This window comes from Halorhabdus rudnickae (genome assembly GCF_900880625.1).
GTDB classification, from domain to species: domain Archaea; phylum Halobacteriota; class Halobacteria; order Halobacteriales; family Haloarculaceae; genus Halorhabdus; species Halorhabdus rudnickae.
The window spans coordinates 1-449,467 of the sequence record NZ_CAAHFB010000001.1 but is presented as its reverse complement, the minus strand read 5'-3'; the positions used below and the strand labels follow the sequence as shown (position 1 = coordinate 449,467).

General features: G+C 62.2%; 446 protein-coding genes, 8 tRNA genes, 1 other RNA gene and 13 pseudogenes (1 of these 468 cut by a window edge). 240 read left to right on the top strand and 228 right to left on the bottom strand.

Annotated elements, in window-relative coordinates:
- On the bottom strand, nt 1–2,092 hold the 5' portion of the coding sequence (locus tag BN2694_RS02290; protein WP_135662234.1) for an acetate--CoA ligase family protein. It extends 2 nt beyond the left edge of the window; the window shows 2,092 of its 2,094 coding nt (coding positions 1–2,092); its start codon is at nt 2,090–2,092; only part of the stop codon is in view: it crosses the left edge, with 1 base visible at nt 1.
- 259 nt (nt 2,093–2,351) lie between these two features.
- Between BN2694_RS02290 and BN2694_RS02285 the strand changes: the two genes are divergently transcribed.
- The 3 genes from BN2694_RS02285 (at nt 2,352) to BN2694_RS02275 (ending at nt 4,791) form a co-directional block, all read left to right on the top strand.
- The gene (locus tag BN2694_RS02285) at nt 2,352–2,912 is read left to right on the top strand and encodes a DUF7547 family protein (RefSeq protein WP_135662232.1); all 561 of its coding nucleotides are present in this window, start codon (nt 2,352–2,354) and stop codon (nt 2,910–2,912) included.
- Nucleotides 2,913–3,186: 274 nt separating this feature from the next.
- Complete coding sequence (locus tag BN2694_RS02280; protein ID WP_135662230.1) at nt 3,187–4,368, top strand: redox-regulated ATPase YchF; 1,182 nt, start codon at nt 3,187–3,189, stop codon at nt 4,366–4,368.
- A 9-nt stretch (nt 4,369–4,377) separates the two neighbouring features.
- The gene (locus BN2694_RS02275; protein WP_135662228.1) at nt 4,378–4,791 is read left to right on the top strand and encodes a histone acetyltransferase; all 414 of its coding nucleotides are present in this window, start codon (nt 4,378–4,380) and stop codon (nt 4,789–4,791) included.
- A 9-nt stretch (nt 4,792–4,800) separates the two neighbouring features.
- On the opposite strand, the gene BN2694_RS02270 is transcribed toward BN2694_RS02275, so the two are convergent.
- From BN2694_RS02270 to BN2694_RS02245, 6 genes are all read right to left on the bottom strand, one after another.
- A complete protein-coding gene (locus BN2694_RS02270; RefSeq protein WP_135662226.1) occupies nt 4,801–5,097 on the bottom strand; it encodes a hypothetical protein in 297 nt (98 codons plus the stop codon).
- Entirely contained in the window at nt 5,097–5,372 is a 276-nt protein-coding gene (locus BN2694_RS02265) for a winged helix-turn-helix domain-containing protein (protein ID WP_135662224.1), read from the bottom strand. The genes BN2694_RS02270 and BN2694_RS02265 overlap by 1 nt, the downstream gene beginning before the upstream one ends.
- A gap of 128 nt (nt 5,373–5,500) precedes the next feature.
- A complete protein-coding gene (locus BN2694_RS02260) occupies nt 5,501–6,325 on the bottom strand; it encodes a spondin domain-containing protein (RefSeq protein ID WP_135662222.1) in 825 nt (274 codons plus the stop codon).
- 153 nt (nt 6,326–6,478) lie between these two features.
- Nucleotides 6,479–7,600, bottom strand: a complete 1,122-nt coding sequence (locus BN2694_RS02255; protein ID WP_135662220.1) for a pyridoxal phosphate-dependent aminotransferase — start codon at nt 7,598–7,600, stop codon at nt 6,479–6,481.
- Between the two features lie 88 nt (nt 7,601–7,688).
- Entirely contained in the window at nt 7,689–8,696 is a 1,008-nt protein-coding gene (locus BN2694_RS02250) for a hypothetical protein (RefSeq protein ID WP_135662217.1), read from the bottom strand.
- A gap of 123 nt (nt 8,697–8,819) precedes the next feature.
- Nucleotides 8,820–9,464 carry an ArsR/SmtB family transcription factor gene (locus tag BN2694_RS02245; protein ID WP_135662215.1) on the bottom strand — a complete coding sequence of 215 codons (645 nt, stop codon included), beginning with the start codon at nt 9,462–9,464 and terminating at the stop codon, nt 8,820–8,822.
- A 649-nt stretch (nt 9,465–10,113) separates the two neighbouring features.
- On the opposite strand from BN2694_RS02245, the gene glpR reads away from it, so the two are divergent.
- The 12 genes from glpR (at nt 10,114) to BN2694_RS02185 (ending at nt 20,762) form a co-directional block, all read left to right on the top strand.
- The gene (gene glpR / locus BN2694_RS02240) at nt 10,114–10,881 is read left to right on the top strand and encodes an HTH-type transcriptional regulator GlpR (protein ID WP_135662213.1); all 768 of its coding nucleotides are present in this window, start codon (nt 10,114–10,116) and stop codon (nt 10,879–10,881) included.
- The gene (pfkB, locus tag BN2694_RS02235; RefSeq protein WP_135662211.1) at nt 10,878–11,801 is read left to right on the top strand and encodes a 1-phosphofructokinase; all 924 of its coding nucleotides are present in this window, start codon (nt 10,878–10,880) and stop codon (nt 11,799–11,801) included. Before glpR ends, pfkB (BN2694_RS02235) begins: the two co-directional genes overlap by 4 nt.
- Before the next feature lie 95 nt (nt 11,802–11,896).
- Nucleotides 11,897–13,051, top strand: coding sequence for a PTS fructose transporter subunit IIC (locus BN2694_RS02230; RefSeq protein ID WP_135662209.1), 1,155 nt, complete (start codon nt 11,897–11,899; stop codon nt 13,049–13,051).
- A gap of 25 nt (nt 13,052–13,076) precedes the next feature.
- Nucleotides 13,077–13,541, top strand: a complete 465-nt coding sequence (locus BN2694_RS02225) for a PTS sugar transporter subunit IIA (protein WP_135662207.1) — start codon at nt 13,077–13,079, stop codon at nt 13,539–13,541.
- 29 nt (nt 13,542–13,570) lie between these two features.
- Nucleotides 13,571–13,846, top strand: a complete 276-nt coding sequence (locus BN2694_RS02220) for an HPr family phosphocarrier protein (RefSeq protein WP_135662205.1) — start codon at nt 13,571–13,573, stop codon at nt 13,844–13,846.
- A complete protein-coding gene (gene ptsP / locus BN2694_RS02215; RefSeq protein ID WP_135662203.1) occupies nt 13,839–15,533 on the top strand; it encodes a phosphoenolpyruvate--protein phosphotransferase in 1,695 nt (564 codons plus the stop codon). Before BN2694_RS02220 ends, ptsP begins: the two co-directional genes overlap by 8 nt.
- On the top strand, nt 15,530–16,039 hold the full coding sequence (locus BN2694_RS02210) for a PTS fructose transporter subunit IIB (protein WP_135662201.1): 510 nt from the start codon (nt 15,530–15,532) through the stop codon (nt 16,037–16,039). The genes ptsP and BN2694_RS02210 overlap by 4 nt, the downstream gene beginning before the upstream one ends.
- Before the next feature lie 97 nt (nt 16,040–16,136).
- Complete coding sequence (locus BN2694_RS02205) at nt 16,137–17,261, top strand: citrate/2-methylcitrate synthase (protein ID WP_135662199.1); 1,125 nt, start codon at nt 16,137–16,139, stop codon at nt 17,259–17,261.
- 80 nt (nt 17,262–17,341) lie between these two features.
- Complete coding sequence (locus BN2694_RS02200) at nt 17,342–17,737, top strand: YlbF family regulator (protein ID WP_135662197.1); 396 nt, start codon at nt 17,342–17,344, stop codon at nt 17,735–17,737.
- A gap of 60 nt (nt 17,738–17,797) precedes the next feature.
- Nucleotides 17,798–18,625: an MBL fold metallo-hydrolase gene (locus BN2694_RS02195; RefSeq protein WP_135662195.1), complete on the top strand. Its 828-nt coding sequence runs from the start codon at nt 17,798–17,800 to the stop codon at nt 18,623–18,625.
- A 60-nt stretch (nt 18,626–18,685) separates the two neighbouring features.
- On the top strand, nt 18,686–19,786 hold the full coding sequence (locus tag BN2694_RS02190) for a hypothetical protein (protein WP_135662193.1): 1,101 nt from the start codon (nt 18,686–18,688) through the stop codon (nt 19,784–19,786).
- Between the two features lie 76 nt (nt 19,787–19,862).
- Complete coding sequence (locus BN2694_RS02185) at nt 19,863–20,762, top strand: hypothetical protein (RefSeq protein WP_135662191.1); 900 nt, start codon at nt 19,863–19,865, stop codon at nt 20,760–20,762.
- A gap of 42 nt (nt 20,763–20,804) precedes the next feature.
- Here BN2694_RS02185 and BN2694_RS02180 read toward each other — a convergent pair whose 3' ends face one another.
- The 4 genes from BN2694_RS02180 to BN2694_RS02165 are packed head-to-tail and all read right to left on the bottom strand — an operon-like array spanning nt 20,805 to nt 24,409.
- Nucleotides 20,805–21,311, bottom strand: a complete 507-nt coding sequence (locus tag BN2694_RS02180; RefSeq protein ID WP_135662189.1) for a hypothetical protein — start codon at nt 21,309–21,311, stop codon at nt 20,805–20,807.
- A gap of 25 nt (nt 21,312–21,336) precedes the next feature.
- Nucleotides 21,337–23,022 (bottom strand): b(o/a)3-type cytochrome-c oxidase subunit 1, encoded by a 1,686-nt coding sequence (locus BN2694_RS02175; RefSeq protein WP_135662187.1) that lies wholly within the window; start codon nt 23,020–23,022, stop codon nt 21,337–21,339.
- Nucleotide 23,023: 1 nt separating this feature from the next.
- On the bottom strand, nt 23,024–23,545 hold the full coding sequence (locus BN2694_RS02170) for a cytochrome c oxidase subunit II (RefSeq protein WP_135662185.1): 522 nt from the start codon (nt 23,543–23,545) through the stop codon (nt 23,024–23,026).
- Between the two features lie 12 nt (nt 23,546–23,557).
- Nucleotides 23,558–24,409, bottom strand: coding sequence for a halocyanin domain-containing protein (locus BN2694_RS02165; RefSeq protein ID WP_135662183.1), 852 nt, complete (start codon nt 24,407–24,409; stop codon nt 23,558–23,560).
- A gap of 222 nt (nt 24,410–24,631) precedes the next feature.
- On the opposite strand from BN2694_RS02165, the gene BN2694_RS02160 reads away from it, so the two are divergent.
- The 3 genes from BN2694_RS02160 (at nt 24,632) to BN2694_RS02150 (ending at nt 27,982) form a co-directional block, all read left to right on the top strand.
- A complete protein-coding gene (locus BN2694_RS02160; protein WP_135662181.1) occupies nt 24,632–24,814 on the top strand; it encodes a hypothetical protein in 183 nt (60 codons plus the stop codon).
- 73 nt (nt 24,815–24,887) lie between these two features.
- The gene (locus BN2694_RS02155) at nt 24,888–25,652 is read left to right on the top strand and encodes a sulfite exporter TauE/SafE family protein (RefSeq protein WP_135662179.1); all 765 of its coding nucleotides are present in this window, start codon (nt 24,888–24,890) and stop codon (nt 25,650–25,652) included.
- A gap of 2 nt (nt 25,653–25,654) precedes the next feature.
- Nucleotides 25,655–27,982 carry a heavy metal translocating P-type ATPase gene (locus BN2694_RS02150; protein ID WP_135662177.1) on the top strand — a complete coding sequence of 776 codons (2,328 nt, stop codon included), beginning with the start codon at nt 25,655–25,657 and terminating at the stop codon, nt 27,980–27,982.
- A gap of 33 nt (nt 27,983–28,015) precedes the next feature.
- On the opposite strand, the gene BN2694_RS02145 is transcribed toward BN2694_RS02150, so the two are convergent.
- From BN2694_RS02145 to BN2694_RS02135, 4 genes are all read right to left on the bottom strand, one after another.
- A complete protein-coding gene (locus tag BN2694_RS02145; protein ID WP_135662175.1) occupies nt 28,016–28,450 on the bottom strand; it encodes a universal stress protein in 435 nt (144 codons plus the stop codon).
- A 25-nt stretch (nt 28,451–28,475) separates the two neighbouring features.
- A complete protein-coding gene (locus BN2694_RS17530) occupies nt 28,476–28,727 on the bottom strand; it encodes a hypothetical protein (protein WP_244605333.1) in 252 nt (83 codons plus the stop codon).
- 80 nt (nt 28,728–28,807) lie between these two features.
- Nucleotides 28,808–28,987: a hypothetical protein gene (locus BN2694_RS17525; protein ID WP_244605332.1), complete on the bottom strand. Its 180-nt coding sequence runs from the start codon at nt 28,985–28,987 to the stop codon at nt 28,808–28,810.
- 57 nt (nt 28,988–29,044) lie between these two features.
- Complete coding sequence (locus BN2694_RS02135) at nt 29,045–29,464, bottom strand: universal stress protein (RefSeq protein ID WP_135662173.1); 420 nt, start codon at nt 29,462–29,464, stop codon at nt 29,045–29,047.
- A gap of 105 nt (nt 29,465–29,569) precedes the next feature.
- On the opposite strand from BN2694_RS02135, the gene BN2694_RS02130 reads away from it, so the two are divergent.
- A complete protein-coding gene (locus tag BN2694_RS02130) occupies nt 29,570–30,721 on the top strand; it encodes an inorganic phosphate transporter (RefSeq protein WP_135662171.1) in 1,152 nt (383 codons plus the stop codon).
- Nucleotides 30,722–30,824: 103 nt separating this feature from the next.
- A complete protein-coding gene (locus tag BN2694_RS02125; protein ID WP_135662169.1) occupies nt 30,825–31,646 on the top strand; it encodes an inositol monophosphatase family protein in 822 nt (273 codons plus the stop codon).
- Here BN2694_RS02125 and BN2694_RS02120 read toward each other — a convergent pair.
- Nucleotides 31,643–32,299: a helix-turn-helix domain-containing protein gene (locus tag BN2694_RS02120; protein WP_135665383.1), complete on the bottom strand. Its 657-nt coding sequence runs from the start codon at nt 32,297–32,299 to the stop codon at nt 31,643–31,645. The genes BN2694_RS02125 and BN2694_RS02120 overlap by 4 nt on opposite strands.
- Before the next feature lie 116 nt (nt 32,300–32,415).
- Here BN2694_RS02120 and BN2694_RS02115 point away from each other — a divergent pair, with 116 nt between their 5' ends.
- Both BN2694_RS02115 and BN2694_RS02110 read left to right on the top strand, forming a co-directional pair.
- Entirely contained in the window at nt 32,416–32,829 is a 414-nt protein-coding gene (locus BN2694_RS02115; protein ID WP_135662168.1) for an SRPBCC family protein, read from the top strand.
- A gap of 177 nt (nt 32,830–33,006) precedes the next feature.
- The gene (locus BN2694_RS02110) at nt 33,007–33,234 is read left to right on the top strand and encodes a HalOD1 output domain-containing protein (RefSeq protein WP_135662165.1); all 228 of its coding nucleotides are present in this window, start codon (nt 33,007–33,009) and stop codon (nt 33,232–33,234) included.
- 81 nt (nt 33,235–33,315) lie between these two features.
- On the opposite strand, the gene BN2694_RS02105 is transcribed toward BN2694_RS02110, so the two are convergent.
- Together BN2694_RS02105 and aroA are read right to left on the bottom strand one after the other, a co-directional pair.
- A complete protein-coding gene (locus tag BN2694_RS02105) occupies nt 33,316–33,897 on the bottom strand; it encodes a DUF2391 domain-containing protein (RefSeq protein ID WP_135662163.1) in 582 nt (193 codons plus the stop codon).
- Between the two features lie 53 nt (nt 33,898–33,950).
- Nucleotides 33,951–35,237 (bottom strand): 3-phosphoshikimate 1-carboxyvinyltransferase, encoded by a 1,287-nt coding sequence (gene aroA, locus BN2694_RS02100; RefSeq protein ID WP_135662161.1) that lies wholly within the window; start codon nt 35,235–35,237, stop codon nt 33,951–33,953.
- A gap of 179 nt (nt 35,238–35,416) precedes the next feature.
- On the opposite strand from aroA, the gene BN2694_RS02095 reads away from it, so the two are divergent.
- Nucleotides 35,417–38,131, top strand: coding sequence for an ATP-binding protein (locus tag BN2694_RS02095; protein ID WP_135662159.1), 2,715 nt, complete (start codon nt 35,417–35,419; stop codon nt 38,129–38,131).
- A 251-nt stretch (nt 38,132–38,382) separates the two neighbouring features.
- Here the strand turns inward: BN2694_RS02095 and BN2694_RS17520 are convergent.
- A pseudogene (locus BN2694_RS17520) lies at nt 38,383–38,838 on the bottom strand (ABC transporter permease); the annotation flags it as partial.
- Between the two features lie 380 nt (nt 38,839–39,218).
- On the opposite strand from BN2694_RS17520, the gene BN2694_RS02085 reads away from it, so the two are divergent.
- Nucleotides 39,219–40,232, top strand: coding sequence for an FxLYD domain-containing protein (locus tag BN2694_RS02085; protein WP_135662157.1), 1,014 nt, complete (start codon nt 39,219–39,221; stop codon nt 40,230–40,232).
- 116 nt (nt 40,233–40,348) lie between these two features.
- Here BN2694_RS02085 and BN2694_RS02080 read toward each other — a convergent pair whose 3' ends face one another.
- Nucleotides 40,349–40,801: a hypothetical protein gene (locus BN2694_RS02080; protein WP_135662155.1), complete on the bottom strand. Its 453-nt coding sequence runs from the start codon at nt 40,799–40,801 to the stop codon at nt 40,349–40,351.
- Nucleotides 40,802–40,841: 40 nt separating this feature from the next.
- Between BN2694_RS02080 and BN2694_RS02075 the strand changes: the two genes are divergently transcribed.
- The 3 genes from BN2694_RS02075 (at nt 40,842) to BN2694_RS02065 (ending at nt 42,623) form a co-directional block, all read left to right on the top strand.
- Nucleotides 40,842–42,026, top strand: a complete 1,185-nt coding sequence (locus BN2694_RS02075) for a M24 family metallopeptidase (protein WP_135662153.1) — start codon at nt 40,842–40,844, stop codon at nt 42,024–42,026.
- A gap of 132 nt (nt 42,027–42,158) precedes the next feature.
- Entirely contained in the window at nt 42,159–42,344 is a 186-nt protein-coding gene (locus tag BN2694_RS02070; RefSeq protein WP_135662151.1) for a hypothetical protein, read from the top strand.
- A gap of 69 nt (nt 42,345–42,413) precedes the next feature.
- A complete protein-coding gene (locus BN2694_RS02065; protein WP_135662149.1) occupies nt 42,414–42,623 on the top strand; it encodes a ribbon-helix-helix domain-containing protein in 210 nt (69 codons plus the stop codon).
- Nucleotides 42,624–42,649: 26 nt separating this feature from the next.
- Here the strand turns inward: BN2694_RS02065 and BN2694_RS02060 are convergent, their stop codons facing one another.
- From BN2694_RS02060 to BN2694_RS02045, 4 genes are all read right to left on the bottom strand, one after another.
- On the bottom strand, nt 42,650–43,087 hold the full coding sequence (locus BN2694_RS02060; protein WP_135662147.1) for a hypothetical protein: 438 nt from the start codon (nt 43,085–43,087) through the stop codon (nt 42,650–42,652).
- On the bottom strand, nt 43,084–43,758 hold the full coding sequence (locus tag BN2694_RS02055) for a hypothetical protein (protein WP_135662145.1): 675 nt from the start codon (nt 43,756–43,758) through the stop codon (nt 43,084–43,086). Before BN2694_RS02055 ends, BN2694_RS02060 begins: the two co-directional genes overlap by 4 nt.
- A 69-nt stretch (nt 43,759–43,827) precedes the next feature.
- The gene (locus BN2694_RS02050) at nt 43,828–44,127 is read right to left on the bottom strand and encodes a DUF5779 family protein (RefSeq protein ID WP_135662143.1); all 300 of its coding nucleotides are present in this window, start codon (nt 44,125–44,127) and stop codon (nt 43,828–43,830) included.
- A 155-nt stretch (nt 44,128–44,282) separates the two neighbouring features.
- Nucleotides 44,283–45,086 carry a TrmB family transcriptional regulator gene (locus tag BN2694_RS02045; RefSeq protein ID WP_135662141.1) on the bottom strand — a complete coding sequence of 268 codons (804 nt, stop codon included), beginning with the start codon at nt 45,084–45,086 and terminating at the stop codon, nt 44,283–44,285.
- A 384-nt stretch (nt 45,087–45,470) separates the two neighbouring features.
- Here BN2694_RS02045 and BN2694_RS02040 point away from each other — a divergent pair, with 384 nt between their 5' ends.
- The 3 genes and pseudogenes from BN2694_RS02040 to BN2694_RS18080 all read left to right on the top strand — a co-directional run.
- Complete coding sequence (locus tag BN2694_RS02040; RefSeq protein ID WP_135662139.1) at nt 45,471–46,268, top strand: TrmB family transcriptional regulator; 798 nt, start codon at nt 45,471–45,473, stop codon at nt 46,266–46,268.
- A 207-nt stretch (nt 46,269–46,475) separates the two neighbouring features.
- A pseudogene (locus BN2694_RS18085) lies at nt 46,476–46,715 on the top strand (hypothetical protein).
- A pseudogene (locus tag BN2694_RS18080) lies at nt 46,712–46,801 on the top strand (PIN domain-containing protein); the annotation flags it as partial. The pseudogenes BN2694_RS18085 and BN2694_RS18080, both read left to right, overlap by 4 nt.
- A 207-nt stretch (nt 46,802–47,008) precedes the next feature.
- Here BN2694_RS18080 and BN2694_RS02025 read toward each other — a convergent pair.
- The gene (locus BN2694_RS02025) at nt 47,009–50,425 is read right to left on the bottom strand and encodes a PAS domain S-box protein (protein WP_135662137.1); all 3,417 of its coding nucleotides are present in this window, start codon (nt 50,423–50,425) and stop codon (nt 47,009–47,011) included.
- 710 nt (nt 50,426–51,135) lie between these two features.
- Between BN2694_RS02025 and BN2694_RS02020 the strand changes: the two genes are divergently transcribed.
- The 3 genes from BN2694_RS02020 (at nt 51,136) to BN2694_RS02010 (ending at nt 54,051) form a co-directional block, all read left to right on the top strand.
- The gene (locus BN2694_RS02020) at nt 51,136–51,582 is read left to right on the top strand and encodes a hypothetical protein (RefSeq protein ID WP_135662135.1); all 447 of its coding nucleotides are present in this window, start codon (nt 51,136–51,138) and stop codon (nt 51,580–51,582) included.
- Between the two features lie 988 nt (nt 51,583–52,570).
- The gene (locus BN2694_RS02015) at nt 52,571–53,584 is read left to right on the top strand and encodes a tyrosine-type recombinase/integrase (RefSeq protein WP_135662133.1); all 1,014 of its coding nucleotides are present in this window, start codon (nt 52,571–52,573) and stop codon (nt 53,582–53,584) included.
- Between the two features lie 119 nt (nt 53,585–53,703).
- Complete coding sequence (locus tag BN2694_RS02010) at nt 53,704–54,051, top strand: hypothetical protein (RefSeq protein WP_135662131.1); 348 nt, start codon at nt 53,704–53,706, stop codon at nt 54,049–54,051.
- Nucleotides 54,052–54,053: 2 nt separating this feature from the next.
- Here the strand turns inward: BN2694_RS02010 and BN2694_RS02005 are convergent, their stop codons facing one another.
- The 3 genes from BN2694_RS02005 to BN2694_RS01995 all read right to left on the bottom strand — a co-directional run bounded on the left by BN2694_RS02005 (nt 54,054) and on the right by BN2694_RS01995 (nt 56,427).
- Nucleotides 54,054–54,890, bottom strand: coding sequence for a DUF6036 family nucleotidyltransferase (locus BN2694_RS02005; RefSeq protein ID WP_135662129.1), 837 nt, complete (start codon nt 54,888–54,890; stop codon nt 54,054–54,056).
- On the bottom strand, nt 54,887–55,837 hold the full coding sequence (locus tag BN2694_RS17515; RefSeq protein WP_135662127.1) for a MarR family transcriptional regulator: 951 nt from the start codon (nt 55,835–55,837) through the stop codon (nt 54,887–54,889). The genes BN2694_RS02005 and BN2694_RS17515 overlap by 4 nt, the downstream gene beginning before the upstream one ends.
- Nucleotides 55,838–56,169: 332 nt before the next feature.
- Nucleotides 56,170–56,427 (bottom strand): hypothetical protein, encoded by a 258-nt coding sequence (locus tag BN2694_RS01995; protein WP_135662125.1) that lies wholly within the window; start codon nt 56,425–56,427, stop codon nt 56,170–56,172.
- A gap of 575 nt (nt 56,428–57,002) precedes the next feature.
- Here BN2694_RS01995 and BN2694_RS18210 point away from each other — a divergent pair.
- Nucleotides 57,003–57,077 (top strand): annotated as a pseudogene (locus BN2694_RS18210) (hypothetical protein); the annotation flags it as partial.
- Nucleotides 57,078–57,422: 345 nt separating this feature from the next.
- Here BN2694_RS18210 and BN2694_RS01990 read toward each other — a convergent pair.
- Nucleotides 57,423–57,626 carry a hypothetical protein gene (locus BN2694_RS01990; RefSeq protein ID WP_135662123.1) on the bottom strand — a complete coding sequence of 68 codons (204 nt, stop codon included), beginning with the start codon at nt 57,624–57,626 and terminating at the stop codon, nt 57,423–57,425.
- Between the two features lie 944 nt (nt 57,627–58,570).
- Between BN2694_RS01990 and BN2694_RS16920 the strand changes: the two genes are divergently transcribed.
- The 3 genes from BN2694_RS16920 to BN2694_RS01975 are packed head-to-tail and all read left to right on the top strand — an operon-like array spanning nt 58,571 to nt 61,252.
- Nucleotides 58,571–59,455 (top strand): hypothetical protein, encoded by an 885-nt coding sequence (locus tag BN2694_RS16920; protein ID WP_167879939.1) that lies wholly within the window; start codon nt 58,571–58,573, stop codon nt 59,453–59,455.
- The gene (locus BN2694_RS01980; protein WP_135662121.1) at nt 59,452–60,672 is read left to right on the top strand and encodes a PfkB family carbohydrate kinase; all 1,221 of its coding nucleotides are present in this window, start codon (nt 59,452–59,454) and stop codon (nt 60,670–60,672) included. The genes BN2694_RS16920 and BN2694_RS01980 overlap by 4 nt, the downstream gene beginning before the upstream one ends.
- Nucleotides 60,665–61,252 (top strand): 7-cyano-7-deazaguanine synthase, encoded by a 588-nt coding sequence (locus BN2694_RS01975; protein WP_135662119.1) that lies wholly within the window; start codon nt 60,665–60,667, stop codon nt 61,250–61,252. The genes BN2694_RS01980 and BN2694_RS01975 overlap by 8 nt, the downstream gene beginning before the upstream one ends.
- A 464-nt stretch (nt 61,253–61,716) precedes the next feature.
- On the opposite strand, the gene BN2694_RS01970 is transcribed toward BN2694_RS01975, so the two are convergent.
- Nucleotides 61,717–62,367: a competence protein CoiA family protein gene (locus BN2694_RS01970; protein WP_135662117.1), complete on the bottom strand. Its 651-nt coding sequence runs from the start codon at nt 62,365–62,367 to the stop codon at nt 61,717–61,719.
- A 188-nt stretch (nt 62,368–62,555) separates the two neighbouring features.
- On the opposite strand from BN2694_RS01970, the gene BN2694_RS01965 reads away from it, so the two are divergent.
- Genes BN2694_RS01965 through BN2694_RS01955 form a run of 3 tightly spaced genes read left to right on the top strand, consistent with a single transcriptional unit; the run spans nt 62,556 to nt 63,926 of the window.
- Nucleotides 62,556–63,137 carry an RNA polymerase sigma factor gene (locus BN2694_RS01965; RefSeq protein ID WP_135662115.1) on the top strand — a complete coding sequence of 194 codons (582 nt, stop codon included), beginning with the start codon at nt 62,556–62,558 and terminating at the stop codon, nt 63,135–63,137.
- Between the two features lie 18 nt (nt 63,138–63,155).
- Nucleotides 63,156–63,563: a hypothetical protein gene (locus BN2694_RS01960; protein ID WP_135662113.1), complete on the top strand. Its 408-nt coding sequence runs from the start codon at nt 63,156–63,158 to the stop codon at nt 63,561–63,563.
- Nucleotides 63,564–63,611: 48 nt separating this feature from the next.
- Nucleotides 63,612–63,926, top strand: coding sequence for a hypothetical protein (locus tag BN2694_RS01955; protein WP_135662111.1), 315 nt, complete (start codon nt 63,612–63,614; stop codon nt 63,924–63,926).
- A 373-nt stretch (nt 63,927–64,299) separates the two neighbouring features.
- Here the strand turns inward: BN2694_RS01955 and BN2694_RS01950 are convergent.
- Nucleotides 64,300–64,601, bottom strand: a pseudogene (locus BN2694_RS01950) (hypothetical protein).
- Between the two features lie 149 nt (nt 64,602–64,750).
- Between BN2694_RS01950 and BN2694_RS17985 the strand changes: the two are divergent.
- The 3 genes and pseudogenes from BN2694_RS17985 (at nt 64,751) to BN2694_RS01935 (ending at nt 67,814) form a co-directional block, all read left to right on the top strand.
- Nucleotides 64,751–66,069: pseudogene (locus BN2694_RS17985) on the top strand (restriction endonuclease).
- 117 nt (nt 66,070–66,186) lie between these two features.
- Nucleotides 66,187–67,266, top strand: a complete 1,080-nt coding sequence (locus BN2694_RS17325; RefSeq protein ID WP_210408897.1) for a hypothetical protein — start codon at nt 66,187–66,189, stop codon at nt 67,264–67,266.
- Nucleotides 67,263–67,814 (top strand): hypothetical protein, encoded by a 552-nt coding sequence (locus BN2694_RS01935; protein ID WP_135662109.1) that lies wholly within the window; start codon nt 67,263–67,265, stop codon nt 67,812–67,814. Before BN2694_RS17325 ends, BN2694_RS01935 begins: the two co-directional genes overlap by 4 nt.
- 16 nt (nt 67,815–67,830) lie before the next feature.
- Here the strand turns inward: BN2694_RS01935 and BN2694_RS01930 are convergent, their stop codons facing one another.
- The 5 genes from BN2694_RS01930 to BN2694_RS01910 all read right to left on the bottom strand — a co-directional run bounded on the left by BN2694_RS01930 (nt 67,831) and on the right by BN2694_RS01910 (nt 71,343).
- On the bottom strand, nt 67,831–68,256 hold the full coding sequence (locus BN2694_RS01930; protein ID WP_135662107.1) for a hypothetical protein: 426 nt from the start codon (nt 68,254–68,256) through the stop codon (nt 67,831–67,833).
- 2 nt (nt 68,257–68,258) lie between these two features.
- Nucleotides 68,259–68,777 carry a DUF7342 family protein gene (locus BN2694_RS01925; protein ID WP_135662105.1) on the bottom strand — a complete coding sequence of 173 codons (519 nt, stop codon included), beginning with the start codon at nt 68,775–68,777 and terminating at the stop codon, nt 68,259–68,261.
- A gap of 98 nt (nt 68,778–68,875) precedes the next feature.
- Nucleotides 68,876–69,379, bottom strand: coding sequence for a metal-dependent hydrolase (locus BN2694_RS01920; protein WP_135662103.1), 504 nt, complete (start codon nt 69,377–69,379; stop codon nt 68,876–68,878).
- 6 nt (nt 69,380–69,385) lie between these two features.
- Nucleotides 69,386–70,312, bottom strand: a complete 927-nt coding sequence (locus BN2694_RS01915; protein WP_135662101.1) for an ADP-ribosylglycohydrolase family protein — start codon at nt 70,310–70,312, stop codon at nt 69,386–69,388.
- Between the two features lie 956 nt (nt 70,313–71,268).
- Nucleotides 71,269–71,343 (bottom strand) — tRNA-Arg (locus BN2694_RS01910).
- 107 nt (nt 71,344–71,450) lie between these two features.
- On the opposite strand from BN2694_RS01910, the gene BN2694_RS01905 reads away from it, so the two are divergent.
- Nucleotides 71,451–71,864: a CoA-binding protein gene (locus BN2694_RS01905; protein WP_135662099.1), complete on the top strand. Its 414-nt coding sequence runs from the start codon at nt 71,451–71,453 to the stop codon at nt 71,862–71,864.
- 17 nt (nt 71,865–71,881) lie between these two features.
- On the opposite strand, the gene BN2694_RS01900 is transcribed toward BN2694_RS01905, so the two are convergent.
- Entirely contained in the window at nt 71,882–72,220 is a 339-nt protein-coding gene (locus BN2694_RS01900; protein ID WP_135662097.1) for a DUF5798 family protein, read from the bottom strand.
- Nucleotides 72,221–72,304: 84 nt separating this feature from the next.
- Here BN2694_RS01900 and BN2694_RS01895 point away from each other — a divergent pair, with 84 nt between their 5' ends.
- A complete protein-coding gene (locus BN2694_RS01895) occupies nt 72,305–72,688 on the top strand; it encodes a DUF7548 family protein (RefSeq protein WP_135662095.1) in 384 nt (127 codons plus the stop codon).
- A 75-nt stretch (nt 72,689–72,763) separates the two neighbouring features.
- Nucleotides 72,764–73,077, top strand: an RNA gene (gene ffs / locus BN2694_RS01890) — signal recognition particle sRNA.
- Nucleotides 73,078–73,165: 88 nt separating this feature from the next.
- Here the strand turns inward: ffs and BN2694_RS17500 are convergent.
- A complete protein-coding gene (locus BN2694_RS17500; protein WP_244605327.1) occupies nt 73,166–73,426 on the bottom strand; it encodes a hypothetical protein in 261 nt (86 codons plus the stop codon).
- Between BN2694_RS17500 and BN2694_RS01885 the strand changes: the two genes are divergently transcribed.
- A complete protein-coding gene (locus BN2694_RS01885; RefSeq protein WP_244605413.1) occupies nt 73,340–73,675 on the top strand; it encodes an NUDIX domain-containing protein in 336 nt (111 codons plus the stop codon). The two genes, BN2694_RS17500 and BN2694_RS01885, sit on opposite strands and share 87 nt — an antisense overlap.
- A 24-nt stretch (nt 73,676–73,699) precedes the next feature.
- On the opposite strand, the gene BN2694_RS01880 is transcribed toward BN2694_RS01885, so the two are convergent.
- The 3 genes from BN2694_RS01880 to BN2694_RS01870 all read right to left on the bottom strand — a co-directional run bounded on the left by BN2694_RS01880 (nt 73,700) and on the right by BN2694_RS01870 (nt 75,233).
- Nucleotides 73,700–74,611 carry a mechanosensitive ion channel family protein gene (locus BN2694_RS01880; RefSeq protein WP_135662093.1) on the bottom strand — a complete coding sequence of 304 codons (912 nt, stop codon included), beginning with the start codon at nt 74,609–74,611 and terminating at the stop codon, nt 73,700–73,702.
- On the bottom strand, nt 74,608–74,841 hold the full coding sequence (locus tag BN2694_RS01875) for a YhbY family RNA-binding protein (RefSeq protein WP_135662091.1): 234 nt from the start codon (nt 74,839–74,841) through the stop codon (nt 74,608–74,610). Before BN2694_RS01875 ends, BN2694_RS01880 begins: the two co-directional genes overlap by 4 nt.
- A 104-nt stretch (nt 74,842–74,945) precedes the next feature.
- A complete protein-coding gene (locus BN2694_RS01870) occupies nt 74,946–75,233 on the bottom strand; it encodes a ribonuclease P protein component 4 (protein ID WP_135665379.1) in 288 nt (95 codons plus the stop codon).
- An 88-nt stretch (nt 75,234–75,321) separates the two neighbouring features.
- On the opposite strand from BN2694_RS01870, the gene BN2694_RS01865 reads away from it, so the two are divergent.
- Complete coding sequence (locus BN2694_RS01865) at nt 75,322–76,467, top strand: glycosyltransferase (protein WP_135662089.1); 1,146 nt, start codon at nt 75,322–75,324, stop codon at nt 76,465–76,467.
- 180 nt (nt 76,468–76,647) lie between these two features.
- Here BN2694_RS01865 and gatA read toward each other — a convergent pair whose 3' ends face one another.
- Nucleotides 76,648–77,952: an Asp-tRNA(Asn)/Glu-tRNA(Gln) amidotransferase subunit GatA gene (gene gatA, locus BN2694_RS01860; protein ID WP_135662087.1), complete on the bottom strand. Its 1,305-nt coding sequence runs from the start codon at nt 77,950–77,952 to the stop codon at nt 76,648–76,650.
- Nucleotides 77,949–78,227: an Asp-tRNA(Asn)/Glu-tRNA(Gln) amidotransferase subunit GatC gene (gene gatC, locus BN2694_RS01855; RefSeq protein WP_135662085.1), complete on the bottom strand. Its 279-nt coding sequence runs from the start codon at nt 78,225–78,227 to the stop codon at nt 77,949–77,951. Before gatC ends, gatA begins: the two co-directional genes overlap by 4 nt.
- Before the next feature lie 172 nt (nt 78,228–78,399).
- On the opposite strand from gatC, the gene BN2694_RS01850 reads away from it, so the two are divergent.
- Nucleotides 78,400–79,371 (top strand): transcription initiation factor IIB, encoded by a 972-nt coding sequence (locus tag BN2694_RS01850; protein WP_135662083.1) that lies wholly within the window; start codon nt 78,400–78,402, stop codon nt 79,369–79,371.
- A gap of 75 nt (nt 79,372–79,446) precedes the next feature.
- Nucleotides 79,447–79,917: an NUDIX hydrolase gene (locus tag BN2694_RS01845; protein WP_135662081.1), complete on the top strand. Its 471-nt coding sequence runs from the start codon at nt 79,447–79,449 to the stop codon at nt 79,915–79,917.
- Nucleotides 79,918–79,932: 15 nt separating this feature from the next.
- Here BN2694_RS01845 and BN2694_RS01840 read toward each other — a convergent pair whose 3' ends face one another.
- Nucleotides 79,933–80,985 carry a methionine synthase gene (locus BN2694_RS01840; protein WP_135662079.1) on the bottom strand — a complete coding sequence of 351 codons (1,053 nt, stop codon included), beginning with the start codon at nt 80,983–80,985 and terminating at the stop codon, nt 79,933–79,935.
- Nucleotides 80,982–81,974, bottom strand: a complete 993-nt coding sequence (locus tag BN2694_RS01835; protein WP_135662077.1) for a 5-methyltetrahydropteroyltriglutamate--homocysteine methyltransferase — start codon at nt 81,972–81,974, stop codon at nt 80,982–80,984. Before BN2694_RS01835 ends, BN2694_RS01840 begins: the two co-directional genes overlap by 4 nt.
- A gap of 537 nt (nt 81,975–82,511) precedes the next feature.
- Between BN2694_RS01835 and BN2694_RS01830 the strand changes: the two genes are divergently transcribed.
- Together BN2694_RS01830 and BN2694_RS01825 are read left to right on the top strand one after the other, a co-directional pair.
- Nucleotides 82,512–82,781 carry a hypothetical protein gene (locus BN2694_RS01830; RefSeq protein WP_135662075.1) on the top strand — a complete coding sequence of 90 codons (270 nt, stop codon included), beginning with the start codon at nt 82,512–82,514 and terminating at the stop codon, nt 82,779–82,781.
- A gap of 181 nt (nt 82,782–82,962) precedes the next feature.
- Entirely contained in the window at nt 82,963–83,412 is a 450-nt protein-coding gene (locus BN2694_RS01825; RefSeq protein WP_210408896.1) for a metal-dependent transcriptional regulator, read from the top strand.
- Between the two features lie 80 nt (nt 83,413–83,492).
- On the opposite strand, the gene BN2694_RS01820 is transcribed toward BN2694_RS01825, so the two are convergent.
- The 3 genes from BN2694_RS01820 to BN2694_RS01810 form a co-directional block, all read right to left on the bottom strand.
- Complete coding sequence (locus BN2694_RS01820; RefSeq protein ID WP_135662073.1) at nt 83,493–84,875, bottom strand: phosphoglucomutase/phosphomannomutase family protein; 1,383 nt, start codon at nt 84,873–84,875, stop codon at nt 83,493–83,495.
- Between the two features lie 83 nt (nt 84,876–84,958).
- Nucleotides 84,959–85,726 (bottom strand): SDR family oxidoreductase, encoded by a 768-nt coding sequence (locus BN2694_RS01815; RefSeq protein WP_135662071.1) that lies wholly within the window; start codon nt 85,724–85,726, stop codon nt 84,959–84,961.
- A gap of 121 nt (nt 85,727–85,847) precedes the next feature.
- Nucleotides 85,848–86,804, bottom strand: coding sequence for a cation diffusion facilitator family transporter (locus BN2694_RS01810; protein ID WP_135662069.1), 957 nt, complete (start codon nt 86,802–86,804; stop codon nt 85,848–85,850).
- A 179-nt stretch (nt 86,805–86,983) separates the two neighbouring features.
- On the opposite strand from BN2694_RS01810, the gene hemG reads away from it, so the two are divergent.
- Complete coding sequence (gene hemG / locus BN2694_RS01805) at nt 86,984–88,243, top strand: protoporphyrinogen oxidase (RefSeq protein ID WP_135662067.1); 1,260 nt, start codon at nt 86,984–86,986, stop codon at nt 88,241–88,243.
- 88 nt (nt 88,244–88,331) lie between these two features.
- Here hemG and BN2694_RS01800 read toward each other — a convergent pair whose 3' ends face one another.
- Nucleotides 88,332–88,871, bottom strand: coding sequence for an HIT family protein (locus BN2694_RS01800; RefSeq protein ID WP_135662065.1), 540 nt, complete (start codon nt 88,869–88,871; stop codon nt 88,332–88,334).
- A gap of 239 nt (nt 88,872–89,110) precedes the next feature.
- Between BN2694_RS01800 and BN2694_RS01795 the strand changes: the two genes are divergently transcribed.
- The gene (locus tag BN2694_RS01795; RefSeq protein WP_135662063.1) at nt 89,111–89,311 is read left to right on the top strand and encodes a DUF7835 family putative zinc beta-ribbon protein; all 201 of its coding nucleotides are present in this window, start codon (nt 89,111–89,113) and stop codon (nt 89,309–89,311) included.
- A gap of 236 nt (nt 89,312–89,547) precedes the next feature.
- On the opposite strand, the gene map is transcribed toward BN2694_RS01795, so the two are convergent.
- The 7 genes from map to BN2694_RS01760 form a co-directional block, all read right to left on the bottom strand.
- Nucleotides 89,548–90,444: a type II methionyl aminopeptidase gene (map, locus tag BN2694_RS01790; protein ID WP_135662061.1), complete on the bottom strand. Its 897-nt coding sequence runs from the start codon at nt 90,442–90,444 to the stop codon at nt 89,548–89,550.
- Nucleotides 90,445–90,522: 78 nt separating this feature from the next.
- Nucleotides 90,523–91,050, bottom strand: a complete 528-nt coding sequence (locus BN2694_RS01785; protein WP_135662059.1) for a hypothetical protein — start codon at nt 91,048–91,050, stop codon at nt 90,523–90,525.
- Between the two features lie 13 nt (nt 91,051–91,063).
- On the bottom strand, nt 91,064–94,303 hold the full coding sequence (carB, locus tag BN2694_RS01780) for a carbamoyl-phosphate synthase large subunit (protein WP_135662056.1): 3,240 nt from the start codon (nt 94,301–94,303) through the stop codon (nt 91,064–91,066).
- 238 nt (nt 94,304–94,541) lie between these two features.
- A complete protein-coding gene (locus BN2694_RS01775) occupies nt 94,542–94,796 on the bottom strand; it encodes a hypothetical protein (RefSeq protein WP_135662054.1) in 255 nt (84 codons plus the stop codon).
- 110 nt (nt 94,797–94,906) lie between these two features.
- Nucleotides 94,907–95,437: a DUF5815 family protein gene (locus BN2694_RS01770; RefSeq protein ID WP_135662052.1), complete on the bottom strand. Its 531-nt coding sequence runs from the start codon at nt 95,435–95,437 to the stop codon at nt 94,907–94,909.
- 146 nt (nt 95,438–95,583) lie between these two features.
- Nucleotides 95,584–96,000, bottom strand: coding sequence for a DUF7124 domain-containing protein (locus tag BN2694_RS01765; RefSeq protein ID WP_135662051.1), 417 nt, complete (start codon nt 95,998–96,000; stop codon nt 95,584–95,586).
- Between the two features lie 63 nt (nt 96,001–96,063).
- Nucleotides 96,064–97,308 (bottom strand): NAD(P)/FAD-dependent oxidoreductase, encoded by a 1,245-nt coding sequence (locus BN2694_RS01760; protein ID WP_135662049.1) that lies wholly within the window; start codon nt 97,306–97,308, stop codon nt 96,064–96,066.
- Nucleotides 97,309–97,459: 151 nt separating this feature from the next.
- On the opposite strand from BN2694_RS01760, the gene BN2694_RS01755 reads away from it, so the two are divergent.
- Complete coding sequence (locus BN2694_RS01755; protein WP_135662047.1) at nt 97,460–98,068, top strand: DUF6149 family protein; 609 nt, start codon at nt 97,460–97,462, stop codon at nt 98,066–98,068.
- A gap of 51 nt (nt 98,069–98,119) precedes the next feature.
- Here the strand turns inward: BN2694_RS01755 and BN2694_RS01750 are convergent, their stop codons facing one another.
- The 3 genes from BN2694_RS01750 to BN2694_RS01740 form a co-directional block, all read right to left on the bottom strand.
- Nucleotides 98,120–98,470, bottom strand: coding sequence for a VOC family protein (locus tag BN2694_RS01750; RefSeq protein WP_135662045.1), 351 nt, complete (start codon nt 98,468–98,470; stop codon nt 98,120–98,122).
- A gap of 49 nt (nt 98,471–98,519) precedes the next feature.
- Nucleotides 98,520–99,845, bottom strand: a complete 1,326-nt coding sequence (locus tag BN2694_RS01745) for an NAD(P)/FAD-dependent oxidoreductase (protein ID WP_135662043.1) — start codon at nt 99,843–99,845, stop codon at nt 98,520–98,522.
- A gap of 82 nt (nt 99,846–99,927) precedes the next feature.
- Entirely contained in the window at nt 99,928–102,105 is a 2,178-nt protein-coding gene (locus BN2694_RS01740; protein WP_135662041.1) for a sensor histidine kinase, read from the bottom strand.
- A 104-nt stretch (nt 102,106–102,209) separates the two neighbouring features.
- Between BN2694_RS01740 and BN2694_RS01735 the strand changes: the two genes are divergently transcribed.
- Nucleotides 102,210–103,085 (top strand): homoserine kinase, encoded by an 876-nt coding sequence (locus tag BN2694_RS01735; protein ID WP_135662039.1) that lies wholly within the window; start codon nt 102,210–102,212, stop codon nt 103,083–103,085.
- An 84-nt stretch (nt 103,086–103,169) separates the two neighbouring features.
- Here the strand turns inward: BN2694_RS01735 and BN2694_RS01730 are convergent, their stop codons facing one another.
- Nucleotides 103,170–104,375 (bottom strand): mechanosensitive ion channel family protein, encoded by a 1,206-nt coding sequence (locus BN2694_RS01730; RefSeq protein WP_135662037.1) that lies wholly within the window; start codon nt 104,373–104,375, stop codon nt 103,170–103,172.
- 107 nt (nt 104,376–104,482) lie between these two features.
- On the opposite strand from BN2694_RS01730, the pseudogene BN2694_RS18075 reads away from it, so the two are divergent.
- A pseudogene (locus tag BN2694_RS18075) lies at nt 104,483–104,560 on the top strand (zinc-ribbon domain-containing protein); the annotation flags it as partial.
- 213 nt (nt 104,561–104,773) lie between these two features.
- Nucleotides 104,774–106,192, top strand: a complete 1,419-nt coding sequence (locus BN2694_RS01720) for a hypothetical protein (RefSeq protein WP_167879938.1) — start codon at nt 104,774–104,776, stop codon at nt 106,190–106,192.
- A gap of 122 nt (nt 106,193–106,314) precedes the next feature.
- On the opposite strand, the gene pdxS is transcribed toward BN2694_RS01720, so the two are convergent.
- From pdxS to BN2694_RS01705, 3 genes are all read right to left on the bottom strand, one after another.
- On the bottom strand, nt 106,315–107,220 hold the full coding sequence (gene pdxS / locus BN2694_RS01715) for a pyridoxal 5'-phosphate synthase lyase subunit PdxS (RefSeq protein WP_135662030.1): 906 nt from the start codon (nt 107,218–107,220) through the stop codon (nt 106,315–106,317).
- A 79-nt stretch (nt 107,221–107,299) separates the two neighbouring features.
- Nucleotides 107,300–107,500, bottom strand: coding sequence for a helix-turn-helix transcriptional regulator (locus BN2694_RS01710; RefSeq protein ID WP_135662028.1), 201 nt, complete (start codon nt 107,498–107,500; stop codon nt 107,300–107,302).
- Between the two features lie 12 nt (nt 107,501–107,512).
- Nucleotides 107,513–108,076, bottom strand: coding sequence for a hypothetical protein (locus BN2694_RS01705; RefSeq protein ID WP_135662026.1), 564 nt, complete (start codon nt 108,074–108,076; stop codon nt 107,513–107,515).
- An 87-nt stretch (nt 108,077–108,163) separates the two neighbouring features.
- Between BN2694_RS01705 and BN2694_RS01700 the strand changes: the two genes are divergently transcribed.
- Nucleotides 108,164–109,405, top strand: a complete 1,242-nt coding sequence (locus BN2694_RS01700; protein WP_135665376.1) for a tripartite tricarboxylate transporter permease — start codon at nt 108,164–108,166, stop codon at nt 109,403–109,405.
- A 23-nt stretch (nt 109,406–109,428) separates the two neighbouring features.
- On the opposite strand, the gene corA is transcribed toward BN2694_RS01700, so the two are convergent.
- A complete protein-coding gene (corA, locus tag BN2694_RS01695) occupies nt 109,429–110,406 on the bottom strand; it encodes a magnesium/cobalt transporter CorA (RefSeq protein ID WP_135662024.1) in 978 nt (325 codons plus the stop codon).
- On the bottom strand, nt 110,403–110,561 hold the full coding sequence (locus tag BN2694_RS16915) for a hypothetical protein (RefSeq protein WP_167879936.1): 159 nt from the start codon (nt 110,559–110,561) through the stop codon (nt 110,403–110,405). The genes corA and BN2694_RS16915 overlap by 4 nt, the downstream gene beginning before the upstream one ends.
- A 216-nt stretch (nt 110,562–110,777) precedes the next feature.
- On the opposite strand from BN2694_RS16915, the gene BN2694_RS01690 reads away from it, so the two are divergent.
- Nucleotides 110,778–111,713, top strand: coding sequence for a sugar kinase (locus BN2694_RS01690; protein WP_135662022.1), 936 nt, complete (start codon nt 110,778–110,780; stop codon nt 111,711–111,713).
- 93 nt (nt 111,714–111,806) lie between these two features.
- Entirely contained in the window at nt 111,807–112,820 is a 1,014-nt protein-coding gene (locus BN2694_RS01685) for a glycine cleavage T C-terminal barrel domain-containing protein (RefSeq protein ID WP_135662020.1), read from the top strand.
- Nucleotides 112,821–112,836: 16 nt separating this feature from the next.
- Here the strand turns inward: BN2694_RS01685 and BN2694_RS01680 are convergent, their stop codons facing one another.
- From BN2694_RS01680 to uvrA, 4 genes are all read right to left on the bottom strand, one after another.
- Nucleotides 112,837–113,919, bottom strand: coding sequence for a geranylgeranyl reductase family protein (locus BN2694_RS01680; RefSeq protein WP_135662018.1), 1,083 nt, complete (start codon nt 113,917–113,919; stop codon nt 112,837–112,839).
- A gap of 98 nt (nt 113,920–114,017) precedes the next feature.
- Nucleotides 114,018–117,092, bottom strand: a complete 3,075-nt coding sequence (locus BN2694_RS01675) for a PAS domain-containing protein (RefSeq protein ID WP_135662016.1) — start codon at nt 117,090–117,092, stop codon at nt 114,018–114,020.
- A gap of 310 nt (nt 117,093–117,402) precedes the next feature.
- Nucleotides 117,403–117,795 carry a hypothetical protein gene (locus BN2694_RS01670; protein ID WP_210408895.1) on the bottom strand — a complete coding sequence of 131 codons (393 nt, stop codon included), beginning with the start codon at nt 117,793–117,795 and terminating at the stop codon, nt 117,403–117,405.
- A 43-nt stretch (nt 117,796–117,838) separates the two neighbouring features.
- On the bottom strand, nt 117,839–120,820 hold the full coding sequence (uvrA, locus tag BN2694_RS01665) for an excinuclease ABC subunit UvrA (protein WP_135662014.1): 2,982 nt from the start codon (nt 120,818–120,820) through the stop codon (nt 117,839–117,841).
- A gap of 132 nt (nt 120,821–120,952) precedes the next feature.
- Between uvrA and BN2694_RS01660 the strand changes: the two genes are divergently transcribed.
- Nucleotides 120,953–121,729: a bacteriorhodopsin gene (locus tag BN2694_RS01660; protein WP_135662011.1), complete on the top strand. Its 777-nt coding sequence runs from the start codon at nt 120,953–120,955 to the stop codon at nt 121,727–121,729.
- Between the two features lie 92 nt (nt 121,730–121,821).
- Nucleotides 121,822–122,523, top strand: a pseudogene (locus BN2694_RS01655) (MFS transporter); the annotation flags it as partial.
- Nucleotides 122,524–123,043: 520 nt separating this feature from the next.
- Here BN2694_RS01655 and BN2694_RS01650 read toward each other — a convergent pair.
- The 5 genes from BN2694_RS01650 to BN2694_RS01630 all read right to left on the bottom strand — a co-directional run bounded on the left by BN2694_RS01650 (nt 123,044) and on the right by BN2694_RS01630 (nt 129,451).
- Complete coding sequence (locus tag BN2694_RS01650; protein WP_135662007.1) at nt 123,044–123,439, bottom strand: type II toxin-antitoxin system death-on-curing family toxin; 396 nt, start codon at nt 123,437–123,439, stop codon at nt 123,044–123,046.
- A gap of 349 nt (nt 123,440–123,788) precedes the next feature.
- Nucleotides 123,789–124,553, bottom strand: coding sequence for a lycopene cyclase domain-containing protein (locus tag BN2694_RS01645; protein ID WP_210408894.1), 765 nt, complete (start codon nt 124,551–124,553; stop codon nt 123,789–123,791).
- A 190-nt stretch (nt 124,554–124,743) separates the two neighbouring features.
- Entirely contained in the window at nt 124,744–126,747 is a 2,004-nt protein-coding gene (locus BN2694_RS01640; RefSeq protein ID WP_135662005.1) for a bacterio-opsin activator domain-containing protein, read from the bottom strand.
- A 50-nt stretch (nt 126,748–126,797) separates the two neighbouring features.
- Nucleotides 126,798–128,378: a phytoene desaturase family protein gene (locus BN2694_RS01635; RefSeq protein WP_135662003.1), complete on the bottom strand. Its 1,581-nt coding sequence runs from the start codon at nt 128,376–128,378 to the stop codon at nt 126,798–126,800.
- Nucleotides 128,375–129,451, bottom strand: a complete 1,077-nt coding sequence (locus BN2694_RS01630) for a Brp/Blh family beta-carotene 15,15'-dioxygenase (protein WP_135662001.1) — start codon at nt 129,449–129,451, stop codon at nt 128,375–128,377. Before BN2694_RS01630 ends, BN2694_RS01635 begins: the two co-directional genes overlap by 4 nt.
- A gap of 109 nt (nt 129,452–129,560) precedes the next feature.
- Between BN2694_RS01630 and brz the strand changes: the two genes are divergently transcribed.
- Both brz and BN2694_RS01620 read left to right on the top strand, forming a co-directional pair.
- Complete coding sequence (gene brz / locus BN2694_RS01625; RefSeq protein WP_135661999.1) at nt 129,561–129,743, top strand: transcriptional regulator Brz; 183 nt, start codon at nt 129,561–129,563, stop codon at nt 129,741–129,743.
- A gap of 104 nt (nt 129,744–129,847) precedes the next feature.
- Complete coding sequence (locus tag BN2694_RS01620) at nt 129,848–130,357, top strand: AIM24 family protein (RefSeq protein WP_135661997.1); 510 nt, start codon at nt 129,848–129,850, stop codon at nt 130,355–130,357.
- A 121-nt stretch (nt 130,358–130,478) separates the two neighbouring features.
- Here the strand turns inward: BN2694_RS01620 and BN2694_RS01615 are convergent, their stop codons facing one another.
- The 4 genes from BN2694_RS01615 to BN2694_RS01600 form a co-directional block, all read right to left on the bottom strand.
- Nucleotides 130,479–131,855 carry a DUF402 domain-containing protein gene (locus BN2694_RS01615; protein WP_135665373.1) on the bottom strand — a complete coding sequence of 459 codons (1,377 nt, stop codon included), beginning with the start codon at nt 131,853–131,855 and terminating at the stop codon, nt 130,479–130,481.
- A 23-nt stretch (nt 131,856–131,878) separates the two neighbouring features.
- The gene (locus BN2694_RS01610) at nt 131,879–132,256 is read right to left on the bottom strand and encodes a DUF7532 family protein (RefSeq protein ID WP_135661995.1); all 378 of its coding nucleotides are present in this window, start codon (nt 132,254–132,256) and stop codon (nt 131,879–131,881) included.
- A gap of 46 nt (nt 132,257–132,302) precedes the next feature.
- Nucleotides 132,303–132,461: a preprotein translocase subunit Sec61beta gene (locus tag BN2694_RS01605; protein WP_135661993.1), complete on the bottom strand. Its 159-nt coding sequence runs from the start codon at nt 132,459–132,461 to the stop codon at nt 132,303–132,305.
- 169 nt (nt 132,462–132,630) lie between these two features.
- Nucleotides 132,631–133,194 (bottom strand): DUF7344 domain-containing protein, encoded by a 564-nt coding sequence (locus tag BN2694_RS01600; RefSeq protein WP_244605325.1) that lies wholly within the window; start codon nt 133,192–133,194, stop codon nt 132,631–132,633.
- A gap of 297 nt (nt 133,195–133,491) precedes the next feature.
- On the opposite strand from BN2694_RS01600, the gene BN2694_RS01595 reads away from it, so the two are divergent.
- The 6 genes from BN2694_RS01595 to BN2694_RS01570 all read left to right on the top strand — a co-directional run bounded on the left by BN2694_RS01595 (nt 133,492) and on the right by BN2694_RS01570 (nt 140,650).
- Nucleotides 133,492–135,384, top strand: a complete 1,893-nt coding sequence (locus tag BN2694_RS01595) for a vWA domain-containing protein (RefSeq protein WP_135661991.1) — start codon at nt 133,492–133,494, stop codon at nt 135,382–135,384.
- A 139-nt stretch (nt 135,385–135,523) separates the two neighbouring features.
- Nucleotides 135,524–137,233: a SipW-dependent-type signal peptide-containing protein gene (locus BN2694_RS01590; RefSeq protein ID WP_135661989.1), complete on the top strand. Its 1,710-nt coding sequence runs from the start codon at nt 135,524–135,526 to the stop codon at nt 137,231–137,233.
- A 392-nt stretch (nt 137,234–137,625) separates the two neighbouring features.
- Nucleotides 137,626–138,624 (top strand): hypothetical protein, encoded by a 999-nt coding sequence (locus BN2694_RS01585; RefSeq protein WP_135661987.1) that lies wholly within the window; start codon nt 137,626–137,628, stop codon nt 138,622–138,624.
- Nucleotides 138,621–139,679, top strand: a complete 1,059-nt coding sequence (locus BN2694_RS01580) for a signal peptidase I (RefSeq protein WP_135661985.1) — start codon at nt 138,621–138,623, stop codon at nt 139,677–139,679. The genes BN2694_RS01585 and BN2694_RS01580 overlap by 4 nt, the downstream gene beginning before the upstream one ends.
- Complete coding sequence (locus BN2694_RS01575; protein WP_135661983.1) at nt 139,672–140,121, top strand: hypothetical protein; 450 nt, start codon at nt 139,672–139,674, stop codon at nt 140,119–140,121. The genes BN2694_RS01580 and BN2694_RS01575 overlap by 8 nt, the downstream gene beginning before the upstream one ends.
- 262 nt (nt 140,122–140,383) lie before the next feature.
- Nucleotides 140,384–140,650 (top strand): thioredoxin family protein, encoded by a 267-nt coding sequence (locus BN2694_RS01570; RefSeq protein WP_135661981.1) that lies wholly within the window; start codon nt 140,384–140,386, stop codon nt 140,648–140,650.
- Nucleotides 140,651–140,668: 18 nt separating this feature from the next.
- Here the strand turns inward: BN2694_RS01570 and npdG are convergent, their stop codons facing one another.
- The gene (gene npdG, locus BN2694_RS01565; RefSeq protein WP_135661978.1) at nt 140,669–141,337 is read right to left on the bottom strand and encodes an NADPH-dependent F420 reductase; all 669 of its coding nucleotides are present in this window, start codon (nt 141,335–141,337) and stop codon (nt 140,669–140,671) included.
- Nucleotides 141,338–141,411: 74 nt separating this feature from the next.
- Nucleotides 141,412–142,278 (bottom strand): TIGR01548 family HAD-type hydrolase, encoded by an 867-nt coding sequence (locus tag BN2694_RS01560; protein WP_135661977.1) that lies wholly within the window; start codon nt 142,276–142,278, stop codon nt 141,412–141,414.
- Nucleotides 142,279–142,398: 120 nt separating this feature from the next.
- Here BN2694_RS01560 and BN2694_RS01555 point away from each other — a divergent pair, with 120 nt between their 5' ends.
- The gene (locus BN2694_RS01555; RefSeq protein ID WP_135661975.1) at nt 142,399–142,920 is read left to right on the top strand and encodes an archaemetzincin family Zn-dependent metalloprotease; all 522 of its coding nucleotides are present in this window, start codon (nt 142,399–142,401) and stop codon (nt 142,918–142,920) included.
- Between the two features lie 224 nt (nt 142,921–143,144).
- Here BN2694_RS01555 and BN2694_RS01550 read toward each other — a convergent pair whose 3' ends face one another.
- The 3 genes from BN2694_RS01550 to BN2694_RS01540 all read right to left on the bottom strand — a co-directional run bounded on the left by BN2694_RS01550 (nt 143,145) and on the right by BN2694_RS01540 (nt 146,792).
- Nucleotides 143,145–143,972 carry a molybdopterin synthase gene (locus tag BN2694_RS01550; RefSeq protein WP_135661973.1) on the bottom strand — a complete coding sequence of 276 codons (828 nt, stop codon included), beginning with the start codon at nt 143,970–143,972 and terminating at the stop codon, nt 143,145–143,147.
- Nucleotides 143,973–144,231: 259 nt separating this feature from the next.
- Entirely contained in the window at nt 144,232–145,914 is a 1,683-nt protein-coding gene (locus BN2694_RS01545; protein WP_135661971.1) for an L-lactate permease, read from the bottom strand.
- 107 nt (nt 145,915–146,021) lie between these two features.
- Nucleotides 146,022–146,792 (bottom strand): PHP domain-containing protein, encoded by a 771-nt coding sequence (locus tag BN2694_RS01540; RefSeq protein WP_135661969.1) that lies wholly within the window; start codon nt 146,790–146,792, stop codon nt 146,022–146,024.
- A gap of 299 nt (nt 146,793–147,091) precedes the next feature.
- Between BN2694_RS01540 and BN2694_RS01535 the strand changes: the two genes are divergently transcribed.
- From BN2694_RS01535 to BN2694_RS01485, 11 genes are all read left to right on the top strand, one after another.
- Nucleotides 147,092–147,886 carry a hypothetical protein gene (locus BN2694_RS01535; RefSeq protein ID WP_135661967.1) on the top strand — a complete coding sequence of 265 codons (795 nt, stop codon included), beginning with the start codon at nt 147,092–147,094 and terminating at the stop codon, nt 147,884–147,886.
- 408 nt (nt 147,887–148,294) lie between these two features.
- Complete coding sequence (locus tag BN2694_RS01530) at nt 148,295–148,771, top strand: GNAT family N-acetyltransferase (RefSeq protein WP_135661965.1); 477 nt, start codon at nt 148,295–148,297, stop codon at nt 148,769–148,771.
- A gap of 260 nt (nt 148,772–149,031) precedes the next feature.
- Complete coding sequence (gene gltB / locus BN2694_RS01525) at nt 149,032–153,567, top strand: glutamate synthase large subunit (protein ID WP_135661963.1); 4,536 nt, start codon at nt 149,032–149,034, stop codon at nt 153,565–153,567.
- A complete protein-coding gene (locus tag BN2694_RS01520) occupies nt 153,567–155,048 on the top strand; it encodes a glutamate synthase subunit beta (protein WP_135661961.1) in 1,482 nt (493 codons plus the stop codon). The genes gltB and BN2694_RS01520 overlap by 1 nt, the downstream gene beginning before the upstream one ends.
- A 69-nt stretch (nt 155,049–155,117) precedes the next feature.
- Nucleotides 155,118–156,098, top strand: a complete 981-nt coding sequence (locus BN2694_RS01515; protein WP_135661959.1) for an NAD-dependent epimerase/dehydratase family protein — start codon at nt 155,118–155,120, stop codon at nt 156,096–156,098.
- Between the two features lie 38 nt (nt 156,099–156,136).
- Nucleotides 156,137–156,634 carry a MogA/MoaB family molybdenum cofactor biosynthesis protein gene (locus BN2694_RS01510; protein WP_135661957.1) on the top strand — a complete coding sequence of 166 codons (498 nt, stop codon included), beginning with the start codon at nt 156,137–156,139 and terminating at the stop codon, nt 156,632–156,634.
- 72 nt (nt 156,635–156,706) lie between these two features.
- Entirely contained in the window at nt 156,707–157,192 is a 486-nt protein-coding gene (moaC, locus tag BN2694_RS01505) for a cyclic pyranopterin monophosphate synthase MoaC (protein ID WP_135661955.1), read from the top strand.
- A 60-nt stretch (nt 157,193–157,252) separates the two neighbouring features.
- Entirely contained in the window at nt 157,253–158,461 is a 1,209-nt protein-coding gene (locus BN2694_RS01500; RefSeq protein WP_135661953.1) for a molybdopterin molybdotransferase MoeA, read from the top strand.
- Between the two features lie 184 nt (nt 158,462–158,645).
- A complete protein-coding gene (locus BN2694_RS01495; protein WP_135661951.1) occupies nt 158,646–160,505 on the top strand; it encodes a molybdopterin biosynthesis protein in 1,860 nt (619 codons plus the stop codon).
- Nucleotides 160,492–161,115, top strand: a complete 624-nt coding sequence (locus BN2694_RS01490) for a molybdenum cofactor guanylyltransferase (protein WP_135661949.1) — start codon at nt 160,492–160,494, stop codon at nt 161,113–161,115. Before BN2694_RS01495 ends, BN2694_RS01490 begins: the two co-directional genes overlap by 14 nt.
- A gap of 89 nt (nt 161,116–161,204) precedes the next feature.
- Nucleotides 161,205–161,534, top strand: coding sequence for a hypothetical protein (locus BN2694_RS01485; protein WP_167879935.1), 330 nt, complete (start codon nt 161,205–161,207; stop codon nt 161,532–161,534).
- Between the two features lie 10 nt (nt 161,535–161,544).
- Here the strand turns inward: BN2694_RS01485 and BN2694_RS01480 are convergent, their stop codons facing one another.
- Nucleotides 161,545–162,234, bottom strand: coding sequence for a helix-turn-helix domain-containing protein (locus BN2694_RS01480; protein ID WP_167879934.1), 690 nt, complete (start codon nt 162,232–162,234; stop codon nt 161,545–161,547).
- A gap of 238 nt (nt 162,235–162,472) precedes the next feature.
- On the opposite strand from BN2694_RS01480, the gene BN2694_RS01475 reads away from it, so the two are divergent.
- The 11 genes from BN2694_RS01475 (at nt 162,473) to BN2694_RS01425 (ending at nt 172,992) form a co-directional block, all read left to right on the top strand.
- Nucleotides 162,473–163,048: a hypothetical protein gene (locus BN2694_RS01475; protein WP_135661942.1), complete on the top strand. Its 576-nt coding sequence runs from the start codon at nt 162,473–162,475 to the stop codon at nt 163,046–163,048.
- Nucleotides 163,041–163,670, top strand: a complete 630-nt coding sequence (locus BN2694_RS01470; RefSeq protein WP_135661940.1) for a QcrA and Rieske domain-containing protein — start codon at nt 163,041–163,043, stop codon at nt 163,668–163,670. Before BN2694_RS01475 ends, BN2694_RS01470 begins: the two co-directional genes overlap by 8 nt.
- Complete coding sequence (locus BN2694_RS01465; protein ID WP_135661938.1) at nt 163,670–165,118, top strand: cytochrome b; 1,449 nt, start codon at nt 163,670–163,672, stop codon at nt 165,116–165,118. The genes BN2694_RS01470 and BN2694_RS01465 overlap by 1 nt, the downstream gene beginning before the upstream one ends.
- Nucleotides 165,111–165,296 (top strand): hypothetical protein, encoded by a 186-nt coding sequence (locus BN2694_RS01460; protein ID WP_135661935.1) that lies wholly within the window; start codon nt 165,111–165,113, stop codon nt 165,294–165,296. The genes BN2694_RS01465 and BN2694_RS01460 overlap by 8 nt, the downstream gene beginning before the upstream one ends.
- Nucleotides 165,293–168,148, top strand: a complete 2,856-nt coding sequence (locus tag BN2694_RS01455) for a nitrate reductase subunit alpha (protein ID WP_135661933.1) — start codon at nt 165,293–165,295, stop codon at nt 168,146–168,148. The genes BN2694_RS01460 and BN2694_RS01455 overlap by 4 nt, the downstream gene beginning before the upstream one ends.
- A complete protein-coding gene (gene narH, locus BN2694_RS01450) occupies nt 168,148–169,197 on the top strand; it encodes a nitrate reductase subunit beta (RefSeq protein WP_135661931.1) in 1,050 nt (349 codons plus the stop codon). Before BN2694_RS01455 ends, narH begins: the two co-directional genes overlap by 1 nt.
- A gap of 240 nt (nt 169,198–169,437) precedes the next feature.
- The gene (locus BN2694_RS01445) at nt 169,438–170,286 is read left to right on the top strand and encodes an ethylbenzene dehydrogenase-related protein (protein ID WP_135661928.1); all 849 of its coding nucleotides are present in this window, start codon (nt 169,438–169,440) and stop codon (nt 170,284–170,286) included.
- A complete protein-coding gene (locus BN2694_RS01440) occupies nt 170,286–171,020 on the top strand; it encodes a molecular chaperone TorD family protein (protein ID WP_135661926.1) in 735 nt (244 codons plus the stop codon). The genes BN2694_RS01445 and BN2694_RS01440 overlap by 1 nt, the downstream gene beginning before the upstream one ends.
- Nucleotides 171,020–171,898: a phosphate ABC transporter permease gene (locus BN2694_RS01435; RefSeq protein WP_135661924.1), complete on the top strand. Its 879-nt coding sequence runs from the start codon at nt 171,020–171,022 to the stop codon at nt 171,896–171,898. Before BN2694_RS01440 ends, BN2694_RS01435 begins: the two co-directional genes overlap by 1 nt.
- A complete protein-coding gene (locus BN2694_RS01430) occupies nt 171,891–172,685 on the top strand; it encodes a HEAT repeat domain-containing protein (RefSeq protein ID WP_135661922.1) in 795 nt (264 codons plus the stop codon). The genes BN2694_RS01435 and BN2694_RS01430 overlap by 8 nt, the downstream gene beginning before the upstream one ends.
- A 55-nt stretch (nt 172,686–172,740) precedes the next feature.
- A complete protein-coding gene (locus BN2694_RS01425) occupies nt 172,741–172,992 on the top strand; it encodes a hypothetical protein (RefSeq protein ID WP_135661920.1) in 252 nt (83 codons plus the stop codon).
- Between the two features lie 206 nt (nt 172,993–173,198).
- Here the strand turns inward: BN2694_RS01425 and BN2694_RS01420 are convergent, their stop codons facing one another.
- The 3 genes from BN2694_RS01420 to BN2694_RS01410 form a co-directional block, all read right to left on the bottom strand.
- Nucleotides 173,199–173,432: a DUF2249 domain-containing protein gene (locus tag BN2694_RS01420; protein ID WP_135661917.1), complete on the bottom strand. Its 234-nt coding sequence runs from the start codon at nt 173,430–173,432 to the stop codon at nt 173,199–173,201.
- A gap of 72 nt (nt 173,433–173,504) precedes the next feature.
- Nucleotides 173,505–174,281 (bottom strand): MOSC domain-containing protein, encoded by a 777-nt coding sequence (locus tag BN2694_RS01415; protein WP_135661915.1) that lies wholly within the window; start codon nt 174,279–174,281, stop codon nt 173,505–173,507.
- A 70-nt stretch (nt 174,282–174,351) separates the two neighbouring features.
- Complete coding sequence (locus BN2694_RS01410) at nt 174,352–174,585, bottom strand: DUF2249 domain-containing protein (RefSeq protein ID WP_135661913.1); 234 nt, start codon at nt 174,583–174,585, stop codon at nt 174,352–174,354.
- A gap of 342 nt (nt 174,586–174,927) precedes the next feature.
- Between BN2694_RS01410 and BN2694_RS01405 the strand changes: the two genes are divergently transcribed.
- The 5 genes from BN2694_RS01405 to BN2694_RS01385 all read left to right on the top strand — a co-directional run bounded on the left by BN2694_RS01405 (nt 174,928) and on the right by BN2694_RS01385 (nt 179,710).
- Complete coding sequence (locus BN2694_RS01405; RefSeq protein WP_135661911.1) at nt 174,928–175,347, top strand: universal stress protein; 420 nt, start codon at nt 174,928–174,930, stop codon at nt 175,345–175,347.
- Between the two features lie 183 nt (nt 175,348–175,530).
- Complete coding sequence (locus BN2694_RS01400) at nt 175,531–176,589, top strand: NAD(P)-dependent glycerol-1-phosphate dehydrogenase (RefSeq protein WP_135661909.1); 1,059 nt, start codon at nt 175,531–175,533, stop codon at nt 176,587–176,589.
- 83 nt (nt 176,590–176,672) lie between these two features.
- A complete protein-coding gene (locus tag BN2694_RS01395) occupies nt 176,673–177,731 on the top strand; it encodes a glycosyltransferase family 4 protein (protein WP_135661907.1) in 1,059 nt (352 codons plus the stop codon).
- Between the two features lie 60 nt (nt 177,732–177,791).
- Complete coding sequence (locus BN2694_RS01390; protein ID WP_135661905.1) at nt 177,792–178,754, top strand: hypothetical protein; 963 nt, start codon at nt 177,792–177,794, stop codon at nt 178,752–178,754.
- A gap of 62 nt (nt 178,755–178,816) precedes the next feature.
- Entirely contained in the window at nt 178,817–179,710 is an 894-nt protein-coding gene (locus BN2694_RS01385) for a bifunctional methylenetetrahydrofolate dehydrogenase/methenyltetrahydrofolate cyclohydrolase (RefSeq protein WP_135661903.1), read from the top strand.
- 19 nt (nt 179,711–179,729) lie between these two features.
- On the opposite strand, the gene BN2694_RS01380 is transcribed toward BN2694_RS01385, so the two are convergent.
- On the bottom strand, nt 179,730–180,455 hold the full coding sequence (locus BN2694_RS01380; protein ID WP_135661900.1) for a DUF7117 family protein: 726 nt from the start codon (nt 180,453–180,455) through the stop codon (nt 179,730–179,732).
- Between the two features lie 580 nt (nt 180,456–181,035).
- Here BN2694_RS01380 and BN2694_RS01375 point away from each other — a divergent pair.
- The gene (locus BN2694_RS01375; protein WP_135661898.1) at nt 181,036–181,311 is read left to right on the top strand and encodes a PadR family transcriptional regulator; all 276 of its coding nucleotides are present in this window, start codon (nt 181,036–181,038) and stop codon (nt 181,309–181,311) included.
- A 19-nt stretch (nt 181,312–181,330) separates the two neighbouring features.
- On the opposite strand, the gene BN2694_RS01370 is transcribed toward BN2694_RS01375, so the two are convergent.
- Complete coding sequence (locus tag BN2694_RS01370; RefSeq protein WP_135661896.1) at nt 181,331–181,660, bottom strand: hypothetical protein; 330 nt, start codon at nt 181,658–181,660, stop codon at nt 181,331–181,333.
- Between the two features lie 146 nt (nt 181,661–181,806).
- On the opposite strand from BN2694_RS01370, the gene BN2694_RS01365 reads away from it, so the two are divergent.
- Nucleotides 181,807–182,724: an A/G-specific adenine glycosylase gene (locus BN2694_RS01365; protein WP_135661894.1), complete on the top strand. Its 918-nt coding sequence runs from the start codon at nt 181,807–181,809 to the stop codon at nt 182,722–182,724.
- Nucleotides 182,725–182,793: 69 nt separating this feature from the next.
- Here BN2694_RS01365 and BN2694_RS01360 read toward each other — a convergent pair whose 3' ends face one another.
- Nucleotides 182,794–183,189, bottom strand: a complete 396-nt coding sequence (locus BN2694_RS01360) for an ArsR/SmtB family transcription factor (protein ID WP_167879933.1) — start codon at nt 183,187–183,189, stop codon at nt 182,794–182,796.
- A gap of 208 nt (nt 183,190–183,397) precedes the next feature.
- Between BN2694_RS01360 and BN2694_RS01355 the strand changes: the two genes are divergently transcribed.
- Nucleotides 183,398–184,396 carry a sensor histidine kinase gene (locus BN2694_RS01355; RefSeq protein WP_135661889.1) on the top strand — a complete coding sequence of 333 codons (999 nt, stop codon included), beginning with the start codon at nt 183,398–183,400 and terminating at the stop codon, nt 184,394–184,396.
- 104 nt (nt 184,397–184,500) lie between these two features.
- Nucleotides 184,501–185,157: an AIM24 family protein gene (locus BN2694_RS01350; RefSeq protein ID WP_135661887.1), complete on the top strand. Its 657-nt coding sequence runs from the start codon at nt 184,501–184,503 to the stop codon at nt 185,155–185,157.
- A gap of 25 nt (nt 185,158–185,182) precedes the next feature.
- Here BN2694_RS01350 and BN2694_RS01345 read toward each other — a convergent pair whose 3' ends face one another.
- From BN2694_RS01345 to BN2694_RS01335, 3 genes are all read right to left on the bottom strand, one after another.
- The gene (locus BN2694_RS01345) at nt 185,183–186,757 is read right to left on the bottom strand and encodes a bacterio-opsin activator domain-containing protein (protein ID WP_135661885.1); all 1,575 of its coding nucleotides are present in this window, start codon (nt 186,755–186,757) and stop codon (nt 185,183–185,185) included.
- A gap of 115 nt (nt 186,758–186,872) precedes the next feature.
- Nucleotides 186,873–187,844: a DUF3592 domain-containing protein gene (locus tag BN2694_RS01340; RefSeq protein WP_135661883.1), complete on the bottom strand. Its 972-nt coding sequence runs from the start codon at nt 187,842–187,844 to the stop codon at nt 186,873–186,875.
- A 267-nt stretch (nt 187,845–188,111) separates the two neighbouring features.
- A complete protein-coding gene (locus BN2694_RS01335; protein ID WP_135661881.1) occupies nt 188,112–188,804 on the bottom strand; it encodes a DUF5518 domain-containing protein in 693 nt (230 codons plus the stop codon).
- A 104-nt stretch (nt 188,805–188,908) separates the two neighbouring features.
- On the opposite strand from BN2694_RS01335, the gene BN2694_RS01330 reads away from it, so the two are divergent.
- The gene (locus BN2694_RS01330; RefSeq protein WP_135661878.1) at nt 188,909–189,364 is read left to right on the top strand and encodes an RDD family protein; all 456 of its coding nucleotides are present in this window, start codon (nt 188,909–188,911) and stop codon (nt 189,362–189,364) included.
- A gap of 24 nt (nt 189,365–189,388) precedes the next feature.
- Here the strand turns inward: BN2694_RS01330 and BN2694_RS01325 are convergent, their stop codons facing one another.
- The 4 genes from BN2694_RS01325 to BN2694_RS01310 all read right to left on the bottom strand — a co-directional run bounded on the left by BN2694_RS01325 (nt 189,389) and on the right by BN2694_RS01310 (nt 194,755).
- A complete protein-coding gene (locus BN2694_RS01325; protein WP_135661876.1) occupies nt 189,389–190,738 on the bottom strand; it encodes a hypothetical protein in 1,350 nt (449 codons plus the stop codon).
- 85 nt (nt 190,739–190,823) lie between these two features.
- Nucleotides 190,824–192,503 carry a PAS domain-containing sensor histidine kinase gene (locus BN2694_RS01320; protein ID WP_135661874.1) on the bottom strand — a complete coding sequence of 560 codons (1,680 nt, stop codon included), beginning with the start codon at nt 192,501–192,503 and terminating at the stop codon, nt 190,824–190,826.
- On the bottom strand, nt 192,500–194,158 hold the full coding sequence (locus BN2694_RS01315) for a PAS domain-containing protein (RefSeq protein WP_135661872.1): 1,659 nt from the start codon (nt 194,156–194,158) through the stop codon (nt 192,500–192,502). Before BN2694_RS01315 ends, BN2694_RS01320 begins: the two co-directional genes overlap by 4 nt.
- Before the next feature lie 165 nt (nt 194,159–194,323).
- Nucleotides 194,324–194,755 (bottom strand): winged helix-turn-helix domain-containing protein, encoded by a 432-nt coding sequence (locus BN2694_RS01310; protein ID WP_135661870.1) that lies wholly within the window; start codon nt 194,753–194,755, stop codon nt 194,324–194,326.
- 206 nt (nt 194,756–194,961) lie between these two features.
- Here BN2694_RS01310 and BN2694_RS01305 point away from each other — a divergent pair, with 206 nt between their 5' ends.
- From BN2694_RS01305 to rqcH, 10 genes are all read left to right on the top strand, one after another.
- Nucleotides 194,962–195,537, top strand: coding sequence for a response regulator (locus BN2694_RS01305; protein ID WP_135661868.1), 576 nt, complete (start codon nt 194,962–194,964; stop codon nt 195,535–195,537).
- 37 nt (nt 195,538–195,574) lie between these two features.
- Complete coding sequence (locus BN2694_RS01300) at nt 195,575–196,153, top strand: NADPH-dependent FMN reductase (protein ID WP_135661865.1); 579 nt, start codon at nt 195,575–195,577, stop codon at nt 196,151–196,153.
- Nucleotides 196,154–196,226: 73 nt separating this feature from the next.
- A complete protein-coding gene (locus BN2694_RS01295) occupies nt 196,227–196,811 on the top strand; it encodes a YIP1 family protein (RefSeq protein ID WP_135661863.1) in 585 nt (194 codons plus the stop codon).
- Between the two features lie 73 nt (nt 196,812–196,884).
- A complete protein-coding gene (locus BN2694_RS01290) occupies nt 196,885–199,059 on the top strand; it encodes an OB-fold nucleic acid binding domain-containing protein (RefSeq protein ID WP_135661861.1) in 2,175 nt (724 codons plus the stop codon).
- An 83-nt stretch (nt 199,060–199,142) separates the two neighbouring features.
- Nucleotides 199,143–200,792, top strand: coding sequence for a tRNA uridine(34) 5-carboxymethylaminomethyl modification radical SAM/GNAT enzyme Elp3 (locus BN2694_RS01285; protein ID WP_135661858.1), 1,650 nt, complete (start codon nt 199,143–199,145; stop codon nt 200,790–200,792).
- A gap of 149 nt (nt 200,793–200,941) precedes the next feature.
- Nucleotides 200,942–202,084 (top strand): thiamine ABC transporter substrate-binding protein, encoded by a 1,143-nt coding sequence (locus tag BN2694_RS01280; protein WP_135661856.1) that lies wholly within the window; start codon nt 200,942–200,944, stop codon nt 202,082–202,084.
- Nucleotides 202,048–203,880, top strand: a complete 1,833-nt coding sequence (locus BN2694_RS01275; protein WP_394346571.1) for an ABC transporter permease — start codon at nt 202,048–202,050, stop codon at nt 203,878–203,880. The genes BN2694_RS01280 and BN2694_RS01275 overlap by 37 nt, the downstream gene beginning before the upstream one ends.
- Nucleotides 203,873–204,946: an ABC transporter ATP-binding protein gene (locus BN2694_RS01270; RefSeq protein WP_244605324.1), complete on the top strand. Its 1,074-nt coding sequence runs from the start codon at nt 203,873–203,875 to the stop codon at nt 204,944–204,946. Before BN2694_RS01275 ends, BN2694_RS01270 begins: the two co-directional genes overlap by 8 nt.
- An 84-nt stretch (nt 204,947–205,030) precedes the next feature.
- A complete protein-coding gene (locus BN2694_RS01265; protein ID WP_135661854.1) occupies nt 205,031–206,044 on the top strand; it encodes an AIR synthase family protein in 1,014 nt (337 codons plus the stop codon).
- A gap of 231 nt (nt 206,045–206,275) precedes the next feature.
- Nucleotides 206,276–208,381 carry a ribosome rescue protein RqcH gene (gene rqcH, locus BN2694_RS01260; RefSeq protein ID WP_135661852.1) on the top strand — a complete coding sequence of 702 codons (2,106 nt, stop codon included), beginning with the start codon at nt 206,276–206,278 and terminating at the stop codon, nt 208,379–208,381.
- 532 nt (nt 208,382–208,913) lie between these two features.
- Here the strand turns inward: rqcH and BN2694_RS01255 are convergent.
- Nucleotides 208,914–208,998 (bottom strand) — tRNA-Leu (locus BN2694_RS01255).
- A gap of 381 nt (nt 208,999–209,379) precedes the next feature.
- Here BN2694_RS01255 and BN2694_RS01250 point away from each other — a divergent pair.
- Nucleotides 209,380–209,631: a hypothetical protein gene (locus BN2694_RS01250; RefSeq protein WP_135661850.1), complete on the top strand. Its 252-nt coding sequence runs from the start codon at nt 209,380–209,382 to the stop codon at nt 209,629–209,631.
- 151 nt (nt 209,632–209,782) lie between these two features.
- Nucleotides 209,783–210,919, top strand: a complete 1,137-nt coding sequence (locus tag BN2694_RS01245; protein WP_135661848.1) for an aldo/keto reductase — start codon at nt 209,783–209,785, stop codon at nt 210,917–210,919.
- Nucleotides 210,920–210,970: 51 nt separating this feature from the next.
- On the opposite strand, the gene uppS is transcribed toward BN2694_RS01245, so the two are convergent.
- Nucleotides 210,971–211,900, bottom strand: a complete 930-nt coding sequence (gene uppS / locus BN2694_RS01240) for a polyprenyl diphosphate synthase (protein ID WP_135661847.1) — start codon at nt 211,898–211,900, stop codon at nt 210,971–210,973.
- 100 nt (nt 211,901–212,000) lie between these two features.
- On the opposite strand from uppS, the gene BN2694_RS01235 reads away from it, so the two are divergent.
- The 10 genes from BN2694_RS01235 (at nt 212,001) to BN2694_RS01190 (ending at nt 220,591) form a co-directional block, all read left to right on the top strand.
- Nucleotides 212,001–212,195 carry a cold-shock protein gene (locus BN2694_RS01235; RefSeq protein WP_135661844.1) on the top strand — a complete coding sequence of 65 codons (195 nt, stop codon included), beginning with the start codon at nt 212,001–212,003 and terminating at the stop codon, nt 212,193–212,195.
- 2 nt (nt 212,196–212,197) lie between these two features.
- A complete protein-coding gene (locus tag BN2694_RS01230; RefSeq protein ID WP_135661842.1) occupies nt 212,198–212,392 on the top strand; it encodes a cold-shock protein in 195 nt (64 codons plus the stop codon).
- Nucleotides 212,393–212,574: 182 nt separating this feature from the next.
- A complete protein-coding gene (locus BN2694_RS01225; RefSeq protein ID WP_135661840.1) occupies nt 212,575–212,973 on the top strand; it encodes a DUF5778 family protein in 399 nt (132 codons plus the stop codon).
- A gap of 95 nt (nt 212,974–213,068) precedes the next feature.
- Nucleotides 213,069–213,722, top strand: a complete 654-nt coding sequence (locus tag BN2694_RS01220; protein ID WP_135661838.1) for a precorrin-2 dehydrogenase/sirohydrochlorin ferrochelatase family protein — start codon at nt 213,069–213,071, stop codon at nt 213,720–213,722.
- Nucleotides 213,719–215,035, top strand: coding sequence for a glutamyl-tRNA reductase (gene hemA / locus BN2694_RS01215; protein ID WP_210408893.1), 1,317 nt, complete (start codon nt 213,719–213,721; stop codon nt 215,033–215,035). Before BN2694_RS01220 ends, hemA begins: the two co-directional genes overlap by 4 nt.
- Before the next feature lie 131 nt (nt 215,036–215,166).
- Nucleotides 215,167–215,445: a 4a-hydroxytetrahydrobiopterin dehydratase gene (locus BN2694_RS01210; RefSeq protein WP_135661835.1), complete on the top strand. Its 279-nt coding sequence runs from the start codon at nt 215,167–215,169 to the stop codon at nt 215,443–215,445.
- Nucleotides 215,446–215,516: 71 nt separating this feature from the next.
- Nucleotides 215,517–216,137 carry a hypothetical protein gene (locus BN2694_RS01205; RefSeq protein WP_135661832.1) on the top strand — a complete coding sequence of 207 codons (621 nt, stop codon included), beginning with the start codon at nt 215,517–215,519 and terminating at the stop codon, nt 216,135–216,137.
- Nucleotides 216,134–216,808 (top strand): hypothetical protein, encoded by a 675-nt coding sequence (locus tag BN2694_RS01200; protein WP_210408892.1) that lies wholly within the window; start codon nt 216,134–216,136, stop codon nt 216,806–216,808. The genes BN2694_RS01205 and BN2694_RS01200 overlap by 4 nt, the downstream gene beginning before the upstream one ends.
- Before the next feature lie 31 nt (nt 216,809–216,839).
- Complete coding sequence (locus BN2694_RS01195; RefSeq protein ID WP_135661830.1) at nt 216,840–217,781, top strand: metal-dependent hydrolase; 942 nt, start codon at nt 216,840–216,842, stop codon at nt 217,779–217,781.
- Nucleotides 217,782–217,840: 59 nt separating this feature from the next.
- Nucleotides 217,841–220,591 carry an ATP-dependent helicase gene (locus BN2694_RS01190; protein ID WP_135661828.1) on the top strand — a complete coding sequence of 917 codons (2,751 nt, stop codon included), beginning with the start codon at nt 217,841–217,843 and terminating at the stop codon, nt 220,589–220,591.
- A 3-nt stretch (nt 220,592–220,594) separates the two neighbouring features.
- On the opposite strand, the gene BN2694_RS01185 is transcribed toward BN2694_RS01190, so the two are convergent.
- From BN2694_RS01185 to BN2694_RS01155, 7 genes are all read right to left on the bottom strand, one after another.
- A complete protein-coding gene (locus tag BN2694_RS01185; RefSeq protein ID WP_135661826.1) occupies nt 220,595–221,818 on the bottom strand; it encodes a lactate racemase domain-containing protein in 1,224 nt (407 codons plus the stop codon).
- 86 nt (nt 221,819–221,904) lie between these two features.
- The gene (locus BN2694_RS01180) at nt 221,905–223,350 is read right to left on the bottom strand and encodes a deoxyguanosinetriphosphate triphosphohydrolase family protein (RefSeq protein ID WP_244605411.1); all 1,446 of its coding nucleotides are present in this window, start codon (nt 223,348–223,350) and stop codon (nt 221,905–221,907) included.
- A gap of 46 nt (nt 223,351–223,396) precedes the next feature.
- A complete protein-coding gene (locus BN2694_RS01175) occupies nt 223,397–223,621 on the bottom strand; it encodes a hypothetical protein (RefSeq protein ID WP_135661822.1) in 225 nt (74 codons plus the stop codon).
- A gap of 71 nt (nt 223,622–223,692) precedes the next feature.
- The gene (locus tag BN2694_RS01170) at nt 223,693–224,424 is read right to left on the bottom strand and encodes a sugar phosphate isomerase/epimerase family protein (protein WP_342210793.1); all 732 of its coding nucleotides are present in this window, start codon (nt 224,422–224,424) and stop codon (nt 223,693–223,695) included.
- Nucleotides 224,421–227,186 (bottom strand): AAA domain-containing protein, encoded by a 2,766-nt coding sequence (locus BN2694_RS01165; RefSeq protein WP_135661818.1) that lies wholly within the window; start codon nt 227,184–227,186, stop codon nt 224,421–224,423. The genes BN2694_RS01170 and BN2694_RS01165 overlap by 4 nt, the downstream gene beginning before the upstream one ends.
- A 72-nt stretch (nt 227,187–227,258) precedes the next feature.
- Nucleotides 227,259–227,666 carry a PIN domain-containing protein gene (locus BN2694_RS01160; RefSeq protein WP_135661816.1) on the bottom strand — a complete coding sequence of 136 codons (408 nt, stop codon included), beginning with the start codon at nt 227,664–227,666 and terminating at the stop codon, nt 227,259–227,261.
- Nucleotide 227,667: 1 nt separating this feature from the next.
- Entirely contained in the window at nt 227,668–227,928 is a 261-nt protein-coding gene (locus BN2694_RS01155; protein ID WP_135661814.1) for an AbrB/MazE/SpoVT family DNA-binding domain-containing protein, read from the bottom strand.
- Between the two features lie 144 nt (nt 227,929–228,072).
- Here BN2694_RS01155 and BN2694_RS01150 point away from each other — a divergent pair, with 144 nt between their 5' ends.
- A complete protein-coding gene (locus BN2694_RS01150) occupies nt 228,073–228,345 on the top strand; it encodes a hypothetical protein (protein WP_135661811.1) in 273 nt (90 codons plus the stop codon).
- A 65-nt stretch (nt 228,346–228,410) separates the two neighbouring features.
- Here BN2694_RS01150 and BN2694_RS01145 read toward each other — a convergent pair whose 3' ends face one another.
- The 3 genes from BN2694_RS01145 to tenA are packed head-to-tail and all read right to left on the bottom strand — an operon-like array spanning nt 228,411 to nt 231,342.
- Nucleotides 228,411–229,934 (bottom strand): sodium:solute symporter family transporter, encoded by a 1,524-nt coding sequence (locus BN2694_RS01145; RefSeq protein ID WP_135661809.1) that lies wholly within the window; start codon nt 229,932–229,934, stop codon nt 228,411–228,413.
- Nucleotides 229,928–230,680: a TenA family protein gene (locus BN2694_RS01140; RefSeq protein ID WP_135661807.1), complete on the bottom strand. Its 753-nt coding sequence runs from the start codon at nt 230,678–230,680 to the stop codon at nt 229,928–229,930. Before BN2694_RS01140 ends, BN2694_RS01145 begins: the two co-directional genes overlap by 7 nt.
- Nucleotides 230,677–231,342 (bottom strand): thiaminase II, encoded by a 666-nt coding sequence (gene tenA, locus BN2694_RS01135; RefSeq protein WP_135661805.1) that lies wholly within the window; start codon nt 231,340–231,342, stop codon nt 230,677–230,679. The genes BN2694_RS01140 and tenA overlap by 4 nt, the downstream gene beginning before the upstream one ends.
- 445 nt (nt 231,343–231,787) lie before the next feature.
- Here tenA and BN2694_RS01130 point away from each other — a divergent pair, with 445 nt between their 5' ends.
- From BN2694_RS01130 to BN2694_RS01110, 5 genes and pseudogenes are all read left to right on the top strand, one after another.
- The gene (locus tag BN2694_RS01130) at nt 231,788–233,278 is read left to right on the top strand and encodes an NAD(P)/FAD-dependent oxidoreductase (RefSeq protein ID WP_135661803.1); all 1,491 of its coding nucleotides are present in this window, start codon (nt 231,788–231,790) and stop codon (nt 233,276–233,278) included.
- Entirely contained in the window at nt 233,271–234,611 is a 1,341-nt protein-coding gene (locus BN2694_RS01125; RefSeq protein ID WP_135661801.1) for an NAD(P)/FAD-dependent oxidoreductase, read from the top strand. The genes BN2694_RS01130 and BN2694_RS01125 overlap by 8 nt, the downstream gene beginning before the upstream one ends.
- Nucleotides 234,612–235,007, top strand: coding sequence for a DUF1667 domain-containing protein (locus tag BN2694_RS01120; protein WP_135661799.1), 396 nt, complete (start codon nt 234,612–234,614; stop codon nt 235,005–235,007). It abuts the gene before it with no gap.
- 175 nt (nt 235,008–235,182) lie between these two features.
- The gene (locus BN2694_RS01115; protein ID WP_135661797.1) at nt 235,183–235,335 is read left to right on the top strand and encodes a DUF2080 family transposase-associated protein; all 153 of its coding nucleotides are present in this window, start codon (nt 235,183–235,185) and stop codon (nt 235,333–235,335) included.
- Nucleotides 235,332–236,216, top strand: a pseudogene (locus tag BN2694_RS01110) (RNA-guided endonuclease TnpB family protein); the annotation flags it as partial. The gene BN2694_RS01115 and the pseudogene BN2694_RS01110, both read left to right, overlap by 4 nt.
- A gap of 55 nt (nt 236,217–236,271) precedes the next feature.
- Here BN2694_RS01110 and BN2694_RS01105 read toward each other — a convergent pair.
- Entirely contained in the window at nt 236,272–237,486 is a 1,215-nt protein-coding gene (locus BN2694_RS01105) for an RNA-guided endonuclease InsQ/TnpB family protein (protein ID WP_135661795.1), read from the bottom strand.
- 132 nt (nt 237,487–237,618) lie between these two features.
- Here BN2694_RS01105 and BN2694_RS01100 point away from each other — a divergent pair.
- Together BN2694_RS01100 and BN2694_RS01095 are read left to right on the top strand one after the other, a co-directional pair.
- A pseudogene (locus BN2694_RS01100) lies at nt 237,619–238,071 on the top strand (transposase); the annotation flags it as partial.
- A 145-nt stretch (nt 238,072–238,216) separates the two neighbouring features.
- Nucleotides 238,217–238,762: a hypothetical protein gene (locus BN2694_RS01095; RefSeq protein WP_135661793.1), complete on the top strand. Its 546-nt coding sequence runs from the start codon at nt 238,217–238,219 to the stop codon at nt 238,760–238,762.
- Between the two features lie 17 nt (nt 238,763–238,779).
- On the opposite strand, the gene BN2694_RS01090 is transcribed toward BN2694_RS01095, so the two are convergent.
- Together BN2694_RS01090 and BN2694_RS01085 are read right to left on the bottom strand one after the other, a co-directional pair.
- Nucleotides 238,780–239,727 (bottom strand): zinc-dependent metalloprotease, encoded by a 948-nt coding sequence (locus BN2694_RS01090; RefSeq protein ID WP_135661791.1) that lies wholly within the window; start codon nt 239,725–239,727, stop codon nt 238,780–238,782.
- A 108-nt stretch (nt 239,728–239,835) separates the two neighbouring features.
- Nucleotides 239,836–240,048 carry a hypothetical protein gene (locus BN2694_RS01085; protein WP_135661789.1) on the bottom strand — a complete coding sequence of 71 codons (213 nt, stop codon included), beginning with the start codon at nt 240,046–240,048 and terminating at the stop codon, nt 239,836–239,838.
- An 80-nt stretch (nt 240,049–240,128) separates the two neighbouring features.
- Here BN2694_RS01085 and BN2694_RS01080 point away from each other — a divergent pair, with 80 nt between their 5' ends.
- From BN2694_RS01080 to purF, 4 genes are read left to right on the top strand one after another with little or no spacing between them, the layout of a single operon-like run.
- On the top strand, nt 240,129–241,211 hold the full coding sequence (locus BN2694_RS01080; protein WP_135661787.1) for a M20/M25/M40 family metallo-hydrolase: 1,083 nt from the start codon (nt 240,129–240,131) through the stop codon (nt 241,209–241,211).
- Between the two features lie 39 nt (nt 241,212–241,250).
- Nucleotides 241,251–241,442, top strand: coding sequence for an LSM domain-containing protein (locus BN2694_RS01075; RefSeq protein WP_135661785.1), 192 nt, complete (start codon nt 241,251–241,253; stop codon nt 241,440–241,442).
- On the top strand, nt 241,439–241,612 hold the full coding sequence (locus BN2694_RS01070) for a 50S ribosomal protein L37e (RefSeq protein ID WP_135661783.1): 174 nt from the start codon (nt 241,439–241,441) through the stop codon (nt 241,610–241,612). The genes BN2694_RS01075 and BN2694_RS01070 overlap by 4 nt, the downstream gene beginning before the upstream one ends.
- Nucleotides 241,613–241,616: 4 nt before the next feature.
- On the top strand, nt 241,617–243,044 hold the full coding sequence (gene purF, locus BN2694_RS01065) for an amidophosphoribosyltransferase (RefSeq protein WP_135661781.1): 1,428 nt from the start codon (nt 241,617–241,619) through the stop codon (nt 243,042–243,044).
- Nucleotides 243,045–243,084: 40 nt separating this feature from the next.
- Here purF and BN2694_RS01060 read toward each other — a convergent pair whose 3' ends face one another.
- The 5 genes from BN2694_RS01060 to BN2694_RS01040 form a co-directional block, all read right to left on the bottom strand.
- Nucleotides 243,085–243,648 carry a DUF420 domain-containing protein gene (locus tag BN2694_RS01060; protein WP_135661779.1) on the bottom strand — a complete coding sequence of 188 codons (564 nt, stop codon included), beginning with the start codon at nt 243,646–243,648 and terminating at the stop codon, nt 243,085–243,087.
- A 202-nt stretch (nt 243,649–243,850) separates the two neighbouring features.
- The gene (locus tag BN2694_RS01055) at nt 243,851–244,075 is read right to left on the bottom strand and encodes a hypothetical protein (protein WP_135661777.1); all 225 of its coding nucleotides are present in this window, start codon (nt 244,073–244,075) and stop codon (nt 243,851–243,853) included.
- Nucleotides 244,076–244,168: 93 nt separating this feature from the next.
- Nucleotides 244,169–244,870, bottom strand: a complete 702-nt coding sequence (locus BN2694_RS01050) for an ATP-binding cassette domain-containing protein (protein WP_135661775.1) — start codon at nt 244,868–244,870, stop codon at nt 244,169–244,171.
- A gap of 31 nt (nt 244,871–244,901) precedes the next feature.
- Nucleotides 244,902–245,975: an ABC transporter permease gene (locus BN2694_RS01045; protein ID WP_135661773.1), complete on the bottom strand. Its 1,074-nt coding sequence runs from the start codon at nt 245,973–245,975 to the stop codon at nt 244,902–244,904.
- A 30-nt stretch (nt 245,976–246,005) separates the two neighbouring features.
- Complete coding sequence (locus BN2694_RS01040) at nt 246,006–247,226, bottom strand: hypothetical protein (protein WP_135661771.1); 1,221 nt, start codon at nt 247,224–247,226, stop codon at nt 246,006–246,008.
- A 158-nt stretch (nt 247,227–247,384) separates the two neighbouring features.
- Here BN2694_RS01040 and BN2694_RS01035 point away from each other — a divergent pair, with 158 nt between their 5' ends.
- The 7 genes from BN2694_RS01035 to BN2694_RS01005 all read left to right on the top strand — a co-directional run bounded on the left by BN2694_RS01035 (nt 247,385) and on the right by BN2694_RS01005 (nt 251,093).
- Nucleotides 247,385–247,681: a DUF5785 family protein gene (locus BN2694_RS01035; protein WP_135661769.1), complete on the top strand. Its 297-nt coding sequence runs from the start codon at nt 247,385–247,387 to the stop codon at nt 247,679–247,681.
- Nucleotides 247,682–247,802: 121 nt separating this feature from the next.
- On the top strand, nt 247,803–248,354 hold the full coding sequence (locus BN2694_RS01030) for a CBS domain-containing protein (RefSeq protein WP_135661767.1): 552 nt from the start codon (nt 247,803–247,805) through the stop codon (nt 248,352–248,354).
- A gap of 68 nt (nt 248,355–248,422) precedes the next feature.
- Nucleotides 248,423–248,869 (top strand): GNAT family N-acetyltransferase, encoded by a 447-nt coding sequence (locus BN2694_RS01025; protein ID WP_135661766.1) that lies wholly within the window; start codon nt 248,423–248,425, stop codon nt 248,867–248,869.
- A 25-nt stretch (nt 248,870–248,894) separates the two neighbouring features.
- A tRNA-Thr gene (locus tag BN2694_RS01020) sits at nt 248,895–248,968 on the top strand.
- A gap of 240 nt (nt 248,969–249,208) precedes the next feature.
- A complete protein-coding gene (locus BN2694_RS01015; RefSeq protein ID WP_135661764.1) occupies nt 249,209–249,757 on the top strand; it encodes a hypothetical protein in 549 nt (182 codons plus the stop codon).
- 269 nt (nt 249,758–250,026) lie between these two features.
- On the top strand, nt 250,027–250,644 hold the full coding sequence (locus tag BN2694_RS17495) for a hypothetical protein (protein ID WP_244605323.1): 618 nt from the start codon (nt 250,027–250,029) through the stop codon (nt 250,642–250,644).
- A 20-nt stretch (nt 250,645–250,664) separates the two neighbouring features.
- Nucleotides 250,665–251,093, top strand: a complete 429-nt coding sequence (locus tag BN2694_RS01005) for a hypothetical protein (RefSeq protein WP_135661761.1) — start codon at nt 250,665–250,667, stop codon at nt 251,091–251,093.
- A gap of 178 nt (nt 251,094–251,271) precedes the next feature.
- On the opposite strand, the gene BN2694_RS16910 is transcribed toward BN2694_RS01005, so the two are convergent.
- Nucleotides 251,272–251,442, bottom strand: coding sequence for a hypothetical protein (locus tag BN2694_RS16910; protein WP_167879930.1), 171 nt, complete (start codon nt 251,440–251,442; stop codon nt 251,272–251,274).
- Between the two features lie 178 nt (nt 251,443–251,620).
- On the opposite strand from BN2694_RS16910, the gene BN2694_RS01000 reads away from it, so the two are divergent.
- On the top strand, nt 251,621–253,717 hold the full coding sequence (locus tag BN2694_RS01000; RefSeq protein ID WP_135661759.1) for an AAA family ATPase: 2,097 nt from the start codon (nt 251,621–251,623) through the stop codon (nt 253,715–253,717).
- A 357-nt stretch (nt 253,718–254,074) separates the two neighbouring features.
- Here the strand turns inward: BN2694_RS01000 and BN2694_RS17870 are convergent, their stop codons facing one another.
- Genes BN2694_RS17870 through BN2694_RS00980 form a run of 4 tightly spaced genes read right to left on the bottom strand, consistent with a single transcriptional unit; the run spans nt 254,075 to nt 255,438 of the window.
- On the bottom strand, nt 254,075–254,455 hold the full coding sequence (locus BN2694_RS17870) for a nitrilase-related carbon-nitrogen hydrolase (RefSeq protein WP_280176677.1): 381 nt from the start codon (nt 254,453–254,455) through the stop codon (nt 254,075–254,077).
- Between the two features lie 23 nt (nt 254,456–254,478).
- On the bottom strand, nt 254,479–254,907 hold the full coding sequence (locus tag BN2694_RS00990) for a CoxG family protein (RefSeq protein ID WP_135661755.1): 429 nt from the start codon (nt 254,905–254,907) through the stop codon (nt 254,479–254,481).
- A gap of 37 nt (nt 254,908–254,944) precedes the next feature.
- Nucleotides 254,945–255,169 (bottom strand): DUF7123 family protein, encoded by a 225-nt coding sequence (locus BN2694_RS00985; protein WP_135661753.1) that lies wholly within the window; start codon nt 255,167–255,169, stop codon nt 254,945–254,947.
- Nucleotides 255,170–255,207: 38 nt separating this feature from the next.
- Nucleotides 255,208–255,438 carry a DUF7525 family protein gene (locus BN2694_RS00980; protein ID WP_244605321.1) on the bottom strand — a complete coding sequence of 77 codons (231 nt, stop codon included), beginning with the start codon at nt 255,436–255,438 and terminating at the stop codon, nt 255,208–255,210.
- A gap of 96 nt (nt 255,439–255,534) precedes the next feature.
- On the opposite strand from BN2694_RS00980, the gene BN2694_RS00975 reads away from it, so the two are divergent.
- Nucleotides 255,535–256,191 carry a glycerophosphodiester phosphodiesterase gene (locus BN2694_RS00975; RefSeq protein ID WP_135661751.1) on the top strand — a complete coding sequence of 219 codons (657 nt, stop codon included), beginning with the start codon at nt 255,535–255,537 and terminating at the stop codon, nt 256,189–256,191.
- 11 nt (nt 256,192–256,202) lie between these two features.
- On the opposite strand, the gene BN2694_RS00970 is transcribed toward BN2694_RS00975, so the two are convergent.
- On the bottom strand, nt 256,203–256,961 hold the full coding sequence (locus tag BN2694_RS00970) for a hypothetical protein (RefSeq protein ID WP_135661749.1): 759 nt from the start codon (nt 256,959–256,961) through the stop codon (nt 256,203–256,205).
- Nucleotides 256,951–258,396 (bottom strand): protein kinase domain-containing protein, encoded by a 1,446-nt coding sequence (locus BN2694_RS00965; protein ID WP_135661747.1) that lies wholly within the window; start codon nt 258,394–258,396, stop codon nt 256,951–256,953. The genes BN2694_RS00970 and BN2694_RS00965 overlap by 11 nt, the downstream gene beginning before the upstream one ends.
- Before the next feature lie 187 nt (nt 258,397–258,583).
- Between BN2694_RS00965 and BN2694_RS00960 the strand changes: the two genes are divergently transcribed.
- The 4 genes and pseudogenes from BN2694_RS00960 to BN2694_RS00945 all read left to right on the top strand — a co-directional run.
- Nucleotides 258,584–260,878: a methyl-accepting chemotaxis protein gene (locus BN2694_RS00960; RefSeq protein WP_135661745.1), complete on the top strand. Its 2,295-nt coding sequence runs from the start codon at nt 258,584–258,586 to the stop codon at nt 260,876–260,878.
- A gap of 3 nt (nt 260,879–260,881) precedes the next feature.
- A complete protein-coding gene (locus tag BN2694_RS00955) occupies nt 260,882–261,604 on the top strand; it encodes a bacteriorhodopsin (RefSeq protein ID WP_135661743.1) in 723 nt (240 codons plus the stop codon).
- Nucleotides 261,605–261,643: 39 nt separating this feature from the next.
- Nucleotides 261,644–262,189, top strand: a complete 546-nt coding sequence (locus BN2694_RS00950; protein WP_135661741.1) for a 3-hydroxyacyl-CoA dehydrogenase NAD-binding domain-containing protein — start codon at nt 261,644–261,646, stop codon at nt 262,187–262,189.
- 48 nt (nt 262,190–262,237) lie between these two features.
- Nucleotides 262,238–262,534: pseudogene (locus BN2694_RS00945) on the top strand (3-hydroxyacyl-CoA dehydrogenase family protein); the annotation flags it as partial.
- Nucleotides 262,535–262,553: 19 nt separating this feature from the next.
- Here BN2694_RS00945 and BN2694_RS16905 read toward each other — a convergent pair.
- The 4 genes from BN2694_RS16905 to fer form a co-directional block, all read right to left on the bottom strand.
- The gene (locus BN2694_RS16905; protein WP_167879929.1) at nt 262,554–262,715 is read right to left on the bottom strand and encodes a hypothetical protein; all 162 of its coding nucleotides are present in this window, start codon (nt 262,713–262,715) and stop codon (nt 262,554–262,556) included.
- Nucleotides 262,716–262,783: 68 nt separating this feature from the next.
- A complete protein-coding gene (hisD, locus tag BN2694_RS00940) occupies nt 262,784–264,058 on the bottom strand; it encodes a histidinol dehydrogenase (RefSeq protein ID WP_135661737.1) in 1,275 nt (424 codons plus the stop codon).
- Nucleotides 264,059–264,135: 77 nt separating this feature from the next.
- On the bottom strand, nt 264,136–264,756 hold the full coding sequence (locus BN2694_RS00935; RefSeq protein WP_135661734.1) for an ArsR/SmtB family transcription factor: 621 nt from the start codon (nt 264,754–264,756) through the stop codon (nt 264,136–264,138).
- Between the two features lie 78 nt (nt 264,757–264,834).
- Nucleotides 264,835–265,467 carry a ferredoxin Fer gene (fer, locus tag BN2694_RS00930; RefSeq protein ID WP_135661732.1) on the bottom strand — a complete coding sequence of 211 codons (633 nt, stop codon included), beginning with the start codon at nt 265,465–265,467 and terminating at the stop codon, nt 264,835–264,837.
- 412 nt (nt 265,468–265,879) lie between these two features.
- Between fer and BN2694_RS00925 the strand changes: the two are divergent.
- The 3 genes and pseudogenes from BN2694_RS00925 to BN2694_RS00915 form a co-directional block, all read left to right on the top strand.
- A pseudogene (locus BN2694_RS00925) lies at nt 265,880–266,261 on the top strand (HAD family hydrolase); the annotation flags it as partial.
- Between the two features lie 306 nt (nt 266,262–266,567).
- Nucleotides 266,568–267,554 (top strand): PLP-dependent cysteine synthase family protein, encoded by a 987-nt coding sequence (locus BN2694_RS00920; RefSeq protein WP_135661730.1) that lies wholly within the window; start codon nt 266,568–266,570, stop codon nt 267,552–267,554.
- Entirely contained in the window at nt 267,551–268,726 is a 1,176-nt protein-coding gene (locus BN2694_RS00915; RefSeq protein WP_135661728.1) for a cystathionine gamma-synthase, read from the top strand. Before BN2694_RS00920 ends, BN2694_RS00915 begins: the two co-directional genes overlap by 4 nt.
- Before the next feature lie 21 nt (nt 268,727–268,747).
- On the opposite strand, the gene BN2694_RS00910 is transcribed toward BN2694_RS00915, so the two are convergent.
- Both BN2694_RS00910 and BN2694_RS00905 read right to left on the bottom strand, forming a co-directional pair.
- A complete protein-coding gene (locus BN2694_RS00910) occupies nt 268,748–269,389 on the bottom strand; it encodes a halocyanin domain-containing protein (protein ID WP_135661726.1) in 642 nt (213 codons plus the stop codon).
- Between the two features lie 120 nt (nt 269,390–269,509).
- A complete protein-coding gene (locus tag BN2694_RS00905) occupies nt 269,510–270,574 on the bottom strand; it encodes a polyprenyl synthetase family protein (protein ID WP_135661724.1) in 1,065 nt (354 codons plus the stop codon).
- 95 nt (nt 270,575–270,669) lie between these two features.
- Between BN2694_RS00905 and BN2694_RS00900 the strand changes: the two genes are divergently transcribed.
- The gene (locus tag BN2694_RS00900) at nt 270,670–271,512 is read left to right on the top strand and encodes an NAD(+)/NADH kinase (RefSeq protein ID WP_135661722.1); all 843 of its coding nucleotides are present in this window, start codon (nt 270,670–270,672) and stop codon (nt 271,510–271,512) included.
- 83 nt (nt 271,513–271,595) lie between these two features.
- Nucleotides 271,596–272,033, top strand: coding sequence for a DUF7313 family protein (locus BN2694_RS00895; protein ID WP_135661720.1), 438 nt, complete (start codon nt 271,596–271,598; stop codon nt 272,031–272,033).
- A 531-nt stretch (nt 272,034–272,564) separates the two neighbouring features.
- Here the strand turns inward: BN2694_RS00895 and BN2694_RS00890 are convergent.
- The 8 genes from BN2694_RS00890 to BN2694_RS00855 form a co-directional block, all read right to left on the bottom strand.
- Entirely contained in the window at nt 272,565–272,828 is a 264-nt protein-coding gene (locus BN2694_RS00890) for a DUF7314 family protein (protein WP_135661718.1), read from the bottom strand.
- Complete coding sequence (locus BN2694_RS00885) at nt 272,821–273,183, bottom strand: DUF7315 family membrane protein (protein ID WP_210408891.1); 363 nt, start codon at nt 273,181–273,183, stop codon at nt 272,821–272,823. The genes BN2694_RS00890 and BN2694_RS00885 overlap by 8 nt, the downstream gene beginning before the upstream one ends.
- A 3-nt stretch (nt 273,184–273,186) precedes the next feature.
- Complete coding sequence (locus BN2694_RS00880; protein WP_135661716.1) at nt 273,187–273,954, bottom strand: cytochrome bc complex cytochrome b subunit; 768 nt, start codon at nt 273,952–273,954, stop codon at nt 273,187–273,189.
- 2 nt (nt 273,955–273,956) lie between these two features.
- Nucleotides 273,957–274,760, bottom strand: a complete 804-nt coding sequence (locus BN2694_RS00875) for a cytochrome b (RefSeq protein ID WP_135661713.1) — start codon at nt 274,758–274,760, stop codon at nt 273,957–273,959.
- A 2-nt stretch (nt 274,761–274,762) separates the two neighbouring features.
- On the bottom strand, nt 274,763–275,635 hold the full coding sequence (locus BN2694_RS00870; RefSeq protein ID WP_135661711.1) for a ubiquinol-cytochrome c reductase iron-sulfur subunit: 873 nt from the start codon (nt 275,633–275,635) through the stop codon (nt 274,763–274,765).
- Nucleotides 275,636–275,637: 2 nt separating this feature from the next.
- Complete coding sequence (locus tag BN2694_RS00865) at nt 275,638–276,036, bottom strand: DUF7318 family protein (RefSeq protein ID WP_135661709.1); 399 nt, start codon at nt 276,034–276,036, stop codon at nt 275,638–275,640.
- Nucleotides 276,036–276,671 (bottom strand): halocyanin domain-containing protein, encoded by a 636-nt coding sequence (locus tag BN2694_RS00860; RefSeq protein ID WP_135661707.1) that lies wholly within the window; start codon nt 276,669–276,671, stop codon nt 276,036–276,038. The genes BN2694_RS00865 and BN2694_RS00860 overlap by 1 nt, the downstream gene beginning before the upstream one ends.
- 118 nt (nt 276,672–276,789) lie before the next feature.
- A complete protein-coding gene (locus BN2694_RS00855) occupies nt 276,790–277,659 on the bottom strand; it encodes a DUF7319 domain-containing protein (RefSeq protein ID WP_210408890.1) in 870 nt (289 codons plus the stop codon).
- Between the two features lie 150 nt (nt 277,660–277,809).
- Here BN2694_RS00855 and BN2694_RS00850 point away from each other — a divergent pair, with 150 nt between their 5' ends.
- Complete coding sequence (locus tag BN2694_RS00850) at nt 277,810–278,367, top strand: DUF7321 family protein (RefSeq protein WP_244605320.1); 558 nt, start codon at nt 277,810–277,812, stop codon at nt 278,365–278,367.
- 6 nt (nt 278,368–278,373) lie between these two features.
- On the opposite strand, the gene nth is transcribed toward BN2694_RS00850, so the two are convergent.
- Nucleotides 278,374–279,060, bottom strand: coding sequence for an endonuclease III (gene nth / locus BN2694_RS00845; protein WP_135661705.1), 687 nt, complete (start codon nt 279,058–279,060; stop codon nt 278,374–278,376).
- 105 nt (nt 279,061–279,165) lie between these two features.
- On the opposite strand from nth, the gene BN2694_RS00840 reads away from it, so the two are divergent.
- Nucleotides 279,166–279,693 (top strand): GNAT family N-acetyltransferase, encoded by a 528-nt coding sequence (locus tag BN2694_RS00840; protein WP_135661703.1) that lies wholly within the window; start codon nt 279,166–279,168, stop codon nt 279,691–279,693.
- Between the two features lie 73 nt (nt 279,694–279,766).
- Nucleotides 279,767–280,564 (top strand): RIO1 family regulatory kinase/ATPase domain-containing protein, encoded by a 798-nt coding sequence (locus tag BN2694_RS00835; RefSeq protein WP_135661701.1) that lies wholly within the window; start codon nt 279,767–279,769, stop codon nt 280,562–280,564.
- A gap of 26 nt (nt 280,565–280,590) precedes the next feature.
- On the opposite strand, the gene BN2694_RS00830 is transcribed toward BN2694_RS00835, so the two are convergent.
- The 6 genes from BN2694_RS00830 to BN2694_RS00805 all read right to left on the bottom strand — a co-directional run bounded on the left by BN2694_RS00830 (nt 280,591) and on the right by BN2694_RS00805 (nt 289,636).
- A complete protein-coding gene (locus BN2694_RS00830; RefSeq protein WP_135661699.1) occupies nt 280,591–281,499 on the bottom strand; it encodes a DMT family transporter in 909 nt (302 codons plus the stop codon).
- A 92-nt stretch (nt 281,500–281,591) separates the two neighbouring features.
- Nucleotides 281,592–282,071, bottom strand: a complete 480-nt coding sequence (locus BN2694_RS00825) for an SRPBCC family protein (RefSeq protein WP_135661697.1) — start codon at nt 282,069–282,071, stop codon at nt 281,592–281,594.
- Between the two features lie 365 nt (nt 282,072–282,436).
- Complete coding sequence (locus BN2694_RS00820) at nt 282,437–282,835, bottom strand: hypothetical protein (protein ID WP_167879928.1); 399 nt, start codon at nt 282,833–282,835, stop codon at nt 282,437–282,439.
- Nucleotides 282,836–283,407: 572 nt separating this feature from the next.
- On the bottom strand, nt 283,408–283,833 hold the full coding sequence (locus BN2694_RS00815) for a hypothetical protein (protein ID WP_135661694.1): 426 nt from the start codon (nt 283,831–283,833) through the stop codon (nt 283,408–283,410).
- Nucleotides 283,834–284,060: 227 nt separating this feature from the next.
- A complete protein-coding gene (locus BN2694_RS00810) occupies nt 284,061–288,083 on the bottom strand; it encodes a hypothetical protein (protein ID WP_135661692.1) in 4,023 nt (1,340 codons plus the stop codon).
- A 296-nt stretch (nt 288,084–288,379) separates the two neighbouring features.
- Nucleotides 288,380–289,636, bottom strand: a complete 1,257-nt coding sequence (locus BN2694_RS00805) for a Glu/Leu/Phe/Val family dehydrogenase (RefSeq protein ID WP_135661690.1) — start codon at nt 289,634–289,636, stop codon at nt 288,380–288,382.
- A gap of 255 nt (nt 289,637–289,891) precedes the next feature.
- On the opposite strand from BN2694_RS00805, the gene BN2694_RS00800 reads away from it, so the two are divergent.
- Nucleotides 289,892–290,386, top strand: coding sequence for a hypothetical protein (locus BN2694_RS00800; RefSeq protein ID WP_135661688.1), 495 nt, complete (start codon nt 289,892–289,894; stop codon nt 290,384–290,386).
- A gap of 226 nt (nt 290,387–290,612) precedes the next feature.
- Nucleotides 290,613–290,888, top strand: a complete 276-nt coding sequence (locus BN2694_RS00795) for a DUF7111 family protein (protein WP_135661686.1) — start codon at nt 290,613–290,615, stop codon at nt 290,886–290,888.
- Between the two features lie 29 nt (nt 290,889–290,917).
- Here the strand turns inward: BN2694_RS00795 and BN2694_RS00790 are convergent, their stop codons facing one another.
- Complete coding sequence (locus BN2694_RS00790) at nt 290,918–291,874, bottom strand: alpha/beta fold hydrolase (protein ID WP_135661684.1); 957 nt, start codon at nt 291,872–291,874, stop codon at nt 290,918–290,920.
- A 134-nt stretch (nt 291,875–292,008) separates the two neighbouring features.
- Between BN2694_RS00790 and BN2694_RS00785 the strand changes: the two genes are divergently transcribed.
- Together BN2694_RS00785 and BN2694_RS00780 are read left to right on the top strand one after the other, a co-directional pair.
- Nucleotides 292,009–292,395, top strand: coding sequence for a secondary thiamine-phosphate synthase enzyme YjbQ (locus BN2694_RS00785; protein WP_135661682.1), 387 nt, complete (start codon nt 292,009–292,011; stop codon nt 292,393–292,395).
- A gap of 160 nt (nt 292,396–292,555) precedes the next feature.
- Complete coding sequence (locus tag BN2694_RS00780; protein ID WP_135661680.1) at nt 292,556–292,846, top strand: hypothetical protein; 291 nt, start codon at nt 292,556–292,558, stop codon at nt 292,844–292,846.
- Between the two features lie 454 nt (nt 292,847–293,300).
- Here BN2694_RS00780 and BN2694_RS00775 read toward each other — a convergent pair whose 3' ends face one another.
- Nucleotides 293,301–293,678, bottom strand: coding sequence for a hypothetical protein (locus BN2694_RS00775; RefSeq protein ID WP_135661678.1), 378 nt, complete (start codon nt 293,676–293,678; stop codon nt 293,301–293,303).
- A 283-nt stretch (nt 293,679–293,961) separates the two neighbouring features.
- Between BN2694_RS00775 and BN2694_RS00770 the strand changes: the two genes are divergently transcribed.
- The 6 genes from BN2694_RS00770 to BN2694_RS00745 all read left to right on the top strand — a co-directional run bounded on the left by BN2694_RS00770 (nt 293,962) and on the right by BN2694_RS00745 (nt 297,373).
- Complete coding sequence (locus tag BN2694_RS00770) at nt 293,962–294,363, top strand: hypothetical protein (protein ID WP_135661676.1); 402 nt, start codon at nt 293,962–293,964, stop codon at nt 294,361–294,363.
- A 326-nt stretch (nt 294,364–294,689) separates the two neighbouring features.
- Nucleotides 294,690–294,911, top strand: a complete 222-nt coding sequence (locus tag BN2694_RS00765) for a hypothetical protein (protein WP_135661674.1) — start codon at nt 294,690–294,692, stop codon at nt 294,909–294,911.
- A gap of 57 nt (nt 294,912–294,968) precedes the next feature.
- Entirely contained in the window at nt 294,969–295,211 is a 243-nt protein-coding gene (locus tag BN2694_RS00760) for a transcriptional regulator (RefSeq protein ID WP_135661672.1), read from the top strand.
- Complete coding sequence (locus tag BN2694_RS00755) at nt 295,204–295,662, top strand: ribbon-helix-helix domain-containing protein (RefSeq protein ID WP_135661670.1); 459 nt, start codon at nt 295,204–295,206, stop codon at nt 295,660–295,662. Before BN2694_RS00760 ends, BN2694_RS00755 begins: the two co-directional genes overlap by 8 nt.
- Nucleotides 295,663–295,712: 50 nt before the next feature.
- Nucleotides 295,713–296,168 (top strand): hypothetical protein, encoded by a 456-nt coding sequence (locus BN2694_RS00750; protein WP_135661668.1) that lies wholly within the window; start codon nt 295,713–295,715, stop codon nt 296,166–296,168.
- Between the two features lie 5 nt (nt 296,169–296,173).
- Nucleotides 296,174–297,373: a tyrosine-type recombinase/integrase gene (locus tag BN2694_RS00745; protein ID WP_210408889.1), complete on the top strand. Its 1,200-nt coding sequence runs from the start codon at nt 296,174–296,176 to the stop codon at nt 297,371–297,373.
- 15 nt (nt 297,374–297,388) lie between these two features.
- On the opposite strand, the gene BN2694_RS00740 is transcribed toward BN2694_RS00745, so the two are convergent.
- Nucleotides 297,389–297,898, bottom strand: coding sequence for a hypothetical protein (locus tag BN2694_RS00740; RefSeq protein WP_135661665.1), 510 nt, complete (start codon nt 297,896–297,898; stop codon nt 297,389–297,391).
- A 53-nt stretch (nt 297,899–297,951) separates the two neighbouring features.
- Between BN2694_RS00740 and BN2694_RS00735 the strand changes: the two genes are divergently transcribed.
- From BN2694_RS00735 to BN2694_RS00715, 5 genes are read left to right on the top strand one after another with little or no spacing between them, the layout of a single operon-like run.
- Nucleotides 297,952–298,797, top strand: coding sequence for an NOP5/NOP56 family protein (locus BN2694_RS00735; protein ID WP_135661657.1), 846 nt, complete (start codon nt 297,952–297,954; stop codon nt 298,795–298,797).
- A complete protein-coding gene (locus BN2694_RS00730; protein ID WP_135661655.1) occupies nt 298,794–299,420 on the top strand; it encodes a fibrillarin-like rRNA/tRNA 2'-O-methyltransferase in 627 nt (208 codons plus the stop codon). The genes BN2694_RS00735 and BN2694_RS00730 overlap by 4 nt, the downstream gene beginning before the upstream one ends.
- 49 nt (nt 299,421–299,469) lie before the next feature.
- Nucleotides 299,470–300,555 (top strand): glutamate--cysteine ligase, encoded by a 1,086-nt coding sequence (locus tag BN2694_RS00725; protein WP_135661651.1) that lies wholly within the window; start codon nt 299,470–299,472, stop codon nt 300,553–300,555.
- Between the two features lie 46 nt (nt 300,556–300,601).
- Nucleotides 300,602–301,093 (top strand): winged helix-turn-helix transcriptional regulator, encoded by a 492-nt coding sequence (locus BN2694_RS00720; RefSeq protein ID WP_135661649.1) that lies wholly within the window; start codon nt 300,602–300,604, stop codon nt 301,091–301,093.
- Nucleotides 301,094–301,147: 54 nt separating this feature from the next.
- A complete protein-coding gene (locus BN2694_RS00715; RefSeq protein WP_135661647.1) occupies nt 301,148–301,636 on the top strand; it encodes a phosphopantetheine adenylyltransferase in 489 nt (162 codons plus the stop codon).
- Here BN2694_RS00715 and BN2694_RS00710 read toward each other — a convergent pair whose 3' ends face one another.
- A complete protein-coding gene (locus tag BN2694_RS00710) occupies nt 301,637–301,945 on the bottom strand; it encodes a transcription initiation factor IIB family protein (protein WP_135661644.1) in 309 nt (102 codons plus the stop codon).
- A 344-nt stretch (nt 301,946–302,289) separates the two neighbouring features.
- Between BN2694_RS00710 and BN2694_RS00705 the strand changes: the two genes are divergently transcribed.
- The 6 genes from BN2694_RS00705 (at nt 302,290) to BN2694_RS00680 (ending at nt 309,318) form a co-directional block, all read left to right on the top strand.
- Nucleotides 302,290–302,373 (top strand) — tRNA-Leu (locus BN2694_RS00705).
- Nucleotides 302,374–302,779: 406 nt separating this feature from the next.
- A complete protein-coding gene (locus tag BN2694_RS00700) occupies nt 302,780–304,351 on the top strand; it encodes a glycosyltransferase family 39 protein (protein ID WP_135661641.1) in 1,572 nt (523 codons plus the stop codon).
- The gene (locus BN2694_RS00695) at nt 304,348–305,850 is read left to right on the top strand and encodes a hypothetical protein (protein WP_135661637.1); all 1,503 of its coding nucleotides are present in this window, start codon (nt 304,348–304,350) and stop codon (nt 305,848–305,850) included. The genes BN2694_RS00700 and BN2694_RS00695 overlap by 4 nt, the downstream gene beginning before the upstream one ends.
- A gap of 168 nt (nt 305,851–306,018) precedes the next feature.
- Nucleotides 306,019–307,584: a glycoside hydrolase family 99-like domain-containing protein gene (locus BN2694_RS00690; RefSeq protein ID WP_167879927.1), complete on the top strand. Its 1,566-nt coding sequence runs from the start codon at nt 306,019–306,021 to the stop codon at nt 307,582–307,584.
- 145 nt (nt 307,585–307,729) lie between these two features.
- Nucleotides 307,730–308,536 (top strand): diadenylate cyclase DacZ, encoded by an 807-nt coding sequence (gene dacZ, locus BN2694_RS00685; protein ID WP_135661633.1) that lies wholly within the window; start codon nt 307,730–307,732, stop codon nt 308,534–308,536.
- Nucleotides 308,536–309,318 (top strand): mechanosensitive ion channel domain-containing protein, encoded by a 783-nt coding sequence (locus BN2694_RS00680; protein WP_135661631.1) that lies wholly within the window; start codon nt 308,536–308,538, stop codon nt 309,316–309,318. The genes dacZ and BN2694_RS00680 overlap by 1 nt, the downstream gene beginning before the upstream one ends.
- A gap of 5 nt (nt 309,319–309,323) precedes the next feature.
- Here the strand turns inward: BN2694_RS00680 and BN2694_RS00675 are convergent, their stop codons facing one another.
- The 4 genes from BN2694_RS00675 to BN2694_RS00660 form a co-directional block, all read right to left on the bottom strand.
- Entirely contained in the window at nt 309,324–309,833 is a 510-nt protein-coding gene (locus BN2694_RS00675; protein ID WP_135661629.1) for an acyltransferase, read from the bottom strand.
- A 75-nt stretch (nt 309,834–309,908) separates the two neighbouring features.
- Complete coding sequence (locus BN2694_RS00670) at nt 309,909–312,314, bottom strand: DUF2309 domain-containing protein (RefSeq protein WP_135661627.1); 2,406 nt, start codon at nt 312,312–312,314, stop codon at nt 309,909–309,911.
- Nucleotides 312,304–313,788 carry a proton-conducting transporter transmembrane domain-containing protein gene (locus BN2694_RS00665; protein ID WP_135661625.1) on the bottom strand — a complete coding sequence of 495 codons (1,485 nt, stop codon included), beginning with the start codon at nt 313,786–313,788 and terminating at the stop codon, nt 312,304–312,306. Before BN2694_RS00665 ends, BN2694_RS00670 begins: the two co-directional genes overlap by 11 nt.
- 331 nt (nt 313,789–314,119) lie before the next feature.
- The gene (locus BN2694_RS00660; protein WP_135661623.1) at nt 314,120–314,605 is read right to left on the bottom strand and encodes an Lrp/AsnC family transcriptional regulator; all 486 of its coding nucleotides are present in this window, start codon (nt 314,603–314,605) and stop codon (nt 314,120–314,122) included.
- 193 nt (nt 314,606–314,798) lie between these two features.
- On the opposite strand from BN2694_RS00660, the gene BN2694_RS00655 reads away from it, so the two are divergent.
- Complete coding sequence (locus BN2694_RS00655; RefSeq protein WP_135661621.1) at nt 314,799–315,479, top strand: carbonic anhydrase; 681 nt, start codon at nt 314,799–314,801, stop codon at nt 315,477–315,479.
- 49 nt (nt 315,480–315,528) lie between these two features.
- On the opposite strand, the gene BN2694_RS00650 is transcribed toward BN2694_RS00655, so the two are convergent.
- Both BN2694_RS00650 and BN2694_RS00645 read right to left on the bottom strand, forming a co-directional pair.
- On the bottom strand, nt 315,529–315,795 hold the full coding sequence (locus BN2694_RS00650; RefSeq protein WP_135665351.1) for a chorismate mutase: 267 nt from the start codon (nt 315,793–315,795) through the stop codon (nt 315,529–315,531).
- Between the two features lie 32 nt (nt 315,796–315,827).
- Complete coding sequence (locus BN2694_RS00645) at nt 315,828–316,679, bottom strand: shikimate kinase (RefSeq protein WP_135661619.1); 852 nt, start codon at nt 316,677–316,679, stop codon at nt 315,828–315,830.
- A 90-nt stretch (nt 316,680–316,769) separates the two neighbouring features.
- On the opposite strand from BN2694_RS00645, the gene BN2694_RS00640 reads away from it, so the two are divergent.
- Entirely contained in the window at nt 316,770–317,204 is a 435-nt protein-coding gene (locus tag BN2694_RS00640) for a DUF5796 family protein (protein WP_135661616.1), read from the top strand.
- 42 nt (nt 317,205–317,246) lie between these two features.
- Here the strand turns inward: BN2694_RS00640 and BN2694_RS17865 are convergent, their stop codons facing one another.
- Nucleotides 317,247–317,381 (bottom strand): DUF7128 family protein, encoded by a 135-nt coding sequence (locus tag BN2694_RS17865; RefSeq protein ID WP_280176656.1) that lies wholly within the window; start codon nt 317,379–317,381, stop codon nt 317,247–317,249.
- A gap of 186 nt (nt 317,382–317,567) precedes the next feature.
- Between BN2694_RS17865 and BN2694_RS00635 the strand changes: the two genes are divergently transcribed.
- From BN2694_RS00635 to BN2694_RS00625, 3 genes are all read left to right on the top strand, one after another.
- Nucleotides 317,568–318,635, top strand: coding sequence for an mRNA surveillance protein pelota (locus tag BN2694_RS00635; RefSeq protein WP_135661614.1), 1,068 nt, complete (start codon nt 317,568–317,570; stop codon nt 318,633–318,635).
- 72 nt (nt 318,636–318,707) lie between these two features.
- The gene (locus BN2694_RS00630) at nt 318,708–319,865 is read left to right on the top strand and encodes a sensor histidine kinase (RefSeq protein WP_135661612.1); all 1,158 of its coding nucleotides are present in this window, start codon (nt 318,708–318,710) and stop codon (nt 319,863–319,865) included.
- A gap of 148 nt (nt 319,866–320,013) precedes the next feature.
- Nucleotides 320,014–320,349: a pyridoxamine 5'-phosphate oxidase family protein gene (locus BN2694_RS00625; RefSeq protein ID WP_135661610.1), complete on the top strand. Its 336-nt coding sequence runs from the start codon at nt 320,014–320,016 to the stop codon at nt 320,347–320,349.
- 9 nt (nt 320,350–320,358) lie between these two features.
- Here BN2694_RS00625 and BN2694_RS00620 read toward each other — a convergent pair whose 3' ends face one another.
- Entirely contained in the window at nt 320,359–321,114 is a 756-nt protein-coding gene (locus tag BN2694_RS00620) for an MBL fold metallo-hydrolase (protein ID WP_135661607.1), read from the bottom strand.
- A 106-nt stretch (nt 321,115–321,220) separates the two neighbouring features.
- On the opposite strand from BN2694_RS00620, the gene leuS reads away from it, so the two are divergent.
- Entirely contained in the window at nt 321,221–323,923 is a 2,703-nt protein-coding gene (gene leuS / locus BN2694_RS00615) for a leucine--tRNA ligase (protein WP_135661605.1), read from the top strand.
- A 59-nt stretch (nt 323,924–323,982) separates the two neighbouring features.
- On the opposite strand, the gene BN2694_RS00610 is transcribed toward leuS, so the two are convergent.
- The 3 genes from BN2694_RS00610 to glmU form a co-directional block, all read right to left on the bottom strand.
- On the bottom strand, nt 323,983–324,594 hold the full coding sequence (locus BN2694_RS00610) for a TetR/AcrR family transcriptional regulator (RefSeq protein WP_135661602.1): 612 nt from the start codon (nt 324,592–324,594) through the stop codon (nt 323,983–323,985).
- Between the two features lie 107 nt (nt 324,595–324,701).
- Nucleotides 324,702–325,520, bottom strand: a complete 819-nt coding sequence (locus BN2694_RS00605; RefSeq protein WP_135661600.1) for a hypothetical protein — start codon at nt 325,518–325,520, stop codon at nt 324,702–324,704.
- Between the two features lie 233 nt (nt 325,521–325,753).
- Nucleotides 325,754–326,935 carry a bifunctional sugar-1-phosphate nucleotidylyltransferase/acetyltransferase gene (glmU, locus tag BN2694_RS00600; RefSeq protein ID WP_135661598.1) on the bottom strand — a complete coding sequence of 394 codons (1,182 nt, stop codon included), beginning with the start codon at nt 326,933–326,935 and terminating at the stop codon, nt 325,754–325,756.
- 180 nt (nt 326,936–327,115) lie between these two features.
- Here glmU and BN2694_RS16900 point away from each other — a divergent pair, with 180 nt between their 5' ends.
- Entirely contained in the window at nt 327,116–327,256 is a 141-nt protein-coding gene (locus tag BN2694_RS16900; RefSeq protein WP_167879926.1) for a hypothetical protein, read from the top strand.
- A gap of 178 nt (nt 327,257–327,434) precedes the next feature.
- On the opposite strand, the gene BN2694_RS00595 is transcribed toward BN2694_RS16900, so the two are convergent.
- Nucleotides 327,435–327,509: transfer RNA gene (locus BN2694_RS00595), tRNA-Glu, on the bottom strand.
- A 127-nt stretch (nt 327,510–327,636) separates the two neighbouring features.
- On the opposite strand from BN2694_RS00595, the gene BN2694_RS00590 reads away from it, so the two are divergent.
- Together BN2694_RS00590 and BN2694_RS00585 are read left to right on the top strand one after the other, a co-directional pair.
- Entirely contained in the window at nt 327,637–328,083 is a 447-nt protein-coding gene (locus BN2694_RS00590; protein ID WP_135661596.1) for an NYN domain-containing protein, read from the top strand.
- Nucleotides 328,084–328,152: 69 nt separating this feature from the next.
- Nucleotides 328,153–328,995: a TatD family hydrolase gene (locus BN2694_RS00585; RefSeq protein WP_135661594.1), complete on the top strand. Its 843-nt coding sequence runs from the start codon at nt 328,153–328,155 to the stop codon at nt 328,993–328,995.
- Between the two features lie 27 nt (nt 328,996–329,022).
- Here BN2694_RS00585 and BN2694_RS00580 read toward each other — a convergent pair whose 3' ends face one another.
- Entirely contained in the window at nt 329,023–329,736 is a 714-nt protein-coding gene (locus BN2694_RS00580) for a metal-dependent hydrolase (RefSeq protein WP_135661592.1), read from the bottom strand.
- A 95-nt stretch (nt 329,737–329,831) separates the two neighbouring features.
- Here BN2694_RS00580 and BN2694_RS00575 point away from each other — a divergent pair, with 95 nt between their 5' ends.
- Nucleotides 329,832–330,953 (top strand): S1C family serine protease, encoded by a 1,122-nt coding sequence (locus BN2694_RS00575; protein WP_135661590.1) that lies wholly within the window; start codon nt 329,832–329,834, stop codon nt 330,951–330,953.
- Between the two features lie 7 nt (nt 330,954–330,960).
- Here BN2694_RS00575 and BN2694_RS00570 read toward each other — a convergent pair whose 3' ends face one another.
- Both BN2694_RS00570 and priS read right to left on the bottom strand, forming a co-directional pair.
- Nucleotides 330,961–331,899 carry a DNA replication complex GINS family protein gene (locus BN2694_RS00570; RefSeq protein WP_135661588.1) on the bottom strand — a complete coding sequence of 313 codons (939 nt, stop codon included), beginning with the start codon at nt 331,897–331,899 and terminating at the stop codon, nt 330,961–330,963.
- Nucleotides 331,900–331,908: 9 nt separating this feature from the next.
- Nucleotides 331,909–333,069 carry a DNA primase small subunit PriS gene (gene priS, locus BN2694_RS00565; RefSeq protein WP_135661586.1) on the bottom strand — a complete coding sequence of 387 codons (1,161 nt, stop codon included), beginning with the start codon at nt 333,067–333,069 and terminating at the stop codon, nt 331,909–331,911.
- A gap of 164 nt (nt 333,070–333,233) precedes the next feature.
- Between priS and BN2694_RS00560 the strand changes: the two genes are divergently transcribed.
- Both BN2694_RS00560 and BN2694_RS18070 read left to right on the top strand, forming a co-directional pair.
- Nucleotides 333,234–333,306: transfer RNA gene (locus tag BN2694_RS00560), tRNA-Gln, on the top strand.
- Nucleotides 333,307–333,541: 235 nt separating this feature from the next.
- The gene (locus tag BN2694_RS18070; RefSeq protein WP_394346568.1) at nt 333,542–333,853 is read left to right on the top strand and encodes a DUF429 domain-containing protein; all 312 of its coding nucleotides are present in this window, start codon (nt 333,542–333,544) and stop codon (nt 333,851–333,853) included.
- Here BN2694_RS18070 and BN2694_RS17320 read toward each other — a convergent pair.
- The 3 genes from BN2694_RS17320 to BN2694_RS00545 all read right to left on the bottom strand — a co-directional run bounded on the left by BN2694_RS17320 (nt 333,840) and on the right by BN2694_RS00545 (nt 336,285).
- Nucleotides 333,840–334,211 (bottom strand): hypothetical protein, encoded by a 372-nt coding sequence (locus tag BN2694_RS17320; protein WP_210408888.1) that lies wholly within the window; start codon nt 334,209–334,211, stop codon nt 333,840–333,842. The two genes, BN2694_RS18070 and BN2694_RS17320, sit on opposite strands and share 14 nt — an antisense overlap.
- Before the next feature lie 110 nt (nt 334,212–334,321).
- Nucleotides 334,322–335,302, bottom strand: coding sequence for a Gfo/Idh/MocA family protein (locus BN2694_RS00550; protein ID WP_135661584.1), 981 nt, complete (start codon nt 335,300–335,302; stop codon nt 334,322–334,324).
- Between the two features lie 227 nt (nt 335,303–335,529).
- Nucleotides 335,530–336,285: a GNAT family N-acetyltransferase gene (locus BN2694_RS00545; RefSeq protein ID WP_135661582.1), complete on the bottom strand. Its 756-nt coding sequence runs from the start codon at nt 336,283–336,285 to the stop codon at nt 335,530–335,532.
- A gap of 218 nt (nt 336,286–336,503) precedes the next feature.
- Here BN2694_RS00545 and BN2694_RS00540 point away from each other — a divergent pair, with 218 nt between their 5' ends.
- Nucleotides 336,504–337,196 (top strand): HD domain-containing protein, encoded by a 693-nt coding sequence (locus tag BN2694_RS00540; protein ID WP_135661580.1) that lies wholly within the window; start codon nt 336,504–336,506, stop codon nt 337,194–337,196.
- A 13-nt stretch (nt 337,197–337,209) separates the two neighbouring features.
- Here the strand turns inward: BN2694_RS00540 and BN2694_RS00535 are convergent, their stop codons facing one another.
- Both BN2694_RS00535 and BN2694_RS00530 read right to left on the bottom strand, forming a co-directional pair.
- Nucleotides 337,210–337,908, bottom strand: coding sequence for a LysE family translocator (locus tag BN2694_RS00535; RefSeq protein WP_135661579.1), 699 nt, complete (start codon nt 337,906–337,908; stop codon nt 337,210–337,212).
- A 95-nt stretch (nt 337,909–338,003) separates the two neighbouring features.
- A complete protein-coding gene (locus BN2694_RS00530) occupies nt 338,004–338,738 on the bottom strand; it encodes a proteasome assembly chaperone family protein (RefSeq protein WP_135661578.1) in 735 nt (244 codons plus the stop codon).
- 111 nt (nt 338,739–338,849) lie between these two features.
- Here BN2694_RS00530 and BN2694_RS00525 point away from each other — a divergent pair, with 111 nt between their 5' ends.
- Both BN2694_RS00525 and BN2694_RS00520 read left to right on the top strand, forming a co-directional pair.
- Nucleotides 338,850–339,758 carry an RsmB/NOP family class I SAM-dependent RNA methyltransferase gene (locus BN2694_RS00525; protein WP_135661577.1) on the top strand — a complete coding sequence of 303 codons (909 nt, stop codon included), beginning with the start codon at nt 338,850–338,852 and terminating at the stop codon, nt 339,756–339,758.
- On the top strand, nt 339,755–340,327 hold the full coding sequence (locus BN2694_RS00520) for a DUF7122 family protein (RefSeq protein WP_135661576.1): 573 nt from the start codon (nt 339,755–339,757) through the stop codon (nt 340,325–340,327). The genes BN2694_RS00525 and BN2694_RS00520 overlap by 4 nt, the downstream gene beginning before the upstream one ends.
- Nucleotides 340,328–340,452: 125 nt before the next feature.
- Here BN2694_RS00520 and BN2694_RS00515 read toward each other — a convergent pair whose 3' ends face one another.
- From BN2694_RS00515 to BN2694_RS00505, 3 genes are all read right to left on the bottom strand, one after another.
- Entirely contained in the window at nt 340,453–340,707 is a 255-nt protein-coding gene (locus BN2694_RS00515) for a hypothetical protein (RefSeq protein WP_135661575.1), read from the bottom strand.
- Nucleotides 340,708–340,850: 143 nt separating this feature from the next.
- A complete protein-coding gene (locus BN2694_RS00510) occupies nt 340,851–342,353 on the bottom strand; it encodes a DUF790 family protein (protein ID WP_135661574.1) in 1,503 nt (500 codons plus the stop codon).
- Between the two features lie 68 nt (nt 342,354–342,421).
- On the bottom strand, nt 342,422–343,780 hold the full coding sequence (locus BN2694_RS00505) for a DEAD/DEAH box helicase family protein (RefSeq protein WP_244605319.1): 1,359 nt from the start codon (nt 343,778–343,780) through the stop codon (nt 342,422–342,424).
- A 109-nt stretch (nt 343,781–343,889) separates the two neighbouring features.
- Between BN2694_RS00505 and grpE the strand changes: the two genes are divergently transcribed.
- The 5 genes from grpE to BN2694_RS00480 all read left to right on the top strand — a co-directional run bounded on the left by grpE (nt 343,890) and on the right by BN2694_RS00480 (nt 349,980).
- Nucleotides 343,890–344,594 (top strand): nucleotide exchange factor GrpE, encoded by a 705-nt coding sequence (grpE, locus tag BN2694_RS00500; RefSeq protein ID WP_135661572.1) that lies wholly within the window; start codon nt 343,890–343,892, stop codon nt 344,592–344,594.
- Nucleotides 344,595–344,790: 196 nt separating this feature from the next.
- Entirely contained in the window at nt 344,791–346,725 is a 1,935-nt protein-coding gene (dnaK, locus tag BN2694_RS00495) for a molecular chaperone DnaK (protein WP_135661571.1), read from the top strand.
- A gap of 140 nt (nt 346,726–346,865) precedes the next feature.
- Nucleotides 346,866–347,678: an aldo/keto reductase gene (locus BN2694_RS00490; RefSeq protein WP_135661570.1), complete on the top strand. Its 813-nt coding sequence runs from the start codon at nt 346,866–346,868 to the stop codon at nt 347,676–347,678.
- Between the two features lie 102 nt (nt 347,679–347,780).
- Entirely contained in the window at nt 347,781–348,863 is a 1,083-nt protein-coding gene (locus BN2694_RS00485; protein WP_135661569.1) for an ATP-NAD kinase family protein, read from the top strand.
- A gap of 82 nt (nt 348,864–348,945) precedes the next feature.
- Complete coding sequence (locus BN2694_RS00480) at nt 348,946–349,980, top strand: phosphate uptake regulator PhoU (protein WP_135661568.1); 1,035 nt, start codon at nt 348,946–348,948, stop codon at nt 349,978–349,980.
- Nucleotides 349,981–350,032: 52 nt separating this feature from the next.
- On the opposite strand, the gene folP is transcribed toward BN2694_RS00480, so the two are convergent.
- The 4 genes from folP to purH form a co-directional block, all read right to left on the bottom strand.
- Nucleotides 350,033–352,471: a dihydropteroate synthase gene (folP, locus tag BN2694_RS00475; protein ID WP_135665349.1), complete on the bottom strand. Its 2,439-nt coding sequence runs from the start codon at nt 352,469–352,471 to the stop codon at nt 350,033–350,035.
- Between the two features lie 92 nt (nt 352,472–352,563).
- Nucleotides 352,564–353,376, bottom strand: a complete 813-nt coding sequence (locus BN2694_RS00470) for a hypothetical protein (RefSeq protein WP_135661567.1) — start codon at nt 353,374–353,376, stop codon at nt 352,564–352,566.
- 83 nt (nt 353,377–353,459) lie between these two features.
- Nucleotides 353,460–354,254 carry a DUF7537 family lipoprotein gene (locus BN2694_RS00465; RefSeq protein WP_135661566.1) on the bottom strand — a complete coding sequence of 265 codons (795 nt, stop codon included), beginning with the start codon at nt 354,252–354,254 and terminating at the stop codon, nt 353,460–353,462.
- Nucleotides 354,255–354,383: 129 nt separating this feature from the next.
- Nucleotides 354,384–355,964 carry a bifunctional phosphoribosylaminoimidazolecarboxamide formyltransferase/IMP cyclohydrolase gene (gene purH / locus BN2694_RS00460; protein WP_135661565.1) on the bottom strand — a complete coding sequence of 527 codons (1,581 nt, stop codon included), beginning with the start codon at nt 355,962–355,964 and terminating at the stop codon, nt 354,384–354,386.
- A 114-nt stretch (nt 355,965–356,078) separates the two neighbouring features.
- Between purH and BN2694_RS00455 the strand changes: the two genes are divergently transcribed.
- Both BN2694_RS00455 and BN2694_RS00450 read left to right on the top strand, forming a co-directional pair.
- Complete coding sequence (locus BN2694_RS00455; protein ID WP_135661564.1) at nt 356,079–357,446, top strand: metallophosphoesterase; 1,368 nt, start codon at nt 356,079–356,081, stop codon at nt 357,444–357,446.
- Nucleotides 357,447–358,057: 611 nt separating this feature from the next.
- The gene (locus BN2694_RS00450; protein WP_167879925.1) at nt 358,058–360,286 is read left to right on the top strand and encodes a methyl-accepting chemotaxis protein; all 2,229 of its coding nucleotides are present in this window, start codon (nt 358,058–358,060) and stop codon (nt 360,284–360,286) included.
- Between the two features lie 189 nt (nt 360,287–360,475).
- On the opposite strand, the gene BN2694_RS00445 is transcribed toward BN2694_RS00450, so the two are convergent.
- The 3 genes from BN2694_RS00445 to BN2694_RS00440 all read right to left on the bottom strand — a co-directional run bounded on the left by BN2694_RS00445 (nt 360,476) and on the right by BN2694_RS00440 (nt 361,222).
- The gene (locus tag BN2694_RS00445; protein ID WP_135661562.1) at nt 360,476–360,670 is read right to left on the bottom strand and encodes a cold-shock protein; all 195 of its coding nucleotides are present in this window, start codon (nt 360,668–360,670) and stop codon (nt 360,476–360,478) included.
- An 82-nt stretch (nt 360,671–360,752) separates the two neighbouring features.
- Complete coding sequence (locus tag BN2694_RS16895; protein ID WP_167879924.1) at nt 360,753–360,905, bottom strand: hypothetical protein; 153 nt, start codon at nt 360,903–360,905, stop codon at nt 360,753–360,755.
- A 235-nt stretch (nt 360,906–361,140) separates the two neighbouring features.
- A tRNA-Ser gene (locus BN2694_RS00440) sits at nt 361,141–361,222 on the bottom strand.
- A 92-nt stretch (nt 361,223–361,314) separates the two neighbouring features.
- On the opposite strand from BN2694_RS00440, the gene purB reads away from it, so the two are divergent.
- A complete protein-coding gene (gene purB, locus BN2694_RS00435; protein WP_135661561.1) occupies nt 361,315–362,697 on the top strand; it encodes an adenylosuccinate lyase in 1,383 nt (460 codons plus the stop codon).
- A gap of 56 nt (nt 362,698–362,753) precedes the next feature.
- On the opposite strand, the gene BN2694_RS00430 is transcribed toward purB, so the two are convergent.
- Complete coding sequence (locus BN2694_RS00430; RefSeq protein WP_135661560.1) at nt 362,754–363,194, bottom strand: hypothetical protein; 441 nt, start codon at nt 363,192–363,194, stop codon at nt 362,754–362,756.
- 189 nt (nt 363,195–363,383) lie between these two features.
- On the opposite strand from BN2694_RS00430, the gene BN2694_RS00425 reads away from it, so the two are divergent.
- From BN2694_RS00425 to fba, 3 genes are all read left to right on the top strand, one after another.
- Nucleotides 363,384–364,364 (top strand): isocitrate/isopropylmalate dehydrogenase family protein, encoded by a 981-nt coding sequence (locus tag BN2694_RS00425; RefSeq protein WP_135661559.1) that lies wholly within the window; start codon nt 363,384–363,386, stop codon nt 364,362–364,364.
- A gap of 191 nt (nt 364,365–364,555) precedes the next feature.
- Nucleotides 364,556–365,467 (top strand): 1-phosphofructokinase, encoded by a 912-nt coding sequence (pfkB, locus tag BN2694_RS00420; protein ID WP_135661558.1) that lies wholly within the window; start codon nt 364,556–364,558, stop codon nt 365,465–365,467.
- Between the two features lie 91 nt (nt 365,468–365,558).
- A complete protein-coding gene (gene fba, locus BN2694_RS00415) occupies nt 365,559–366,551 on the top strand; it encodes a class II fructose-bisphosphate aldolase (protein ID WP_135661557.1) in 993 nt (330 codons plus the stop codon).
- Between the two features lie 67 nt (nt 366,552–366,618).
- On the opposite strand, the gene BN2694_RS00410 is transcribed toward fba, so the two are convergent.
- Nucleotides 366,619–367,272, bottom strand: a complete 654-nt coding sequence (locus BN2694_RS00410; RefSeq protein ID WP_135661556.1) for an alpha/beta hydrolase — start codon at nt 367,270–367,272, stop codon at nt 366,619–366,621.
- A gap of 106 nt (nt 367,273–367,378) precedes the next feature.
- Between BN2694_RS00410 and BN2694_RS18205 the strand changes: the two genes are divergently transcribed.
- Nucleotides 367,379–367,528 (top strand): DUF7557 family protein, encoded by a 150-nt coding sequence (locus tag BN2694_RS18205; protein ID WP_449272214.1) that lies wholly within the window; start codon nt 367,379–367,381, stop codon nt 367,526–367,528.
- A 61-nt stretch (nt 367,529–367,589) separates the two neighbouring features.
- On the opposite strand, the gene BN2694_RS00400 is transcribed toward BN2694_RS18205, so the two are convergent.
- Nucleotides 367,590–368,039 (bottom strand): DUF5799 family protein, encoded by a 450-nt coding sequence (locus BN2694_RS00400; RefSeq protein ID WP_135661554.1) that lies wholly within the window; start codon nt 368,037–368,039, stop codon nt 367,590–367,592.
- A 111-nt stretch (nt 368,040–368,150) separates the two neighbouring features.
- Here BN2694_RS00400 and BN2694_RS00395 point away from each other — a divergent pair, with 111 nt between their 5' ends.
- The gene (locus tag BN2694_RS00395) at nt 368,151–369,047 is read left to right on the top strand and encodes an NAD(P)-dependent oxidoreductase (protein WP_135661553.1); all 897 of its coding nucleotides are present in this window, start codon (nt 368,151–368,153) and stop codon (nt 369,045–369,047) included.
- Between the two features lie 18 nt (nt 369,048–369,065).
- Here BN2694_RS00395 and BN2694_RS00390 read toward each other — a convergent pair whose 3' ends face one another.
- Nucleotides 369,066–369,347 (bottom strand): DUF7410 domain-containing protein, encoded by a 282-nt coding sequence (locus tag BN2694_RS00390; protein ID WP_135661552.1) that lies wholly within the window; start codon nt 369,345–369,347, stop codon nt 369,066–369,068.
- Between the two features lie 28 nt (nt 369,348–369,375).
- Nucleotides 369,376–370,803 (bottom strand): hypothetical protein, encoded by a 1,428-nt coding sequence (locus BN2694_RS00385; RefSeq protein ID WP_244605318.1) that lies wholly within the window; start codon nt 370,801–370,803, stop codon nt 369,376–369,378.
- Between the two features lie 134 nt (nt 370,804–370,937).
- Here BN2694_RS00385 and BN2694_RS00380 point away from each other — a divergent pair, with 134 nt between their 5' ends.
- The 3 genes from BN2694_RS00380 to hmgA all read left to right on the top strand — a co-directional run bounded on the left by BN2694_RS00380 (nt 370,938) and on the right by hmgA (nt 373,546).
- Nucleotides 370,938–371,789: a cytochrome c oxidase subunit 3 gene (locus tag BN2694_RS00380; RefSeq protein ID WP_135661551.1), complete on the top strand. Its 852-nt coding sequence runs from the start codon at nt 370,938–370,940 to the stop codon at nt 371,787–371,789.
- Between the two features lie 83 nt (nt 371,790–371,872).
- Nucleotides 371,873–372,115, top strand: coding sequence for a DUF7385 family protein (locus BN2694_RS00375; RefSeq protein ID WP_135661550.1), 243 nt, complete (start codon nt 371,873–371,875; stop codon nt 372,113–372,115).
- 219 nt (nt 372,116–372,334) lie between these two features.
- The gene (gene hmgA, locus BN2694_RS00370; protein ID WP_135661549.1) at nt 372,335–373,546 is read left to right on the top strand and encodes a hydroxymethylglutaryl-CoA reductase (NADPH); all 1,212 of its coding nucleotides are present in this window, start codon (nt 372,335–372,337) and stop codon (nt 373,544–373,546) included.
- Nucleotides 373,547–373,548: 2 nt separating this feature from the next.
- On the opposite strand, the gene BN2694_RS00365 is transcribed toward hmgA, so the two are convergent.
- From BN2694_RS00365 to BN2694_RS00340, 6 genes are all read right to left on the bottom strand, one after another.
- Nucleotides 373,549–373,992, bottom strand: a complete 444-nt coding sequence (locus tag BN2694_RS00365; RefSeq protein ID WP_244605317.1) for a hypothetical protein — start codon at nt 373,990–373,992, stop codon at nt 373,549–373,551.
- A gap of 294 nt (nt 373,993–374,286) precedes the next feature.
- Nucleotides 374,287–374,811, bottom strand: coding sequence for a DUF5817 domain-containing protein (locus BN2694_RS00360; protein WP_135661548.1), 525 nt, complete (start codon nt 374,809–374,811; stop codon nt 374,287–374,289).
- Nucleotides 374,812–374,849: 38 nt separating this feature from the next.
- Entirely contained in the window at nt 374,850–375,284 is a 435-nt protein-coding gene (locus BN2694_RS00355) for a GNAT family N-acetyltransferase (protein WP_135661547.1), read from the bottom strand.
- 190 nt (nt 375,285–375,474) lie between these two features.
- Complete coding sequence (icd, locus tag BN2694_RS00350; protein ID WP_135661546.1) at nt 375,475–376,752, bottom strand: NADP-dependent isocitrate dehydrogenase; 1,278 nt, start codon at nt 376,750–376,752, stop codon at nt 375,475–375,477.
- Nucleotides 376,753–376,848: 96 nt separating this feature from the next.
- Complete coding sequence (locus tag BN2694_RS00345; RefSeq protein ID WP_135661545.1) at nt 376,849–377,544, bottom strand: hypothetical protein; 696 nt, start codon at nt 377,542–377,544, stop codon at nt 376,849–376,851.
- Nucleotides 377,545–377,611: 67 nt separating this feature from the next.
- Nucleotides 377,612–378,097, bottom strand: coding sequence for a DUF309 domain-containing protein (locus BN2694_RS00340; protein WP_135661544.1), 486 nt, complete (start codon nt 378,095–378,097; stop codon nt 377,612–377,614).
- Nucleotides 378,098–378,220: 123 nt separating this feature from the next.
- Here BN2694_RS00340 and BN2694_RS00335 point away from each other — a divergent pair.
- The 6 genes from BN2694_RS00335 (at nt 378,221) to BN2694_RS00310 (ending at nt 384,527) form a co-directional block, all read left to right on the top strand.
- Nucleotides 378,221–378,304 (top strand) — tRNA-Leu (locus tag BN2694_RS00335).
- Nucleotides 378,305–378,653: 349 nt separating this feature from the next.
- Nucleotides 378,654–380,900, top strand: coding sequence for a beta-glucosidase family protein (locus BN2694_RS00330; protein ID WP_135661543.1), 2,247 nt, complete (start codon nt 378,654–378,656; stop codon nt 380,898–380,900).
- A 95-nt stretch (nt 380,901–380,995) separates the two neighbouring features.
- Nucleotides 380,996–381,385, top strand: a complete 390-nt coding sequence (sdhC, locus tag BN2694_RS00325; protein WP_135661542.1) for a succinate dehydrogenase, cytochrome b556 subunit — start codon at nt 380,996–380,998, stop codon at nt 381,383–381,385.
- 3 nt (nt 381,386–381,388) lie between these two features.
- Nucleotides 381,389–381,757: a succinate dehydrogenase hydrophobic membrane anchor subunit gene (locus tag BN2694_RS00320; RefSeq protein ID WP_135661541.1), complete on the top strand. Its 369-nt coding sequence runs from the start codon at nt 381,389–381,391 to the stop codon at nt 381,755–381,757.
- Entirely contained in the window at nt 381,754–382,680 is a 927-nt protein-coding gene (locus BN2694_RS00315; RefSeq protein ID WP_135661540.1) for a succinate dehydrogenase/fumarate reductase iron-sulfur subunit, read from the top strand. Before BN2694_RS00320 ends, BN2694_RS00315 begins: the two co-directional genes overlap by 4 nt.
- Nucleotides 382,681–382,685: 5 nt before the next feature.
- Nucleotides 382,686–384,527, top strand: a complete 1,842-nt coding sequence (locus BN2694_RS00310; protein WP_135661539.1) for an FAD-binding protein — start codon at nt 382,686–382,688, stop codon at nt 384,525–384,527.
- Nucleotides 384,528–384,551: 24 nt separating this feature from the next.
- On the opposite strand, the gene BN2694_RS00305 is transcribed toward BN2694_RS00310, so the two are convergent.
- The gene (locus BN2694_RS00305) at nt 384,552–386,036 is read right to left on the bottom strand and encodes a replication factor C large subunit (RefSeq protein ID WP_135661538.1); all 1,485 of its coding nucleotides are present in this window, start codon (nt 386,034–386,036) and stop codon (nt 384,552–384,554) included.
- 121 nt (nt 386,037–386,157) lie between these two features.
- Here BN2694_RS00305 and BN2694_RS00300 point away from each other — a divergent pair, with 121 nt between their 5' ends.
- Nucleotides 386,158–387,126, top strand: coding sequence for an ABC transporter ATP-binding protein (locus BN2694_RS00300; protein WP_135661537.1), 969 nt, complete (start codon nt 386,158–386,160; stop codon nt 387,124–387,126).
- Nucleotides 387,123–388,367: an ABC transporter permease gene (locus BN2694_RS00295; RefSeq protein ID WP_135661536.1), complete on the top strand. Its 1,245-nt coding sequence runs from the start codon at nt 387,123–387,125 to the stop codon at nt 388,365–388,367. Before BN2694_RS00300 ends, BN2694_RS00295 begins: the two co-directional genes overlap by 4 nt.
- A gap of 4 nt (nt 388,368–388,371) precedes the next feature.
- Here the strand turns inward: BN2694_RS00295 and BN2694_RS00290 are convergent, their stop codons facing one another.
- On the bottom strand, nt 388,372–389,040 hold the full coding sequence (locus BN2694_RS00290) for a metal-dependent hydrolase (RefSeq protein WP_135661535.1): 669 nt from the start codon (nt 389,038–389,040) through the stop codon (nt 388,372–388,374).
- A 105-nt stretch (nt 389,041–389,145) separates the two neighbouring features.
- Between BN2694_RS00290 and BN2694_RS00285 the strand changes: the two genes are divergently transcribed.
- Nucleotides 389,146–389,853, top strand: coding sequence for a helix-turn-helix domain-containing protein (locus BN2694_RS00285; protein ID WP_135661534.1), 708 nt, complete (start codon nt 389,146–389,148; stop codon nt 389,851–389,853).
- Nucleotides 389,854–389,975: 122 nt separating this feature from the next.
- Here BN2694_RS00285 and hmgB read toward each other — a convergent pair whose 3' ends face one another.
- From hmgB to BN2694_RS00260, 5 genes are all read right to left on the bottom strand, one after another.
- Nucleotides 389,976–391,310: a hydroxymethylglutaryl-CoA synthase gene (gene hmgB / locus BN2694_RS00280; RefSeq protein ID WP_135661533.1), complete on the bottom strand. Its 1,335-nt coding sequence runs from the start codon at nt 391,308–391,310 to the stop codon at nt 389,976–389,978.
- Between the two features lie 201 nt (nt 391,311–391,511).
- A complete protein-coding gene (locus tag BN2694_RS00275; protein WP_135661532.1) occupies nt 391,512–392,453 on the bottom strand; it encodes a LamG domain-containing protein in 942 nt (313 codons plus the stop codon).
- Nucleotides 392,413–392,898 carry a type IV pilin N-terminal domain-containing protein gene (locus BN2694_RS00270; protein ID WP_135661531.1) on the bottom strand — a complete coding sequence of 162 codons (486 nt, stop codon included), beginning with the start codon at nt 392,896–392,898 and terminating at the stop codon, nt 392,413–392,415. The genes BN2694_RS00275 and BN2694_RS00270 overlap by 41 nt, the downstream gene beginning before the upstream one ends.
- A 23-nt stretch (nt 392,899–392,921) precedes the next feature.
- A complete protein-coding gene (locus BN2694_RS00265; protein ID WP_135661530.1) occupies nt 392,922–394,970 on the bottom strand; it encodes an Ig-like domain-containing protein in 2,049 nt (682 codons plus the stop codon).
- A 41-nt stretch (nt 394,971–395,011) separates the two neighbouring features.
- The gene (locus BN2694_RS00260) at nt 395,012–395,596 is read right to left on the bottom strand and encodes a DUF2150 family protein (RefSeq protein WP_135661529.1); all 585 of its coding nucleotides are present in this window, start codon (nt 395,594–395,596) and stop codon (nt 395,012–395,014) included.
- Nucleotides 395,597–395,837: 241 nt separating this feature from the next.
- Here BN2694_RS00260 and BN2694_RS00255 point away from each other — a divergent pair, with 241 nt between their 5' ends.
- On the top strand, nt 395,838–396,242 hold the full coding sequence (locus BN2694_RS00255; RefSeq protein ID WP_135661528.1) for a universal stress protein: 405 nt from the start codon (nt 395,838–395,840) through the stop codon (nt 396,240–396,242).
- Here the strand turns inward: BN2694_RS00255 and BN2694_RS00250 are convergent.
- A complete protein-coding gene (locus BN2694_RS00250; protein ID WP_135661527.1) occupies nt 396,239–397,249 on the bottom strand; it encodes a mechanosensitive ion channel family protein in 1,011 nt (336 codons plus the stop codon). The genes BN2694_RS00255 and BN2694_RS00250 overlap by 4 nt on opposite strands.
- 182 nt (nt 397,250–397,431) lie before the next feature.
- Between BN2694_RS00250 and BN2694_RS00245 the strand changes: the two genes are divergently transcribed.
- Nucleotides 397,432–397,887 (top strand): type IV pilin, encoded by a 456-nt coding sequence (locus BN2694_RS00245; RefSeq protein ID WP_135661526.1) that lies wholly within the window; start codon nt 397,432–397,434, stop codon nt 397,885–397,887.
- A 63-nt stretch (nt 397,888–397,950) separates the two neighbouring features.
- Here BN2694_RS00245 and BN2694_RS00240 read toward each other — a convergent pair whose 3' ends face one another.
- The 4 genes from BN2694_RS00240 to BN2694_RS00225 form a co-directional block, all read right to left on the bottom strand.
- The gene (locus tag BN2694_RS00240; RefSeq protein ID WP_135661525.1) at nt 397,951–399,411 is read right to left on the bottom strand and encodes an RtcB family protein; all 1,461 of its coding nucleotides are present in this window, start codon (nt 399,409–399,411) and stop codon (nt 397,951–397,953) included.
- Between the two features lie 66 nt (nt 399,412–399,477).
- Nucleotides 399,478–401,613, bottom strand: coding sequence for a catalase/peroxidase HPI (gene katG / locus BN2694_RS00235; RefSeq protein WP_135661524.1), 2,136 nt, complete (start codon nt 401,611–401,613; stop codon nt 399,478–399,480).
- Between the two features lie 187 nt (nt 401,614–401,800).
- Nucleotides 401,801–402,211 carry an archease gene (locus tag BN2694_RS00230; protein ID WP_135661523.1) on the bottom strand — a complete coding sequence of 137 codons (411 nt, stop codon included), beginning with the start codon at nt 402,209–402,211 and terminating at the stop codon, nt 401,801–401,803.
- The gene (locus tag BN2694_RS00225) at nt 402,208–402,990 is read right to left on the bottom strand and encodes a DUF502 domain-containing protein (RefSeq protein WP_135661522.1); all 783 of its coding nucleotides are present in this window, start codon (nt 402,988–402,990) and stop codon (nt 402,208–402,210) included. Before BN2694_RS00225 ends, BN2694_RS00230 begins: the two co-directional genes overlap by 4 nt.
- Nucleotides 402,991–403,104: 114 nt before the next feature.
- Between BN2694_RS00225 and BN2694_RS00220 the strand changes: the two genes are divergently transcribed.
- Nucleotides 403,105–403,590: a GNAT family N-acetyltransferase gene (locus BN2694_RS00220; protein WP_135661521.1), complete on the top strand. Its 486-nt coding sequence runs from the start codon at nt 403,105–403,107 to the stop codon at nt 403,588–403,590.
- A 63-nt stretch (nt 403,591–403,653) separates the two neighbouring features.
- Here the strand turns inward: BN2694_RS00220 and BN2694_RS00215 are convergent, their stop codons facing one another.
- Entirely contained in the window at nt 403,654–404,085 is a 432-nt protein-coding gene (locus BN2694_RS00215) for a metal-dependent transcriptional regulator (RefSeq protein ID WP_135661520.1), read from the bottom strand.
- A 46-nt stretch (nt 404,086–404,131) separates the two neighbouring features.
- The gene (locus tag BN2694_RS00210) at nt 404,132–404,611 is read right to left on the bottom strand and encodes a ferritin-like domain-containing protein (protein WP_135661519.1); all 480 of its coding nucleotides are present in this window, start codon (nt 404,609–404,611) and stop codon (nt 404,132–404,134) included.
- Between the two features lie 281 nt (nt 404,612–404,892).
- Here BN2694_RS00210 and BN2694_RS00205 point away from each other — a divergent pair, with 281 nt between their 5' ends.
- From BN2694_RS00205 to BN2694_RS00195, 3 genes are all read left to right on the top strand, one after another.
- Nucleotides 404,893–405,720, top strand: a complete 828-nt coding sequence (locus tag BN2694_RS00205; protein WP_135661518.1) for a hypothetical protein — start codon at nt 404,893–404,895, stop codon at nt 405,718–405,720.
- 244 nt (nt 405,721–405,964) lie between these two features.
- Nucleotides 405,965–407,041 (top strand): TrmB family transcriptional regulator, encoded by a 1,077-nt coding sequence (locus BN2694_RS00200; RefSeq protein WP_135661517.1) that lies wholly within the window; start codon nt 405,965–405,967, stop codon nt 407,039–407,041.
- A 65-nt stretch (nt 407,042–407,106) separates the two neighbouring features.
- Nucleotides 407,107–408,588 (top strand): glycoside hydrolase family 32 protein, encoded by a 1,482-nt coding sequence (locus tag BN2694_RS00195; RefSeq protein WP_167879923.1) that lies wholly within the window; start codon nt 407,107–407,109, stop codon nt 408,586–408,588.
- 54 nt (nt 408,589–408,642) lie between these two features.
- On the opposite strand, the gene BN2694_RS00190 is transcribed toward BN2694_RS00195, so the two are convergent.
- The 13 genes and pseudogenes from BN2694_RS00190 to BN2694_RS00130 all read right to left on the bottom strand — a co-directional run bounded on the left by BN2694_RS00190 (nt 408,643) and on the right by BN2694_RS00130 (nt 427,268).
- Nucleotides 408,643–409,833 (bottom strand): ABC transporter ATP-binding protein, encoded by a 1,191-nt coding sequence (locus BN2694_RS00190; protein ID WP_135661515.1) that lies wholly within the window; start codon nt 409,831–409,833, stop codon nt 408,643–408,645.
- Nucleotides 409,834–409,839: 6 nt separating this feature from the next.
- Nucleotides 409,840–410,799: a carbohydrate ABC transporter permease gene (locus tag BN2694_RS00185; protein ID WP_135661514.1), complete on the bottom strand. Its 960-nt coding sequence runs from the start codon at nt 410,797–410,799 to the stop codon at nt 409,840–409,842.
- Nucleotide 410,800: 1 nt separating this feature from the next.
- Nucleotides 410,801–411,793, bottom strand: a complete 993-nt coding sequence (locus tag BN2694_RS00180) for a carbohydrate ABC transporter permease (protein ID WP_135661513.1) — start codon at nt 411,791–411,793, stop codon at nt 410,801–410,803.
- Between the two features lie 270 nt (nt 411,794–412,063).
- A complete protein-coding gene (locus BN2694_RS00175; RefSeq protein ID WP_135665343.1) occupies nt 412,064–413,539 on the bottom strand; it encodes a substrate-binding domain-containing protein in 1,476 nt (491 codons plus the stop codon).
- Nucleotides 413,540–413,805: 266 nt separating this feature from the next.
- Nucleotides 413,806–414,012, bottom strand: a complete 207-nt coding sequence (locus BN2694_RS00170; protein WP_135661512.1) for a hypothetical protein — start codon at nt 414,010–414,012, stop codon at nt 413,806–413,808.
- Nucleotides 414,013–414,026: 14 nt separating this feature from the next.
- Nucleotides 414,027–414,243 (bottom strand): annotated as a pseudogene (locus BN2694_RS00165) (ABC transporter ATP-binding protein); the annotation flags it as partial.
- Between the two features lie 109 nt (nt 414,244–414,352).
- Nucleotides 414,353–416,023 carry a PKD domain-containing protein gene (locus BN2694_RS00160; protein WP_135661511.1) on the bottom strand — a complete coding sequence of 557 codons (1,671 nt, stop codon included), beginning with the start codon at nt 416,021–416,023 and terminating at the stop codon, nt 414,353–414,355.
- Between the two features lie 277 nt (nt 416,024–416,300).
- Complete coding sequence (locus tag BN2694_RS00155; RefSeq protein ID WP_135661510.1) at nt 416,301–418,244, bottom strand: glycosyl hydrolase family 18 protein; 1,944 nt, start codon at nt 418,242–418,244, stop codon at nt 416,301–416,303.
- A gap of 240 nt (nt 418,245–418,484) precedes the next feature.
- On the bottom strand, nt 418,485–420,350 hold the full coding sequence (locus BN2694_RS00150; protein WP_135661509.1) for a PKD domain-containing protein: 1,866 nt from the start codon (nt 420,348–420,350) through the stop codon (nt 418,485–418,487).
- Nucleotides 420,351–420,860: 510 nt separating this feature from the next.
- Nucleotides 420,861–422,075: a Fe-S cluster assembly protein SufD gene (gene sufD, locus BN2694_RS00145; RefSeq protein WP_135661508.1), complete on the bottom strand. Its 1,215-nt coding sequence runs from the start codon at nt 422,073–422,075 to the stop codon at nt 420,861–420,863.
- On the bottom strand, nt 422,072–423,499 hold the full coding sequence (gene sufB / locus BN2694_RS00140; protein WP_135661507.1) for a Fe-S cluster assembly protein SufB: 1,428 nt from the start codon (nt 423,497–423,499) through the stop codon (nt 422,072–422,074). The genes sufD and sufB overlap by 4 nt, the downstream gene beginning before the upstream one ends.
- Before the next feature lie 12 nt (nt 423,500–423,511).
- On the bottom strand, nt 423,512–424,429 hold the full coding sequence (locus BN2694_RS00135; RefSeq protein WP_135661506.1) for an ABC transporter ATP-binding protein: 918 nt from the start codon (nt 424,427–424,429) through the stop codon (nt 423,512–423,514).
- Nucleotides 424,430–424,550: 121 nt separating this feature from the next.
- Nucleotides 424,551–427,268 (bottom strand): DNA-directed DNA polymerase, encoded by a 2,718-nt coding sequence (locus BN2694_RS00130; RefSeq protein ID WP_135661505.1) that lies wholly within the window; start codon nt 427,266–427,268, stop codon nt 424,551–424,553.
- Nucleotides 427,269–427,428: 160 nt separating this feature from the next.
- Between BN2694_RS00130 and BN2694_RS00125 the strand changes: the two genes are divergently transcribed.
- The 3 genes from BN2694_RS00125 (at nt 427,429) to BN2694_RS00115 (ending at nt 428,492) form a co-directional block, all read left to right on the top strand.
- Nucleotides 427,429–427,620 carry a DUF7331 family protein gene (locus tag BN2694_RS00125; RefSeq protein ID WP_135661504.1) on the top strand — a complete coding sequence of 64 codons (192 nt, stop codon included), beginning with the start codon at nt 427,429–427,431 and terminating at the stop codon, nt 427,618–427,620.
- Between the two features lie 43 nt (nt 427,621–427,663).
- Nucleotides 427,664–427,978, top strand: a complete 315-nt coding sequence (locus BN2694_RS00120) for a DUF7322 domain-containing protein (RefSeq protein WP_135661503.1) — start codon at nt 427,664–427,666, stop codon at nt 427,976–427,978.
- Nucleotides 427,979–428,060: 82 nt separating this feature from the next.
- Nucleotides 428,061–428,492, top strand: a complete 432-nt coding sequence (locus tag BN2694_RS00115; protein WP_135661502.1) for a DUF7346 family protein — start codon at nt 428,061–428,063, stop codon at nt 428,490–428,492.
- Nucleotides 428,493–428,597: 105 nt separating this feature from the next.
- Here the strand turns inward: BN2694_RS00115 and rad50 are convergent, their stop codons facing one another.
- The 3 genes from rad50 to BN2694_RS00100 all read right to left on the bottom strand — a co-directional run bounded on the left by rad50 (nt 428,598) and on the right by BN2694_RS00100 (nt 433,104).
- Nucleotides 428,598–431,270 carry a DNA double-strand break repair ATPase Rad50 gene (gene rad50 / locus BN2694_RS00110; RefSeq protein WP_135661501.1) on the bottom strand — a complete coding sequence of 891 codons (2,673 nt, stop codon included), beginning with the start codon at nt 431,268–431,270 and terminating at the stop codon, nt 428,598–428,600.
- Complete coding sequence (gene mre11 / locus BN2694_RS00105) at nt 431,267–432,754, bottom strand: DNA double-strand break repair protein Mre11 (protein ID WP_135661500.1); 1,488 nt, start codon at nt 432,752–432,754, stop codon at nt 431,267–431,269. Before mre11 ends, rad50 begins: the two co-directional genes overlap by 4 nt.
- Before the next feature lie 83 nt (nt 432,755–432,837).
- Nucleotides 432,838–433,104 (bottom strand): MarR family transcriptional regulator, encoded by a 267-nt coding sequence (locus tag BN2694_RS00100; RefSeq protein ID WP_135661499.1) that lies wholly within the window; start codon nt 433,102–433,104, stop codon nt 432,838–432,840.
- A gap of 283 nt (nt 433,105–433,387) precedes the next feature.
- Here BN2694_RS00100 and pan1 point away from each other — a divergent pair, with 283 nt between their 5' ends.
- The 4 genes from pan1 (at nt 433,388) to BN2694_RS00080 (ending at nt 436,861) form a co-directional block, all read left to right on the top strand.
- Complete coding sequence (pan1, locus tag BN2694_RS00095) at nt 433,388–434,599, top strand: proteasome-activating nucleotidase Pan1 (RefSeq protein ID WP_135661498.1); 1,212 nt, start codon at nt 433,388–433,390, stop codon at nt 434,597–434,599.
- 80 nt (nt 434,600–434,679) lie between these two features.
- Nucleotides 434,680–435,753, top strand: a complete 1,074-nt coding sequence (hisC, locus tag BN2694_RS00090) for a histidinol-phosphate transaminase (protein WP_135661497.1) — start codon at nt 434,680–434,682, stop codon at nt 435,751–435,753.
- The gene (locus BN2694_RS00085) at nt 435,750–436,256 is read left to right on the top strand and encodes an adenylate kinase family protein (RefSeq protein WP_135661496.1); all 507 of its coding nucleotides are present in this window, start codon (nt 435,750–435,752) and stop codon (nt 436,254–436,256) included. Before hisC ends, BN2694_RS00085 begins: the two co-directional genes overlap by 4 nt.
- The gene (locus BN2694_RS00080; protein WP_135661495.1) at nt 436,253–436,861 is read left to right on the top strand and encodes a CDP-alcohol phosphatidyltransferase family protein; all 609 of its coding nucleotides are present in this window, start codon (nt 436,253–436,255) and stop codon (nt 436,859–436,861) included. The genes BN2694_RS00085 and BN2694_RS00080 overlap by 4 nt, the downstream gene beginning before the upstream one ends.
- A 33-nt stretch (nt 436,862–436,894) precedes the next feature.
- On the opposite strand, the gene BN2694_RS00075 is transcribed toward BN2694_RS00080, so the two are convergent.
- Together BN2694_RS00075 and BN2694_RS00070 are read right to left on the bottom strand one after the other, a co-directional pair.
- On the bottom strand, nt 436,895–439,111 hold the full coding sequence (locus tag BN2694_RS00075) for an LUD domain-containing protein (RefSeq protein ID WP_135661494.1): 2,217 nt from the start codon (nt 439,109–439,111) through the stop codon (nt 436,895–436,897).
- Complete coding sequence (locus BN2694_RS00070) at nt 439,108–439,623, bottom strand: LUD domain-containing protein (protein ID WP_244605316.1); 516 nt, start codon at nt 439,621–439,623, stop codon at nt 439,108–439,110. Before BN2694_RS00070 ends, BN2694_RS00075 begins: the two co-directional genes overlap by 4 nt.
- A 105-nt stretch (nt 439,624–439,728) precedes the next feature.
- On the opposite strand from BN2694_RS00070, the gene BN2694_RS00065 reads away from it, so the two are divergent.
- Nucleotides 439,729–440,265, top strand: a complete 537-nt coding sequence (locus tag BN2694_RS00065; RefSeq protein WP_135661493.1) for a multiprotein bridging factor aMBF1 — start codon at nt 439,729–439,731, stop codon at nt 440,263–440,265.
- Nucleotides 440,266–440,268: 3 nt separating this feature from the next.
- Here the strand turns inward: BN2694_RS00065 and BN2694_RS00060 are convergent, their stop codons facing one another.
- On the bottom strand, nt 440,269–440,826 hold the full coding sequence (locus BN2694_RS00060) for a response regulator (RefSeq protein ID WP_135661492.1): 558 nt from the start codon (nt 440,824–440,826) through the stop codon (nt 440,269–440,271).
- A gap of 163 nt (nt 440,827–440,989) precedes the next feature.
- On the opposite strand from BN2694_RS00060, the gene tpiA reads away from it, so the two are divergent.
- Nucleotides 440,990–441,637, top strand: coding sequence for a triose-phosphate isomerase (gene tpiA, locus BN2694_RS00055; protein ID WP_135661491.1), 648 nt, complete (start codon nt 440,990–440,992; stop codon nt 441,635–441,637).
- Here tpiA and BN2694_RS00050 read toward each other — a convergent pair.
- Nucleotides 441,630–441,980 carry a hypothetical protein gene (locus tag BN2694_RS00050; protein WP_135661490.1) on the bottom strand — a complete coding sequence of 117 codons (351 nt, stop codon included), beginning with the start codon at nt 441,978–441,980 and terminating at the stop codon, nt 441,630–441,632. The genes tpiA and BN2694_RS00050 overlap by 8 nt on opposite strands.
- 53 nt (nt 441,981–442,033) lie before the next feature.
- Here BN2694_RS00050 and BN2694_RS00045 point away from each other — a divergent pair, with 53 nt between their 5' ends.
- The 3 genes from BN2694_RS00045 (at nt 442,034) to dinB (ending at nt 444,423) form a co-directional block, all read left to right on the top strand.
- Entirely contained in the window at nt 442,034–442,321 is a 288-nt protein-coding gene (locus tag BN2694_RS00045) for a DUF211 domain-containing protein (RefSeq protein ID WP_135661489.1), read from the top strand.
- Nucleotides 442,322–442,324: 3 nt separating this feature from the next.
- Nucleotides 442,325–442,906 carry a VIT1/CCC1 transporter family protein gene (locus BN2694_RS00040; RefSeq protein WP_210408886.1) on the top strand — a complete coding sequence of 194 codons (582 nt, stop codon included), beginning with the start codon at nt 442,325–442,327 and terminating at the stop codon, nt 442,904–442,906.
- Nucleotides 442,907–443,187: 281 nt separating this feature from the next.
- Complete coding sequence (gene dinB / locus BN2694_RS00035) at nt 443,188–444,423, top strand: DNA polymerase IV (RefSeq protein WP_135661488.1); 1,236 nt, start codon at nt 443,188–443,190, stop codon at nt 444,421–444,423.
- A 61-nt stretch (nt 444,424–444,484) separates the two neighbouring features.
- Here the strand turns inward: dinB and BN2694_RS00030 are convergent, their stop codons facing one another.
- Nucleotides 444,485–444,859: a hypothetical protein gene (locus BN2694_RS00030; protein WP_135661487.1), complete on the bottom strand. Its 375-nt coding sequence runs from the start codon at nt 444,857–444,859 to the stop codon at nt 444,485–444,487.
- A 161-nt stretch (nt 444,860–445,020) separates the two neighbouring features.
- Here BN2694_RS00030 and BN2694_RS00025 point away from each other — a divergent pair, with 161 nt between their 5' ends.
- A complete protein-coding gene (locus BN2694_RS00025; protein ID WP_135661486.1) occupies nt 445,021–446,715 on the top strand; it encodes an ATP-binding protein in 1,695 nt (564 codons plus the stop codon).
- An 89-nt stretch (nt 446,716–446,804) separates the two neighbouring features.
- Here the strand turns inward: BN2694_RS00025 and BN2694_RS00020 are convergent, their stop codons facing one another.
- The gene (locus BN2694_RS00020) at nt 446,805–447,260 is read right to left on the bottom strand and encodes a type IV pilin (protein WP_135661485.1); all 456 of its coding nucleotides are present in this window, start codon (nt 447,258–447,260) and stop codon (nt 446,805–446,807) included.
- A gap of 266 nt (nt 447,261–447,526) precedes the next feature.
- Nucleotides 447,527–447,724: a hypothetical protein gene (locus tag BN2694_RS17480; protein ID WP_394346565.1), complete on the bottom strand. Its 198-nt coding sequence runs from the start codon at nt 447,722–447,724 to the stop codon at nt 447,527–447,529.
- Between the two features lie 886 nt (nt 447,725–448,610).
- Here BN2694_RS17480 and BN2694_RS00010 point away from each other — a divergent pair.
- The gene (locus BN2694_RS00010; protein ID WP_135661484.1) at nt 448,611–449,078 is read left to right on the top strand and encodes a type IV pilin; all 468 of its coding nucleotides are present in this window, start codon (nt 448,611–448,613) and stop codon (nt 449,076–449,078) included.
- A 140-nt stretch (nt 449,079–449,218) separates the two neighbouring features.
- Here the strand turns inward: BN2694_RS00010 and BN2694_RS00005 are convergent.
- Nucleotides 449,219–449,467: hypothetical protein (locus tag BN2694_RS00005; protein ID WP_244605315.1), on the bottom strand; the 249-nt coding region annotated here is incomplete at its 5' end.

The following is a 449,467-nucleotide window of genomic DNA, read 5'->3' as shown; positions in this document are numbered from 1 at the left end:
AAAGTTCCTCCTGATCGACGGTCAGGCGGATGTCGACCGCCGAGACGCCATCGGGCGTCGCGACGAGTGGGTTGATGTCCAGTTCCAGTATCGCGGGGAAGTCAGTGACGAGCTGTGAGATGCGCTGTATCGTCTCCACGACAGCGCTCTCGTCGACCGATTCTCGGCCCCGTGCACCGCGCAGCAGTGGTGCCGAATCGATCTCGTCGATCATCGCTTCGGCTTCGGGCTCGCTGACAGGTGCGACCCGGAAGGTCGCGTCTTCGAGCACTTCCACGAAGATTCCGCCCAGCCCGAACATCACCAAGGGCCCGAACTGCGGATCGCGGTTGATCCCGACGATTGTCTCGGTCCCAGCATCGAGATTGGCCATCTCTTGGAGTTGGACACCCAGGATCGTCGCGTCTGGCTGGTAGTTGCGCGCGCGAGAGATGAGGTCGTCGTAGGTGTCGGCGACCTCGTCGTCGGGTACGCCGACTTCGACGCCGCCGATGTCGGACTTGTGTAAGATGTCCGGGCTGACGATCTTCATCACGACGTCGCCGTCGATCTCGCCCGCCGCCTGGACAGCCTCGGTCTTGTCCGTCGCGATGGCACTATCGGGCATTGGGATGCCATAGGCATCGAGCAATTCCATCGCCTCGACGCCGAGCTTGTTGGTGTCCCGCTCTTTCGTCCGTTCGAGGACTTCGCGGGCGCGTTCGCGATCGACATCGAAGTCGGTAGGGTCGGCATACTCATGGTCCTGAATCTCGGCGTACTCCCAGAGCGCGTCGAGGCTATCGACGCCACGCGCGGGATCGAAGTACGACGGGATGCCGGCCTCGCCGAGGATTTCGGCGGGTTCCTCTGCCGTGTCGCCACCCATGAGACTCGCGGCTATCGGGACGCTATACTCCTCGAATTTCTCGACGATGACGTCCGCCAGCTCCTCGAAGTCGATAGACTGTGGCGAGGAAACGACGATGACTGATCCGACGTTCGGATCGTCGAGGACAATATCCAGAGCTTTCTCGTATCGGTCCGCAGGGGCATCCCCGAGGACGTCGACGGGGTTGAAGATGTTGGCTTCCCCCGGCATGGCTTCCTCGAGTTCCTCCAAGGTCTCGTCGGTGAACGAAGCCATCTCGAGGTCCGAGTCGCCGATCGCGTCGGTCGCCATCACGCCGGGGCCGCCGGCGTTGGTGACGATGGCGATATTGTTGCTCTCTGGCAGCGGTTGGTCGCCAAGGATAGTCGAGTAGTCGAACAGTTCCTGGACACTGTTGGCCCGGATGACGCCGGCCTGTTCGAGCCCCGCCTCGTAAGCGCGCTCGCTGCCGGCGATCGCCCCCGTGTGGGAGGCTGCGGCCGAGGCCCCGGCTTCGGTCCGTCCGGACTTCACGGCGACGATCGGCGTGTCCTTGGTGACCTCGCGGGCGGTGTCGATGAACTCCCGGCCGTTCTCGATGTCCTCGAGATACCCGAGGATGACGTCGGTATCCGGATCGTCGCCCCAGTAGTCGATGAACGATCCCTCATCGAGGACGGCTTTGTTACCCAGCGAGACGATGTCGTTGAACCCGACGTTGTGATCGCCCGCCCAGTCGAGGACGGCCGAGATAAACGCCCCGGACTGGCTCATAAAGGAGATGTTGCCCGCGATAGCCGACTTCTCGGTGAATGTGGCATTCATCCCGACCGTCGTCGAGATCACGCCCAGACAGTTCGGCCCAACGAGGTTGAGGTCGTACTCGTCGGCTACCGCCTTCATCTCCCGTTCGCGCTCGACGCCCTCGCTCCCGGACTCGCCGAAACCAGCTGTGATCACGGCGACGTCACGGATGCCGGCTTCGCCGGCCTGGCGGAGCACGTCGTTGACGATCTGTGGCGGGACGACGACGATCGCCAGGTCGATGTCCTCGGTCCCCGTGAGGTCGTCGTAACACTCGAGTCCGAATACCTCCTCAGAACTCGGGTTGACTGGTACGACGTCACCGACGTAGCCGTCGAGAAGATTCTCCATGATTGCACGCCCGACGGCCCCGTCGCTCTCGGTAGCACCGACGACAGCGACCCGTTCGGGCGCGAACAACGTATCTAATTGGCCCATCGTGTCCCTTCGATGTTGGGTATCACGGGGGAAATATTTACCTGAATCGTTTCCGTCTGTGTACGAGTGTCGTGCAGAATCATGGAAGATAGACGGTCGGTACCGTCCGATCTGCTATTCGACCCGTGATACCGAATGACGATACGATAGTTGATATGTCTAATTTATTTCTGTTCAGGAGTGGGCTTGGCCAAGTGGTACGATTGATCCGTATCAGCCATGTTCGTACCTTTATGCGTCTTCCGACGAAGGGGATGACATGAGCAGTCAATCGCCTCGGCCCACGCCGGCAGAAATCGTCGGCGAGCTCACCCGGACCCTTCGTGCACTCCGGCGGGAGTTGCGTGACTCGAACGGTCGGGGAGGACGGGGACTCGATCGCCTCGTCCAGTTCACCAGTGAGGTGACGATCCCGGCAACAATCCTCGTACTCGAGACGAATATCCGCGCCTTGCGTCTCCTCCAGCGGACGCTCAGGCTGGCCCGCGACGCCGAAGACGGGGCCACAACGACGGAGGCGACGACGCTGGGACGTTCGGTCGTCGACCGCATCGATGAGGCCCTGCGTGAGGCCCAGTCGACTGTCGAAAAGACGTCCGCCGACGAGGAAGCCGGGGAGCTCCTCGAGGAGGCAAAGGAACTCAACCGCCAGTTGGCGGCCCGCCTCGAAACCGACGATGCGGGCGAACAGTTTACTACGCAGGACGACAGCGAAACGGCATCGGTCGACATCGACTCCGAACTCGCCTCACTCAAAGATCGGTACAACGACGCGAGCGACGACGAGGACGATACGGGTGACGCCTCTGACAGAGGGTGATCGGTCCTATATAAGCGGCATGGTACGGTTGCCGGGCAACAGACCTTCGAATCGATCGCTCGAGACCCGCGATTGGGTCAGAGAGCGTTTTCCCCTGATACCGAACGACTCAGCGATAAATCAGTGGACGCCCTCATCACCACCGGCAAGACGATGACCGAGACGATCCAGATCATCCAGATGACCGAGTAGGGGGACTGTCACCCTGCCGTCCGACTAGCTGACCCGACAGCCGACCGAAAGTCCGAAAGCGTTCTGTGGGGTACTCGATTGCATGCTCTCGCTGGCGCTCGCTGGGAAGCCCAACGCCGGGAAATCGACCTTCTACACTGCGGCGACGATGGCCGACGTCGACGTGGCGAACTACCCCTTTACGACCATCGACGCCAACCGGGGGGTGACCCACGTCCGAACGGACTGTCCCTGTCTCGACCGCGACCAACGCTGTGACAGCGAGCACTGTCACGACGGCAAGCGCTACGTCCCGATCGAGTTGCTCGACGTCGCCGGCCTCGTCCCCGGCGCCCACGAGGGGCGGGGATTGGGTAATCAGTTCCTCGACCAGCTCACGGACGCAGACGCGATCCTCCACGTGGTCGACGCCGCGGGTGCCACCGACGAAGAGGGCGAGCCAGTCGGCGTCGGCGAACACGATCCCGTCGAGGATCTGGACTTCATCGAGCGGGAGATGGACCTGTGGCTGGCGAGCGTCGTCGAGCGTAACTGGGAAACCGTCGAGCGACAGTCACGCTCGCCGGACTTCGACCTCGACGAGGCACTGACGGAGTTTCTCACCGGTGTCGGCGCGACGGAACTCGACGTGGCCCGGACACTCAGAAACGTCGAGTATCCTGACGATCCGATCGCCTGGACGGACGAGCACCGCGAGGCCCTGGCCCGGGAGATCCGCGAACGGACCAAACCGATCGTCGTCGTCGCGAATAAGGCCGACGCCGCCAGCGCCGAGAACGTCCAGCGGCTCAAAGAGCGCAACGAGGCGACGATCCCGGCGACCGCCGACGGCGAACTCGCGCTCCGCCGGGCCGCAGAGGCCGACGCCATCGCGTACGATCCCGGCGACTCCGACTTCGAGATTCGCGGTGATGTCAGCAACGGCCAGCGGCAGGGACTCGAACAGATCCGGGAAGTCATGGCCGAGCACGGTGGAACGGGCGTCCAGTCGGCGCTGGACGAGGCAGTTTACGACGTGCTCGATCACATCACCGTCTACCCGGTACAGGACGAAACTCACTGGACTGACGGCCAGGGGAACATGCTTCCCGACGCCTTCCTCTTGCCGAGTGGTTCGACGCCCAAGGACCTGGCCTACGCCGTCCACTCAGACATCGGCGACGGCTACCTCCACGCCGTCGACGCCCGGAAGGGGATGCGGATCAGCGACGACACAGAACTCGAAGCGGGCGACGTGATCAAGATCGTTTCGACGGCGAACTGAGGGCGAGCAATGACCGACGAAACCGTTTCCGTCGAGGCCCTTCGACCGAGCCAGTGTTATGTCAATGCTGCAAAAGTCGCAACCGTCGCCGAACGGGTCGAGGGAGAGGTCTTCGAGCCCGATCCCCTGCCAGTGTACGAGTTCGAGGGCGACCAGTACTTGACGGACGGCCACACGCGGGCGTTCGTCGCGTATCTCACCGGGAGCGACCGACTTTCGATCGTCGAAGACGAGGAACTCGCTGACGAGTGCGATCTCTCAGTCTATCGGGCGTGTATCGCGTGGTGTGAACGGGAGGGGATCGAACGCGTCCCGGATCTGGCTGGTCGCGTCGTCGGGCCGGCGACGTTTCAGACGGAGTGGATCGATCGGTGCCAGGCAATCGCTGACGGAGTCGATCGAGACGGGAGTGAGACGCCCTGATCACCGTCGCTACCGCACCGTCACGTACGATAGGATCGCGATCCCGACGAACTGGATCGAGCGCATCACCAGCACAGCTTGCTGGACGTGCGGGTCCCCGGCGTAGAAACTGTGCATCGAGAGGAAGAAGTACAGCGCGATGGCGTTCTCGAGTACCATCGCGACGGCGAACGCAAGCAATCCGGCCACGAGTCCCGTCCGGAACGTCGCGTAGTTGCGGATCCAGACGACGAGCAGCGGGAGCAACAGCAGGAGGTTCAGTGCCGCGAGCGCGCTTGCGGCCGTGATGAGTGGTCCCATCGCCATCAGTCGATCCGCTCCGTTATGTCCTCGAACGTGTCGCGGTGTTGTTCGAACCGGTCGGTCAGGAAATACAGCTTCGCGTAGTCGGCGTCACCGGGTTCGACGACCCCGTGCTCGGCGAGGGCGTCGAGATGGTGGCGCACGGTTTTGTATTCGACGTCGAGTTCGTCGGCGAGTTTGTTTGCGTTCATCGGTCGATCGGAGAGGGCGCGGATGAGCCGGGCGCGGTTCTCGCCGCCCCGCGTCGCGGTGAGCAGGTACCACAGCGCCTTCTCCATTGCACACGCCCTGTCCGGCCGGCTGGCTTATAGTACCCGGCTATCGCGGAGACGCGTGCCGTGTTCCGTCGCTCGCTCGGCGCGATCGTCGCGGCCAGTGTCCTCCAGCGGGTGCGTCCTCGCGAGTCTCACATGTCGTCATCGGTGGTGTCGGCTGGCGTGACGGACACGCTGAGCACGTCCGAGACGGCCGGGTACTCGTGCCCTGCAATCTCGTCGACCGGCGCGACAGTGCCACGCTCGACGAGTCCCGCGCCCGCTCCGCGCTGGCGCTGTGGCTGGTTCTCACCGACGCCCGGCTCCTCGTTGATCTCCGTCCCGGCGTCGTACAGCGTCACCATGTCGGTCACGTCCCCCGACAGTGGCTGCCCATCGTCAAACAACATCGCTCCGTCCGGCCCGCCCAGCGCGTAGAACAGGTCGTTCGATGGGACGAACATCGTCGCCAGCGAGAGGTATGTGGCAGGCTGACCGCTCTCGGCGTGAACCGTGAATTCGTAGCGATTGCCCGGCGTCAGCGGCCCGGGACCGTCGGCCCCCACAGGTGTCGTAACCGTCCCGCTATCGGACACAGTCTCACGCATCGAGAGGTGTTCGGCCAGCGTCCCGGGCTTGCCGTCCTCGGCCAGCGCCTGGAGTCCGTTGTGGCGGGGTGATTCCCCCATCGAAAACATCGGCTCGTCGCTCGTGTGAACGGCGTATGCTCCCGGTGCGAGTGGGACGGGCTGGGTGGCCGCGTCGCCGTCGGCAGTCGTCTCCAGCGTCTCGGGCGTCGAAACGTTCTCGATGGTGACGGTGAACGACCGCATCGTCGGCCCATCGTCCATTTGTGCCGCTGCCGAGCCGAGAACACCCGCGCCAAGGAGTGTGCCACCAGCCCCGGCAACGAAGGTGCGCCGCGTGAGGAGTGGTGAATCTGTGCGTCCGGTCGATGACTGGTCGTCAGCTGTCATTGGTGGGTCCGTGCGTCACCGCACAGACACGGCTGGGTGGTGTGGACAAAAGTAGGTTTTTCAACATTTATACCGAGAGTGGACCCACTCCATGCCGACACTCTTCCAATTTCCGCCCAGGTTCGTCGCGACTCCGTGGATCGACCTGCGTTATCAATCCAGTGCTGCCGTCGTCTCGCGCATGATCTCGATCGCCTCCTTCAACTGCTCCATATCGGTCGCATAGGAGATCCGCGCGTAGCCTTCGCCGCCGTCGCCGAATGCCTCGCCAGGGACGACCACGACGCCGCGGTCAATCACTTCGTCGACCCACCCCTCCGGAACCTTCGGCATTGCGTAAAACGCACCCCGTGGCTTCGGGGTTTCCAGGCTCATGTTGTCGAGTCCATCGAGCAGTACGTCACGACGTTCCTCGAAGGCGTCGACCATCTCCGTCACGCGGTCCTGCGGGCCCGAGAGCGCGGCCTCGGCGGCGAATTGGGCGGGCGCGCTCGCACACGCCTGACTGTACTGGTGGACGCGCAACATTCGTTCGATGCGATCCTCGCTGCCGGTGACCCACCCCAGCCGCCAGCCGGTCATCGAGTAGGTCTTCGAGCAAGCGTTGATCACGACGACGTTGTCGCTCTCGGTGAATTCAGCGGGCGAGCAGTGCTCGCCCTCGAAGACGATGTGTTCGTAGACTTCGTCGGAAATGCAGAGCACGTCGTGCTCGTCGGCGATCCGAGCGAACTCCCGCATGTCCTCCGGTGACTGGACGGCTCCGGTCGGGTTCGCGGGGCTGTTGACGACGAACGCCGCGGTGTCGTCGGTGATCGCTGCCTCGACGGCCGCGGGATCGAGCGTCAGGTCCTCGCGGAGGCCCACCGGCTTGGGCGTCCCGTCGGCGAGGTGGGTCAGCGCCTCGTAGGAGACGAATCCCGGATCCGGGTAGATGACGCTCTCGCCCGCGTCCACGTGGGCCTCTAGCGCGAGGTGGAGTGCTTCACTGCCGCCGGACGTGGCGATGACGCGGTCGGGATCCACGTCGAGATCGTTGTCACGGGCGTGCTTCGCGGCGATGGCCTCGCGCAACTCGAGGGTTCCTTTGTTCGAGGTGTAAGCATCGGCCTCGCCCGCACGAATCGCCTCGACGGCCGCCTCGCGTGCGTGCTCGGGAGCCGGAAAGTCCGGCTGGCCCAGGCCGAGGTTGATCGCGTCCTCGCCGGCCGCCTCGAAAACCTCGCGGATGCCCGAGATCGACACCTGCTCGACGCGCTGTGAGAAGTGAGCCATACACGTTCCGCGGAACGCGGGGGCGATAATCCTTGCTATGGACCGAGGGTGGAATGTATGACGAAGAGACGGCGGTAACCAGATCGGTCTACGGGGACGTTTCGTTCTCGGAATCCGTCTCACTGTGCTCAACACAGGCAATCAGCGTCGAGAGGGTTGTACTGTCGAGTTGTCCATCCGAGCCGACGGTCACCTGCGTCGTGGAGACGTTACAGTCGAAGTTTTCGGGGCTGAGACTGAACGTTACCGTGCCACCGGATTCGAGAACATCCACAGCAATGTCGTAAGCACCGCTTTCGGTAAGTCTCAGCCGACTCTTCCCGCCTGGTTCGATCGTGTAGATACCATCGAGCTGGGACATCGTATCGGATTCAAGGACGGCCCGGACCGTCCAGACCTCGTCGGTCGGGTTCGTAACGACGACTGTGTGGGCTGTGTCCCCACCACCGTCCGCCGATGACGTTCCACCGCCCAGCGTCTTCGAAACGGTGCTGTCGGCCGCGATGTCTTCCGTGAGGACACTCGGACAAGCCATGCGCGTAGACGCGGTCATCGATTCGAACGTTCCGGGAGCCACGAGAGCGATCGATGTGCGAGTAACGTTACAGGTAAACTGTCCCGGTTCGATCGACAGCGACTCGGTCGCCGCTGTGGACAGTGCACTCGCCCTGACCGCGTACGTATCGAGCGTAGTCAGCGATACCGAGACCGTGGCGTCGGGTTCGAGGATGAACTGCTCGTCGAGCGACGCCGTTTGGGTCCCCTGAATGGACAGCGAGAGTGTGTACTCCTCGTCGGTCCGGTTCGTCAGCGCGAGATAATGGGGTTTGCGCAGCCCCTGTTCCGAGAGCGGATCGTTTCCGAGAATTCGCTCTCGGGTTTCACCGCGTTCGACACGGGTCCGCTCGCCTTCGATGGTCGTCGTGTCCGTGGGTGTGGATTCGTCCGTCACCATGTCAGTAGTCGATTCAGCTGCCTCGGCGGTGGTGTCGTCAGTCGCTGTCGACGACTCGCCTGGCTGTGACTGAGAGCTACAGCCTGCCGTTGCCGTTGTGATACCGAGACCAACTGTCGTGAGGAACGCTCGACGTCGCATACGATCCACAATGGAACGGGTATGTATGGGACTATCTCAGGTTCAAAGACGCCTTTGAGTCCACGGATGCACTGATCGATTCGGTATACTGGGGGCAACCAAACAGACAGCGGACCGACTCGATCAGGTCGATCGAGCACGCTCGTGCGCCGGTCGATAGTACCGCCAGTACCACCTGACCAGGAACACCGCAACGAGTACCACACCTGCCCCAAGGAGTGCCCCGCCCGGTCCAGTGATGAACGTCATAATCGATTCCAGGAGGGTCGGTTCTGGCCGGACCCCAATCGGTGCGATACGACGCGAGGAACCGAGCGATCCGGATTGTGCCCATCGCAGATGGACGAAGACACTGGCAATACCGACAGCGCCGAGTCCACCGATACTCCGACCCAACGCGCGTTTCAGGGACGGCGTTGCCGTCTCGACACCAGTATACAGCACAAGGGCGCTGTTGGTCGGCCCGTAAACAGCCATCTCACGGCCCTGGGCCGAATACCATGTATCGACGACTTCGACGAGGGCGGCGTCTTCTAGTCGTTCGAGATGATAACTGACGTTCTGGACCGACGAATCCAGTGCAGTCGCGATCTCGGAGGCAGGCTGTGGCTCGTCGTACAAGATGTTGAGGATCTGTCGTGCCGTCAGTGACGAAATTGCTGACAGGATATCGTCAGCTGACTCCTCCGTGAGACAGAGAAGTTGTGGATCGAGATCACGATCGGCAGGCCGATCAGTGGACGGCTTCAATGGCAGCAGCGATGTCATATAGATGAGTTCTCCTCTCATCCTAAAACACGTCGGGACACTCAAACGATCTTTGTAGTCCCTGGACCGACAACCTTGAGCGGATACACGTCGATTCAGGGAGCCGTCTGTCTTCGCATGCCGAGTTGCCCACAGTTTCGCCCCACAAGGCAGTAGCCTCGATCGACGACTGATGACGGGGTACAGCGAGAGGCCGGCAGGCGTGGTGGTAACAAAGACAGATCTGAGCGACATCGAGGAGATGGGGCTGCGGATTGTCGAATTCCCGTGACGGAGCTAGCGACGAACGCGAGTTACTCCGAGACTGTCTTCCGGTTGTTGTTCAATCGGTTGCCAGATACAATCGAACTCGACGTGTCCTTGACGCGCTGTGAGAAGTGGAACTGTCTGTCAGGCCACCGTCATCATAACACTTGAGATTTGGCATGACAGCGGACAGCTCGCCGAGAACGACAAAGCGTTTCGAAGGTATCCGCTTTGGGCAGGGTGCCTGGTGCATCCATCGCTCAGTTCACTCACATAACAATCATAGGTACGTATGATAGTCTCTATTGTGATTGAAATTTATATAAATTCATCCCACACAATCAAAAACAAAACTATACGCCAGAGAAAAGTAGAATTGACCCAAAGACCATCACGGTTGGTAATGCTCCCAGAAGAACGACGGCGACACATCGTCGAACTGATCGAAGAGGGAGGAGGCCGTTCGGTACGGGAACTCGCCGAAGAACTCGATGTCTCGAAGGCGACGATTCGTCGTGATCTGGACCAGCTGGAATCGCTGGGACACGTCAATCGATCACACGGGGGAGCGGTCCCCGTTCCGTCCGTCGGCGCCGAGGAATCGTATACGAACCGAGAGATCCAGCATTTCGAGGCCAAGCGAGCCATCGGCGATCGCGCAGTCGGAGAGATCCGCGACGAGGAGATCGTCTTTTTCGACGGCGGCACCACCACGCTGCAGGCGGCAAAATGCGCTCCCGAGGACCGGTCGTTCGTCGCCGTCACAAATGCTCCGCCGCTGACTGAGGAGCTACTTTCGTGGGCGGACGATGTGATGCTGACGGGTGGAACGCTTCGGCCCAAAACCCGAACGCTCGTCGGCCCAACAGCCGAGCACTTCATGGAGCAGAAGTACTTCGACCTGGCGTTGTTGGGGACCAACGGCGTTCACGAGTCCGTTGGACTGACCACGCCAAACGAGGTGACGGCGAAGATGAAATCGCTCATGATCGAGCGCTCCCAGCGCGTCGTGATGCTCACCGATGGATCGAAGTTCGGGGAGTGCAGTTTCTCGCAGTTCGCCCGGATCGACGACATCGACACGCTGATCACAGACAAACATCCGCCGGAGGCACTCGAACGGGCCTTCGACGAAGCGGATGTCTCACTCATCACGGTCGATGTCGAATGATACTCACCGTCACGTACAACCCGGCCGTCGATCACACGATCAGCATCGAGACTGAACCGCATCCGGGACGGGTCGAGCGCGCCACAGAACGCCGGTTCGACGCTGGCGGGAAGGGGATCAACGTGTCCCAGTACCTCGCCGCCCTCGACGTCGAAACAGCCGCGACGGGACTCCTCGGAGGGTTCACGGGCGAATACGTCAGGGATCTCCTCGCAGCGGAACCGTTCGACGCCCCGTTCGTCGGTGTCAGGGACGCGACGCGTCTGAACGGAACGGTCCACGCCGCCGACGGCGAGTACAAGTTCAACGAACGTGGACCGTCGGTGGACCCGACTGTCGTCGAAGACGTTCTGGAGGTCGTCACCCGCGAGTTGCCCGACCGAATCGTCGTCGGGGGAAGTCTCCCACCGGCACTCGGTCCCGACGCGATCGATCGGATCGCCCGGGCCGGCGACTGGGAGACGACGGTCGACGTCGGCGGTGAGTTGCTCGGGCGACTCGAATCCCAATACGCGTGCTGTAAACCGAACCGCGAGGAACTTGCGGCAGCGACCGGGCGCACGATCGACTCCGTCCGGGAAGCGATCGACGCCGCCGAGGAACTCCGCCGGACGGGATTCGATCGCGTCGTCGTCTCCCTGGGTGCGGACGGAGCGGCGCTGATCTCGGATGACGAACGGCTATACGCCCCACCAATAGAGACCACTGTTAGAGACACCGTAGGGGCCGGCGACGCCTTGTTGTCGGGCGTATTGGCGGGGTTCGAGTGGGGCACGTCTGCGAAGCAAGCGTTGGCACTGGGTGTCGCTGTCGCGTCCCGTGCCGTCGCCACGGCCGGGTCCAGCGTTCCGGACCTCGAGGATGTCGGTGCGATACAGGACCGCGTCGACGTAGTGGATCGTTCTCACGGGCCACGGTGACGTTTTCGACCCGACATTAATTCCGATCGAATCCGTACAAAACAATCACGTTCGCGTATTTCATTGCAAAGGACATCGACTATTATTGACGTACCATGGCAACTGAAGAGAGCGCCGATTCGGAACTCAGGAAGCGCCTCGTGAGTCTAAAGGAAGACGTGATGACGGGCGTCTCGTACATGATCCCGTTCGTCACGATCGGCGGGATTTTCTTGGCGCTCGGGTTCGCTTGGGCGGCGGGACCGTTCTCCTCGACGACCGTCGAAGACATGTTCCAGGAGAGCGCACAGGGGTCGATCGCGTGGTTCCTCGGGCAGATGGGGAGCGCGGGGCTGACGATCATGGTCCCGATCCTGGGGGCGTACATCGCCTACGCCATTGCGGATCGACCCGGACTTGCGCCGGGCTTTTTGCTCTCGTGGATCGTCCAGCAGACAGCCGTCGTCCAGGAGTCGGCGAACGTGCTGGGCCTACCGACGGGGCAGAACCCGGCCGCCGGGTACCTCGGCGCCCTCGTCGTCGGGGTGCTCGCGGGGTACGTTGCCCGCTGGTTCAAGCAACGCGACGTTCCCAACTTCATCCAGCCGATGATGCCAGTGTTGATCATCCCCGTGGCGACGACGGCGGTGCTGTTGCCGATCGTGCTGTTCGTCATTGGGGTGCCCGTCGCAATTGCCAACGGCGAACTCAACGCGCTCTTAGAGAGCATGCGTGGCGGCGGAGCGGCAGCGCTGCTCCTCGGCGCGATTATGGGTGGGATGATGGCTTTCGACATGGGTGGGCCTGTCAACAAGGTGGCGTACCTCTTCGCCGTTGGGCTCGTCTCCCAACAGATCACCGAACCCATGGCCGCCGTGATGATCGGTGGGATGACCCCGCCGATCGGGATGGCGGTCTCGAACTTCATCGCCCGGCGGAAGTACGCCGACGAGATGTACGAACAGGCAAAGAGCAGTATCGTTCTCGGGTTTTCGTTCATCACCGAGGGGGCGATCCCCTACGCGGCCGCCGACCCGTTCCGGGTCATCCCGAGTCTGATGGCAGGCAGTGCCGTCGCCGGCGCCATGTCGATGCAATTGGGCGTCACGATGCCGGCCCCGCACGGCGGCATCTTCGTCGTGCTGCTGTCGAACCAGCCGCTGATGTTCCTCGCAAGCATCGTGGTTGGATCGCTGGTCACGGCGGCGCTCGTGACACTGGTGAAACCCGAACACGACCCCGAGGCAACAGGCGCACAGGCGGCCGACTGAGCGACCGCAGATACGTTCAAACACAATGGACGAAGCTACTATCGACCACGTTATCACAGAGGACCTAATCGTCCTTGAAGAACCGCCAGCGAACAAGACTGACGCCATCGAGTACTTGCTCGACATCGCCGTCGAGGCAGGCCGGGTCACCGACCGCGAGGCGGCCCTCGAGGCGGCGCTCGAACGCGAACGACAATCGACGACCGGCGTCGGCAAGGGGATCGGTATTCCCCACGCCAAGACCGACGCCGTGACTGAGCCGACCGTCGCATTCACTCGCTCGACGGAGGGAATCGACTTCGATTCGATGGACGACGAGCCCGCGAAGTTGCTGTTTCTGTTGCTGGTCCCCGCTGAGGGTGGCGAGGCACACCTCGGCATCCTAAGCTCGCTCTCGCGGGCGCTCATGCATGATGCGGTCCGCGAGGATCTCCGTACTGCCGACTCCAGGGCAGCTGTCAAAGACATCATTGTCGACACACTAACTTAAGTAAGATACACAATAACATACAACAAACAATGGAACGAACTGTCACAGTCGTCCCGGAGGAAGGGTTGCACGCGCGTCCAGCCGCGGTATTCGTCGAGACCGCCAACGAGTACGAGTGCGATCTCCAGATCGGCCCACCCGACGAAGACCCGGTCGACGCTCGGAGTATGCTCGGCGTGACGAGCATAGGCGCGAAAGGTGGCGACAATCTCGTCCTCTACGCCAACGGCGAGGACGCAGCGGCGGCTCTGGACGCACTGGAAGACGTACTTTCGACTCCGGAGGACGAGTTCGACGATGAGTGAACGCAGGTTCGAGGGCACTGGCGTCACCCCCCTCTCGGGTATCGGAACGGTTCAGTGGTACGACCAGTCAATCGAGTTGCCCGAGCCTCCGGACCCTGCCATGGTCGACGCCGGTGGGGAGCGCGATCGCTTCGAGGACGCCCGCGCGGAGGCCCACGATCAACTCCAGGCCGAGCGCGACCGCGCCGCCGAGACCGTTGGGGAGTCCGAGGCGGAGATACTCGACGCGCACGTCCAGTTCCTCGAGGACCCCCAGATCGTGGGAAGCGTTGAGGACGCGATCGACGACGGGTTGCCGGCTGAACACGCCGTCGAGAAAGGGTTCGGTGACGCGATCGAGACACTCGCCGCGGCAGGCGGGAAAATGGCCGAGCGGACCGACGACCTCCGAGACATCCGTGACCGGTTACTTCGCCTCCTCTCGGACGCCGAGACTGTCGATCTCGCCGCCGTGCCGGAGGACACAGTCGTCCTCGCGGAAATGCTCACGCCCAGCGACACGGCGAAACTCGATCCCGATCGGGTCGCCGGTTTCGCCATGGCGAAGGGCGGACGGACCTCCCACGCGGCGATCTTCGCCCGATCGATCGGCATCCCGGCAATAGTCGGGATCGGCGATCCGCTGTTCGAGATCGACGCCGGGGCCGAAGTCGTCGTCGACGGGACCGAAGGGATCGTTGTCCTCGATCCCGACGAATCGACCCGCGAGCGCGCCAGCGGCGGCCGGGACGTAGAGATCCGGACCGAACCAGTGGCGACCGAGGACGGGACGGGGATCGAAGTCGCCGCCAATCTCGGGACGCTTTCGGAACTGGATGGCGCGACAGCCCAGGGGGCCGACGGGATCGGCCTGTTCCGCTCTGAGTTCCTCTTCCTCGACCGGGAGTCTCCACCTGACGAGGACGAACAGTTCGAAACCTACGTCGAGGCCCTCGATGCGTTCCCCGATGGTCGGGTCGTCGTCAGGACGCTCGATGTCGGCGGCGACAAACCGATACCGTATCTCGAACAACCGGAGGAAGACAATCCGTTCCTTGGCGTCCGGGGGATTCGCCGGTCGTTGTCTTTCGACGATGAGCTCTTTCGGACGCAGCTTCGGGCGTTGTTGCGTGCTGAAGCTGCGGGCGAGGGGACGCTCAGCGTCATGTTCCCGCTGGTCGCGACCGTCGAGGAGATCGAGTCAGCGCTGGCGGTCGTCGAAGAAGTTGGCGATGTCCTCGACGACGAAGGCGTCACCCACGGACGCCCGGAACTGGGCGTGATGATCGAGACGCCCGCAGCGGTGTTGCTGGGGCCGGAGATGGCCGAAAGATTGGATTTCTTCTCGATCGGCACCAACGACCTCACGCAGTACGTCATGGCCGCTTCCCGCGAGAACGACGAAGTGGCCCACCTCCACGATCCACGCCACCCGGCCGTCCTTCGGGCGATCGATCGCAGCGTCGAGGCCGCCCACGCGAGCGACGCCTGGATCGGGATGTGCGGCGAGATGGCTGGCAATCCCGACGTGACGGAGCTGCTTGTCGGGCTCGGGCTCGACGAGCTGAGCATGAGCGCCGTCACGATCCCCGACGTGAAGGCGAACGTCGAGGCGACTGACGACGAGGCGGCACGCCAGGTGGCACAGCGGGCGCTCTCCGCAACCACGAAGGCAGAAGTGATCGAGATACTGAGTGATACACAATGAAACTCGTCGCAGTCACGTCATGTCCGACAGGTATCGCACACAGCCAGATGGCCGCCGAGGGCCTCGAACAGGCCGCCGAGGAACTCGGTCACGAGATCAAAGTCGAAATCCAGGGCGCGATGGGTGCCGAGAACGAACTGACCGACGATGACGTCGCCGACGCCGACGCCGTCATCATCGCGGCCGACACCGCCGTCAGCCGGGACCGTTTCGAGGGCAAACCACTCGTCAAATCGCCCGTCAAAGACGGTATCAACGACGCAGAAGGACTGATCCGGCAAGCCGTCGAGAAAGGGGGCGGCGGGGCGGAAACGGCGTCCGGGACGACCGAGACGGCCGACGAGGAGTCGGCGGTCGAACACGAACCACCAGCGGGCGACGAAGTCGGTGAGACGGATGAGACAACCACGACCGCCGGAGCCGAAGGTAGCGAGGACGAAAAGGAAAACAGCGGCGGGATCGTGGCCAAGCTCAAGTCTCTGTTCAGGGGCGCGGCCGAACCCTGATCGTCTCGGCTCGAAAGCGGGTGAGAACTTCCCCGACCCCGAGAGGTCGCTTCCGAGTCGCCTACAGTTTTACCCCCCGAGCCAATAGCACGTCTCGATGACTGACGACGAGGTTTACGAGGGGCTGGCGGACGTGACGGTGACGGAGACGCGGCTGAGCGATATCGACGGCGAGGCGGGACAACTGTGGATCGCGGGCTATCCCGTCGGGAAACTCGCGGCGAACGCGACCTACCCCGAAACGGTCCACCTCTTGCTGTACGATCGGTTGCCAGACGCCGAAGAACTGGAATCGCTCGAGGATCGACTCTGCTCTTACCGGACGCTGCCGGAGCCATGTAAGGACGCTGTCGTGGCGGCCGCCCAGCGCGGTGCAGGGCCGATGGCTGCCCTGCGAATGGGGGCGGCGACGGCGACGGCTGTCGAGCCCAACGATCCCGAGGCTGACGCCTTGCGATTGATCGCCCGGTTGCCGACGATCACGGCGACATACTGGCGGGTGCTGTCGGGCGAGGAACCGCTCGAACCGCGCCTCGATCTCGGGCACGCTGCGAACTACCTCTACATGCTGACCGGTGAGGAACCGACCGACGCCCAGGTCGAGGGATTGGAGACGTACCTTACCGCGGTTGTCGATCACGGGCTCAACGCCTCGACGTTCACCGCGCGAACGATCGTCTCGACGGAGTCGGAACTCGTCTCGGCGATCACCGGCGCGATCGGCGCGCTGCGGGGCGACCTCCACGGCGGCGCGCCCGATCTGGTGCTGGAGATGCTCGAAGACCTCGAGGCCGCCCCAGACCCGCGTGCCGATCTCGAAGCGCGTCTGGCGGCGGGCGAGCGGCTGATGGGCTTTGGTCACCGGGTCTACGGCGCGCGCGACCCCCGCGCCGCGGTCCTCGAGGACGCCGCGGCCGCGTTTTACGAGGGAGAAGACGATTTCTTCGCGGCGGCAAAAGAGATCGAAGACATCGCAACCGAGCTCCTGGCCGAGCACCGACCTGACCTCGATCTCGAGACGAACGTCGAGTTCTACACTGCCGTGTTGCTCTCCGGTGTTGGGATCCCGCCGGAGCTGTTCACGCCGACGTTCGCCATCTCGCGGGTCGCCGGCTGGAGTGCTCACTGCCTCGAACAGCTCGAGGACAACCGCCTGATCCGCCCGCGAAGCGCGTTCGTCGGTGAACACGATCGGGAGTGGACACCGGTCGAGGAGCGGTAGGTTCCCAAGTGCGACACCCTACAACCGGCCGAACCTGCTCCCTTCCGACCGGTTTTACTCGTCGTCCTCGAGGGACGACTATGAGCGTCGATACTGACAACGGCGAGACAGCGATCGAGACGGTCGATCGACTCGCAAGCGAGTTGGGCGAGGCGATCGCCGACCTGCCGGAACACGAGGCCTTCCGTGAAGCAAAGGCCGCCGTCGAGGCCGATGAGGAAGTCCAGGAACACATCGCGACCTTCGAGCGCAAGCGCGAGGAGTTCCAGCGTGCCAGAGAGCGTGGCGAGGCCAGCGAACTCGATCGCCGAGAACTCGAGGCCGCCCACGAGGAACTGCAGTCCCTGCCAGTAATGGAGGAGTATCTGCAGGCCCAGAGTGCCCTCGAGCGGCGTCTCGGCCGGGTCGATTCGGCGATCTCGGCGGAGCTGGCCGTCGACTTCGGTGAGAAAGCTGGCGGTTGCTGTCAGCACTAGGCTGGGCTGGCCCTTCGCTACCCCGTAACGTTTAGCCCGTTTCGGATCACCACTCTGAGTATGGTCAGCTCCGACTGGGGCCAGTGGCTCCCCGAGGCAGTGGCGAAGGCCTCACCCGACGGCGTCGCGATCTGGTATCTCGGCTGTAACGGCTTCGTCCTCAAGGATTACGCGGGGACGACACTGTTCATCGATCCCTACCTCGGGACGGGCGATCCCCCACGAACGGTCCGGATGCTCCCGGTGCCGTTCGAACCGTCAGACGTGTGCACCGCTGACGCGATCCTCGCGACGCACGAACACGTCGATCACGTCCACGGCCCGAGCCAGGCACCCATCCTCTCCGGGACAGGAGCGAGCTTTCACGCGCCGAGGGCGAGCCTGGCTGTGACCGAGGCGGAAGCGTGGACAGACAACTGGGACGTGAGTGACGAACAGCTCTCGCCCGTCGAAGTCGGTGACACCGTCGAAATCGGTGGGTTCACGGTGCACGTCGAACCAGCGAACGACCCGGACGCCGAGGAGCCTGTCTCGTACGCCATCGAACACGAGGTGGGGACGTTCTTCCACGGCGGGGATGCTCGACCCGGAGCGTTCGAGACGATCGGGGAGCGCTACGACATCGACCTCGGCGTGCTTGCGTTCGGCAGCGTTGGCATGGTCCCCGAGACGATCGGGGAGAAGCCGACGCGGACACGCTGGTACAGCGACGAGAACGAGATTGTCGAAGCCGCAAACGAACTCCGACTGGATGCCCTGTTGCCGAGCCACTGGGACATATGGAAAGGAATGACCGCAGATCCGACGGCGCTGTACGATCACGTCCGGTCGTTCCCCTATCCCAAGCGACTCGATATCGTCGAGATCGGTGACCGCATCGACTTATAGACCAATCGTCACCTCGCGGCAGAAGTAACTTTAATACGATTGGTCGACCGACGTATGTTCATGAGCAACACGCAGACCTACGAGTCGGTGAACGTTTCCTTGGATGGGGTGACCGTAGTCAAGCGGTTCGAAGCAGACGAGTTCCCGGTGCCGGCGATCGCATTCAATATCCAGTCGGCCCGGACGGAGTCGGTGACGATCACGCTAACCGACAGCGTCCCTGAAGAGGTGGCTGTCGAGGACCTGGGCTTTCATCCGGAATACGGCAGCGAGTACTGGACCATCGACGGGCAAACGATTATTTTCGAGCGCGAAATCGACCCTGACTCGGAGTACACGACCGTCTACGGTATCCGCGCGACCGGGACCGATGACGTCGAGAAATTCCTGACGGAGCCGACCATAGAGTCTGTCGATCCGCCACTGGAGGACGACGACGATCTGGTCGAGGACGCCAACAGTGACGTCGTGCGTGACGTCATCGCGGGCGAAAGTGACAGCGTCCCCGGACTCGAAGAGACAGACGACGAAGAGATCGAGACGCTGAATCTCACGGATCCGAACGAACCCGACGAGGACCGTGGCGGATCGAGTGCCAGCAACGACGGTGCCGAACCAACCGTCGATGGGGTCCAGCCCGGTGCCGTCGCCAAGACTCTCGCCGCGGAGATCCGCCAGGACCACGTCGACGACGCGACGCTCTCGGTGCTGGAAGAGGAACTCGACCTCGGTGGCTCGGAGACGGACGAGGGGGCCGTCGACGCCAGGATCCAGCACCTTCAAAACGAGGTCGCCGACCTCTCGGCCTATACAACCGCCATAGAGGAGTTCCTCGACGAGAACGGGCAGGGAGAGGAACTCATCGAGGAGTTCCAGGCACGCCTCGAGGACTTCGAGGGCGAGTTACAGACAGTCGACAGTGAACTCGACGAAGTCCGTGGGGACATGACCTCGGTTCGGAACACCGTTGAGGACAACGAGGAGACAGTTGGGGATGTCGAGGCAGCGCTATCCGATCTGGAAAGCGAGATCGAAGAGGTCAAAGAGCAGGTCGGCGATACCGGCGATCTGGACGAACGTCTAGAGGACATCCGCGGTGATATCGAAGACCTAGAGGAGTGGCGCGAACAACTCTCCTCGGTCATCGGCGGCGCTGAGTAGAGTCCGAAGCTGGCCACCGCGGAGTCCGTCGCTCGAAACCACGTCTGTTTTACCAGCTCCCGCGTACGCTTGCGTAATGACGACCGTGCGGATCGCCGTCCCGCGGAAGGGCAGACCCCTCGAAGCCGTGCTGGAACGGATCGCGGCCAGAACGGGGATGACCGCTCTCGCCGACGATATCATTTCGACCCTGCGCTACGAGAAGGCCATCGCCAAGGGCGAGCAGACCTCCGAGACGGCTGTCTACGACCGACTGGCCGAATACAGCGATGCGTCGGACCCGACTGCCCCGGAATTTTCGCTGTTGCGGGACGATCGGGAGTCGATGCCGCGACGGATCGTCTTCGACAGCGTCATGCTCCCGACCGACACCGTGGATATCCAGTTGATCGGCCGGGAAGAGCCGTTCCGAGCGCTGCGCAAACACGAATTCGCACTTGGGTTCGACAGCGCCGACCTCGTCCTCGAAGAAGTTGTCCAGCTAGAGCCGGAGCCGCTCACGGCGGTCACGGCGCTCAACGAACGGATCGATCCCCGCGACACCGATGTTCGCGTCTCCATGGGTCTCGGTGACACCGTCTATCACACGCTGCTGGCGACGCCAGCTGTCGCTCGGTCCCTAACAGGGGACCTCGATCGTTCCGCAGCCGCGGCCTACGAGGGTGGGCTCTGTCTCTCGCCGCGGTACGAACGACTGGTCGAGGCGGTTCTCGGCACGCGTGCCACCGATGGGATCGAGTTTCGCCATCCCGACCGCGAGCAGTCAGAGGAGGCCGCCATCGCCGAGACGGGTCTTGGAGTGTATCTCACGGTGAGTGGCTCGACCGCCCGCGATCACGGCTTGGTCGTCGGCGAGCGGCTGTTCCCGAGCGAGACCGTCCTGCTGGAGAACGTCGCCGAGTCGCGGCCGGGTGTCGATCGTGTCCGTTCGCTCCTCGAAGACGCCGTCGACGATACCGTGTTGGCCGTACAGTGAGACATTGCTCTCGACTTCGGTCCGGTAACGCAGGAGGGGGAGTTAGTCCTGCTGGACGGCGAATCCGCCGATGCGTACCGTCTGCTCGATCGCCGCCCTGTCCTCGCCCCGCAACGCCACCTCTATGGACCGGGGTGTTTCCCCTGACGGGAGAGTCCACTGGGCGACGACTGAATCCGTCCCGTTTTTCGAGAGGCGATCGCTGGTCACCGTCTGTTCCAGGACTGTCCCTTCGCCGGTCGTCACCGGCCCGAACGTGACCCGTGTCGGACTGTTCCCGTGATTGGCCACGTTGATACTGACAGTGAACAGCCAGCCGTCGTCGGATGCCTGGATCGAACCCGACTCGATCGTTGCGGCCGCTTCACTCCCCTCGACGCCGGACAGCAAGTCCTCGCCGACGCCGAGCGCGTCGGGCGTCGGAGTAGCCGCGTCGTTGGCGCTGCCGAAGTGCTGGCCGAACAGGCCGAAGAACGTTATCCCTTCGATGATGACAGGAATGGCTATCGCGACGACGAGCAACACCTTCGCGAGTGTCGTTCGATTCATCGGTTTGGAGTGTCTGAGACGACGGTCAGACGGGGAAGCCCGGGCTACCGGGGGAGAGCACGCCGTCGCCGAGCATGCCGGCAAGCGGCGGGCCGTAGGCGATCAGGATGAGCACGATTGCGATCGCTGCCCACAGCTTGAGGTTGTCCAGCACCCGCGGTGAACTCTCGGGGCCCGACAACGCCGGCGGGAGGTGGCTGTTGACCTCGAGGGTCCCCCGGCCGCGTTCGGCGAGCCACGTCCCGATCATGACCGTCATAAACATGCTGAGGGCGACAAAGAGGATCGTCCCGCCGAGCACGATCTGGAGTTGCATCTCGCCCATCCCGCCAACCACGTTCGGGAACGTCGCGTCGACGACGTTATATTCGGGTTCGGCCGTCCGCCGAGGAACACCCGCCAGCCCCGCCCGGTGCATGGCGTTTGACATCAGCGTCATGCCGATGAACCAGACGTAGGGCTGGACGGTCGCCAGGGTGCGGTGCTGGAGGCGCTTGCCCGTGATCTGTGGGACGAGCCAGTAGGAGACGGCCATGAACGTCAGTGCCGCCGCAGTGCCGACGGTGAGGTGGAAGTGTCCTGGGACCCACAGCGTGTTGTGGATGAGGTAGTTGATGTTCATCCCGGCGTTGATCATTCCGGAGAACCCGCCGGCGGCGAACATGATCCCAGCCAGCGCACAGCCCGCGAAGGCCGGGTTGTCCCACGGGAGCTTCCACAGCCAGCTGACGTAGCCTTTCCCGCCGCGCTGGCGAGCACCGTGTTCCATGCTCGCCACGACGGTGAACGCTGTCAGTAAGCTCGGAAGGAGCAGGAACATCGTATTCGTCATCGCAATGAACTTGAAGCCTTCGGGGATGCCGGGGTCGACGTACTGGTGGTGGAATCCCACCGGCGTCGAGAGGATGACGAACAGCACGAAGACGATCCGGGCGAGTGTGTCGCTGAGGAGGCGCCCGCCGGCGAGTTTCGGCAGGATCGTGTACCAGACGAAGTAGGCCGGCATCAGCCAGAAGTACACGACGGGGTGGCCGAAGTACCAGAACAGCGTCCGGGTCAGCAATGGATCGACTTCGCTGATCAGCCCCAGCGACCACGGAATCAGGAAAACGAGGACCTCGACGGCGACGCCGACCGTCGAAACGTACCACATGATCATCGTCGTCAGGACCATGAACGTCTGGAGCGGGATCCGCTCGTCCCCGTTGTCCTTACGCCAGCGCCAGTACTGGCGGAACCAATCAAAGCCAGCGATCCAGGAGCCGACGATCAACAGTGTGACACCGATATAGAAGACCGGACTGGCCTGCAAGGGCGGATAGAACGTGAACAGGACGTCGGCGCTGAGCGGGAGTTCCGGGACGAACCCGCCCAGGATTGAAACAGCCGCCAGGACCGTCCCGATGAGCATGACGAGGAACCACGACCACGTCAGTCTGGGGTTGGGCAGCGATCGTTCCAGACTGTTCGTGACGCCCCAGGTGAACAGTCCAGTGATGAAGAAGGTCGTAAACACCAGCGCCAGCAACACGCCATGGCCGGTGAGGACGGTGTAGTAGTCGGTCGAGCTGATCAGCCCGCGGAAAAAGCCCGTCCGGTGGGCGGCCTGTATCAGGCCGAACAGGCCGCCGATCGACAGCGCCGCGAACGCGACGCCGAAGTTCGCGCGCACTACTTTCGCCGCGTCGGGGTAGTCGTCGACGTATGCCATATCAGGATCCCTCCGGGCCGTCGTATTCGGACTGTGGGACGACTTCGAGCGTCCCCTCCATCGTGTGATGGCCGCCGCCGCAGTACTCGTGACAGACGATACCATAAGAGGCAGATTCGTCGAACTCGACGGTCATCTCCGAGACCTGTCCGGGAATGACCATCGTGTTGACGTTCGTACCGGCGATGTTGAACCCGTGCGTGACATCCGCGCTCGTGACGTAGAACGTCACGGTGCTCCCGGCGGGTATCTCGATCGGCTGGCTCGTCCCCGGGGAGAACTGGAACTGCCGGGCGACGACGTAGATGTCGTACTCGTTGGGACCGGTCTGGCGGACACCGGGGTCGTCGAATGCAGTACCTGACTCGCTCGTGGCGACCTCGCTGGCCTCAATCGTGCCGCCGGAGGCGTCGACCATTTTCACACCCGGTCCTAGCGCGCCGTAGGCGATCGTCGCGATGAATCCGACGATCAACACCAGCGCGATCGCGATCCAGACTTTCTCGAAGCGATGTATCTCCATATCTGATCCCTCCTAGCCGATCACCGTCGGGCCCCGCCCGAGGAACTCCACGAAGTACATGAACACCCACAGCAACACGACCAACACGAGGTAGCCGAGGACGAGCGAGAGCGTCCCGAACGGATCGTACTCGTCGTGTTCGATCGCCGTCTCGGGGCCCTCGACTGGCGCTTCTTCGGCCCGGGGTGGCCCCTGTTCGACTTCGTCGACCCGCTGCAGCTGTTCGCGAGTCGCCTCGCTCGGGCCGGTCGGACCGTCGCCACGCCGGTACCGCAGGAATGCCCCGAAAATCAGCGGCGACACCAGCGCCAGGCCGAAGCTCCCGACGAGGAGCCAGGCCTCTCGGGTGAGACTGATGCCACCCGAGCCACCACCGCCAGCGTCGGATCCAGCGCCCATATCTCCGACGACGATCGCCCCTTTCATGCCGACCGCGAGGTGTGGATTGCAGTAGTACTTCGAGATCCCCGTCTCTTCGAAGGTATGCTCGAACGTCGTCCCCGCCTCGACGACGGGGTCTCCCGATCTGTAGGAGTCGTCGTCGGCGACGACGTTGTGGGCGTTCCCTTGACCGGTCCACTCGAAGACGACCGTCGTCCCGGGGTCGACCCGGACGGCGGCCGGCCCGAACGCCCAGTTGCTTCCGTTGCCTTCGACTCCGACTTTGACAGTGACTTCGTCCTGTCCGCGCCGGTCAACGATCCCATCGAAGTTCGAGACGTCCGAGAACCAACCGCCGAAGTCCACGCCGTTCTGTCCGGCGGCCGTGCCGGCACCAGCCACACAGGCTGTGCCGACTGCCGTTCCAGCAGCCCCGCGGAGGAATCCACGCCGTGTTGTCTCGGCCCCGGCATCGCTGCTCATGGGGCTGTCACCTCCCGATACTCGTGATCCGATCGGCACCCGAAAGCGCGCCTGGTTCGTCCGTCGCGCACCGAAACGGGCGCCGTCGGCGGCCCCACCTGCGAGGGGTGGTCGCGCACCATGCGCGATAGCTTTCCCCTCTACCGTATAAAACCAGCCTTCTCTTGTAATCCCATGAAATGAGGGGTTGGGTTTTAAGCACTCGAACCCGAACGCCCGCCCATGGAACTCGACGTTCGTGTCTATCCCCTGATCGCGCTGCTTGCGCTCGTCCCGGTCGCGGCGTTCGTCCAGGGTCGTTCGATGCTGGCGGTATTATCGCTGGTCAGCGTGCTCGTGATCGCCGGATCACTGTCGCTGCTGTTCGGCATCGTCAGACCAAACGGGGGCGAGCCGTCGGCGTGAGTGGCCGGTCAGTGAGCGGGGGCTCACTTCGTTCGAGTATGCGCTCACCCGAGCTATCCTCTCTGCACCAGGCATGGCCGGCGCGCTGACTGATCCGACGCTGGCCGTCCTCTTCGCCGTCGGGTTCTTCGGCGGGGCCCACTGCCTGGGGATGTGTGGCCCACTGGTAATGCTGTACGGCGACCGGATGACTGGCCAGACGGATCGCGGCCCGAGCTTCCACGAACTCCGCCAGCACGGGCTGTTCAATCTCGGACGCGCCGGTAGTTACGCCGCGATCGGTGGCCTGCTCGGGACCGTCGGCGCGCTCGCGTCGGGGGTCGCTGGCGTCGCCCCGCTGGCCACCCAGTTGCGGGCGACGACGGGCGTGCTCGTGGGCGCGGCGATCGTCTTCGTCGGCCTGGAATACGTCCGATCCGGGACGAGCCCAGCCAGCGGTTCGCTCCCGATCGTCGGCCCGGCCTTCGAACGGGTGACGGCCGTCCTCGCGGAACGTGTCGATCGCCTCGCGGACGGTCCCGGAATCGTCGCGCTCGGAGCCGTTCACGGGCTGCTGCCCTGTCCGCTGTTGTACCCTGCGTACCTCTACGCGCTTACGACTGGATCGACACTCAGGGGCGCGCTTGCACTCGGCGCGCTGGGGTTAGGAACTATCCCGGCGCTGTTCGCCTACGGGACCGCGTTCCAGTCACTTTCGACGGGGACGCGAAAGCGCCTCCACCGCGCGCTGGGCGTGGCCTTCGTCGTCCTCGGGACCATCCCGCTCGCCCGCGGACTCACGCTGTTCGGTCTCGCTGTTCCCCATCTCCCGCTACCGATGTCGCCCACTCTCTCGTGAGCATGTCCGAAACCTGCACCCTCTGTGACCTGCCGACGCCCGACCCGCCGGTGACCGGCGAGGCCGTCGACGGAACGTTCTGCTGCCGGGGCTGTCTCGAAGTCGCGCGCACGCTGGAAGACGTCGAGGACGTAGACGCCGAGACAGCCAGCGAAGCCATCGAGACAGGCGACGCGAACGCCGTCGACGGGGAGACAGCTTACCTCTCTGTCGAAGGGATGCACTGTGGGACCTGTGAGGTGTTCGTCGAGTCCCAGGCGGTCGAGATCGAGGGCGTCGCCGCTGGGGAGGCCAGTTACCCTTCGAACACCGTCAAAGTCGTTTACGACGAGGAACGGACCGACGCGGCCTCGATCGCCGAGACGATCTCGGGGCTGGGCTATCGCGCGAGTGAACGCGAGCAGGGTGATCGCGACACGGAAACGATCCAGCAAGGACGGCTACTTGTCGGTGGGTTCTTCGGCATGATGACGATGGTCTGGTACCTCCTCTTCCTCTATCCTGCATATCTCGGGCTGGAGGAGTTCGTTCTGCTCGATCCCGCGGGACCGGCCGGTGCGTACCTGCTGGCAAACGTCTGGATCATGGCGACGATCGTCCTGGGCTATACTGGCTTTCCGATCCTCCGCGGGGCGTACGTCAGCCTGCGGGCCGGCCATCCCAACATGGACCTGCTTGTGGCGCTTGCGGCGACAACCGCCTACGTCTACAGCGCTCTGGCGTTCGTCCTCGGACAGACGGAGCTGTACTTCGACATCACCGTCGTCGTGATCGTGGTCGTGACGCTGGGGAACTACTACGAGAGTCGCATCAAACGCCGGGCCGCCGCCGGTCTTGGCGAACTGACGGCCCAGCAGGTCGAGCGGGCGCGCCGCCGGACAGCCGACGGGACCGAGACGGTCAGCGTCGATTCGCTGGAGGCGGGTGAAGAAGTCGTCGTCGAGAGTGGCGAACGCGTTCCGGTCGACGGTACTGTCCGCGAGGGAAGCGCCGCCGTCGATGAGTCGCTGGTGACCGGCGAGTCCTTACCCGAACGCAAGGAACCCGGCGACGCAGTGATCGGCGGATCGCTGGTGACCGACGGCGGGTTCGTCGTCGCGGTCGCAGAAGACGCCACGAACACTCTCGACCGGTTGGTGGATCACCTCTGGTCGATTCAAAGTTCGCGGCCGGGCGTCCAGCGGCTGGCCGACCGGATCGCCGCGGTGTTCGTCCCGGGGGTGCTCGTACTCGCCATCCTGGCTTTCGTCGTCCACCTGGCGCTCGGTTCCCCCCCGACGGCAGCACTACTGACGGGGCTGGCCGTCCTCATCGTCTCCTGTCCGTGTGCGCTCGGGTTGGCGACGCCACTAGCGGTGGCATCGGGGATCCGTGCCGCCCTCGAACGTGGGATCGTCGTCACGAGTGGCGCAGCTTTCGAACGAGCGGAGGCCGCGGACGTTGTCGCTTTCGACAAGACGGGGACACTCACGACGGGTCGACTGACGCTGCTGGAGACGCCAGACGTGGACCCGCTCCGATCGGCAGCGGCCGTCGAGCAGTTCGCTGACCACCCGATGGCCCAGGCCCTGGTCGAGGCTGCCGAGGGACCACTACCAGAGGTGACGGACGTCGAGACCTATCCTGGCCGCGGGGTGGGCGGCACAGTCGATGGCGACCCCGTGCTGGTTGGCTCACTCGCGCTGTTTGAGGAACAGGGCTGGGCGGTCCCAAATGCAGTGTGGGAACGAGCAGAGACGGCTCGCGAGCGGGGATCGATCCCGGCGGTGATCGGCAGGAACGGGGAAGCCCAGACCGTTGCTGTCGCAGGCGACGAACCGCGCCCCGAGTGGGACGGGACCGTCGAAGCTCTGGCTGCGGATCACAGGGTCGTCGTCATCACGGGCGACAGCGAGCGAGCAGCCGCCCGCTTTCGCGAGCACCCGGACGTCGATCGGGTCTTCGCGGGTGTCCCGCCGGAGGCGAAAGCCGAGACGGTCCGCCGACTGGGGGCGAATGGAACCGTTGGGATGGTGGGCGACGGCAGCAACGACGCGCCGGCCCTGGCCGCGGCGGATCTGGGGATCGCCATGGCCAGCGGCACCGAACTCGCGGCCGATGCCGCCGACGCCGTCGTCACGGACGACGACCTCGGTCGTGTCCCGTCGGTGTTCTCGCTACTCACCGGCACACGGCGCCGCATCAAGCAGAATCTCGCGTGGGCGTTCCTCTACAATGCGATCGCGCTGCCGATCGCAGTCAGTGGACTGTTGAATCCGCTACTGGCCGCAGTCGCGATGGCGACCAGTAGCCTCCTCGTGGTCGGGAACTCCGCCCGATCGCTGTCCTGATCGGTGCGATCGCAGTCAGTCGATCGGTTCGTATTACCGAACGATCGTGACCGGGACCGACGAGCGCCGGAGGACCCGCTCGGCGACACTGCCGAGGATGAACCGCGAGATCCCCTCGCGGCCGTGGCTCCCCATCACGACGAGATCGACCGACTCCTCGTCGGCGCACTCGACGATGCTCGAAGCCGGGCGACCGACGACGAGTTCCTCGCCAACGACCGTGAGACCGGCCTCTTCAGCTGTCTCGCGAGCGTCAGCGAGAATGTCTTGGCCCCTGTTTGTTGCTTCCCCCGGGGCGTCGTCCCAGTAGCCCGGCAACGACGTCCAGTCGAAGTCGTGGCTCGACTCGACGTGATCGAGAGCATACAGCAGATGCACCGATGCGTCCGGGAACTCGTTCGCGACGAAGGACAGCGCCCGCACCGAAAGCGGCGAGCCGTCGACCGGGACGAGTACGGACTCGATCATATTTTCTGTGGGACGGACACATACATCAAGGTTCGCCCTCGACGACCGCAATCCAGACACTCGAAGTCAGTCGGCGACAGCGACGATCACGTTCGCCAGCAGCGGCGCGCTCGCGCCACCGACCGTCCAGACCATCGCATAACGGTTGAACAGCCCCCCGCTGGGTGGGATAGAGGTGACGCAACGCCGGCCGGTCCAGCGCGCGGACGACCCCGTCCGCAGTCCCCTGGACCAGCAACAACCCGAGAAAGAGCACGTCGATCGGTGCGGTAGCCATCGATAGCAACGCGACGATCGCCACTCCAAGACCGCCCAGGATCGTCTGCCAGACCGGAAGATGTCCAGCAAGTAACCCGATCACTCGGACAGCGAGCAGGAGGCCGTGGTCCCCGCCGGTGCGACCAGGCCAAGAACAGGCTCGGCGATGTCGAACGCGTCGGCGACACGGGGCAACACTGGCCCCCGCATCTGGAAGGCAAGGGTGTCCCCGACGACAAACACGAAGATCGCGGCGGTCCAGCGCTGTCTATCGTTCACAGGCCGGGATACGCCCGAGCGGTGAAAATACTCATCACTCGTCGCGATCGCAAGCCATCACCGGACGGTCGTGACGGGCACGGGAGCGTTCCGGAACACTTTCTCGGCGACGTTCCCGACGAGTATGCGATCGACCAGCGAGCCGCCGTGGGTCCCGATGACGACCTGATCGAACTCCTCCGAACGCTTGATGATGGCCTTTGCAGGACTTCCCATTCCAACGTCAGTCTCGATCTCACGATCGTGCTCCGCAGCGATTCCCCTGGCTCGATCCAAGACGGCTTTGGCCTGGTTCTCTTTGGCTGCCTCCAGATCGCCTTCCATGGCGAGACTCATCGCCTTGCCCATCCACGGCGACGGTTCGCCCACCACATGAAAGACCGTGATCTCGTCGCTCGGATAGTGCTCCAGGGCATATTCGAGCGCCCGTTCGGCCATCTCGGAGTCGTCCATTGCGACAAGTACCCGTTCGGTCATGCTGGGATGTACGACACCCAACACGATAAAGACTGACACGTGCGCTGCCCGGGATCCGAAACCAGAGACCACCACTTATACGATTCACCGGGTCAACCGTCCAGTATGCTCGACGTACTCTTGCTTCTTGGCGTCCTCGTTGCGACCTTTGTCGGGTTCAATATCGGCGGTTCCTCGACCGGCGTAGCCTGGGGCCCCGCAGTCGGCGCGCGCCTCATCAACAAGACGGCCGCAGCAGGGTTGATGACGGTCTTCGTCTTCGTCGGCGGCTGGACCCTCGGGCGAAACGTCATCGACACGCTGGGCGGTGATCTCGTCCCGGAATTCTCGCTGACGGCGAGTATCGTCGTCCTCGCGTTCATCGGGTTGGGGATGCTCGTCGCCAACGTCTACGGCGTGCCCGTCTCGACATCGATGACCGCCGTCGGGGCGATCTCCGGGTACGGCTTCGCGACGAACACGCTCGATCGGGCGGCGCTGGGTGGCATCGTCGTCTGGTGGCTCATCGCACCGATCGTCGGCTTCTGGTGTGGAAGTCTTATCGGCCGGTACATCTACCCGTATCTCGATTCGCGGGTGTCAATCCCGCAATCTGAGGGCCCGTTGCTCACGTATCGGTGGTCGACAATCATTCCCGTCCCACAACTCGGCCCTGGAACGACGATCCGAGAACTGTACAGTACGGTTCTCGTGTTGCTCATCGCCTGTTACATGTCATTCAGCGCGGGAGCGAGCAACGTCGCTAACGCCGTCGCGCCGCTGGTCGGCGGTGGGAGCCTGGACTTGGAGGTGGGGATCGCCCTCGGGACAGTCGCAATCGGAATCGGGGCGTTCACGATCGCCCGGCGGACGATGGAGTCGGTCGGCAACGACATCACGGATCTGCCGATGCTGGCCGCGATGGTGGTCATGGTCGTCGCCTCGACGATCACGACCTTCCTCTCGTGGATCGGGATTCCGATGAGTCTCGCCATGGCGACGATCATGACGATCATCGGCCTCGGATGGGGTCGAGCAACGCGGACCTCAACCATTCCGGAACTGGTCACTGGCGAAGCCAAGACCAACGTCTCGGTCGATACACTGGCTGCAGAGACGCCTGCCGACCCACAACCGATCGGCGAGGAGGATCCCGGAGAGATTTCGACGGCCACCCAGTTGTTCGATCCGGGAACAGTCGTCCGGTTCGTGTCTTTCTGGATTATCGGCCCCAGCATGGCCACGCTGCTCTCGTTTTCCTTTTTCATCCTCTTCTGAGAGTGCCACCGTGGGGTGCACCTGACGGGATATCCGTTCATCTCGGACCGACCCCAGCCACCTAAGGCCCTGCAGGCCTCCGATTCGACACTGAGTGATCGACGTGGGCGGAACTGACGATCTGACAGCCGAGGAATCGCTCGCGGTCGCCCGCGAAGCCGCCGAATCCGGGGCCGAAGTCGCCTGCCGGTACTTTCGGGAGGGCATCGCAAACGACTACAAGCGCGATCGGATGGATCCAGTGTCGAAAGCCGATCAGGAGGCACAGGATCGAATCGTCGAAGCCCTGCGCGAGCGCGATCCGGCGGCCGCGATTGTCGGCGAAGAGAACGACGCTCGCAAGACGGTACCCGACTCGGGCACAGCCTGGATCATCGACCCGATCGACGGAACGAACAACTTCGTCCGGGACAACCGTCTGTGGGGCATCAGCCTCGCCCGGACGGTCGACGGTGATCCGGTTGCCGCCGCGACCGCGCTCCCGGCGATCGGCGATACCTACGCCGCTGGCGATGGCAGGGTCGAACGCAACGGCCTCGAATGTGGGGTTAGCGACCGGACGGACCCGTCGTCGCTGATCGCCGCGCCGATCTTCGGCCTCAAACAGCGTGACCGGGACGACTACGACGCGGTGACCGGCTACATCCATCACGAACTCGGTGATCTCCGTCGACTCGGGAGTGGCCAGACTTCGCTGGCGTTGGTTGCCTGCGGTGAACTCGACGCCGCGATCTCGACCGTCCGGATGACCGCCTGGGACACCGTCGCCGGTGCGCACATGGTCCGGGCAGGTGGCGGCCGTGTCACCGATCTCGCGGGCGATCGCTGGCGACACGACAGCGACTCGCTGATCGCCACGAACGGCGAGATCCACGAGGAGGTTCTGTCTGAACTGCGCGATCGTCTCGATGGAGAACGGATCTAGATCCGTCGTCGGGCACTCGCGGTCGGTTCGTCCTCGAAGAACTGCTTGACGATCTTCTCTTCGGCGCGGTGGAGCGTCTCGCTACAGGTCGATTTGGCCATGTCCATTGCGTCGGCAAGTGCGGTGAGCGTACACTCACGCGGGGTATCGTAATACCCTCTCTCGATGGCTGCTTTGACCAGTGTCGTCTGTCGCTCGGACAGGACTTGTTCGGGCTCGACGTGCTGGCGGAGTTGTTCGACGGTAAAGGAGATGCCCAGCGTCTCCAGTTGATCGCCGAGTTCCGAGAGTCGATCTTGGGAAGCCGTCAGTTCCCAGCGCGCCTCTCCGTCGCGGATGTCGAAGGGCAGTTCCAGTGGGATGCCGGAACCGACGATCGGAAAGAGCAAGAGTGGGTCAGTCGTTTCGAACTGGACGAGTGCCTGGTCGTCGTGCCGACCGAGTACCGCCAGATCGGTGACGGTCTCCTCGTCCTCGATCGCGCGAACGACCGCTGGCACGTCCGGGCCGTCAATCTCGACCAGTCCGACGCCGGACTCCTCGCCCTTCGGGAACGCAGAGAGCACGCGGATCCGCGAGTTGGGATGGTCCTGAGAGAGCGCTCCGATCCAGATCCGCCGGGGAATCGATAACGTCAGTGTCGCATGTACCATGTGGGGAACGTGTTCGGGGCCACGGAGGGTAGTTGTTCCGAACATGTTCGAACTCGTCCAGGAGACCGAACAGCTTCGACGACAGATTGAGGCCCCCAGGGGTCACCTCTGGAGACATGGAAGAAGTCACTGTCAGTCGGGACGTGGCGGCACCCCCCGAGGCGGTCCAGGCGGCGTTCGAGGACGTCGGGGCGTTCATGCGCGCCGCGGGATTCGACGAGGTCACGGTCGCGGACGACACCGTGACCGTCGGGCGGAATATCGGGCTGGCCGAACTCGAATTGACCCTCCGGTTCGTCGAGAGCGACGCCGCGTTGACCTACGAGCAGGTCGAGGGGATGTTCAAGACGATGACGACGACCTACCGCGTCGACGATCACCCGGACGGCGCGACTGTCACCGCGAGCACCGAATTTGCCCTCGGTGGGATGATCGGCTCCGCACTGGACGCGACGCTGATCAAGCGCCAGCGCACGAACGAACTCAAAGACCAACTCGCGTACCTTGAGCGGATGGCGACCGATGGGTGAGATTTCCGGCGCTGACAACGTGAGCAGGATGACCGTTGGGGCGAGAGTAACTCACTTACTGACAAGTACCTTCGTAAGTTCCCGGAGTGCAGGAATCGCGGCCCGTGTTTTAGGTCGTATTCCCAATCGCTGCAAGTCATCGAACGCCGTTGACGCCGTTTCGAGTGATGGCCTGCGATGGGCAGGGCGTTCGATCGGGGGACCGAATCGCCGAGCATGACTGTTCTCGAGGGAGTCGCTTCGATCAAAGACGAACCCATCGAGTGCCCCTATGACACCGTCGATTCCGACGCGCTGAACACGCTGATCGAGGCCGGCGGGGCCTCCGTTCAGTTCGAATACGAAGGCTACACAGTAGAGGTCACCGACGAGCGTGTCCGTGCGACCGACACTCGCTCCGTATAGCGATCGTTCTCACGCGCCTGCGCCGTGATTTCGTGGTGGCTTTAGATGACGGTCCAGTCCGCTTCGAATGCGTCGCGGGAGTCACGATCCGGGCAGAATGTCGCCCAGCGCGCCGCCGACCGACATCGGCAAGATTGCGGCGGCGAGTTCGCCGATGGCGACCAGTGGCTCGGACCACGTGAGCCGACCCCACATCGTCATCAACAGGAGTGCCGTCGTCGAGGCGATGACCAATACGCCGGCGAACCGCTGGGGGATGAATCCAAAGAGTGGATCGACCACGCGAACGTCCTGGATCTCGGCGACGTAGAGGATACCGAACACAAGCGCAAACGTGAATCCGACGGTCCCGATCAGGAAGGGCGGATAGGCTGCGAGAAACGCACCGACTTCACTCGTCCCACCCTCGACAAACATCGGGATCCCGAAGAGAACGCTTCCCAGAAGCGCCTCCGACGCGTCGGCGCGGTCGAACCCGGAGATGATGCGTCCGAACGATCCCTGCTGGCTCACTGACAGAGCGGTCTCTCTGACGGACTCGACGCGCTCACGTTCCTCCGGAGAATCGACGGTCGCCTCGAGTTCGTCGAGTTCCTCGACCAGATCGGCGACGTTGGGCTGTGTCGGTGGCGCGTCCGGATCAGATCCGGCGTCGATACTCATGGCCGTCGATACCGTCGCATGGCACATGAACGTATGCCGGTCAGCGGGCAGGATCAGTCCCGCCGGACGTCTGCGCCGATCGACTCGAGAACGTCGAAGAAATTCGGGAACGAGACGTCGACGTGCTCGGCCCCGCCGACGGTCGTCTCGCCATCGGCGACCAGGCCAGCGATCGCCAGCGACATCACGATCCGGTGGTCGCCGCGGCCGTCGACGACCGCACTCGATAGTTCGGTGTCGCCGCCGTGGATCGTCAGGGTGTCCTGTTGTTCGGTGAGATTAGCGCCCATCGCCCCGAGTTCCTCGGCCATCGCGCTGACGCGGTCGGTCTCCTTGTAGCGAACGTGTTCACAATCGACGATGCGAGTATCGCCGTCGGCGACCGCACCGAGGACCGCGATCGTCGGCAAGAGATCGGGCGTGTCCGCGACGCTGACCTCGACGCCCGAAAGGGTCGACTGCCTGACAGTGATCTCGCCCGCATCACGGTCCCAGTCGATGTCCGCACCCATTCGTTCGAGAACATCGACGATCGCCGAATCCCCTTGCGCACTCGGATGGGCGCTGGTGACCGTCAGCTCGTCCGGCGCGGCGAGCGCGCCCGCCGCAAGCAGATAGGACATCGAGGAGAAGTCACCGGGGACGGCGTACTCTCCGCCCGCGGGATCGTAGGTCTGTCCGCCCGGCACTTCGAATCCGTCGGCCGTCGACTCGGCCTCGACGCCGAACGCGTCGAGGACTTCGACCGTGATATCGACGTACGGCGCGGACTTCAATTCGGTCTCCAGGTCGATCGTGACCCCGTCATCGGTCATTGCGCCGGCCATCAACAGAGCGGTGATGTACTGTGAGGAAACGTCGCCCGGAATCGAGACCGATCCACCGTCGATAGGTCCTTTCACGACCAGTGGCGCCTGGCCGTTGCCACGAGTACTCTCGGCCCGACCATCGAGCTGTTCGATCGCGTCCAGCAACGCGCCCTGCGGTCGTGAGCGGAGAGAGTCATCGCCAGTCAGCACCGTAACGCCGTCGGCCAGGGCGGCCGTCGCCGTCACCAAGCGCATCGTCGTTCCGCTGTTCGCGCAGTCGATCACGTCCCCTGGAACATCCGGTCGGCCGTCGAACCCCCTGATCGTAAGGGTGGCCCCGTGGCGATCAACGGTGCCGCCGTAGGCTTCGACGGCAGCCATTGTCGCCTCAGTGTCGGCACTGACCAGCGGATCACGAACAGTCGCGCTGTCAGCGTAGCCGGCGGCGAGGATCGCGCGATGCGTGTAGCTCTTCGACGGCGGGGCCTGGGCTGTCCCCGCGACCGTCGACTGAGAGATGTCTACGTCCATGCGCGAGTGGTCGGGAGGGGGCGACAAGAGGGTACCGGTGGCGCGATCGTATTCCTGGCACGATCGGTTCCTGAAACCACTTCACAGTTTGATCGAATTCGGCGTGAATCCGTCTCCGAATGGGCAGACTGTGTAAGCGACACCATATCTTTTTCTTTGAGAGCGTCTGTATACCAGGCATGCGCGAGTCGATTCGGGTACTACATATCGATGACGACCCGGAATTCGTCGATCTCGTCTCGACGATGCTCGAACGCGAGAGCGATCGACTCGCCGTCGTGACTGCCAACGACGCGAGCGAGGCTATCGACCGACTGGAGGACGACACTGTCGACTGTATCGTCAGCGACTACGAGATGCCCAGTCGAACTGGACTCGAGTTGCTCGAAGACGTACGGGAAACGCACCCGGATCTACCGTTCATTCTCTATACTGGACGCGGATCCGAGGCGGTCGCGAGTGAGGCCATTTCCGCCGGCGTGACCGACTATCTGGAGAAGACGGGCGGATCCGAGCAGTACACCGTCCTTTGCAACCGGATCGAAAACGCGGTCGAACAGCATCGAGCCAGCGAGCGCGCCGAAACTCTGGAGCGGATCAGAGAAGTTGTCCGGGACGTAAATCAAGCGTTGGTCCGCTCGAATAGGCGATCTGAACTCGAAACCCAAGTCTGTGAGATCATCACGAACGAAGGGCCATACGAGTTCGCGTGGATCGGCAAACCCGATTCGGAGGTGGAGTCGATCGAACCACAAGCTTGTGAGGGTGCCGGGGACGATTCCCTCGAATCTATCTCGCTCGATGACAGTCTGACGGCTCGTGGACCGACTGCCAGGGCGTTCGAGGAGGGCGAACTCATCGTCACGCAGTCGATCGCTGACGATGGGGCGTTCGACCCCTGGGGAGAGACAGCCCTGGAACGTGGGTTTCGATCGAGTGCTGCTGTCCCATTATCCTTCGAGGATGAACAATACGGCGTACTGACCGTCTACAGTAGCGAACGGGAACCGTTCGACGACACGGAGAAGGACCTACTGGGCGAACTCGGCGGCGACATCGGGCACGCACTCCATCGGATCGAACAGGAGCGGCGGTATCGGCGACTCTTCGAGGAGTCGGTCAACGCGATCGCCGTCCACGAACTCCGGACGGACGAGGACGGTCAGCCGATCGATTACGTCTTTCTCGACGTAAACGAAGCATTCGAGAACACGACTGGCCTCGAACGCGAGGAGGTTCTGGGCGAACGAGTGACGGACGTGTTGCCGGATCTCGATCCAGTGTTCATCGAACGATACGGACGAGTCGTTTTGGCGGACGAGCCGGTCCAATTCGATCACTACACCGAATCCCTGGATGCCCACTACGCCATTTCGGCCTTCCCGCTCGGCGCGGACCGATTCGTCACGACGTTCAACGACATCACGACGCTAGTCGAACGCGATCGGGAACTGGCCGAGACCAACACGCTCCTCTCGGCGCTGCTCGAGAATCTCCCCTTCGGTGTTCTCGTCGAGAACCCCGATCGGGAGATCATGGCTGCGAACCCGGCATTCTGTGAGATATTCGACTTTTCCGTCGGCTGTGAGGAACTGGTGGGTGAAGACTGTGCGGACGCCGCGGCGGACATCAGCGACGACCTCCAGCACCCACAGCGATTCATCGAGCGTATCGAGGAACTATTGGCCAACAGGGAGCCAACGCTGGACGAACACATCGAAATGGCCGACGGCCGAACCCTTTCCCGAAGTTACGTACCGTTCTCGATGCCTGACGGCGTAGGGGACCTGTGGCTCTATCAAGACGTGACTGCCCACGTCGACCGCGAGAGAGAGTTACAGCGGACGAACGACCGCCTCGAGACAGTCCGCGACCAACTCGAACTCGCCTTAGAGACGACCAACGCCTACACGTTCGACTGGCGACCCGAGGACAACGAGATTCAGCGGTACCCGACCTTCGCGGATGTCTTCGGTATCGACTCGGCGACAGTCGAGCCGGTCTTCGACGCGTACTTCGAGATTGTGCCGTCTGATCACTGCGAGAGAGTTAAACAGACAATCCAAGCCGCGATCGAAGCGAGAACATCTTACGACCTCAGTTATCCAGTCTGTCCCGGAGACGAACGGATCTGGGTTCGCGAGCAGGCTGACGTGTTGACTGAAGACGGTTCGGTCCGGGTCGTCGGGACAGTGACCGACGTGACCGACCTCAAAGAGTACGAGCAGCGACTCGAGCGCCAGAACGAACGCCTCGATGAATTTGCCGAGCTCATCTCACACGACCTCCGAAACCCGCTGAACGTGGCCTTCGGGCGGGCGGAACTGCTTGCGGACGACTGTGAAAGCGACCACACGCAACCGCTACTGGAGGCACTCGAGCGGATGGAAGCCATCGTCGGAAACACACTGACGCTCGCCCGCCAGGGGGATACTGTCGGAGCGGTGAAACCGGTTCCAATCGAGTCAATCGTCGAAGAGTGTATGGAGATGATCGACGCCGAACCCGCAACGGTCGAAGTCACTGATGGGTTCCGGATCCGGGGCGACCCTGATAGGGTCAGACATGTCTTCGAGAATCTGCTTTCGAATGCGGTCGATCACGCCACCTCAGCGGGCGGCGAGGAAAAATCCTCGACGACCGACGAGACGGTCACCGTTCGAATTGACCGACTTGACGATCGCGGGTTTTACGTCGCAGACGACGGGCCGGGCGTTCCGAACGACCAACGCGAGGACATCTTCGAGCCTGGCTACACGACGACGACTGAGGGGACGGGACTTGGACTCACGATCGTCGAGCGGATCGCCGAGGCCCACGGCTGGGACATCGCGGTGACCGAAAGCCGGGATGGCGGTGCCCGATTTGAGTTTACCGGCGTCGATATCGTGTAACGGCCTCGTTGAGCGATGGTGTCCGCAAGTTGTGCGATCATTGGACGCTCGCACTCGAGGCGCGATTGATCATGTAGACAACGACGGCGCCCAGAACAAGTCGAGGACCACCACGATTGCCAGCGACGGGACGAGCGTGTTCCAGATCCACCAAATGTCGTGACGTCGAGCACTGCTATCACGTCGGCGTTGAGCATGATCGCCCGCGTGGCGTCGACGCCATAGGTGATGGGGTTGTAGGTCGCGACGGTCTGGATATAGGAGGGAATCGAACCCACCGGCAGGAAGGCACTCGAGACGAACAAAAGCGGGAGCTGGAGCATGTTCGCGGCGATGATCGTCGACTCCGGGTCACGCGTAATGAGCGCGATAGTGTTCGAGAATGCCAGAAACCACAGCGAGAGCCGGATTGCGATGCCGATGTTTGCTACCGCACCGATCAGGCCTGTCGCCACGTTCGCCCCACGGATGATACCGAGACTCAGGATGATGATAATCTGGACGACGATCCGGATCAACTCAGAGAGCGTCTTCCCCAGGAACACGCGGCCGTCGAGTCGGGGGTCGTCCTCGGCGAGGGCGACAGTCTCGCCGTCGACGTAGTGCTCGGTGAGTCCCCACTTGAATCGGGCGTCGGTGTCGGCGTCGGCCTCGGGGTGATCGCGCTCGCCCCACGGCGCGAACGGAAGCTTCCCCCGGCGACCCATCCATTGCTCACGCTCGAGCAGTGTCGACGGATAGGTGCCCGCGTCGATCGCGCCGAAGTCGATCCCATCGAATCCGTCGCGTTGCCCCGGCGAGGAACCCGATTTGTCCGCTTCGGGGGAGGGGTTCGAGCGGGGAGAGTCGGGTTGCAGTCCGGCGGAATCCGTCGCTTCGGGATCGCCACCGCCGCCGGCGGCGGTGTGATAGGTTCGACTCTCCGCTAAGGCCGTCGGTCATGAGGGTTGGTTTCAATGAGAGGGGACTGGGGGTGAGTCACGGCTCTGCTCGACACATCAGGAGTGATCTTGGAGGGGAGTTGCCACATGAACGATTGACCTCCTGGACCCCTTGATTAATTTACACACGCGAGCAAGCAGAGTGTATGGACCGCCGAACGTATCTGGCACTGACGGGCGCTGTATTCGGACTGGCTGGGTGTGTCGGCGACAATGACGAGAATGATTTGATCACATTAGATGCGGCAGCAACTGCAACAGAGACGGAAACCGAAACAGAGTCCGATCCGGCGAGCTTTGAAATCATCGAGGTCAGCGCGCCCTCGGAAGTCAGGACCGGCCAAGCATATACGATCGAGATCACGGTGCGGAACACTGGCGGTCAGCCCGGCACCTTCGAGGCGACTCTTGAGGGCAGCGCGCGCGGCACTCCCGGCTGGGACGACCTCGGCACAATCACGGTTGAATCCATCCCTGCCGGCGAAACCGAGACGTGGATCAGTGAAAGTTTCAGTTATCAAAACACAGGGATCGTCCAGTTCCGGCTCGGTGGCCGCCAATGGAGTTCTATTGTCACCCAGGCTCAGCCTGACGTCCAGCTGCAGAGCCACGAACTTGTTACTGAGGAGAGTGAATACACGACCGAAATATACGTTGCCGCTGTGGTAGAGAACACTGGCCAAGGCGCAACCGGTGGTGTCGGCTTGACGGTAAACTGGTTCGATGGAAATGGCGATTATATCGACGACAGTGACCAAAGCATTGCTACGATGGCAGCGGGTGAAACGTGGGCCGCTCGCATATACACGATCACTGATCCTGATAGAGTGGCCGATTATGAACTGACTCTCGGTGATGTTGGCAACTCTCCAACCGCGGCGCCAGCTCTGGAGGTCTCAGATACCCGGCTGTTGGTGGGGGATAATAATGCGAAGATCACTGGCACAGTGCGGAACACGGGTTCTGACCGAATTGACTCAATTGATATTATTGGGAAATTTTACGACGCCGACGATACTCTTCTGTTCACAGAGTCAGCGCTGTTTTTCGAAGACCTCGCTGCCGAAGAAAGCTCAAACTTCGAAATTGAGCGTCTCAGTAGCAGACGTCTCACACAGATCGAGGATTACGAGGTCGTGTTGGGCTCAACGACCTTCTGAATCGCCCGATAAAGAAATTTTTTTTTCCTACTTAGGACCAAGGCCAAGCCCGCGAGAAATCCGCCGACAAGGCCAACCCCGGCGGCGTCGGTCATGAGGTAGTTGTTTCGACGACGTCACTCGAGAAGGTCCTCCAGGGCTTCGAGGACGTCACGCTTCCCGTCGCTCCAGGTCGACACTACGCGGCCCTCGTCGGCGATCGGCACCCACTCGGGGAGTGTATCGGTGTGGACATAGACGACGGCACCGTTCCCGTCACGGCCGAATCGCATGGCCGCCTGGAGGGTGTCGTGCTCGCGCATATGCTTGAGGACGTCGTCGACGAAGTCGCCATAGGTGAGATTCTCACCTCGGTCGGGGGCGTCGGGGTCGATCGCCTCACGCTCGACAGTCCGGCCAGCATACGCGCCCCACTTCTTGATATAGCCGTCGCCGTAGTGGTTTGATCCAATGACGCCCCCGAGACGAGTGTCGTCGAACTCGTTGCTCTCGAGGACGTTGCCGTAGTGTTTCGTCTCGTCGACGAGCTCGAGGACGTCCTCGGAGTCGTACTCGTCCTTTGCGGTCATGGTCGGTAATCATTTGTCCGGGGCGATCCGATCTGATGGCATGGAACGCGATTTCGACCCCCTCGATGACCGTCTCTCCGAACTTGATGTTGACGGCTATCTCCTTGACGCCGATGGGAACGATCCGAACCAGCACTACCTCTCCGGGTTCGACGCGCCCGACCCGTTCGTGACGCTGTACGCCGACGGTACGCATCTCCTATTCGTGCGGAGTCTGGAGTTCGGCCGAGCGAAGCGCGAGGCGCGGGCCGACACCGTCCAGCGGTTCGTCGACTACGACTACGATCGACTTCGCGAGGAGTGGGGCCACCGCGAAGCGGCCGGTCGCGTCCAGGCCGCGTTCCTCGCCGAACACGACGTCGAACGCGTCGCCGTCCCACCACGGTTCCCGACAGGGACGACCGACGCGCTTCGCGAGCAGGGTGTCGACGTCACTGTCGATCACGACGACGTAATCGAGTCCGTGCGAGCAACCAAAAACGAGGCGGAGATCGAGCACGTCCGGACCGCCCAACGAGCCAACGAACGCGCGATGGCCGCAGCCGAGGAACTGATTCGCGACGCATCTGTCGACGACGAGGGACGGCTCGTCCACGACGGTGACGTACTGACCAGCGAACGGGTCCGCGAGGAGATCGAAGTGACGCTTCTTCGGAACGGCTGTGCGTTAGACGAGACGATCGTCGCCTGTGGCGCGGACGCTGCGGACCCCCACGATCACGGGAGCGGACCGCTTCTGGCTCACGAGCCGATCATCGTCGACATTTTCCCCCAGGACAAGGCGACGAAGTACCACGCCGACATGACCCGGACCTTCCTGGTCGGAGAGCCGACCGATGCGATCCAGGAATGGTTCGAGGTTACCGACCGGGCACGGCAGGCAGCCATCGACGCGGTCGAGCCAGGCGTTACCGGTGCCGACGTTCACGATGTCGTCTGTGACGTCTACGAGGACGCCGGCCTGCCGACGCTGCGTGAGGACGGCAGTGCCGAGACGGGCTTCATTCACTCGACCGGTCACGGCGTTGGCCTGGCCGTCCACGAACAGCCCAGCCTCGGCCCGCAGGGGGGCGAACTCGAACCCGGCCACGTGGTCACGATCGAACCCGGTCTCTATGACCCCGAGGTCGGCGGCGTCCGGATCGAGGACTTCCTGGTCGTCACCGAGGATGGCCACGAGAACCTAACCGAATATCCAGTCTCGCTCGGCGACCAGAATTCCTAATTTACAATCGTTATATTTATGGTGGCCGCTGCCATCAAGGGTACTACGATGTTCCAGCTTCGTGTACGTGGCCCAGCACACCACTGATTCCCGGTCAGTACTGCCAGCCGATCACCCACAATCCACGTACCGATGAGTTCCAATCCGAACCGACGACCGATCCGAAGCGAGTATCGACCGACAACCACCGACAACCCCGAGATGGCAGACGGCGAGCCACGGGAAGGAACGCCCACCGCCCCGAGTATGTTCACGCCGGCCGATCGATCGAACCTGCCCGAGATGTTCGACGCGGAGGCCGACTACCAGGACCGGTAGACAGCGCAGATCGCTACCCGACCACACGCGGACACAATGCCTTTCTCGCCCGGCGACGATCGAGTACGTATGACCGAATACACGACAGTGTCGATTCCGAAGGATCTTGCCGAGCGAGTCGATGACACGATCGAAGGGACGAGTTTCTCCTCGACGAGTGACCTCGTTCGGTTCCTCTTGCGGAGTATCGTCATCCAGCACCAGCAATCGGAGGAACTCACGGAGGCGGAGTTCGACGAGATCACTACCCAACTACAGGATCTGGGCTATCTCGAGTGACCGGCCCACCGGACAGTCCGGGATGCTCAGGATTCGAGCGCGTCCTCGGGCGGTTCGACGTCTAACAACGCCAGTTCCCGCTGGGTACTATCTCGGTCGAAGACGGCAATCGAGTCGCGGGTCCAAGGCGGGACGGCGACGAACAGCGATACGTGGAAGTCATCGGTCTGGGTCGGTTCGAACCGCCCGTCGGGGTGAGAGACGAACCGCCCCGCCGTCTGGCCGGGCGGCGTCCCCAGATCCACACCGAAGACGGCGCTGACAGAACCACCGGCAGTCGGGAGGTAGAAGTGCGTGAACACCGGCGTCTCCGGCGGGAAATCGAGGTCCGGCAACTCGCCGGCGGGCGTCACCGACAGCGAGACGGTCTCCTTCTCGGGCGCACGGCCGGCTGCCCGTTCGAGCAACACGTCGACGAGCCCTTCTGTCGCGTAGATCGGCTCGTCGGCGCTTCCGGAAGTCACCCGAAGATCAACTCCCGGGCCGCTTTGGCGTACAGCGCTGGCGTCCGCCGCCGTGCCCCGTCGAGTGCGTCATCGAGGGCCGCCACAGCGTCGGTGGTGACTGGTTTCCCGTGGCCGACGAGAATGCGTTCGGGGTCGAATTCGTGTAGGCGACGTGGTGGTCGCAGACGCTTCATGGGATGAACGCCGAGGCGCTCGTCGCCGGCCAAGAAGTACGATGCCGTCCCGACGGCCTCCGGAACGACGAGCGTCCCGTTTTCCTCGTCGTAGAGTGCCGCCTCCTGCCAGAAACGGGACCGCGACAGCGGATAGACGGTGTAGGCGTCCGCGAAGGTCGTCCCGAAGGTCTCGACCGGTGCGTCGATTTCCTCGGCGACTCCGTCCATCCACTCCGGGATGTGGACGGCAACGTCGTGTCGACGGGCGATCGCGCCGGCGTCGCGCTTGTGCCGGTCCAAAAGCACAACGATGCCGGCGACCGCACCCAGATCCGCGAGGTGGTCGTCCAATCCGTCACAGTCAACTGGGTCGACCAACCAGCTCTCCTCGTCGACGACGAGGGCATGACTCGCGCGTCGCATCGACTCTTCGGGATGGGCGATCCAGGTCGTTCCGCCCGCCCAGGGATCGGTGGAATCGAACCGCGCGTCTCCCGTGGATTTCAGTGGCATGAAAATGGATACGGGCTCGGTAGGTAAAAACAATCAGTCCCCGGATAATCACGTTCGGACTGACGTAACTTACTCGAGTCGAGCGGTGTCGATCTCGATCCCGGGTGGCGTGATCACCAGAAAGCCACGGAAGTGCATCAGGTTGCCGTCGCTGTCACGAACGTCCCGGGCGAAGCCGGCAGCCAGCTCGTTGACGTCACCCTTGACGTTCAAGACCAGCACGGCGCCGTCCTCGATGAGTTCGACCCACTCCTCGTCCGGGGTCGTCCCATCCAAGATGCCAAGGACGACCCGACTGTCAGGTGGATCTCCCTCCTCGCCCTCCAGTTGTGATTCGACGGTCTGTAAGTCCAGATCGAATTCACTCATACCCCACGCTGGGTCCGGGGAGAGTAAAAACCCACACGCTGGGACGCCGGGATCGACGCGCTTGCAGGTTCGTTGGACGCCGTCCAACGCTCATCCCGAGAATCTTCGATTCTCCGACGACCCCGAGGCACTCGTCTTGTTTGCTCTGGAGTCGGTCAAGAAGACGGGTCACGGACCGGGATGAGGCCCTGGGCCATGAGCCGCCGAGCGATAACGACGAGTCCGTTCCCGAATCCCTCGCCGAAAATCGCCTGTTCCGCTTTCGAATCAGGGATGATCGAACTCACGAGGATCGTCGAGCGGTCTACAAGCAGCAGCCGACCGATCGCTATATCGTCTCCCGTGGAGTCTTCGCCCTGCAACCATTCCAGGCCCGAGACGAACGTCGTGGCAGTTGGTACAGCCGCTCGAACCTCTTCTTGAAGTGACGGCGTCAGCGTCCCGAGGATCAACTCGATGTCGGTTCCGATCCCATTGAGAGTCTCGATGAAATCCGCTGTCAACAGCGTTTCGTCACCGATGACGAGCACGATTTCGTCTGTGGCTTTTTCGATGAGTTGCTCCGTCCGGTTCTCGATCGCGTCCTGCCCGGCCATCGCCCACACCTCCTGGACGTGGGACTCGTCATCTTCGTCCACAATCTCGACCGTCGCGAGGGCGTCGTGAAGTCGCTCGACGCGGTCTTCGTACTGGTCACGGAGCGTTTCGGTTGCCTCTTCCAGAGAGACCGGGCGAAACCGCTGTGGACTCGAATGCTGAATCTCGACGAGGCCCTGGGCTTCGAGGACCCGAATCGCATCGTACACCCGGGTCCGAGGAACTTCCGTTATCTCGCTGAGTTGCTTGGCAGTCCCCGAATCGAGACGAGTCAACCCGACTAAACAGCGGGCCTCGTATTCTTTCAAACCGAGTTGCTGTAGGATTTCGATCGCTTGCTCCACGTTTGCATCTTTAGACATGTGTCCCAACCTCCTGGGAAGCCCCAGGCATAGACTGACGGTTTTCCCCCGAGACAGATAGATATTGTCACTATCGTTGTGTCTATCTGTCGTATCGATCGTTCCAGTAGTTGGTCCGAAAGCGAGCGATGGGATCGTTCGGAGTGGCATTGCTAGTGTAATGATCTCAGTTACAACATATAGCACAGGAATGCGGTGTACGGACGTCCAGGCGTTCGTGAAGCACTAATGTAACCCGTTTAATCACAAAAGAGATATACGGACTGGGGCCAAATCGATCAATCGGCACGTAGTCCAGTTCTGTGTCCCAACCACTGCGCTGGTACGTGCCGGTCCGGTCACCAGACATGGCCGGATTTGGCCGGCCGGATACCGACCATCACAATGAGCAGCGATCCAAGCGAGGACCCGCAGTCTGCAGCGGTCGAACAACTCACGCAGTTCGGTTTGAGTACCTACGCCGCACGGACGTTCGTCGCACTGACGACTCTCGGTTCAGGGACGGCGAGAGACGTGAGTCGCATCTCGGAGGTGCCACGGACTCGGGTGTACGATGCGATAGACGAACTGCACGATCGAGGTCTCGTCGATATTCAGCACTCCTCACCGAAACAGTTCTGGGCGATTTCCGTCGAAACCGCGAGTCGAACGTTCGAACATGAACTAAACCGCCGCATCGAAGTACTACAGACCGCACTGGCGGAAATCGAGTCTCCCCAGCCCCGATCAGAACAGTTCGGCGTCTGGACAGTCAACGGAGAGGCCGCTATCACAGACCGGGTACTAGATTTTTTCGCCAGTGCGGACGAGGAGATCGTCTACATGACCGTCGAGGACCTCCTCACTACGGAGATCATCGAACAGTTAGGGACGGCAGCCGACCGGGGAGTCTCGATCCAACTCGCGGGGGTTTCTCCGGCCGTCCAGGACCGCATTCAAGACGAGATCCCGGACGCGACGATGTTCGAGTCGCTGTGGGTCTGGTCGGATACGTCGGCTGGACGACTCATGATGGTTGACGGGCAGAAAACGCTCGTGAGTGCCCTCGTCAACGGATCTGAGGCAAGCCCGTCCGACCCGCGTTCGGAGACCGCAATCTGGGGTGAAGGCGACAGGAACAGTTTAGTCGTGGTTCTCAAAGCGATCTTTACCTGGCGACTCGACACAGATGTTCCGAAATAGAGTAACAACCGAGTATTTCCTCCGCGTGAACGCCCAGTTTTCGGATCTATTTGAGGGTGTCAAAGCGTGATCGGTTCGAAACACACGATCGCTGGGGCGCTCGTTCGATAGACGAACGGACCTCATTTCGGGGCGTGAGGTATTCAAAATCGCGCTCGTTGAAACCCACCGAAAGACACAGAATCCTGTGTACGCATAGATTCCTGTATACCAAGTATCACGGTCAACGTTGATGACGATCCCAAAGAGCGAATGCAAAAACACCCGGAAATCAACTGAAGTGAGGTCACTCGACAGGCCATCCAGGAGAAGATCGAAGCGCTCGAAGTGATGGACGAACTCACCAGTGAGAGCGAACTCTCCCAGAGCGACGTGCAGGAACTCGCCGAAAAAATTCATACGAGCGGACGCAAGCGCGTCGAAGAACAGTATAGACGTGAAAAATGACGCTAGTCATTGATGCCAACGTCGTCATCTCTACCCTCTTCGCGGATTTGAAGACTCGAGAGATCATCTTCACCCTCAAACCCGACGCTGGATGGTTACAATCTTGTCCACACAGTATCTGAACCGTTCCGCCTGGGGGGGGGCTGGAGCAAAGACAACAACCCAACCGGGCCAATATTCATACTGGAATTGCCAATTCAGACTGACTGAGTACGGTCTAGGCGCGACGACCTGATTACTGACGAACTACGGTTCGAACGATTTTGGACAACCCCGCGACCGGGAACTGAAATTCACCCTGATGTGACATCCCGCATCGCGCCGACCAATTTGTCAACAGTACCCTCGCTGAGTACGGGTGTAAGCTTCGTTTCCCACTGCCGGATCTCTCCGTCAACTGGAATCTCTTCCGGGTATTTGAGAGTCTCTTGGCGTTCCATGCATTCACGGTACTGTGATTCGATTTCACTGCCGATCTCTTCACCAACAGCATCAACGGGTGTCTTCCCGACGATTTCGGCGTTCGAGAGTCCTGTAAACTCTTCATAGACTTCATTGACGCGCTCGATGTAGAATTCGTGGTCCTCAGTCACATCAATAACGAACAGTGCGTCTTGTGTGTTCTCGAACACGACCTCGGCTAACTCTTGTTGTTGCTCTCGGTCGATACGTTCGGTGATGTCCTCTTGGAACCCAACCCAATTCTTGATTTCTCCGTCATCGTCTCTGATCGGCGCTATCGTGAGGCGGTTCCAAAACATCGTCCCATCTTTCCGGTAGTTTCGAAGCACAGTTGACACCGGCTCCTCATTTTCGATGGCGTCGCGTATCTCGGCAACCTGCTCGGGATTCGTTTCCGGGCCCTGCAAAAATCGACAGTTCTGCCCGAGAACTTCGGATTCCGCGCATCCGGTTAATTCACTAAAGCGCTCGTTCGCGTATACCAGCGGATTGTCGGGCTGATCCGGGTCCGAGAGTGTAATGGCGACTGGTGCCTTCTCCATTGCCTCTGTTTTCCGAGTCAGTTCCGCTTCACGTTCTTTGTGCTCGGTAATGTCAGTGACAATACCAACCATACGCTGAGTATTGTTTCTATCATCGTAGATTTCTCCCCGTGATTCGACCCAGATGTATGTGCCATCCTGGCGCTGGACACGGTACTCGGTTTGAAATGGACTGTCGGTTTCGGCAGCCAGTTCAACCGCGTCAATGGCCTCTTGTCTGTCATCAGGATGGATATACGCCGCGAACGCATCGAAGGTTCCCTCGAACGCACCCGGTTCGATTCCGACCAGCCGTTCCAGAGATTCACTCCAGTGTACCTCGTCAGTTCCGATACTCCAGTCCCAAACACCAGTGTCCGTCCCTTCGAGGGCAAGTTGGTGACGGTGTGTGGTCGCTTCGAGTGCCTGCTCGCGTTCAATCTGCTCAGAGATATCCCGGAAAATGCCGTAGATCACAGATCGATCGGAAAGCGAGACCGTCGAAGCGCTGATCTCGATGGGGATCCGATCCCCGTCAGCGGTGACGATAGCGGTGTGTGAGCCATCAGGAAGTCGCCGCTTGGATCCACCCGATTCGAGATGTTCATCGAAGAATTGCTGATAGAGATCAGTCTGCTCAGCGGGATGGAGTTCGGACTGGTGCATCCCGAGAATCTCGTCACTTGACATCCCGAGCAACTGTTCGGCGGCCGAGTTCACCTCGATGATTTCTTTCGTCTCAGCATCCGCAACGAACACGGGATCGGGGGCCGCCTCGAGCAGGGTTTGATACCGCTCCGTCAGGGCCTGAAGCTCCTGTTCGCGCGCTTTCCGCTCGGTGATGTTTCGCATCGCCCCGACCAATTGCGTGACTTCGCCGTCCTGCATGAGTGGCGTCACTCGCACCTGCCAGATTCTCGATCCACTATCCACTGGCACCAATTGTTCAAATTCAACCGATTTTTGGTTTTGGACACACTTACCGAACTGTGACTGGACGTTGGCTCCCGCCTCAGGCCCCAGCAGTTCTCGAGGATTCAGTCCAATAATATTGGCGCTGTTCCGTTGCGTGAGGTGTTCGAACGCCTCGTTGACGCGATTGAGGCGATACTCCTGATTATCAACGACGTCTGCTAGGAACAGTGCATCTTGTGTGGTCTGAAACACGGTCTCCGCAACTTCTAGTTCCCGTTCGCGCTCCTGGCGTTTGGTAATATCACGACCAATGAAGAGATGCTGATTCGGAATGATATCTGTCGTTCCAGAATACTCAATCGTTCTTTCTTGGCCATCAGCACCGAGAATTGTCGCTGTATCCCTCCTCGTGCCTGATTCTTGAAAGACCTGCCACTCGGTTTCGAAAGGAAATTCGTCAGGGAAAAATTCCCGTAACGACCGGCCGAGTAGCTCCTTGTGCTCGACACCGAACATGGTACTCGCCGCTTCGTTCGCGTCGAGAATTCTGCCGTCGTCATTGATAATTGAAATCGCATCAGTCGCCTCTTCGAAACTTGTTTTGTACTTGTCACGAGATCGGGTGAGTTCTGTCAACTGTTGTTGCACCCCAACGATAGGCTTTCGAGGGATCGTCACCCGCATCGTCGTCCCGTGTTGGGTGACCTCCGGCTCGATGGACCCATCGTGGCTAGTCACGATCCAGTATGCCAACCAGAGTCCCAAACCGGAACCGTGGGCAAGTGGGGTCTCTTCACCCGACGTAAGGACTTCAGCCTCGTTCTCGGGAAGTCCGGGCCCAGTATCGCTGATCTCGATCTCGATGGCGTTCGGGACAGACTCGATAGTGACCGTGACCGTCGGATTGTCGCCGCTGTGTTTGACAGCGTTCTCGATGAGTTCCTCGATAGCCCGATCGAAGTTCTGTAGCACTCTGCCGTGGACTTCGTTGTCGTATTCAACTGCTATCGACGCTGACGGGAATTTCTGGCTGATCGTCGAAACGACATCCTCGATAAGGGATCCAAATTCCGTCGTCCGTCGTTCGGAACTGGTGGTGACAACGTCTTCCAGTTCACGGGCTTTCTCACTCAACTGGATCAAGTCGTCGATGTGGGACAGCACAATTTCACCGACAGAATCGTCATCCAGTTGATCGGCCATGAGTTCCGCGTGGCCCCGAATGACAGAGATGTCGTTTCGAAGATTGTGTCGCAGGACTCGGTGAAGAACCGTGGCAAGGTTGGTTTGATTTGTGAGTTCGCCCTCGATGAGCTCTTTTTCAAGTTCACGTTCAAGCAATCGTGTAAGGTGGTCCGCAAACTGTACTTCAGCCTCGCTAAACGATTCAGAGCGGGGATCTTGGGCAGCAAAACAGACGGTGCCGTAGGGTTCGTTCTCAGTAACGAGTGGAACACCGAGATACGTATGGTTGCCGCTGATTTCGAAGGCTGGATCGTCACCCCATCCTTGGTTCGGTGCATCGTGGAGTGCGACAGGGATGTCGTCGTTGATTGTCTCACGACAGTATGTTTCTTCAATTTCTCGTTCGATGCCAGATTGGAGCTGTCCATCTGCCGTATCGGTCGTGATGAGTATCTCCCAGTGATCGGTTTCTTGATCGATCCGAGTGACATAGGCGTTGTCCACGCCGAGATACTGTTTTCCAAGTTCTAACGCCTCCTGGGCTTTTTCATCAAATGAGATATTTTTCCGAACAATTTCATGAAGTCGTTGTCGCACCGCATGACCGTCCAATGTGGTGTCTCTCATATATCCTTAGTGAAATATCTGCTTGCTTGGAGAAGAACTTTGTTTATGTTTCTCTGATAGGTTTGGGCACTGGCCGACCACTGCGGGCCCCACAGTGGCGATCACAGCACCGTGATTCGGGACGCTAACCTGTGAGACATCGCGGAGGACCGAGGATGAGATAGAGGGAATAGGAATACAAGGGTCGATATCTCGCTCGTTTGGGCACTTGAGGGCGATGATGAATCTTGGGCCAATCAGCGACCGATTGTCTCCATGGCCACCAGTCGGGACCTAGGCGATTCCGGTGTGAACCACTCTCTCATCGAACGAAAGCAAATACAGTTCGTTTACACGACACCCAGAACTATGACTAACTTTCGATCTAACCAAAAAAACCTTCTACGGGCGCTGAGGGCGCTCGTTCAAGGACATACGAAACCGATTTCAGGGCATAAAACTGTCGAAATCGGCCGTCTGATTGTCGAGGAAATGGTATTGATCGTCTCTATTTGAGGAATCTATGAGATACACAGCGTAAATCGGTCAGAGCTTTTCTACAGAACTTGGGGGATGGCGAAAGCGGTGCTGCACGTAGGGGCCCCTTATCGGCAGCGCAAAGTCGCCGATCATGATCGAACGGGTGATCCCGGCTTTTCAGTTCATCAATAATATAACCGATTAGTCAGCGATAATCAACGGATACATGTCCCGGACCGAAAAGTAAGGGTATGAGCGTCAATCGTTCCTCCGCTCTGGTTGGATTCCTGCTGATCGCCGGCATCGGATTGATCGCTCTCCCGATCCTCGTTCCGGCGGACGTACCGGATAATCGAGTCGAATTCTATGTCGAAGCAGACTGGAGTGACCGGGCCGAGCAGCCGACCTTCGCGTACACGAACTTTAGCGAGGGAGAACGTGATATCTTCGACCAGGCGCGTCAGACCACCCCAGGAACGATCAACCGGTCAATATCCAGCGCTCCTGATTCACTGACGCCACCGCCCGACAGTATCGAGATTTTCAATGTACGGTACGAGGGCGAGATCTATCTCTTCCAGGTCAGATATCTCACTTACGACGCGGATTTCATGACGCAACAACTCCCTCGTCTTGGATTCTTGGCCGGTGGGATCGCGTGTCTTGTCGCAGTAGCCTACTGGCGGTTCGAACGCTGATACGACCGACTGTACTGCCACTATATATTCCGTTACTGCGTATGGCGAATCCGTCTATGACGCATTGATTTTCTCCTCTGTGCAACTGCATCCACGGTTTTAGACAGGCCAGGACCGCTTACTTCGTATTGCTTTGTCGTTCCCATCGTCACGGGTTTCGTGTGACAACTGATAACGGCAGGTCACTTTCCTTGGCCAATATGGGTTCATTTCGTTTACCTTGTTCGGCTTTACGACGACAGACCGCTCACCTCTCGGACGCTCGGAGCCTTAGACGGACAGCTAGTCTTCTGCTTCCTCGGGACACCGGGTTCTCGCCGATGCGAAGAACTGTTAGATTGCGCTGCACGGGAGCATGGCGTTCATGTGTTGGCACCCAACTGCCCCGGCTGGCCTTGGCGAGTGGGCAAACGCCGACGACTCGACACTCAGAGTAGGTTGGCAGTACGCTGCCAGCCGCGCTCAACTCGTCAGCGCCTATGAACCTGAATAGAACCATTCGCCGTGCTAGAGACATACGTTGTATACTCACCACCCTTCTGACAGACTATATATAGTTTGGGCCGCGATCGTTTTCCATCGAGGGTGCCCCCCCATTATTCTGCCCCAGTGTTCAAGCATGGGACCAGCGTGGCTGTACACGTCTGCTCGCGTGAGCTACTACCCATTCGCCCATCGAACGAAAACAGCGGCATTGCGTTCGTCGGAGGTTGACATGTCGCTGTCAAGCGATTATGACCGCGAAAAGACGAGCGCTGAGGGAGTTGAACCACGCCCTCTTCGGTCGCTTCGCTCCCTCGCGGTCTACCGCAAATCCCTCAGCCGGCGCTCATCAGTGCTCACTGTCGTTCGCGCAGAATTCACGGGCGCTGAGGGCCTTGGTCACGCGGCGTGACAACCCCTCCTTTTGGCCGGTTCAGCGCAGTGCGGGTCGGTTCGTGATGGGTGGTCACGGGACTCGTGCGGTTCGACCAATGGTAGACAAGACATGAGTCTCGAACCAATCGACCCCAAAACCGCGCTAGAACTGTACCTCGCAGACAAGGCAAACGAACTGGCGGAAGCCTCCCTCAAGGGCCATGAGTATCGTCTTGGTCACTTTGTCCGGTGGTGTGATGAGATTGAGGGTATTGAGAACCTCAATACGCTCACTGGTCGTCAATTGCATCGGTACCGACTCTGGCGACGCGAAGACGGTGACCTGAACAAGGTCAGCGAGAAGACCCAGATGGACACATTGCGTGTGTTCATCCGTTGGCTGGAATCAATCGACGGTGTAGAACAGGACCTGAGCGAGAAAGTATTGTCTCCGTCGATCACGCCCGACGAGAACTCTCGGGATGTGATGCTCGACAGTGACGCCGCCACGAAAGTGCTCGCTCATCTGGAGAAGTACGAGTATGCGAGTATCCAGCATGTTGCAATCGCATTGATGTGGCACACGATGATGCGAGTCGGTGGTGTTCACGCCCTTGATGTTGAGGACTACAACCCAGACGAACAGTATATCAAGGTCCGTCACCGTCCGGAGACGGGCACACCGATCAAGAACCAAGGAAAGGGAGCTCGGATGGTCGCTCTTTCTGAGCAGGTGTGTGAACTGTTGGACGACTGGTTGGATACGAAGCGACCAGCAGTGACTGACGAGCACGGTCGAAAGCCAATGCTGGCCTCGCGAGAAGGCCGAACGAACAAGACGACACTCCGTGCTTATGTTTACCGGTGGACACGCCCCTGTGTCTACAGTACTGAGTGTCCACATGACCGCGAACTGGGGGAATGTACGGCATTGGAACGTGACACCGCTTACAATTGTCCGTCAAGCGTGAGTCCACATGCAATTCGTCGTGGAAGCATCACCCACAGTCTGAATAGCGATATGCCGGACAAAGTCGTTAATGACCGAGCAAACGTCAGCCAACGGGTGATCGAACAGCACTACGATCGCCGAACGGAACGGGAGAAGATGGAACAGCGGAGGGATTACTTGGACGACCTGTAGACCGCATTTCGTAAGTTCTACGGCCAGTTCTGGTAATCCCGCTGGCTACCTTCACACTAAACGTCGAGAATTGAAGCATCACTTGGGGATTTTAGGATCCCGCATCCAACGGATCAGCTATGGGTACAAACGAGGGGTACCGGATTCAAGAAAATACAGCGGATCCGGCACATCCATCGGTCGATTCAGTCATCGATCTTGCAATGGATCGTGCAACTGATCCACGACCAGCTGATCATCCGAACGGGCATTTCGACCAGTACATCAAGGATGCTGTCGAACGATTCGGCGAGGATGATGTTGGGCAGTGCATCCACCTCACGCTTGCTGGTGGACACACTCACCGATTGGCCGGCACTGCCGCCTTCGGTGAGGATGACTACGTCTGGGGGATCAAGATCGGTGTCGCTGCAACTGCCTATCTTCGGGAACTTCATCAAGAGAACGCAGCCAGCATTGACTCGTAAACTCACTCCTCGAACGCATCCCGCTTGCCTGTATCAACGAATCCTGACTCCGTTTGTTCGACATACCCGTACGCTTGGAGTTGTTCTAACTGTTTCCGGACGTGACGCTGATCGAGACCACGCTCTGCTGCGATCGCTTCGACAGATTTCGGTTCGTCTTCACTCAAGACGAGCCTGACTTCCAACGCTGCCATATACTCCGCGTAGTACGTATCAACACTGTCTCTGAGAGGGGTTTGAACCTCGTATTGCTCGTACAACGCATCGAGCGACTCAGCGATATGCGTCGTGAACCGCTTCCCACCGAGTAATTCGACCTGTGTCTCGATTTCGCGCTCGATCGCATCGAAGTCCAAGTTCGTCTGCACTAGCGTATTCATGTCGTCGATATCATCAGGGCGTTTAGCGACTGATTTGAACAAGAACACGTCCTCAAGCGCCGTTAACTGAACAGTGAGTTCATCGCCCGTGAGATACGCCTCGCTTCGACTTTCCATCCCATCGCTGAAGATGAGCTTGTCGGCGACTTGTCGATTGAATAGGTCTATTCGGCACCCATCGTCGTTTTCGACGCACAACCTGGCTCCCAACCGTTGGTACGTCTCATCGAGTTCAGAGACTTCTTCATATCCGCGGTCGTTCAACGCAGCAAGTAGCCGGTCGAATCCAGTGTCGGTTGTGACAACCAAATCGATGTCCTTGGTCGTGTCCTTCAATCCTCGAAACGCCATCGCTCCGCCCCCGATGAGATAGGCTGTTACCTCGGTGCGTAGCGTGGCTCCGAGTTCTACCAATTCGGTCTCGATATACGCGGCGTCGAACTGTGGGCGGGATGTCATACTGAGATGTCGTAGTCTGCGGCCGTCGATTTGAACGCGTCCCATGCTGGAAGTTTTTCGCTCGATTCCGCGCCGTTAGATTCAAGGTACGCACAGAGTTCCTGTGTCATGCTTTGGAGATCGATGTCAGCCACTCGATCGTATCGTTCGGCAGTCTGTGATAGCGTCTCGACGTCGAGATCCTGGGCAGTGATGAGCAACAGACAATACGATCGATACCGGGCGCCGTCATCAATAAGCAGTAACTGACACACCAGATCCGCTGGCGTGAGTTCTGTACGGTCTTCTGACCGGAAGTAGTAGTGCTCGTCTCGGGTCAACAGTGGGATACCGTACTGATCGAGTGCTTTCGGCCCAGTCTCGTGGAACGATGCTAACGAAATACTCGTCTGACAACGCATGAGGTACTCGTCCACGTCCGTCCAGATGAGGCGGACTCCCGAGGTATGTTCTGCTGCCTCCTGTCGATGCAGATGGGATACGAGCGAGAGCGCGAAGGCGACTACCTCTTCGAACTGACTCGTCACGGCGAATCGGGCGTCACGCTTGGTTACCATCCCGACGTTCTGTAACTGGTTGAGTCTGCGGTACACTGTCGCTCGACTCACTCCTGCTCGCTCAGCGAGGGCCGCTGCAGTTCGCTCTTCATCCAGATGAAACAGGAGCTTGATGGTGGATCCAGAGAGGAGAGCTGAGAAGTCAACGTGGGGAAACTCGCGTACTAGATCGGCGAATCGTATGGACGGTTCGGCGTTCGACAATGCGATCTCGTACCGACCATGCTGCTGTTCTCTACGGACTAACCCACGTTCTGCGAGCTTTGAGACGACACGGGACGTGTGCCCAGGATCCCATCCGAGTGCATCAGCTAACGCTCGCTGAATCAGATAATCTTCTACGTCCGCGCTCAGATGGGAAAGCACAGTGAGTTCCGATTTGGAAAGCAATCTGTTTCAGGATACGCAACCTATTTATAAATATCTTGCGTAGTTTGATACTCTTCATCCTCGTTTCTATGTCAACATGAGATATGCCGATCACAGATTCTAAGGCATTAATGCTGGCACACCGTTCGGGGCAGTGTTCAGATAAGCACCGAGTAAGAAGTCTGCTTCTCCCTGCTAATCAGCCGAATCCTAGTGGAATGGAAGGGCGAGGCAGTCTCGTCGAAGCCCAACGAAGTAAGCACTGCAGAGCCTGCAAGGCTCGAAGCGCGCAGCGGGGCCCCGGGACCGAAACTGGCGAGGGCTTTCAGAGTGGTTTCCATCGTTTTGGATCGTTATCTGAACACCGCCCGACCATCTACCTCAACTTGCTTAAGCTGCTGTTGGGTTCTCGTTTGAATATCTGTACTCCCTGAAACCTCTTCAGAGAGTGCCCCCATAATCATCTCACTGACCGCCTCGTTCCCGTAGTCAAGGAGATGAAGCAGACTTTTTGTTGCATTGTCTTCGAGCTGCCGCCCCGGATCTTCTATCTGATCACGAGCTTGAGGACCACGGAAGGAAACGAAAATATTCGCTTTGCTATCACGCATAGAATAATCCTGAAACCCAGCTTGGTAAAATGTTACTCTGCAACCGATATCAAGAAAAACGGACGTTCGTAGACAATTCGAACATCTATTGAGGATTCACCAGCCTATTCCATGGGAGAATACAATATCTGGTGAATAGTTCCTTGATCGGCGCCAACCCGAGGTAACACGACAGGCTACTCCGAAATCCTATGACGGACGACCTCGTCTGACCCGCATTCAGGACACTCGTCTACGTCCGGAGTCAGATTCGCACCGCACTTGCGACATTCTACGACTACTTCCGTTCCGTCACCGGAGAGTAGCCGACCGAAGAGTGTCCGGACACTCATGGGGCTCCGAACTTCCAGCGGCACCAAGTTAATGATACTGGTAGATCTCTCCACCAGCATCGTAGTGTGTTTCAGCGTAGGAAATCTCGCAGAAAACTTACCTTCAAAGACGCTGTAGGAACCAACGGAAGGAACCTGTCACACGCTCCTTCCATTCCGCCTTTCATGAACGTTGATGATCAGATGCTTGGTCACTGTTCAGGTTACGACGAGTGCATCATTCACGCGTGACTTTTAGTTGAACACGAGAAAGACATCAGCGAGATAGGCATCTGGTCCGAGTGTCCGGAATGCGAGGTCGTGGTTGTCCCGGAGTAAACCCCGTTACGAGTATTCGAGTAATTCAAACGCTCTATTTACAATCTCCTCGTCTTCCTCAGACTCACCAAATATGCCAGCGACTTCAGCAAGGACCAACGATCGATTGTGTTCGGGAAGTCTGTCCATCAGATCTAGTGCTCGATGTCGTTTCACAAGATCATAGTCACCCGTGGCGATTTGATACAGGAGTTTGCGATCACGTTCCTGCGGATCGTCGGTGTCAATCGAACCCCAAAGGATTCGAGGATTTTCCGATTTCATAAATTAAGGCGGTGAATTGTGTGGCCGGATGTTGGAATGTGATTGATTTCCTGAAAGGGACTATCGGGATACCGATCCAGGCTACTCGTTCGACTCTAGTTCGGTTGCACTCTGCATGAAATGAATGAGCATATCCATCGCACTGAGGACATCCCCAGGGTCCTGAATTCGTAGCGGTTCATCGTACGGACCGGACAGCTGGAGCAATTCTGCCTCATCAGTGACCACATACTCGATCGTTCCGTTGCCGGCTTCCACGGCGTCGGGTGCTCGACTTCGGCGCATGCAACACGACGGTGCAAAGCCGTATTGATAAAATTTGGGCTTATAAAGGCCTAAAACGCCAATATACGCGATATAGGAGAGGCTGTTCTAGGGATTCGCGAAACGATCATATAAGCGAATTTCGGTTATGAATCTGTGCCTTTGCGTCCTCATCCAAAACGATGGATTCCAAATGTGAGAAACAAATGTATCTGCTTGATATGGACCAGGATCGGAAGTATATGGGGCGAGACGCTCTTGGATGATCTCTCAGTGATTGGCTCGATCCCGAACTGACTCCATTATCTACCCCTCAGATCACCCCATCACCAATAAAGAGTTCACTCTAGGTACCGCGACAAGCGATACTGAGTTCCGTCGAGTAAATCAGCGAACTGGTCAAAGTCTCACTGGCAAAATTTCTCAAATTCGGGGAGCGTAACGGCTTCTTCTCGGAAGAACATCTGGTCTGAATCGGAGTTAGCAATGACTTTGGCAGCATCAAACTCAGCAGTAGAGAAATCATGTCGCGAAGCCCATCTAACGCCATATCCATTGGTGAGATAATCGTAGGTGACGGTATGGAAATCTTTCTGGTATTTTGATGCTGGATGTCGATCGAGGTTCCTGTCTAAACTGCATGACTATCACCGAAACGGATTAGAACATCCGCTTGACGGATATCTTGTTCAGACGGAGAAATGATGTCGTTTGCTCTTGTTCAGTTAACTCCTCGCGATACACTTAATTAATATAAACACAAATATGCCGACACTATGGGCGGAGGAGGCGGCGGATACGATCGTCCGTCTGATAACGACGGATCTGGAGGGAGCTCTGGTGATTCTAGTGAAGACGGGCCGAGTCGCGTTCCGCCCCCCGAGTCAGAGGACGAAACTACCGAAGATCCGCCTGATGAGTCACAGGGGACAAGCGACGAAGCGACTCCAGGAGGCCCACTGCCAGTGGGTGGCGGAGGCGGTGGAGGCGGTGGTGGGGATGGTGGTGGTGCACCAGTAACCGGACCTGGAGAAAGACCTGAAGATACGCCGGGAGATGATGATTCAGACTCTGAAAAAAAGGAGCCCGAAGACTCAGAGGATGATAACGGACAAAATGACGACAGCTCAGATGGACAAGATCCGACAGAGTCCGTTCCCGAAGACGAATCTGTTGATGAGGACTCGGAAAGAGAGGAACAAGAAGGTGATCAGCAAAATCGTGATGGGGAGTCTGAAGAAGACCGGGAACACGAGAAAGATGAGGAAGACGCTGAAGATAATGATGAAGACGATGAGGATGAGGATGAGGATGACGAAGACGAGTGCCTGATTGCAGAAACTGCTCTTCTCCATTCGCCAAATATAGAACCGTTGGGAGATGCAACTGAGGGAGATATCTATTCAGTACGGCTTCAAGACGAAGCAGTCTGCGTTGTAGATTCACAAGACAGGACCATCGGCGCTATAGCTGAACCGTGGGTTGGAACATTGAAAGAGTGTATCGAGCAGGGCCGACAATATCGGGCTCGGATTCTTGAAATCGATGGTGGGAAATGCGAAGTCAGAGTGACCAATAGGTGTCTGCTCTACCGTGATCTCGATCTGATTGCTATCAATGCTGCAGTACGGGACCAACTTCACCCTGGGCTTTCCCTGTCAGTTGAAACGACGACCGAAGAGGGGGTCGTTGTCATGAATGACGGATCTAGAGTTGGTGATGTTCCTAACCCATGGGCTCAGCTTCTCAACGAGTGTATTGAGAAAGGACGTTCATATCAGGCAGAGGTTCGTAGCATTACACCAGAGTCTTGCACAGTCAATATTCAAAGCGTCCCAGGTGACGAATGATTATCGCGGGCGGCACTTACCATGAGGTGTGCCAGTTTCCTCCTGACACTGCATTCTTCGGCTCAGGTCTACGAGCGGCCGCAGCTACTGAAAGTCTCATCTCTTCTCGAAACCAACTCCATACATGTATCAGCTCTGCTGATAAAGAGACCCTTGAAACATTCGCGGCGACGTTTAACTTCGATACCCACATAACTGAGATCCCGGTGACGGTTAGTTTCGACTATCTGCATAATCACTCAAACCCCGTAATTTCCACATCAGGAGCTACCAACTATAACCGCAAACTGTCAGGAATTAGCGGAGACGCAATTCTGCGATTCGGGCTCCTTGAAGGGACAGCAATTGTTTCTGGTGAGCGCGTCGTCTATGATCCCCAATCAGCAAACCCGGTTCCGTTCGGTGAGAATGGTTCAACTGCCGACGAACTCGCACTCGTTTTGAACCGTAACGAAGCTGCGCAGTTGGCTGGTGAAGACCGCTTAGAATCTATTTTGACAGAACTTATGGCAGGCACTACTGACGCAGACGTTGTCGTTCTCAAACGGGGAGCGAAAGGGGCAATCATCAGAACTTCAAATATGACGTCCCGAATCCCAGTTTTTCAGACGGAGTCGGTTTGGGGGATTGGAAGTGGGGACGTCTTCAGTGCTATCTTTGCTGCGGAGTGGGCAGAAAATGGTGAAACTGCTGTAGACGCTGCTCTAACCGCTTCGAAGGCAACAGCATACTACTGTAGACATCGCCGTCTGCCGATTTCCAGAGAACACATCCAATCATTGCCCAACAGTACTTCATCGACATTCATCTCACCGGACGCTACCCCTCCGACAATCTATCTTGCAGGTCCATTCTTCGACATAGGCGAACGATTCGTTGTTGAAGAAGTCAAAAATATCTTAGAGGGGGAGAGTGCTGACGTGATTTCCCCTATACACGATATCGGTCGAGCCGCTGACTACGACAGTCCGGAAGAGGTAGCACAACAAGACTTAGATGCAATTGAGCAATCAGACTTGGTATTTGCATTACTGGATCATCTCGACTCCGGAACCCACTTTGAATTGGGATATGCCCGGAAGGAGGGAACACCAGTTATCGGGTACGCAGATAATCTCGAAACAAGTCGTGAAACCATGATTCTCGGCTCTGGTTGTGAGGTATACGGCGATCTATCTTCAGCCATCTTCAATGCAATCTGGAGGGCGTATGACTGAGTCCGTCCTATTGTTATCCGGTGGTCTTGACTCTGCGACGCTAGCGTACACTCATAGACCAGATCTTACAGTGACTGTTGATTACGGACAGTGCTGTGCGGAGGCAGAGATTCAAGCATCAGCACAAATCGCTGATCAGCTGAATCTTCAACATGAAGTCATCGAAGTGGATTGCAAGCACCTTGGGGCTGGAACAATGGCCAGCCAACAGGAGACAAATCTCGGTGACACTCCAGAGTGGTGGCCCTACCGAAATCAACTCGTGATCACATTGGTCGCAATGGATGTCATTCATCGAGGTGCAAACCAATTGCTGGTAGGAGCAGTTGCTGACGACCACAGCCACGCTGATGGGCAGGCAGAGTTCTTCGAACTGATGGATTCTCTTCTGTCGTTCCAGGAGGGGAATCTCAGAGTTGCAGCCCCGGCAATCGATAAAACAACAGAAGAGTTCGTACGGGAAGCAAGACCGCCTGAATCACTCCTTGGCTGGACCCACTCTTGTACAGCATCGAACGCAGCGTGCGGTGAATGCCGTAGCTGCAAGAAACGACAGCGAGTTCTCACACGTATTTACTAAAGACCTCAAGGCTACTCGCTAATTGATTTAACTAACATCTCATTTTTCACGTTAGTTAGGTTAATTATATGATGAACGGTGGATAGTTGTAAAAAACTCTCGGCGAGATTAACGGCGCAGTATCGGCCACAATTCGGGTGAACGACAGCAAACCGATCCCAGTCAAGCACAGATTATGAGATGGTTTGATGGTGAATAGCTGAGAAACGAAGTCGTCGCTATGTTCCGGGTGGCGTTCTAATGTGATGGCCACAGTTAGGACACTGGCCTTCGTTCATGAACTCTGACGGGCCGGTGCCAGTCGCTTCGTTGTAGCTGAAGCTGTGACCACAGTTGGGACAAGTTTCGGAACGTCGCGTCATGGTGAGAGGGTATTCCGCCAGTCACTTCATATCTAGGCTGACTCTTCTCCGGGCAGTCTCAATTATCCAACCTCCCAGATCCCCCACTACCAATTACTGATTTCACTCTAGATACCACGACAAACGATGTTGGGTTCCATCGAGTAAATCAGCAAGCTGGTCAAAGTCCCATTGGCGAAATGCCTCAAATTCGGGGAGTGAAACAGCTTTTTCCCGGAAGAACATTTGATCTGAATCGGAGTCAGCAATGATTTCGGCAGCATCAAACTCGCTAGTAGAGAAATCGTGTCGCGAGGCCCATCTAACGCTATATCCATTAGCGAGATAATCGTAGGTGACGGTATGGAAATCTTTCTGGGTGTTTCGATGCTGGATTTCGATCACGATCCCCCGCCCAAACTGATCATGATCATCCCCGAGACGGATTAGAACATCAGCTCGACGGATGTCTCGTTCAGATGGGGTATTTGAGACATCTACCTCTCCTTCTAAACAAAAGAAGAGCGACTGTTGATGCGAGAGGTCAAGCTTCGAAAATGCCCGGAAGACTTGTTGTTTCCATTTGAGGTGTTCTTCTGATTCGCCACGACACTTCCGATCATTCGCATAGTGCACAAAATGCTGGAGTCGATCTGTATTTGGGCCACCCCGCACATACATTTCTTCACCACAGTCCGGACAAAGGACATCAGCCGAATCTGATACCCACCCAGGGAAAACCACCTCCCCGTTGAGTTGGCCAACAAAGGGCATTATTAGCTCCTTTGTAAGGAGACAATGTCAATATTTCCACTCAAAATACTATTCTGATACTGTGCGAGCGTCTGTACTGGATAACTGCCCGGTTCGAACGAGTACTGAGAGGAACGGTGGTGTCGCCACGAATGGCTATCTGTCGGCGATATATTTAAGTTGGTTTGCTACAAATATGTGGTAACACGATGCCTCACCAGCCGACAGTCTCCGAAGCAACCGAATTCGGTCTGCCCCGCCAACTCCCAGATCAAGATGCAGTCCTTGTCGGACGAGTCATCAGCAATGGCGAGTTCAGTGGTCTTGCAGCCTACTACATTCACGGCCGAGGAAACATCCTGATCGGACAGTTTGAGAACCAAGAGTTCATCCCGGAGTATACTATCGAGTGTGAGAGTCGGCTTATGTCCGCCTGTATTCGCGAACTAAGCCGGGCCAACATAGAGACAGAATTATCCAGCGTCGGAAACGCACTCCTTCAAGCATGGCACTTTGGCGACCTCACACCGTTGAGCCACAAACAGGCTCACGTTTACGCACTCCGGGAGAAGGGCAGCTTCGGCCGAGACGAAACAGCTGCAATCCTCAATATCTCACCAAGCACCGTCGATACGCATCTCCAACGGGCAAGCGAGAAGTTGGCCGCAGCGGAGAACTTCGTCCAGTTCGTTCGTATGGATTCAGAGGAACTCACCAACCCAGAGTTCCCCAACGAAGGGAGGGCCAGTGACGAGGGCAAGAGTTCGAGCGATATCAGCCCACTCTCGTAAGATGCGAGGAAACGCAGAATGAGTCGCTTTCCGTCTCCAACGCTCGCAGACCGAATTGACGACCGTATCCAAGAACTAGACGATGGATTCGTCCGCCTCGGTGACGACGACACACCATTCACGCTCCGCGGTGGTGGGGAGTCCCTACAGGAAGCCCGGCAGCTTCACACCAAGCGCGAGGAGGCCGAACGCAAGCGCGACGAGGAATCGAATGAACCGATCACGAGAACGGCCTCGGAGTGGCGGGCAAACATGACGGGAATTGATTTTCCGTTCGTCGATACGATTCCGTTAGACGAACAACGGCGTCGTGCGAATCAAGTCGCTGACTTGGCGACTACCGAGAATGTCGTCGAGCGGATCGACCAGGATGTCGCGTTTCAAGATGAGACTGTCCGGGGGAAATACTGGCGCGGAATCGGGTAAATAGAGATTGGAGCTGATTCAGACGACTTCCCCGGGTTCCAAACAGGCGTGGTCCTCGCCCACGAGGTGGGACACGCGTTCTACGACGAATGGACTCCGGACAGCGGTATTGAGGAACATCCTCGACTCTTCCGCACGATGGACGAACAGGAACAGGCGCAAGCACTTTCGGAACGACTCCACGGTCCGATGATCGAGACGGACGGGCCTTTTGTCGATTATCGGGAAGGAAGCGACGAGGAACTCGCTGCGGCCGTATTCGCTTCTCGAATCATCGAGCCGATGGCTGCCCAACGTATCGCGCCGAACGCAGTAAAACGACTGGAAGATGTCTTCGGGGACCTCTCGAACGAGCTATTTTGAGATGATGATAGCTATTGGTGCACGGAGACCGCAGACAATGCGGTCTTGCCTGTGTACCCAGAGGTCTGAGGAGTATCGAATTTCCTCGCCAAGATGGCGATGGAGGTCATTTTCCGAAGCATCGAGGTTGACGTCGGCGAGTACTAGCTACTCGTCTTCGGATGGCCATCGGCGACGCCGAATTACGCGATACAAGAGTCTCTCTCGTAACAGTACATTCCCGCTACGCATCTTTGAGCAACGTGCAAGCAACTGTACCGGACAATTTCCCAGTTCGAACGAACACCAAGAGTAGCGTCGGCGTCATCACAAGTCGGCTATCCGCTATGACGCGTGTTTGACTTCCTCCATCACGTGAACGCGAAGGAAGATATCAAGCGTCAGCAACCTCGTCGATAAAATCCTCGTCCAATTGCTGTTTCAACACCTTGAGGTCCGCGGCCTCTTCAGCACCGACGAGCAATTCGAGCTGTTCGAGCGAGATTTCGTCCGCGTAGTAGGCGGCCGCGATCTCCTGGGTGAGCGCGTTGTCGTGGGTTACTTCCTGAAGATATTCACGGAGCGCGGTCACCAGGATATCGGTTCGTCCTCTCCGTAGACGTCTGCGAGGGCATCGGCCCGATCGACGAGTCGATGATGCACCCGGAACTGGACGCGTTTCTTCTCGCCACCCATTTTGTATACACTGCGAACCAACTCGGTTAAGCCCTTGTCGTCAGGCTCGACGAGAGCCGAACGTATATACCAGATACGGACAAGGGCTGAAAGTGATGAGCAACGCGGCACTCTTGGGTGACCTCTCCGGCTTCGAATTTGAGGACTTAATGGAGGACGTCTTCCGCAACCTCGGTTACGAGAACGTTCGACAGGCTCGACGAACGGCCGATGAAGGGCGGGACATCCTCATGGAGGAAGTCGTCGATGGGAGGCGTCGCGCGATCGTCGTGGAGTGCAAGCACACTGATTCGGTCGGACGGCCAGTGGTACAGAAGCTCCATTCGGCGGTATCGACCTTCGATTTCGACGGCCCGAAGCGCGGCATGGTCGTGACCACGGGGACGTTCACGTCACCGGCACGTGAATACGCCGCGGAGATGCGCGATGCCGGTGATCCATATCCCATCGAGCTTATCGACGGAACGGATTTACGGGAGATCGCCGACGAGATCGGGCTCGACCTGTACAACGGCCGCATCGAGATCATCTGCGACGAAACCCTGCGTCCGTTCGATCCCACCAGTGGCGTCGATGCGCCCGTTCGAGAGGCCTTCCAAGACATCGACAACATTGCCGTCAGAGACGTTCCGACACCTCGGTCACGAGCGGATTTCAACCGATCGTCCTGATCACGGCCGACGTGGACGCCGTCTTCGAAACGTCGGTGGGCGTAATCCACCGCATCGACGAGACCGATCGCTTCGTCGTCCATGCTCGGCGCGGGCGGCCCGAGGTTATGGAAGGATCTGTTCGTAGACTTCTCGAAAAGAACAGACGACAGACGACTGAACTAGACGAGGAAAAGTTCGCTGACGTCTTCGATGCGATGGACGTGCACCGCTTCGGGCAGACCGAAACGGAATACAAGGACTGGGCCGTCGATCAGCTTCAGGATCGTCACACGCCGACCGTCTCCTACATTGGCGACAACAACGTCACCTACAACAAGACGTGCGAGCCGAATCAATCCGATATCTCCGTGCAGTCGATCACACCGGTCTACCTGCCCGAAATTCGCCAGACGACACAGATCAAACAATACCAGTACCCCTACGAGTACTACGCCGCTGGACCGTCACGCGTGACAGTCGAAGACGGCATTCATCAGTGCGTCCACTGTGAGACGACCGGCCAGACTACGGACTACACATACTGTTCCAACTGTGGAAGCATCAACTGTCCGGACCACATCACAACCGAACGTCTCGAACAATCGCCTGTCTGTACGGGTTGTGCGGTCACGGAACGGTTCGCGTTCAAGACGAAGTACTTCTACGACGAAGAGAATCTGGAGACGTTCCGTGACGAGTACGAGGAGATGGCCTGGCACGAGAAAGCACGTGAAAATCCGCCGCTGGTCGCCGGGATGCTACTATCGACCCTTCTTGTACTCACATTCGGCCTCTATAGTATTGGGATCCTCTAGTTGAGCAGGGTGCAGAAGGTCGATAAGAAACGAGAAAGCGGTGGCAGGTGTCCCGAGAGGGAATTAAGCACTGCTAAGCACACAGCAGTTTTATGGCCGGTCTGATTCAGTCGAATTGTGAGTATCGACGTCGTCCCGGATGACTGGAGTCACGTAGACCAGTGGTGGGACTCATATGTCGAAACTCGATCGATCGTTCGACCCACTCCTGAAATCCAAGTGCTTGAAACAGAGAGCCTCACTCCCGCATGGGAAGACCTCGATTCGTGGTGGCTGGAGCAGACGAATTCGACGCCGATCGCACGCTTCGCGACCTCTTCGAACACATTGCACAAGAAATGGCTGAGTGATGCTTGGGAGGATCTTGACCCGTGGTGGGATGACTACGCCGAAACGGGTCAAGAAACGGCAGTCGAACTCGCTGCCCTGCTGAACGAAGCCAACGAGTTGTGGGCAGATTCGGAGGCCCCGTTCGAGACAGATCCACTCGCCGCTGATGTGACCGGGGACCGATACCAACGTGGACCCCTACAACCGAATGTCGAACCGGACTGGTCGCGATGGCTGGCACAATTGCTGCGTCCGTCGCCTGCGTTGATCTCCGAATTGTTCGACGTCACTGTCGATCGGCCACCCGAGACCGTCACACGTGAAGACCGACTCGCCAAAACGGATGACGAGGCCTATCGTCGTCCGGACGTCGTTGTCGTCCACAACGAACGTGGTATCTCGATCGAAGTGAAACTCGGCGACGAGAATTATCGGAAGACCCCCGAGACAGCTCAGCTCGTCGAGCGCAACTATGACGTTCCAGAGTGGACTCACGTCCTTCTCCTCCCCGAATCGAAATCAGAGCGTCTCGAAATGATCGTCGAGCCACCGGTCGAATCGGCTGAGAGCGGTCGATTGCAAGTCACATGGGATGAACCTGGATCGATCGACGTACTCTACTGGCGTGACGTGACGGCGGCGATCCGCACACTCTTCGGTCGCGGTGATGTCGTTGACGATCACTGGGCGGCCAATGCGTATCTCTTCTGTGCAGTCGCCGAACAGCAACTCATGCATTTTCAGCCCCAACCCGTCGTCGATCGACTGGCCGAGCCCACGAACGTCGTCGATGCGATCCAGCCGATTCGGATGGCGAACACCCTGGAGGAACAACTAACATATCTCCGTAAGAGGGTCGATCCATGACGGACGATTTCCTTTCGAAAGGACTCGAAAACGATCGCTATCTGAAGGCACTTCGATTGATCGAGCAGTTCGAAGACGAGATCGAAGCAAGACTACGCGATTTCGATCAGCAGATGGTCGATCAACAGCCGGGTCTATTCGATGCAAGCACCGATCCCGACATCCGGACCAATCGAACCCCGTCGAGCGGCCTAGCACATACCCGGATCAACCACTCTCTGTACGGCCCGCTGGCACCTGATGATGGCAAAACCCGCAAACTGAATGTGCATCTGTACTGGATGCCGCCTGAAGAATACGCTCGGACGGACATTGACGGGGCGTTACGAGCGTTCGGTTACAAGATCAAGAATGCCGATCCCGAGATCGACGACCACGTCGTTGCACAGACGCAAAAAGAGGACTGGTCGATAGAGACCTCCGGAAACCCGTTCGACTCGAACACGGTTTTCTACAGGCACGTCAGTTCAGTTGAGGATATCGAGACGACGATGGAGATACTCGTGGATCACTTCGCCGAATTTGGTGACGAATACGCGTCGAACTAAGCCAGTTCGGTTACCGCTATTCCCACAGCGTTTCGATACGGTCTTCGAGATAATCCAGGACGAGGCGACAAACCTCTCGGTGGTCAGTCGGCCACTGATCGTCTTGGGCGTCGGTTTGTCTGGCTGCTGGCGGCGGATGGAAATGATCCCGTGTATTGTGGACGTTCGGATGGCGATCCCATCGACAGTGCCACGTCTGCTCGTCTCGCTCTTCCTGATAGTGGATGTTGAAATCGTCGTTGCGGTACCAGCGTATCTCGAAGCGAGCCGAGACCTCGTTCGGATAGTAGTCACCAGATAGCTTGACCCGCAAGTGAAGCTTTCCGTCCTCGATAATGTTTGCGGCATCAGTCTGACGACTCCCGGCGAATCGAGACCGCATCTGCTGCAGGACTGCCCGGTCGATCGGCGCGGGACTTGCGCCGTCGTCTACTGGTACCATCGTCAGCTGTGCGACGGCACCGTCGAGTTGGTGACCTCCCGCCGAGCCCGTTCGTGGAGACGACGATCCTCTATAACGGTCGCCCAATCACTGAGGTCCACGTACACGTCGTCGATGTCGTCCGCACCGAATGCGAGGACATCGACGTCAGCAGGAGAGTCAGCGTCGTACTCGGCACGGTACGTTTCGATCTGATCGGTGAGTTCTGACACGCGTGTCTGGAGTTCGTCAATAGAGTGTGTCCGGGCGAGTTCATTCACTCGCCGCCACTCGAAGTAATCGTCGTTGCGTTCGTACCGGGCCGGACGCCCATCGTGGCGGATGACGATCCCGAGGTCGGCGTAGAAGGAGAGATGTGCCCGTGCTGCATCCTCTGAGCAGTCCGCTCGATCGGCGATCTCTGCCGCCGTCATCGGGTCCCGTGCATGAAGGATCGTCCCGTAGACGCGCTGTTTCGTGTCCTCGGCTTCGAACGGGCGATCGAACGGGGGCGGGCCGTCGCGATCCGAGCTGTCTGCCATACGATATCCAACGGACTTAGAATACATATTTCTTTCTTCGGGCTAAATATATCCACTCACCTGCGCATCTGTAATCTGAATTTCACGAGGAGATGTTGTCAGAAAACACCCGATAGAGCGCTCCCTGCTGCCAACGCAACCACTATCGCAACACCACCGAGAATGAGCAACCCGTAATTTGCGAGTGTATTCGACGCACGCGCAACGCCGTAGGTGTAGTGATCGTCCCGGATAGGCGCATACGGTTCGACACCCATCGGCGTGAGTGAATCAGCGGCGATGTGTGAGAGAATCGTCCCGGACCCGACGACCGTGCCGAACATTCCGAGTCCCATGGCTGCTAATAAATCATTCTGCCCGAAACCAATCGCCACACCAGCGACCCCGAGGACCAGACCGACGAGGCCCGCGAACCAGACCGTGTGCGTGATTCCGCGATGTCTGATCCCGGGAATATTCTGGTCATAGTCCGGCACCATCGCGAGCGCGCCGGCACCGATAGCACCGAGCACAGCGATGCCCTGGAAGCCCAGCGCGAGCGCAACGAATCCGACTGGTGCGTACGCGAGTAATGCCGCGCCGATGTGCCCTTCGCGATGCATAACTGGTTAGACCGTTGCGCTGATCTCTGTCGTCGCGAGCGATCTGGCGAGCAGGGACAGGCCCTCACGATAGTCGAGCTGTTCGAGCCACCGATCAGGTAGTGATTCCGTGCCAAATCGCGCGCCGGCAACAGCACCTGCCACGGCACCGATCGTGTCCGTATCGCCACCACGATTGACAGCCGAAATGATGGCTTCTTCGGCACTATCGGCGGTGAGTGCGTCGTAGAGTGCGGTTTGGAGGGTATGCACGACGTAGGGCGTCGTTCTGAGGTCGTCCGGGGAAACGAGATCAGGAACGAGGCGAAGGGTCTCAACCAGTTCCTCGGGCGCTTCACCCTCGACACGAGCGAGTGCGTCAGCAAGCGGCTCGTCCTCGCCACGAAGATATCCAGCGATGGTCTCATTCAAAATGACACACCCGTATCGACACCGTGGATCGTAATGCGTGATGGCCGAAGACTGTTTGCTCACTTTCCGGAGCGTGGCCGGTTCATCTGCAAAAGCGATCGCGTAGGGCGCGCACCGCATGACACTCCCGTTCCCGGCGTTCGAACCCTCTTGACGATGTTGCCAGACTTCCTGACCGGCTGACCGCCAGTCCGTCCCGTGGCTGTACTCCCGGAGTGCGTCGGCGGTCATCAACCCGATATCGAATGGATCGTCTTCGAACCACTCCAGAAATCGGTCGGCGATATCTTGCCCGTCAAAGCGTTCGTTCTCGACGAGGCTCCGTGCGATCCGAAGCATTAGTTCGGTATCGTCGGTGACCGTCCCTCTTGGTTTGCCGTGCGTACCGTTCCCCAGCAGCTCCGTGACACTTCCGTGCTCGCTGGCGATGCTATCCGCGGAAGTGAATTCGAGTGGACGTCCAAGTGCATCACCACAGGCCAGCCCTAGGAGAACTCCCTCAATTGCGTCGGTCGATACCATACCAGCCACTTCATGACCATCCATAGTAAAGTCCGGTCCCACTGATTGCTTTTGCTTCCTTTCCACTTAGACCGATCGAGGATATGATCCAGAATATTAACCACCTCCGCCGACTAAGATAGGACTATGAGGGGAATCGGTCTTCGGCAACTCTCGATTTTACTTCTCGGAATCGGGATGATCAGTGTCGGTGCGCTGGGGATGACTGGGCAACTCCAGGCGAGATCAGTCCTCCTCGGTGTGGTTATAATTGTCACGTCACTCGTCTCGTATTATGTTGGACAGATGACTAGCCATCCAAGCTAATCTTGTCTCTTCCGCAGCTATTGTCGCGCGGCCCTATGACTGAAGGCACTATGTTTCCTGAACAGAGTGGTTACTATTGAGCGGCCGAACATCGGATATCAACCAAAACGGTCCTCAGGATCGGAATTGAGAACTAGCAGGTGACCCGCGCCACAATCCTACGTTGGAATTATTGTCCGCAGTCGCCACTCGCAGGCATTTGAACTCTGAGTTTAATTCCGCCTCCGGGAATGTTCTGATCGCAGTTCGGCATCATCACGAACGCGCCAGCACCCACGTCACCGAGTACAGCGATACCTGAAGCCGAACGAAAACGCCACGACTAGGCGTACGCGAGCAATGCCGGGCCGATGTCCCCCTCGCGATGCATGACTAGTTAGACCGTTGCGTCGAAGTCTGTTGTCGTGAGTGATCTGGCAAGCATCTCGAAGTTATCGTCTCTGGCAACGGAGTTTGGCCTTGTTATTATTCAACTCACTAATGATACGATACACAATAATTATCTGTAATCGGTGATATTCAAATCTTGGCGAATCGCACGACACCGGAGACCCCATCACGAAACGTGATGAAATCACATCGGCGAAGCGGGGAGTGGTTTATAAACGTCGTACTGCCGTCGGCCAAATGTTAACCGTCACGCAAAATGACGGGCGCTGAGGGATTTGAACCCCCGACAGCTTGGTCCGAAGCCAAGTACTCTGTCCAGGCTGAGCTAAGCGCCCTGCCGGGTGCATCTAAACTGTATGCACCCACTGTAAAAAATGTCTCCATCCTTCGTCGTCAATCCACCGCCGGTATGCTTATTCATACCGCACCCGGAACGTGATACATGCCGATCACTGACGACGAAACCCTGCGAGAGGTCCTCGAATCTAGCAACACGATCGCCGTCGTCGGCTGTTCCTCGACGCCGGGGAAGGACGCCCACGATATTCCGAAGTACCTGCTGGAGGCGGGCTACGATGTGATCCCGATCAACCCCTTTGCTGATACCATCTTCGACCGAGAAGCGTACGACTCACTCCCAGACGTCCCGGATAGAATCGATATCGTGGACGTATTCCGGCCGAGCGATGAAGTTCCCGAGATCGTCGACGCGGCGCTCGACCGCGAGGACGATCCGCTGATCTGGCTCCAGTTGGGGATAACCCACGACGACGCGATCGAGAAGGCGGAAGATGGCGGCTATCGGGTCGTTGCGGACCACTGTATGAAAGTCGAACACCAGCGATTGGTAGAGTGACTGCCGACCAACGAAGACTACTGCGTCGCGTCCGCCTCAGAATCAGACGTTTCGGCCGCCGACTGTGCTGGTGATTCGTCGACTTCCGTCTCCTCGGCGCTTGACGCGTCAGCGTCCTCAATGTGGACGTTAGCGACGACTGCTTCGACGTCGATCCCTTGCTCCGTGGCGAGTGCTTCGAGGAGGGCACGCTGTTCAGCCAGATCGCGTTCAATCTCGTCGACCTGCTCGCTCGTGGTCTCGACTTCCTCCCGGAGGGACTGTACCTGGCCGCGTAACTGGTTCATCTTCTCGTAGAGGTCCTCCGCGGCGCTCGTCACCTTCTGGAGTTTCTTCGCAGTGTCACCGAATCCCATGCCGGCGGATTACCACTCGTGGCTTGTGCGCCTTTCGGTCTCCGGAGCGTCGCCATTAAGACCCGGCGGATCGCAATCCTCGATATGGATCGGACGCGTCTTGCCCCGCTTGCAGGGATACTGGCCTGTCTGGCGTTTCTCGCCGCGCTAGCGATGCCGCTTGGATCATCCGGCGGCGGCCTTTATTATGCGACGGGCGCTCTGAACCCTCTCGTGGGTGGGCTCTTCGCCGTCGTGTTGGTGGTTGTCTTTGCAGCCGGTCGCCAGGAACGGACTGATCCCGCCCTCGCCGCCGGAGTCGCGCTGGCGTTCGGGCTGGTGATCACCGCCGCGACCGTCGTCTGGGCCGTCACGGCCAGGACTGACGTCCTCTCGATTACCAGATTCCATCGCCACGCACTCCTCGGCACTGCCAGTGGGGTCCCCCTGGCAGCGGCCTGGTATGCCTTCGAGCTGGACCTCTTCTGACGGAAGCAAGAGAATTTTTTCTGGCCCGCAACATTCCCGAGCCGAAAGGCCCTTATGGGCAACCGGAATAATTTCAGACCGGACTAGGCCGGGCGGTTAGGCCCCGCTCTTCACCCGCGCTATGGTCTTCAGCGGGGGCCGAATCCCGGGGGCGTCCGAACAGACGGGCGTGGGCCCCGTTAGCCAACGTCGAAACCTCGTCCTGCGGGGGTAGCGGTCGGCGCCGAATCGCCTGCAGGGGCGTGCCGGTGTCGTTAACCGGGGGCAACTCGCCAGGCGCGGAAGCGAGCAGCGGACCCCTGGACACCTGCCGCTCGCAGGGTCGCGGGGTGGAGGAGGCACGCGGGACTCCCCGCGTCCGAACGTCGGGCAATCGCGGGCGTCCGACTTCCCATTCATCGGTATTCCTACTCATTGCGGAATGCCGCCGACCACCGTTAGTCTGTCTGCTCTTCGTATCAGCCACCCGGCCACCGCTCATGAGATCAGAGGATTGTTTTGAGCCTTCGCTACACTTAGGACCATACCCAAGCAGCACGACGTATGTCCTGGCGCGAGATTCGACCGGTTGCGCTTGGGATCGTTTAGCGAGGTGACGACATTCTCGTTGCGGAATGTGACGACCCGGATACGGGGAATGTCTTCTACCGGCTGCTCGGCGGTGGCGTCGAATGTGGTGAACACAGTCGTGACACCGTCATCCGAGAATTCGAGGAAGAACTCGGCGTCGAGTTCCACGTCGGTCACTGTATCGGAACGTTCGAAGATGTCTTCGAGTTTGATGGGGAACCCGCTCACGAAATATGGCGCGTCTATACAGGCGACATCGCTGAGGATTGGCTCTGCAAACAATCGTCCTTTGACTTCCGTGAGCCGGATCTAAACGTGACCCCCACGGCGCACTGGCTATCTCCGGAAACGCTCAGGCACGACGGGACGTTTTATGGCCCAGTTGTTCTTGATGCGCTGGACGGTGAACAGCTGTAAGCGGAGAGACCGATCGCGTGGGGCTCAGTCTTCGACTGGTTCGACGACCGCTTCGCCGTTGGCCACTTCCAGCTCGCCGCCGATGGTGCGGTTCGGATACGGGATGTTGATCCCGGCATCATCGAAGCGTTCCTTGACGGCCTGGACGTATTCACCGCGAGTCTTCACGAAGTCCGCGCGACTCGGGTTGGTGATCCAGATGCGGGACTGTAGACCCACAGAAGAGTCGCCGAGTTCGACGAGGCGGACCGAGGGGCCGGGATCGTCGAGGATCTCGTCGTGTGCTTGGGCCTCCTCGAGGATGATTTCTGTCGCGCTGTCGACGTCGTCGTCGTAGCCGATCCCGAACGTGAATTTCAACCGTAGCTGGTCTTTGGCGACAGGGTTCTTGATGACGCCGTCAGTCAGATTGGAGTTAGGTACCGTTAGCAATTCGTTGTCGAAGGTACGAACCCGGGTCACGCGGAGACTGATGTCTTCGACGATCCCACTATGGCCGTCCCATTCGATCCAGTCGCCGATACGGAACGGCCGATCAGTGAAGATGAACACGCCGGCGACGAAGTTCGCGATGACGTCCTGCAACGCGAAGCCGATAGCCAGCGTCGCAGCGGCCCCGATCGTCGCCAGGGCGGTCAAAATGTTTCCGAACCCCGCGAAGGCGAACGCGACCGCGATCGCGACGAACCCGAGAATCGCGCCCGTGAGTTTCCGGAGCGGTTTGCGGGCGTGTGCATCCAGATCCCGGGATCGCATCAGCCGGTTGGCGAGCGGGACGACCGTCGCCCGGCCGAGGACGTAGACCCCAACGGCGACCAGTACGAACGTGATCGCAGCCCCGGCGACATCGGCATACGGGACGCCGGCGTTTTCTAAGAGCCTCGCGATGAACCCGGAGTCAGCCTGCAACACCATCCCGCCGACAGACGCAGTCATCGCTGTATCACCGCGGTATGACCTCGCGTGTCGAGAACAGTCCCGTTCGCTGCCTCGGCCAAATCGCCAGCCAGTACCTCGGTATCTCCCTCGGCTCTGGCCGCTCGCAGAAATTTGACCTTGACTGCGTCACGGTCATCCAGTTGCTCTGAGAGTTCCTCAGAAACGGCATCGATGCCGTTTTTCCCGACCCAGACTGTCACATCCAGATCGTGCATTGGATCGCTCATATTCCGGGTGTTGGAGTCCAACAGGTTTGAAGCTTGGCCACACATCTCGCAATTGTTGTCCGTCGTGCTTCCGGAACGCAAGGAGTGTGCCGGGCCAAGAGACGTCAGTCGTATGGATACCGGGCCTGGGAACCACATCCGCAGGTGACGACAACGTGACCGTCCTGGGTCCGTATGCGAGCGTTTTGGCCCGGTAGTAGATACGCGTCACAGTCGTCACAGACGAAACGCTCGAAAGATCGTGGAATCGATAGCCGGTGTCGCTGGGCGATCCGACGAGATTGACGGACAAATTCCCTGGCGCGGTCGTGTTCGTCCGCGTCCGCCGCCGAACGGGCTTGTTCCGCAAGGATTTCGATCCGTTCGGCCGCAATGGCCGCATCGTCACTCATCACCCGGGCAAGGGCCGTCTCGCGGAAATCGATGTCGATACCGATCGAAGCACAACGCATTAATCGGCGCTCGTCGAACCGTCGAGTCATGACACTGCCGTCGGTCGCAGCCTTCACTGACACATACTTCCCGACGGTCAACGGCGTCACGTACACGATCCAGGCCTGGCGGGACTGCTGGCGACAGCGCGACGGCGACATGCCGGTCGTCTATCCAGGGACGGACGAATACGATCCCGACGAGCGGGAGTATCCGGTCAGGAGCGTTCCGTTCCCGTTTTACGAGGGGTTCCGCGTCGGCGTACCGAAGGTTCCCGACGGCGTCGGCGACCCGGATCTCGTCCACGCGCATACGCCCTTTGGACTCGGGATGAGCGCGATGCGACTCGCCCGGTCGCGTGACCTGCCACTGGTCGCCTCGTATCACACGCCGACCAGCGAGTACGCCGCCTACGTCTCGCTTGGCGAGCACGTCGAGCGGACGATCCGACGGACCGCCAGGCGGTACGAGCACTGGTTCTTCGACCGTGCGGACGTGGTCGTCGTCCCGAGTGAGCGGACGCGCGAGCACGTCCGCGATCGTATCGGGATCGAGGCGACAGTCGAAGTCGTTCCCAACGGAATCGATACCGAGCGTTTCCAGCCGGTCGATCCCGGGGATTTCCTGCAGCGGTACGACTTGCCGACGGATCGCCCGATCATCGGATACACCGGTCGGCACGGTTACGAGAAGTGTCTGCCCGATATCGTCGCCGCGACCGAGGACATGGACGTGACGGTCGTCTTCGGGGGCGACGGACCGGCGCGGCCGGACGTCGAGGCGCGGGCTGAAGCAGCCGATCTCGACGTCCGCTTTCTCGGGTTTCTCCCCCGCGAGGAACTCCCGGCCTTTTACTCGGCGCTTGATGTCTTCGCGTTCCCCAGCCCCGTCGAGACGCAGGGCCTGGTCGCCCTGGAGGCCAACGCCTGCGGGACGCCCGTTGCGGGCGTCGACAGCGGGGCGCTCGCCGAAACCATCGAGGACGGCGTCAACGGCTACTCCTATCCGCAGGGAGACGGCGAAGCTTTCCGCGATGCGATTCGTCGGGCGCTTGACGACCGAGCGGAACTTAGCGGGCGATGTCTCGAACGTCGGGAGACGATCAGCATCGATCACGCCGTCGACCGACTGACGGACGTCTATCAGGGCGTACTCGACGCGGAACCGGCGGACGTACCGAGGAACCGTTCCTGACAGTCGGCGTTCGATCAGTCCAGCGCGCTGGCCACCCGAATGATCGTCCGCTCGCGCGACCACCTTTTTCCGTTCGGGTCCCCGTAGCGGACCACTCACGCAAAAACCTGGACGAAAAACCACCCGTTCGCGTTTCTGAGACGCTCGGTCTGTCACGTCTCGCTCCGCTCACTCGAAGTACTACGACAGCGTGCTGGCTGCCCGGATGATCGTCCGCTCGCCGAAGGCGGGACCGATCAACTGGAGGCCAACTGGCAGCCCAGCGCTCGTTTCTCCCGCAGGCACCGAGATGGCGGGCAGGTTCGCGAGGTTGACCGGCGTCGTGTTTGCGTCGGCGAGGTACATCGTGAGGGGATCGTCCAAGCTCTCGCCGCGCTCCATCGGTGGGACTGGCATCGTCGGCGATGCCAATACGTCCGCCTCCGAAAGGGCCGAATCGAAGTCTTGCTTGACCCACGCCCGGGCGTCTTGGGCTTTCTTGTAGTATTTGTCGTGGTATCCGGCCGAGAGGGCATAGGTGCCCAGCAGGATCCGGCGTTTGACCTCCTCACCGAACCCTTCCTCGCGGATAGCTGCGTACTCCTCGTTCCAGTTACCCTCGTATTCCGGCGTCGGGCCGTAGCGCACGCCGTCGAACCGCGCGAGGTTCGAGGAGGCCTCGCTCATCGCGATGACGTAGTAGGCCTCGACGGCGTGTTCGACCGACGGGAGGTCGACCTCGTGATGACTCGCACCCGCCGCTTCCAGTTCGTCGATGGCATCCCAGAATGTTTCGACCACTTCTTCGTCCGCACCGTCGAGCAGTTCGGTGGGAATCCCGATCTCCAGACCCTCGATGTTGCCGTCCGCGGCGTCGGCGAAAGCGTATTCGCGCATGTCCTCGGGTTCCGAACCGCCGACCTCCGCGTGGGCCTCACGCGTCGTCGCATCTCGATCGTCGGGGGCCGCGATGACTTCGAGAAGCTCCGCGGCTTCTTCGACCGTCGGTGCAATCGGGCCGATCTGCTCTAAAGAGTTGGCGTAGGCGATCAGGCCGTACCGGGAGACGAGTCCGTAGGTTGGTTTGATCCCAACGACGCCACAGAATGCGGCCGGACACCGGACTGAGCCACCCGTATCGCTGCCGAGTGCGAGGTCGGCTTCGCCAGCGGCGACGGCGGCTGCCGAGCCACCCGAAGAGCCACCGGGAACGTGCCCCTCGGCGGCGGGGTTCTCGGTCGGCCCGAAGTGCGAGGTCTCCGTCGTCGTTCCCATCCCGAACTCGTCCATGTTGGTCTTGCCCGGGATCGTCCCACCGGCTTCCTTCAGGCGTTTGACGACCGTTGCGTCGTACGGTGGGACGTACTCGGCGAGCATGGCCGAGCCGGCAGTCGTGCGCACGCCGTCCGTCGAGATGTTGTCCTTGACGGCGACCGTCCGGCCCGCCAGCGGGCCCTCATCCCTGCCCTCGATCGTCTCTTCGGTGATGTAGACGTTGTGACTCATGAGACGCGTGGACCCTTGAAGAAGCCGTCCTCGCTCTCGGGTGCGTTCTCGAGGGCCGCGTCCTGATCGAGGCTCGCTTCAACCTCGTCCGGACGCATGACGTTGGTCAGTTCAGCCTCCGGCTCGACTTCGGGAACCGCATCGAGCGTCTCGAAGTACGAGAGAATATCAGCGAACTGCTCGCTGAAGCGCTCACGTTCCTCGTCGTTCAAGTTCACCCGTGCGAGGTCCGCGACGTGTTCGACCTCATCGGGATCGACGACCGATTCGCTCATGTCCATCCGCTGGGTACCACTGCCACTAAGGGTTTCGAAAGCCCGGTAACCCATCGGAAATCCGGAGATGGATGCCGGTTTTGGCCGACCAAAGAATTTAAATTCTGTTGGTGACAACAGAAGGTTGAGCGAAACCGTTCTTCGGGCATCCTGCCCGTTACGTACTCGACAAATGTCAGATACGACCCTCAGAAGTCACGAACGAGCGACTCAGCAAGAGACCAGCGAGAACGAACAGACCGAGACCCACGTCTGTCCGGAGTGTGGCGGAACATTGCAATCGGACTCCGAGCGGGGCGAGACGGTCTGTAGCGAGTGTGGCCTGGTCGTCGAAGAAGACGAAATCGACCCCGGCCCGGAGTGGCGCGCTTTCGACGCCAAAGAGAAAGACCAGAAGAGCCGCGTCGGTGCCCCCACTACCAACATGATGCACGACAAGGGGCTCTCGACCAATATCGGCTGGCAGGACAAAGACGCCTACGGCAACTCGCTGTCCTCGCGACAGCGCGAGAAAATGCAACGATTGCGTACCTGGAACGAACGCTTCCGCACGCGTGACTCCAAAGAACGCAATCTCAAACAGGCCCTCGGCGAAATCGACCGCATGGCCTCCGCCCTTGGCCTCCCCGAAAACGTCCGCGAGACCGCGAGCGTCATCTATCGCCGCGCCCTCGACGAAGACCTCCTGCCCGGTCGCTCCATCGAAGGCGTCTCGACGGCCTCCCTCTATGCGGCCGCCCGACAGGCTGGCAACCCGCGGAGTCTCGACGAAATCAACAACGTGTCCCGCGTCGAAAAGGACGAGACTGCCCGGACGTATCGCTACGTCGTCCGTGAACTTGGCCTGGAAGTGAAGCCTGCAGATCCCGCCAGTTACGTCCCTCGCTTCGCCTCGGACCTCGACCTCAGCGAAGAAGCCGAACGCCACGCCCGCGACCTGCTGGAGAACGCCAAACAGGAGGGCGTCCACTCGGGGAAGAGTCCCGTCGGCCTGGCCGCCGCGGCCGTCTACGCCGCCTCGCTACTGGCCAACGAGAAAGTCACCCAGAACGAGGTCAGCGAAGTGGCGAACATCTCCGAGGTCACAATCCGCAACCGCTATCACGAGTTGCTGGAAGCCAAGGAAGGCATCAGAACGGCCTGATTCGCCGCCGAATTCGATTTCTCTGTTGCTGGCCCGATCGGCAGGTTGAACTCTCCCGCATTCCCGAAGGCACCCATGGAGACGACGCGTCACTCCGTCGCGACAGTCTACGTCGTCCACGACGGCGAGACGGTACTGCACGAACACGACAAACTTGAGATGTGGCTGCCGCCAGGCGGGCACATCGACCGCGACGAGCTACCACACGTGGCCGCCAAACGGGAAGTGCGTGAGGAACTCGGTCTCGAACCGGACCTCGTTGCTCCCCGGGGAGACCTCGCCTCGGCGACCGCCGAGAGCATCCCACAGCCACAGCACTTTCTTCTCGAAGACATCAACGTCCACGACGGCGAGGTGGGTCACCAGCACGTCGACTTCATCTTCTACGGCCAGGTCGAGAGTCGGGAGATCGCTCCCGGCGACGGCGAGGCGCCACCGGAGGCGTGGGAATGGTTCTCTCCGGCCGATCTAGCGCAGGCGAGTGACAGACTGCCGAGTGACGTCGTCGAAATCGGGAAACAGGCGATCGAATCAGTTGACGAATAGTAAGGATCCGAACCGTTACTCGCGAGCCGGCACCTCGATCGTTCCCGCGTCGAGTTCGGCCTCAACCTCGCGGGCGGCCTCGACGAGGTTGGCCATCTTCTCGTAGGCGACCTCGCGGGGGAGCAGCTTGACGCCGCAGTCCGGCGAGACGGTCAGCCGTTCGGGCGGGACGACTTCGAGTCCTTTCTTGATGTTCTCCTTGATCTGTTCGACGGACTCGACCTCGGCGTCGTGGACGTCGACGACGCCCAGCGCGAGATCTTTCGTGAATTCGGGCTCTTTGAACACGTCGATCTGCTCGAAGTCGCCGTTGGCGAGTTCGAGGTCGAACTCCTCGACGGGGAACTCCAGGATCTCGGGATAGATCCGCGAGTAGTCGCCGTAACAGACGTGCAGTCCGAGTCGGACGTCCTCGGGTACGTCCTCGGCAATGCGTTCGAGTGCTTCGCCGACAATCGCGTGGTCGTCTGGCGTCGTCGCCAGCGCCGGCTCGTCGATCTGGATGTACCGCGCACCGGCATCGACGAGGGCCTCGATCTCCTCGTTGACGAGGTCGGCCAGCGCGTACGTCAGCTCCTCCTCAGAGTCGTAGACTTCGTTGAAACTCCATGACGCAAGTGTATATGGCCCCGTGATGGGGACTTTAACGGGCGTCTCGGCGACATCGCTCGTGAACTCGTACTCGTCGACGAGCCAGGACTCGCCGTAGTCGACCTCGTCGACGACGCTCGGCTTATCGAAGTAGTTGTGCCCCCAGACCTTCACACGGCCGTTGAACTCGTAGCCGTCGATGCGCTTGGCGAAGAATTCGACCATCTCGTTGCGGCGCATCTCGCCGTCGGTGACGACGTCCAGTCCCGCACGCTCGTGTTCATCGGTGATGAGGCGGGCGGCGTCGTCCTTCGATTCTTCCCACTCTTCTTCGTCGAAGTCGGCCGTCTCGTCCTCGAAGAGTTCACGGGCGCGGTCGTGCCACTTGGGCTTTGGAGAGGAGCCGACAACGGTCGTCAACAAGAAGTGGTCGTTGCCGTGGTCGTCCGGGCGGAACTGCTCGCGCGTGTCGCTCATGCTGTCACCTCCTCGTTTGCGGCCTCGGCAAGCGATTCGATCTTGGCTTCGAACTTGTTCACTGGCAGGTAGAACAACTCGGTGTTGGGCGTTGCATACACCGTCTCGAAGTCGTTGGCCGTCTCCGCGAGGAACCACTCGATACGCTCGCGGATCTCTGCCGGCGTCTCCACCAGCGTGTTCTGACCGTCGACGAGTCCGAGCGCGACCTCGTCTTTGGTCCCGTATTCGTTGACGTTGTAGAGCGTCTGTTCGTGGTCGCTCACCAGGTCGTAGCCCACAGCGTCGATATTTGCGTCGAGCAAATGGGCGTGGACCTTCTCCTCCAGAGCACCCCAGTACGTGTGGACGACTACGTCGGCGTCGATCGCAGTCGCGACAGCGTCGATCGCCTCGCTGGCGCGCTCGTCTGTCCCGTCTTCCGGCGGCTCGGTCACCAGCGACGGCTCGAGCAGGTACAGCGTCTCGACATCGGGAAACGTCTCGACCTCGCCGGCGAGAAAGTCGGCGACACCATCGAGCAGTGCGGCGTCGTCGCCGTAGTGTTCGTCGGTCGCGAGATCCGCGAGCGAATACGGTCCCGGCAGGACGGCCTGTAGTCCGTCCCCGACCGCCTCGGTGGCCGCGTCGAGTTCGCTCGCCACGTCACCGTCCGGCGTTAGCTCGCCCTCAATAACGGGTTCACGGTAGAAATTGTTGTTGTCGTAATAGCGGACGATCCCGCGCGTCTCGACGTTGTCGTGGACGGCCAGCGGGTGAGCCAGCATGTCGTCCCACCTGAGTTGTCCCTCGACGATCCGATCTAGCCCGGCCGACTGCTGGGTCTGGAGGACGTCCTCACGAGCGCGATCGTACGCGGCGGTGATCTCACCGCTCTCGTCGCCCCGAATGAGGTCGCTTCGCTGGTGTCCTTTCAGGTCCGCGAGGTCGTCTTTCGCCCAGTTCGGCAGGGGGTACAGTCCTGGCGTGGTCGCTACTACCTCTGGCATTGGCAGGGCTAGGTAATGACGGGGCTTAATATTTCCTATTCGAATAAATGCCCGTGGGTAATCTCCAAGCCGGTAGCCGGAGGCACTTCCGGTAGATGGTATATGCCGCCACCGACTGTCGGTTTTGGCCATTCAAGGGGATTTGTCCCGCGGGCTATTGGCGTAGCGGACGCAACGAAACGGAAACGGCAACGAACCAAAACGTTAATGAGATATCTGTTCTATGTGATCGGTAACCGTGGGGAATACAAGCATAACCGGCCGGTCAGCGGCTTACTGCCCGAAGTGTGGGGCGACGGGGGAGCACGCTGGCACCAGTGACGGAATGAAACAGTACGAGTGTAGGGACGGAACGTGTGGTCACTCCTGGCGAGTGACCGTACGTCCACAGCCGATCGAAGCCCCCACGCGGGCCTGACTCGGCTCCGTTGTGGTAGCGAGCCCTCGACGACTGTCGGGTACTATCTAACCAACCCGATCTACCACGACAACTCGTTCGACCACAGCCACTATTGGGTGGGTCCACCAGCAAGGAGTATGGATCGTCCGCTCCAGTGGGCTCTTTGGTTGTCTCTCGGCGTGACAGTCGGCGGCGGGACATACGTGTGGCTGGTCGCTGATCCGCTGTTCGTCGGTGTGACCGCCCTGTTCTGGACGCTCGGAATGGGGTTCCTCGATAGACGATCTGGTCCCACAAACGGGGCGAGCCGACGCCTGGGCGACGGCACGCTGGTCGGGTGCTGCCGGCGGGCTGACGGCGCTGGCGGCGACCCTCGGGATCAGTCCGACGCTGCCAGTTTCGGCTAATCGCCGCCTCGCACTAGGACTGTTTGTTGTTGGGACCTGGCTGACGGCCGTCAACGTCGGTCTGGCACTCGGGTTGGAAACGGGTAGAATGGCACGGGTCGGCGGTGGGCACTGATCGAGCGAGCAGACTCCGGGGCCGACCCCGGAGTATTTTACGTCGACACGCCAATCGAAGGGCACAGTGAGCCACCACAGCGACTCCCCGGTCAGCGAGAGCGTGGAGATGTATCTCAAGGAAATCCACCTCCTCTCGCGCGACGGCGACCCCGCCCGGACAGGAGACATTGCAGATCGACTTGGCGTCTCACCACCCAGTGTCACTCAGATGCTCTCCCGTCTGGAGGACCAGAACCTACTCGAATACGAGAAACGACGTGGCGCCTCACTCACCGACGACGGCGAGGAACGCGCCGTCGACCTACTCGCCAAACACTGTCTGATAGAACGGTTCCTGGTCGAAGGACTGGACGTGACGGAGGGGTTTCACGACGAAGCCTGTCGTCTCGAACACGCCCTGAGCGACGACGTAGCCACACGACTGACCCGTTACGTCGAGCGTCGGGAGGAGTGCCCAGACTGTTACGACGCGGAGGCACAACACTGCGAACACCTTTCGGCCGGAGCCGACTGAGCGCCCGATCCGACATCTCTGACTGAGCGTCCGACCTGTCAGGGGTGATTGCTCCGTGCGATCAGTGCCGGCCGGCTCACTCAAATGATCGGCTCGACGATATCGACGCCGGCCTCAAGTAGCGCTTCGGTCCGCCGTTTGCTCTCGGCTTCCGCGTAGATCCGCAGTTTTGGCTCGGTTCCGCTCGGTCTGACGAGCAACCAGGACCCGTCGGCCAACAATATCTTGAACCCGTCGGCGTCGTTGACGCCCTCGACATCGACGCCCGCAACCGATTCGGGTAACCGATCGCCGATCGCTCCGATGACGCGGCCTTTCTCCGAATCGGGACAGTCCAGATTGCGACGGTCCTGGTGGATTTCGCCGAAATCGGCGAGTAACGTGTCTATCCGGTCGTCGAGTGGTCGCTGGGCCGTTGCGACCGCCGCGACCAGCGCCATCAGGACTCCGTCCTTCTCGCGGACGTGTCCGCGGATGGAGAAGCCCCCGCTCTCCTCGCCGCCCATCAGAGCGTCGTGCTCAGCCATGCCCTGGGCGATCCACTTGAACCCGACCGGGACTTCGTGGACGGTCTCGCCGTGAGCCTCGGCGATACGGTCGATCAGGAACGTCGTCGAAACGGTCCGGACTGCCGTTCCAGAATCCGATTCCAGTAGATAGTCGTAGATCGCAGCGAAAAAGAGGTTCTCGTCGAGAAAACCACGTTCGGGCGTCACAACGGCGATCCGGTCGGCGTCACCGTCGTTAGCTACGCCCAGGTCGGCATCGCGTTCTTCGACGGCAGCGACGAGTCCTTCGAGGTTCTCCGCGGAGGGTTCCGGCGGCGTCCCCCCGAACGCCGGATCCCGCTCACAGCGCCGTCGGTAGACGGTCGCACCCGCCCGCTCTAGGAGGTCGTCGGTCACGCCCCGGCCGCTGCCGTGCATGCCGTCATAGACGACCGTCAGATCTCCGAGGTCCGGATTGAGCAGGTCCAGCGCGTGGTCGTAGTACGGTTCGAAGAGGTCTTCTTCCCTGATCTCGCCGTGTTCGTCCTCCGGCAATTGGTCGGGCTCCCGGAGTCGATCTTCGAGCGCTTCAGTCACCGCTGGGAGTGCCGGCGAGCCGTCCTCGGGGATGAACTTCACGCCATTGTACTCCGGGGGGTTGTGACTGGCAGTAAGCATCAGCGCACCGGCGAGATCCCGATCGACAATCGTCCAGGCGATCACCGGCGTCGGACAGTCCCGCTTGGGGACCAGGACATCGAAGCCGTTGGCCGCCAACACCTCTGCGATGTCCTCGGCGAAGCCGGGTGAGGACTCGCGAGCGTCGTAGCCGACGGCGATGGTATCGCCGGCACGGCCTGCCTCTTCGCGCAGGTAGTCTGCGACGGCCTGTGCGACCATCTTGACCCGCGGCGAGCTAAAAGTGTCGAGGGTAGCTCGCCATCCGTCAGTGCCGAACTCGATGGGCGTATCCATGTGTGCCCGTGCCAAGTGGGGCCTAAAAAACGCGCCGATTCGATCCGATAGTGTGTGGCTGACGTTCTTCGGCGTCAGACTCCTCAGGTGTTCGTCTGCCCGCCGTCGACGGCCAGCGACTCGCCGTTGACGTAACTGCTCATGTCGCTGGCGAGGAACAGCGCTGCGCTTCCGATGTCTTGCGGTTTTCCGAAGCGTCGCAGCGGCACCTGCTGGCGGAACGCCTCCTCGCTCTCGCCGCCGATGATCGGCACGTCGTCGGACACCATCTCGGTGTCGATCACACCAGGGTGGATAGCATTGACGCGAACGCCTTCTGGCCCGTATTTGTCCGCAAGCGAGTAGGTCATCAGCCTGACGGCACCCTTCGACGAGCAGTACGTGACGAAATCCCCGGACCCTTCCAGTCCAGCCACGCTGGAAAGGTTGATCAGACTCCCGCCGCCGGACTCGACCATCCGCTCGATGGCGACTTGGGCACCGAAGTACGCGCCCTTGACGTTGATGTCCATCAGCTGATCGAATTCGTCTTCAGTGACCTCCGTGAACTCTTCGCCGCGGAAGATGCCAGCATTGTTTACCCATACGTCCAGACCGCCGAGCTCTTCGGCCGCGGCAGCGGCCGCCTCCAGATCTGCCTTTTCGGAGACGTCACACTCGACGAACGTCGCGTCGACATCGTACTCCTCTTCGAGTAGTTCGTGAGTTGGCGCTCCACCCTCCCGTGGTTCCTCTCGAATGTCGGCGTTGACGATCGCCGCACCTTCTGAGGCGAAGGTTTCACAGATGTTCCGACCGATGCCGCTCGATCCGCCCGTGACGACCGCGACCTGGTTTTCGAGTAAAGCCATGATACTTCAATCCACCATTTTGGAGGATTATTAATATACTTTTGGCCGATTGTCATCGGTAGGAAATCGAAACGGGGGATTGAAAGAGAAAATAAATCAAATGCCAGGGAAGAAAGATCGCTCACGTCTCGTCGGTCGGACTTTCGTCGTCGGAGCCGGCAGCGTCGCCCGTCGCGGCGTAGCGATCGACGAGTTCGTCGGGTTTCCACTCCCCGAGTTCCCTGGGATCGACGTGGACGAACGCGTCGTCGACTGTTTCGAGATCCTCGACGGCTCGGACGACTGCCGTCTCGATGTCGTGGGCCTCACGGAGCGTCCGGTCGCCCTCGACTTCGACGTGGAGGCTGACGTCGATCTCCGGGCCGACGTAGTGGGCGATCACTTCGTGGGCACCCTTCACTTCGGGATGCTCGAGTGCCCGCTGGACGATCTCGGCCCGTAGCTCCTCGGGCGGTGCCGCCCCCACGAGATAGTTGACGTTATCTCGGACAACTTCGACACCCGTGTGGAGGATACCGACAGCCACGACCATCGCCGCCAGAGGATCGAGCAGCGGAAACCCCAGTGACGCGCCAAAAACGCCAGTCAGCGCGGCACCGGCCGTCAGCACGTCGTTACGGTTGTCCAAGGCCGTCGCGACGAGCGCCGGGGACTGCCACTCCTGGCCGACTCGGAGACAGTAGCGGTACAACGCGAGTTTCCCCACGACGGAGAAGAGCAGCACCGCGATGGCGGTCGGGCTCTCGACCGGATCGACTGTGCCCGAAAGCAGGGCAGTTCCCGACTGATAGATAACGAGCGCGCCGGCGGCGAAGATACCGACCGCAACGAACAGCGACACGAACGGTTCGATGCGTTCGTGGCCGTGTGGATGTTCGAAGTCCGGTGGCTGGGTGGTGAGGTACAGCCCCGCGACGATCACCAGCGAGTACACCGAGTCCGCGAGACTGTTGATCGCTTCGGACTCGACAGCGAAACTCCCCGTTTCGAGGGCGACGGCACCTTTCAGAACGAACAGAAGCAGGTTCGCTCCGAACAACAACAGACCAACGCGCCGGAGCGTCCCCCGTCGTGTCATCGGAACGTGGTTGGTAGCGGTCGGTAAAGTGATTTCGTGTTCAGACGGATCGCTCCCCCCAGTCGTGTCACGGTCGATCCGTTCCAACGGGACTTAATACGACGACTGCGAAGTTCCCCTATGCACTTCCTCCAGCGTGTACCGGTTCGTTCGAGATGGAATCCCACCGGGGTGATACAGTGACTGTCGCCGTCGTCGGTGCGGGGATGTCCGGCCTCTCGGCGACGCATTTCCTCGCGACGCAGGGCGCCGATGTCGAGACATTCGAGGCATCGAGCGAACCCGGTGGGATCGTCCGCTCGACGACGGTCGACGGTCACGTGGTGGAACACGGCCCCCAGCGTTTGCGCCTCTCGAAACCGGTCGAGTCTCTGGTCGAGACGCTCGATCTCGAGGACGAGCTGATCTACGGGGACGACGACCAGTCGCTGTACGGCTACTACGACGGCGATCTCCGGCCGATGCCGTTGTCCGTCCGGGACGCGATTACGACCGATCTCCTCTCCTGGCGCGGCAAGGCCCGCGTCCTGCTGGAGCCGTTCACCGGCGGGGCAAAGCCCGACGAGAGCGTCGAAGCGTTCCTCACGCGAAAGTTCGGCGAAGAAGTCGCAACCCGCTTCGCGGGACCGCTCTACAGCGGCCTCTACGGCACCGATGCCGACGACATGTACGTCGAATACTCGCTCGGGAAGGCGCTGGATCGTTTCGGCGTCGAGGGGAGCCTGCTGGTCTTCATGCTGAAGAAGTTGCTTGAGGGTGTCGAGACGCCACCGATCATCTCCTTCGAGGACGGCCTCGGGCGACTCCCGGAAGCGATGTACGAGGCTCACGCCGAGTCGATCCACCCGGGGACGCCGGTCACTGACGTCCGGCAGGACGGCGAGGGATTCCTGGTCGAGACCGATCGCGAGACGGTCGCCGTCGAGACGGTCGTGTTCACGACCCCGGCGCCGACCACGGCCGCGCTGCTCGCGGGCGTCGACGACGAAGCCGCCGCAGTCGTCGAACAGTTCTCGTACAATCCGCTTGGCGTCGTCCACCTCCACTCTGACTTTGACGGAACCGGCCACGGCTTTCACGTCATCGACGATGGGTTTCGGACGGACGGCAGCACCTGGAACGCCAGCATGCTCGGCCGGGACGGCGTCTACACCTCCTACGTCGGTGGCGGCGATCCCGCATTTCTTGATGCTGATCCAAGCGTCATCGGGCGTCGGGCCGCCACGGAATTCGAGACGATCACCGGTGCCCAAGCCGAGGTCCTCTCCGTGAACGTGCTCCGTCCCGGGATGCCGGCGTACGACCGCTCCTGGAAGGCACTGGACGACCTCTCGCTGCCCGATGGGATCGAAATCTGTTCGGCCTTCACATCACGCGCGGGACTGATCGGGCGGATCGCCGATGGGCGCAAAACCGCGTCAGCTATTCTCGAAGACTGAACAGCCGGCCTCGACCCGGTGTTTCCCTTTCGTCTCCGTTATCAACTCTCGCTATCGTGGACGGCATCGTCTTCGTCGTCGATTATCGTTATAGCTGGACGGCATCGTCCTCGTCGTTGACTGTCGTCCCCTCCTGATCGGCAAAGGCCTCGTGTAGACGGTCGTAGGACTCTTCCAGCGCCTCGACGATAACTTTCGTCTCCGAGATGACGGCCATGAAGTTGTTGTCCCCGGCCCACCGCGGGACGACGTGCGTGTGGAGGTGATCGTCGATCGACCCGCCGGCCGCGGTTCCACCAAGATTCAGGCCGACGTTGTAGCCGTCGGGATCGAATGCAGCGTCCATGGCGTCGATCGTCCGCTGTTTGAGTCTGGCGTGATCCAACAGCGCTGCGTCGTCGAGTGCCTCGTATTCGCCACCGTGGGCGTGGGGGATGACCATCGTGTGGCCCGGGTTGTACGGGTAGTTGTTCAGCAGGACGTAAGCATGGTCGCTGCGGGCGACAACCCGGTTCTCGCGGTCGTTGTCCTCCCGGGGGAGTTCACAGAAGACACAGTCCTCGATATTGGGGTTCTTGTCCGGTCGCTCGACCCACTCGATGCGCCACGGCGCGAAGATCTGGTCCATGTTCGCACACGCCGCCGCGGCGGTTAATGTATTCCGTTCCGAACGTCTGGAATCAATCACCATATTTGAATCTTTCGGCCGTTCGATTCGGTTTCCCCGCAGAAACGGACTGAACACCTCCGATAAACGAAATAGAGGTCCTTCTACCGGTATCAGTCCATATCGTACTGACTTACTGCGATAAACGAACGAAACGGACCTCACTTTTTATAGCCTGATCGTCCGTTCTCCCGAAGTAGATGACGAGCATGTCAGGACTGACCGACCAGCTATCGGAGTATTGTCCGTCATGTGGGACTGAGCGTCCACACGGCGTTTCGGTCACGCTGGTGACCGAAAGCGACGAGACGGACAACGCTGCCTACTCGCGGGAACCCTATCGTGTGAGCGAATGTCTCAACTGTGGCCGGCGAACGGAGCGGCGCATGAACGACGCGTGATTGCGAAGATTCTCGTCAATCGATCCCGCTGCCCGCGGTTCGTTCCGCTCATCGCTCGCCGTTCGCTTTTCCGAGGCCCCACTACGTTCGGTTTCGCTGCTCACGGCTCCTCCCGTCGCCGCTCGCCTTTTCGAGACCTCGCTCCACTCGGTCTCGCTGCTCGCGAGTCACTCCGCTCCCCGCTCGCTTCTTTCGAGGCCTCACTACGTTCGGCCTCGCGTCACTCAACCTCGCTGCTACCGACTCCGGGTCGTCACTTCACACCCGTCCTCGGTCACGATGACGGTGTGTTCCTTCTGGCTGACGTAGTTCTCCGCTTCCTCTTTGAGAACGGGATAGCCGTGGATGGCATCCGCGCGCTTCAGGCGCTTGAGTGCCATACTCGGACGACGCACGTCCAGCCAGCGCGTCGCGAACGGGAGGGTCTTGAACTCCTCGACGATCTGCTCTAAGGCCTGTCGTGCCCCGCGATCACGGACGGACGTCTCCCGATCGAGGGCGAAGATTTCCTCGTCGCTGCCCTCCCTGACCTTGCCGCTTCCGTCCGTGGCGAACGGCTCAATGGCGACGACGTCCCCCGCCTCTAGGACAACGCTTTGACTGACGGCCCGGTTTGGAATGTTCGGATCGGTGTGTTGCTCGTACTGGTCTAGACCGTGCCCTGTGAGGTTGACGACTGGATTGAAGCCGTAGCCTTCGATCGTCTCTTCGACGACGCGACCGATCTCGCCGGTTTCGACCCCGGCCTCGACGAGCTCGAGTGCCGCATCGAGCGCCTCAGCAGAGGCTTCGGCGAGTTCGTCCTGTCCGGAAAGGTCGATCGTTACGGCCGTATCAGCCAACCAGCCGTCGACGCTGACGCCGATGTCGAGGTTGATCATCTCCTCGCCGAAGGTCGTCTCGTCGTCGATCCCCGGCGTCGCGTGGGCGGCTTCCTCGTCGACGCTAATGTTGACGGGAAACGCCGGCTCCCCGCCGAGTTCACGGATGCGATCTTCGGCCCACTCGGCAATTTCGAGATGACTCGCCCCGACCTCGACGCGTTCGGCCGCTTCGTCCCGTACCTCCGCGAGGATCTCGCCCGCTTGCCGGTGTTTCTCGTACTTTTCCGCAGAGAGGTCCACGTCGCTCATACCCGGCCTACGTGCGAAGGGTGAAAGTGTTTGCCGATTGCGCTATCACCGACGCGAAACTGATGGTTCCCTCATCAGTCAGGATAGCTTCGATTCGATCCGCTCGCCGATCGCGTCGACGATTTCCAGGTCAGCGTATATCTGCACTGTCGTCCGTTCCGTCCGAAGTTCAAGGTAGTGAAAGTGCTCGTCGTCATCGACGTCGCCATCGCGAACGTGTGAGAGGACCGATGTGACGACGAACAGGCCGACGCCGACGGCCAGCGGCGCGAGGGTCTCGACCGTGGACAGTGACGCCAACAACCACAGCGCTGGCGTTGCCAGCGCGCCCAGAACCAGCGCAAGTGCCCCGACTGTGAGCAACAGCGGCGTCGAATGCGGTCGAACGGATTCGTGGTCAACATGCCGTATCACCTCGAGATCGACCGTCTCGAGTTCGTCGTCCAGCCAGAGGAGTCGTCGATCGGTCAGACCGAGCGTCTCGCTGTCCCCCATTCCTGGTGGCGACAGTTCGAATCCGCGATTGATCGTATCGACTGTCCAGGTCTCGACGAGTTCCTCGTCGCCGTCTAGGAACGATGCCAGCGCACGTTCGGTTCGATCCATGGATCTGCTCGCCTCAGTCGTCGCCCCACTTCCGGGCGGTCTTGGGTCGGCTGGCAATGTCCTGGACGTTCAACGGCTCGTCCGCCGACTCGATGGCCTCAAGGGCGGCCTCTGCGCTCTCGATCGTCGAGAAGTACGTGATCGTCTCCTCGACGCAGATTTCGAGGACGTCACGGTCCCGCGAGACCACGAGGTCGATCTCGCCATCGCGCAGGGCCGCCTCGATCTCGGACTCCTCGTCGAAGTCGTCGAGATCCAGCGTCTCGAAGTGCTCCTCGAAACCGAGGACTGGCAGATCGACGATCGCCGTGCCCGAGAGCGGGATCGCCTTTCCGACCGCTTGCTGGGCCTTCTGGTAGGCCTTGCCGAAGCTCCCGGCAGTCCCCATGACCTCACCCGTCGACTTCATCTCCGGGCCGAGCCGCGGGTCTGAGCCCGGCAAGCGATCGAACGGCAGGACGACCTCCTTGATAGACACTTGCTCGGGCTGTTGTTCCGCGACATCGAGATCGTCGAGGCTCGCGCCGGCCATCACCTTCGCCGCGAGCTTCGCGATCGGAACGCCGGTCGTCTTCGAAATGAACGGGACTGTCCGCGAGGACCGCGGGTTGGCCTCCAGGACGTAGACTGTCCCGTCCCGGACCGCGAGTTGGACGTTGAGCAGTCCCTCAGCGTCGAGTTCGCGCGCGACTTCCTCGGCCACTTCACGAATACGCGGCATCACGTCTTTGATCTCCTGGCTACGCGGCGGGATCATACACGCCGAGTCACCGGAGTGGACGCCGGCGGTCTCGACGTGCTCCATCACGCCGCCGATGAGGACGTCCCCACCCTCGCCTGCGGCGTCTGCGACGGCATCGACGTCGAGTTCCACTGCATCCGCCAGGAAGTCATCAACGAGGATCGGCTTGTCCGGGCTCACCCGGACAGCTTCCTCGATGTAGGTCTTGAGGTCTTCATCGTTGTAGACGACATCCATCGCGCGACCCCCGAGCACGTAGGACGGCCGAACGAGGACAGGATAGCCGATGTTGCGGGCCAGTTCGAGGGCCTCAGTCTCGCTGGTCGCCGTCCCACCCTCGGCCTGATCGATCCCGAGTTCGTCCATCAGGCGGTTGAAGCGGTCGCGGTCCTCTGCCAAGTCCATCGCGTCGACCGAGGTGCCGAGGATCTCACAGTCCAGTCCACGGCGCTCGAGTTCCTTCTCGAGGGGATGGCCGATGTCGACGGACGTCTGGCCGCCGAACTGGACCATTACCCCGTCGGCCCCGGTCTCCTCGACGACGTCCGCGACTTCCTCGGCGGTGATCGGTTCGAAGAACAGGCCGTCCGAGGTGTCGTAGTCCGTCGAGACTGTCTCGGGGTTGTTGTTGACGACGTGGGCGTCGATGCCGATCTCCTCGAGGGCCCGAACGGCGTGGACCGAACAGTAGTCGAACTCGACACCCTGCCCGATCCGGATCGGGCCGCCCCCGACGACCACGACGCTCTCGACGTCCGGATCGACCTGGACTTCGTTGCGCTCTAGTCCCGAGAGAGGCTCCCGTGCGGAGTAGTAATACGGCGTCGAGGCCTCGAACTCGCCCGCGCAGGTGTCGACCTGCTTGAACGACCGGGCGGGCGCGGCACTCTCGACGTCGTCGACGGTGACGGCGTCGGTCCCGCCGTCGGTCTGGGGCGTCGCTTCTCCGTCCCCGCTGACGACGCCGCGTTCGTCGAGTAGCCGATCCGGTAGCCAGGACGCGTGAGTGTCGTCGAACGCACCGCCGCTGGCGAGCGTCGCGACCTCGTGGTTCGTGAAACCAGCCTCGGCCGCCACCTCGAGGTCGCCCGCGCTTGCAGCCTCGGCCGCGTCCGCGATCCGTTTGTACCGCTGGACGTACCACTCGCGGATCTCTGTCAGTTCCGAGACCTCCTCGACGGAATAGCCGCGCTCGAAGGCCTCGAACATCGCGTAGGGGCGGTCCGGCGTCGGGGTCCCGAGGTAGCCGTCCGCGAGTTCTTCGTCGTCTACGTCCGCCCAGTTGACAGCGGGATCGTACTCGCTGGACCGGAGCGCCTTGAGCAACGACTCCTCGAAGGTCCGTCCGATCGACATCGCCTCGCCGGTGGACTTCATCGCCGGCCCGAGATCGAAGTCGACGTCGCGGAACTTATCGATCGGCCAGCGGGGTACCTTCGTGACGACGTAGTCGATCGCTGGTTCGAAGGCAGCGGTCGTCTCCCCCGTGATCTCGTTTTCGATCTCGTGGAGGCGCTTGCCCATTGCGACCTTCGCGGTTACGCGGGCGATCGGGTAGCCAGTCGCTTTCGAGGCCAGCGCTGACGACCGGGAGACGCGGGGGTTGACCTCGACGACGCGGTACTCCCCGCCGGGGGTCCCGTCGTCGCGCCAGGCGAACTGGATGTTACAGCCGCCGTGGATCTCCAGTTCGCGGATGACTTCGAGGGCGGCGTCACGCATCTCCTGGTGGCCCTCGTCGGGGATGACCTGGCTGGGGGTGACGACGACGGACTCGCCGGTGTGGATCCCCATCGGATCCAGGTTTTCCATGTTACAGATGATGATACAGGAGTCGTCGGCGTCGCGCATCACCTCGTACTCCAGTTCGATCCAACCGTCGATGGACTCCGTGATCATCACACGGTCGTCCCGCGAGAGGTTCAGCCCCTTCCGCGTGGCCTCTTTCAGTTCGTCCATCTCGCCGATGACGCCCGACCCCTGTCCGCCGAGCGTGTAGGTCGTCCGCATGATGACAGGGAGGCCGCCGACCGACTCGACGGCGTCTTCGACCGCCTCGACGCTCTCGATGGTTTCCGAGCGCGGAACCGGCTGGCCGATCTTGTGCATCCGCTGGCGGAACTTGTCCCGGTCTTCAGTCGCGTAGATCGTATCGAGGGGAGTACCCATGACCTCCACGTCGTGTTCTTCCAGGACACCCTCTTCGGCGAGTTCCGCGGTGACGTTCAACCCGGTCTGGCCCCCAAGACCGGCGATGACGCCGTCGGGCTCCTCCTTGCGGATGATCTCGGCGATGGCCTCGGTGTTGATAGGTTCGAGATAGACCTCGTCGGCCATCTCCGGATCTGTCATGATCGTCGCCGGGTTCGAGTTCACCAGGACCACGCGCGCACCTTCCTCCTGGAGTGCGCGACAAGCCTGGGCCCCGGAATAGTCGAACTCGGCCGCCTGCCCGATCTTGATCGGCCCACTGCCGATCAATAGGATCGTGCGGTCTTTTTCGTCTGTCATTGTGCGTCTGGAGTTCGTTCGTCGTAATAAACCCGGCGAAAGGTTACGAAACTCGCAAGTGAATTTCGAAAATCGTATCGAAGGTAGTCAGCTGTCCGCATCGTGACGAGCGACAACGACAGCGCCGTTTCGTTGAATCACTTCGTCTGCATCACAACTACTGAGTCGGGATCTAAACAAACACCGTTCGATAGCCACAAGCGGTGGGAGTTCGAACGACATCTTCTCGCGGCCGTGGTCACTGTCCACAGTCGTCGAACCGATACCGGTAGGGCGTCTCGCGAATCACTTCGACTTCGCCCGTCTCGGCGTGTCGCCCCAGTACGGTCGCAACCTGGTGGGCACTATCGAAGGACTCGCCGTGGGCTTCCAGTACGTCGAGAATTTCCCTGGCAGTCAGCGGCCCCTCGGCCTCCGCCTCTCGAAGCACGGCGCGGATCCGGTCGAACTCGCCGTGACGTAACATAGTCTGACAAACGTTCCCGAACACCATTAATCACCGTCAGACGGCAGTCTGACGCCCCATCGAACGGTTTCGATAGACTACGACGGGATCGCACGTCATACAAACGAGATGGATCGAGAAACCGTCACACGGACCGGTCAGACAGCTGTATCGTGTTCGCCCTCGAAGTCGCGTTCGCTCCGGTAAACCTCGACGAACTTGCCGACGTCGAACTCTCGCATCTCGGATTCGAAATTCGCGATTGCTTCGTCGTCGTCGGCATGGCTAACTGCGTGTTCCATCAAATCGACGACGAGTTCGATGATGATCTCGTGCAGTCGGCGTGCGTCGAAGTCCGTGACCCAGACCAGTCCACAGCCGATGTCGCCGTCATCTTCGACATCTTCGGCGACGACGGCGTCGGGAAACTCTTCTAAGACGATACCCATGAGGTGAGCGGTACCGAGTTGCTCGGCCTCGTCGGTCGTCTCGACGGTCTCGCGGAGCACGTCGACCAGAAACTCGGGCAGGAAGCGGGCCGGCGGATGGACGTCCATGACGATCGCGTGGGTCGACTCACAACCACAGTCGAACTCACGCATGCCCATGTCCAGTTCCGAGAGACCGATCGACTCGCCACAGGGGAGTTCGATCCGATCACCCGACCCGGGGACGCGAGGGGTACTCATCACCAGAGATTCCGCCCGCGGGCGGTTAAACACCCCGATGAGCGAGGATATTTCCGCTTGGGCTCTTTGGGAGCGAGCGTCTTTCGCGCTGACGCTTTTGGTCGAGGCATTTCGGCGTTGGCCAGTCCTGGCTCCCCTTCTACAGGTCACGGCCAGTCTTCACGAGTCTCTTCCTGCTCGGCCTGGGCCGGTGGTTCAGGATCGCCGAGTTCCCACTCGGCGGCCTCGGCCGCGTCTGCGACATCGAGAAACTCCCAGCCGGCCTCTTCAGCCAGTGTCGCCGCATCGTCGTCGGTGCCGACGTAGACGTACCGCGGCGTCTCGAACTGATCCATGACGTTTTCGAGGCTCTCAATGCGACCGCGAGGCCCGGAGAAGAAGTCCTGTCGGACGCGGTGTTTCCGCGCGAAGTTGGTGACGACGTACGTCGGTTCCTCGGAGACGATGCCGACGTACTCGCTCCACTGGCGGGCGTCAGTGAACACTGCGTCGGGGTGAGCCAACTGTCGCAGTGCATCGAGATCGAAAGCGAGGGTCATCTCGCCGTCCGAATCGCCGTGCATACCAGCACCGAGCGGACTGGCGCGCAAAACCGTGTCGGTCCGTGGCGAAAGATGGTCAGTTCGCTACTGTTCGGCGGCCGGTGCGGCAAGTGATTCGAGATCAACTTCTGGTTCCAGCAGGGCCTCCTTCTGATCGGCGACGGGTCGTTCCTCGCGGATAATCCGTTTGAACGCACTCTGCTGGGAGAGATCTCCAATCAGGACGCCGCCGACGAGGTGGCCGTCCTTGAAGGTGAGTCGCCGCCACTCGTCGTCGGTGTACTTGCGCTCGGCCGATTCGTCGCCAAGCGTCGGATGGCCAAAGGAGAGAAACGGGAAGTCAAAGTGCGTGATCGAGTAGGTGGAGACGTACCGGAACGTCTCGACGGGTTCGTCGGCGACCATGTTCGCCCCGGCGATGGCGCCTTGCTCTTTGGCGCTCCCCCACGAGCCGTTCTGTGCCGGTTCGTCGAGGATGACGTCGTAATAGCGGGTCAGGTCGCCAGCCGCGTAGACACCCTCGACGTTCGTCTGCATGTGCTCGTCGACGACGATGCCCTCCTCGAGTTCGACCGGCGTGCCCTGGAGGAACTCCGTATTGTAGTCCAGACCGACGGCGACTGCGGCGAACTCCGCATCGTGGAACTCGCCGTTCGAGTCGATCGCGCCGCTGACGTGGTCGTCGTCGTCGACTTCGAAGTGGTCGAGTCCGCTCTCGAAGACCAGTTCTACCCCCAGATCCCGGAGTGCCTGGTGGATGATCTCCGCGCCGTCGAGCGTCAGCGCGTAGCGCCACCACCGGTTGCCCCGCATCAGGTAGTCAGCGTCGACGCCCTGGGCGCCACAAATCGCCGCGAGGTCGATTCCGAGCAGGCCCGCGCCGACGATCACGCCCGTCTCGGCTTCCGCGGCGTGTTGACGGATCCGCCGAGCGTCCTCGAAGGTCCAGAAGTGATGGATCCCGTCGGCGTCGCTGTTTTCGACGGGGAGTTCGATCGGCGTCCCACCGGTCGCCACGAGCAGGTTGTCGTACTCATAGGTCGAGCCGTCATGGGCCTCGACGACCTTCGCGTCGGTGTCGACGCTCGTGACGTGGGTGTTGAGTTCGAGGGCGATGTCGCGTTCATCGTACCACTCCTCTTCGTGGATCGCGATTGGGTCCTCGGGGAGTTTTCCCTTGGCGAACTCCTTGATCAGGATCCGGTTGTAGAGGGGTTCGCCCTCCTCGGTGATGACGGTCACCTCAGCGTCGGGATCTGCCTCGCGGATCGTCTCCGCGGCGGAACTGCCCGCGATCCCGTCGCCGAGGATCACGTGCGACGTGGTCATACTGACGCCATTCGTACCGGGGCCTAATGTGGATTGCTATCGGCGAAATCGGACCACCCAAACCGGGAACTCGACTGTTTGACTATCGCTCGATCCCGGATGCTGCCGACTTCCCTGCGTTGATGGGGTTCGAACCATAACGCGAACCTATATGAAGATCAAACAGAGCGTCAAACACTGGGCGGCCAAACAAAGCTTGACCGCGCCGATCGTCGGCGATATGGTCGCCGACCGGCTGGTCGATATTCATACCGACTTCTTCCTGGACTGGGCCGACGAGGAGCGCCGCGAGGAGCGCCGTGATCGGCTAGAAGAGCTGTTCGACGCAACGATGGACACCTACGTCGCTGCCCTCCAAGCGGGGTATCCCGAGGCCGAAGCACGAGAGATAACCCACGCGCAGGCCAACTTCGACTTCTACAACCACGGTTGGACCGAGATGATGGAGTTTCCCGTCGACGAGGTCGAGGCCCACTACGATCGCTACGCCGACTTCTTCGACGCTCACGGCATCACCATCGACGATCCGTTGGGCGAGTTCGCACCTGAAAGCGGACTGCCTGAGGCACCGTCAACGCCGGAGAAACTCGACGATCCCGAACACCCCCACGCGATCGGTGGCTTTGCCGACGACGTTTATGTCGAGACCGGCGATGGCGAGGTTGTGATCGGCGGCGGGGAGGAACCTGAGGAAGTGGCCGTCGATAACGCCCCCGGCGTCGATCCCGAGGCCGTCGAGGACGCCGAGATCGAGTCCTGAGCGACTGGAAACACCGTTCCGGAGAAGCCACTGGCGTCATCGACCACGTCGTCAGACTGGATCCGTGTCGTGGAGAAACGTCTGGAACTCCATCGTTCGTCCCTCGGGGTCCTCGGCAAAGAACTGGTAAATGTCGTACTCGTCGTTCTCTCTCGGTGAGCCACGAGCGCGATCGGCGAGTCGCTCGTAGTACGCGTCGACACCGTCCCGGGTGTCGGTGACGAACGTCAACACGCCCTCAGTCTCGGCCGTCTCGCGGTCACAAAAGCCGAACAGAAAGGAATCGTACCGGAGAATCGCACACGCCGACTGTTCGAGCCAGACTGTCGCGTCGACGGCCTCGACGTAAAACGACGCGATCGATTCGTACTGCTCGGACCCGAAAAACACGATCCCGGGCATGGATTCTCAGACGGTGACAGCAAGCAAAAGCGTTTGTCCCGTTCCTCGATCACTGTGACTCGCCGATCAACCCGGCACACGTTTCGCCAGCGACGATCGCTCCGTTCAGCGAGCGTTCCGGGTACTGGGCTTGGGAGGCCATGCCCGCGTAGTAGACACCCTCGGCCACGTCATCGCCAAGATCGTAGGGCACGACCATGTCGAGGTAACCGCGCTCGTAGATGGGCGCGGTCTTGGGGTTGCGTGCCGTCTCGATCCAGTTGATGTCTTCCCGATCGAAATCGGGGAACAGATCCTCGATCCCCTCGAGCCACGTCTCCTCGACGCCCGCGTCGTCCTGCTGCCAGAGGTCGTCGTCGAGGTCCTGAACGTACTTGACGGCGTACAGCAGGTGTTCACCGCTGTATCGCTCGGGCGGGATGTAATTGGTGTGTTCGATCAGCGCGCCGAAGGGCGCCTCATCGGCGATGTTCAGCCAGTAGGTGTCCGTCAGCGACTCCTCTATGCTGATGACCGAACAGATCGTTCCCTGGAAGTCGATCGCACACTCATAGCCCGTCAGGTGTTCCAGGACGTCCGGCATCGTTGCGACGACCACCGCATCGACATCGTGGGTCTGGGTCTCGCTATCAGCCCCGCCGGCTGTCTCGACAGTGAGCGATTCGACCTCGTCGGCCTCGATCCCGAGGTCGGTCACGCGGGCGCCCGTAACGACGTTTTCTCGGCCGACAGAGGCAAGCATCGCGTCGATGAGCCTGCCAAACCCCCCTTCGAGATAGCCCAGCAGTTCGCCTTTGAGGATGTCCCGTTCGCCACGGAACTTCACGCGGCCCAACAGCCAGGCGGCACTGACGTCCTCCCAGCGGTCGCCGAACTTCGCCTCCAGCAGCGGTTTGAAAAAGCGCTCGAAACAACCCCGCGAGGTGTGATCGAGGATGAACTCCTTGACCGGAACGTCCTCGAAGTCCGCCAGTCGTTCGTAAGTGTCGAAAGAAGGGATCCCGCCGCGTACGTCGATGTCCAGCACGAGCATCCCCAGACGGAACTTATCGTACAGTGAGAGGTGCGGATAGGCGAGGATCTCCCAGGGTTTGTCCATCGGGTGGACGACGCCGTCGACGTAGTAGGCGTCGCTGCCGTAGCGCCACTCCAGATCGTCACTCAAGCCGAGTTCCTCGATCCATTCGACGATCGTCTCCTCGGATTTCGAGAGATGATGGTAGAACTTCTCGACGGGATCACCGGCGGTTGCGTACGTCGCCGCCAGTCCGCCGAGGTCCGTGCTCGCCTCGAACACTGTCACGTCGTAACCCTGTTGCTGGAGGCGGTGGGCCGCAGCCAATCCGGCGATCCCGCCCCCGACGACACCAATCATGGGATCGGATTCGACGGGTTCGCGAATAGGCCTTTTCGTTACGATCGGGCACGGCCAGTCGTCTTCGAGGGTCTGAAGAGAGTCACTGCTCGTCGATCGGTCGCTGAAACTCCAGAACAGCGATCGCACCAGTCGGGTCGTTATCCTCGAACCAGACGTCGCCACCGTAGAGATCCATCATCACTGCAACGAAGTACAACCCGAACCCGTGGGCAGTCTGGCTGACACCGATGTCGCGTTCGAACAACGACTCCTTGATGTGATCCGGGACTCCCGGCCCTTCGTCGGCGATCCGCACCTGCAGCCACTCCCCCATCGGCTGGACCGCGATCTCGAGGGAGACCGACCCGTTGTCGGCGTGGCCAGCCGCGTTCCTGACGACGGCCTCGAAGACATCGGCAAGCAAATCGTTGGCCAGTACGGCTTGGGTGTTGTCAACATCGGCTTCTACAGCGAGGTCGTGTTCCCCCTCGACGCGCTCGATTGCGGCCGACAGCGTCGGCCCCAGTTCGACCGGCCAGACCCGATCGCTATCAGACGTGAGTGTCTCGGTGATCGAACGGATCTTCCCGGTGAGTTCCGACAGTTCCGACGATCGCTCCCTGATACGGTCGACTCGTTCCTTGTCGTCCCCGTCGAGGTTCGCGGCCAGCAGCTGGGCGTTGCTGTCGATGACTTGGACCCCGTTGCGAAGATTGTGTCTGAGCACGCCGTTGAGGAATTCGAGTTGCTCGGTCCGTTGGCGGACGACACGACGGTTTTCCCGGAGTTGCTGTTCGCGGGCGACCCGGTCCAGGGCCGTCTCTGTCGCCCCGGCCAGGATCGTCCCAAACTGTCGGTCCTCGGGCGGGTACTCCGTCCCCGCCTCAGACGCCATACAGAGCATTCCGTGATCGCCAAGCGGTAACACGAGTACACTCTCCAGGCGAGCCGTCTCGAAGGGGTGCCACTCCCAGTCAGATCCCGTCAGGACACCCGTCTCACCCGTGTCGTACTGTTCGAACAACGGAGCCGCCTCGACCGTCAGGTCCGGTGGGTGGCCGTCACAGGCGTCTTCGACTGCCGAGGAAACTGCGGCTGGTCGGAGTCGCCCGTCCTCGGCCAGAAAGACGACCGCGACCTCTTGGCCGAGAATGCGCTGGACGAACGAGACCGCCACCTCGGCCACTTCGTCGTCGATCTGGGCTTCGATGAGCCGTTCGGTGGTTGCCTGAAGCGCCTCGATCCGATCCATGCGACGTTGCTGGATCGTCACGTCCCGGAGGACGATCAGTCGGCCGCGCTCCTCGCCGCGCGGCCCAGTGATCTCGGTCGTCCGGGGGTCGAACAGCGCTCGATCGTCGGGATCGTTGGGGTCCGACATCCCGACTGCTTCGCCAGTCGCGACGCGATCGAGCAAGGTAGGCGCGACGGTCTCGATCTCTCGCCCAGTCAACCGTCCGTCGGCGAACGCCTCTATGGCCGCGTCGTTGTGATCGACGATCCTGTCGTCGGTATCGAGGACGATCACGGGGTCGGGGAGTTCGTCGAGCAGCAAGTCACTGGCCAGCGGAGCGACCGACAGGAAATCGTAGTGGAACAGTGCCCACCCTGCGATCGCGCCACCGACGGCGAACATGAGCGGCGTCGGATCCAGTCCCGTTCGGTAGCCGATCCCGACCACGAAGACCGCGTTGCCGACCATCGGAAAGAGGCTCCCGCCGATGACTGCCGCCGTCTGGCGCCGGTACATCGGACGGGCCGACAGGAGGAAGCGAACGAGGACGGCATAGCCGACGAACACGAGCAGGTATGCAACAGTGGCACTCGCCCAGTAGGGGGTTCCCCGGACGAGTATCGGTGCCGTTACCTCGGCGACAGTCCGGAACTCGACGGCGAGATCGACGAAGTCGTGAAACGGAGCCGTCACGATCAATCCGGCGTAAGCGGCTGGAACCACCCAGAGAGCAGCGTAGACCGCCGGTCGACGGTACTTGTCCAGACCGGTATACGCGAGCGTAAATATGACCCACAGCGGCGGTATGCCCGCGGCCGCGAGGTCGGCCGTCGCCAGCAACGCACCGATTGTTCCGGCGTCCTCGGCCAGCAGGGCGCCGGCATAGGCGACCGACCAGATGCCAGCGGCGATCATGAACCCGCCGAATGGCTTGGCAGCCGGGACATCCCGCCGATGCCAGGCGAAAGCGGCCAGCCAGGCACAGACTACACCGCCGGCGAGACTCCCGCCGGTCAGCAGGAGACCGATAGAGGAGACGGGCATGGGAGGGTTCGTACGGCGGTTCGCGTGACGGGGGCTTATGTTTGGGGGTATTCGTGAGGCCCGCATTCGCTACCTTTTTGCCCGCAGTCGGGGAAAGCCGGGATATGCTGACGGCGCGGGCACCGGCGACGAGCGCGAATCTCGGAAGTGGCTTCGACGTTTTCGGGATCGCATTCGAGCGACCCGCTGACGTCGTTCGCGTCGAGCGTGCCGAGCAGACAACCATCGAGGTGACCGGTGCCGGCAGCCAGTACATCCCGGAAGATCCCGAAAAGAATACTGTGGGTGCCGTCGTCGACGCGCTCGACGCGCCCGCCCGGATCGAGATCGACAAGGGCATCCGACCGGCGTCGGGCCTGGGATCGTCCGCTTCCAGTGCCGCTGCCGCCGCAGTCGCGCTGAACGAACTCTACGATCGCGGGCTCTCACGGAAGGAACTCGTTCCGATCGCCGCCGAGGGCGAGGCCGTCGTCTCCGGAGATGCACACGACGACAACGTCGCCCCGGCGATTCTCGGTGGCTTCACGATCGCGACGCCGGACGGCATCACGCAGATTGACGCCTCGGTTTCGCTGGTCGCCTGTCTCCCGGAGATCGTCGTCTCGACCCGTGACGCCCGCCGGGTCGTGCCCACCGAGACGTCTGTCGACCAACTCGTCGAGACCGTCGGCAACGCAGCGACCCTCACCAGCGGGATGCACCGCGACGATCCCGAACTCGTGGGACGAGGGATGGAAGACAGCGTCGTCACACCGGCCCGGGCGAAGCTGATCGATGGATACGATTCGGTCCGCGAGCAGGCGCTCGACGCCGGGGCGACCGGGGTCACGATCAGCGGCGCCGGTCCGGCCGTCCTGGCAGTCTGTCGATCGAGCGACCAGCGAGCGGTCGCTTCGGCCATGCTCGACGCCTTCGACGGAGCGAACGTCGATGCCCGGACCTACCAGACGCGGATCGGCGACGGCGCAACGCTTTACTGACCGAAGGGGCCTCGACGGGGCGCATCCTATTGGACGAGAACTCTCCAGAAGGCACCACCCGACACAGAGAGCAGTCGCTCCGGGTCAGTCGTCCGGATCGTCCGCCCGCGGTGTGACAGTTTTGCCGGTCGATTCCCCGACCTGGAAGCCGCCGGTTTCGGCCCGCCCGGAGAGTTCCCGCTGGGGGAATGGGATCTTGATCCCCTCACGCTCGAAGGCTTCTTTGACCCCGGTGACGACACCGGAGACGGCGTTCCACTTCCGCGGCGGCGTCGGGTGATCGATCCAGAAACGCAGCTCCAGAACGACCGCCGAATCGCCGAAGTTTTTCGGCACGATCTGGGGCGGTGGCCCGTCGGCGACCGAATCCACCTGCTTGATCGCTTCCAGGGCGACGGATTTGGCGCGTTCGGGATCGCTCTCGTAGTCGATACCCACGTCGACCTTGAGCCGAAGGACGCCGCGCTTGCTGCGGTTGACGATCGCCTCGTTGCTGACCTTGTCGTTGGGGATGACGACCACCTCGCCGTCGAAGTTCTCCAGGCGGGTGTTGATGATCGTGATGTCGGTGACGACACCCTCTTTGCCGCCGATCTCGACCCAGTCGCCGATCGTGAACGGTCGGGAGAACATCAACACGAAGCCGGCGATCAGCGAGCCGAGCGTCTGGCGGGCGGCGAGCCCGACGACGATCCCGAGGAAGCCTGCCCCGACGAGCAGTCCCTGAAGTTCGACGCCCCAGAGACCCAGCGCGAGCAGCCCACCGAACAGCAGGATGACAATCTGGCCGACCCGGACGACGATCTCCTGTTGGTGATCGCTCATCCAGGACGCCTGGCTCCCAATCCGTCCGATGGCCTGTTTGTACTGGTCGGCGACGACGTAAACCACGCCCGCCAGTATCGCGGTGAGCAGCAACTGCACGACGAGTTCCATCGACAGCCCGCTCGACTCGATCAGTGACTCGATCGGAGTGAGAAGATCCCAGATGATTAGCAGAGCAAGTACCTCCGCGATCACCACTGCGAGCTGCATGGTCCGAACAGTGAGTCGGCCGAGTGTCGTCGGAAGGGACTCCTCGACGACGTCGACGGCGTTCGTGAGCCATCCGCCGAGCAGTCGTCGATTCACGGTCCGACGAAGCTGTCGAACGACGAACGGGACGATCACCACCCCCACGAGGAGCGCGAGGGTGACCACGCTCGCACTGGCCGCCACGCGCCACTCGACTGTCGAGAGTTGAGATAAAAACTCTCGGAGTTGCGCGAACGTGGAGCCGACACTGGTCATGCTGACCTGTGGTAGACGTGTGGCCTTGATGGTTGCCCTCGCCGGGGCCCAAACAGACCGAAACAGTATCGAGCTAACACTCCAAATCACCTAGTTTTTTGACTACGATGGAACTTTTCACCTATATGTACTGTCACCTGTGTGGCGCGGAGATTCCGGACGGATCCGAAACCTGTCCGGAATGTGGTGTCGACCTCGAATCCGAGATCGCGACGGGGTCCACAGAGACGATCTCAGACGATAACGGACCTGAAGATGAACAACCTCGAACGGAGGATGACCAACCATCACCGGACCGAACGACACCAGAGGCGACTGATTCAGCGTCCAGCGAGCCAGCGTCGAGTGAGCCAGACCAAGCGACCACCGGCACTAGGGACACCAAACCAACGGGAAACATGGGACAGTCGGATCAAACGTCCGAGGAGGACGGTGACTGGGACTGGTCTAATGAGTCAGAAGTACAAGCGTCTCCAAGGGGTGAACAGCAGGGTGCCCAGCCAGGACATCCAAGTCCGGTTGATGACGCTCCCTCGCGTGACACGCCACAGGATACTGAGTCGGAAAGTGAACACCCATCACAACAAAGTCAGCAACCACAGGGCGGACAACCACCACAAAGCGAACAACCACCACAAAGCGAACAACCACCACAAGGCGGTCAACCTCCGAAAAGCCAACCCGAACCTCGACAAGGCGGAGGATTCGATGCCGGCGCGATTGTTGACCGACTGCCAGTAGTTCCGGGCGTTGTCGGCGGCGTGATGGCAGCGCTCTTTATGTTTGTCCTCGGATGGCTTGTCGGTGTGCTGTTCCCTTCGGTCGGCGACGTGTCGACGATACGGCTCGGAGCGTTGGCGACGATTGACCTCCACTTCGCCACGCCAGATCACGTGACGCCGTTCATCTTTTCGGACTTCGAGACTGCCAATCCGCCCGAGGCCTCACTTGGGATTCTATATCTGATCGCACCGTTCCTGTTATATCAGGTATCAAAGCTCGTCGTGGACTTCGGGATTAGTGGTCGAGATATCCCACTCGTCGATGGTGCACTCACAGGGATGACAGTCATCCTTGGCTATCTCCCAATCATGCTCGTCGTCGCACTGCTTGCCCCGTCGTCTCAAATTGGCGTGGACTTTTCGCTGATCAATGGCATCGTCTTTGCAGGCCTTGTGTATCCCCTTGTGTTCGGTGCAATTGGCGGCCTCAGTGCGGCATATTATTCGCCAAATCAGCGCCGTGTCGGCCTTCTGTATGGCATCGTCGCATTCGTGACCGGACTCGTTCTCGTGTTCCTTTCCAGTTTTCTCTTCCTCGATACGTCCGATGTCGAACTAAGCGTTGTCAATCGACTGATTACATCTATCGGTGCGTTCGTCCAAGTGCATACACTTTCGTTCGTGAACGTCGCCGATATGGCGAATGTCACTATTCCACTGGTGGTCGTCATGCTCGTGATCGCAGGGATGGGCTTTCTCCGGGCCTGGCGAAGTCCAGACATCCAATCGCCAGGTGATGCGTTCACGCGTTCGCTGACACCCGTGATCACGTACTTCATGTTGGTCAGTTTCCTGGCGAGTGTGACGCTGCTGGTCGCCGACCCGTGGGTCCAAAAGGAACTGGACCTGGGTAGCATTGGCTTCAGTTCCTTCCCCACAATGTTCCCCGAAATGCTGGCCATGGGCCCACTTCGGTCGATCGGAACCTACGTTACCGCGACAAGTACTACGTTCCTCGTGTTGCCCATCATGCTCTGTGGCACGTTCGGCATCATCGCTTTACTCGTCGAGAATTACGAGCAAAGCAAGGACTGACCGCTGCCGACAGGTTGTTCGCTGGTTGCGCCTCGATATCATTACTACGCAAAATACCCGTAAGCCGCTGAATTGGTCGAAAACCGGTCGAAAATAGACCAGTGTATTCGACGGAACGCTCCTCAGACGCCCCTGCCTTGCAGTTGTTCCTCTTCGGGCAGGTCGACGTTGGCGTCGCCTTTCATGCCCGAGCCAATGTTGCTGGCAATCGATGCAAGTGTCTCGGGGTCGTCCCAGTTATTCACGGCCTCGACGATAGCCTCACCCATGGCCTGTGGGTCCTCGGCACCGAAGATACCCGAGCCGACGAAGATACCGTCACACTCGTGGTGCATCATCAACGCAGCGTCTGCGGGTGTTGCGATTCCACCGGCCGCGAAGTTCACGACCGGCAATCGCCCCATTTCGGCGGTCTCGTGGACCAGATCGGCGGGGGCCTCGTGCTCGCGCGCCCAGGCCTCGCGTTCCTCGTGGCTCATGCCTTCGAGTCGCCGGATCGCGCCCTTGATCGTCCGCTGGTGGTGGACGGCCTGGTTGACGTCACCTGTGCCGGCCTCGCCCTTCGTGCGGATCATCGCCGCCCCCTCGTCGATCCGGCGCAGCGCCTCGCCGAGGTTGCGGGCCCCACAGACGAACGGTGTCGTGAACTCCCGCTTGTCGATGTGGTACGCGTCGTCGGCGGGGGTCAACACCTCACTCTCGTCGACCATGTCGACGCCGATCGCTTCGAGAATCTGGGCCTCTTTCGTGTGGCCGATCCGGGACTTGCCCATCACCGGGATCGACACTTCGTCGATGATCTCCTCGACGTCGGCGGGATCGGCCATCCGGGCGACGCCGCCGCGCTTGCGGATATCCGCCGGGACGGCCTCCAGGGCCATGACGGCGACCGCGCCCGCGTCCTCGGCGATGCGGGCTTGTTCCGGGCTAACGACATCCATGATGACGCCGCCTTTCTGCATCTTCGCGAAGCCACGCTTGACGAGATCGGTACCACGACGCAGGTCTTCGAGATCGGTTTCCGTCATTGCGTACCGTTTTACCACGGAGTAACTTAACGAGTCGCTTTTGCGTGACAGCAGTTCGATCGGAGCCGCGGGAAAACACTCAGTCGGTCCCTTCGCGCCAGAACAACTCGTCGACGGTCGTATCGAAAAAGTCCGCGAGGTCGAAAGCGAGTTCGAGCCGAGGGTCGTACCGGCCCTGCTCGATGGCCCCGATAGTCTGGCGCGTGACATCGAGGGCCTCTGCCAGGTCTTCTTGAGTGAGGTCACGTTTGACCCGTCGTAGTTCGATATCGTTGTTCATGCGTCCGGTCAGTCAATTGTGGGTCTGCAAATAGTGGAACGCGCCATACCAGCCGAACAGGCCGATGCCAGTAACGAGTGCCAAGATCGGTTCCGCCGAGAGCGTATACACTCCCAGCGTTCGTGCCCACAGCAACACGCCAGTTAACACAACGATCACCACGAGTACCCAGAATGCGGCCTTGTACGCCAGGAGCTGCGTCCGGTGGTCTGTCCGGTCGAGCCCAGCCTCGGCCCGTGTGTTGGTAATCCAGTAGACGATTGCCGGGATGAAAAACACCAGAAACGCCAGGTTGGCGAGATCACCATCTCCCACCACCGGCGTGATCGCTACCGATCCCACGCCCACACCGGCGAACGTTCCGACGATTGCCAGTACCCGGCGGCGTGAGATGGTCCCGACCTGCCCCCGAAATCGGAGCGCCCACGCGACCCCCATCACGACTCCGCCCCCGAGCGTCAGAGCGACTCCCGGTAGATAGCTGACTCTAGCATCGAGAACGAGTGCGTAGCCGATGCCGAACGTCAGTATCCCAACCGCGCCCAGCCCGATTGCCATCCACTTATCTCGATCCATATGTGAAGGTTGTTTTCCTCTATGTTAATGAAATTTTCCATAGCGCTGGTCCGCGACTTTATCCCAGACAGCGAAGCCAACGCCCCCGTGCTCGTGTTTGGCGTCAGACTAGCGTTCGCCCCAGAAACGACCCTCCTCGCTGTTACAGCTATCCTATCCGGGATCTGTCTGGGGACGATCAGCGGCCTGACGCCGGGGCTACACGCCAACAACTTCGCGTTGCTCCTTGCGGCACTCGCCCCGAGCGTGCCCGCCCCGCCGCGACTGGTCGGCGCGGCGATGCTCGCTGCCGGCGTCGTTCACACGTTTCTGGATTTCGTGCCCGCACTGGCGCTGGGCGTCCCCGACGCCGCGATGGCCGCCTCCGCGCTTCCCAGCCACCGCCTCGTTCTCGGCGGCCGCGGTCGAGAGGCCCTCCGACTCTCCGCGCTCGGCAGCGGCCTGGCCGTCGTCTTCGCGCTCCCGCTCGCGATCCCGGTGACGCTCGTCATGCTCGAAGTCTATCCCGTTCTCGCCGCTCACCTGCCGGTGGTGTTGACAGTCATCGCGGCGGCGGTGATCGCGACCGAGCCGACGAATGACGCCCGTCGAGCCGCGCTCCTGTCGTTTGTCGCCAGCGCCGCCCTCGGAATCGTGACGCTCGACGTGCCCGCCGACGGCGTCCTGCCGTCCGGAAGCATGCTCGCACCACTGTTCGGTGGGCTGTTCGGTGCGCCCGTCTTGATCGACGCGATGGGCGGCTCGGGCGTCCCGAGCCAGGACGACCCCGCCGTGGGGACAACCCGGAAGTCGGTCGGTGGTCTTGCGCTGCTGGGTACAATTTCGGGGGCAATCGTCGGCTATCTGCCGGGGGTCTCCAGTGCCATCGCGGCGACACTGGCGCTGGTCAGCACCCCGTCGAAGTACGGCAGCCGGGGATTCGTCGTGACCACGAGCGGCGTCAATACGTCGAACACGCTGTTTGCGCTCTGTGCGCTGGTGGCGTTGGGCAACCCGCGGACTGGCGTCCTCGTCGCACTCGATCGATCAGGTGCGCCCCTCGCCTGGCCATTGCTGGTCGCAGCCGTCCTTCTCGCCGCGGCGGTCGGGTTCGTCCTCGTCGTGGTGGTCGGTGACTGGTATCTCGGAGCCGTCCGACAACTCGATCACGTCCGACTGTCAGTCGGTGTGCTCGCTGTCCTCGGGATACTCTCCGGGCTTTTCGCCGGCCCTGTCGGCGTCGTCGTCTTCGCAATCAGCACGCTATTCGGGCTGCTTCCGGCCAGACTCGGCGCGCGGCGCGTCTCGCTGATGGGCGTGTTGCTCGGGCCGCTGATCCTCGGCGTCTGAGACGAATCGTTCGGAGTTCCGACTCAAATGTAGGATTGTCGCCGGAAGTAAAACACCATCACGACTGCGACGCCGGCCATGCCGAGTAGAACCGCGGGATACCCGAACTCCCAGGTCAACTCGGGCATGTTGTAGGCGCTGTCGGCGAAGTTCATGCCGTAGACCCCGACGACGAAGGTCAGAGGGATGAAGATCGTCGCGACGACGGTCAGGACCTTCATCACCTCGTTGGTCGACTGTGAGAGAGCGTTGAGGTAGATGTCCCGCGTCCCGACCACCAGGTCACGGTACGTTTCGAGCAGATCGACCAGTTGCACCAGATGATCGTAGACGTCCCGGTAGTACTTCTCCGTCCCTTCGCGGACGTGCTTGAGGTCCCCGCGGGAAAGTACCGCGAGAGCCTCTCTGACCGGCCAGACGACCTTCCGGAAGGACAGCAACTCCCGACGGACGCTGTTGATCTCCCCAAGAAGGTCGGCGTCCGGGGAGTCGACGACCTCGTCCTCGATCGCCTCGATCTGTCTCTCGAGACGGTCGAGGACCTCGAAGTAGTCGTCGACGATCACGTCGAGGACGCGGTAGGCAGTGAAGTCGGGGCCACGCTCTAGCAGGCGCTCGTCCCCGCGACGGACGGCCTCCTGTACCCGGGCGATCGACTCGGCGCTGCCGGTGGCGACAGTCACGAGCCAGTCCTCGCCGACGAAGACCCCGACCGGTTCGTCGTCGATCTCCTCCTCGAAAGTGGTCTCGCCGCGCGTGAGTCGGGCGGTCTTCACCAGCGCGAAAGTATACGCACTGAACTCCTCTGCCTTCGCACGAACGTTGTTACGGACATCGTCGATCGCCAGGGGGTGAAGGTCAAACGTATCGGCGACGGCGTCGATCTCTCCAGAGGTCGCCTCGCCGACGTGCACCCAGGTCGTCCCCGCAGCGGCCCGTGCCGCCCCGAGGTCGTCGTAGGACTCGACGCCCGCCCCGTCGTAGACGAGCGCGTCGATCACGTCAGTCCCTCCCCGCGTCCGATGACGACGAGCGTCAACCCGATCATCAGTGCGGTCACTGAGAACGCCCGGCCGGGATAGGCCAGGAACACACCGACGACGTATCCACAGAGTCCGAGAACGGAAACCACAGCCCCGGAGAGTGCTGTCCGCATAGTCGCCCGCTCGTGGGCCGACGAAAAAAGCCTTCGTGTGGCGTCGGTCCCACGACGGCGATCGACCAGTGAGACGCCTCTCCGCAACCGAACCGTCTACGTGCTTTCGCGCCGCTCGATGCGGGATCCGGGATCAGTCGCCGCCAGCGGACGTGGCCCTCGCGGCATTCGAATCGATCGGGAAGATTAAACCTCGGGGCGTTAAACCGGGTTGGTATGAGTTCACTCGTCACCGTGGGGGAAACGCCGTTGCGTGTGTCGCCGCCGGACAGTCAGCAGTTCGTCGACACAGGCGCGGTCGAACTGGCAGCAGCCGGGACCGAAAGCAACGTCGCGGTCACCGCAGCGTGTCTAGGTGCGGACAGCGTCTGGGCGTCCAGATTGCCGGCCACACAACTCGGAAAGCGAGTCGTCGCCGAACTCCGCGAGTACGGCGTCGACCCCGACGTCACCTGGGCCGAAGACGGTCGGGTCGGACTGGAGTTCACCCAGCGCGGCGTTGCGCCCCGGGAGCCGATCGTCATCCAGGATCGCGTCGACGCGGCGGCGGCCTCGATGACGCCGGGAGACCTTCCAATGGAGCGCGTCCAGGCGGCCGACGGTGTCTTCGTCTCCGGAAGTACCGCCGCTCTCGCCCCGACCACGATCGACACACTGGTGGCAGTCCTCGGAGCGGGAGGGACTGATGGTGGACTGACGGTCTTCGACCTGGATTACCGACCGCGGCTCTGGGACGCCGAGCAAGCCCGGGAATCTCTCACCGAAGTCTTCGAGGCGACCGACGTGTTGATCGGCAACGAAGACCAGTTACAGACGGTCTTCGGCCGAACGGGTGATCCCCACCAGGTCGCCCACGGCGTCGCGTCACAGTGGGACTTCGAGATGCTTGCGATGACCCGCGGTGAACACGGCGCGCTGGTCATTCACGATAGTGTCCTGCACGAATGTGAGAGCATCGAGACCGAGACCGTCGACACCGCCGGCCAACACGACGCGTTCGTCGGAGCGTTCGTCCAAACACTCCTCGAAGAGGAGGGTGCCGACACCGCACTGTACAACGGTGTCGCCGCCGCGACCGTCGCGCGGACGCTCCCCGGGCCGATCCCGGCGGTCGATCCCGGGGATGTCGAGTCCGTTCGCTCGAAACTGTAACCCCCCATCTGTGGCGAAAGAGACCGACCGACAGGCCGTCCCGGCACCGATTGACCCGCTGCATTTATCTCGCCATCGGCGTGAGTCCGAGGCATGACGAGTATCCCCGCGGTCCACGAGCGGTACGGGGGACTGCTGACCGTCAGAGGTGACCGTCGCGTCGTCGCCCACTACGGACGCCCCGACCGCACCTACGACGCGATCCGGAACGTAGCCGGCGTCATCGAACACGGTGTCGGGATCGTGAGTGTCGAGGGGCCTAGCCGTCGAGACGCCGTCGAAGCGTCGCTGACGAACGCGCTCCCGGCCGAGGACAGCGGGACCTACGGCTTTGTTCTGGGAGACGGGACAATCACTGCCGATGCGTACGTCTTCGATGTCGGTGATCGGCTTCTAGGATTCGTCCCGTCGGACCGCGTCGAGGCGGTGGCCGAACTGTGGAGCGGGAACGGGTACACGGTCGAAAAAACGACCAGAGAGATGACTGTCTTCGGCGTCTACGGCCCGAAAGCGACCGAAAAGATCGCCAGCGTCTGCTCGGCGACGACCCCGGAGACGCCACTGGCGATTGCCCGCGGGGCGATTCGAGACATCGGCGTTACCGTGATCCGGGAGGACGGTCTCGCCGGTGAAGAGGGATATCTGGTCGTCACGACCAGTGAGGACGCCGAAGCAGTCTTCGACGCGATGGTCAACCGTGGACTCAACGCCACCCCGTTCGGGTACGAAACCTGGGAGCGCCTGACACTCGAGGCCGGGACACCGCTGTTCGAGACGGAATTACGGGACGCCGAACCCGCGGTTGTCGGCGTCGCGAACGCCTTCCCAGACGACGCGGCTCCCGAACCGTCCGACCGTCGTCTGTGCGGGTTCACCGCGACAGAAGTCCCCGAGGCAGATGCGGCTGTATACGCGAACGACCGGCACATCGGTCACGTGACACGCGCCGTCGAGAGTCCGAGCGATGGGACGGCAATCGGCTTTGCCGTCGTGGAGACCCCATTCGACGACGAGTGGACGATCGGCGACCGCGTCGACGCGACGGCGGCGGCCGCTCCGTTCATCGACGGCTCCGATCGGTCGGCCCGCATGCCTGCGTTCCAGTAACAGTCCGTGGCGGGCGTCACCGCGAGAACAGCGCCCGCAATTGCTCCCTCGAGAACAGCGATGACGGCTCATCCATGTGGACGCCGATCTTCCCGGAGAATATCCGGAGACCGGCGCGCTGGATCGGCTCGGGTAACGAATATCCACGTCTGACCCACGCGCCCAGCCGGATTTCCCGGCCGAGTTCCTCCCGCCAGGCGTCCTCGTATGCCGAGAGCGTGCTGGGATCGGCGGGGTCGATCGTCCGCGCTGCGTGATCGGCCGCCGTCATGCCGTAGCGAATGCCCCCGCCGGTGAAGGGCTTGGTCTGGGCGGCGGCGTCGCCGATCAGGAACACTCGCTCACTCGTGACCGAGTCGGCTGGCCCGATCGGGATGAGTCCCGAACACCGGCGGTCGATCTCGACGCCGTACTCGTCGGTGAGTGCGTCGAACCGTTCGCCGACGGACTCACCCGGCGGCGTCGCGAGCCCGTACTCGACGCCGGCCGACCCGCGCGGGATGCGCCAGGCGAAAAACCGCGGGACGTTCAGGTGGACGTCGACGAAGTCCCCGTCGTCGGGATCCGTCTCGAATCCGAGCACGCCGTGCAGGAGTTCATCCGGCTCCGCAAGCCCCACTGCGTCCCGGACGCGCGACTGCGGGCCGTCGCAACCGGCGACCATCCGTGCTCGATAGGTCTCGGTGCCGGCGCTTCCCGTGACCGTCACCTCGACGTGATCGTCACGCTCGTCGACGGCGGTGACAGTGTGACCATCCCGGACAGTGGCCCCTGCGTCGCGCGCCGCCTCCGCGAGCACCTGATCGAGACTGACGCGGTCGATGACCTGGGAGACGACTTCGTCCTTGTAGAAGGGATAGGCCCGGCTGTCCGGCCCGCCGAGGTGAAAGCGTGCACCGCGGATCTCGTTCTGGAGGAGCCTCTCACGGTCGTCTTCGGGGACATACCCGAGTACGTCCGTGCTGACGTGGCCCGAGCAAGCCAGCGGTTCGCCGATCGTCCCCTGTTCGAAGACAAGAACGTCCAGACCCGCTTGGGCGGCTCGGCGAGCGTAGCGACTGCCGGCAGGCCCCGCCCCGACGACGATCACGTCGCGCATGTATCTCCGGCAATGGCCTGGGAACTATAGGTCTTCACGATCGAGAACGCCGTGGTTGCCGATCACTGATCTCCGATCACCGATCGTACGCTCCGGAACTATGGTTCGGTCTCGAACTCGAAGCGTGCGCCGCCTTCAGTCCCCTCCGTCACCGATACCGTCCAGCCGTGGGCCAGCGCGATGTCCTCGACGATCGAGAGACCGAATCCGGTCCCACCCTCGTTGGTCGTGACGCCGTGATCGAAGACCGTTTCTCGACGCTCCGGTGGGATCCCCTCGCCGTCGTCTTCCACGTAGAACCCCGCACGATCGGGGAGTGACCCGACAGCGATCTGGACGTCAGTGCCACCGTGTTCCACGGCGTCGTCGCGAGTCGAAGACGAGCGAGGGGTCGTGGAACCATGTTCCACGGCGTTCCGGAAGAGATTCTCAAAAAGCTGGGTCAATCGGCCCGCGTCACCAGCCACGGTCGGCACGTCCTCGGCGACACGCAGCGTCGCCGCGTCGGTGTCGACGTAGCCCCACGCTTCAGTCGAGAGGGGTTCGAGGTCGATCTGTTCGGCGTCCTCGATGGTGCTCTCGCCACGCGCCAGCGTGAGGAGGTCGTCGATGAGACGCTCGATCCGGTCGTGAGCCGACTCGACCTTCTCGAAGTGCGCCGGGTCGCCCGACTCTGCCGCGACTTCCAGAAAGCCCATGGCAACGGTGAGCGGGTTCCGGAGGTCGTGGGCGACGACGCTGGCGAACTGATCGAGGCGCTCGTTCTGTCGGGTCAACTCCGCCTCCCGGCTGGCCCGTGCCAGCGCCGCTTCGACCGTTGCTCCGAGGATCCGAAACAGATCGACGTCGGCGTCAGAGAATACGTGCGGTGACGTCGAACCCGTCGAGATGAGACCGTACTCGCCGAGCGGAATCAGAATCTCGCTTCTGATATCCGTGTCCGGGTTGTACACCTCGTCGGTCGATTGGATGTCGTCGTACCAGCGTAACTCGCCGGACTCGAAGGCGTCCCAGGCGAGGCCCTCTCCAGCCTCGAACTGCGGCTGTGCGCCGAAAATCTCATCCGCTCCGTCGGTTTGGACGATCGGATCGAGGGTGTTCGTCCGTTCGTTGTACTCCCAAACGCCAGTAATTTCAAGATCGAGAACGTCGACCGCCGCCTCGACTGCGAGGTCGCCGATCTCTTCGACCGACTGTGCGCCACTGAGTTGCTGGGCGGTTTCCTGGAGTGCCCGAAGGCGACGCTCCAGCTGCTTCTGTTGGCTGATGTCTTCGAGAACGGCGAGGATGCTCGTCGGTTCCCCGTCGGAATCGACGATCGACGTCACCGACAGCAGGAGGTCCAGCCGATCCCCGCACTTCGTTTCCCGTCTGATCTCTCTGCCCCGGATCTGTTCGCCCGCGAGGACTCGCTGTCGGAGATCGGCGAACTCCTCGCGTTTGTCCGCCGGAACCATCGGATTGAACTCGCCGAGGACCTCCTCGCGCGACCAGCCGAACATCTCTTCGGCACCCTGGTTCCAGCGGCGAACGTTGCCGTCAGGATCGACCTCCATGATCGTCAGCGGCGCGGCGTCGATGAGTGACTCCAATCGCTGTCGGGTCTCCTCGAGTTCGCGTTCCCGCACGACCTGCTCGGTTATGTTCCGGGCGATCCCGAGAATCCGGATCACCTCGCCGTCGACAACGATCGGAGCCAGACTCGTCTGCCAGAAACGCGCGTCTTCGGCCACTGAGAGTTCCTCACGGTAGGAGATCGGCTCTCCCGCTTCCAGACAGCGTCGATAGTTTGCATCGAGTTCTGCCCCCCGCTCCTCGCCGAAAATAGCCTGGGGCGTCTTGCCCTGTACCTCCGCCGTCGTGAGGCCGGTCTGGGTCTCGTAGCCGGGCGAGAGTCGGGAAAAGCGGAATTCGTCCGAATCTGCCGTATCCACGTCGATCAGGAAAATCGCGTCGCCGGAGTTACTCAGGAGAGCATCGTACTCCTCGGCGAGTCGCTGTCGCTCTCGCTGCCGGTCCGTTCGATCGGTAATGTCCCGTGCCACGACGAGAACCTGCGAGTCCTCCCCGCTACGAAAGGGCGTCAATCGAACGTCGAACGTCCCCGTCCCGGACGCGGCCTCGAGTTCGATCTGTAGTTCGACGTCATCACCCTCAACATCGCCGTTGCTGTCCTCGATGGCTCGAAACGCGTCCTCGACGGTCCGGCTGAACCGTTCCGCATCCGGCTCCGGGAGGAGTTCCTCGACGAGTACGTCGAGAGAGCCTCCCTCGAGCGGGCGCCCGACTGAGGCGCTCATCGACGCTGTCGCGGCGGCGTTGGCGAACGCTACGGTCCGGTCCGCGTCGAGCACGATGACCGAATCCTGCACGTTCCGGAGGATGGTCTCGTTGCGCTGCAGTTCCTGCTGGCGTTCCCGTTGTTCGGTGATTTCCTGAGAGAAGATGGTCAGACCGTCCTCGTCCGGAAACGCGCGCACTTCGACCCAGTACTCGAAAGGAGAGCTGACGTACTGTTCGAACGAGACCTGTTGGCCGGTTTCCATCGCGGTTCGATACTTCGCTTCGAGTTCCGTCCCGACGATCGACGGGAACGCTTCCCAGAGATTCTCGCCGATGACTGCCTCGCGGTCGCGATCGATCCGGGCGGCCATCTTCTCGTTCATGTACTCGATGCGCCACTCGGTGTCGACAGCGTAGATCGCGTCGGTCGCCCGTTCGAGCGTCCGCTCGAAGCGATCGGTCACGCGCTCGGCCATCGCTCGTTCCCGTTTGGCCCCGACCAGCGTGTCGATACGACGGGCAAGCAACTCGAAACTTTCCGCGTTCGATCGGATCGGGATGTAATCGGAGACGTTCGCCTGGATCGCCCGGCTGGCGATCTCCTCGCTCCCTCGTCCGGTAAAGAGGATCGTCGGCACGTCGGCGTGACGCGCCTGGATCGCTTCGAGAAGATCGATCCCGGTCCCCTCCGGAAGCGCGTAGGATGTGACCACACAATCGATCGCCGTCGTGGAGACTGCCTCGATCGCCGCCTCGGCATCACGCACCGTCGTGATTTCGATCGTGGGGTCGATTCGCGGGAGTTTCGTCCCGACGAGATCGGCAAAGGCTTCGTCGTCGTTCACGTAGAGGACCCGTTTCGCTCCAGAGTCCTTCTCGACGTGTGCCATTACCTAAAGAAGGGGCCGGCTTCATTTGAGTGATGGGGATCAGTTCTCCGATGTGATAGCCGGACCGATGAAGACGCCCGGAAACGCGACAGGTTCCAGAAACCGTCGACCTCCGGAGTCGCCCACTCAGGGGGCCTCTAGCGACCGAGGAACGCCATCATCGCGAGCCAGGACGGCGTGCTCGTCGAGCGCGACGAGTGCGGTGGCCATGCCGGGGCCTCGGTCGGAGCGACAATGAAGGTCCCGACGGTGCTCGGTAGGAATCGTCCAACACAGATGCGATGTCCCGCTGAGCAGGCTGATGGACAACTCAGGACAGAACGTGTTCGGACGGCACGGCACAATCGAACGTGCCCGAGAAGACGACATCACCCGTCCCGGCCACTTCGACAGTCACGTCGACACTCGGCCGTGGGTCGCGCTCGGTGACAGTCGCCGTCGCTCGGACCGTCTCGCCGGCCCGCGTCGGGTTCGGGTACGTGACGTCCGAGCCAGTCAGGACGACAGTCGGTTCGTTCACGGCGAGCATCGCGGCGTAGTCGGCCGCGCCATAGACGAACCCACCGTGGACGAGTCCGGTCTCGTCGACGGCCATCTCTGCGGTCGTCTCCAATTCCACGACGGCAGTCTCCGCACCGATCTCGACCGGCTCTCCGACAAGCGTCTCCGATAGCTGCTCGTGCGTTCGCTGATCGACCATCATCGTCGGCTGACGCCCTGAAGGAGTTTCGGCCTGTCGATCCGCGTCAGTCGTCGGCCGCGGGCGGGGCGGCGAGTTCGCGATCGGCTCGCGGTCCCTCCATCTCGATCTCCGGCAAGAGGTCACGCAGGTACTGGCCGGTGTAGGATTCGTCCGTCCGGGCGACTGCTTCCGGTGTCCCGGCAGCGACGATCGTCCCACCGTTTTCGCCGCCCTCCGGCCCGAGGTCGATGATCCGATCGGCGTTCTTCACGAGATCGAGTTCGTGCTCGATGACGACGACCGTGTTTCCATCGTCGGTGAGCCGGTGCAGCACGTCGATCAACTTGCGTTCGTCCTCGGGGTGGAGCCCGGTCGTCGGCTCGTCGAGGAGATACAGCGTCTCGCCGGAGTCCTTCTTGCCGAGTTCCTCGGCGAGTTTCACGCGCTGGGCCTCCCCGCCCGAGAGCGTCGTCGACGGCTGACCGAGTTTCATGTAGCCGAGGCCGACGTCCTCCAGAAGCTCCAGCCGTCGGCGGATTCCTGGATGGCCCTCGAAAAACTCGCGGGCCTCCGCGACGGTCATCTCGAGGACGTCCGCGATCGTTCGGTCTTTGTACGTGACATCCAGAGTCTCGGCGTTGTACCGGTCACCGCCACACTCCTCACAGGGCACCTCGACGTCGCTGAGGAAGTTCATGTCGATAGTGACGGTGCCTTGCCCGCCGCAGGCCTCACACCGACCGCCCTTGACGTTGAACGAGAACCGGCCCTTCTCGTAGCCCCGCTGTTTCGACAGTTTGGTCTCGGCGAACAGCTCCCGGATGTGATCGAAGACGTCCGTGTAGGTTGCGGGATTGGATCGGGGCGTCCGACCGATCGGCGACTGATCGATCAGCCGAACCGTCTCGATCTCGTCGATCCCCTCGATGGCGTCGTGTTCGCCCGGGTTGACGCTCCGGTTGTCGTTCATCTCGCGCACCAGGCCCTTATAGAGGACGTCGTGCATCAGCGTCGACTTCCCGGACCCCGAGACGCCGGTGATGGCGGTGAACGTCCCCAGCGGGATGTCCACCTCGAGGTCCGCCAGGTTGTGCTGGCGAGCACCCCGGATCGTCAGCGTGCCTGCGGGGTCCCGGCGTTCGTCTGGAACCGGAATCGTCCGTTCGCCCGCCAGGTACTCGCCGGTGACCGATTCGTCGCTGTCGAGGACGTCCTCGACGGGGCCGTTGACGACGATCTCGCCGCCGCGCTTGCCCGGGCCGGGACCCATGTCGACGATGTTGTCCGCCCGGCGCATCGTCTCGGTGTCGTGCTCGACCACGAGCAACGTATTACCGAGGTCTCTGAGCTCCGCCAGGGTGTTCAGCAGGCGATCGTTGTCCCGCTGGTGGAGGCCGATCGAAGGTTCGTCCAGAACGTAGAGGACGCCAACGAGCCCCGATCCGATCTGAGTCGCCAACCGGATCCGCTGGCTCTCGCCGCCCGACAGCGTCGCGGCCTCACGGTCGAGCGTCAGATACTCCAGGCCGACCTCCTGCATGAACCCGAGCCTGGCGCGGATCTCCTTCAATATCTCCGTGGCAATAGTGGCGTCCCGTTCGCTCATCCCGTCTTCCATGCCCTCGAAGAGGTCCAGGGCGTCGCCGATCGACATCTCGTTGACGTCGGTGATGGATGTGCCTTCGACGAGGACGGCCCGCGATTCGGCCTTCAACCGGGTGCCCTCGCAGTTCGGGCACGTGGTCGTGGCCATGAACTCCTCGATGTGCTCGCGGGCGCGGTCGGAGTCCGTCTCCACGTGGCGGCGTTCGAGGTTCGGGATGACGCCCTCGAAGCGCTCGGTCTTCTCGCGGGTGCCGTTCTTGGTCTGCCACTGGAAGTGAACCCGATCGTCGGTACCATAGAGGAACTGGCGCTGGATCTCCGGATCCAGGTCCTCGAAGGGCGTCTCTAGGTCGACGCCGAAGTGTTCGGCGACGTTGTCGAGTTGCCGGGAGTAGTACGTCCGGTTGTAACTCCAGGGTTCGAAGACGTGCTTCAGCGGCTTGGCGGGATCGGTGATCACCAGATCCTCGCTGACCTCTTTGGTTTCGCCCAGTCCCTCACATTCCGGACAGGCGCCGTGCGGGGAGTTAAAGGAGAAGCTCCGGGTCTCGATCTCGCTGATGTCGATCCCGCAGTGCGTGCAGGCCAGATCCTCGGAGAACTCGACGACGAGCCGATCCTCGTCGCTGTCTCCGTCGCCGTCGTCGCCGTCTGCCCCGTCGGCCAGATCTCCGGTCGAGCGGGCCGTTGCACCGCCTAACTCCGCTCCTTCGGGGGGATCGGGGACGATGACCTTGAGCACGCCGTGGGCCTCTTCGAGAGCGGTCTCGACGGAGTCGGTGACCCGCGAGCGAGCGTCCGGGGCGACCTGCACCCGGTCGACGATCACGTCGATCGTGTGATCGTAGTTCTCGTCGAGATCGGGGCGATCGAGCGTCAGATCGTACGCCTCGCCGTCGACCTCGACGCGGCTGTAGCCCTCGCCGACGAGTTCGTCGAAACGGTCCTCGAAGGCCCCCTTCTGATCGCGGACGATCGGCGCGGCGATCTTCAGTTTCGTATCCGCCGGGAGTTCGAGGATCCGCGAAACCATGTTCTCGGCGCTCTGTTCGCCGACCTCGCGGCCACACTCCGGACAGTGTGGCGTCCCGACGCGAGCGTAGAGGAGCCGGAGATAGTCGTGCAGTTCCGTGACCGTCCCGACCGTCGAACGAGGGTTGTTGGCGGCGTTTTTCTGGTCGATCGAGATCGCAGGCGAGAGTCCTTCGACCGACTCGACCTGTGGTTTGTCCATCTGTCCGAGAAAGTTCCGCGCGTAGGCCGACAGCGATTCGATGTACCGTCGCTGGCCCTCGGCGTAGATCGTCTCGAAGGCGAGCGAGGATTTGCCCGACCCCGAGAGGCCGGTGACGACCGTCAGTTCCTCGCGTGGGATCTCACAATCGACGTCCTTGAGGTTGTGCTGTTCGGCCCCGCGGACCTCGATGACGTCCTTGCTCATTCGAGATACTCCACGGCCCGGATCGGTGAAACCCTGTCGGTACGTCTCTCACTCGACGGATAGCGGCATGTATTACCGAATAGATTTGGTACGACCGTTACCCGAGTTCCGAGCCAAGTCCTAACCTGTAGCATGGCAAACCTAACCACGATATCGCTGTGGGCAGGCACGGCAGGAATGTTCCTGGGAATGCTGTACTTCATCGCGACAGGATGGAACGTACGGGATTCCCGGCGAAAGAAGTTCTACGTCGTGACGACGTTCATCGCGGCGATCGCCTTCGTCAACTACCTGGCGATGGCAACGGGTTTCGGGAAGCTCCCGATCGAAGTCGTCGAGAACATCCTCGGGACGGAACTCAACGGTGTTCCCGAGGAGATTTACTGGCCGCGATACACCGACTGGATCCTGACGACGCCGCTGTTGCTGTACGACATCGCGCTACTCGCGGGCGCTGACCGCAACACGACCGGGACGCTCGTCGGACTCGACGTGTTGATGATCCTCACCGGCGCGGTCGCGACCCTGACGTTCAGCGGTGCAGCCGGGATGGGCGTCGGGGGCGTCCGTATCCTCTGGTGGGGCGTCTCCACCGGCTTCCTGTTGGTGTTGCTGTATGTCCTGTTCTCGACGCTGACGGCGAGAGCGGCGGAGTTGTCGCCCGACACCAGGAGTACGTTCGAGCTTCTCCGGAACATGATCGCCGTCCTCTGGCTGGTGTACCCGGTCTGGTGGATCGTCGGCACCGAAGGCCTCGGCGTCATCGGGATCGGCCCAGAGACCGCCGGCTTCGCCGTGCTCGACGTGACCGCGAAGGTGATCTTCGGGGTCATCCTGCTGCGGAGCCACAGCGTCCTCGACGACGGCGCTGTCTCGACCGGCAGCACGTCGGCACAACCGGCTGACTGACGAGGACGCCCGACTACTTTTTCCCACCACTTCGCCAGTGAGTAAGAGTCGAGAGATTTTCCTCCCGCGTGGACTTGCGGGAACTGGCTCCTGTGACACGGTTTCGATCGATCGAATTGCTCGGGGATAGAGAGTTCCTCGCGCTTGCGGGCACGGCCTTCGCCCGGAGTCAGGCGTACTCGACGATCCTGATCGCCCTGGCGCTGTACGTCGATCTCTTCGAGACGACCGGGTTCGTCGAAGGGCTTTTCGGGACGGCCTTTGCGGTCGTCCAGTTGCTGGTCGTCCTCCCGTTCGGGAGATACGTCGATACCGGCAACGCGAAGCGGTATCTGCTGACCGGCTTCCTGATCAATGTCGCCGTCTTCGTCGGATTCATCGTCGCAGACAGCGCGGTCCACGTCATCCTGTTCCGGATGATCCAGAGGCTTGGAGCCAGCGTCCTCTGGATCACCGGTGCGACGATCGTCGGAGAGATCAGTCCCGATGCAGAGCAGGGTCTCTGGCTAGGTTCGTACAACCAGGTCGCGTCGTTCTCCTCGCTGCTCGGCGACCTCGTGGGCGGCTATCTCCTGTACGCCTACGGGTTCACCGTGCCGTACCTGGTGTTGACCGCGATCACGCTCGGCTCGTTCCTGCTCGTCGCCCTGTTCCTGCGTGACGATCCTGGGGGACAGACGGCGCCCGAAGAGACGGGCGGCATTGACGCCTTCCGGTCGCTGTTGAACCTGCCGACGCTCCGGGCGTTGGTCGGCTTTCGCTTCGCGTTCCGCTTCGGGAAGATGGCAGTCATTGATACCCCAGTATTCAAATTATCTTTATTTTCCCCATAGCGGATTGTGGCGAATCGCAAGACAGCGTAATATCGGCGTTACCAATATCTGTCTTCTAATAGATTTTGAAACATCCCACATACCCGTGGAATTTGACAGAAAACAGACTCACGCATGAGCAATAACCGTTGTCGCGTAAGGGCAGTTTACCGATCTCCGGTAATAGCCGTCATAGGCTGTTAATACTACACAGCAACAAGAGGGCGGTTAAATGGGGGTGAAACAGCTATTCAAGAAGATCAAGAGTGTCTTTGTGCTTCGAAATCAGGTCACGCACCCGCTTTCGATAGGCAGCCTTCGGTCCACCATCGGCCCTTTTTTGTGCTTCTTTTTCGTTCATATGTTCTTCCTCCCAATAAGTGGGTGATACTCTCCCCTATTGGGATATTCGTCCTTAGTGGGATTATGTAGACGGATGTACTTCAATCTATGTACTCTATTCCTACCGAAAATGTACCGAATGAAATCACTAGTGTATTTTTCATTGCCGGAGCTTATCTTCATCAATGGATCCATCCTCTAACCACCGCGCTATTTCTTCCACAGAATATCGCTTCCGGCACTTCATAACACGCTCAACTATGTCCCCACTTTTCGCGGGTTCAAGATTTCGTCTATCAAGGTATTCAACGACAACAAGGAAAGCCGTCCGCTTGTTTCCATCCTCAAACACATGAAGCGAGGGGAGTTTCCGCAAGATTACTGCTGCCCTTTGAAAGTCGTCGTCGTATTCCCGTGCTTCTTCGATTAATTGTGCTAGCTTTTCGTCGGCAAATCGATCACGGACGCCGGGGTGTTTCAGGTCATATATGTGGATGATTTCATCATGAATAGTATAGATTTCCTCGACAGTTGGAAGATCGTCATCTGTGGTCATCGAGTCACTGAGTATTCTATGATTTTCGAGGGTTTATTTAAATCACCCGTCCTCTCCACGTCCTACCACACTATAGTAGGCCGAATGGGCCGTCAACTATTGGCATTTGACAACCGACTGCCGAACACGGTTTGATTGCTACAGCAGAAATGAAAACAAGACTAATGCACAGTCGTCGGTAAGGGTCTGACGCCCCAGCTTCGAGAAGGTCCGTCCTGGCTGCGGGGTTCATCGCCGTCGCGACGACCGCGTACGTCCTCACCGCTCGTCGTGCCTACGTACAGGAACCGCCCGGAGACGCCGTCCCCGGAGACGACTGACTGCCCTGCCCGGTTGGGTCGATTGTCGATCAATCCACCAGACTCGGAAGGTCCCGGATCGCGTCGGCGACGGAAGGCAACACGTCGCGTTCGACGACCCACCCGAGCAGGACCAGCCCCTGAACGAGGAAGGCGTTCGTCACGAGGAAAAACAGCGCCTCCTCGATCGGCAATCCTAGAAGTGCAATGCCTGTCGTGCGCTCGGCCGAGAAGGTCCACAGGCCGATCCCGATCGCCAGTCTGTCGACGGCCCAGAGATACGCCGTCGGGACCGCGAGCGCGAAGACGACAGAGCGGCGAGCGCGGACGAGCACCGGCCAGCCAAAGCCCCACTGGAGGGCGAAGACGGGGGCCGACCACGCGAGAATCGCCCCCAAGTACAGCGACGAGGGGATCGACAGCAATGCGAGCCCGGCGACGCCCACCAGCAGGCCCGCGGCGACGCCACCGAGTCGCTGTCGGCGGGTGACCGACGGGCCGCACCCGTCCGGGCGAACGACGAGCGTGGTCCACAAGCCCGTCAGGACCGTCTGGGCGGCGACGAACAGCAACTCCTCGTAGGGGACGACGCCCACGCGGCCGACGAGCGTCGATCCGTATTCCCAGACGCCGCTCCGGATCAGATAGTCGTCCCACGGCAGCGTGTAAGTTAGCGCGACGGCGACCAACAATCCCGCTCCGAACAACTGTGCTCGGTGCCATCGCTTGGTCACGAGCAGTGCCCCAGCTACCACGAGAACCGGAGCGGCCACGAACGCGAGTACGAAGGCGAGATAGCTGATGGGTTCTATCATTCTCCTCAGAGACGGGAGGGACCATCGCGACTGATGGCGTCCCCCTGACACTTACGCAGTTGTCGCTGCCGATCCGCTCCGGTCCCGTCGATCATTCTTTGATAGTAGGAGGGGGAGCCGACTCAAAGCCGTACCTATTCTGTTGGGGAATGTCGAGCGCCTAGCGGTTCTCGGGTGGCTGGACTTCCACTCAGGATTCGAAGAAGGCGCTGACGAGTTTCTTTTCGGCCGAGCGGAGATGCTGGTAGTACGTCGAGGGGACGACATCCATTGCGTCGGCGAGATCATCGCCATCGCTCTCGCGTGGCCACTCGAAGAAACCACTGGCGTATGCTGTCCGGAGCGCCGTGAGTTGCCGATCGGTCAGGTCGGATTCGACGGCGGCTCTGAAGGCCTGCGGTGACGTCGCCTCGTTCTCCGTTTCGTGATAGGCGAGCAGTTCGACGCTTTCGTAGATCGCTTCGAGTTCCTCGACGATGGCCCGGCCGTTCTGTTCGGTCCCGACCCGGAATCGCAACTGCACGCCCGACTGGCCGATCGAAACCGATTCGATCGCTGCGCCGTACGTCGCAAGCGCATCGACGAATGGCGCGCCCTGTGCGACTAACTCGAGGACGCGTTCGCCGTCAGTGTTCGACAGCACTGAGACATCGGTCACGGCGTCGTAGCGGTCGGGTGCCGAAAGCAGGATCGCCTCGTCGGCCGTATCGACGGCTAGCAGGAATCGAACAGCCCCGTCGTCCCCGACGTGGATTCCGCGATAATCTAACTCCTCCGTGGCTCGGCCGGCCAGATCGAGCAGGAACAGCGACGAGTCCGACAGTTCCACTTCAATGGCGATCGTAACGTCTGCCGTGACGGTCCGCTTGCTGAGGACATCGTTGATAGCCGATCCGATGACCCGGCCAAGCGCCCCGAGGATCGTCTGTTCGGTCTCGTCGAACGCGTCGGCATCGGTATCGAAGACCGCCAGGACACCGTAGGTCGTCCGTCGATACGTCAAGGGGATCGCGACGCCCCCACCAGCGTACTCGGTTTCGTCGGTCCACGACCCTGGGACCGAGCCAGCCGAGAGGGTCTGTATCTTGCCTGTTTCGATCGCCCGGGCGAGTGCAGACGTCTCTGGCAGATCGTCGTCTATGTCGATCGTCATCGGATCGCGGCTGCAGTCGATGTACTCTGCGATCGTGACCGTCTTAGAAGTTGGATCGTACTCGCCGATCCAGGCCTGGTCGAACTCCGTCCCCGAGTTGAAGCGATCGACTGCCAGCCGATGAATTTCCGGCCGATCGTCGGCCCGGACAAGGACCTCAGTGAGGTCACTGACGAGGCCTTCGACCCGATCAAGGACGCGTTCGAGACGCTTGCGTTCCTCTCTGATGGCGGCCTCGGCCTCCTTGCGTTCGGTAATGTCCTGCTGGAATGCGACGTAGTTCGTCACCGCGCCTTCGTCGTCGCGGATGGGTGATATCGCCAGATTGTTCCAGAAGGTCGACCCGTCGGGTCGGTAGTTCAGTAACTCGACAGCCACCGATTGCTCGTTGTCGACAGCCTCACGGACCTCGGCGACCGTTTCAGCGTCGGTGTCCTCGCCCTGTAGGAACCGACAGTTGACGCCGATCGCCTCCTCTTTTTCGTAGCCGGTCACTTCCTCGAAGGAGTCGTTGACGTAGATCAGCGGATCGTCGGGCTCGGTCGCGTCGGCGATCGTGATGCCGACCGGCGCCTCGTCGAGGGCACGTTCCTTGAGTCGCTGTTCCTCGGTCGCCGTCCGGTCGTGGATCGGCATTCGCACCCGATCCCCCTGGCGAACTGGGACCACGTCCACCAACTCCTCGCGGACGGCCGCCGAGAAGTTCTCGACCGACTGGGGAACGAAGGCGGTCGCGTCGGCCCGGACGGCCCGGCGACTCACATCGCCATCGACCGTTTCGGGGAGTACAATGACCGGGAAGGCGGGGCGAGTCCGGCGGACGCTCTCGAGCAAAGAAATCCCGTCGAACCCGGATCCGTGATCGGCGACCACACAGTCGACGTCGCCGGACTCGATCCGATCCAGCGCCGCCGTGAAGTCCCGTTCGGTCTCGACGACGACGTTCTCCGCAACCTCGCACAGCGCCTCTTCGGGGAACGGCTCGTCAGCCGGGTTCTCGCCAACTCGGAGGACGACCCGCGAGCCCGCTCGCTCGCTCATGACGTTCGGCTACGGGCACGACCGCCCTAAAAGTCGGGGGTGCCCAGGAATCAGGTCCCGAGAACGGACGCCAGCGAACCGGTCTCCCTGGTGTCTTCGACGACAGCGTCCGCCGCGTGCTCGCCGCTGATGAACGCCATCGGAACGCCGATGCCCGGCGAGGAAAACCCGCCGACGTAGTACAACCCGTCCGTCTTTCGGGCACGGTGGGAGGGCCGCATCGGCCCCGTCTGGAAGAGCGTATGTGCCAGTCCCAGCGCCGTTCCTTTGGGATAGTTGAGCCGTTCCGCGAAGTCATCGACACACATCGACTCCTCGAAGACGATCCGGTCCCGAAGATCCACGCCGACGTTCTCGGCCAGATCCTCGAGGATCAGGTCCCGGTACTCCCGACGGCGTTGTGGCGTGTCCGGCAGACCCGGCGCGATCGGCAGCAGCGCGACGACGGCGTGATGGCCGTCGGGGGCGGCTGAATCGTCTGTCAGGGACGGCACGGCCAGGTAGTAGGCGGGATCGTCCGGCCACGCCGGCTCGTCGAAGATGGCCTCGAAATGCGGGTCCCAGTCCTCGGGGAAGACAAGCGAGTGGTGTTCGAGCGGTCCCACGTCGCCCTCGACGCCGAGATACAACAGCAGTGCAGAGGGTGCATACGTCTGGTTCTCCCAGTGGTCGAGGTCGTGGTCACGTTTGGCCGGTGAGAGCAACTCGCGCTCGACGTACGCAGGGGGTGCGTTCGAGACGACGCGGTCGACCCGCCGCCGCCCGGCGTCGGTCTGTATCGCCAGCCCCGTCGTCGTTTCCTGAATATCCGTCACTTCAGTATTCGTTCGGTAGGTGACCCCGAGTTCCTCGCCGAGGTCGACCAGACCCTCGACGACGCTGTACATCCCACCCTCGGGATAGTAGACGCCGAGGTTGAAGTCGACGTGAGCCATCAGATTGTACAGCGCGGGGGTGTTTTGGGGGGCGCCACCCAGGAACACGAGCGTGTACTGCAACAGCTGCTGGAGTTTCGGGTTCTCGACGTAGTCGGAGACGTGGTCCTGCATCGAGCCGAGCATTTTCAATCCCGGCCCCAGTCGGATCACGTCGAGATCGAGCAAGTCCCGAAAGCGCGACCGATCCGCGTAAACGAAGTGTTCCATCCCGACGTCGTAGGTGTGCTGGGCTTCTGCAAGGTACGCATCGAAGGCCTCGCCGCCGCTGCGCTCGTAGGCATCGAAGGTCCGCTTGGTTCGATCTCGGTCGGGCGTGATCGTCACCCAATCACACGGAGCGAGATCATCGCCATAGGGTTTGCCAGCGCCCGGCACTGGCTCGCTGTCGCGGTAGAACACCCGGTACTGTGGATCAAGTTGCCGGAGCGTGTAGTACGCATCCGGCGTGCGGTCGAAGTGAGCGAAGAACCGTTCGAAGACATCGGGCATCAGGTACCACGACGGGCCGGTATCGAATCGGAATCCTTCGGATTCGATGAGATTAGCAGCACCGCCCAGTCGACCCTGCCGTTCGAGGACGGTCACGTCAGCGCCCGCATCGGCCAGATAGGCGGCCGTCGTCAGGCCACCGAACCCGCCGCCGATCACGTCGATCGACTGGCCGGCCAGCGGCTTACCGTCGAATCGGGTCATGGGACGTACCAGATGCCACGTTCCCGGTCCAAAAAGGACCCGACGACGACGTGTGGCAAGGCGATGATGCTGATCGCGACGCTCCAGAACGCCACGCCACCGGCGAGCAACGGCGCGCCCCCGAGCGGACGCGTGGCCGCCAGATAGATCGCTCCCACGACTGTCGCCGTCGCAACCGCGCCGGCTATCAACACGCCCCAGGCCGTCATTGCCACGACGCGGGGGTCGTCGCTATCGAGGTACCCCGAGAGGATCCCGCCGTTCTCGGGGACGTCGTTCTCGACGGCGATCTCCCGGCCGACCTGTCGCATCGAGTACCACAGCGGGAAGTACAGGCCAACGGCGACGACCACCGGGACCACCGCGAAGTATACGACCAACAGCAGCGTCTCGGCGGCGTCGACCAACCAGGACCCGCTTCCATCCCGGCGAGCGTATCCCACGCCGAGGTGAACGGCCACGAGCGCGGCGAACCCGACGCCGATCAGTGGGCGTGTAACACTGAAGTACGACGTGATACGCTCGAGTCCCCCCGGCTGGAAGATGGCGACCATGTAGGTGCTGAACGTCTCGAAGGTGCCCGGCCAGAAGGCGATCGGGACCGCCATGACCGTGCCACCACGGACCAGCGAAGCGAGGTGTCGCTGGCGGTCCGTCCGGAGGTGGCCACTGCCCGTCACGGCGTCCATCACGCCCAGGCCGCCGTAGCCACCCTTGAGGACGGCGACTGTGATCGCGAGCGCGAGGCCGGCGACCGGCGCGAGGACGAACAGCGCGATGAAACCGGCGATCAGTGCGAGGTAAGCGGCCACGTACCGCCACTGGAAATCGAGTCCGCGCTGGCGAATGTTGTCGAAGTGTTCGTACCCGCCGTGTGGGAGGTTCAGCGCGACCATCCCGAAGAGATAGATGGCAGCCTGTGCCTCCAACCCGAGGCGAACACCGACCGCGGCGGCGAGGGCGAACGCCGCGGCCACGACGAACAACGCGACCCGCGAAACAGTCACAGGACGGTTTCCGCCGGCCCGGAACCCGATCTCGGTTCCGAGTCTACCGTACGCAGTCTGTTCCATACGCGTACTTTCTGGCGACAATACGGTCAATCGGGTACCCAATATATGGGGCACCGAGAAACTGCCCCTGGGCAGGAGTTTTAACCGATGGCGGCCGAAGCCAGTGACGATGGGGATCGAAACGCTCGCCTGTCCCGAGTGCAGCGCCGGGGCGAAGATGGGGCTCCCACAGAGTGCAACGGTCAAGTCGGTCACCACTGAACGACGGGAAAAACCCGATGCCGAGCGCGTCAAGGTCCGGGCAACCGCCTGTCCCAACGATCACCGCTTTTTCGTCACCTTCGAGTTCTGACGGCATCGGACCGGGCCGAAACCAGTGTCTGACCGATTGGAACGATCCCCGCTCGAATTCCTGGAAAACCTAGTTTCAACTTAGAGGGGGTCGACACCGGGTCCATAGAGCACGAGATTGAACACCGACCCTCTTCGGCGCTGTTGACCGTCGAACTTGGCCAGAGCGAAGAGATCCAGGCGGGCGCGATGGGCAGTCACACCGACGGCATCGCGATCGAGACAGGCACACAGGGCGGGATCGTCGACTCGCTGAAGCGCACGGCCTTCGGCAGGGAGTCGTTCTTCATGAACACCTTCAGTGCTGAGCGACCGGGCCACATTACGATCACCCCGCCGCTACCGGGCGATGAAGTGGACAAAGACCTCCAGAACGAGCGTTTGCTCGTCCAGTCCGGATCGTTCCTCGCTGCCGAGGCGGCGATTGACATCGACACGAAGTTCGGCGGCGGCCGCACGTTCTTCGGCGGCGAGGGGCTGGTCTGTGAGTTCCAGGGCGAGGGCGCGGTCTGGTTGCAGACTCGCAGTACTGATGCCCTCCTCTCGTGGTTGATCCCGAACCTCCTGAGCAACGGTAGCGGTGACAACGACAGCGGATTGAGCATCGACTTCTGACGTAGCTGGCCGATCCGTCCCCGCCGGCGTCGGGTGACTCATAGTGATTACTGTCGGTCTGTTCCACATCGACCGCACGCAGTTGTGCGGTCGTCGCGGTAAATCGCTACAGTAATCACTATCAGAGCGCGTTCTCGACCGCGCTGGCCACCTCGCGGCCTTTCTCAGCGAGAGTTTCGGAAACGTGGCCCGCTTCGACGGCCGCATCGAGTTCGTCGTCGTCGACGCGCTCGACACGGCCGTCGGCGTGCTTGACCACGTCGACGTGTAGGTCGACGTAGCGCACCTCGTGGGGAAACACCTCTATCGGCGTACAGACGTTGACGTACGTGCCGCGTGTCTCCCCGTCTGCACTCCGGTAGACTGTCGGATACCACCACTTGCCCTCGGTGAATTTCGTGGCGGCCACGTCGCCAGCCTGCCGTTCGACTCCAAGCGCGTCGTAGGTTCCGCCGGGGGACATCTCGCGTTCGACCCGGACGGTCTCGTCGGCATCGCGTTCGACCACCTCGCCGCGACCCAGACTGATCGTTCGGCCGTCTGGTTTCCCGTGGGCGATCGCAATCCGATCGCCCACTGTAGGGCCAAATTGGCGGGTCACCACGTCGAAGGGGAACTCCCCGTCCAGGTCGGGCGCGAGATCCTCGACGAAGTCGACCGCAGCACTGGCCCGTTCGTCGCCAGCTTTGATACGGTGATGGCCGGGCATCGTCGCCGTCACTTCCCGGCGGTGCTCGTCGAGTGCAAACCGAGATTCGCGACCGAACAACACCCAGGCTGTTCCATCGCCCTCGTAAACCACGCCGGTGTCGGTTCTCTCGTCGGCGTTCGCCAGAGCCACATCGAGTCGTTCGGCGCGTTCGATCTTCTGTTCGATGGCTGCTTCCAGCACGTCAAAGCCGACGTCCTCGGCGTCGCGGCCCCAGGAGACACGCCAGCCGTCCGGGACGTCGACTGAGAGGACATCGAGCAAGTCGGGTCCAGCGGCGCTGCCCGTCGATCGCTCCCGAACGAGCGTCGCGAGTTCACCCTCGACAGACAGTGTCGTACCCAGTTCGGCACGGTCGTCTCCCCAGGGCGAGACCGGAGAGGTCACCTGGACCCGAAGTCGGTCGTCGGTTTCGACGTGGGCATCGGTCGCGCCGTAGGGGAGAAACCCCTCGCTATCGCCGAGATCGACGATCGCCCCACTTCCCAGTGTCTCGGTGACGATGCCGTCGAAGACCGCGCCCCGGGGCGCCGAGTCGACCCACTGGAGTGTGTCCCTGCCCACGTCGAGTCGTTCGCGAACCGTTTCGACGGCGTCCGGATCACCGACGATCCCGACCCCGAGGCGATCGTCGTCGGGAACGATCGAGACAGCGGCAGGTGATGACGAGAACCCGGTGTCGAACCGCCGTTCGATGGGTGGGGAGGCCTGGACGACCTGGAAGCTGCTGTCCCCATTTAGCAGCCGCGTCAGCGCGGTGGCGTAGATTCCCCGACACCGGACAGAGATCGACGCGTCGGTTTCCGAGCCGGTCATAGCGCGTCCCTGTCGTGTGCGAACCGTACCCGGTCGTCGACCGTCGGGCCGAGCGACAGCTCGACGAGTGTCCCATCTTCGAGGACCCGCCCGCCTTCGGCGGGAACGCCCCACCCATCGAACCGAACGTATCCACGCAGGTCGGCAGCGTGGGTATAGAGGTCGACGTACTCGAGTGTGTGCTCGGGAAACGCTTCGTCCGAGTGGGCCTGGTCCATGTCAGAAAAGACTGTTTCAATCCCTTCGAAGAACGATTCGAGAGCCGAGGCCTCCTCCCGGGTCGCCTCGACGACCAGTTCCGAAGCGGTCCGAATCTCGGTCGTCGAGAGGCCGACCTCGCGAAGCGCGTCTTGAGTTCGCGGATCGAAGTACATGGAGACCGCTACTCGGGCGGCCTTTGAAAACGTCGCGGTCGTCCACTCACACGACGATGTTCAACACGAGAACGAGAACGCCAAAGAGTGCACCGAATGCAACGACCGTTTTGGGATCGAATCGGATCGCGTTGCTGTCCTCGGCGTCGAAGTACCGGACGAGACCGGCACTCGACATGAGCCCGCCGCCGTCGTTACTACTCATACTTGGTTCTGGTTGACCGATCCGCCTAAGCCTTTCGACACGGACGCCTCGATTGGACGATCGACCCCCCACATCTCCGCGGGACGCCAAAAACAGAGACGAAATGTAACCGCCGGGCCGGTTCGGAAAACGATGAGTCATCGACGTGCACCGTCCGATGGCCAGTTCGTCACCGATCCAGTACCGCACACGCGTAAAGCCAGCGTCGCGACCAGAGTTGATAGCCCGTCGAGAAAGCCAAGACGAACAACAACACTGTCGCGAACACAAGCGTCTCCCCGAGCGCAAAAGGGGGAAGTCCCGTCTCAGCTCCGACGATCGCGAAGAGACCGACGACCCCCACCGTCCGATAGTAAGTACTCCAAGAGATGCCCAAGCTGGTCACGACGTTCATGTACGGTTCGATTTCACGTGCCCGTTCGCGCAGGCGAACGTGCTTGCGGTCCCTATCGTACTGGACGATTCCGAGCCCGTCCAGTTTCGGCAGGTGCGTCTGGTGCAGCGAGTTGTAGACACTCTGTCTGATATTCGTCGGGGGCGGTGAGGACCCAGTCTCTCGGGACGCGATCCGCTCGGCCAGTGTTCGCAACGGCACCGGATCGATATGCTGCTTGAGGTACTCAATCACCCGGCGACGACGGTCGTTTCGGAGGACATCGTGAACGTCCCCCGGATCGATACTTGCCTGTCTTGTTGTCAGCGCTAACATGGTGTCCCACTCCCAGTGACTCACTCCACCTCCACTCGAGTGAGGCTCAACGCAAAGAGGGATAGTCTAGTGTATTAAAACCCCTGATAGTTTGGATGACATTTCATTAGTAGGAGACGCCTGCGGGTCGAAACTGTTCTCCCGTTGTTCAATCGGTCATTGAGGCCGAGTGTGAGACGGGACTGGCGATACAAACGGGTCGTTAAGGCCCTCAAACGTTCGATTCTGTCCGGACGATCCGGCGATTAGCTATGAGGGATGAGAACATGGGTTGTGTTACGTTCGCTCCGTCCTGGGGTGGGCGGGACGAACAGGAAAACTATGTCAGAACGATACGAACTGTCCCGGCGGAAAGTGCTCGCGGGGTTGGGGACCATCGGCCTCGCGGGTGCAGGCGCCGGGTTCGGTACGACAGCGTACTTCAGTGACGAAGAGACCTACGAGAACAACACGCTGACCGCGGGTTCACTCGACCTGACGGTTGACTGGGAGGAGCACTACTACGACGGCATGGACGCCGACGGCGTCGACGTGTGGTACGACGAACCATCGGAAGACGAGGAAACAGACTACGTCGGCCTTCCCAACCCGGAGAGTCCGTCTGTGTGGGTCGCGACTGAGGATCTTGGGTCGTTCATGGAGAGGACGTCGATCGAGGCGTACCCGGACGACGACAACAACGCGATTCAAGATGAAGTGCTCTACGGCGACACGACTGAGGCTGAAGACCTCAACTACGTTCCCTGTGAGGACTTCGCCCAGACGCCGGAGGACCTCGACCCCGACGGCGGTCGGGAGCTGCGTTCGCTCAACAGAGATACGGTCGCGAACTGGCCACTGGAAGAAGACGAAGACGCGGAACCAAAACCGCTCGTGAGCCTGGGGGACCTCAAGCCCGGCGACTTCGGGGAACTCACGCTTAGCTTCCATCTGTGTGACAACCCCGGGTACGTCTGGCTCACTGGTGATCTGATCGAGGCGGCCGAAAACGGACATACCGAACCCGAGGCAAACGACCCGGACGAAGAGGGTGGACCGAACACGTCGAACTCGACCGGTAACGACGTCGAACTCGTCGACGAGATCCAGACGATGCTGTGGTACGACGAGGACGGTGACAACGTCTATGAGCCGAGCGGCGAGGCTAGCGAGGCCGACATCGTGCTCGTCTTGGATCGCTCGGGTTCGATGAGCGGCGGCGGACTCTCAGCCGCTCAAAGCGCGGCGATCAACTTGATCGATACAGTCGGATCCAACGCCCAGATCTCCGTCGTTTCGTTCGCCGACCAGGCGTCAATGGATCAGCCGCTGACGGGTACCAAACAGGACGCGCGAGACGCCGTGAACAACCTGTCTTCGGGCGGCGGGACGAACATCGAGCAAGCCATCGACATCGCTCACGAGGAACTCGACGGGCACGACATTACTCCGACATATTCCGCCAGCGGGAACCATCGTAGCAGTGCCCAGCCGATCGTCGTGCTCCTCACGGACGGCTCGCCGAATGAGGGCTACGAGAATCAAAACCTCTCTGACCCCAGTCACGACGACAACACCGACAGCTCGTCGACCGATTTCAATAACGCGTTCGGAGCGGCCAACCCTGCGGACAACGCCGAACTCCTGAAAGAGAGCGTCCACGACGTCACGATGTACACCGTCGGGTTCGGCGACGTCTCTCTCGGGTCGACCAACGCCGCGCTGCTCGATTACATGGCCACGAGCGACGGGCAATCTTTCATCGGCGCCCAGAGCGAGCTGTTCGACATCTTCAGCCAGATCGCGAAGTCGATCTCCGGCGAGAAGCCGTTCTTCCAGGGATCTTTGCGCGAACTGCTGAACGAACTCGGTATGGGGAGCGACGGTATCCCGTTGGACGGCAACCGCACCAATGCGTTCGATGAGGTCCCGGGTGACGGACTGAACGACGAGGATCCGAGCGACCACGACGCGGATGCGAGGGACTGTTTCGTCCCCAGCACGACGAACGCCGTCGGACTCGCGTGGTGGCTGCCAGTCGATCACGCCAACGAAATCCAGACGGACTCCGTGAGCTTCGACCTCGGGTTCTACACCGAACAGTGCCGGCACAACACCGGCGGTGGCATGAGCTCTGAGACGGCGACCGACACGGCAACGGAAACAGCGACCGACACGGCAACGGAAACAGCGACCGACACGGCAACTGAAACAGCGACCGACACGCCGAGCTAAACGCCCGACTGAGACGACGACACAATAGTCGATCGAATCACGGACTGACTCGCACGGGAGTGGGTGATCGTCTCGGGGGCGATCATTACTCGGCGGTTCGACTCCGCCGGCGAGTTCTCCCTAAGGTGGGGGACACACAATGACGGAACGATACGAACTGTCCCGGCGGAAAGTGCTCGCGGGGTTGGGGACCATCGGCCTCGCGGGTACAGGCGCCGGGTTCGGTACGACAGCGTACTTCAACGACACTGAATCGTTCAAAGACAACACGCTGACCGCCGGGAGCCTGGACCTGAAAGTCGACTGGGAGGAACACTACTCCTTTCAGGACGGCGAGGCCGACGCGGGACTCGATTCCGGGATCAGCCGCACTGAACCGACCGAGGACGCCGAGGCATACGTCGGACTCCCGGATCCCGAGGATCCGGTCGTTTGGGTCCACGAGGACGACCTGTCACAGTACATGGACAACACGGCTATCGAGTCGTTCCCGGACCCGAACGGCGACGGCGTCCAAGAGATGCGTCTTGAGAGCGAGGGGGAACTCAACTTCGAGTACGCGCCCTGTCGGGACGGGGCCGACGTCGATACCCAGTTAGACCCTATCGAGGGCCTCCGGACGACGAACGGGGACACGTACAACGAAAGAGCGGATGATCCAGTCCAGCCGCTCATCAACCTCGAGGACGTCAAGCCGGGTGACTTCGGCGAACTCACGTTGAGTTTCCACCTCTGTGACAACGCCGGTTACGTGTGGTTGCAGGCAGGGAACGTCACGGAGTCGGAGAACGGGCTGACCGAACCGGAGACGGACGTCGACGATACCGCCGAGATGGCCGAACTCGCCGAGAACATCCAGACTGTCTGGTGGTACGACACCAACGGCAACAACGTTGTCGACTCGTCGATCGGTGCAATCGACGTGATGGTGGCGGTCGACACGTCTGGTTCGCTGTCGGGATCGGAGGTGAGTGACCTTGAGGACGCCGCCAACGGCCTCGCGAGCGATCTCGAAACCAGTGCCGACGCCCGTGTGGGCGGGCTGAGCTTCGGTGGCGGGTCGATCGAAGACTTCACCGCGCTGGCGGATGGCCCCGTCACGTTCTCGGGGCTGACGGCAAACGGCGATACGCCGATGCCCGCCGCCCTTGATATCGCGGCTGCAGAACTCGACGCAAACGGTCGGACAGGAGCGGAAACGTTCATTGTCCTGTTCACAGACGGTGGGCCGAACTACGAGAACCGGACCTACGAGGCGGGCGGCTACTCGGCCGGCAGCGGGTACACGGGCGCGAATCCGAACTCGACCGTCGACCAAAGCGAGATGGACGAGACGGCGGCCGTCGCCGGCGCAATCCGGGACAATCACAACATCCTGACGGTCGGTATCGATGCCGATAAGGATCCCACGGGCCGTGAGGGTGAACCTGGCGTGGCGCTCCTCTCGACGTACCTCCGGGACGAGATCTCCGGGGATCCGGCCGACTACTTCAGTGCGGACGATTCTGAGATGGTCTCGGATCTCCAGAACGCCATCCTCGAAGCGGTCGCCATGCCGGAGGAGGTGTTTCGCCGTGGCACGCTCGGGGATGACCTGGACGCGCTGTCATCGGGGAACGGTATCCCACTCGATGCCGATCCCGAAACGGACTTCGACGAGCTCTCCGGTCCCGGCGACAGCGAGAATCGCGAGTGTTTCCAACCTGGGGTCAATCACTACGTCGGGTTCGGGTGGTGGCTGCCGAGCGACGTCGGCAACGAGGTCCAGAGTGACTCCGTGAGCTTCGATCTCGGGTTCTACACCGAACAGTGCCGGCACAACGACGGGTCCGGGCTGAGTACCACATGACGCTACTCTCGGGACGCACCGAACGGGTTTCGATGGTCGCCCCACAGTCCGGAGGTTGTGATGACCGAGCGATACCCACGAACGCCGATCACGACGGTAAAGACCCGTGATAACTGCCACGAACCGACGGTCGAGCGAGGACGGTTTCCCTGCCACGAGCGACGTATCGACCCACGATAGAGCGCCGACTGTCCGGGATCGTAGCGGCCAACAGTTGCACCCGATCGTTCAGCTAACCGGGCTGTCAGCGTCAACAGGAGAACGGATGCCTACGAAAACCCAGCAAATATCGAGGGAGATCATAGAACTATATACCTGCTTTTCCATGGTAGATAATACCAAACAGGTGGGGGGCAGGCAGGAGACCTGTCACACCTGTGGGGGTGGGACGGATGGATGACCGTCAAGTGAGTCGCCGGCAAATACTAGCCGGTATCGGGACTGTTGGTGCGAGCGGCGTCACGCTCGGTCTCGGTAGCAGTGCCCTTCTCAATGACGACCAACTGACCCCCTCGAACACTCTTGCTGCGGGGGTTCTCGACCTTCAGATCGAGACGGAAAGCGGGACGCACTCGAGGGGCTCGGCAATGATCGACATCGATCTCTCGGCGGACGACCGGAACGGTAGCGAGCGCCTCTCCCTTTCGCTGCCGGCGACGAGTAATCCCGCATACGTCTGGGGGACAACGTCCTGTCTCGACGACGCCCTCGCGTCTGCACTCGCTGTGACGCTGTCGTACGTGGACTGTGACAGTGGAGAGCCACAGACCGTCGTCGCTTCCGGGGACACTTTCGATGAGTTCGCGGCGGCTCTCGCTGGCGGGCTCGCGATCGACGGTGATCCGAGAACGACTGGACGGTCCTGTCTGGGTACAGACGATCGACTTTGCCTAGAACTGTCTTGGACGCTAGCGGAGACCTTCAGCGGCGAGATCGCATCCGGCTTCGCTCTCGAGTTCGTCGGCCAACAGTGTCGGAGCAACGACGGACGATCGAGTCCGTTCGTCTCGACTGGCGGCTCTTGTGGGGAATCGGAAGGGCCCGGCAGAGATATCAGCTGGGTGTCTTTCTGTGCGGCGGAGGGAGAGACCCTCCGATCGGATGGGCTCGATTTCGAGGTCGACGGCGATACATTACACTTGATCGATGCTCCATCGTCACTCGAAACGGTCCTGCTCAAGTACGGGACTGAACTACGTGTCTTCGAGGATCCGACGGGCTCGATCTTTCGGACGACGACCGGCGGACGGACCTACGCCCATGACGGATCGACGTTCCCGGGGACCACTCCGCCTCGGTCGACCTCGACGCCCTGTCCGGGGACCTGCGGTTTGAAATACGAGATCGAGGACGGAGAGGCGACGTTGGATGACAAGGGGTGTTCGTCATGACCGAGGACGCGGAACTGGCGGACAGTGAAGCGACCCCACTGTACCGACGCATCCCGTGGCGTCGGATCGCGAGCGTCCTCGCGGTCGTCGTCCTTGTCGTCGTCGTACTGCCGTTCGTTGTATACGCGTTCCCGCAACTGGTCGGCGGCAACCAGAGTTACGTCGTCCTCTCGGGAAGCATGTCACCGACGATCGGACCGGGAGACGTGATCGTCGTCGGGAGCGTTCCGGCTGCAGACGTGCAGGTCGGGGATGTCATCACTTTCCGACGTGGCGGCGAGTCGTCACCAACCACGCATCGTGTCGTCGATATCGTCGACCGCGACGGTAGCGTCGCCTTCCGGACCGCCGGGGACAACAACGAGAATCCTGATCCGGATCTGGTCGAGCCGAGTCGGCTGGTCGGCAAGGTAGTGTCGATCGGTGGCTACCTGCTGATCATCCCCCAGATCGGTCGAGTCATCATGTTCTCCAGCACGCAGACTGGGTTCCTCCTTCTCGGTCTCGTTCCGCTCAGCCTGTTCGTCGTGAACGAACTCTGGAACGTCATTGACGCGACGAGATCCGATGGAGATCCACCGAGCGAGCGGGAAGGACAGACAGCTTCCAGCAGAGAGACGGACAACGAAGACGACACGATCGCGTTCTCCGTCGAGGAACTCAGAGTCGGGGTCGCAGTACTGTTCGCTTTCCTCGCGTACAGTATCTGGGTCGCCTACGCGACTGTCGAAACATGGGCGCTCGGAGCAGTCGGTGCCGTGGGTGCGGCCTTCCTGCTTGGGGCAGGATTGCTCGTCTTCGGCGGAACCGACGGAGCGATGATGGACCCGTCGGAGATGGAGGAGCCCCAGCCCGAGCAGGGGGAGGCCCAGACTGTCGAGAAACCCAAAGAAATGACAGACCTACAATCTGTAGGTATTGATGACAGTAAGAAAGAGGCTGATCCATCTGCTGGAACGCCGTCTTCGCCGGATGAAAGCACCACCGTCGAGGCGACAAAGAATGGGCGGTCGGCGAACGCGAATCGATCACGGGGTGATGGAGACGATGACTGATCGCAAACTCCTCGTACTCGCGCTCTCCGTCACGATGGGGTTGGCGACCCTCACAGGGATGGGCACGTACGGTTTCCTCACCGATTCGGAGTCAATCGAGATCACGTTCTCCGGAAACATCACCGAGAACCAGGCAGGCAACGCGTCGACAACCGAAGACACGCCATCCCAAACAACCGAAGACACGCCATCCCAAACAACCGAAGACACGCCATCCCAAACAACCGAAGACACGTCGGACATACCGAACGCGAGCACTAGAGATTACGCTCTAGCGGACGACCTGGATTCGACACAACCGGCCGGAAACATGCCGACCCATTCTGGTGCCGGAAACCAAGACAGGACGACAGGTGAGAGCAACGACGACGCTACCAGCGGAACACCCTTTCCGATTGACCCAGACAGCGTCGATCTCCTTGCAGCCAGCCGAGCTCGATGACGTGCATCGCAATCTGGATCGATGTTCGAGCGATGCCGATATCGACGACGGGTTCCGGACCAGCGGTTAGCGCTCGGGATGTAGATCAGGTGGCGAGGAGTTCGTCAGAACGGTGTGAAACAGTTCACTCTTGGGCCTCTATCGCCGCCAGACGTATCGTGTCTGTACAGAGAATCGTGGGCGGGGCGTGTCCTCACTCACGGAGAACAGGGCCGTAGTGAAAACCCTTATTTCACCTCCTCGGCAAAGTTCAGTAGGCATTATGACTGTTACCCTCAAGGATTTCCAGGCCGACTGGTGTGGTCCCTGCAAGACGCAAGATCCGATTCTGGAGGACCTCGAACCCGACTGGCCGGACGTCGAGTTCGAGAAGATCGATGTCGACGAGAACCAGGACGTCGCCAACGAGTATCAGGTCCGTTCGCTCCCGACGCTGATCATCGAGAACGACGAGGGAATCGTCGAGCGCTTTATCGGCGTCACCCAGGCCGACGACATCGAAGCGGCACTCGAAGAAGCCTCCGCTTGAGTTCGTTTTTCGACGTCTTCACTCGAAGCAGACGCCGACGTCGTGGAGTCCGTCGTTGTACTTCGCGAGATTGATTAAAAGCGGCGTCAGCGATTCGACCTCCGGGGCATTATCGAGCGGTCCCGCCTCGAGCGGTCGGAGACCGTCGATCGCCTCGGTAAGTGTCGCGACCGTGTCCAGGGCGTCTTCGTCGTCACCGACCAGAAGGACGTCCATCGACAGATCGACGTCGAGGTTCGCTAACCGCCCGGCTGCGAGGTTGTGGAACGCACCGACCACGGGGGCGTCCTCCGGTGCAGCGTCGGCGGCCAGGGCGGTGACGCTACCCGCCCCGGGTCGATTGTAGTGCATCCCTGCTTTGTCGCCTCGCATTCCGACCGCTGGACTTACCAGCACCGTCCCCGCAGTCAGTGACTCCGCCACAGACTCGATAGTGTCGACAAGGTGATAAGCAGGTACCGCCGCGACGACGATGTCGGCGGTGGCTGCGGCCTCGGCGTTCTCAAGCCCGTCGATGTCCTCGTCGACGCCGTGGCTCGAAAGTTCCACCTCGTACTCATTGGCTTTCGTCACCGCACGCTCAGCCTCGCGTGATCCGATTACAATCTCGTGGTCGGCGTGAAAGGCCCACCGGAGGGCCAGTCCCTCGCCGACATCACCCGTACCGCCCAGAATAGCGATTCGCATGTGTCTGCCTTGGGCGGCGCGGATTAATCCCCTACGGTATTGGCAACAGTCGGACGCGTCGGCCGACTGTGCGCTTATTCGAACAACCCGGGAAGATCGTTGACCGACGCGACGACGGCGTCGGCGCCAGCGCGTTCGAACTTCTCGCGGCCGTCTTCGCCCGTGAGGCCGCCGGTGAGGACACCGATCCCGTGGTATGTGCGGCCGGGATCGGTCTCCTCGGCGTTGACCGCCGTGCGGACGTCGTCGAGCGTGTCGCCGGCGAACGCGATCGCGTTGGCTCCGAAGCGCTCTGCAAGCGTCACCAGCGCGTCCGGGTCCGGTTTGCCACCCTCCCAGTCGTCCATCGTGAAACAGTGTTCGTCGGGAACAGACAGCCCGGCACGCCGGAGGGCGATGTCGGCCTCGGCCGCTGGGCGTCCGGTCACAACACCGACGTCAAAGCGGGCGCGGAGGGCGTCGATAGTAGCCGGTTCGATCAATATCGGTTCGTCCTCGATGAAACCGGGTTCGGCGAGCGTCGGCTCTGTCCCTTCGATCTCCCGGTAGCGCTCGCTACCGAGGTAGAGCTGCTGGAACACCTCGCGGTTGTACTCGCGGTCGAGCGTTGCGTGAACGCGTTCGCGGGCGTCTGCAGGAAGCGTATCGTCGACTACCGACCGGGCCCCGCTGAACCCGCCGCCGGACCTGGCGACGCGTTCGGTGAACACCTCAACGCCAGAGTCTAATCCCGCATCGCGGGCAAGGACATACAGCGCAACGGCGTCGGTCAGATCCCAGTCGTTGTTGAAGCCGCCGGCGTTCTTGAACGGCTGAAGCACCTCCTTCGAGACGGTTTCGTCGTAGACTCGCGCCACCGTCTCGACGACTGCACGCCGATAAGAATCGGCGACGTCCACCACCACTCCGTCGACGTCGAGTACGACCGCGTCGATCTCCATGAGTATCGGTTAATTGGGCCGACCCGTCAAGCCAATTGCGGCTCGGACCAACGCCAGCACGTTCCGAACAACGATGCCCCGGGCGAGGTTTTTATCAACGCCCACTCCATACGTCGTCGCATGCACGTCGACATCGTGCCGGTCGGCGATCTCCCTGCCCTGGTCAAGCGTGAAGCCTCGACCGGCCTGCGATCTGTCTATGACTGCGACGTGACCGTCCACGATCCTCAGTCGGTCCCGGAAGGGGCGTACGATGCCGATCGCGACCAGTACCGCGCCGAGGAGTTCATCGACCTCGCAAAGCGGGTGGGCGTGGGCACGAAGAACGTCGCCGTCACCGACATGGATCTGTTCTATCGCCGCCGGAACTACGTCTTCGGCCTGGCGTATTTGGACGGTAACGGCAGCGTCATCTCCACGCACCGCCTGCAGACCTCTTCCGACGGCGGCATCTCGAACAAGTCCGCCTCGGAAGTGTTCGCCGAACGCGTTCGCAAGGAAGTCGTCCACGAAATCGGTCACACCCTCGGCCTGGAACACTGCGACAACAAGCGCTGTGTCATGAACTTCTCGCCGACCGTTCGCGAGGTCGATGTGAAAGAACAGACGCTCTGTGGGAGCTGCCAGCGGACGGTCCTCTGAACACGCGGCCGATATTCCCGGCGATCAGTCACTGTCTTCAGTGACGGCGTCTTCGAATACGCCCGCGTACTCTGCGATCGTGACCAGAGACAAGCACTTACAGCGGTGCAGTCGACCATCCGAACGTAGGTCGGGTCGGGATCGGCCCGCGCCCCGTCCCGACAGCAGGAGTGTTCAGTCGCCGACACGGACCGAGGAGTGTCCCGGCCAGCGGCCAATCACCCCTATCCACTCTGTTCGTGGGCCCAGAATTCCCCTGAGACGGTGACTTCCTTCTTGAACAGCGGCACTTCGTCCTTGAGACGGTCGATCCCGTCTTCGACGGCCCGGAATGCTTCCTCGCGATGGCCAGCGAGCACGACCACGTGGACGACGTCCTCGCCTGCCTGGACGGTCCCGGTACGATGGTGGAGTTGAACGTCAAAGACGCCGTCCCGTGCCTCCAGGTCCGCCCGGATCGTCTCCATTCGCTCGGTCGCAACCGCGTCGTAGGCCTCGAACTCGAGGTATTCGGTCGGCTCGTCGTCCGGACTGTCCCGTCGGCGGACACGCCCGGTGAACGTCGCGATCGCGCCCGCCCGCTCGGCGTCGGCTGAAGCTTCGACGGATGCGACTAGCGACGACAGCGACTCGTAGGGCTCGACGGACTCGATCGCCTCGAGTGCCTCCTCGATTGAGACCGCCTCTACACTCGGTGCCGCGAGCATGGCGTCTGTGTCGGCTTCCGTTCCGAGAACGATCTGTGGGAGGTCGAGGTCGGCATACCCCTCTACGACGGCGTACTCACAGTCGACCGAGAGGTCCTCAAGTGCGTCCCACAGCGTGCGTGACTGCCCGGTCGCGAACCACGACTCGTCGGCGATCCCGTGCGTTCTGACAGCACCGGCCCGTCGGTGACGATCCGTGTCTTTTCCCTCCGTATCGACCGACGGCTCACAATCGATATGTTTGACCGTTCCCACCGTTCCTCGCTCGCACAACCGCTCGAGGAGTGTCTCGACGAGCGTCGTCTTGCCCGCATTCGAGGGGCCGGTCACTCCGATGACCTGCATACGCCGACGGAAGTTCCTGATCGGTTTGTAGGTGTCGTCGAACAAATACTGAAATCGGTCCCAGGGGATAGACAGCGAAAGAACAGTTGGCCGAGGCCGGACTTACTGCTCCGTCTCGCTGTGATCGTCGATACCGATAGCGAAACAGGTTGCCGACCCCATAGAGTGACGATAGTCCGTCTCAGAAGACACCGGGGGCGACGACGTACGCTGACATCATCCCGCCTCAGAGAAAGATTGGCACAGCGTCCGTGATAAATTACGCGACAACGTAGACAAGAAGCATCCCGACCGTCCCAGCGAAGGTCGCGAAGATAACGGTCGGAACGAGCACTTTCCGGAGGATATCACCCTCGCGGCCGGTGATCCCAACGACACCACAGATCGCCGCGATGTTGAGCACCGAGACCATGTTGCCGACGCCGCCGCCGACGTTCTGGATTGCGACGACGAGGCCCTTCGAGATGCCGACTTCCGCCGCGGCGTTATACTGGAGCGTGTTGAACAGGATGTCAGAGGTCGTGTTCGACCCGGTGACGAACGTCCCCAGCGCGCCGATCCAGGGGGAAACCAATGGGAGCGCACCTCCGGCCCCCTGGGCCAGGACGATCGACAACGCCTCCATCATCCCGACGAACTCGGCCGGGTTGGTCGCCGATTCGATCATGATCCGGGTCAGCGAAACCGCCACCAGCAGCGTCAGCGCCGCCGGCGCGATCTGGCGGGCCGACTCTTTCCAGGCGTCCATCGTCTTCTTGCCATCGAGACGGTAGAGCAACCCCGTCCCGATCGCGACCGGGACAAACGGCATCGTCCCCGGGAGGTAGAGATACCGCAGCGACCACGACTGACTCGTTCCCAACACGCCGTCGATGCCAACGGTGAACTCCTGCAACGTCGCAACGAGATCCAGTGTCGGCCAGCGCGTCACCAGCAGGAACAGCCCCACCACGAGATACGGCGTCCAGGCCAGCAACACGGGCATCTCCTTGGTTGGTTCCTCCGTCTCCAGGGTATCGAGGGTGAGTCCGCCGAGCCAGGTCGCCGACCACGTCTCGCGGTCGGGGAACTCCCAGGCCGTTTCTGGCACGAGTACGTCCCGGTCGGCCATGACGATCCCGACGGCGAGGACAACGAACCCAGCGGCGATGTCCGGAAGCGCCGGGCCGATGAACCACGCGACTGCCCACTGGATCGCGCCGGCCAATACACCCAACACGAGCGCGAACGGGGCGATCGGCGCCGTCGAACGGGCGGCACCCCGGAGCGAACGCTCTGCCTCGTCGCCGAACCAGTAGATGAGCAAGAAGACGCCGAGCAGTCCCCAGAAGGCAAACGTCAACCCGGTGATGACGCCACTCCAGGCCGATATCAGTTGCTGGAACGAGACGATATCAGTCCCGACGAGGACGCTCTCGCCCATCCCACTCTCGACACCGCCGATGATCGGCGTCCCGGCAGCCCCGAACTGCGGGTTCGGAGCGTTGAAGAACAGACCGAAGACGGCAGCCCCGAGTGGCGGGAACCCGAGGCCGATGAAAAGCGGCGCGGCCAGCGCACCGGGTGTCCCGAACCCGGCAGCCCCCTCGATGATCGTCTCGAAGCCCAGACCGATCAACAGCAACTGGACGCGCCGATCACGGGCGATCCCGCGGAAGTACCACCGGATCGTGCTGATCGCGCCGCTGACCTCCAGATAGTTCATCAGGAGGATCGCACCGAAGACGATCAGGACGATGTTCATCGCTTCCAGGGCACCTGTCAATGCCGAGGCGGCCCACCAGGTCGGTTCCATCTGCCACAGCGCTAGCCCGAGAACTGTGGCGATCACCCAGCCGACGCCCATCGACCGGGCCGCCGACCACCGTAATCCCACGAGCAGGGCGAACGCGACCGCGATCGGTACGCTCGCCGCCAGCGCCAGGATCGCTACACTCGTCATGTGCTTCCCACTGATAGACCCCCAAATATAGTTGTCTGGTTTCGTCTCCAGGCTGGGCTCGGCAATCTCCCAAGATCGGGCGCCGTCGAAAACGAGTTTCGGCCAGTTCAAACGTCCAGTTCGATCACTGGCAGATCCCGTTCCGCAACAGTGTCCGCCAGCCGGTCGACGCTGTCGATCAACGCCCCCGGCTCGTGGGCGTCCGACCCGATCGTGAACTCGACGCCCGCATCGAGCAGCGTCTGCACGAACGGATCGCTTGGATGGAACTCGCCGTAGTCGTCGAGGACGCGCCCGGCGTTGATCTCCGGGACAGTCCGGGATTTTTTCAGGGCATCGGCGATCCGACGGTACTGATCCGCGGTCAACAGGCCGCGTAACGCGGGGTTCCGTTCGACGAGATCGACGTGGGCGGCCACATCGAACAGTTCCGAGTCGACGAGCGCACACACCCGATCGACGTACGTCTCGACCGCCCCTTCGCGTTCGGCCGTCGAGAGCCTGCCGAAGTGTTCTCGGTCGTGGACGTTCGCGCCATCCACGGCGTGGACGCTACCGATGGCGTATTGAAAACCCGCGTCCGAGAGGAATGCCTCGATCTCGTCCTCGTAATCCGGGTGGTAGTCCATCTCGACAGCGTCGTAAATCCGGAGATCGGTCCGGTTTCGCGACCGTTCGATCGCTCGGCGGCGACGCTCGTAGGTGAGATCGAGGTTGAACCCGAACGCGTCGCGATAGGCGCGAGCGCCCTCTGTCCCGAAGACGTTGCAGTGATCGGCGAACCCGACACCGTCCAAGCCTGCCTCCTCGGCGGCACCGACCATTCGCGGAAGCAAATCACCGTCTGAATAGGTCGTGTGCACATGATAGTCGTGCATTGAACGAACTTAGACCGGCCGTCGAATTACAGGTTTCGTTATAGTTGATATGCTTTCTCTGTCTGGACATACGCGGGCTGGTATCGACCAATGGTGCCTGCTATCTCAGGCGCTCATCACAAGATAGTGTGATGCTTTCGATTCGATACTCTGGCCACCGTGGCATGAATCCTTCACGAAATATTTTTGCGCTGACTTTCGCGATAGGAAACATTGAGATAACCAATCAAGACCCTCCTTCTCCGCTTCCAGATCAAAGACCGGATGTGCGCTTTGGTTTCGTTGTCGGCCTGTATGTCATGGCGCTGCTCGTCCCGCTACTGGCCGCCATTAGCTGGTCTGTCCTGGACTGGTCCGCCGTTCAGGTTACCCTCTCCATCCTCGTTTTGAGTGCTGTCACAATCGCAGTCGTGACTGTCGGTACCACCCGCATCAGTGGGGTCGCTGTCGAACTCGGCGCGACTGCCTGGCGCTGGGGGCTCGTCGTCGTCCCCAGCATATTATTTGTCGGTCTGCTGTTCGTCGGTCTGTCGGTCCCACAGAGTTCGATCGAATTCTCTTCATTCTTGTCGGGTTCGATAACTGTCTATCCGGTGCCATTCCTGACGGTCGGTATCATGGCTGTCGGGTGTCTCGCGTTCGGCTATCTCGTCGTGTTGATGAGTCGGACTCGGTATACGGCGGCAGTTACCGACGGAACGACGGTCGAAAGCGAGTGGACAGCGAGGCCGACGCCGACTCGCCGTCGTTGGATCGTTTATGTTTCTTTGAGTTTCATCATCGTTGGCTTCAGTACGTTCTTTTTCGTGTCCGAAGGGTTCTACGTGATCGGACAGCTACTAATCCCTGTTGCGGGCGGACTTTTGGCGATGCGGCAGTCGAATCACTATCGAGTACGGGCGTCTGGTCTGGAAATATACGAGCAGCGAGCCCGGAATATAATTCACTGGGACAATTGCACTGACTTTACTGCCAGCGACGACGCTATCGCTGTTCACCGTCGTCGGTCGCTCCCACCTGTCGGATTCGACCGCGAGGATATCGACGCGGACACTGTTATCGAGGCACTTGCGACCCACCTCGACGAGCAGTGAGGGCGAATGGAACAGCGTCAACTGAGAGCACTTTCTCCGAAAATAGATCTAGTGTACCAGTCTGGCAATTTCGACAGTGAGCTCGGCCTCGATGAACGCAGCCATTGCCAGCAGAACACCGGTGATCGCTCCCCACCGGAGAAAACCACACAATCGACGGTAATGGTCGTCTCGATAGAGTCGTTAGAAGGGAAGGGGAGCGTGTGACGTTTCAGGTGCCCCCGGGCGATTCTGGCGTGGGAAGACACATAAATCACCGTCAGACTTCAGTCGGACGATCGGCAGACTGCAATGGGATGACACACAGTGGCGTCGGGACTTGCTTTCCCGCTCGCCAGAAACCGTGCAGAGACCGACCACGATCGGCAAGCAGCTATAAGTCGGGAGGCGATAGTCGAGACGAGAGCGATGAAAGTCACGATCCGGACGGCGACTGTCGGAGACGTGCCGAGCCTCGGGATCCTTCGGGGACAGGCGATCGAGGCCGCCTGCAGCGACGTCTACGATCGCCAGCAGTACGCGGACCTCGTTGCTGACCCGCGAACAGACCTCACGACCTGGATCGACAGCGAGGCGATGACTGTCCTCGTCGCCGAGACCGAGATCACGCCCGTCGCCTACGCCGCCTTCGACGAGGACACGGGTGAAATTCTGTCGATCGCGACCAATACCGACTACCAACGAGAGGGGTTCGGGAGCGCGCTCGTAGACAGGGTAGAGGACCGCGCCTGCAAACTGAATCTGGACGAACTTGGAGTGAGTGCGCCGACCGTCGCCGTTGGGTTCTTCGAGGCACAAGGCTTCGATGTTGTCGGTGAAGACGACTGGTATGGTCTCCCCGCGAAGAGACTCAAGAATCACACCGACTGCGGTAACGATCGCTGACAACTGGCTCGGAATGTCACCCGAAGTAAAGTCCAGTCCATCAGTGAGAATGGACACCAGCCATTTCGTACAACCTCGATCATGATAGTTTTTCATCCATCGGCCACACAGTGACCGAACGTCCGGTATTGTGTGGATAACAGAGACGAACACGCCACGTGTGGAGAGAATACCGGCCGGTCGTTCGAGAGCCAGCGGAGGGGACGCAATTCCTGCACGCACCCCGCCCCTTATGCCGGTCTGTGATAAGTACACACACGATGAATACACCAACGGTACCCGACGGTAAGCGAGGATTGACCGACGGGTCAACCCAGAAGTCAAACTGTGGCGTCGGTGTCTTGCTTAACCTCGACGGCGAGAAGGAACACGGCATCGTCTCCGAGGGGCTCTCACTGCTCGAGAACCTCGACCACCGCGGTGCTCGCGGTGCCGAGGAGAATACGGGCGACGGGGCAGGGATTTTGATTCAGAAGCCCCACGCTTTCTTCAGCGAAGAGGTCGACGCACTCGCGGGCTACGATTTCGACGACTACGGCGTCGGTCAGGTCTTCTTTCCGCGAGAAGAGTCGGCCGCGAAGCTTCGTGAGATCATCGAATCGGTAGCCGACGAGGAGGGTTTCGACGTACTCACCTGGCGGGACGTACCCACGGACAACGAAGGACTGGGGGCGACTGCCCTGGAGGGCGAACCGGACGTGACGCAGTTCTTCGTCGAGCCGCGGGACGACCTCGATCCCGCGGAACTCGATACGGCACTGTACGTCCTCCGGAACGTCATCGAGTCACGGGTCGACGAACAACAGCCGCCGGGTCACGAACGTTTTTACGTTTGCTCGCTCGACCGCCGGAAGCTCGTCTACAAGGGACTGTTGACCAACGCCCAGGTCCGCACGTACTACGAGGATCTCTCGGACGAACGCGTCGAGACGAGTCTGGTGTTCGTCCACTCGCGGTTCTCGACGAACACGCTGGGTGCGTGGGATCTCGCTCACCCGTACAGGAACATCATACACAACGGGGAGATCAACACGCTCCGGGGGAATCTCAACTGGATGCATGCCCGCGAAGCGGATCTCGCCAGTCCCGTCTTCGGCGAGGACATCGAGAAGCTGAAACCGATCACCGAGGAGGGACAGAGTGACACGGCCGTCGTCGACAACGTCCTCGAACTGCTCGTCGAGGGCGGGCGGTCGCTCCCGCACGCCCTCCGGATGCTCGTCCCGGAGGCCTGGGAAGAGTCGGACTATCTGGATCAGGACCGCAAGAACTTCTATCAGTACCACTCGACGATCAACGAACCCTGGGACGGCCCCGCACTGGTGGCCTTCACCGACGGATTCAGCGTCGGCGCGATCCTCGACCGGAACGGCCTGCGCCCGTGCCGGTATCTCGTCACGGACGAAGACCGACTCGTCATGTCCAGCGAGACCGGCGCGATCGAGGTCGATCCCTCGCGAGTCAAGCGGAAGGACCGCCTCGAACCCGGCCAGATGTTCTACGCCGACGCCGAGGACGGAATCGTTCCCGACGACGATATCTTCGACCGGCTGACCGACGAAAAGTACGGCGAGTGGCTCGAGGAGAACCGTGTAACGCTGGCCGACGTCGAGGGAGGCACGGCCACGGCACCGACGTACGTCGAGGACGACATCACGAAGTACCAGCGCGCGTTCGGGTACACTCTCGATCACGTCGAGCGTCTGATCGAACCGATGGCCGAGGACGGAAAGGACCCCATCGGCGCGATGGGCAACGACACGCCGCTGTCGGTGCTCTCTAGCCGGAACAAGACGCTGTTTACGTACTTCAAGCAGCTGTTCGCCCAGGTGTCGAACCCGCCGATCGACTACATCCGCGAGGAGACCGTCACCTCGCTGAAACAGCACGTCGGTCGCCAGAACAACCTGCTCGCCGAGACGCCCGAGCACTGTCGGCAACTGGCACTGGACTCGCCGATTCTCTCCCGGAAAGAACACGCCAAGATCGCCGATATCGACGAGAACGGGATCACCTCGGCGACGATTGACATTACCTACGATCCGGGGGAGACTGATCTGGAAGCCGCCGTCGAAGACGTGCGTGAACGGGCGGTCGACGCACTCGATGAGGGAGCCGAGATCCTGCTTCTCTCGGACGCCGAAACCGGCCCGGAGCGCGTGCCGATCCCGAGTCTGCTTGCGGTCGGTGGCGTCCACCACCACCTCGTCAGAGAGGGGCTCCGGACCCACACGGCCCTCGTCGTCGAGAGCGGCCAGCCCAACGCCGTCCATCACTTCGCGACACTCGTCGGCTACGGGGCCGACGCCGTGACGCCGTACCTGGCCTACGAGTCCATCGAGGAACTGGCCTTCGACGGCGTCCTCGAGGTCGATCGCGAGACCGCGCTCGATCAGTACCGCCACGCCGTCGAGGACGGTATCCAGAAGGTCATGGCGAAGATGGGCATCTCGACTCTGGAGAGCTACAAGGGCGCCCAGATCTTCGAGGCCGTCGGCCTGGATTCGGATTTCGTTGCGGAGTACTTCGAGGGGACCGAAAACCGGACCGAAGGCATCGGGATCGAGCAACTGGAGGCCGACGTGCTCGAACGCCACGAACAGGGCTTCGAGGGGTCGGTCGCGGGCAACCTCGAACTCGATCAGGGCGGGGAACTGTACTGGCGACGTGACGGGGAGTTCCACCAGTGGAACCCCAACACGATCGGCAAGCTCCAGTACGCCACCAACAACGGCGACTACGACGCCTACCGGGAGTTCGCGGGGATGATCAACGATCAAAACGAGCGCCTCCAGACCCTCCGGGGACTGCTGGACTTCAACACCGACGAGCGGGAGTCGATCCCACTCGAGGCGGTCGAACCCGTCGAGGAGATCACCAAGCGCTTTTTCAGCTCCTCGATGTCGTTCGGGTCGATCTCTCCGGAGGCCCACGAGACGCTCGCTGCGGGGATGAACCGCGTCGGCGGGTTCGCCTCTACTGGCGAGGGTGGTGAGCCGACCGAACGCTTTGGTACCGAGCGAGAGTGTGCCGACAAACAGGTCGCCTCCGGACGGTTCGGTGTCACAAGCAACTACCTCGCTAACGCCGAGCACTTGGAGATCAAGATGGCACAGGGGTCAAAGCCCGGCGAGGGGGGCCACCTGCCCGGCGAAAAGGTCAGCGAGTTGATCGCCGAGACGCGCTCGACGACACCCGGTGTGCCACTCATCTCGCCCCCGCCACACCACGACATCTACTCGATCGAGGACCTCGCCCAGTTGATCCACGACCTGAAGTGCTCGAACCCCGACGCGGACGTCCACGTCAAACTGGTCAGCGAGGCCGGTGTGGGCATCATCGCGGCCGGCGTCGCGAAGGGGAAAGCCGATGCCGTTCTCATCAGCGGGCAGTCCGGCGGGACCGGGGCATCGCCGAAGACCTCGATCAAGAACGCCGGTCTGCCCTGGGAGCTGGGCATTGCCGAAGCCAACCAGATCCTGCTGAACAACGACCTCCGGTCGCGGATCCGTGTCCGGGTTGATGGCGGGTTGAAAACCGGCCGCGACGTCGCGATCGCCGCGCTGCTCGGAGCCGAGGAGTACGGCTTCGGAACGGCGCCGTTGATCACCTGTGGCTGTGTCATGCTGCGGAAGTGTCACTGCAACACCTGTTCGGTCGGCGTCGCCACCCAGGACGAGGAGTTGCGCGAGCGGTTCCCCGGCGATCCGGAGTTCGTCGCCAACTACATGCGATTTATCGCCCGCGAGGTGCGGGAGATCATGGCCGAACTCGGCGTCGAGACGATGGACGAGCTGATCGGACAGGTTGGCCTCCTCGAACAGAAGGCGGTCGAGCACCCGCGAGCAAAACACGTCGACCTCTCGGAACTCCTCTGGCGGCCAGATTACGACGACGACCCACGAAAGACGATGGAGCAGGACCACGGTCTCGGAGAGAAACTCGACCAGGAACTCCTCGAGGAGGCCGAGCCAGCCATCGAGCGGGGCGAGTCCGCCGAGATCAGTGGCCGCGTCACCAACGAGGACCGTACCGTCGGGGCGATGGTGAGTTCGGAAGTCTCGAAAGCGTACGGCGAAGCCGGATTGCCCGACGACACGATCACGTTCGATTTCGAGGGGACCGGCGGCCAGTCCTTCGGCGCGTTCCTTGCGCCCGGTGTCACGATCGAAATGACCGGCGACGTCAACGACTACGCCGGCAAGGGTCTCTCGGGCGGGAGACTGATCATCGAGACCCCGCCCGAGGCTGGGTACGAGGCCAGCGAGAACATCGTCACCGGCAACGTCGCGTTGTACGGTGCGACCGACGGCGAGGCCTACTTCAACGGGCAGGCGGGCGAACGCTTCGCCGTCCGCAACTCCGGTGTCAAGACGGTCGTTGAGGGCGTCGGCGACCACGGCTGTGAGTACATGACCGGCGGCGTCGCCGTGATCCTCGGTGAGACGGGGAAGAACTTCGGCGCCGGCATGTCCGGCGGCGAGGCATACGTCCTCGACGAGTCCGGTGACTTCGAGGATCGGGTCAACACGGACATGGTTCACCTGGAAGCGCTGGACGAACGCGACCGCGAAATGGTCAGGCGGATGGTCGAGAACCACGCTCGCTACACTGACAGCCAGCGGGCGAAGGAAATCCTCGACAACTGGGAATCGTACGTCGCCCAGTTCGTGAAGGTGATGCCCGACGCCTTCGCCGAAGTCGTCGAGGAGCGCCTCGAACAGGGAGAAGACGTCCGGTCGTCGCCGCCGCCGAAACCGAGTACGCCGACGTTCCCAACGGAGGGTGACGACTGATGGCCGAACATCACCCCGGGGGCTACCGCCGCCACCGGCGCCAACCGATCGGCAAGCGTGATCCGGACGAGCGGACCGGGGACTTCGAGGAAGTCTGGGCGGAGAAATGGGACGAGCAGCAGCTCGCAGAGCAGGGCGAACGCTGCATGGACTGCGGGACGCCGACATGCATGGGTGGGTGTCCGATCGGGAACATCATCCCCGACTGGAACGACCTCGTCCACCGCAGCGACTGGAAGGAGGCGCTCGAACGCCTGCACGCGACCAACAATTTCCCGGAGTTCACGGGGTACAACTGCCCCGCACCTTGCGAGAACTCCTGCGTGCTGGCGTACAACGACGACCCGGTGACGATCAAGTCCATCGAACGGGCCATCGCCGACAAAGGCTGGGAGGAGGGCTGGATCGAGCCCGAACCACCCGAACAGCGCACCGACTACGAAGTGGCTGTCGTGGGATCGGGGCCGGCGGGCCTGGCAGCCGCCCAGCAACTCAACCGCGCTGGCCACCACGTGACGGTGTTCGAGCGTAACGACGAGGTCGGCGGACTGATGCGCTACGGCATTCCCGACCAAAAGTTCGCCAAACACCGCGTACAGCGCCGCGTCGATCAATTGCGTGAGGAGGGCATCGCCTTCGAAACCAACGCGGAGGTCGGCGGGAACGTCCCAGTCGAGCGCTTAGAGGACGATTTCGACGCCTCGGTCATCGCCGTCGGATCCCAGAAACCGATCGACCTCGACCTGCCCGGTCGGGACCTCGAGGGGACCCACTTCGCGATGGATTACCTGACCCAGCAGAACCGCCGAAACGTCGGCAAAGATGTCTCCGGCCCAGATATCGACGCCGAGGGCAAGAACGTGGTCGTGCTGGGCGGTGGCGACACTGGCGCTGACTGCGTGGCGACGGCCCACCGCCAGGGGGCCGAGCAGGTCGTCCAGATCGAACTCCTGCCGAAACCGCCGGTCGAACGCCCGCCCGGCAACCCGTGGCCGGAACAGCCCCAGACCTACAAGAAGACCTACGCCCAAGAGGAGGGGGCCGTCGAAGAGTACAACGTCGACACCAACGCGTTCGTCGACACCGACGGCGACGGCCGGGTCGATACACTCGAAGCCGATCGGGTCATCTGGGAGGAGGGCGGTGAGGGGCCACCCGAGAAGAAAGTGAGCGAATCGAACCTGGAGATCCCCGCAGATCTGGTGATCCTGGCCATCGGGTTCGAGGCCCCGGAATCGACCCCGTTCGACCCGCTTGGCGCCGAGATCAACGACGACGGTACGTTCGAGACAGACGAGGCGATGATGACGAACGTCGACGGCGTCTTCGCGGCCGGCGACGCGAAGATGGGGCCGTCACTGATCGTCTGGGCCATCGGCAGCGGGCGGGACGTCGCCCGCCACGTCGATCAGTACCTGACCGGCGAAAGCGACCTGCCGCCGAGCCTCGAGACGTCGAACGAACCGCTCGTCTCGATGTGACGGCGCCGCAGTGACGGCATCGAGTGCCGGAGCGACACCCGTTTGTCCCGCCCATCCCTGTGCTCTGCCATGGATAGCGCACTCGTCATCGGCGGCACGCGGTTCATCGGCCGCCATACTGTCGAGGAATTTCTCGAAGCCGACTACGAGGTGTCGATCTTCAACCGGGGGAACCACGAGAACCCCTTCGCCGGGGACGATCGCGTCGAGCACGTGCAGGGCGATCGGACCGACACCGCGGCGCTCGAACGTGCCCAAGAGGTGGTCGATCCCGACGTGGTCGTCGATTGTGTGGCCTACCACCCGCGTGACGTCCGCGCCGCGACCGATATCTTCGCCGACGTTTCAGCCTACGTCTACGTCTCCAGTGGCTCGTCCTACGGCGCCGAACGCGTCCCAAAGCGGGAGGGCGAGACGCCACTGGAACCCTGCAACGACGAGCAGGCAGTCGACGACTCCCCGCAAACTTACGGCAACAGGAAGGCCGAGGGCGACCGCGCGGTCGTTGAGGCCGCCGCGGAAGGTGTCGACGCGATGGCTGTCAGGCCGACAGTCGTCTACGGCCCATACGATTACACCGAGCGCTTTGACTACTGGTTGCATCGGGTTGGGGCGTACGACCGCGTCGTGGTTCCGGGCGACGGCCTCAGTCTCTGGCAGTTCGCCTACGTCGAGGACGTTGCAAGCGCGCTGCGGATCGTCGCCGAACGGGGCGAAGCCGGCGAGGCGTACAACGTCGGCGACCGCAACGCACCGACGCTCGGACAGTGGGTCGAACTGATCGCGGACGCGATGGATCGGCCCGTCCACCCCGTCGGTGCGAGCGCCAACGAACTCGCTTCAGCCATGCTCGCCCCCGAGGAGTTCCCCCTGTACCGCGACAGTCCACACCTATTATCGACGGAGAAACTCCACGCGCTCGGGTGGGACTCGACGCCACACGAGGCGGCACTCGCAAAGACAGTCGCGGAACACCGCGAAAGCGGTCGGACTGGCGAAGACGAAGGACCGGATCGGGAGCAGACAGAGATAATTCTCGGAACGATCTGAGCGGCGATCATATAACGCGGGCGCCCGAGCGTGCTCGCATGGGCCACCACCACGATCACGACATCGCGGACATCACCATTGCGCTGGTGACGATTTCCACGTCCCGCACGCTCGACGACGATCCGGCCGGCGACGCGATCGCCGTAGCCATTGAGGACGCGGGTTCCACCGTCGTCGAGCGACGACTGGTCGACGACGACGCCGACGCGATCGAGGCCGCCCTGTTGGAACTCGTCGACGCCCCCGAAGTCGACGCCGTCGTGACCACCGGTGGGACGGGGATTACGCCCGACGACGTGACGATCGACGTAGCCGAGCGCGTCCTAGAGATCGACCTCCCGGGATTCGGCGAAGAGTTCCGGCGTCGGTCCTTCGCGGAAGTCGGCACGCGGGCGATGGCGACGCGGGCGACGGCCGGCGTGCTCGCGGGCGTCCCGGTGTTCTGTCTGCCCGGCAGCGAGAACGCCGCCCGGTTGGGCATCGAAGCGTTGATTCTCCCGGAAGTCGCCCACCTCGTCGCGATGGCGACGCGATAACGGCCCGTCTTTTCCTGAGTCACGCCCGCGCCGTGCGGAAGCTACAACTTCCCGAGGACCGACCGAGGAGTCATGACCGAGGAGTTCACGCACGTCGAGGACGGCGCGGCCGACATGGTCGATGTCGGCGACAAACCCGCATCGAAGCGTCGGGCCGTCGCCGAGGGGGAGATCACCCTCGCAGCCTCAACGATCGCGGCGATCCGCGAGGACGAGATCGGGAAAGGAAACGTCCTCGCGACGGCCCGGGTCGGCGCGATCCAGGCCGTCAAACACACCTGGGAGACGATTCCGCTGTGTCACCAGATTCCGATCACGAACATCGATACGGCGTTTACTGTGAATGACGACGTGATACGCCTGCGCCTCGCGGTCGAGACGACGGGACAGACGGGCTGTGAGATGGAGGCACTGGAAGGGGTAACGACGGGATTGAACGTCGTCTGGGACATGGTCAAAGCCGCCGAGAAGGACGCGGACGGATCGTATCCCGAAACAGCGATTCGGGATGTCCAAATCGTCGAGAAAACAGTCCAGCGAAGCGAAGAGACGGCGTAGTCGGCCCGCCGTCGATCACCGTCCCAACCGGTTTTTCTACCGTCGGACCGGAACTGTTCTATGGCCGATCGCCACGGCGCGGGGTTCGGGTCGGTAACGCGTCTCCCCGACGCACGCGAAAAGTTGCTGTCGCTCGTCGAGCCACACGGACGTACCCAACAGGTCGAACCCGACACTGCAGTCGGCCGGGTACTCGCCGAACCAGTCGACGCTGAACGGGCCGTCCCGCACTTCGAGCGGGCGGCAATGGACGGCTTCGCCGTCCGATCGAGTGATACGCACGGTGCGTCGGATCGATCACCGCGACAGCTCGATCCGACAACCGACGCGGTCGGGAGCGAGGAGGGCGTGCCGGTCAACACCGGGCAACCGTTGCCGGAGGGGGCCGACGCCGTCGTCATGATCGAGGACGTCACCGAGCGCGACGGGATAATTGACGTCACCAGCGCCCTCACACCGGGCGAAAATGTCTCCCCAGTGGGCGAGGATGTCTCCGAGGGCCGGACACTGTTCGAGCCTGGTCGACGGATCGGCCCGGCGGACGTCGCACTTCTCCGGGCCACGGGCGTCGATTCTGTCGTCGTTCGGGATCGACCGGATGTCGGGGTGATCCCAACCGGCGAAGAACTCGTCGAAGATGACCCCGCTCGCGGCGAGATCGTCGAGACCAACGGGACGATGGTCGCGGAACTCGTTGGGCAGTGGGGTGGCCGGGCGAACACGGAGGGGATTGTCACCGACGACTTCGATCGGCTGGCCGAGGAGATCCGGACGGCGGCCGGGACTAACGATCTAGTTGTGACGACCGGCGGTTCCTCTGTCGGTGATCGCGATCTCCTGCCCGAAGTTCTGAAGTCGATCGGCGAGCTGTGCGTCCACGGGGTGGCGATCAAACCGGGCCACCCAGTCGGCTTTGGCAACGTCGAGGAGACGCCGATCCTGGTATTACCTGGCTATCCCGTCTCCTCGTTCGTCGGGGCGACCCAGTTGCTCCGCCCCGCGATCGCTCGGGCCGGCGGGTTCGACCCGGCGCCGATCCACAGCCGGGAAGCCCAACTCGGCGGGAAGATCGCGAGCGAACCCGGCATCCGGACGTTCGCACGTGTCACTGACACCGAGGAAGGCCACATCGAGCCGCTCCGGGTCGCGGGCGCGAGCGTGCTCTCGAGTATCACCGACGCCGAGGGGTGGGTCGTCGTTCCCGAGTCCGTCGAGGGATACGCGGCGGGCGAGACGGTCACCGTCGAGACGTGGAACTGGACCGAGTGAGTCCGTTCGGCGTCGATCCAGCAGACTGTTTCACTCCCGGCTCCAGACGATTCGTCTCAAAGCCGTTTTCGATGGCATCGACCCCATCTATCCGAAGGGTGAAACGGGACCGGGATGACGGCAGATCCGGACAGCGCCTGGACCTGCCGAGGGGTTTTTCGGCGACTCCCCCGTAGGGCCGTCAATGACCGACCGACGTGAAATGCGGGAGCTGGTGACACCCGCCCGCGCCCGCGAAGCGATCGGGAACTTCGAGGCCCCGGCCGGAACCGAGACCGTCCGAGTCGAACGCGCGAGCGGACGCGTACTCGCCGAGCCGATCGATGCAGGAATCGACGTCCCCGGGTTCGATCGCGCGAGCATGGACGGGTACGCGGTCCGTGCGAGAGAGACGGCTGGTGCGGGCGAGATGGATCCGATCGAACTCCGGGTCGTGGATCGCCTCGCGGCGGGGGAACGTCCGGAGACGGCTGTCGAGGCTGGCACGGCGGTCGAGATCGCAACCGGTGCTGTCCTCCCTGAGGGTGCCGATGCCGTCGTGATGATCGAACGATGCGAGGCCCGCGGTGAGACCGTCGCTGTCGAGCGGGCGGTCGCGCCTGGCGCGAACGTGATGTCGGCAGGCAGCGACGTGGCGGCCGGCGATCGAGCGCTGAGCGCGGGGACGCGCCTCGCCCCGCGGACGATCGGCCTGCTTGCGGCCATCGGCCGCGAGACGGTTCCTGTCAGAACAGCACCGACGGTTGGGATCCTTCCGACAGGTGACGAACTCGTCGCACCCGGTAGCGAACTTTCCCCAGCGGAAGGAGAGATCTACGACGTCAACGGGACGACGCTCGCGAACGCGGTCCGAGAAACCGGCGGCGAACCTCTCCGGTACGGTATCTTGCCGGACGACGAGAGCGAGATGCGAGAAACGCTATCCCGGGCGGCCGCCGAATGTGACCTGCTGTTGACGGCCGGCTCGACCAGCGCGGGCAGCGGCGACGTGCTCTATCGCCTCGTCGAGGCCAACGGCGAGTTGACGATCCACGGGGTCAGCATCAAACCGGGAAAACCGACGATCGTCGGCCGCTACGACGGGACGCCGCTCGTGGGACTGCCCGGCTATCCAGTCTCGGCGTTGTCGATCTTCCGATTGTTGGTTGGGCCGACGCTACGCGAGTGGGCGGGAACCGACCGCGACGCCGCGACTGTGACCGGCCGGTTGGCTCGCACAGAGCGCTACGACGAGGGCCGCCATCGCGCCGTGCCGGTCGGCCTGGTCCGGGACGGGAGTGACGACCTGCTCGTCTACCCGGTCGATCGCGGCAGCGGTGCGACGACGAGCCTGGCCTACGCGGACGGCGTCGTCGAGATGGCCGCCGACACGCGACGGCTCGACGCTGGCGAGACGGTCACCGTCGAGTTGTTTTCGACATCTGATCGGCCGCCCGAACTGCTCGCTGTCGGCGAGCGCGATCCCGGCTTTCTGGCCGCCATCGACGGGATCGATCGAACGCGTTACCGGACGCTCGGTTCGACTGGTGGCCAGCGCTGGCTGGCTGATGGGATCGCCGACGTGGCCGTCGTCACCGGCGAGAATTCCTTCGAATCCACAGCCGAGACGCTCGGCTGTTGGACCCGCGAATGGGGGCTGTTGCTTGCCGACGGGATCGACGTCGACGGCGTCGCTGCCCTCGCAGACGGAGACTATCGGTTCGTCAATCGCAGTCGCGGCTCGGGCTTGCAAGAGGCCTTCGAGGCCGTCATCGACGGGTCGGACGATCCCGAGGGCATCCGGGAGAAGATCGACGGGTACGGGATCGGGACTCACGGCATCGAGAGCGCCGCCAGACGGATCGAACGGGGCAGCGCCGACGTAGGGCTCGGGCTTGCGACGACCGCCGACCGCCTCGGCCTCGGCTTCCAGGGACTCGGCGTCCAGCCGGTGAGCGTCTTCGCCGCGGCCGATCGCGTCGAGAAACCAGCCGTCGGGCGTCTCGCCGACCGGCTCGACGATGAGAGGCTATTCGAGGGACTGACTGGGTATGCCGTCGATTGAGAACGCGGCGGCGATCGTCCTGGCCGGTGGGCGGAGTCGTCGCTTCGAGGGCGGTGAGAAGGCGCTGGCAACGGTCGGCGGGATGTCCCTGATCGGGCGCGTCGTGGACATCGCCGGAAGAGCCACCGACAGGACGCCGATCGTCGCCGTCGCGACGGCCGAACAACGGGAGGCTTACGCCGACGTACTGGACGCGCTAGTCCGGTTCGTGATCGACGTGCCCGACCGGGAGGGACCTCTCGCCGGGTTGTCGGGCGCTGTGGAGGCGTCCGATGCCCGATGGTCGCTGGTCCTCGGTTGTGACATGCCGCTGGTCGAGGAAGCGTCGGTCGAGTGGCTCGCCGGGAAACGGGCCGGGGAAGCCGACGCAGTCGTTCCACGGACGGCGAACGGACTCCACCCACTCCATGCCTGGTACCGCCGGGGCGCGCTCGCCGAGGCGCTCGAAACCGACCGGTCTGGCCGGAGCCTGCACGCGCTGGTCGAGCGACTCTCCGCCGTGGTCGTATCGGCCGAGGAATCACCGGCATGCGTCGATCTCGATCGCTCGGTGAAAAACGTCAACACGCGAGCGGACCTGAAAGTGGCGCGAACGCTATTCGAGGACTGACCGAAGCGCCGAGGCTGCCGGACTGGGATTTCCCTGAGACGAATATGTTCGCTGTAGGCCTTTTCGTGGATGGGTTCGTCGCTCCGACCATGTCGGGAGCGAACGGGGAGAGAAACGTCGATCCGGACGCGGTCGAACACCGGTTATGCGAGCGTACCGAACGGACGAAACAGCGACACGTCGCTGTGGCGACCCGGAAGCTAGACGAGGACTGTCGGGGCGAACTCGAAGGACTCTGTGACCGTCTGGCCGACCAGATTCTCACAGGACCGATGGTGGCTCTCGACCTGGCCGCCCAGCGGGACGACCCGGCACTCGCTCGCACAGTGGCGACCCTTTTTGCCGTCGAGAGCCACGGAGACCCCAGGGACGTGACGGAGGAAGAAACCCGAGAAGCGGCCGTCTCAGTCGAGCAGTGACCGTCGCCCCTCACGGTCGCTCTTTGGGAGAGCGCTGCCTTGCAGTTGTGTCCGATCGAGAGTTCTCCAGTAATCCTTCGAGGAGTTTGCGCTGGGCGGCCGCGAGGTGCTCGGTGAATGTGGGCGTGGCGACCCCGAGTTCGTCCGCGACGACCGCGGCACTGGCGTTCCGTGGATACTCAAAGTAGCCCATCTCGTAGGCGGTCTCCAGCACCTCGCGCTGGCGGGCGGTCAGGTCGTCGGGATCAGTGACCCACAGCGGTCCTGGGTCGTCCTCCGGCGGCGCCCGGAGGAGTTTCCCCACTTTGACGCCGTCCTGAGTCTCCCGCAACGTCGAAACGATCGCTCTGATTCCGTCGAGATCACAGGCAAGCACAGTCACGAACAGCGTTCCGTCCACGATCTGTACGTTACGGACGGTACAGCCTTCGCGTTCGATACACTCACAGACACATCCCTGGCCGTGCGCTCGCGGGAGTCGATAGATAGTCCGTTTGTCGTCCCGGAATATCGCCGTCGCGTCGCCGAGCGTATCCGGACGGTCGCCTTCCCGAACCGTGAACTCGTCGTGGACGCGCCCCTCGGCGTCCGGGACGACACTCCGGGAAACCGACGAGACCGGCCCGCAATCGCGGGAGGCAGCGGCTACGTCACAGCGACGTGGGTCCTCGACGACGAGTTCCGCCCGAACCCCCTCCATTGTGTTACGTACAACCGGACGAGCCATATTTCGTTTGGCCCGAACATGTTCGCCCCACCTTGGGATCACGTATAAACAGTCGGCCGAACATATTTCACAATTTTCTAACATAAAAGCCCTCAGCGCTGAGGTTGTCTTTCTATGGAGGAAGACCGTCTTTGTCTAAGGGACCGACGTCTCCGCCCTACCAGTTTCCGCAACCACTGGTGGTGGGACGCATCAGCACACAGTGATCAACATGAAACGGTCCACACTCGTCATCGCGGTCGTGGTACTCGCCGTTCTCCTGCCGATGTGGTTCGTGGCGTTACACGGCGAACCACCCGCCGAAGAGATCGCGATCGATCAGAGCGTTTCCGACATGCAACCACTGGAGGGCCTGATCGATACGCCGAACAAACTGTCACCGAGCCAGGTCGGCGTGATCGTCTGGATTGCGCTGTTCGCCCTTGTCGGGGCCCTGGCCGGAGCGCATCAGTTCATGAACCGGGCGGTGAGACGAAGCGATCCGGACGACCCGGTGTCGACTCCGGATCGGGTACTCCCCTGGTTCGAGACCGAGAATCGCTGGCTCGTGGCCTACGAGGACGCCCCCGATTCGATCGAGGGGTTGGTCGCGATGGCCGGGCTGACGGTGCTCGCCATCGCCTTCGCCGCGCTGTTCACCGGCGAGTATCTCACGCTGGCCCGGACCCAGTACTTCGGGCTGTACGCGACCGGATTGTTCACCTCCCTGGCCTTGCTCACGGTCGCCTACTACGCCTGGTTCATGCCCCACGTCGCCGTCGCCGAACGGAGGGGTCACGGTGAGTGAGGATTGCCCCTGCGAACACGACGGGGAGACTTCCGGCCCCGTCCGACCGAGCATCTACACGGACGACCGGGCCGAGGTCGAACGGCGCGACATCGCCAAACTCCTCGCGACCGCGGGCGGGCTCACGGCCCTGGGGAGCCTGGCCGCGCCGCTCGCGGGCCTCCAGCAGGTCTTCCAGCGCACCTACACCGGCCCGATCTACGGCGACGGCATCCCGCTGGTCGACGGCGACGGAAACCGGATCACGCCCGACCGCCTCGCAGAGGGCGAACAGCTGACCGTCTTCCCCGAGCCCAGACCTGGGATCGGGGACGCACCGACGCTGCTCTTCCGCTTTCCGGAGACGGCCTACGGCGGGGAGACGAACATGGCCTACACCGTCGAGGGCTACGCCGCCTACTCGAAGATCTGCACGCACGCAGGCTGTACGGTCTCCGACCGCGAGGAAGACACGCTCGTCTGTCCATGCCACTACGGGAAGTTCGACCCGACCAACGGGGCGACAGTCACGGGCGGTCCACCACCCAGAGCACTGCCACAACTCCCAATCACGCTTGCCAGTGAGGGGCATTTGATCGCGACCGGCGACTTCGAAGGACCCGTCGGCGCAGGAGGTGAGTGATGTCCCGAAGCCAGCGCGTCTACGCGTGGTTCGACGATCGCCTCGATTTGGACGAGGCCGAGGCATTCCTCGGGAAGGCCTTCCCCGCCGAGGACTCGTTCCTGCTCGGGGAGGTCGCGCTGTTCTCCTTCGGAATGCTCGTATTGACGGGCATCTTCCTCGGCTTTTTCTACGAGCCCTCGACGACGGAGATGACCTACGAAGGCAGCGTCGCGCAGTTCCAGGGCGACTCGCTGCCCGCCGCATTCGGGAGCGTCCTTCAGCTCACCTACGACGTGCCCTTTGGCATGTTCATCCGGCGGTTCCACCACTGGGCGGCCCACCTCTTTGTCGCCTCGATCGGCCTGCACATGCTGCGGGTGTTCTTCCATGGCGCGTATCGCAAGCCGCGGGAGATCAACTGGGTCGTCGGAACCACGTTGGCGATCCTGGCGATGGGAGCGGCCTACACCGGCTACGCACTCCCGTTCGACGAGTTCGCCTCGACGGCGACCGGGATCGGCTTCAACATCGCCGGCTCGATCCCCATCCTGGGCGATCCGATCGCCGCGATCGTCTTCGGCGGGGATTTCCCATCCAGTGCGACGATCCCACGGTTGTTTTTCTTGCACGTCTTCATCATCCCGGTGTTGATCGCCGTCGGGCTGGCGGTCCACATGGGTCTGCTGGTCAGACAGAAACACACCGAAGCACAGCGCGAGGGTGACGTCGAGCCGGTCGGTTCTTCGGCCACCGGGACCGTCGACGGCCGCGACCGTGACACCGTCGATAGCGAAGACGACAGCGTCGTCGTCGGATTGCCGGCGTTCCCCAATCAAGCGGCGGTCAGTGCCGTCGTCTTCTTCCTCACGCTTGCGGCACTCTCGCTGCTCGCCGGGTTCCTGCCCGTCCACAACATCGCCGAGTACGGGCCGAACAACCCAGCCGGGACGCCGGCGTTGATCATGCCCGACTGGTTCTTCATGTGGCTCTACGGATTCCTGAAAGTCCTGCCGTCCTCGCTGGGCTTCCATCTCGGGCCGATCGAGGTCAGCGCTGAGTTCCTCGGCGGGGTCGCCCTCCCGTCGCTGGTCTTCCTGGCAGTGTTCGCCTGGCCCTTTATCGACCGTCGGCGAGACAGCGTTCACTTCACGGCCGATCCCTTCGAGCGGCCGGTCCAGACGGCCGTCGGCGTCGCCGGCGTCGTCTTCATTATGATCGCCTCGATCGCGGGCATGAACAACCTGCTCGCGGAAGCGATCGGGGTGTCGACGGACATCGTCAATCTGCCGCTGTTGTTCACAATGATACTCGGCCCCGTCGTCGCGTTCGGACTCGTCCACTGGACGATCAACCGCGAACGGGAGGCGGCCGAGACACCGGCCCAACCGGACGACGATGTCGGCCCAGTGGCGTCAACAGACACTGAGGACACGATAGACCCAGTGGAGGTGCCCGAAGATGAGTGAGCACTTGCAGGCATTGTCCGGTCGGACGTATCGACGTGTGGATACGGCGAGTAAACTCCTCGGGCTGGCGCTAGTGGCCGCGGCCCTGGAAGTGGGGCCGACGAGCACTGCCGGGCTCGCACTCGTCGTGATCGGAGTGACACTCGCGACTGCAACCGTCTTCATCGACAACCAATGAGCGACGCAAATCCATCCGACGACAGTACAGACGGCCTCTCGCGCCGTGACTTCCTGCTGGGTGCCGGGGCAGCCGGCGTGGTCGGCGCGACCGGCCTGACCGTTGCCGATCGGGCCCTGGACGGGCTGGAAGCCGTCGACGATCCCATCGGTAACTACCCCTACCGCGACTGGGAGGACTTCTATCGCGAGGAGTGGGACTGGGACTCCGTGGCCCGGTCGACCCATTCGGTCAACTGCACCGGCTCCTGTTCGTGGGACGTCTACGTCAAGAACGGCCAGGTCTGGCGCGAACAACAGGCCAACGACTACCCCCGCTTCGACGAGAGCCTCCCCGACCCCAATCCGCGAGGCTGCCAGAAAGGGGCCTGCTATAACGACTACGTCGACGCCGAACAGCGTGTCCAGTATCCCATGCGCCGGACCGGCGAGCGCGGCGCCGGCGAGTGGGAGCGCATCTCCTGGGACGAAGCCCTGACGGAGATCGCCGAGCACGTCATCGAAGAGATCCAGGACGGCCGATACGACGCTATCTCCGGGTTCACGCCGATCCCGGCGATGAGTCCCGTCTCCTTCGCCTCGGGCTCGCGGCTGATAAACCTGCTCGGCGGGGTCTCCCACTCCTTCTATGACTGGTACTCGGACCTGCCGCCGGGCCAGCCCATCACCTGGGGCCACCAGACCGACAACGCCGAGAGCGCCGACTGGCACAACGCCGAGTATATCATCGCGTGGGGATCGAACATCAACGTCACGCGCATCCCCGACGCGAAGTACTTCCTCGATGCCGGCTACGAGGGTGCCAAACGCGTCGGGATCTTCTCTGATTACTCCCAGACGGCCGTCCACACCGACGAGTGGATCGCACCGAATTCGGGGACGGACACTGCGCTGGCGCTGGGCATGGCTCGCACTATCGTCGAGGAAAACCGCTACGACGAGGCCCACCTGAAAGAACAGTCCGACATGCCCCTGCTCGTCCGGGATGACACAGGGAAGTTCCTCCGGGCAAGCGAAGTGCCCGGCCTCTCTGTCGACGCCGAGGAACCCGAGAAAGTCATGGTCATGCAGGACAGCGAGGGGACCCTCCGGGCCGCACCGGGATCGCTAGGTGAGCGGGAGGCCAAGTACGACGACTCGCTGTCGATTGAACTCGACTTCGACCCGCAACTCGCCGTCGATGCCACTGTCCAGACGACCGACGGGCAGATCTCGGTCACCTCGGTCTGGAACAACCTCCGGGAAGAGTTGGCGAACTACACGCCCGAGTACGTCCACGAGGAAACCGGCGTCGGGGCCGAAACCCATCAGAAGATCGCCCGGGAGTTTGCCGAAGTCGACCGCGCGAAGATTATCCACGGAAAGGGCGTCAACGACTGGTATCACAACGACCTGGGCAACCGCGCCATTCAACTACTCGTCACGCTGACGGGCCACATCGGCCGGAACGGCACCGGCGTCGATCACTACGTCGGCCAGGAGAAGATCTGGACCTTCCACGGCTGGAAGTCCCTCTCGTTCCCGACTGGCTCGGTCCGTGGCGTCCCGACGACGCTGTGGACCTACTACCACGCCGGTATCCTGGAGAACACCGATCCCGACACCCGTGCGAAGATCGAAGAATCCGTCGAGAAGGGCTGGATGCCCGTCTATCCCGAGGAACGCGAGAACGGTACTCGACCTGATCCGTCGACGATGTTCGTCTGGCGTGGCAACTTCTTCAACCAGGCGAAGGGCAACGTTGCCGTCGAGGAAGTCCTCTGGGATAAACTCGACCTGGTCGTGGACATCAACTTCCGGCTGGACTCGACGGCGCTGTACGCCGACATCGTCCTGCCGGCAGCCAGCCACTACGAGAAACACGACCTCAACATGACGGACATGCACACCTACGTGCATCCGTTCACGCCCGCCGTCGAACCCCTCGGCGAGGCCAAGTCCGACTGGCAGATATTCAAAGAACTCGCCCAGAAAATTCAGGCAATCGCCCGCGAGCGGGACATCGATCCGATCGACGACCGCAAGTTCGATCGCCAGATCGACCTCCAGTCAGTCTACGACGATTACGTCCGCGACTGGGAGACCGGCGAAGACGGTGCCCTGGAGGAGGACCGGGCGGCCTGTGAGGCCGTCCTCGAGCATTCGACGGAGAGCAATCCCGAGGACGGTGGACAGATCACCTTCGCCGACACCGTCGAGCAACCCCAGCGATTCGAGGCGGCGGGCGACCACTGGACGTCTGATCTCGAAGAGGGGACGGCCTACGCCCCCTGGAAGGACTTCGTCCAGGACAAAGAGCCCTGGCCCACCTTCACGGGTCGCCAGCAGTACTACATCGATCACGACTGGTTCCTGGATCTCGGCGAGGAACTGCCGACTCACAAGCGGCCGGTCGAGACCAACGACCAGAGCGAGTATCCCCTGCGGTACAACACGCCCCACGGCCGGTGGTCGATCCACTCGACGTGGCGCGACAGCGAGAAGATGCTCCAGCTCAACCGGGGCGAGCCCGTGGTGTTCATCAATCCCGAAGACGCCCAGCACCGCGGCATCGAGGACGGCGACACGGTCGAGATCTACAACGACCTGGCGACGATCGAGGCCAACGCCAAGATCTACCCCGGCAGCGAACCCGGGACCGTCCGGCATTACTTCGCCTGGGAGCGCTACCAGTACCCCAGCCGGAACAACTTCAACTCGCTGATCCCGATGTACATGAAACCCACACAGCTCGTCCAGTACCCCGAGGATTCGGGCGAGCATCTGCACTTCTTCCCGAACTTCTGGGGACCGACTGGCGTCAACAGCGACGTGCGCTGTGACATTCGGCCGAAAGAAGGAGGTGACGAGTGATGGCTCACGACGACGTCGAAATCGCTGACGGGGTGGACCACCAGGTCGCGATGGTGATGGACCTCAACAAGTGCATCGGGTGTCAGACCTGCACGGTCGCTTGCAAGACGCTCTGGACCGAGCGGGAGGGCACCGAGTACATGTACTGGAACAACGTCGAGACCCGTCCCGGGCAAGGCTACCCTCGCGACTGGGAATCGAAGGGCGGTGGTTGGGAATCCGAAGAGCACAACGAACGCTCCGTCGGCGAGATCCCATCCCAGGAGGACTACGGCGAGGCCTGGGAGTTCGACCACGAGGGAATCCTCAAAGAGGGCGAAGACAAGGCCCTCAAACCGGAAGGCGGCGATCCCGAGTGGGGGCCAAACTGGGACGAGGACCAGGGTGCCGGCGAGCATCCCAACAACTACTACTTCTACTTCCCGCGGATCTGCAACCACTGCACCCATCCCTCCTGTGTGGAGGCCTGCCCCCGGAAGGCGCTGTACAAGCGCGAGGAGGACGGCGTCGTTCTGGTCGACCAGGACCGTTGCCGGGGCTACCGCTACTGCGTCGAGGGCTGTCCCTACAAGAAAGTCTACTACAACGCCGTCACGAAGCGCTCCGAGAAGTGCGTCTTCTGTTACCCGCGTATCGAGGGCGAAGGACCCGACGACGAGGTCCACCCGCCAGCCTGTGCCGATCAGTGTACGACGCAACTCCGCATGGTCGGCTATCTCGACGATCAGGATGGCCCGATCTACAAGCTCGTCGAGCAGTACGAGGTCGCCCTGCCCCTCCATCCGGAGTACCAGACGACGCCGAACGTCTACTACATCCCGCCGACTGCGCCGCCCCAACACTCCGAGGACGGCGAGACCGTCGACGTCGAGCGCATCCCGCGGTCGTACCTCGAAGAACTGTTCGGCGAGCAGGTAAACGACGCCTTGGACACGATCGAACGCGAGCGCGCGAAAGTCGAACGCGGCGGCCACAGCGAACTCATGGAGATCCTCCAGGACAAGAACCCGGCCCAGCAGTACCGTTTGGAGGCGTTCGATGATGACTGACGACAGGAAGGAATCATCGAGCTCGGGAAGCTTCGCTTCCCGGTGTTTTCGGATGACTGACGACAGGAAGTCATCCTCAAGCTCGAGTCGCGGGGCGACTCGGTGTTCGACGATGCGTGAGCGAAGCGAACCGTCGTCGGGCTCGGGAGACGAACGAAGTGAGTCTCCCGGTGTTCCAGTGAGCGAACAACGTGAGCGAATTGGAGCTCGCCGGAACGGAGTTCCGGGAGGTGTTCTGTGATGACTGAAATCGATCGGGGGGGTCGACCGCTGCTGGTTGCCGGGTTGCTCGCGGGCCTGCTGGTCGCCAGCGCCGCGCTCGCGCCGCTGATCGCCGACGCCCGTCCGGCTCGTGAGATCCCGGTCGAGAACGTCGATGATTCGCTGGCCGATCCGACAGCTGACGGATGGAGCGACGTGCCGGCGGCCACCGTTCCGCTGGCGAGTGCACCCAGCGGCGTTCCGAATGCCGACGACACGACCGTCCGCGAGGTCGACGTCGAAGCAGCACAGACAGACGAAAAGCTGTTCGTCCGGCTGCGCTGGGTCGATCCCAGCAGCGATCGATTGGAGAGTTCACCCCGTGCGTTCGCCGACATGGCCGCTCTCCAGTTCCCCGTCAACGCGAGTACTCAGCCGGCGATCGCGATGGGCAGTGAGCGCAATATGGTCAATGTCTGGCAGTGGTCGGCCACCGAAAACACCCAGGAACTGCTCGCTGGAGGTCCTGGCACGACAACAGTCTTCCAGCAACCCGCGGTGAGCACCGAAGCGACCCGAGCCACCGTCGGCGAGGAAGACGGCTGGAGCGTCGTCTTCGCGCGCGATCTGGACGCGTCGGTCGATAACCGGACAATGTTGACCGCCGACGCGGACCTCAGCGTCGCCCTCGGGATCTGGAACGGGGAGAATAGCGAACGCGCCGGCCAGAAGGCTGTCAGCGAATGGTACTACTTCCCGTTCGGGCCCGACGACGGCGGCGCACCGTTCCAGGCGATTCTCTGGGCCGTCGCCGGCGCGGCGATCGCGCTGGTGATCGCCGTCACCGCCCTCAGCGTCCGGCAGGCCCGAGAGGAGGGCGAATCGTGATGAGCGACACGAACACCGGCGTGGATCCAAACGGGGATGATCGGCTCGACCCCGACGAAGTGCGAGCCGATCCCGCCGCCCGAGGCGTCCTCTATCAATCGCTGGCCCGAGCGTTCGAGCATCCGACCGAGGACCTCCACACCAGTCTCGTCGACGGCGGTGTGAGAAACGGACTCAGCGACGCCATCGCACAGACCCCCCTGGATGTGTCCGTCCCGGATCTCGATCCAGGGGACGACTATGAAGGACTCAGCGCGCGGTACAACCGACTGTTCGCCCTCGGAAACGCTGTCGTCACCGACCGGACGGACGGCTCGGTCGAGAAGGACGGGCCGGTGGTATCACTGTACGAATCCAGCCATCGTGCGGACGCGACCTGGGAGACGATCAACGTCGATCTGGCGAGAGCCTACGAGTACTACGGCCTCTCTGTCGACGAGGACGAACGCGATCACCACGACAACCTCGGGTTACAACTGGAGTTTGCGGGCTATCTCGCCCGGCGTGAGGCCCTCGGCGAGAACGACGCCGCGGCCGCCCGCCGAGACTTTCTGGATCGACACCTGACCGTCTTCGCGGCTTCGTTGCGCGAGGAACTCGCGGAAACCGAGGCCGCCGGTGTCTACGCCGATCTGGCCATCCTCCTCGATCGAGTAGTCACGGCGGATCACGCGGCTCTGGCCGACCGACTCGAAGACGATCGTTCGGCCGGGCATCGCGAGGTGACCTGGTGATGAGCGGACGCGTCGCACCACTCGGCTCTATCGGCATTCCCACGACAGTGCGTGGGATCAATATCACGGACGTAGATCGGGACGTGCTCGCAACACCGGCTACGCTGACCGCAGTGGCACTGTTAGGCGTCCGACTCGCAATCAACGCCCGTGTTACGGCCCCGCTCGATCTGGTTGGCCTCCAGACGGCCCTCGTGCCCCTGGCGACACTCGTCTGTGCCGGGTCAGTGCTCGCAATCGCCGTACTCGATGGTGAGGGCTACGAGACGGTCGGGCTGGCGTTCGTCGGCGTTTTCGGCGTGATCGGAACGATCGCCCGGCCGGCGTATACGCCCGCGGTCGTGGCGATCATCGCGGGGACGGCTCTCGCGACGGGTAGTCAGCTGAACGCAGAGGTGGATCGTCGGATCGGCCCGTCGCTCGTCGCTTTCGTCCTCGTCTGTGGACTGGCGACGTCCCTGATCGGGACCTTCGGCGTCGAACCGGCCACGACCCGCTCGATCGGTTCGCAGTTGACGCTACTGGGGATCGCAGGAACACCGATCTTTCTCTCGCGGGGTCACGTGGACTGGCTGTTCGGTGCACTGGGGGCCGGCCTGCTGATCGCCCTGGGCGTGATCGCACCGTTCTTGCTCGGTGCGACCGGGCTCGTGGCGGGCGGGATAGTCGGGGCGTCGGTCCCGGTGATGGCGCTTGCCGTGGGCGGGCTGACGACGACTGCGAGCGCTGCACTGCGGCGACGCCACGACGGCGCTGTGCTGGGCGCGGGACTGTTGCTGTTCGCAGGGATCCCTGCGACGATTCCCCGTGCCCTCGCGCTCGTTCTCGCGTTGACCCTACTGGTCGGATCGCGTCCCGGAGGTGTAATCGATGACTGATCCCGACGGCGAGTTCCCTACCGGCAGCGATTCAGAACCAACCGAAAACGACGGATACCATCCGGACGTGACTGTCAGCCGCGACGACGTCGAGATGGGCGAGGCGACGGAAGCCGACTTCACAGCCCCAGACACCGACCCCGTCGTCAACGAGAGTGTGACCGACCTTCTCGACCGTCTGGAAAGCGAGACGGCGACCGAGCGCCAGCGGGCTGTCCTGGCGCTTTCCGAGCAGGATCCGGGCGAGGCCACACTCGCGACACTGTCAGCCCTCGCGAGTGACGATCCTGACGCGCTCGTCCGGCAGTTCGCCGTCGAGGTGCTGGGCAACCTCGCGGCACCGACGCCGGAAGGTGTCCTGGCTGCCCTTGAGGACTCCGACCCGTGGGTTCGCGCGGAGGCGATCGTCGCCCTCGATCATCTCGATCAGGAAAGACACGCCGAGCGGATCGCGGCCGCCCTGGAAGACGAGCACCATGCAGTCCGGCGAAACGCCGTCATCTCGCTGTGGAAAAGTCAGGGTGATGACGCCCTGGAGGAACTGCTCGCCCTGGCCGACGACGAGTCCGATCGCGTCCGAGAGTGGGTCGCTGAACTCCTCGGCCGGATCGACCACCCGGACGCCGAGCGGGCACTGGCCGACCTCCGGAACGACGAGGAGTCCATCGTCGCGAAGACTGCCGCGCATGCGCTCGAAGAAGTCAACTCGACACCAGGGCCGCCCGGCGGAACCGCCCCGAATGGAACCGATCCGACCGGATCGCGTGACCGGCCGCCACGGCTTTGATCATGATCTCTCCGACGACGGACTCCGGCCATCGACCCCGTCCCGACTTCCACTCATGACCACCGACACCATCTCGACGGAAGTCAGGCGAACGATCGACGCGCTCGCCGAGAACAGGGCCGACGATCCCGTCGAACTGTTGTTCGTCGGGGAACGCTCGGTCTGGCTGGTCGTCGATCCCGACCGGTTCGAGAGCGAAGACGCCATGATCGACGTCTTCCACGCCCTGGAGTCGATTCCCGAAGTAGATACGCTGTACGTCGCACGGACGGATCTCAGAGCGTCGGATCACGATCGGGGTTGCTGAACGAGATGCAAACCGCTTGGGGACAGCCGATACGACCGCCGATCGAGACTCTGCCATGGAAAGTCCCGACAGAACGGACGGGGGCGGACCCGGCTGCTGCCAATGGCACGCGTCGTTTGGTATGAATTCGCCCCTGGTAATCGACTCGAACCATCATCACCGGATACTCGGACAGTAGTTGAGTCTGGATAGCGGCGAGTGGACGCTCACTTCTTTGGAAGCGTCGCGACGAACGTCCCCTCGTCCTTGCACGTCACGGCGTAGTTGTCGGCGTCGAACGACTCGACTTCGGCCTGGAACTCGTAGAACAGGGGTTTCGGTTCATGGTCGTTGATGATCTCCAGGACTTCACCGCTTTCCAAGTTCTCGAACGCGTCGTGGATCTTCGGATGGCGTTCCGGAGGCGGGACTTCTCTGAGATCGAGTGTCGTCGCTGGCATACACATTGGTCCGGACTGTGGCAGAGAAGAGATTCTCCCGAATATATTCGCACCTGGCACGGATTGTACCCGTCACTCGACGATCTCGATCTGATCGCCGACTGCGACCGTCGACCCCCTGTCCGAAGCGGGGATCGACGCGATGAGCATCAGCGTATAGTAGTGCTCAAACGCATCGCTGTCGGCCCACTCCGGGAACGTCCGCTCGCGCATCTCGACGAACCGCTCGCGGAAGCCCGGCGTCGGCTCGCCGGTGTCGGGATCGCGCTCAGGGACGACGCACCGCCCACAGGGCGTCACCCCTTCGAAGCGAACACCGGCCGCCTGGAAGGCCGGCGCGCCATCGCCGACGAAACGGTCCTCCCAGAACGCGGGCACGCCGGACACTTCGACGTTGGCTCGAAGGCGACGCCGCACACTATCGACCGTCATCTCCTCGAACCACGACGCGACGGCTGTGAGGGTGGCCGTGCTAACGACCGATGGGCCCATCTCCCGGCGGTCGACGAATCCGAGGGACTCCTCGCGGCGCAACGTCAGGTTTTCGCCGAAGAACTCGCCGAACCACGTTTCCGCCCGCCGACGGTCCGCCTCCGACTCGAGGTCGAATTCCAGTCGGTCCGAATCCGGCGGTTGGACGTTCAGTACACCGATCGCCGGATCGAAGTCGGTTTCCAACGCGTGGACACGATCGGTTCGTTTGCCGTTGAGGACATCGCCGTCGGCGTCGAAGAGGGCAAACTCCCGGTCGTGCTCGAGAGTCCCGCCCTCGAGGACGGAGGCATTCGAGACCTCGATCCCGTCGAGGCCCTTGAGTGGATACACGCGAAGGCGCTCGATCTGTGCCATGGCTACCGACTGGGTCCGTCCGGGGAAAGCTCTGGCGTCCGGACCGGACGGCCGGACGTGCTGGGAGCGATTAGGCCTCTTGGATCTCGACGTGCCACTCCTGGGGGCCGACCTGTTCGGTCTCGTATCTGAACCCGCGCGTTTCGAGAACATCGTACAGCGGCTCGGGCTCGAAGCTATTGATCAGGAGTAACGTCCCGTCAGCAGGGAGTTCTTCGAGGGCTGCCATGATGTCATCGAACGGTTCGCCCTCGATCTCTCGGGCGTCGAGCGTCGATTCGTATGCGTCGGTGCGTTGCTCCATGGGTATCGTCGTTTCTCGTTCCGTAATCACCCTTCCCCGAACCAGTTCGCCTCTTGAGTTTGTCCCCCGAGCCAGTTCACCACCTAACCCGGATTCACGCCCGGTTGGATGGGTCGCGAGCAGACAAGCCCACAGACGAGAGATGTTCCTTCGACAGCCCGGTGCCCCGTTCCTGCGGGACGTATCCGTGTCAACCTGAACGACGTGATCCACAGCCGGACCGTCGTTTTCTTACTCGTCTACGCCCGAGAGAAACTCTTCGACGCAGTCCGGACTGACAAACAGTGTAACTAGACTGATCGCACCCCAAGAACTATGATCTTTAACTATAAATAATGATGTATGACGGAAACCATCGCCCTACTCCTGGCCGAGGGAGACCGGACGAGCCCGCACGTCGAACGGGCCATCGAGAGAGCAAGCGAAGAGGACGCGACGCTGCACGGGGTTTATGTGATCGACGCCTGGCGGTTCGGCGAGTACTCGGTCTACGGGTGGGAAGAACTGGCCCGAGAGATAGAGACCGAGAAGAGCGAGGCGGTGCTGGGGGAAATCCGGGAGCGCTGTGCAGAACGAGGGGTCGACTTCGAATCGGCAGTCACAGAGGGCAAGCCCGAAAAAGTGATCCAGTCGTGCGCAGACGCACACGATGTCGATTGCATCGTCTGTCGCCATCCCGACGGTTCAGGCCGTCAGACCCAGTCCCCGAAACTACTCGACCGGCTTGGCGACGAATCCGGCGCAACCGTCGAGGTCGTCTGAAGACGGACCACCGGACTTGAGGGCAGAAGGGAGTGCAGGCGACGAGTAGATAATTCCGGCGAGTTTCGACTCGCTCCCGGTCTCTTTTCTGATATGCGGAAGCGGTTCGGCGAGTGTCCGCGAGCCGCAGACCGAGCCGGCTTGCCGGAAAGGATTATGAAGGCCGGCGGCGAGTGTCGGGACATGTTCGAGAAGTCGACGTGGATTCGGTTGCCCCGGAACGTGTTGGTGGGCCACGATGTCCTCGAGGAAACTGTCGACGCCGTCGAGGAACTCCACCTCACCGGCCGACCACTGATCGTGACCGGCGAGATTCCCCGGGAAGTCGCCGGGAACGCCGTCCGCGAACAGTTCGAGGAGCGAGGACATGAACCGGCCGTGACGCTCGTCGATGAAGCGAGTTTTGCAGCTGTCCAGCGCGTGATCGACGCCGCCACCGAGGCTGACGCGAACTTCCTCATCGGTGTCGGTGGCGGGAAACCGATCGATATCACGAAGATGGCTGCCGACGAACTCGGGATGGGATTCGTCTCGGTCCCGACGGCGGCCAGCCACGACGGGATCGTCAGCGGTCGTGCCTCGGTTCCCGAGGAAGATACGCGCCACAGCGTCGCTGCCAACCCCCCAGTCGCGGTCGTCGCCGACACGAGGATTATTGCCGACGCCCCCTGGCGCCTCACCACGGCTGGCTGTGCCGACATCATCTCGAATTACACGGCAGTCAAAGACTGGGAACTCGCCCGTCGCCTACAGGACGTTACCTACTCCGAGTACGGCGGGGCGCTATCGCAGATGACGGCGGAACTCCTCGTCGAGCACGCGGGATCGATCAAACAGGGTCTCGAAGAGTCCGCCTGGATCGTCGTGAAAGCGCTGGTCTCTTCCGGGGTCGCTATGTCGATCGCCGGGAGTTCCCGGCCGGCCTCCGGCGCCGAACACCTCTTTTCCCACCAGCTCGACCGATTGGTTCCCGGCCAGGCGTTGCACGGTCATCAAGTCGGTGTCGGGTCAATCATGGTCGAGTACCTCCACAGCGGTGAGAACGGCGAGTGGCGCGATATCCGGGACGCACTTGCGGCCATCGGCGCGCCGACGACGGCTGCGGAACTCGGAATCGACGAGGCGACGGTGATCGAAGCGCTGACGACCGCCCACGAGATCCGTGATCGCTACACGATACTGGGCAACGGGATGAACGAACCGGCCGCTCGTGAGGCAGCCACGGTCACCGGCGTGATCTAAAGCCGACGGCGCGTTGGAACTGTCGGATCGCCGGGACCACCGAAGACGGGGGGTTTTTGACACCGGCCCTATTCACCGCGAGTATGCGGGTCGCCTTCGTGTCGATGACTACGACCCGTCATCGGGACACTGAGGGAAACCGACGATTGGAACGCCTTGCCCACCAGCTTGCCGACCGGGGCCACGACGTCACTGTCTTCTGTGCGGCCTGGTGGGATGACTACCGCGACGAGCGGACGATCGACGGCGTCACCTATCACGGCGTGACCGTCTCGCCGGCAGCAACTTCCTTCGCAACGCGACTCCCAGTCCTGCTGGCGCGGTATCGGCCGGACGTGATCCACGTCCGACCCCGGCCGCCGCGGGCCGTCTTCACAGCCAGTTCGGGCGGGACGCTCGCCCGCGCTCCGGTCGTCCTCGAGTGGTACGGCGACGAAGGACTGGCCGACTCACGGACTGTCAGACTCCTCCTCCGAGAAGCGACTGCCGTGGTCACGCCCTCAGAAATGGTCAGGACGCAAGTCCGCGAACGGGGCGTCGTGGACGAGCGATCCCACGAGATCCCCGACGGGATCGACTTCTCGCTGATCGAAAACACCGAACCTGGCGAAGAGACCGAGGTCGCCTTTGGTCACTCCCTGAACGAAACGGCCAACCTCGATAGTCTCTTGCTGGCGCTGGCGGAGTTGCGCGACCGCAACTGGTCGGTGACAGTCGTCGGTGACGGGCCGCTCCGGCGCGACTACGAACGCCAGGCCGCCGATCTCCGGATCGACGACCGCATCACGTTCGCCGGGGAGTGTAGCCAGGAAGAACGGATCGCCATCTACCGCGGCGCCCATGCCTTCGTCCAGACGGCCTATCGCGAGTACTTCGCTCGCGAGTTGCTGCAGGCGCTTGCTGCGGGCTGTGTCGGTATCGTCGAATATCAGGCCGAGTCCAGCGCCCACGAACTCATCGAGAACCACCGCCGGAGTTTCCGCGTCACCGATCCCCAGGAACTGGCCGACGCGATCGTCGAATCGGGCGATCTGGAACGACGCACGATCGACGAGGACTTCGCTCGCTTCGACCACCGGGAGATCGTCGAATCGTATCTCGACCTCTACCGCGACGTGCAGGAGTCACACGGCATCCTCTGAGAACGGGACCGCCTCGTCGCGTTCCGAGCAATTATTTCCATCTACGTGGATAGCGCCGATATGTCCCTCCACCGATCCGCCCTGCACAGGACCGTCGACCGTCACCGCGACGTGATCGAGTTCAGCGCGACGTTCGTCGTCCTCGCAATGTTCCCGTTGCTGGATCTCATAGCACCGGAGATCGCTGCTCTCGTCGGCGGTCCGGTACCGAACGACCTTCCCGGAGAGCGTCTCCTGTGGCGCTCGTGGTTCTGGGTCGCGGTCGAGATGGTCGTCGTCGGCGTCGTCTACGCTGCCGTCCGCGATCGTCCCGTCCACGCTACCCTTCCGAGCCGCGACGATCTCAATGCAGTCAGTGTCGCTGTCGTCGGACCACTACTTGCGGCCGTTGGATATTTCCTCGTCGTTCACGCCATCGGGACTTCGGTCGCCGACGCCGGGTCCTGGGCCGCGATTCCGGACCTCTCGGCGGGCTTTCTCTGGTGGAACGCCGTCGTCCCCGGCGCCCTGGTCGCTCTCGGATACGGGATCCTGTTCTATGGCGCAATCTGGGGTGGACTCCGTAAGACGCTCGGGTCCCGTGAGGCGTTGCTCGGAGTCACTGCACTCGCGGGACTGTATCACTGGTTCGTCGACCCGATGTGGCGACTCGCCCGCTCGAACGCGCTGCTGGTGATCGCACTCGTCTTCGTCGTCGGGACGACACTCGCCGTCGTCGAACTGTCTCGGATGCGCGACGCCGTGTCGGTACGCGACGCCCTCACCCCGACCAACGCCGTCGCGCTCGTCTTCGCCGCCTTTCTCTCGTTCACCGTCGCCGTCGATGTCTTGTCGGGGGCGACGACTGCGGGTGAGTTACTGACTGCAGCCGTCTGGTTCATCGTCTTCGCGATTGCCGCGTGGGGACGCGAGCGGACGCAGTCGGTCTGGATCCCGACACTGACGGTCGCTCTTTTCCAGTTGACTATACTGGCGTTGCCCCACTTCGAGGCGACAGTGGGCGTCGTCTCGACCGGACCATGAGAGTGGGCGGTTTGACCTCCGTTCCGGGACGTTGAAGGGACGTGGCCCCGTCGAACCACCCGATGACCGAGATTATCGACGGTGACGCGGTTGCGGCGGCGATACGGGACGACCTCGGCGACGCCATCGTGACGCTCGAAGACGAGGGCGTCACCCCGACGCTGGCGACGGTACTGATGAGTACGGACCCGGCCAGCGAGACCTACGTCTCGATGAAACAGGACGACTGCGCGGAGGTCGGCATCGAGGCGGTCGACGTTGAGATCGATCCCGAGGCACCCGCACGGGAACTGTTCGACGAGATCGATCGGCTGAACGCAGACGCCGAGGTCGACGGGATCCTCGTCCAGATGCCCGTTCCCGAACACGTCGACAAACAGTCGGTCCTGCGCCGGATCGACCCCGAGAAGGACGTCGACGGGTTCCACCCCGAGAACGTCGGCCGCCTCGTCGCAGGCGACCCGCGATACAAGCCCTGTACGCCTCACGGGATCCAGAAGCTACTCGAAGACGCGGGTGTCGACCCCGAAGGGAAGGACGCGGTTATCGTCGGGCGCTCGGACATCGTCGGCAAGCCGATGGCGAACCTCCTCATGCAGAAGGCTGCGGGCGGCAACGCGACCGTGACGGTCTGTCACTCCCGCACCGAGGACCTGGCGGCCAAGACCCGCGAGGCGGACATCGTCGTCGCGGCCGCGGGCGTCCCGGAGATGATCGACGGCGAGATGTTGAGCGAGGGTGTGGTCGTGATCGACGTGGGGATCAACCGCGTCGAGGCCGACACCGAGAAAGGCTACGAACTCGTCGGCGACGTCGACTTCGAGAGCGCCAGGGAGAAAGCGAGCGCAATCACGCCGGTGCCGGGCGGCGTCGGTCCGATGACCCGCGCGATGTTGCTGTACAACACCGTCAAAGCCGCCGCAGGCAAACACGACGTGGACGTCTCTCTCCCCTGAATCGCCGAGACATCTTGCTCTATCGCTCCGAAGCAGACGGATCTAGTTCTTCGAGTCGTTTACGAGCGGGCGCCAGCGTCGCGTCGGCTTCGATCAGATACGTCCCGACATCCCGGGTCGCCTCGACGAGCGCATCGGCAGTTTCTGGAGCGACCGCTCCGTCGAGGGCTTCGATGCGGGTGCGATGGTCCTCAATGCGTCCAAGGATCTTCCGGGCAGCCGCGTCAGGATCGTCCGCGAGATATCGACGGACGTCACGACGGTAATCCGCGACCGCCGAGGCCGCAGCGAGGCCGCGTACCGAAACCATCGAGTCCGGGACGTCATCGGGTGACGGTCGCTTCCCGGACTCAGCACCGTCGAGTAAGGCCAGCAGGTAGGCCTCCTCCGCGTCGTCGATCCGGAGCATGCGGGCGATTTCTGCCCCCGCGTGACGGAGTTCGGTCGCCGCGACGAACGTCGCATCGAGCGGTTGTAATTCGCCGGCGTGGACGAACCCGTGTTCACGGACGAACGTCGCCGCTGTTTCACCCGCACGGCCAGCGACAGTCCCGAGCGGTTCCCGATCCAGGTCGGCTCTGGCGTCCGTGAGATCTAGCTCCGCCGGACTTGCCGTGTGTAGCTGACGGTCCGCGACGCCGACGCTCCGGAGGCTCCCGCAATCTGGACACGTGACAGACCCCGTCTCGTAGTACGACCACCGGGCGCCACAGTCCTTGCACTCCCGCTCGCCGCGTATTCGCATGGATGGAAAGAACGGCCGAACGTGCTTAACCGATGGGATCAACGCCGGTGTACACACCGCTCCAGCAGATACAGTTAGTCCGATTGACTTCTAGACCAGAAAAAAGGATAGAGGCCGGTAGGTTTAAGTGAAACCACCTTCGATGTTCTGATGACGCTTCGCTTGGAGGGCCGAAGCGTCAGCGGGGACCAATTCAGGGCGGCAAGCGCCCACGCGGGCTTTTCCCCGCGTGGCCGCTTTCCACTCTTTCGATGGCTAACTACGTACCTGCAGACACATTGCCGACAGCCGGCGGAGTGACGGTACAGTCAGTCCGGTCCGATCTGACGCGTGAGACCGACGACCGCCGAAGCCCAACCTGATACGTCGGCAAACACTCTCCGCAGTCGGGAATTACCACTCTCGGTCGGGCATCAACGAATCGACGTACCATCTCACGAACACCCACCGATCATCCTCAAACCGATTACCTTTCCGGACTTTCGTTGGCGCGTTTCAGCGCACGACTCGACAGCCCAATACCGATCCGAGTCGACATGTTTAAGATATTTGGATAATAACCTCTATATGGACATTACCGATGTACGACCTGACAGGATTTCAGCGAGACCTCCTATATGTCATCGCCGGCGAGGAGGAACCGCACGGCCTCGCGATCAAAGAAGAACTCGAGAACTACTACGAGAAAGAGATCCATCACGGCCGTCTCTATCCGAATCTGGATACGCTCGTCGACAAGGGACTGGTCGAGAAGGGGCAGCGCGACCGACGGACGAACTACTACAGCCTGACTCGGCGCGGGCGTCGCGAGATCGAGGCGCGTCGCGACTGGGAAGAACAGTACGTCGACCTCTAGTACCGGCTTTTGCGAGCAGTCAGAACTGGTAGCGTCGATCGTCGGGATCACCGCTCCCGGTCTGGTATCCGCCACCGGTCATCTCGTCGAACGTCATCCCCGAGAGGTATTCGTCGTAGGTGACGTCATACTCGTTTCTGAGATGAAAGTCGAGCGACCCCGTTTCGACCGTACTCTGAAAGAGCATGTGGACCGCGCGCCGGAGGAGTTCGTCCGTTGTCTCCGGGTCGAGTGCCGCCTCAAGCATCGCGAGTTCGTTTCGTGTCTCCCGGTCGAGAGACACCGCCAGTTCCTCGCCGAGTGCACCGTACGACTCGGACACGTCCTCGGAAAGTGCGTCGAGTCCCATACCGAAAGCTGACGACCGGGGCGCAAACTCCTTTCGGCTCGGGGCTGACCGTGGAACGTCCGGACGTTCGACGGCCACGATGGGAACCACGTTGATCGCTGCCGGGGACGCCAGAGGTAAACTGCCGACCGGCCTACGCCGCGACGATGAGCGAGCCCGCCGTCGACTTTCCCGAGAATCGCGACGCGATCAGAGCGGCCCTGATCGAGTGGTACGAAGCCGATCACCGCGAATATCCCTGGCGGGAGACCGACGATCCCTACGCGATCCTCGTCTCGGAAGTGATGAGCCAGCAAACTCAGCTCGATCGCGTCGTCGACGCCTGGGCGGACTTCCTCGATCGATGGCCGACGGTCGCCGACCTGGCGAGTGCGGACCGGGCCGACGTGGTCGCCTTCTGGTCGGCACACAGCCTCGGGTACAACAACCGCGCGAAATACCTCCACGAGGCTGCGAACCAGGTCTGCGAGGAGTACGACGGCGAGTTTCCCGAATCGTCGGAGGAACTGTCCGAGCTCATGGGCGTCGGTCCCTACACCGCCAACGCGGTCGCGAGTTTCGCGTTCAACAACGGCGACGCGGTCGTGGACACCAACGTCAAGCGCGTGTTGTATCGAGCATTTTCGATCCCCGACGAGGACGCGGCGTTCGAAGACGCGGCGACGACGCTCATGCCCGGCGGAGAGTCGAGAGTCTGGAACAACGCGATCATGGAGCTCGGCGGCGTGGCCTGCGAGAAGACGCCCGCGTGTGACGAGGCAGGGTGCCCCTGGCGCGAGTGGTGTGACGCCTACCAGACCGGTGACTTCACGGCACCCGACGTGCCGACTCAGCCGAGTTTCGAGGGGAGTCGCCGACAGATGCGAGGGCGCGTGATCGGCGCGCTCAAAGAACACGATCGCCTAGCTGTTGATGATCTCGGGCCGAAAGTCCGGGTTGACTACGCGCCGGCGGGCGAGTACGGCCGCGAGTGGCTGCGGAGTCTCCTCAAAGATCTGTCCGAGGACGGACTCGTCGAGACGAGTCAACAGGACGAAAAGACTGTGGTCAGATTACAGCGCTGACTGTGTCGAATTCGACCTGCCAATGAACGCGACGACAGCGTGACGTACCGAACGCCGACAGAGATATCGTCAGGATCGATCGTCGGCCGTGTTTTCCGCACTCGCGTCGATCCCGTCGGGACCGACCTCGAAGTCAAGCCTGCCGACAGTGGGGTGGAAGCGCTTTCGGTGGTGGCCGTCAAGATCAATCTGCATCTCCGTCCGGACGAGTCCGTGCTCGCGGAGCCGTTCGAGCCGTCGGTAAATCGTCGGACGAGACATCTCGGTCGTCGCCGCCAGTTCCCGGCCCGTTTGTGGCCGCTCAACCAACAGCGTCAGCAGCTCGCGGACGTACTCGTCCCCGAGCAACGCGAGTAGTGTCCCGCTCGAGACTGTGTCCGGCTCGCATCCGTTTCCACGGTTGCGATCGGTAGCCCCATCGGGTGGCGAGGGCTGCCGTGTCGATCGTGATCGTCTTTTCTTCACGTATGAACAGTTGTGCGTTGGGATCCTGACTGTCCGGGCTAGGTATCCTGACTCGACCGAGGCGTTCATTCCCGACCGTGGCATCTGTATTACTAGCCTTCAGGACTTTAGTTGGATAAGACAAACAGAGACTATCAGGACCAGATGACGGACGCAAGCCCGTGTTCGACCGAAGTACTACGGGGCCAAAGCCAGGAGTGCACGAGTCATGACTGAGGACAACACGACGATGGAGCCGTTCCCCATTGATCAGTGGCCCGATCCGGTCTGTTGCTTTGAGATCGACACCGGAACCCCGGTGGTTGAAGCGGTGAATGGGGCCTTCGAGACGACTTTCGGGTCCATAACGCCGGGTGAACCAGTGAGAACAGTGTTCGAGGCGGTCGATCTGTCGATCGTGTTGGGTACGAACAATAGGGCTGTAATTGGGACGGAAGACGACCGGCTTATCGTCGAAACTGGAAAGGTAGGCTCCGAGGCCAAGTCAGGGGACCAGTATCTCCTACGGGTCGTCCCGTCAGACGGGGACGTCGGTGGGGTACTCCTGTTCAATCCCCTTCCGGCCGGGGTCGCTCGAGAGCCCAGTGAGGTCGGACTCGATCACGTAGCGAGCGTGATCAGTCACGACCTACGAAACCCCCTAGACGTCGCCAAAGCTCGCTTGCGGGCCGCTCGGGAAACCGGCGAGGCAGAACACTTCGAGCACGTTTCCGACGCCCACGATCGGATGGAACGGATCATCGAGGACGTACTGACGCTGGCCAGGGGATCCGACGTGGTCCAGCCCGACGAGGTAGTCGATCTCGGATCTGCCGCGAAGGCGGCGTGGAACGTCGTCGAGACCGACGCCGCCACCATCGTCATCGAGGAATCGCTGCCCACTGTCGTTGGTGATCCCGATCGCCTGGGACGGCTCTTCGAGAATCTCTTCCGGAATGCCGTCGAGCACGGTGGGTCCGGCGTGACCGTCACTGTCGGTCCGCTCGAGGAAACAACGGGCTTCTACGTTGCCGACGATGGGCGCGGAATTCCGCCGGAACAGCGAGATCGGGTCTTCGATCCCGGATTCAGCACCGACAATCACGGGACGGGGCTCGGCCTGTCGATCGTCGCCCGGATCGTCGATCTGCACGGCTGGTCGGTGGAAATCACTGACACCGCAAGCGGGGGCGCTCGCTTCGAGATCACTGGGATTGAAGCCCGTTGATCTCCCCGCCAATCGGATTTCTCGCTTGGAAACACTGTCTGGCGGTTCTTCTGTCCTTGGCTCGGATTTGATTCCGGAGTCTGTTTGCGTGACTCCGTGACACTATGAACGTAGACGAATTCACCACCGAACACGCACCGACGGAGACCGACGACGCGTTCGGTCTGGAGAACAGATACACGCTCGACATCGCAGTTGACGGGTCGTTGCTGGCGAAAGCCGGGTCGATGATCGCCTATACCGGCGACCTCTCGTTCACCGGCCAGGCGAGCCCCGAAGGCGGCATCACAGGATTCATCAAGGAGGCCGCAACTGGCGAGGGCACACCGATCATGCGCGTCGAGGGATCCGGGAACCTCTATCTCGCCGACCAGGAGAAGGAAGTCCAGATCCTCCGACTCGGCGACGGGGAGTCGATCACTGTCAACGGCGAGGACGTCTTGGCCTTCGAGTCGGGGTTGTCCTACGAAATCACCGAGATCGACAGCCTTGCCGGGGCCTTCGCCGGCGGCTTCACCAACGTGGCGCTCGAAGGTCCGGGCCACGTCGCCCTAACAACCCACGGGGATCCGGTCGTGATGGAGCCACCCGTCACGACCGATCCGGGCGCGACAGTCGCCTGGAGCGCGACGACGCCGGACGTCGAGGTCAACACGAACGTCTCGGACATGATCGGCCAGGAGTCCGGCGAGCGCTTCCAAATGGAGTTCGCCGATCCCGGCGGTTTCGTCGTCGTCCAGCCGTACGAGGAACACGCCTGAGCCACGTGAGGGGCCGCTGAGAGAGTCAGGCGCCGTCCGACGACCGGCCCGGATCGACCCGTCGAACCGTCGCCTCGAAGAGTTCTGCCAGGAGCTTTCGCTGTCCGGCCCGGAGGTGGTGAAGCAGCGTTGGGCCGGTGATCCCCAGGGCGTCGGCGACCTCCGCTGCAGAACTCTCTCGTGGCGATTCGAAGTAATCAGCGTAGAAGGCTGTTCGAAGGGCCTCTTGCTGTCGGTCGGTCAGCCGGTCGGTCAGCTCGTCCCGGACTTCTCCAGTCGTGCGCTCGTCCCGCTTTCGTTCGCGCTTCGCGAGCACTTCGGCGTCGTACTGGCGTGTGATCGCATCAGCGATCCGGCGGACGTCCTCTGAGGGCGGCAGTTCGATGACGACCCGATCCTCGTCTGGACCGAACGTGGCCGATCGAACTATCCCGCCCTGACTGAGGAGTTGCCCGAGTGGCGTTTCGGCACGCTGACGGACTTCGATCGACCCGCCGCCGTCGTACTCGGCAACCGTTCGCGTCTCGACTATCGCCTGGTGGTCCGCAAGCGTGGCTGCAATCTCGTCCGGAGACTGCTCGCCAGTTTCAGCGTCGACGTAACAGAGAAGCTCTTTACCCTGCGGAATCACGCCTTTCATGTCAATTCGAGTGTCGGTTTCGGCTCCCGTCGCGACGAACGGCGCGGCGGGATCGGACAGCCGGAGCGTGAGTTCGACAACCCGATCGGCAGACAGTAACGAGCGGTTGCGAGTCGCGTTGATGGCGAACCCGGCCATCTCCCCGACGGTGCCGAAACTCTCTCGTTCGCGCTCGGAGAAGGCCTTGCAATCGGCTGCATAGACGCCGACGACGCCGTAGACACTCGACCCGTAGGTCAGCGGGACGGCAAGCAACGACCCCAGTCCGTCGGCGAAGGCCGCCCGACGGATTGCTTCGGGGACGGATTCTTCCTCACTGAGTGACTGCACAATCGTCGGCTCGCCACGCTCGATCGCACGCAGTTCGGGCAGGGCCACGTCGCTGTCGAGCGCGTCTTCGATCCGGTCGAGCGTCCGCCCGGTCGTCCCGGCGGCGGCCCGAAGAGTGATCTCTTCGGACCCCACCGCGCGCTCGCCGACCCAGGCGAACTCGTAGATGTCGGTTTCGCCCAGTTGTCGGCAAATGGTTTCCGCGATTTCCTCCCGCGTTGAAGCCTCAACGAGGTCGCCGAGTACGTCCGCGATGAGTTCGTTTCCGATCGTCAGCCGGCGGAGGTCAGATCGAAGCGATTCCAGTTGCTGGTCGCGCTGGTGGTCGTCGGTTTCGTCCCGAAGGTAGACGTAAACAGTCCCGTCAGAGGGGACAATATCGACCGCGAGCCACCGTTCCAGGTCGGGATAGTACTCCTCGAAAGACAGCTCCGCGTCCGGTGGAGTCTCGAACGCCCGGGGAACGCGACTCTCGACAGATATTGGAAAGAAGGCGTCGATCGGCTCGCCAGCGATGGCGTCAGGATCCATCCCGAGAACGCTCCCAGCGGCGGCGTTACCGCCGAGAACAACCCCTTCCGGAGTCACTTCGAGAATGCCGATCGGTGCGTGCTCGAACCCGTCGTCCATCGTTTTGAATCACCGAGTGGCGGCCTGTTAAGGGTGTTCCTGTCTTCGAGTCCTCGAACGAGAACGGTTCGTTTTGGGGTATCGATAGCTACCCCACCGTTCGCCGCAGTAAATATCATGCTGCTGTGACGAAGATAGAGACGAACACCCCGAGAAGGAATACGGCCACGGTAAACGCGAAGCCAGTCAGTTTCACCCGTCGACCGTAGGTGTCCAGTTCGTCGTTAGTGTAGAGGATCGTGACGAGTCGTGACGGATGTCGGAGCGGACTCGGCGGCCGCGGCTCCGGGATCCGCTCACGGAGTCGACGGTACTCGGTGAACGACCAGAATCCATAAAGCACGAGTGCACCGACCAACGCGATCCCAGCGACGAATGCCGTCAGCACCGTGAGCACGATCGGGTCCGTCAAACTAGCTTGCATCGACGACGACTCCGCTGTGTAGAGGAACGCTACCATCGCGATCAGCGAAAGAATGAGCACCACCGGTGCAATAATCATGAAGCGCTTGCTGAGTCGGTTGACGGTGTCACGGTTGATCCCGAATAGCGTCTCGTCCCGCGTCGGCTCGAATTCGCGTTCCGGGCGCAACTCCGTGTTCTGGCCGGGATTGGGCGCACCGGCGGCATGAAGCATTGTCAAAACGACCACGAGACCACCGAAGCCCACGAACGTGAACGGAGCGAGCGTCGTCTCCCGCTCGAGAAAAGCAACACTCGGGGAGCTGGGATCGACGTAAGCAGTCGTCGTTTCATTGGCTTCGTATGGTTCGATGACGCGTTCGGCGTCACTCCGAGCGAAGTACATCGGGCTGATCGATCCCGGGAACACCTGTTCGCTCGTATACTCGGCACCTCGATATTGGTAGGTGTGCCTGACACTGACGCGATAGGAGATTCCCTGGCCAGCGGACTTACTGATTTCTGTGTCGGTAACGGTCGTTTCGACGGCAATGGCATCGTCAACAGCGTTCGATTGCTGGATATAATCGTATCCGGCGTAGCCTGCCACGCCACCTCCGAGAGCGATCGCAAGCAGGATCAGCGGGGTAACCGTGATCTGGGTCTCACGGACGGTGAACTGCATTTGATACAACGGAAAGATGAGACCGTTTATAAACCTGAAAGCGTCTTTCAGTGGCAGCAACGCTGCTGGCGGGGAAAGAAACCACGACGGCAGGTGATAAGCCAAGTCCAACGGTCACGTCCACAGCAATCTCGTCAGTAACCTGTCGCCAGGAGGTTCCAGAGCGCTGGGATGAGACGTTGTACACTGCTCAAGCCAACGGGATGGGTAATCTATCCCTCATTGCCACGTAGCCCCGGTGAGGATTCCTTCGATACGATCCGACTATTACGCCCGGATACGACGCCCGATGTAGCCGCCGAGAGCACTCAACCCGACAACATAGGCGATAGTGAGGATGACACTGACGACGAGCACCACGACGGCGGCCCCCGCAGTCGCGTCCGGAAGTCCGGTGAATAGCCCAACACCCACGAATAGGAGGGTGATGAGGATCGGGAGGATCGTGAACAGGCCGGCGAACGTGCCGGCCGCGACGCCGCTGTCCTCGGGGTCGGTCGAAAGATAGCTCGCGGCCGCCCCACCGAGGAGCGGCGAAAGTGGGATGAAGCTTACTACGGTGTTAACAATCGCGCCGACCACGCCAAGGATCCACCGTGGCGTCCCCTGGCCGTCGCGTCGAGCCCGACCGTGGACCACAATGACGGCGACACCGAGCAGCACGATCGAACCACCGGCAGCGACGAGACCGAGACCGCCCCACGTCCCGAGCGCAACTAGCGCGTCGATCGCCTCTGTCTCAGTGAGTAGCTCGGACTGGAACTCCCCTTCCCGAATGATCGTCGCGATTTCCGGGCGGTCGACGGCGAAATACAGTGCCGCGCCGCCGAGGGCAGCCAGGAGACCCAGAACACTCAGAAGTCCGCCGATCGCCCAGTCGAGCGACCGATCGAAGGAAGGGGTCGACATAGTATCGGTATCCGTTTCGACGTCTCGTGCGGTCGATGCGATCGGTCCCATGGCGGTTCGAACGCGGCCAGAGGACAAAACCCGGGCGGTGTGTTTCACTAGTGGAAACACACAGGGCCGAACTTTACGTCGGGTTGCTCAAATCCCGGGTAGCTGTGACTTCAAACACACACGACAGGTGTGGCGTCGGCATTCGCGGCGTCGCGATGGCGATCGACTCGATCGTCTGGATCGCGCTGTTCATGATCGCCGTTTCCGCCGTCGGTCTGGCAACCGGCGAGTTACAGACCACGAGCGAGGGGATCGAGACGAACCTCGAAGGCGGGCCGGCCGCCGCGGGACTGGCGCTTTGGCTCGCTGTCTCGATTCTGTATCATACGCTGCTGGAGTGGCGGTGGGGCAAGACTCTCGGGAAGTACCTCGTCAGCATCCAGGTGACCCGCCCGGACGGTTCGTCGCCATCGTTTCTCGGGTCGCTTCTCCGGAACGTCCTCCGACTGATTGACTGGCTACCCGTCTTCTATCTGGTGGGGATTGTGACGGTCGCCGTCTCGAAGACGGATAGACGGCTCGGCGACCGGGTGGGGAACACAGTCGTCGTGCGGCCCTGAGCGGCGGCTGGACTCTCGACGCCGTCAGGGGAACTCCTTTCTGGCGACGACGCCGGACGTCCCGTCGACGGTCACAGTCACGACCACTGTGTCGCCGTCCGGATGGACGTAAACGTACAGGTACATGTCCGCTCGTGGCGTCGTCGTCGAGGCTTCGTAGTCGGATTCGACGGTCTCGAACGTCACTTCGTCCACATCGAGATCGTCAGTAATCGTGACCTTCACGCGATCCTGTTCGGCCTCGTAGGTGAATGCAAACGGATCGTCGGGGACGGCCGCCGCGACCGTTTCGGGCGGATCGACAGGCTCGCTCGCGTCGGGGACCGCTGTCGTCGTCCGGTCCGGCTGGGTGTACTCGATGTCGAGGACATCTTCGTTGTAAGTCCCGCTGGCGGTCACCCGCTCGTTTTTGACGGTCACCGAGTGGTCCTCGCTCGCTGAACCGAACCGCGATTCGAACTGGCTGGCCGTCGCGTCATCGAGGGGGCGCTGGACCGCGAAGTCGGCCATGACATCGCCGCTGCCGGCGTCGAACGCCACCGACGCAAGGACGTCGTCCGCGGCGCCGAGGAGACCATTGACGGGGCGAGCAGTCGGGTCGCCAAAATACACGTCTTCGAGGTCGATTGGACCGAGCCAGCCACCCACGACGTGTCCACTCCCGGCCGTTTCAACCAGCCACTCGAAGGTCTCGGTCTCTGCGATTTCCCCGGCGCGGTCGCCTTGCGTGGTCTCGACGACGCGTCGGATTTCCTTGCTGGTGTCAGCGACGAGAACGGTGCTCTCGCTGATCGCGGTGACGCCGTCCAGTATCTCGTCGTCGATCGGTTCGTATAGCGTAAACTCCTCGATCGAGCCAGTCTCCTCGAAGGGTACGTCACCGATCGGACCGTCAGATCCGGCGCGCAATCGCTCGTCGGCCTCGGCGAGGTCAATGTCTCCCCGGCCGACTGCGACGGTGTCCGCCATGAACAACTCCTCGACCCCGCTATCCGGCCGCTCGGGATCGATGAGATAGTTGAGCCCGGACACGGCGATGCCAAGCGCCGCCCCGCCGATCAATTGACCGCCGACTTCCAGGGGCCAGGCGAGCAACGGATCGTCCACGCTATCCAGGCCGGAAACCTCAGTCAGAACCTCGTCGGGACCGCCGGTCACGCCTCCAGGGAGGATCAACGGCAACAGTTGCTCGCCTTCCTGTGCGTCCGTGGCGATGCTGAAGTCCAGGTAACCGACGGGGACGCCGCCGTCCGTCGCCGGGATCCACTCTGCGAAGGACGGGAATTCAGTGCCGGAGCCGAGACAACCACTGAGTGAAACGGCTGTCGCTGCCGCGCCAAGTTCAAGGAATCGACGTCGTTGGAGGGATGTCATGGGTAGTGCGGGGACCGATCGGGTGATCGATTATGTTGACCGGGACCTTCGGCAAGAAGCGATTTAAACGATGTCATCACACGCGTCAGTCGTCAGTCGTCCCAGGTCGGTTCGGTGCGTCCAAATCAGGGATATCCACGATCACGACGCTCCCGTTCGGTTCCGGTTGTTCGAACGATAGGCTCCCGCCCAATCGCGTCACGGTCCAAGAGACCAGCCAGAGGCCGACCCCGCTGCCGTGTCTGACTGGCGTCTCCGCCCCTTCGAGGAGGACGGCCCGCTCTTCGGGCGGAATTCCTGGCCCTTCGTCTTGCACTTCGATCTGCCCACCATCTCCCGTCGAGTGGACGCGGATCGTAACCGACGGCGTCTCCCGGTCGGTATGGGTCACGGCGTTCTCGAGTAATTCCTCGAGTACCAGTTCGATCGCGTTGCGATCGGACCGGATCGCAACGGCGTCCGGGGCATCGATCGTGACCTCGGCGTCCGTCGTAGTCTCGGCGACTGTCCGCGCAATCGCGACGAGGTCACAAGGGTTCCGTTCGAGACGTGCATCCGTCAGCACACGCTCAGATCGCTTGACAGTGTCGGCGAGATCGACCACCCCGGTCGCCAGCGAGCCGATCCGTTCGAAGTACTGTCCGGACTCTTCGACCGGGAGTCCCCCATCGCGGATCGGTTCTGCGAAACCCCGGATCGCATCGAGATCGTTCCGAAGATTGTGTCGAATTACTCGGTTGAGCACCTGTATGCGCTGTTCGCGGGTCTCGCGGTCGGTTACATCCCGGAATCGGTAGGCATGTCCAAGTACATCGCCGTCCGTGTCGTCGATCCCGGTCCGATCGACGACGAACTCCCGTTGCCCGAGAGTGGTCTGGAGCGTGATCGATCGGGCTTCCGAAAGGTCCTCGGGGACATCCGCCACGTCGGCGAGAGACTGGTCTCGGTGTCGAATCGCTCCGACGCCGAAGGTCTCGGCTGCGGCCTTGTTGATATCGATGAGCCGGTTCCTCCGGTCGACGACGACTACGGGATCGGACATCGCGTCGAGAGCCGTCTCTCGGGCGAGATGTCCCGCCGCAACGCCCCGTTCGAAGGCACCGGTTCCGAACGTGAGCCAGGCGAAGAGGCCGACCACGACTGCAAGCTGAACGAAGACGACGCGATAGATTAACTCACCAGCGAGCAGGCCACCGTAGCCGATCGTGATCGGGAGAAACGTGATGCCAACACCCGCGAGCACGAACGCCGCCGCCGAGCCCAGCGGCAGATCGTCGTAGGTTACCGCCGAGCGCACGAGCAACACCACGCCGAGCAGGCCCAACGAGAACACGGCCACCTGCAAAACGAACGTGATAAGATACGAGATCGACCCGAGCAGGCCCGCGTGAATCCGGTCTGTCTGCTGGGCCCAGGTGATCGCCGTACTCGCGACTGTCAGCCCGCCGAGAAGGGCCAGACCGACCCAGCGCCGTGGCGTTATCGACGGCCCACGGCCAGTATACTCGAAGACAAACGCGATCCACAGCAACGAGGCGAACGCATACCCCCCGATGAGGAGCAAGTCGCTGACCGCGTCGAGTTCGATCGGTATCACGCCGGATCGACTTGACGCAATCGTCGCGCTCAATCCGGCGAGCAGAACAGCCAGTAGCGCATAGGGGACGATCCCTGGCTGGTCGTGCCGACGGGCGACTCGCCCCGCGATCAGGGCGCCGGTCCCGAGCACGACGACGCCGAAAGTGGCCCAGGCGAGCCGGATCACTGTTCGTCACCTCTCTCAATCAGTGCCCGTCCCGGTTCGGGCGTGACACGCGTCGGGAGTCGAACGATGACCGTGCGTCGTCCCTCTGGGGGCCACTCGACGGAGAGAGAGCCATCGAGTTGTTCGAGCGCCAGACGCGTGACGGCCAGCGGAAGATCGGCGTCGCGTCCATGGTCCCTACAGTCGTCGAGAGTTGCCCGATCGTCGGCGATCCGGATCGTCGGTCTGTCGCGGTCGACGGCTATTTCGACGCGTGCCTCGGCGTGGGCACAGGCGTCTTCGAGCACTGGTTCGAGCAATGCGTCCAGCAGTTCCGGGCTGATCGTCGTCTCGATGGGGGTGCCGGGATCGTCGATCTCGATCTGTCGTCCTGATCCAGTTGCGATAGCATCGCGGAGCTCTCGAAGGACAGACCCGGCATCGAGTCGCTGCTCTGAGCGGATCCCGTTCTCGGCGATGGCCTGTTCGATCGACCGCGTCTGGGCGACGAGGGCGGTCAGGTTGGTCGTCCGCTTCCAGAGGTGATCCGCAACTTCGGCAGGCTCACCCGACACCGAGTCGGCCGTGTATGTCTCGGCCTCATCGGCCACTCCAGCCATGCGCCCGCGGATCACTTCAACGACGAATCGACTGAGCAGCGTCAGCTGTTCCTCCCGCCGCTGCCGGTCGGTCACGTCAGTACAACGCACGAGCGAGCCAACAATCCGGTTCCGACCATCGGTGACGTGGTCGGCGGTCACAGATAGCGCCGTCCCGTCAGCCAACTCGACCCGGAGCGGTTCTGCTTGCCCCGTTAGCACACTGGGGTCGACGGTGGTGGGAAAGAGCGATCCAATCGGCTGGCCCAGAACCGACGCCCGGGAGATGTCGAACAACTGTTCTGCAGCGGGATTGAGGTCCCGCAACTGTCCGCGTCGGTCGGCGATCAGGATGCCATCGGCCAGTTCGTCGACGACTCGATCTCGGCCCAGAACTCGTGCGGCCGCCGGCATCTCGAAGACCGGATAGCGGACGACGGCAACGAGGAAGAGTCCACTCGCGAGCGACGAGAACGCCGGGAGGAGTACCGGCCGCTCGAAGAGCTGCGCGACGAAACTTCCGGACAGCAATACAATCGCGCCAGCAGACAACACCAGTGGCCCCTGGAGCGGGGCTGCCCCCTGACCGATCGACGTCCACACGAGCAAGAACACACCGATGGTCACCAGAAATCCCACCAGGAGGAACGCCACCGTCAACAGCTGCAAGGCAAGCGTCGTCGGCCCCCCGAGTGCGACCGCTGTGATCGAGACGGCACCGAGTGAGATCGTCGCCACGGTCGCGGCAGTCGCCTGAATGACGCACCGGGAGCGACCGGCGTAACGAAAAGCAAACAGTACCCACAGTCCGTCAGCGATCACTACGACGGTCGTCCCGACCATAACCCAGGCCGTCGTCTCGAGGTCCCAGCCGGTCACCGCAAGCGCCGCGTTCGGCGGCGTAAGATCGGCGACCAACAGGTGCAGGAAAGATCCAACCGCTGTGACCACCCCGACGCCCAGCAGTGACCGGGCACTGGCTCGCTCGCGGTGTCGAAGAAGGATCGCCACGAGCGCGACGGCTACGATGCCCGCAAACGCGGTTATCCCGAGGCGAAGTGTGGTATGAGAGACCATGGTTCGTGCTCGAATGAAGCGGTGCGTCGGTCCGGCGGTGTCGGCGTCAAGAGGGCTACGGATTGGGCGACATCCGTCATCGCCTGCGATGGCCTGACTTTGTGTCTCCCTGGACAGCCATGGCACTTAGATACGGGGGTTCGTGGGGCTATGCGAAGCGAACCCTCAGTCGTCCGCCGGGGCGGCGGCCGGCTGTTCGAATCGAGGTCCGACTGGGAGATCGGGCTCGATGACGACATCGACCTCACCCTCCTCGATACTCACGGAAAACGAGCCGACGACGGCACGGTAAACTTTGTGATGGTGGCCGCCGTCAGCATCGATACGGAGTTCAGTCTCAAGCAGGCCGAGATCGACGAGTACGTTGAGCCGTCGGAATGCCGTCGGCGGAGACATATCGGTCACTGCCGCGACCTCTCGACCGCTCCGGGCTCGGTCAAGCACGGCCTTGAAGGCAGCCCTTGTGTATTCGTCGCCGAGCGCTTCGAGTAGCGTCGTCGGATCCTCGTGGTGCCATTTATCGTCTCCATGCGCCACTGTCGGCGTCGCTGCTGGTGGGTCGGGGCCAACTCGGGGCCGGACTGGTTCGCTCGACATCCGTACATCGAGAAAGAGGTTCCCGAGTGGTATCGATGACAGCTAGCTATCGAGGGGGAGACGGACGAGAGACTCTAGTTATGCAGACTCCGCTGATCGACACCGGTTGTGGATCGTTGGGTTTCGGTGTCGCTGTCGGTGGAAATGCCGTCCGGACTGCCTGAAGGACCGGTATTTTATGGACGGCCACCGAAAACGAATGATCGATGGGAAACACTGAAGACCTCCCGCAGGCGCTGGTCGTGGACGACGAGCGGGAGGTTGCGGACGCCTACGCGCTCCGCCTGCGCGGACTCTGTGAGGTCGAGACCGCATACGACGGCCAAGCGGCCCTGGAGGCGGCCCGAAGTCGCGATATCGACATCGTGCTACTCGATCGTCATATGCCCGGCATGTCCGGTGACGACGTCCTTGCGGAACTCGCGGAGATGGACTTCGCCGGGCGGGTCATCATGGTAACGGCGATCGATCCGGACTTCGACATTCTCGACATGCCGTTCGACGACTACCTCTGCAAGCCGGTCGACCGCGAGGACGTCCAGACGGTAGTGACCCAGCAGTGCACCATCCTCGGGTACGCGACCCTTGGAGAGTACTTCAGCGTCGAAGCCAAACGCCAGATTATCGCGGCCGAACTCCCGGCCGAACAGCGGGAGTCCCACGAAGCCTATCAACGCAGGCAGGAACGGTCGCGCCGGCTGGAAGGACGTGCGCGTAGACTACTCGGAGAGGCGACGGATCTCCTCGACGCCTTCGACGGTATCGAGCGCGCGAGCAGGTGAGACAACCCTTTCACGCACGCGCCAGTGTGGACACGGTATGTCCGAGACCCATGTCGTTGCGATCTGTGGCAGTCTGGGAAACGACAGCTACACGCGCAAATCACTCCATATTGCACTGGACGCTGCCGCCGACACTGGTGCGAGCACCGAACTGCTGGACCTCCGGGACTGGGAGTTGCCGATGTACCATGCTGACGAAGACGACGCGGGCGACGCGGACGCGATTCGCGAACGCGTTCGCGCAGCCGATGCTGTCCTCCTCGGGACACCAATCTATCACGGCTCGTTCAGCGCACCGCTGAAAAACGCCCTGGACTACTGTGGGTTCGACGAGTTCGAGCACACGACGATCGGGCTGCTCGCGGTTGCAGGCGGGCGCTTCCCGATTAGTGCCCTCGAACAACTCCGGACGGTCGGGCGCTCGCTCGACGCCTGGGTCATCCCCCACCAGGTGGCGATCCCGCGTGCCTCGAGCGCCTACGAGGACGGAAAACTCGTCGACAACGACCTCCGTGAGATGATCGAAGTCCTCGGCAGCGAAGCCGTCCAGTACGCCCACATCGAACCGGATCCCACGTCCTTCGAGAGCGGCGAAAACGTCGGTGCCGACGACTGAGATTTCTCCCGCTGTTTCAACATGGGTGGCCGCTATCCAAACCGACAAACCGTCGGCACGCAAACTGCCGAGCGTGACTCAATGGGTCGAGCCCGCCGGCAGCGGACGGACACGCGGTCCGGTAGGACTCGCCCGTGCGTGGCTATCGGTCCTGGTTGCCCCTCGTCAGTTCTTCCGTTCGGCCGTGGCACCCGGAGATCAGGCACCAGGACTAGTCTTTCTGACTCTCGTTGTCGGCCTCGAAGAGGCGAGTCGGTACGCCCTCGTCCCAGGTGCAACACCCGTACTCGGCGGCCAGCCGACGGCGACAGCCGCGTTCGTTCTACTGGCGACGGTCGTGCTAGTCGCGCCCGTTGGCTTACACTTGCTCGCTGCCCTTCAGACAGTGCTCCTGTGGCCGGTCACAGAGGAGCGAGCCGGCGTGAGTGAGACCGTACAGGTGCTCGCGTACGCGACCGCGCCGTGCGTGTTCGCCGGAGTCCCCGTTCCCGCTATCAGGGTGATCTGTGCGATCTACGCGTCGGCGTTGCTGATGATCGGCATCTCGGCGGTGCATGAGATTGACTACCCCCGAGGGGCGATCACCGGGGCGATTCCAGCGACACTGCTATACGGCGTCGCGTTCCGCGGGTTCGAGGCCGCTGGCATGCTCCTGTGAGTCGCCGGGGCGGCCAAACTCTGGCAGCGACGATTCGACAACCGTTTTAGGCGGGACCCGTTTGCTTGACTTAATGGGTTCGTGTATCATTTGCGGTACGTCTGTCGACGGGCACATCTGCGACGTCCACGAAGAAGACGCAGTCTTCGAGTTCCGCGGGGACTCCCCCGAACAACTCACACCGGGGCGGTACTACCGCGGTTCGGTGGACGGGTTCGCGGAGTTCGGCGTGTTCGTCGACATCGGTGACGAAGTGACTGGATTGCTCCACCAGAGTGAACTGGATAGCCGCCTCGAAAGTCTCGATTGGCAACCGGGCGATACGGTCTACGTCCGCGTCACGAACGTCCGGGACAACGGCAACGTCGACCTCAGCTGGTCGATCCGCCAGGCCGACGAGGAGTTCCGCGGCGTATTGATCGACGACCCGGACGAAGACCACGAGTTACTCCCCGAGGAGACCGACGAGAGCACCGAAACCGCGGACGAGTCGACCTCAGCCGACGACGAGGCAGCTGAAGCGTCCGGGAGTGACGAAACCGACGAGACGACGACCGAGACAGCCGATCGACAGACAACCGGGTCGGTCCGCACGGGCTCGGACTCGGGTGCGACGGTCGGCTCTGTCGGCGATACGGAGTCGACCCCAGAAACGGAAGCTGCCGGAACTGATGGCCCCGTTGACGAGACCAGGGCCGATCGGGAGCCGGAGCCGCCGACAGTCGACGTCGACGATCTCGACGACTGGATCGGCGAGACCGTCCGCGTGACGGGGGAGATCGTCGTCGCCCGTCAGACCAGCGGCCCGACGGTCTTCGAGCTCCGGGACGGCACCGGGACGGTCGACTGTGCGGCGTTCGTCGAGGCCGGCGTCCGCGCGTATCCGAGCGTCGGCGAGGATGCAGTCGTCGAGATCGACGGCGAGGTCCGGGAACGACGCGGCGACCTCCAGGTCGAGACCGAGGAGCTGACGTTGTTGGAAGACGACGAACGCGGACGCGTTCTCGAAGGGATCGAAGCGGCGATCCGGAGCCGGGCTCGCCCCGAGGAGATCGAGCCGCTGGTCGCTGACGAGGCAGTTGCAGCCGAGAGCGAGACGATCGCAGACGTCGTCGAAGAGATCCGCCGGGCCGTCATGGAGGATCGCCCGGTGATCGTCCGCCACAGCGCCACGGCCGACGGCTACGTCGGCGGCGCGGCGATCGAGCGGGCTGTCCTCCCGCTGGTTCGCGAGCGCCACGACCGCGACGACGCCGAGTATCATTACATCGACCGTCGGCCGATCGAGGGCGACGTCTACGGCCTCGACGACGCGACCACCGATGTCACGCGGATGCTCTCCGATCGTGAGCGCCACGACGAGAAGCTCCCACTTCTCGTGTTCGCCGCCGCCGGTGGGACCGAAGAATCCGCCGATGGGTTCGAACTGCTGGACGTCTATGACGTCCCGCGGATCGTGATCGACACGGTCGTCGAGCCAGCGATCGCCGACGTCGTCGAGACGGCACTCGCGCCGACCGCCGAGGCGACGACGATCGCCACTGCCGACGGGACGACACGCGGTCCGACGGCGACAGCACTGGCGGCGACAGTCGCCGCCCACGTCGCTACGGACGTCCGTGACGATCTCGTCCACCTTCCTGCGGTGAGCTACTGGGGGACGATCCCAGATGCATACGCTGAAGCGGCCGCAGACGCCGGATTCGACGAGACGGCCATCGACGAGATCCGCGAGGCGATCGCCCTCGGGGCGTACTATCAGTCCTACGAGGACAAGCGCGAACTCGTCACGGATCTGCTGTTCGGCGAACAGGATGCGACAGCCGAGGACGTCCGTGGACTGGCCAGCCACGTCAGCGAGCAGTTCCGCGAGAACGTCGACGTGGCGGTTGCGACCGCCGAGGCGAACCTCGAGCGCCGTACTGTCGACGGCACGACCATCGGCGTCCTCGATCTCGAGCAATTCACTCACGGCTATGACTTCCCGCCGGCGACACTGTTGCTCGACGAACTCTATCGCCGACTGGGCGAGGAACTGGACGCGATCGTCGGACTCGGCGCCGACGAACTCCACGTCCGGAGCGAGCACAGTGTGGACGTCCGTGAGTTGGCGTCGTCAGCCGACCAGGCGGTCGAAGGTGCAGACCTCGAAGCGCTGAGCACGCGTAGCCACCGCATCGAGTTCCTCGCCGGACAGCGCGAGAGCGTCCGCGAGGCCGTCCTCGACGCACTCGCCGCGTCGCTGTAAGGTCTGACGCGGAGCCCCGTATTGGCCCACGCTGCCCCGAACGACACGCTTATTCGCCCGAGACGGCGATTTGGAACAACCTGATGAGTGTTGACGCCACGGATGCGACCGACGCCTTCGAACGAGCCTGCGCCGAGTTGATCGAGCGCATCCTCGAGGGCGACCTCGACCGGGACGGTCTGGAGGCCGCAAAGCGCGAAGTCTGTTCGGAGTACGGTGCGCCAAAAGTTCCGAAGAATTCTGATCTGCTCGACCGTGCGCCCGACGGTCGCCGTGAAGAGCTGGCGGCCGTCGTCCGACGGAAACCGATGCGGACGGCATCGGGTGTCTCGCCGGTCGCGATCATGACTTCCCCCGAGAACTGTCCACACGGGAAGTGTCTGTACTGTCCGGGGGGTCCCGACTCGGAGTTCGAGAGTTCACAGAGTTACACTGGCCAAGAACCCGCAGCCGCCAGGGGCGTCCAGAACGACTACGACCCCTACGGGCAAGTCACCCTCCGGCTCCACCAACTCAGGCAGATCGGTCACCCGATCGGGAAAGTCGAACTCATCCTGATGGGTGGGACGATGACCGCCCGGAGCCACGACTACCAGGAGTGGTTCGTCAAGCGGGCCATCCAGGCGATGAACGAATACGATCCCGACTGTGATCCCCATCCCTCTGAAACCGAGAGCTTCGCGCAGGATCCCACAGAGTACGACTTTCGCTACCTGGAGGACGTCATCGCCGAGAACGAGACCGGATCGATCCGTAACGTCGCGACGACCTTCGAGACCAAACCCGACTGGTGTGGGCCCGAGCAGGTCGACCGCATGCTCCGGCTCGGCGGGACGAAAGTCGAGGTCGGCGTCCAGACCACCTTCGAGTCGATCAACCGCGAGATGCATCGGGGCCACGGCGTCGACGCCAGCATCGAGGCCAACCGTCGCCTGCGCGATGCGGGCTTCAAGGTCGGCTTCCACATGATGCCCGGCCAGCCCGGAATGTCCGCAGAAATGGTCCGAGAAGACTTCCGGCGACTGTTCGAGCGCCCCGAATGGCGGCCGGACTACCTGAAGATCTATCCCACGCTCGTCGTCGGCGGGACTGTCACCTACGACATGCACCGTCGGGAGGAATTCGAACCCCTGACCAGCGAGGAAGCTGCCGAACTCGTCGCCGACGTCAAACCGGATATTCCCGAATACACTCGTCTCCAGCGCGTCCAGCGTGACATTCCGGCCCCCCTGATCGAGGCCGGGGTGCAGAAGTCAAACCTGCGGCAACTCGCTCGACAGCGCATGGAATCTCGCGGCGAGTCATGTTCGTGCATCCGCTGTCGGGAAGTCGGTCACAGCGACGAGGAGCCCGAAGACGTGACCCTGGACGTCGAACGATACGACGTTGCGGGCGGCACAGAGCACTTCATCAGCTTCGAGGACCGCGACCGGGACCTGCTGGTCGGCTTCTCGCGGCTGCGCTTCCCCGGGCAGGTCGTCCGTCCCGAACTTGAGGACGCCGCCGTCGTTCGGGAGTTGCACGTCTACGGTAGCGAGATTCCCATCGGGGAAGCAGGCGACGACTGGCAACACCAGGGCTACGGCCAGCAGTTGATCGAGCGAGCCGAGGAACTGGCCGTTGACGCTGGCTACGGGAAGATCGCCGTCCTCAGCGGGATCGGTGCGCGGGAATACTACCGCGAACAACTGGGCTATCGCCAGGACGGGCCGTACGTGAGCAAGCGACTCTGATTTGTAGCCGACAGACGATGTGACCGCGTGTTTGCTCCGTGCGTCGCTTGTCCCCAGTGGCGCAGCCGAGTCGGGTTCTCGACGATCGAACAGCGGTGTTCCCGGCCGAAACCGCAAGGGACATCACCACCGAGTCAAACCACCTGGTGGTGAAACGACGCACGTTCCTTCGAGCGGCCGGAGTCGGTGCCGTCGGTGCGACGGCGCTGGCCGGCTGTACGGATGCAGAACAGACCGACGCGGGGTCGTCACCGGAATCCGATACCGAGACGGAGACGGCGACCGAAACGGACACCACAACCCAAACGGGGACGACCACCGGATCCACGCCCACCGAGCAGACACTCCGGATAGCGACGTACTCGTCGTTCACCGGGGAGGACACCGCCGGGAACTGGCTGAAATCGGCCTTCGAGTCGGCTCACGACGGCGTGACAGTCGAGTTCGTCACCCCGGAGAGCGGGCTCAACCAGTACATCCTCCGGCGCCAGCAGGGAGCCCCGCTTGACGTAGACGCTTACGTCGGGTTGAACACGAGCGAACTCGTCAGGGCCGATCAGGAACTCGAGGGGTCGCTGTTCGCCGCGCCCGACCTCAAGCGCGCTGGATCCATCAAACCGGAACTCCAGGCCGATCCGCGCGGCAGGGCGGTCCCTTACGATACCGGGTACATCTCGTTGGTCTACGACCAGGACGAGGTCGAAAATCCAGCGACCTTCGACGCGCTGACGACCGACCCGTACCGTGGTGACCTCATCGTCCAGAACGCCCAGCAGTCCGATCCCGGCCGGGCCTTCCTCCTGTGGACGGTCGCACAAAAAGGGTCGGACGGCTACCTCGAGTACTGGCGAAACCTGCTCGACAACGACGTAACGGTCCTTTCAGACTGGGAGCCGGCCTACCAGGCCTACCAGAACGAGGAGGCCCCGATGGTCGTCTCCTATTCGACCGATCAGGTCTACTACCACGGCGAGGGCGTCGACATGTCCCGCCACCAGGTCGGCTTCCTGAACGACCAGGGATACGCCAACCCGGAGATGATGGGGCTGTTCGCCGACGCCGACGCGCCGGAACTGGGCCGGCAGTTCATGGACTTCGTGCTCTCGCCGGATGCGCAGGCCGAGATCGCCGTCCGGAACGTCCAGTTCCCGGCCGTCGAAGGCGTCGATCCTGGTGCCGAGTTCTCGAAGTACGCCTACGAACCCGACGAACCCGTCACGTTCACGTACGACGAACTGGCAGGGAACGTCGAGGGATGGATCGAGGACTGGGCTCGGGAAGTCAGCGCGTGAGCATGGACCGGCTGTCGTCGGATCGGCTCGTCTTGCCGGTCGGACTGCTGGCCACGCTGGTGGTACTGGTGACCGTCTTCTACTATCCCGTCGGTCGTGTGCTCCTGGCTGCGATCGATCCCGGCGGGACCCCACTGGCACCGATCAAGGACATCCTCGCCGATCCGTTCTACGTCGGCGTCGCCCACCACGTCTTCGTCGACCCGGTAGGCGTCCCCGCGGGCTTGTTCTCGTGGCTCGCCGCAGGCGCGCCTCTTGGCGTTGTCGAGTTCGGACTGTTCGGCTTCACGGCCTATCAGGCCGCGCTGTCGGCCCTCGCAAGCGTCGCCTTGGGCCTGCCCGGCGCGTACGTCCTCGCCCGCTACGACTTCCCGGGGCGGCGAACGCTCACGTCGCTGACGATCGTCCCGTTCGTCCTGCCGTCTATCCTCGTCGCGGTCGGCTTTCAGGCGATGTTCGGGCGGACTGGACTATTGAACGACGCTCTCGCAGTCGTCGCTCTCGGACCGGTTGAAGTACTCTATACCCTGCCGGCGATCGTGGTCGCCCACGCCTTTTACAACGCACCGCTGGTCACCCGCTTCGTGACGGGTGCCTGGGAGGGGATCGACGCTCGCGAGATCGAGTCGGCCCGGGCGATGGGCGCGACGCCGATCCGTGCGTTTCGGGATGTCGTCGTTCCCCAGTTACTCCCGTCGTTGCTCTCGGCAACGCTGCTTGCGTTCGTGTTCTCGTTCATGTCGTTCCCGATCGTGCTGGCACTGGGCGGCCTCGAGTTGCAGACCGTCGAGGTGTGGCTCTACGCGAAGGTCCAATCGCTGGAACTCGAGACGGCCGCCAGCCTCGCCGTCCTCGAATCGGGACTCTCGCTGGGTATCATGTACCTCTATCTTCGGTACGAAGCCGGACAGATCGCGTCCCGCTCGGGCAGTCACTCCCGGGCGCGCCGGACGCTGCTCGCCGGGTGGCGGACGCTGACTGATCCGGGTCGACTGGCGGTGCTGGCCTACGGCTGTATCGCGGCGATCGTCTTCCTCGGGCCGGTCCTCAGCCTGCTGATCGAGAGCGTCACGGGACCCGAGGGCGCGTTCACGACGGCGTACTACGAGTTCCTGCTCGCCCGCCAGGCCTCGAGTGCTATCGGGACGATCGCGCCCCTCACGGCGATCCGCAACTCGCTGCTGTTCGCCCTGGGAACGCTCGCGATCGCCGTCCCGATGGGCGTGATCGTCTCGCTGGTCGCGACCCGCGGGGGACGGGGAAGTCGCCTCGCAGAAACGCTGCTGTCCGCGCCGATCGCCGTCAGTGGCATCGTCGTCGGCCTGGGACTGTTGCAAACGCTCGTCTTCGGGGTCGAGGTGTTGGGCTACCGGCTGACCGTGACCGGCTGGATCGCAGTCGTTGCCGCCCACGCCGTCGCGGCCTACCCGTTCGTGACGCGCAACGTGACTCCCGCTCTGGCCGGTATCGACGACCGTGTCGTCGACGCCGCGCGGTCGCTGGGAGCGACGCGATTCCGAGCATTGCTAACGGTGACGCTGCCGCTGATCGTCGCCCCACTGGTGGCCGGCGCAGCCTTTGCCTTTGCGATCAGCATCGGCGAGTTCGACTCGACCGTCCTGCTCGCCGAGGGTGGGGCGAGCCACACGATGCCGGTCGCCCTGGAACGATACGTCGGCAACCGCTCGATCGGGCCGAGTCTCGGCCCCGCCACCGCGATGGGGACCGTCCTGCTCGCGGTGACAGCCGCCAGTTTCGTGGTCATCGATCGCGTCGGGGGACGATACGATGGGTAAGTCGAGCATCGGGGGCGATGCAATGGGTGAGTCGAGTGAGCCAGGCGTGACACTCGAAGACGTCTCTGTGACCTTCGGCGACGTCCCCGCATTGTCGGACGTGACGCTGTCGGTCGCAGATGGGGAGTTCTTCACGCTCGTCGGCCCCTCCGGGTGTGGCAAGACGACGACCCTCCGGACCGTCGCCGGGTTCGAGACGCCCGCGAGTGGGTCGGTCCGGATCGGGGGCCGGGACGTCGCCGGCCTGGCGCCCGAACAGCGCGACGTGGGGATCGTCTTCCAGAACTACGCCCTGTTCCCGCACATGACTGTTCGCGAGAACGTGGCCTACGGCCTCCGGTACCGGTCGCCGCCGGGCGACGCCGATCCCGACGAGCGCGTCGCCGAGTTATTGGAACTCGTCGACATGGCCGGTCTGGAAGATCGCCAGCCCGAATCGCTGTCCGGCGGGCAACAACAACGCGTTGCGCTCGCCCGAGCGCTCGCACCTGGTCCGGAGGTGCTCTTGCTCGACGAACCGCTCTCGGCACTGGACGCGCGACTGCGCGAACAGTTACGCATCGAAGTGCGGGAGATCCAGCGCGAACTGGGGATCACGACGATCTACGTCACTCACGACCAGGCGGAGGCGCTGGCGATCAGCGACCGGATCGCCGTGGTCAACGACGGCCGGATCGAACAGATCGGGACGCCGGAGGACGTCTATCGCGACCCCGCGACGCGTTTCGTCGCGTCGTTCGTCGGCGAGAACAACGTTTTCGACGCCCGAGTCGAAAGCGACGGCCGGAGTCTGACGATCGGCGACGCGACGATCCCCTTTCAGCAATCGCCCCCTGACCGTCGCGAGGTGACCATCTGTGTCCGTCCCGAGGACATCCATCTCGGGACTGGGGAGGTAACACTCCCAGCCACCGTCGAACACGTCGAGTTCCTCGGGGACGCCTATCGCGTCCACTGCGCGTCCAACGGGCGTTCGATGCTGGCAAGGACGCAGAACGCACCGAACGATACGGACGTCACGCTTGGCTTCGACGCCGCGGACGTGACCGTCGTCGAGACCGACTGACGTTCCGAACGCCGTCAGCAGGATGGTCCTACGACAGTCCCTCGAAACCGCCGGTGATTTGACGGCGACCGGACTACCGGGAGCATGCCCGATCGCGGAAAGATAGACGACGCGACCTTCGAAGAGATCATCGCGCCACAACTGGGTGCCGACCGCGATGACGTGACGCTCGGCCCACAGCACGGCGTCGACTTCGGCGTCCTCTCGGTCGACGAACACGCGATCGTGACGGCGACCGATCCGATCTCGATCCTCCCTGCACTTGGTTTCGAGCGTGCCGGGCGCATGGCGCTGGACATCGTCTTGACGGACGTCGCCGTCTCCGGAATCGAGCCGACGCACGTCACCGTCAGTCTCTCGCTGCCCACGGAGATGAGCGACGAGGAACTCGCCCGGACCTGGCACGGCATGGCCAGCCACGCCGAATCACTCGGTGTGAGCGTCGTCGCCGGACACACGGCGCGCTACGAGGGAATCGACTACTCGTGGGTCGGCGGCGGGACCGCCCTGGGCGTCGGCGACCCTGCCGACTTGGTCCGGCCGGACGGGGCACAGCCGGGTGATGCTATCGTCCTCACGACCGGCCCCGGTACGGAGACCGCAGGACTGTTCGCGACGCTGTTCCCGGCGGCCCTCGACCTGTCAGCCGCAACCGTCGCGACGGCACAGGAGCAGGTCGGCGACATCCTCGGCGTGGCTGATGCTACCCGAGCCAGCGAAGCTGGGGATCTGCACGCGATGCACGACGCGACCGAGGGCGGCGTCGTCGGTGGGCTCGCAGAGATGGCGACGGGGGCCGGCGTCCGGTTCGTCGTCAAGCGCGACCCCGCTCCGATCCAGCCGGGTGTCCAAGCCGTCTGTGAGGCCGTCAGTATCGATCCCTGGACCGTCTCCAGCGCGGGGAGTCTCCTGTTGACGGCACCCCCTGAAGAGGCGAGGGCAGTCGTCAAGGCGATGGAGGCAAGCGGGACATCGGCCGCAATCATCGGGACGGTCGAGGCGACAGACAGCGAGGGGGGCGTCCACCTCGACGGCGAGCGAATCGAGCCGCCGGCGGGCGATCCCGCCTGGGACGCCATGGCACGTCTCTCCGAGTGATTACGGTCACCGAACCGTCGGGTACGGCTGAAACTGATAGTCGACTTCGGCGATCTGACCGTCGACGTGCCCGAAGAGGCCCCTAGACGACACGTGCGAGCTACAGACCGGGATCTTCGTCGACGGACAAGAAAACGGAACGGATACGACCTGTGGCGAGGTGTCACCTCTCGGCGCAGCCGGCTAATACGCGAGCGACACGCTTACCACGCGGCCCCAACCAGTCCAGACATGGAGCGCAAGCGGGAACTGACGAGCGTGGACTGTGCCGCACTCGCCGGGGAACTGGACGAGTACGTCGGCGCCTACCACGAGAAATCCTATCTCTACGACGACGATTTGCTTCGTCTCAAGCTGAGCGGCCCGAACTTCGGTCGGCTCGAACTGCTGATCGAGGTCGACGATCCCAAGCGCGTACACACTGTCGCCCCCGAACGGGTCCCCGACGCCCCGGAGCGCCCCCCGAACTTCGCGATGATGCTGCGCAACCGACTGGACGGTGCCCAACTCGCGAGCGTCGAGCAGTTCGAGTTCGATCGCATCCTCCAGTTGCGCTTCGAACGGAGCGACGATCACACGACGATCGTCGCCGAGCTGTTCGGGGACGGTAACCTCGCCGTCCTCGACGAGACTGACACCGTGATCGACTCACTGGAGACAGTTCGCCTCCAGTCCAGAACAGTCACGCCTGGGTCGCGCTACGAGTTTCCCTCGGCACGGTTCAACCCGTTGACTGTCGACTACGAAGGGTTCGTCGAACGAATGGCCCAGTCGGACGCCGACGTGGTGCGGACGCTGGCCACGCAACTCAACTTCGGCGGCCTCTACGGCGAGGAACTCTGCTCGCGGGCCGGTGTGCCCTACAATCAGGCCATCGAGGAGACCGCCGACGCGGAATTCGAGGCCCTGTACGAGGCGGTCAGCGATCTCTCGACACGGCTCCGGGAGGGCGACCTCGATCCACGACTCTACTACGAGACCGAGGACCGCGAGACGGTCATCGACGTGACGCCAGTGCCGCTAGTCGAGTACGAGGATCACCCGAGCGAGCCCTTCGATACCTTCAATGCAGCACTCGAGGAGTACTTCCACAGCCTCGAACAGGACCCGGACGAGGCGGAAACCGGGTCCAATCGACCGGACTTCGCGGCCGAAATCGAGAAACAGAAACGGATCATCACCCAGCAAGAACAGGCCATCGAAGACTTCGAGGCCGACGCCGAGGCCGAACGCGAGAAGGCCGAACTCCTGTACGCGAACTACGACCTCGTCGACGAGGTCCTCTCGACGATCGGAGACGCACGGGCAGCAGACACCCCGTGGGAGGAGATCGAATCGACGCTGGAAGCCGGCAAAGAGCAGGGGATCCCGGCCGCCGACGCTGTTCGGAACGTCGATGGCAGCGAGGGGACGGTCACGATCGAACTCGAAGATCACCGGATCGAACTCGAAGCCGACACGGGCGTCGAGAAGAACGCAGACCGTCTCTATCAGGAGGCAAAGCGAATCGAGGAGAAGAAGGCCGGCGCGGAGGAGGCGATCGAGAACACCCGCGAGCAACTCGAAGCCGTCAAGCAGCGCCGCGAGGAGTGGGAAGCCGACGACGGTGAGGGGGAAGGCCCAGAGGAGGACGACCAAGATGACGTCAACTGGCTCGAACGGGAGTCGATCCCCGTCCGATCGGGCGAAAAGTGGTACGATCGGTTCCGGTGGTTCCACACGAGCGACGGCTTTCTCGTCATCGGCGGCCGGAACGCCGACCAGAACGAAGAGCTCGTCAAGAAGTACCTCGATCGCGGTGACCTGTTTTTCCACACGCAGGCCCACGGCGCACCCGCCACGATCCTGAAGGCAACCGGGCCGAGCGAGGCCGCACCGGACGACCTGACGATTCCCGAAACGAGCCGTGAGGAGGCCGCCCAGTTTGCGATCTCCTACTCGACGGTCTGGAAGGACGGGAAGTACGCCGGGGACGTCTACTGCGTCGAACACGACCAGGTGACCAAGACGCCCGAGAGCGGCGAGTACTTAGAGAAGGGCAGCTTCGCTATCCGGGGCGATCGAACCTACTACGACGACACGCCAGTCGGCGTCGCCGTCGGAATCACCTGCGAACCCGAGACGCAGGTGATCGGCGGACCACCGAGCGCCATCGTCGACCGGGCGGAGACGGCGATCGAAGTCGAACCCGGCCGTTTCGCACAGAACGACATCGGAAAGAAGCTCTATCGCGAGTTCAAGTCCCGCTTCGCCGACGACACTCTCGTCCGGAAAGTCGCCAGTCCCGACCTGATCCAGGAGTTCCTGCCGCCCGGCGGTAGCCGTATGGTGGAGTGACGCGATTGGGGCTATCGAGACAGCCCAACCCGAGCAAGAAGACCCGACGTATCCATTTTACTCTCTGCGGAGGTGTTCGGAGACGACTGCCACCGACACAGGTATCTCGTCGACGACCGCCTCGACGTATGACTATACGCCCCAGTAGGTGGGCCGGAAACCTAACGCTACGGGACGGATTCCACTCCGAGAAACCTTTGCTCACTCCGTTCGCTGTGCGCACTGCGTCTTCCAGGGTTCAAATCCGCTGACGATTTCAGTCGCTCGCGAGTTTGCGAGCGACAGAAATGCGTGGGACCGGATTCGAACCACGCGAAGACGTGCTCGCTCCGCTGTGCGCGTCTTCTCTACTTTGAATCCTCATCACGATTTTGTCACTCACGGATTTGCTCGTGACAACAATGCGTGGGACCGGATTCGAACCGGAACCAGACGTACCGGGTCGCTCGCTAACGCTCGCTTTCCGGGTTGCGACTGGTAGGGTTCAAATCTGTTTCCGAGTTTGTCACTCGCGGTTTTGCTCGTGACAAAATGCGTGGGACCGGATTCGAACCGGCGGACCCCTACGGGACAGCGCCCTCAACGCTGCGCCGTTGGCCTGGCTTGGCTACCCACGCGCTTCCTGCGATTAACCCGCATCTCATTGTTCCGTAGGGGGATTAAAATGACTGTCGATTCGACGCGTAACCACGAAGGTCCAACCGACTCATCGCTTGCACTTCTTCGACAGGTGTTCACCAAAACCGCTTCCCGGCTGCATAATAAATACAATCTATATTAGATAAGAATAATGTATATAACTGTCTTTTAGACATGATTGATTTAGTATAGGTACATGATAATTAGACAAACACTGGTAACAATTCACAGTAAATATTTAGTCATCGTCGGATTTGTCTCCGGTATAATCTATACCACGGTCACTGGTGACACGGCAGCAAATACTGTTGAAATATAGGTATTTATATGTCTGGAAGTGTTTAGCCTTACTTAGAAATATGAGTTGCAACACGTCATCTTCGAACCCCTCGAGGACGTCGTTCACGACACACGAGGTTTCGACGGAGGAAACCCCGGACGGGGCGGTCAAGACCCGCACTAAGCGGTACACGTTCTACTGGCAGATTGGGGCAGACGGGCCGGCGCTACTCCGCGTCTCGGACTTCGACGGCGCGGACGTTACCAAAGATGTAGATCCGCCCGACGAGATGTACGATCGTGTCCGTCGGAGCGTCGGCCAGGACATCTAACCCCGTTTCTGCGTTCCCGTCGTCGGTCTCGGAGACGACTACGTCAACCAGCCTATTGACCGGCAAGGGGTCACGTCATCGCGTTACAGATATTGTGAAGAAGAATATAACCAAACAATAATTACCGGTACTTGCGTCAGTATCCGGTGACATGGAACACCGAGAGTTCGGGGCGTCGATCGACTGGGAGCCTTCGGCCCTGGGGTTCGGCGCAATGCGTTTACCGACTGACGACGGCGAGGTCGATCGCGAGCGGGCTATCGAAATGATCCGGACGGCGATCGACGGGGGCGTCAGCTACATCGACACGGCGTGGCCATATCACGACGGCGAAAGCGAGCGTGTCGTCGGCGAGGCGCTGGAGGACGGCTACCGCGAACAGGTTACACTGGCGACGAAGATGCCGTCCTGGGAACTCGAGACGCGAGACGACCTGGACGAGTACTTCGAGAAACAGCTCGACCGACTCGGAACGGAGCACGTCGATTGCTATCTCCTCCACGCCCTCGATCACGAGTACTGGGAGACCTACCAGCGACTGGACGTCTTCGAGTGGCTCGAACGCAAACAGGCCACAGGGAAGATCGACCACATCGGGTTCTCCTTTCACGACGATCTCGACCTCTTCGAGGAGATCGTCGACGCCTACGACTGGGACTTCTGCCAGATCCAGTACAACTACCTCGACGAGGAGTTCCAGGCCGGTCGGGACGGACTCGTGTACGCAGCCCAGCGGGGACTGGGCGTCATAGTCATGGAGCCGCTCCGCGGTGGCACGCTCGCGAGTGATCTCCCCAATCCCGTACAAGACGCCTTCGAGGATGCCGACGCGGATCGGTCTCCCGTCGAGTGGGCTCTGCAGTGGCTGTGGGACCAGCCGGAAGTATCGACGGTACTTTCGGGAATGTCCACGCGAGATCAGGTCCGGGAGAACGTCGAGATCGCGGCGGAATCAGGTGTCGGACAGTTCTCGGTCGACGACCACGCGACCATCGAACGCGCCCGTGACCGGTTCGAGGCGTTGATGGCCGTCGACTGCACCGGCTGTGATTACTGCACGCCGTGTCCGACTGGCGTCGAGATCCCACGCAACTTCGATCTGTACAATCGCATCGAGATGGGGGACGAACCCGATGCAGTCCTCGAAGAGTACGATTCCATGGACGAGACGGCGAGAGCTGACGCTTGCGTCGCTTGCGGGGAGTGTGAAACGGCCTGTCCACAGAACCTGGAGATCATTTCGCTGCTCGAGGAGACCCACGGTCGCCTCCAGTCGGCACGCGCCTGAACGGAACGTCTCCCGAGTCCTGGCACGTTCTCTCTCACCGACTACGGTCCGTCAATCACCACCAAGTCCGTGATCAGACTCGACTGGAACGTCGATGTCTTCGAGTTCGCTATCGGTGAGTGATCCCCGGAAGCGTCCCAGGATCCGTCTGGCCTCCTCGAGTTCTTGTCCGCTGGCGGCACGGATCAGCGCCAGTGCCCGCCGTGCGCGCTTGCGTCGCCACGAGTTCTCACGGTGTTCGTACGTGCGGATTGCCCGCAAAAAGTCGATTTTCCGGAACTCTGGCCAGTAGGGCGCACAGAAATACGCCGCGGCCTCGTTGCCGTTGGCGTGCCAGGGCAAGAAGTTCGAGGTGCGCTCGGCACCGCCAGTCCGGATGATCAAGTCTACTTCCCGGGTCGGCCCCTCGTAAAGCCGATTCTCGATCGCTTCGACGTCAATGGCGTTGGGATCGAGCATACCACTATCGACGTCTTCGGCGATGTCCCTCGCGGCTCCGAGCAGTTCCGCCCGCCCACCGTATGCCAATGCGACATTGAGATAGAACCGGTCGTACCCCTCGGTCCGGCGGTCGGCGTAGGCGATCGCGTCCCGGACCCGTCGAGGGAGTCGATCGGTCTCACCGATTGCGCGGATTCGGACCTCCGACTCATGGACGCGATCCGCGTCGGCAAAGTCATAGAGCTTGTCTTCGATGAGGTCGAACAGTGCCGCACGCTGGTCAGCCGGTCGCTCGAAGTTCTCCGTCGAGAAGGCATACAGCGTCAGTTCCTCGATCCCCAGTTCGTCACACCACTCGAGTAAGGACTCCGTTGTCTGGGCACCCGCGCGGTGTCCGTCAGAGGCGTCAGCTCCTTGCTTGCGGGCATATCGTCGATTCCCGTCTTGGATGACGGCGACGTGCGTCGGCGTGCCGCTCAGCTCCCGCTCTAAGAGTCGCTCGTACACGCGAGTCGCGTGTCGACGAAACCACGAACGCATCAATCAGATGGATACTCCGGGCGCGCATGAGTCTTCTGTTCGAGCGAACGGTAGTCGACCCACAGGATTTTAATGTGTAGACCTCTACTGGCGAACTGCAATGGCGACCGGTACGGTTGATTTCTTCAACGACACTGGCGGTTACGGTTTCATCGAGACTGAGGACGCGGACGAAGACGTGTTCTTCCACATGGAAGACGTCGGTGGTCCTGACCTCGAGGAAGGCCAAGAGGTTGAGTTCGAGATCGAGCAGGCCGAGAAAGGCCCGCGTGCGACGAACCTCACGAGGCTGTAACCATGGCGACAGGCACCGTGGACTTCTTCAACGACACGGGCGGCTACGGCTTCATCGAGACCGACGACGCCGACGACGACGTGTTCTTCCACATGGAAGACATCGGCGGCCCTGACCTCGAGGAGGGGCAGGAAGTCGAATTCGAGATCGAGGAAGCCGAGAAAGGCCCGCGTGCGACGAACCTCACGCGACTGTAAACGCAGTCGGGGCGGTTCCCACGAGTAAACACGGTTGACGGCGGGTTCCGCCCGCCTTCTTCCGCTCTCGACACCCACCAGCGGTAGCTCTGTCGCTGGCGGTTGGCGACCGAGATGTCCCGACAGGCGGAACCCGGCGTCGGATCGTGAGTCGTATTACTCACGGGGCGGACAAGACAAGTATGAACGGTACTGACGGCGATCTCGTCGAACGGACGAGACAACTTCTCGAACCCGGTGAGATCGAACTTCGGGGCCTGATCGTCGAGACTGACCTGACAGGCGACCAGGAGGCCCAACTCAACCGGGTGACCCTCCAGGTCGGCGACACCATCGCCGAACACGCAGAGACGGACGCCGATACGTACGTCTACTCGGGCACCGACGACCCGGAGTTCGGCCTCAACCAACACCAGGGACTGACGATCGAAGGCGACGAGTTCGTCTGGGAGTGCCAGCAGCTCCTGCGGGAGGGAACCTTCGACGTCGTCTTCTACTACGAGGACAGTGCCGAAACGGACGCGATCCTCTCGGATCTCCGCGAGGCTGGCCACGAAGTCATCGACATCGAAGCACCCTGAGACGTTCGCCACGAGTCTTATGATGGTCGGACTCAGACAGTAAGCCAAAGCGTTCGGGACGTACGGACTCCCCCGCACAATCATCTAGGTGACGAATGATCCCATTGTTTCACGATTTTACGGGCGAACGAGTGCTGGTCTTCGGCGGCGGCAGCGTCGGTGCCAGGAAAGCCCGACGGTTCGCCAGCGAAGCCGAGGTGACCGTTCTCAGTCCGGCATTCGCCGACACCGACTTCGGCGATGCGCAATTGGTACGAGCCGAACCCGATGCGGAGGCCGTGACAGCGTGGCTCGATCGCCTCGAACCAGTACTCGTCGTCGCCGCCACAGACGACGAACCACTCAACGCTACGATCGAGTCGGCCGCACGCGATCGGGATATTCTGGTCAACCGGACCGACGAGAGCGGGCCTCGTAGGAGAGGGAGTGTCGTCGTCCCGGCGACGATCCGGCGCGATCCCGTCACCGTGGCCATCGCAACGGGGGGGACGAGTCCAGCGCTGAGCCGCGTCCTCCGTGAACATCTCGAGGACGATCCGTACGTCGACCAGGCAGGGGCGATGGCCGACCTGTCGGGTGAGTTGCGGACGGAATTGCACGATCGGGACGTCGATCCAGCGACCCGGCGTGAAGTGCTCCGCGACATCGTCAAGACGGAGGGGGTTTGGAAGGCTTTAGATACCAGCGGGTCCAACCCACGGAAGAGAGCAGTAAGCGTGATCTCTGACGCGATCGGTGATACAGCGTGACGCGAGAGCCAGCCGTCGTTTCCGGCATCAGCGTCGCCCATCAACACGCGGATGTCGAGGACATTGATTCGGCGTCGGCCGACAACCAACGTTCGGCTGTCGAGAGACTTCTCGAAACCCCGGAAGTAGCCGAGGCCTTCGTGATCCAGACGTGCAACCGGGCCGAGCGATACGTCGTTACCGAGGACCCAAACGTAGGGTCGAAAGCACTCGAAACGCCGATATCAGACGTTCCAAAGTCAGCAATTGTCGAGATGGGACACGAAGAGAGTCTGCGCCATCTCCTGAGCGTCGCCGCCGGACTGGAATCACTCGTGCCGGGCGAGGATCAGATACTCGGACAAGTACGAGACGCCTACGAGGACGCCCGGCACGTCGACGGGCTCGGGCCAGTCCTCGAGGAAGCCGTCACGAAGGCGATCCACGTCGGCGAGCGCGCCCGTACGGAGACGGCCATCAACGAGGGAGTCGTCTCGCTGGGGAGCGCAGCCGTCGAACTCGCCGACCGAGAGTGTGACCTGAACGGGGCGACGGCACTGATCGTCGGCGCCGGAGAGATCGCCACGCTGGCGGCCAAAGCCCTCGACGCACGGGCTGGCATCGAGGACATGATGGTGGCCAACCGGACGGTGCCCCACGCCGAACACGTCACCTCGACTGTCGACGTTTCGGGGACTGCGATCGGACTGGACGCGCTTCAGTCAGCACTCGAAGGTGTCGATCTCGTTGTCACGGCGACCGCCAGCCCAGAGCCGATCCTCGAGACCGACGCCTTCGCGGGGGCCGGCCAGACAGTCATCGTCGACATTGGACAGCCGCGGGACGTCACCCCAGAAGCGGATGACTTCGACGGGATCGACGTCTTCGACCTCGACGACCTCGAGGCCGTGACCGCCGAGACGCGAGCCAGCCGCGAGGTGGCCGCAGAGAAGGTCGAGACTATCATCGAAACCGAGTACGAACATCTGCTCACCAGATATAAGCGTACCCGAGCCGACGATGTCATCTCGAGTATGTACGAGGGTGCCGAACGGGTGAAATCACGGGAGCTACAGGACGCTTTCGGCAAACTGGACCTCGACGCCGAACAACGCGAGGTTGTCGAGGCGATGGCCGACTCGCTGGTCAACCAGTTGCTCGCCGCGCCGACCGAGTCCCTTCGGGACGCCGCCGAAGAGGACGACTGGACAACGATCGACACCGCCCTGCGGCTGTTCGACCCCAACTTCGGCGGTGAGGACGCACCGCCGTCGATATCAACGACCGAGGGAAAAATCCACGAGCGGCTCTCGGCCATCGCCGACGACGACTGATCTGCGAGCGGGTCCGTCGCTAACTGAGATCCACCGGTGCCCAACCGGGCTGGAATCCCGGGAGCAGAGACGATCCGGGCGCTTTCGCCCCCGTCAGAACGTTCTTTTGGCCGAATGACGTGCGTCTACGTATGACAGACCTGCTTGCCGACGAAGAGATCGAAGCACAGCTCCCGACCGACTGGGAGCGCGACGGCGACGAGATCGTTCGGACGTTCGAGTTCGACGCCTACCTTGACGGTGTCGGCTTTGCGGCAGCCGCTGGCGGTCTCGCCCAGGAAGCGTTTCACCACCCGGAGATGACGATCGGCTGGCGGGAGGTCGATGTCCGACTGACGACTCACGACGCCGGCGGGATCACCGCCGCCGACATCGAACTCGCCGAGCGGCTGAACGATCTCCGGGAGTGAGTCCTCACGCCCGTCGCCACGACCACCGAACAGAGAGGTAGTTTTTCCCTACCGGCGTTCGATCACCGGACATGGAATCGCCTGCCTCTGATCTGGCGTCACTATTACGACGGTCACGGATCAACGCTGCACTTGGATGGGGCCTGGTCGGGATCATCGCACTGACGGCTCTGGGGAACGTTCTACTCGGGAACCTGCTGTGGGCAGTCTTCGCCGCAGTCGTCGGCGGGTTGGCGATCCTGCCGCCTGCCGTTCGGCGTGACCCACTCGTGATGATCCCCTGGGAAGTGTTCGTCCTCGCCGCGTTGCCACTGCTTGGCTATACCTTTGGGGTGAACGTCGCCTTCCGGGAAGTCGCCACGTACCTCTCGGTGGCCGCACTCGCGTTGATCGTCGCCGTGGAGCTACAACTGTTCACGGAGGTCGATATGAACTACCAGTTCGCGCTGCTGTTCGTCGTCGTGTCGACGCTCGCTTTCGCCGGGTTGTGGGCTGTCTCACGGTGGTTGTCTGACCTGTACCTCGGAACCACGCTCCTGCTCGATCCCACACGCAGTGAGGGCGTCATCGAGGAATCCCTCATGTGGGAGTTCGTCGCTTCGGCTGTCGCCGGCCTCCTCGCCGGTCTCGTCTTCGAACTGTACGTCCGACGATACGTCGGCGTCCGGCAACCGGAGGGTGAGAACGCGTGAGCATCCTCCGACGGCTCCGCCTCGAAGAACGACGACAACGGCAGCTCACCTGGGCGATGGAGATCGTTCTGATCGGCCTGCTGTTCATCGGCCTCGAACGACGCTCGGTGGGCATCTCGGTCAACGCCGCGATCGGGCTGGCCGTCCTGCAGATCCCGCCGCTGCTCGAACGAGACTACAGCGTTTCGATGGATCCCCGGCTGACGCTCTGGATCACGACCGCCGTCTTCCTTCACTCACTGGGAACTGTCGGTATTCCGGGCGGGGAAGGTTTCTACCGGTCCATTCCCGGATACGACCACGTCACTCACGCGCTATCGGCGTCGATCGTCGCCGGGGTCGGGTACGCCACGACACGGGCGCTCGACGAACACTGGCCGGATGTCCACCTACCCGACCGGTTCGTCTTCGTGTTCATCCTCATGTTCGTGCTGGCCTTCGGTGTCGTCTGGGAGATCATCGAATTCACGACGAGCGCTGCCGCCACCGTCATCGGCGGCTCGCCGGTGTTGACCCAGTACGGCCTGGAGGACACGATGAAGGATCTGATATTCAATACGATCGGGGCGGCTATCGTGGCGGCGTGGGGCACGGTCTATCTCAACGATTTCGTCACGCAGATCCTCGATGCAGCGGGTATCGACGTCGATTCCGGATCGCCCCGGGAGTGACGTTCATATACCCCGGCCGCCAAGTCCCGCCGTGTTCGTCGGTCACGCCTTCCTCGCGTTCGGTCTCGCGACGATACTCGCACGACGCTTCGGATCCGAGGCCGGACCGTCTATCATCTCGGGGAGGATTCCACTCCGGTATGCCGTCGCCGTCGGCCTCGCAGCGGCGCTGTTCGCCTCGTTACCGGACATCGACGTCGTTCACGCCGCGTTCCAGGTCGTCTCGCTCCCGGACGGGTCGACGGCGTTCGATCACTTCTGGGCCGCCACAAGTGACCGCCACCGGACGACGACACACTCGCTGCTCGTCGCAGTCGTCGCCAGTCTCGGGTTCGCCCTGTGGGCAGTCCGTCGCTGGATGGGCTGGCTAGCCCTGTCCGGAATCGTCCTCTTCGCCGCGGTAGCGGACGGTCCAGTCGGTGGCACCGTGATGGTGCTGTTCGCCACCTTCGGGGTCGTCGTCGCTACGGTCGCCGACGAAGTGGGACTCTCCCCGCGAGAAATTTTCGGGGCTTCTCTGCTCGGTCTGGTCGTCCATCCGTTCACCGACCTGTTGACGGGTGAGCCGCCGGCCTTTTTCGCCCCACTTGACATCGTGCCGATCGCGAACCGTGTCGAACCGTTCGTGGACCCGACATCGAACCTCCTGCTGGCGTTCGGAACGGAACTGGCGGTCATCTGGTTCGGGCTGGTGGTCGCCGTTGCGGCACTCGGCATCGATCCACGGCGCCACGTCCACGTCGGTGCCGTTCTCGGCGTCGTCTATGCACCGATGGCGTTCGTCCTGAACGGAGCCAGCGTCGATAATGCCGTCCCCTTCGTCGCGACTATCCTCCCAGTCGGACTCACAGGCGTGATCAGCCGCGATCGACCCTGGACCATCACCGGTGGACTGACGTTCGTGCTGACAGGATTGGCGGCGATCACCCTGGCACTGTTCGCGTTCGCTGTCGCATACGTGGCGCTGGCCTGATCCGACCACGATCGACCCGAGTGCACAAGGCGATCCGGTTCGTTAGATCGACTGATCCGATGAGAGGACGGGAACGGCTCGCAGACGCGGGCGTCGATCTCGGGTTCGATCCCGAGGCCGTGCCGATCGACGACGGTGACGTCCTGGAGCTGTTCGAGCCGGTCGTCGGGGAGTGGTGGATCGAAGCGTTTGGCCCGTACATCCCCGACAATGGCGGCTTTTTCACCCCACCACAGAAGGAGGCAATCCCGTACATCCATGAGGGCGAGAACGCGCTGATCGCCGCACCGACGGGTTCGGGCAAGACCCAGGCCAGCTTCGCCGCGATCATCAACGAACTGTTCGACCGGGATCGCGAAGACGGGCTGGAGAACTCCGTCTACTGTCTGTATATCTCGCCACTGAAGAGTCTCGCCAACGACATCCACCGCAACCTCGAAGTCCCCCTCTCGCAGATCACGGCTAAACTCGACAATCGCGGTGAGGACGTCGAACTCCGTCACGCGATCCGCCACGGCGATACCGACGACAGCGAGCGACAGGCGATGCTCGACGAGACGCCGCATATTCTCAATACGACGCCCGAGACGCTCGCTATTTTGTTGAACTCCCCGAAATTCAAGCAAAAACTCGAGACCGTCGAGTACGTCATCGTCGACGAGATCCACAGCCTCGCTGCCAACAAGCGGGGAACCCATCTCTCGGTCTCCCTGGAGCGCCTGGAAGCGATGGCCGAGAACTCCCCGACGCGGATCGGGTGTTCGGCGACGGTCGAACCCCTGGAGACGATGGCGGAGTTCCTCGTCGGACGCGAGCAGCCGGGCGGCGAACGCCGGGAGTACGAGATCGTCGACGCGCGTTTCGCCCGGGAGTTCGACATCGAGCTCACGACGCCGACGGACGACCTCATCCACACGCCACAATCGACGATCAACGACCGTTTCTACGACAAGTTGCACGGCCTCATTCAGGACCACACGAACACGCTCGTGTTCACGAACACCCGATCTGGGGCCGAACGCGTCCTCCACAACCTCCGGGAGCGCTTCGACGCCTACGACCAGGCCAACTCGGGCTGTCATCACGGCAGCCTCTCGAAGGACAAACGCGAGGCCATCGAGTCCGACCTGAAATCGGGCGACGTCGACGTGGTGACGACCTCGACCAGCCTCGAACTCGGGATCGATATGCCCCACATCGATCTGGTGGTCCAGGTAGGATCTCCCAAATCCGTAGCGGCCCTGCTCCAGCGGGTTGGACGGGCCGGCCACCAGCTCGGCGAGACGGTCGCCGGCCGGGTGATCGCGCTCGATCGCGACGAACTGCTCGAGTGTGCAGTGATGCTCAAGAAGGCCGAGGAAGGGTTCGTCGACCGAGTGTTTGTCCCCGAAAGCGCACAAGATGTCGCCGCCCAGCAGGTTTACGGCATGGCAATCAACGAGGTCCGCCCGGAGTCCGAAATCACGGGTATCCTCCGGCGAGCGTATCCCTACCGGAACTACACTGACGACGACTGGGAGCAACTGGTCCGCTATCTCACTGCCGACTACCCCGGAATGGAAGACAAAAACGTCTACGCGAAGATCTGGCGGGATACGAACGATCCACCAGACGGCGAGCACCACTACGAGGAATATCCGGTCGGCGAGTCGCTGATCGGCAAGCGCGGCCGACTCGCCCGGGTCATCTACATGACTAACATCGGGACGATACCCGACTCGTTCACCTGTGACGTACTCACCAGGGGAGGTAGCGAGTGGGTCGGCCAACTCGACGAATCCTATCTCGATACGCTGGAATCGGGCGACGTGTTCGTGCTGGGCGGGGATCGCTTCGAGTACCGCTATCGCCGCGGATCGAAGGTTTACGTCGATCACACGAGCGCGCGCCCGACCGTTCCCTCGTGGTACTCCGAACGCCTCCCGCTGAGTTACGATCTGGGCCGGGAAATCCTAACCTTCCAGCGGGAGTTGCTGGCGAAACTCGACAATGGCGGCCAGTCGGCGGCTCGACTCTGGCTGCGGGAGTTTCCGCTCGACGAGCACAGCGTCCGCGCTATCGTCACGATGTTCGACCAGCAGGTCCGATACGGCGGGGAAGAGAGTGTCAGCACAGGCGATCGGCTCGTCATCGAGGAGGAACGCGACCGCGAGGAGTACGAGCGACGCTACTACGTTCACTCTAACTACGGTCGGCGGTTCAACGACGGGCTCTCGCGGCTGCTGGCCTACCGCGTCGCCCAGGAGGCTACCGCAAACGTCCAGGTCGCCGTCGCCGATCACGGCTTCACCCTCTCGATGCCGCTCAACCGGAAGGTCGACGTGGTGGGCGTGCTCGAATCGATCGATCCCGCGGCCGTGCGGGCGGATCTTCGGGTCAGCCTCGACGGCACTGACCTTCTCCAGCGGTACTTCCGAATCAACGCGACGCGCTCGCTGATGATTCTCAAACGCTACAAGGGCTACGAGAAGTCCGCCAGCGAACAGCAGGTCAACAGCGAGATGCTACTCGGATTTGCCCAGGACCTCAAGGAGTTCGCCGTCATCGAAGAGACCTATCGAGAGATCACCGAGGACAAGCTCAACGTCGACGCAATCGAGGACGTGCTCGGTGACGTACAGCGCGGCGAGATCGAGATCGCCCACCACCGCGTCGACTCGCCGACGCCGCGTGCGTTCGGCCTGGCGACGCTGATGGCCAGCGACGTGGTGCTGGCCGAAGACGAGTCGGCCGTGCTCAAGGAGTTCCACGAACGGGTTCAGGAGGCGATCGAGGGGGACGGCGCCGAGGAAGCGTTCGCAGCGGAGTAACGCTCAGACCAGCAGCGTCTTTGGCGCCTTCGGGACCACGAGCACGTCGCTGCCGGGTTCGATCGCGTCCTCGACGGACTCGGCGGCGTGCATCAGACACTCCTCGACGAGTTCGGGGTCCTCGCTGTTGGTGATGTAGGCGTCGGCGTGTCGGAGCGAGCGAACGGTGACGAACCCCCGCTGGGCACCGGGTTCGTAGCCTTCGAGCATCGCTTGATAGGCCGACTCGGCGTCCTCGGCCCCCGAGAGCCACTCGTAGAAGCGTTCCTCGCCCCGGCCCGCGCCGTAGCCCTCGTCGAGCACGGCGGGGACGACGACTCGGCCCCCTTCCTTCACAGGCGCACCGTCCGAGAGCACGACGTAGGTGATCCCGCGGGTCGTCTGGTACAGCTGGGCGTCCTTTGGTGCGCCGACGCCCGAGACGACGGCGTCGTATTCGCCCTCAACCTCGAAGGCCAGGGCCTCGCGCGCGGTCTCGGCGAGGTCACGGACAACAGCGCCCGAGTCGCCCGCTGAGGCGTCCAGGAACCCGTCGGGGCCGGGCGTGACGTTCAGACAGAAGTCCAGGCCGACCAACTCGCCGGCCTCCTCGACGGCCTCCCGGAAGGGGTTGCCGTCGATCTTGCCCAACTTGACTTCGTCCTGGCTGAGCATGTCCGGTCCGTGGGTGTACTTGATGAAGGATTCGCCGCCCGCGCCGATGATGACCGTCTTCGCGCCGCCGGAAAAGCCCGCGTACTGGTGGGGTTCGCTCTGGCCAGTCGTCAGCACGAGATCGGCCTCGGCGACAGGGGAGTATATCTCGATCGGGACGTCGTTCACTTCGCCGAGCGTGACGGTGTCGTCGGGATCGTGATTCTCCGCAAGGTCGGCGTACTCACCGAGTTCGGCCTCGATTTCCGCGTCGTCCATCGGGCGATGGAGTCCAAGTCCGAGGACGATAGTAACTTGCTCGCGATCGATGCCGGCGGCGTCGAGTTCCTCGAAGAGAACATCGACCAGAATGCCGTCGGGTGCATCCCGGGTGACGTCTGTGATGACGATCGCGACCTCGTCGTCGGCGCTTGCGCGCTCTCGCAGTGGCGGGCCGTGGGGATCGGCGACGGCCGCCTCTGCCGCCTCGCGCACATCGACTGGTTCACCGCCGGGGAGTTCGGCGATCGTTACGTCGCACTCGGGAAGATCGACCTCGACGTAGTCGTCTCCGCGTGGTACCTCGAAGGACATTCGTTAACCGTGTCTGACGGACGCAGGCCACAAATGGATTGTCCACCGCGATTCAGGACTACGGGAATCGAACGTGGGTCAGCGAATCATCCGATGAGGTTCTGCTGGATCGTTCCCGGCGTCCACCCGTGTAACCGTTCGTGAAGCGAAATGACTTGCTGCTCGGTCAGCGACGCGATCAGGTCGGCCACGATCCGGTACAACGGCGTGTCGGTTGTACTCGATGAACGGACACGTTCGAGATATGGCGACGGGATTGCGGCGGCAGGGAAATCTTTTGCCCTCGCGTCTTTAGCTTCCTCAAGTAGTTTCCTGAAGACGTTCCGGAGAATTTCCTCCTGTCCCTCCTGTTGTTGCATCAAGACGGGATTCGAGATGACGTAGAACTCAGTGAGCGCCTTGAGCGTCTCCACCTCGTTCTCGAAGGCCGGGTCGATCAGGAGGTCCCAGTGCGGGCCGTTCTGTGAGAGCTTGACGTACTTTGGATTCTGTGACCGTTTGGCCTCAAGATACCGGCTAACGAGCATCGACGTGAATCGTTTCAGATCCCGTCGTTCTGCGTCGGTATTTTCGAACGGGGTGAGCAACGAAGCCGGACTCCCGTCGAAAATCTGCAGGATATCAGTAAAGAATCCGGCGACGTCGAACGTCGACGTGTCCACGTCCGTTTTTTCCTCGAGATAGTCCCGGAACGGACCGAGTTCCTCGTTAGTTGCGAGGCCGAACTGTTCGAGGCGTGGATCCGGCGAGCCTGCATCACCGATTGCCTCCCGAAGGAGTTCGTCGAGTGGGATCAATCCGCTCCGGAAGAAGTCCTGTAAATCGTGGACTGCGTAGGTCACGTCGTCAGCCCAGTCCATGATCTGGGCCTCGAGGACCTTTTGGCCAGTTCGTCCCTCCAGTGGCCGGCGTGCCCAGTGGAACGCGGACGCGTCGTTTGTCCCGGGGTCAGTGTAATACCCCCACTTGTCGGGTTCGCCGTCATCGTCTTCGGCTGCCGGATCGTTCCGGTCCCAGGGATACTTGAGGGTCGCTCGCGTCACGTTACATCCCCAGTCAGGGTTGCGTGCGGCGAGGGACGTCACGATGCGAAACGACTGGGCGTTCCCTTCGAATCCTGCAGGTCGATCGCTTGCTTCCTCAACGAGATCGTCGAGCGTCTTTTCGCCACAGTGGCCGAACGGCGGGTGGCCCAGATCGTGTGCGTGGGCGGCAGCCTCGACGACGTAGGGGTCCAGAGAAGTCGCCAGCGAAGACGACCCTGGCTGATTGGACTGGCCGAGCCGGCGTCCGGTCGCGTATTCCGGCTCGATATCGTGTCGGATGAGAAAGATCCGGGCCAGCGCACTCGCGACCTGTGCGACTTTCATCGAGTGGGTCAGCCGGTTGTGATAGAGCTGTGCTTCTTCGGAGTGTGCGACCTGCGTCACGCCCGAGAGACGTCGAAAATACCTCGTATATCGGATCCTGTCTCGATCCCGACGGGCTGGATTGCGAAAATGCCCCTCCGGCACGGACTGTCCACGTTCCATTCGCTGGGCGTAACTTAGCGTACCAGTCATTCGTGAAATCAGAGAGTTACTCGAGATTCGGCGGCAGATCACGATCGGCCTCGAATTCGAAATCGGGGCCCGAAACAACGAGATTCCGCTCCCAGAGATCCTGAATCGCGTCCCGTACTGCCTCGAAATCCATGTCTTCACGTTCGGCGATCTCTTCGACGCGAAGCGCTTCGTCGTCGACGAGCGTGAGGATTTGTTCGTGATCGTCCGGGAGATCGGCTTCTCGTGCAGTCGTCCCCATATCTTTGTCCTCGTATGCAATAATCGGTGCTAACTGTAGTAAATAGTTTGGGAACACACGTGAAGTCGCCGTCACCCCGTCCAGTACCGCTCGAAGGCGTCCAGTGCAGCCGCCTGGGCGTCCTGGCTGACTTCGAGGACGATTGGGCCGTCAAAGGCGGACTCGCGGATGGTCTCGACTGTGGCTTCGAGGTCGATATCGCCCTCGCCGAAGGGCAGTCCGTCGTCGCGTCGCGTGCTGTCCGTGAGGTGGATCAGGCCAACCTGGTCGGGATACGACGTGAGGAGATGCTCCAGGGCGCTCTGATACTCGCGTTCGGCGGTGTAGAGGTGGGCCGTATCGAGCACCAGGTCGGTGCCACGGTCGAGAATCATTTCTTCGAGATGCAGCACGCTGGCGCCGGTATTGTTCTCGTGGCCGTGGGGGGCCGAAAAGCCAATCGCCTCCACGTCAGGGGCAAAGACGTGCATGACGTACTTCGAGTGCAACACGAGATAGGCATCGAGCGCGACCGCGAGGTCGTCGGCCCGTTCGTAGTATGCGTGTTCGTCCGGCGTGACGTGTGGGGTGTGGACCGAGGCGGCCGCGATCGGCGATTGCCGAACCGTCCGGGCAACCGCCGGGATGTCCTCCAGGTGGTCGCGTTCGAGGTAGAGTTCGACGGCGTCGAACCCACGATCGGCGGCCGCCTGGAGTGCGTCGGCCTCGGGCGGGCACTTGCCAGCGACCGTCACTCCATCAGTGGAAATCGTCACGCCAGGCGATCGGACTGGGTTCGCCTTGCCAGTGTCGATCTCGCTCACCGCGCCCACTCGACCATCCGCTGGTAGCGCTCGTCCGTCGAGAGCGCGTCGGCATCGCCGATCAGCACGAGCGCACGCTTCGCCCGAGTCAGCGCGACGTTGATGCGCCGGTAGTCCTCGAAGATCGGCCCATCGAGACTCCCCGTCGCGACGAACGAAACGAGAACGACCTCCTTGCTCGACCCCTGGAACCGATCGACCGTATCGACAGTCACGCCCGCGGGGATGCGCTGGCCGATTTCGGCGACCTGGGCGCGATAGGGCGCGATCACGCCGATGTCCGCTGGATCGACTCCCGCTTGCAGATACGATTCGACAGTCTCGGCGACGGCCGCGGCCTCGTCGGGATTGGTGTTCCCATTTGCCTGCCCGTCGGGATCGAGGAAGGTCACCCGTCCGCGAAGGTGGGCAGGCAACGCCGCCGGATCGACTCCATCGAGGTCGGCGAGGGTCTGGCCGGCGATCTCACCGGTCGCCGGACGCAACTGCCCGTCGTAGAACTCCCGGGAAGAGAACGCCTGGATGCGCTGGGCCATCCGGTACTGCCGGTCGAGTAGAACACCAGCCTCGGGGTGGGCGTCGATCAGTCGCTCGAATAGCGACTTCGAGAGGTCCGCTACCGTCTCTCTGCCGGTGACGTCGTCTTCACTGCGGACGACCGGCGGGAGTTGCTGGTGATCGCCAACCAACACGAACCGATCGGCCCGAGCGACCGCTGCGAGTGCGCCAGGTTCGGTCAACTGCCCCGCCTCGTCGATGACCGCCACGTCGAAGTCCTGATCGCGCAAGATCCGCGATGCGCAGGTGGCGGTCGTCGCGGCGACGACGGGTGCCTCAGTCAACTGGCTCGCTCGCTCGTCGGGATCACCTGCCGGATCGAGACGGACGTGGGCGAGGTCCTCGCGTACACCAGTCTCGGTGCCCATCCGAATGATGTCCTCGAATCCGTGCTCCAGCAGTGCCTCGACGGCGTTGTCCACCGCACGGTTCGTAAAGGCCGATAAGAGGACGCGCTCGCCGCGATCGACCAGCACATCGACGAGCGTCGCCAACGTGTAAGTCTTGCCAGTCCCCGGCGGGCCGTGGATCAGTGCGAAGTCTTCTGCGCCGACTGCCCGCCCGACAGCCTGGTCCTGGGCGGGGTTGTTCTCGACGAACGTCTTCTCGATTTCGCGGAACTCCGGCTCGCGGCGGCCAAAGAGTACGGCTTTCTCCTCGCTCGATTGGCGGAGCAGTGCGTCGTGAATGGCCGTCAGCATCCGGTCGGTCGAGAGTTCAGAGGGATAGACGTCGAGCCGGCGGAGGTCGACCGGTTCGTCGGCGGTGACGACAATCTCGCCTCTTCTTGTGGTTGGGCCGCTCGAACTCTCCGAGGTCTCGCTCCTCTCGACCTCGCCACCCAGTCGTTGCACTCGCCCGAGTTCCGCATCGCCCTCGATCGGATCGCCATCGCTCGCCAGCACGACGTCGCCCTCGCGGATCTTCGACGTTGCGCCGGTCGCTTTCGCCCGGAGTTCCCACCCACCGTCGTCGAGTTCCTGCTGTCCGGTGGGTTCGAGGTCGATCAACGCCCGATCATCGTCGGCTCGTTCGTCGGCGTCCTGTCGCCAGAGCTTCGCGTACTCCCGATGGGCAGCCCGACGTTCGGCCTCGATCGCGCGATAATTTCGTTCGAAGTACTCGCGTTCGTCCTCGGGAATCGGATTGCCAACCTGGCCGGCTTTCGATTCCTGGTCGAGCCGGCCCGAGACGGCCATGCACGTGTCCTGCTCGAAGCAGTACTCGCACTTCGCGTCGGCCTCATAGCCCGTCGGAACGTCCATCCCGTGTTCCATGGCGGCGATCTCGTTGCGCGTCCGGAGGACGAACTCCAGTAGCCCCGAACCGATCGAGAACTCCTTGGCCGGCGAGAGGTCGCCACCCTCTTCGGTCCGTTCGACGGCGGCGTTTTTGGTATAGAGCAGGGTCCCGGTGTTCGGTGGCTCATCGCCGTGTTCACCCAGAATGAGGGCGTAGGCCGCAGCCTGGATCTTGTCCTGGAATCGGGGTTCCCGGTTCGTGTTCTTGCCGGTCTTGAGTTCGACCGGCATCCCGCGCCGAACCGCGTCGGCCCGCCCTTTCAGCCCGTAGCGCTGGCTGATGAGCGTCTGCTCCGAGCGCCACTCGCTTTCGGTCGGGCCGAAGGTGGTCTGGCCGCCGTCGGTCAACTGGCCTTGCTGGAGCCAGCCCTCGATCGCGCTGGCGTGATCCAGGGCGTCCGCTCGAACCGTCTCGGCGTCCCGTCCCAGGAGGCCGAGTTCGAGACCGACCTCCTCGACGCGCTCGGCGACGGCGTCCTCGACGTCACGACCGCGCAGGAGATCCCCAAAGACCTCGTGGACGATCGTCCCCTTGACGACCGGGTACGCCAGCGGCGTCCCCGAGAGTTTGTTCAGGTAGTACATCCGGGGACACTGCACCCACGAGCGGACGTCGGTCACGTCAACGATGAACTCGGGTTCGACGACGACCATCGTCTCATCGCCCGTCGTGTATTGGGTCTCGCCGCGGTACTCGCGCTGCTCGGCGTCGTAGACAGCGAGTTCCATGCCTTCTTCCAGCACGTCGGCCGTCTCGGTCCACTTCCCCCACAAGGTGACCGTGACGGGGTCCGCGCGGCCCTCGTCTGGACGAATCGTGACTTCCGAGAGGTCCCGCTCGCCGTACTGCGTGCTCACGGTTTTCGTCGCACTTACGTCGAGGACTGGCCCGCGGAATTGCACATCATCTGACTGGGCTGGGGCGGGAAAAACGCTGTCGGTAGATGGGTAGCAATCGGGAACCACCCCAGCCATTCACCCCCAGACAATATCGTACCCGGCCTCGCGAATGGTTCCATCCGTGGTGATGATCGCGTCGGTGTTCCGTGCCCGATGACTCGCAACGACAAGTCCATCATGGATGGTAAATTCGTCGACAATCTGGGCGTATTCGGTCACTGTGGGTCCCGTCATCGGTGCGATCGAGATCGGACCACTCCCTACCAGTGCCTCTCTCGTTTCCTCCGGCGTTCCTGTGAGCGTGACGCCTCGAACGTCCTTGTCGTGCGCCACAGCGTAGAGAACTTCCGCGAAAGCTGTGCTCGGGGTGTGGATGACCGTCTCACCTGCTTCGGCTTCGGCAAAGAGACGGTCCGCTCGTGTGGGAAGCGCATCGACGAGATACACCAGGAGGGAAACAGCATCTGCAGTGTAGGTCGCCATCTCAGCCGTCCTCGTAGTTGCGGTCTCGTCGATCACGAAGACGACGCTGTAGCTCCGCGGAAATCTCTGTGCGTTTCTCCTCGGCGGTCTCCTCGGGCACGAGCAGACCGCGTCCGGTCGTGCGCGTTCGCTTTTTCACGACGATACCGTCGTCTGTGTCCAACCACACGACTTCGTCGCCCGGTTCGAGATCGTACTTCTCACGGAGATCCTTCGGGATCGTCGCCTGTCCCTTCTCCGTGACACGGGTGGCCTCACTCATGAGTGGTAATACGCGTCGTAATACCTTAGTTTTGCGGGGAGAGCGCCAGTGGATGTATTCAAGAGGAGACATGTGTCGTGGGCGACGAGAGAGGGCACACCACTGACCGCAATCTACAGGACGGGGCCGCACCTCTCCCCAGACATGGCCAAAACTGTCGACGACCTCCGCAACGAGATCCGGGTCGCCGTCGGACGATTCGAACGACAGGTGTCGACCGACTTCACCAAGGAGTCCCTCGCAGCGATCTGTGACACCGTGGGCGATCCAGTTGACGCCGCCCGTCTCCCGCCAAAATCCGACATGCGCTCGACGATCGCGGCCCACGTGCCCGAAGTGGAGACTGACCGTGACGATAGTCGCCCGTTCCGGAAGAGTGAACTGCACGCCATCGCCGACCACCTTGCCGAAGCGTAATCGGCTTTCCCGTCCCGATGAGATGGCACGCGAGCCGAACCGATCTGTACACCTGTCCCAGACTGTCAGTCGGCTCGTTCTCCGGATCCGTCATCGAGTCGACGAACTGTCTCGGAGAGCCCATCGTGATCGAACGTCGAACGAGAGAGACGAGAGGCGGACAGCGTCAGCAGGGTCGAGATCAGGAACGCACCGCCAAAGGAAGTGAGATAGAACGGATCTGCAACCGGCAGTGCGTCGCCAACGATCGGGATCGCAGTGATGTACTCCCGGAGGTCCGGGAAGTACGCGAGGCCGAACGCGAGGCCGGCAAGGCTACTGACCAGCGCACCGGGGCCGGTCAACCGCCGGGAGAACAGACCGTAGATCAGCGGAAACGCCACTGCGGCCCCCAACAGATCGGCCAGGAAGAACAGCCGGAGGACGCTACGAGCTTCCAGACTGACGTAGATCGCGGCGATGGCGACGGCGACTGTGAACACCCGCGAACCGAGTGCGAGCGTCCGATCGGTTGGCTCCTCCAGCAGGCGTGGGAGGTCGGCGGTCACGAGACTCGACAGGGCGTTGAACAGCGTGTCAACGGAACTCATTACCAGAAGTAGTGCAAGCAGAACCACGACCAGGACGAGCCACTCGGGGAACGTCTCACCCAGCAGTAGGAAAAAGGAGACATCGGCGTTGTATCCCGCACTCGCCGGGTCAGTCACGACGTTCGTGTGGCCAGCGGCGATGACGCCGAACAGCGCCGCGACCAGGATGATCAGGCCGTTCCCGATAGCGGCTCTGAGAAATCCTCTGCGGACGGTTTCGTCGTCTGCACCGGCGTAGATCCGTTGCCACCAGGTCTGATTGATGAGTTCCGCACCCAGAATGGCGAACGCGAGCGCGAGTCCGAACTGCAAGCCGGGCCAGAACCCGGGATCGAGCAGCGTCGGGTTCGTACTCGCAATTCCGGTGTAGACGGCACCGGGGCCACCCAGCGCGAGTATCGCGCCGGCCGCCGCCAGCACCACCAGCGGCAGGACGATGATCGCTTGGATCGTGTCGGTGAAGATACTCGCCCGGAGACCGCCATAGCCCGTATACAGCAGGACGAACCCACCGACGAGGACGGCTGTCTGCCACTGCGGAACTTCGGCGATGAGTGCGAGTGCCCGCGAGATTCCCGTCAACTCGGCCGCGAGAAAGACGAACATGTAGAGTGCGCTGACGAGCAGGACGAACGCGTACATCGCCGCGCCGTACCGCGCGTGGGCGTACTCCGTCAGCGAGTGGCCGTCGGGGATGACCTCGCGGACGCGGGGACCGATCTTCGCGTAGGCGAGCATGGGCAGGGCCTCCCCGATTGCGTAGCCGACCACGGCCGCGATACCGAAGCTTGCACCGGCCTCGGGCGCCGAGAGCAGGATCCAGACGCCCATGACCGACGCGAGGAGCGTGGCCGTCAGCCGACGGGGACCGACGGAATCCCGGGCCGTGATCAGATCTTCCACCGAGCCGACGCGCCCTCGGGAGTGCCACAGCCCCAATCCCGAGAACGCGACCAGCGTCAGGACTGTCAACCCGAGCGCGAGCATGGAACTCACCATTCGCGCTCCCCTCCCGAGGACTGCCTGGAATCGTCCCTGTAGGCAGTCTCGAAGAAGTCGACTTCGAGTTCGACCGTCCGTCGGAAGGATCGATCGAGACGTGCCTGTCGACGGGGCGAGGCCGCGGCTCCCTCCCGATCGAGTTCCTCCCGCAGCCAGCCGACGAACGACCGGAACCCATCGTTGGCGTGGAGGTCGATCCACTCCCGCAGGTAGAACGCGCCGGGTTCGGCATCGACGTGGGCCTCAGCCCACGAGAGGTAGACCCACTCCGCCGGGACGAGTACGGCCAACGTCTCGGCGTAACCACCTTCACGGGCCGCCCGCCCGAGCAGATCCTCGAAGGCCCGTGTGGTATCGGTCGGTTCGGGGTGGGCATACACCGACTCGGACACCTCCAGTGCCTCGAAGGAGCGCTCGAAGTAGCCGTCTTCGTCGTCGGTCAACACGGCGAGGAAATCGACGAGCTGCGAGCGCGCATCCATGCCCGCAGCGTCACCGACCGCGTAGCCGAACGCCCCGACGAGGGCGTCGAGAAAGGCGTAATCCTGCAACAGGTACCGGCGGAAGACGCCATCGTCTATCGTGCCCCCGGCGAGTTCCTTGACGAAGGGATGTTCGACAGCCGATGACCAGTCGGGCTCAGCCCGAGCGCGGAGCCACTCGGTGAACCGGGCGTCTGGCCGATCGGCCGCGTACGTCCGAAAGGTATCCGGGACTGCTTCCGTGCGATCGGCGTCGCTCATACCGACCACTCCTCCTGGCGCCAGGCGGCGTCCCAGAACCGATACTCGTAGCGGGCCGACGTTTCGAACAAGTCACGGTACCGCTCGCGGTCCGGTTTCGTCGCCTCCGCAGCGACAGCATCCATCAAGTCTAAACACCACTCGGTGAGTTCCGTAAATTCCGCGCCCGCATAGGTGTCGATCCAGGCGGCGTAGCGCTCCTCGTCCGGACGACCCGTTGCGTTGAGTCGCTTTGCCGTCTCGTTGAATCCCCACATGCAGGGTAGCAACGCGGCGACCGTGTCACCGAACGTCCCAACAGAGGCCGTCCGGACGAGAAAGTCCGTGTACCCACGGGTCGTCGGAGACGGGGTCGTCGCTTCGAGTTCGGTCTCATTGATGTCGAACTCGGTAGCGTACTCCCGGTGAAGGTCCATCTCGGTGTTGATCGTCGCGTCGAGTAACTCCGCGAACCGACCCATCTGACCGAGTGACGGGGCGTTCGCGGCTCCCAGTGCGAAGACGCGTCCATACTCGATCAGATAGATGTAATCCTGGCGAACCCAATATTTGAATGGCGCTTCTTCGAGCGTCCCGTCTCCCAGTTGTGAGACCATCGGATGGTCGACGATTGCCTTCCAGTACTCGTCGGCGACTGGTTCAAGCTCGTCGGTGAAGCTCATGGTGACAGCTAGGACTCGATCGTCTTATAACCAACTAATACTACCGCATTATATAAAACCACAGAGCTGTGACAACCCGATCAAGTGAGACGGGTGCAAAGAGCGTATCAGGAACGGACCAAAACCAGCGAAACTCACCCGTCGACAGATCGAACACTCGGGTAATGTATTGTCCACGATGGCGGTCGAAAATACAACACCCATTGAAACGCCGCGAAAGGGATTCACAGGGGATGGGAAACCTGAGAAAGACTAATATATCGTAGCACGTTTCACAGAGTGGCAGTCAGTAACAGACAAATCACACGACGCCCTTGCCAGCCCACTCCCGGACCGATCGGCACTGATGGGAAGCATTCCCAGCCGTTGTTGATTGTCGATTCGGGTCGCTGCTTCCGGCGTGAGGCGGCGACTGTTCGCTGTCTAGGGCGCACGGAGTCCACCAATGAACCACCAGACGGACGTAGCAGTCATCGGCGGCGGCGTCAGCGGCACAGCTATCGCTCGTGAACTTTCCCGGTACGAACTGGATATTACGTTGCTTGAAGCAGCCCCAGACGTCTGTACTGGGACGAGCAAGGCGAACACGGCCCTTCTGCACGCTGGGTTCAACGCAGACCCGGATAAACAGAAGGGGCGGCTGAACGTCAGAGGTAACGAACTCTACCACGAACGGATCCAGCACGAACTCGATGTCCCAATCGAGTGGCGTGGCGCTCTCGTGGTCGCAACTGAGGAAGCCGAACGCCCGAAACTCGACTCGCTACTGCAACAGGGCCGCGAGAACGGCATCGAAGACCTCGAAATCGTCGAGGGCGATCGGCTCGACGAGTTGGAACCACACCTCACCGACGACGCGATCGCTGCCCTCTGGGCCCCAACAGCCGGAATCGTCAACCCCTTCGAACTCACGGTCGGGTTCGCCAACAACGCCGTCAGCAACGGCGCGACGGTCGAACTCGATGCCGAAGTGACGGACATCGAGGAGACTACCGACGGGTTCCACGTTGAGACAGAGCGGGGCGACATCGAGGCCAAGATTGTCGTCAACGCAGCCGGGTTGTACGCAGATGTCGTCTCCGAAATGGTCGGCGTTGATGACTTCGAGATCACGCCGCGTCGCGGCGAGTACTACCTCTACGACAAGGAGACGGACATCGACGTCCAGCGGACCGTCTTCCCCGTCCCCACCGAGGTTACCAAGGGAATCGTCGTGACACCGACCGACGAGGGTAACGTGATGATCGGCCCGAACGCCGAAGAGGTCGATAGTCCGACGAACAAGGCCACCACCCGCGAAGGCTTAGACGAGGTCCTTTCAGGGGCCCAAGAGACCATCCCTGAACTCTCGAAAGACGATGTCATTCGGGAGTTCGCGGGCCTTCGACCGGCCATCAAAGAGACTGGCGACTTCCGGATCCAGATCGAACGACGCGACCCGGGATTCATCAACGTCGCCGGGATCCAGTCGCCGGGCCTGGCCTCGGCACCGGCGGTCGCCGAGCACGTGGTCGATCTCGTCAGCGATCTCGAAGGCGGACTGACCGAGGATCCGCTGTTCGATCCACACTATTCACCACCGCCCAAGACCAGACACATGAGCCACGCGGAACGAGCCGCATTGATCGAAGAAGATTCAGCGTACGGCCAGATCATCTGTCGGTGTGAGATGATCACCGAGGGCGAAATCCGGGACGCCATCAACGAACCAGTCGGTGCCCGAACGATCAACGCTATCAAGCGACGAGTTCGCCCCGGGGCCGGTCGCTGTCAGGGTGGCTTTTGCCAACCGCGCGTCGTCGAAATCCTGGCCGAAGAGCGCGGCGTCGACGAAACCGAGATCAAACTCGAGGGTGACGGCTCGGAGGTCCTGATCGGTGACACCAAAGAACTGCTGCTGACCGAGAGCGGCGAGGAGGTGAGTGCCGATGACTGAAACCGAGGCCGATGCTATCGAATCGACCCAGTCAGCCGGGACAGCCGAGAGTGCGATCCGTCAAGAGGCCCACGATCTGGTGGTCGTCGGCGGCGGGCCGGCCGGACTTGCGGCGGCCCAGGAAGCCTACGATCACGGCGTCGAGGACATCGTCATTCTCGAACGGGACTTCGAACTCGGGGGCATCCTCCAGCAGTGCATCCACAACGGCTTTGGCCTGCACTACTTCGACGAGGAGTTGACGGGGCCTGAATACGCCCAGGAGTTCATCGAGAACGTCGCTGACCGCGGCGTAGACATCCGGCTGAACACGATGGTCCAGGAGGTAACCGACGAGAAGACGGTCTACGCCGTCAGCGAGGACGACGGGCTGACCGAGATCGACGCCGAAGCTGTCGTTCTGGCGATGGGCTGTCGAGAGCGAACGCGAGAGGCGTTGGACATTCCGGGGGATCGCCCGGCCGGCGTCTTCAGCGCCGGGACCGCCCAGCGCTACATCAACATGGAAGGGAAGATGCCCGGCGAGAAGGCAGTCATTCTCGGCTCGGGAGACATCGGCCTCATCATGGCGCGACGGATGTATCTCGAGGGTGCCGACGTCGAGGCAGTCCTGGAGATTTTGCCCTACACTGGCGGGCTGACCCGCAACGTCGTCCAGTGTCTGGAAGACTTCGACATCCCATTACGGACCCAACAGACCATCACCGAGATTTACGGCGACGAACGCGTCGAAGGCGTCACCGTTCAGGAAGTCGACGACGACTTCGAGCCGATCCCCGGCACCGAGTACGACATCGAGTGTGACACCGTCCTGCTGTCGGTCGGTTTGATCCCCGAAAACGAACTCTCCGAAGACGCTGGCGTGGACATGCATCCCGTAACGGGCGGCCCGGTCGTCGACGACGGCCGGGAGACCAGCGTCGATGACATCTACGCCTGTGGGAACGTCCTGCACGTCCATGACCTGGTCGACTGGGTGACCGAGGAGAGCATGATCGCCGGTCGGTCGGTCGCCAAACAGCTCAACGACGAGATCGAGGTCCGCGAGGAGCCAATCGAGATCGAATCCACCGGCTCGGTGAGCTACGTCGTCCCCGAACGGATCAGCAAGGTGGACGACGAACGGGAGGAGATCCCACTGTATCTGCGGGTCTACGCGCCGATGGACGAGGTCTTCGTCACGGTCGAGAGTGGTGACGAGCAGTTGGCCCAGGAATTCGAGCGTCGTGCCGAACCCGGCGAGATGATTACCGTCCATGTCGATGCCGACGCGCTTGCAGACCTCCCGGAGAATCGTCTCACGGTCGACGTTGTTCCGAAGGAGGAGATCTAGATGAGCACCGAAACCGTCGAACTCACCTGTATCGCCTGCCCGGTCGGCTGTGACGTGTCCCTGGAAGTCGAAGACGGCGAGATCCAGTCCATCGAAGGGAATACCTGCCCTCGAGGGGCGGAGTACGCCAAAGAGGAGTACCGCAACCCGACCCGGATCCTGCCGACGACCGCCCGCGTCAGTGGTGGCGTGCTCCCGCGAGTGCCGGTCAAATCGGCCGAGCCGATGCCAAAGCCCGAACTGGAGGCCGCCATGCGCGAGATCGCGGCTGTGGAGGTCCAGGCCCCGATCGAACTCGGCGACGTGATCGTCGAAAACGTGTGTGGCACTGGTGTCGACATCGTCGCGACTCGCGATCTCCCTGCAGCCGAGGACGGGCCGAAAGCCGCTGACTGAGTTGCCGCGCGGGTAGAACCCAGAGGGCGAACATCGTTTCCACACGGGACTGTCGCTGGTTCTACAGATAAGCAAGGCGAGTGCCTCGGGGCTTGACCCCGAGGGTGAAGCCGACACCTACTGACCAATCCACCGACCGCAGCACTTATGTCTATACATAGTCTATACAAAGAAGATGGATAGGTACGAAATCGAAGGCGAAGAAGTGCTTGGGAGAACTGCAAAACCCTCGGGCAACAGTGCCCACGTCATCGTTCCCAAGCGCTGGCGCGGGGCCGACGTGAAAGTCGTCCGAACCTCAGAGCCCACCGAACAGGACGAAGAATGACCGACTCACAGGCTCTCATCAAGACTCTGGACTTCCAACTCGACATTCAGAGTGACAATGAGAGTCTGTTGACAGACGCCACGCTCGAATCCCGATGGGCATACAACGAAACGATTCGTCTCGCCAAGCAGGGTGTGGACTGGGACGCCATTCCCGACCGCGTAGCCGACGACGCCGACCTCGTGAAGAACACGACACAACGCGTCGTTGCGAAAGCACTGGGTGCGATGGAAAACTACCACGAGTACGACGACTTCGGCCTGCCGAGTCACACCAAAGACGGCGCGTACCCGCTTCGAGCCAACTACGAAGAAGGCTACAACCTCGCGCTTCGAGACGACGGAACTGTGGCGTTCCGTATCAGCGCGAAACCCTACAAGCACGTTAAGGGCGTGCTGGAAGGTGACGACGCCCATCTTGACATTCTCCGAGCCGCGCTCGCTGGTGACGAGTGGAACATCGGAACGGCAGAAGCATTGTTCCACGATGGGACGCCCGAGTTGCACGTCAACGTCACGAATACCGAGCGCACTGTCCGTGACAAACACGATTCTCAGACAGTCATTGGCGTGGACGTGAACGAAGACAACGTGGCACTGTCGGCACTGTCAGCAGATGGCGTCGAGGATACGCTGGTTATCGACTTCCCTGAAATCAAGTTCGAGCGCCACCGCTACTTCACGATGCGAAAGCGGGTGCAGACCGCCGAGAAACCGAGTATACACGAGACGCTTAAAGGACGGGAAGAACGGTTCGTCCGTGACCGGCTCCACAAGGTGAGTCGGCACATCGTGGAGTGGAGCCAACAGTTCGAGACACCGTGCCTCGTCTTTGAAGACCTCAAAGAGATGCGCGACAGTATCGACTACGGCACGCGGGTCACCTTCTCCGCCCTAAAGGGCGGAGCTTGTCGGTAGACTCCCGTTCTGGCCGACCCTACTGGGTGGCAGGCGAGTAGCCGCCATTCACGTTCAGCGTCCCCGAGTTCAGGGCGAGGTGACGGGTCGCCCCTCCGTGTGGAGACTTTTGCCCCGCACGGAGTAGCCGAAAGCCGATGTTCTTCGCCGCGTTGTAGTCCGCGTTGACTTCGTACCCACACTTCTGGCAACAGAACTTCTCTTGCGACGGACGGTTCTCGTCCAGCGTCGTCCCGCACTTCGAACACCGCTTGGACGTGTACGCCGGGTCTACCTGCGTGGCGTCGATACCCTCCGTTTCGGCCTTGTACGCCGTGTAGTCGTACAGCCGGCGGAACGCCCACGCATGGAACTTCTTTGCGCCCGGCATCCGGTCGCGGATGTCCGTCAACTCCTCGAACGCTATCCGGTCGCACCCGTGCGAGACGGCTTCTTGGACGAGGGCTTTTGAGATACGGTGTAGGTAATCTTCGACCCACCGCGTCTCTCGGTCGCCCATCCGTTCGATGGTTCGATGGGCCGATTCCGTGCCCGTCCGTTGTAGGTCGCCACGGACCCGTTCGTACTCCCGGCGACGGTGGTTGAGGTATCCACCGCTCCAGAACATCCCGGTTGACGTGACGGCTATCTGTTCGATACCGAGGTCGACGCCGAGGACTGTACTGTTCTCGGCGTCGCCTTCGTCCGGTATCTCGGACTCCACGTCGGCCTTCGTTCCGATGTGGAGATAAAAGGTGTCCGTCGCGTCGCGGTACTGAAGCGTCGCACCCGTGACCTCGTAGTCGTCGTCGCGGAGGTACTTCGTGTGAGGATTATCTCCCTCTGGCGGCAGAACGTACTCGGCTTCGATACGCCCGTTCACCGTGGAGAGGGATACGTGGTCGTCGTGGAACGTCGCACTCCGTTTGTCGTATCGAACGGATGGCGTCGTGAAGTGCGGTTGTGAGGCTTTCTTGCCGTTCTGCCAGCGGGCGACGACGCCTTTGATGGCTTCGGCCGCCCGGTTGCGTGCGGATTGAACAAGATTCGCTTGCAGGCGTGTCTGTTTGCGCACGTCGGAGTACGTCCGGTCGTGGAGTTTCGTTTTCGAGGTGGGCTTGTAGTCGTCCTGCCATGCGTCGCGGACGACGTAGTTGCAGGCCCACAGGTACTCCTCGACGGTTTCGTGGAGGAGAGTTGCGTCGCTGTCGTCCATGTCGAGTTTGACGACGACCGTTCGACGCACTTCCGCCATACTTCATATGCAGGCCTTACATTTATATTGATTGTGTTTGGTGTGGGGAATCGGTCGGCCACCGAACGGCGGTTGTTTCTCACCGTGTCGCGTTCCTCCCCGCCGTAAACGGCGGGGTTTCCCGCTTGTAGAAAGATGAACCGACGTTTGCACCACCTCCCGTTCCGTGCCCTCCAATACTACACGTCGTACAAAGCCGCTTTCGAGGGCGTTCCAACAGCGTGGATTGACCCTGAATACACGAGTCAGCAGTGTCCGATGTGTGGGCACACGGAACGAGCGAACCGCCACAAAAAGCGGTTCAAATGCCGCGACTGTGGGCATCAAGACCACAGCGACCGGGGTGCGAGCATCAACATCGCCGTCAAAGGCATCGAGAAGCACCAAGACTGGAATGTGCCTGCTCTCAACAGCCTTCCCCAAGTACGGAAGGTGTCGACCGAGAGACGAAGTCTCTCGTGATCCCGAAAATCTTCGATTTTCGAACGATGACGGCAGGCATCGGGGGCCGTGGACGCCCCGACCGTGACCTCGGATACCGCGAGAGGGCATCATCCCAATAGTATCCGAGGCGTGTCCGACTAATCCACGGGAAGCCTCGAGGTCGTACGGAAATCCTTGATTTCCGTGATGACGAGACGCTCCGCGTCTCGAACCACTTGACCCCGAGGCGGTTCACTCGACGGCCTGGACCGTCACGTTCATCCTGACGAATCGATTACCGACAGCTATGCGCGTTCGAGACTGGCAGGACATCCTCGCGGAGGTAGTCGAGAACGATCGAGACCCCGACGGGTGGCGCGCCGTCGGCGGCGATCGTGCTGGCGGGATCGGCGAAGACATATACTTGGGCCATCCCTCCGTCGGGGTTTACCAACTCAAGACCTACGCGAAGAACCCCTACGAGGTGCAGGGGGTCGGCGCGGAGGTCGCCCGCAAACTCGACGACGAGATCGAACCGCTGTTCCCCGATGAGGGGTCCGGCCTGTTTGGGGTCCAGACGCCACCCGAAGACGAGAACGAGGCCGAGCAAACGGCCAGCGAGCTAGAACAAGTCGTCAAGGCCCACGCCGAAGCACCGACAACGTCTGATGCCTTCTTCGAGGACGTGATGGACGCTCTGGACAGTCCGGCCTACGGGCCGATGGAGTTCGACACATACGGTCGACCGGAGGCCATGGACGATCTCACAGATGCCTTCGAGGAGGCCGAGGAGTTGCTAGACGCGGAACTCGATGACTTGATCGACGACAGCGTCGAACGTGGGTTTTACTGAGCGCCTGAGGTGACCAGTTAGGGATCGACACGCCCGAGCCACTCCGCGGGGGTATCCAGTTCCTCGTCAGTGGGCAGATTGGACGGATCCTCCCAGACGGCGCTTGCGCCCTCGATCCCCCGGGCTGCCTCAACAGCCTCGAAGAAGGCCTTTCCACGCTCGTATTGGCGCCGTTTCATCCCCAGGCCAAGCACCCGGACCATCACCGCCGCGATCGGCCCCCGATTTTGACGCCGTCGGTCGAGTGCGTCCCGGAGATCGGCGTGTGGGCGGTCGAACGCCCGATCCATCAGCAGCTCCGCGTACCCCTCGACAGCGGTCATCGCGGCGTCGAGTTCCCGAAAGGCCTCCCGATCCAGCGTCCCGGTCGAGAGATCCTCGACGGCACCTTCGAGGCGGGACTCGAGGTACTCCGGCAGCCAGGGGGCGGCGCCGAACTCCGCTGCGTGAGTCACCTCGTGGAAGGCAATCCAGCGCCGGAAGCGCCCGATCGGTACATCGAGTGTCTTGGCCCCCTGGACGATGTTGGGGTGGACGAAGTACAGTTCGTGTGGGTCTTCGGCGAGCAAGACGGGATCGTACTGCCCGAGGACGTGTCGGCCGAGAAATCCGAGCGTGACGGCCATGGTGCCGGTGTTCAGCGTCCGTGCGACCCCTGGGATAGTATCTGCCTGGGCTTGGACTGGGGCCATGACGCGCTCGAAGGTCTCGACGTTCGCCTCGATCCAGTGGTGACGGTTGAGAATCTGGATCGATTCGGGCACGTCGAAGCGAGCGTCGGTGACGGCCCCGACCGCCTCGGTAGCGGCCCGAACGTCTGCCGCGTAGGCGTCCCGTTCGGCTTCGGCGAGCGAAAGATCACCGGGATCGGTCGCGGCCGTCGCCGCCTCGGCCGCTGACTCCCAGTCGATCGGTCCCGTCCCCGACGCGTCCGCAACCGTCCGAACGCTTTCGATGAGGTTCATACCCCCGGTATCCGGTCGGCGAAGAAAGGACTTCCCCTGGCCGGACCGGCGAGCGCCGACCGACGGAACGTGGGCGATTCTTGCAAGGACTCAACCGACGTCCAATCGTTACGTTCCGTCTCTCTGGCCGTCGTCGAGAAACTTGCGGGCGAGTGCGATCGCGACGACAAGGACCACCAACAGGGGGAGGAATTTGGCGGGGCAAGGACTGCCGGTCTCGTGATCGTCATCGTGCTCGCCGGTGTCACCCGTTTCGAGTCCGTCGAGTGCTGGAATCGACCCGTTTTCGAAGTGTAGTTCGAGAACCGTGAACTCGGTCATACAGACTGGTCGGAGGCCGACCCCAAAGAAGTTCCGCCGCCGAGCGGTGTTTTCTTGACCCGGCCGTTCGGAGCGATTGTATGCAGGACACACAGCGGGAGTTTCTCGACTCGCTTCTGGAGACCTCGAGCCCCTCAGGCTTTGAAACGCCGAGTCAACGCGTCTGGATCGAATACGTCTCAGGGTTCGCCGACGAGGTGCGGACAGACGAGTACGGCAACGCCGTGGCTGTCCACGAGGGCGGAGACGGGACAGCGATCGCGATCGCAGGACACGGCGACGAGATCGGGTTCATGATCCGTGACATTACCGAGGATGGCTATCTCAGGCTGTCCCGAATCGGTGGTTCCGACCGGACCGTCACCCGCGGGCAACACGTCACTGTCCACACGGACGACGGCCCCGTTGCCGGCGTCGTCGGCCAGACCGCGATCCACCTGCGCGATCGTGAGGACGAGCGCCTCGAAGACGTGGCCGAGCAGTTTGTCGACATCGGCGTCGACGACGGCGACGCCGCTCGTGACCTCGTCGAGATCGGCGACCCGGTGACGTTCGCATCAGGACTGGAATCGCTTGCAGAGACGCGACTGGCAGCCCGGGGGATGGACAACCGCGTGGGGATCTGGACGGCCGCGGAGGCGCTCCGGCGGGCGAAGGCGGCCGACGCCGACGCGACGATATACGCCGTCAGCACCGTCCAGGAAGAACTCGGGACGCAAGGCGCGAAGATGGTGGGGTTCGATCTGGATCCGGACGCGATCATCGCCGTGGACGTCACCCACGCGACGGATACCCCCGGTGTACCTGGGAAGCGATCGAACGGGATCGAGCTCGGCGGCGGCCCGGTCGTCGCCCGCGGGAGCGCAAACCATCCCCGCCTCGTGGAGGCACTCCGATCCGTGGGCGACGATGAGGGGATCCCTCCCCAGTTGGAGGCGACCGGCAGCTCAACCGGCACCGATGCCGACGCGTTCTACACCCAGCGGGGCGGCGTCCCAACGGTGAATCTGGGCCTTCCCAACCGGTATATGCACACGCCCGTCGAGGTTATCGACACCGACGATCTGGACCGGGCCGCTGACCTGCTCGGTGCTTTCGCCGCCTCCGCCGGCGAGCATGCGCCGTTTGCTGTCAGTCCCGAGAAAGGCGTAAATGATCAATAAAACGGTACGTTTATGACCCCGTCGCACAGTTCCCTCCGTATGAGCGAGAGCGAGAAACCGCTTGACGTACTGGAGGCGTCGCTGGGAACCGAAGTAATCGTCGCCCTCAAAGACGGGACCGAGCGCGTCGGCGAACTCTCCGGCTACGACCAGCACATGAATCTGGTGCTGGAAGACGCCCAAGACACAACGATTATACGCGGCGACAACGTCGTCTCGATACGTCCATGACCGGAAAAGGTACGCCGAGTCAAGGGAAGAAGAACAAGACGACACACGTCAAGTGTCGGCGCTGTGGCGAGAAGTCCTATCACGCCTCGAAGGGCGTCTGCTCGTCGTGTGGCTTCGGCAAGTCGGCCAAGCGACGCGACTACGAGTGGCAGGACAAAGCCGGCGAATAGGCCTATGGAAGAGAAGTGCGGCGTCGTCGGCGTCTCACTCGCCGACCGCGAGGCCGCTCGACCGCTTTACTACTCGCTGTATGCCCTCCAGCATCGCGGCCAGGAATCGGCCGGGATCGTCACACACGACGGCTTCCAGCAGCACAGCCACGTGGAGATGGGGCTGGTCGGGGACGCCTTCGACGCCGACGATTTGGCGGGACTCGCGGGTCCTGTCGGAATCGGCCACGTCCGATACCCGACTGCCGGGAGTGTCGACAAGGACTGCGCACAGCCCTTTACAGTATCGTTCAAGAGTGGTTCGCTCGGTTTGAGTCACAACGGCAATCTGGTTAATGCCGACGCCGTCCGGGAGGAACTCGCCGAGCTGGGTCACGCATTCACCTCGGACGGCGACACAGAGGTTATTGCCCACGACCTGGCGCGAAATCTCCTGGAATCCGATCTCGTCCGGGCGGTCAAGCGCACCATGGAGCGGATTCACGGCTCTTACTCGCTGACGATCACGCACGACGATACCGTTCTGGGCGTCCGAGATCCACAGGGCAATCGGCCGCTGTGTATCGGCGAACTCGAGGACGGATACATTCTCGCTTCCGAATCCGTCGCGATCGACACGCTCGGAGGTGAATTGATCCGTGACGTCCGACCGGGCGAGCTGGTCGTCCTCCATCCGGACGGCGAGGGCTACGACACGTACCAGCTCGTCGAGACCGACCGGACGGCGAACTGTTTCTTCGAGTACGTCTACTTCGCCCGCCCGGACTCGATCATCGACGGCCAGCTCGTTTACGACGCGCGGCGGGACCTCGGACGGAAGCTCTACGAGGAATCGGGTATCGACACCGACGTCGTGCTTCCGGTTCCCGACTCGGGGCGGGCGTTCGCTTCGGGATATGCGACGGCCGCCGAAGATGTCGAGTTCGCAGAAGGGCTGATGAAGAACCGCTACGTCGGACGAACCTTCATCATGCCGACCCAGGACGAGCGCGAGCGGGCCGTTCGGCTGAAGCTCAATCCGATCAAGAACACGATCGAGGGCAAAAGCGTCACGCTCATCGACGATTCGATCGTCCGCGGGACGACCTCGACGCAGTTGATTGAACTATTGCGAGACGCCGGAGCCGAAGAGATCCACATGCGGATCGGCGCGCCGCCGATCGTCGCGCCGTGTTACATGGGGATCGACATGGCCTCCCGTGAGGAACTCATCGCGGGCGATCGGTCCGTCGAGGAAATCCGCGAAGAGATCGGTGCCGACAGTCTCTCGTACCTCTCGATCGACGCCATCGCCGAGACACTGGAGACTGATCGTTCGGATCTCTGTCTCGGGTGTGTCACCGGCGAGTATCCCTACGACATCGACGGCGAAACCGCCGACCGGGAAATCGACTCACAGGCGATCGGCGTCCCCGAAGTCGCCGACGACTGACCGCTGGCCTCTCTTCGGAGGGGAAAGAACTTCTCTTTTGTCAGGCCGGGAAGACAACGTACAGCGCGAGATAGACGACGATGCCGAGCGCAAAGGAGGTGGCCCACAGTGGTGCGGCGATCCGCCCGACGCGGGGATGGTTGGTCTCCGAGAGTTCGGCCGCATCGTACCCGTAGGCCAGCAAGAGGACGTAATAGAGCAAGGGGAGACAGAGGATCGCCAGCGAGACGTGGATCGCGAGCAAGAGGTAATACAACGGCGCGATCGCCGCCGGTCCCCTGAAGGTCGTCGATCCCTCGATGGCGATCCGGTAGAGGTAGCTACATAGAAAGCCCACGAAGAGGAGGAATGCAGTCCCCATCCAGCGCTGGTGTGCACGCACGTCACCGCGACGGATCGCTACCAGTCCGGTCCCAATCGCGACCAGCGCGAGGGTGCTGAGCAGTGCATTGAGGTGTGGGAGCGCCTCGATCACGGCGTCCGAGGTGCGGGGGAGCATACCCGAAGGAACGAGCCCACCAACGACGCCAAAAACCAGTGCGAGCGAGACCGCCGAGAGCACCGCAGTCAGGAGTGGGACATGTCTACGGACCGTCGATCGCATGGATACACCTATCCGGCCGGAGACAAGGGCGTTACGGCTGGAGACTGCGGTTCGTTCACACTGACGAACAGTATCCGGTCAGATCGCGAGAGGCGGCCGGTTCGAAACCGACACGCCAATGAATACTGTTCGTCTGAATCGGCCGATGCGTGCGTTGTGAGTGATCAGTACGCAGAAATCGTCGTCCCCCGCACGGTTCGAATCAACGCCAGCCGGTACGATCGACGTGGTAGTCCGACTGGATCCAGGCGTCGGAGTTCGCCCGATCGTAGATGATGTAAAACTGTTCGCTGGTATGTTCCGCGTCGATACGCGGGCCATCCGATTCCGGTGTGCCACCCGATGAATCCATTGTTGTAGTTTCCCCTCTCGTGTAATCGTCGTTCACGCCGCCAGTCGCGACGAGCGCTACAACAGACTGATCCACACACGGGAGCAAAAAACTATCGTCTTGTTCGTGAAATATACTGTATTGTTCAAAAATTAAAATACGAAAATAGTACACCACTATCCTGCTCAATCACTCAGATCCGACGAGGTCGGCGTAGATTGCGGATATCGATTCGGCTTGGCCATCCAGATCGGCCCTGGTGCGGTCGAAGACGATCTGGCCCCCGTCCATGACAGTCAATCGATCGAGGTCGGACCCGAAGCCCTCGATGCGGTGAGTCGAAACGAGTACCGCGTTGCCTGCCTCGGCATATTGTGAGAGGAACTCCAGAAGTCTGTTCTCAGTAACGTCATCTAAGTCCGATAGGGGCTCGTCGAGCAAGAGGAACCGCGGTCGCTTGAGCAGCGCCAGCGCGAGGTCGAGTTTCTTTCTGTACCCGCCCGAGAGGGCCCCAGCCCGGCGGTGATCGACCCGCTCCAGACCAAGCACGGTGACGAGACGCTCGCGCCACTCCCCATTCGACGCGTCCATCAGTCGCCCGAACACCTTGAGGTTCTCCGCGACGGTCAAGTCGGGATAGTACACCGGTCGCTGGAATCCGACGCCGACGGTCGCCTCGGGTCGACGGACGCGCCCGTCCGTCGGGGTCGTCAGTCCCAGCAACGTCCGGAACAGCGTGGTCTTGCCCGACCCGTTTGGCCCAACCAGACAGTGGAGATCGCCTGGACGGATCGCCAAGGAGACACCGCTCAGAGCCGTGATCGGACCGTACTCGCGACGAAGGTCCTCGACCGCCAGGGCCGGTTGTTCACCGTCGATACGCGAGTTCATATGGCCCTCCGTGCGCCGAAGCGCTCGCCGGTCATGTGCTCCTCCGTCTGTACGAGACGATCGTCAGTTCCAGGCCAACCCCGGCCAGTACGACCAGCGCCAGGAGGCCAGCGATCCACTCGGCAAAGAGATCGAGGGGGACGTCTTTGAGCATCGCACTGCGGAGGACGATCATGCCGTAGTGGACGGGGAGCAACCGGGCAATCGCCCGCCGGATCGACGAAAAGAAGCCGACCGGATAGATCAGTCCCCCGAAGGCGAACAATCCGAACAGCAGGATGACGTTGACGAACCGGCCACTCGTCGAGAACCGAGTCAGGAACATGATCGCCATCGCCACGGTCGCCATGAGGAGAAACGACAGCAGCAACGCTGCGAGAGCTCCCGGAGCCAGCACGTCGATGTCGTACCCGAAGTGGCCGATCGCCAGCCAGAAGACGGCAACGGGGACCCCCATCAGGGCAGTGAAGAACGCAAGCTTCGCGATCGCCAGCGCCTCCAAAGAGGACTCGGTTCGGATCCGATCGAGTGCGGCCCGTTCGCTCGCGAGGTTGTAGGGGACGAACGTGAACGCAAACAGTGCCACGACCCCGAACAACAGCAGCGGAATCAGGTACTCCGGAAGCGTGTGAGTGGGTTCGACCACCGTTCTGGAGACCCGGACATCTATCGGGAGGGAATCGGACAGGCGTGCATTGAGGTTGTTGGTGATTACCTTCGACGTCTCCCGGAACGGGACCAAGCTTCCGTCGACGTGCAGTGTGAACTCCAGAGGTTCGGCCGACTGTGTGCCGACGTTCGGCGGCACTTCGAGGACGGCATAGACCTGCTCCCGGCGGAGATCGTCAAGCGCCGCCTGTTTTGACCCGTATCTGACGGGATCGGAGAAGAACGTGACGGCTCCCTCCGTGATCGTCAGGTCGTCGGTAGTAACGTTCTCCCCGGCACCGACGACCCCGATCGGCATGTCGGTAGGAATCACTGTTTGAAAGCCCACGCTGGCACCGGCGAACACCGCCGGGACTGCCACCAGCAACACGATGAGGGCAAGGACGTTACGCTTACTCCAGATGAGTTCTTTGACGAGGAGCGGACGGATGCGCATAGAGAGAGCGGGGATATTGTCGTTAGAGCGTCAGGCAGCCATGCCCGATCCGGACAGCTGTTCGATGACGGTCACGAGTTCCTCGGCCGCGTATTCGAACGAAATCGTGACCTGTTGCCCGTCCTGGCTAACCGCCACGGCGTCGATCAGATCGGCCGTCGGGCTGTCTTGGGACCCGACCGCCGCGAACGAGACCAGTCCATCGATCGACTCCTTGACGGAGTCGGCACTGCTCTGGTCGGTCCCAGTCAGGTGGAGTTTCATCCCAACGTTGTCACCGCTGGTGTAATAGACACCTGAGGCAGCCCGGACGTTCTGGGTCATCTGCCCGCCCTGGGGAACCGGTCCGGCTTGCTCGCCGATGTTCTCGGGAAGGGTCGCTGCGAACTTGACGTAGCCGTCCCGCAGGTCGGTGAACGAATTCCGGATATCACCACTCAATGCGTTCGTGTCTCCGTTCTCGACATCGATGGCGTCGGTGACGGCTGCTTGGGACCCCATAGCGAAGGTACCGTCGCCGAGCGGTGCCAGCCAGCTATCGGTCCCGAATTCGGAGGACTGGACGTATACCGTCGTCCCGGCATAGGTCTGCTCGTCGACACTCCCGCTGGTGTCCTCGATGGAGTTCACCATCTCGTCTGTCGACCACTCGGACTCGACGATGACCCCGGCGTACTCGGCCGTCGCGGCCGAACCCTCGGGGTAAGTGGCGAACATCGTCGCGGAACCGAATGCGTCGACATCGAGGTTAGTCTCACTATTTATTTCCGATAGTAACGCGTCGTAACTCGGCACGCCAGAATACCCGAGATCCTGGCTACTGGCCTCGAGAACACCATCCATCATCGTTTGAGTCGTCTGGTCGTCGATGATTCCCCCATCGGCGTACAGTACGATATCGACGTCTTCCGGAACGGCACCAAGCGAGGCTGATCCGCTGTCACCGCCGACCAGCGGGAGATCTCCCCCCGTTGCGACGAACGCGCCCGCGGCTGCCACACCGCCAATGACGACCACGACGGCCAGGATCGTCAGTGGCGTCCATCGGGCACCGCCGGGAAGCCACGAGCCGCCGCCACCCCCCGACGGGTCACCTGGCTGTCCAGGTTGCTCCTGGATCGACGGGCCACCTGTCGATGGCTCGCCGGAACCGACTGATCGATCGATTTCCTCACCCGATTCAGACCCGTTTCTGTGGGCCCCGCCGTCACTGCGCCCACCGTCTATGGTAGTATCGTTATCTTCGGCCATGTGTATCACTCCGCACCGACGACGTCACCGCCAGTCGGCACTGAGACGTTGTTTGATGCCTCGCCCATCTCCCATTAATACCTTTCGTGGTCAGGATCAACACCAGAACGATAGCCGGTGGGGACAGTTCTTTTGCCCGGGAGTACACACTTCCGGGTATGGACTGGCCGCACGATCCCGACGGCGAACACGGAAGCGAAGGGAGGCGAAAGTACGGACAGGCGATCATCGCCAAGAAAGTCGACGACGAAGACTTCCCCGTCTCGGCCGAGACGTTCGTCGAGGAGTACGGCGATCATCCGGTTCGTATCGACCACGAGCGCATCGTCAGCGTGGCAGAGATCTTCGAACACGTAAACCGCTCGGACTTCGAGGACTTCCCGACCTTTCACACGGCCGTTGGCGAGGCGATGCGTGAGGCCGGCCTCTGGCCTCTCGAACTCGAACACGCCTGAGACGCACACAGCGCCACTATCGGTGGTTTCTCCGGCGCTACGACGACCCACGATTTTGGACATAACAGCCCTTAAGCGTGGCGGAGGTATCTTTTAGAGTAGACGCGACGTACGAGTATATATGAGTGTTAGTAACACGATCAGGGAGGTGATGACCAGGGACTACGTGGGCGTCAGCGAGTCCGACGACCTCCTGGAAGCGGGTCGATTGCTTCGCGAGGAGGGGGTCGACGGCGCTGTCGTCCTGCGTGGGAACAAACCGGTCGGTATGCTCGAGGTTGACGCCGTCCTCGATGCGATCCTCAAGGACGGAACGGCCGGGACGGTGAGCGACGTAATGGCTGATTCCATCGAGCGAGTAGACGCGGGGGAACCGATCGAGGTCGCAGCCGACCGCCTGGTCGGCATCGAGGGGTCCCTGCTGGTAGTCACCGACGAGGGCGGAGACACTGTCGGCGTCGTGACGGCCTCGGACCTTGTCCGTGCGATGGCGCTGGGTCGCGAACCCGAACAGGACACTACCGGAAACCTCGAACCGAACCGGACCGAGGGCACAGCTAGCGCCGGCGATAGTTACTCTAATCAAGGGATCTGCGAGCGCTGTGGTGCCTTGACGAGCGAACTCGTCTCTTTCAACGGACAGCTGCTGTGTAGCGACTGCCGTGACATTTGATCCCCGCGAACGCGATACCCTTAGGTCGTTGCTCCCGTAGGTCCGCCGTGCGCATCGAAACACCATCGATGAGTTCCGCCGACGCCCTCACCGATATGTGGATCGACCTCGCCGAGGGCCAATGGCAACATGGCTCGCACCTCGCGACGGAGGAAAACCGAGGTCCCCTTCGCTCGACGATCGCCCGACACATCGTCAGCGGCCGCGTCCGTGTCGCCCGGGGAGACGGCCGATTGCTGGGGTTCGTCATGTTCAGTGTTGAATCCGGCACGCTCGAACGGACCGTAACTCGTGGCCTGATCGAAAACCTCTACGTGATCCCGGAGCGACGCCGCCATGGGATCGGGACGGCGTTACTCGAAGCGGCCGAGAAGGCACTGGCCGAGTCAGGTGTCGATACCGTCACGCTGGAGGTGCTTGCCGACAACGACTCCGCACGGTCGTTCTATGACACCCACGGGTACGACCCCCACCGACTCACCGTCGAGAAAGCGATCGAAAGCGATACGCACTAAAGGGTGACGACTAACCATCGAATGCGCCAGGGGAGCTTGGGCGGTGCAAGCACTCGACTTGTAATCGAGAATTCGTGGGTTCAAATCCCACCCCTGGCTTAGAACGATACGTTCAGTGCCAGAAAACCAACTTTCCCGGTTTCCTGGTTCGATGTGTTGACTTCGGCAAGGCCAGACGCCGTCCCGATTTTGTTCGGCAGCATCGATGTCAACGAGGTCTCCGATCCACTCGTGAGCGTCCGCAGCGAGATCGCGACCGAAATGCCACGAGACCGCTCTACCGGCGGATTCTCCGAATCGAAACGCCCAATCGGCTGGCGCTGATCCTCGGTGGTACCCATGGACGTGCTGCCCTGGTTGCTCGATTGGCCCCCGAGCCGCGGCACTGTTGCCGTCTTCGTCCTGCTTTCGGCGTTCAGCGTCGGGACGCTGGTGGTCCTCGGCGGCGTGACCGACGAGATAACTTACGACAATGCGTCGATCGAATCGACCGATTTCACGGTCAAGTTGAACGACGAAATCACGATGCCGGACGTGGGGTCCGACTCGATGGGAACGTGTCTCGCCAGCGGGACACCGGGCGACAGGATCACGGTCCGAGGGAACGTCAGTGTCCAGATTCCGACCAGAAACGATCGAAATGCCGCCGAAATTCGACGGGTGGAACTCGCAGTGAGTCTCGCCCACACGGACGAACGCACCACTCAGACACTTTCGCGGACTGGTGATGTAACGACAGACGTCTTCTGGGTGTTCGAGGACGACGAAACGCTATCGGTGAACGATACGGCGACCGTCCAGATCACGTTACTGACAGCGGACTCGATGCTGGCCGATCGGACCGCAGCCGTGTCCGTCCAGAACGCCACGCGATCGTACGATTGCTAGATCACGCATCGAAAGTTCGTCGGACGGTCGATCGCCCCGACATCTCAATCCGACGGGCCCGGGTGGAGACAGAGAAACCACGCTTCAACTGCAAAGGACGGACTGGAACGTCGATTTCGCATTCGTTCGTACGCTTGCGACGATCCGCCCTGTGTCGGCGAGGGAATGTCCGCCCTGGACCCCGCGTGGTGGTCATGAAAGACAGTCGAACAAACACCGATTTGATCTACCACTTGCCTTTTTTCCTCCCGGAGTGATCCTCGGCACGAATGGACCGCCGACGTTTCCTCACCGGACTCTGTAGCGCGGGGGCGATCGTTATGCCGGGGTGTGCGACCGTCTCGGGCGAGCGGACTCTCTCCGAACCGACGGTGAGGAAGGATTCAGCCGGCAGACAGACGCTCGTGTTCAAACAGGGCGGCGACGAACTCGGGCACTTCGGGGTAGACGGGCGGGTCGATTCCGGCGTGATCGACCTTTCGAGTGAGATCTGGCACCGCGAGGGGACGCGGGTTACCGCGATCGAACTCAGACTCTGGATGCCAGAGATGGAACAGTCACCCGCCGAGGTCGCCGTGGTCTCGCCGGTCGAAGGCGACAGCTCACCGCCGCCGGCGGTGGCGCTTTACACACCCGATCGGAAACCAGGAACGACCATCGCGATCACCGATCTGGACGACCTCGCCGACGAGACGATCAGTACACTGGAGCTGAACGTCGAACCTGGTTCGGAAACGGCCACGGCGCTCGCAATCCACGCGACGATCGAGCTGACGGAGAACAAACTGCTCGGCCGTGAATATACCGCAGACGGCGAGTTACGCCTGGAGTATCCAATACTCGCCGACGGGAAAAACGGCGGACACAACCGTGGCAAATCATCGTAACGAGGGGAGGATACGGATCGATGCCTGACAGACGGCAGTTCCTCGCGACGGTCGGATCCACGTTCGGTGTCGCTTCCGTCTCGGGCTGTCTCGAGATCCTTTCGATCGACAGCACCGCTCAGTCGTATCCTGGTGGAACGATCCTCGTCGAAAACGCCGCCGAACGGTCACTCGCTGTCTCTGTCACGGTCGCCGAAGACGAGTACGATGCGTCGCTCGAAACGACAGTTTCGGGTGGCGAAACACACGTCCGGCGCGGGTTTGTGGCCGCCGACGCGGGCGCGGTCGTTACGCTCACGGCACGCCTCGGCGATCGAGGCGACCCAACGACGTTCGATTTTCTCCCTGCCGGCGGGGAGAAAAACGCCCGACCGGAGGTCGCCCGGCTGACGATCCACAACGCCGTCGAAGCGAGTGCCGACTGGACCGCAATGCGTGGGACACGATAGAAGACGGTGCGCCGACCAGCCCAGTCACGCAATCGAACCGACTGCCAGGAGAGAGAACACGGACTACAAGACTACAATGCTACGGTCCGCAAGTGAGTATATGGACTGTGGGCTCTGATGCAGCGTTGTCTCGCGCGTCCGCACAAAGACGACTTACCAGACACCGGCGGCCGATCGCCTAGTGCTCCGATGAGTCGTCACCGACGAGCATCTGGAGAGCCGTATGGATGTGATACTCGGCGTTTTCGTCGTCTGCCGCGTCCAGTGCATGCCGGAGATGGTCTTCGACGGAGACTGCTGCTCTTTTTCCGGCGGGAGTATGCGCCTGGGGACTCTCATTGGCGTCCATACTCGCCCTAGTATGTCCTGGCGGATAGTTTTTGCTTCGATATACTTCGTGGTTTAAGACGGCACGCACACAGTCACAGGGAATGTATACCGGGCGACTATGGGAAGTCGACCTGGTCCAGGCGATCCGATCATCCAGTGGGAGAATTCTCAAGGCGGGGTGGACCCAAGGCGCGGACATGGTCGCAGCCCAGCGGGCTGTCGAGGTCAGAGTCGAAGGGGCCCACAAGCGGGATGCTGGTCGTGGGATCGCCAGGGTACCCGAGAGCATCCGGGACCGTCTGGGGATTCTCAGCGGCGATCCGATCGTCATCGAGGGTGAGCGCGAGACAGTCGCGAAAGTCTGGCCCGAGGACGGCACAGGCGAGTACGTTCGGATCGACGCCGACACGCGAACGAACGCGGACGTGACGGTCGGTACGACGGTGATGCTCAAGCCCGCCAACCTGACCGACGCGGAACGAGTTTTGCTGTGTCCCATCGACGGTGAGGTCGAGGGTGACGTAGAATCGACGATCGAGAGTCGCCTCCGTGGAACCCCGCTCCGTGCGGGTGATCGGGTCACTGTTCCGGAGATCGCTACCTTTTCGGTGGGGGAAACCGACCCGTCGGGGACTGTCCGGGTGAACGACGACACCGAGATCCGGGTCGGGTTACCGATCGATGAAGCCGATACACTCGAGGAGGGCCAAGACGGAGACGGATCGACTGGGCCGGGCGCAGTCACCTACGAAGACATCGGTGGCCTCGACGAGGAACTCGACCGCGTCCGGGAGATGATCGAACTCCCGCTCTCGGATCCGGATGTCTTCGACCGACTCGGGATCACCCCCCCGAAAGGCGTGTTGCTGTACGGGCCGCCAGGGACCGGCAAGACCCTGATCGCGAAGGCGGTCGCCAACGAGGTCGACGCCTACTTCGAGTCGATCTCGGGGCCGGAGATCGTCTCGAAATACAAAGGCGAGAGCGAACAACAGCTTCGGGCGGCTTTCGAACGCGCCGAGGAGTCGGCGCCGTCGATCCTCTTCATCGACGAGATCGATTCGATCGCCGGCGCGCGAGACGACGACGCCGACATGGAGAACCGCGTCGTCGCCCAGTTGCTGACGTTAATGGACGGCTTAGCCGAGCGTGGCCAGGTTGCAGTCATCGGTGCGACCAACCGTGTCGATTCGGTCGACCCCGCGTTGCGTCGCGGTGGCCGCTTCGACCGGGAGATCGAGATCGGCGTACCCGACCGGGACGGGCGCCGAGAGATTCTGGAGGTCCACACCCGCGGGATGCCCCTGAGCGAGGGCGTCGACCTCGACCGACTGGCCGGGCAGATGCACGGCTTCGTCGGAGCCGATATTGCCACCGCCGCCACTGAATCCGCGATGGCCGCGCTCCGACGCGAACGGGATCGTCCAACAGTCACCCGCGAAGACTTCAAACGAGCGCTTTCCGGCGTCGAACCCTCTGCGATGCGTGCCTACGTCGCCGAGTCGCCCGAAGTCGACTTCGAAGACGTCGGCGGGCTGGGGGATACCAAGGATACGCTCCGGGAGACCGTCGAGTGGCCACTCGAATACGGACCGCTGTTCGAGGCGACGGAGACCGAACCACTCACCGGCGTCTTGCTCCATGGGCCGCCGGGAACGGGCAAGACGTTGCTGGCCCGCGCACTGGCCGGTGAGAGCGGCGTTAACTTCATCCGAGTGGCCGGTCCGGAACTGCTAGACCGGTACGTCGGCGAAAGTGAGAAAGCTGTCCGCGAGCTGTTCGAGCGAGCGCGCCAGACGGCCCCGACGATCGTCTTCCTCGACGAAATCGACGCGATCGCCGCCCGCCGTGGCGACAGCCAGGAGGTGACCGAACGGGTCGTTTCCCAGTTGCTGACTGAACTCGACGGCGCGGCGGCCGACCCGAACCTGGTCGTCCTGGCGGCGACCAACCGCCGGGATGCGATCGATCCCGCACTCTTGCGCCCGGGTCGGCTCGAATCTCACGTGAAAGTCCCCCCGCCGAATCAAGCCGGCAGACGAGCCATCCTCGCAATCCACACTGATGGGAAGCCGCTCGGCGAGAACGTCGATCTCGACGCGATCGCTGCCGAAACGGAAGGATTCTCCGGGGCTGACATGGACGCGCTCGTCCGTGATGCCTCGTTGCGGGCCATCCGCGAGATCGCCACTGCAAACGATCCGGAGGCCGCAAACGAGCATGCCGGGGATGTGACGATTACTCGCGAGCACTTCGAGGCCGCACTCGAGGGGATCGAGCCGTCGCTCCGATAAGTGCAGTCTCTGGACGTCCGAGGAGACGTCCGCGTGAACGAAAGCCGGGCGGGACCGAATGGCCGGGCGAGGAGTTGGGCAGGTCGTCCGGGCGACCTACCCATGGACGTGGACGAGGGACGGGCGTTGTTTGCCGGCTCCGACGAGAAAAGCGTCGTGCCGGCGAAAAACCGTTCGGCCGTCAGCGTAATAAATGCCAGGTGTGACACCGATGACCGAACCACAGGATCGCCAGACGGCTATCGATCGCGGCGCTCTCTCACCCGAGTGTTCGGGCGATCACTCGTCTCTGTCACACTGACCCGTCACTCGTCTCAAGCACTGCGGTCCGTCACTCGTTTCCGTCACCCCAGTCTGTCACTCGTCTCGATCACGAACGGCTGGGAAAGAGCCTCGAACGTCGGCGACAGTCTCCGGATCGACCTCGGCCGTGAGGACCGACGTCTTCGCCAGTCTCTCGCTTGCGGGTGGATCGGCTCCACGACAGTCGGCCGTCGCGGCGAGATCCTCGACGAGGCTGCCGGCAAGCACAGCGACGTCGTGCTCGATAGCCATCTCCGGGATGGCTTCGAGCGTCGGCCCTCTGAGACTCTCTGGGCTGGGCTCGCCGGTCTCGAACGCGAAGTATCCGACCGTGAATGATTCGGGAAGTGCGACCAGATCAGCGCCCGCCTCCGCGGCCGTCCGGATCCCATTGCGTGCACGGTCACGATTCGTCCTGACGGCAGCTGATTCGATTTGCAGTTGGGCGGGTGGGAGTTTCAGCCTCGACCATCGAGGAACTCCCGGAGGCCGGCCTCGAGGTTGTCGAACTCGTCCTCGAGGTTCTTCTTGAAGAAGCGCTCGATCCCGGGGATGCGGCCTTCGACGGTGAAGCGATTGGTGAGCCGGGTGCCGGTCTCGGTCTCTGCTAGATCCTGCTCGCCGACCACGCGCATCGCCCGCGATCGCCCGACGAACTTGACGTGTTCGGGTGATCGGACCTCGACGTCCTCGGTTTCGACGGCGATGGTCCGATCGAGGATCGGGATAGGTAACGAGAGGTGCCAGGTTGCACTGCCGTCCCCGTCGATCGAGAAGTCCTCGACGACGCTGATATGTCTCGCCCGCTGTTCGGGATCGGAGATGAACGTCCAGACGTCCTCCGGCGGGGCCGAGACATCGATCACCCGCTCCAGACGGATGGCCATACCGTGATACAGCGCCGCAACGGCAAAAAAGGCGCCGCTAGGTTCGGGTGACCCGCCACGTTGTCGAACGTGTCCGACCCCACTTCTCGATGTCGACCTCGTCGGCCTTCTCGGCGAGACGGGGGAGTCTGACGCCGACCTGCTTGGCCGAGAGCCCGATGCTCTCGGCGATCCCCTTCGCCCGGAAGTACCCTTCTTCGCCCGTCACGCGCTCGTGAAGGTACTCAAGGATAGCCCGTTCTTCCTCGCTGAACTCCGCCATGCCTGCCCGTTGGGTGCCGAGCGATAAAAACCGTTGGTTCAATCGAAAACGTGCCGGACAGCGATCGAGAGTGACCCGGCGACGATGGCAACCGCGAAGCCGGTCGCGGCGATCAGTTGATCCTCGGCACCCAGCAACATCCCGAGCGCACCCAGCAGTGCGACGACGACGAAGAGGATCGATAGCCCGAACCCTTTTTCGGCTGTACTCGCCGTGGCCATGATCGAGTGGTCGCGCGCCGTCGGCTTGTAAGTTTGCCCCGCGGCCATTGTGTTCCTCGTCCGGTCGGCCGTTCGATCCTGTCCGCGGAACTCCGACCGTCAGGAGGCCAAAGGTCTAACCGCTCGGCGGGCCTCGCGGAGCATATGCGCTGTATCGCCCACCGTGGCTTCGCCGGGTTGTATCCCGAAAACACGCTCGTAGCAGTCCGTCAGGCGGCCCCGACGGCGGACCTGATCGAGGTCGACGTCCGCCGGTGTGGCTCGGGAGAACTCGTCGTCCACCACGACGAGACCGTCGAACGCCTGACCGACGCGACGGGCCGTGTTGACGACCTGACCGCCACGGAACTAGCGGATCTCGACGTCGCTGGTTCGGGAGAAGGCATCCCGACGCTTTCATCGGTGCTGGAGGCAGTCCCTGCAGACGTCGGTCTCGACCTCGAATTGAAAGAGGCCGGGCTGATAAGAGACGTCCGTAAACTCATCAAGGGCGTCGACAACGAGGTCTGGCTGTCGTCTTTCGACGTGGACGTGATCGCGACGGCGAGCGAAGAGACTGACCTGCCGACGGTACTGATCGTTGACGATTCGGCGGAGGCCGGGATCGAACGCGCAGCGGGGCTTTCCTGTGCCGGGCTAGCTCCCCACTGGCGGCTCGTCGACTTCGCGCTGCTTGAGCGCGCCCATCGGTCTGACCTCGCGGTCTATCCCTGGACAGTCAACGACACCGGCCGGGCCGAAAACATGGCGAAAATGGGCGTCGACGGGATCATCGCTGACGAGCCGGCGGCCTGTCCGTGATCGCAGGGCGCTCACAACCGCGCGAGGTTCTGCCGGAGTTTGATGTTTGCAGTCATCAATGCCGTCGCGGTCATGATGACGAAGACGACCTGGACGTGGAGGACGATCGTGCGGTCGATCCCGCCGAGGATCACCAGTTCGATCGCCGGAACGGCGGCGCCAAAGGCAAGGACGGGGAGCAGGTGACGCAACAGCGTATCGAGCATCGTCCCCTGAACCATCGACCGGGAGAGCTGTGACCGGCCGTACCAGTAGCCGTAGGTGGCGAAGACGATCGCACCGACGCCGGCCAGCACCACGATCGGTCGGCGCTCGAGGCCGAGCACTTCCCCGACGAGGACGCCCACGACGGCGATGACGAAGACGCCAACGACGGCCCGACCGGACCCCCTTCCCTCGTCAGCGTCGGCGTTATCGAGCGAGCCCTCGCGGGCGATCGAGCGCATCGTCAACGCGAGCAGGAGGACGAATCCGAGGAAGACGGCCGTCCGGACGGAGGGAATCCCATCGACGACGATGTCGAGGACGCCGACGATCCCGTAGATCGCCGCGGCGCCGCCGACCAACGCGAGCGACGCCCAGATCGACGCCTGGGAGGGGAGGTCACTCGCCCGCCGGTTCCAGAGCGCGTAAACGCAAAAGCGGACGCCGAGCGCGCCGATCAGGACGAACGCGATGAAGTAGACGAACGTCAGGTTCGGATTGCCGCCGATCTCGGTCAGCCCGATTGCGACGTCGGACGCCGTGCCCAGGCCGCCGTCACTCAGCATCCGTAGTCAACTCCTCGTGCACGCGAGCCAGGTCTCCCCGGAGATCATTGATTGTTTCGTATCGCCCCAGGGTGTGTTTGCCCATTGCCTTGGTGACGATCCGATCCAGTCTGTTCGGGAGATCGGCCACTGACGACGGTTCCGGCGGTTCGTCCTGCATGACGCTTTCCCGTATCGCGTCGAAGGGACCGACGAACGGCGGTCGGCCCGTCAAGAGCCGATAGAGGACCGCCCCAAGGTGATAGACGTCCGTGGCGTGGTCGATGCGGCCGAAGCGACGGTCGTAGTACTCCGGGGCTGCATAGCGAGGGTCGAGACAAGTCGCCGGTGTCACGTACCACCGGTAGACGCCCAGCAGGGCGAAGTTGTCCAGCGCGCCGGTTTCCGGCGTTTCGTCAGCGCCGGGCAGAGCAACGTTCTCCGGATCGAGGCCGCCGTGGATCACGCCGTGCTGGTGGGCGTAGGCCAGGCCATCGGCGAGGTCGATCGCGAGCGAGACGGCAGCGGGTGGCTCCAGGCGCCCGGCCCGGTCGGCCAGCGTCTCGACAATGGGCTCGGTCGCCGCCCAAGGCTGTGGACGGTCCCCGACGTCGAACACCGTCACGATGTTCGAGTGGTCACCGACCGCCCGCCACTCGGCCAGCGCGTCTGAAAGATCCGCGACGAAAGCGTCTCGATCCTCACGAGGAGGGTGGAACAGTCGCAACGCGATCGCACGTTCCGCAGAATCTTTCACGGCAAGGACGCGAGAGACGTCGGCGTACCGATCCCGCGTCCGTCCGGAGAGGACCATCAGGTCCTCGAAGCGGCTGTGGTCGACGATCGCCGAGAGACGCTCGTACAGTCGGTTCCACTGCTGTCTGTCGGTCGGCTCGGATCGGAATCTGCCCGGCGTCGGCCCGGACGGATCATCTGCCGCCGTCTCCGGTCCGTTCGATGGGGAGTCGGGCTCGTCCGCCTCCGGGTGGCGCTGTGGATCAGCAGGATCGATGACACTCCGGTTCGGTTCGACCGTCCGCGGATCGTAGGCGCCGACCCCCGGCGGACGAACGCGACCGACGTCGTCTCTGTCGGTCGTGCTGTCGTTCCCGCGACCGGGAGGGGTCGCTTGGCCGGAGTCGTCGCGCTCTCGCAGTACCTCGTCGACGCGACGGGGATACTGCGAAACGAGGTACTCGTAAGCGACCGTCGCTTCGGCGCGACCCTCTCCCTCGAGTCGATCGGCCAGACGGGTGACGATAGTCGGGATCGAATCGGGATCGGCGACAGCCACGAGACAGAGTCCGAACGTCCCGGCAAGCCGGACCGTCGGCTCCCCGGTGTCGAGAAGACCCAACAGCCTCGGCACGGAGTCGGTCGCCTCCGAGGGCTCCGCCATGACCTCCCGAACTGGATCGAACGGATCCCCACTGGGGTGGTCACCTGCGTCCGCCATCGTTCGGTATGACGGTCACAGCCAGCCACAATGACTGTTTGGGTCAGATAGCCGCCCCGACGGACTGTGTTCGACGGAACGATCCCGCGTGGAAACCGTCACGGAGCTGGATTCGGCCAGCCGCGGGTTATCACCCGTGAAAATTGGGTGCGGACCTTTACGGGCAACTGCCCCGAGAAACACGATAATGTCAGGCGATAGCTCTGGTTTACTCCCCGCCATCGTCCGCGAGCGATACACCGCGCGATTGGGTGTCGCGCTCGCGTTTGCGATCCTCGTAATGCTCGCGTTTGGCGTGGTGATCAGCGCGCAGACATCGGGTGAACTCCGGGACGATGTCGAACGCGATCTCACGGGTCAGGCCAACGCCCAGGCTGCCCACCTCGACACGTGGGTGTCGGCCGTGACGGATGACGTGCGGACGACATCGAAACTGCCCGTGTTTGCGTCCGACGACGTCGACCGGATCAAGCCGGCTCTCGATCGGATGATCGAGAGCGAGAACGTCCCGAAAGACGTGGTCGCCGTCCACTATCTGAACACGGCCGAGATGGAATTTCTGACCAGTTCGAGCGACGAGATGGTCGGCCTCGATCCGGCCCAGCAGGGTGCCGCATTCGCCACCGACCCGCCGACGTTCGATGGACCCGACGACGTCCACGTCACTGACCCGTTCTCGGTCCCGATCGTCGATCACCCGATCGTCGCCGTGATCTCGCCCGTCGAGGGGGCCGAGGACCGCGCACTCGTCTACATGGTCGACCTGGAGAAACGCGCGGAAGGACTCGCCGGTGAGAACGACACGTCGACTGTCGTCGTCAATGAGGCAGGCGAGTACGTGGCCCACCCCAATGCGAGCAAGATCTTGACCACATCGGGACACGACGTCGGAAGCCTCTCGGCCGGCGACGTTGCCTTCGACCGCGAGGGCGAGACGGTCATGGGGATGGCAAAGCTGTCGACGCTGGAGTGGACGGTAATGACGCACATGCCCGCCGATCGGGCGTACGCGCTCACGAACCAGATCAACGCCGACCTGCTCGGTCTGGTGTTGCTGGCGATCATCAACCTCGGGCTGATCGGCGTCACCGTCGGATCGAACACGGCGCTTTCTCTCCGACAGCTGGCCAATCGGGCGGAAGCGATGGGCAGGGGCGATCTCGACGTCGACCTCACGAGCGAACGCGACGACGAGATCGGATCGCTGTACGCAGCCCTTTCGGACATGCGCGACTCGTTACGCGAGCAGATCGCTGCAGCCGAGTCGGCCCGGGAGGAAGCCGAATCCGCCCAAGAGGACGCCGAATCGGCCCGAAAGGAGGCCGAACGAGAACGCGAGGAAATGGAGGCACTGTCTTCACACTTGGAGACCAAAGCCGCCGAGTACGGGGCCGTCCTCGACGATGTCGCCGACGGTGATCTCACCCGCCGAGTGGACCCCGAAAGCGACAACGAGGCGATGCAGACCGTCGGGGAAGAGCTCAACGAGGCGCTCGCGGCTCTCGAGGCGACTGTCGCGGACGTCGAGGCATTCGCCGACGAGGTAGCTCGTTCGAGTGACACGGTCCGGCGCAACGCCGACCAGGTGAGCGAAGCCAGCGAGCAAGTCAGCCAGTCGATCGAGGAGATCTTCGACGGCGCCAGCGAACAGAGCGAGCGCCTCCAGGACATCGCGGACGAGATGGAGAACCTTTCGGCGTCGGCCCAGCAAGTCGCCAGTTCCGCCCAGGAGGTCGCTTCCACCTCCCGGGAGGCCGCCGAGGTCGGCGAGACCGGTCAACAGGCCGCCAAGGAGGCCATCACGGAGATGAACGCCATCGAGGAAGAGACCGAACGCACCAGACAGGCGATCAACGAACTCGACGACGACGTCGAGGAGATCAGCGAGATCGTCGACCTGATCACACAGATCGTCGACCAGACGAACATGCTGGCGATCAACGCCTCGATCGAGGCGGCCCACTCGGGCGGCGGCGAAGGCTTCGCCGTGGTCGCCGACGAGATCAAGGAACTGGCCGAAGAGACCAAAGACGCTGCCGGCGACATCGAGGCCCGTATCGAGGCTATCCAGGACCAGGCCGGCGAAACAGTCGAGACGATGGAGTCAACGAGTGAACGGATGAGCGAAGGGGTCGAAACCGTCACTGAAGCCGTCGAGTCCTTAGAGACGATCGTCGAACACGCCGAAGAAGCAGATCGGGGGATCCAGGAAATCGACGACGCGACCGAAGATCAGGCACACACCGCTCAGCAGGTGATGACGATGGTCGACGACCTCGCGGCGATCAGCCAGCAGACGACCAGGGAGGCCGACACGGTGGCGTCGGCGGCCGACGAACAGACCGATTCGATCGCGGAGGTCTCTGAGTCGGCCGGTGAGTTACGCCAGCGATCCGACGAACTCGAGTCGCTACTCGCACGCTTCGAGGTCGATCGCTCCGGCGCCGATAACGCCCGGACGGCGACCGCAATGGAGGACTAACCCATGATCGAGATCGACATCACACTCTGGTTCACGCTGGGCACGCTCGGGATGGCACTGGGAAGCATCGGACTCGCCTACGGGTTCGTCGTCCTGCCCCGCGAGTGGTACCGTACGTACGCTGACGTGGTGATCGTCACGCTCATCGCGACGGTCGCCTACGGACTGATGGCACTCGGGATCGGCGCACTCGATGCAAGCGCCGGGACGGCAGTGTTCATCCCCCGCTACGTCGACTGGTTGCTGACGACGCCGCTGCACGTCCTGTTCATCGCCGTGATAGCCGGTGCCAGCCGACGGGTGATCGGGGCGGCGGTCGGTCTGCAGGCTGCGACAATTGTGTTCGGGTTCATCGGGGCACTGCTCGCCACGCCGTTAAAAGAGATATTCTTCCTTGCGGGCAGCCTGGCGTTCGTCGGCGTCGTCTACCTGCTGGTCGTGGAGGCGTCCGACAGCGCCGAGGACCTATCGGTCGTGCAGGCCGGCCTCTACCGGAAGCTCCGGAACTTCGTCATCGTCCTCTGGCTGGTCTATCCGATCATCTGGGTGCTGGCTCCGACAGGGTACGGATTGATGGACGCCGAGACGAGTTCGCTGGTCATCACGTACATCGACGTGGTGGCGAAGGTCGGCTTCGGGCTGATCGCGTTGAACGGGCTTCGGGCGCTCCAATCGACCGATGTCGACCCCGAGACGTTCGTACACCCGCTAGCTGTGAGTGAGTGAGGACAAACTCTTATCGGGAATCGCGTCGACTGTCTGCCCATGAACGTCGCGATCATCGGCACCGAGGAGGCTGCCAGACAGTTCGCGAAAGCGGCCGTCTCGGGAACGGCCCGATCCGGACACGGGACCGGTGAGGCCGCCGGGGATCCGCCCGCGATCAGCCTCTGTGGATCGGAGGCGACCGCCGTCATGGACGCCATCGACGCGATCGAGGAGGCACTCGGCGCGGCCGCCGAGCCCCAGCCTGCGGCCCGCCTCGATCGGATCGACGGCACGACCGACCTCGAAACTGCCGTCGACGGGGCCGATGTCGTGATCGAAACCCGGGGCGGCGACATCGAAACTGTTCGGGACCGACTGGCCGCGATCGAGGAGGAAATCGGTGCCGACGCCATGCTCGGGACCTGCGTCGACCGGGCGGAGATGACAGCGATCGCGGTCGGCCTCGAACGGCCTGGGCGGGCCGTGGGGCTATCGACGGTCACGACCGACGGCGAGCCGGGCGTGATCGAGATCGTCCGCGCCGATCAGACCGACAATCGGACGGTCGAGACCGCCGCCGGGTTCGTCCGGGAACTCGGCTAGACGCCCGTCGCCGTCCACGACGTTCCGGGGCTACTCTCGCGGCGCCTCCAGCTGGCCCTGCAAGCGGAGGCTATGCGTGCGGTCGAGGCTGACGTGGCGACCCCCGCCGAGATAGATGCCGTGATGGAGGCCGGGTTCGGTCACGTCGAAGGACCGCTCGCCAGTGCCGATCGATCGGGACTGGACGATCGCCTGGTCGCCATGGAAGAGCTAGCTGACGAACTCGGCCCGCGCTTCGAGCCACCGGCTGTGCTGGAAGCGAAGGGCGAGGCCAGGCAACTCGGCGAGGCGACGGGCGAGGGGTTCCGTGTCTGGGAACAAGAGTCGACGAACGACAATCCCTGAGCGACGTTCGATGGCCGTTTCAGCGACGAAAGAGGCCGTATCCGATCAGTCCAGCGAACACGACTACCGCGAAAGTTTCGTCGAACGCGTACTTGAATCCGATACCCACCAAGACGGCCAAGTTAACCACCGAGAGGAACAACACGGCGTCGAGACGCCAGCCCAGGCTATCAGCATCCATGCCTTACGGATCCGAAAGCCAACGCAAAATAGGTTGTCAATCCCAACACCGGTCACGGACGGGTTCTCTCACTCCTCGAAGCGCGTCTCGACGCTGTGGGCATGTGCTTCGAGTCCCTCCGCCTCGGCTAACGTCGTGATCGTCTCACGGAGCGTTTCTAGCCCTTCTTCGGAGAGTTGCTGGTAGGTCGCCGGGCGGACGAAATCGTCCACGGAGAGGCCACTAGCGATCGACGCCGAGCCACCGGTCGGCAGGACGTGATTAGTCCCGCTGGCGTAGTCGCCGGCAGCGACGGGCGTGAACTCGCCGACGAACGCCGACCCGTAGTTGGTGATCCGTTCGAGCAGATCGCGTTCGTTCGCGGCGTGGACGAAGATGTGTTCCGGAGCGTAGTCCTCGCTGAACGCGACCGCTTCGTCCATCGATTCGGCGAGGAAGACACCGCTGGCATCGTTGGCCAGGGCCTCGCGGACGATGTCTTCACGCTCGCGTTGTGGCACCTGTCGGTCGATCTCCTCGGCGACGGCCGCGGCGTGGTCGGCATCGGGTGTCACCGCGACGACGCCGGCGTTGGGGTCGTGTTCGGCCTGGGCGACGACCTCGGCGGCGACGATCTCCGGGTCCGCAATGTCGTCAGTCAGCGTCAGCACCTCACTGGGACCGGCGAGCATGTCGATACGGACGTCGCCCCGCACTTCGGCTTTCGCGGCGGTGACCCACCGGTTGCCGGGGCCGACGATCACGTCCACCGGGTCAATCGACTCGGTGCCGTAAGCCAATGCGGCGATTGCCTGGGCGCCGCCGATCTGGTAGACTGCGTCCGCGCCGGCGGCGTGCATCGCCGCCAGCGTAACTGGGTTGATCTCTTCGGCGGGCGGTGTCGCGACGGCGACGTGCTCGACGCCGGCGACCTTCGCGGGCACGACGCCCATGAGCACGCTCGATGGGTAGGCTGCGGTCCCACCCGGGGCGTAGACGCCAGCCGATTCGAGCGGGTAGTACTTCCGGCCGAGTTCTCGACCGTCCGCCGTCTCGACGGACCAGTCTTCGGGGACCTGACGCTCGTGGAACACGCGAATGTTCTCGGCGGCGGTCTCGATCGCCTGGCGGACGTCCTCGTCGATGGATTCGTAGGCCTCGGCGGCCCTCTCGGTGATCTCGAAGTCCTCGACCTCGACGTCGTCGAAGCGCCGGCAGAACTCCGCGAGTGCGGCGTCGCCCTCGCGATGGACGCGCCCGACGATGTCGGCGACATCCTCGCGGATTTCGCCGATGCCGGAGTCTCGCTCGAAGAGCGCGCGTCGCTGTTCGGCACCGAGTTCAGAGATGGACTGTACGTCCATACGCGCGACGGTTGATCCGCCTCACCCAAACCACTTGCTATCCGGCCTGAGAACCCTAATTATCGACGGTGGCGTTCCTATCGGCTGCGGGCGTACCACCAGACCCCGACGAGGGCGAGGATGAACGCGCCACCAAGGAAGAACGCGACCGCCGGATCGGCCAGCAACGGCGACGGCTCGGCACCTCCCGTTGCAGTGTCCCCCGTCTCGACGCTCATCGTCCCCATGCCGCCCCCTGACTGGGTCGTCGTATCAGTAACAAATCGCTGGATGGCGAACCCGAACGCCACCGCACCACCGGCGAGGATGCCAACGCCGGCCAATACGCGGGCGACGGCTCGTTTCAGCAGGGATCGTTCCTCCTGTGAACCGGCAACGAGCACCAGCGCCTCGTTGGTCGGCGCGTAGACAGTCATCTCGTTGCCTTTCGACGAGTAGTCCGTGCCGGCAGACTCGATCAAGTCAGCGGACTCCAATTTCTCAAGATGGTAGTGAACGTTCTGCAGTGAGGTGCCGATCTCATCGCGGATCTGCGCGGGCGTCGTCGGGTCCTCGTAGATCAGCGCCAGGACTCGACGGGCTGTCTCGGAGGACAGCGCAGCGAAGGCCTCGTCGGCCGCTTCCTCGTCGAGTCCGAGCACCTGCGGTTCGTCACTGGTTTCGGTCCGCTCCCCGCGGCGCGGCAATAACGTCCCCATCGCTCCTGGCTAAAACGGCCACTACAAAGGATTTATCGATGGATCAAACAGTCGTTTGACTCATCGTCGAGTGACGGTTTAATCGCTCGTTCGGCGATCGGCGGGACGAGGCGGGAGTCGGAGGTCGGCAATCGCGGGGAGGTGTTTGACGTTGTAGACGAGTTTGAGCGTGTCCGTCAGTGGTCGTCCGACACAGGACAGCCTGATACCGCGATCGATCGCCTCTTCGGGGAGGATGTGATTGACCGGCTGGGACAATTCACCCTCCAGAACGGCGACCGCACAGTTGGCACACGCCCCGCCCCGGCAAGAATACGGCCAGGAGCGGCCACACTGTTCGACGGTCTCCAGAAGGGGATCGTTGCGCCCGACCGTGAGTTGCCCGTAGTCAGTCCCGGTCAGACCCGCGGCTCGACACTTCTCGAAGAGATCGTTATCCTCAAGGGACCAGTCCTTGTCAGCGATCGCCTCGTAGTCGACAAACTCGACGTCTGTCGACAGCGTCGTGGGCACTGTAGAGCCAGTCGACTGGGTTGACACCTCTCGATCACCAGCGAGGAGCGCCTCGTAGGCCGACTGGACTGTGCGAAACTCTTCGATCGAACCACCCTGGTCGGGATGGGCGTCCTTGACGCGGCGTCGATAGGCCCGGTGGACCGCCTCCTCGTCTGCGCCGGGATTGACGCCGAGCACTTCGGCGGGCGAGGGCACGCCATGTTCTAGCCAAAACCACCTGTTAAACCTTCGCGTGGCGGAAAGCCGGGCGTACGCGGATATGACCGGGGTGGACGAACGAGAGCAGCGCCGGCCGTCGGGTGCTCGTGACAGTTGTCCGCTTTGATAAGTAGCCTGGTAACAACGCCGAGGGTCGATACTGGTCCAGAATCACACGGAGAAGCCAGTGTCGCTCGTCCCGGATACTGCCGAACCAACAGCATGCTTTATGCGGTCTCCCGTCGAAGATGATCGTGATGAAACGAACGAAACTCATCGCTATCGTCGCTATCGTCGCCATCATGGCCATCGCCATCAGGAAACGCCGACCGACCGAACTCGAGGATTGACGCCCCGACTTCGATACCCGTTGTTCGACGAATAAAACGGCGTCCTGTTCAAATGTGGCGACATTCTCAGCCTCGCGGCGGCAGAGAGTGGCAGCGAACATCCCTCGCTCGTAGGATCGTCGACGGTGCCAAAGAGTAGAGCCCAGAGACATTCTCGAACCCGTGGACTTCGAAAACGTCCCCGGACACGGGATCAAAGCGACCATCGAGGGCTGGGAGCCACGGAGGGGCTCCGAACTCGCGTGCATCGTCGTGGACGCAGACACGGTAAAGGGGGATGCGAAGGAAGTCGTCGCCGCCCTCCGCGAGCGGGGCATCGACGTCATGCTGTTCACAGGCGACAACGAATGGACCGCTCGGGACGTCGCCGAGCAAGTCGGGATCGGTCCCGCCAACGTCCGCGCAGAAGTCCTCCCTGAGGACAAGTCAGACGTCGTCGATCGCTCGACAAAATCCGACGACGGCCCTGTTGAGCTGTCCCGGTGACCAGCAAATCAAAACCCATTAAAACGCCGTCGCATACGTTCGGCCATGGATCGTTTCAAAACGACCCGGCGGATGGCTCACTGTTTGCAGCCAGTCCGGGTTTCCGATCCGTCGTCTCGTGAATCGACGCTCCGGAGGCAATCGGTCCGCGAGTCTGCTGATTCTCACCCGGTCGTCTGCACGTCCTGTTGTTGTCGCTGTTGAAACCGTATTCTCGGAGTCGGATCGAGCACAACCAAGCGACAGCGAGACCACAGCGACATGACGACACACCACACACCGAAGACGTCAGTACTGGACACCATCGGCGAGACGCCGCTGGTCGAACTCGATGGGTCACCGGGGGCAGTCCCGGTGTACGCCAAACTCGAGACGTTCAATCCGGGCGGGAGCGTGAAGGATCGCGTCGGCAAACACATCCTCGAAGAACTCCTCGATCGCGGCAAGATCGCACCCGGCGGGGCGATCGTCGAGCCGACGGCCGGTAACACCGGCATTGGCATGGCGATCGCCGCGACCCGCCTGGATCTCGAGGCAGTTTTCGTCGTTCCTGAAGGGTTCAGCGTCGAGAAAGAACGCCTGATGGACGCACTCGGAGCTGAAATCGTCCACTTCTCTGGGGACGGCGGCATGGCTGCAGCCGCCCAAAGAGCCCACGAGATCGCCAAGGAGCACGAAGACGCCGTCGTCCCACAGCAGTTCGCGACGCCGTTGAACGTCCAAGCGCACTACCGGACGACCGGCCCGGAGATCCGCGAGGCACTCGACGGTGAGGTGGGTGCGGTCGTCGTCGGCGTCGGCTCGGGCGGGACGCTAACCGGGATCGCCCGTGCCGTCCGCGAGCAAGTTCCGGACGTCAGTGTCGTCGCCGTCGAACCGGCGGGATCGACGTTCGGGGAAGTGCTGGGCCGCGAGCGTGAGGAGGGACCGTACAAGATCGAGGGGATCGGGACGCACGATCCGGACGTGACCGAGTTACTCGAACCCGCTGAGATCGACGACTTCGTGACGATCAGCGATCGGGACGCCCACGCCGAGGTGCAGCGACTCGCCGCCGAGGAGGGACATCTCGTCGGCTCGAGTTCCGGCGCGGCGAGCGTCGCGGCCCGACAGGTCGCCGAGGAAATCGCGGCTGGTGAGCGCGAAGCACCGCACGACACCGTCGTGACGGTGTTCCCCGACGGCGGCGAACGGTACCTCTCGAAGAACATATACGGCCACTTCGACGCATGGGAGGGCAAAGCATGACCGACGAGGACGGCGACAGCGACGACTTCGAGACACGAGCGATCCACGCCGGGTGGGAGCCCGACCCGCAGACGGGCGCGATCATGCCGCCGATCTACGCCACCTCGACGTTTGCCCAGGACGCTCCCGGCGAAGATCGTGGCTACGAGTATTCCCGGACGGGCAACCCGACGCGGATGGCGCTTGAAGAGAACTTGGCGAGTCTCGAAGGCGGTGAACACGGCCGGGCCTTCGCCAGTGGGATGGCCGCGATCAACACCGTCCTCAATCTGCTTTCGGCGGGCGATCACGTCGTCGTCGGGCGTGACGTCTACGGCGGAACCCACCGGCTATTCACTGACGTCTACGAGGACTACGATCTCGAATTCTCTTTCGTGGACGCGACCGATCCTGACGCCGTAGCTGCGGCGATCACCGAGGAGACCGAATTGGTCTGGGCCGAGACGCCGACGAATCCCCTGCTGGAAATCGTGGACATCGAGCGAGTTGCTGTGGTGGCCCACGACGGCGACGCGCTGCTGGCCGTGGACAACACCTTCGCGACGCCATACCTCCAGCAGCCGCTCGAATTCGGGGCGGACATCGTCGCTCACTCGCTGACGAAGTACCTCGGCGGCCACTCGGATATCGTCGGGGGCGCGCTCATCACAGACGACGCCGAACTCGACGAACGACTCGGGTTCTACCAGAACAGCGTCGGCGCGACCCCCGACCCGTTCGCGTGTTTCCTCGTTCTCCGGGGGACCAAAACGCTGCCTGTCAGGATGGACCGACACAGCGAGAACGCCAGGGAACTCGCCGAGTGGCTCGACGAGCACTCGGCCGTCGAGACCGTCCATTATCCCGGACTCGAATCACATCCCGGCCACGAGGTCGCGGCGGCACAGATGGACGACTTCGGGGGCATGCTCAGCGTCGAGTTCGACGCCCCCCTCGAGGCGGTTCGGCGCTTCGTCTCCGAGACGGACATCTTCACACTGGCCGAGAGCCTCGGCGGCGTCGAGAGCCTGATCGAGCACCCGGCGACGATGACACACGGCGCCGTGCCGGCCGAAGAACGCCGCAAGACGGGGATTACCGACGGGCTGGTCCGTCTCAGTGTCGGCCTCGAAGCCGTCGGAGATCTCCGGACTGACCTGGCGGACACACTCGAGAAAACGATCGAGATCTAAGAACGGCGCTCGCTGTCTGTTCTACTGCTCGTCGTAGTCTCCGCCGTACTTCATGAAGAAGTACGCGAAGCCGAGAGCCGCAGCCATGAGGAACCCACTGCCGACGCCGAGCAACTTCGCGTTCTCGGGGACTTTCGGCCCGGTCGAACCCCCGAGTTCGACCTCGGGATAGTCGTCACCGACGACGACGGCGCCTTTCATGCCGACCGAGCGGTGGGGATTGCAGTAGTACTTCGAAATGCCGGCTTCCTCGAAGGTGTGCTCGAACGTGGTGCCGGCCTCGGCGACGGCCGACCCCGAAGAGTACGACTCGTCTTCGGCCACTACGTTGTGGGCGTTGCCCTCGCCGGTCCACTCGAAGACGACGGTCGTCCCGGCGTCGACGTGGATCGCCGGCGGCCCGAACGCCCAAAAGTTGCCGTTGCCCTCGACGCCCACTTCGACCGTCACTTCGTCTTGCCCGCGGTAGTCCTCGGTACTCGAAAAGTTGCTCACGTCCGAAAACCACCCGCCATAATCGGGCTTCCCGCCGCCGCTGCCGCCACCTTCGCCCTCTTGAGCGGCGGCGGTTCCGGCCGCACCCGCGGCTGCCGTTGCACCGGTGAGTGCGCCCGCCGATCTGAGTACGTCCCGGCGAGATAGGTCCGTAGCGCCGTCAGTCATAATGAGCCGTTCGATGTCCCCGGTAGTGAATATGTTGGTACGCACAATGGTGTCCGGTTGGCGTTCGGGAGACTCGGCTGGCGGCGATTCGGGACCAATGGGAGACACCTGGCGGACCGCTCACTGCTCGCGTTCGACGACGAACGTTGTGAACTCGCCGAGACGAGTTTTGGGTTCGGGTTCGAGGTCGACCGCCTCGAGTTCCGCCCGGGCGGCGTCGGCGATTTCCAGGGCGCGTTCGCGAGCGTACTCGACACTCCCGGCCGATCGCAGGATTTCGATGGCTTCGAGGACCTCCTCGTCGGTGTTGTCCTCGGCCTCAAGGATTTCTTCGAGTCTGGCGACGTCCTCGGCGGGGGCGTGCTCGGCGGCGTGAATTACCATCAGCGTCTTCTTGCCCTCCCGGACGTCGTTGCCGAACTCCTTGCCGAAATCGCCCGCCTCATCCAGCGTGTTCTCGATGTCGAGGATATCATCGCCGATCTGGAAGGCGATCGAGAGACGTTCGGCGTATCTGGCGACCTGTTGTTCGACCTCCGTGGATTGACCCGTGACGATCGCCGCGAGCCTGGCGACGATCCGGGCGAGACAGCCCGTCTTGCACGCACACATCTCGTAGTACTGGGCCTCGTCGATCCGGACGGCCCGTTCGTTGTGCCAGTGGATATCCATCCCCTGGCCGAGATGAGTCCGATTGAGTTCGTACATCAGCATCTCGTAAGCCGCAAGTCGGGTCTCGGCGTCCAGATTAGCGGGGTTTCGCGTGATGATCTTCAACGGCAGGAAATACATCGCGTTGCCGGCGTTGAGCGCTACGTCGACCCCGTATTCGCGGTGGAGTGCCGGCTCGCCACGCCGCATCGAGGCCCTGTCCTCGACATCGTCGACGATGATCGTTCCGTTATGGAGGACTTCCGGGATGATCGCATAAGGAAGGAAGTCTTCGGGTTCCTCGCCGAACCCCTCGACGAGAAGGAGAAAGACGACCGCCCGCCAGCGTTTCCCGCCGCGATCGAGAAGGTCCCAGACTGGATCCGAGAGCGCGTGCTGGATCGCCGCGGGGTCGTAACGGTAGGTTGGCTCGCCAAAGAACTCCCGAAGGTAGGCATCCCCGATCTCCCGTGGGAGCAACTCCGCGATCGCCTCGTCGATAGCCGGTCGCCAGTCCGAAAGCACGTCCCGCATAGCGTTCCCCTCGGTAGGGTCGAATAAAAACTCTTCCCGCTCGGTCGCCGCCGGGTGCGGTGCCTTTTTGGGGGCCAACGGCCAGGACTCGTGTGATGAATGACGATCCGGGCGCCGGTCCGATCGCGGTCGTCGGCGACGAGCGAGGCGCCGTCTCCGAACTGGTCGAATCGGCGGGCAGACGCGTCCGCCCGGGGACAGCCGGCGGACTCGACGACGCGACTGTCGTCCTTGCTGTCGGCGAAGCGGCCGTGCTCGACCTCGCGCGCCAGAACTGTTCGACACCTGTGATGCCGGTCGCCGTCCCGGGCGGGCTACAAGCGGTTCCCGCGGACGCGCTCCAGACGGCACTACAACGACTCGACGACGGATCAGCTACCATCCGTGAACGGCCGGTACTCGCCGTCGACCGCGAGGACGAACGGATCGAGACGGCGTTGCTCGACGTAATGGCCGTTACGAGCGAACCGGCTCACATCTCCGAGTACGCGGTCTCGACCCCCGAGGAACCGATCTCGACGTTCCGGGCCGACGGCGTCGTAGTCGCGACACCTGCCGGGAGCGACGGCTACGCCCGCCGGGTCGGCGGTCCCGTGCTCAGTCCTGACCTCCGTGGCCTCTCGGTCGTCCCCGTCGGGGCGTTCAAGACGGAACGAAACCACTGGGTCGTTTCGCTGCCGACCGACGGCCCGGCACTGTCGATGACTGTCGAACGCGAGGACGCGCCGGTCTCGTTGCTGGTCGACGGTCGCGATGCGGGAACGATTCCTGTCGGCGATCGCCTCGAGGTCGGCGCTGACGGTCACCTCCCGCTGGCCGTGGTTCCCGAAAGCGAGTCGGCGTTCCGGTCGGATCCTGATCGGCCGCGTCCGGACGACACAGTCGGCGGCCGCGGCCCGGCTGACGCCGACGTCGATCCCCTCTTTCCCGCCGAGTGAACGGAGACTTAGCGGTGACGGAACAACCACACCTCGGTGCCGGTTTGGAAACACTCTAATGGATACCGGCCGTGGCGTCGGTTATGCCACCGGTTTCGTTGTTCGGGCCCCTCGATGCAGTGCTTGGTGACAGCATCGAGTACGTCCTTCTGGTTCTGGTGCTCGTGAACCTGCTGACGCGGGTGCTCGCTCACAGACAACACCTAAAGGCGGCTGAGAAAGGTGGTGCCGAAGCGATGTCGCGCTTTCTCCCGCACGCCGCCTCGAACGTCCTACTCGTATTGGCCGCCTTCTATTACCTCACACTGCATCACCACGCTGGAATCGTCACCTCTGTGCTCGTCCTCGGCCTGTTTATCACCGACTTCTTCGAGTTCGAGGCGCGCAAGGTAGAGGCGCGTCGGGACGTCCCGATCGATCGGCCGAAGGGAGCTATTGCCGCGTCGCTGCTTACGCTCACGTACGTCGCCTACCAGAGCCTCTTTTTCCTGATCGCACCGCTTTGGGGCGCTGTCGTGTAAACTACACTCCTTACTCGCTCACGGCTTCTTCTCGCGGGACGGAGGCCCGCTCGAATGGTCTCCAAAATGAAATTCCGCGCTATCGCCGTTCGCTTCGTTGAGGCTTCCATCAACGAGCTCTAACGATGAGACGACCCAGGGTCGTCACTGGGGCTTTCGCATGGATCTCGTTGGCCGCCGTCGGCGGCAGGCTCATATTCGCCGACGTTCAACGTCCCACAATCTGCTCACGGGTCTACAGCGCCCGTTGCATGGTCACAGAGACCTTCGGTCCCGATTGACTTGCGGGCGGAGGCGCCACCTTGCATTATACTGGGCAGTATCGTCCATCGACGGAGTGAGTATTGGTCACAGTAGACCCCCTGATCTAGAGACATATACCGTCAGTACCGATCAGTACGCCAATGTTACGAACTGCGAGCAATCGTTTGGCTCGAAAGAGCCAATAATAGGCCTCGAAGCTGATGGTATCGCTGAAAGCGTCGTCGGGAGCAGGACAGCTTTCCGAAGGCCAAGAAGAGAGAACGTCGATTACGATCGTTCGTCGTAGGCCTGGCGAGCCTGGTTGATCGCCGGCACGAGTACCCAGAAGGCCAGGGCGCCGAAGATGGCGAAGTAAAACAACGCCTCGCCGAGATAGATCGCGATCTGACTGAACACGTCCGGACTCTCTGGATACTCGCCAAGTAGCTGGGTACCCTGGAACGAGGGCGTCTTGTACCAGCCGGCGACGACCATCCAGCCCAGGCCGGCCGTTACCAAGATTCCAAAGCCCTTCATGAACTCGTCAGCCATCGGTCTCACCTCCATCGGGACCCATGCCCTCGGTACGGAATCGCGTCGAGAACGCGTAGACGACTGCCCCGAGGACAATCATCCCGAGGCCGGCGATTGCCACCAGCGGATCGACCGCCGAGAGTTCCGCTGTGGCCCGGTTGGTCGCGATGTCCAGCGCAATGAATCCGGCGACGATCGCAAGGACGGCCAACAGTGTCGAGAAGACCGAGATGGCCTTGTAGACTCGCAGGGGCACGACGACGTCTCGGCGATCGCCGCCGCCGGGATCAGCGGTCGGTGTCGACTCGTCAGTCTCTTCGCGCCCTTCGGTCGCGGTCGGTTCGGTCGGTCGTGTGGGTGTCGCGTGGCTCATGGATCACTTCGGTGGGCGGAGCCGGTAGTACCGGCGGTTGAGTTCGAACATGTACCCTTCGCGCATAGACTTCAACACGGCGTACGTGATGAACGCTCCCACGAACGGCACCAGGAACGTCAGATCGAACGTGAGGTGGGCATCCATCGGGAAGAGATTCTTCACCGACAGCACTGCGAGCGTGATCGAAAGGATCACGCCGAAGACGCCAACCGACGCCCAGAAGGGCTGTTCGACCGGTCGGCGGGCGCTGCCCTTGTTCAGGAACGGGACGATCGCGATCACGCCGACGACGACCAGATTCGCCAGGACGCCGAACGTCCGATCGGCCATGAGTTTCTGGCCGCCCAAAAGTGCCAGATCGGGGTTCAGCGGCCCAAGTTTCAGCAGGCCAAAGGACCAGTAGAGGTACCAGTCCGGCAAGATAGTCGATGGAGTCACGCCGGAGTTGGCGGGCGCGCCGATGTGTGGGGGCAACGTCGATGCCAGGAAGACGATCGCCCCGACGAAGAAACTCGTCAGCGCGAGGTTGCGGATCGTCTCGTGGGGCCAGGCCGGGAAGCCGAGCACGTCACGCTCGACGTAATCCGATTCCTGACGGAGGTCCTGATCTTCGCGGCGTGCACGTTCGAAGTACTCGTAGGTCGTCCGTGCCAGCCCCTGTTTGCGTGCCTTGCGCTCGCTCCAGGTCGGCGTCTCGTCGTCGGGTGGAACGATCCCTGTCCCGCCGCCATCGGCGCGTGCCTCGGTGGTGTCTGTGTCCTCTGTCATGGTTAGTGTGGTTCGGCGATGCCTTGCATCCAGACGATCGCGATATGGACGGCGATCAGTGTCGTCACGATAAAGGGCAAGAAGAACACGTGGAGGATGTACATCCGCTGGAGGGTCGCCGGGTTCGGTGTGAACCCGCCGAAGATGAGCTGGGCAGCCCACTCGCCTATCAGCGGAATCGACAGCGCCATCTCGACGCCGATCTGGCCGGCCCAGAACGCCAGCTGATCCCACGGCAGGAGGTAACCCGTGTACCCGAACAGCAGCGTCAGGCTGATCAGGACGATCCCGATGAGCCAGTTGAGTTCACGTGGCTCCTTGTACGCGCCAGTGAAGTACACCCGTAGCATGTGCAGGAACACCGCGGCGACCATCACCTGGGCCGACCAGCGGTGGATACTCCGGAGCATGAACCCGAAGTTGATATCCGTCATGATCATCGTGATCGACTCGTAGGCCATCGTCGGATTCCCTGCGGAACCCGAAGCCGCCGGCGCATAATAGAAGCCAAGCAGCGCACCCGAGATCGCCGCGACGATGTAGGCGAGCGTCGAGAACGATCCCAGTGCGTACAGCGGGTACCAGTACCAGAACTTGTTGTCCAGGCCGTATTGCTCGGTGTGGCTCTTTGGCATCTGCATGTTGACCTTGTAGTAAAGGTTCTCCAGAATCTCGAGATAGTCGACGATCCGGAGACGCTTATCGAGCCACATCAGAACGGTCAGGTACACCGTCTCCAGGCGCGTGAACTCGCGCTCTTCCATCCAGGCTTCGTGGTCGTGGTCGTCTTTGCGTTCGAGACTCATTGTCAGTCACCTGGGCGCGGGAGCGCCGTGAACTGTCGCTCGACGGGCTGGAACGGATCGTACACCGACTGATGACACTGACAGTAGACATCGTTTTCGGCGCCAAAGCGTTCGCTGCCGGAATAGGCTTTGAACCCGGGCACACAGCAGAAGTGCGTACACTTGTTGAGCCAGGCCATCACGTCGTTTTCCGTCGCCGCCTCTAAGAACGTCCGAATCGAGTCAGAAAGATCGGCGTACTCGCCTTCCCCGTTGACCATTTTCGTGATCTCGGGGCTACGGAGCACCTGGACCGGGATCGTTTGGATCTCATCGCCCTGTGAGCGCCAGCTGGCCTTGGCCGGTTTGCCGAGCCCTCCCCGTCCGATGTCGTTGCTCCACGTCTCGTAATCGTCGAAGTCATCGATCGTGAGGGCTTGTCCGTCTTCCATGTCACTCTGCCAGTCGTAGGTTCCCGTCACGGCACGGAACGCGTTGTCTTGGTCGGCCCCGGGAGCGATCCCGGCGTACGTCTGAACGCCACAGTACTGGAACCACGACGCGCTGTAGGTCTTCCCACCGAGATCCATTTCGGCGATCGTTACCTGCTGACCCTGGACCGTCTCCGTGCTGGTGTCCGGCCACCGTCCCGAGATCGTGCCGTCGTCGCCGATCTCGATCGGAATGATCGGCATCCCTCGCGGTGCTGGGCCGTCGATGTTGGCGATCCCGACGTACTGGGTAATTCCGCCGCCGACGCCGCTCGAAGAGGTGGTCAGTCCGATCGCGGTCGCGCCGCCGGTTGCGACGCTCCCGAGGGCGGCCGACCCCACGACCCCCTTCACGAACCGTCGTCGACCCGATTCGGTCGGATACTTGTCTGGATCTCCTGTCATAGTTATCGCTTCATGTAGGGGTAGATCGCGCGTTTGAACGTCTCACCGGCGCCGTCGGTCAGCGACTCGCCGTCGACATCGTCCTCACGGATGTACAGATCCTCCCACTTCCGGCGGCGTTTCTTGACGATCATCACGTCCGGGAGGAACTCCTTGCGATACAGCAGAAGGATGAACGCGAGGTTGACGAACATGGCCGCCATCGCGGTTCCGAGGAACATGTTTCCGAAGCCGCCGTCGTTGCTCGCGACACCCCACCCGCTGATCAGGCCGTAGGTGAACACGCCGACCAGCGCGATCTCGACGACCGTCAACAAGACGATCGCCACGGCGGCTGTCATACTTTCGCGGGGCGGTTCATAGCGGTGGATGTCTCCGTAGGCGCTATCCGAGGACGACATCAGTTGTTCCCTCCCTTGGTGTGGGACGATTCGCCGTACTTCAGCAGATAGAACGTGAAGGCGAGCGTCGAGGAAAACGCCAGGAACGTCGCGATCCCGACGTAATGGGGCTGGAAAGGCACCCCCATATGTTCGGGATTGACCGGCGTTGATGCACCTGCCTCAATGGACGCATAGTCGTCACCGACGACGACGGCGCCTTTCATGCCGACCGAGCGATGGGGATTACAGTAGTACTTCGAAATGCCGGCTTCCTCGAAGGTGTGCTCGAACGTGGTGCCGGCCTCGGCGACGGCCGAACCCGAGGAGTACGACTCGTCTTCGGCCACTACGTTGTGGGCGTTGCCCTCGCCGGTCCACTCGAAGACGACGGTCGTCCCGGCGTCGACGTGGATCGCCGGCGGCCCGAACGCCCAAAAGTTGCCGTTGCCCTCGACGCCCACTTCGACCGTCACTTCATCCTGGCCCCGGTGATCCTCCGTGCTCGAGAAGTTGCTCACGTCCGAGAACCACCCGCCATAATCGGGCTTCCCGCCGCCTCCGCCCTCCTGAGCAGCGGCCGACGCTGTCGCGCCAGCGGCCGCCGCCCCGCCGGTGACAGCACCCGCCGAACGGAGAAAGTCCCGCCTGTGCATGTGAGCCATTCTGAGGGGCGAATTTGTATAAACCCACCGGAAGCGCCAACCTCGGCGCCTTTTGCCGGTTATACGGCCGATTTGGTCGCCGCTCGAACCGTGGTCGTGTGAACTCCCCTCATTCGGCTTCAGAGACGGGGTCCCCGACGGTGTCGGCCCGGTCTCCCGGATCGATTGTCTCGTCGGCGTCGGTTTGGTCTCCCGGATCGGCCTCCTCGTCGACGGCCGCATCGACGGGGAGTGGCTCCCCCGGATCAGGAACGAACGCCGGCCGATCGGCGTCGCCGACGCCGATCTCCCGCAGTCGCCGACGATACTCCTCAGCCCGGTAGGCGTCCGAGAGGCGGGCGTTGGCAACCAGGACGAGCAGAAACAGTCCGATCCCGAGCAGTGCCAGCCCGGTGACCAACGCGATCGCGCCCCCGCCCACGATCGCGTACCCGACCAGCGCGAGACCGGCGAGCAACTGGGCGAGCGAGAGGATCTGAACGACAACGTTCCCCAGTTCACCGTCACCCTCGCTGACATTCTCGGGATCTGGCAAGAGATCACCCTCCGGTGGATCGGGCACCTCGTAAGACTCCATCGAACACAACGCCAGGGAAGGTTTGACGTCCCGCAAGACGGTCCCGTCGCCCTCGATCGTGCCGTCCGAGTGGACGACGGCGTAACTCGAATCGGAGTAGGCAACCAGCCGGTCGGGTTCTCGTTCGACCCGCGCAAAGACGTCCCGGTCTGCGACCCGCTGACGGAGGTCAGCCTCGAGGCGATCCAGCAGCCGATCCCCCGTGATCCAGGTCCCGGGATCGAACGCCGCCTCCCACTCCCGTGGTTCCATCTCCGCCATGTCCCCCGGGCCGAAGTTCTCGAAGTCGTACTCGGCCTCGACCTGTTCGCGGAGTTCCGCGAGTGAGGGTTCTTCCTCAGCACTCGACGCTGCGTCGGTCTCCTGCTCCGGATCCCCGTCGGCGGACCGGGCGGGTGTCATCGGCGGACGTTGGGGCCACGACGGCTTACCGGTTCTGGTCGAGGGTGCGGGCTTCCCTTCGTATGATTGCGGAAGCGCGCCGCGTCGTTTGAATGAGGATGTGGGCTACCTTCGCCATGTTTTAGCGAGTCCCGCCCGAATCCCGCCTCGATGGAGCAACTCGCGGTCGTCGGCGTTTCGATCCCGGGTGTCGGCACACTCGTCGATGTGTTGGCTGGGATCCCCGACAGCACGATCGCACTCGTCGTCCTCGTAGCCGTCACGCTCAGTTTGCCCTGTTTCCTCTACGGCGCCTGGCTCATGATCGTCAGCGATCCCATCACGTGGGGCGTGCTCAAACGCCACCTCGTCGTCGTGACCCTCGGGCTAGCGCTGACGACGGTCCCGCTGGTCGCCTGGATGATCCCGAAGTTCTGGGGCCAGACCAGCGGCGTCGCGGTCGTCCACGCGTTCCTCGGTGTCCAGGCCTACGCGTTCTTCGTCCTTGCGGCGACCGGGATCGTCCGGATCCTCCGCGCGAAGTGGGCCTCGGCGGAGTTCCGGGGCGCCACCGACTTCGAACTCGACGCGCTGGACGACGAGGAGCACGACCTCGGTCACTGGCGTGGACGCCTGCGGATCGGCGTGGTGGGCTACACCGCGTTGTGGCTGCTCGCCTATCTGACTGGCCTGCTCAGGTACGCCCTCAAGTACAATCCGTTCGGGTGACGCCCGTCACGTCCAGGGCTCGCCGCTCGCCAGATCGACGTCGCTATCGCCGCGCTCGGATGGGCAGACGTCCGCCAGCACGCACTCCCCACAGTCGGGATTGCGAGCCGTACAGACCGCCCGGCCGTGGCTTATCATGAGGTGTGTGAACTCTTGCCACTCTGTCTCGGGGATGATGCCCGTCAGATCCGTTTCGATGGCTTCGGGCCGTTCTTCCTCGGTGAGTCCCAAGCGACGAGTGAGTCGCTGTACGTGCGTATCGACGACGATTCCCTCGACGACGTCGTGGCCGTGCTGGAGGACGACGTTCGCCGTCTTCCGTCCGACACCCGGGAGATCGGTCAGGGCGTCCATCGTATCCGGGACTTCGCCGTCGTGTTCCTCACGAAGCTGCTCGCCGATCCCCTTCAGATATCCGGCTTTGTTGTTGTGGAACGTAATGCCGTAGATGTCCTCGGCGAGTTGCTCCTCGTCGGCGTCCGCATAGTCCGCGACTGATTCGTACGTCTCAAAGAGGTCGGGCGTGGTCTCGTTGACCCGCTCGTCGGTACACTGTGCCGAGAGGACAACTGCCACCAAAAGTTCCAGCCGGTTCGAGTAGTTCAATGAAATGGTCGTGTCGGGATATTCGTCGTGCAGTCGATCGATGACAGTCTCGGCCTGATTCTCGCGGGAGTCCTGTGGCGTGCCCATACGTTGATTCGGGGCTCCCGAACATTTTGACGTGTCGGGTCCGATTCGCCCTGTCAGCAGGTCGGCCCGAAAGATATGTATGATACGGGGTCGGGAGCGCTAGCTATGCCTGGACCGACGTTCCTGCGGGGCGAGAACGTCACGTTGCGACCGATCGAAGAGGAAGATGCGGGGTTCCTCGCCGAGGCGATCAACCATCCGGAGGTCTGGCCGACGCTCGCGGCTGTCGACCCGCTCTCCGTCGAGGACGAACGCGAGTGGATCGGGAGCCTCACCGAGGACGACGACATCCATCTACTGATCTGCGCTGACGGCGATCCCGTCGGCACGATCGGCCTCAACCAGGTCAACGACGTCTGGGGGATCGCCGAGCTGGGGTACTACGTCCACCCGGACGCCCAACGCAACGGCTACGCGACCGACGCCACCCGCCGGATCGTTCGCTACGGGTTCGAAGATCGCCGCCTGGAGAAAGTCTATGCGAACGTCTATCCGGACAACCAGGCCTCGGAGAGCGTCCTCGAATCCGTCGGGTTCGAACGCGAAGGAGTCTTCCGCGAGCACGCGTTCGTCCGCGGCGAGCGCATCGACGTCCATCGCTACGGCCTGCTCGCAAGCGAATTCGACGAGTGAGGCAAGCGGGCGTCTCGAACGGCGGGCGGACTCGACAGAAAGCCTCAAGCGTCGACCGGCCCCCTCTCTATCCATGGCACTTCGCCGGCTCTTGCGCGGGCAGATCGCCTGGCCGCGCCTAGAAGCCGTCGTCCGCGAGGTCCTCGAGCGGTACGACGAGCCGGCGGGCCGCGTGGAGTTCCTCGACGCTGACAACTGGCTGTCGACGCCGATGGTGGTCAACGATCGGTATTTCGTAAAGGCCATCTCCGAACAGCACTCGCTGCTGCACGCCATCTTGACGACCGGTCGCAACGTCGGCGCGTTCACCAGCGGGACCGAAGGCTTCTTCGAGCACTTCGGGACGCCCCTGGAGATGGCCGAGCACGAACTCGAGGCCACTCGCCGGATGGCCGAGGTCGGCTTGAACGTTCCCGAACCCAGAGAGGCCTTCGAGGTCGACGGACTGGGCGTGCTCGTCCTCGAGTACGTTCCCGCCTTCCGGTCGTTCGAAGAACTCGACGCCCGAGAGGTTCGGGGCCTCGCGCCCGATCTCTTCGACGCGCTCGATCGGATGCATGCAGCCGAACTCGCCCACGGCGACCTCAGAAGCGAGAACGTACTCGTCTCGAACGGCGACCTCTACTTCATCGACGCGACGAGCATCCGCGACGGAATCACCGAGGCGCGGGCCTACGACGTCGCCTGCGCCCTGGGCGTGCTCACGCCACTGCTTGGCCCCCGCGAGACAGTCTCTCTCGCCACGGAGCGTCTCGGTGTCGACGCCCTACTCGAAGCCCGGGAGTTCCTCGACTTCGTCACGATCCGCCCGGATCACGACTTCGACGCCGCGGCGGTCAAAGGCGAGATCGAGAAGCACGCCGCCGATTGAGTCGGCCGTTCTTTCCTCGACACCCCCTACCCCCCGTGTCCTCGCGCCCGCGTAGTCAGTACGATCCCCGTGAGCACGACGATACCACCGAGGACCGTCGTCGACCCAGGAACCTCACCGAGCAGACCGAGCGCCAGCAGCGTCGATCCGACCGGTTCGCCGAGCAGCGACGCGCTGACGACGCTGGATTCGAGATGAGCCAGCGCCCAGTTGAGGACCGTGTGCCCGAAGACGCCCGGACCAACTGCCATCCCGAGGAAGAGCAGCCACTCCTGAGGCGGATACCCTGCCAGTGGCGCGCCCTCGAGCGCGACGAACGCGAGCAGGGTCATCGAGGCGGCCGCGTAGACGACCATCACGTACGGAAGCAGGGCCAGTCGCTGGCGGATCGATCGTCCAGCGAGGACGTATCCCGCCATCGCAAGTGCTCCGAGGAGCGCCAGCGCGTTCCCGTAGGTCGGGTTCGGCCCGAGAACGGCCGCACCGAGCAGATCCGCCGCCGACATGAGAACCATGCCGGTCACGGTAACGCCGATCCCGGCGAGCGTCCGAGGGGCGACTCGCTCGTCGAGGACGAACGGTGCGAGAGCGGCCACGAACAGGGGCTGGGCCTGAACGAGCGTCACGGAGGCGGCCACGCTCGTCCAGGCAAGGCTCTCGAACCAGGCAGCGAAGTGAACCGCCAGGGCGATTCCGGCCAGCGCACCGCCGCCGAGATCGCGCCACGAAAGGCGTCCGAACGCGTCGCGCCCTCGCCAGACTGCCACCGGCGCGAGAAGCAACGTCGTGAACAACACGCGATAGAACGCAGCGACGATCGAGGGGGCCCCACTCCAGCGAACCAAGATTGCACTGGTCGAGACAGCGAGGACGGCGATCACCAGTCCCGTCGTCGGCGGGACAGACCCGGCGAGGCGATCGAGCGAACGCGACACGGCGGTGGATCGGCACGCGTTCGTTTAGCTGTTGGGACTTGCGTCGGATCAGTACCACCAACGGCTTCGATCGCCCGTGTGGTCCGGCCCGCCTACTCCAGTAGCGCTTTCGTCTGTCGGTGGCGATACCGGAACATCGGCTCGAACCCGACGATTGCGAGCGGACTCGCGAGTCGACCGACGGTGCCACCGGCGAGAGCGTACTCGACGTGGTCTATCACTCGTGTGCCACCCGGAACGGCCTCGAAGCGGTGGGTATGTCGCCAGCGGGCGAAGGGACCGCCGGTCATCTCGTCGACAAAGTACCCGTCGTCGGCTGATCGCTCGCGTTCGACAATACGGGTCGTCGCTCGTTGGCGCGGCCCGATCCCGAAGGGACGCAATGACACCGTCGCTTTCGTGCCTGCAACCATCTCCTCGAGGTCAGTCTCGCCGTCGGGGCCACGCACTGCTTCGACGCGGAGGTTCGTCCATCCCGGTGTTAGCGCTTCCAGTCCGTCGATCGTCGCGTGAAACTCCCAGACGTCTTCGAAGGGTGCGCGAACGACGACCGACCGCTCGTAGGTAGCCATACGACGAGTACGACGTGGATCGGCAAAACATCACGCCCCACCAGAATTCGTGTCTGCACACCACCACTGCAATTCAATTCAGCTTCGTAAAACCGTCTTACGACGTAGCGGTGTCTGGAACGATCGAACACGGAGACTGCGCCACTCGAACGCTTTCGCCCGTTCGCTTTGGAAGCACTCACTGCAGCGTTACTTGTATTCCGTGATACTGCAATTCCCGTCAGAAACCTATCGTCCGGATTATGCTCCGGCGTCTGGTCCTTTTTACTCGATATATCGATCTCCGCCATCATATATTTCCTGACAACATTGTACCTCTCGTTGAGACGGTATTCGGTGCTATCGGGTGAATCTCTCCCGGAATGCTATTCGAGAGGCCACTCACCTTGTGCGTCCAGTTGATCGAGATATTCGGGAAGGCGTTCGCGCTTGTATTCGAGCCAGTCGGTCGTCGATGGTCCCATCGGCTGGTGTTCGAGTGCGTCATCGGAAATATCGTGGCCGAGTCCCAGACGGACGTTCCGGAAGAAGCCCGTGAGTCGCATATGTTCCTGTTCACCGGTCGAGATTTGGTAGTCACCGGCTGATTCATATATCTCGTGGGCCCGGTCATACGCTTCTTCGGCGTTTTTTCGCTGTGCAATCGTCCGAAGATCCCCGATAAATTCGGGCCACGCACCCCGTCGGAACGCTCCGAACGACTGGGGGCCGAACTCTTGGCGCTCGATGTACTCGAAGTAGTCTTCAGCGAGCAAGATGCCCATATCGCATCGGTTCTGTGTCCGGAAATCGTCATCCGCGATTCGATAACACATCGCGGCATGTCGTAACATACTCACTGCACCTGGCGTCGAGTCAGGTTCTGGGAAGATGTGTTCTGTGACCGCTCCGGCATACTCGTGTGCTGCTGCTGTATACAGATCTCCCGCGGAGACGAGTCGATTGGATCCTCGAACGTCATTGGCTTGCTGCTGTAACTCGTGAGCAGTTTTCTTCATTGTCAACAGTCTATATCTCGGTCAGGTTCTTTTTCATTCTGTTCGTCATTCTTGATATCATCAACTGCGTCTTTCATCGAATTATATAATTCATCACAGGGCCTTGTGTAAATGCTATACAACAGCGATATCGGACGTACTACTCGGATCAGCGGCAGTACGTTGAAAGCCCTCGGCATCCCGCCCTTTCAGACTACCAAGAAATGAGCGTTTCGAGGGCTGCAACCGGAAAATGTATTTGGTGAACTGAAAAGGTGATCGAGAGGGTTCAAATTTTTTCCGGTAGAGGGCCTGAAACGTGCGATAGAGTGCGTCTGAACAAATTCAATAGAATGAGATCACGGATCGGGACCTGATGTCGATAGCACGCGCTCACTCCAGTCAAGTGTCTCTTTCTGGTCGAGTGCTGAGAGAATCGCGTCGAACGTCGATTGGCGATATGTGATTCGACGAGTCAGCGAGAGGCTCCGGAGGTCACGGGCTGTCTCAGCGTCGATGGGTTGATTGGCCGCATCCGCTAGATGTCCGATAAATCTCGAACTCTGATAAAATTCCTCCTCGTTGGCCCAGGCCATAATTGGATGGGGTGCACCCGCAGCTTCCACCGTTTCGTAATGTCGTTTGGCCGTTTGATAGGCGTCTGGATCGTCTAACCCTGCGATCCGTCGAAGATCTCCGATATGTTCGTGTGCGAGCGCGGCCCAGGCTTTCTTTTCTACGTCGTCGCCGTCAATCCGATCGTTGAGAACGTCTTCACAGATCAATATACCCTGTCGATCGACGTTTTCACAACGCTCGTCGTCTCCGGCGACCCTGTAACAGACGACAGCGTATTTTAAATTATTCAGGTAGAGTAGTATCTTTCGGGGTGTGAGCCCGGAACCTCCGATCCGAAAGTAGCTAAGCTGAAGATATCTATCGCCGCTGATAGAGAGGTCTCCGTTCTTCCGGGCATCCTTCGCTTCCTGATGGATCGATGTCCAGTCTGCAGTCATTGTTGGCAACCTGATGGGTTGTAATCCCGTTCTTCAAGCTCATCCTGTACGTCCTCAATATCGTCCCAATCTGGGTCAGTTAAGCTAGTACTGGTGATAAGATCAACGAATGGGTTGTCTGGACTCACTCTGACAATGTGCCATACGCCGTTTGATGCTTTATGTATATATGCTAAGAAGTGGCCGTCTGTCCAGATATTCCCATCAGCAGGATTTTTGAGTGCATCCATAAGATCGTCCTTTGTGCTGCCATCTTTATATGGATGATCGTTAGTCGATTCATCTGGAATGTGAACCTCATTTCCGCAGGTATCAGTCGTTGACTCGTAGCTTTCGGCGGCGACCGCGATGCCACCGATAATCGTCAGAATCGCTTTGTCTTTGTCGGACAACGGATCGCCGATGACGTACTTGTTGGAGCCGTATTCGACGACCGTCCCGGTTTCGATGACATGTTGGATGTCCGCCTGCGAGAGGCTCGTCGTTGCAGCGATGTACTCCCAGCCAAAACCACGAGTGTACTCGCGCCCGTGAGAGACTTCAGTTGCGTAGACCGTCCCCGTCGTGAGTGCAACCTCAAGACCCGAAGCCGTCTCCCAGGATCCAACAGCTTCCGTCGACGGCACGGAAATTTCAAATTTCTGTGATTGGTGGTGGCCGTGGACTGAGTCAGCGGAAAGTTCCATTGCTCCACCGACGACGGTGGCACCGACAGTCACCCCTGCGACGGCGGCCCATCCCGGCGGCCCACCGAACGATCCAACAGTTGACGATGGGACAGCGACTGTCGCACCAGCAGCCAGGCCCGCTTTGACGACGCCATCGCCGTTTTCTCTATCGTGGAGAATGGTGACATCATTTCCAAGCTCATCGGTCACCATGATTTTGAGACGATCTGGTCGTGCCTCGGTGAAACGACGCTCGTCTCGATAGTCGAAGCGAATTTCGTACCACTCTCCCGATGATGAGATAACTGTCCCTGTCGCATCTTGCCACTGATCGCCAATGAGAGGATTCGGTGGGTCGATGTATTTGTGAACAGTGATATCTTCGATGTCTTCAGCCCCGTCGGTTCCACTTGCACGCACTCTAAACTGATCCTGATAAATGAGGTACGATCTCGCAGTTGTATACTCTACTTCCGGGAGAGCATTCTCCTCGACTGGATCTGGGTCGACTTGATCGTTGAGATTATCGTTGTCTGTGTCACTGATATGGGGGTTGGTGTCCCACACGCGAACTTCTTCATAATCGTCGAGACCGTCGCTGTCTGTGTCTTTACGGGCCGGATTGCTCAAGATGTGATACCCCATCCACCAGCCGTTGACCTCGACCGGGTCACCGTAGTTGAACTCCGTCGGGTCCGGAAGCGAATCGCCGTCCGTATCCATACGATAGGGATCGGTCTCGATTCGGTTCCCAAGAGATGTGAGCAGACCTGCCTCCTCACGGTAGTCGGGGATCCCATCGCCATCGCTGTCTCGGGATCGATCGAGTGTCACGTTCAGATTGTCGATAGTCAGATAGGTGTCGCCGTGATCGGGATAATTACAGTAACTCGATGGAGAGACCTCGAACTCGATCGGTACGTCACCGGATACTTCCGCCCGCACGGCGACCGAACCTGTCTTCGATGTCCCAGAGCTGTCTGGGTTTTGGATGTCCTCTCCAGAAAGTACCGTATAGGGAATCTTTTCACCAGTGTCGGCGTTTCGGAGACTCCAGTCAGAGGTTTCCCACCAGCCATCTGCAGCCGTTCCCCAATCGAAACTGACCCGTATCGTTCCATTGAGGGTGCCCAACGATCGCGTTGCCTTCGCTTGTGAGCACTTGTAGACGCGCAACTGGAGTTGCTCGTTTTTGACTTTCACATTGGCGTTCCCGGAAACGTCGGTTTCCCAGTCGGACAGATCACTATCGTCGAACGTCTCGATCAGAACCGTCTCGTTCGTAGCTGACGGCTCGCTCCCACTACCTGCGTCCGCCGGCCCACGTTGGAATGGTTCGAGCCAGGTGGGCGTATAGAAGACCGTGTACAGCGAGAAGTGCGTCGTGTTCGCCGTCACGACGTTGGCCTCCGTGTCGACTGTCGACTCGATGGGCACGAACGTCCCGAGCGATTCATCGAACCGATACACCGAGACATTGATTTCGTCACCGTTGGGGACGGCACTCTCGTCGTAGGCGAAACGCAGGGTCGCGTTCTCGAAGGTCCTGTCCGACGTGAACGACACGACCGGTGTGGCCGATGTGTTCTGGACATGTCCGCTCTTGAGCCGCGATCGTCTCGTCCGTCGGATGTCGGTCCCCCCGGCGACGTTACCCTGGCCAGTCAACTCGACGCCCGCCCCGAGTGTCTCGTTGCTCGCCGTGGTCGTGTACGTCTCGTTGCCGTCCTCGATACCATCACTGTCGGTGTCGTTGTCCAGCGGATCAGTATGGAACGGATCAGTCGGCTCGACGTCGTCGTTCAGTCCGTCGTCGTCGGTGTCCGCGCTCCACGGATCGGTGCCGTTAGCCAGTTCCTGCGGATCGGTCAGCCCGTCAGCGTCGATATCTGCATACTGTGGCGATGTTTCAGCATCGTATTCCGCAGCGTTGCTCAGGCCGTCACTATCGAGGTCTTCCGCGCCATCGATTGTGCCGTCGTTGTCGGTGTCAGCGTCGAGTGGGTCCGTCCCGATGACGAACTCTTCAAAGCCGTCGGGCAAGTCGTCATCGTCAGTGTCAGCATCGAGCGGATCGGTCCCGAGTTCACGTTCTCGGATCGTCAAGAGATGATCGCTGTCGAAGTCCTCGTGGCCGTCGATCGTGCCGTTGCTGTCCTCGTTGCTGTCCGTTGATGGCGCGTCACTATCGGGATTCAAGGGATCCGTACCCGTCACGTTCGTCTCGTAGGTATCGGGCAGGCCGTCGCCGTCCAAACGAAGCACGACCGTGCTTGCCCGGTTCTGCCCGGATGACTCGCCACCCTTGCCGTTACCGTTGTTTCCTCTCTTCTTGCCTTTCTTCTCCCCCTGCTTCTTGCCCTTCTGCCTGCCTTTCTTCTTGCCCCTCTGCTTGCTGTGGTTCGACTGTTGACCGTCCTCGCCAGCGACAGCAATCTCGATCGTATTCACACGCTCGGTAAGATTGATCGTTTTCGCAAAGGTGGCGTTGGTATAGCCGCCACGAAGCGGCAGGGCGACCGTGCGATTGTCGTTGATCGTCGCGGTGGCACTCACCGCGTCAAGGCCGGTCGGATCAGTGACGTTCCCGACGAGCGTGTACTGGACTGTCTCGCTTCCATTGTGGGCCGGATCTATCCGTCGCGTCAGCGTCACCTTCGGGCCGACCTCCCGATCAATCAGCCGCAAGGCAGTGTGTGCCTGGTTGAGTGCCACGCCGTACGTCCGGACGGCCCGCGCTGTTGTGCGAATAGACTGCATCCCCGATTTATCTTCAGCACGGTCACGAATCCGCTCGGCCCGGGCGAGCTGTCGGCGGGCGTTCTCGACGTGGGCTTTGGCGCTATGATAGGTGCCTGACCCGAGACGCTCTTCAGTGGCGTCGAAAGCATCCTCGGCGTCCCGGATCACCTGTCGAGCAGAGCGGTTGTCCGCCCGCGCGACTAATTCGATAATCTGGTCGAGGCGTTCCTTCTGGTCGGTCCCGTGGAAGTCAGTCAGCGCTCGCAGTGCCACGGCATCATCGATAAAGGCGTGTTGGTCACCGACCCGCGTTGGACCCTGGTAATACGCAAGCGACTCGTTGAGCCGCGTTCGAGCGCGGTCCTTCGCAGCTTCTAATTGGTTCGATTGCGCCGAGAAATTCTTGATCCGATCGATCGCCTGGGCCTTCAACACGACTGGCGGCCCATCGGTGGGTTCTTCGAAGCGTGTATCCCCGTCCGATGGCGTGTTCCCTACGTTTTGTACGGTCGTCTCGGCACCGATAACCCCCGCTGGTAGTACCGACACGATTAGCAACATCGATGGGACGACTGCGAACAGCTTCCGGTCCCTCCCTCTTGCGGACATATTTTCCGGGAATACGTACCATTATTATATTATTTTCGTTCTATAATTCTCTATATTCATTATTACCATATGATTAGATCGAGAAAGACTCTCAGGTCTGTTTACTACTCTTGGCACGAGAACGCACTGCCGAGGACAATCCGTCTAATCGTGATGAGAAAGAAACGCCATGTGAGCGATGGTGCCGTCGCGCAGATACCCAGGACGGGAGAGCACCCGTTCGCCAGGAACGGCACATGAAAGATCGGACCAAGAGAATTCGATCAAGAGGTTGAACCGGCCGAACGAATAGCGATTCAGGGCCAGGTGCCGCCTTCCTCGCTGGCTACGAGGACGCGCCGGAGCGCGACGACGTAGGCGGCGACCCGCAGCGTGGCGAGGTCCTCGTCCTCGTAGGCAGTCACGAGGTCGTCGAAGGCGCTGACGATGACGTCCTCCAGTTTCTCGTTGACGCGCTGTTCGCTCCAGTACTCGCGAGTACGGTTCTGGACCCACTCGAAATATGAGACGGTGACACCGCCTGCGTTCGCCAGGATGTCCGGGATGACCAGGACGTCTTTCTCGGCGAGAACGTCGTCGGCCGTGGGGGTCAACGGGCCGTTAGCTGCCTCGACGATCACGTCTGCCGAGACGTCCGCGGCGAGTTCCTCGTCGATGGCGTTTTCGAGTGCGGCGGGTACCAAAATATCGACGTCGAGTGTCAGGAGTTCGTCGTTGGTCAGCTCCGCGTCGGCACCGTCGTAGCCGACGACGCTGCCGGTCTCCCGTTTGTGTTCCTTGACGGCACGCGGGTCGAACTCGTCGTCGGTCCGAACCCCGCCCGAGGAGTCCGAGACAGCGACGACATCGGCCCCGAGGTCTTCGAGCAGATCGGCCGTAATCCAGCCGGCGTTCCCGTAGCCCTGCACCGCCACGGTCGCCTCACTGATGTCTCGATCGAGGTACTCGAAGGCCTCCCGTGCGACCAGCATCGACGAGCGTCCCGTCGCCTCGACCCGGCCCTCGCTCCCGCCGCTGGTAAGGGACTTACCGGTGACGACGCCGGGTTCAGTCGTGTTTTCGAGGGTTTCGTAGGTGTCTTTGATCCAGTTCATCTCACGCTGGCCGGTGTTGACGTCCGGCGCAGGAACATCGCGATCCTCGCCGATCAGCGGCCGGAGTTCCGTCGCGAACGCACGCGTGATGCGTTCGAGTTCGCTCTCGGAGTACTCGCTGGGATCGATGACGATGCCGCCCTTGCCGCCGCCCAGCGGGATGCCGACCGTCGCGCACTTATAGACCATCCAGCCTGACAGTGCCTTGACCTCGTCGCGGGTGACGCCAGGGTGATACCGGATGCCGCCCTTGTAGGGACCGCGTGCGTCGTTGAACTGCGATCGGTAGGCCCGGAACGTCTCGTAGGAGCCGTCGTCCATCTCGACGGTGAGATTCATCTCCAGCACGCGCTGGGGCTGTTTCAACCCCTCCAGGACATCATCACCCACATCAAGAGACGCCGATGCGTCGTCGATCTGCTCTTGCAGACTCTCGAACGGATTTACCGAATTAGACATACGTCCAATCTCGGAGAGGCGAAAGTTAAGCGCATCGTTACACTCTTGCACATATTCACAGCCGACCCCAGCAACAATTTCTAGTATGGGATGGGGACATCCAGTACAAGACGCTCAGTACGGCTCGAAATATGGCTCGATGGCGATGGGGATGGGGATCGAGGACCGATACAACAGTGTCGCGGGAGTCAGACTGGCGGCACTATCGGGGACCGTTCCACAATAGCTATCCGGATGCACGGGTGAATCCAGCATATGGCTTCCGCGAACGGCGACCGGGACGGTCTCCGGAAGGGTGCGAGGGCCGGTGCAGTCGCGTGGGTGCTCGGTGTCGCCGTCGCGTTCGTGCTGTGGTGGCTGTTCGCGTCAGGCGGCGGGCCGATCCGCTTTCTCGCGTCGGCGATCGTCTTCTATTATGCGTTTCATCTCTGGCCGGCGGTGCCGCTACTGACGGCCGGAAATGCCATCTTCGCCGTCTTCGCACCCATCTCGATGCTACTGTTGTTCTGGGCCGGCTTTCGCACGGCGATCGGCGCGGATGCGCCCACGGGCGCCGATGGGTTCCGTCGGGGTGCAAGCGTCGTAGCCGGGTACCTTCCGATGGCGGTGCTCTCGCTACCGGCCTTTGCCCTCTCCGTCGGAACCTCACCGCTCGCGGATCTGTTCTCGACGGCGGCCATCGTCGGAATCACGGGCGTGGCGTTCCCGCTCGTCTTCGGCGGTCTCGGCGGCTGGCTCGCCGGCCGATGAGACAGGTAAATCCGGAGATTGCCAGCCGTTCGCTATGCGGATGATCCCCTTCGATTCACCTGCAATCCGATAGACATCGAAAGGGTCGGATCCGATTCGGCCGCTGCCGAAACACACCCACGTTGGGCTATAGAACGCTCAATAGCGTATAGAACACTCGAAAGCGGTTACAACCACACGCGTTGGGACCGACAACTACGACCCGATCGCGCCGTAACAGGCCCCTATGACAGAGCAGACGCGTACCGACGAGGGGATTACGGCGCGATACGACGAGACTGAATCCGAGCGTGTGTTGGCATTCGAGGGGAGCGGATCGAGTGCCGCGATCGCCCAGAACCGAGAGGGATACGCCATGTTGAAGGTCCGCCCGTCGCCGGACGGTGACGAACTCGAACGGTACTACGGGTTCGACATGGCGCTGGATCACGCTGCCGAACTGCTCGGTGTCGATCCCGGCACACTGCCGGTTCCCGAAGGCGCAAAAGACATGGGAATGTGAGTCCGGACGATCCGGTACAGCGACACTGATCAGCCGCTGGCGAGAGTCGTCACGTCATCTTCTTCGAACCCACCAGTCATGACGTCGACGAACGCCGCGGGATGCTCGACATGCGGGAGAAGCTTTGCGTCGTCGAAGACGATCAGGCGAGCGTCGGCCGCCGCTGCCAGCTGTCGTCCGGTCGAGACCGGCGTGGTATCGGCGTCACGGCCCCAGATCAGCGTCACCGGGACGTTCAGGTCGGCCAGCATCGTTTCGAGGTCGTCCGCTGGGTCGAGAAAGCCCCCGAGGAACGACGCTGGCGCGTAGCGAGCGCCGGGCTGGTGAGCACTGCGCCACTCGTAGTCGAGGGTCTCGTCGGTCAGGTTCGACAGGTCGGCGTACCCGTGGTCATCGTGGAAGTGTCGTAGACCGGATTCGCTGACGATCAGATTGAACATGGCGGATCCGATTACCGGCGACCGGAGGAACGCACGGACCCACGGCCGCGGCGGATCACCCATCGTCTCGTCGGTCGGACAGAGCAACACCAACGATTCGATGTCGGTTTCCCGGGCCGCTCCCGCTGCGTAGGCCCCCGACAGCGAGGAGGCAACGATGGTGGGATCCTCGACGAGATCGGCGATCGCGTCCGCGAGGAACGTCTCGTACAGCGATGCCGAGTACAGTAGCGGCGGCCGGTCAGATCGACCGAACCCGGGGAGATCAGGGGCGACAACGTGATACTCCGCCGAGAGCGCGTCGAAAACCTCGAGGAACTCCCGGCTCGAAGATGCGGCGGAGATTCCGTGGACCAAAAGCAGGTCGGGATCGTCGGGGTCGCCGGCCTCGGTGTAGGCCACGTCGAACCCGCGCCAGCGGTAAGTGTCGTCGATGCCACGCAACGCCGGTTCGAGATCACCGGCCCGGTTGGCGAGCAGGCGGTTCCCCAGGGCCGACGCGCCGATCGCACCCAGGGCGACGCCGGCTACGGTACGGAGCTTCATACCCTGATCGACGGGCGTCAGCGGTTTATAGGTACTGCCGACGGTGTTTCACGCGCCCTGATCGACGTGTATCGCCGCTTTAGCGAGACGGTCGGGAGGCAATTCTTTTGGGAGTCCTGGCCGAGGAATCGCGCATGGCCACCGAACTATCTGTGAGTACCGACGAGCGCCTTTCGGTCCTGAATGTGACTGATCGGGTCGCCAAGGCGCTGCCCGCCGACGCCGACGGGACGGCGACCGTGTTCGTCCCGCACACGACGGCCGCAGTGACAGTCAACGAAGGCGAGTCCCGGCTGCTGGGCGACATCGAGACGGGGTTATCGGATCTCGTCGCCGACGAGGGGTGGGCCCACGACCGGATCGACGACAACGCAGACGCACACGTGCGAGCGACACTTCTCGGGCCGAGCGTGACCGTCCCGGTCAGCGACGGTGATCTGGCGTTGGGGACCTGGCAGTCGATCCTCTTCGTGGAGTGTGACGGCCCCCGGACGCGATCGCTGGAAGTACACGTAAGCTGAGCGGTCGGCCCCGTCCTTTTCGCCCGTCAGTGCGTTTGTCGAGCGCTTCGGGGCCTCACCGGCCCGGATCGAGACCGAGCGGTTCGGATTATCGTTCGCGAGTGGCTCGAAACCGGGGCGTTCGAGAACGCATTTAGGACGGGAGGATCTATCAGTAGGTATGACTGCCAGCACCCCCGGGAACACGGGGTGGTTCGAGGACGTCGATCCCGACGACGTGGCCGCGGCCGCGGCGTCGATCAGTGAGGGATCCGCGGAGCGACCCCAAGCGTGGCCGAACGAGGCGATCGACGCCGGGTTCGTAGACGACGAGTCGGAATACTACGACCGACTCCGGGACGCGACGATCGAGGCCACCGACGCGGCGGTCGCCGAGCGCGAACGGGCGGACGATCAGCAGTTGATCCACGCCGTGCGCTCGATGGACGATAAAAGACGAATACTATTATAAAACCCAGTTTTGCTTAGGGCGGATAATGTGGGGCACGGGGATTTTAACCACTTCAAACAGCATTATTCGATATGGAACACGACCCGATCGGAATTCGTGCGCTTGAATCAGGGGATGAAATTGAAGTTTGGCTTCGACCGAATTCCCCGTCCGGTACTATTGACGACATGGACAACCCGAAGACGTGGAACGTAGTTTCTAATATGAAATGGAAACGGAATGAAGAAGATGGTTATTTTCATGACGAAGAAAATCGACGAATACATACCCGGTCTACGACATATAAGATTACATTCGAACCCAAATCAACAGATGAAAAGTATACAATGGAATACACTATTCATCGGGACGGATATACGGAATATTCGCCTGTGAAGTCCGACAACCCGACGACCCGAAGCGAAGTCGTCGGTCGGATCGAACGAATTGGGAATCAGTAAACGAAGACCCTGCTTCAATCAAGAACTTCTATCTTCGAAACGCCGGCTATCCCGCCCGTAGCGTAATGTTTTCCGGATAGGTCTTCTTTGTAAAGAAGAATACTGACGGTTTCATCCCCGACCATTGGGCTTTTGTGAATCATATAGTATTCATCGGCGTCGTCGTCTTCGGGCGGAACTTCAAAATAGACTTCAGTTTCGGTCACAATCTCGTCTACGTCATGCCCTTCTTGATGGTCTTTCCGCGACGATATTGAATATCGGACGGTTGTATCCCAAGGTGAATCAGGCTGAAACCGCGACGTGTGGTGTGAATCATCAAAATGAAGCCGGACTTTATCGCCCGACGTCAATTCAGTAAGAACGTCGATCGGGTGGCCTTTTGTTGCCATACGATAACATCATACGGAGGATAGTTAGGTATTTTCGAATACGACCTACGTTCGGGTAGCTGGCCGGCGGATAGTTAGCAAATCTAACTGTTTATCCGACTATACACCGCCCCGTCGGGCGATTATCGCCGACTGTTTACCGGCGTGTATAGCGGGCACCATCGACTAAACACACCACTATACACCCCGCCGTCCGGCGGTTTCCCTGATATGTGTATAGCGCCCCTAAACGGAATTAAACGAAAGTACCCCCCGGACATAGACGTCATTAGGGTCGATCGAAATGCCCGAACAAATCGACGTTCACGAATATCGGCGCGAACAACGGAAGGAATTGACGCGGGAACGCTTCGAAGAATGGGTCGCCGAAGACAAGCGGGAATGTCGGCAACTACGCAAAGACGCCGATTACGACCACACGGTTCCAAGCGACCGCGAAATCGAAATCGAATTCGCCCTTTGCTACGATATGCCCCAACTACTTCCGCACGTCTTGGAAAAAGAAGGGTCGATTCGCGGGGCCTTACGACGAATCAATAGCGAACTTGAAGCCGCGTCGCATTACGACACCGACGAATACGGCTTTGTGTCCGAACCGACCTTCTACAAGTGGGTCGACAAGTGGGCGAAGGCCGACGAAACGACCGATCTGAACCGGCGTATCTTGAAGCAATTCGTTCGGTAGACCGTTTTACCCCGTTTTAGTTCGCCGTCTTGCGGTTTCCCGCCCAATAGCCGTGCGACCCGGTCGGGGACGGGTGGGGGGTAAAACGGACTAAAGGGACGTACGCACCGCCCGTGCGTCGTTTTAGGGTCGCCGTATGTAGAACGAACCAATCGACAAGCCGATCGAAGGCCCCGACGGGGAAACCTTCGAAGACTTCGACGCGTGCGTCGCCCACTTCGACGGCGACGACCCCGACGACGTCGACGACGAAATGAATCGGTTGATGAACGCGACGGCGGTGACAGACGGGGGCGTGCCGGACGAATGACGGCCCCATTCGCGTCGTGGTCGTCAGTAATCCAACACGCACCGTCTACTTCGACGACGCCGTCACGCACGTCGTGACGCCGGCACACGGCCCGCGTGCGGCGCGGGTGTCGGACTTCGAAGACGTGGGCTTCGACGTCGTCGGGATTGGGCTACTTCCGTCGGCGATCGGCGGGTGCGATTACGACGACCCCGGCGGTCGACACTTGCTTCTTCGGCGGTCGAACCGACCCGATTAGCCAATACAAACGGCTTGGGAAAGGGCTAAGTGCCTATCCCAATACAAACTAATTGTAATGGCACCAGACGAACGCGACCGCGACGACGAAACCGGGCAATTCACGGAAGAATACCCGCCCGACGACTTCGTCGCGGCTATCGAAGCCGACGGCGGGGCGACCGGCACGAAAGACGTCGCCGACGCCGTCGGGTGTTCGTACGAATTGGCGTACAAGAAGCTTCGACAAATGGCCGACGACGGGACGATCGACCGGCGGAAGGTCGGGAACGTGAACTTGTGGGTGGTCGACGATGGGTGATTACACGCACGTCGCTACCTACCCCGACGACGACCAATTAGAACGGTGGGAAGAACGGGTCGACGAATTGGGGTTCCGGTCGCGGTCGGAATTCATCGAAGCTATGGTCGAAGCCGGGTTGAAGAAGTTCGACGCCGCGTCGGTCGAACCCGACGAAACGAACCGGGAACTTCGGGAACAACGGAACGACCTAAAGACCCAACTTGACCGTGCCCGCGACCGTATCGACGAACTTGAAGACGCGGTCTATCACGGCGAACGGCAAGCTATCGCCGAATACGTCGAATCGAACCCCGGCGCGACGTACGACGACATAGTGCAACACATTATCGACACCGCCGCCGGTCGGGTCACTTCCCACTTGGAAGACATGGAAGGCGACATCTTGCGGGCCGACGACGACGGTTATTACCTGCGTGACGAAGTCGCCGACGACCGGGGGTGGGTATAGTGCCGGCCCCCAAAGACCGACCCCGGTTATCCGACGACGTCCGGCACCGTATGGGGGTCTACAAAACGATCGACGACGTGCCCGACAAGTACCACCTTCGGAACCATAGCGCGGCGTACGACGCCCGCGACGTGTGGGGGGACTTCTTCGACGACAAGACGGCGAAGTTCGACACGAAGTCGACACGCGACCGCTACGAAAAGGCGGGTCGGTACTTCAAGACGTTCATGGCCGACGTCGGGCGGCACCACGCGTTAGCCGCCCCGCGTCATATCGAACGGTTCCTAGTCGCCTTGCGTGACGGCGACGTCGGGCGTCACAACCATACGCGGAAGCTTCAAACGGTCTACTTCGAATACTTTCAACCGATCGACGAATTCTATTCGTGGCTACAATCGCATGTCGACCACCCGCACGTCTACCACCCGGTGCGAATGGCGGTCGTCGATGGAGGTTTCGCGGGCGACGTGTGGGGACGGAAGTTAGAACAAAACGACAAACGGTGACACAAATGTTAGATACAAACGGACAAGAATTCGCCGATGCATTCGGTCTTGAAACCGATCCATTAGCAAAGTACGGACACAAGTTCGAAGAAATCGACGCCGACCCGTTCGATTTCGCCTTTGACGAAGTCTTAGCAAACAAGGACTTGTCCGAAGGCGCGATTGCGTCCTACAACGCGGCGGTTCGGGATTGGTGCGAATTCATGACGACCCAAGACCGGCACCCGGCGTGCCCGAATTCTGAGCACATTACCCGGTTCGTACGCATGGAAATCGAACCGGGCGACAGTCGCCCCGAACACGATACGACCGACGGCGCGTGGGTTCGGAACAAGGTCGATCGCTATTGGCGAAACGGCCCGGAAATCAAAATCGACACCGAAGACAGCTGGGGGAATAGCCGCCGAACCGCGAAGAAGAAACTGTGGAACTTGAATTCGATTTATACGATGTGGCAACGGAGTTCCAAAATGCCCCACCCGACCGAATATAACCCGTTCTTGGAAGCGAAACAACGCCTATCGCTATCGACCAAGCGGGTGAAGGAACCGCCCCGGATTAGCGTCGACGACTTGCGCGACGTCGTCGCTGACGTGAAGCATATCCGCGATCGGGCGTTCATCGTCACCCAACTGAAGTTGGGGCTTCGGGCGTCGGAAATGGCGAATATCAAGATTAGCGAAATCGACATAGCGAACCGCGAAGTCGCCCGACACTACGACGACTTGGGGGTGTCACCGCACGTCAAACCCTTCGAAAATTCCGTCTACATCCCGCACGACCGGGAAGGCAACAAATCGAAGCGGCCCCGCGTCTTGCCGATTGACGACGAACTTCGCCGACTATGGATTAACTACCTGCTTATCCGCCCGGAAGCCGACGAACCGTGGCTATTCCTTAGTCGGACGAATAACACAAAGGTCGATGACGAAGCGATAAACAACGCGTGGAAGCGTCACTTCCACCCGAAATACGAAGAAAATCAGCAACACCGGGCGGTGACGTCACACTACGGTCGGCACCGATTCACGACGTATTGGCGGGTCGAAGAAGACGTGAACCGCGAACTAATCAAGTATATGCGCGGAGATACGTCGGCAGGCGGTACGGTCGACCCGGCGGGTGGCATAGACCACTATATCCATAGCTACTACGGAGATATAGAACCGCTTTACCGTGAACGGATATACAAATTCGGCGTCTAATTTAGCTCAGAATTGCTATCGGTTTAGAAAGTCGGAAATGTATGCACGTAGGCCAACTTCCGATTTGCTTTGTTGAATTTTGGTGATAGCGTCTCCCCCCTGTTCTATAGCATAATCTCTTTCAGAATAATACGCGCTTGCTAATGGGGTTTCACGGCGGGAATCCGGGTCATTTGCTTCTTCGGGGTTTAATGTGATACGTTCGGCAAGGGCGTTTATTTTTTCAGCACTTGCATAATATGACGTGACTTCTTGAATTTCGTCTTCAGTCAACAACCCCAGCTTGTCCGTCCCGTTGTCGAATACACTAGTTGGCATCATCCCACCACCAACTTCTGTCACGATCTCAGCCGTTTCTACGTTACTGGTCCCTGCATCTATTTCGCCAATTAATGATTCACGGAACCGTTCACGCCTTCTTCGCGTATTCAGTATCCCTCTAAGTTCCCTAACTAACAACGTGATTAGTCCGGTTGCTACCGCCCCAATAAATGCGGATGCAACAATCGCAGATACGTTGACCACTATTCTACCCTGATACCGGGATTCATATACGATTCCCGTAATTCTTTCTGACCATGACCGACGACGCGACCAGTTCGGGGTGGTTCGAAGACGTCGACCCCGACGACCTTAGCGGTGCCCGTGACGCGATCGAACACGGGATGTCCGAATCCCCGGCGGATTGGCCGGCACGGGCGGTCGAAGCCGGGTTCGCCGACGACGAAGACGACTATTACGACAAGCTTCACGAAGCGACGATTGCGGCAACCCGCGAAGAAGTTCGGGAACGTGAAAGGTCAGATGACCAACAATTAAAACATAGTATTCGTGCTATGAACGACTGTGAGCGGACCGCGAACGAACTCGCCGAGCGCGTCGCCGAGTGGGCCGGGACCCGCTTTTCGGACGCCGGGACCGGCGTCGAGTACGCTCGGGAACTCGCGACGCGGGAGCCGTCCGATCCACTCGAAAGGCGGCTGATCGCACTCGCCCGTCGTGTCGCCGACCTGACTGATGAGTCCGCGGCACTGCGACGGCACGTCGAGGCGACCGCGCCCGACGTCGCACCGAACCTCTCGGCGCTCGCCGGGCCGGTGCTCGCGGCACGACTGATCTCGCTGGCCGGCGGTCTCGAAGCGCTGGCGAAAAAACCCAGCGGAACAGTCCAGGTGCTGGGTGCGGAGGACGCGCTCTTTGCCCACCTCCAGGGGTCGGCCCCATCGCCCAAGCACGGCGTCATCTACACCCACGAGTACGTCAGTGGGACCGACCCGCACGAGCGCGGGTCGGCGGCCCGGGCGCTGGCCGGGAAACTCACGATCGCGGCCCGGATCGACCACTACAGCGGGGATCGACGCCCCGAACTCGACGCCGAACTCGACGAACGCATCGCGGCTATCCGCTCACGAGGTGGGCAATGAGTCTCCCCGAAGGTGTCGAACGACGGGTCTTCGACGGAGAGGAAGCGCTTGCGACACGGGGACCCCCCGTCTACGGCGAGCCGGTCGTCGAGGGCTGGCGGCGGTGGGATCCCGAACGGTCGAAGCTCGGCGCGATGCTCGAGAAGGGCGTCGAGACGGGATTGAGTGGCGGTGAAACGGTGCTGTACCTCGGCGCGGCCAGCGGGACGACCGTCAGTCACGTCGCGGACTTCGCGGGGCCGACCTACGCCGTGGAGTTCGCCGCCCGGCCGACGCGGGACCTGCTGGACGTGGCCCGCGAGCGCGAGCGACTGTTCCCGCTGTTGAAGGACGCTCGCGCGCCCGAGACCTACGCCCACGTCGTCGAGCCGGTCGACGTGATCGTCCAGGACGTGGCGACCCGTGGACAGGCGGCGGTCGCGCTGGCCAACCGCCGATTCCTGAAAGACGACGGCCGACTGCTCATGGCGATCAAGGCCCGGAGCGAGGACGTGACGCGTTCGCCGGAGGCCGTCTTCGAGGATGTGATCGACTCTCTGCAGACCGGCTACGAGATCCGCACCCGACAACGCCTGGAGCCGTATCACGACGACCACCTGGCGCTGTGTGCGGAGCCGCGTTGAGTTCCGTCGAACAGAACCCTTTAGCCCGCCCGAATCCAACGGCGCGGCGATGGCGACGGCCCCGGAGGATCATTTCGACAGGCTGGGAACGCTGGGTATCGAAGAGGAGCACTTCGTCGTGAACGAGCAGGCCCGTCCGGTCTCGGGCACTGATACGCTCGTCTATGAGACGGAGCCGCCGGCGATCCTCGAAGATCGGTTGGACCACGAACTGTTCAAGTTCGTCGTCGAGACCCAGACCCCGACGATCACCGACCCCGGGGAGGCTCCCGAAACACTGGCAGCGATCAGGGGCGCGCTACTCGAACACGCCCACGAACACGGTTACGATATCGCGTCGGCGGGGCTGCATCCGGCCGCCCACTGGCGGGAACTCGAACACGCCCAGAAACCACGGTATCAGTCCCAACTCGACCGGATCCAGTACCCACAACACCGGAACACGACCGCCGGGCTGCACGTCCACGTCGGCATCGACGACGCCGAGAAGGCCGTCTGGATCGGCAACGAGATCCGCTGGCACCTGCCGGTACTGCTCGCGCTGTCGGCGAACTCACCGTTCTGGAACGGCTTCGACACCGGGTTGCAGTCCGCCCGGGCGAAAATCTTCGAGGGGCTTCCCAACACGGGCATGCCGACCGCGTTCGACTCCTTCGCCGACTTCCGGCAGTACGAGCGACGCATGATCGAATCCGGGTCAGTCGACGATCGCGGCGAACTCTGGTTCGACGTCCGTCCCCACACGGGCTACGGGACGCTAGAAATCCGGGTCCCGGACGCCCAAGCGGAGACCGATCGAGTACTCGCGCTTGTGGAGTACATATACGAACTTGTCCTCGATCTGTCCGACCGCTACGATGACGGCGAATCAACTGACAGCCTCCGTCGGGAACTGCTCGACGAGAACAAATGGCGCGCCATACGCCAGGGCCGGGAGGCCTCGTTCGTCACCCGGAACGGCGACGGGACGGTCGATCTCGGGAGCGTCATCGAACGTGACGCAGACCGGCTCGATCTGGATCGTATCGACGACCTCTACGAGGCCGAGAGCGGGGCCGAGCGACAGCGGCGGCTGAAACGCCAGCGGGGGATCGACGCAGTCTGTGAGTCGGTACTCGTCTCGGACCCCCGATAGCCGAGGATTTTTACGCGGGACGGACTTCCGTCCTCGTAGAAACAACATGAAGGGGGACGAAAACTCGTCAAACGGATCGGACGACGCCAAAGCGGAAGTGCGTGATCACCTGCAGGACCGTGCGGACCAGGCCGTCGAAGAGTTCGACGAACGGTTGATCGACCTGCTAGCCTGGATTCTGGACACGGAAACGAGGGCTCGGATCTACATCCACCTGCGGGTCGATCCCGAGAGCACGAGCGAAGAGATCGCCGACGGAACGGGGTTGTATCCCAGTACCGTCCGGGAGGCCCTGGCGGAGTTACACGACGAGGGGATCGTCACGCGGGCCAAGCGCAAACACGACGGGGCCGGGAACAACCCCTACGAGTACAGCGCGATCTCGCCGAGTGAGTTGGTCAGTGAGATGGTCGGCGAAGTGCAAGAGCAGTTGAACACGGTTGTCAACCTGGATGCACACCTTACAGAGAGCGAAGAGGCGACCGCAGAGCCGATCACGATCTCTGTCGAGGACGCCGCCGACACGGAGTCGGAGTGACCATCCGGTGAGCGTTCCGAAGGCACTAAATCGCACGCCGTCGAGGGATGGGACATGAACGTTGCGCTGGGTGGGACGTTCGATCCGATCCACGACGGCCACCGCGCACTTTTCGAACGGGCGTTCGAACTCGGCGACGTGACAGTCGGCTTGACGAGTGACGAACTGGCGCCCTCGACCCGCCAGGAAGCGCGGTCCGTTCGTCCCTACGACGAACGACTCACAGATCTGGAGGACGAACTGGCGTCGTTTGGGGCCGACTACGATCGGGAATTCGAAATCCGCAAGCTCGAGGAGCCAACTGGCATCGCGACCGAGAAGCAGTTCGACGTGCTGGTCGTCTCGCCCGAGACCGAGACCGGCGGGAAACACGTCAACGAGATCCGCGAGGAGAAGGGCCACGACCCACTGGAGATCGAGGTCGTCGAGCACGTTTCGGCCGCGGACGGCAATCCGATCTCTTCGACACGGATCGTCGCCGGCGAGATCGACGAACACGGGAATCTGACGCCCGAACGCGACGGTCGGGACCCCGTGACGTGATCACCACTCCGGCGCGTCGAAGCCCGTCTCTTCTACGAGGTCTTTCCACCGTTGCTGGACGGTGAGCCGCGAGACATCGGCGGCCTCGGCGACGGCCGACTGCGAGCGGCGATCACCGGCGACCAATGACCCGACGTAGACGCTCGCAGCCAAGACCGCACGCTTCGAGCGTTCGTCGTTGGGGACATTCGAGAGAAAGACGTCCGTGGCCCGCGAGCGTGCACGGTCGGAGAGGTCGAGGGCGTCGCCGATCTCGTCGATCGTCTCGACGTACGCCTCGTTTTCGACCTGATCGCGGGCGCGATACATGATCTTCACTGCGTGGCGTCCGCACATAATTCCATCGGGAGACGGTCCGACACCGCTGTCAGTCGCGCCGTGGAAATGGCTCGATGCATCTCCGCGCTCCAAGAATTGTCCGAGGAGTAAGCCTTTACTGTGTGAATGACAAACATGCACATGGTATGTCCAGTGACCGATCGACGTGCCCGGAATGCGGCGGGACTGGTCGACGAGGTGAGAAAGTTTGTCGGGCGTGTGGTGGCATGGGGCGAGAGCCGGAGATGGCACCGAACGAGAAACCGCTCTATATTTCCTGACGGCGCGGGGCGAAGCGATAGCTTCTTGCTTCCCTACCGGATAGCGCCGAATGCGCGCGGGTAGCCAAGCCAGGAAAAGGCGTAGCGCTTAGGACGCTATCCCGTAGGGGTCCGCCGGTTCAAATCCGGTCCCGCGCATGAGCGAACGGAGTGAGTGAAAAGCAGGAGCGGATTTGTGGTAGACCGGGGTTCTGCGCCTGCGGCGCAGGTTCTCGGGCGTGGTTCAAATCCGGTCCCGCGCATTTTGCGGCGAACAATCCGTGAGCCGCAAATGCACAATGAGGATTTGAACCCTACAAGCAAGGCGCAGCGAACGGAGTGAGCGAGCATTTCTCGGTCCGGTTCAAATCCGGTCCGCCCAGAACGAGATACTCCCGCTGGTCGTGTCTCGAGGTAGCGAGCAGTGCAACCGCGAGCCGGTGAGACGTTCACCGCAAGCAGGCCACTGTGGACGGTTATGTGGGTCCTCGGCCCCGTATTCGAGACACACCATAATGTAATTCTAAAACGAAAAATTTGATACCAGTAAGCGAAATTCGATCGTATGCGACGGGAATGGGGGACGCGAATCGTCCTGGGGGTACTGCCGGCAGTGCTGTTAGCGCCGCGGGTGTTGGTACCGATGCCGAAGTGGTTCTACTTCGATCGGGAGATCGCGGGGTACTTCCAGGCGCTGGCGTACTGGCGGGATCCGATCGGGCAGTTCCTCTACAACACGCCGGCAGAGAGTTTGAGTTCGATCCACTTGCACAGCCTGTTGAGTGCGCCGCTGGTCGGCCTGGGGTTCGTTCAAGGGGGACGAGTGGTCAGTCTCGGTGCCGCCATCGTCGCGTCGCTGCTGGTCGCGTCCGTCGGCACCCGGCTTGTATCCCACCGAGCCGGTATGTTCGCCGCAGCAGTACTTTGGATCCATCCGCTGTTCAGGTACCTTTCGACAGGATACATGCCGGAGACGTTGAGCATCGCCCTGACGACCGCGAGCGTCGCCGCGATGCTGCTGGCGGCCGAAACGGGGCGACGGCAGTGGTTCGGACTCGCCCTGGGGGCGTTTCTCGCGGCGATCACGGTCCACCTCTGGGAGGCGACGATCCTCCTCCCGCTGGTCGTGATTGCCGCGTATTCGGGGCAGTGGGTACGGGCTAGAGTCTTCGTATACGTCGGATTGTTGGGGGTCCTTGTGGTGTACGTCGCCACCGGCGTACAGCCCGTCGACGGGGGTGGACTCGTTCGATACGCGCTCTGGAACGACTTCTCCGTACTACTGTCTCTGGACAGACTCTGGCTGCGATGGGCGCGGGGTCTGACGCCGCTGTCGATCAGTCTGGTGGCCACATTCCCTCTCGCTATCGGGGGATGTCTCCTGACCGGGATCCAGTGGCTACGAAAGCCGTCCTTCGAAACGGCAGTGCTCGGGAGCTGGCTGGCGAGCGGCCTGGCGATCCCGATCCTGCTCGCCAACGGCTACCAGATCCACCAGTACTACACCTGGGCCGTGCTGGCACCGCTTGCCATCGGCAGTGGCTGGGTCCTCTCGGCGACGGTCGCGAGGATCGAACCGTCCATCGCCGGAGACGGCCGCCAGTGGCTCGATACCCCTGTGGCCGGCACGGATGGAGAAGGACAAGCGGCACGCGCAGGCAGAGCAACGGCGGTGGTCACTGTCCTGCTGGCAGCGGTACTCGTGGTCTCCGTACTGGGGTTCCAGTACGGTCTGGTGAGCGAACCCGCGAAACCACAGCGCGTCGAGTGGGGGAGCGATGGGTCGATCGCGAGCGGGGAGTTCGTCTCGGCCGGGCAGACGATCGCCCGGACGGACGCCGAAGCGGCGGACCTCGCGTTCACCGGGACGTGGGGGTTCCCCTGGAGTACGCACTTCGGGCAGTATCCCAGGCTGGGGCAAGTACTGATCTACAGCGACGTGTTGCCACGCACTCGATCGCCGAATCCGGCGGGCGTAGCGGTCCACGATACAGCAGCGACAGCCACGAATTGTGAATACGTCGTGACGCGCGACGATCGCGGAACGTGGGTGGAACCATGTCGGCAACGTCTAGAGGGACTCGTCGGACTGGGAGTACGAACACAGATCACGACGCGGCAGGGGGAAAAACAATGACGACGGCCGACGATGAGAAGAAGTCAACGAGTCAGTCCAGCGTGCGGGTATCGGCGCGAGCGGATTCGTTTCGCGAGAGCAACCGACTGGGTGGACCTGACGGTTCCACTCCCGAACCCGGAGAGAAAGGATATGAGTGGCTATCCGATCAGATACTGAATCTGGGGCTGATCGCTATGGGGTTGCTGGCGATGACTTACGGGAACCTCGTCCTGTACAACACGGGCGAGAAATCCATCGACGGAACAGGTCTCGAAGCGACGTTCACGTACGTGTCGCCGCCGCTGGCGATGGCCGGGACGATCGCTCTGTACGTCCTCGCGTTTCTGTTTCTCTGTAGTGTCGGTTCGGAGTGGGCCGACCGAATGGGAAAGCTGGCATATCTCGTCCCGATCGCGTACGTCGGAACGGGATACCTGTTTCTGAAAAAGGTGTTCGCGTCACCAACCGTCCGATCACGCGTAATCGGGGGAATGACCGACGCGTACGTCTTACAGTACGAGGGGGCGAAGTCACTGCTGTCCGGAGTCAATCCCTACCACGCGAACTACACGGCAGAGATTCTCGCGAACGTGCCGGCGTACTACCGAACGCCCGTCGGGGCCGGCGATCGCACGAATCCGGAGACCATCGTGACGACACTCGACTATCCACCGATGGCGACGATCTGGTATACCCCAGCACGGGTACTCGGCATTAGCGGGGCCTTACAGGACGTCATCGTGGTCGCACTCGTCGCACTGCTGTTGATGGCCGTGGCCAGAAAGGAACTGCGCGTGTTCGTTCCGGTGTTTTTCCTTCTGGACTGGAATCTGATCATCTTCCCCGCGAGTTACGTGCCGGACATGGGCTGGGTCGTGTTCGTTATCCTCGCGCTGGTGACTTTTCACCGGCCCCGGTTGAGCGCGGTGGCGTTCGCCCTGGCGGCGTCCTACCGGCCACAGCCGATCGTCATCGCCCCATTCTTCGCGATCATGGCCTACCGGACGCACGGACTCGACTATCTGAAGACGTGGATCCCAACCGGTCTCGCAGCGACGGCGGTGATCAATCTCCCGTTCGTGCTCTGGACGGGTCCGGCCGAATACGTCCATGCCGTCACCATCCCGATCAGGGCCTCTCTGCCATCTAGTGGCGTCGGACCAGCCATGTTCGTCGATCCGCTACTCGAGATGACAGCCCTGTCTCCGGGAACGGTCAAAACGGCATTTACGATCGTCGTCGTCCTCGCGTTCGTCGTGACGCTCGACGTGGCCTGGACGTACTACGATCGGCTCGGCGTCGGCATCCTCGCGTTCCCGGCAGTCGTTCTCTGGTTCCACTGGCGGTCCCTCCAGAACTACATGATTTGGTTCCCGCTTCTGGTGCTGTCAGCTCGCCTCTTCGGACTCCCCGAAACAGATCCACTCGCCACACTTTCACGCCGTGTTCGGCCGCTAATTTCAGCTATCGAAAACCGAATCGACAGCGTTCGATCTCACCGATCCGAGCGCCGATGACATTCTTCCGCCGGTATCGATCGCGTCTCAGACACGCTCACCAAGAGATACGTGAATTGAATCGTTCTAAAGCTCGATTGCATAATGCGAACACATAGGCTAGAAGCCATTATCAGTTGTTGTATTTGGAGGAAGAAGGTAAAGAGCGGTGCCAACCGAGATCCGTACATGGGGAAGTCAACCCGCCGATCGTTCCTGTTCACTGGGCTCACCACAGGAGCGACGGTCAGCGCTCTCCGTGTACGTCGCGGCGGTCGGGGGGAAGCCGATCGGGGTAGACAGACCGACCGAACCCAGCTGTCGGCGGAGACGAGCCGAGAGATGGATTCACAGGAGGGCGAACGCGTGACACAGGCGACAGTTGACGAGCTGCTCGTCGGTGCGCATTACTACCCGTGGTACGGACCCGGCGGGCACACTGACGGGCTCGTACGAACGCCCGAGATGGGCGTCTATGACTCGCAGTCCAGAGACGTGGTCGAACGCCATCGAGACTGGGCAGACTCCGCCGGCATCGACTGGCTGTCGGCCAGTTGGTGGGGGCCGGAGACACGGACAGACGAGATCATCCGTTCGACACTCGCACCGGCTCTAGATGGGACGAACGTCGGGTTTGCCATCCTCTACGAAACGGTGGGCCGACTGTCGGGCGAAGGCGGCGTCGACATCGAAGACGAGCGTGTCCGGGAGACGCTCGTCTCGGATTTCAAGTCCCTCGAAAGGTTGTTCGATCGGCCAAGCTATCAACGGATCGACGGCCGGCCAGTTGTGTTCGTCTACGGCGCCCGGGAGTTTCGCGGTGACGTCCCGGCAGCGATCGACGCGCTTCGTGATCGGATCGATCACGACGTGTACTTACTAGCGGACATGACCGGAACGGCAGCACCGACGCCCGCTGATCGGCAGCGAATGCGTGCGTTCGACGGCGTCAACACGTACACCATCGCCGGACTGGCTGAGCAATCACAGTCCGGCGGTGCGTCGTTCGACGAGCGTCTCGCGGACCTGTACCTGCAGTGGCACGCAGCCGCGGACGCGACGCAGACGGATTTCTTCCCGACGACGATTCCCGGTTTCGAGACCCCAGATGCGGAGGAATTCACGTGGCCCGCTACCCAGGACCGTTTCGAGCGCGTGACCGAGATTGCGAGCCAGCACGTCGATAGTTCTGTCGGTGGACTCCTGGTGACGTCGTTCAACGAGTGGCACGAGTCCACCGCCGTCGAGCCGGATGAGACCAGTGGGATGGACTACTTGCGGGTACTGGATTCGAGCCTCGAATCGACGAACAGCGTCCTCGAACGGACCTACGAGCCCGTCCAGTTCACCTTCGAGCGGACGCGTGTTCCGGCGAGGGAAGACGACCGGGACCTCGCATACCGATGTGAACGGATCGAATTGCACGACAGCACGGGCGAAACGGTGGAACAGTACGACATCGGCGGGGAGGGAGAACCGCTCTATGGTCGCGGTGTCTATTTGTCCGAGTCCAACGCCCGCAGGACCTGGCGATGGTTCGGTGGCCCAACTGCCTCGACCGTACTGTACATTCCGGTGAACGTGCTCCGGCAGACGACCACCCTCAGCGTGTACGGGCACGCGATGGGAGACACCGTATCGACGAGAGTAGACACCCCGAATCGCGACGGGACTGTCACGCTCACCACGGGATGGTCGTGGGATCGGTGTTGTCTCGCCGAGTCGTCAGACCAGTGCGAAACTGGGCAAGACTGACAGTACCAGCCAGTACTGGCAGGACTGACGATGCCAGCGGGGACATTTTTCACGCACGATGTGTTGCCTACCGCGAATCCCCGAAATCGATCCCCGTCGGACCCGCCCACAAAGCTTTTTTCCTGTTAGGTTATCTGATACGATAATGAGCGAGATCGACGACGTTCTCGGTTCACTTGCGGCCGATCTGGATGGGGTTGTGCTCTTCAGTCCCGGATCGGACCTCCACGATCGATTGATCGAGGACCACGACGTGGTGGTGGTGAGCGACGAGGACGAGCGGGGGGCAGATCAGTTCGTGGAGTTGCCGGTGGAGTTCTCGGAACTCTCAGACCGGATTCGCTTCGGCATCGAGGGCGCGCTCGAAAAGGAGTACGTCGGCGAGAACGACCAGTTGCTGTGTCTGGCGACGACCTATGGGGACGACGTGGACACGGCCGTGCGGATTCGGGCCGGGGAGTTCACCGAATCCGGCGTCTACGATCTGTTCGTCAACTCACGTGCGGAGCCGGGAGTTATCCGTGACGTCGTCGAAGTGGCGATCGAACTCGGCAAGAAGGGCCAGAAGGGCAAGCCGGTCGGCGCGCTGTTCGTCGTGGGCGACGCGGGGAAGGTCATGAACAAGTCCCGCCCGCTCAGCTACAATCCCTTCGAGAAGAGCCACGTCCACGTGGGCGATCCCATCGTGAACGTGATGCTCAAGGAGTTCTCGCGGCTGGACGGCGCGTTCGTTATCAGCGACGCGGGGAAAATCGTCTCGGCCTACCGGTACCTCGAACCCTCCGCCGAGGGCGTGGACATCCCGAAGGGCCTGGGGGCCCGTCACATGGCGGCCGGGGCGATCACGCGGGACACCAACGCCACGGCGATCGTCCTTTCGGAAAGTGACGGACTGGTCCGGGCGTTCAAGCGCGGCGAGCTGATTCTCGAACTCGATCCGGAGGAGTATTGATGGTCGACGTCGCCGAAATCATTCGGACACTCTTCTCCGAGGAGACGGCGGTGACAGTCGCGGTTATCGTCCTGTTTATCGGCGCCGTGGCGGGGTATCTGGTCTGGCGCGGGACACGCAGCCTCCTGTTGCGGATGAACGTCGACGAGGCTGTCGAGGGGACAGTCTTCGAGCGAACGATGCGTAACCTCGGGCTGTCGACGGTCGGCGTCCTCGCTCAGCTATCGGCGCTGTTCGTCTACGTGCTGGCACTGTTTATCGCACTGCAGATCGCCCAGCTGATGGATACCCAGCTATTCTGGACGCGCGTTACGGGATATCTCCCGAGCCTGTTCCTCGCGGCGATCGTCGTGATCGTCGGGCTCGTGGTCGGCGACAAGGCCTCGCTGGCGGTCAGCGAACGTCTCAAGAGCATCAAACTCCCGGAAGTAACGCTACTGCCGGCACTGGTCAAATACAGTATCTTCTACGTGGCTGGGCTGGTCGCGCTTGGCCAACTCGGTGTGGCGACCGCTGCTCTGATCGTCCTACTCGGGGTCTACGCCGTCGGGCTACTCTTTTTGATCGGTCTGGCATTCCGTGACCTGCTGCGTGCGGGTGCGGCCGGGATTTATCTGCTATTGTCCGAACCATACAGCATCGGCGACGAGGTCGAGATCGACGGCAACCGTGGCGTCGTCCAGGAGATCGACGTCTTCGTCACACACGTCGAGAGCGACGACGGCGAGTTCATCATCCCCAACCAGCGCGTGCTCCGATCGGGGATCACCAGAATCCGGTAGCCGCCTCAGGACTCTCCAGAGACGACTTCTGCCGGTACGCCCGCGACGGTCGTCCCTTCCGGCACGTCCTCGGTCACCAGTGAGTTCGCCGCAACCTGTGCATCCTGGCCGACGTGGACGCCCGGCAGGACGATCGCCCCGGCGCCGATCATCGCCCGTTCGCCGATCACGACCTCGCCCGTCCGATACTCGTCCTGAAGATACTCGTGACAGAGCAGGGTCGCGTCGTAGCCGACGATGGCGTCGTCCTCGAGGACGAGCAGATCGGGCCAGAGTATGTCCGGCGTCGCGCCGAACGCAAGCGCCACTCCGTCGCCGACCTCGGCACCGAGTGCCCGCAGGACAACGTTCTTCAGGCGGACGCTGGGTACCAGTCTAAGAACCCAGATGATCGCAGGAACGACGAGCATCCAGATCGGGTTCCGGGTCCAGATCCAGTGACGAAGCGAGTTGCGCGACCCCCCGAGTTGGTGGCGGTCCAGGCGGTCGTGACGCGAGGGTTGATCGTCGCTCACGACAGTGGTTTTGTCGGCGGTGGTATTGAATGACGCGACCCGACCGCATTACAACCCCGGCGACAGCTTGCAGGGTCAATCGTCTGCGACAGCGGGATCCGGTTCCACATTCAGGTCTGGTTCAGTTCCTGCAGACAGTGGCCGCCACGACAGCTCCGTTTCGTAGTGAAACACCCGGTGGTTCTGCGTCGGATCGACGACCGACAGCGATAGCCAATCGTTGTCAAGCAGTTCGGTCAGTGACTCGTGTTCGGCCAGTACGTCCGTGACGCGCTCAACCGGGGCGTGAACGATCGTCGAGAGGCGAAGCGGCTGGTGGTGAAGCTGGTCAGCAGCGGCTTGCAGCGACTGTGCGGGTAATCCGGTCATCAGGTCGCCACCGTTGCCCTGGTAGACGCCGACGTTACCGACCGGATTGTGAGTGGTCTTCGACCCGCTCCCGTAGACGGCGGTGTCGACGGTCGAGAAGTAATACTGGGTGTTGATCCACTGGGTGACGACCATCGGCCCGGTGAGGATCGACTCCAGGGCGTCGCCGCCGGGATCGGTCGACCAATCATAGGAGTGGAGGAACGCACGGCCGTCGAGATCGAGGTCACTGGTCAGTTCCCGCGGGCCGATCACGAAGCCAGCGTTGCCGGCCAGCCCCCACTCGGGGCGGGTCTCGGCCCAGTCGGCCGCGCGACGCTCAGTCTCGCTGACGGCCGCAGCGTCTTCCCGGCCCGTCGACGAGACGCGCTCCTCGGCGGCGGACTCGCGAGCGGTCGCCAGATCGTCCCGCAACTGGGTGAGATCCGGGGCGTGGCTCTCGGGAACCGCGTCGTCGAACAGTTCGATCTCGTCGGTGGTCGTGTTGTGCTCGCCAGCCAGGAAGACAGTGTCTTCGGGGACATCGATGCCACGATCGGCCAGTGCCGCCTGGACATCGGGATCGTTGCAGATCGCCGCCAGGACGCGGGCGTTCGGCCCGCCCGGGTTGCCCGCGCAGGCACCACAGTCAAGACTCGAATCGAACGAGTTGTTCGCCGTCTCACTTGCGTGCCCGACGAACGCGACGAGGCGGCCGAACGTCTCGATGCCCATCAATTCGAAGGCGGTCGCGGCGTACTCGACTTTCTCTTCGTGGGTCAGTCCGACCGGCACGTCGCCAGCGTAGGTGTGCTGGTGATCCACGAGAGGCTCACAGAACTCGTGATCGTCCGGTACCGCATCGTCAGCCGTGTCGAACAGATCACGAACTCGCCCGGGGGCGAGCGTCCGGGCCGCCAGTGCGAGGCCGTAGCCGCTGCCGGCGTTCTCGACGAAGCCGAAGGCAGTCGCCGGGTTCGATTTCAGCGTCTCGAGGAGTTTTCCCACGCTCTCGCGGATCGCCGACCAGCGTTCGTAGCTGGCCTGTCCGTCCTGGTCGGTCGGGAACTCGGTGACGCGGTGCTTGGGATCGACGATCGGAGGGCAGGCCTCGACAGACACCTCGTCGTCGTATCCCTGATACTCCATCGGGACGCCGAAAAAGCCCGCGTACCCGTGGGTCTCGTATTTGCCCGTTGCCTCGACGTGGCGACGAATGACCTCCGAGCGCGTGTCGATACAGAACACGAGTTGGGCGTCCGGGCGATCCGCCGGATCACCGTCCGCGAGCGCCTCGCTCTCGCTTGCGACTGCTTCGAGGAGTTCGGTGCGGTAGCTCCGCTCCCACGCACACAGAAAGGCGTCGGCGATGTCCTCGGCTCTCTCGGGTGCCGTGTCGTCAGGGCCGGGCGAGGGGTCGAGATCTGCATCGAACGCCGACAGGAGCGCGAGACGAGCCGCGAGATAGCCCGACAACGTGATCGGGTAGGTCGACTGCCAAGCACCGTCGTTCTCGGCCCGCTGTTTGACGAACCCGGTCCAGCCGGGCAGGGCGGCCAGTTGCTCCTCGAAGATCGGTATCCACTGGCTCTCGGGGTACGGTTCCAGGACGGTCCCGATGACCTCGATGGGGTCCTCGGGCAAGTCGGCGACGATTCCTTTAGCCGGGACCTGCTCGTCGTGCTCGATCACGTTGTGAAACGCGGCGTAGAACCCGTTTTCGCGGTCGGGCATCGGCCACTTCGCGCGCCCCTCGTCGAGGAACGCCGCGAGCCACTTCGTCAGGACGTGCTCGGCGCGCTCCGTGGCGATATCGGGCGATTCTGCCTCGACGGCAGTGTCCATCCGTTCGAGCAGCGCCGCCGGGGCATCCTCGTAGCCCCGGTCGGCGAGTTCGGATTCGAGGATTTCGCGGTCGATTTGACCAGCAGTGAGTGCCGCCCGGAACGTCTCCCGGCGTGGGTACCCACGACCACCGAGTAAATCGGCCGCCTGCCGGACCGCCTCCGGGAACGGCATCTCTTCGAACCCCGAGAGGGGATTGGCCGTCACGAACGAGTGAATCGGCCAGACCGACCCGACGGTGGTGGCTGCCTTCTCGATCCCGGTTTCGATCGTGCGTTCAGTGCTCATTGTATTCTCTCCTGGTGGTCAACACGGTGTCAGCTGGCGGTTGCGTCGCGTTCACGAGCGTGACGTACAGTCGCGTACTCCGCTCGTAGTACTCGGTGTCCACGGCGACGTATGCAAGGAGGAATCCCCCGACGACGAGACCGTGGACGACGGTCAGTTCGGTGGGGGCAGCCACGATTGGAAGGTCACCCAACAGCCCCGAGACGGCCTCGTAGACGAGTGCGTAGATAGCGATGGCCGGGACGAACACGGCCGGGACCGCGCCGTACCGGAGCGGGGCCGACAGCGACATCTGGCCCACGACGCTACGAGCGGCGTGTAGCGTCGTGATCACCACGATCATCACGAGGACGATCCCACTGTCGAAGTGCATTCCCTCGCCGGTCAGGACCGCGAACACCACGCCGCCACCGATCCCGGTCAGGACCGTAGCGGCGAGGCCGACGACGCCGGGAGCCTGTTTGGTCGCGGTACCCGGACTGGTCTGCTCGATCCGTTCGCCGGCACTGAGGAACTGATAGGCCTTGTAGAAGCCGTGCAGGATCAAGTGGGTGATCGCGGCCCCGAAGAAACCGAGGCCGGCCTGCATGATCATAAATCCCATCTGTCCGACCGTCGATCCGCCCAGTTTGCTCTTGACGTCCGGCTGGACGGACTTGAGTAGTTTTCCGAGGAGTGCGCTCAGCGCCCCGACCACGACGACCGCAAGCATGAGCGTCGGGTCGACAGTGAGCACCGGGGCGAAGCGAATCAGGAGGATGCCGCCCGCGTTGACGAACCCGGCGTGCATCAGCGCCGAGGCGGGCGTGGGTGCCGTCATCGAGGCGAGCAGCCAGGTGTGAAACGGCACCAGCGCGGACTGAATCATCGCCGCGAGGACGAGAGCCCCGGCGGCGAGCACCCACACCGGCCCGCCGAGACCGGCCGGAGCCGCGGCGATCCCCGAGACTGTCGTCGACCCGGTCGTCCACCACAGTGTTGCGAGTGCGAGGCCGAGCACGGCGCTGCTTGCGAGGAAGTACCTACGGGCGACCTGCTCGGCGGCCCGTGCCTGTTTCCATCCCCGGACGCTGCCGACGAGCGTCGCCATCACCTGGCCCATCGCCAGCCACAAAAGCCAAAAGAGGGCGACGTGGTCGGCCGCGACCAGCCCCATCACGATTGCCGTGAATCCGAAGATCCCGGCGAAAAAGCTCGTCTCGTGGGGGGTGCCTGCCATGTAGCGACGCGAGTAGCTGTGAACGATACCGCTGAAGAACGTGACGACCACCCACAGCAGGACAGTCAGACCGTCGATGGCGAGCACGCCCGCGATCTCCCAGGCCCCGGCCAGTCGGACTCGCGCGGCCAGGACGGCGACGCTCGCGGCAAACAGCGTCCACACGAGCCACGTCAGTGCACCGGGCACGATCGAGGAGTCCACCGTCGTGTCCGGGAGCGCTCCGACAGTCGATTTCGAGGTGCGTCCTGACATCGTTGTCACTCACGACCCATCTGAATCGCCCAGGTCCGCTCTAGGGTCTGGTTCTGGTCGCTTCTATAGCCATTTGAGAACAGTTTGTCTATTAAATCTTCCTATAGTCACAAACCGTTCGTAAAATACTCATTATAGAACATTGTGTTTTTGTAAACCACACACTCTTGACAAGGTAATCGAAAGGACTCTCGGCCCGGACAGACGCGTGATCGGCCGGTTCGTCCCGGATGAGAACAAAGGGTTCTGACAGAGCGAGTGTGTCGTAGTCCGTGATCGGTGGCGTCACCGAGAGAGCCTCGCCGACTGTGGCGGCGTCGACTGTCTGCAGCTATGAACGGTGTTCGGACGAGGTTCCGGTGTCGAACTTGCCGAACGGGGTCGTCTCGTGGGTTCTGACGAGCACTTCGTCGGCGACAGTCAGGCCCATATTGAGCAGTTCCTGTGCGACAGGGGTGATGTCACTGTCGGACTCGCCGACGACAGTCACGAGCAGGTTCTCTTCGCCGGTGACCAGTTCCTGAACCGAAACAACACCGTCAATAGCCAGGATATCGGGGATCAGGTCACCGCGCTCGGGGATCGACGCGGTACAGTAGAGCAACATTCGGAGTGGGTAGCCCGACTGCTGGTAATCGACTCTAGCGCTGTAATCCTTGATCACGTCATCGGTTTCGAGCCGCTGGATGCGCTTGCGGACAGTACTATCCGAGGTCCCGGTTCGCTCCGCGATGTCTCCCGAGGACATGTTCCGGGCGTCCTCCTGGAGTGCATACAGGATCGCTTTGTCCACCTCGTCGAGTTCCTCCTCGGCCATACTGGTATCTCCGCAAGGAGGCTACTTTATGGTTGTACGTTTCGGGGCCATTCGACAGACGCCCGACGGTCGCTCGTCCGAGAGCAGTCCCCGACCACGAACAGTTCGATAGCGCCGATCAACCGTGTCCGGGACACAACTCCACGAACCAGAAATCTCAATCCCTAAACCGTCGGCAGGGTTCTGCTCGCGTATGCGCGACATTTTCATCTCGATGCTCACCGGCAATGCTGCCCACGCCGAGGCGTTCGACGACCAGTTCGGCCCGCTCCAGGACGGCCAGCGCCCGGAGGCAGTGACCGTCTGCTGTTCGGACTCGCGGGTACTCCAGGATCACATGTGGGGCAACGACGCTCCGGGCGACCTGTTCACGTGTGGCAACATCGGCAACCGGGTCATCCAGAAAGTCGACGGCGAAGCCGTCATTTCAGGCGACGTCCTCTACCCGATCGCTCACACGGGGACCGACGTGGCGGTCGTCGTCGGCCACACGGGCTGTGGCGCCGTCACGGCGACCTACGACCACCTCACTGACGGCCTCGACGAACCGCCGGGGATCGAACACTGCGTCGACCTGCTGGCCCCGTCGCTCGAACGAGGTCTGGAGAAACTCCCTGACGGTCTCGAACGCGAAGCGGCGATCAATCACCTCGTTGAATACAACGTCGACCGCCAGATCGAGGCGCTCGAAGCGAGCGAACACGTCCCGGATGGAACCGATCTCCTCGGTGTCGTCTACGACTTTCAAGACGTTTACAGCGGCCGTCGCGGCGAAGTACACGTCATCAACGTCGACGGCGAGACCGACCCGGAGACGCTGGGGGACACCTACCCGGAGATTGAATCGCGCATTCGTCGCCTGTGGACGTACTGAGAAGCCGCCTTTCGACAGCAGATAGACGGAACAGGCACTTCTTGTTCGCTCAGCGATTCTCCCGCTGTTCGACCTTGTTCAGTTCGATCAGCAGGCGGAAGATGGCCTTCACGAGGTTGGCGTCGACGTCGAACTGTTCGGCGTTCTCGCCGGCACGGTCCATGACGCGCTGTTCCTGCTGTTCGTCGGTGGTCGGCAGATCCCGTTCGTCCTTGACCGCCGCGATCGTGTCGGCGACGTACGTCCGGCGGGCGATCAACTCCACGAGCTGGGCATCGATCGAGCGGATCTCCTCGCGGAGTTCGTCCAGACTCATGTCGTCCGGTCGCGATTCGGCCGGCCAGTCGCTCACGTCGTCCGGGCGCCGTCCCGTTGTGTCGTCGTCATCCATGTCCGTCCCTCGTATTGTTCCCAGATTTCCCGCACACGCTCTAAGTCTTCCCGGTTCCCGACTGCCGTCACGCTCGGTCCCGTCCCCGACAGCGAGACGCCCTCGGCGTGGGCCATTGCCTCGACCATCGGATCCGGGGAGAACCCGAGCGCGGCGGCAAACGCGAGACCGTTGACGGTCATCGCTCGTCCGTACGCGCCGTCGAGAGCCAGGTCGGCCACCAGATCTGCCATCGGCGCGATCTGGCGGCAGCGCTCGACATCGGCATCGGCGCTGTAGGCCCGTTCGGGCGGCGTCCAGACCAGCACGTCCCACTCGACGGGCTCGTGGGCGAGCAACTCGTCTTCGGTGTTGTCGGTCACGGTCACTCCGCCGAGCATGCTCGCACTCGCATCGTCGAAGGCGCCAGTCACGGTGACGCCCACGTCGCGGGCGGCCTGGACACCGATCCTGGCGGCGTCGGCCTTGGATAGTTCTCCGCTGGCGCCAAGAGCGTCGAGTGTCGCCAGCACCGTCGCGTTGGCGGCCGCACTGGAACTCTTCAGTCCCGAGGCCATCGGGATGTCGCTGTCCGTCTGGACCGTTCCACCCTCTCCGTCGCCGAACCGGTCGGTGACGAGTTCGACACAGTGCTCGATCAGCGCCGTGTCGGCGTCGGGTTCACCTGCGACAGTGCCGGTCACGTCCCCGCGACCGTCGAGCGTTACCTCGGCGTGCAACTCGACGTCGATGGCGAACGCCGACCCGGTGCCCGTCGCCAGCGCGTTCAGTACGGTCCCGGCGGCGGGTGCCACGGCAGTGCCGTCCATGTGGGCACGAACTCGACGAGCCGATACTTACGTGTGCTGGTTCCCGTCCCGGAACGCGGCGTTTTTCATCGCACCGCACCCAGGAGGAGTATGAGCATCCGCGAGGACGTCCCCCCGCAGACGGTGGGCGTCCAGCTGACCGAAGACGGCGTCACCGTCGAGTACCTCGACGGTCGGGAGGCGTTCTATCACGGTGTCCCGGCCCGCCGGGAAGGATCGGTCACGACCGCGCCGGGCAAGCAGGCACACGTCCTCGTGACCGACGAGAGCGGGACTGAGGGAATCCTCGTCTACGTCAACGATCGCGTCACCCACGAGGACATCCTCGAATCGACCGGTGTAGGTCGGCTCCTGCTCGATCCCGAGGAGGCGACGACGGTCTTCCCGGGCGTTCGAGCCGAAAGTCACTCCCACCGCGTCGAGATAACGGTCGACTTCGACGCGCTGGACGGGCGAGTCTTTGTTTTCGAGGAAGACGAGATGGGCGAACGATCCTTCGAGATTGTCCCGGACGGAGAGGGGTAATCTCGGGACGAAAGCGCCCGGCGAGACGGGAACGAGCGCTAATTACTGGATATACGAGGGGTCTTCCGCGTCGCAGGCCTCCTCGTGTTGACGGGCGTCCTCCCGTTCGTCGAAGAGCATCTCGCACTGCTCACAGCGGTACCACGTCATCCCGTCTTTCTCGGTTGTTTCGACCATAGCTAGCCGTCCGTCGGCCGGAGATAAATGCGTTTTCGTGGAGTCCGTTGTCTTGTGTCGTGGCACAAAGCCACATTGAGCGGTTTCATGCCCATCAGCCGGAGGACCCAATTGATCGGTTTCACGCCAGCCGACTGGAACCCCGAAATCAGCAGGCACTTACTCGCTGGTCCCCCACCCGCGAGCATGCGCATTGCCGAGCGGGAAGACCTCGAGGGCGGTCGCGAGCGGCTGACGCTCGTCCCCGAGAGTCTCGACGATCTCTGGCATCTCACCTACGTGATCGAGCCGGGCGACCGGGTCTCGGGCGATACGACGCGCCGGATCCAGCGCAACGACGAACAACTCCGGGATACGGGCGGGGAGCGCGAACACATCTGGGCCGCTCTCGAAGTCGAAGACGTGGAATTCGCCCGCTTCGCCAACCGGCTGCGGGTCAGCGGCGTCATCGCCGACTGTTCCCGTGAGGACCAACTCGGCCAGCATCACACGCTCAACGTCGAGGAACACGACGAGATCGCCGTCGGCAAGTACTGGAAGCCGGATCAACTCGAACGGATCGAGGAGGCCGTCGAAGCGACCGACGCGCCGGACGTGGCCGTCGCGACGGTCGAGGAGGGGCAGGCGTACGTCCACACGGTCGCCCAGTACGGGACCGAGGAACGAGCGAGCGTCACCGGGCCGACGGGGAAAGGCGACTACGCCCGTCCGCGGAAGGAACTGTTTGCGGAACTCACCGAGGTGCTCTCCCGGACGGACGCCGATGCGATCATCCTCGCCGGTCCCGGGTTCACGAAACAGGACGCGCTGGCGTACATCGAAGAGGAGACGACGGATCTCGCCGATTCGATCACGACCGTCGACACGAGTGCAGTGGGCGACCGTGGCGTTCACGAAGTGCTCAAGCGCGGGGCTGTCGAAGACGTCCAGACCGAGACGCGCATCGCCGAGGAGGCCGAGCTGATCGACGAACTCATGGCCCGGATCGCCGACGGGGTCGAGGTCGCGTACGGCCCCAGTGAAGTGACCGAAGCGGCCGAATACGGCGCGATCGAACACCTCCTTATCCTCGACGAACACCTCCGGGAAACCCGCGCGGGAGAGGGCGACTGGGAGATCGACGCCGATCGCGTGATCGAACGGACCGAACAGCAGGGCGGCGAGGTAACTGTCTTCTCGCGGGAGTTCGATCCCGGCCAGCAACTCGCGAATCTCGGAGGGATCGCGGCGTTGCTCCGGTATCGACTGCAGTGACTGAGAGGCGGCTAACGAAACGATTTTTTGTCGGGGGCGAGAGCTTCGATCGACGGAGAGCGATTATCGCCAATGGATTTCGAAGATCAGGGGGATTTCGCGGAACAGGTCGCCGACCTCAATCGATACGGTCAGGCCTTGAACAGCTGTGAAACGGCCGACGAAGTGGCTTCGCTCACACTTGAGGCGATGTCGCTGCTGTTTGAGTTCCCCTACGCGACGTTCGTCGAAGTTCGCGACGGGCAACCGACAGTCAACGGCAGTACGAACCCGGCACTGAGAGCGGGCGACGACGGGGCAAAGATCGTCCGGGAAGCCATCGAAACAGGAGAGACGGTCACGCGAGAGGGTGCCGACGCCAGAGTCACAGACGACTCGGGCGTGACGGCCGCCCTGGCAGTCCCGGCGAGCATCGTCGACGAGGTGATCGTGGTGCTCGTCCTGCGGGCGACTGAGGGCGACGCGATCGGCGACGAACACGCCGAACCGCTCTCGATTCTGGCGTCTCACGCCGCCACGGCCATCAGCAACATCCGTTCGCGGGAGGAACTCGAACGGGCACGCAACGACCTCGAGACCCGCAAGGAGATGATCGAGATGTACGACAGTCTCCTGCGCCACGACCTGGGGAACGACCTGCAGGTCATCACGGGGTTCGCCGACGCGCTTCTCGACGAAGTGGACGATCAGGCCCTCGACTACGCCGAACGGATCGATCGGGCCGCTCGCAGCGCCTCCGACTTGGTCGACCGGGTTGGCAACCTCGTCTCGACGCTCGAAGAAGCCGGCGAACCCGAGCCCAAGCCGCTCCGCCGGGAACTTGAGGAGACAGTCCGAGACGTCACCGCCCAGTACGACGATCTAACGGTCGCGTTCGAACCCGCAGACTTCGAGTACCAGGTCTACGGCGGCGATCTGCTAGACTCGGTGTTCACGAACATTCTCTCGAATGCCGCGATCCACAACGACGGCCCCGTCGCAGTCGACATCTACGCCGAAGAGCCGACGACCGAGACCGTCGTCGTCGGGTTCGCCGACGACGGGAGTGGCGTCCCAAAAGCAGTCCGGGAAGACATCTTCGAGATGGGACGAAAAGGACCCGAGAGTTCCGGGACGGGACTCGGACTCGGGTTCGTCCGCGCACTCACCGAGTCCTACGGCGGGACTGTCTCTCTGCGGGAAAGCGTGGACGGCGGCGCGGACTTCAGAGTTACGCTCGACCGAGTCTGAGACGAAACAGGATGGTCCTCGGCCGGGCGAGGGCGAGCAATGATGCCATCGGCAGCCGAAGTAGCGGGGGAGAAGCACCGAGGACGTCTGCCATCCCTGAAGTGTACCACGACTTTTCGAGAAAGAGACGTTTGCACACCTGACGACGATGACACCGGCCGGTCTTCCACACACCACCCCTGTGTGGATCGACTACGACGTTGGGGACCGGGTGCTGGTCAACACCGAACGCGGGCGGCGAAAGGAGCGCAACGTGGCTCGTGACCCGACGGTCTCGGTGAGTATGATCGATCCCGAAAACCCCTACCGGTTCCTCTCAGAGACTGGTGAAGTGGTCGAGACGACGACCGAGGGCGCCCGCAAGCACATCGATACGCTTGCTTACCGCTATCTCGGCGAGGGCGAGTATCCGACGCTCATCGAGACAGAACGGGTGATCCTACGGAGTCGGGCCGACGACGTAATCACCGGCGACGGCGAGTGAGCACGCGTCTCAGAACGTGATAGCTTGCCCGTCACGGGCGAATTTGACCTCGCCCTGATAGTGCTCGCCGATCGAAGCCAGCATCTCCTGGTGGCGGCCGTCCGTTTGCGGGTAGAGGTGTGTCAGAAAGATCGTCTCAACGTCGATGTCGGCTTCGGAAAGTGCCTTACCCAGGGAGGATGGCGTCGCGTGATTGTCGGTCTCGATGTCGTCCGGGAACGAGCAGTCGTGGACGAGAACGTCGGCGCCGGCGGCCAGCGAGAGAAACGCCGGATCGGCAACCGTATCACCGCTGCAGACGACCGCCGGCCCCGACGATCCCGCCGGTGAGAGTCGGTAGCCAAGGCCTGCCATCGAGTGGCTGACGTCCCTGGCGTGGACGTCGAGACCAGCCAGTGTCGTCTCCCCGGCTTCGAGATCGGTCACTACTGGGTCGACGTGCTCCCGGAGGTACTCGTGAACGTCGAGGAGGTCCGCGAACAACTCGGCGGTGCCTTCGGGGCCGGCAATCGAGAGCGACGGCGCATCCGCCAGCCAGCGGGCCTTCAGCAAGGGAAGCAGGTCAGCGAGGTGATCGAGATGGTGGTGGGTCAACAGGACGGCATCGAGATCGGCGTACCCGCGATCAGTGGTCGCCAGCGCACCGAGGACGCCGCTACCGCAGTCGACCATGAGCCGTCGGTCGTCGGTTTCCACCAGGAGGCCGGTCTGGTTGCGCTCGCCGGTCGGCAACGCGGTGCCGGTTCCCAGAAACGTCAGCTTCATGCGACGAGGTGGTGCCAGCGGGACAAATCGTTGGCGGCCACGTCCGAACTGTCGATCAGGTTTATGCCTCCGCCCGCCCGAACTCGCTACATTCAGCGGGACCGACATGGACCGAAGTCACTACAACCACGCGAGAATTCAGGAGTACTGGCAGTACGAGTGGGGCAGACAGGACGTCTACGAATGTCCCGACGGGGCCACCAACCCGACGTACGTCCTCGGCATGTTCCCCTACACTTCGGGGAACCTGCACATGGGTCACGTCCGCAACTACGCGATCACCGACGCCTACGCCCGCTATCGTCGCCACCAGGGTGAGGACGTGCTCCAGCCGATGGGCTGGGACGCCTTCGGTCTGCCCGCTGAGAACGCTGCCGAACAGCGCTTTACCGACCCGCGCTCCTGGACGGAGACCTGCATCGAGAGCATGCGCGAGGAGATGGAAGACCTTGGGCTTGGGTATGACTGGTCCCGGGAGTTCACGACCAGCGACCCATCCTACTACCGCTGGAACCAGTGGTTCTTCGAGCAGTTCTACGAGGCCGGACTCGTCGAGTACGACGCCGCCGCCGTCAACTGGTGTCCCGACTGTGAGACGGTCCTGGCCGACGCACAGGTCGAACACCCCCACGAGGAGGGGGACGACCACGACGGTGCATCCGGTCCGGACGCCGGTCCTGTCCGGACGGACGGCGTCTGCTGGCGCTGTGAGACTCCGGTCGAAACGCGGGAACTCGACCAGTGGTTTTTCACCATCACCGATTATGCCGAGGAGTTACTCGATGGGTTAGGGGACCTCGAGGGCTGGCCCGAGAGCGTCCGGGAGATCCAGCGCAACTGGATCGGCCGCCAGGAGGGTGCACGCGTCGAGTTCGAGGTCCCGGAGTACGGGAGCGTCGAGGCGTTCACGACCCGGCTGGACACGATTTACGGCGCGACGTTTCTGGCAGTGTCTCCGGGACACGACCTCGCGACCGAACTGGCCGACGAAGAGGGGGCGGTAGCGGACTACCTCGCGGATACCCGGAGCCACGATGACAGTGGCGGAGACCCGACAGCCGGCGGGGTCTTCACGGGACACCACGCGATCCATCCGCTGACCGGCGAGGAGGTGCCGATCTACGTCGCCGAGTACGTTTTAGACGACGTCGGGACCGGGGCCGTCATGGGCGTGCCAGCCCACAACGAGCGCGACCACGCCTTCGCCACCGCACACGAGCTACCGATCCGGCAGGTCGTCGAACCCGACAGGGACGTAGATGAGGATGTCGCCGTCGAGGACGTCGCCTACACCGGGGAGGGGGTGCTCGTCGGCAGCGGCGAGTACGACGGCCTGGACAGTGAACGGGCACGAAATCGACTCCTCGAACTCGACTGTGCGGAGTCGGCCGTCACCTACCGCCTCCGGGACTGGCTGATCTCCCGGCAGCGTTACTGGGGGACGCCGATCCCCATCGTCCACTGCGAGGACTGTGGCCCAGTACTCGTCCCCGAGGACCAGCTCCCGGTCGAACTGCCGGAATACCAGCCCGCGACGGGCAACCCGCTCGAAGCGAACGAGGAGTTCGTCGAGACGACCTGTCCGGAGTGTGGCGAACCCGCCCGCCGGGAGACCGACACGATGGACACGTTCGTCGACTCCTCGTGGTACTTCTTGCGCTTTCTCTCGCCGAACCTCACGGACGCCCCGTTCGACGCCGACCTCGCGGCCGAGTGGTTGCCCGTCGATGTCTACGTCGGCGGGGAAGAACACGCCGTGCTCCACCTGCTTTACATCCGCTTTTTCGCCCGGGCACTGGCCGATCTCGGCATCCTCGAAACCCGCGAGCCGGTCGAGCGGCTCGTCAACCAGGGGACCGTGCTGCACGGCGGCGAGAAGATGTCGACGACGACGGGCAACGTCATCACGCCCCACGAGTACGGCCCGGAAACGACGCGGCTGTTCGTCCTCAGCGCTGCTCACCCGCGACAAGACTTCGAGTGGACGGCCAAGGACGTGGGCTCGGCGTACGATTTCCAGCAACAGCTCTACAGCATGGTCGATGCGTTCGTCGATCGGGAACCTACACGGACCGATCGAGAGCCCAGAGACGAGTACCTCGACCGGGCGATCGACCGGGCGATCGCCGCCACGACGGCGGAGTTCGACGCGTTCCGATTCCACCGGGCAATCAGCGAGATCCGGTCGCTGGCTGGGCTGCTCGGACAATACCGCGACGCAGGCGAACCACACGAGGATGCCTATCGCCGTGGGCTGGAGACGTTGGCCGTCCTGATCGAGCCGATCACGCCCTATCTTGCCGAGGAACTGTGGAACATGCTCCGGTGTGACGGTCTGGCCGTCGAGGCCGACTGGCCCGACTCGGCGGGAGATACCGACGACTATCGCATCGAACGAGCGCTGATCGACCGGACGCGCGAAGACGTCCGGGACATCACCGAGGTCGCCGGGATCGAGCACCCCGAACGGATCACGTTCGTCGTCGCCCCCGAGTGGAAGTTCAACGCCTACGAGGCAGTTCGCCACGCCGATCCCGACGAAGCAGTCGTCAGTCAGGCCCTCGAGGACGACCTCGTCGCCGAACATCGCGAGGCGGCCGGCCCCTATCTCGGGGAGTTAGAACAGCGCCGTCGCTCGCTGGAACCAGTGCTCGATCCGGAACGGGAACGTGCGCTGCTGGAACGGGCCGGCTGGCTGTTCCGCGAGGAGTTCGACGTGACGGTCGTCGTGAAACCAGCGGACACGACCGAGAACGTGGAACTGGCCGACCGTGCCGAACCCGGCAAGCCGGCCATCCACATCGACTAGCCGTCCACGAGAACGATCGCGTCCCGCACGGCTCCCATCGGACGGGACAACCACGACGACTAGTCGTCGGCGAGTAGCGTTTCCTCGATATATCGGTCGAGTTCGTCACGCAGGTTTTCGAGACGCTCGGGGTCCTCGAGGAGAACCGATCGGTCGAGGGTCCCGTACAGCGACGTCAGGATAAACTCCGCGATCCGTTCGGCATCGACGTCACGGAACGTCCCGTCCGCGATGCCGTCCTCGATTGCGTCGACGAAGACCGTGATAACCAGGTCGTCCGTCCGCTGGAACTGCTCGCGATAGGCCGGTTCGTGTGGCGCCTGTGCCCGCATCTCCATCGTCGCCTGGAAAAACCGGATGCGTTCCTCAGATGGGTCGTGGGGAGCGAGCAGATCGAGCAGCGTTTCGAGGCGTTCCAGCGGGGCCTCATCCACATCGTCATGTAGTTCCGATTCGAGCTGGTCGAGGAGGTGAGCGAGGAAGTCCGAAAGCAGTTCCTCCTTGTCCTCGTAGTGATAGTACAATAATGATTTACTCTTCGGGAACTCCTCGGCAATACGGGAGATGCTCGTCCCTGCGTACCCGTGGGTACACAACGCCTGGAATGTCGCGAGCATGATAGCCTCTCGAGTCGACGTGTCACCGTCAGGATCAGCATCAATCACAGACATCCCTCCGTCTGAATCCGCCTCGGGCCGCCGTGACGAGACAGGTTCTACCGCGAGCGGCCGGCACTCCGTCCCATCGGCACATCGTTCGAGACGGTGCGTACAATCTATCAGTCATGCGTGATTCGATTCGTTGATCCAGCGAACACAGAGTCGGCAAGCTCCCGAAGGCGAGAGAGGGGTTGCGAATCCGGCAGTGGTGCCACAAGTTCGTCGACATTGTCGGTACCGATCCCGTCTCCGAAGACAGATTCCATCCACTCCTCGGGAAGCAGATCGTTCACCGACTGAAGTTGGTCCGTTTCGAAGTTATCCCTGTCGGAATGGCCCCGGGCGACACCCAAGACAGCTCCGGTCGTCCGCAACGCCCGCCGACAGTCCTCGTCCGCACGCCCGAGCAAGCCGGCGAGATCGCCCGCCGTCGCCGTAACGATCGGTTCGATCGGGACGCGATCGATCGATTCCGACCCACTCTCTTCGACGCGTTCCCAGGCGGAGGCAAGTCGGCTGCTGGCCGCCGAAACGGACCGAAAGCACGCCTTCCCGATCGACGGCTCAACGTCGAGATCACGGAGGCCTGCGTACGCCAACGAGTGGAGGTAATCGCTCGCCAGTAACGCGCGCGAGCGATCGATGCCCTGAACGCCTGTATCGAGGAGGCCCGACGCCCGTCCGTTCAACAATGCCTGCCCATAGAGCAGTTCGACGGTCGCTGCCGCCTGAACTCCTAGATCGTCCGGCTGGCGCTCGCCCGTCGTGGCCATTCCCAACAACAGAAATCGACCACGGAACCGGTCGCTGTCTGTGTCGAACGGTCGGGCAGCATCGGCGGCGAGTTGGGTCGGCGCGCCGGTCAGCCAGGAGTGGATCTGCCGGTCGATCGCTTCCTGATTTGTCTGCCCCCCATCGCGTTGCAGTACCCCGTCCATAGTCACTGGCCCTCTCTCTTGCCTGATCCGGGGGCCTCGGCGCTCCCTGGAACGAATCTGTCTATCCGTGACACCCGGTGCATAGAATAACTGAACGTTTAGTCAATATTCAAGGTTTTGGGTTCGCTTCGAAATGTGTTTGAAGGCCTGGAGCACGGCCCGGTCAGGATCGGTGACACAGGCAATTCGATAGCGAGTCCAGCCAGTTCGATCCCGGACGACTTGATGACAGGTCAGCGATCCCGAGAGACACGCTCACCAGGTTCGATGCGGGTTCCGGACGAGAGAACGACGCCCGGTTCGATACTTGTGTTGATACCGGTCTTGATGTCGTCGCCGGTCACGACCCCCATCTTGCGCCGCCCGGTCGAGACACGTTCGCCTTTCACCGTGACGCGGACGTCAGCTTCGTCGTGGCGGAGGTTGGCTACCTTCGTCCCTGCACCGAAGTTCACGTCCAACCCGACCACGCTATCGCCAACGTACGAGAGGTGCGGGACAGCCGAACCCGCCCGGATCACGCTGTTTTTGATCTCGACTCCGTTGCCGACGTGTACGTCCTCTCCCAGGTAGGTCGATCCTCGGAGGTAGGCGTTCGGGCCGATCTCGGCACCCGCTGCGACGTACACTGGCCCCTCGATCACGACGCCGGGTTCGATCGTGGCTCCGTCCTCGACGACGACGGTCCCACGGAGGTCGGCCGCGTCGCTGACGGTCCCGCTGACGTCGCGGTCGATCCCCTCGAGCAACAACTCGTTGGCCTCCAGCAATTCCCAGGGGTGTCCGACATCCATCCATCGATCGAACGCGACCGGCGTCACGTCGTAGTCATCGATGACTCTCGCAAGGATGTCTGTGATCTCGTACTCCCCGCGTTCACTCTCGGAGACAGCCACCCATTCTCGGGCCTTCGACGGGAAAACGTACGCGCCGGCGTTTATCTGATCTGTCGGCGGATCGTCGGGCTTCTCGACGATCTCCGCGATGGATCCGTCGTTGATCGACACGACGCCGTAGTTCGAGGGGTCCGGTACCTCGTAGGTGCCGAGCGCCGGGCCGTCGGCGAAGAGCCGCTCGATCTCGGCCGAGTCGTAGAGGTTATCACCGTTGAGTACGGCGAACGCGCCCTCGAGTTCGTCGCTGGCCGCGCGGAGCGCGTCAGCGGTTCCAGCCTGTTCCGACTGGACGGCGTATGTCACGGACACCCCTCGATAGGAACCCCCGAAATACGATCGGACATCGTCGGCCTCGTAGCCGACGACGAAAACGAGTTCGTCGGCTCCGGCGTCGACAGCCGCATCGGCGACGTGGGCGGCGAGTGGTCGCCCGGCCACGGGCAACATGGGTTTGGGCGTGTTATCAGTGAGCGGGGCCATTCGCGTGCCCTGTCCAGCGGCGAGCACGACTGCTTGCATGCCCGACATCTCTGGACGGTCACGGATAGGCCTGCCGCTCTCGATTCTTCCTGATCTGTTCCCCCAACCACATCTCGTCAGTGTCGATGACTGGTGCGTTCCGGACCCTCGGCCGTCTGTCCGATCTGCCAAGAGAGAACCGGCACTTGTAGGGTGTAACTCGCGAGACCAACGGTCACGATGACCAGCGGCTTGAGTACGACCGCGAGCCTCGCCCTGGGCGGACTGTTCGTGATCTACCTGCTCGCAGTAGTCGCCTACTACGTGTTCGATCGGGAGCTGATCCCGATGCCAGACCTCGATACGCTCGGTCTGCCATGAGTCAAATCTCGTCTCTCGCTTCGCTGCTCACGTACGTTTCTCGTAGAATGCTCGGTCCGGGATTTGAACCCGATGGCGAGACGGATGTCCTCGCTCCCTGCGGTCACTCGAACGCTGCGACTCGCGTGATTCAAATCCCTCCTTTCGCATTCGCTACTCACGTGCGTTCGTCGCAGAATGCTCGGTCCGGGATTTGAACCCAGGTCATCGGCTCGAAAGGCCGAAATGATTGGCCGGACTACACCAACCGAGCGAGCTACATCAGGATCGATGGACCGCTCCGTAATAAATGCCGTCAATCGCGTCGCCTCTGTGGCGTGTTAGGTACCCACAGATTTCGAGACGGAATCTCCAAGTCCGTTCCTGCCGTCGACCTGGCCATGGGATTGCTAGATCGCGTCCGCGGCCGGCGGTCGGGCGGCGTCGGTCTGTTCGTCGACGGGCCGAACGTGCTCCGTTCGGAGTTCGACGTGGACCTCGACAACCTCCGGATGATCGCGGCCGAGCACGGCCGGCTCGCGTCGGCCTGCCTCTACCTCGACGAACACGCGACGCCGGGCCTCATCCAGGCCGGGGAAGCACACGGCTTCGGGGTCGTGACGACCAGTGGCGACGTGGACGTGAAACTCGCCGTCGACGCGACACGGGCGGTCGCCGAGGGGCAGATCGACACGCTCGTCGTCGCCTCCCGGGACACGGATTTCAAGCCTGTACTGGAGGTGGCCGCCGAACGGGGGTGTCGGACCGTCGCGATCGCCCCGGGCGAGCACGGGCGCTCGGACGCGCTGGCGAGTACGGCCCACGAGAGCCATACCCTCGATAAGTGAATAGTTTCGCAGGCGATACGCACACGGAGAGACGAACGGCTTTTGGGCGAGTGACTCCCCCGTTCGACCATGAGCGAGGAGTACGACGGACCGATTCTGGACAACCACCTCCACCTCGATCCCGAGCACGGCCAGGGTATCGACGCCGTCGAAGACTTCGTCCGCGTTGGCGGGACCCACCTGCTCGTCGTGAACAAGCCGTCCTGGATGCTCGAAGACGTCGCCGACGACGAGTCGATATTCCGGGCAGTCTTCGAGACGACCGTCGAGACGGTCGAACGGGCCAGCGAGGTCCTCCCGGGACGGGCCTGGCCAGTACTTGGGGTCCATCCCGCACTAATCTCGAAACTGACTGGGCGGGGCTACACGCCCGAGGAAGCACGCGACATCATGCAGGCGGGGCTGGACGTCGCCGCGGAATTCGTCGCCGACGGCCCGGCGCTCGCGCTGAAGTCAGGTCGTCCACACTACGACGTGGGCGATCCTATCTGGGCGGCCTCGAACGACGTGATGAAACATGCCTTCGAACTCGGGGCGGAGACGGGCTGTGCCGTCCAGTTACACACCGAGGGCGGCGAGGATTTCAACGAAGTCGCAACCTGGGCCGAGGAGCGGGGATTGCCCGCCAAACGCGTCGTCAAGCACTACTCGGGTGGGCACCTCCAGGGACCGACCAAGAGCGTCCTCTCGGACAAAGACGAACTGGAGGTCGCCGTCGCGGAGGACGAACCGTTCCTGATGGAGACAGACTTCATCGACGACCCGGACCGTCCGGGCGCGGTACTCGGCCCGAAGACAGTGCCTCGACGCGTGGAGTGGCTGCTTGACAGGGGACGAGTGGATGCCGTCCGGACAGCCCACATCGAGACGCCCGCCTCCGTCTACGGAATCGACCTCGAGTCGACGTGGTAACGAAAACGGGCGTCGAACGACCGGCGCTCAGAGCTCGAACGTCTCGTCGCCCTCGAGGACGTGAACGTCGGCGTCGCTGCCGACGGCGTTCACCTCGCGGGCGAACATATCGGCGTCCTGTTCGATCGGCGGGAACGTGTCGTAGTGCATCGGGAAGGCGTGATCGACATCGAGCCAGTCGACGGCGATCGCGGCCTGCTCCGGTCCCATCGTGAAGTGATCGCCGATCGGGACCGCAGCGGCGTCGGGTTCGAGAAATGACCCAATGACGTCGCGCATCTCCGTCATCAGTCCCGTGTCGCCGGCGTGGTAGAACGCCGTGGCCTCGTCGTCGCTTACCTGGGTCGGCTCGGCGTCGGAGATCACGAACCCGGCCGGCATTCCCGCCGATCCGATCTCGTGGGTCGTGTTGATCCCGTTGGTGTGATCCGCCCGATGCATCGTCACAAAGGCGTCCCCGGCCTCGACGGTGCCGCCGAGGTTCATTCCGACGGTCTCGTTGCCGTGCTCGTTTTCGATGTGGCCGGCCAGTTCCGGCGTCGCAACGACCGTCGCATCAGGGAACGCATCGACGTCCGCGATGTGATCGGCGTGGCCGTGGGTCAACAGGACGAAATCGGGGCGCTCGACGTCTGCGGGCGACAGCGACGTCTTCGGGTTGTCGAAGAAGGGATCGATCAACAGTTGCGTGTCTCCGAGGGCGACACTCCAGGTCGAGTGACCGTGCCAGGTGAGTTCCATGGTCGTCAGTGAGTAGGGTAGTCACATACTTAATGATGCATACGATGATTCCGGGGCGGCCAAGCGTTTATGCGGGACGGAACCGTTAACCAGGTATGTCCCCAGATGACGTCTCTCGTCGGGGGTTTCTCCGTGGCATCGGTGCCACAGCCGTTCTCGCTCTCGCCGGCTGTGCCGAGTCCCCCCAGGAGGAGACGGACCCGTTGACACCCGAGAGGACGACACAAACGCCGCTCGGTGGTAGGAATGAGACGATCAAAGAACTCGACGGGACCAACGTCTCTCGCTTCTCCGAAGTCTATCGTGCCGTCCGGGATTCGGTGGTGCAAATCAGGGTCCGTACCGGGGCCAGAGGAACCGGGGCCGGAACCGGATTCGTCTACGACGACACACACCTCGTAACGAACGAACACGTCGTCGCGAACGCCCAGGATCTGTTCGTTCGCTATCGAACCACAGGCTGGCGGGACGCCACGATCGAGGGGACCGACACCTACAGCGACCTAGCGGTCCTGCGTGTCGACGATCGACCCAACGTTGCAACCGCTCTCCCCTTGCGCTCCCGGGATCCACCGGTCGGAACCGAAGTCGTCGCGATCGGCAACCCCTACGAACTCTCGGGAACAGTCTCCTCGGGAATCGTCAGCGGCGTCGACCGGACACTGTCGGCCCCGAACAACTTCTCGATCCCCGATACGATCCAGACCGATGCGCCGGTCAATCCCGGCAACAGCGGCGGGCCGCTGGTCGATCTCGAAGGACGCGTCGTCGGCGTCATCAGTGCCGGGGGCGGTGACAACATCGGACTGGCCATCTCGGCACCACTGACACGGCAAGTCGTGCCCGCCTTGATCGAGACCGGGTCGTACGACCATCCCTACCTCGGCGTTGGCCTGGAAAACGTCACGCCCGCGATCGCGGCTGCCAACGATCTCGAAGAAGCCACGGGAGTCTACGTGTCTCGCGTCGTCGCAGATGGACCGTCGGCAGGCGTTCTACAGGGATCGACCGGCGAGCAGTCAGCCGACGGCGGGCTGGCCCCCGCGGGTGGCGACGTTATCACTCATCTCGCCGGGGAGCCTGTCCCCACGAGGGCCACCCTCTCGAGCGTCCTGGCGTTAGAGACGGTGCCCGGCGAGCCGACGGATCTACGCATCATCCGCGACGGGAACGCGGAGACGGTGACTGTCGATATCGGAGCACGACCGGCGGTCTGAGAAAACCTCACTCGAGACGCTCGGCAGCACCCTGTTCGACCAGCGGATCGGCGTTCGTTGCCGGCAGCGTGACGACGTCGTCGGCAGTCAGATCGTAGGCTCGATCGTCGACGCCGAGGATCTCTCCAACGTCGTCCATGATACGGACTGTCGTCCGTTCGACGGTGGGATCCGATCGTGTGGACGTGTTGTCGTCGTCAGCGGTCGACTCGCCCATTCCGCTTGCCTCGGACGATGGCTCGACCGGCGCGGTACCGCCGTCCCGACGTGGAGACTCCCCAACCGCCGCTTGCGGGGGCTGTTCGTCTGGAACCGGTCGTGATTGTGCCTCGCCGTCCGCGGATGAGTCCTCCGACGATCCACCGGTCGGCGTCCCCCCGTCCGCACCCATCAAGTCGGCGGCAGAGACCGATTCCGGATCTAGGTGGTCCGCAGGTTCGGAACGCTGCTCCGGCGATTGTTCGATCGATTGGGACTCGTCCTCAGGTACGGGCTGCCCTCGATTCAGATCTGTTTCGTTTGAGGGGCTGGTATCCACGTCCGGGTTCCCGCCAGTCGTCTCACCTTCCAGCACGTCAAAGACGTGGTTGCGACTCTGCTCGATAGACCCGACGAGCGACTCGAAGAGGTCACGTTCCTCGGTCGTGAGTCCCTCGTCTTCGGTTGGCATATCCGCAGCCGCAAGCGATGCCATCTTGACGATCTTGCCGACGCGGCGCTCGTAGATCGCCTCCAGGGTCTGTTCGGCAGTCGCAATGTCGTCGCTCAGCCGGTTGACCTGGGGGGCGTCGAAGGGATCGTCGGCACGCTCGGCGGCGCGCTCGCGCTCCTCGCGTAGCGCGCGGACGAATTCACCAGCCTCCTCGTAGAAGGAATCGCGCAGTTGCTGGAGGCTGTCTGTCTGGCGCTCGCGGCTCTGTACTGATTGAATCTCGTCTAGGTCCATGGTCGTCGGCTACTCGGGGCCTTTCTCGGCGCGCCCTCGCGACATGAGGAACACGCCAAGGTACTCCGGAACGATACTGTCTCCCTCAGAGAGTGTAAAGCTATCGCCAGCGAGCTCGACCTCTCCCGGATCTGTCACCTCGATGGCGATATCGTGGCCCTCGAACGTCTCCGGGACGGCGTCGACCAAGGGATCGAAATGCTCGATGGCGTCGCGGTCGATCCGCCGAACCGCGAGCCCGCTCCCGCCGTGAAGACTGCCAGGCAGTCGGATGAGGCGATTCGTGTCCGTCGTGACGGGTTCGTCGATCGGCGCGTGCTGCGTATCGACGACTTCGCTCGTTAGTGCCTCGACAAGTTTCCGGATCCCCGGGCCGCCCGCTTCGAGGTTGCCGTCCTCGATAGCCCGGTGATTGGCCTCGATCGCCCCGTAGACCGTCTTGGCCCGACCTTCACCGATCCCATCGAGTTCCTGGAGGCGAGCCATCGCCTCCTCGTCGGAAAGTGATTCGATCTCGTCGACGAAGGCCAACAACGACTCGTGGACGCGCTTGCCCCATCCACCTTCGGTCTTGAGCGCTCGAGCGGTGACGTTGCCCCGCATCTTCGTTGTGACCAGGCCGTCGGGGTCGAGACCGATCCCGCGGACGTAGTCGACGATCTCCCGTCTGGCCTCGCGCTCGAGCTGTTGGATCCTATCGTCGCGAACGTGCACGTGATACCCCCGACCGCCCGAGAAGACAACTGTCAGGTCCTCGAAGCCGAAGTCGTTCTCCAGAAAGTCAAGCAGTCGCAAAAGGGCGTCCTTACAGGCGGCCAGCATCTCGGCGTAGGTCGCCTCGGCAGGGTCGACAGACGGAAGATGATCGGCGTCCAGGTCGAAGACCACGTCCGAACCGCGCCAGTCCTTGGCCGCCATCGAGGACGCGCTCGGATCGGCGTAGCGACCCGCCGAGAAGTAGACGTGGCGGGGCCGCTCCCGTGCGAGAAACGATTCAAGATCACCCAGATTCAGCAGCGACTCGTGGCGAACCATCGTTTCCCCGGGACTCGCTGTCCAGGGGATGTATCCCCACTCGCGTTCGTGGGCGTCAGGTGGCAGCGTCACCGCTGTGCGGCGATAATGGTCACCGAACCGACCTCGGAGATACGCACGGGTTCGCTCCTCCATCGGCTACCTGTTCGAGGGAGGCCAGAAAAGGGTTATTAGTCGAGAACGCCCCAGTCCATATCGGTCGGCGGGTTCGTGAAGTGTTACCGGAACAAGACCGGTCCAGTCCAGCGATCGGTGCCAAGGATAACGCTATTATATGCCGGACATCAAGGATTTCTTGCAGTCCCGTGGTGTAGTGGCCAATCATAGAGGCCTTTGGAGCCTCTGACGGCGGTTCGAATCCGCCCGGGACTATTCTGTCGCGAGCAAACACGCGAGCGACGAATCACCTCGCGGATTCGAAGCAGGGAGTGAAGCGGTGTGGAACGACGGCGGTTCGAATCCGCTTGGCAATCTCCACTTGGGTTTAAACTTCCACGGTACCGTGTTCACCCCAATCTGTACGTTGGTCGCCTTCGAGAGGAGCGTCTGTACGCTGGTGTCGACTGGGCCGGGACGGGCTGGTTCGCCGTGTTCCTGACATCGGACGGTGACTGTGAAAGCACGTTTTATCCGACACTGTAGAACCTGTGGCGTGAGAGACGAGACGATATCAAGCGAATGCTCGTCGACATTCCGATCGGACTCTGTGAGGATAAAAAGCGAATCTGCGACGTGGACAAAAGCATACATCGGCCCACGACAACAAAGTACTGTCTTTTTGACCCCAATTCGGGAGGCAGTCTACGCAAACAACATTGAGACGGGAAAGCAGCGTCACCGAGAAGCAGAAGCTGACTTCAGTATCCAAAATCAGGCGTGGAATCTCGTTCGTCGAACGACGGCGTTCAATCGGCCGTGACGTCAACCTCACTCCAGGGTCGGAGCCAGGCCGTCGTCACATGTCGGTAGGTGTCCCAGAAGTTCGTCCAGAGATCGACATCGGATCGCTCTCTCGGCGGCGTCCCGTAGGTCTTCCGGGAACCCCCTGCCGAGATGGGTGACGGGAGGCGTGACTCCTCCAGTGACCGTGTCGGCCGGACCGACACCGCGCGACCACACTCCGGACACTGGTACCAGACCGACCGCGAGCCGCGTCGCTCGTGGAGGACCCAGTCTCCCTGGACGTGGCTGTCGTGACCACAGTTGGCACAGAACAGCACGGACTTCCGTCTCGGCGATCTGTGACTACTGTCCGATCCCGGGCTAGAGGGTACCATCTTCTCGATATGGTTGGCGAGTCACAGATAAAAAGGTTAGTATAAATTATGGCGTTTTTACAAACAATAGCGAAAGAGGCCAAAGAGACGACTGACGACAGCACACCCGATTAATATGATTCGACGGTCACAACTTCGCCCAACTCGGCGCTCTCATAGAGGGCGTCGATGACAGCCATGTTCCGGAGGGACTCCACATCGTCGATCCGGGGAGTCTCGCCAGCCTCGACGGCATCGGCGAAGTGTTCAACCTCTCGCTGATAGGGGTCGACCGGGTCGAATTCTTCGGTCGTCCGTCGGCCATCGGTCCCGTACTCGATAGAGACGGTCTGGTCGGGGTCGGCTCCGAAGACGTTCTCGGCTTCGAGCCACCCGTCTTCGGTCTCGACCCGGTAGGACTCGACAAAGGGGGTGTCGAACCCGCAGTGCATCCGTGCTGTCGCGCCCGACTCGAACTCCAGTACGCTGGTTAACTGCGTGTCCACGCCGCTATCGCGGGTGTCGACACTCCGAGCGTAGACTCGCTCGGGCTCACCGAGGAACAATCGCATCGCACTGACAGTGTAACAGCCCAGATCCATCAGGGAGCCGCCGGCGAGATCGGGATCGAGACGGATGTCCTCGAGGTCATCGAGCCGGAAGGTGAACGTCGCGGAACCACCCCGGACCTCCCCGAGTTCGTTCTGAACGATCTCGGCCGCCCGTTCGGTTCGCGGGTGGAAGCGATACATGAACGCCTCCATCAGCGTCACGTCTCGGTCGGCACAGTACTCGAACATCTCTGCCGCCTGGTCGGCGTCCTCGGCGATCGGTTTCTCACAGAGAACGTCCAAGCCGGCGTCAGCTGCCCGTTTCGACCACTCCGCATGGAGACCGTTCGGGAGCGGATTGTAGACGGCGTCGATCGGTGCGTCCTCGAACATGGTTTCGTAGCTGCCGTAGGCATTCGGGATGTCGAGGTCCTCCGCGACCGCTGTAGCACGATCGCCGTGCCGGGAGGCGATGGCTGTCACCTCGTGTGGACTTCGTTCGATCGCCGGGATGAGCGTCTTACGGGCGATGCCGGCCGTGCTAATGATGCCAAATCGCATACCTGCACCTCCGTACGGCCCCGTCTTGAATACCCGGGATCTGCCGGCCGTTGAAGCTGGGATGACCAGAAGTTATTTTCTGGAATGTATTCGATAAGAGTCTAGAGGTGCCCTAACAAAGCACACGTTCGTGCAGTGGCCACGATCGAACGGAGGTCGACGGGAGGACAGAACGGCCGATCGCAAGCAGACGAGCCGAGCTCCAATCAGTGCGGATGGGCGCCCGTTCAGAGATACGCGGCGTCCCAGCGAGTCGGTTTCCGTCGGTTTCCACAATCGTCACACTCGATACGGCCCATCGCGTCCATCGCGTTAGCAAGCTGTCCGCAGTTGTCACAGTAGTAGCCATAGCGGTTCTCCCGGTCTGGATCGGTGTAGACGATGTGGAACGGGGCTTCCGATCCACCTTCGGACTCGTCGTGATCGACGTAAACGGTCTGGGAACCCGATTCGAGCGGTTCCAGTCCCGTCGGCTCGGCGACGTAGCGGTACTCGACGTGAGTCCGGCCGCCGATCTCGATCTCGGTTCGACCGACGCGTTCGAAACCGTGGGCCTCGAAGAAGTCAGTCCCAGCCTGGTTGTTCGCGAGAACTCGTCCCTGGACGGTCGTCGCACCCGATTCGCGGAGCCGATCGATCGTCTCGTCGAACAGCGTCGTCCCGACCCCCTCGCCACGGTGTTCGGGATCGACGTGTAGCCACAGCATGAGAGCGTCCCGCCCCTGATCCTCCTCACCGGTGACCCACGGCCGATCGGCCGTCAGCGTACTCTCGGAAAACGCGACGACTTGGTCGTTGGATTCGGCGACGAGCAGTCTCCGATCGGTGGACTCGAGACTCGCATCGAGCTGTTGCTCCCCGTACCACTCTTCGATCCCGCTGGTGATCGTTTGAGGACTCAGTGAATACGACGACTGGAGCGAGCGTCTGGCGACGTCCCGGATCGCTGGTTTGTCACTCGGTGTCGCAGTGCGTATCTCCATGGTACGCATTGTGTGATCGGTCCTCTTAAGCGAACCGGCGACCGTCCAAGCGTTCGTGGCAGTACAGAGAACGACAAGTGGTCCGTGACACGGGAACAGTGGGACTGAGTCCGTTTCGACGGGTCTGGCGGTTTCTATCGGTGTCGTAACGCTAAAGAGCCGAACCCGCCATTTATTAGCCAAGATGAGCACTACGCGAAGACGCCGGAGGTGGTTCTGTGGGTGTTGAAATCCGGGAGTCACCCGTCTCGGATGCGGACGTCGAGGAGATGAAGCGGTTCGTCCACGATTATCTCGAAGCCAGCGTCGAGAACGAGCAGGCGGGCGGCCGGATGCGGTGGTACCCCTGGCACTCCGCAGAGTACCGGTACAATCACATCCTCAACGTGGTCGAACTCGCGGCAGACATCGCCCGGAAAGAGGGCGCCGACGTCCAGGTCACCCGTGTCGCGGCCCTCTTTCACGATATTGCGAAACTCGAAGCCGAACAGGACGAGCACGCCGAGGCGGGCGCTCGCATCGCCAAGGAGTTCCTCACGACACATGGGGACTATCCGGGATCGTTCGTCGAGCAGGTCGTCGAAGCAATCCGGGATCACTCCTACCAGGGCGACCTGATGGACCTGCCCCTAGAGACGCGCTGTCTCATCGAGGCTGATGTCCTCGATAAGGTCGGGTCCAACGGGGTCGCACTCTTGCTGTTGCGGATGGGCTATGAGTCCCGGAGCCACACTGACGCTGCCGAGATGGTCGAACGGGTCGTCGATCGCGGCGAGGACGCCCGTGAGCGCATCGAGAGCGACGCCGCCGAGAGTCACCTCCACCGACGACTCAAGCGCGTCCGGTGGTTCAAGGAATGGCTAGAGGAGGAAGTCGCCGCCATCGAACCCGAAACGGACGCCGAAAACTGAGTTGACGGGACCGTCACAACACGCCGAACGTACCGAGGGCATCCGCCAGGAAGACTACGCCGAACCCCGCCAGGAAGAGTGCGCTGATCGCCGCCACAGCGGACGCAAACCGATCGATCCGACGGCCGGCCCCGACGAGTGTCGCCGGGAACCCGACGATCCAGACGACGATACCGCCGAACAGCCCGACGATCAGCGCCGGGTCGCCTGTATGGACGACCAGCAACCCGGCGAGTGCGTCACCGACGTAGGGTACTTGCGAGAAAACATCGACAGTGCCGGGCGTCAGCAGACCGACGCCGACGGTCAGCCAGAAGACGATCTGATAGGGGTTGGTCAGCGCCAGCAGGAACGCCCGTTTGAACCCGCGGGCGTCTGATCCCGGTGGCTCGTCGTCGAAATCGGTAAACGTCTGATCGATTTCCCGAACGGCGTCGATGGCGAAGTACAACATCAGGAGACCGCCGACGGCCACCATTGTGCCTTGGAGGGCCGTCACGTCACGGACGATCGAGACGACGCCCAGCGCAGCGAGCGCCAAAAACGTCGCGTCGGCGACCATCGCGCCACAGCCGGCAATGACGCCCGACCGAAATCCACGGATGACGCTCTCCTCGGCGATGACGGCGTTCATCGGTCCCGGTGGGGCCGCAAGCGCCAGCCCGAAGACGACGCCTGCCAGCCCGGTCGCGACCACTCCGGCGACTACCATCACCCGACAGTAGTCCGGATTCGCCGAAAAGGATGTCGAGTTGTGCCGGGCCGCTCACATCGTGCCGACCGTCGGAGAGAGATGGTCTGTCAGACTTATTGGTACATCCCGACGGGTTCTGCCCGGGAACTCTCCTCCTGTGCCTGTTGCATCTGTCTGGCGAGTTGCTTCCGGGCCGTCCGGATTTCCTCGGCCTGTTCGAGAAGCGTGTCAGTCCCGACATCTATCCGGGCGAACTTCTTGATTCCCTCATCGAGGAGGACTTTCGCGGCGGCGGGATCAGGGAACTGCGAGGCCGCCTCGACGATAAGTCCCAGACAGTCCAGATCACGGCGACTGGCCTCGTACATGAGCGCGCCGGTCGGGCCGCTGATCGCGCCGCGTTCGGCCGGCGGATCGATGTCATGGGCTCCGAGAAGCGACTCTGCTTCACCCGTCGCGACGCCGTACAGCACTCGTTCCCCGTCAGGATCAGCCGGGATCCCGCTGAGGTAGACGGGAAGGGCCCCTTCCTCTTCGAGCCAACCACTGACACAGCTTGCGAACTCGCCGGCCGCCCGCGGCGAGACCGGTACGTCACTCTGGAGTGCAAGCAGGTCCCGCTGTTCGTCTGCGTAGATCCTGACTGCGCCGGTAATAGCGGCCTCGCCCTCGTGGTAGACCGCGACTTCCGGCAGCCCCTCACAGTGACAGGTCGCGTAGTGGGTCATCTCGAGCTCCGAGACGACGTGATCGACGGCGATCTTCCCGACGAGGCCGATACCGGGAAAGCCCTCGATCAACACCGGTTCCTCGAGAGCGAGCTCCTCGTGGACGGCAACGTGTGCCATACGTCAACGTGATTGTCCGGAGGACAAAAACGTGCGGGGACGGCTGGTGTTGCCGGGAGCTACCACCTGCCGTTCGAAACCGACAAGCCCGGGGCCGGCCAAGCCCAGTCGATGGACGTACTGCGGCGTTACGAGCCGATCGTCGAGGACTTCGAGGCATTCCGGGCGGCCTGTGAGCGGCCGCTCCCCTCGGTCGTCAGGGTGAATACGCTGAAGACGACCGTCGAGCGGGCACGGGACGCGCTCGATGACGAGGAAATCGCCTACGAACCCACAGACTGGCACGAGGGGTTGTTCGAACTCCCGGCGGGCGATCCCGGCTCGAACTGGCCGTACGTACAGGGCTGGCTCCACGGCCAAGAGGAAGTCTCGGCGCTGCCGGCGCGCGTGCTCGATCCTCGATCCGGCGAGCGTGTCTGGGACGCCGCTGCTGCGCCGGGCAGCAAGACGACCCAACTCGCCGCGCTGATGGACGACGAGGGCCTGCTCGTCGCCACGGACAACAATCTGGGTCGGCTCTCGGCGCTCCGGTCGAACGCCGAGCGCCTGGGGGTGACGAACGTCGCTGTCACGAACGAGGACGCCCGCAACCACTCGCTGAAACCGTTCGACGGCGAGCCCTACGACCGGGTGCTGGTGGACGTCCCCTGCTCGTGTGAGGGGACGATCCGGAAGAACCCCGATGCCCTCGAACAGTGGACGTTCGAGCACGTGCAGGGAGTCGCCGGCGTCCAGAAGGGGATCCTCCGGCGGGCAGTAGAGGTAACCTGCGAGGGCGGGACGATCGTCTATTCGACGTGTACGTTCGCCCCCGAGGAGAACGAGGCCGTCTTAGACGACGCCCTGGATGGACTCCCCTGCCGGCTTCTCGACGTTGATCTGCCCCTGGAGTCTCGTCCCGGCGTCACCGAGTGGGAGGGTGAATCCTACGACCCGAGTGTCCGGAAAGCCCGGCGGATCTATCCGCATTTCAACGATACGGGCGGGTTCTTCGTCGCGAAACTGGAGGTGACTGGATGACCGACCCGGACGGGAACGGCAGGGATAGCGGAGACGACACGCAGGGGGGCGGTGCGGGCGCTCCCGAAAACGATAGCGGACGGTTCGATCGACTGCCGGCGACCGAGAGCCAACGCGAGGTCCCGGGACGGCCGACTCGGGAGGCAGTCCTCGATTTCTGGGCGGAGCGGTTCGGTGTCCCGCCGGAGACGTTCGACGAGCACTCCTTCTGGGAGCGTGGCTCGGGGAAGATCTGGGCATTCCAGGGAGATCTCCCGTCGCCCGTCGAGATCGAAGCGCTCGGGATGGCGTTCCTGCGGACGCGACAGGAACACTGGAAGCCGACCCTGGAGGCCGTCCAGCGCTTTGGCGGTCACGCCGAGAAGAACGTGATCCACCTCTCTCGCGAGCAAGCCCGGACGTTCCTCGCCGGCGAGGACCAAGAGCCCGAGTGGGACGGCGACTGGGGCTACCTGATCGTCACGCACGACCTCGCCGGCGAACGGGAACCGCTCGGCGTCGGGCTGTACGTCTACGACGAACTCCGCTCGCAAGTGCCCAAGGGGCGGCGACGTGAGCTCCGAAGTTGAGCCCGATCGAGACAGGTGTTCCAACACGCCGGATCCACTGGCTGATGAATAGTGATTTCCGCCTCCGTGAACGAAGCGGCCTTCGTCAACAGAAACAGCCGATTCGGCTTCGAGAGCCCCTTGAACTATTCCTTGGCCAGTGGGTCGCCGCCCAGGAAGTACCGGAACATTGACTCGCCGTTCCGCCGGGCGAGGCTTTCCATGACAGCAAGAAACAGCGCTGCGAAGACGACGCCGGATGCGATACCCCAGCGGAAGCCAAACTCCAGGAAGGCCCCCATCGGAATGCCGAACCCGAAGACCAGAACAACGACAAGCACCATGTCCCGGAGGAGCAAATGTTCGTCGAACGTACTGTCGAACCACGTCTTTTCTGTCATCTAGATAGATCAACTCGACTGTAAGCAATTTAATTTTGCGGATTGGTGTCGCCGAGTCGTGGGTTCCGTTCTCCGGATAACCGTACCACAGCGTCGAATAACCCATCGGCGCTGTAAGTCACTCCGAGAACTCAGACGGCGTCTCACTCTGTCATTTGGAGTGTCCCGCCGCCCAGCCCCTCCCACTCGACGCGGTATCCCAGCCGCGAGAGCACGGCACTAGCGTCGTCGATCCCGTACTCCTCGAGGACCCCTTCCGCATCGTCGAGGTCCATCCCGGCCTCGATCGCATCTCCCAGCGCATCCAGCACGCGAGGGCGGACGAGCGTGCGCCCGACCCGCTCGTGGGCGGGGAACGCCACCTGTTCGATGGCGCTCTCGCTGACGCCGTGCTCGGCGGCCAGCGACGCGAGCGTGATCACATCCGCGTCGGGTTCGAGTTCGGCGGGCAGCGTGGCCGCCGCTTCGTTGACTAGCTCGGCCTCGTATTGCCTGAGCGCCGCCCGGACGGCCTTGACTCTGACCCGCCCGGAGTACGGGATCGCCCGGTGATCGCGCGCCTCGATCTCTTCACCGACGCCCAGGCTTTCGTCGAAGGCGACGAGCAACTCCACGTCCTCGATCGCGTCGAACTGTGCGAGTTTCTTCCGGACGTACTCGGGCGTCCAAAAGCCCATGATCTCGAAGTAGACCCGGAAGTCGCCGTGGCGGTAGTCGAGAGCGAAATCGGGGATAGCGACGCTCGCACCGGCTTCCAGCGGTTCCGGCTCGCGCGTGAGTTCCCAGGGGAGCGACAGCGACGCAAACCGGGTCGCGAAGTCGGCCTCGACCTCGCTGTCGTAACTCGGGTCCGTGACGGGTTCGACACCCGGGACCGTCAGATCAGCGTCGGACAGTTCCAGCCGCCGTTCAGTGCCGTCGTCGTCGATCGTCGCCGCGAGGTGCCACTGCCCGGTCGTCGCCACGCTCCGAAGCAGGCGGGCGAAGCGGGTTCCGTACCGCCGGGTAGATGCGAACAGCGCGTCCGGTCCCGTGACGTGCAATTCCCATTCGCCGTCGACTTTGGTGACTTCATAGAGCAATCCGAGCCGCTTGACTACCGAGACCAATGTCCGGGGATCACTCGACCGGACGCGAACTTCAGTGGCGTCGAACAGCGCCGTCTGGGCCAGCGAGAGGTCATACTGTTCGAGCAATTCCGCCGGTGTCCAGCGTGGATCGAACGCCGTCAGGACCTGTTCGGCCTCCCGGTCGGCGTACAACGATGCCGAGACGGCCGTGGCGTCCGCGCCGAGTTGATCGCCGGCCCGTTCGAGCGCCCGCTGACGGTCCTCGGCCGTGACGACCCCTACCGTCTCGGCAGCGCCGAAGGCCGCACGCCGAGCACGCTCGGGCCGGAGTGGCGCCCGCGTCTCGAAGGTCGCATCCCGTTCGAGCAGCGACGCGAACCCGCGGACGAGTTTGAAGTCCGGTGCCGCCCGCTCTAGGTCGGACAGTGCCGCCTCGAGGGTGCGGCGGTGTTCGCCGACGTGGCCCTGGAAGACGCCGATCGTCCGGGCAGCGAGGTCGCGATGGTCCCCGTCGACGAACTGGGGCTGATAGTCGCCGCCAGCCCGAGAGACCCGCAGCAGGTCTTTTCTCAGCACGATGTGGTGTTCTCGTCCGGTGACCGAAAAAGCGACGGACAGGTGTCGCCGGGATATGCCATCGGCGGTCACACCCCATTCGCCGAACGACGTCGTCGGGCGACACGCTCCTCGGCTGTCTCAGCTGCGACGACCTCGTACAGCAGCGCCCGGGCGTCCTCGTCGGTCGGCCGAAGGATCCGTCCGAGCCGCTGGGTGAACTCCCGCTGGCTCGCGCTCCCGGCGAGGACGATTGCGACGTTGGCCGCCGGCACGTCTACACCTTCGTCTAGCACGTTCGCCGTGAGGACCGTCGAGTACGTGCCAGACCGAAAGTTCTCGAGGATTTCGCGGCGCTCGCGGGTACCCGTCTCGTGAGTGATCGCCGGTCGGAGGAATCGCTCGGATACTTCGTAGACGAAGTCGGTCGTGGCGGCGAAGACGATGACCCGATCGTCCGCGTGACGATCGAGAAGGTCGGCGAGGACATCGACCTTCCGGTCGGCCGTCCGGACGACCGTCCGGGCGCGTTCTTTCGCCAGCAGGGCCTCGCGGGCGCGTGGATCCGACCCCGAACGCATCACGAGCTTCCGGTAGTCCGAACCGGAAGTCAACTGCAGATCCGAACTCGCGAGGTAGTCGGTGAACGTCTCCTGGTTTTCCTCGTAGGTTTCGCGTTCAGCGTCGGTCAGCTCGACCTCGATCCGCTTGACGTCGTAGGGGGCGAGGTGTTCGCCAGCGAGGTCCGCCGGGTCGAGTCGATAGACTGGCCCGCCGATCAACTCGGCGATCACCTCGTGGGCTCCGTCCGGCCGTTCGAAAGTGGCCGTCAGCCCGAGGCGAGCGGGGGCGGCCGACAAGCGAGCGATATCTCGATATCCTTCCCCGCCGAGGTGGTGAACTTCGTCGAAAATCACCAGCCCGAACCGGTCGCCGATCTCGTCGGCCCGGAGGTACGCAGAGTCGTACGTCGTGACGGTGATCGCCTCCAAGCGCTGCTCGCCACCGCCCAACTGACCGATCGGCACGTCGAACTCCGTCCCGAGTTCCTCGCGCCACTGCTCAAGCAGGTCGATCGTCGGGACGACGATCAGCGCCGCCGTCCCCAGGGCCTCGATCGCAGCGATCCCGATCACGGTCTTGCCGCTGCCGGTCGGCAGTTCGAGGACACCGTACTCGTCGGCGTCACGCCAGGCGTCGAGGGCCGTCCGCTGATACTCCCGGAGACGATAGGTCGAAGTCACGTCGATCGACGGCGCCGAAAGGACGCGATCCTCGACCTCGAGCCCGCGGTCTGCGATCGTCTGCCGCAGGGCAGCGTAGCGATGGCCCGGCACTCGCCAGGTTTCAGAACGCGCATCGAAGTGGACCCCGTCCATCGACGTGATCGACTCCGGGGGATCCCCCTCGACACGGATGGTTCCGGATTCGTAGGTGAGGACGACCACTACCGCAGCTTGGTCGGTCGGTATGCTAAAGGTTTCACCTGAAGCGATGCCGCGTCCGGAGGGGACGGGTTTCTCAACCCTTTTATCCGCCGACGGGCACGTATCGACCATGACTGAGACCGAGCAGGACGACGGGAGCGTCGAGCGGACCGACGAGGGGGCGACTGACGCCGACGGTGCGTCCGACGGCTCGGCAGAAACGCCCGAATCCGATTCCGAGAGCGTCGCCTCCCTTCGTGAGGAGCTGCTGGAGGAGGTACAGGAGACCGACGACGCGGAACTCGCCGACGAGATCGCCGCCCGCGAACTCGAGATCGAGACGCTTCGGGCCGAGATCGACGAACTGGAGGAGACCGTCGCGGAGCACGAGGCGGAGATCGAGGACCTCAATTCCCGTCTCAAACGCAAGCAGGCGGACTTCCAGAACTACAAAAAGCGGATGGAACGCAAACGCGAAGAGGAGAAACGACGTGCCACGGAAGACCTCGTCGAGCGTCTTCTCGACGTTCGAGACAACTTACAGCGCGCTCTCGAACAGGACGACCCCGCGGACCTCCGGGACGGCGTCGAGTCGACGTTCCGGCAGTTCGAACGGGAACTCGACCGAGAGAACGTTGCCCCGATCGAGCCGGAACCCGGTGACGAGGTCGACCCAGAAGGTCACGAGGTGCTGGCCCAGATCGAGGCCGACTACCCCGAAGGCACGATCGCAGACGTCCACCGGCCAGGCTACGAGATGGGCGAGAAAGTACTCCGTCCGGCGCAGGTGGCCGTCAGTGACGGCTCGAACGACGAGAACGAAACCGACAGCTAAGACGACAAATACGGAACGGACACAGTCCGCCAACCCGACGGGTCCGGACAGGGGTGGGTCGGCACTTCTGTATAAAACCCTCGACTGTAAACGGCCCCGCTGACCCTAATCGCCAGACGTAAGCGGGGCAACTCCGGAGCGTGGTTCGGCCTGTCTAGTAATGTTTAACCGGGACAAGCCGGTAGATGTGGCCAAGATGGCGAGCAACAAGATTCTCGGAATCGACCTGGGGACGACCAACAGCGCGTTCGCAGTGATGGAGGGTGGCGATCCGGAGATCATCGTCAACAGCGAGGGCGACCGCACGACCCCGTCGGTCGTCGCGTTCGACGACGGCGAGCAACTCGTCGGCAAACCGGCGAAAAACCAGGCCGTCAAGAACCCCGAGGAGACGATCCAGTCGATCAAGCGCCATATGGGCGAGGACGACTACACCGTCGAGCTGGACGGCGAGGAGTACACGCCCGAGCAGGTCTCGGCGATGATCCTCCAGAAGATCAAACGTGACGCCGAGGAGTACCTCGGCGACGACGTCGAGAAGGCCGTCATCACGGTACCGGCGTACTTCAACGACCGCCAGCGCCAGGCAACGAAAGACGCCGGCGAGATCGCCGGCTTCGACGTCGAGCGCATCATCAACGAGCCGACGGCGGCCTCGATGGCCTACGGATTAGACGATGAATCCGACCAGACAGTGCTAGTCTATGACCTGGGCGGCGGGACGTTCGACGTCTCGATTCTGGACCTGGGTGGCGGCGTCTACGAGGTCGTCGCCACCAACGGCGATAACGACCTCGGTGGGGACGACTGGGACCGGGCCGTCATCGACTGGCTGGCCGAGGACTTCGAGAACGAACACGGGATCGATCTCCGTGAGGACCGCCAGGCCCTCCAACGACTCAAGGACGCTGCCGAGGAGGCCAAGGTCGAACTCTCCTCGCGCAAGGAGACGGAGATCAACCTCCCCTTTATCACGTCGACCGACGACGGCCCCGTCCATCTGGAGACGGACCTCACGCGGGCGACCTTCGAGAGTCTGACCGAGGACTTGATCGAGCGCACCGTCGAGCCGACCGAGCAGGCCCTCAATGACGCCGGATACGCGAAATCGGACATCGACGAGGTGCTGCTGGTCGGTGGGTCGACCCGGATGCCCCAGGTTCAGGAGAAAGTCGAGGAACTCACGGGCAAGGAACCGAAGAAGAACGTCAATCCCGACGAGGCAGTCGGGTTGGGCGCGGCGATCCAGGGCGGTGTCCTCTCTGGAGATGTCGACGATATCGTCCTGCTGGACGTGACGCCCCTGAGCCTCGGTGTCGAGGTCAAGGGCGGTCTCTTCGAGCGGCTCATCGAGAAAAACACCACCATCCCGACAGAGGAGTCGAAGATTTTCACCACGGCGGCGGCCAACCAGACATCGGTACAGATCCGCGTCTTCCAGGGCGAACGTGAGATCGCCGAGGAGAACGAACTGCTTGGCGCGTTCATGCTATCCGGGATCCCGCCGGCGCCCGCTGGAACACCCCAGATCGAGGTGACCTTCTCGATCGACGAGAACGGTATCGTCAACGTCTCCGCGGAAGACCAGGGCTCCGGTAACTCCGAGGAGATCACCATCGAGGGCGGCGTCGGCCTCTCGGACGAGGAGATCGATGAGATGCAAGAAGAGGCCGAACAACACGCCGAGGAAGACCAGAAGCGTCGCGAGCGCATCGAGGCCCGCAACGAGGCCGAAAGTGCCATCCAGCGGGCCGAGACGCTGCTGGAAGAGAACGAAGAAGCCGTCGACGACGACCTCCGGACGGACATCGAGGGCAAGATCGAGGCCGTCGAGGAGACTCTCGAGGGCGACGACGCCACGAAGGAAGACTACGAGAGCGCCACGGAGGACCTGACCGAGGCGCTCCAGGAGATCGGCAAGCAGATGTACCAAGAGCAAGCCGCCGAAGGCGCAGCCGGTGCGGGCGCCGGGGCTGGCGGCGCGGCCGGTGCCGGCGGCATGGGCGGTATGGGCGGTGGTCCCGCTGGCGGCGCGGCCGGTGCCGGCCCGGGCGCGGCGGGTGGTGCCGACGACGAGGAGTACGTCGACGCCGACTTCGAAGAAGTAGACGACGAAGACGACGAAGAGTAAACTCGCAGTGGACGAACGGGACCGGTCGCGCAGAAATCATAAGACCTGACCGATCCCGCCACGGACCCGTTCGAAAGGCCTGACGTGATTTTTCGCCGTGGATGGTAACACCCATACGAGTGCCACACCTGTGATCGCACATGACGGCGCTACCCGAAATCGGCCTCGGAACCTGGCAGAACGAGGACCCCGAACAGTGTGCCCAGAGCGTCCGGACCGCCCTGGAGATGGGCTATCGGCACGTCGACACCGCGGAGTTCTACGGCAACGAGGACGCCGTCGGCGAGGGGATCGCCCGGGCCGACGTCGATCGTGAAGAGATCTTCCTTGCGACGAAGGTCCATCCGTCCGCGACGGGCGTCGCTTACGAAGACGTCCTCGACGCCGCAGACAAGAGCCGCGAGCGCCTCGGCGTCGAGTCCCTCGATCTGCTGTACGTCCACTGGCCGACCGGCGAGTACGATCCCGAGGAGACGCTGCCGGCGTTCGACGAACTCCGCGAGCGCGGGGCGATCGAACACGTTGGCGTCTCGAACTTCGAACCGTACAACCTCGATCGCGCTCTGGACGTCCTTGACGCGCCGCTGTTCGCCAACCAGATCGAGCTGCACCCGCTGCTCCCCCAGGAGCGACTGCGCGCGTACGCCGATGAACACGATCATCACGTCGTCGCGTACTCCCCGCTCGCCCGCGGAGATATCTTCGACGTGCCCGAGATCATGGAGATCGCCGAGAAACACGGCGTCAGCGCGGCCCAGGTCAGCCTGGCGTGGGTCCGCCAGAAGGGTGCCTATCCGATCCCAAAGGCCACGAGCGAGGCCCACATCCGGGACAACTTCGAGAGCCTCGATCTCGAACTCGACGGGGAAGACGTCGCGGCCATCGACGCCATCGACCGGACCGAGCGCCACGTCGACTTCGACAGCGCCCCCTGGCACCACCGTCCGGAATGACTCCGTTCCGATGTCGCTCCGCTCTCGGGTGATCGCTCCCGGAGACCCGCGCGACCGGGGACGATCCCCGTGCTTTTGCCGGATCAGGACCTAGGGGGGCGTATGCGACGGGTCGGCTTCCTGCTCAACCCGATCGCCGGCATGGGCGGGCGCGTCGGGCTGAAAGGGACCGACGGTAAGGTCGCCGAGGCCCGCGAACGCGGAGCGAAACCGCGGGCGCCCGACAGAGCGCAACAGACGCTCGACGCACTGGCACCCCACGGCGATGTGACACTGGTGACGGTGCCAGGGGTCATGGGAGCCGACGCCGCCCGCGAGGCTGGGTTCGATCCCACGGTCGTCGCCGAACCGGCCGCAGGACCGGCGGCGACGATCGGCGAGACGACGGCGGCGGACACCCGACGTGCCGTCGCCGCGCTGGTCGCCGCGGATGTCGACGTGGTGGTGTTCGTCGGGGGCGACGGTACTGCTGTCGACGTCGCGGAGACGCTTGAGGCGCTCGGGAGCGAGATACCGATGCTCGGCGTCCCGGCGGGCGTGAAAGTCTACTCGGGCGTCTTCGCCGTCGATCCGACGGCCGCCGCGGAGATCGTTGCCACCTTCGAGGAGACCGAACCCGGAGACGTCCTCGATCTCGACGAGAACGCCTTCCGAGAGGGGGTGGTCTCGACGGAATTGCGCTCGACGGCGACGACACCGGCCGATCGGCGACGGCAGTCCCCCAAGCAGCGAGTCGGCGGGACGGTGGAGACGCTCGCGGCGGGCGTCGCGGCCGAAGTCGATCCCGGAACGACCTACGTGTTCGGGCCGGGGAGTACCGTCGGCGCGATCGAATCACGGCTCGGGTTCGAGGGATCGCCGCTGGGCGTCGACGTTTGGCGGGACGGAGAGGTCCTGATCGAAGACGGCAGCGAATCCGAGATTCTCGCGAACCTCGGGACAGACAACGTCGTGATCGTCTCACCGATCGGCGGCCAGGGGTTCGTCCTCGGTCGCGGCAATCAGCAACTCTCACCCGATGTCCTCCGACAGTCCGACATCCGGATCGTCGCCTCGCGCCGGAAACTCGACGGGATCGGCGTCCTCAGGGTAGACACCGGTGACCGCGCCCTTGAGGAACGACTACGCGGCTGGCACCGCGTTCGAGTCGGGCGCGTCGAAAGCCGGCTCGTCCGAGTCGTCTAACGCCTAGGATATTTCTTTTGGCAATCTAGGCATACCCCCATATATTGATAGACTTAAGGACGACTGGTCACATACAGTGTGTATGGATACGCGGAAGGTCCAGCAGCTCGGTCCATCGACCCTGGCGATGACGCTCCCGGCCGACTGGACGAGCGAGAACGGCGTCGAGAAAGGTGACGAAGTCTCCCTGCGAATCGGCGGCAAGGGCATGTTGACTGTCTTTCCCGAGTCCGTCGACTCGGGGGAGTCAGAGGCGACGATCCACGTCTCGACCCTCGATGCGGATTCCGTCGAGCGAGCCATCGTCGCCCAGTACGTCCTCGGTCGGCGAGTGATCCATGTCGAGGTCGACGACGACGAGACGCTGCCGAGTTCGCACATCAACGCCGTCTACAACGCCGAGACGCAGCTGATGGGGCTGGGTGTCATCGAAGAGACGCCAAATCGGATCGCTATCCGGTGTTCGGTCGATCCGGCGGATTTCAGCCTCGAAAACTTGCTCGAACGCCTAGAGAGTACAGGAAGTACGATGCGGACCGAGGCGATCAAGGCACTGGCACACGGCAACCCCGATCTCGCCCAGCGGGCGTTGAACCGCGAACGGCAGGCCAACAAGATCTTCGTCCTGCTGTTGCGGCTGATCTTTACCGCCTATCAGAACCCCAACCTCGCCCACGCCGTGGGACTGGAGGATGGGTTTCCCCTGGTCGGGTATCGGTCAGTCGCGAAAAACCTTGAGTTGACCGCCGACAACGCCGAGGACATTGCAGATATCGCCCTGGAGACGGACGGACATCGACTCAACGTGGACACCGAAACCATGGAGCGGATCAGAGACCTGACCGAACAGGTCGACGAACTCACCGCACTTGCCGTCAGAGCCGTCGTCGAACGCGACTTCGAGATCGCCAACGACGTCCGTGCGCGCTTTCGGGAGATCGACGACCTCGAGGACGAACTGTTGGCGGGCCTCGATGAGATGCCGAATAGCGACCTGCTGGCGGTCAGGGACGTCCTGGTCGCCCTTCAGGAGACGGCCCAGTACGCGGTCAGAAACGCCGAGATCGCGACGAACCTCGCGCTGAACGAGGAGTCAGAGCACACGACGATAGAGTGAGTCGTCACATCGTTCGTGCGTCACTCGCACCCGTTCACATCGTTTTCGACGGTCATTTTCCGGAGCTATCCGGATCGGCGGCCGTGCGTGCGACGTGGACGGCCGCGACGTTGGCTGCCGCGTCGTGGACGCGGATCACGTCGGCGCCGCGATCGGCCGCCAGGGCGGTAGCTGCGATCGTTGGCTCGTAGCGCTCGCCGGCCTCGCGGCCGATCAGCCCGAACATCGACTTATGAGAGTGTCCGATCAGGACCGGGCAACCCAGCCCGCGGAGTTCCTCGAGGCGATCGAGCAGTTCGAAGTTCTCCGCGGCGCTCTTCCCGAAGCCCATCCCGGGATCGACGAGGATCCGCGAGCGGTCGAGGCCGGCCTTCTCGGCCAGTAGGACGCGTTCGGTGAGTTCCGCAAGGACGTCCTCGACGATGTCGTCGTAATGAACCTCGTGGTCGGGATCGACGGGGGTGTCGATACTATGCATGACGACGATCGACGCATCGTGCTCGGCAGCGAGATGAGCCATGCCGGGATCTTCGAGTCCGGAGACGTCGTTGAGGATGTCCGCGCCGGCTTCCAGGGCCGCTTCCGCGACGTCGACTTTCCGCGTGTCGACCGAGACAGTCACGTCCCGGTCGGCGAGGCGCTCGATCACCGGAACCACGCGCTCGCGCTCGGTCTCGACGGACACCGGATCGGCACCGGGCCGGGTGCTCTCGCCCCCCACGTCGACGATGTCGACGCCTGCCTCGATCATCTCTTCTGCGCGGTCGAGTGCATCCGCCAGGGCGTCGTACTCGCCGCCGTCGTGGAAACTGTCGGGCGTGACGTTGAGGATCCCCATCACGGCTGTGCCGTCCTCCCAAGGGAGACCGTGGTCGTTTGGGACGGTGTCGACCGAGAGCGCCTCGCGGAGTTCCGCGGCCAGCGACGATCCGACGTCGGCGCGGTCGTCGAGTCGTCCGACGACGCGTTCGAACTGCGCGTGGGTACCCATGAGTACAATGTCGACGCGTTCGCGGTCGCTATCGTCGACGGCCGAGACCGCACACTCCCCGCCTACCGAACGGAGCGCATCTTCGAGCGTCCGAGCTTCGCGCGGCTGGAGGCGCGTCTTCAAGACGCGATGGACTCCCTGAGTTCGGGTCTCCCAGGCGTCCGTGTCGGTGACGTGAGCGTCTTCGAGAACTGCCTGGGCTTCCGGGAGTGACTCGACGCGCTTCGGGATCTTCGGTCGCGTCCAGCGCGAGCGCGCCTCCCTGACGGCGTACAGCGAACCCACGACGAGGACGGCGTCATTCGGGCCGGCAGACTCGAGTGCCAGATCCAGCGCATCGGCCACCGTCGAACGGGTCTCGACGTCAGCGTCGGTCTCGATCACGAACGCCCGGGCGAGGACGCCCGCGTCCTCCGCCCGGCCGACATCCGGACGGGTAGTGATAACAGTATCAGGTTCGGGCAGCGCCGCCGCCATGCCGCGGTGGTCCTTGTCGCACATCGCGCCGACGACGAGGTGCAGATCGTCGTACTCGAACGTCGAGAGCGTCTCATCGACCTGCTCGCAGCCCCCGGGGTTGTGTGCGCCGTCCAGGACGACCAGTGGTTCGCGGTCGAGGACTTCGAACCGTCCCGGCCAGGTAGCCCGTCGGAGGCCGCCTTCGAGGTCGGTGTCGTCCACATCAGCGACCTGTCGGGCGAGTGCCGCCGCGACGCCAGCGTTTCGCGCCTGATGGGCGCCCAGCAGCGGGAGCCGCGCCTCGAATGCCCAGTCCGTCCCGGACAGCGTGACGAGTTGTTCCAGGCCGTCCCGCCCGGCGGCGCCGACCGTGACCGCGGCGTCGTCGTCAGTTCCAACCCGGCAGACCTCACCGGCCTCGCCGCGGATGGCGGCCAGTGCGTCACCGGTCGCGGCCGTCACCAGCGGCGCTTTCGCGGGGGCGACCGCAGCTTTGTCGCTCGCGATCTCTTCGATCGTCTCGCCGAGGAAGTCCGTGTGTTCGAGGGTGATGCTCGTGACCGCGCTGGCGACGGGATCGACCACGCTCGTGGCGTCGTGACGACCGCCGATGCCGACCTCCAGGATCGCGACGTCGACCTCGCGGCGGCCGAACTCCCACAGCGCCATGGCCGTCAGCGTCTCGAAGAACGTCGGCGCGTCGCCCGCCGCCGCGTTCTCGGTGACGTACGGTTCGATCCGCTCGACGAACTCGACGAGCGCCGCCTTCGACAGTTTTCGTCCGTTGACCCGGGCACGCTCACGAACGTCATCAAGATGCGGTGAGGTGTAGATCCCGACGTCCAGTCCCGCCTCCCGAAGCACCGTCTCGAGCATCCGTGCAGTGCTTCCCTTGCCGTTAGAGCCAGCGATCTGGACCGCAGTGAGTGATTCCTGTGGGTCGTCTACATACCCGAGCAACTCCCGCGTCGCCTCGGTGCCAGGACGTGGCGAGAACCGACGGAGGTCGAAAAGAAAGTTTGCGGCCTCGTGATAGCGCATGGTTGTTGGCATCAGGTCGGCGCGCTTTAGCCTATCGGAGTCAGTTGTCTCCCGTTCTCTCGGTCGTGTACCCGCACCTTTCGACCGATCGATCACTCACCCCCGCCGACGATGCTGGCGTCCTCCGCGCTCTCGGGGAGCGAGACCGAGACGTTCCCATAGGAGAGGCGAGTCGCAATTTCTCGATCGACGTCGACGGACTGTCCGTCGATTGTCTGGGTACCGGCGGCCGACCGCTGTATTCGGACCGGTCGGTACGTCTCGGAATCGATCCAGAATGTCGCCCGAAGAGTCGTGTTGGCCTCGACGCCGGGCGGCAGGTCAAGGGCGTCCCGCAATCCCCTGTTCAGTTCGGCACGATCCACCTCGGCGTCCAAGACGTAGATCGCATCTCCGTCGAGGGTGGTCGTCTCGACGCCGGACAGCGAGGCGTTATCGAGGAAGAACTCGTGGAGTCGGAGCTGATCGTAGAGGGCCCAGTGGCGCGCGAAGCTCTCTGTGACGTCGCGTTCGATCCACTCGGAACCGTACTCCGCCTGGAACTGTTCGCTACGCTGGTAGAGCGTCTGATCGAGGACGTACCGATCGATGGCGACCTGCTGACCGGACCGTGCTTGCGTCCGATGGGAGACCAGCGATCGGCTGGTCCGATTTAGTGCATACGCGACGTCGACTGTGGTTGTCAGATCACCGTCTTCGAGATGCTGGACGATCGTCGCGTTCTGGTCGGCGGTGTAGGCAGAGACGTTCCCCATCGCCGCCAGCGTGTCGGCCCGCAACTCGTTCGCCCCGGGCGGGTCATCGTCGACGGTTTCGGTCGCCGTCGGCGTCGTCGTTCCGCCCCCGACACACCCGGCAAGTAAGACGGTCGCGAGGAGGAGAGCTAGATGTACACGAGTCGTCATGTCTCTCTCAACGGGATCGATCGAAATAAACCCGGCTAAGCCGAGTCGGTCCGCGGAGCTCGGAGGAAGTCTCCACCGTGGTGCTACGAACTGGTCTCGTTATCGAGTGAGACCGCCGAGTCGGCCTCCTCAGGAAGCGTAACGGAGACGTCACGGTCGTATGCGAACGCCAGTTCGAGGTCCATCGTCAGATCGACCGTCTGCCCCATCTGCGTGACCGTCGCGTTCATCGAGACCGTACTCCGAGCAGGGCGGTCGGTCTCAGGATCGACCCAGAGGCGCTGATCGACGTTCGTTACGTTGTACTCGACGCCCGAGGCGCCACCGAGGCGGGCCATGATCACCTGGCTCGTCGCCGCCTCGTCGACATCGGCCTCGAGGACGCGCATTTCGGTCCCGTTGACGGTTTCAGTCCCGTTCGTCGTTACCGAGGCGTTCGCCAGGAACCCCCGCTGGCGGGTGAGCGTGTCCTGCTGCTCGAAAAACGCGTCTCCAACCTCGGTGGTCACCCACTCCGAACCATACTGGCTGGTGTAAGCGGGATTGTACTCGTAAATCGAGCCGTTCAGAAGGTACACACTCGCTTGCTGGGACATCCCGCTCACCGAGACTGTCCGGTTGATCTGCATCCGCTGGTTCGTCCGGTCGAACGCTCCCACGGAATCGATCGTCTGACGCCGTGTCTGGTTGGTTACCGACTGCACGACCGTCGTGTTCGACGTGACGTGATAGGACTCGACGGCCTCCATCGCCGCAAGAGTATCTGACTGGGCCTGCTCTCCGTCGACCGGTTTAACCGTCGTCGTCGCCCCACCGCTACATCCCGCGAGAACAACCATCCCGAGGATGGCAATCAGGGCAACCGTGTGTCGTCGCATGTCTCTCGTCCGTGCTTTCCGTGAGTGCGTAAAAAGGAAGCGTCTCTTCCCTCGCTGGGGTCTCGAAACGGACAGCGTGAGGACGACGACTCAGTCCTGTCCCAAAGCGGACGGCGCGAGGATTGTGACTCAGTCGTGTCGGAACGCCCGCGACCCGGTGAAGACCATCGCCATGTCGAGTTCGTCGGCCCGCTCGACCACGTCCTCGTCGTTGACGCTTCCGCCGGGCTGGATGACCGCCTCGATACCGGCCTCGTCGGCCGCGTCGATACCGTCCGGGAACGGGAAGAACGCGTCGCTGGCCATCACGGCCCCCTCGGCGTCCTTGCCTTCGGCGTCAGCCTCAGCTTTCATTTTCGCGATCTCGACGGCGTCGACACGGGAGACCTGGCCTGCGCCGACGCCGACCGTCTCGGTCCCCTTCGCGAAGAGGATCGCATTCGATTTGACGTGCTTGATGGTCTGCCAGGCAAAGCGCATCGACTCAAGCTGTTCGTCTGTCGGTTCGCGCTCGGTGACGACCTCCAGATCGTCCTCGGTGACCGCCTGCAGGTCCCGATCCTGAACGAGTCGGCCGCCGACGATCGGCTTCTCGGTCAGCGTCTCGGTGGGATCGAACTGCTCGCTTACGTCGAGGACCCGGAGGTTCTCCTTCTCGAAGAGCACGTCCAGTGCGTCGTCGGTGTAGCCCGGCGCGACGACGACCTCTTTGAAGGAGTCGATGATCTGCTCGGCCGTCGCTTCGTCGCAGGTGCGGTTCAGTGCGACGATCCCGCCGAAGGCGCTCTTGGGATCGGTCGAGAGGGCATCGGCGTAGGCCTCACTGATCGAGTCGGCGACCGCACAGCCCGCCGGGTTCGTGTGCTTGATGACCGCACAGGCAGGCTCGTCGAATTCCTTGACGAGATTGAGCGCCGCGTCGGCGTCGTTGTAGTTGTTGTATCCCATCCCCTTCGCGCCCTCGTTGAGCTGGGAGGCGTGGACGACGCTGGCCTCCTCACAGGTCCGATCAGCGTACAGCGCGGCGGCCTGGTGGGGGTTCTCGCCGTATCGGAGCTTGCGGACGCGATCGTCGCTGTCGATCCGTCGGGCGGGGTACGCGCCGCCGTCATCGCCCTCGACGGAAACCGTTCCGGATTCCCGATCGATCTCGACGCGATTCTCGGCGAACCATTCGATTACACGGGGATACGCCTTGAATTCACCCTCGTGGAGGACCCGCTCTTTGAGGTCCTCGACGGTGTCGTCCTCCCGAACGGGAACGGGTTCCTGGGTGACGATCGGCCCGTCGTCGACCGTCTCGTCGACGACGTGGACCGTACAGCCCGTCGTCTTCACGCCCGCCTCAAGAACGTCCTCGTGGGGACTCATGCCTTTGAACGCCGGCAACAGTGCGGGGTGGACGTTCAGCGTCGTCGGCGTGGCCTCCAGAAACGTCTCATTCAGGATGCGCATGTAACCATCGAGCGCCACGAGGTCGAACTCGTAGTCGGCGAGGGTATCAAGGACGCGTTCCTCGTGGGCCTCGCGAGATTCGTCATCGCCGCGTTCGACGACTTCGGTTGGAATTTCGCGGTCGGCAGCCTTCTCCAGGACTGGCGCGTCACCGTCGTTGGTCAGGACGACGGCGAACTCCGCCCCACCCGGCGCACGATCGTCGATGTTCATCAGATTACGCCCCCTGTTCGAGGCCATGCCGGCGAGCTTCATGTGCGGGGAGGCGCGGGCCGCCAGCAAAGTAGTTGCGGATCGGGCGAATTCGTCGATCAAGCTGGCTGTTTTCCGACCGAGATGTTTTGGGTCTGGGCTCGCACGAACAGACGAATGGGTGACGCCGAGACGGTTTACTACGCGATCAGCGACCTCCACATCGGTGGCGACGAGCAACTGGAACACGTCGAGTTTCTGGATGAACTGCTCGCGTTTCTCGAACGACTCGAAACAACAGACGAGAACGCGGAGCTACTTATCAACGGCGACGCGTTCGGACTCTGGGAGTTCACTGGGATCAAGGGTGTCGAGAAGTTCGACGCGCTGGTCGCACGCTACCCGGAACTGTTCGAACAGTTCCGTTCGACCGGCGAAAACATCCAGATTACGCTGCTGCCGGGCAATCACGACCACGAACTCGCCGCCTACGACGAGTATGTAACGCGGTTCGCACAGTACAACGTGGACCTCGTCCAGGAACAGGCGATTACTCGTCCAGTCGGCGAGCGTGTGATCCACTTCGAGCACGGCAACCAGCGTGACCCGAACAACCGCTTTGCGGACTTTGGCAACCCCTACGAGAAGCCGCTTGGCTACCACTACAACACGCTCGTGACGAGTCGGGCCGGCCAAGTGTCCGACCGCGGGCGGCGCAACTGGCTGAAGGACATCCAGGCGGTCACGCCCACCGAGCGGGTCCCAGTATGGTTCCTCTCGAAGTACTTCTACAACGAGATGCACCCCCTGCTGCGGTACGCCGCCGTCCCGTTCCTGCTACTGTTCAATCTGAGCGCGCTCGTCGCGGTCGGCGCCGGCCTCGACCTGATCGGCGTCTGGTCGATGCCGACTGACGCCATCGAAGGGGCGTTCGGTCGACTCGGATCCGCCGGGACGTTCGCGTTCTCGATACTGGCGATCAACGTGGCCATCGTCGGGATACTGGTCTTGGTCTGGATCCCACTGCGGTTTATCGTCCAGGACTTCAAGCGTACGATCGATCGATTCGGCCTCGTCGAGACAGAATTCACTGTCGACCCGAGCGAGCCATACGTCGCTGCGGCGAGAGACGTCTTCGAGACGCAGCCGGAGACGGCCGTCTTCTGTTACGGACACACTCACCGACCGGCGGTCGAGACAGTTGACGAACGGGCCATCGTGAACACGGGAACGTGGTTGAAACGCTTCCATCGCCGGCCCGTGATCGCGGGATTGCTTCCCCCGGTCTTTCACCCGACGTTCCGTCTGAGCATCGTCCGAATCGCCGCCGAGGACGGGGGTGTAGCCGTCGAGTACGAGACGATGGACAAGCCCGACCCCGCGAGAACGGATCTAACACTCACAGAACGGTTGCTGACCGTGGGCCGGGTGCCGGATCCAGAGATTCCCGATCGGGTGGTCGTCGGCGACTCGACAGTATCGTCGGCTACGATACAGGGCGAGAAGACCTCCTCGCAGCCAACCTCTGGGGATGACCTTGAGTAAGTCGTTGCTGTCGCAACAATCCGTCGCATGGCGTGGATAAGTTGATCCGGCCGACTCCATCGTAGCCGTCATAAGCCAATCCACAGATGATTTGTCATCGTCAAGTAACATCCAGGGCGTCGTATTCTCTCGATCTCTGAGACAGAGCAAAGCAATGTGTTAGTGGAGTGTGTACTGTCATTTCGAGGGCTGTAAACAGTCGTGAGCGACAGCCCTCAAGCCAACTGAATTGCCCGCTCAATGAAATGGTTCCACTGTGTCGTTGGGCAGGCCGACATGTGCACACAGTACGATCGGATCTGTATAGCACGACGGAGTGCAACAGGGGCAACTGCCGTTGGATATATACTGAATAATCGTACCCGCTTTTCGAATTCGATAACTAGGGGGAGTGGTTTTTGAATATCCTAACCCGAGGAAAACACGCTGGTTCGCGGCGGGCAAAATGAAGTACAGACCACCGGTCAGAGGACAAACACATGGATTTCGAACGGAAACTTCCGACGGTACTACGTACGAGTTACACGCGCAAGTTCGCGGTCTCGGCGTTATTGATATTGATCGTTGTTGCGTCAATCGGCGTCTATGCCCAGACGCGGGTATCTGCAGAGGTGACACAACAACAGGAACAGAGCCTCCTCGGCAACGCTCAACTTGAGGCAGATAGCGCCTTACAGTGGATCAATACTCAACAGCGAACGACAAGAGCTGTATCCGAAAACTGGGGTGTAGTTTCAGGGAGCGAGACAGTCGTTCGAGAGACCTTGAACGCGAAACTAGACAAGTTCCCCTCTGAGGTCGCTGCCCTTCACTATCTTAATTACGAAACGGGAGAAATCACCGTCAGCACACAATCGGATGTCGAACAGCAACAAATATCAGATACAGAGATTGTCTGGCCGCAAAACACAGCGTTCAGCGAGCTTTCCTTTAGCGATTCCCAGCAGGTGACACAATCCTGGATCTACCGATCGGCGTCCGGCAGTGCGTCGATAGCGATGCTCTCGCCAGTTCCGGACTCGAATCACGCGATAGTGATGGTCGTCGAGACAACTGAGCGGGCTGAAAAGTTCAAAAGTACGATCGAAGGCACCGAGACGACAATCGTCGGTAGTACCACGAGTGATGTCTTATTCGACAGGGACGAAGCAGCCGTGTTGTCTCAATACGATCGGCCCGGTGGGTCCGAGATTTTGAACGCGATCAAGGCGAACGACGAGGGGACGATCGCGACGGCAGACTCTCTGGTCGCATTCACATCTGTCAGCGGAGACTCGAATTGGGTCGTCATCAAACGGGCGCCGAAAGCGACCGCGTTGACGGCCGAGCGTGAAGCCAGGAACAATGTGGCGGCGCTCATTGTGGCCTCACTACTCGGTCTTCTTGCGTTAGGTGTGATGGTTAGTCGCGGTCCGATGCGCTCGCTCAGAGAACTCTCAACACAGGCGACTGCAGTGGCAAACGGCGATCTTGACAACTCGATCACCGACAACGGCCGTATCGACGAGGTTGGGCAGGTCCGAACCGCGTTCAGAGATATCAAAGCATATCTCGAAACAGTTGCCGACCAAGCTGATGCGATCTCCGATCAGCAGTTCGATGCGCCAGTCCTCGACGAAGCGGTACCTGGTCGGTTAGGGGATTCACTCGACCAGATGCGAACAGATATCGAACAATTCATTGAAGACGTTGAAACTGCTCGGGAAGACGCCGAACAATCCCGCAAGGAGGCCGAGCAACTGGCCGAAGAACTGCAGGCCCAAGCTGAGCAGTTCGGGACTGTAGTTGAACAGGCGGCCGACGGTGACTTGACTGCTCGACTGGATACCGACATCGACAACGACGCGATGTACGATATCGCTGTGGCAGTCAATGATATGCTAGCTGATATTGAATCAACCATCAGCCAAATTCAGACGTTCTCCCAGGAAGTCGCAGCCGGGAGCGAACAAGCCAGTATCGGAGCCCAAGAAGCAAAGCGAGCCAGCGAGCAGATCAGTGAGAGCGTCCAAGAGATCGCAAGCGGGTCAGACGAACAGCGTGAACAGCTCGAACAGATATCGAGTGAAATGAACAATCTCTCGGCGACGATCGAAGAGGTCGCATCTACCGCACAAACCGTCGCCAATACCTCACAGGAAACTGCAGACGTTGCCTCCCAGGGTGAGGGAACCGCCCAGCAGGCAATCGAGGACATGGAAGACGTTCAAGAGACGATGGTCGAGACCGTCGACAACGTCGAACGCCTCGATTCGCTGATGGCCGAAATCGACGAGATCGTCGACCTCATCGCGGACATTGCCGAGCAGACCAACATGCTCGCGTTGAACGCCAACATCGAGGCCGCCCGCGCCGGAAATGGCGAGGGGGACGGAGAGGGATTCGCTGTCGTCGCCGAAGAGGTCAAGCAACTAGCTGGGGAAACGCAAGACTCAGCCGACGATGTCGCACAGTTGGTCCGGGAAGTACAAGACCAAACCTCAAGCACTGTCGAGAATATTCAGGCGGCGGAAACGCAGGTCAGGGAAACGACTGCTGCCGTCCAAGAGACGGTCGATGCGTTCGTCGATGTCGTCGAGAACATCGAAACGACCAACGACGGCGTCCAGGGGATCAGTGAGGCAATGGACGACCAGGCGGCCAGTGCCGAAGAGGTCGTGGCGATGGCTGATAGCGTCTCCGAAATCAGTCAAACGACAGCCAACGAAGCCGAATCTGTCTCGGCGAGTGCTGAAGAACAAGCCTCCTCGATGACCGAAGTCACGGCCAGCGTCGAATCGCTCGCTGAACAGGCCGAGAAGCTGCAGGCTCGACTCGAAGACTTCGACGTTGAGAAGTAAGGGTCTGCACCAGCCGCCGCTATTCCGTTGACCGGCACAACAGCACACAGGACCAGCCGACGAAGGTAGTCGTAGAGGCCAATCATTCAGCGGTGACGTCAGTATCCAGAAAGCAACGGCTCCGAGCGTCGAGTTCGAAAGAATCAGCATTGCGTCCAGACCACTGCCGTGAGGCAGTGTTCGGATGATCTATGCGCGAACGACGTTCGTCGCGCGCGGGCCCTTGGGGGCCTGTTCGATGTCGAACTCGATGTCCTGTCCCTCTTCGAGATCCGGGCCGCCAACGTCCTCCATGTGGAAGAAAACGTCATCGTCCTCGTCCTCAGTCTCGATGAAACCGTAACCGCCAGTGTCGTGGAAGAAATCCACCGTTCCGTTTGCCATTGCAAACAATCGTAGCGTCGCTCGGGGGATAACCCTTCCGAGAGTGGTGGTACCACGACCGTTGAGTGAACAGATCGAAATTTCAAGCGACCAGCGGCGCGAGCTCCTCCTCGTAACAACTCCGGCAGACGTAGTAGTCGAATGCCCCCTCCTCGCTGTTCGTATGCACGAGCAAATGGACGGTGCTATCGAAGGGGAACTGGCCGCCACAGACAGCACACGTCTCGGATGACATCTTCAATTGTGATGTTCGTTTACACCCTACAAAGCTGTTTGTGATCGTTCGCGAAACGACGTCGGAAATCGCGTTTCCAATCGAATAGCAAGATTGCGCTACTCGCGTCAAAATACGGTGGGGCTGGGATTTGAACTCGATGGCGAGACGGTCGCTCACTCCGTTCGCGCTGCGACTCGCGTAGTTCAAATCGCCAGTTGTCCCCGTTGCTCCTCGCGAATTGCTCGGAGCAAAGCGGTGGGGCTGGGATTTGAACCCAGGAGGCTTGCGCCACCGGTTTTCAAGACCGGCGCAATGGGCCGCTCTGCCACCCCACCAGCACGCGCAGGTTCCCGGTGGGTACCCTAAATCCTGTCGATCGGAACCTCGGACCGGCAATCTTTTTCGCTCGCTGTGCGGACCCCCACTCATGACTGACCGCGATCCGCTCTCGGCCGTTTCGCCGCTGGACGGCCGGTACGCACGCTACACTGAACCGCTGGTGTCCTACGCCAGCGAATCGGCACTAATCTGTGCCCGCGTCCGCGTGGAAGTCGAATACCTGCTCGCACTCGCAGATCTCGATGTGACGCCACTGGAGATCGACGACGACCAACGCCAGTCACTCCGGGCGATTTACGAGGACTTCGACGACGATGACGCCACATTCGTCAAGCAGATCGAGACTGAGGGGACCGAGAAATACGACGCGACGAACCACGACGTCAAGGCCGTCGAGTACTTCCTCCGGGAGCGCCAGCCCGCCGATCTCGACGCAGAGCAGTGGCTGCACTTCGGCCTCACCAGCGAGGACGTCAACAACCTCGCCCACCGGCTGTTAGTCAAGCCCGCCGTCGAGGACGTGCTCGTGCCCGCGCTCCGGGACGTTCGAGACGACCTCTCAGATCTCGCCCGCGAGTATCGGGACACACCAATGCTGGCACGGACACACGGCCAGCCGGCCACGCCGACCACCTTCGGCAAGGAGATGGCCGTCTACGCCTCACGACTCGGCCGCGCACTCGGCCGGGTCCAGCGTGCCACCGACGCGCTCTCGGGGAAACTCGCGGGCGCATCGGGTACCTACGCCGCCCACCACGTCGCCTACCCCGACGTGGACTGGCCGGCGTTCGCCGAGAACTTCGTCGGTTCGCTGGGGCTGGAACACGAGGCGCTGACGACGCAGGTCAATCCGTGTGACGACCTCGCGGCGCTGTTCGACGCCCTCCAGGGAGCCAATCGCGTTCTACTGGATCTTGACCTGGACGTCTGGCTGTACGTCTCCGATCGGTATCTCGGACAGGAATCGGCGGCGGGCGAAACCGGTTCCTCGACGATGCCCCACAAGGTCAACCCCATCGACTTCGAGAACAGCGAGGGCAACCTCTCGAAGGCCAACAGCGATCTCGCGTTCCTCGCGGGGTACGTCACGAACTCGCGCCTCCAGCGGGACCTCTCGGATTCGACGGTCAAGCGAAACGTCGGGAGCGCACTCGCTCACTGCCTCATCGGTTACCGGAAACTCGAAAGCGGCCTCGGAAAGATCGTCCCCAACGAGGCGGTGATGCGTGAGGACCTGGAAGCGACCCCGGAAGTCATCGGGGAAGCCGTCCAGACGATCCTCCGCCGGGAAGGCCACGGCGACGCCTACGAGCAAGTGAAAGCGCTGACCCGCGGCCAGGACGTGACCCTCGCGGACTTTCGGACGCTGTTCGCGGATCTCGACGTCAGCTCCGACGTGCGAGACGAACTCGAAGCGCTCACGCCGGCCGGGTATACGGGTCTGGCCGCCGAGATGGTCGAGGATCACTGAGCAAACGCGGGCCGAGAAATCCATCGAGAGCGACCTGGCGGCTGTCCTCGACGAGTTCAGAGCGCGGATCGGGAGAGAGACAGCGTCTCCCAGTTCTGTAGCGACCAGTAGCCGATACCGCAGCTGACCAGTGCGGCTGCGAGGACGTAAAAGGCGACCTCGGCTAGCGCGAGTCCGTCCGGACGTTGCACCACGTACGCGGTTCCTTCGCCCATCAAACTGACCAGTGCGAACGTACCGAGCCCGACGGCACAGGCCCATGGGAGGCTGGCCCGGGAATTGGCAAGTTCGGCGTCGAAAGCGACGACGGAAGCGAGAAACGAAAGTGCCATGGTAAGGACGTAGAAGGGGACGCGATCCTCGAACCCGGCAACCCCCTCGACGAGCGCGCCGATCCCCACGAAGACGACGACGAGGACGATCGTACAGACGGTGACGAACGAGCCGAGTTGCAGCCACTCGACGGTTCCGAGCCGGGCATCTCGACTGCGTGCCATGGACGCCCTGTCTCCGTCTCCGAACAAAAAACATGGGGCGAGATCGGGCCGCCAACGGAGAAGGGGACAGCGGACGCGAACGGAGAGAGTAATAACGGACGCGAACGGTGGGCGACACCACGCTAGTCCGAAGCAGAATCCGTCCGCCGGATCGACACGCTCTTTTTCACCCCACCGAGAGGTATTCGCATGACAAAAGAGATCGCCGCGATCCCCGGCGACGGCATCGGAAAGGAAGTGCTGCCGGCCGCGATCGACGTCCTGAGCGCGCTCGACCGCGACTTCGAATTCGTGAAGGGGCAAGCCGGCAACGCCGTCTACGAGCGCGAGGGAACGCCACTCCCCGAGGAGACGCGCGAACTGGCCCGCGAAGCCGACGCGACACTGTTCGGCGCTGCCGGCGAACTCGCCGCCGATATCATCCTCCCACTCCGGCAGGACGTGGGCTCGTTCGCCAACGTCCGTCCGGCACGAGCCTACCCGGGCGTCGACGCCGTCAAGCCCGAGACCGATCTCGTTTTCGTCCGGGAGAACACCCAGGGCGTCTACGCCGGGATCGAATCGAATCTCACCGACGACGTGACGACACTGACCCGCCTCATCACCGAGGACGCATCTCGAAAGATCGCCGAGTACGGCTTCGAGTACGCCACGGAACACGACGCCGACCGCGTCACGGTCGCTCACAAGGCAAACGTAATGCGAGAGACCGACGGGTTGTTCGTCGACACTGCCGCCGAGGTCGCCGAAAAACACGGTGCCGAGTACGACGAGGCATTGATCGACGCACTAGCGATGCATCTGGTGATGCACCCCGAGGACTACGACGTTATCATCACGCCCAACCTCGCCGGCGACGTTCTCTCGGACCTTGCTGCGGGCCTCGTCGGAGGGCTCGGGATGCTCCCGAGCGCCAATATCGGCGAAGACAACGCACTGTTCGAACCGGTCCACGGGTCTGCCCCCGACATCGCCGGTGAAGGCGTCGCCAATCCCTCGGCGATGATCCTCTCGGCGGCGATGTTGCTCGAATACTTCGATTACGATCAGGATGGCCAGCGCGTCCGGGAAGCCGTCCTGACTGTCCTCGAAGAGGGGCCGCGCACGCCCGATCTCGGTGGCGATGCCTCGACGGAAGCGTTCACCGAGGCTGTTCTCGAACAGTTGTAGCTGCCACGTCGGTCGACGGAAGGCCGAACCCACGCTATCGCTCGAGGCCGTATTCCCGGGAGAACTCGGAGAGAGCAGGATGATCTATGGCCCCGGTTCCGGCAAGATCGACCCGTTTAAGGCAGTGTAGCGAGAGAGTTCGACGGGAAAAGGAACGTCGGCGATAGACCGACGTTTCGGAGGACACTACGATGATACTGACAATTACGCCAAATCCGGCAGTCGACCAGACGATCGAGATCGGCGAAGACCTCGAGTCGGACACTGTCCAGCGTTCGACGGACGCACAGTTCGACTCGGGAGGCAACGGGATCAACGTCTCGCAGTTCCTGCAGGCACTCGATTTCGAGACGGTTTCGACGGGCATCGTCGGGGGCTTTACGGGTTATTTCATCAGGCAGGATCTGGAGACCTACGACGTCACGACAGACTTCGTCGAGGTCGACCAGCCGACGCGAATGAATACGACGATCCTGCCGCCGGGTAAAGAGTACAAGCTCAACCAGTCGGGACCGGAAGTCGAACGCGAGGCCGTCGACGAACTGATCGATACGATCCAGGATCACGATCCGTCCCTGATCAACATCGGCGGGAGTCTCCCCCCGATGATGGACGCCAGCGACGTCGACCGACTCGCCCAGGCAGGCGACTGGGACACCGCCTTGGACGTCCACGGTGATCTCATGCAGCAACTCGAAAACGAGTATGAGTACTGCAAGCCCAACCGCGAGGAATTGACCGAAGCGACAGGGATCGAGATCGATACGATCGACGACTGCGCCGAGGCGGCACGGGAACTCCAAGAGATGGGCTTCGAGCGCGTCCTGGCATCGATGGGCGGAGACGGTGCGATGTTGGTCACGCCCGATGAGACGCTGTACGCCCCGGCACTGGACGTCGATGTCGTCGATACGGTCGGGGCCGGCGACTCCATGTTCACCGGCGCGCTGTGGGCCTACGAGCAGGGCTGGGAGGACGAACGAGCACTGCGGGCAGGCGTGGCAACGTCCGCCCATCTCGTTCAGGTGAAAGGGCCGAGCATCCGCGAACTCGACCCCGAGTCGCTGATGGACGATGTTCGCGTCTGGTCGATGCGCGGCTGATCGTCGACCACCACTGAAATTTCGTTCGGTAGCGGGAATTTTCGTATACGTTTTAACGACGGCAGCGTAACGTCACGGTGGTGACCTACTGATGGCGTTTTACGGCGGAGACGAACTCGCTAATGTGTACGACGAGGCTCTCGACGGAGGGTTCGGACTCGTCGCGAGCAACGTCGCGGAACCGAACGTGATGATGGGCCTGATGGAGGGGGCCGAACAGGCAGACTCGGACCTGCTCATCCAGATGAGCGCCGGAGCCTGCCGGTTCGCGGGCAACGGTGACGCCGAGGCCGGCCTGCGTGCCATGGGGAACTACATGGACGTCATCGCCGAGCAGTACGACGTCGGCGTGTTCCTCAACATGGACCACCAGACGGACATGGACTTCATCGACATGCAGGTCGAGACGGCCATCCCCTCCTCGATCATGATCGACGCCTCTCACGAGGACTTCGAGGAGAACGTCGCCCGCTCGAAAGAGGTCGTCCAGAAGACCGAACAGGCCGACGAGGAGATCCTCGTCGAGGCCGAACTCGGTCAGATCAAGGGTGTCGAAGACGAGATCGTCGCCGAGGAAGCCTTCTACACTGATCCCGAGCAGGCTGTCGAGTTCGTCGATCGGACGGGCTGTGACCTGCTGGCGATCTCGGTGGGGACCCAGCACGGCGTCGCCAAGGGCAAAGACCTCGATCTGAAGCCCGATCTGGCGACCGAGATCCACGAGGCCCTCGCCGATCACGGCCTGGAGACGCCGCTGGTGCTGCACGGCTCCTCCGGGCTCCAGCCCGATCAACTGTCGGACTTCATGGATCGTGGCATCTGTAAGGTCAACAAGGACACCCGCTACCAGTACGAGTACACCCGGAGCCTTTACGATCTCTACCGAGAGCACGGCGACGAACTCGTCCCGCCGGAAGGCGTCGAGGACCAGCGCGACGCGTTCTTCAACGACCTCGATTGGTCGCCCAACAAGGACGTCTTCGACCCGCGCGTCGGCGGTCGCGACGTTCGTGAGCGTATCGCTGACGTCTACGCTGGACTCGCCGAGGTCTCGGGCAGCGCCGGCCGAAGCCTCTACAAGTAGCGCGATCCCGGCTCGTTTTCACCTGCGGTTTCGGTGTCCATCGGTCGCCCGCCCAGCCCCATCTCGTTCAATTGGTCGACGCTTCGTCACGGAGAGCCCCGACCATCCCGGCGACGAACTCGCGCTCATCCTCGTTGACGCCGTGGCCCATCCCCTCGTAGAGTCGTTTCGTCACGTCGCCGTTCAGTTGTTCGAACACCTCGGCCGTCTCGTGAACGCGCGTCTCGGGGATATGTGGATCCACGTCGCTACAGCCCAGGAAGACCGGCGTCCGCGCAAGATCGCCATCGTAACCCGTCGGCTCGATCGTTTCGCCGATAAGACCACCGCTGAGGGCAGCGAGCGCGCCGTATCGGCGCGGGTTGCGGGCGACGAACTCGCTGGCGAGACACGCACCCTGCGAGAAACCCACCAGGGCGACCCGTTCGCGCGGAATGCCTGTTCCGGTCGCCTCATTGACAGCGTCGTCGATCGCTGCGAGCCCAGAGGACCGGCCGGGTTCGTTCGACTCGGCCGGCGCGGTGAACGGGTTCGGGTACCAGGTGTTGCGGGCAGCCTGGGGTGCGAGATACACAGCGTCATCGTCCGGGAACGCCTCGGCCATCTGTAGAATGCTCCGGGCGGTCGCGCCCCGGCCGTGGATCAAAACGACAGCGGCGTCGGCGGATTCGACATCCGTGCCGGTTCGCTCAAGTGACTGTCCCTGATGTGGCCCGGTCATGGACGGGTACCCCAGACTGGGTGGGCGTGTTGGCGCGTGAGTCCGCACATATTCCGTGTTATATCGCCCCGTCGGTTAAGGGGATTGCCGTCAAATATCCAATTATATAACATCAATCGAACTCGACGAGGAGACCGTCGAGCGACTCGATGCCCTCCGGATCGAAGACGTATCCTACGACGAGATCGTCACTGAACTGATCAACATCTACGAGGCCGAGGAACTGACGCTGTTTCGGACCGGCGACGAGGTTTAGAGCCCGGGCGAGGGCCTGGCGGTCGGACCGGCGAAAAGCGAGGAACTGGTGAAGGGCCTGGCTATGTATCTCGGGCCAGTTCACAGACGTTCGCCCACCGGCCTCGCTTCTCTAAGCGTGACTGTAACTGATCGACATATTCCTCGGCTAGTTCTTCGGCCGCTTCACGGAGTTGATCGTTGCCCCCCTCGAAACCGAGTGCGTTCTTGAGTCCGCTGAACAGACCACCGCTTTCGCCACTACTGGTCCCGGAGCCGGCCGACATAGCTGCCCCGCCACCACGCTCGTCCATGCGTTTGATCTCGTCCATGACGCTCGAGAGACGACTTGTGTCGGCGACGAGACGGGCCGAGTCGGGATCTTCGGGGCCGTCGATCTCGAATTCGACGGCCGTCATAACCAGCCCCCACTGTTGGTTGGACAGCGGCGAAGCCTCGACGCGATCGGCGAACTCCTGGTCAGTCTGCATCCGTTCGGTAGCGATCTGCTCGCTCCAGGAATCACTGCTCATACTGGGTCATTCACCCCCCGCCCTCATGAGCGTTGTCGCTTTCGGGGCCCAACCAGTGAGGAGTACTGCAAGCCGTAATCCTTCTATCGCCGGCGACCGAATGCCACTCGTATGCAGACAGTCGGATTCATCGGTCTCGGCGCGATGGGCGCGCCGATGGCCGAGAACGTCAGCGACGCCGGGTACCCGCTGGTCGTCTACAACCGGACGCGCTCGCGAACCGAACCGTTCGCCGAACGTGGCGAGATAGTGGCAGACTCCGTCCGAGAAGTCGCTCGGGAAGCGGACGTAGTGGTCGTGGTTGTCACCGACGACGAGGCGCTGGAGGCTGTCCTCGAGGGCGACGATGGCGTCCTCGCAGGCCTCACCGACGGCACGATCGTCCTTCAGATGAGTACCGTCACCCCGGCCGCGACCGAGGCCGCAGCCGAGGCGGTCCGGGACGCCGGCGGGCAGTACGTCGACGCGCCGGTTTCGGGGACAGTCGGGCCTGCCGAGAAAGGCACACTCACGGTGCTCGCAGCCGGCCCCGACGATCTACTCGGAGACGTCGAAGGGGTTCTCGGAGCGATCGGTGAGCCGATCGTCGACTGCGGCGCGGTCGGCGACGGCGCACGGATGAAGCTGTTCGTCAACCTCCTGCTCGGAGACATGATTGGTGCCTTCGCCGAGGCGCTCGCGTTCGGCACCGCCCAGGGCCTTTCCTACGACGACATGCAGACGGTCGTCGAGGCCGGGGCCGTCGACTCGCCGCTGTTCTCGATCAAGGGCGAGAACATCGCCGCGGACGATTTCGAGCCGCGGTTCCCCATCGACCTGCAGTTCAAAGACCTCCGGTACGCCGTCGAGGAAGCCAACGACGCAGGCGTCCCGCTCCCACAGACGGCCGCCGCCCGCGAAACGTTCAGTGCCGCAAGCAGCATGGGCCACGGCGGCGAAGACATGGCTGCGGTCGTGAAGTTCTTCGAGCAGGTGGCGGGGCTGTCCGTCGGCGACAGTGAGTCGTAGCCGTCGTCGAATTCGGCGTCACACCACCGCGTAGGTCATCAACAGCACGAAGTAAAGTAGAATCAGCGCCAGCAACGCTTTGAGCCGGAAGACGTTGAGCCGATCGCTCTCGCTCTCGTAGGCGTCCTCGAACGCATTCGTCTCCGCATCGTCGAGCGCTCCCGGGTGGTCGTAACCACGGTGCAGTACCAGCAGGTCCTCGCGGACGAACGGCCGACCGCAGTCGGGGCAGCGGACCGGATCTGCGTCGGCGGGCACGTCGAAGTCCGTGTCGTCGATGTGTTCGGTGGGCATGGTCATGTACAGTCTGTCCTGGTAGTTGACATGGCTAGAGGAACGGCGGTTGGATCGAGGGTTGCGTGACGATCCAGAGGCTCGTCATCGTATAGAGCACCATCACGGCGATGAACGGGTACTGGCTCCGGATCGCCTGCAAGCGACCCGGGAACAACTCGAAGGCAGTCGCGTGGGCGATCCAGATCGCCAGCAGGTGTCCCACGAGAACGCTCGCGACCGGGACGGCCGTGAACCAGCCCGGTAGCGATAGCACGGGCACGGTCGCGGGCGGAGAGAAGGGGGACCCGAGCACCGTCAGCAGGACCGGCGCGAGCGAGAGGAAATATCCCAGATAGTGAGCGAGGTGGTAGCCGGCGGCAATCGCCAGTAAAGGTGGGGCAAACCGCCGCGCGAGGACGGCGGCCGCCAGATACGTCTCCCCTGTCCGGCGGGCGTACCGAGAGGCGAGGCGATAGATCGCGAGGAAGAGCACGAACCCCGCGACGAGAACGAGTGGGTAAAGCAAATGGGCGGGGACGCCGGCCTCGATCAGCGGGCGGGCCACCTGTCGCCAGGCCGGGGTCGCGACGAATCCGTCGTAGGTCGTCGCCCACAGGAGAGCGACGACAAAGGCCACCTCGCTCGCGTCGGTGACCAGATCCGACCGGGTCAGTCCGACGCCAGGGAGACGAACGGGGAGTCGCCGGTCGTCGTCGAGCACCCTCCGGTCGGTGCCGGTCGCCGTCGCGGTGTTCGCCACCGGCGCGACGTGGCCGTAGTACCGAAAGACCCGCGAGACCGGATCGACACGCTCGAACCACGCCTCGGATCCGAAGACGACGGCACCCGAAAGCGTCACGGCAGTGTAGCCGAGCACGACCGTCGTCAGGAGTGCGGGCGCGTCGGCGAGTGGACTCACCACTTCGACCCAGACCAACGCCAACAGGCCGACGACGCTCGGCCAGGCACCGACAGCGGGGAGGTTTCGGCCGAACGACGGAAGCCAGCCGGCGATCGTCCGCCAGGGGTTGAGGACCTGCCAGGACTCGCCGATCAGGTAGGCCGTGGCCGTATACCCCGCCCACCAGCCGACCCAGACCGCGAGCACCGCGAGGTTTCCCAGCCCCTGACTCGGACCGAGATACCCGATCCCGACGATCCCGGCCAGCCCGAGAACACCCGCGACGCGGACGAGCGGTTCGAGAGCGCCCGAGCGAGGGGCTGGAATCGTCCGTCGCCAGCCGTGGATCGCATCGATCAGCCGTCGATCGGTGACGAACGAAGCCAGCAGGAACGACGCGCCGACAGCCGCCCCACCGGTGAGCAGGAACAGCCACGTCGGCACCGTGACCGTTTCGCGCGCCTCGGCACCCAGACTCCCACCGTGGGCCGCGACTGGTATGGCGATGACGAGTATGCCCAGAAGGGTACCCACAGCTGCGAGCGGACGACGGAACCGGCGACCGGGACGGCGATCCATCGGTGAGACGTTCGACGGTCTGCCCCCTGTAAGTTCCGACCGGGCATCGTCGGGGTAGGTGGACAGTCGACCGGACGGCGGCAAAAGGGTCCCCCGAAGGTGCCTTTTTAGCCGTCGGTTGGGTATCGGATCCTATGAGCATCGTGGAGGACTCGGAAACACACGACGGTCACCACCTCCCCGCAACGGAGGACTGGCCACGGGGGTTCGGCGAGGCCAGCTGGTGGCCCTTCATCACCGCTGTCGGGGGAGCCGGCTTCTACGTCGGCGCCGCACTGTGGATACTTGGCATGGGCGAGGACGCCCTCGTCGGGCCGACGGTCGGACCGGCCGCGATCGCCGGGAGTGTGTTGCTCCTGTTGATCGGGATGTACGGCTGGCTGTACCACGCCTTCGTCGCCGACTTCTGGCGTCGCGGGACGGCGACGCGATCCTCGAGTGCGCTCCGTTTTGGGATGTTGCTGTTCCTGGGTTCGGAGATCGCCACCTTCAGCGCCGGGTTCGTCTATTACTTCTTCATTAGAGCGGGTGCCTGGCCGCCCCAGGAACTCCCGCATCTGCTCGGAAGCCTCGTGATCATCAACACCGCTATCCTGATCGCCAGCAGCGTGACGCTGCACTTTGCGCACGTCTACCTCCGGCGTGGGAATCACAAACGGTTCAAGCAGCTGCTCGGCGTGACGCTGGCACTGGGGATCGTGTTCATCGCCGGCCAGGCCTACGAGTACTACACGTTCATCGTGAGCGAGGGCTTTTCCATCACCGAGGGCGCGTTCGGTAGTGCGTTCTACGGCTTGACAGGACTGCACGGCGCCCACGTGACCCTGGGTGCGATCCTGCTCGGGATCGTCTACGCCCGCGGGTTGGCCGGCCAGTACAGCGCCGACCGCCACACCTCCGTCAGCACGGTCTCGATGTACTGGCACTTCGTCGACGCCGTCTGGATCTTCCTCGTCGTCACCCTGTACGTCGGTGCCGCGGTCTGACGCTTCCTGCCGGGCTCTAGCTTTGCCACGCCTTTTGAACACTCCCGCCCACATTCTTTGGGGACGACAGCGTACCGCCAGTCATGGAAGAGTTGGACGTATCGGAGGGGTTCGACGTCCACGAGTACCGCCACGGACTGAAGCTCCTCCGGGACGATCGCGAGACGATGCACCTGGCCAATCGCGAGGGATTTGCCTGTCCGGCCTGTGGACGCGCCTTCGAGAAACTCATGGTCTCAGAAAAGCGAACCCACACCTTCAATTCGCCGCCCGGCCCGTTCTGTCTCGTCCGGACTGACGAGCAACTGCTGGTTCTGACCCACTGATCGCGGAGGAACGTGCCGCTCCTGATAAACTGAACCCCCGAAAAACGGATGCGGGAGCGTCGACCTGGCGGGGAGACATTGTCTCGGACCCACACGGCCGGTGACGATGACGTAGATCCGATTCGATGGTGACCGCCGGCCGGTCGGCTCCCTCGATCCGGAGAACAGGACCAGCCCGGAAGGCAAACTGTTAGGGGATCGGCCGACGAGTCACCGGACATGGCTGACGTGACTGACCTCGTCGAGAAGGTGCGCAGCGGTGAACTCCGGTTGCACGAACTCGAAGACCACGCGGATCCGGACGACGCGGCCGCCGCACGGCGCGAGTACGTCGGCGGCGAGACGGACGCTGACCTGGAGACGATCGGCGCTTACAGCATCGACGCGGCCGACGCCGAACCGAACATCGAGAACATGATCGGGACGGCCCAGATTCCAATGGGTGTAGCCGGCCCGCTGCCGATCGACGGGTCGGCCGCTGACGACGACTTCCACGTCCCCCTCGCGACGACAGAGGGGGCGCTCGTCGCCAGCGTCAACCGTGGGATCGCGGCGATTCGGGACGCCGGCGGTGCCAACGCGGAGGTCCTGAAGTACGGAATCACGCGCGCACCCGTCTTCTCGGTGGCCGACGTCACAGAGGCCGCTACGGTCGTCGAGTGGGTCGAGGACAACGAGGACCTCATCGAGGAGGTCGCCGAGGAGACCGACCCGCACATCACCTACCAGGAAGTCACGCCGTACGTCGTCGGCGACAACGTATTCCTGCGTTTGAGCTACGATACGGGCGACGCGATGGGAATGAACATGGTGACCATCGCCAGCCGGTCTGTCGCCGAAATCGTCGAGGAACACACCCCCGCCTCGCTGGTCGCGGTCTCGGGCAACCTCTGTAACGACAAGAAACCCGCTGCGATCAACGCCGTCGAGGGACGTGGGTACACCGTTGCGGCGGACGTCTTCGTGCCCAGTGATGTCGTCGAGGACCGCTTCGGGACGACCGCCGAGGCCATCGCCGAGGTCAACACCCGCAAGAACCTCGTCGGCAGCGCGAAAGCGGGCGCGCTGGGATTCAACGCCCACGCCGCCAACGTCGTCGGGGCGGCCTTCCTCGCGCTGGGCCAGGACGAGGCCCACGTCGTCGACGGGTCGAACGTGATCACTAGCGTCGAGGCCCGTGAAGACGGCCTCTACGCCTCCGTCACGTTCTCCTCGTTGCCGGTCGGGACTGTCGGCGGTGGCACCGGCTTGCCCACCCAGTCCGAGGCCCTGGAGGTCCTGGGACTGGCAGGCGGTGGCGATCCGGTCGGTACCAACGGTAACGCGCTCGCCGAGGTTATTGCGAGTGCAGGGCTTGCCGGCGAGTTGTCCCTGCTTGGCGCGCTCGCGGGCCGACACCTCGCCAGCGCACACGAGGAACACGGGCGCTGAATTCAGCTTTCGGGTTCAGATACGGAATCGGATTCCTCGTCGATTGCCGTTGAATCCCCATCGGTGTCGTCGACAGCAACGAGTACGTAGCCAAAGCCCTCAGCGATCAAAAACAGCCCGCTGAACGCCAGGATTAGCGCGCCAGTCCCGACGAACAACGGTTTCGATCGGGTAAGGGGAGCTAGAAAGACGAGTACGAGCGCCGCGCCGCCGGAGAGTGCGCCGACGCCCTGTCGGTAGACACCCTTCGTGGCCGAGCGCAGCCCCCAGACGAGCAACGCGAGCGCGAACAGGCCAGCCCCGAGACTGATCACGTCGAACCCGCCGACGCGGATCGAAACGCCGACCGCAGTCGCCACCGCCGCGACGACGCTCGCCACGACGAAGCCGATACCGGTCACCATCGGTGCCGAGCGGGTCGGTCCGTCCGGTTTTTGATCGATCACATCTGTCCGGTTAACCCTCAATCCTCTTGAAACCGGGCGGTCGAATCGATCGCCTTCCCCCCACCCCTCGACTTTCACTTTCACCATGGCCTCCAGGCCGAGACGTATATGTGAAACAGCCGTCGTTTCGATAGCGGCCGATCGGCGAGCACCGGTGGCCGCCGCCACCCATGGAAACGAACGACGAATCAATACCGGCACGCGTACAGCCCTGGCTGGGGCTGGTGAAGCGATCGCTCACGATCCTGGTGCTCGCTCTCGGACTCCTTCGAGCGCTGGGGATCGTCTAACCGCCTACAGCCGTCGATAGCAACCACCGGTCTCCGAGACCTCACCCGACCGAACGAGCGACTGCAACGCACGTCGGGCGTATCCCTCCGGGACGCCACGCTCGGTAGTGTACTCGACAATATCGTCCTCGTCCGGCGAATCCAGCCGCTCTACTGCCTCGATGACGGTGTCGCGACGACTTGTCGATCCGCCGGTCCCCTCACCGGCGCGGCGACCGGCCGCGGCGGTCGCGTCGCTGTCGACGCCGTTCGATTCCAGATACGTCTCGTCGTCGATGACGGCCTCCTCGATGCGGGTTTCCATTTCCGCGTAACTGTCCAGACCGTCGAAGGCCTCGCCTAGATCCTGGCGTTCGGCGAGCATCTTCGCCCGGATCTCCCTGGCCGCGTCGGCCTCTTCAGTTTCGGCGAACTTCCGTCGTAACTCGAAGTTCCGTCGCGTGCCACAGCGGGGACACTGCGTCGTCTCCGGACGCCCCTCGAGGACCCACAGTGCGCTGCACTCCGAACAGCCAACGACCGCGTACATACTTCCACTGTGCGAACAGACCGGCTTGAACCCGGCGACTACGCGATAGATTTGACCATTTCGACGTGTGATATGCCGGCTTCCTCGAACTCGTCGCTGACCTGTTCGTATCCGAGATATTCGTAGAACTCGGCGACCCGAACCTGGCCGTGTAGTTTGAGTCGGGTAAGTCCCTGCCGTGCCGCCTCCGTCTCGACGGCCTCCATGAGTCGCCGTCCGAGTTCCTCCCCGCGATGGGATTGCAGGACTGCCAGCCGTTCGATCTTCCCGACACCGTCTTCGGGTTCGCGCAGCCGCGCGGCCCCGACCGGTTCGTCGTCGGCGTAGGCGACGAAGTGCGTGGCTTCGTCGTCATGCTCGTCGATCTCAATGTCGGGATCGACGCCCTGCTCCTCGACAAAGACGGCAAATCGAACGTCGTAGGCGTCTTCGCGGTCGCCCTCGACCTCGATCCGGTAGTCGTTGGCGGTCATTCGAAACTACCGAACGTACTCCATTCTCGCCAAAGGGTGTTACGCTCGAACAGTCACGAGGAACCCGGCTGTGACGGGACTGTACGCAATCTGTGCTCGTTGTCTGGAAAAGCAGCGAACGCTCGGGCGCTGGCGATAGGCCAGCTTCTCGATATTCTCACGGTGAAACCGGAGAGGACAAACGACCGACTTAGGCCAGCTTCTCGACGTTTGAGACGATTTCGTCGGCGTACTCCTCGGTGCCGAGCTTCTCGGCGTCTTCGAGCTGGCGTTCGAGGTCGTAGGTGACCTTGCCACTGGAGATGGTTTCTTCGACGGCGTCACGAACGAGGTCAGCCGCCTCGTCCCAGCCCATGTAATCGAACATGAGGCGACCCGAGAGGATCATCGCGGTCGGGTTAGCCATGTTCTGACCTGCGCGCTTCGGTGCGCTACCGTGGACAGGCTCGGCCAGGACACGGGCGTCGCCGAAGTTCGCGCCGGGGGCGATACCGAGGCCACCGATCTGTGCTCCAGCGGCGTCTGAGAGGTAGTCGCCGTTGAGGTTCGGCATCGCGAGGACATCGAACTCGTCGGTACGGAGTTGCATCCACTGCAACATTGCGTCGGCGAGGCGTTCCTCGACCATGACGGCGTCTTCCGGAATATCCACTTCGTCCTGGGTCTCCCATAGGGAGTCCGGCGCGGCGAAGACCTCCTCGTCGGGGTACTCCTCCTCGGCGACCTCCATGCCCCACTCGCCGAACTGCCCTTCGGTGAACTTCATGATATTGCCCTTGTGGACGAGCGTGACCTTCTCGCGGTCGTGCTCGATGGCGTAGTCGATGGCCTTCCGGACGAGGCGCTTTGAGCCGAACTCGGTGATGGGCTTGATGCCGATGCCGATCGGGCCGTCGTGCATCGTCTCGTCGAAGCCCATCTCGTCTTCGACGAACTCCCGAACTTCCTCGACCTCCTCAGTCCCTTCCTCCCACTCGATGCCGGCATAGACGTCCTCGGTGTTCTCCCGGAAGGTCACCATGTCCATCTCCTCGGGAGCCTTCATCGGCGAGGGAACGCCGTCGAGATAGTACGTCGGCCGGACGTTCGCGTAGAAATCGAGCGTCTGGCGAAGAGCGACGTTCAACGACCGGAAGCCGGCGCCGACGGGCGTCGTCAGCGGGCCCTTGATCGCGACGCGGAACTCGTCGATTGCGGTGACGGTGTCTTCGGGGAGGTTCTCGTCGTAGCGCCCGCGGCCGGACTCACCGGCGTAGACCCGCATCCAGGCGATCTCGCGGCCGGTCGCCTCGGCGGCGGCGTTGAGTACTTTCTGGGCGGCTGGACCGACGTCCTTGCCGATCCCGTCGCCGTGGATGATCGGGATAATCGGATTCTCGGGAATGTCGAGTTCGTCTGCGTCCTCGTCGATGACCTCGATCGGCTGTCCCTCGGCGGGTACAGAGACCTGATTGTATCCGTCTGCCATGTCCCGACCCTCGCTCGTTGTCCACAAAGGCCTGCCGTTTTCCGCGAGAATCGCACTTCCGGCACGTCTTGCAGCCTTTCCGCCACGGGCCGGCCCTCACAGCATCGCCGCCGTGATCCCGACCGCCAGGGCCGGCCCCTGTTCGAGGATGGCTCGCGGAAGTCGCTGGCGAGCACCGTCGAGCGTATCCGCGAGTGCGCCCGTAGCGGCCTCCTGAACTCCTTCGCCGTGGCCGACGAGAATCCGGTCCGGTTCCAGATCACCGAGGAGTTCCCGCGGCGGCGAGAGTCGACAAGGTAGCGTCAGCGTGACGCGCTCTTCCCCGACGGTCCAGCGGGTCGACAGCAGATCTGGCGTATACAGCGTCCCGTCAGATTCCCGGTAGGCGACCCCCTCTCGCCAGCCTGGCAACGGATCAATCCGATGAACAACGAACCCCGATCCGGCGAGTGCGCCTTGGTAGCGTTCGATCGGCGTGTCGACGTTCTCGGGGACGCGATCCATCCACTCTGGAAGGTAGATCGGTACGTCGTAGCGTTCGGCAAAGACCCCAGCGTCGCGGGTGTGCCAATTCGAGAGCACGGCGACGCCGACGACCTCCCCGAGATCCGTGATCAGGTCGTCCACACTGGGTACGTCGAGTGGATCGAACAGCCAGACGCCGTCATCGCCCCTGATGGCGTGACTCGCTCGTTTCCCCCGCTCGTCAGGGTGGGCGATCCAGCCGACGCCTCCCTCGAAGCGATCGACGACCTGGGGGTCGGTCGCCTCGCCGCGATCGTAGACAGTCATGGCCGACACTGGCGACGAGCGGGGCATAGAGCTTTGGAAACCCGCACGTCCGGAAACAGTGCTACGATCAGTCCAATCCGGCCGCAAACGCGTAATCCGACTCGTCCGCACGCGGGTGATCCTCGTCGAGACGAATCTTCCAGTCGTCGAGTGCCGAGGGATCGTCGGTCGCGTTCGTGACCACGGTCCGAACGTCGAGGACGTCGACGCCGTAGTAATCGTGGGGTACGTCCCGAAGGTACTGCAACGCCGTCTCGAAGAGACTCCGCATGCCATCGTCGTTCTCGAAGTCGTAGTGTTTGTACGCGCCCGCCGCGACTTGGACCATCCCGTGGAGAAAGGCACTCTCGGTCGACCCGCTGCCGTAGTTGTACCACTCGTCTTCGAAACAATCGTGGGAATCGTGGAACGCGCCGTCGTTGTACAGCGCAACGCCATGGACGACCGCGCGCCGGAGCGTGGCGTGTTCCCACTCGTTTTCGGTCGAGTGCCAGCCGGTCGGCGATCCCGCTTGCGGTGGTGAGACCGACGGATCACGGGTGTGACGATCCATTAGCGTGAAAAACGGCCGGCTGACGGGTAAGTCCAGCGCCCGGGGAAATCGGAGTACTCGTCCGTCCGAACTGGACTGAAATCGGGTGATTTAACCCCACGAACCGAGTGCTACCTACTGCGTGCGAGGGTAGCCAAGCCTGGAAACGGCGGCGGACTCAAGATCCGCTCCCGTAGGGGTCCATGCGTTCAAATCGCATCCCTCGCACTGCTGGGCCCATGCGGCCACCCAAACAGTGCAGGAAGATTCTCCCTCTGGGGGCATCTTCCCTCGCAAAAACTTCTCTGAGAACACATCCGAGTAGCTAAGCCTGGAAATGGTAGCGGACGCAAGATCCGCTCCCAGAGAGCCCTATTTGTGAAGAGTCTGGTCACTGTCTCATCCGGGCGTTCTCCGGGAGAAACACACTCGTCAGCGAGTGTCGGCCAGCGAGCCAAACGGGAGATGAACAATTTCAGCAGTTACTAGTACTGTGCCGTCGTACTGGTCAAGAGAGCCCGACGGGAGACAGGCCCTGGTCCAACAGTCCAGTAGCCGCCCGCCTCAAGAATTATCCATGACAGATCCAGATACGCCAACGGACGCGGCCGTACCGACGAGCGAGCGAATCGAGTCACTGATCGACCGGCTCACGCTCGAAGAGAAGATCGACCTGATCCACGGCGGGATCGATCCGGACGGACTGGCGACCGGGTACGTCCCGTCAGTCGAGCGTCTCGGGATTCCATCGCTGTCGATGGTCGACGGGCCGATGGGCGTCCGGGACGTGACGGCGACCGCATTTCCGGCCTCGATCGCGCTGGCCTCGGCGTGGGACACCGACCTCGCCTACGAACAGGGTGAAGCGCTCGGACGCGAAGTGCTGGGGGCCGGCCACGACGTATTGCTGGCGCCGGGATTCAACATCGTTCGCGTCCCCCAGTGCGGGCGGACGTTCGAGTACTACAGCGAGGACCCCCATTTATCGAGTCGCCTGGCAGTCGAGACAGTCGAAGGAGTTCAGGACGCGGGCGCGATCGCGACCGCGAAACACTACGTCGCCAACAACCAAGAGCGGGACCGCCACGCGGTCAGCGCGGAGGTGAGCGAACGCGCCCTGCGCGAGATCTACCTGCCAGCCTTCGAGGCGGCCGTCGAGGAGGCCGACGTGGGTTCGGTCATGGCCGCTTACAACCGGATCAACGGAACCTATGCGACCGAGCACGAGTGGCTGTTGGGGGACGTACTCAAAGAGGAGTGGGGCTTCGACGGGTACGTCGTCAGCGACTGGTGGGCAACGACCGACGGGGTCGCGGCCGCCAACGCCGGACTGGATGTGGACATGCCAGGGGTGCCCCTCCACGAGTGGCACGCTGCCGAGAGTGCCGTACACGATCTGATCGGGGCACTTCCCGACAGCGTCCCCAAGGGGTCGCTCGCGAAACTGGCCGCCAGTCCGTGGCTCCCCGAGGGTACCAACCCGAACCTCTTCGAGGAGAGTGTCTTCGGCGATGACCTCCGTGAGGCAGTCGAACGCGGCAAAGTCCCGGAGACGACGATCGACGAGAAGGTCCGTCGTGTCTTCGGACAGATGGAACGATTCGGTATCCTCGACGACGAACAACCCGACGGAGCGCTCGATGCGCCGGAACATCACGATCTCGCACGGCGCGTCGCCGAGCGCGGGACGGTCCTCCTCCGGAATGAGGAGGCGACCCTGCCGCTGTCTGAAGATCTCGACTCGATCGCGGTAATTGGCCCGAACGCCGATGCGGCCAAGATCGGCGGCGGCGGGAGTTCCGAGGTCACCCCCGCAGCGTCGATCAGTCCGCTCTCGGGCATCCAGGAACGCGTCGACGGTGGGACGACAATCGAGTTTGCCCGCGGCGTCGAGCGCATCGAGGATCCCCACGACGAGGGCGGTATTCTGGACCTCGGCGTGTCCGCGTCCGACGCACCGGGCCTGAACGACGACGGCGAAGATCCCGAGATCGGGAACGCCGTGGCTGCGGCCCGACGGGCCGACGTGGCGGTCGTGGTCGTTCAGGACAACGCAACCGAGAGCGAGGATCGCTCGCTGTGGCTCCCCGACGACCAGGACGAACTCGTCGCTCGGGTCGCCGACGCCGCCGACCGGACAGTCGTCGTCTGCAACACCGGGGGGCCGATCCGGATGCCCTGGGCCGGCGACGTCGAAGCGATCGTCGAGACGTGGTATCCCGGCCAGGAGGACGGCCACATCACGGCATCGGTACTGTTCGGCGACGTCGATCCGGGCGGTCGCCTGCCGGTCACGTTCGGCCGGCGGATCGACGACTATCCCGCGGCGACCGAGAAACAGTATCCCGGCGTCGGGCTCGAAGCCGAGTACGACGAGGGCGTCTTCGTCGGGTACCGACACTTCGACGCTGAGAACGTCGAACCGGAGTTCCCCTTCGGTCACGGCCGCAGTTACACCGACTTCGAGTACACTGACGTGGCCGTCGAGTCCGGGGACGGCCCCGAAGCGACCGTGGAAGTGACCGTCGAGAACGTCGGCGATCGCGAGGGTCGAGACGTCGTGCAGGTGTATCTCGGTCCCGAGGACTCGACGGCGCCGCGGCCGCCCAGAGAGTTGGCGGCCTTCGAGCCCGTCGCCCTGGAAGCGGGCGAAGAGACGACCGTCAACTTGGGGATCGAACCGCAATCCTTCGCGTACTACGACGAGGACGGCGGTACCTGGACAGTGCCGGCTGGCGAGTACACGATCTTCGTCGGTCAGTCGTCCCGTGACGTTCTCGGCGAAGCGACTGTCTCGGTTGCCGAACCGACGACCGTCGAGTAGAGCAGCGGGATACCGCGCGTCCTGACAGCCCCAGAACCGGCGAAGTGATACCCCGGGGACAACAACTATGCCGGTCGGGTCCGTCGCTTGCGGGTATGGCGCAAACGTACGACCGCGGGGCCGTCGAGGACGTCGGCCGGTGGCGGGAGTTCTCCGCCGGCATGTGGGCATGGGTGCTCCACAAGTTCACCGGCTGGGTTCTCATCGGCTATCTGTTCACGCACATCGCCGTGCTCAGTACCGCAACAGGGGGGACCCAACTGTACAACGACACCCTGCAGGGACTGGAGGCACTGCTGGTCGTGCGATTGCTTGAGGTCGGCTTACTCGCAGTCGCTGTCTTCCACATCCTCAACGGGATCCGGCTCCTGTTCGTCGATCTGGGACTCGGCCTCGAGCGACAGGATCAGACCTTCTACGCGTCGCTGATCGTCACGGGAGCGATCGCCGTCGCCAGCGTCCCGACGTTCCTCGCGGGGGTGTGATCCATGGCTGAATACTACTCTTCGTTCAACAAGGGCGGTCGACTGTGGTTCCTCCAGCGCGTGACTGCCGTCATCCTGATCGGGACGCTCGCCTTTCACTTCTTCCTGTTGCACTTCGTCAATCACGCTGCCGAGATCACCTTCGCCGGCACGCAGGCCCGGATGAGCCAGGTTGGCTACTTTATCACGATGGTCGTCTTCCTGATTGCAGCGACGTTCCACGGCGTCAACGGCGTCTACAACGCCCTGGTCAACCAGGGAATCACCGGGATGCCCAAACGCGTCGCCAAGTACGGCCTGACGCTGGCCGGCGTATTGTTGATCGCCCAGGGAATCCGTGTCGCGATCGCAATGGCGGGGTTCAGCCTATGAGTGCCGAAACCGACGCCGAGGCGGACGTGGAGGCCCAGACAGAGGCGGACACAGGCACGCCACCCACCGAGACCGAACCGGAACCGTCCGTTCCGGACACCGGTGCGGAATCCCACCAGGAACGGCGAATGCGAGAAAAAGACGAGCAAGCGCTCGTCCGTGAGGAGGCCACCGCGGACACCGCAGCCGCGGACATCGAGACCGTCGAGATCCGGGTCTATCGCTACGATCCGGAGGTCGAAGGCAAGACGACACCCCGGTTTGACGCCTTCCACGTTCCGATCGAGGAAGGGATGACGGTCCTCGACGCGTTGATCTACGCACGCGACAAGTTCGACTCGAGTCTCACCTTCCGGCACTCCTGCCGGCAGGGCGTCTGTGGTTCAGACGCGCTGTTCGTCAACGGCTCCCAGCGCCTGGGCTGTCAGACCCAAATATCCGACCTCGATACGCCAGTACAGATCGAGCCCCTCCCTCACCGGGAGGTCGTCAAGGACCTCGTCGTGGACATGCAGCACTTCTACGAGCAGATGGACGCGGTCGAACCCTTCTTCGATCCCGACGAGGAACCCGAAGAGGACTTAGAGGAACAGCGCCAGACGCGGGAGAACCGCGAGAAGATCAAGCTCTCGACGCGGTGTATCCAGTGTGGGGCCTGTACGTCGTCGTGTAACGTCGCGGCGGGGGACAACCAGTACCTCGGCCCGGCGGCGATCAACAAGGCCTATCGCTTCGTCATGGACGAACGCGAGGGTGAGGAGCGTCGGAAAGAGCGCCTGGAAATCGTCAAACAGGAACACGGCGTCTGGCGATGTCAGACCCAGTTCTCCTGTACCGAGGTCTGTCCGAAAGACATCCCGCTAACCGAGCACATTCAGGAACTGAAACGCGAAGCGATCAAGGAAGACATCAAATTCTGGTGATCACAATGTACGAACACGACGTCATCGTCGTCGGCGCGGGCGGCGCGGGGCTCAGGGCGGCGATCGCGGCCGCAGAAGAGGGGGCTGACGTAGCTATCGTCACGAAGCTTCACCCGGTACGCAGCCATACGGGGGCAGCCGAAGGCGGGATCAACGCCGCCCTCCAGGAGGGCGACTCCTGGCAAGACCACGCCTACGACACGATGAAGGGGTCAGACTTCCTTGGGGATGCCCCGGCAATCGAGACCCTGACAAAAGACGCCCGGGAAGACGTCATCCAGCTCGAACACTGGGGAATGCCTTTCTCGCGGGAAGAGGACGGCACCGTCTCCCAGCGCCCGTTCGGCGGTCTCTCGTACCCGCGGACGACCTACGCCGGGGCGGAGACGGGCCATCACCTGTTGCACACGATGTACGAGCAGGTGGTCAAGCGCGGGATCGAGGTCTACGAAGAGTGGTACGTCACCGACCTCGCGGTGACAGACGAGGACGACCCCGAAGAGCGGACCTGCCACGGCGTCGCCGCATACGATATCAAGAACGGCGACATCGAGGGCTTTCACGCCCGCGACGGCGTCATCCTCGCCACTGGCGGGCTCGGCCAGGTGTTCGATCACACCACGAACGCCGTCGCCAACACCGGCGACGGGCAGGCGATGGCCTACCGTGCCGGTGTCCCCCTCGAGGACATGGAGTTCGTCCAGTTCCATCCCACCTCGCTCCCATCGACGGGCGTCCTCATCTCGGAGGCTGTCCGAGGGGAGGGTGGGATCCTCTACAACGACGAGGGCGAGCGGTTCATGTTCGAGTACGGCTACGCCAACAACGAGGGCGAACTCGCTTCCAGGGACGTGGTTTCCCGGGCAGAACTCACCGAGATCAACGAGGGCCGTGGCATCGAAGACGAGTACGTCCACTTGGACATGCGCCACCTCGGTGAGGAGCGCATTATGGATCGCTTAGAGAACATTCTCCATCTCGCGGCGGACTTCGAGGGTGTCGACGGTCTGGAGGAGCCGATGCCGGTCAAGCCGGGCCAGCACTACCAGATGGGCGGTATCGAGACCGACGAAAACGGCGAGACCTGCATCGAGGGGCTGTACGCCGCCGGGGAGTGTGCCTGCGTCTCGGTCCACGGTGCGAACCGACTCGGAGGGAACGCCCTCCCCGAACTGTTCGTCTTCGGCAAGCGAGCGGGGTATCACGTTGCTGGCCGAGACATGAAAACGGCGGAGATTCCAACCGGCCCATCGTCCCGGAGCGAAACGAGCGACGTGAACCCGGCAGTCGAGCCCGGCGCGGTCGACCCCGAGACGGACAATGCAGACGAAGATGTCGCCGCCGACGGTGGCGCCCTTGCCGATCCGGAGACGGTCGTCGAACGCGAAGTCGAGGCCGAACGCGAGCGTATCGAGGATCTGCTGGAGCGCGAGGGGACCAATCACGCCGATATCCGTGCCGACGTTCAGGAGACGATGACCGAGTACGTCAACGTCTTCCGGACCGAGGAGGGCATCGAGACGGCACTCGAAGAACTCAAAGAGGCCCGGCGAGCCTACCAAGACGTCGCCGTCGAGGACCCCTCCCGGACGTTCAACACCGACCTCATCCACACCCTGGAGACGCGCAACATCATCGACCTCGCCGAAACGATTGCGCTGGGCGCACTCGCCCGGACGGAATTCCGGGGCGCTCACTGGCGGGCCGAACACCAGACCCGGAAGGACGACGAGTGGCTCAAGCACACGATGATCGCCTGGAACGACGGGGATCTCGATCTGTACTACGTCCCCGTGATTCTCGACGGCGAAGACAAGACCTACGAGCCGGTCGATCGGAGTTACTGAGCGGGTCGTATCAGGAAACGATCCTCAGACGAAGTCGCCCAGCCCGGTCTGTTGGTCGTCCTCGGCCCCCTGTTCGTCGGACGACGTGTCAGCGCTCGCGTCGCGCTCCGTATCGGACTGGTCGTCCGTCCCCGCTGTCTCACTCGACGATAAGTCGGCCCCAGTCGAGTCTTTTTCAGCGTCACTCCCTTCATCTTCGCCCGGTTCGAAGGCACCTTCGGAAGCGTCGACGGTGGCCTCTTCCCGCAACTGCTGTGCGTCCTCGACGATCGACTGGACCTTGTTGGTATCCTCGCCGCTGCCCGTGACGAAGGCCACATGTTCCGTGTCCAGATCGTAGCGAGCGGCCATCGCGACCGTCAGTTCGCGGTTTTTGCAATGGTGGGTCATCGTCTCCAGGTAGGGGACGACCTCGCGGCGGGCCGTGCTCATGCTGACGCCGTTGGTCCGGGCGATCGCCCGCGCCACGTCGTCCCGCGTCGAACGGGCACCCTTCGTCCGGCCCAGTTTCGACCAGTAACTCGGTGGCCCGTAGCGCGTCCAGCCCCCTTTCTCGCCGTCCCGGGCCGCTGCGACGCCCGCCGTCATGTTGTCGGCGGCGTACCGCCAGAACGAATAGTTCTGCGTGGCCCGGACGCGCCCGAGCCAGCGGTCGGCCGTCGAGAGCGAGCGATACGCTCTCGCGAGTTCCCTCCCCTCGTAGTCGTTGGGCATGTTGTCCTCGATCCAGGAGATGAGATCGTCCGGCGTCTCGTCGACGTCATACGATTCCTCGAGGGCCTCTTGGGCGTCGGCTTCCTTGAGGACCGAATCCAGATACTCAAAGATACCTGTCGTCCGGTCGCGCTCGCCCGTGACCACGTCCTCGCTGGTCAAGGTCTCGGTGCCCTCGGCGAGTGCCTGGAGATCCTTGATCGCGCCACGAAGATCCCCGCCGTTCATCTCGGCGATGTCCGTGAGAGCGTCGTCCTCGAAGTCGATGCCCTCCTGGCGGCAGATGTCCCGCAGGACGGGCACGATCGAGCGCGTCGAGATGTCCCGGAACTCGATGTCACGGCAGGCGTTCCGGAGCCCGCGGCTCATCTCGTAGAACTCGTTGGCGATCAGCACCATCGGCTGGTCGGCTTCCTTGACGAGGGACGTAATCGCCCGCGTCCCGCCGCGATCGACGTTGCCGTGGAGGTTGTCCGCCTCGTCGAGGATGACGAGTCTGCGGCCGGAGCCACCCTCGGTCAGCGTCCCGCTCTTGGCGGCCTCGCCCGCCACCTGCTCGATGACGTCTTTCGTCCGGGTGTCGCTGGCGTTGAGTTCGATGGTCGGCCACCCCAGATCGGCCGCCAGGGCGTGGGCCGCAGAGGTCTTCCCGACACCGGGCGAGCCATGGAGGATGACTGCCTCGCGGTGGTCGGGCCAGGTCTGAGCCCACTCTTCGAGGGCGTCACGGGCCTTGTCGTTGCCCCGGACCTCCGTCAGGGTCGACGGACGATGTTTCTCCGTCCAATCGGTCATTGTCGGTCGAAGGATCGACCCGGGGTTAGGTGTTGCGGAGCCCTGGTCACAATACATAAGTGCCAACTGAAGAAACCGCTATGCGATTCGGCATGTCACTAACGCTGGAGAACGCCGGGAGATGACAGGGGAAAGTGTCGAGAGATGCGAGCCAGTCATTGAGGTCTCGGACCTCCGGAAGACCTACGGCGAGACGGTGGCAGTCGACAGCGTGAGTTTCGAGATCCGGGCCAAGGAGGTGTTTGCGCTGGTCGGCCCAAACGGAGCGGGCAAGACGACGACCGTCGAGATGCTCGAGTGTCTGCGGACGCCGAGCGGAGGGTCGGCGACGCTCCTCGGCAATGACATCGCCACCGACGCCCGGGCGATCAAAGCCGAGATCGGCGTCGTCCCGCAGTCTTTCCACACGTTCGACCGGCTAACAGTCCGCGAGAACGTCACACTTATCCGACAGATGTACGACGACGGACAGACAGTCGAAAGGGTCCTCGAAGAACTCGGTCTCGACTCGTGGGCCGATACATCATTCCAGTCGCTGTCGGGTGGCCTACAGCGCCGGACGGGAATGGCGATGGCACTCGTGAGCGATCCTGCAGTCTTGTTTCTCGACGAACCAACGACGGGGCTCGATCCCGGCGCGCGACGGACGACCTGGGACCAGATCGAACGGCTGGCCAACCGCGGGACGACCGTCGTCCTCACGACCCACTACATGGAAGAGGTCGAGCGCCTCGCCGACCGCGCCGCACTCTTGCTCGACGGACAGATCGAGGCGATCGATCGCGTCCCGGCCCTGATCGACCGCTACGGCGGGGCGACAAAGGTCGTCGTCCGGGGTGGCCCCTCGGAGATAGCGTCAGAGGAAGAATCACTCCGTTCGATACTCGAAGCTGCCGCGACGGACACCTACCGCACAGACGCTGGCGACCTCGTCGGATTGTTCGACGACCGTGAACGCGCCCAGGCGACCTACAGCCGCTTACACCAGCACGGTGGCGGGCAAGCGATCGATCTCATCAGTGCAGGCATGGAAGACGTCTTCCTGCGGTTGGCCGGCGCGACGCCGGATGCCAGGGGTGAACTAGAATGAGGCGTGTCGCCGCGCTGCTGGTAGCGCTGTTGCGCGATTGGTCGCGCTCACGGGAGACGGTCTTTTTCGTCGTGCTGTTCCCGATCATCCTGCTGGTTATCTTTAGTACCGTCTTCGCCAGTAGCGCCCCATCGTTCGCCCTCACCGTCCAGAACCAGGACATCAGGGCTGATGGCGAGCCGACGAACCTTTCGGCGACGTTCGTCGAGAACGTCGAGGGAATTGACGCGCTCGACGTGCAGCATCTCGACGCGGATCGCAACCTGACCGAGTGGAGTCAGGAAAGTGAGGGAAGCGGTCGTCGCGTGCTGGTTCTCCCCAAGGGATTCGATGATACTGTCAGGGCCCAGAGCGGCCAGACTCGTATTTCGATCATCCGGGACACCGTCGCGCGTTTCCAGGACGACATCAATGAGAGCGAGCAGGCCAACATACAGCGAGGACTCGATCAGGCTGCCCAACAAAACGCCACAAACGGGAGTAGTGCAACCATCGAGTTCTACGTGCCACCGAACGACGAGTCCGCACCGGTGATCCGTGGAATTGTTGCCCAGGTCGTCGCCCAATTCAACCAAGAGGCATTGGGAATCGACGAGCCCCCTGTCACGGTGTCCAGTGGGACGATCGGGTCGGCGGGTCTGAGTTCGACCGACTACTACCTGCCGGCGTTCATCGCCACGCTCGTATTGATCAACGGCGTGATGACGGTCCCCGGCGTGATCGCCGGCTTCCACCAGAACGGGACGCTCAAACGTCTCGTGGCGACGCCACTACGGAAGCGCGATTGGATCATCGCGAACGTCCTCCAGCAGTCACTGCTCGCGCTCGTCCTGACGGGGGTGATGCTTGTCGTCGCGGCGGTCCTGTTCGACGTCACCGTCGTGCCCGGTCCGCTTGCGATCGCACTCGTCTTGCTCGGTGCGATCGCCTTTTCAGCGCTGGGGATGACACTCGGGAGTCTCCTCCCGAATCCCGACGCGGCGAGCAGTCTCGGTGGCTCAATCGCCTTTCCGATGATGTTTCTTTCGGGCGTGTTCTGGGATATGGACATTATGCCCGAGACGCTGCAAACGATCGGGCGCTTGCTCCCGCTCTATCAGTTTCACCGCGGACTGCGCCGATTACTGATCACGGGCACGACGGACGGTGTCTGGCCAGCCTTCGCGATGTTGGGCGGGATGGCCGTCGTCTTCGTCGCCCTGGCCATCCGGCTAACACGCTGGCGTGATCTGGGCGGCTGAGCCGTCACTCCAGGATCCGGGATTCGGCCAGCCGGACACCGACGACCGCGATACTCGTGAGCACGAGCAGGAGCTGCTGGCCCGAGCGGACGATCGGAAACATCCGTTCGACATTCGCCGGTTCGTCGCCAGCCTGTGGATCGATGCCGGAACTGATGTGGACCTCCTCCGTCGAACCGACGGCGATGTCGCCACCGCCGCCACTTCCCCCACCGCTTTCGACTGGTTCCGGTGCGAGGTCGACGAAGGTCTGGACGAGTCCCCGCTGGTTCGAGAGTTCGATCCGGCCGTCGAACGCATAGAACTGGTCGTGGATCGGGTAGAAAATATTTGCGCCCACGCCAAAGAGGTCCGGACCGATGGCCGCGAACGATATCGCCAGGATACCCACCCACGCCACACGTGGTCCGTGACCGTCGAAACGCGTCTTCAACCAGGAGGCCTCCCGGATGTGCGTATCGTAGACGATCAATCCGGCGAGCGCGAGCGGGAACAGTAGCGTGTGTAACAGTGACCGATGCCCGCCCTCAATCACCAACCCGGCGAAGGCGTCCAGATCAGGGACGATGACCAGCACGGCGACGACAGCCAGCGAACGGATACCGAAGGAGTCCCGGAGCAACGCCGCGGCGATCAGCCCGCCGAGCGCGAGGTGAACAACGGTCGATGGCATGGACGGTCCTGGGTCGTCGGCAGCCATATCGGTTCCGTCTGCTGTTCGTCACATGTCGAAGGGCATTTCGACAATATTTAAGTCGCGGCCGTCTGACGACCGATAATGAGTCAGGCAGAACGCGAGCAGTTGGCCGAGCGGATCGCCGGCGAAATCGCCTGTAGCGGCGAGTCCGGCAAGACGCTACGTAAGTGGCGTACGGACTTCGAGATCACACAAACGGAACTGGCCGACGATCTAGACGTGTCGCCGTCAGTCATCTCCGATTACGAGAGTGGACGACGTGACAACCCGGGTATCGGCGTCGTCCGACGGACAGTTGGTGCGTTGCTTTCCATCGATCAGAAACGTGGCGGTCGACACATCCGTCAGCACGCACGTGTCATCTCCGCCGGCTACGACAGCGACAGCGTGTTAGATCTCAAGGAGTTCGCCGCGGCAGTACCGATCGACCGGTACTTCGAGGCGATCGGGGCGACGGAAATCGCAGCAGGCGACTGGGCGACCGTCGTTGGACACACCGTGATCGACAGTATCGCGGCGATCAAGCGCCTCTCGAGCGAGGAGTTCTACCGGCTGTACGGTCAAAGTTCCAACCGTGTGCTGGTGTTCACCAATGTGACCCGCGGAGAGTCGCCGCTGGTCGCGATGCGCGTGGTCAATCCGACGCCGAACGCTGTCGTACTCCATGGAATCGACGCCGGAGATGTCTGGGATCACGCAGCAGACCTGGCACGGGTCGACGGGTTCGCGCTGGCGACGACGACCGTCGATCTCGAAGAGGTACTCGGCACTGTGAGCGAGCAGTTCTAAAACACGGCGAGGGGATGTGGCCGCGCGCACGATGGGCCAGGGCGACCACATCCCGGTCCCGCCGACGGGCCACGAGGACCCACAACAGTCACCGTTCGCAAATACGGCAGGATACAGCGTCGTTACTCGACGTAGGTGTACTTGCGTTCACCCATTCGGCCCCAGCCGTCGAAGACGAACTCCTCTTCGGGCGTGGTAAAGGGATCGACGTCGGTACTCTCGTCGTAGTTGTGGACGTCGTGGATCTGCTCGTACTCCTCGAAAGTCAGATCGTAGCGAGCGCGTAACTGGTCGTCGACGTTGAGCTGGGCGATCTCTTCTTCCCAGCCAGGCTGGACCGTTTCGACGTGGATCTCCGCCTGGGCACCGCTCCCGTACGAACAGACCAGCATCTTGCTCTCGTCTAGGTTACGGCCGTTGCTGCGAGCCTCCCGGAGCGCCGACGCCCGCGCGAGGTGGACCGATCCCGTATACCAGTTCCCGACGTACCGGGAGATGCCAAGCGTGGGTTCTACGGTCTGGTCGTACCAGTCCCGATAGCGGTCAGTCTCGGTCAAGGCATCGGTATACTCCGTGATGGCGTCACGGAAGGCCTCGTCGTCGTCGAACTCCTCGCGACGGGGTTGCATGCCGATCTCTTCGGCCAGTTCCTCTTCGACGTCTGTATCCCGAGAGATGTGCCGGAATCCGAGTGCGGCACCCTTTCGAACCATTCCCGGGAACGGGATGTGGAACGGAACGACGGCGAAGTCGTCGGGATGGAGGTCGCGCTGGAGTTCGACGTCCATCATCGCCTCGCGCATCCGGGCGAGATACACCTGCATCGAGCGTTTGCCGTCGACGCTGGGGAACTGCTGGTTGGGTTTGAGGAAGTCCGTCTCGTCTGCGCTGCCAAAGCCCTGCACGGGATCGACCGACACCAGGTTGGGGTCCTCGTCGATCAACATGGCGACCGCGCCCGCACCTTGCGTGGCCTCCCCGGAGTCGCCGCGTTCGTACAGCGCGGTGTCAGTTGCGATCACCAGGGCTGCACGCCCGCGGTTCTTCCCGGACGTGACCCAGTTGACCGCATCGTCGATCGCCTGGGTCCCCGCGACGCAGGCGAACTTCCGCTCACCCTTGTTCGCGTGATGGAAGTCTCCTTCGTAGACATCTTCGAGGCAGCCGGCGATGTACGTCGAAGCCGGCTTCGAGTGATCGAACGCGCTCTCGGTGGCCACGTCGATCCGCCCGATATCGTCTGGTTCCAGGCCCTTGCGGTCCATCAGGCGCTTGGCTGCGTTTGCGCCCATTGTGACAATGTCCTCGTAGGCGTCGGGGAACGAACTGGTGTGGAGCCCGAGGCCCTTGGTGTATTTCGCGGGATCTTCGCCTTTCTCTGGCGCGAAGGTCTCCGCGAGGTCGAGTTTGAGATTGCCGGTGCGGATCTCGACGGCGTCGATGCCGGCTGTAGTCATAATACGTGCACAGGGACGGCGAAGTGACTTATGTTTTTGTCGATTAGTATTTCGACGACTGTCGAATTCCAGGCACTCTGTTACTCGGACGCGATCGTCGCCTCATGGAAGGACGGGGTTGTCGTGGTCGAACTCGTGGCTAGCTCGACCCGGAGTCGGTAGTTCCGGCTAGCGTTGGTGAGTCCGGAAACGTCGTAGGAGTCACGTCCGTCGAGAGTGATCTCGTTGCTTTGGGAGAACGTACCGTCGCCCTCGGGATCGGATTCGACGTACAGAGAGATACCAGTCCCGGACGGAAGAGTAGCGTTGACGTCTTCGAGAGAGCGTCGAGGGGTCGACCGGTTCCGGGAACCGTTTCTCGGTCGTCCTCAAGGCACCCGCCTGGCTGGACTGATAGAGGCTCTGCACGGCGGACGCTGACAGCACTCGATCGTACACTTGGAACTCGTCGATCTGGCCGTCGAAGTACTCGGGAGTCCCTGCCGTGTCTTCGATCCGTCCGATGCTATCGAAGGTCGTCGTAATCTCGCCGATCCGCGAAGTGACAGTATCCTCGCGGGTGCCGTCGACGTACACTGCCACCTCGCCGCTGTCGGCGTCACGGGTCAAAACGACGTGGTGCCAGGTGCCGTCGGCGACGTCTGTCGAACTCATCGCCCCCGGATTGACGCCGGCCTGAACGCCGATGAATCCGCTTGCGTCGATCCACCCCCAGAAGATGTCGTTACCGTCCCCGTTGCTCTCGACGCCGGTGATCCCTGGCGCCTGCCACATCGTGTCGTCGCCGCTTTGGGTGGACTTGAGCCAGAACGAGAGGCTCGCAGTGTTCCGTAACGCCGAGACATCAGTCGCCCCCGAGATGTAATCGTCCGTCCCGTCGAACGCGTAACTCGTGGTTCCAAGAACGCCTGTTCGACCCGTGGTTGCACCCTGAACCGTGCCGTCCTGAGAGCCGACTACGTCTTGCGCCGTCAAGCCCCCTTCTTCGTCCAGTGGCCAGTAGGCGAGCATTCCCGTCTCGACGGCCCGATACCCGAGTTCGATCCGGTCGGCGCTGTGATTACCGAAATCGGCATGAACGACGCCGTCCCAGTCGGCGGCGCTAGCCCAGGTCAGTATTCGAGAGTGCTCTCTCCGGGACATCCAACACCCGGTCGTAAAGGATGGTATTCGACGGATTGTGAACGACGAGAACGCGTAGCGTTCCGTTGGCCCTGTGGCTGTAGTTGAGTTGGCCTCCCGGAGCGAACATGCCGTCTCGGTCACCCCCGCCGAATTCGTCCAGTGCGAGTCGTCGTTGAGCCCCGTCGCGGAGAACGACAGAGACCTCCCTGGGGTCCAGTGTCGAACCGCCGTGATGACTGAGGGTGAGTTCTGAAGCGTCGACCTCGGCCCGGAGATTTGTTACTGGTTTGTCCCCCGTATCAACTGTACCCAAGATGGTGGCTCCGACGAGAACCGTGAGCGTGACGACGACTGCCGTAAAGAGGATGACACCGATTACCTCTGATTGGGCACGGCAATTCGACTCGTGCGGGCGGATCTCGGTTCCGATGGCGTGTGCAATCAATCGTCTCTGAGAGGTCATCAATCAGAGGTCTACCTGCTGTTTCACTGAACGTTCACGCGGATCGGTTTGGTATATGCGTTTCCGTCTGCCGTCTCGTAAAAGACAGTGAGCGTGAACGCTCGATCCGACATATCTACTTGGTTGTCGCCACTGTTTTTGAACTCATAGAGATACACCCGAAACTCCCCGCCACTCGACACGACAGCGTCCTGGCTGTCAGTGCTTAGATCGAACTGTGCCGGCAACGAAGTCCCGCCACCGACATCGACCCAGCCGTCAATTTGATCGGTTTCGATGTATACCTCCGTCGTTCGTGGCTGGTCGTTCGGGAGCTCATCGTCACTCAAACGTCCGATTGGGCCCGTTGTCTCGTTTATTTTGACGTCAGTGATAATCACGTCTTGATTGTAGTCATTCTGAATGGTAAGTTCGACACCGCCAGGTGTGCCACCGAAATCCGGTCCGTCAACCGCCACAGCATCGTTATTGTAGACCAGACCTATGAATTCATTTACGACTTCAAGAGTCAATCGATCACCACTCGAACCACTTGACGCGTATACATTGACGAACCCATTAGCGAGGGCAGTCACGCCTGTCGAGTTTTCGCCGACGGAATCGGTCAGTCCAGTCGTTCGGGACAGTGTGAGGACGGATGTGTCGTTGAGCGCATATTCGACGGATGCTTGCTGTGCAATTGGTGACGTACCCATCGTCAGAGATGCCGTCGATTGTTGGCTTGGGTCGAAAGTACAGACGCTGTCAACCCCGTCCGGGCAATTTATCGCGGACTGTCCTGATGGATCAGTCCACTCGACGGTGTAGGCATCGCTGCCTCCGTCACCGCCACCACCAATCCCGCTGCCGTCCGTATTCTGGACGGAAACACTCACAGACACGTTTTCCGGAGTTCTCGGGTCAATGGAAGCTTCGATGGTATCTGACAGAGTGAAATGGATTTGGACACTTCGCTGTGAATTGCCATCAATATCAGCAGAGTTGTACGTGAACCGTGCCCGACCATCGTCGTCAGTACGGACAGTGGGAGTGACGAGGGAACCGCTCTGTCCTGATTCGATAGTCGCTCTGACGGGAACGCCAGAAACAGGATTGTTGTATCGGTCCCGAGCTTCAACGACAATCGGAACGTCCCCTTCTTCAGAAACAACAGCGCCGTCACCAGCGACATCAGTAATGTACGTCTCCGATTCTGTGGTCGCTCCCGTCCCGACAGCCGATTTCGCCATCCTGAGTTCGTAGGTTTCGTTCCGCTCGAGTTCAATCGTAACGTGATCAAACCGATCAGAGACCGACGTTCCGTCTACCGCGACGACGTGGCCGCCGCTCGCGTTGTGCCACTGCCCCTCCTCGACCAACAACGACCGCCAGTCGCCAGCGCTCCGGTGGGATCGAAACGTGATACTCACGTTTTCACCCGACTCGTTCGTAATCGGCACATCGGTTGTCGAAGCACTGATCGGTTTGATGTCGACAGTGAGAGACCGACTCGAACTCCGATCGAGAACACCGTCGAGCGCGACGAACGTGAGCGTTCGACCATCGACAAGCGTCTGTCCAGACACCCAGAAGTTCGTGTCCGGAAGTTGGCTAGACAGCGTGGTGCTGTCGTAGACAAGTGTCGGGGCGTTCTGGAACTGGTTGTAATCAGGTTCATAGACGACCCCACCCGTACCGCGGGTTCGGTTCGTCCCGTTCCAGTAGTCGGCCGTCTCCTCGTCGAGCGCTCTCGCGTTAGCGATCGTGAAATTGACCGCCGGATCGGCAGTCCCGACTGTTCGCAACTGCCCACTGGCTGGTGGCGGATTCAGTGCGACCGCCCGTGCCGGATAATTCGTTCCCATCGAGACGCGAACGGACCGACCATTCCCTGTCTTCGGTACGTTGACGATCCCGTCCCGGAGATCCTGCAGCTGTCCTTCGACGGTCTGGAGGTGATTCGATTCGACCTGCGCGTTCTGGTTAGGTACGACGAACGCCTGATACAGCGAGAAGGCAATCACCAGAACGGCGAACAACAGCACGGCACCGATCTGGATCGCTTGCCCACGATCGTCGTCCCGGAACGCCATTGAGATTACTTACGACGGTGTCGGTAAAAGGTTGCGGGAGATCAAGCGTCGTCGTCCTCTTCGACGACTTCGGGGTCGCTCAATGCCGTCTGGAGACTGTCGAGGCCGTTGACCCACTCGGCGACGAGCCCGAACTCCAGATCGTCGACGACATCCATCGACAACTCCTCCTCGTCGGCGAAGATGCGCGTACCGGCCTGGGCACAGTAGCCCAGTGCCGCGTCCACATCGTCGCCTTCTTCGGCGTCGCTCGCGGCCCCGATCAGATCGGCGATCGGCGCCTCGGCGACCTCGCCGGCAACGTACTCCTCGGCGGCGTAAAAGACACAGACGAGTGACGTCTGGACGCCGTCGACGACCATCAGCTTCTCCTCATCGTCCATCTCGACCTCCGCCAAGACGATTTCCCGGACCTTTGCCAGTTCCTCCAGAGTCTCCTCCTCCTCGAGTTCACCGTCCTGGTAGTCAGTGACGATCTTCGCGACCGCGATCGCGGCGTCGTCCTGCAGGTTCAGAAGCAGGCGTGCCGAGTCTTCGTCTTCCGGATCGATATCCTCCTCGTCGATCCGCTCGATCCAATTTTGCCACCGTTCGTCCGTGTAGTACTCCCCCGGTGGGGCGCTCATACAGTCCCGTTCGTGCGTCGGGGGTTATGGCTTTCGCTACCGATCACGTCCCGCCCATGCGCCGAAAAGCGGAATATCGCCACGCTCGACCCCCCATAGATCAGGTCACCGCGACAACAGTCGAGACCTCGTGAGTCCGATCTCCTCAAAGCCACTCGGACAGCGACCCGGTCCCGATAGCAAACCGGGACAGCGAGCCAAAGCGAAACGTTCAGGCGAGGGGACAGTGTATCGGGCGTCAATGCCGAAAGTCGTCGTGCCGGTCAGATATCCGCTCTCGGACCATTCGCGGGCGACACTATCTCGTGCCATCGAGGTGGCCGAGGAGGGGGACGCCGATCTGACGGTGTTGCACGTCAATCTCTTTCACGAGAACGGACACGTGACGCGCTCGGAACTCAAGTCTGCCGTCGAGGAGTCCTTCGGTCGGCTCTCGCGGACACGCTACGTGGTCCGGACAGGACTGCTCGTCGAGGAGACGATCCTCGAGGAAGTCGCGGCCGAGAGCGCCGACGCCGTGGTGATCGGCGAGAAACAGGTCAGTCGATGGCGGGAAATGGTTCGCCGGCTGGTCGACGATCCCGACATCGCTACCTTCCTTGACGACGAACTCGACTGTAAGGTCGTGACCGCCTCGCTCGATTAGGACGGCGGTTCCGGGCTCGCGTCTCCGTCGGTCTCTGCCGGTCGATCGGCAGGTGACGTCCCGGACGCTTCCTGTCGGACCCGTAACTCGCCGCTCGTGTCGTCGAACAGCAGGTGAGAGTGGGGATAGGCGATCTCGACGTCGATGTCCGCGATCGCCTCGCGAATTGCCGTCTGGACGCGCGAACGCGTCGCCAGCAACTTGTATGGCTCCTCGATCCAGTACCGCAAGACCAGTCGAACGCCGTGATCGCCGAACTCGTCGATGTAACAGGTCGGGCCGGCGGGATAGCGGGCGGCCCCGACCCGGATGTTCGGGCCGCCCTCGATGACACCGTCGACTCGGCGCGCGGCACCTTCGATGCAGTCGCGGGCCGCCGACACGTCGCTCTCGTAAGTCACGACGACCGGGATCGAACGGCGCGTCCGCGGGTCTTCGGCCGAGTAATTGATGACGTCCCGCTCGCGAATCGTTCCGTTCGGGATTACGAGGAACGTATTGTCGAGCGTGAATATCTTCGTATAACGCAACGTGATGTCCTCGACGAACCCACGCTGGTCACGGTCGGCGAGTTCAACCATGTCACCGATCTCGTAGGGCTGGTCGGCCAGCAGAAATACACCACTGACCACGCTGCTGACGATCGGTGCGAGGATGACACCTAACACGGCCGTCAGGACCGTTACTTGCAGGGTAATGTCCCCAAGACTGAACCCGAATATCCGGAGGATCGTCAGCAATGCGAACCCGAAGACGCCAACGCGAATCCCGCGAATGGACAACCGCGTCAGGCTCGGTCGCCGGAAGCTGCGGGCAATCCGGCGACTGAACAGCCGAACCAGCAAACGAGAGACACTCCAGGCGACGAGCACAACCACACCCACAGCGAGGAGGTCCAGCGACCAATCGGGAACGGTAAAGGGGAGCCATTCGTTCGCCCGAGACAGATCAACGCCGGTGTCAGTCGTCTTCTGCAGGAAAAACCAGGTGGAACCCGCCGACTGCATGCGTCAACCGACAGCACCGCCACGCAAAAGGATTGTGACGTGAGGTACGGGGCCCTCTCAATAACGCCCTGACGCGACGGGTACGCTCACATGCTCGGGTGACGATCAGAGCTGCTGGGCCGTAGAGAGAAGCCGCGAGGGGGCAGTGGTTTTATCGCTCGGGAGAGAATATCACGTCGTGCATGAACGGGTCCCGGAGCCGTACAGCGAGTGACGATCGCGGTGTCTCGGAGCTGATGGCCGTGGTGACGCTCGTCGGGCTTGCGGTCCTGCTCGTTCTGGGGATCGGGATCAACGTGTTCCTGTTCGCACCCGACAATGGGGGCGAACCCGAGGCGGAATTCACGTTTCGTCACATCGAGCAGACGAGCGCTCTCATCATCACGCACGAGGACGGCGATTCGATCCCGTCGACGGACCTCTACGTCGAAGGCGAAGACGCGAGTGCGAGTTGGACCGCCCTGGCAGGCTGGGAAGAACCGCGGCCAGTCGAGCCGGGCGATGTCGTCCAGGCCGGCGGAAGTGGTGCGTACGGAACGCGGGTTGGCCCGAACGACCGGGTCAGCGTCGTCTGGCGAAACGAAAGCGTCAACGGCTCGGCGACGCTCGCACAGTGGAACGGCGGTACCGGGCCTTGATCAGTCGCCGCTCGGACGGTCCCAGTCGTGGTAACGCATCTCGACCCGCCACACTATGCAGTCTCAGCCCTTGATGTTGCAGACCGGGAACGTCCGAGCAACGCGATCACCGATCCCGAGTTCGTCCGAGACGCGAACGACCTCGTCGACGTCCTTGTAGACGCCGGGGGCCTCCTCGGCGACGGTCGCACCGCTCTGGGCCTTGACGTAGATCTGCTGGGTCTCCCGGAGGTCGTCCTGGACGTCCTCTCCCCAGTAGGTGTTCTTCGCTTCCGTTCGGGACATGAGACGACCTGCCCCGTGGGCCGTCGAGCCGAAGGTTTCCGCCATCGAGTGTTCGCCGCCACGAAGGATGTAACTTCCCGAACCCATACTCCCTGGGATGATGACTGGCTGGCCGACGTCGCGATAGGCTGCCGGAATCTCGGGGTGTCCGGCCGGGAACGCCCGGGTCGCCCCCTTGCGGTGGACGAAGAGTTCGCGCTCTTCTCCCTCAATATCGTGGATCTCTTTCTTGGCGATGTTGTGGGCAACGTCGTACAGTAACTCCATCCCCATGTCTCGCCAGTCCCGATCGAAGACATCGGCAAAGACCTCCCGCGTCCGATGCATGATAAGCTGGCGGTTGACCCACGCAAAGTTGATCGCCGCGTTCATCGCCGCGTAGTACTCCTCGGCCAGGTGGCTACCCGCCGGTGCCGCGGCGAGTTCCTTGTCGGGCAACTGCTCCAGCAAGCCCTGGTGGGTCTGCTCGATGTCCCGCAGGTAGTCCGTACAGACCTGGTGGCCCAGACCGCGTGAGCCACAGTGGATCAGGACCACGATCTGGTCTGCCTCGAGGCCGAAGCTCTCGGCGACGTCCTCCCGATAGATGTCCGTGACGCGCTGGACCTCGAGAAAGTGGTTCCCGCTACCGAGACTTCCCAGCTGCTGGCGACCCCGGTCTTTGGCCTTCTTCGAGACCGCGTCGGCGTCGGCACCCGGGCGAACGCCCTCGTCTTCGCAGTGGCGGCGGTCGTCCTCGACGGCATAGCCCTCCTCTAGGGCCCAGTCCACACCGCGTTCCAGTACCTCCTCCAGGGTGTCGACGCCAGTCTGGACGATGCCACCGCCGCCCAGACCACTCGGGATCGCCTCGAACAGCGCCTCGACGAGCTCCGCCTGGCGGCCCTGGACGTCGCTGTAGGTGAGGTTCGTTTTCAACATCCTTACGCCGCAATTAATATCGTAACCAACCGCTCCAGGCGATATAACGCCGGTTTCGGCGTCGATTCCCGCGACGCCGCCGACGGGGAAGCCATAGCCCTGGTGGGCGTCCGGCATCGCGATGGCGTACTTTTGGATTCCGGGGAGGTGAGTGGTGTTCTTGAGCTGTTGGAGTGAGAGGTCGTCACTGATCTCGTCTAGGAGTTCTTCGCTGGCGAGAACGCGGGCTGGAACACGCATCTCGTCCTCCTTGGGGATCTCCCAGACGTACTCTCGGACCTTCTCCAGAGTGAAATCACCGGCATCGTAGGTTGTCATACGCGGTGCTACGGCCCGTGGTACAAAGTAAGGTTCGAACAGTCGATAGCGGCGACGAGTGAGTGGTTACTTCAGGTCGAAGCGATCGTGCTGCATGACCTTGCTCCAGGCGTCGACGAAGTCGGAAACGAATTTCTCCTCGCCGTCCTCAGCACCGTAGACCTGCGAGACGGCGCGAAGGCGGGCGTTCGACCCGAAGATGAGATCTACACGCGAGCCAGTCCACTCGACGTCGCCCGTCTCGCGGTCGCGGATCTCGTAGACGTGCTCGTCGTCAGTGTTCTCCCACTCGTAGCTCATGTCCAAGACGTTCACGAAGAAGTCATTCGTCAGCGTCCCCGGCTCTTCGGTGAAGATGCCCGTCTCAGTGTCACCGTAGGTCGCACCCAGTTGGCGCATGCCACCGACGAGAACCGTCATCTCCGGGATGGTCAGGTTCAGCAACTCGGCCTTGTCGAGGAGAATCTCCTCGGGCTTGCGGTCGGCCTCCTCACCGACGTAGTTGCGGAAGCCGTCGGCCGCAGGCTTTAGAGCCTGGAAGGACTCGACGTCGGTCTGGTCGGCCGTCGCGTCAGTCCGGCCTGGTTCGAAGGGCACCGTCACGTCGTAGCCGGCGTCGGCAGCCGCCTGCTCGATTGCGGCGTTGCCGCCCAGCACGATCAGATCAGCCAGGGAGACGCCCACGTCGTCGGATCGGGAGTCGTTAAACTCGGCCTGAATCGACTCATAGACCGAGAGCACCGTCTCCAGTTCCTCGGGCTCGTTGACGTCCCAGCTCTTCTGGGGTTCCAGCCGAATGCGAGCGCCGTTCGCGCCGCCACGCTTATCACTGTCTCGATAAGTCGAGGCTGACGCCCAGGCGGTCTTGACCAACTGGGTACGGGAAAGCTCCGAATTAAGTACAATTTCCTTGAGTTCGTCGACCTCGCTCTCACCGATCAGGTCGTAATCAGCGTCCGGCAGCGGATCCTGCCAGATCATCACCTCGTCGGGGACCTCCGGGCCGAGGAAGCGCTCGGGCGGTCCCATATCGCGGTGGATCAGCTTGTACCACGCCTTCGCGAAGTTGATGCCGAACTCCATGGGATTGTCCTGGAAACGTTCGAGAATTTCCCGGTAGTCCGGATCGCGTTTCAAGGCGATATCCGTCGTAAGCATCATCACGTCTTCTTTCTCTTCGGGATCTTCGACGCCAGGTGCGGCCTCGTCCAGCTCGCCGTTCTGAGTGGTCCACTGCCACGCCCCGCCGGGACCCTTTTCGGGCCACCACTGGTGCTCTAAGAGACCGTCGATGTACCCCATGTCCCACTCGGTCGGCGTGGTGTTCCAGGGTCCTTCGATCCCGCTGGTGATCGTATCCTTTCCTTTGCCCGAGCCATACTCGTTGTCCCAGCCCAGGCCCTGCTGTTCGATTGGAGCCTCTGCGGGTTCGGGACCGAGGTGATCGCCGTCGTCGGCTCCGTGAACTTTCCCGAAGGTGTGTCCACCGGCGATCAGCGCAACGGTCTCCTCGTCGTTCATCGCCATGCGACTGAACGACTCTCGGATGTTTTCCGCCGAGGCCTCAGGGGCCGGTTCGCCGTCCGGGCCCTCCGGGTTCACGTAGATGAGTCCCATGACGGTGGCGCCGAGCGGATTCTGGAGCTCTCCGTCCTCGTCGAAGCGCTCGGATGTCTCCATCTCCATCTCCGGTCCCCAGTCGATGGCCTCGTCGGGAGCGAAGTCGTCTTCGCGTCCGCCGGCGAAACCGAACGTCTTGAATCCCATCGTCTCCATGGCCACGTTGCCAGCCAAGACGATCAGGTCAGCCCAGGAGAGTTTTCGACCGTACTTCTGCTTGATTGGCCAGAGGAGACGCCGTGCCTTGTCGAGGTTCGCGTTATCGGGCCAGCTATCAAGCGGCGGGAATCGCTGGGTGCCGCCGGCGGCCCCACCCCGACCGTCCGTGGTGCGGTACGTGCCTGCGCTGTGCCAGGCCATCCGGATGAACAGCGGGCCGTAGTGACCGTAGTCCGCGGGCCACCAGTCTTTCGAGTCGGCCATCAGCTCTTCGAGATCGGCCTTCACGGCATCGAGGTCGAGTTTCTGAAACTCTTCAGCGTAATTGAAATCGTCCTCATAGGGACTATCGTCACGGGCGTTCTGGTCGAGAATACCGAGATCCAACTGGTTCGGCCACCAGTGTTGGTTGCGTTCGCGCATCATCAGATGGACGGGCCTACAACACATCAATTTTTGCTTTGGGGAAATTGCCTTCGTTACGGAACAAAAAATACATGCAGATTGATCAACTCCTGTTACTGATGAATACACTGCGTATCAAAGCGTCGTAGCAGTCCCCATCCGCTCGCGTCAGAAGACGGAGCCAGACCGGACAAGAGAAAGCGGCTCAAACATCGAGGACGACGTAGGCCCGCCATCCGTCGGCAGTTTCCTCCAGAACCATCTCGGAGTAGGTGACTGCCTTCACTTCGCGGGCGGCGATCCGATCCAGCGGAACGCCCCGGGCACTCCCCTCGACAGTCCATGCATCGTCGGATCGGGCGACACTCGCCCGATTGTCGACGGGCAAGACAGCCCGCACGTCACGCTGGTAGATGAGCTCGTCCAGATAGTCAAACAGGAGCGACTCTCGGCTCTCAGCCGTGACAGTGAGATCGAACCGATCGCCGTCGGAGGGAACGTCTTCACACATCGCCGCGGCCATGCCGTCGGCCGTCGCGGCGAACACCGCGCTGAGAGATGCCCCCGTTGCCTCGACGGCCACGTCTGCCGTGTGCTCCCGGAGGTCGAAGTTCACGGATCGCCACCGTCCTTGTCCGTGCTCTCCGCACGACGCTTGCCAGTCGTCGGGCGCTCGACAGACGGATCACCGGAGTCGACAAGTACGTCCCCGGCCGCCCCGTCGTTCGCGTCCTCGCCAACCGAAACGCCGCTGGTCATGATCGACTTGATCCCCTCCTCGACGCTCATGTCGACGTCGACGCAGCGATCGGTCGGGACGTAGATGACGTACCCACCCATCACCGGGTTCGGGGACATCGGGACGTAGAGCGCCAACATGTCCTCGTTGCCAGTCGGGCGCTCTATTTTCTCGGCCGCCTCGGAAGTGACAAATCCGATGGCATAGGAGTTCGACGTCGGGAACTCCACCAGTTTCACCTCCTGGAAACTCTCGGTATCGGCGTCCATCACCATCTCGCTCATCTCGTCGAAGGTTCGGTAGACGCTCCCGATGCCGGGGATGTTTCCCATGGCCTGGTCGAAGCGATCTTCGAGATGGCCGTCACTGGGGCGACTCTCTGCGGCGAACCCGACCACTATGATCGCCAGAAAGACGAGCACGACGGCCAACATCTCGAGAACGATCTGTGGGACCCCGCTATCAGCGCCGAGAATCCTCTCGAAGATCTCGACCAACGGATCAAGCGATCCGAAGACGAACCCGGCGACGAGACTGACGACCAGCAGCGTGATCAACAGGGGGACCGTGATGGCGAGACCTGTGAACAACGACTGTCTGAGACGCTCGCGCACCCCTGTGGCGTGGGACCGCGAACGGTCGGTGAGCGACGGCATACTACAGTTGTCCGCTGGCACGGCCGAAAGCGTTACGGGACAAACAGGTCGACCGCCCGGCAAACCCCGCGTCAGGCGGTGGAATTATAGGGAACAACCCCCTATGATCCGGCAGTGAGCGTCACCGTCGAGGCGACACAGGTCGAACGTGGCGACGACGAACACGTCGACGCCGCGTGGGACCTCAAGGAACGCATCCGCGAGCAAGAGGGGATGCTACGGCAGCGTCGTCGGTTCTTCGAGAACGCCTACCGACGGTCGACAGTATATCTCTATCACGACCGAGGCCGGCAGTCGACGCTGATCGGGTTCGCAGCCGTTCGTCGCGACGGGTACATGCTCTTTCTGGCCGTCGCCCCGGAGTACCGCGGCGAGGGGTTCGGTAAGCGTCTCGTTGCACGAGTTCTGACGGACTACGACGGCGTCTCCTGTCACGCCCGGACGACCAACCGGCCGGCGATGCAGTTCTACCAGCACGTGGGTTTCGAGATCGTCCGGCGGGTCGACGCCTATTACGAAGACGGCGGCGACGCCTACTATCTCACGCTCGGCGATGACGAGGGTATCATCGATCGGTTGCAGAATCTGATTTCGCGGTAGACCCTCTTGTGGGTTCCCCAGTTCGTCCACACTCCGGACAGAGGCTCCGACGATAGTCCGGGATTAGTCCGATGCCTCGAGGCCGCCTGTGAGACGTTCACACACGTCGTTTTCGGCGTCGAAACAGTCCGGACACTGCGATTCGCGTTCGACGATCGTGTCGAGTCGCTCGGCGACCGTCTCGTCGATGACGCTCTCGAGTTGCCGGGCTTCGGTGCGGAACTCTTCGACTTCGAGGACCTGCAGGAGAAACCGTTCGATGATGCAATACGTCCGCAGAGCGTCTCTGGCTTGCCTGATCCCCTCGTCAGTGAGAGTAACACCCTTGTACTTTTCGTGATCGGCGAGACCGCGTTCCTCGAGTTTGCCGACCATCTCGTTTGCACTGGCTGGACTGACGCCGAGTCGGTCAGCGATCCGCCCCGTCGAGGCGGGGTCGTCGGTTTGTTGCTGGACTAAGTAGATCGCCTTGAGGTACTGATCGGCCGTGTTCACTGTCCGACCCTCCCGATACAGACGACGGTCGGAGAGATCTGTCGAGTCACGACTGGGCCTCCATGAGGTCGGTGACGGATTCGACGCCCGCCGCCTCCGCGTCGCGCAACTCCAGCACGATCGATCGGAGACGATCGCCGTCGACGCTGAACGTCGCGTCGGTGGTTTCCAGCGCCTCGAGCAGGTCGTCGAAGAACTTGTAGGCCGTCTCGGCGTTGCACAGTTGGTCGTAGATGATGTCGTCGAAGTCCTGGTCGGCCTGATACTGGGCCTCGACCAGCGGTTCGATGTCTTCATAGGCGACGCTTTCGGCCTCGATATCCTCGATGACCGACTCGAGTCGTCGTCGATGCGTCCTGGCCTGCTGGATTGCGTCCTCGAGCAGCGCGTCGAGCGCCGGGTCGAGTTGCTCGTCCGTCTGGCGGTGCTTGCTCGCCCGCGCCTCGACAACTTCCTCGAGGACGACCCCGATCTGCAGGAGCCGAGCCAGCTGGTGAAGCGAGCCGATCGGCTCGCGAACGCTCACGGCTCGGGCCTCCGCTGTCTCGTCGCGACCGTATGCATAGCGAATTGTCGGTGTGGCGTCCCCTTAAACTCGTTCCCGTCGCGATCGTCGCACTCGAGCGATCGCCCCGGGGCCATATCGAGGTCTGGGATCGTACCGCCCGCTGATCGATTACCTGGACGCAGTTCGAGGGGCGGCCCGATCGTCACGCGGTTTGCTATACCTACATCGCTACAGCGACGGACCGTCGTCGCACCCACAGTCCACAGCAGTCATTACCGTTCGTCACGAACGCGTCTGGTATGACTCTCCTCGAGTGGCTCAGGGAACCGGCCTACACCGGCGAGAACAGATGTTGGCCCTGTACCGTTGTGAATGCCGTCCTGGTCGGCGCAGTCGCTGTGTGGTTGCACCGGCGCGAGCGGTCGCTCGCCGGTCTCGCCGCCGCGGCGATCGGCGCAGGGCTGGTCTACGTCCGCGGCTATCTGGTTCCGTACACGCCAACGTTTGCCCCGCGACTCGTCGCTGTCGCGCCGATTCCGGCGTCGCTGTTCGGTCACGAGCCCGACCAGTACGAGCCGGCGATCGACGAGTCCGCGTCGCTCGGAGACATCGCTGACTACGACGGCGAAGCCATGCTCGAAGAACTCGTCGCGGCCGACGTCGTCACGGCGGACGAGGAGACCGTCGAGCTTACCGACGCCATCGACTCCGGTTGGCACGAGGAGATGGACCGACTCGCCGCGCTGTCGACCGACGGCCTCGCGACCGAGATCGAACGAACGATCCCACACGTCGACAACGCCGAGCCGCTCGAGGTAGACGGCGAAACGTGGTTCGTGCTGGGGGACAACGACGCGTTTCTCTCCCAGCTGGTCGCGATCGCCGAACTGGCTGGCTACCGTGCGCTGGAACCTTCTCTTGAGGACCCACTTCGGCTGGCGGGGGCCCGGACGCTCCGGATGTTCCTCGACACTTGTCCCGTCTGTGGCGCCGAGATCGTCCCGTCGACGGAAGCCAACTGCTGTGGAGCCTACGCGGACCCCCGCGACCCGCCGAAAGACATCCTCGTCTGCCCGGACTGCGAACAGCGAGCGTTCGAGTTCCCTGCCGAAGACGACGCCGTCTGATCGAGCGAACGGCGTCGATCATCAGCGACGAGTACCGCCTGTCGCTCACCGCGGTGACTCGATCTCGGAAAGATTTTTTACAATGTGGGTTGTAAAATCGACGTTAGAAGTACGCGACGGTCACCGGCTACTGCCGTTCGAACCCGCCGCTTCGTCGATCTGGCGCACCGGTGACACGGACGACCCGCGATCGTAACGGCAACAAGCGCGTCTCCACAATCACCCAACGATCGGAACAACGACGATGGACGAAACAGAACTCACGACGGTACTCGAGGACGCGGGACTGTCCCCTTATCAGGCGAGCGCATACGTCGAGGTACTCAAGCTCGGCTCGGCCTCGGCTACGACAATCGCCAAAGAGAGCGACGTCCCCGATCCGCGGATCTACGACGTTCTTCGAGATCTGGAGGAATACGGCTACGTCGAGACCTACGAACAGGACAGCCTCCGGGCCAGAGCCTACAGTACAGAGTCCGTGCTGGAGGATCTCCGCGATCGGGCGAGCAATTTCAAGACCGCCGCCGAGGAGATCGAGCAGCTGTGGGAGGCCCCGACGATGGAGACCCACACCGTGAACTTCGTCAAGCGGATCGACACAGTGCTCGATCGGGCAGCGGCGATTATCCGCGAGGCGACCGATCAGATCCAGCTGGCAGTCAATCTCGACCAGTACAAGCGACTTCGGCCGGCGATCAAGGCGGCCCACGACAACGGAGTCCACGTCCGGATGGGGATCTACATCGACGAGGAGAACGGGGAACAGCTCCCCGACAAGTCCGAGCTAAAACGCGTCGCGACAGAGGTCGGCTACCGGACAGTGCCGATGGCATTCATCGCGCTCGTCGATCGGACGACGACCTGCTTCGCCCCACACGAACTCTCGATGAATCGCTACGGCATCATCGTCGAGGATCGCACTCACGCCTACATCTTCCACTGGTTCTTCCTTGCCGGCCTCTGGGTGTCGAACCTGGAGCAGTTCGAAACGGACGACGGGACACCGCCGACGACCTACATCAACGTTCGCGAGTGCATCCGCGACATCGCTTCGCACCTTTCCGACGGGGCGACGATCACGGCGACGGTCGACGCCGCCGCCGTCGACACCGGCGCGTCGGTAACGCTCGAGGGCCGGATCGTCGACGTATACTACACCGGCCTCGAGGGACTCGCTGAGGACTCTCCGTTACTGTATCGAGGTGGACAAGCGACGCTCGTCCTGGACAACGGCGATCGCGAGATCGAGATCGGTGGCTGGGGTGCCGTCATCGAGGATTACGAGGCCACCAGGATCGTCGTCGAATCGATCGACTACTGACGGCTCGGGACTGTCTTCGCCGCGTACTCGTCGGTTTTATGCCGTCGCTCGCTCGCTTTCGTAGTATGCACTACGCGACGGACCTCCCGGACGCGATCGAGCGGCGAACGTCCGCCACACGAGCGCGGCGACGACGATTCAACGACGATCCGTACCGGCCGAACTACCACTTCTTCCCGCCAGGCGGACTACTCCACGACCCGAACGGGGCGCTGTACTGGGACGGTCGCTATCACCTCTTCTACCAGTACTGGCCGCCCGATGTCTCCGAGACGCGCGACTGGAGCGAGGCCATGCACTGGGGGCACGCCGTCAGCGACGACCTCGTCCACTGGCGGGATCTCCCGATCGCGCTCTCGCCCGACGGCGGTCCGGAGCGTGGCTGTTACAGCGGACAGGCTCTCGTCGAGGACGACCGTGCCGTCCTGATGTACTTCGGGACGGACGCGGGCAACTGCATCGCCACGGGGTCGGACGACTATCTACTCGAGTTCGAGCGATTCGAGGACAATCCCGTCGTCCCGATCGACGAGGACGCCCCCTACGAGATCTTCGACCCCTGCCTGTGGAAAGACGGCGAGACCTATCGCTCGCTGTCGGGCTGGAAGACCGATCGACAGACCACAGAGTTTCTCTTCGAATCGGACGATCTTCACGAGTGGACCTATCGCGGGCCGCTAGTTCAGGACGGCTTTCACACCGATCCCGACGAGGACGGGGCCGTCCCGAACTTCTTCGCTCTCGACGGAACCCACGTGCTCCTCTTTTTCTCTCACCCGCGGGGCCCACAGTATTACCTCGGCGAGTACGACGAGGACGAGGCGACGTTCGACGTCGAAGCACACGGTCGGCTGAACCACGGCCCGGTCGATCAGGGGAACCTGCACGCCCCGTCGGTGCTCCAGGAGGGAGATCGCCGCGTCGCTTTCTTCAACGTGGTCGAGGGCCGGCGAGACTGGCAGGCCGATCCGACCGAGGGCTGGACCGGCGTGATCGGACTGCCACGCGATCTCTCTATCGAGGACGGGCGTCTCCGTCTCGACCCAGTCGAGGAACTCGCGACGCTGCGGCGGAACCACCGCCACGTCGGCTCCGTGTCTCTCCCGTCCGAGACGGAGTGGCGATGCCCCGAGTCAGGGGGCCGTAGCATCGAACTCCGTGCCGAGGTCGATCCCGGCGACGCCGATCAGATCGACCTCGCGGTACTACGCTCACCCGACGGATCCGAACGGACGACCGTGTCCTACTGGCGCGGCAGCGACGCTCTCGGCATCGAGACGGGTCGATCGAGCACTGACACCGACATCCAGGTGCGCCCGCCGGAGGTCGGATCGCTCGATCTCGACGACGACGAACCGCTTTCTCTTCGGATATTCGTCGACAGGAGCATCGTCGAGGTGTTCGCCAACGGGCGCGAAACGCTCACGACCCGGGTGTACCCGAGCGAGGAGAGTACCGGCATCTCGCTGCTCGCCCGTCGCGGGTCGGCCTACCTGTGCTCGCTGGACATCTGGACGATGGACGACATCTGGCAGAGGGAGGAATAGTTCGCGCGTCGTTCGGTTAGCTTCCCACGGCTCGTTCGAAAAAAGCGTGGTCGATCAGTCGTCGGCCTGGGCTCCGCTCTCGCCGGATTCTGAACCCATCGCTGCGCCTTCTACCACGCCGTGTGAGAGCGCGTCACCGGTCTGCATGTCGAACAGGTGGATCCGACCGCGATCGAAGACGATCTCGACGGTCTGGTCCTCGCTGATATCGGTCGCAGGGTCGACACTCATCAACAGCCCTTCGCGCTCTTCGATGCTGCCCATGCCGCTATCACTCGACGACACGACCGGCTTGAGATAGACGAAGATCTCGTCGCCCATCGGCTCGAGCACGTCGGTCTGGACCTCCACAGGGGTGCTCGGGTCGTCCGCCTCGGACTTGTTCTGGGCGAGGTGGATGTCCTCCGGGCGGATCCCGATCTCGATCTCTTCGCGAGCGGCCAGCCCCTCGACGGCGGCCGTATCGTAAGCTAGCGAGTATCCTTCCGCCTGCAGGTCGCCGTCCTCGACCTTCGCGGGGACTAGGTTCATCGACGGCGAGCCGATGAACCCGGCGACGAACCGGTTGGCCGGTTCGTTATAGCAGGTCAACGGCGGAGCGATCTGCTGGAGTTCCCCGTCGTTGATGACCGCGATGCGGTCTGACATCGTCATTGCCTCGGCCTGGTTGTGGGTGACGTAGATAATCGTCGTGTCCAACTGCTTGTGCAACCGCTGGAGTTCGGTCCGCATGTTGACTCGGAGCTTGGCGTCCAGATTCGCCAGCGGCTCGTCCATCAAGAATACGTCAGGTTCCCGGACGATCGCGCGGGCGATGGCGACGCGCTGGCGCTGGCCGCCGGACATCTCGTCGGGCATCCGGTCGAGCATCCCCTCCAGCTCGACGATCTCGGCCGCTTTTTCGACGCTTTCGTCCATCTCGTCTTTCGGGTAGTCACGTAGCCGAAGGCCAAAGGAGATGTTATCGTAGACGTCCATGTGCGGGAACAGCGCGATGTTCTGGAACACCATCGCGATCCCGCGGTCCTTCGGCGGAAGGTTCGTGACTTCGTTGTCGCCGATGTAGATGTTCCCCGATGTCGGCATGGTGAGACCGGCGACCGTCTCGAGGGTCGTCGACTTCCCGCAGCCAGAGGGACCGACGAGCGTGATGAACTCGCCGTCCTCCAGATCGAGGTTCATGTTGTTGACTGCCACTACGTCGTCGTATTCTTTCGTTACGTCCTCGAGTTTGACTCGTGCCATCGTTGGTTACTCCTTGAGTGCTCCTTGCGTCAGTCCGCTGACGATTTTTTCCTGTGCGAGAACGACCAGGATCGCGACCGGCACGATCGCGACGAGGCTCGCTGCGGCCTGCAGGTCGTATCGGACGGTGTACTGCGACTGGAAGGCGAGGACACCGTTAACGATCGGTGCCCATTCGCTGGCCTGGTCCCCGGTCATCAGAAACGAGAAGAAAAACTCCGTGTAGACCGTGATGAACGTCAGAATGCCGGCCGTCGCGACTCCCGGTGCCGACAGCGGCATAATGACCCGGAACAGCGCGCCGATCCGGGTCGATCCCTCGACCCGAGCAGCGTCTTCGAGGCCATCGGGGATCTGCGCGTAGAACGTCATCAAGATGAACACCGCAAGCGGCATGGTGAACGCGCTGAGCGGCGCGATGACGGCCCCCGGCGTCCCGTATAGCTCGGCAGGGAGCGTGAATAGCCCGAGCATCTTCACCTGCTGGTTGAACGCCCGGAACAGCGGCAGGAACAGCGTCGCCGGCGGGAACCAGCTGAGCACCAGCAGCGAGAACAACAGCGGCAGTTTGCCGCGAAACTTGAGGCGACCGAACGCGTACCCCGCCAGACTCGCCGCGATGATCACGATGACGGTCACTGTGCCCGCGTAGAACAGGCTGTTGAACATGAACCGCGCGAACGGCACTCGCTGGAAAATATCGACGAAGGCGTACAGATCGATCTGCGACGGGATCAGCGGTATATTCGTCTGGCCCGGCGGTGCCATCGCCACTGCGAACAGCCAATACAGCGGGAACAGCGTCGTCGTCAGCAAGACGCCGCCCATGAACACGCCCATCACCGCGTAGGCTTTCTTGGGATTGCGGATCCAGTCGGCTGCCCACGACTGGATTCGGTTTTTCGACTCTTCGTCCTGATCGTCGAGCGTTTCCGCGTCGTCGTGGTTCTGTGCGTCGATACTCATGCTATACCAGCCCCAGACTCTGGTTGCTGTAACGGATGAACAGCAGGTATATCGAGATGAACAATCCGACGGTGATCGCGATGAGGACGCTCACTGCTGCCGCCGATCCATACAGAGTCGACGAGCCGAACGTGAACTGAGTCACCAGACACGTCATCGATGGCGTGGTCGTACACCCGACGCCAGTGGACTCGATGATCCCGTAGACGCGGAGTGCGCCCATCGTCCGGAACAACATCGCGACCATCAACGCGGGGAAGACCAACGGGAACGTGATGTACTTGAATCGCTGCCAGCTCGACGCGCCCATGACGTCGGCCACGTCGTAGAGATCCTGATTGACGCTCTCCAGGCCGGCGAGGATCAACAGCGCCATGAACGCCGACGTCTTCCAGATGTCGGCTACCGTGATGATCACGAACCCACTAAACGCGTCGTTCAGTGGCAACTTCGGGAAGAGCCCGAGACTGTGCAACGGGCCGGTCAACAGCCCGTATCCCGGACGGAACAGCAGGAAGAAGATCATCCCTTGGATGACGATCGGAATGGCCCACGGGATGATGATCAACACCCGAACTGCCCGCTGACCTCGATACTCAGCCTTCATCAACATCGCGTACGCGAACCCGAGCAGCGTCTCCCCGGCGACGCTGACGATCGCAAACAGCAGCGTCACCAGCAGCGCCTGCTCGAGGATCGGCGTGGCCATCGACGGATCGAAGAACGTCAGCGTCGCGAAGGCGTTGCCGTTGGTGAGCAACTTGATGTAGTTGTCGATTCCGACGAACCCGCCGAGTTCCCCTCCCACGATGACGTCTGCGAAAAACGACATCCGTATCGACGACACCAGCGGCCAGAAGGCAAACAGGATCAAGATGAGAAAGCCCGGTGCCAGCAGCAACGTCGCATAGGCCTGCTCGCTCAGGTTCTCGGTCCACGTCGCCAGTCGCGAAAGGACACCCCTGTTCGCCGATTGGGCCCCTTCAACGCCCATGGGTCGATACACCCCCGCCGAGGCTTGCGTGTGATTGCCAACCAACCATACGTTCCATTATGTTATAGTCTATCATTTGAATATTGCGATCTGTTTTTTATGTACATCCTGGTTTCGAATGGTATCTCGTTTCTGTTGTGACAGTACCAAACTGCTCAATGGCGACGATACGGTCCTCTAACTCGGGTAACCAGGTAGATGGCCGTCCTCCCCACGACACCACGTTCGATTTGTCTTGATCGAACGCTTGTCGGCCATCAGCACCGGGCTCTACTGGGCCTGATTTTCGATAGCTTTGATCTTGGTTGCCATCGCCTCGGCCGCGTCGGCAGGCGACTTCTTCTTCGTGATTGCGGCGTTGACCTGTTTCGCGATGACGGTCGATTGGGTAGGCCAGACGGACGTGGTCGGGCGCGGGATGAGGTGCTCGGCAGCGTACTGGAGCGGCTTGAAGTACGGCCCGTAGGTCGGGTGCTGTTTGACGTAGTCGTACATCCTCGGCTTGGGCGGCATGTAGTTGGCGGCGTCAAGCTGGGCCTTGTGCATATCGTCGCTCCACCAGGCCTTGATGACTTCCTTCGCCGCGGACTTGTTGTCGCTGTAGGGGTTCATCGAGAGGACCCAGCCACCCTGGGCGTGCCAGGAGCCGTTCGGCCCTTTCGGAATCGGCATCACACCGAGTTCCGCGTCCGTTCCCTCGAAGTTGTTCACTGCGCCGCCGATCGAGTACGTCCAGTTGCGTTGCGCGACGGCGTTTTGGGCTTCGAAGATACTTTTCGTGTCGGGTTCGATCCATCCCGCGACTTCCTCGGGCGAGACGCCGGTCACGTCTATCGGCGATTCGCCATTACCGGAAATCAGGTCACGCGCCAATTCGATGCCATCGATAGCTTTCTCGTCGCCGATCGTGACCGGTCGATCCCCGACGGGACCAAAGAGGTTGTCCTCGCCCCCGAAGAAGGATCCACCCATGCTCGTCAGGTACTCGTTGAACGTACAGCAGGACAGACCACCGTAGTTTTTGCCCTGCCAGACGTAGCCGTACTCCGCGTCGCCGGCCTGTTTGGCCTCCGCGACGATGCTGGTGAACTTTTTCCAACCGAGCGGGTTCGACTGCCACTCCTGGAAGTCGGACTCAGTGTATCCGACCTCCTTGAAGAGATCCTTGCGGTACGTGATCGTCGGGAAATCCGGGAAGACGGGAACCGAATGCAGGTCGCCCGTCTCCGGGTCCGACCCCGTTTGCACCATCGACTGGACGCCCTCTTCTTTGACTTTCGAGATGAAATCGCTGTCCATCTCCTTCTCTAGGTTCACGAGGTCGCCCCGAACGATGAACGGAATCGTCCACCCGTTGTCCGTCAACACGAGGTCGGGATCTTTCGACTCCGCGTCGATCGTGGTCCTGAGTCTCTGCTGCTTGCTCCCTGTCTGCTGGGCCGCGGAGTTGAGATTGATGTTGACGGCATCCGGGACGCCAGCGTCGTGCAGCGTCTGTGTGAACGTCTCCTCGTTCTCTTTCCACACCTTGCCCGCGAACACGTTGACCGTCCCACCGAGATCGTCACCACCAGGCTCCCCAGCCGTGGTGCCGCCGCCACCACCGGTGTCCCCGGTCGTAGTGGTTCCATCGTTGCCGCCACCACAGCCGGCGAGACCAGCCGTCACGCCAACTGCACCGGCTGCCTGAATGAACCGACGACGGGACACGTTCGACGAACCGTCTTGATTGCCTTTAGTAGGCATACATACACCAGTGTTCCGCTATCACTTTAAATTTTCCCGACTATAACCACAGTTGTAATTAAACCCATTCGGAACGTCACCGGTTTCGATCGCTCGTCACGTCTCCCTCGGGCGACCGACAGTTCTCTCAATAGAAACATACATCCACGTAGAATAAGATGAGTTTCCGAGATGAGGAGGTAATATCATCGAACGAATGCATTTCCGTCGTCCAGTTGATAGTCGCGGGTTCCCGGGGCGACGTCGCTCGCTGATATGCCATCAAATTACCGGCGACGATCGACAGCCGATTGGTCAAACGGCTCGTCTCGGATGATTTCGTGTGTGATTGGCATTTCGGTGTCGGTATCGCACAGGTGGACGTTATCCTGATCGAAAACGACTTCGACGCCGTTCGTGGCTGGATCGAACGTCATCTGGATGTACCCCGAGACGAACCCGTCCGTCACTCTTTTGGCCTCCAAGTGGCTCATCGACGGGCAACTTACTGGAGCTGGCCGTTAGCAATGACGGCGATACGGTTGCTCGTCGTCATCTTCTGGGCCTGGTCGTGGGTGGATGATCGTCATGTCCAATTCCCGATGGAGGCGCCGGAGTTGCGTCCGCATGTGGATCCGCAACTCGGTGTCTACGTTCGCCAGCGGTTCGTCCATCAAGAATCCGTCTGGTCGAATAATCGCGCAGGCGGTGGCTACACGCTGGCGATGGCGACGCCGCTCGCGCCGACTGCCAGCGCACCGAGTCCCGAAAGGGCTTGTAGCCCATCCCGCCCGATTCGTGTCATTGTGTACGTGAATTCTATCTGATACGGTGCTATTCTGTGGTGAAGTCGGTGAAGATCTCCGAGAACTCGTAGGGCTCGGAGTCGATCAGCGTGTTGTTAAACAGCCGATCGCCCTCGCCGTTGTCCCGGACGAGTTCCCAGAAGGACAGCAAGCGAATGTTCTGTTCGCTGGCCCACTGCTGGACCTGCCGGGCGTCCTCGGGATAGAACACGTTCGAGTCGACATCGTTTTGGCCGATCATCGGCGTCAACCCAATCATCTGCCAGCGCTCCTCGGCTGACTTCTCCGGCCAGAGATCACCAAGCTGGTCGTGAATGCTCTTGGCACACTCGATGACTGTCTCACCGTTGAGGTCGTACTCGCTCCCGTAGTTCATCGTCATCGGGTTCACGAGATCGATTTCGAGCCCCCGCTCTGCGGCATCCTCAAGCGCGAACAGGATGTTGTTGGTCGAGTGACTGGGGAGGCCACTCGGGAGCGCCGGCAGCGTATAGGAGAGCGTCAGATCCGGGTATTCCTCTTTGAGTAGTACCAGCGCCTTGTTACGGAGCGCGACCTTCTCACGGCCCGACTCGCTCCTGACGAGTTTTTCCTCGTCGAAGTCGAGGAACTGCAGGTCGTATTCCTCGACGACCTTGGCGTACTTGTTCTTCAGTTCCTCCGCGCTGTCGGTGGTCTCGGCCAGGTACGTCCCCTGGAGGCCGCCAAAGGAGACGATCACGTCCCCACCCCGCTTCTCTCGAAGGTCGCTGATCTGGCTCCCAATGTCCAGGTTCGGACTGTCTGCGCCGACTTTGACGGTGCCACCCCAGGCCGGATCGTCGTCGGTGTCGGCCACGACGAACGCCAGCAGGAAGTGCCGCGTGCCGGCTTTCTCGACGGACTCGACCAGCGGATCCTGGCTTTCGAGCAGTACGTCGACGTACGGCGCGAAGACGTTCTCGGGGAAACCGGTCTCGTTGCTGACGGTGACAGTGACGGAGGTGCTGTTCGTGTTGCCCTCGCCGTCACCGACAGTCAGCGTGACCGTGTACTCGCCGGTCGACTCGTAGGTGTGGGTGACGACCTTGCCGGTCGCATCGACGGTCCCGTCGCCGTCGAAGTCCCACTCGTAGGACTCGATCAGGCCCGAGGAGTCGCTCCCATCGAATTCGACGCTTTCGCCGGGCTGGACGAATGTACTCGTCGAGATTGAAGGCTTCAGTCCGGTTTCGGCCTTGCAGGTGCCGATCTCCGTCCAGGGACCGTATTGCCCGCTGTCTCCGGGTGTTTTCCCCTGAACCCACCAGTTAGCTTCCCACAGCGTGCCGGCGTGGACGGCCTGATCGCCTTCGTCGTAGATCGCTTTCTCATCCCACGCGGCGACGCCGCTACAGTCGACCGTCTCGCCGCCACCACCGTCATCGCCATCACCATCATCGCCGTCGCCTCCGTCATCGCCGCCGCCATCACCGCTACAGGAGCCGACTTCTTCCCACGGACCCCACTCGCTGGCTCCGGGTTCGTCGCCTTGAGTCCACCATTTGGCCTCCCAGAGGCTGCCGTCGTAAACCGCCTGATCGCCGCCCGTATAGGTCGCACTTGAACTCCACTCCTCGACGCCACTGCAGTCAGCCGCCGCGGCAACGCCGCTTGCGCCGACTGCCAGTGCCCCCAGTGCCGATGCCTTCCGAAGTATGTCACGTCGCGTGTGTTTCATTGTTGGATTAGGTTCCACTGCAGGTGCCGATGTTCGTCCACACAGTCGCGCTTTCAGACGGTTCGGAACAGCGTATCCACTGTCGGCCGTCAGCGTGTACCCCGGCAGACGACCCCGTTACCCCCGGTGTCGGTCGTCCCCAAGCTTCACCCTGAAACGGCGCGACGGTGCGCTGTCGAACCGGTCCCGTTGGCCACCACAGCCAGCGCGCGTGTGTTTCCATTCGTCGCATGGTTCCCCTACAGCATAGAACGGGGAGAGGAGTCGCTGAGCGATGCTAGATGTTTTCGAGGATCGTATCCAGCAGGGTCTCGTTCCAGTCCTGGGCTAGTTCCCAGAACATCACACCCTGCATGCCACGCTCTTTGGCGAACTTGACCTTCTCGGCGATAGCCTGCTTGTCGTCGTAGCTAATGAGGATCTCTTCGTCCTCGTTGACGAGATACGGCACTGCGCCGGGGTCGTGGCGCTTTTTCGTCCAGCCGTCTTCGCCCTGGAAGTTCTCTTCAATGTCACCGAAGTCGAAAGAACCCGTCGGATCGCCGTCAGAAAGGTCATCCCAGGTACCCTTCGGGAGCCCATCGTAGCCGGAGTACAGCTCAGTCGTGCCCTTGAAGCCACGGCCGTAGAACGGCAGGCCAAGCACTAGTTCGTCGTACTCAGCGGGCTCGGCGGGTGGGTACTTCCACTGGCCGGGCCAGTAGCCCGTCTCGCCGTGATCGCCGGCATAGAGCTTATCGACCGTGTACTCGACGAAGTACTGGGCGGTGTAGGTCTGCCCGTACTGGGAGTTCTCGGTCGGGTGAGAGTTACCGTACAGCGGTGCGTTCTGACCGGCAACGTCCATCCACGATCCCGTGAAGTCATAGGCCATGATGGCAGTGTGGTCACACACATCGCCGACCTTGCCGTGACGCAGTCCGCCGGCGTTCCAGTCGGAGCCACCGTTAGCGACCGAGACGTAGTAGTGCTTGCCATCCTCCGCACCAGCCTCGTCGAGCACGCTTCGGATGGCCTTCAGCAGGTCGACATGGGTCTCGTAGTCCTTGTTGGAGCCACACTGGCATTTTCCCTGCTGGCTACCGGGGTGCTCCCAGTCGATGTCGATCCCGTCGAGATTGTACTCTCGCAGGAGATCGACACAGGCGTCGGCGAAGCTCTGGCGGTTCTCCTCGGTCGCGGCGATCTGGCTGAAGCCTTCCGAATCTGCCCAGCCACCGATCGAGAGATGGATCCGGGTGTCCGAGGCCGGGCCCTCTTTGAGCTCCTTGAACCGCTGGAGGTTCTCCCGCGAGAGGTCGTTGAGGATTTTCGGCTCGGCGTTGTCCGCATCGACGCCAAGGAAGGCAAACAGCACGTCCGTGACCTTATCGAACGGAATGTCTTCAGGGTAGTAGTCCTGATCCTCGTTGGCCTTCCAGTTCGGGTAGTACCCGATGACCTTGAACTCGTCTTCGGGCGGCTCCGGCGGCACCTTGACCAGAATGGTCTCGGAGGCCGTCGTCGTTGCACTCTCGCTGTCGGTAACGGTCAGCGTGACCGTGTATTCGCCACTCTCGTAGGTGTTCGTGACAGTCTGGCCGGTCGCCGAACTGCCGTCGCCCAGCTCCCATTCGTAGGACTCGATCGATCCGTCAGCATCCGACGATCCTGCGGCATCGAAGGTGACTTCCTGGCCCGGTTCGGGATCAGACGGCGCGACCGTGAACGAAGCGTTTGGCGACTCGTTTCCGCCGTCGTCGCCATCGTCGCCACCACCGCCACAGGACCCCTCTTTCGTCCAGACGTTCGCACTTGTCGACGGGGCCGTTCCTTTCGTCCACCATTCGGCCGTCCAGAGGGCCTCCTGGTAGGTGACTTGATCGCCACCGGTGTAGGTCGCACTGGAGTCGTACGCCGAAACGCCCGAACAGTCGGCGCCGTCCCCGCCACCATCATTACCGCCGTCGCCTCCGTCATCGCCGCCGCCATCACCGCTACAGGAGCCGACTTCTTCCCACGGGCCCCACTCGCTGGCCCCGGGTTCGTCGCCCTGGGTCCACCATTTGGCCTCCCAGAGGCTGCCGTCATAGACAACCTGGTCGCCGCCCGTATAGGTCGCACTTGAACTCCACTCCTCGACGCCACTGCAGTCAGCCGCCGCGGCGACGCCGCTTGCGCCGACTGCCAGTGCGCCCAGTTCCGATGCTTTCCGAAGTATGTCGCGTCGCGTGTGTTTCATTGATAGCTGTATTCGTGTTCGCCGTTCATCGAACGATACCCCCACGTCCCATCGAAATGCAAGTCACTACGCGGTTGCCGGTTCACCCCCGGGCTCAGCAGTCTAAATCCGTTGAGCCGATACCCTCCGGGAGTCCCCGCCCCGTCATCCGTCGATGCCGTCCACCCCAGTGGATCACCCCCTAGGAGATCCACGTGGATATGTACTCGTCGATCACTCATGTTGAACCGTTCGACCTACTTACTGCACCTGATTGTAGATCTGCGAGAACTCGTAGGGCCCCTGCTGGATACCACTGCACGTCGCGGACACAGAGCCGTCGGCACAGCCGCCGTTGTCCCGATCGATCGACCAGAAGGCCACGAGCCCAACACCCTTCTCGGTCGCGAAGGAGGCGACCTCCTCCGCGTCGGACGGCATATGACTGCCGCCGACGTTGTTGACACCGATCATCGGCGTCACCCCGACCATGTTCCAGACATCCGCCGAGGACTTCTCGGAGAAGATCGACGAGAGATCCGAGTGGAGCCCGTTCGCCGAATCTTTAACCGTGCTTGCGGTCGGCTCGACCCACCCATAATTCATCGTCATGATGTTGACGTACTCGATGTTCACGCCGTGATCTGCCGCATTGTTGACCACGTAGGACCCGTGCTGGGTCAGGCCGGTCGTCCGACAGCGGAGGGTGTAAGACACCGTCAGCTCCGGCCGTTCGGACTGTAACTCGGCTAACGCCTGGTTGCGCCGGTCGACTGCGTCTTTGTTGACTGACTCGATGTCGAAATCCAGGTGAGTGACACCATAGGTGTCCATGACGGTTTCGTACTCGGATTTGATCGTTTCGATGTCCGAGGTGTCCTGGGCGATCATCGTCCCCACTGCACCGCCAAAGGAGATGATCACCTCGCCGCCGGTGTTCTGGTAGGCCTGGATCTCGTCTTTGTGGACGCCATCCGCGACGAGCTGATCCGGTTCGCCGTCCCAGCAGGCGTTGCCGCTCCCATCCGAAAGGACGAACGCAAGGGTGAATGCATCGTTTTCGGCCTGCTGGTAATGCTCGACCATGCTGGTTCCCAGGTTCGTGGCGAGATGGTTATACGGCGCGAACGTCGTTTCGCCGGTGCCACTGCCCCCGTCGGACTGAACGACAACGGTCGTCGCGTTCGAATCCGTCGCGCCGTCGTCGTCAGTAACGGTCAGCGTCACGGTGTACTCACCACTCTCGTAGCTATTCGTCACTGTCTGACCGGTTGCCGAATTCCCGTCTCCCAGGTCCCACTCATAAGAGTCGACCGTGCCGTCAGCGTCCGAAGAGTCGGCCGCATCGAAGGTGACTATGTCACCCGGCGCTGGGTCGGACGGATCGACCCTAAACGAGGCGTTCGGTGTCGTGTTGTCGCTAGACACCGACACCGTCTGGGATGCGGTCACGGACGCGCCCGCATCATCGGTAACCGTCAGCGTGACCGTATAGTCGCCCGACGACCCGTAACTGTGGGTGACGACCTCGCCGGTCGCCGAATTCCCGTCGTCGAAATCCCATTCGGAGGATGCGATCGTCCCATCTGGGTCCGAGGAGTCGGATGCGTCGAAGGTGATATCCTCGCCGGGCTCCGGAGCGGACAGATCAACCGTAAACGAGGCGGTCGGCGACTCATTACCGCCGTCGTCACCGCCGCCACCACAGGCGCCGACTTCCTTCCAGGGACCCCGCTGGCTTGCACCGGGTTCGTCACCCTGGGTCCACCACTTGGCTTCCCAGAGGCGTCCGTCGTAGACAGCCCGATCTCCGCCGGTATAGGTCGTGCTCGAATCCCACTCGGAAACATCGGAACAATCGACACCGCTCCCACCGTCATCACCACCACAAGAGCCTTCTTTCGTCCAGACGGCAGCATCCGTTGACGGTGTTGTTCCGGAGGTCCACCATTCAGCAGTCCAGAGCGCCCCGTCGTAGACGACCTGATCGCCGCCCGTATAGGTTGCTCCGGAATCGTATTCAGAGACACCGCTACAACTAGCGGCGGCTGTGATACCAGTCGCACCCACCGCAACCGCCGACAGGGCAGACAGCTCTCTCAGCACCTCTCGACGACTCCATGTCATGGTCGTTCACCCCCACTCGATGACCATGTCTGCTGTTGGTACACGATACGATGCTGCCTGCAACCCGAAGAGTGTTTCCCCCATGACACGTAATGTCACTCGCATTGTCGAGCGGCTGACAACCAGGAGCTACTCCGCTTGCGCCCCAACGCAAATCAACTTTCTCCTCCTGGTTTACCGCTAATCCGGGAAAATAACCGTAATCATAAATAGGTATCGAATTATGATAGCCAAAGAGACGGTATTCAACTTACCATGCGTTTGGTTGTCATGACTGTTTCGGCGGCGAAATGTCGTTATACCACGGCTCGGTAGACCTCTTAGTTGATTTTCCGACATTGCTCGAAGAGGAGGCGACTAAGCAGATCGAGTCATTCAACCACTGTGTTTTCTCTGCTGGTATTTAGATTGCGGGATTGATGTAGAGAGACGATCAGGAATTAGCAGACATCTCCTAATAAATCCATATCTTAGAAGAATATACAACAGACAGACCGGAAGACTAAATTCTCAGTTTTCCAGCCGTTCGAGAATTAGGTCGTCCAGATCCTCGCGCAGTTCGTCGACCGCAACTTCCTCCAAGACGGGCACGAAGAAGCCCTCGACGAGCATGTTCGTCGCCCGTTCGTCGTCGATGCCGCGGGAGGTCATGTAGAACAGGTCCTCCTGATCGACCTGTCCGACCGTCGCGGAGTGACTGGCCTCCGTGTCGTGGTTGTTGATAATCAGTTTCGGCGAGGCATCGGCCTCCGCGTCGTCACTGAGCAGGAGCGTGTTCTCCCGCTGGTAGGAGTTCGTGTCCCAGGCGTCGGTACCAACGTCTTGGACACCTTCGTAGGCCGAGCGTGCCTCGTCGTCGAGCACGCCACGAGTCACGAGGTCAGCAGTCGTGTGCTCGCCCTCGTGCCAGACCCGCGAACCGAGGTCGAAGTGCTGGTCGTCGTGCCCGAAGAAGGCTCCGACGATCTGGCTCTCGGCGCCGTCGCCGATCAGGCGCGTCTCGACGCTCGTCTTGGTCAACTGGGAGCCGAGGTTGCCCTCGATCCAGTCGACCGTGGCGTCACGGGCAGCGTGACCGCGCTTGACCGAGAAGTTGTAGGTGTCCTCGGAGAGGTTCTGCAACGCGCCGTACTGGACGTGTGCGTTCTTGTCGGCGACGACTTCGACGACACCGGAGTAGTACTGGTCGCTATCTGCCGGCTGGTCGCCAGTGGATTGTCGTTCGAGGATCGTCACCGACGACGATTCCTCGGCGACAACGAGGGTGTAGTTGAACAGCGACCGGGAGTTCATCGTCGTCCGGATCTTCACGTCCTCGGCGACGACGCCCTCAGGGACGTAGACGACTGTCCCGGCACCGAACAGCGCCGTCGACAGCGCCGTCAGGTAGTCCCGCTGCGGGTCGACGACACTGCCGAAGTGCTCTTTGATGAGGTCGCCGTGGTCCTCCAGGGCTTCAGACCAGGACAGAACGTCGACGCCCTCGGCCTCGACGCGGTCTTTTTCCTCGGCCCACTCCAGGGGGTCGACGAGGGTCTCGTAATCGAGGGCATCGAGGTTCGTCCAGTCACGACCGGGCGTGCGGATGACCGACGGCATCGCGAGATCGTCCAGGGCCTCGAACGCTTCCAGACGCGTCTCGGTCAGCCAGTCGGGCTCTCCCAACTCCGCTGAAACCTGCTCGACATCCTCCGCAGTGAGTGTTGCGTGTACCTGCGTGCTCATCCGAGACTTCCCTCCATCTCCAGTTCGATGAGACGGTTGAGTTCGACGGCGTACTCGATGGGCAGTTCCTCCGTGATCGGCTCGATGAACCCGGCGACGATCATCTGCTTTGCGTCGTCGTCGTCAAGCCCGCGGCTTTGCAGATAGAAGACGTCCTCGTCGCCGATCTTGCCGACCGTCGCCTCGTGGGCGACGTCGACCTTGTTGTCCTGGATCTCCATGTACGGCATGGTGTCGCTGGTCGACTCGTTGTCGAACATCAGCGCGTCACACTCGACGCTGGTCGAAGAGTTTTCCGCACCGTTGGCGATGTGGACCAGGCCACGGTAGTTCGTCCGGCCGCCGTCCTTGGCGATAGACTTCGATTCGATAGTGGACTTCGTGTTTGGCGCGTTGTGGTAAACCTTCGCGCCGGTGTCGATGTCCTGTCCCTCGCCCGCGAAGGCGATGGTGATGTGGTTGTCGCTGGCACCGGGTCCCTTGAGGATGGAACTCGGGTACAGCATGGTGGCCTTCGAACCCATCGACCCCGAAATCCACTCCATGCGGCCGTCGGCTTCGACAATGGCGCGCTTGGTGTTGAGGTTGTAGGTGTTTTTCGACCAGTTTTGCACCGTCGAGTACTGGACGTGAGCGCCTTCCTTGACGAAGACCTCGACGCCCCCACTGTGGAGATTGTGATGGGCGTACTGGGGTGCCGAACAGCCCTCGATGTAGTGAACTTCCGAGTTCTCCTCGGCGATGATGAGGGTGTGCTCAAACTGGCCCATGCCCTCCGAATTCATGCGGAAGTACGCCTGGATGGGCATCTGAACGGTGACGCCCTCGGGGATGTAGACGAAGCTGCCGCCCGACCAGACCGCACCGTGGAGCGCGGCGAACTTGTTGTCGCTCGGCGGGACGGCCTTCGTCATGAAGTGCTCACGGACGAGTTCGGGGTGTTCCTGAACAGCCTTGTCCATGTCCATGAACACGACGCCTTTCTCCTCCCACTGCTCCTGCATGTTCTGGTAGACGATCTCGGACTCGTACTGGGCACCGACGCCCGAGAGTGCCTGCTGTTCGGCCTCGGGAATGCCCAGCTTGTCGAAAGTGTCCTGGATCTCGTCGGGCAGATCGTCCCAGTCGTCCTCGCCGCCGCGGGTTTCGATGTCCGGGCGGATGTACGGGATGATTTCGTCGATGTCGACTTCCGAGAGGTCCGGCTGGCCGGGCCAGTCGGTCGGCATCGGCATCTCCTTGTACTGCTCTAAGGCGCGAAGACGCCGTTCGAGCATCCACTCGGGCTCGTCCTTGTCTTCTGAGATCTTTCGGACGGTCTCCTCGGTGAGACCGACCTCGGCTTCGTAGGCCGATGACTGCTCTTTCTTGAATTCGAATCGAGCCTCCGTATCGGTCGATTCGAGATCGTTATCTGAACTCATTGTGTGGTCACCTCAGGCCGCCTCGTAAACCTGCTCGCGGACCCAATCGTAGCCCTCGTCCTCGAGTTTCTCGGCCAGTTCCGGGCCGCCGCTCTTGGCGATCTTGCCGTCGAGCATCACGTGAACGTGATCGGGTTCGACGTAGTCGAGGATGCGCTGGTAGTGGGTGATCTGGAGGACGCCCGTCCCCTGGTCGTCCCGAAGGGAGTTGATGCCCTTCGAGACATCCTGAAGGCGATCGATGTCCAGCCCGGAGTCGATCTCGTCGAGGACGGCGATCTCGGGTTCGAGGATCGCTGCCTGCAGGACTTCGTTCTGTTTCTTCTCGCCGCCGGAGAACCCGGCGTTGAGGTATCGCTCGGCGAAGGACTCGTCCATGTCCAGTTGCTCCATCTTCTCTTTGAGGAGTTGCTGGAACTCGGCGACGCTGACCTCGCCCTCGTCGGCAGGCCCTTCCATCGGCGAGGTGTCGTAGCCCGCCTCTTCCGCTTCGTCGTCCGTTTCCGCATCGGCCGCTTCCTCGTCCTCGAACAGCTCCTCGCGCTCCTCGAGCTTGGCGTTGAGTGCCGTCCGGAGGAAATTCACCATCGTCACGCCCTCGATCTCGGCCGGATACTGGAAGCCGAGGAAGACGCCGAGTGCCGCGCGCTCGTTGGGTTCGAGGTCGAGCAGATTCCAGGTGCGTTTGTCCTCGGGAATCGCCTCGTCGTACTCGTCACTGTCGAGTTCGAGGAGTACTTCGCCCTCAGTCACCTCGTAGGCGGGATGGCCGGCGATGATCTTCGCCGTGGTCGACTTGCCGCTGCCGTTCGGTCCCATCAGTGCGTGGATCTCGCCGGACTCGACCGTCAGGTCGACGCCCTCGAGGATCCGCTCGCCACCCTCTTCGGCGACTTCCGCGTGGAGATTGTTGATCTGGAGTGTAGCCATGTTCTAGGTCAACCGAAAACAAGTTCTACCCACCCATGAAGCTTTCGCAACACAAGATATTTGCTTTGGTCGAATCGGAAAGAATCTTAACGAAAGTTGAATCCTCTTGCCACCGTCTCCGTCACATGAACTGTCCGAGACCCGTCTGTTCCTGGCCGCTCTTGACTTCCTCCCAGGAGACGTCCAGGGCCTCGATCACGCGAGCGATCGGGCCCTTGAGAGTCTTCTCTAACATCTTCTCCCAGTCGACCTCGAACTCCGGGGGGATCTGTTCGGCGACATCGAAGCAGATCACGTCCGGGTCGCGCTTGAACTCCCCATAGATGAGATCACGTGATGGATCGAGACCTCGCTCGTCTTCGATCCGCCGGAAGTAATCGGGATGGACCTTCTTTAGATAGAGTCGCTTGGGTTTGCTCCCGCGATCGAAGTTCGTTCCGAGCAATTTGTTGGCGTACTTCGCCCCCCGGACCTGGGCGGTATCGGTGTCGTAGTTGTCCAGTCGCTTGCCGATTCCGCCAGGGATACCGACGTCCTCGACATCGACGTTGCCGGACTGGAAGTCCGCGATCACGTCGTGGAGATACTCCGTGACGGCGTCGACATCGCCCTCGGTGACGATCATGTCCAGAACCTCCTTCTGGACGCGCTTGGTGATGGGGGCGATGTCCGAACGCTGATACTCGAAACCCGTGATATCGATGTCGTCGACGTCCTTGCCCTCTTTCCAGACGATGTGGCCCGCGTAGCGTTTCTTCTTGCCCGCCTGGAAGAACCGTCGGTAGAGTTTCTCGAACTCGATCTGGAAGCGATGTTCCTCGGCGTTCAGCGTCTCACTGGCGAACTCGTCATAAGAGGCGTTGATCGCCTCCTCGATCTCGAAGGAGCGGTCGATGGCGTCCTCGACAGACATATCCGTCCCCATACTTATCATAACGCTGTCAGTATCGCCATATGTCACGTCGTATCCAAGGTCGTTGACGGCCGACTCGGTGTACTCGATGACCGACCGCCCCGTTGCGGTCACGGCCGCAGCGTTGTCCTTGTCATAGAGTCGGAACCGATCCCATCCCGAAACGCCGTAGAGAGAATTCATAATAACCTTGACAGCCCCTTGCTGCCGGTCATAGAGTTCGTACGCTTCGTTTCCGGGCTCGTGCTCGTTTCGGAGAGACTTCTTTTCTTCCCGTTCTGACAGAAGTTCCTCGACCATCTCCCGGACGATGCCATCGGGCTCCTTCCGGAAATGCTGGCCGCTCGGATCCGGTGCACGGAACGTCTCTCCGTCGTAGGTGGCGGGATCGACTTTCGTCTCCGGGGAAGCGTTGATCGTTACCATGCACATCGGATACAGTGACTTCAAGTCCTGGACGCTGACCATCTCCTTGATCCCGCTGATCGGTTCGAAGACGGCTCCGCCCTCGAACTCCTCGCCGGACTCGACGGTGCCCTTCGAGGGCAAAACGAAGTTCCCGAAGGCCTTGTGCAGGACGTACATGTCGACGGCGTCTCCTGGTGTCGGTGCGTCTTCGAGTTTGCAGCCCACGAACGAGGCGACCTCTTCGAAGAACGCGATGATGTCCTGCTTGCGGTCGAGTTCGACACAAAGTTCGACGTCCCGGAGGTTGTATTCGAGCAGTCGCTCGGGGTCTTCTTCCCAGAGCGTGCCGATGTCGCCGGTGTAGGTCTCTTTGCCGGCCCCGAGTTCCTCCTGGCCGACGTCTTCCAGCCGGTAGGAATCAAGTTCGGTGAATTGGGTCCGTTTGTACGCCCGCAGGAGATCGAAGACCACCCGACCTTTGATGTCCGGTCCCTGCCAGTCGCTCTCCCAGACCTCGTTGACCCGCGAGAGGCGATTCATGTCCAGGTTCAGGTCCGTCCCGTTTTCGAGCACCTGCAACCGGGAGATGAGATAGGGCGCGTCGAAATCCCCGAAGTTCCAGCCCGTCAGGATGTCCGGATCGGTCTCCGCGATGTAGTCCAGAAACGCCGCGAGCATCGCCTCCTCCTGCTCGAAGACGCGAACGTCAGCCTCGAAATCGCCTTCGAGGGGTTCGTAGCGATCCAGTGCCTCCGGCGGATCGATCCCGACCGGCGAGTCGTACAGCCAGACGACGTATTCGTCGCGATAGGAGTCGTGACTAGTCAGACAGATGATTGGTTCTTCACCGTCCTCCGGAAAGCCCGAGCGGTCGTCGACCTCGATGTCGAAGGTATTGACCCGAGCTTCGGCGTCGTAGTCGATGGCTTCGATCTCGTCGTGTGGAACCCGGATCGAGCCGTCGTCGGTGCGGCGTTCGGGGACGCGGATACCGCTGGTGATGTCCTTGTCGATCAGTAGGCGGTTCGGAAAGAGGATATCCGCCTCGTAGTGGTCGAAGTCGTCCCGGATCTGCCCGACGTCTCGGGGCGTCCGGCCGAAAATCCGCACGAGTTCCTCTCCGCGAATGGACTCGAATGGCTCGCCGTCGTCGTCGGCGTGCGTCCAGCCGGTGATCGCGTCGTACCCCGCGAGTCGCTCCTGGTCAACGGAGTCAACAGGGGCATAGAAGTACGGCTTGAACTCGTAGACGCGAACGTGTTCCAGCGTGCGATCCGCGGTGCGGCCAAAGACGTGAAGCACCGGGTACTCGTCGTCGCCTGTGCCTTCGATCGTGTAATCGACCTGCGTAACCGACAACTCGACGGTGCCGTCGGCGTCGGGATACTTCCACTCGTCGGTCTCGACGACGCCGGCCCCCTGCCCGCCGTTGCCGGCGACGACCTGCGCCTCCTCGGCCGGCCGGTCGTCGCCACCGGCGAACTCGCCGAGACCGCGCTGCTGCCCGGAATCTGCCATTGGGGAGTTGGTTCGAGCCGTCACCCTAAAACTCCCCGGTCGCCGGCCGAGATGGGGTCACTGAGAGCCCGTCCCTCACAGAGATGGTAAGTAGCTACTACGACAACTACCGTGGCGGGAAAGTTTATGTTACGGCATATCATACCAAGTCGTGGTTGCAATGTCGAACCCCGCCAACGGAAGCCGGAGCGACGGAGCGACGTCCCGGGAGCCAACGCTCCCCGAACCGTCCGAGTCTGACGCGACAGTGGAGTTCTACGAGACCGAGGACGGGACAGTACTCTACGACGCAGAGAACCCGATGGCGTGGATCTACAGCGACGACGCCACAGCCCTTCCGGACCACCGGTGAGTCAAACGAAGCCGATTTGTCGATGCCACCCCGAGAGAAGTGTGTGTCCAGCAGTGACCCGCTCGAGGAGTTTTTCGAAGAGGATGTCGACGGAAACGACGATCTGATCCCGACGGTCGAGGTCCCCGAGCCGAAACCATCTGAGGGTGAGATCGACTCGGAGACAGTCGATTTGTTCTGGCAGCTCGTCCTCGTGTTCAACGTCGCACTGTTCGGCGTCACCGTCGGCCCGATGGTCCTGTATTTCCTCGGCGACGTCCGGATCGGCGGGGGTCTCTTGGCCGTCGGAATCGTGGCTGGCGGATACGGTCTCGTCCGCTACCGCCAATTTGTCCGCACGCGGTCAGAGGACAGTTAGGCGTGGCTTTTGAGGGTGTTCTATCGGTGCCATTGGGGTTACGCGACGGTAGTCCTAACCGTCCGTAGTCGGTAGGACGAGCATGCGGACAGTGCAGGATGAGGACGGACGGACCTATCTCCTACTGAAGCGCTCGGCCGATGGATGGTTGGTCCACGATCCCGAGACCGGCCAGGAGACGTATCGACCGCCAGCAGACCTCGAACTGCGAGACGAGGAGTCCCCGCTCTCGGCGGCAGCGAATGCGGTTTCACCGCCGGTTCGGGCGGTGCTGACCGCCGTCCGGACCGAACGCTCGCTGGGGCTGCTTCTCGAACTCGAGCGGGACGGTCCGCTGTCGGTCAGAGCGATGCTCGATCGATACGAATACTGCGAGAGCGACCTGCACGGTCGATTGGCCGAATTCCGTGTCGCTGGGCTCATCAAGGAGCAACAGGTCACCGGCGAACGGGGATACGGAACGACTGAACTCGCAGCCGAGGGCCTCGAATATCTGTCAGCCGATCGAGACTGAGTGACAGCGGGAGCGAGGCGAAAGTCCACGCATTCAGTCGGAAATACGACGCTCAACAGGACCAGACAACGACTCTAACGCGGACAACGGTCTCGACTCTGGAGCTCAATCGGCGACGAGCCCGGCGCGCTCCCGGCGCTCGACCTGCGAGCGGTTGGTGGTGGCATCTTTATCGACGTGGACCAGATCGTCGGCTGCGTCCACCAGCTCGTCGTCGTGGCTGACGACGACAATCTGCTCGACCCCGATCTCGGTGCGCATATATTCGATCAGTTCGAGCAATTGCGAGACGTGACCCGAATCCAGGAACACCGTCGGTTCGTCGAGGATCAGCGGCGGCGTCGGTGCGGCCCCTTCGATCCCCTCCGCGAGCAGCCGATAGATCGCACCCCGCAGGCTGAGGTTGAACAGCGCACGCTCGCCACCGGATAGCTGGTCGGGGTCCAGCGCTTCGCCGTCTTTCTGATAGATCGTGAGATGGTAGTCCGTCTCGAGTTCGATCCGATCGTAGGAGTCGTTGCGATAGACGAGATCGAACGTGTCGTTGAGCATCCGTTCTAAGGTCTCGACGTTTCGCTGTCGGAGTTCCGCCCGAAGCTGGCCGTACATCTCCTGGAGCTGTTGGGCCTCCTCGTAGAGGGATTCGAGGTGTTCGACGGTCGCTTCGAGTTCCTCGTGGCGCTCGCGGAGGGATCTGAGTTCCTCGATTTCGTTCTCGATGGCGCCGATCCGGGCCTGAAGTTCGTCGCGCCGTTGCTCGCGCTGCTGGATCTCTTCGGCTACTTCCTCCAGATACGTCTCGGCCCGATCCCTGTCCGCTCGGGCCTCGGCCAGTCGATCCTCGTCGATCGCGTCGGCGAGTTCCGAGCGGCGGTCCCGGAGCGTCCCGAGGCGATCGCGCCGCTCGTCGTTCATCTCCGCGAGTTGCTCCCGACGCTCTCGAGAGGATTCGATGTCCTCGGCGAGGTCTTCGAGTCGATCGAAGTCAGCCAGTACGTCCTCCAGCGTCTCGATCCGGTCGGCGAGTTCGCCACGGCGCTCGTTGCACTCGGCGATGGCTTCCCGAGAATCCTCGGCCTGCTCGTCGGCCGCCTCGGCCGACTCGCGGTGCTGTTCGGCCTCGGCTTCGAGTTCGTCGGCCTCCTCCTGCAGGGTCTCGACGCGCCCTTCAGTCTCCTGGATCGACGACTCCCGTTCGTCGATCAGCTCGGCCAGCGTCTCGCGTTTGTCCCAGAGTCGGTCGTGTTCGTCCTCGCGATCGACCAGCGTCTCGGCACGCTCGAATCGGTCCTCGATATGTTCCCGCGTCTCCGTCAACTCCTCGCGTTCCGTGCGGAGGTCGGCCAGTCGCTCACGGTCGTCCTCAAGCGATTCGATCCGGGGGGCCTCCGAGACAGACTGTCCGCATTCGGGGCACTTGCCGGCCTCCAACAGTGCTTGGCCCTCCTCGATGTCGGCTTCGAGGGATTCAATCGTCGCTTCGAGTGTGGTCAGCTCGCTTCTGACGTCCTCGAGTTCGTTTGCCACGTCCTCGCGGAACCCCTCCGCGTCGCCGAGTTCGACCGGCGCGTCTTCGAAGGCATCTTCGATCGCGTCGATCCGCTCGGTCAGGTCGATAAGTGTCTCTCGGCGATCGGCGAGATCGGACCGCGTCTCCTCGAGATTCGACTCTAACTCACCAGCCCGCTCGCGTTTCTCCGTGGCGCGTTCCTCGGCATCGACTGCAGCGTCACGGTGATTCTGTGCGTCCTCGCGGTGGCGCTGTGCATCCAGACGGTGTTGCTCGATCTCGTCGCGGATCTCGTCGTCGCGCTCCTCGAGGTCGTCGATCAACGACTCGACAGCGTCACGATCGGCGTCGGTCGAAAGATCGGTCGCCTCGAGTTCGGATTCGATCCGGGTCCGGAGCTCGTCGCTGCGCTCGCGGCACTCGGCGATCTCGTCGGCGAGTGCCTCGCGCTCGCACTCGTCGGTCTCGATTGTCTCCGTCAAATCGTCGATCTCCCCGTCGACATCTTCGAGTTCGTCGCGGCGCTGTTCGTACTCCTCAAGGAGCGATGTCGCTTCCTCGAGTGTCTCACGGGCAGTCTCCCGCTGTTCGTCGTAGCGCTCGAGTTCGCTTTTGACCGTGGTAAGTTCGCTCTGGGCTTCGTTGAGTCGCTCCGGGAGATCCTTCTCTTCCTTTGCGTCGATCTGGTCCGTTAACTGGGAGAGAGACTCTCGCTTGCCCTCGAGGACGCGCCCGACGCCGACGCGGGCGTCACTGGCTCGCTGGCGATACTCCTCCAGTCGACCGAGCTGGAGGAGATCGTCGATCATGTCCTGGCGTTCGCTCGGGGTCGCATTGATGAGCTTGTTGACCTCGCCCTGGCGGACGTACGCGCAGTTGACGAACGCCTCGTGATCCATCCGCAACAGTGAGGCGACGCGACTACGGACGTCACGCGCCCCTTCGACAACGCCGTCCGGTTCGTCTAAGACACACTCGACAGTCGTCGCCCGGTCGTCACGGACACGGAGTCGGCGTTTGATGTGATAGGACTCCCCGCCGTGGGCAAACCACAGTTCGACGGTGGCCTCCTCGGCCCCGATCGTGACGAGTTCCTCAAGCGTCCGGTCGAGGGCGCGAGCGCCATAGAGGGCGAAAAAACAGGCCTCGAGCAGCGAGGACTTCCCGCTGCCGTTGACGCCGTGGATGACCGTCACGCCACGATCCAGTCGCAAGTCTGCGTCGGCGTAGCACTTGAAGTTCTCCAGGCGGACGCGTTCGAACCTCACAGGAACTCACCCATGGTTGCCTGGCCGTCGCTGTCGTCGGCCGCCTCCTCGTCGGACTGGGTGTCGTCCGGCTGTGGTTCGCCCCCCTGGGGATCATCAGGTGGGTCTCCCCCACCGGCGATCTCCTCGTCGTCCGGCTCACCAGCCGGCTCCACTGTTTCCTCGCTGCCCGCTTCGTCGCTGTTCTCGATTCCATCTTCGCCGTCTGGCCCCTGGTCGTCTTCGCTGGCCGCTCTGTCGGTCTCCCCTGTACCGTCCTCACCGGCCAGTCCCGGATCGTCCTCGGTGGCCGGTCCGTCCGTCCCGTCCGTGCTGTCCTCGCCGTCCGTCGCCTGTTCGGTCTCCTCACCTGGGACGTCACTCTCGACGGGAGCCGGTTCGAACCGATCGGGGTCGGCCTCGTCGACGATCTCCCGGACCCAGGATTCGACGGCGTCGTCGACGTTGGAGTCGGCGACTTTGCTCGCCCGGACAAGTTCGTCGAGTTCCCCTGCAGCGGGGCTGAGTCCGAGTTGCTCGATCCGCTCGCGGACGGCGTCGTCGGGGTCGGCGAAACTCACGTCGTAGGCGGCCTCCTCGTCGACCTCGCGGCGGTCGTTGACGCGAGCGATCAGTGCGCCCCGTTCGCGGGCAAACTCTTCGATCGTTGCCGGCGGGACGCGTTCGCCTTCACCCTCGATGGTGACGATCACGACCGCACCCCCCAGGTCGTACTGGCCGACCCGCTCGCGGACCCGTTCGATCCCCTCGCCGTCAGCGAGGTCCAGATCGACGAAGACGAACTCGCGGGTCTCGATGGACCGACGACGGATGTCGACCGCGTCCTCGAAGGAAACGAGGTTGTACCCGCGCGCCTCGCGCTCGGACGCACTGGCCCGCTCGGTTGATCCGCAGTACGTGAGCCAGGTTCCGTCGATCTCCCGTCGGGCGGGCGTGTGATCGTCGCCGAGCAACATTGCATCGAAGTCGATCGACGATTCGGCGAGGATTTCGCGGGCGTCCCAGTCGCCGTGATCGAACGGCTCGAACAATCCATGAGAGACCAGGGCGGCGTGGGCAACGTCGTGCGGTTCGAAATCGTACGCCAGGTCGTCGCGGACGGCGCGAGCCACGAAGTCCAGCCCGTAGAAAGCGGTATCGCCGATCACGGTCGGCGTCTCGTCCAGTCGGACCGCTAGATCGAGTGATTCGAAGAGATCGAGCCACTGGGCGTCCCGTTTGCCCTCGTGGTTACCCACGATCGCCAGAAACGGGATGGCAGCCTCATCGAGTCGACGGAGCGTTCCGAGCGCGCCCATTATATCCTGCAGGCGCGGTCGCCGGTCGTGAAAGAGGTCACCGGCGTGAACGACGGCGTCGACATCTTCCGCGACCGCATCGTCGATGACCTGCCGAAACGCATCCAGAAAGTCACGCTGGCGTTCCGGCGAGTGATACTGCCGGTAACCGAGATGGGTATCGCCCGTGTGCAGCACCCGCGTCATGGTGGCCGGCTACGCCGCGGGGTCCTAAAGGGGTTCCGCGAGCAGGGTGAAAGTGATCCGGAGCGGAAGGGGACCGTCGGCACTCACTCGATGGCGAGCGTGTACACCCGTTTGCGGGCATCCGAAAAGGAGAACCGCGAATCGACGACGCCGACCTCCTCCAGCCGACTGAGGGCGTACCGGACGGTCCGGCCCGGCAGCAACGTCTCCTCGGCCAGCTGACTTTGAGTCAGGCTCTCGTTGTACTCCAGGGATTTGGCGACGAGTTTGGCGCTCGGCGGAAGATCCTCGACGGCTTCCCAACCGGGTTCCTCTACCGCTTCGACCTGTGGTGTCTCTGTGATGCTCATCGTACATCCCCGTTCCGGATACAGAGTGATAATATTTACTATCCCTAAATATAACTCAGAAGAATCCCAGGTGGCTGCGATGGGTTCTGCTGGAGAAAATGTGTGACAAACACACTCTCGATCTACGAGGCGGGTTCCAGTATCGCAAAACGAGATCTGTGATCGATTTCCGGGGATGGAAGTCAAATGGATGTAACCGAGAAGATACTAGACACCTCCTTCGATGGGGTCGAATTTCGTCCCGACCCGAAGCCTCTTGACTGCAGACGCCCTAGAACAGTCAATGACGGATACGGTGGATGACGTCGACCAACCGTACGACGAAGGCGCGTCCCAGCAGGACAAAATCGAGGCCCTGGAGGAACAACTCGAGGTTCTCGAACAGCAAAACGAAGAGATGCGAGACAAGTTGCTGGACGCCAATGCCGAGAACAACAAGTATCAACAGAAGCTCGAACGGCTCAACCACGAGAACAAGAAGCTCAAGCAGTCCCCGCTGTTCGTGGCGACCGTTCAGGAACTCACCGACGAGGGAGTGATCATCAAACAGCACGGCAACAACCAAGAAGCCCTCACCGAGGTCACCGACGAGATGCGTGAAGACCTCGAACCCGACGAACGCGTCGCCGTGAACAACTCCCTCTCGATCGTCAAGACCCTCGACGACGAGACAGACGTGCGGGCTCGGGTCATGCAGGTCACCCAGAGCCCAGGTGTCGACTACCAAGACATCGGCGGTCTCGACGAGCAGATCGAGGAGGTCCGCGAGACCGTCGAGATGCCCCTGAAGAACCCGGGGATGTTCGACGAGGTCGGGATCGACCCACCCAGCGGCGTCCTGCTGCACGGCCCGCCGGGGACGGGCAAGACGATGCTGGCCAAAGCGGTCGCCAACCAGACCGACGCCACCTTCATAAAGATGGCTGGCTCCGAGTTGGTCCACAAGTTCATCGGCGAGGGCGCGAAGCTCGTCCGGGATCTGTTCGAACTCGCCCGCCAGCACGAGCCGGCTGTGATCTTCATCGACGAGATCGACGCCATCGCCTCGAAGCGGACGGACTCGAAAACCTCCGGCGATGCCGAAGTCCAGCGGACGATGATGCAGTTGTTGAGCGAGATGGACGGCTTCGACGATCGCGGGGAGATCCGCATCATCGCCGCCACCAACCGCTTTGACATGCTCGATCGCGCCATCCTCCGGCCCGGTCGCTTCGACCGCCTCATCGAAGTGCCAAAGCCCGAAACGAACGGCCGCGAGCAGATCTTCCGGATTCACACCCGCAACATGAACCTTTCGGAGGATATCGACTTCGAGCGGCTGGCACGGGAATCGACCGAGGCCAGCGGGGCCGAGGTCAAGGCGATCTGTACGGAAGCAGGAATGTTCGCCATCCGGGACGATCGCACTGAAGTCACCGAGCAAGACTTCGTCGATGCCTGGGAGAAGATCCAGGCCGAAGAAGAGGACGAGGAAGTCTCGAAGACGTTCGCCTGACTGCACGCTGTTCCTTTCCGTCGGTAATCGGGCACCGAGATGTATGCACGCTTAAGAACGCCCGCCCCCCACCGTCGAGTATGCAACCACGGGACCTCTCGGCGCACACTGTCTATCGAGCCGGTCGCGGGATCGAGGAGACCGCCCGCGAACTCGGCCTCGATCCGGACGATCTGATCAAACTCTCCTCGAACGAGAACGCGCTCGGCCCGAGTCCAAAGGCCGTCGCGGCGATCCGCGAGCACGCCGAGCGCCTCCATTCGTATCCGAAGGCCTCACACGCCGATCTCGTCGACGCCCTGGCCGAGCGCTGGGGTGTCGATCCCGCCCAGATCTGGCTGGGCAACGGCGGTGACGGCGCGATGGATGCCCTCTCCCGGGCAATGATCGAGCCCGGCGAGGCAGTCCTGGTCCCGGACCCGGACTTCACGTATCACTCGATGAGCGTCCGGTATCACCACGGCGAAGTCCACACCTACCCGCTTTCGAAGGAAGACGGCTTCAACCAATCTCCGGCGCGCGTCCTCGAAAGCTACGACGGCGAGCGAATGATCTATCTGACGAGCCCCCACAACCCGACCGGGTCGATGGTTACCCTCCCAGAGGTCGAGGAAATCGCCGAGCGGACCGACGAGGAGACGCTGGTAGTCGTCGACGAGGCCTACAACGAGTTCGCCGATCGCCCGAGTGCGGTCGAACTGGTCGAGGCCCGCGAGGACGTAGCCGTCGTCAGAACCTTCTCGAAGGTCTACGGTCTCGCGGGGCTTCGCCTGGGCTACGCGATCACACCGCAGGAATGGGCCGACGCCTACGAGCGGATCAACACGCCCTTTTCGGCCAGCGAGATCGCCTGCCGGGCCGGGCTCGCTGCGCTGGAGGACGACGAGCACGTCGAGGCCATCACTGAACTTGTCGAGTGGAGCCGGGAATACTACGACGAACATCTCGACGCCGAAACCTACGAGAGCGGCGGGAATTTCGTCCTCGTGGAGGTCGGAGACGCCACGGAGGTCGCCCAGCGGGCGAAAGAACGGGGCGTGATCGTCAGGGACTGTTCGAGCTTCGGCCTACCGGAATGTATTCGCGTCACCTGTGGGACGCGCGAGGAGACGGAAAGAGCCGTCGAGACGATCAACGAGGTGCTCCCGTCGTGAGAGTCGCCGTCACCGGGACACCCGGGACGGGCAAGACCACGGCGAGCGAACGTGTCGAGACTGATCTCGATGTAATCCACCTCAACGATGTGATAACGCGTGAGGGACTGACCCAAGGGATCGACGACGATCGGGATTCGGCGATCGCCGATCTCGATGCTGTCGAGACGTGGCTCGACGATCGGGACGACGTGCTCGTCGAGTCCCATCTCGCACACCACCTTCCGATGGATCGCGTCATCGTATTGCGGTGCCATCCAGAGACCATCGAGGAGCGGCTTGTAGAGGGTGGCGAAGGAGAGCAAAGCGCCGAAGAGAACGCCGAGAGCGAGGCCCTCGACGTAATCCTCGCCGAAGCCGTCGACGAACACGGGTCCGACTCAGTCTACGAGATCGAGACGACCGATCGCTCGCCCTCGTCGGTTGCCGAGGAGATCGAAGCCGTCGTCGAGGGGGATCGCGAGCCCAGCGCAGGGTCCGTTTCGTATATCGAGTACCTATGACGCTGGATCAACTCCGTCCGCTGTCCGATCGGTTACTCGAACCGTTCGTCGTGGCCAGCGTACGGATCGGCCTGACGCCGAACGTCGTCAGCGTCCTCGCGTTGCTTGTGGCCGGCGGTGCGGCCGGTGCGTTCTATCTCGGCGGTTCGGCTCCCGTCTGGTATCTCGCTGCAGCTGGCCTGGTGTTTGCCAACGGCTGGCTGGACCTGCTCGACGGCGCGATCGCGCGTGAACTGGACACTGAATCGGCCGCTGGCGATCTGCTCGATCACGTTTTCGACCGCTACGCCGATCTGTTGTTGTTGATCGGACTCGCGGCCGGCATCGGCCGCTGGGACCTCGGCGTCGCCGCGATCACGGGCGTGTTGATGACCTCCTATCTGGGAACGCAAGCACAGGCGGTCGGCCTGGATCGCGTCTACGGTGGCCTGCTCGGCCGTGCGGATCGCCTGGCACTCATGGGTTTCGGGGCTCTTCTGGCCGCCGTCGTGACCGAATCTGTCTACGGACTGTCCGCAATCGGCTGGCTGCTGGTGGTCTTTGCCGTCGTCGGCCACTTGACCGCAATCCAGCGATTCTACTACGCGATGGGTGACCTCGAGTAACGCTCTCGATCGCCCCGTCCGGAAAGATGTCTACTACCCGCTCGGCGCGATCAACTCGATCGGATGCGTGACGCCCCGATCGAGCAGATCGGTCAACTGATCGTGACAGGAAGTCCCGCTGGCGACGACCGTTCGGTCTTCGGTGTCGGGCGTCGTGAACTGGTCACGGAGATCGTCGCCGACGGCCATACTCACGTCGTAGTACTGCTGTTTGAAGCCGAACGAGCCAGCCATGCCACAGCACTCGACCTCGGATGTGGCGAGATCGAATCCGAGCCGATCGAGGATCGCCTCCGTGTGGGCATCCAGACCGAGCGTCCGCTGCTGACAGTGGCTGTGATAGGCGATCTCCTCGCCGTTGCCGTCGGCGAGTGCCTCGAGATCGGCCCCATTCTCGACGAGACCATAGACGTACTCAAGCACCTCGTAGCTATTGGCCGCGATTCGGTCGAACGTCTCCTCGTCAAGCAACCGCTCGTAGTCGTTGCGAAGCATGGCGAGATCGCTGGGCTCGACCACGATCACGTCCCGACCCGCTTCGAGGTGTGGTTCCAGGGACTCGGCCACCGCTTCGGCGTGATCACGGGCTGTCGCGATCATGCCCTGAGAGAGTGCAGCCCGGCCGCTTTCTGAGACGTCGGCGACGTGGACCTGACAGCCCAGTGCCTCTAGCGCCCGGATCGTCGCCTTCCCGCGCTCGACGTGCATGTAGTTCGTGTAGGTATCCGCAAGCAGGACGACCTCGCGGTCGGGATCCGCGGGAGGGTCACGACCGTTCGCCCACTTGCGGAGCGTCCCGCGGGTGAACTCCGGCATCTCGCGGCGGCGATCGACCCCCAGCAGTTTCTCGGCGATCCACCGAGAGGGAGCTGCCCCAGCGACCCAGTTCGACACCGGGGCGAACGCGCTCCCGAGTTTCGCGACCGTCGAGAAGTTCCCGAAGAACCGCTTCTGGAGATCGATCCCCGCTGGCTCCGGGTCCGGCGTCAACCCCGTCACGAGGTGGTCGAACGCGTCCGGATCGTCGCCGCGGTTGAGCCGATCGCGAACGACGGTGTTGATCCAGGGGATGTCGATCCCGACCGGACAGGCTTCCGTACAGCGACTGCACCCGGTACAGAGGTCGTTGAACTCCGCGGCGCTTTCTTCGCCACCGATCCCGGCCTCCCAGCCCGTGGCAATGCCACCGGTGTACGTCTCGCCACCGAAGGCGTGTCCGCCGACCTGCTGGAAGTTCGCACACGAGTTCGCACACGCCGAACACCGGATGCAGTACAACGTCTCTTCGAGATCTTCGTCCTCGCGCATGGCCATCCGACCGTTGTCGACCAACACGAGGTGAAAGTCCCGGTCGTCCGGGTCGCCGAACGTCTCGCCGTCGAACGTCGGCGCGTCGATCGGCGGTGTCAACAGCGAGACGTAGGAGGTGATGTCGTGGCCTGTCCCCGAGCGGCCGATCAACTCCACGAAAGGCTGGAGATCCTCGACGCTCGGGACGATCTTCTCGACCCCCGCGACGGCGACGTGGGTGTCAGTACTCGCAACCGTTTTGCGGGCGTTGCCTTCACTCGTGACGAGGGCCATCGTCCCCGAATCGGCCGTCAGAAAGTTCGCGCCAGTCATCCCGATGTCCGCGTTGGCGATGTCGTCAGCGAGTTGCTCCCGTGCGAAGTTCGTCAGATCTTCGGCTGTCTCTAAGGGGACGTCGGGGTCGAACTGCGCCTCGAACAGACGGGCGATCTCCTCGCGGGACTTGTGAATGGCGGGCGCGACCAGGTGTGACGGGGCTTCCTCGGCGACCTGGAGGACCCACTCGCCGAGATCGGTCTCGACGACGTCGACACCCGCGTCTTCGAGGTGTTCGTTGACCGCCAGTTCCTCGGTCGTCATCGACTTGCTCTTTGCGACCGAGTCCGCATCCGCGTCCGCGACGATCGATTCGATATACTCGTTGGCCTCGGCGGCGTCCTCGGCGAGATGAACCGTCCCGCCGTTGGCCTCGATCTGTTCCCGTAACTCCTCGATCAATTCCGGTAACCGTTCGATGGCGTCTTCCTTGATCGCTCGTGCCTCGTCTTTGAGTCCCTCGTAGTCCTGCAGGCGGGCGACCGACTCGTAGCGGCCGTCGTTGAACCCCTGGGTGTTCGTCTCGATGGCCGCCCCTTCCTGGTCCATGATCTCGCGGATCTTCGCCGCCTTGGCGCGTTTCGAGGTGCCCGCAGCGGTCCGTTTGGACGTGTCTCCGCTCATTGTTCGACGATGACGACGTGGACATCTGTCGGCCCGTGGACGCCGCGTACCAGGTCGCCCATGTCCGAAGTGGCGCTCGGTCCCGTAGCGACGATCACGTCGCCTTGATCTCCACGGAGCAGCGAGCCGAGTTCGTCGAAGGCCTCAGCCATGGTATCGACGACATCACGCTCTCTCAGGACAGGGACGTGGGTCTCGGGAAAGAGACTCATCAGTTCCTCACCGTCGGCACCGGACTCCAGGAGAACGCTGCCGTAATCGGCGACGGCACCAGTCGCGGGCGTCACACCGGTAGTAGCCGTCCGAACAGTCTCCGGATCCGGGTCGGTATCGATATCCCTCGGAAGCGATACACCCTCGATCGGGATCGGGACGCCGACAGCCGGTTGCTCGAGTACGTCGACGACGGCCGATTCGAACCTGCCTGCGTCTGTCCGCGTCCAGGTTACGTCCATCCCGTCGAGGGACGCGACGAACCGATCGACGGGCGACTCGGTCTGCATCGGTGACATTATGCGCTCTGGGCGCCAGACTGGCATGAGGATGGGGGAACCGGCAGGATGCTCGCGGTGTGTCACGGCGTACGATTTATGCCCCGGCACAGGCAAGAGACCTACATGGTACAGTGTGAGATGTGTGGGACCGAAACCCAGTCCCCGAACACGATCAAAGTGGAGGGTGCGGAACTGGATGTCTGTGACGAATGTACCGACTTCGGCACCGAGGTCAAGACCGGCGATTCTGCCTCGACTTCGACGAAATATTCGACGGGCAGTTCTTCGAGTGACTCCAGCGGCAGTTCGTCGACAACCTCAAGCGGATCCTCGGGCGGTGGGGGCGGCGGATCGCGCCGCGACATGTTCGACGAGATGGACGAACTCGTCCAGGACTTCGATCAGCGGATCCGGTCGGCTCGGGAATCAGCTGGCCTGAGTCAGTCGGAGCTTGCGGATCAACTCAACGAGAAAGCGAGCCTGATCCGCAAGCTCGAACACGGTGACCACCTTCCCAGCGACGAGGTCCAGCGAAAACTCGAAACCGAACTGGATATCGATCTGACAGAGGGCGCCGGCGAGGGCGACACCGAGTGGGAAGGGGGATCCGACGTCGGTGAGTACACTCTCGGGGACGTCGTCGAACGGAAAGACTCCTGACGGTCAGTCCTGACGTTCGATCTCCGAGCGCTCGAGATCCGACGCCAACGCTTCGACCGTCGCCTCGAGTTCCTCGATTTCGGATTCGAGCCTGGCGAAACGCTCGCTAGCCGCTAGTTCCGGCTGTGGCTTCTCGACCTCGAGGACGTTGCGTTTGAGTTTCTTGGAGGTGAGCTTGCGTCGCCGCTCGTTGTACGTCGAGACCGTCTCTAAGCGCTCGACGACGTCGACGAGCGTATCCTTGCTGACGGGTTTGACTAGGTAATCGTCGACGCCGAGGTCGATAATCTCGAAGTCCGGATCGACGGCCGTCACCATGGCGACCTGGAGATCTAGCCCACGTTCCTCGATCGTCGCGAGTACCTCGTTCCCGGAGACGACTGGCATCCGCCGATCCAGCAGGACGATATCGAACTCCGGCCCGAGAGTCTCGATCGCCTGCTCGCCCCCGTAGGCCGTCTGCACGCCATAGGAGTCCGAGAGATATTCGGCATAGAGATCGGCGAGATGTCGTTCGTCCTCGACGACGAGTACGGTCGTCGAATCGCTCTGGTCGGTCACGGTCCGGACGTTGTCCGGACGGGCTAATAATGGTCACTGTTCGGCCCTGGTACCATGGGGAGTGCCTGCCCGGAGTTCACCAAGAGTTACTGGCAGTGTCCGGTGGGACCTGGAGATAGTCTTCGAAACCTATTTTGCCGGTGTCGTCGAAGGCATAGTCGCAATGTTCGTTCTTGTCAACCTTAAAACCTATCCGTGTGATCCGGTTGAAGTCGCGCAAGCCGCCAAAGAAGTAAGCGAAGAGTCGGGCGTACGCATCGGGATCGCCGCGGAGGACGCCGACATCGCCGCCGTTGCCGATACCGGCGTCGAAACGTGGGCTCAACACGTCGACCCGATCGAGCACGGCAGCAACACCGGCCACACCCTGGCCGAGACAGTTGCCGACGCTGGCGCGGCGGGAACGCTGATCAACCACTCGGAGAACCGCCTCAAGCTGGCGGACATCGACGGATCGGTCCGGGCCGCCGAGCGCGCCGGCCTTGAGACCTGCATCTGTGCCAACAACCCCGATCAGATCGCAGCCGTGACGGCCCTCGGTCCGGACTCGGTCGCCGTCGAGCCGCCGGAACTCATCGGCGGAGACGTCTCTGTCGCGAGTGCCGATCCCGACATCGTCACCGACGCCGTCGAGGCAGCGGCGGCGGTCGACGAGGACGTCGACGTCTACTGTGGGGCCGGCATCTCGTCCGGCGACGACGTCGACGCCGCCGACGACCTCGGCGCCAGCGGCGTCCTGCTTGCCAGTGGCGTCGCAAAGGCCGACGACCCGCGCGCTGTTCTCGAAGACCTCGTCGCACCGCTTAGCTGAACGGACGGGCCACAAACCGTCTCGTTCCGATCCGGATCGGAAATGCCGGAACGCGACCGATAGCGTCGTCTGGGAACAGACTATCGACGTAAAGAGACCCTGCCAGTCCGGCAGCGAAGTGTTTCCCGCTTGCCCGGATAGTCGTCGAACGGCGGATGACACTGCCCCCGGCGGAATTGACCCGAGACATGACAAGTTCCGTCCCACAGTATCGGTCCGTTTTGACGGACGTCACGAACTCCCGGCCGACCGCTTCGAGCCGTCCAACGGCGGCAACCGCGACGTTCAACACCGCCTCGCTGGTCAGCACGAAGTGATAGCCCACGAGGCCCGAGGGGACCAAACGACTGGCTGACCGAACTATATAACCCGGGCGCCGTCGAAGGCTACCGGGAGATGAGTTCGATGAAGCGACTCGTTCTCGACATCCTGAAGCCCAACGAGATCGAGAACGCGACCTTTGCACGGACGCTGGCGGATCTAGACGGCGTCGAAGGGACGAACGTGTCGCTACTTGAGTCCGACAAGGAGGTACAGAACCTCAAGATCACCATCGAGGGGGAGGCGATCGACGAGACCGCCGTCGCCGATGCCGTCGAGAACCTCGGCGGGACGATCCACTCGGTCGACGAGGTGGTCTGTGGCGAACGGCTCGTCGAAGAGAGTTCGACCCATCAAGACTGATCCGTGTCCTCAAGACTGTCCACACTCCGGGAACTCCTCGCCGACGAGGACGTCCGGTCGATCTCCAGACGCTACTTCATCTCCAACGGGTTCGACGGGACGCTGACCAGCATCGGCATCATCGTTGGATCGTTCCTCGGTGGGAACCAGGCTGCCATGGACATCGTCCGGGTCGTCGCCGGCGGGACCGTCGGACTGGCCGCCTCCGGCGTCTGGAGTGTCTGGGAAATCGAACGCGCCGAAAAACTCGCCGAACTGAAACGCATCGAAGAGAAGATGCTTTCTGGGCTCGAAGACACGGAACTCCACGATCGGAAGGGCGAGGCCCGGAAGATCAACGCGGCGATGAGCGGTCTGGGACCAACGATCGGCATGCTGTTGCCGATCGTCCCCTACTTCTTCGTCGACATCGCGTTCTCCCTGTTGTGGGCGACAGTCCTCGGCGTGGCGATCGGCGTCGGTCTCCTGTTCGTCTTCGGGGCGTACATGGGCAATATTTCCGAGCAGAACTGGGTGATCGCTGGACTCCGAACCGGTCTCGTCGGTCTGGTGGTTGGCGGGGTTAACATCATTCTGCCCGGATGAACGCCAGACCGAATCAAAGAGCGTGTATCGATCGGAACCAGACGCCGAGTGTTCGGGGAAAGCGTTAAGTGCGAGTGTGTGTGGCTTACTCATGGAACCTCGCAGGGGTTCCCGACGGGAACCACCGTCGTGAACGTCCGGGAGACGCACCGTGCGCAAGCGACGCCACACCGCCGGAATTTCTCCGGCGGTCCGTCCGACGTATCACTTCCAGCAGTGCCGGGTGTTGCCTGCAATGTCGCGTCAGGAAGCTTGTTACCGCTCGGGCGTGAACTGTCGGTATGTCTCGCCCGGGGCAGCTACCAGTCGAGACGCACGACGACGAGCGAATCGTCTGTCACGTCGACGCCGACTGCTTTTACGCTGCCTGCGAGCGGTTGCGCGAGCCGGAGCTGGAGGGCGAACCTGTCGTCGTCGGCATGGGCTACGAGGCGGGTGAGTCCCACGGCGCGGTCGCGACGGCGAGTTACGAGGCCCGCGAACATGGCGCCGAGAGCGCCCAATCGATCGAAGAAGCACTCGAACACTTGGGACGGCGCGCTGCCGACCCCAAAGATGAACCGACCGCGTACTACCGACCGGTCGACATGGACTACTACGAGCGCGTCAGCGCAGACGTCGAGTCGATCCTCCGGGCCTCGGCCGACATCGTCCGAAAGGTGAGCATCGACGAGGCCTACCTCGACGTGACCGACCGGACCGACTGGCGCGAGGTCGAGGCCTTCGCCGGCGGTCTCAAGGCACAGATCTCCGAGGAGGTCGGTGTGACGGTGAGCATCGGCGTTGCCCCATCGATGAGCGCGGCGAAGATAGCTAGCGACGCCGACAAGCCCGACGGGCTGGTCGTGGTCGAACCCGGCGACGTCCGGAGCTTTCTCGCCCCGATGGATGTCGAACGCATCCACAACGTCGGGCCGACGACGGCCCGTGAATTGCGTGAGATGGGCATCGAGACGGCTGGCGACCTGGCAGGTGCCAACCCCGACCAACTCCGTGACCGCTTCGGCGAACGTGGGGTAGCGGTCTACCGATACGCGCGCGGCGAGGACGACCGCGAGGTGACGCCGCGGGACGACCCAAAGAGTCTCTCGCGGGAATCAGCGTTTTCCGAGCCTATCGAGGACTTCGAGCGGCTCTGTGAGCGCGTGCGGACGCTCGCCGGGGCGGTCGCTGACCGGGCGAGTCGGAAAGGCGCACTCTACGGGACGATCGGAATCAAAGTCGTCGAACCGCCCTTCGACGTTCGGACGCGGGCCAGATCACTGTCAGGACCCGTCGACGACCCCGACCTCCTCGAACGGATTGCCGTCGATCTCCTCGGGGAATTCGACGGGGCGGCCGTCCGGAAAGTCGGCGTTCGGGTCTCGAACCTGTCGTTCACCGAGCGCGAGCAAACCAGCCTCGCCGGCTTCGATGACAGATCTCACTCGGCGAGTGACGGGGGACGCCACGACGAGGGACGTACCGACCACTCGCCGGAACCACGCGGACAAACGTCGCTCCAGGACTTCTCGTGAGTGGGCGTGGCGATGTCGACTTTTCACACTGAACAAGGGCGATTGGGCCGGCCCAGAGTCGTCACCCGAGGCCGTTCTCGAGATTTTCCAGAAGTTTACCGGCGAACAGGCCCATCCGGGGCGCGATGGCGTCGGGATCGTCGCTCGGCTGGTGGGGTGGATGGGCCGCGAGTGTCTCGACGAAGCGCTCACCGTGAGTCATCGCCTGCATTATGTCGACGACGTCCACCGTCAGCCCCTCGTCTGCGGTATCCATTTCCGGGTGGCGGGCCTTCTCTTCGTCAGTGTAGGTGATGGTCCAGGAGTGCCCACCGATCACGTCCAGAACGTCCTCGACGGGGCCGATCTCGAGGGAGTCGCCCTCCTCGACCACCCCGGCGTCTCCACTCTCGACGTAGACGATTCCGTCTTTGACGATCGTTTCGTACCGTGCCATATGTCTCGCGGGTGGCCTGCCTATGCCCAGTGAGACGTGCCGGTGATAAATAGTCGCGGCCGTTTCGACAGCCCCGTCGGCTGATGTGTTCGTCACTCTCCGTCGGACTCGCGTCTGACGGAGAGTTATGGAGGGCGAGACACGTACTCTCGACAGAGAGTATGGTCAACGACGAGGCGCGGACGATCACCGTCGCGGATCACAGCGACGGCGTGCGCGGGAGCGACGAACCAGGTCAGCCAGTGTCGCTGCCCGTCGTCGAGGTGCTCACCGGACGCGGATTCATCACCGGCAAGAGTGGCAGCGGGAAGAGCAACTCCGCGAGCGTGATCGCCGAGAACCTCCTGGACAAAGGCTTTGGCCTGCTCATCGTCGACATCGACGGCGAGTACTACGGGCTCAAAGAGGAGTATGAGATACTCCACGTCGGGGCCGACGAAGAGTGTGACATCCAGGTCACGACCGATCATGCCGGAAAACTGGCCTCGCTGGCCTTAGAGCAGAACGTCCCGATTATTCTGGACGTGTCGAGTTTCTTGGACGAGGACGAGGCACGGGAGTTGCTGACCGCCGTCGCCCGCCAGCTGTTTGCAAAGGCCAAAAAGTGCAAGCAGCCGTTCCTCATGCTCGTCGAGGAGATCCACGAATATATCCCCGAGAACGGCGGGCTCGACGAGTGTGGGAAGATGCTCATCAAGATCGGCAAGCGGGGACGCAAGCACGGCCTGGGTGTCACCGGGATCAGCCAGCGACCCGCCGACGTCAAGAAGGACTTCATCACACAATGTGACTGGCTCGTCTGGCACCGGTTGACGTGGAACAATGATACGAACGTCGTCCGGCGCATCCTCGACGCGGAGTATGCCGATGCGGTCGAGTCCTTGGACGACGGTGAAGCGTTCCTGATGACCGACTGGGCAGAGACCGTCCAGCGCGTCCAGTTCCACCGCAAGCAGACGTTCGACGCCGGAGCGACGCCAGGACTGGACGACTTTGAACGTCCCGATCTGAAGTCCGTCAGCGACGATCTGGTCTCGGAACTGGCCTCGATCAGCGAACAGCGCGAAGAGACCGAAGATCGCATCGCCGAACTGCGAGAAGAACTCGACAAGAAGAACTCTCGAGTCGCCGAACTCGAAGCCGAACTGCAGGACGCCAGAGACATGAGCCGGATGGCCGATCAGTTCGTCGACGCACTGGTCGAACACGTCGAGGGGACCAATCCCGGCCGAACCGAACAGGCCAAGCTACGCTCCCGCCACGAGGACGCCACCGCCGATGCGGCGGCGAACAACGACAGTCAGGTCACGTTCCCAAATATCACAGGTGACCCGGACGCCAAAACGGGAGACAGCAACGGTACTGCTCCCGGATCAAACGGCGAAGGATCTGCAGAGGCCGTCGGGGGAGCCCTCGAATCGTTCGATGGGTTCGCGCCATCCCAAGAGAGTTCGACCGATGGATCGACGAATGGCACCAGCGACATGGCACAGACAGAGTCAAACGAAGAGCGGACGACGCCGTCGATCGAAAATCTGCCGGAGTTCGTCGGTCGGGTGCGCGCCGAGATCAGGACGCTGGAATCGAAGACCCGGAAAATGCTCGCCTACTACTGCGAGCAGGATCAGGCGTCGCCGCTAGACGCCCACTTCGTCGCAGGCGGGTCCGGGGATCGGACGAGTGCCTACGCACGAAATCGCGCGTTGCGCACGAGTGGCCTGATCGAACACGTCGGCCAGGGCGCCTACCGGTATCGCCTGCGTGATCTGCTCGTGGAACGAGCACCCGAAAATGTCCCAGAGGACGAACTAGACGAGTACGTCGCGGCGATTGAAGATTCGATCGAAGAGTACTGATCCGGTTTGTCCACCAGACAGCGGTTCTCGCACGGCCTGTCTACGAACAGATAAAAAAGCCGCGGGAAACGTAACCCGACGACGCGGCGTCAGGGCTCGTACGAGCTGATGACCCGGCTTCGGTCGGTAGTCGAGTCCTCCCAGATCAGTTTGACTTCCTCGATACCTGACGGGTCCGCGCCGACGTTGAGGTGCATTGAACCCCCACTAGAGGCATTGAACGTAAGCGTATCCCCCGCAGTCAGCTTGTCGTCCGAGTCGAATGCACCCGCCGTGTCGATAGCTGTCCTGTTGTCGCCAATGGCGAGGACGAGGTTGCCCGCGGCGGACGCGTCCCCACCTGTGTGGCTCAGTTCAATGTGACCGGCACCAGTGTCGTTGTACCACTCCCACTGCGTGTTGGGCTGGGTCTCCCCAACCGTGTTCATGTTCATGACGAACGCCCCAATGACGCCGGCCAGAATGACCGTGATCGCGACCATCAGGATGACCCCGATGACCGGCGATACCCCCCGTTTCTCGCATACGAAGTGATTTGAAACCATACCCCAGGAAAATAGTTGTCTGAATATTATAAAAATCTAACGTTACTCAGAAGGAACGAGTACTGTGCTGGAAATGATTTGACGCGTGCTCTCATAGTAGGTATCAACACTATCAAACCAGCGCGCTCACACCCGGCCGATCATCGCGGTCAAAGGCTGTGGGCTAAGGGAAGATGTACTCGAGGCCTGCCCATGACGGAAAAGACCACGTAGCGCGTTACTCATGACATCATTGAAATTACTAACTCCATCGAAGCCGTATCTACTCAACGAGGAAAACGCAGACCGCCGTGATCGGCCTGTTGGAAGAGCACGTACTCGAAGAGCATCCAGAACTGGACGACATGTATGGATTGCCGATCAGACCGTATCAAGTGAGCATAGACCCGCTCGGTCGTCTGGATCGTCGCGTGCCGCAGCCGGTTCGTGACGTCGTACAGCGTGGCGTCCTCACGAGTGAGCATCCGATAGGCGACCGAGTGGCGGAACGTGTGGGGTATGACGTCACCCGGATCGCCGCGCCGGCGCGTCGCGAGAGACGTCCGGAGCGTGCGGATCGTCTCGTCGGCGAGGCCGATCCGAGTGCAGGTTGACGAGTTATGTGTCGGGTAGTCTTTCTGGATCGCAGCGGGAAGTCCCAGGAGCCCTCGGCGAAGTCGAGGTGAACGATATCAAGGGCGACGCACTCACCGACGCGGAGGCCCGTGTCATAAAGCGGCGCCAGCAGCGCATCGTTCCGGGTCGCGAGGTAGGCCGCGGAGATCTCGACGGTTGCCGAGCGCAGTCAGTCGACCTATGGGGGCTTGAGCCACACCTGGGCTTTCTGAGTTTAGCGTTCCATCATTCGTGTCTGCGTTCCCCATCGGGATACAAAAGTGAGGAGGGCGCGGGCTACGTTGAATGTGGGGCTCTGTTTAGGAGAGTTTCAAACCATCGCCCACGCGCAGTGCTCCGCGGCCGTAGTACGTGTGAAAGCGTGTTGACACGGATCCAGGGGGGTGGTCGAGCAACACGCCAGGGGGCACCGTCTCCCGTGCCTCCGAACCCGTCCCGCGAGGGACGGGAAAGGTTCCTCCTTGCGGAAGACCGCAGTCATCGACATACCCGTTGTCCGGGCAGCGGTCGGTGGGCGCGGTCGCAATGTTAGGGACCGGAAGACACCCGGTCCAAGTTAGGCTGGGGGCTGAACGTTTGTTAAACCACCGGGCGATTTGCAGAATCACTACACAGCGTCGCATTTTCAGTGTTTGAGAATGGTATCAGACGGGCTTTTAACGAGCGTGAAAACGCCGTTCGACGGCGAACGATTCAATTGGATTTTTATACTATCCTATTGAACGCTCGGTTGCAATGTTCGATTCAGCGAAAGAGTTCCTCCGTTCGGAGGACCGTGGTGTATCGCCAGTTATCGGCGTGATCTTGATGGTCGCGATTACGGTCATTCTCGCGGCCGTGATCGCGACGTTCGTCATGAACATGGGGCCGAGTGAAGAGACCCAGCCCAGTGTCCAGTGGGAATGGAATGCCGACAGTGAGAACGTGACTCTCTCACACACTGGCGGTGACGCCGCGACAGCGAGCCAATTCCTGCTTGAAACCGAAAACAATGGATCGGCCACGCTGGACCAATTCTCCGGCATCAGTGAAGAGCTAACAGCTGGAGACAAAGTCGTGATTAATGCAACCGGTACTGACGGAGAACTTTATGGCACCTTCAGTGGGACAGACGTTGACGCAAACCTGAACTCAGAATATACTCTGATCTGGGAGAACCCGAACAGCGATCAAACGCAGGTCATCACTGACTTCGAACCCTGACGTAGCGGCGTAGCAATCGTCTTCTCGCGGTTTTTATCGCACACCAGCGACCACGTGATAGCTCGTGCCACGCGGCTGCGCTTCGCGGAGGTGCAGGCGTGTCTCGACAAGTATGCGGAGTACTCCGGGTGGCCACGTGCCTACGGCATGGTATCGTCGGTCGGCCCGCGCCAGGTCGGGTCGAGTTGGGTGTCGAGTGCGTCGCGGAGAAAATCGTGTTCGGTGGCGAGTTGGTCGACGAGGGTTCGGGCGCGGGTGGCGCGTGAGGGTTCGCGGTCGACGTAAGTGAGTTTGGCGGCGCATTCGTCGAGGGCCTGGACGATGAGGAGCCAGTCCTGGGGTGGAGATCGGGCATCGGCGGGGGTCGGGTGCGGGCTGGTATTTGAAGG

What these genes read in the sequence shown, in the direction of transcription:
- BN2694_RS02130 (WP_135662171.1), top strand. Translation starts at nt 29,570, where the DNA reads ATGCTCGACGTACTCTTGCTTCTTGGCGTCCTCGTTGCGACCTTTGTC.
- BN2694_RS02285 (WP_135662232.1), top strand. Translation starts at nt 2,352, where the DNA reads ATGAGCAGTCAATCGCCTCGGCCCACGCCGGCAGAAATCGTCGGCGAG.
- pan1 (WP_135661498.1), top strand. Translation starts at nt 433,388, where the DNA reads ATGACGGATACGGTGGATGACGTCGACCAACCGTACGACGAAGGCGCG.
- BN2694_RS02230 (WP_135662209.1), top strand. Translation starts at nt 11,897, where the DNA reads ATGGCAACTGAAGAGAGCGCCGATTCGGAACTCAGGAAGCGCCTCGTG.
- BN2694_RS01550 (WP_135661973.1), bottom strand. Translation starts at nt 143,972, where the DNA reads ATGCAGGTCATCGGAGTGACCGGCCCCTCGAATGCGGGCAAGACGACG.
- BN2694_RS01800 (WP_135662065.1), bottom strand. Translation starts at nt 88,871, where the DNA reads ATGGACCAGATCTTCGCGCCGTGGCGCATCGAGTGGGTCGAGCGACCG.
- nth (WP_135661705.1), bottom strand. Translation starts at nt 279,060, where the DNA reads ATGGGCACGCCACAGGACTCCCGCGAGAATCAGGCCGAGACTGTCATC.
- BN2694_RS01735 (WP_135662039.1), top strand. Translation starts at nt 102,210, where the DNA reads ATGCTGACGGCGCGGGCACCGGCGACGAGCGCGAATCTCGGAAGTGGC.
- BN2694_RS00710 (WP_135661644.1), bottom strand. Translation starts at nt 301,945, where the DNA reads ATGTATCGCGCCCGCGATCAGGTCGAAAACGAGGCGTACGTCGAGACG.
- BN2694_RS00445 (WP_135661562.1), bottom strand. Translation starts at nt 360,670, where the DNA reads ATGGCAAACGGAACGGTGGATTTCTTCCACGACACTGGCGGTTACGGT.
- BN2694_RS00785 (WP_135661682.1), top strand. Translation starts at nt 292,009, where the DNA reads ATGGCCACCGAACTATCTGTGAGTACCGACGAGCGCCTTTCGGTCCTG.
- BN2694_RS01155 (WP_135661814.1), bottom strand. Translation starts at nt 227,928, where the DNA reads ATGAGTGAGGCCACCCGTGTCACGGAGAAGGGACAGGCGACGATCCCG.
- BN2694_RS00115 (WP_135661502.1), top strand. Translation starts at nt 428,061, where the DNA reads ATGCGGACAGTGCAGGATGAGGACGGACGGACCTATCTCCTACTGAAG.
- BN2694_RS02155 (WP_135662179.1), top strand. Translation starts at nt 24,888, where the DNA reads ATGGCCGGCGCGCTGACTGATCCGACGCTGGCCGTCCTCTTCGCCGTC.
- BN2694_RS00485 (WP_135661569.1), top strand. Translation starts at nt 347,781, where the DNA reads ATGCGACGGGTCGGCTTCCTGCTCAACCCGATCGCCGGCATGGGCGGG.
- sufD (WP_135661508.1), bottom strand. Translation starts at nt 422,075, where the DNA reads ATGAGCACGCAGGTACACGCAACACTCACTGCGGAGGATGTCGAGCAG.
- BN2694_RS17865 (WP_280176656.1), bottom strand. Translation starts at nt 317,381, where the DNA reads ATGGTCGAAACAACCGAGAAAGACGGGATGACGTGGTACCGCTGTGAG.
- BN2694_RS01095 (WP_135661793.1), top strand. Translation starts at nt 238,217, where the DNA reads ATGCGCGTTCGAGACTGGCAGGACATCCTCGCGGAGGTAGTCGAGAAC.
- BN2694_RS01765 (WP_135662051.1), bottom strand. Translation starts at nt 96,000, where the DNA reads ATGCACGGCGATTCGGACGGCGAGATGACCCTCGCTTTCGATCTCGAT.
- BN2694_RS00535 (WP_135661579.1), bottom strand. Translation starts at nt 337,908, where the DNA reads ATGGTAGTCGCCGGAGTGGTCGCGACCGGGCTGGCAGGCGTCGTCTTC.
- BN2694_RS00580 (WP_135661592.1), bottom strand. Translation starts at nt 329,736, where the DNA reads ATGGAACTCACCTGGCACGGTCACTCGACCTGGAGTGTCGCCCTCGGA.
- BN2694_RS00410 (WP_135661556.1), bottom strand. Translation starts at nt 367,272, where the DNA reads ATGACCGGGCCACATCAGGGACAGTCACTTGAGCGAACCGGCACGGAT.
- BN2694_RS01250 (WP_135661850.1), top strand. Translation starts at nt 209,380, where the DNA reads ATGAGTTGCAACACGTCATCTTCGAACCCCTCGAGGACGTCGTTCACG.
- BN2694_RS01810 (WP_135662069.1), bottom strand. Translation starts at nt 86,804, where the DNA reads ATGACACGACGGGGGACGCTCCGGCGCGTTGGTCTGTTGTTGTTCGGA.
- BN2694_RS00825 (WP_135661697.1), bottom strand. Translation starts at nt 282,071, where the DNA reads ATGGCTACCTACGAGCGGTCGGTCGTCGTTCGCGCACCCTTCGAAGAC.
- BN2694_RS02105 (WP_135662163.1), bottom strand. Translation starts at nt 33,897, where the DNA reads ATGAGTATCGACGCCGGATCTGATCCGGACGCGCCACCGACACAGCCC.
- BN2694_RS00775 (WP_135661678.1), bottom strand. Translation starts at nt 293,678, where the DNA reads ATGGCAACAAAAGGCCACCCGATCGACGTTCTTACTGAATTGACGTCG.
- BN2694_RS01645 (WP_210408894.1), bottom strand. Translation starts at nt 124,553, where the DNA reads ATGATAGAACCCATCAGCTATCTCGCCTTCGTACTCGCGTTCGTGGCC.
- BN2694_RS00900 (WP_135661722.1), top strand. Translation starts at nt 270,670, where the DNA reads ATGAATGACGATCCGGGCGCCGGTCCGATCGCGGTCGTCGGCGACGAG.
- BN2694_RS01870 (WP_135665379.1), bottom strand. Translation starts at nt 75,233, where the DNA reads ATGAGTGACGATGCGGCCATTGCGGCCGAACGGATCGAAATCCTTGCG.
- BN2694_RS00180 (WP_135661513.1), bottom strand. Translation starts at nt 411,793, where the DNA reads ATGGGCGTTGAAGGGGCCCAATCGGCGAACAGGGGTGTCCTTTCGCGA.
- BN2694_RS01865 (WP_135662089.1), top strand. Translation starts at nt 75,322, where the DNA reads ATGACACTGCCGTCGGTCGCAGCCTTCACTGACACATACTTCCCGACG.
- BN2694_RS01895 (WP_135662095.1), top strand. Translation starts at nt 72,305, where the DNA reads ATGGATCGGACGCGTCTTGCCCCGCTTGCAGGGATACTGGCCTGTCTG.
- sufB (WP_135661507.1), bottom strand. Translation starts at nt 423,499, where the DNA reads ATGAGTTCAGATAACGATCTCGAATCGACCGATACGGAGGCTCGATTC.
- BN2694_RS00650 (WP_135665351.1), bottom strand. Translation starts at nt 315,795, where the DNA reads ATGAGTCTGGACGAACTCCGCGAGGAGATCCGCTCGATCGATGCCCAG.
- BN2694_RS00270 (WP_135661531.1), bottom strand. Translation starts at nt 392,898, where the DNA reads ATGACCTCTCAGAGACGATTGATTGCACACGCCATCGGAACCGAGATC.
- BN2694_RS00790 (WP_135661684.1), bottom strand. Translation starts at nt 291,874, where the DNA reads ATGAAGCTCCGTACCGTAGCCGGCGTCGCCCTGGGTGCGATCGGCGCG.
- BN2694_RS00735 (WP_135661657.1), top strand. Translation starts at nt 297,952, where the DNA reads ATGACCGACGACGCGACCAGTTCGGGGTGGTTCGAAGACGTCGACCCC.
- BN2694_RS01905 (WP_135662099.1), top strand. Translation starts at nt 71,451, where the DNA reads ATGCCGATCACTGACGACGAAACCCTGCGAGAGGTCCTCGAATCTAGC.
- BN2694_RS02270 (WP_135662226.1), bottom strand. Translation starts at nt 5,097, where the DNA reads ATGGCGATGGGACCACTCATCACGGCCGCAAGCGCGCTCGCGGCACTG.
- uppS (WP_135661847.1), bottom strand. Translation starts at nt 211,900, where the DNA reads ATGCGTTCGTGGTTTCGTCGACACGCGACTCGCGTGTACGAGCGACTC.
- BN2694_RS00550 (WP_135661584.1), bottom strand. Translation starts at nt 335,302, where the DNA reads ATGCGATTTGGCATCATTAGCACGGCCGGCATCGCCCGTAAGACGCTC.
- BN2694_RS00800 (WP_135661688.1), top strand. Translation starts at nt 289,892, where the DNA reads ATGGCTTCCGCGAACGGCGACCGGGACGGTCTCCGGAAGGGTGCGAGG.
- BN2694_RS01345 (WP_135661885.1), bottom strand. Translation starts at nt 186,757, where the DNA reads ATGGACGACGGGTTCGAGCACGCACCGATCGGCATTCTCGAAGTGACT.
- BN2694_RS01675 (WP_135662016.1), bottom strand. Translation starts at nt 117,092, where the DNA reads ATGGCACACGTCGAGAAGGACTCTGGAGCGAAACGGGTCCTCTACGTG.
- BN2694_RS00390 (WP_135661552.1), bottom strand. Translation starts at nt 369,347, where the DNA reads ATGACCATGCCCACCGAACACATCGACGACACGGACTTCGACGTGCCC.
- BN2694_RS01530 (WP_135661965.1), top strand. Translation starts at nt 148,295, where the DNA reads ATGAAAGTCACGATCCGGACGGCGACTGTCGGAGACGTGCCGAGCCTC.
- BN2694_RS01285 (WP_135661858.1), top strand. Translation starts at nt 199,143, where the DNA reads ATGAGTGTTGACGCCACGGATGCGACCGACGCCTTCGAACGAGCCTGC.
- BN2694_RS00860 (WP_135661707.1), bottom strand. Translation starts at nt 276,671, where the DNA reads ATGCACAGGCGGGACTTTCTCCGTTCGGCGGGTGCTGTCACCGGCGGG.
- pfkB (WP_135662211.1), top strand. Translation starts at nt 10,878, where the DNA reads ATGATACTCACCGTCACGTACAACCCGGCCGTCGATCACACGATCAGC.
- BN2694_RS01245 (WP_135661848.1), top strand. Translation starts at nt 209,783, where the DNA reads ATGGAACACCGAGAGTTCGGGGCGTCGATCGACTGGGAGCCTTCGGCC.
- BN2694_RS00245 (WP_135661526.1), top strand. Translation starts at nt 397,432, where the DNA reads ATGAACGGGTCCCGGAGCCGTACAGCGAGTGACGATCGCGGTGTCTCG.
- hmgB (WP_135661533.1), bottom strand. Translation starts at nt 391,310, where the DNA reads ATGACTACAGCCGGCATCGACGCCGTCGAGATCCGCACCGGCAATCTC.
- BN2694_RS00920 (WP_135661730.1), top strand. Translation starts at nt 266,568, where the DNA reads ATGACGACACACCACACACCGAAGACGTCAGTACTGGACACCATCGGC.
- BN2694_RS17320 (WP_210408888.1), bottom strand. Translation starts at nt 334,211, where the DNA reads ATGGTACCCTCTAGCCCGGGATCGGACAGTAGTCACAGATCGCCGAGA.
- BN2694_RS01410 (WP_135661913.1), bottom strand. Translation starts at nt 174,585, where the DNA reads ATGGAGCAACGCACCGACGCATACGAATCGACGCTCGACGCCCGAGAG.
- BN2694_RS01570 (WP_135661981.1), top strand. Translation starts at nt 140,384, where the DNA reads ATGACTGTTACCCTCAAGGATTTCCAGGCCGACTGGTGTGGTCCCTGC.
- pfkB (WP_135661558.1), top strand. Translation starts at nt 364,556, where the DNA reads ATGATACTGACAATTACGCCAAATCCGGCAGTCGACCAGACGATCGAG.
- BN2694_RS02085 (WP_135662157.1), top strand. Translation starts at nt 39,219, where the DNA reads ATGGACCGCCGAACGTATCTGGCACTGACGGGCGCTGTATTCGGACTG.
- BN2694_RS02280 (WP_135662230.1), top strand. Translation starts at nt 3,187, where the DNA reads ATGCTCTCGCTGGCGCTCGCTGGGAAGCCCAACGCCGGGAAATCGACC.
- BN2694_RS00670 (WP_135661627.1), bottom strand. Translation starts at nt 312,314, where the DNA reads ATGAGCACTGAACGCACGATCGAAACCGGGATCGAGAAGGCAGCCACC.
- gatC (WP_135662085.1), bottom strand. Translation starts at nt 78,227, where the DNA reads ATGAGCGAATCGGTCGTCGATCCCGATGAGGTCGAACACGTCGCGGAC.
- BN2694_RS01235 (WP_135661844.1), top strand. Translation starts at nt 212,001, where the DNA reads ATGGCGACCGGTACGGTTGATTTCTTCAACGACACTGGCGGTTACGGT.
- BN2694_RS00850 (WP_244605320.1), top strand. Translation starts at nt 277,810, where the DNA reads ATGGAGCAACTCGCGGTCGTCGGCGTTTCGATCCCGGGTGTCGGCACA.
- BN2694_RS01575 (WP_135661983.1), top strand. Translation starts at nt 139,672, where the DNA reads ATGACTGATCGCAAACTCCTCGTACTCGCGCTCTCCGTCACGATGGGG.
- BN2694_RS02050 (WP_135662143.1), bottom strand. Translation starts at nt 44,127, where the DNA reads ATGAGTGAATTCGATCTGGACTTACAGACCGTCGAATCACAACTGGAG.
- BN2694_RS01310 (WP_135661870.1), bottom strand. Translation starts at nt 194,755, where the DNA reads ATGTCGAGCGAACCAGTCCGGCCCCGAGTTGGCCCCGACCCACCAGCA.
- BN2694_RS01990 (WP_135662123.1), bottom strand. Translation starts at nt 57,626, where the DNA reads ATGCGCCGAAGTCGAGCACCCGACGCCGTGGAAGCCGGCAACGGAACG.
- BN2694_RS00520 (WP_135661576.1), top strand. Translation starts at nt 339,755, where the DNA reads ATGACCGACCCGGACGGGAACGGCAGGGATAGCGGAGACGACACGCAG.
- BN2694_RS00515 (WP_135661575.1), bottom strand. Translation starts at nt 340,707, where the DNA reads ATGACAGAAAAGACGTGGTTCGACAGTACGTTCGACGAACATTTGCTC.
- BN2694_RS00240 (WP_135661525.1), bottom strand. Translation starts at nt 399,411, where the DNA reads ATGACAACCTACGATGCCGGTGATTTCACTCTGGAGAAGGTCCGAGAG.
- BN2694_RS00275 (WP_135661532.1), bottom strand. Translation starts at nt 392,453, where the DNA reads ATGTCCCGGAGAGAGCACTCTCGAATACTGACCTGGGCTAGCGCCGCC.
- BN2694_RS02190 (WP_135662193.1), top strand. Translation starts at nt 18,686, where the DNA reads ATGAGCAACACGCAGACCTACGAGTCGGTGAACGTTTCCTTGGATGGG.
- BN2694_RS01205 (WP_135661832.1), top strand. Translation starts at nt 215,517, where the DNA reads ATGGAATCGCCTGCCTCTGATCTGGCGTCACTATTACGACGGTCACGG.
- pdxS (WP_135662030.1), bottom strand. Translation starts at nt 107,220, where the DNA reads ATGACGGAAACCGATCTCGAAGACCTGCGTCGTGGTACCGATCTCGTC.
- map (WP_135662061.1), bottom strand. Translation starts at nt 90,444, where the DNA reads ATGAGCGACGTGGACCTCTCTGCGGAAAAGTACGAGAAACACCGGCAA.
- BN2694_RS00310 (WP_135661539.1), top strand. Translation starts at nt 382,686, where the DNA reads ATGTACGAACACGACGTCATCGTCGTCGGCGCGGGCGGCGCGGGGCTC.
- BN2694_RS00960 (WP_135661745.1), top strand. Translation starts at nt 258,584, where the DNA reads ATGTCAGGCGATAGCTCTGGTTTACTCCCCGCCATCGTCCGCGAGCGA.
- BN2694_RS00590 (WP_135661596.1), top strand. Translation starts at nt 327,637, where the DNA reads ATGGGATTGCTAGATCGCGTCCGCGGCCGGCGGTCGGGCGGCGTCGGT.
- BN2694_RS00545 (WP_135661582.1), bottom strand. Translation starts at nt 336,285, where the DNA reads ATGGAGATACGCACTGCGACACCGAGTGACAAACCAGCGATCCGGGAC.
- BN2694_RS01105 (WP_135661795.1), bottom strand. Translation starts at nt 237,486, where the DNA reads ATGGCGGAAGTGCGTCGAACGGTCGTCGTCAAACTCGACATGGACGAC.
- BN2694_RS00465 (WP_135661566.1), bottom strand. Translation starts at nt 354,254, where the DNA reads ATGCGACGACACACGGTTGCCCTGATTGCCATCCTCGGGATGGTTGTT.
- BN2694_RS00620 (WP_135661607.1), bottom strand. Translation starts at nt 321,114, where the DNA reads ATGAAGCTGACGTTTCTGGGAACCGGCACCGCGTTGCCGACCGGCGAG.
- hmgA (WP_135661549.1), top strand. Translation starts at nt 372,335, where the DNA reads ATGGCTGACGTGACTGACCTCGTCGAGAAGGTGCGCAGCGGTGAACTC.
- BN2694_RS02025 (WP_135662137.1), bottom strand. Translation starts at nt 50,425, where the DNA reads ATGAGAGACACCACATTGGACGGTCATGCGGTGCGACAACGACTTCAT.
- BN2694_RS01640 (WP_135662005.1), bottom strand. Translation starts at nt 126,747, where the DNA reads ATGAGCGAGCGAGCGGGCTCGCGGGTCGTCCTCCGAGTTGGCGAGAAC.
- BN2694_RS02275 (WP_135662228.1), top strand. Translation starts at nt 4,378, where the DNA reads ATGACCGACGAAACCGTTTCCGTCGAGGCCCTTCGACCGAGCCAGTGT.
- BN2694_RS00160 (WP_135661511.1), bottom strand. Translation starts at nt 416,023, where the DNA reads ATGAAACACACGCGACGTGACATACTTCGGAAGGCATCGGCACTGGGG.
- BN2694_RS01750 (WP_135662045.1), bottom strand. Translation starts at nt 98,470, where the DNA reads ATGCCCGGGATCGTGTTTTTCGGGTCCGAGCAGTACGAATCGATCGCG.
- BN2694_RS02170 (WP_135662185.1), bottom strand. Translation starts at nt 23,545, where the DNA reads ATGGAGATACATCGCTTCGAGAAAGTCTGGATCGCGATCGCGCTGGTG.
- BN2694_RS00975 (WP_135661751.1), top strand. Translation starts at nt 255,535, where the DNA reads ATGCGCTGTATCGCCCACCGTGGCTTCGCCGGGTTGTATCCCGAAAAC.
- BN2694_RS00910 (WP_135661726.1), bottom strand. Translation starts at nt 269,389, where the DNA reads ATGACTGACGGCGCTACGGACCTATCTCGCCGGGACGTACTCAGATCG.
- BN2694_RS02210 (WP_135662201.1), top strand. Translation starts at nt 15,530, where the DNA reads ATGAAACTCGTCGCAGTCACGTCATGTCCGACAGGTATCGCACACAGC.
- BN2694_RS01960 (WP_135662113.1), top strand. Translation starts at nt 63,156, where the DNA reads ATGAGTCGCTTTCCGTCTCCAACGCTCGCAGACCGAATTGACGACCGT.
- BN2694_RS01965 (WP_135662115.1), top strand. Translation starts at nt 62,556, where the DNA reads ATGCCTCACCAGCCGACAGTCTCCGAAGCAACCGAATTCGGTCTGCCC.
- BN2694_RS00635 (WP_135661614.1), top strand. Translation starts at nt 317,568, where the DNA reads ATGCGCATTGCCGAGCGGGAAGACCTCGAGGGCGGTCGCGAGCGGCTG.
- BN2694_RS01515 (WP_135661959.1), top strand. Translation starts at nt 155,118, where the DNA reads ATGGATAGCGCACTCGTCATCGGCGGCACGCGGTTCATCGGCCGCCAT.
- BN2694_RS00305 (WP_135661538.1), bottom strand. Translation starts at nt 386,036, where the DNA reads ATGACCGATTGGACGGAGAAACATCGTCCGTCGACCCTGACGGAGGTC.
- BN2694_RS00020 (WP_135661485.1), bottom strand. Translation starts at nt 447,260, where the DNA reads ATGGTTTCAAATCACTTCGTATGCGAGAAACGGGGGGTATCGCCGGTC.
- BN2694_RS01355 (WP_135661889.1), top strand. Translation starts at nt 183,398, where the DNA reads ATGACTGAGGACAACACGACGATGGAGCCGTTCCCCATTGATCAGTGG.
- gltB (WP_135661963.1), top strand. Translation starts at nt 149,032, where the DNA reads ATGAATACACCAACGGTACCCGACGGTAAGCGAGGATTGACCGACGGG.
- BN2694_RS00330 (WP_135661543.1), top strand. Translation starts at nt 378,654, where the DNA reads ATGACAGATCCAGATACGCCAACGGACGCGGCCGTACCGACGAGCGAG.
- BN2694_RS01610 (WP_135661995.1), bottom strand. Translation starts at nt 132,256, where the DNA reads ATGTACTTCGATCCGCGAACTCAAGACGCGCTTCGCGAGGTCGGCCTC.
- BN2694_RS01335 (WP_135661881.1), bottom strand. Translation starts at nt 188,804, where the DNA reads ATGGGACCGATCGCATCGACCGCACGAGACGTCGAAACGGATACCGAT.
- BN2694_RS00425 (WP_135661559.1), top strand. Translation starts at nt 363,384, where the DNA reads ATGACAAAAGAGATCGCCGCGATCCCCGGCGACGGCATCGGAAAGGAA.
- BN2694_RS00430 (WP_135661560.1), bottom strand. Translation starts at nt 363,194, where the DNA reads ATGGCACGCAGTCGAGATGCCCGGCTCGGAACCGTCGAGTGGCTGCAA.
- BN2694_RS01535 (WP_135661967.1), top strand. Translation starts at nt 147,092, where the DNA reads ATGGCGCTGCTCGTCCCGCTACTGGCCGCCATTAGCTGGTCTGTCCTG.
- BN2694_RS02015 (WP_135662133.1), top strand. Translation starts at nt 52,571, where the DNA reads ATGAGTCTCGAACCAATCGACCCCAAAACCGCGCTAGAACTGTACCTC.
- BN2694_RS00320 (WP_135661541.1), top strand. Translation starts at nt 381,389, where the DNA reads ATGGCTGAATACTACTCTTCGTTCAACAAGGGCGGTCGACTGTGGTTC.
- BN2694_RS00290 (WP_135661535.1), bottom strand. Translation starts at nt 389,040, where the DNA reads ATGCCATCGACCGTTGTTCACCTCGCGCTCGGCGGGCTGATCGCCGCG.
- BN2694_RS00745 (WP_210408889.1), top strand. Translation starts at nt 296,174, where the DNA reads ATGTTAGATACAAACGGACAAGAATTCGCCGATGCATTCGGTCTTGAA.
- BN2694_RS02010 (WP_135662131.1), top strand. Translation starts at nt 53,704, where the DNA reads ATGGGTACAAACGAGGGGTACCGGATTCAAGAAAATACAGCGGATCCG.
- BN2694_RS01510 (WP_135661957.1), top strand. Translation starts at nt 156,137, where the DNA reads ATGGGCCACCACCACGATCACGACATCGCGGACATCACCATTGCGCTG.
- BN2694_RS01315 (WP_135661872.1), bottom strand. Translation starts at nt 194,158, where the DNA reads ATGGTCTCTCATACCACACTTCGCCTCGGGATAACCGCGTTTGCGGGC.
- BN2694_RS01500 (WP_135661953.1), top strand. Translation starts at nt 157,253, where the DNA reads ATGGCCGATCGCCACGGCGCGGGGTTCGGGTCGGTAACGCGTCTCCCC.
- BN2694_RS01460 (WP_135661935.1), top strand. Translation starts at nt 165,111, where the DNA reads ATGAGTGAGCACTTGCAGGCATTGTCCGGTCGGACGTATCGACGTGTG.
- BN2694_RS02055 (WP_135662145.1), bottom strand. Translation starts at nt 43,758, where the DNA reads ATGCCACTGAAATCCACGGGAGACGCGCGGTTCGATTCCACCGATCCC.
- BN2694_RS01125 (WP_135661801.1), top strand. Translation starts at nt 233,271, where the DNA reads ATGACTGAAACCGAGGCCGATGCTATCGAATCGACCCAGTCAGCCGGG.
- BN2694_RS02080 (WP_135662155.1), bottom strand. Translation starts at nt 40,801, where the DNA reads ATGACCGCAAAGGACGAGTACGACTCCGAGGACGTCCTCGAGCTCGTC.
- BN2694_RS01220 (WP_135661838.1), top strand. Translation starts at nt 213,069, where the DNA reads ATGATCCCATTGTTTCACGATTTTACGGGCGAACGAGTGCTGGTCTTC.
- BN2694_RS02040 (WP_135662139.1), top strand. Translation starts at nt 45,471, where the DNA reads ATGAGCAGCGATCCAAGCGAGGACCCGCAGTCTGCAGCGGTCGAACAA.
- BN2694_RS01555 (WP_135661975.1), top strand. Translation starts at nt 142,399, where the DNA reads ATGCACGTCGACATCGTGCCGGTCGGCGATCTCCCTGCCCTGGTCAAG.
- BN2694_RS00835 (WP_135661701.1), top strand. Translation starts at nt 279,767, where the DNA reads ATGGCACTTCGCCGGCTCTTGCGCGGGCAGATCGCCTGGCCGCGCCTA.
- BN2694_RS00665 (WP_135661625.1), bottom strand. Translation starts at nt 313,788, where the DNA reads ATGTCAGGACGCACCTCGAAATCGACTGTCGGAGCGCTCCCGGACACG.
- BN2694_RS00080 (WP_135661495.1), top strand. Translation starts at nt 436,253, where the DNA reads ATGACGCTGGATCAACTCCGTCCGCTGTCCGATCGGTTACTCGAACCG.
- BN2694_RS02095 (WP_135662159.1), top strand. Translation starts at nt 35,417, where the DNA reads ATGCGCGAGTCGATTCGGGTACTACATATCGATGACGACCCGGAATTC.
- BN2694_RS01830 (WP_135662075.1), top strand. Translation starts at nt 82,512, where the DNA reads ATGGATCGTCCGCTCCAGTGGGCTCTTTGGTTGTCTCTCGGCGTGACA.
- BN2694_RS00255 (WP_135661528.1), top strand. Translation starts at nt 395,838, where the DNA reads ATGCCGAAAGTCGTCGTGCCGGTCAGATATCCGCTCTCGGACCATTCG.
- BN2694_RS02200 (WP_135662197.1), top strand. Translation starts at nt 17,342, where the DNA reads ATGAGCGTCGATACTGACAACGGCGAGACAGCGATCGAGACGGTCGAT.
- BN2694_RS01430 (WP_135661922.1), top strand. Translation starts at nt 171,891, where the DNA reads ATGACTGATCCCGACGGCGAGTTCCCTACCGGCAGCGATTCAGAACCA.
- purH (WP_135661565.1), bottom strand. Translation starts at nt 355,964, where the DNA reads ATGAAGCTCGCCGGCATGGCCTCGAACAGGGGGCGTAATCTGATGAAC.
- BN2694_RS02065 (WP_135662149.1), top strand. Translation starts at nt 42,414, where the DNA reads ATGACCGAATACACGACAGTGTCGATTCCGAAGGATCTTGCCGAGCGA.
- BN2694_RS00100 (WP_135661499.1), bottom strand. Translation starts at nt 433,104, where the DNA reads ATGAGCATCACAGAGACACCACAGGTCGAAGCGGTAGAGGAACCCGGT.
- BN2694_RS00195 (WP_167879923.1), top strand. Translation starts at nt 407,107, where the DNA reads ATGCACTACGCGACGGACCTCCCGGACGCGATCGAGCGGCGAACGTCC.
- BN2694_RS01370 (WP_135661896.1), bottom strand. Translation starts at nt 181,660, where the DNA reads ATGGGACTCGACGCACTTTCCGAGGACGTGTCCGAGTCGTACGGTGCA.
- BN2694_RS00780 (WP_135661680.1), top strand. Translation starts at nt 292,556, where the DNA reads ATGACTGCCAGCACCCCCGGGAACACGGGGTGGTTCGAGGACGTCGAT.
- BN2694_RS01685 (WP_135662020.1), top strand. Translation starts at nt 111,807, where the DNA reads ATGACGAGTATCCCCGCGGTCCACGAGCGGTACGGGGGACTGCTGACC.
- BN2694_RS01090 (WP_135661791.1), bottom strand. Translation starts at nt 239,727, where the DNA reads ATGAACCTCATCGAAAGCGTTCGGACGGTTGCGGACGCGTCGGGGACG.
- BN2694_RS01265 (WP_135661854.1), top strand. Translation starts at nt 205,031, where the DNA reads ATGCCCGATCGCGGAAAGATAGACGACGCGACCTTCGAAGAGATCATC.
- BN2694_RS16915 (WP_167879936.1), bottom strand. Translation starts at nt 110,561, where the DNA reads ATGCGGACAGCACTCTCCGGGGCTGTGGTTTCCGTTCTCGGACTCTGT.
- BN2694_RS00725 (WP_135661651.1), top strand. Translation starts at nt 299,470, where the DNA reads ATGGCGACGGCCCCGGAGGATCATTTCGACAGGCTGGGAACGCTGGGT.
- BN2694_RS00965 (WP_135661747.1), bottom strand. Translation starts at nt 258,396, where the DNA reads ATGGCGGACGCAGGTGACCACCCCAGTGGGGATCCGTTCGATCCAGTT.
- BN2694_RS00525 (WP_135661577.1), top strand. Translation starts at nt 338,850, where the DNA reads ATGGACGTACTGCGGCGTTACGAGCCGATCGTCGAGGACTTCGAGGCA.
- BN2694_RS16895 (WP_167879924.1), bottom strand. Translation starts at nt 360,905, where the DNA reads ATGTCATCCGAGACGTGTGCTGTCTGTGGCGGCCAGTTCCCCTTCGAT.
- BN2694_RS01560 (WP_135661977.1), bottom strand. Translation starts at nt 142,278, where the DNA reads ATGGAGATCGACGCGGTCGTACTCGACGTCGACGGAGTGGTGGTGGAC.
- BN2694_RS02160 (WP_135662181.1), top strand. Translation starts at nt 24,632, where the DNA reads ATGGAACTCGACGTTCGTGTCTATCCCCTGATCGCGCTGCTTGCGCTC.
- BN2694_RS00150 (WP_135661509.1), bottom strand. Translation starts at nt 420,350, where the DNA reads ATGACATGGAGTCGTCGAGAGGTGCTGAGAGAGCTGTCTGCCCTGTCG.
- BN2694_RS16900 (WP_167879926.1), top strand. Translation starts at nt 327,116, where the DNA reads ATGACCAGCGGCTTGAGTACGACCGCGAGCCTCGCCCTGGGCGGACTG.
- BN2694_RS02205 (WP_135662199.1), top strand. Translation starts at nt 16,137, where the DNA reads ATGACTGACGACGAGGTTTACGAGGGGCTGGCGGACGTGACGGTGACG.
- BN2694_RS00455 (WP_135661564.1), top strand. Translation starts at nt 356,079, where the DNA reads ATGGGTGACGCCGAGACGGTTTACTACGCGATCAGCGACCTCCACATC.
- BN2694_RS01585 (WP_135661987.1), top strand. Translation starts at nt 137,626, where the DNA reads ATGGATGACCGTCAAGTGAGTCGCCGGCAAATACTAGCCGGTATCGGG.
- BN2694_RS01495 (WP_135661951.1), top strand. Translation starts at nt 158,646, where the DNA reads ATGACCGACCGACGTGAAATGCGGGAGCTGGTGACACCCGCCCGCGCC.
- BN2694_RS00730 (WP_135661655.1), top strand. Translation starts at nt 298,794, where the DNA reads ATGAGTCTCCCCGAAGGTGTCGAACGACGGGTCTTCGACGGAGAGGAA.
- BN2694_RS02110 (WP_135662165.1), top strand. Translation starts at nt 33,007, where the DNA reads ATGGGCAGGGCGTTCGATCGGGGGACCGAATCGCCGAGCATGACTGTT.
- BN2694_RS01900 (WP_135662097.1), bottom strand. Translation starts at nt 72,220, where the DNA reads ATGGGATTCGGTGACACTGCGAAGAAACTCCAGAAGGTGACGAGCGCC.
- BN2694_RS01590 (WP_135661989.1), top strand. Translation starts at nt 135,524, where the DNA reads ATGACGGAACGATACGAACTGTCCCGGCGGAAAGTGCTCGCGGGGTTG.
- BN2694_RS00340 (WP_135661544.1), bottom strand. Translation starts at nt 378,097, where the DNA reads ATGGATCGTCACACCCGTGATCCGTCGGTCTCACCACCGCAAGCGGGA.
- BN2694_RS00570 (WP_135661588.1), bottom strand. Translation starts at nt 331,899, where the DNA reads ATGGACCTAGACGAGATTCAATCAGTACAGAGCCGCGAGCGCCAGACA.
- BN2694_RS01120 (WP_135661799.1), top strand. Translation starts at nt 234,612, where the DNA reads ATGAGCACCGAAACCGTCGAACTCACCTGTATCGCCTGCCCGGTCGGC.
- brz (WP_135661999.1), top strand. Translation starts at nt 129,561, where the DNA reads ATGGGGATCGAAACGCTCGCCTGTCCCGAGTGCAGCGCCGGGGCGAAG.
- BN2694_RS02220 (WP_135662205.1), top strand. Translation starts at nt 13,571, where the DNA reads ATGGAACGAACTGTCACAGTCGTCCCGGAGGAAGGGTTGCACGCGCGT.
- BN2694_RS00585 (WP_135661594.1), top strand. Translation starts at nt 328,153, where the DNA reads ATGAGCGAGGAGTACGACGGACCGATTCTGGACAACCACCTCCACCTC.
- BN2694_RS00880 (WP_135661716.1), bottom strand. Translation starts at nt 273,954, where the DNA reads ATGACAGAGGACACAGACACCACCGAGGCACGCGCCGATGGCGGCGGG.
- moaC (WP_135661955.1), top strand. Translation starts at nt 156,707, where the DNA reads ATGACCGAGGAGTTCACGCACGTCGAGGACGGCGCGGCCGACATGGTC.
- BN2694_RS01185 (WP_135661826.1), bottom strand. Translation starts at nt 221,818, where the DNA reads ATGTCCTTCGAGGTACCACGCGGAGACGACTACGTCGAGGTCGATCTT.
- BN2694_RS00075 (WP_135661494.1), bottom strand. Translation starts at nt 439,111, where the DNA reads ATGAGCGGAGACACGTCCAAACGGACCGCTGCGGGCACCTCGAAACGC.
- BN2694_RS01930 (WP_135662107.1), bottom strand. Translation starts at nt 68,256, where the DNA reads ATGGTACCAGTAGACGACGGCGCAAGTCCCGCGCCGATCGACCGGGCA.
- BN2694_RS01660 (WP_135662011.1), top strand. Translation starts at nt 120,953, where the DNA reads ATGGCAAACCTAACCACGATATCGCTGTGGGCAGGCACGGCAGGAATG.
- BN2694_RS01070 (WP_135661783.1), top strand. Translation starts at nt 241,439, where the DNA reads ATGACCGGAAAAGGTACGCCGAGTCAAGGGAAGAAGAACAAGACGACA.
- BN2694_RS01485 (WP_167879935.1), top strand. Translation starts at nt 161,205, where the DNA reads ATGTCGGGAGCGAACGGGGAGAGAAACGTCGATCCGGACGCGGTCGAA.
- BN2694_RS02005 (WP_135662129.1), bottom strand. Translation starts at nt 54,890, where the DNA reads ATGACATCCCGCCCACAGTTCGACGCCGCGTATATCGAGACCGAATTG.
- BN2694_RS01925 (WP_135662105.1), bottom strand. Translation starts at nt 68,777, where the DNA reads ATGGCAGACAGCTCGGATCGCGACGGCCCGCCCCCGTTCGATCGCCCG.
- dacZ (WP_135661633.1), top strand. Translation starts at nt 307,730, where the DNA reads ATGAGCGAGATCGACGACGTTCTCGGTTCACTTGCGGCCGATCTGGAT.
- BN2694_RS01415 (WP_135661915.1), bottom strand. Translation starts at nt 174,281, where the DNA reads ATGGCACAGATCGAGCGCCTTCGCGTGTATCCACTCAAGGGCCTCGAC.
- BN2694_RS01880 (WP_135662093.1), bottom strand. Translation starts at nt 74,611, where the DNA reads ATGACTGCGTCTGTCGGCGGGATGGTGTTGCAGGCTGACTCCGGGTTC.
- BN2694_RS00935 (WP_135661734.1), bottom strand. Translation starts at nt 264,756, where the DNA reads ATGGGGACGTTATTGCCGCGCCGCGGGGAGCGGACCGAAACCAGTGAC.
- BN2694_RS00315 (WP_135661540.1), top strand. Translation starts at nt 381,754, where the DNA reads ATGAGTGCCGAAACCGACGCCGAGGCGGACGTGGAGGCCCAGACAGAG.
- carB (WP_135662056.1), bottom strand. Translation starts at nt 94,303, where the DNA reads ATGACAGACGAAAAAGACCGCACGATCCTATTGATCGGCAGTGGGCCG.
- BN2694_RS02250 (WP_135662217.1), bottom strand. Translation starts at nt 8,696, where the DNA reads ATGCGACGTCGAGCGTTCCTCACGACAGTTGGTCTCGGTATCACAACG.
- BN2694_RS17480 (WP_394346565.1), bottom strand. Translation starts at nt 447,724, where the DNA reads ATGCTCACTCGTGAGGACGCCACGCTGTACGACGTCACGAACCGGCTG.
- BN2694_RS02225 (WP_135662207.1), top strand. Translation starts at nt 13,077, where the DNA reads ATGGACGAAGCTACTATCGACCACGTTATCACAGAGGACCTAATCGTC.
- BN2694_RS00610 (WP_135661602.1), bottom strand. Translation starts at nt 324,594, where the DNA reads ATGTCTGTGATTGATGCTGATCCTGACGGTGACACGTCGACTCGAGAG.
- BN2694_RS00980 (WP_244605321.1), bottom strand. Translation starts at nt 255,438, where the DNA reads ATGGCCGCGGGGCAAACTTACAAGCCGACGGCGCGCGACCACTCGATC.
- BN2694_RS00285 (WP_135661534.1), top strand. Translation starts at nt 389,146, where the DNA reads ATGAGTCAGGCAGAACGCGAGCAGTTGGCCGAGCGGATCGCCGGCGAA.
- BN2694_RS00865 (WP_135661709.1), bottom strand. Translation starts at nt 276,036, where the DNA reads ATGTCGTCCTCGGATAGCGCCTACGGAGACATCCACCGCTATGAACCG.
- BN2694_RS01190 (WP_135661828.1), top strand. Translation starts at nt 217,841, where the DNA reads ATGAGAGGACGGGAACGGCTCGCAGACGCGGGCGTCGATCTCGGGTTC.
- dnaK (WP_135661571.1), top strand. Translation starts at nt 344,791, where the DNA reads ATGGCGAGCAACAAGATTCTCGGAATCGACCTGGGGACGACCAACAGC.
- BN2694_RS01180 (WP_244605411.1), bottom strand. Translation starts at nt 223,350, where the DNA reads ATGGAACGTGGACAGTCCGTGCCGGAGGGGCATTTTCGCAATCCAGCC.
- BN2694_RS01045 (WP_135661773.1), bottom strand. Translation starts at nt 245,975, where the DNA reads ATGCGCATCCGTCCGCTCCTCGTCAAAGAACTCATCTGGAGTAAGCGT.
- BN2694_RS01595 (WP_135661991.1), top strand. Translation starts at nt 133,492, where the DNA reads ATGTCAGAACGATACGAACTGTCCCGGCGGAAAGTGCTCGCGGGGTTG.
- BN2694_RS01630 (WP_135662001.1), bottom strand. Translation starts at nt 129,451, where the DNA reads ATGGAACAGACTGCGTACGGTAGACTCGGAACCGAGATCGGGTTCCGG.
- BN2694_RS00250 (WP_135661527.1), bottom strand. Translation starts at nt 397,249, where the DNA reads ATGCAGTCGGCGGGTTCCACCTGGTTTTTCCTGCAGAAGACGACTGAC.
- BN2694_RS02020 (WP_135662135.1), top strand. Translation starts at nt 51,136, where the DNA reads ATGAGCGTCAATCGTTCCTCCGCTCTGGTTGGATTCCTGCTGATCGCC.
- BN2694_RS02070 (WP_135662151.1), top strand. Translation starts at nt 42,159, where the DNA reads ATGAGTTCCAATCCGAACCGACGACCGATCCGAAGCGAGTATCGACCG.
- BN2694_RS00345 (WP_135661545.1), bottom strand. Translation starts at nt 377,544, where the DNA reads ATGACTGTCTACGATCGCGGCGAGGCGACCGACCCCCAGGTCGTCGAT.
- BN2694_RS01115 (WP_135661797.1), top strand. Translation starts at nt 235,183, where the DNA reads ATGGATAGGTACGAAATCGAAGGCGAAGAAGTGCTTGGGAGAACTGCA.
- BN2694_RS00125 (WP_135661504.1), top strand. Translation starts at nt 427,429, where the DNA reads ATGTCGAACCCCGCCAACGGAAGCCGGAGCGACGGAGCGACGTCCCGG.
- BN2694_RS01920 (WP_135662103.1), bottom strand. Translation starts at nt 69,379, where the DNA reads ATGCATCGCGAAGGGCACATCGGCGCGGCATTACTCGCGTACGCACCA.
- BN2694_RS01540 (WP_135661969.1), bottom strand. Translation starts at nt 146,792, where the DNA reads ATGCACGACTATCATGTGCACACGACCTATTCAGACGGTGATTTGCTT.
- purF (WP_135661781.1), top strand. Translation starts at nt 241,617, where the DNA reads ATGGAAGAGAAGTGCGGCGTCGTCGGCGTCTCACTCGCCGACCGCGAG.
- BN2694_RS17530 (WP_244605333.1), bottom strand. Translation starts at nt 28,727, where the DNA reads ATGGCTACCGCACCGATCGACGTGCTCTTTCTCGGGTTGTTGCTGGTC.
- BN2694_RS01795 (WP_135662063.1), top strand. Translation starts at nt 89,111, where the DNA reads ATGACGAGCATGTCAGGACTGACCGACCAGCTATCGGAGTATTGTCCG.
- BN2694_RS01290 (WP_135661861.1), top strand. Translation starts at nt 196,885, where the DNA reads ATGGGTTCGTGTATCATTTGCGGTACGTCTGTCGACGGGCACATCTGC.
- BN2694_RS00265 (WP_135661530.1), bottom strand. Translation starts at nt 394,970, where the DNA reads ATGGCGTTCCGGGACGACGATCGTGGGCAAGCGATCCAGATCGGTGCC.
- BN2694_RS17495 (WP_244605323.1), top strand. Translation starts at nt 250,027, where the DNA reads ATGGACCGCCGACGTTTCCTCACCGGACTCTGTAGCGCGGGGGCGATC.
- BN2694_RS00870 (WP_135661711.1), bottom strand. Translation starts at nt 275,635, where the DNA reads ATGACAGGAGATCCAGACAAGTATCCGACCGAATCGGGTCGACGACGG.
- BN2694_RS01690 (WP_135662022.1), top strand. Translation starts at nt 110,778, where the DNA reads ATGAGTTCACTCGTCACCGTGGGGGAAACGCCGTTGCGTGTGTCGCCG.
- BN2694_RS00190 (WP_135661515.1), bottom strand. Translation starts at nt 409,833, where the DNA reads ATGGCACGAGTCAAACTCGAGGACGTAACGAAAGAATACGACGACGTA.
- BN2694_RS00715 (WP_135661647.1), top strand. Translation starts at nt 301,148, where the DNA reads ATGAACGTTGCGCTGGGTGGGACGTTCGATCCGATCCACGACGGCCAC.
- BN2694_RS01075 (WP_135661785.1), top strand. Translation starts at nt 241,251, where the DNA reads ATGAGCGAGAGCGAGAAACCGCTTGACGTACTGGAGGCGTCGCTGGGA.
- BN2694_RS01680 (WP_135662018.1), bottom strand. Translation starts at nt 113,919, where the DNA reads ATGCGCGACGTGATCGTCGTCGGGGCGGGGCCTGCCGGCAGTCGCTAC.
- BN2694_RS00795 (WP_135661686.1), top strand. Translation starts at nt 290,613, where the DNA reads ATGACAGAGCAGACGCGTACCGACGAGGGGATTACGGCGCGATACGAC.
- BN2694_RS01225 (WP_135661840.1), top strand. Translation starts at nt 212,575, where the DNA reads ATGAACGGTACTGACGGCGATCTCGTCGAACGGACGAGACAACTTCTC.
- BN2694_RS01150 (WP_135661811.1), top strand. Translation starts at nt 228,073, where the DNA reads ATGGCCAAAACTGTCGACGACCTCCGCAACGAGATCCGGGTCGCCGTC.
- BN2694_RS00030 (WP_135661487.1), bottom strand. Translation starts at nt 444,859, where the DNA reads ATGGCACGGTACGAAACGATCGTCAAAGACGGAATCGTCTACGTCGAG.
- BN2694_RS01445 (WP_135661928.1), top strand. Translation starts at nt 169,438, where the DNA reads ATGACTGAAATCGATCGGGGGGGTCGACCGCTGCTGGTTGCCGGGTTG.
- BN2694_RS00490 (WP_135661570.1), top strand. Translation starts at nt 346,866, where the DNA reads ATGACGGCGCTACCCGAAATCGGCCTCGGAACCTGGCAGAACGAGGAC.
- BN2694_RS00750 (WP_135661668.1), top strand. Translation starts at nt 295,713, where the DNA reads ATGGGGGTCTACAAAACGATCGACGACGTGCCCGACAAGTACCACCTT.
- BN2694_RS02120 (WP_135665383.1), bottom strand. Translation starts at nt 32,299, where the DNA reads ATGGTACATGCGACACTGACGTTATCGATTCCCCGGCGGATCTGGATC.
- BN2694_RS01375 (WP_135661898.1), top strand. Translation starts at nt 181,036, where the DNA reads ATGTACGACCTGACAGGATTTCAGCGAGACCTCCTATATGTCATCGCC.
- BN2694_RS02165 (WP_135662183.1), bottom strand. Translation starts at nt 24,409, where the DNA reads ATGAGCAGCGATGCCGGGGCCGAGACAACACGGCGTGGATTCCTCCGC.
- hisC (WP_135661497.1), top strand. Translation starts at nt 434,680, where the DNA reads ATGCAACCACGGGACCTCTCGGCGCACACTGTCTATCGAGCCGGTCGC.
- BN2694_RS01000 (WP_135661759.1), top strand. Translation starts at nt 251,621, where the DNA reads ATGGTCGCAGCCCAGCGGGCTGTCGAGGTCAGAGTCGAAGGGGCCCAC.
- BN2694_RS00820 (WP_167879928.1), bottom strand. Translation starts at nt 282,835, where the DNA reads ATGGGCATCTTGCTCGCTGAAGACTACTTCGAGTACATCGAGCGCCAA.
- BN2694_RS00680 (WP_135661631.1), top strand. Translation starts at nt 308,536, where the DNA reads ATGGTCGACGTCGCCGAAATCATTCGGACACTCTTCTCCGAGGAGACG.
- BN2694_RS00810 (WP_135661692.1), bottom strand. Translation starts at nt 288,083, where the DNA reads ATGTCCGCAAGAGGGAGGGACCGGAAGCTGTTCGCAGTCGTCCCATCG.
- BN2694_RS01040 (WP_135661771.1), bottom strand. Translation starts at nt 247,226, where the DNA reads ATGGCCGAAGATAACGATACTACCATAGACGGTGGGCGCAGTGACGGC.
- BN2694_RS00380 (WP_135661551.1), top strand. Translation starts at nt 370,938, where the DNA reads ATGAGCATCGTGGAGGACTCGGAAACACACGACGGTCACCACCTCCCC.
- BN2694_RS00660 (WP_135661623.1), bottom strand. Translation starts at nt 314,605, where the DNA reads ATGGCCGAGGAGGAACTCGACGAGGTGGACAAAGCGATCCTGTATGCA.
- BN2694_RS00225 (WP_135661522.1), bottom strand. Translation starts at nt 402,990, where the DNA reads ATGCCGTCGCTCACCGACCGTTCGCGGTCCCACGCCACAGGGGTGCGC.
- BN2694_RS02265 (WP_135662224.1), bottom strand. Translation starts at nt 5,372, where the DNA reads ATGGAGAAGGCGCTGTGGTACCTGCTCACCGCGACGCGGGGCGGCGAG.
- BN2694_RS00395 (WP_135661553.1), top strand. Translation starts at nt 368,151, where the DNA reads ATGCAGACAGTCGGATTCATCGGTCTCGGCGCGATGGGCGCGCCGATG.
- BN2694_RS00700 (WP_135661641.1), top strand. Translation starts at nt 302,780, where the DNA reads ATGCGACGGGAATGGGGGACGCGAATCGTCCTGGGGGTACTGCCGGCA.
- BN2694_RS01015 (WP_135661764.1), top strand. Translation starts at nt 249,209, where the DNA reads ATGGACGTGCTGCCCTGGTTGCTCGATTGGCCCCCGAGCCGCGGCACT.
- BN2694_RS00720 (WP_135661649.1), top strand. Translation starts at nt 300,602, where the DNA reads ATGAAGGGGGACGAAAACTCGTCAAACGGATCGGACGACGCCAAAGCG.
- BN2694_RS01130 (WP_135661803.1), top strand. Translation starts at nt 231,788, where the DNA reads ATGAACCACCAGACGGACGTAGCAGTCATCGGCGGCGGCGTCAGCGGC.
- BN2694_RS01475 (WP_135661942.1), top strand. Translation starts at nt 162,473, where the DNA reads ATGAAACGGTCCACACTCGTCATCGCGGTCGTGGTACTCGCCGTTCTC.
- narH (WP_135661931.1), top strand. Translation starts at nt 168,148, where the DNA reads ATGGCTCACGACGACGTCGAAATCGCTGACGGGGTGGACCACCAGGTC.
- BN2694_RS01175 (WP_135661822.1), bottom strand. Translation starts at nt 223,621, where the DNA reads ATGGGGACGACTGCACGAGAAGCCGATCTCCCGGACGATCACGAACAA.
- BN2694_RS01400 (WP_135661909.1), top strand. Translation starts at nt 175,531, where the DNA reads ATGTTCGAGAAGTCGACGTGGATTCGGTTGCCCCGGAACGTGTTGGTG.
- gatA (WP_135662087.1), bottom strand. Translation starts at nt 77,952, where the DNA reads ATGAGTCACAACGTCTACATCACCGAAGAGACGATCGAGGGCAGGGAT.
- BN2694_RS00025 (WP_135661486.1), top strand. Translation starts at nt 445,021, where the DNA reads ATGGTCAACGACGAGGCGCGGACGATCACCGTCGCGGATCACAGCGAC.
- BN2694_RS01755 (WP_135662047.1), top strand. Translation starts at nt 97,460, where the DNA reads ATGAAGATCAAACAGAGCGTCAAACACTGGGCGGCCAAACAAAGCTTG.
- BN2694_RS00135 (WP_135661506.1), bottom strand. Translation starts at nt 424,429, where the DNA reads ATGGCTACACTCCAGATCAACAATCTCCACGCGGAAGTCGCCGAAGAG.
- BN2694_RS01440 (WP_135661926.1), top strand. Translation starts at nt 170,286, where the DNA reads ATGAGCGACACGAACACCGGCGTGGATCCAAACGGGGATGATCGGCTC.
- ptsP (WP_135662203.1), top strand. Translation starts at nt 13,839, where the DNA reads ATGAGTGAACGCAGGTTCGAGGGCACTGGCGTCACCCCCCTCTCGGGT.
- BN2694_RS01005 (WP_135661761.1), top strand. Translation starts at nt 250,665, where the DNA reads ATGCCTGACAGACGGCAGTTCCTCGCGACGGTCGGATCCACGTTCGGT.
- BN2694_RS01140 (WP_135661807.1), bottom strand. Translation starts at nt 230,680, where the DNA reads ATGAGCGACGCCGATCGCACGGAAGCAGTCCCGGATACCTTTCGGACG.
- BN2694_RS01875 (WP_135662091.1), bottom strand. Translation starts at nt 74,841, where the DNA reads ATGAGCGATCCAATGCACGATCTGGATGTGACAGTCTGGGTCGGGAAA.
- BN2694_RS00755 (WP_135661670.1), top strand. Translation starts at nt 295,204, where the DNA reads ATGGGTGATTACACGCACGTCGCTACCTACCCCGACGACGACCAATTA.
- BN2694_RS01085 (WP_135661789.1), bottom strand. Translation starts at nt 240,048, where the DNA reads ATGACCGAGTTCACGGTTCTCGAACTACACTTCGAAAACGGGTCGATT.
- glpR (WP_135662213.1), top strand. Translation starts at nt 10,114, where the DNA reads ATGCTCCCAGAAGAACGACGGCGACACATCGTCGAACTGATCGAAGAG.
- BN2694_RS02245 (WP_135662215.1), bottom strand. Translation starts at nt 9,464, where the DNA reads ATGACATCGCTGCTGCCATTGAAGCCGTCCACTGATCGGCCTGCCGAT.
- BN2694_RS01650 (WP_135662007.1), bottom strand. Translation starts at nt 123,439, where the DNA reads ATGACCACAGATGACGATCTTCCAACTGTCGAGGAAATCTATACTATT.
- BN2694_RS01305 (WP_135661868.1), top strand. Translation starts at nt 194,962, where the DNA reads ATGGGAAACACTGAAGACCTCCCGCAGGCGCTGGTCGTGGACGACGAG.
- BN2694_RS01745 (WP_135662043.1), bottom strand. Translation starts at nt 99,845, where the DNA reads ATGATTGGTGTCGTCGGGGGCGGGATCGCCGGATTGGCTGCGGCCCAC.
- BN2694_RS00130 (WP_135661505.1), bottom strand. Translation starts at nt 427,268, where the DNA reads ATGGCAGATTCCGGGCAGCAGCGCGGTCTCGGCGAGTTCGCCGGTGGC.
- BN2694_RS01785 (WP_135662059.1), bottom strand. Translation starts at nt 91,050, where the DNA reads ATGGATCGAACCGAACGTGCGCTGGCATCGTTCCTAGACGGCGACGAG.
- BN2694_RS02195 (WP_135662195.1), top strand. Translation starts at nt 17,798, where the DNA reads ATGGTCAGCTCCGACTGGGGCCAGTGGCTCCCCGAGGCAGTGGCGAAG.
- BN2694_RS01840 (WP_135662079.1), bottom strand. Translation starts at nt 80,985, where the DNA reads ATGAGCGACACGCGCGAGCAGTTCCGCCCGGACGACCACGGCAACGAC.
- BN2694_RS00205 (WP_135661518.1), top strand. Translation starts at nt 404,893, where the DNA reads ATGACTCTCCTCGAGTGGCTCAGGGAACCGGCCTACACCGGCGAGAAC.
- BN2694_RS01915 (WP_135662101.1), bottom strand. Translation starts at nt 70,312, where the DNA reads ATGGTATCGACCGACGCAATTGAGGGAGTTCTCCTAGGGCTGGCCTGT.
- BN2694_RS00645 (WP_135661619.1), bottom strand. Translation starts at nt 316,679, where the DNA reads ATGGACGGCACTGCCGTGGCACCCGCCGCCGGGACCGTACTGAACGCG.
- BN2694_RS01035 (WP_135661769.1), top strand. Translation starts at nt 247,385, where the DNA reads ATGGACTGGCCGCACGATCCCGACGGCGAACACGGAAGCGAAGGGAGG.
- BN2694_RS00655 (WP_135661621.1), top strand. Translation starts at nt 314,799, where the DNA reads ATGCGCGACATTTTCATCTCGATGCTCACCGGCAATGCTGCCCACGCC.
- BN2694_RS00985 (WP_135661753.1), bottom strand. Translation starts at nt 255,169, where the DNA reads ATGGCGGAGTTCAGCGAGGAAGAACGGGCTATCCTTGAGTACCTTCAC.
- BN2694_RS00690 (WP_167879927.1), top strand. Translation starts at nt 306,019, where the DNA reads ATGGGGAAGTCAACCCGCCGATCGTTCCTGTTCACTGGGCTCACCACA.
- BN2694_RS01580 (WP_135661985.1), top strand. Translation starts at nt 138,621, where the DNA reads ATGACCGAGGACGCGGAACTGGCGGACAGTGAAGCGACCCCACTGTAC.
- BN2694_RS00155 (WP_135661510.1), bottom strand. Translation starts at nt 418,244, where the DNA reads ATGAAACACACGCGACGCGACATACTTCGGAAAGCATCGGAACTGGGC.
- BN2694_RS02255 (WP_135662220.1), bottom strand. Translation starts at nt 7,600, where the DNA reads ATGGCTCACTTCTCACAGCGCGTCGAGCAGGTGTCGATCTCGGGCATC.
- BN2694_RS00890 (WP_135661718.1), bottom strand. Translation starts at nt 272,828, where the DNA reads ATGGCTGACGAGTTCATGAAGGGCTTTGGAATCTTGGTAACGGCCGGC.
- BN2694_RS01390 (WP_135661905.1), top strand. Translation starts at nt 177,792, where the DNA reads ATGTCCCTCCACCGATCCGCCCTGCACAGGACCGTCGACCGTCACCGC.
- BN2694_RS00990 (WP_135661755.1), bottom strand. Translation starts at nt 254,907, where the DNA reads ATGGCCATCCGTCTGGAGCGGGTGATCGATGTCTCGGCCCCGCCGGAG.
- glmU (WP_135661598.1), bottom strand. Translation starts at nt 326,935, where the DNA reads ATGCAAGCAGTCGTGCTCGCCGCTGGACAGGGCACGCGAATGGCCCCG.
- BN2694_RS00400 (WP_135661554.1), bottom strand. Translation starts at nt 368,039, where the DNA reads ATGAGCAGTGATTCCTGGAGCGAGCAGATCGCTACCGAACGGATGCAG.
- BN2694_RS00470 (WP_135661567.1), bottom strand. Translation starts at nt 353,376, where the DNA reads ATGACGACTCGTGTACATCTAGCTCTCCTCCTCGCGACCGTCTTACTT.
- BN2694_RS00295 (WP_135661536.1), top strand. Translation starts at nt 387,123, where the DNA reads ATGAGGCGTGTCGCCGCGCTGCTGGTAGCGCTGTTGCGCGATTGGTCG.
- BN2694_RS00480 (WP_135661568.1), top strand. Translation starts at nt 348,946, where the DNA reads ATGGATACGCGGAAGGTCCAGCAGCTCGGTCCATCGACCCTGGCGATG.
- BN2694_RS02145 (WP_135662175.1), bottom strand. Translation starts at nt 28,450, where the DNA reads ATGATCGAGTCCGTACTCGTCCCGGTCGACGGCTCGCCGCTTTCGGTG.
- BN2694_RS00355 (WP_135661547.1), bottom strand. Translation starts at nt 375,284, where the DNA reads ATGACCGCCAACGACTACCGGATCGAGGTCGAGGGCGACCGCGAAGAC.
- BN2694_RS00605 (WP_135661600.1), bottom strand. Translation starts at nt 325,520, where the DNA reads ATGGACGGGGTACTGCAACGCGATGGGGGGCAGACAAATCAGGAAGCG.
- BN2694_RS00575 (WP_135661590.1), top strand. Translation starts at nt 329,832, where the DNA reads ATGTCCCCAGATGACGTCTCTCGTCGGGGGTTTCTCCGTGGCATCGGT.
- BN2694_RS01995 (WP_135662125.1), bottom strand. Translation starts at nt 56,427, where the DNA reads ATGCGTGATAGCAAAGCGAATATTTTCGTTTCCTTCCGTGGTCCTCAA.
- BN2694_RS00530 (WP_135661578.1), bottom strand. Translation starts at nt 338,738, where the DNA reads ATGGCACACGTTGCCGTCCACGAGGAGCTCGCTCTCGAGGAACCGGTG.
- BN2694_RS00875 (WP_135661713.1), bottom strand. Translation starts at nt 274,760, where the DNA reads ATGAGTCTCGAACGCAAAGACGACCACGACCACGAAGCCTGGATGGAA.
- priS (WP_135661586.1), bottom strand. Translation starts at nt 333,069, where the DNA reads ATGGAGGAGCGAACCCGTGCGTATCTCCGAGGTCGGTTCGGTGACCAT.
- BN2694_RS00640 (WP_135661616.1), top strand. Translation starts at nt 316,770, where the DNA reads ATGAGCATCCGCGAGGACGTCCCCCCGCAGACGGTGGGCGTCCAGCTG.
- BN2694_RS00385 (WP_244605318.1), bottom strand. Translation starts at nt 370,803, where the DNA reads ATGGATCGCCGTCCCGGTCGCCGGTTCCGTCGTCCGCTCGCAGCTGTG.
- BN2694_RS01160 (WP_135661816.1), bottom strand. Translation starts at nt 227,666, where the DNA reads ATGGCGACCTACACTGCAGATGCTGTTTCCCTCCTGGTGTATCTCGTC.
- BN2694_RS02175 (WP_135662187.1), bottom strand. Translation starts at nt 23,022, where the DNA reads ATGGCATACGTCGACGACTACCCCGACGCGGCGAAAGTAGTGCGCGCG.
- BN2694_RS16905 (WP_167879929.1), bottom strand. Translation starts at nt 262,715, where the DNA reads ATGGATGCTGATAGCCTGGGCTGGCGTCTCGACGCCGTGTTGTTCCTC.
- BN2694_RS01770 (WP_135662052.1), bottom strand. Translation starts at nt 95,437, where the DNA reads ATGAGTACCCCTCGCGTCCCCGGGTCGGGTGATCGGATCGAACTCCCC.
- BN2694_RS01350 (WP_135661887.1), top strand. Translation starts at nt 184,501, where the DNA reads ATGAACGTAGACGAATTCACCACCGAACACGCACCGACGGAGACCGAC.
- BN2694_RS01465 (WP_135661938.1), top strand. Translation starts at nt 163,670, where the DNA reads ATGTCCCGAAGCCAGCGCGTCTACGCGTGGTTCGACGATCGCCTCGAT.
- BN2694_RS01060 (WP_135661779.1), bottom strand. Translation starts at nt 243,648, where the DNA reads ATGCGATCGACGGTCCGTAGACATGTCCCACTCCTGACTGCGGTGCTC.
- BN2694_RS01145 (WP_135661809.1), bottom strand. Translation starts at nt 229,934, where the DNA reads ATGGTGAGTTCCATGCTCGCGCTCGGGTTGACAGTCCTGACGCTGGTC.
- BN2694_RS01395 (WP_135661907.1), top strand. Translation starts at nt 176,673, where the DNA reads ATGCGGGTCGCCTTCGTGTCGATGACTACGACCCGTCATCGGGACACT.
- BN2694_RS01760 (WP_135662049.1), bottom strand. Translation starts at nt 97,308, where the DNA reads ATGACCACGTCGCACGTGATCCTCGGCGACGGGATCGCGGGCAGTTCC.
- BN2694_RS02180 (WP_135662189.1), bottom strand. Translation starts at nt 21,311, where the DNA reads ATGAATCGAACGACACTCGCGAAGGTGTTGCTCGTCGTCGCGATAGCC.
- BN2694_RS01815 (WP_135662071.1), bottom strand. Translation starts at nt 85,726, where the DNA reads ATGGCTTTACTCGAAAACCAGGTCGCGGTCGTCACGGGCGGATCGAGC.
- BN2694_RS01670 (WP_210408895.1), bottom strand. Translation starts at nt 117,795, where the DNA reads ATGATGGTCGATCAGCGAACGCACGAGCAGCTATCGGAGACGCTTGTC.
- BN2694_RS00630 (WP_135661612.1), top strand. Translation starts at nt 318,708, where the DNA reads ATGGATTTCGAAGATCAGGGGGATTTCGCGGAACAGGTCGCCGACCTC.
- BN2694_RS02115 (WP_135662168.1), top strand. Translation starts at nt 32,416, where the DNA reads ATGGAAGAAGTCACTGTCAGTCGGGACGTGGCGGCACCCCCCGAGGCG.
- BN2694_RS01520 (WP_135661961.1), top strand. Translation starts at nt 153,567, where the DNA reads ATGGCCGAACATCACCCCGGGGGCTACCGCCGCCACCGGCGCCAACCG.
- folP (WP_135665349.1), bottom strand. Translation starts at nt 352,471, where the DNA reads ATGCGCTATCACGAGGCCGCAAACTTTCTTTTCGACCTCCGTCGGTTC.
- BN2694_RS00770 (WP_135661676.1), top strand. Translation starts at nt 293,962, where the DNA reads ATGCCCGAACAAATCGACGTTCACGAATATCGGCGCGAACAACGGAAG.
- rqcH (WP_135661852.1), top strand. Translation starts at nt 206,276, where the DNA reads ATGGAGCGCAAGCGGGAACTGACGAGCGTGGACTGTGCCGCACTCGCC.
- BN2694_RS00895 (WP_135661720.1), top strand. Translation starts at nt 271,596, where the DNA reads ATGCCACCGGTTTCGTTGTTCGGGCCCCTCGATGCAGTGCTTGGTGAC.
- BN2694_RS01710 (WP_135662028.1), bottom strand. Translation starts at nt 107,500, where the DNA reads ATGAACAACGATATCGAACTACGACGGGTCAAACGTGACCTCACTCAA.
- sdhC (WP_135661542.1), top strand. Translation starts at nt 380,996, where the DNA reads ATGGCGCAAACGTACGACCGCGGGGCCGTCGAGGACGTCGGCCGGTGG.
- BN2694_RS00010 (WP_135661484.1), top strand. Translation starts at nt 448,611, where the DNA reads ATGTTCGATTCAGCGAAAGAGTTCCTCCGTTCGGAGGACCGTGGTGTA.
- hisD (WP_135661737.1), bottom strand. Translation starts at nt 264,058, where the DNA reads ATGGACGTACAGTCCATCTCTGAACTCGGTGCCGAACAGCGACGCGCG.
- BN2694_RS00805 (WP_135661690.1), bottom strand. Translation starts at nt 289,636, where the DNA reads ATGTCTAATTCGGTAAATCCGTTCGAGAGTCTGCAAGAGCAGATCGAC.
- BN2694_RS02045 (WP_135662141.1), bottom strand. Translation starts at nt 45,086, where the DNA reads ATGTCTAAAGATGCAAACGTGGAGCAAGCGATCGAAATCCTACAGCAA.
- BN2694_RS01050 (WP_135661775.1), bottom strand. Translation starts at nt 244,870, where the DNA reads ATGAACTCGCGTATCGACGGTGAACAACCGGCCCTGGCGGTCGAGGAC.
- aroA (WP_135662161.1), bottom strand. Translation starts at nt 35,237, where the DNA reads ATGGACGTAGACATCTCTCAGTCGACGGTCGCGGGGACAGCCCAGGCC.
- BN2694_RS01705 (WP_135662026.1), bottom strand. Translation starts at nt 108,076, where the DNA reads ATGGATCGAGATAAGTGGATGGCAATCGGGCTGGGCGCGGTTGGGATA.
- BN2694_RS00915 (WP_135661728.1), top strand. Translation starts at nt 267,551, where the DNA reads ATGACCGACGAGGACGGCGACAGCGACGACTTCGAGACACGAGCGATC.
- BN2694_RS01435 (WP_135661924.1), top strand. Translation starts at nt 171,020, where the DNA reads ATGAGCGGACGCGTCGCACCACTCGGCTCTATCGGCATTCCCACGACA.
- BN2694_RS01030 (WP_135661767.1), top strand. Translation starts at nt 247,803, where the DNA reads ATGAGTGTTAGTAACACGATCAGGGAGGTGATGACCAGGGACTACGTG.
- BN2694_RS00955 (WP_135661743.1), top strand. Translation starts at nt 260,882, where the DNA reads ATGATCGAGATCGACATCACACTCTGGTTCACGCTGGGCACGCTCGGG.
- BN2694_RS00905 (WP_135661724.1), bottom strand. Translation starts at nt 270,574, where the DNA reads ATGCGGGACGTGCTTTCGGACTGGCGACCGGCTATCGACGAGGCGATC.
- purB (WP_135661561.1), top strand. Translation starts at nt 361,315, where the DNA reads ATGACTGACCGCGATCCGCTCTCGGCCGTTTCGCCGCTGGACGGCCGG.
- grpE (WP_135661572.1), top strand. Translation starts at nt 343,890, where the DNA reads ATGACTGAGACCGAGCAGGACGACGGGAGCGTCGAGCGGACCGACGAG.
- BN2694_RS01845 (WP_135662081.1), top strand. Translation starts at nt 79,447, where the DNA reads ATGGAGACGACGCGTCACTCCGTCGCGACAGTCTACGTCGTCCACGAC.
- BN2694_RS01455 (WP_135661933.1), top strand. Translation starts at nt 165,293, where the DNA reads ATGAGCGACGCAAATCCATCCGACGACAGTACAGACGGCCTCTCGCGC.
- BN2694_RS00625 (WP_135661610.1), top strand. Translation starts at nt 320,014, where the DNA reads ATGACACCGGCCGGTCTTCCACACACCACCCCTGTGTGGATCGACTAC.
- BN2694_RS00065 (WP_135661493.1), top strand. Translation starts at nt 439,729, where the DNA reads ATGGTACAGTGTGAGATGTGTGGGACCGAAACCCAGTCCCCGAACACG.
- katG (WP_135661524.1), bottom strand. Translation starts at nt 401,613, where the DNA reads ATGCGCGAACGCAACCAACACTGGTGGCCGAACCAGTTGGATCTCGGT.
- BN2694_RS16910 (WP_167879930.1), bottom strand. Translation starts at nt 251,442, where the DNA reads ATGGACGCCAATGAGAGTCCCCAGGCGCATACTCCCGCCGGAAAAAGA.
- BN2694_RS01935 (WP_135662109.1), top strand. Translation starts at nt 67,263, where the DNA reads ATGACGGACGATTTCCTTTCGAAAGGACTCGAAAACGATCGCTATCTG.
- fba (WP_135661557.1), top strand. Translation starts at nt 365,559, where the DNA reads ATGGCGTTTTACGGCGGAGACGAACTCGCTAATGTGTACGACGAGGCT.
- BN2694_RS00170 (WP_135661512.1), bottom strand. Translation starts at nt 414,012, where the DNA reads ATGAGCCACTTGGAGGCCAAAAGAGTGACGGACGGGTTCGTCTCGGGG.
- BN2694_RS00695 (WP_135661637.1), top strand. Translation starts at nt 304,348, where the DNA reads ATGACGACGGCCGACGATGAGAAGAAGTCAACGAGTCAGTCCAGCGTG.
- BN2694_RS02185 (WP_135662191.1), top strand. Translation starts at nt 19,863, where the DNA reads ATGACGACCGTGCGGATCGCCGTCCCGCGGAAGGGCAGACCCCTCGAA.
- BN2694_RS01325 (WP_135661876.1), bottom strand. Translation starts at nt 190,738, where the DNA reads ATGACATCCCTCCAACGACGTCGATTCCTTGAACTTGGCGCGGCAGCG.
- BN2694_RS00855 (WP_210408890.1), bottom strand. Translation starts at nt 277,659, where the DNA reads ATGACACCCGCCCGGTCCGCCGACGGGGATCCGGAGCAGGAGACCGAC.
- BN2694_RS01605 (WP_135661993.1), bottom strand. Translation starts at nt 132,461, where the DNA reads ATGAGTAGTAACGACGGCGGCGGGCTCATGTCGAGTGCCGGTCTCGTC.
- BN2694_RS01720 (WP_167879938.1), top strand. Translation starts at nt 104,774, where the DNA reads ATGGGACAGTCGGATCAAACGTCCGAGGAGGACGGTGACTGGGACTGG.
- BN2694_RS00760 (WP_135661672.1), top strand. Translation starts at nt 294,969, where the DNA reads ATGGCACCAGACGAACGCGACCGCGACGACGAAACCGGGCAATTCACG.
- uvrA (WP_135662014.1), bottom strand. Translation starts at nt 120,820, where the DNA reads ATGAGCAAGGACGTCATCGAGGTCCGCGGGGCCGAACAGCACAACCTC.
- BN2694_RS01775 (WP_135662054.1), bottom strand. Translation starts at nt 94,796, where the DNA reads ATGGTGTTCGGGAACGTTTGTCAGACTATGTTACGTCACGGCGAGTTC.
- BN2694_RS01740 (WP_135662041.1), bottom strand. Translation starts at nt 102,105, where the DNA reads ATGCCCGTCTCCTCTATCGGTCTCCTGCTGACCGGCGGGAGTCTCGCC.
- BN2694_RS01380 (WP_135661900.1), bottom strand. Translation starts at nt 180,455, where the DNA reads ATGCGAATACGCGGCGAGCGGGAGTGCAAGGACTGTGGCGCCCGGTGG.
- BN2694_RS01850 (WP_135662083.1), top strand. Translation starts at nt 78,400, where the DNA reads ATGTCAGATACGACCCTCAGAAGTCACGAACGAGCGACTCAGCAAGAG.
- BN2694_RS01365 (WP_135661894.1), top strand. Translation starts at nt 181,807, where the DNA reads ATGAGCGAGCCCGCCGTCGACTTTCCCGAGAATCGCGACGCGATCAGA.
- BN2694_RS00045 (WP_135661489.1), top strand. Translation starts at nt 442,034, where the DNA reads ATGAGTTCGATGAAGCGACTCGTTCTCGACATCCTGAAGCCCAACGAG.
- BN2694_RS02260 (WP_135662222.1), bottom strand. Translation starts at nt 6,325, where the DNA reads ATGACAGCTGACGACCAGTCATCGACCGGACGCACAGATTCACCACTC.
- mre11 (WP_135661500.1), bottom strand. Translation starts at nt 432,754, where the DNA reads ATGACGCGGGTGCTGCACACGGGCGATACCCATCTCGGTTACCGGCAG.
- tpiA (WP_135661491.1), top strand. Translation starts at nt 440,990, where the DNA reads ATGTTCGTTCTTGTCAACCTTAAAACCTATCCGTGTGATCCGGTTGAA.
- BN2694_RS00885 (WP_210408891.1), bottom strand. Translation starts at nt 273,183, where the DNA reads ATGAGCCACGCGACACCCACACGACCGACCGAACCGACCGCGACCGAA.
- npdG (WP_135661978.1), bottom strand. Translation starts at nt 141,337, where the DNA reads ATGCGAATCGCTATTCTGGGCGGTACGGGTGATGTCGGCGAGGGACTG.
- BN2694_RS01025 (WP_135661766.1), top strand. Translation starts at nt 248,423, where the DNA reads ATGAGTTCCGCCGACGCCCTCACCGATATGTGGATCGACCTCGCCGAG.
- BN2694_RS01210 (WP_135661835.1), top strand. Translation starts at nt 215,167, where the DNA reads ATGACAGACCTGCTTGCCGACGAAGAGATCGAAGCACAGCTCCCGACC.
- BN2694_RS02075 (WP_135662153.1), top strand. Translation starts at nt 40,842, where the DNA reads ATGGAACGCGATTTCGACCCCCTCGATGACCGTCTCTCCGAACTTGAT.
- BN2694_RS01835 (WP_135662077.1), bottom strand. Translation starts at nt 81,974, where the DNA reads ATGCCAGAGGTAGTAGCGACCACGCCAGGACTGTACCCCCTGCCGAAC.
- BN2694_RS01820 (WP_135662073.1), bottom strand. Translation starts at nt 84,875, where the DNA reads ATGGATACGCCCATCGAGTTCGGCACTGACGGATGGCGAGCTACCCTC.
- leuS (WP_135661605.1), top strand. Translation starts at nt 321,221, where the DNA reads ATGGACCGAAGTCACTACAACCACGCGAGAATTCAGGAGTACTGGCAG.
- BN2694_RS00360 (WP_135661548.1), bottom strand. Translation starts at nt 374,811, where the DNA reads ATGTACGCGGTCGTTGGCTGTTCGGAGTGCAGCGCACTGTGGGTCCTC.
- BN2694_RS01545 (WP_135661971.1), bottom strand. Translation starts at nt 145,914, where the DNA reads ATGACGAGTGTAGCGATCCTGGCGCTGGCGGCGAGCGTACCGATCGCG.
- BN2694_RS00375 (WP_135661550.1), top strand. Translation starts at nt 371,873, where the DNA reads ATGGAAGAGTTGGACGTATCGGAGGGGTTCGACGTCCACGAGTACCGC.
- BN2694_RS01975 (WP_135662119.1), top strand. Translation starts at nt 60,665, where the DNA reads ATGACTGAGTCCGTCCTATTGTTATCCGGTGGTCTTGACTCTGCGACG.
- BN2694_RS01970 (WP_135662117.1), bottom strand. Translation starts at nt 62,367, where the DNA reads ATGCCCTTTGTTGGCCAACTCAACGGGGAGGTGGTTTTCCCTGGGTGG.
- BN2694_RS01490 (WP_135661949.1), top strand. Translation starts at nt 160,492, where the DNA reads ATGCCGTCGATTGAGAACGCGGCGGCGATCGTCCTGGCCGGTGGGCGG.
- BN2694_RS01340 (WP_135661883.1), bottom strand. Translation starts at nt 187,844, where the DNA reads ATGCAGTTCACCGTCCGTGAGACCCAGATCACGGTTACCCCGCTGATC.
- BN2694_RS01980 (WP_135662121.1), top strand. Translation starts at nt 59,452, where the DNA reads ATGATTATCGCGGGCGGCACTTACCATGAGGTGTGCCAGTTTCCTCCT.
- BN2694_RS01080 (WP_135661787.1), top strand. Translation starts at nt 240,129, where the DNA reads ATGCAGGACACACAGCGGGAGTTTCTCGACTCGCTTCTGGAGACCTCG.
- BN2694_RS00950 (WP_135661741.1), top strand. Translation starts at nt 261,644, where the DNA reads ATGAACGTCGCGATCATCGGCACCGAGGAGGCTGCCAGACAGTTCGCG.
- BN2694_RS01480 (WP_167879934.1), bottom strand. Translation starts at nt 162,234, where the DNA reads ATGGAGGGGGTTCGGGCGGAACTCGTCGTCGAGGACCCACGTCGCTGT.
- dinB (WP_135661488.1), top strand. Translation starts at nt 443,188, where the DNA reads ATGTCTCGCCCGGGGCAGCTACCAGTCGAGACGCACGACGACGAGCGA.
- BN2694_RS01300 (WP_135661865.1), top strand. Translation starts at nt 195,575, where the DNA reads ATGTCCGAGACCCATGTCGTTGCGATCTGTGGCAGTCTGGGAAACGAC.
- BN2694_RS02135 (WP_135662173.1), bottom strand. Translation starts at nt 29,464, where the DNA reads ATGACCGAACGGGTACTTGTCGCAATGGACGACTCCGAGATGGCCGAA.
- BN2694_RS01270 (WP_244605324.1), top strand. Translation starts at nt 203,873, where the DNA reads ATGGGTAAGTCGAGCATCGGGGGCGATGCAATGGGTGAGTCGAGTGAG.
- BN2694_RS02150 (WP_135662177.1), top strand. Translation starts at nt 25,655, where the DNA reads ATGTCCGAAACCTGCACCCTCTGTGACCTGCCGACGCCCGACCCGCCG.
- BN2694_RS00300 (WP_135661537.1), top strand. Translation starts at nt 386,158, where the DNA reads ATGACAGGGGAAAGTGTCGAGAGATGCGAGCCAGTCATTGAGGTCTCG.
- icd (WP_135661546.1), bottom strand. Translation starts at nt 376,752, where the DNA reads ATGGCAGACGGATACAATCAGGTCTCTGTACCCGCCGAGGGACAGCCG.
- BN2694_RS01635 (WP_135662003.1), bottom strand. Translation starts at nt 128,378, where the DNA reads ATGACCCGATTCGACGGTAAGCCGCTGGCCGGCCAGTCGATCGACGTG.
- BN2694_RS01405 (WP_135661911.1), top strand. Translation starts at nt 174,928, where the DNA reads ATGACGGAAACCATCGCCCTACTCCTGGCCGAGGGAGACCGGACGAGC.
- BN2694_RS00175 (WP_135665343.1), bottom strand. Translation starts at nt 413,539, where the DNA reads ATGCCTACTAAAGGCAATCAAGACGGTTCGTCGAACGTGTCCCGTCGT.
- BN2694_RS01730 (WP_135662037.1), bottom strand. Translation starts at nt 104,375, where the DNA reads ATGACCAGTGTCGGCTCCACGTTCGCGCAACTCCGAGAGTTTTTATCT.
- BN2694_RS00970 (WP_135661749.1), bottom strand. Translation starts at nt 256,961, where the DNA reads ATGCTGAGTGACGGCGGCCTGGGCACGGCGTCCGACGTCGCAATCGGG.
- BN2694_RS01385 (WP_135661903.1), top strand. Translation starts at nt 178,817, where the DNA reads ATGACCGAGATTATCGACGGTGACGCGGTTGCGGCGGCGATACGGGAC.
- BN2694_RS00185 (WP_135661514.1), bottom strand. Translation starts at nt 410,799, where the DNA reads ATGAGTATCGACGCACAGAACCACGACGACGCGGAAACGCTCGACGAT.
- BN2694_RS00200 (WP_135661517.1), top strand. Translation starts at nt 405,965, where the DNA reads ATGGACGAAACAGAACTCACGACGGTACTCGAGGACGCGGGACTGTCC.
- BN2694_RS01425 (WP_135661920.1), top strand. Translation starts at nt 172,741, where the DNA reads ATGACCACCGACACCATCTCGACGGAAGTCAGGCGAACGATCGACGCG.
- BN2694_RS01275 (WP_394346571.1), top strand. Translation starts at nt 202,048, where the DNA reads ATGGATCGAGGACTGGGCTCGGGAAGTCAGCGCGTGAGCATGGACCGG.
- tenA (WP_135661805.1), bottom strand. Translation starts at nt 231,342, where the DNA reads ATGAGCTTCACCGACGAGCTTGAACCAGTCGCCGACGAGTACTGGAAG.
- BN2694_RS00260 (WP_135661529.1), bottom strand. Translation starts at nt 395,596, where the DNA reads ATGAGCGCCCCACCGGGGGAGTACTACACGGACGAACGGTGGCAAAAT.
- BN2694_RS00070 (WP_244605316.1), bottom strand. Translation starts at nt 439,623, where the DNA reads ATGTCACCGATGCAGACCGAGTCGCCCGTCGATCGGTTCGTCGCGTCC.
- BN2694_RS01230 (WP_135661842.1), top strand. Translation starts at nt 212,198, where the DNA reads ATGGCGACAGGCACCGTGGACTTCTTCAACGACACGGGCGGCTACGGC.
- BN2694_RS01420 (WP_135661917.1), bottom strand. Translation starts at nt 173,432, where the DNA reads ATGCCAGCGACGACACTCGATCTCAGAGAAGTCCCGCCTCCGGAACGC.
- BN2694_RS00840 (WP_135661703.1), top strand. Translation starts at nt 279,166, where the DNA reads ATGCCTGGACCGACGTTCCTGCGGGGCGAGAACGTCACGTTGCGACCG.